The 455265-nt window shown below is 64.9% G+C and carries 412 protein-coding genes, 2 tRNA genes, 3 rRNA genes and 7 pseudogenes (1 of these 424 only partly in view); 253 read left to right on the top strand and 171 right to left on the bottom strand.

The window, feature by feature from the left end; all coding sequences use genetic code 11:
• Positions 1-28: 28 nt before the first annotated feature.
• A complete protein-coding gene (locus LE197_RS28530; RefSeq protein ID WP_003122294.1) occupies positions 29-580 on the bottom strand; it encodes a DNA-3-methyladenine glycosylase I in 552 nt (183 codons plus the stop codon).
• A 104-nt stretch (positions 581-684) separates the two neighbouring features.
• Here LE197_RS28530 and glyQ point away from each other — a divergent pair, with 104 nt between their 5' ends.
• Together glyQ and glyS are read left to right on the top strand one after the other, a co-directional pair.
• Complete coding sequence (gene glyQ, locus LE197_RS28525; RefSeq protein ID WP_226033773.1) at positions 685-1632, top strand: glycine--tRNA ligase subunit alpha; 948 nt, start codon at positions 685-687, stop codon at positions 1630-1632.
• Complete coding sequence (gene glyS, locus LE197_RS28520) at positions 1632-3686, top strand: glycine--tRNA ligase subunit beta (RefSeq protein ID WP_003100271.1); 2055 nt, start codon at positions 1632-1634, stop codon at positions 3684-3686. Before glyQ ends, glyS begins: the two co-directional genes overlap by 1 nt.
• 56 nt (positions 3687-3742) lie before the next feature.
• Here glyS and LE197_RS28515 read toward each other — a convergent pair whose 3' ends face one another.
• Positions 3743-5449, bottom strand: a complete 1707-nt coding sequence (locus tag LE197_RS28515; RefSeq protein ID WP_003111371.1) for a di-heme-cytochrome C peroxidase — start codon at positions 5447-5449, stop codon at positions 3743-3745.
• A gap of 331 nt (positions 5450-5780) precedes the next feature.
• On the opposite strand from LE197_RS28515, the gene gmhB reads away from it, so the two are divergent.
• A complete protein-coding gene (gene gmhB / locus LE197_RS28510) occupies positions 5781-6317 on the top strand; it encodes a D-glycero-beta-D-manno-heptose 1,7-bisphosphate 7-phosphatase (protein WP_003120688.1) in 537 nt (178 codons plus the stop codon).
• A gap of 11 nt (positions 6318-6328) precedes the next feature.
• Positions 6329-7102: a lysophospholipid acyltransferase family protein gene (locus tag LE197_RS28505; protein WP_003100265.1), complete on the top strand. Its 774-nt coding sequence runs from the start codon at positions 6329-6331 to the stop codon at positions 7100-7102.
• A 311-nt stretch (positions 7103-7413) separates the two neighbouring features.
• Here LE197_RS28505 and gyrB read toward each other — a convergent pair whose 3' ends face one another.
• The 4 genes and pseudogenes from gyrB to dnaA all read right to left on the bottom strand — a co-directional run bounded on the left by gyrB (position 7414) and on the right by dnaA (position 13626).
• Positions 7414-9834 (bottom strand): DNA topoisomerase (ATP-hydrolyzing) subunit B, encoded by a 2421-nt coding sequence (gyrB, locus tag LE197_RS28500; RefSeq protein ID WP_003097268.1) that lies wholly within the window; start codon positions 9832-9834, stop codon positions 7414-7416.
• A 3-nt stretch (positions 9835-9837) separates the two neighbouring features.
• Positions 9838-10940: pseudogene (gene recF, locus LE197_RS28495) on the bottom strand (DNA replication/repair protein RecF).
• 9 nt (positions 10941-10949) lie between these two features.
• A complete protein-coding gene (gene dnaN / locus LE197_RS28490) occupies positions 10950-12053 on the bottom strand; it encodes a DNA polymerase III subunit beta (RefSeq protein ID WP_003097262.1) in 1104 nt (367 codons plus the stop codon).
• 28 nt (positions 12054-12081) lie between these two features.
• Positions 12082-13626 carry a chromosomal replication initiator protein DnaA gene (dnaA, locus tag LE197_RS28485; RefSeq protein ID WP_003109151.1) on the bottom strand — a complete coding sequence of 515 codons (1545 nt, stop codon included), beginning with the start codon at positions 13624-13626 and terminating at the stop codon, positions 12082-12084.
• Positions 13627-14151: 525 nt separating this feature from the next.
• Between dnaA and rpmH the strand changes: the two genes are divergently transcribed.
• The 22 genes from rpmH (at position 14152) to glmS (ending at position 35402) form a co-directional block, all read left to right on the top strand.
• Positions 14152-14286: a 50S ribosomal protein L34 gene (gene rpmH / locus LE197_RS28480; RefSeq protein ID WP_003100258.1), complete on the top strand. Its 135-nt coding sequence runs from the start codon at positions 14152-14154 to the stop codon at positions 14284-14286.
• Positions 14287-14300: 14 nt separating this feature from the next.
• Positions 14301-14708 carry a ribonuclease P protein component gene (rnpA, locus tag LE197_RS28475; protein ID WP_003100251.1) on the top strand — a complete coding sequence of 136 codons (408 nt, stop codon included), beginning with the start codon at positions 14301-14303 and terminating at the stop codon, positions 14706-14708.
• 240 nt (positions 14709-14948) lie between these two features.
• On the top strand, positions 14949-16685 hold the full coding sequence (gene yidC / locus LE197_RS28470; protein ID WP_003097255.1) for a membrane protein insertase YidC: 1737 nt from the start codon (positions 14949-14951) through the stop codon (positions 16683-16685).
• A gap of 70 nt (positions 16686-16755) precedes the next feature.
• Positions 16756-18123 (top strand): tRNA uridine-5-carboxymethylaminomethyl(34) synthesis GTPase MnmE, encoded by a 1368-nt coding sequence (mnmE, locus tag LE197_RS28465; protein WP_003100248.1) that lies wholly within the window; start codon positions 16756-16758, stop codon positions 18121-18123.
• Between the two features lie 494 nt (positions 18124-18617).
• Positions 18618-18842, top strand: coding sequence for a hypothetical protein (locus LE197_RS28460; protein WP_016562526.1), 225 nt, complete (start codon positions 18618-18620; stop codon positions 18840-18842).
• A 473-nt stretch (positions 18843-19315) separates the two neighbouring features.
• Entirely contained in the window at positions 19316-21208 is a 1893-nt protein-coding gene (gene mnmG / locus LE197_RS28455; RefSeq protein ID WP_057386911.1) for a tRNA uridine-5-carboxymethylaminomethyl(34) synthesis enzyme MnmG, read from the top strand.
• Positions 21208-21852, top strand: a complete 645-nt coding sequence (gene rsmG / locus LE197_RS28450; RefSeq protein ID WP_003100242.1) for a 16S rRNA (guanine(527)-N(7))-methyltransferase RsmG — start codon at positions 21208-21210, stop codon at positions 21850-21852. Before mnmG ends, rsmG begins: the two co-directional genes overlap by 1 nt.
• Before the next feature lie 18 nt (positions 21853-21870).
• A complete protein-coding gene (gene soj, locus LE197_RS28445; protein ID WP_003097243.1) occupies positions 21871-22659 on the top strand; it encodes a chromosome partitioning protein Soj in 789 nt (262 codons plus the stop codon).
• Positions 22660-22668: 9 nt separating this feature from the next.
• Positions 22669-23541 (top strand): ParB/RepB/Spo0J family partition protein, encoded by an 873-nt coding sequence (locus LE197_RS28440; protein WP_003100240.1) that lies wholly within the window; start codon positions 22669-22671, stop codon positions 23539-23541.
• Positions 23542-23704: 163 nt separating this feature from the next.
• The gene (locus LE197_RS28435; protein ID WP_003118473.1) at positions 23705-24085 is read left to right on the top strand and encodes a F0F1 ATP synthase subunit I; all 381 of its coding nucleotides are present in this window, start codon (positions 23705-23707) and stop codon (positions 24083-24085) included.
• A gap of 16 nt (positions 24086-24101) precedes the next feature.
• A complete protein-coding gene (atpB, locus tag LE197_RS28430) occupies positions 24102-24971 on the top strand; it encodes a F0F1 ATP synthase subunit A (protein ID WP_003100237.1) in 870 nt (289 codons plus the stop codon).
• 49 nt (positions 24972-25020) lie between these two features.
• Positions 25021-25278: a F0F1 ATP synthase subunit C gene (atpE, locus tag LE197_RS28425; RefSeq protein WP_003097235.1), complete on the top strand. Its 258-nt coding sequence runs from the start codon at positions 25021-25023 to the stop codon at positions 25276-25278.
• Positions 25279-25335: 57 nt separating this feature from the next.
• Positions 25336-25806, top strand: coding sequence for a F0F1 ATP synthase subunit B (locus LE197_RS28420; RefSeq protein ID WP_003100235.1), 471 nt, complete (start codon positions 25336-25338; stop codon positions 25804-25806).
• 11 nt (positions 25807-25817) lie between these two features.
• Positions 25818-26354: a F0F1 ATP synthase subunit delta gene (locus tag LE197_RS28415; RefSeq protein WP_003097135.1), complete on the top strand. Its 537-nt coding sequence runs from the start codon at positions 25818-25820 to the stop codon at positions 26352-26354.
• Positions 26355-26372: 18 nt separating this feature from the next.
• The gene (gene atpA / locus LE197_RS28410) at positions 26373-27917 is read left to right on the top strand and encodes a F0F1 ATP synthase subunit alpha (RefSeq protein ID WP_003097134.1); all 1545 of its coding nucleotides are present in this window, start codon (positions 26373-26375) and stop codon (positions 27915-27917) included.
• 50 nt (positions 27918-27967) lie between these two features.
• Positions 27968-28828, top strand: coding sequence for a F0F1 ATP synthase subunit gamma (atpG, locus tag LE197_RS28405; protein ID WP_003097132.1), 861 nt, complete (start codon positions 27968-27970; stop codon positions 28826-28828).
• Between the two features lie 30 nt (positions 28829-28858).
• Positions 28859-30235, top strand: a complete 1377-nt coding sequence (gene atpD, locus LE197_RS28400; RefSeq protein WP_003097130.1) for a F0F1 ATP synthase subunit beta — start codon at positions 28859-28861, stop codon at positions 30233-30235.
• A gap of 41 nt (positions 30236-30276) precedes the next feature.
• Positions 30277-30702 (top strand): F0F1 ATP synthase subunit epsilon, encoded by a 426-nt coding sequence (locus LE197_RS28395; protein WP_003097128.1) that lies wholly within the window; start codon positions 30277-30279, stop codon positions 30700-30702.
• Between the two features lie 120 nt (positions 30703-30822).
• Positions 30823-32187, top strand: coding sequence for a bifunctional UDP-N-acetylglucosamine diphosphorylase/glucosamine-1-phosphate N-acetyltransferase GlmU (gene glmU / locus LE197_RS28390; RefSeq protein WP_003109147.1), 1365 nt, complete (start codon positions 30823-30825; stop codon positions 32185-32187).
• Between the two features lie 13 nt (positions 32188-32200).
• The gene (locus tag LE197_RS28385) at positions 32201-32710 is read left to right on the top strand and encodes a M23 family metallopeptidase (protein WP_003097125.1); all 510 of its coding nucleotides are present in this window, start codon (positions 32201-32203) and stop codon (positions 32708-32710) included.
• A 67-nt stretch (positions 32711-32777) separates the two neighbouring features.
• On the top strand, positions 32778-33551 hold the full coding sequence (locus tag LE197_RS28380) for a DeoR/GlpR family DNA-binding transcription regulator (protein ID WP_003114653.1): 774 nt from the start codon (positions 32778-32780) through the stop codon (positions 33549-33551).
• A gap of 15 nt (positions 33552-33566) precedes the next feature.
• Positions 33567-35402, top strand: a complete 1836-nt coding sequence (gene glmS, locus LE197_RS28375; protein WP_003097120.1) for a glutamine--fructose-6-phosphate transaminase (isomerizing) — start codon at positions 33567-33569, stop codon at positions 35400-35402.
• 62 nt (positions 35403-35464) lie between these two features.
• Here glmS and LE197_RS28370 read toward each other — a convergent pair whose 3' ends face one another.
• Both LE197_RS28370 and LE197_RS28365 read right to left on the bottom strand, forming a co-directional pair.
• The gene (locus tag LE197_RS28370; RefSeq protein WP_033988583.1) at positions 35465-36670 is read right to left on the bottom strand and encodes an MFS transporter; all 1206 of its coding nucleotides are present in this window, start codon (positions 36668-36670) and stop codon (positions 35465-35467) included.
• 357 nt (positions 36671-37027) lie between these two features.
• Entirely contained in the window at positions 37028-37651 is a 624-nt protein-coding gene (locus tag LE197_RS28365) for an HAD-IB family phosphatase (protein WP_003099642.1), read from the bottom strand.
• A gap of 237 nt (positions 37652-37888) precedes the next feature.
• On the opposite strand from LE197_RS28365, the gene cfaB reads away from it, so the two are divergent.
• The 5 genes from cfaB to LE197_RS28340 all read left to right on the top strand — a co-directional run bounded on the left by cfaB (position 37889) and on the right by LE197_RS28340 (position 44021).
• Entirely contained in the window at positions 37889-39073 is a 1185-nt protein-coding gene (gene cfaB, locus LE197_RS28360) for a C17 cyclopropane fatty acid synthase CfaB (protein ID WP_016264005.1), read from the top strand.
• A gap of 163 nt (positions 39074-39236) precedes the next feature.
• Positions 39237-40196, top strand: a complete 960-nt coding sequence (locus LE197_RS28355) for a TAXI family TRAP transporter solute-binding subunit (RefSeq protein WP_003097103.1) — start codon at positions 39237-39239, stop codon at positions 40194-40196.
• 74 nt (positions 40197-40270) lie between these two features.
• Entirely contained in the window at positions 40271-42295 is a 2025-nt protein-coding gene (locus LE197_RS28350; RefSeq protein ID WP_003099653.1) for a TRAP transporter permease, read from the top strand.
• Positions 42292-42690: a DUF1850 domain-containing protein gene (locus LE197_RS28345; protein WP_003099655.1), complete on the top strand. Its 399-nt coding sequence runs from the start codon at positions 42292-42294 to the stop codon at positions 42688-42690. Before LE197_RS28350 ends, LE197_RS28345 begins: the two co-directional genes overlap by 4 nt.
• Positions 42691-42776: 86 nt before the next feature.
• The gene (locus LE197_RS28340) at positions 42777-44021 is read left to right on the top strand and encodes a serine hydrolase domain-containing protein (RefSeq protein ID WP_016264006.1); all 1245 of its coding nucleotides are present in this window, start codon (positions 42777-42779) and stop codon (positions 44019-44021) included.
• Between the two features lie 44 nt (positions 44022-44065).
• Here the strand turns inward: LE197_RS28340 and LE197_RS28335 are convergent, their stop codons facing one another.
• Genes LE197_RS28335 through folE2 form a run of 3 tightly spaced genes read right to left on the bottom strand, consistent with a single transcriptional unit; the run spans position 44066 to position 46859 of the window.
• Positions 44066-45403 (bottom strand): dihydroorotase, encoded by a 1338-nt coding sequence (locus LE197_RS28335; protein WP_003099660.1) that lies wholly within the window; start codon positions 45401-45403, stop codon positions 44066-44068.
• Between the two features lie 2 nt (positions 45404-45405).
• Entirely contained in the window at positions 45406-45966 is a 561-nt protein-coding gene (locus tag LE197_RS28330) for a hypothetical protein (RefSeq protein ID WP_003099663.1), read from the bottom strand.
• Positions 45963-46859, bottom strand: coding sequence for a GTP cyclohydrolase FolE2 (gene folE2 / locus LE197_RS28325; RefSeq protein WP_016264007.1), 897 nt, complete (start codon positions 46857-46859; stop codon positions 45963-45965). The genes LE197_RS28330 and folE2 overlap by 4 nt, the downstream gene beginning before the upstream one ends.
• A gap of 99 nt (positions 46860-46958) precedes the next feature.
• Here folE2 and LE197_RS28320 point away from each other — a divergent pair, with 99 nt between their 5' ends.
• Positions 46959-48152 carry an N-acetylmuramoyl-L-alanine amidase gene (locus LE197_RS28320; protein ID WP_016264008.1) on the top strand — a complete coding sequence of 398 codons (1194 nt, stop codon included), beginning with the start codon at positions 46959-46961 and terminating at the stop codon, positions 48150-48152.
• Here LE197_RS28320 and LE197_RS28315 read toward each other — a convergent pair.
• Positions 48130-48546, bottom strand: coding sequence for a hypothetical protein (locus LE197_RS28315; protein WP_003097088.1), 417 nt, complete (start codon positions 48544-48546; stop codon positions 48130-48132). The two genes, LE197_RS28320 and LE197_RS28315, sit on opposite strands and share 23 nt — an antisense overlap.
• A 112-nt stretch (positions 48547-48658) precedes the next feature.
• Here LE197_RS28315 and dksA point away from each other — a divergent pair, with 112 nt between their 5' ends.
• The 3 genes from dksA to LE197_RS28300 are packed head-to-tail and all read left to right on the top strand — an operon-like array spanning position 48659 to position 50918.
• A complete protein-coding gene (gene dksA, locus LE197_RS28310) occupies positions 48659-49063 on the top strand; it encodes an RNA polymerase-binding protein DksA (RefSeq protein WP_003097086.1) in 405 nt (134 codons plus the stop codon).
• A 14-nt stretch (positions 49064-49077) separates the two neighbouring features.
• Entirely contained in the window at positions 49078-50280 is a 1203-nt protein-coding gene (zigA, locus tag LE197_RS28305) for a zinc metallochaperone GTPase ZigA (RefSeq protein WP_003146840.1), read from the top strand.
• On the top strand, positions 50277-50918 hold the full coding sequence (locus LE197_RS28300; protein WP_003099676.1) for a DUF1826 domain-containing protein: 642 nt from the start codon (positions 50277-50279) through the stop codon (positions 50916-50918). The genes zigA and LE197_RS28300 overlap by 4 nt, the downstream gene beginning before the upstream one ends.
• 152 nt (positions 50919-51070) lie before the next feature.
• Here LE197_RS28300 and LE197_RS28295 read toward each other — a convergent pair whose 3' ends face one another.
• Positions 51071-51439, bottom strand: coding sequence for a hypothetical protein (locus LE197_RS28295; protein WP_003099679.1), 369 nt, complete (start codon positions 51437-51439; stop codon positions 51071-51073).
• Between the two features lie 102 nt (positions 51440-51541).
• On the opposite strand from LE197_RS28295, the gene LE197_RS28290 reads away from it, so the two are divergent.
• Both LE197_RS28290 and tonB1 read left to right on the top strand, forming a co-directional pair.
• Positions 51542-52510, top strand: a complete 969-nt coding sequence (locus LE197_RS28290; RefSeq protein WP_003146839.1) for a CobW family GTP-binding protein — start codon at positions 51542-51544, stop codon at positions 52508-52510.
• Positions 52511-52602: 92 nt separating this feature from the next.
• Complete coding sequence (gene tonB1 / locus LE197_RS28285) at positions 52603-53634, top strand: energy transducer TonB1 (protein ID WP_003121399.1); 1032 nt, start codon at positions 52603-52605, stop codon at positions 53632-53634.
• Between the two features lie 415 nt (positions 53635-54049).
• Here the strand turns inward: tonB1 and LE197_RS28280 are convergent, their stop codons facing one another.
• On the bottom strand, positions 54050-55357 hold the full coding sequence (locus tag LE197_RS28280; protein WP_003097074.1) for an MFS transporter: 1308 nt from the start codon (positions 55355-55357) through the stop codon (positions 54050-54052).
• A 315-nt stretch (positions 55358-55672) separates the two neighbouring features.
• The gene (locus LE197_RS28275) at positions 55673-57430 is read right to left on the bottom strand and encodes a cation:proton antiporter (protein ID WP_003099684.1); all 1758 of its coding nucleotides are present in this window, start codon (positions 57428-57430) and stop codon (positions 55673-55675) included.
• Positions 57431-57791: 361 nt separating this feature from the next.
• Between LE197_RS28275 and LE197_RS28270 the strand changes: the two genes are divergently transcribed.
• From LE197_RS28270 to LE197_RS28260, 3 genes are all read left to right on the top strand, one after another.
• Positions 57792-58646, top strand: a complete 855-nt coding sequence (locus LE197_RS28270) for a Tim44 domain-containing protein (protein ID WP_003099685.1) — start codon at positions 57792-57794, stop codon at positions 58644-58646.
• Positions 58647-58842: 196 nt separating this feature from the next.
• Positions 58843-59244 carry an SMI1/KNR4 family protein gene (locus tag LE197_RS28265; protein WP_003099687.1) on the top strand — a complete coding sequence of 134 codons (402 nt, stop codon included), beginning with the start codon at positions 58843-58845 and terminating at the stop codon, positions 59242-59244.
• Between the two features lie 217 nt (positions 59245-59461).
• Positions 59462-59674: a YgdI/YgdR family lipoprotein gene (locus tag LE197_RS28260; RefSeq protein WP_003097061.1), complete on the top strand. Its 213-nt coding sequence runs from the start codon at positions 59462-59464 to the stop codon at positions 59672-59674.
• Between the two features lie 16 nt (positions 59675-59690).
• Here the strand turns inward: LE197_RS28260 and LE197_RS28255 are convergent, their stop codons facing one another.
• Entirely contained in the window at positions 59691-60371 is a 681-nt protein-coding gene (locus tag LE197_RS28255) for a GntR family transcriptional regulator (RefSeq protein ID WP_003097059.1), read from the bottom strand.
• A 64-nt stretch (positions 60372-60435) separates the two neighbouring features.
• A complete protein-coding gene (locus LE197_RS28250; RefSeq protein ID WP_003099690.1) occupies positions 60436-61218 on the bottom strand; it encodes an SDR family NAD(P)-dependent oxidoreductase in 783 nt (260 codons plus the stop codon).
• A gap of 115 nt (positions 61219-61333) precedes the next feature.
• On the opposite strand from LE197_RS28250, the gene LE197_RS28245 reads away from it, so the two are divergent.
• From LE197_RS28245 to LE197_RS28235, 3 genes are all read left to right on the top strand, one after another.
• Positions 61334-62728, top strand: coding sequence for an aspartate aminotransferase family protein (locus LE197_RS28245; RefSeq protein WP_023089776.1), 1395 nt, complete (start codon positions 61334-61336; stop codon positions 62726-62728).
• Position 62729: 1 nt separating this feature from the next.
• Positions 62730-64097: a glutamine synthetase family protein gene (locus LE197_RS28240; protein ID WP_057386913.1), complete on the top strand. Its 1368-nt coding sequence runs from the start codon at positions 62730-62732 to the stop codon at positions 64095-64097.
• A 94-nt stretch (positions 64098-64191) separates the two neighbouring features.
• Complete coding sequence (locus LE197_RS28235) at positions 64192-64950, top strand: SDR family NAD(P)-dependent oxidoreductase (protein WP_003097046.1); 759 nt, start codon at positions 64192-64194, stop codon at positions 64948-64950.
• Between the two features lie 47 nt (positions 64951-64997).
• On the opposite strand, the gene LE197_RS28230 is transcribed toward LE197_RS28235, so the two are convergent.
• Complete coding sequence (locus LE197_RS28230; protein WP_003118448.1) at positions 64998-65741, bottom strand: hypothetical protein; 744 nt, start codon at positions 65739-65741, stop codon at positions 64998-65000.
• 160 nt (positions 65742-65901) lie between these two features.
• Between LE197_RS28230 and LE197_RS28225 the strand changes: the two genes are divergently transcribed.
• The 3 genes from LE197_RS28225 (at position 65902) to LE197_RS28215 (ending at position 69052) form a co-directional block, all read left to right on the top strand.
• Positions 65902-66384, top strand: a complete 483-nt coding sequence (locus tag LE197_RS28225; protein WP_003097040.1) for an acyl-CoA thioesterase — start codon at positions 65902-65904, stop codon at positions 66382-66384.
• A gap of 378 nt (positions 66385-66762) precedes the next feature.
• Positions 66763-68466 carry a YbaL family putative K(+) efflux transporter gene (gene ybaL, locus LE197_RS28220; protein ID WP_003099695.1) on the top strand — a complete coding sequence of 568 codons (1704 nt, stop codon included), beginning with the start codon at positions 66763-66765 and terminating at the stop codon, positions 68464-68466.
• 1 nt (position 68467) lies between these two features.
• Positions 68468-69052: a YqaA family protein gene (locus tag LE197_RS28215; RefSeq protein WP_003114135.1), complete on the top strand. Its 585-nt coding sequence runs from the start codon at positions 68468-68470 to the stop codon at positions 69050-69052.
• Here LE197_RS28215 and LE197_RS37365 read toward each other — a convergent pair.
• Together LE197_RS37365 and pdxY are read right to left on the bottom strand one after the other, a co-directional pair.
• Positions 69049-70251: pseudogene (locus tag LE197_RS37365) on the bottom strand (acyltransferase family protein). The gene LE197_RS28215 and the pseudogene LE197_RS37365 sit on opposite strands and share 4 nt — an antisense overlap.
• A gap of 47 nt (positions 70252-70298) precedes the next feature.
• Positions 70299-71171, bottom strand: coding sequence for a pyridoxal kinase PdxY (gene pdxY, locus LE197_RS28200; protein ID WP_003122320.1), 873 nt, complete (start codon positions 71169-71171; stop codon positions 70299-70301).
• Positions 71172-71203: 32 nt separating this feature from the next.
• Here pdxY and LE197_RS28195 point away from each other — a divergent pair, with 32 nt between their 5' ends.
• On the top strand, positions 71204-71704 hold the full coding sequence (locus LE197_RS28195; protein WP_003122321.1) for a DUF3301 domain-containing protein: 501 nt from the start codon (positions 71204-71206) through the stop codon (positions 71702-71704).
• 12 nt (positions 71705-71716) lie between these two features.
• On the opposite strand, the gene LE197_RS28190 is transcribed toward LE197_RS28195, so the two are convergent.
• Both LE197_RS28190 and poxA read right to left on the bottom strand, forming a co-directional pair.
• On the bottom strand, positions 71717-72505 hold the full coding sequence (locus LE197_RS28190) for an OXA-50 family oxacillin-hydrolyzing class D beta-lactamase OXA-1014 (RefSeq protein WP_049291121.1): 789 nt from the start codon (positions 72503-72505) through the stop codon (positions 71717-71719).
• Between the two features lie 71 nt (positions 72506-72576).
• Positions 72577-73455 (bottom strand): alpha/beta hydrolase PoxA, encoded by an 879-nt coding sequence (gene poxA, locus LE197_RS28185; RefSeq protein WP_003161097.1) that lies wholly within the window; start codon positions 73453-73455, stop codon positions 72577-72579.
• An 81-nt stretch (positions 73456-73536) separates the two neighbouring features.
• Here poxA and LE197_RS28180 point away from each other — a divergent pair, with 81 nt between their 5' ends.
• Positions 73537-75303 carry a sensor histidine kinase gene (locus LE197_RS28180; protein WP_003097020.1) on the top strand — a complete coding sequence of 589 codons (1767 nt, stop codon included), beginning with the start codon at positions 73537-73539 and terminating at the stop codon, positions 75301-75303.
• Positions 75300-76643, top strand: coding sequence for a sigma-54-dependent transcriptional regulator (locus LE197_RS28175; RefSeq protein WP_003099712.1), 1344 nt, complete (start codon positions 75300-75302; stop codon positions 76641-76643). Before LE197_RS28180 ends, LE197_RS28175 begins: the two co-directional genes overlap by 4 nt.
• An 18-nt stretch (positions 76644-76661) precedes the next feature.
• Here the strand turns inward: LE197_RS28175 and LE197_RS28170 are convergent, their stop codons facing one another.
• From LE197_RS28170 to zur, 12 genes are all read right to left on the bottom strand, one after another.
• Entirely contained in the window at positions 76662-78011 is a 1350-nt protein-coding gene (locus LE197_RS28170; protein WP_003099715.1) for an APC family permease, read from the bottom strand.
• Between the two features lie 101 nt (positions 78012-78112).
• Positions 78113-78781, bottom strand: a complete 669-nt coding sequence (locus tag LE197_RS28165) for an N-formylglutamate amidohydrolase (RefSeq protein ID WP_003122323.1) — start codon at positions 78779-78781, stop codon at positions 78113-78115.
• Between the two features lie 67 nt (positions 78782-78848).
• Positions 78849-80180, bottom strand: a complete 1332-nt coding sequence (locus LE197_RS28160) for a glutamine synthetase family protein (RefSeq protein WP_003099720.1) — start codon at positions 80178-80180, stop codon at positions 78849-78851.
• A complete protein-coding gene (locus LE197_RS28155) occupies positions 80177-80830 on the bottom strand; it encodes an isochorismatase family cysteine hydrolase (protein WP_003099724.1) in 654 nt (217 codons plus the stop codon). Before LE197_RS28155 ends, LE197_RS28160 begins: the two co-directional genes overlap by 4 nt.
• Positions 80831-80834: 4 nt before the next feature.
• Entirely contained in the window at positions 80835-81692 is an 858-nt protein-coding gene (qapR, locus tag LE197_RS28150) for a transcriptional repressor QapR (protein WP_003099726.1), read from the bottom strand.
• Positions 81693-81894: 202 nt separating this feature from the next.
• Positions 81895-82677, bottom strand: a complete 783-nt coding sequence (locus LE197_RS28145) for a MetQ/NlpA family ABC transporter substrate-binding protein (protein ID WP_003097007.1) — start codon at positions 82675-82677, stop codon at positions 81895-81897.
• 76 nt (positions 82678-82753) lie between these two features.
• The gene (locus tag LE197_RS28140) at positions 82754-83431 is read right to left on the bottom strand and encodes a methionine ABC transporter permease (RefSeq protein WP_003097004.1); all 678 of its coding nucleotides are present in this window, start codon (positions 83429-83431) and stop codon (positions 82754-82756) included.
• Positions 83431-84438: a methionine ABC transporter ATP-binding protein gene (locus LE197_RS28135; protein WP_003097002.1), complete on the bottom strand. Its 1008-nt coding sequence runs from the start codon at positions 84436-84438 to the stop codon at positions 83431-83433. The genes LE197_RS28140 and LE197_RS28135 overlap by 1 nt, the downstream gene beginning before the upstream one ends.
• A 206-nt stretch (positions 84439-84644) precedes the next feature.
• The gene (locus LE197_RS28130) at positions 84645-85433 is read right to left on the bottom strand and encodes a PA5502 family lipoprotein (protein WP_003122325.1); all 789 of its coding nucleotides are present in this window, start codon (positions 85431-85433) and stop codon (positions 84645-84647) included.
• Between the two features lie 41 nt (positions 85434-85474).
• On the bottom strand, positions 85475-86263 hold the full coding sequence (znuB, locus tag LE197_RS28125) for a zinc ABC transporter permease subunit ZnuB (protein ID WP_003096998.1): 789 nt from the start codon (positions 86261-86263) through the stop codon (positions 85475-85477).
• Entirely contained in the window at positions 86256-87065 is an 810-nt protein-coding gene (gene znuC / locus LE197_RS28120) for a zinc ABC transporter ATP-binding protein ZnuC (RefSeq protein WP_003099732.1), read from the bottom strand. Before znuC ends, znuB begins: the two co-directional genes overlap by 8 nt.
• Positions 87065-87568 (bottom strand): zinc uptake transcriptional repressor Zur, encoded by a 504-nt coding sequence (gene zur / locus LE197_RS28115; protein WP_003096992.1) that lies wholly within the window; start codon positions 87566-87568, stop codon positions 87065-87067. Before zur ends, znuC begins: the two co-directional genes overlap by 1 nt.
• Positions 87569-87637: 69 nt before the next feature.
• Between zur and LE197_RS28110 the strand changes: the two genes are divergently transcribed.
• The 3 genes from LE197_RS28110 (at position 87638) to LE197_RS28100 (ending at position 91581) form a co-directional block, all read left to right on the top strand.
• The gene (locus LE197_RS28110) at positions 87638-88561 is read left to right on the top strand and encodes a zinc ABC transporter substrate-binding protein (protein ID WP_003096990.1); all 924 of its coding nucleotides are present in this window, start codon (positions 87638-87640) and stop codon (positions 88559-88561) included.
• 109 nt (positions 88562-88670) lie between these two features.
• Positions 88671-90875 carry an adenosylcobalamin-dependent ribonucleoside-diphosphate reductase gene (locus LE197_RS28105; protein ID WP_003122328.1) on the top strand — a complete coding sequence of 735 codons (2205 nt, stop codon included), beginning with the start codon at positions 88671-88673 and terminating at the stop codon, positions 90873-90875.
• 16 nt (positions 90876-90891) lie between these two features.
• The gene (locus LE197_RS28100; RefSeq protein WP_196752369.1) at positions 90892-91581 is read left to right on the top strand and encodes an NrdJb; all 690 of its coding nucleotides are present in this window, start codon (positions 90892-90894) and stop codon (positions 91579-91581) included.
• A 397-nt stretch (positions 91582-91978) separates the two neighbouring features.
• Here the strand turns inward: LE197_RS28100 and LE197_RS28095 are convergent, their stop codons facing one another.
• Both LE197_RS28095 and LE197_RS28090 read right to left on the bottom strand, forming a co-directional pair.
• Positions 91979-92929 carry a homoserine kinase gene (locus LE197_RS28095; protein ID WP_003102827.1) on the bottom strand — a complete coding sequence of 317 codons (951 nt, stop codon included), beginning with the start codon at positions 92927-92929 and terminating at the stop codon, positions 91979-91981.
• Between the two features lie 33 nt (positions 92930-92962).
• Entirely contained in the window at positions 92963-93253 is a 291-nt protein-coding gene (locus LE197_RS28090) for a DUF2782 domain-containing protein (RefSeq protein ID WP_003096984.1), read from the bottom strand.
• A 77-nt stretch (positions 93254-93330) separates the two neighbouring features.
• Between LE197_RS28090 and polA the strand changes: the two genes are divergently transcribed.
• Positions 93331-96072, top strand: a complete 2742-nt coding sequence (gene polA / locus LE197_RS28085; RefSeq protein WP_226033771.1) for a DNA polymerase I — start codon at positions 93331-93333, stop codon at positions 96070-96072.
• A 263-nt stretch (positions 96073-96335) separates the two neighbouring features.
• Here the strand turns inward: polA and yihA are convergent, their stop codons facing one another.
• The gene (gene yihA, locus LE197_RS28080) at positions 96336-96983 is read right to left on the bottom strand and encodes a ribosome biogenesis GTP-binding protein YihA/YsxC (protein ID WP_023089770.1); all 648 of its coding nucleotides are present in this window, start codon (positions 96981-96983) and stop codon (positions 96336-96338) included.
• Between the two features lie 183 nt (positions 96984-97166).
• On the opposite strand from yihA, the gene LE197_RS28075 reads away from it, so the two are divergent.
• The 7 genes from LE197_RS28075 (at position 97167) to ampDh2 (ending at position 103338) form a co-directional block, all read left to right on the top strand.
• Positions 97167-97460: a c-type cytochrome gene (locus tag LE197_RS28075; protein WP_003096979.1), complete on the top strand. Its 294-nt coding sequence runs from the start codon at positions 97167-97169 to the stop codon at positions 97458-97460.
• A 45-nt stretch (positions 97461-97505) separates the two neighbouring features.
• Entirely contained in the window at positions 97506-98111 is a 606-nt protein-coding gene (locus tag LE197_RS28070) for a c-type cytochrome (RefSeq protein WP_003102831.1), read from the top strand.
• Positions 98112-98278: 167 nt separating this feature from the next.
• Positions 98279-98914, top strand: coding sequence for a thiol:disulfide interchange protein DsbA (gene dsbA / locus LE197_RS28065; protein WP_003096976.1), 636 nt, complete (start codon positions 98279-98281; stop codon positions 98912-98914).
• Between the two features lie 15 nt (positions 98915-98929).
• On the top strand, positions 98930-99808 hold the full coding sequence (locus LE197_RS28060) for an endonuclease/exonuclease/phosphatase family protein (protein ID WP_003096975.1): 879 nt from the start codon (positions 98930-98932) through the stop codon (positions 99806-99808).
• A complete protein-coding gene (gene dgcP, locus LE197_RS28055; protein ID WP_017148697.1) occupies positions 99805-101820 on the top strand; it encodes a diguanylate cyclase DgcP in 2016 nt (671 codons plus the stop codon). Before LE197_RS28060 ends, dgcP begins: the two co-directional genes overlap by 4 nt.
• 117 nt (positions 101821-101937) lie before the next feature.
• Positions 101938-102531, top strand: a complete 594-nt coding sequence (locus tag LE197_RS28050) for a MarC family protein (RefSeq protein ID WP_003102836.1) — start codon at positions 101938-101940, stop codon at positions 102529-102531.
• A gap of 27 nt (positions 102532-102558) precedes the next feature.
• Positions 102559-103338 (top strand): N-acetylmuramoyl-L-alanine amidase AmpDh2, encoded by a 780-nt coding sequence (gene ampDh2 / locus LE197_RS28045; protein ID WP_003096970.1) that lies wholly within the window; start codon positions 102559-102561, stop codon positions 103336-103338.
• A 34-nt stretch (positions 103339-103372) separates the two neighbouring features.
• Here the strand turns inward: ampDh2 and LE197_RS28040 are convergent, their stop codons facing one another.
• Together LE197_RS28040 and algB are read right to left on the bottom strand one after the other, a co-directional pair.
• Positions 103373-105160: a KinB sensor domain-containing domain gene (locus LE197_RS28040; RefSeq protein ID WP_003122332.1), complete on the bottom strand. Its 1788-nt coding sequence runs from the start codon at positions 105158-105160 to the stop codon at positions 103373-103375.
• Positions 105157-106506 (bottom strand): sigma-54-dependent response regulator transcription factor AlgB, encoded by a 1350-nt coding sequence (gene algB / locus LE197_RS28035; protein ID WP_003096964.1) that lies wholly within the window; start codon positions 106504-106506, stop codon positions 105157-105159. Before algB ends, LE197_RS28040 begins: the two co-directional genes overlap by 4 nt.
• 476 nt (positions 106507-106982) lie before the next feature.
• On the opposite strand from algB, the gene LE197_RS28030 reads away from it, so the two are divergent.
• From LE197_RS28030 to LE197_RS28015, 4 genes are all read left to right on the top strand, one after another.
• The gene (locus LE197_RS28030) at positions 106983-107144 is read left to right on the top strand and encodes a DUF1328 domain-containing protein (RefSeq protein WP_003096961.1); all 162 of its coding nucleotides are present in this window, start codon (positions 106983-106985) and stop codon (positions 107142-107144) included.
• Between the two features lie 21 nt (positions 107145-107165).
• Positions 107166-107633 (top strand): inhibitor of vertebrate lysozyme family protein, encoded by a 468-nt coding sequence (locus LE197_RS28025; RefSeq protein WP_003096958.1) that lies wholly within the window; start codon positions 107166-107168, stop codon positions 107631-107633.
• A 712-nt stretch (positions 107634-108345) separates the two neighbouring features.
• Positions 108346-109680 (top strand): glutamate/aspartate:proton symporter GltP, encoded by a 1335-nt coding sequence (gene gltP, locus LE197_RS28020; RefSeq protein WP_003096956.1) that lies wholly within the window; start codon positions 108346-108348, stop codon positions 109678-109680.
• Between the two features lie 104 nt (positions 109681-109784).
• Positions 109785-111014: a nucleoside recognition domain-containing protein gene (locus tag LE197_RS28015; RefSeq protein ID WP_003096953.1), complete on the top strand. Its 1230-nt coding sequence runs from the start codon at positions 109785-109787 to the stop codon at positions 111012-111014.
• An 18-nt stretch (positions 111015-111032) separates the two neighbouring features.
• On the opposite strand, the gene LE197_RS28010 is transcribed toward LE197_RS28015, so the two are convergent.
• Positions 111033-112073, bottom strand: a complete 1041-nt coding sequence (locus LE197_RS28010; RefSeq protein WP_003146826.1) for a DUF5924 family protein — start codon at positions 112071-112073, stop codon at positions 111033-111035.
• Between the two features lie 373 nt (positions 112074-112446).
• On the opposite strand from LE197_RS28010, the gene LE197_RS28005 reads away from it, so the two are divergent.
• The gene (locus LE197_RS28005; RefSeq protein ID WP_023089769.1) at positions 112447-113736 is read left to right on the top strand and encodes an MFS transporter; all 1290 of its coding nucleotides are present in this window, start codon (positions 112447-112449) and stop codon (positions 113734-113736) included.
• A 142-nt stretch (positions 113737-113878) separates the two neighbouring features.
• On the top strand, positions 113879-114439 hold the full coding sequence (locus tag LE197_RS28000) for a GNAT family N-acetyltransferase (RefSeq protein WP_003096934.1): 561 nt from the start codon (positions 113879-113881) through the stop codon (positions 114437-114439).
• Between the two features lie 5 nt (positions 114440-114444).
• Here LE197_RS28000 and LE197_RS27995 read toward each other — a convergent pair whose 3' ends face one another.
• Positions 114445-115818, bottom strand: coding sequence for a M16 family metallopeptidase (locus tag LE197_RS27995; RefSeq protein WP_016252811.1), 1374 nt, complete (start codon positions 115816-115818; stop codon positions 114445-114447).
• 68 nt (positions 115819-115886) lie between these two features.
• Positions 115887-117635 (bottom strand): Na/Pi cotransporter family protein, encoded by a 1749-nt coding sequence (locus LE197_RS27990; RefSeq protein WP_003096931.1) that lies wholly within the window; start codon positions 117633-117635, stop codon positions 115887-115889.
• Between the two features lie 353 nt (positions 117636-117988).
• Between LE197_RS27990 and LE197_RS27985 the strand changes: the two genes are divergently transcribed.
• From LE197_RS27985 to prfH, 3 genes are all read left to right on the top strand, one after another.
• The gene (locus LE197_RS27985) at positions 117989-118789 is read left to right on the top strand and encodes a substrate-binding periplasmic protein (RefSeq protein WP_003121370.1); all 801 of its coding nucleotides are present in this window, start codon (positions 117989-117991) and stop codon (positions 118787-118789) included.
• A gap of 367 nt (positions 118790-119156) precedes the next feature.
• Positions 119157-120296 carry an RNA ligase RtcB family protein gene (locus LE197_RS27980; protein ID WP_003121369.1) on the top strand — a complete coding sequence of 380 codons (1140 nt, stop codon included), beginning with the start codon at positions 119157-119159 and terminating at the stop codon, positions 120294-120296.
• The gene (prfH, locus tag LE197_RS27975; protein WP_003158566.1) at positions 120293-120907 is read left to right on the top strand and encodes a peptide chain release factor H; all 615 of its coding nucleotides are present in this window, start codon (positions 120293-120295) and stop codon (positions 120905-120907) included. The genes LE197_RS27980 and prfH overlap by 4 nt, the downstream gene beginning before the upstream one ends.
• 5 nt (positions 120908-120912) lie before the next feature.
• Here the strand turns inward: prfH and LE197_RS27970 are convergent, their stop codons facing one another.
• From LE197_RS27970 to LE197_RS27955, 4 genes are all read right to left on the bottom strand, one after another.
• Positions 120913-121677, bottom strand: a complete 765-nt coding sequence (locus tag LE197_RS27970) for a TerC family protein (RefSeq protein ID WP_003110368.1) — start codon at positions 121675-121677, stop codon at positions 120913-120915.
• Between the two features lie 20 nt (positions 121678-121697).
• Positions 121698-123002, bottom strand: coding sequence for a CitMHS family transporter (locus LE197_RS27965; RefSeq protein ID WP_003096918.1), 1305 nt, complete (start codon positions 123000-123002; stop codon positions 121698-121700).
• A gap of 279 nt (positions 123003-123281) precedes the next feature.
• The gene (locus tag LE197_RS27960; protein ID WP_003102543.1) at positions 123282-123644 is read right to left on the bottom strand and encodes a DUF2388 domain-containing protein; all 363 of its coding nucleotides are present in this window, start codon (positions 123642-123644) and stop codon (positions 123282-123284) included.
• Complete coding sequence (locus LE197_RS27955) at positions 123641-124585, bottom strand: AEC family transporter (protein ID WP_003096914.1); 945 nt, start codon at positions 124583-124585, stop codon at positions 123641-123643. The genes LE197_RS27960 and LE197_RS27955 overlap by 4 nt, the downstream gene beginning before the upstream one ends.
• 67 nt (positions 124586-124652) lie before the next feature.
• Here LE197_RS27955 and LE197_RS27950 point away from each other — a divergent pair, with 67 nt between their 5' ends.
• Entirely contained in the window at positions 124653-125072 is a 420-nt protein-coding gene (locus tag LE197_RS27950; protein ID WP_003102545.1) for a GFA family protein, read from the top strand.
• A gap of 107 nt (positions 125073-125179) precedes the next feature.
• On the opposite strand, the gene LE197_RS27945 is transcribed toward LE197_RS27950, so the two are convergent.
• From LE197_RS27945 to LE197_RS27900, 10 genes are all read right to left on the bottom strand, one after another.
• Complete coding sequence (locus LE197_RS27945; RefSeq protein WP_003458292.1) at positions 125180-127138, bottom strand: DUF4105 domain-containing protein; 1959 nt, start codon at positions 127136-127138, stop codon at positions 125180-125182.
• Positions 127135-127455, bottom strand: coding sequence for a DUF2388 domain-containing protein (locus LE197_RS27940; protein WP_003114112.1), 321 nt, complete (start codon positions 127453-127455; stop codon positions 127135-127137). Before LE197_RS27940 ends, LE197_RS27945 begins: the two co-directional genes overlap by 4 nt.
• Positions 127456-127498: 43 nt before the next feature.
• A complete protein-coding gene (locus LE197_RS27935) occupies positions 127499-127792 on the bottom strand; it encodes a DUF2388 domain-containing protein (RefSeq protein WP_003096909.1) in 294 nt (97 codons plus the stop codon).
• Between the two features lie 124 nt (positions 127793-127916).
• A complete protein-coding gene (locus LE197_RS27930) occupies positions 127917-128234 on the bottom strand; it encodes a DUF2388 domain-containing protein (RefSeq protein ID WP_003096907.1) in 318 nt (105 codons plus the stop codon).
• 95 nt (positions 128235-128329) lie between these two features.
• Entirely contained in the window at positions 128330-128542 is a 213-nt protein-coding gene (locus LE197_RS27925; protein ID WP_003096905.1) for a DUF1127 domain-containing protein, read from the bottom strand.
• A gap of 162 nt (positions 128543-128704) precedes the next feature.
• Entirely contained in the window at positions 128705-129541 is an 837-nt protein-coding gene (locus tag LE197_RS27920; protein ID WP_003096902.1) for a class I SAM-dependent methyltransferase, read from the bottom strand.
• On the bottom strand, positions 129535-130677 hold the full coding sequence (locus LE197_RS27915; protein ID WP_057386914.1) for an acyltransferase family protein: 1143 nt from the start codon (positions 130675-130677) through the stop codon (positions 129535-129537). Before LE197_RS27915 ends, LE197_RS27920 begins: the two co-directional genes overlap by 7 nt.
• Entirely contained in the window at positions 130674-131537 is an 864-nt protein-coding gene (locus LE197_RS27910; RefSeq protein WP_003114110.1) for a class I SAM-dependent methyltransferase, read from the bottom strand. Before LE197_RS27910 ends, LE197_RS27915 begins: the two co-directional genes overlap by 4 nt.
• On the bottom strand, positions 131534-132835 hold the full coding sequence (locus LE197_RS27905; RefSeq protein WP_003161107.1) for a glycosyltransferase: 1302 nt from the start codon (positions 132833-132835) through the stop codon (positions 131534-131536). Before LE197_RS27905 ends, LE197_RS27910 begins: the two co-directional genes overlap by 4 nt.
• The gene (locus LE197_RS27900; protein ID WP_003114108.1) at positions 132829-134457 is read right to left on the bottom strand and encodes a glycosyltransferase; all 1629 of its coding nucleotides are present in this window, start codon (positions 134455-134457) and stop codon (positions 132829-132831) included. Before LE197_RS27900 ends, LE197_RS27905 begins: the two co-directional genes overlap by 7 nt.
• A 407-nt stretch (positions 134458-134864) precedes the next feature.
• Here LE197_RS27900 and rmd point away from each other — a divergent pair, with 407 nt between their 5' ends.
• The 8 genes and pseudogenes from rmd to wbpZ all read left to right on the top strand — a co-directional run bounded on the left by rmd (position 134865) and on the right by wbpZ (position 143883).
• Positions 134865-135779 (top strand): GDP-6-deoxy-D-mannose reductase, encoded by a 915-nt coding sequence (gene rmd / locus LE197_RS27895; RefSeq protein ID WP_003114107.1) that lies wholly within the window; start codon positions 134865-134867, stop codon positions 135777-135779.
• A pseudogene (locus LE197_RS27890) lies at positions 135776-136742 on the top strand (GDP-mannose 4,6-dehydratase). The gene rmd and the pseudogene LE197_RS27890 overlap by 4 nt, the downstream one beginning before the upstream one ends.
• Positions 136743-136745: 3 nt before the next feature.
• Positions 136746-138185, top strand: a complete 1440-nt coding sequence (locus LE197_RS27885; RefSeq protein WP_003114106.1) for a mannose-1-phosphate guanylyltransferase/mannose-6-phosphate isomerase — start codon at positions 136746-136748, stop codon at positions 138183-138185.
• On the top strand, positions 138185-138982 hold the full coding sequence (locus tag LE197_RS27880; protein WP_003096887.1) for an ABC transporter permease: 798 nt from the start codon (positions 138185-138187) through the stop codon (positions 138980-138982). The genes LE197_RS27885 and LE197_RS27880 overlap by 1 nt, the downstream gene beginning before the upstream one ends.
• Entirely contained in the window at positions 138982-140247 is a 1266-nt protein-coding gene (locus LE197_RS27875) for an ABC transporter ATP-binding protein (protein ID WP_003096884.1), read from the top strand. Before LE197_RS27880 ends, LE197_RS27875 begins: the two co-directional genes overlap by 1 nt.
• Positions 140244-141626, top strand: coding sequence for a glycosyltransferase family 4 protein (locus tag LE197_RS27870; RefSeq protein ID WP_019372311.1), 1383 nt, complete (start codon positions 140244-140246; stop codon positions 141624-141626). Before LE197_RS27875 ends, LE197_RS27870 begins: the two co-directional genes overlap by 4 nt.
• Positions 141610-142737 carry a glycosyltransferase family 4 protein gene (locus LE197_RS27865; protein ID WP_003102573.1) on the top strand — a complete coding sequence of 376 codons (1128 nt, stop codon included), beginning with the start codon at positions 141610-141612 and terminating at the stop codon, positions 142735-142737. The genes LE197_RS27870 and LE197_RS27865 overlap by 17 nt, the downstream gene beginning before the upstream one ends.
• Positions 142738-143883 carry a D-rhamnosyltransferase WbpZ gene (gene wbpZ, locus LE197_RS27860; protein ID WP_010792440.1) on the top strand — a complete coding sequence of 382 codons (1146 nt, stop codon included), beginning with the start codon at positions 142738-142740 and terminating at the stop codon, positions 143881-143883.
• A gap of 55 nt (positions 143884-143938) precedes the next feature.
• Here wbpZ and LE197_RS27855 read toward each other — a convergent pair whose 3' ends face one another.
• From LE197_RS27855 to uvrD, 4 genes are all read right to left on the bottom strand, one after another.
• Entirely contained in the window at positions 143939-144142 is a 204-nt protein-coding gene (locus tag LE197_RS27855) for a DUF1127 domain-containing protein (protein WP_003096877.1), read from the bottom strand.
• Positions 144143-144519: 377 nt separating this feature from the next.
• Positions 144520-146013: an acetyl-CoA hydrolase/transferase family protein gene (locus LE197_RS27850; RefSeq protein WP_057386920.1), complete on the bottom strand. Its 1494-nt coding sequence runs from the start codon at positions 146011-146013 to the stop codon at positions 144520-144522.
• A gap of 97 nt (positions 146014-146110) precedes the next feature.
• The gene (locus LE197_RS27845; protein ID WP_003114104.1) at positions 146111-146539 is read right to left on the bottom strand and encodes an EamA family transporter; all 429 of its coding nucleotides are present in this window, start codon (positions 146537-146539) and stop codon (positions 146111-146113) included.
• A gap of 37 nt (positions 146540-146576) precedes the next feature.
• A complete protein-coding gene (gene uvrD, locus LE197_RS27840) occupies positions 146577-148763 on the bottom strand; it encodes a DNA helicase II (protein ID WP_003096872.1) in 2187 nt (728 codons plus the stop codon).
• A 176-nt stretch (positions 148764-148939) separates the two neighbouring features.
• Here uvrD and LE197_RS27835 point away from each other — a divergent pair, with 176 nt between their 5' ends.
• Genes LE197_RS27835 through LE197_RS27825 form a run of 3 tightly spaced genes read left to right on the top strand, consistent with a single transcriptional unit; the run spans position 148940 to position 154780 of the window.
• Positions 148940-151795: a putative bifunctional diguanylate cyclase/phosphodiesterase gene (locus LE197_RS27835; RefSeq protein ID WP_009877285.1), complete on the top strand. Its 2856-nt coding sequence runs from the start codon at positions 148940-148942 to the stop codon at positions 151793-151795.
• Between the two features lie 58 nt (positions 151796-151853).
• Positions 151854-154058 (top strand): hypothetical protein, encoded by a 2205-nt coding sequence (locus LE197_RS27830; RefSeq protein WP_031640905.1) that lies wholly within the window; start codon positions 151854-151856, stop codon positions 154056-154058.
• On the top strand, positions 154055-154780 hold the full coding sequence (locus tag LE197_RS27825; RefSeq protein WP_003096864.1) for a DUF3142 domain-containing protein: 726 nt from the start codon (positions 154055-154057) through the stop codon (positions 154778-154780). The genes LE197_RS27830 and LE197_RS27825 overlap by 4 nt, the downstream gene beginning before the upstream one ends.
• Here LE197_RS27825 and yegQ read toward each other — a convergent pair.
• Together yegQ and zwf are read right to left on the bottom strand one after the other, a co-directional pair.
• On the bottom strand, positions 154774-156168 hold the full coding sequence (yegQ, locus tag LE197_RS27820) for a tRNA 5-hydroxyuridine modification protein YegQ (protein WP_003105560.1): 1395 nt from the start codon (positions 156166-156168) through the stop codon (positions 154774-154776). The two genes, LE197_RS27825 and yegQ, sit on opposite strands and share 7 nt — an antisense overlap.
• 80 nt (positions 156169-156248) lie before the next feature.
• Entirely contained in the window at positions 156249-157715 is a 1467-nt protein-coding gene (zwf, locus tag LE197_RS27815) for a glucose-6-phosphate dehydrogenase (RefSeq protein WP_003096859.1), read from the bottom strand.
• Between the two features lie 85 nt (positions 157716-157800).
• Between zwf and hexR the strand changes: the two genes are divergently transcribed.
• Both hexR and LE197_RS27805 read left to right on the top strand, forming a co-directional pair.
• Positions 157801-158682 (top strand): transcriptional regulator HexR, encoded by an 882-nt coding sequence (hexR, locus tag LE197_RS27810; protein WP_003096857.1) that lies wholly within the window; start codon positions 157801-157803, stop codon positions 158680-158682.
• A 106-nt stretch (positions 158683-158788) separates the two neighbouring features.
• A complete protein-coding gene (locus LE197_RS27805; protein ID WP_003105559.1) occupies positions 158789-159004 on the top strand; it encodes a PA3496 family putative envelope integrity protein in 216 nt (71 codons plus the stop codon).
• Here LE197_RS27805 and pycR read toward each other — a convergent pair.
• Positions 158958-159893: a LysR family transcriptional regulator PycR gene (pycR, locus tag LE197_RS27800; protein ID WP_003121355.1), complete on the bottom strand. Its 936-nt coding sequence runs from the start codon at positions 159891-159893 to the stop codon at positions 158958-158960. The two genes, LE197_RS27805 and pycR, sit on opposite strands and share 47 nt — an antisense overlap.
• Before the next feature lie 213 nt (positions 159894-160106).
• Between pycR and LE197_RS27795 the strand changes: the two genes are divergently transcribed.
• From LE197_RS27795 to mtr, 3 genes are all read left to right on the top strand, one after another.
• Positions 160107-161522 (top strand): acetyl-CoA carboxylase biotin carboxylase subunit, encoded by a 1416-nt coding sequence (locus LE197_RS27795; RefSeq protein ID WP_057386919.1) that lies wholly within the window; start codon positions 160107-160109, stop codon positions 161520-161522.
• A gap of 15 nt (positions 161523-161537) precedes the next feature.
• Entirely contained in the window at positions 161538-163361 is a 1824-nt protein-coding gene (gene oadA, locus LE197_RS27790) for a sodium-extruding oxaloacetate decarboxylase subunit alpha (RefSeq protein WP_003105555.1), read from the top strand.
• 180 nt (positions 163362-163541) lie between these two features.
• Positions 163542-164795 carry a tryptophan permease gene (mtr, locus tag LE197_RS27785; RefSeq protein WP_003096841.1) on the top strand — a complete coding sequence of 418 codons (1254 nt, stop codon included), beginning with the start codon at positions 163542-163544 and terminating at the stop codon, positions 164793-164795.
• A gap of 24 nt (positions 164796-164819) precedes the next feature.
• Here mtr and LE197_RS27780 read toward each other — a convergent pair whose 3' ends face one another.
• Together LE197_RS27780 and LE197_RS27775 are read right to left on the bottom strand one after the other, a co-directional pair.
• The gene (locus LE197_RS27780; protein WP_003096837.1) at positions 164820-165494 is read right to left on the bottom strand and encodes a GNAT family N-acetyltransferase; all 675 of its coding nucleotides are present in this window, start codon (positions 165492-165494) and stop codon (positions 164820-164822) included.
• A gap of 8 nt (positions 165495-165502) precedes the next feature.
• Positions 165503-165952, bottom strand: a complete 450-nt coding sequence (locus LE197_RS27775) for a GNAT family N-acetyltransferase (protein ID WP_003096834.1) — start codon at positions 165950-165952, stop codon at positions 165503-165505.
• Positions 165953-166079: 127 nt separating this feature from the next.
• Between LE197_RS27775 and LE197_RS27770 the strand changes: the two genes are divergently transcribed.
• Both LE197_RS27770 and LE197_RS27765 read left to right on the top strand, forming a co-directional pair.
• Positions 166080-167546 (top strand): PLP-dependent aminotransferase family protein, encoded by a 1467-nt coding sequence (locus LE197_RS27770; RefSeq protein ID WP_023121186.1) that lies wholly within the window; start codon positions 166080-166082, stop codon positions 167544-167546.
• 36 nt (positions 167547-167582) lie between these two features.
• Entirely contained in the window at positions 167583-168797 is a 1215-nt protein-coding gene (locus LE197_RS27765) for a YeeE/YedE family protein (protein ID WP_003121352.1), read from the top strand.
• Between the two features lie 363 nt (positions 168798-169160).
• Here the strand turns inward: LE197_RS27765 and aspA are convergent, their stop codons facing one another.
• Positions 169161-170585 carry an aspartate ammonia-lyase gene (aspA, locus tag LE197_RS27760; protein WP_003096822.1) on the bottom strand — a complete coding sequence of 475 codons (1425 nt, stop codon included), beginning with the start codon at positions 170583-170585 and terminating at the stop codon, positions 169161-169163.
• 175 nt (positions 170586-170760) lie between these two features.
• Between aspA and LE197_RS27755 the strand changes: the two genes are divergently transcribed.
• Positions 170761-171669: a LysR substrate-binding domain-containing protein gene (locus LE197_RS27755; protein ID WP_003096819.1), complete on the top strand. Its 909-nt coding sequence runs from the start codon at positions 170761-170763 to the stop codon at positions 171667-171669.
• Positions 171670-171705: 36 nt separating this feature from the next.
• Here the strand turns inward: LE197_RS27755 and adhP are convergent, their stop codons facing one another.
• On the bottom strand, positions 171706-172734 hold the full coding sequence (gene adhP, locus LE197_RS27750; RefSeq protein WP_003096816.1) for an alcohol dehydrogenase AdhP: 1029 nt from the start codon (positions 172732-172734) through the stop codon (positions 171706-171708).
• 347 nt (positions 172735-173081) lie between these two features.
• Here adhP and purE point away from each other — a divergent pair, with 347 nt between their 5' ends.
• The 4 genes from purE (at position 173082) to LE197_RS27730 (ending at position 175656) form a co-directional block, all read left to right on the top strand.
• The gene (gene purE / locus LE197_RS27745) at positions 173082-173573 is read left to right on the top strand and encodes a 5-(carboxyamino)imidazole ribonucleotide mutase (protein WP_003106314.1); all 492 of its coding nucleotides are present in this window, start codon (positions 173082-173084) and stop codon (positions 173571-173573) included.
• Positions 173574-173603: 30 nt separating this feature from the next.
• A complete protein-coding gene (locus tag LE197_RS27740) occupies positions 173604-174686 on the top strand; it encodes a 5-(carboxyamino)imidazole ribonucleotide synthase (RefSeq protein WP_003117624.1) in 1083 nt (360 codons plus the stop codon).
• Positions 174687-174800: 114 nt separating this feature from the next.
• A complete protein-coding gene (locus tag LE197_RS27735) occupies positions 174801-175046 on the top strand; it encodes a GlsB/YeaQ/YmgE family stress response membrane protein (protein WP_003096795.1) in 246 nt (81 codons plus the stop codon).
• Between the two features lie 61 nt (positions 175047-175107).
• Positions 175108-175656 carry a DUF3299 domain-containing protein gene (locus tag LE197_RS27730; RefSeq protein ID WP_003111451.1) on the top strand — a complete coding sequence of 183 codons (549 nt, stop codon included), beginning with the start codon at positions 175108-175110 and terminating at the stop codon, positions 175654-175656.
• 64 nt (positions 175657-175720) lie between these two features.
• On the opposite strand, the gene LE197_RS27725 is transcribed toward LE197_RS27730, so the two are convergent.
• The 8 genes from LE197_RS27725 to glyA all read right to left on the bottom strand — a co-directional run bounded on the left by LE197_RS27725 (position 175721) and on the right by glyA (position 185820).
• Entirely contained in the window at positions 175721-176677 is a 957-nt protein-coding gene (locus LE197_RS27725; protein ID WP_003142078.1) for a D-hexose-6-phosphate mutarotase, read from the bottom strand.
• 83 nt (positions 176678-176760) lie between these two features.
• Positions 176761-177960 (bottom strand): formaldehyde dehydrogenase, glutathione-independent, encoded by a 1200-nt coding sequence (gene fdhA / locus LE197_RS27720; protein WP_003096788.1) that lies wholly within the window; start codon positions 177958-177960, stop codon positions 176761-176763.
• Positions 177961-178166: 206 nt separating this feature from the next.
• Complete coding sequence (locus LE197_RS27715; RefSeq protein ID WP_003096786.1) at positions 178167-179024, bottom strand: formyltetrahydrofolate deformylase; 858 nt, start codon at positions 179022-179024, stop codon at positions 178167-178169.
• A gap of 49 nt (positions 179025-179073) precedes the next feature.
• Positions 179074-179709: a sarcosine oxidase subunit gamma family protein gene (soxG, locus tag LE197_RS27710; protein WP_003096784.1), complete on the bottom strand. Its 636-nt coding sequence runs from the start codon at positions 179707-179709 to the stop codon at positions 179074-179076.
• Positions 179710-179802: 93 nt separating this feature from the next.
• Positions 179803-182820: a sarcosine oxidase subunit alpha gene (locus LE197_RS27705; RefSeq protein ID WP_003162069.1), complete on the bottom strand. Its 3018-nt coding sequence runs from the start codon at positions 182818-182820 to the stop codon at positions 179803-179805.
• Positions 182817-183137 carry a sarcosine oxidase subunit delta gene (locus tag LE197_RS27700; protein ID WP_003161125.1) on the bottom strand — a complete coding sequence of 107 codons (321 nt, stop codon included), beginning with the start codon at positions 183135-183137 and terminating at the stop codon, positions 182817-182819. Before LE197_RS27700 ends, LE197_RS27705 begins: the two co-directional genes overlap by 4 nt.
• Before the next feature lie 93 nt (positions 183138-183230).
• Entirely contained in the window at positions 183231-184481 is a 1251-nt protein-coding gene (locus LE197_RS27695; RefSeq protein WP_003096779.1) for a sarcosine oxidase subunit beta, read from the bottom strand.
• 85 nt (positions 184482-184566) lie between these two features.
• Positions 184567-185820 (bottom strand): serine hydroxymethyltransferase, encoded by a 1254-nt coding sequence (glyA, locus tag LE197_RS27690; RefSeq protein ID WP_003117183.1) that lies wholly within the window; start codon positions 185818-185820, stop codon positions 184567-184569.
• A gap of 215 nt (positions 185821-186035) precedes the next feature.
• Here glyA and LE197_RS27685 point away from each other — a divergent pair, with 215 nt between their 5' ends.
• The 3 genes from LE197_RS27685 to LE197_RS27675 all read left to right on the top strand — a co-directional run bounded on the left by LE197_RS27685 (position 186036) and on the right by LE197_RS27675 (position 191640).
• Positions 186036-186677, top strand: a complete 642-nt coding sequence (locus LE197_RS27685; protein ID WP_003114452.1) for a hypothetical protein — start codon at positions 186036-186038, stop codon at positions 186675-186677.
• Positions 186678-186757: 80 nt separating this feature from the next.
• Positions 186758-187798 (top strand): low specificity L-threonine aldolase, encoded by a 1041-nt coding sequence (locus LE197_RS27680; protein WP_003105702.1) that lies wholly within the window; start codon positions 186758-186760, stop codon positions 187796-187798.
• A gap of 1412 nt (positions 187799-189210) precedes the next feature.
• Positions 189211-191640 (top strand): hypothetical protein, encoded by a 2430-nt coding sequence (locus tag LE197_RS27675; RefSeq protein ID WP_057386717.1) that lies wholly within the window; start codon positions 189211-189213, stop codon positions 191638-191640.
• Here the strand turns inward: LE197_RS27675 and gbcB are convergent.
• Positions 191634-192734, bottom strand: coding sequence for a glycine-betaine demethylase subunit GbcB (gene gbcB / locus LE197_RS27670; RefSeq protein WP_003096769.1), 1101 nt, complete (start codon positions 192732-192734; stop codon positions 191634-191636). The two genes, LE197_RS27675 and gbcB, sit on opposite strands and share 7 nt — an antisense overlap.
• Before the next feature lie 424 nt (positions 192735-193158).
• Here gbcB and gbcA point away from each other — a divergent pair, with 424 nt between their 5' ends.
• The 3 genes from gbcA to LE197_RS27655 all read left to right on the top strand — a co-directional run bounded on the left by gbcA (position 193159) and on the right by LE197_RS27655 (position 195464).
• Positions 193159-194448, top strand: coding sequence for a glycine-betaine demethylase subunit GbcA (gene gbcA / locus LE197_RS27665; RefSeq protein WP_003096766.1), 1290 nt, complete (start codon positions 193159-193161; stop codon positions 194446-194448).
• Positions 194449-194722: 274 nt separating this feature from the next.
• Positions 194723-195283 (top strand): HdeD family acid-resistance protein, encoded by a 561-nt coding sequence (locus LE197_RS27660; protein WP_003096765.1) that lies wholly within the window; start codon positions 194723-194725, stop codon positions 195281-195283.
• 4 nt (positions 195284-195287) lie between these two features.
• Positions 195288-195464, top strand: coding sequence for a hypothetical protein (locus LE197_RS27655; protein WP_003096763.1), 177 nt, complete (start codon positions 195288-195290; stop codon positions 195462-195464).
• Here the strand turns inward: LE197_RS27655 and LE197_RS27650 are convergent.
• The 13 genes from LE197_RS27650 to LE197_RS27590 form a co-directional block, all read right to left on the bottom strand.
• Positions 195461-195751, bottom strand: a complete 291-nt coding sequence (locus LE197_RS27650; protein ID WP_003105708.1) for a cell division protein ZapA — start codon at positions 195749-195751, stop codon at positions 195461-195463. The two genes, LE197_RS27655 and LE197_RS27650, sit on opposite strands and share 4 nt — an antisense overlap.
• Entirely contained in the window at positions 195748-195981 is a 234-nt protein-coding gene (locus tag LE197_RS27645) for a hypothetical protein (RefSeq protein WP_003105710.1), read from the bottom strand. Before LE197_RS27645 ends, LE197_RS27650 begins: the two co-directional genes overlap by 4 nt.
• 95 nt (positions 195982-196076) lie before the next feature.
• Positions 196077-196310, bottom strand: coding sequence for a hypothetical protein (locus LE197_RS27640; RefSeq protein ID WP_003105712.1), 234 nt, complete (start codon positions 196308-196310; stop codon positions 196077-196079).
• 13 nt (positions 196311-196323) lie between these two features.
• Complete coding sequence (locus LE197_RS27635) at positions 196324-196728, bottom strand: hypothetical protein (protein WP_003105714.1); 405 nt, start codon at positions 196726-196728, stop codon at positions 196324-196326.
• Positions 196729-196759: 31 nt separating this feature from the next.
• Positions 196760-196966 (bottom strand): helix-turn-helix domain-containing protein, encoded by a 207-nt coding sequence (locus LE197_RS27630; RefSeq protein WP_003096753.1) that lies wholly within the window; start codon positions 196964-196966, stop codon positions 196760-196762.
• Between the two features lie 7 nt (positions 196967-196973).
• Positions 196974-197543 (bottom strand): hypothetical protein, encoded by a 570-nt coding sequence (locus LE197_RS27625; RefSeq protein ID WP_003096751.1) that lies wholly within the window; start codon positions 197541-197543, stop codon positions 196974-196976.
• Positions 197544-197667: 124 nt separating this feature from the next.
• Positions 197668-198441, bottom strand: coding sequence for an electron transfer flavoprotein subunit beta/FixA family protein (locus tag LE197_RS27620; RefSeq protein WP_023089756.1), 774 nt, complete (start codon positions 198439-198441; stop codon positions 197668-197670).
• Positions 198442-198476: 35 nt separating this feature from the next.
• Positions 198477-199709 (bottom strand): electron transfer flavoprotein subunit alpha/FixB family protein, encoded by a 1233-nt coding sequence (locus LE197_RS27615; RefSeq protein ID WP_029610566.1) that lies wholly within the window; start codon positions 199707-199709, stop codon positions 198477-198479.
• Between the two features lie 118 nt (positions 199710-199827).
• The gene (gene dgcB, locus LE197_RS27610) at positions 199828-201789 is read right to left on the bottom strand and encodes a dimethylglycine demethylation protein DgcB (RefSeq protein ID WP_003107277.1); all 1962 of its coding nucleotides are present in this window, start codon (positions 201787-201789) and stop codon (positions 199828-199830) included.
• Between the two features lie 103 nt (positions 201790-201892).
• The gene (gene dgcA, locus LE197_RS27605; RefSeq protein ID WP_003107280.1) at positions 201893-203953 is read right to left on the bottom strand and encodes a dimethylglycine demethylation protein DgcA; all 2061 of its coding nucleotides are present in this window, start codon (positions 203951-203953) and stop codon (positions 201893-201895) included.
• A 15-nt stretch (positions 203954-203968) separates the two neighbouring features.
• Positions 203969-204499 (bottom strand): DUF5943 domain-containing protein, encoded by a 531-nt coding sequence (locus LE197_RS27600; protein ID WP_003107282.1) that lies wholly within the window; start codon positions 204497-204499, stop codon positions 203969-203971.
• A 126-nt stretch (positions 204500-204625) separates the two neighbouring features.
• A complete protein-coding gene (locus LE197_RS27595) occupies positions 204626-205603 on the bottom strand; it encodes a dipeptidase (RefSeq protein WP_003106042.1) in 978 nt (325 codons plus the stop codon).
• A 221-nt stretch (positions 205604-205824) separates the two neighbouring features.
• The gene (locus LE197_RS27590; RefSeq protein ID WP_003096740.1) at positions 205825-206295 is read right to left on the bottom strand and encodes a DUF1348 family protein; all 471 of its coding nucleotides are present in this window, start codon (positions 206293-206295) and stop codon (positions 205825-205827) included.
• Between the two features lie 153 nt (positions 206296-206448).
• Here LE197_RS27590 and cls point away from each other — a divergent pair, with 153 nt between their 5' ends.
• The 5 genes from cls to argE all read left to right on the top strand — a co-directional run bounded on the left by cls (position 206449) and on the right by argE (position 211888).
• A complete protein-coding gene (cls, locus tag LE197_RS27585) occupies positions 206449-207921 on the top strand; it encodes a cardiolipin synthase (protein ID WP_003121332.1) in 1473 nt (490 codons plus the stop codon).
• Positions 207922-208214: 293 nt separating this feature from the next.
• Positions 208215-209567, top strand: a complete 1353-nt coding sequence (locus tag LE197_RS27580; protein WP_003122387.1) for a flavin-containing monooxygenase — start codon at positions 208215-208217, stop codon at positions 209565-209567.
• Positions 209567-209989, top strand: coding sequence for a RidA family protein (locus LE197_RS27575; protein ID WP_057386716.1), 423 nt, complete (start codon positions 209567-209569; stop codon positions 209987-209989). The genes LE197_RS27580 and LE197_RS27575 overlap by 1 nt, the downstream gene beginning before the upstream one ends.
• Before the next feature lie 13 nt (positions 209990-210002).
• Positions 210003-210677 carry a DUF1028 domain-containing protein gene (locus LE197_RS27570; protein WP_003106037.1) on the top strand — a complete coding sequence of 225 codons (675 nt, stop codon included), beginning with the start codon at positions 210003-210005 and terminating at the stop codon, positions 210675-210677.
• A gap of 56 nt (positions 210678-210733) precedes the next feature.
• Positions 210734-211888, top strand: coding sequence for an acetylornithine deacetylase (argE, locus tag LE197_RS27565; RefSeq protein ID WP_003106035.1), 1155 nt, complete (start codon positions 210734-210736; stop codon positions 211886-211888).
• On the opposite strand, the gene cdhR is transcribed toward argE, so the two are convergent.
• Positions 211818-212828, bottom strand: a complete 1011-nt coding sequence (gene cdhR, locus LE197_RS27560; protein WP_003114442.1) for an HTH-type transcriptional regulator CdhR — start codon at positions 212826-212828, stop codon at positions 211818-211820. The genes argE and cdhR overlap by 71 nt on opposite strands.
• A gap of 210 nt (positions 212829-213038) precedes the next feature.
• Here cdhR and LE197_RS27555 point away from each other — a divergent pair, with 210 nt between their 5' ends.
• The 5 genes from LE197_RS27555 (at position 213039) to LE197_RS27535 (ending at position 217452) form a co-directional block, all read left to right on the top strand.
• Complete coding sequence (locus LE197_RS27555; RefSeq protein WP_057386714.1) at positions 213039-213977, top strand: choline ABC transporter substrate-binding protein; 939 nt, start codon at positions 213039-213041, stop codon at positions 213975-213977.
• Positions 213978-214049: 72 nt separating this feature from the next.
• Entirely contained in the window at positions 214050-214934 is an 885-nt protein-coding gene (locus tag LE197_RS27550) for a 3-keto-5-aminohexanoate cleavage protein (protein ID WP_057386713.1), read from the top strand.
• A gap of 51 nt (positions 214935-214985) precedes the next feature.
• Entirely contained in the window at positions 214986-215951 is a 966-nt protein-coding gene (locus LE197_RS27545; protein WP_003096713.1) for an L-carnitine dehydrogenase, read from the top strand.
• Between the two features lie 50 nt (positions 215952-216001).
• Complete coding sequence (locus LE197_RS27540) at positions 216002-216481, top strand: thioesterase family protein (RefSeq protein ID WP_003117175.1); 480 nt, start codon at positions 216002-216004, stop codon at positions 216479-216481.
• A gap of 5 nt (positions 216482-216486) precedes the next feature.
• A complete protein-coding gene (locus LE197_RS27535; RefSeq protein WP_016264029.1) occupies positions 216487-217452 on the top strand; it encodes an acylcarnitine hydrolase in 966 nt (321 codons plus the stop codon).
• Here the strand turns inward: LE197_RS27535 and LE197_RS27530 are convergent.
• A complete protein-coding gene (locus LE197_RS27530) occupies positions 217426-218493 on the bottom strand; it encodes a YeiH family protein (RefSeq protein WP_016264030.1) in 1068 nt (355 codons plus the stop codon). The genes LE197_RS27535 and LE197_RS27530 overlap by 27 nt on opposite strands.
• Positions 218494-218600: 107 nt before the next feature.
• Between LE197_RS27530 and LE197_RS27525 the strand changes: the two genes are divergently transcribed.
• Positions 218601-219494 carry a LysR family transcriptional regulator gene (locus tag LE197_RS27525; protein ID WP_003142060.1) on the top strand — a complete coding sequence of 298 codons (894 nt, stop codon included), beginning with the start codon at positions 218601-218603 and terminating at the stop codon, positions 219492-219494.
• A gap of 268 nt (positions 219495-219762) precedes the next feature.
• Positions 219763-220011, top strand: coding sequence for a hypothetical protein (locus LE197_RS27520; protein ID WP_003096701.1), 249 nt, complete (start codon positions 219763-219765; stop codon positions 220009-220011).
• Between the two features lie 46 nt (positions 220012-220057).
• Here LE197_RS27520 and LE197_RS27515 read toward each other — a convergent pair whose 3' ends face one another.
• The gene (locus tag LE197_RS27515) at positions 220058-221161 is read right to left on the bottom strand and encodes a GlxA family transcriptional regulator (RefSeq protein ID WP_003096699.1); all 1104 of its coding nucleotides are present in this window, start codon (positions 221159-221161) and stop codon (positions 220058-220060) included.
• A 227-nt stretch (positions 221162-221388) separates the two neighbouring features.
• On the opposite strand from LE197_RS27515, the gene LE197_RS27510 reads away from it, so the two are divergent.
• The 9 genes from LE197_RS27510 to LE197_RS27470 all read left to right on the top strand — a co-directional run bounded on the left by LE197_RS27510 (position 221389) and on the right by LE197_RS27470 (position 234058).
• Positions 221389-222588: a tyrosine-type recombinase/integrase gene (locus LE197_RS27510; protein WP_126071244.1), complete on the top strand. Its 1200-nt coding sequence runs from the start codon at positions 221389-221391 to the stop codon at positions 222586-222588.
• Entirely contained in the window at positions 222585-223652 is a 1068-nt protein-coding gene (locus LE197_RS27505) for a PDDEXK nuclease domain-containing protein (RefSeq protein WP_126071245.1), read from the top strand. Before LE197_RS27510 ends, LE197_RS27505 begins: the two co-directional genes overlap by 4 nt.
• A gap of 344 nt (positions 223653-223996) precedes the next feature.
• A complete protein-coding gene (gene radC, locus LE197_RS27500) occupies positions 223997-224506 on the top strand; it encodes a RadC family protein (protein ID WP_126071246.1) in 510 nt (169 codons plus the stop codon).
• Between the two features lie 87 nt (positions 224507-224593).
• On the top strand, positions 224594-226441 hold the full coding sequence (locus LE197_RS27495; protein ID WP_126071247.1) for an N-6 DNA methylase: 1848 nt from the start codon (positions 224594-224596) through the stop codon (positions 226439-226441).
• Positions 226438-227736: a restriction endonuclease subunit S gene (locus tag LE197_RS27490; RefSeq protein WP_206437701.1), complete on the top strand. Its 1299-nt coding sequence runs from the start codon at positions 226438-226440 to the stop codon at positions 227734-227736. The genes LE197_RS27495 and LE197_RS27490 overlap by 4 nt, the downstream gene beginning before the upstream one ends.
• Positions 227733-230681 carry a type I restriction endonuclease subunit R gene (locus tag LE197_RS27485; RefSeq protein WP_126071248.1) on the top strand — a complete coding sequence of 983 codons (2949 nt, stop codon included), beginning with the start codon at positions 227733-227735 and terminating at the stop codon, positions 230679-230681. Before LE197_RS27490 ends, LE197_RS27485 begins: the two co-directional genes overlap by 4 nt.
• Positions 230678-231037 carry a M48 family metallopeptidase gene (locus LE197_RS27480; protein WP_126071249.1) on the top strand — a complete coding sequence of 120 codons (360 nt, stop codon included), beginning with the start codon at positions 230678-230680 and terminating at the stop codon, positions 231035-231037. Before LE197_RS27485 ends, LE197_RS27480 begins: the two co-directional genes overlap by 4 nt.
• Before the next feature lie 13 nt (positions 231038-231050).
• Positions 231051-231905, top strand: a complete 855-nt coding sequence (locus tag LE197_RS27475) for a DUF1837 domain-containing protein (protein ID WP_126071250.1) — start codon at positions 231051-231053, stop codon at positions 231903-231905.
• On the top strand, positions 231905-234058 hold the full coding sequence (locus LE197_RS27470) for a DEAD/DEAH box helicase (protein ID WP_126071251.1): 2154 nt from the start codon (positions 231905-231907) through the stop codon (positions 234056-234058). Before LE197_RS27475 ends, LE197_RS27470 begins: the two co-directional genes overlap by 1 nt.
• 11 nt (positions 234059-234069) lie before the next feature.
• Here the strand turns inward: LE197_RS27470 and LE197_RS27465 are convergent, their stop codons facing one another.
• The 8 genes and pseudogenes from LE197_RS27465 to LE197_RS27430 all read right to left on the bottom strand — a co-directional run bounded on the left by LE197_RS27465 (position 234070) and on the right by LE197_RS27430 (position 242308).
• The gene (locus LE197_RS27465; RefSeq protein WP_126071252.1) at positions 234070-234345 is read right to left on the bottom strand and encodes a helix-turn-helix domain-containing protein; all 276 of its coding nucleotides are present in this window, start codon (positions 234343-234345) and stop codon (positions 234070-234072) included.
• A 404-nt stretch (positions 234346-234749) separates the two neighbouring features.
• Positions 234750-235043 (bottom strand): hypothetical protein, encoded by a 294-nt coding sequence (locus tag LE197_RS27460; RefSeq protein WP_060765964.1) that lies wholly within the window; start codon positions 235041-235043, stop codon positions 234750-234752.
• A gap of 153 nt (positions 235044-235196) precedes the next feature.
• Positions 235197-236044 (bottom strand): annotated as a pseudogene (nadC, locus tag LE197_RS27455) (carboxylating nicotinate-nucleotide diphosphorylase).
• A gap of 105 nt (positions 236045-236149) precedes the next feature.
• Positions 236150-237416: pseudogene (locus LE197_RS27450) on the bottom strand (OprD family porin).
• Positions 237417-237751: 335 nt separating this feature from the next.
• On the bottom strand, positions 237752-238744 hold the full coding sequence (locus LE197_RS27445) for an ABC transporter substrate-binding protein (RefSeq protein WP_226033770.1): 993 nt from the start codon (positions 238742-238744) through the stop codon (positions 237752-237754).
• The gene (locus tag LE197_RS27440) at positions 238741-239895 is read right to left on the bottom strand and encodes a Gfo/Idh/MocA family protein (protein WP_264086453.1); all 1155 of its coding nucleotides are present in this window, start codon (positions 239893-239895) and stop codon (positions 238741-238743) included. The genes LE197_RS27445 and LE197_RS27440 overlap by 4 nt, the downstream gene beginning before the upstream one ends.
• Positions 239896-239966: 71 nt before the next feature.
• Complete coding sequence (locus LE197_RS27435) at positions 239967-241286, bottom strand: Rieske 2Fe-2S domain-containing protein (protein ID WP_064490826.1); 1320 nt, start codon at positions 241284-241286, stop codon at positions 239967-239969.
• Between the two features lie 47 nt (positions 241287-241333).
• Positions 241334-242308, bottom strand: coding sequence for a PDR/VanB family oxidoreductase (locus LE197_RS27430; protein WP_226033768.1), 975 nt, complete (start codon positions 242306-242308; stop codon positions 241334-241336).
• A 530-nt stretch (positions 242309-242838) separates the two neighbouring features.
• Between LE197_RS27430 and LE197_RS27425 the strand changes: the two genes are divergently transcribed.
• Positions 242839-243435, top strand: a complete 597-nt coding sequence (locus LE197_RS27425) for a MarR family winged helix-turn-helix transcriptional regulator (RefSeq protein ID WP_060765988.1) — start codon at positions 242839-242841, stop codon at positions 243433-243435.
• Positions 243436-243941: 506 nt separating this feature from the next.
• On the opposite strand, the gene LE197_RS27420 is transcribed toward LE197_RS27425, so the two are convergent.
• From LE197_RS27420 to LE197_RS27410, 3 genes are all read right to left on the bottom strand, one after another.
• Complete coding sequence (locus LE197_RS27420) at positions 243942-245078, bottom strand: replication initiator protein A (RefSeq protein ID WP_012477617.1); 1137 nt, start codon at positions 245076-245078, stop codon at positions 243942-243944.
• Positions 245065-245682: a recombinase family protein gene (locus tag LE197_RS27415; RefSeq protein WP_012477616.1), complete on the bottom strand. Its 618-nt coding sequence runs from the start codon at positions 245680-245682 to the stop codon at positions 245065-245067. The genes LE197_RS27420 and LE197_RS27415 overlap by 14 nt, the downstream gene beginning before the upstream one ends.
• A 141-nt stretch (positions 245683-245823) precedes the next feature.
• Positions 245824-246390: a recombinase family protein gene (locus tag LE197_RS27410; RefSeq protein ID WP_226033767.1), complete on the bottom strand. Its 567-nt coding sequence runs from the start codon at positions 246388-246390 to the stop codon at positions 245824-245826.
• Positions 246391-246571: 181 nt separating this feature from the next.
• On the opposite strand from LE197_RS27410, the gene LE197_RS27405 reads away from it, so the two are divergent.
• From LE197_RS27405 to LE197_RS27380, 6 genes and pseudogenes are all read left to right on the top strand, one after another.
• Positions 246572-246823: an AbrB/MazE/SpoVT family DNA-binding domain-containing protein gene (locus tag LE197_RS27405; protein WP_003108276.1), complete on the top strand. Its 252-nt coding sequence runs from the start codon at positions 246572-246574 to the stop codon at positions 246821-246823.
• Positions 246820-247215 carry a type II toxin-antitoxin system VapC family toxin gene (locus LE197_RS27400; protein ID WP_003159186.1) on the top strand — a complete coding sequence of 132 codons (396 nt, stop codon included), beginning with the start codon at positions 246820-246822 and terminating at the stop codon, positions 247213-247215. Before LE197_RS27405 ends, LE197_RS27400 begins: the two co-directional genes overlap by 4 nt.
• An 11-nt stretch (positions 247216-247226) precedes the next feature.
• Positions 247227-247763, top strand: coding sequence for a hypothetical protein (locus LE197_RS27395; RefSeq protein WP_003159187.1), 537 nt, complete (start codon positions 247227-247229; stop codon positions 247761-247763).
• A gap of 271 nt (positions 247764-248034) precedes the next feature.
• On the top strand, positions 248035-248298 hold the full coding sequence (locus tag LE197_RS27390) for a type II toxin-antitoxin system RelB/DinJ family antitoxin (protein ID WP_180690176.1): 264 nt from the start codon (positions 248035-248037) through the stop codon (positions 248296-248298).
• Positions 248285-248566 carry a type II toxin-antitoxin system YafQ family toxin gene (locus tag LE197_RS27385; RefSeq protein ID WP_180690175.1) on the top strand — a complete coding sequence of 94 codons (282 nt, stop codon included), beginning with the start codon at positions 248285-248287 and terminating at the stop codon, positions 248564-248566. The genes LE197_RS27390 and LE197_RS27385 overlap by 14 nt, the downstream gene beginning before the upstream one ends.
• Before the next feature lie 166 nt (positions 248567-248732).
• A pseudogene (locus tag LE197_RS27380) lies at positions 248733-249035 on the top strand (hypothetical protein); the annotation flags it as partial.
• Between the two features lie 89 nt (positions 249036-249124).
• Here LE197_RS27380 and LE197_RS27375 read toward each other — a convergent pair.
• The 3 genes from LE197_RS27375 to LE197_RS27365 form a co-directional block, all read right to left on the bottom strand.
• Positions 249125-250264, bottom strand: a complete 1140-nt coding sequence (locus tag LE197_RS27375; RefSeq protein ID WP_413247416.1) for a methyl-accepting chemotaxis protein — start codon at positions 250262-250264, stop codon at positions 249125-249127.
• On the bottom strand, positions 250191-252503 hold the full coding sequence (locus LE197_RS27370; RefSeq protein WP_226033766.1) for a TonB-dependent receptor: 2313 nt from the start codon (positions 252501-252503) through the stop codon (positions 250191-250193). The genes LE197_RS27375 and LE197_RS27370 overlap by 74 nt, the downstream gene beginning before the upstream one ends.
• A 417-nt stretch (positions 252504-252920) precedes the next feature.
• The gene (locus LE197_RS27365) at positions 252921-254567 is read right to left on the bottom strand and encodes an IS1634 family transposase (RefSeq protein WP_099234654.1); all 1647 of its coding nucleotides are present in this window, start codon (positions 254565-254567) and stop codon (positions 252921-252923) included.
• A gap of 226 nt (positions 254568-254793) precedes the next feature.
• Here LE197_RS27365 and LE197_RS27360 point away from each other — a divergent pair, with 226 nt between their 5' ends.
• Complete coding sequence (locus LE197_RS27360; RefSeq protein ID WP_226033765.1) at positions 254794-255978, top strand: alpha/beta fold hydrolase; 1185 nt, start codon at positions 254794-254796, stop codon at positions 255976-255978.
• 88 nt (positions 255979-256066) lie between these two features.
• Here LE197_RS27360 and LE197_RS27355 read toward each other — a convergent pair whose 3' ends face one another.
• Both LE197_RS27355 and merR read right to left on the bottom strand, forming a co-directional pair.
• Positions 256067-257155: a serine hydrolase domain-containing protein gene (locus LE197_RS27355; protein WP_226033764.1), complete on the bottom strand. Its 1089-nt coding sequence runs from the start codon at positions 257153-257155 to the stop codon at positions 256067-256069.
• Positions 257156-257195: 40 nt separating this feature from the next.
• Complete coding sequence (merR, locus tag LE197_RS27350) at positions 257196-257594, bottom strand: Hg(II)-responsive transcriptional regulator (RefSeq protein WP_003089120.1); 399 nt, start codon at positions 257592-257594, stop codon at positions 257196-257198.
• Between the two features lie 74 nt (positions 257595-257668).
• Here merR and LE197_RS27345 point away from each other — a divergent pair, with 74 nt between their 5' ends.
• Positions 257669-258019 carry a mercuric transporter MerT family protein gene (locus LE197_RS27345; RefSeq protein WP_003089115.1) on the top strand — a complete coding sequence of 117 codons (351 nt, stop codon included), beginning with the start codon at positions 257669-257671 and terminating at the stop codon, positions 258017-258019.
• 6 nt (positions 258020-258025) lie between these two features.
• Here the strand turns inward: LE197_RS27345 and istA are convergent, their stop codons facing one another.
• Complete coding sequence (gene istA, locus LE197_RS27340; protein WP_226033763.1) at positions 258026-260482, bottom strand: IS21 family transposase; 2457 nt, start codon at positions 260480-260482, stop codon at positions 258026-258028.
• Between the two features lie 285 nt (positions 260483-260767).
• Between istA and LE197_RS27335 the strand changes: the two genes are divergently transcribed.
• Together LE197_RS27335 and LE197_RS27330 are read left to right on the top strand one after the other, a co-directional pair.
• Positions 260768-260953 carry a heavy-metal-associated domain-containing protein gene (locus LE197_RS27335; protein ID WP_154212027.1) on the top strand — a complete coding sequence of 62 codons (186 nt, stop codon included), beginning with the start codon at positions 260768-260770 and terminating at the stop codon, positions 260951-260953.
• A gap of 7 nt (positions 260954-260960) precedes the next feature.
• The gene (locus LE197_RS27330) at positions 260961-261173 is read left to right on the top strand and encodes a GDCCVxC domain-containing (seleno)protein (RefSeq protein ID WP_003089113.1); all 213 of its coding nucleotides are present in this window, start codon (positions 260961-260963) and stop codon (positions 261171-261173) included.
• A 31-nt stretch (positions 261174-261204) separates the two neighbouring features.
• Here LE197_RS27330 and LE197_RS36960 read toward each other — a convergent pair whose 3' ends face one another.
• The 4 genes and pseudogenes from LE197_RS36960 to LE197_RS27315 all read right to left on the bottom strand — a co-directional run bounded on the left by LE197_RS36960 (position 261205) and on the right by LE197_RS27315 (position 264840).
• Positions 261205-261369, bottom strand: coding sequence for a transposase (locus LE197_RS36960; protein WP_264086488.1), 165 nt, complete (start codon positions 261367-261369; stop codon positions 261205-261207).
• Positions 261370-261463: 94 nt separating this feature from the next.
• Positions 261464-264187 (bottom strand): annotated as a pseudogene (locus tag LE197_RS27325) (Tn3 family transposase); the annotation flags it as partial.
• 3 nt (positions 264188-264190) lie between these two features.
• The gene (locus LE197_RS27320) at positions 264191-264601 is read right to left on the bottom strand and encodes a putative toxin-antitoxin system toxin component, PIN family (RefSeq protein ID WP_003150546.1); all 411 of its coding nucleotides are present in this window, start codon (positions 264599-264601) and stop codon (positions 264191-264193) included.
• Positions 264601-264840 (bottom strand): ribbon-helix-helix domain-containing protein, encoded by a 240-nt coding sequence (locus LE197_RS27315; RefSeq protein WP_003089107.1) that lies wholly within the window; start codon positions 264838-264840, stop codon positions 264601-264603. The genes LE197_RS27320 and LE197_RS27315 overlap by 1 nt, the downstream gene beginning before the upstream one ends.
• Positions 264841-265041: 201 nt before the next feature.
• On the opposite strand from LE197_RS27315, the gene LE197_RS27310 reads away from it, so the two are divergent.
• The 5 genes from LE197_RS27310 to LE197_RS27290 all read left to right on the top strand — a co-directional run bounded on the left by LE197_RS27310 (position 265042) and on the right by LE197_RS27290 (position 269874).
• A complete protein-coding gene (locus LE197_RS27310) occupies positions 265042-265971 on the top strand; it encodes a recombinase family protein (protein ID WP_003150544.1) in 930 nt (309 codons plus the stop codon).
• Positions 265925-266650, top strand: a complete 726-nt coding sequence (locus LE197_RS27305) for a TrbG/VirB9 family P-type conjugative transfer protein (RefSeq protein ID WP_226033761.1) — start codon at positions 265925-265927, stop codon at positions 266648-266650. The genes LE197_RS27310 and LE197_RS27305 overlap by 47 nt, the downstream gene beginning before the upstream one ends.
• Complete coding sequence (gene virB10, locus LE197_RS27300; RefSeq protein WP_054882047.1) at positions 266647-267804, top strand: type IV secretion system protein VirB10; 1158 nt, start codon at positions 266647-266649, stop codon at positions 267802-267804. Before LE197_RS27305 ends, virB10 begins: the two co-directional genes overlap by 4 nt.
• 11 nt (positions 267805-267815) lie before the next feature.
• Positions 267816-268847 carry an ATPase, T2SS/T4P/T4SS family gene (locus tag LE197_RS27295; protein WP_054882046.1) on the top strand — a complete coding sequence of 344 codons (1032 nt, stop codon included), beginning with the start codon at positions 267816-267818 and terminating at the stop codon, positions 268845-268847.
• A gap of 361 nt (positions 268848-269208) precedes the next feature.
• The gene (locus tag LE197_RS27290; RefSeq protein WP_226033760.1) at positions 269209-269874 is read left to right on the top strand and encodes a hypothetical protein; all 666 of its coding nucleotides are present in this window, start codon (positions 269209-269211) and stop codon (positions 269872-269874) included.
• A gap of 88 nt (positions 269875-269962) precedes the next feature.
• Here LE197_RS27290 and LE197_RS27285 read toward each other — a convergent pair whose 3' ends face one another.
• Together LE197_RS27285 and LE197_RS27280 are read right to left on the bottom strand one after the other, a co-directional pair.
• Positions 269963-271108, bottom strand: a complete 1146-nt coding sequence (locus LE197_RS27285; RefSeq protein ID WP_226033759.1) for a serine hydrolase domain-containing protein — start codon at positions 271106-271108, stop codon at positions 269963-269965.
• 74 nt (positions 271109-271182) lie between these two features.
• On the bottom strand, positions 271183-272334 hold the full coding sequence (locus tag LE197_RS27280) for an OmpP1/FadL family transporter (RefSeq protein ID WP_226033758.1): 1152 nt from the start codon (positions 272332-272334) through the stop codon (positions 271183-271185).
• 406 nt (positions 272335-272740) lie between these two features.
• On the opposite strand from LE197_RS27280, the gene LE197_RS27275 reads away from it, so the two are divergent.
• Entirely contained in the window at positions 272741-273706 is a 966-nt protein-coding gene (locus LE197_RS27275; protein WP_226033757.1) for an AraC family transcriptional regulator, read from the top strand.
• Between the two features lie 146 nt (positions 273707-273852).
• Here LE197_RS27275 and LE197_RS27270 read toward each other — a convergent pair whose 3' ends face one another.
• Complete coding sequence (locus tag LE197_RS27270) at positions 273853-274704, bottom strand: SDR family oxidoreductase (RefSeq protein WP_226033756.1); 852 nt, start codon at positions 274702-274704, stop codon at positions 273853-273855.
• Between the two features lie 87 nt (positions 274705-274791).
• Here LE197_RS27270 and LE197_RS27265 point away from each other — a divergent pair, with 87 nt between their 5' ends.
• The 12 genes from LE197_RS27265 to LE197_RS27210 all read left to right on the top strand — a co-directional run bounded on the left by LE197_RS27265 (position 274792) and on the right by LE197_RS27210 (position 284598).
• The gene (locus LE197_RS27265) at positions 274792-275208 is read left to right on the top strand and encodes a winged helix-turn-helix transcriptional regulator (protein WP_226033755.1); all 417 of its coding nucleotides are present in this window, start codon (positions 274792-274794) and stop codon (positions 275206-275208) included.
• 332 nt (positions 275209-275540) lie between these two features.
• A complete protein-coding gene (locus LE197_RS27260) occupies positions 275541-276089 on the top strand; it encodes a hypothetical protein (RefSeq protein WP_226033754.1) in 549 nt (182 codons plus the stop codon).
• Positions 276090-276215: 126 nt separating this feature from the next.
• The gene (locus LE197_RS27255; protein ID WP_224397002.1) at positions 276216-276593 is read left to right on the top strand and encodes a hypothetical protein; all 378 of its coding nucleotides are present in this window, start codon (positions 276216-276218) and stop codon (positions 276591-276593) included.
• 477 nt (positions 276594-277070) lie between these two features.
• Positions 277071-277418, top strand: coding sequence for a DUF2958 domain-containing protein (locus LE197_RS27250; RefSeq protein ID WP_126071253.1), 348 nt, complete (start codon positions 277071-277073; stop codon positions 277416-277418).
• Between the two features lie 321 nt (positions 277419-277739).
• A complete protein-coding gene (locus LE197_RS27245) occupies positions 277740-278510 on the top strand; it encodes a DUF2285 domain-containing protein (protein WP_126071255.1) in 771 nt (256 codons plus the stop codon).
• Positions 278511-278621: 111 nt separating this feature from the next.
• Positions 278622-278906 carry a helix-turn-helix transcriptional regulator gene (locus LE197_RS27240; RefSeq protein WP_011241663.1) on the top strand — a complete coding sequence of 95 codons (285 nt, stop codon included), beginning with the start codon at positions 278622-278624 and terminating at the stop codon, positions 278904-278906.
• 26 nt (positions 278907-278932) lie between these two features.
• Entirely contained in the window at positions 278933-279793 is an 861-nt protein-coding gene (locus tag LE197_RS27235) for a replication initiator protein A (protein ID WP_126071256.1), read from the top strand.
• A gap of 289 nt (positions 279794-280082) precedes the next feature.
• On the top strand, positions 280083-280721 hold the full coding sequence (parA, locus tag LE197_RS27230) for a ParA family partition ATPase (protein WP_126071258.1): 639 nt from the start codon (positions 280083-280085) through the stop codon (positions 280719-280721).
• Positions 280718-281005 (top strand): chromosome partitioning protein ParB, encoded by a 288-nt coding sequence (locus LE197_RS27225; RefSeq protein ID WP_126071259.1) that lies wholly within the window; start codon positions 280718-280720, stop codon positions 281003-281005. The genes parA and LE197_RS27225 overlap by 4 nt, the downstream gene beginning before the upstream one ends.
• Positions 281002-281547 (top strand): DUF2840 domain-containing protein, encoded by a 546-nt coding sequence (locus LE197_RS27220; RefSeq protein ID WP_126071260.1) that lies wholly within the window; start codon positions 281002-281004, stop codon positions 281545-281547. The genes LE197_RS27225 and LE197_RS27220 overlap by 4 nt, the downstream gene beginning before the upstream one ends.
• Positions 281544-282143 (top strand): S26 family signal peptidase, encoded by a 600-nt coding sequence (locus LE197_RS27215; RefSeq protein ID WP_126071261.1) that lies wholly within the window; start codon positions 281544-281546, stop codon positions 282141-282143. Before LE197_RS27220 ends, LE197_RS27215 begins: the two co-directional genes overlap by 4 nt.
• A gap of 448 nt (positions 282144-282591) precedes the next feature.
• Positions 282592-284598 (top strand): relaxase/mobilization nuclease and DUF3363 domain-containing protein, encoded by a 2007-nt coding sequence (locus LE197_RS27210; protein ID WP_226033753.1) that lies wholly within the window; start codon positions 282592-282594, stop codon positions 284596-284598.
• Positions 284599-284611: 13 nt separating this feature from the next.
• On the opposite strand, the gene LE197_RS27205 is transcribed toward LE197_RS27210, so the two are convergent.
• Positions 284612-285412 carry a helix-turn-helix transcriptional regulator gene (locus LE197_RS27205; protein WP_019439189.1) on the bottom strand — a complete coding sequence of 267 codons (801 nt, stop codon included), beginning with the start codon at positions 285410-285412 and terminating at the stop codon, positions 284612-284614.
• Positions 285413-285480: 68 nt separating this feature from the next.
• On the opposite strand from LE197_RS27205, the gene LE197_RS27200 reads away from it, so the two are divergent.
• The 18 genes from LE197_RS27200 to herA all read left to right on the top strand — a co-directional run bounded on the left by LE197_RS27200 (position 285481) and on the right by herA (position 303929).
• Entirely contained in the window at positions 285481-286965 is a 1485-nt protein-coding gene (locus LE197_RS27200; protein WP_003462950.1) for an MFS transporter, read from the top strand.
• A 14-nt stretch (positions 286966-286979) separates the two neighbouring features.
• On the top strand, positions 286980-287924 hold the full coding sequence (locus tag LE197_RS27195) for a LysR family transcriptional regulator (protein WP_003462948.1): 945 nt from the start codon (positions 286980-286982) through the stop codon (positions 287922-287924).
• Positions 287925-287926: 2 nt separating this feature from the next.
• Positions 287927-288193: an EexN family lipoprotein gene (locus tag LE197_RS27190; RefSeq protein ID WP_026031985.1), complete on the top strand. Its 267-nt coding sequence runs from the start codon at positions 287927-287929 to the stop codon at positions 288191-288193.
• A gap of 235 nt (positions 288194-288428) precedes the next feature.
• On the top strand, positions 288429-290435 hold the full coding sequence (locus LE197_RS27185; RefSeq protein ID WP_226033752.1) for a conjugal transfer protein TraG: 2007 nt from the start codon (positions 288429-288431) through the stop codon (positions 290433-290435).
• Entirely contained in the window at positions 290432-290920 is a 489-nt protein-coding gene (locus tag LE197_RS27180; RefSeq protein ID WP_003462937.1) for a ribbon-helix-helix protein, CopG family, read from the top strand. Before LE197_RS27185 ends, LE197_RS27180 begins: the two co-directional genes overlap by 4 nt.
• Complete coding sequence (trbB, locus tag LE197_RS27175) at positions 290917-291987, top strand: P-type conjugative transfer ATPase TrbB (protein ID WP_003462920.1); 1071 nt, start codon at positions 290917-290919, stop codon at positions 291985-291987. The genes LE197_RS27180 and trbB overlap by 4 nt, the downstream gene beginning before the upstream one ends.
• Positions 291984-292370, top strand: coding sequence for a TrbC/VirB2 family protein (locus LE197_RS27170; RefSeq protein ID WP_003462919.1), 387 nt, complete (start codon positions 291984-291986; stop codon positions 292368-292370). Before trbB ends, LE197_RS27170 begins: the two co-directional genes overlap by 4 nt.
• Positions 292367-292636 (top strand): VirB3 family type IV secretion system protein, encoded by a 270-nt coding sequence (locus tag LE197_RS27165; protein ID WP_003462917.1) that lies wholly within the window; start codon positions 292367-292369, stop codon positions 292634-292636. Before LE197_RS27170 ends, LE197_RS27165 begins: the two co-directional genes overlap by 4 nt.
• 12 nt (positions 292637-292648) lie before the next feature.
• Complete coding sequence (gene trbE / locus LE197_RS27160) at positions 292649-295099, top strand: conjugal transfer protein TrbE (RefSeq protein WP_226033751.1); 2451 nt, start codon at positions 292649-292651, stop codon at positions 295097-295099.
• The gene (gene trbJ, locus LE197_RS27155) at positions 295096-295839 is read left to right on the top strand and encodes a P-type conjugative transfer protein TrbJ (RefSeq protein WP_060494920.1); all 744 of its coding nucleotides are present in this window, start codon (positions 295096-295098) and stop codon (positions 295837-295839) included. The genes trbE and trbJ overlap by 4 nt, the downstream gene beginning before the upstream one ends.
• A 12-nt stretch (positions 295840-295851) precedes the next feature.
• A complete protein-coding gene (locus LE197_RS27150; protein ID WP_043154922.1) occupies positions 295852-296166 on the top strand; it encodes a hypothetical protein in 315 nt (104 codons plus the stop codon).
• Positions 296163-297557 carry a P-type conjugative transfer protein TrbL gene (trbL, locus tag LE197_RS27145; RefSeq protein ID WP_226033750.1) on the top strand — a complete coding sequence of 465 codons (1395 nt, stop codon included), beginning with the start codon at positions 296163-296165 and terminating at the stop codon, positions 297555-297557. The genes LE197_RS27150 and trbL overlap by 4 nt, the downstream gene beginning before the upstream one ends.
• Before the next feature lie 17 nt (positions 297558-297574).
• The gene (gene trbF, locus LE197_RS27140) at positions 297575-298279 is read left to right on the top strand and encodes a conjugal transfer protein TrbF (RefSeq protein ID WP_034074286.1); all 705 of its coding nucleotides are present in this window, start codon (positions 297575-297577) and stop codon (positions 298277-298279) included.
• The gene (trbG, locus tag LE197_RS27135) at positions 298276-299277 is read left to right on the top strand and encodes a P-type conjugative transfer protein TrbG (RefSeq protein WP_169898573.1); all 1002 of its coding nucleotides are present in this window, start codon (positions 298276-298278) and stop codon (positions 299275-299277) included. The genes trbF and trbG overlap by 4 nt, the downstream gene beginning before the upstream one ends.
• Before the next feature lie 2 nt (positions 299278-299279).
• Positions 299280-300557: a TrbI/VirB10 family protein gene (locus tag LE197_RS27130; protein ID WP_060494918.1), complete on the top strand. Its 1278-nt coding sequence runs from the start codon at positions 299280-299282 to the stop codon at positions 300555-300557.
• Positions 300554-300772, top strand: a complete 219-nt coding sequence (locus LE197_RS27125) for a DUF2274 domain-containing protein (RefSeq protein ID WP_043154934.1) — start codon at positions 300554-300556, stop codon at positions 300770-300772. The genes LE197_RS27130 and LE197_RS27125 overlap by 4 nt, the downstream gene beginning before the upstream one ends.
• A gap of 157 nt (positions 300773-300929) precedes the next feature.
• Positions 300930-302180: a DUF4297 family anti-phage-associated protein gene (locus LE197_RS27120; RefSeq protein ID WP_043154937.1), complete on the top strand. Its 1251-nt coding sequence runs from the start codon at positions 300930-300932 to the stop codon at positions 302178-302180.
• Between the two features lie 9 nt (positions 302181-302189).
• Positions 302190-303929 (top strand): anti-phage-associated helicase HerA, encoded by a 1740-nt coding sequence (gene herA, locus LE197_RS27115; protein WP_060494917.1) that lies wholly within the window; start codon positions 302190-302192, stop codon positions 303927-303929.
• Between the two features lie 846 nt (positions 303930-304775).
• Here the strand turns inward: herA and LE197_RS27110 are convergent.
• The gene (locus tag LE197_RS27110; protein WP_057386712.1) at positions 304776-306152 is read right to left on the bottom strand and encodes an L-serine ammonia-lyase; all 1377 of its coding nucleotides are present in this window, start codon (positions 306150-306152) and stop codon (positions 304776-304778) included.
• A gap of 463 nt (positions 306153-306615) precedes the next feature.
• On the opposite strand from LE197_RS27110, the gene LE197_RS27105 reads away from it, so the two are divergent.
• Genes LE197_RS27105 through choV form a run of 3 tightly spaced genes read left to right on the top strand, consistent with a single transcriptional unit; the run spans position 306616 to position 309617 of the window.
• On the top strand, positions 306616-307554 hold the full coding sequence (locus LE197_RS27105; RefSeq protein WP_003104841.1) for a choline ABC transporter substrate-binding protein: 939 nt from the start codon (positions 306616-306618) through the stop codon (positions 307552-307554).
• Between the two features lie 41 nt (positions 307555-307595).
• Positions 307596-308435 (top strand): choline ABC transporter permease subunit, encoded by an 840-nt coding sequence (choW, locus tag LE197_RS27100; protein WP_003096692.1) that lies wholly within the window; start codon positions 307596-307598, stop codon positions 308433-308435.
• A 3-nt stretch (positions 308436-308438) separates the two neighbouring features.
• Entirely contained in the window at positions 308439-309617 is a 1179-nt protein-coding gene (gene choV, locus LE197_RS27095) for a choline ABC transporter ATP-binding protein (RefSeq protein ID WP_003096690.1), read from the top strand.
• Between the two features lie 216 nt (positions 309618-309833).
• Here choV and LE197_RS27090 read toward each other — a convergent pair whose 3' ends face one another.
• Complete coding sequence (locus tag LE197_RS27090) at positions 309834-311384, bottom strand: BCCT family transporter (protein WP_003104844.1); 1551 nt, start codon at positions 311382-311384, stop codon at positions 309834-309836.
• 332 nt (positions 311385-311716) lie between these two features.
• Between LE197_RS27090 and betI the strand changes: the two genes are divergently transcribed.
• The 3 genes from betI (at position 311717) to betA (ending at position 315664) form a co-directional block, all read left to right on the top strand.
• Positions 311717-312310: a transcriptional regulator BetI gene (gene betI / locus LE197_RS27085; RefSeq protein WP_003096684.1), complete on the top strand. Its 594-nt coding sequence runs from the start codon at positions 311717-311719 to the stop codon at positions 312308-312310.
• Between the two features lie 60 nt (positions 312311-312370).
• Positions 312371-313843 carry a betaine-aldehyde dehydrogenase gene (betB, locus tag LE197_RS27080; protein ID WP_003114436.1) on the top strand — a complete coding sequence of 491 codons (1473 nt, stop codon included), beginning with the start codon at positions 312371-312373 and terminating at the stop codon, positions 313841-313843.
• Positions 313844-313978: 135 nt separating this feature from the next.
• Positions 313979-315664: a choline dehydrogenase gene (betA, locus tag LE197_RS27075; protein WP_003104848.1), complete on the top strand. Its 1686-nt coding sequence runs from the start codon at positions 313979-313981 to the stop codon at positions 315662-315664.
• Between the two features lie 45 nt (positions 315665-315709).
• On the opposite strand, the gene LE197_RS27070 is transcribed toward betA, so the two are convergent.
• The gene (locus LE197_RS27070) at positions 315710-316114 is read right to left on the bottom strand and encodes an acyl-CoA thioesterase (RefSeq protein WP_003096677.1); all 405 of its coding nucleotides are present in this window, start codon (positions 316112-316114) and stop codon (positions 315710-315712) included.
• A 287-nt stretch (positions 316115-316401) separates the two neighbouring features.
• Here LE197_RS27070 and LE197_RS27065 point away from each other — a divergent pair, with 287 nt between their 5' ends.
• From LE197_RS27065 to LE197_RS27005, 13 genes are all read left to right on the top strand, one after another.
• Positions 316402-317718: an MFS transporter gene (locus LE197_RS27065; RefSeq protein WP_003104851.1), complete on the top strand. Its 1317-nt coding sequence runs from the start codon at positions 316402-316404 to the stop codon at positions 317716-317718.
• 565 nt (positions 317719-318283) lie between these two features.
• Positions 318284-319819 (top strand): 16S ribosomal RNA (locus LE197_RS27060).
• A 64-nt stretch (positions 319820-319883) separates the two neighbouring features.
• Positions 319884-319960: transfer RNA gene (locus LE197_RS27055), tRNA-Ile, on the top strand.
• Positions 319961-319988: 28 nt separating this feature from the next.
• A tRNA-Ala gene (locus LE197_RS27050) sits at positions 319989-320064 on the top strand.
• 225 nt (positions 320065-320289) lie between these two features.
• Positions 320290-323173, top strand: a 23S ribosomal RNA gene (locus LE197_RS27045).
• A 143-nt stretch (positions 323174-323316) separates the two neighbouring features.
• Positions 323317-323432 (top strand): 5S ribosomal RNA (rrf, locus tag LE197_RS27040).
• The 16S, 23S and 5S rRNA genes sit together here with 2 tRNA genes alongside, the layout of an rRNA operon.
• 403 nt (positions 323433-323835) lie before the next feature.
• Positions 323836-324807: a phosphate ABC transporter substrate-binding protein PstS gene (gene pstS / locus LE197_RS27035; protein WP_003096673.1), complete on the top strand. Its 972-nt coding sequence runs from the start codon at positions 323836-323838 to the stop codon at positions 324805-324807.
• Positions 324808-325229: 422 nt separating this feature from the next.
• Positions 325230-327263 (top strand): ABC transporter permease subunit, encoded by a 2034-nt coding sequence (locus LE197_RS27030; protein WP_003123734.1) that lies wholly within the window; start codon positions 325230-325232, stop codon positions 327261-327263.
• Positions 327264-327282: 19 nt separating this feature from the next.
• The gene (gene pstA, locus LE197_RS27025; protein WP_003096667.1) at positions 327283-328959 is read left to right on the top strand and encodes a phosphate ABC transporter permease PstA; all 1677 of its coding nucleotides are present in this window, start codon (positions 327283-327285) and stop codon (positions 328957-328959) included.
• 15 nt (positions 328960-328974) lie between these two features.
• Complete coding sequence (gene pstB / locus LE197_RS27020) at positions 328975-329808, top strand: phosphate ABC transporter ATP-binding protein PstB (protein WP_003096663.1); 834 nt, start codon at positions 328975-328977, stop codon at positions 329806-329808.
• Positions 329809-329903: 95 nt separating this feature from the next.
• The gene (phoU, locus tag LE197_RS27015) at positions 329904-330632 is read left to right on the top strand and encodes a phosphate signaling complex protein PhoU (RefSeq protein ID WP_003142030.1); all 729 of its coding nucleotides are present in this window, start codon (positions 329904-329906) and stop codon (positions 330630-330632) included.
• Positions 330633-330750: 118 nt separating this feature from the next.
• A complete protein-coding gene (locus LE197_RS27010) occupies positions 330751-331653 on the top strand; it encodes a response regulator (protein WP_003096657.1) in 903 nt (300 codons plus the stop codon).
• A 116-nt stretch (positions 331654-331769) separates the two neighbouring features.
• Complete coding sequence (locus LE197_RS27005; protein ID WP_003096656.1) at positions 331770-332669, top strand: peptidoglycan DD-metalloendopeptidase family protein; 900 nt, start codon at positions 331770-331772, stop codon at positions 332667-332669.
• Positions 332670-332703: 34 nt separating this feature from the next.
• Here the strand turns inward: LE197_RS27005 and LE197_RS27000 are convergent, their stop codons facing one another.
• The 3 genes from LE197_RS27000 to phoB form a co-directional block, all read right to left on the bottom strand.
• Positions 332704-334044, bottom strand: a complete 1341-nt coding sequence (locus tag LE197_RS27000; RefSeq protein WP_003096655.1) for a hemolysin family protein — start codon at positions 334042-334044, stop codon at positions 332704-332706.
• Positions 334045-334146: 102 nt separating this feature from the next.
• Positions 334147-335478 carry a phosphate regulon sensor histidine kinase PhoR gene (gene phoR, locus LE197_RS26995; RefSeq protein WP_023108890.1) on the bottom strand — a complete coding sequence of 444 codons (1332 nt, stop codon included), beginning with the start codon at positions 335476-335478 and terminating at the stop codon, positions 334147-334149.
• Positions 335479-335550: 72 nt separating this feature from the next.
• On the bottom strand, positions 335551-336240 hold the full coding sequence (phoB, locus tag LE197_RS26990; RefSeq protein ID WP_003096653.1) for a phosphate regulon transcriptional regulator PhoB: 690 nt from the start codon (positions 336238-336240) through the stop codon (positions 335551-335553).
• 176 nt (positions 336241-336416) lie between these two features.
• On the opposite strand from phoB, the gene LE197_RS26985 reads away from it, so the two are divergent.
• A complete protein-coding gene (locus LE197_RS26985; protein WP_003096652.1) occupies positions 336417-336800 on the top strand; it encodes a hypothetical protein in 384 nt (127 codons plus the stop codon).
• 23 nt (positions 336801-336823) lie between these two features.
• Here the strand turns inward: LE197_RS26985 and ubiA are convergent, their stop codons facing one another.
• The 3 genes from ubiA to glcC all read right to left on the bottom strand — a co-directional run bounded on the left by ubiA (position 336824) and on the right by glcC (position 339112).
• Complete coding sequence (gene ubiA / locus LE197_RS26980) at positions 336824-337714, bottom strand: 4-hydroxybenzoate octaprenyltransferase (RefSeq protein ID WP_003104612.1); 891 nt, start codon at positions 337712-337714, stop codon at positions 336824-336826.
• A 26-nt stretch (positions 337715-337740) separates the two neighbouring features.
• Positions 337741-338277: a chorismate lyase gene (locus LE197_RS26975; protein ID WP_003114374.1), complete on the bottom strand. Its 537-nt coding sequence runs from the start codon at positions 338275-338277 to the stop codon at positions 337741-337743.
• 79 nt (positions 338278-338356) lie between these two features.
• On the bottom strand, positions 338357-339112 hold the full coding sequence (glcC, locus tag LE197_RS26970; RefSeq protein WP_003096643.1) for a transcriptional regulator GlcC: 756 nt from the start codon (positions 339110-339112) through the stop codon (positions 338357-338359).
• Positions 339113-339316: 204 nt separating this feature from the next.
• Here glcC and glcD point away from each other — a divergent pair, with 204 nt between their 5' ends.
• The 9 genes from glcD (at position 339317) to LE197_RS26925 (ending at position 346397) form a co-directional block, all read left to right on the top strand.
• Positions 339317-340816: a glycolate oxidase subunit GlcD gene (gene glcD, locus LE197_RS26965; protein ID WP_003114372.1), complete on the top strand. Its 1500-nt coding sequence runs from the start codon at positions 339317-339319 to the stop codon at positions 340814-340816.
• Complete coding sequence (gene glcE / locus LE197_RS26960; RefSeq protein ID WP_003136272.1) at positions 340816-341895, top strand: glycolate oxidase subunit GlcE; 1080 nt, start codon at positions 340816-340818, stop codon at positions 341893-341895. The genes glcD and glcE overlap by 1 nt, the downstream gene beginning before the upstream one ends.
• A gap of 9 nt (positions 341896-341904) precedes the next feature.
• Positions 341905-343131, top strand: a complete 1227-nt coding sequence (glcF, locus tag LE197_RS26955; protein ID WP_023108889.1) for a glycolate oxidase subunit GlcF — start codon at positions 341905-341907, stop codon at positions 343129-343131.
• Positions 343132-343135: 4 nt separating this feature from the next.
• Positions 343136-343537: a heme-binding protein gene (locus LE197_RS26950; protein WP_003098332.1), complete on the top strand. Its 402-nt coding sequence runs from the start codon at positions 343136-343138 to the stop codon at positions 343535-343537.
• A 133-nt stretch (positions 343538-343670) separates the two neighbouring features.
• Complete coding sequence (locus LE197_RS26945; protein ID WP_003098330.1) at positions 343671-343838, top strand: rubredoxin; 168 nt, start codon at positions 343671-343673, stop codon at positions 343836-343838.
• Between the two features lie 183 nt (positions 343839-344021).
• Entirely contained in the window at positions 344022-344189 is a 168-nt protein-coding gene (locus LE197_RS26940) for a rubredoxin (RefSeq protein ID WP_003098329.1), read from the top strand.
• Between the two features lie 51 nt (positions 344190-344240).
• The gene (alkT, locus tag LE197_RS26935) at positions 344241-345395 is read left to right on the top strand and encodes a rubredoxin-NAD(+) reductase AlkT (RefSeq protein WP_003098326.1); all 1155 of its coding nucleotides are present in this window, start codon (positions 344241-344243) and stop codon (positions 345393-345395) included.
• 201 nt (positions 345396-345596) lie between these two features.
• Positions 345597-345869: an HU family DNA-binding protein gene (locus tag LE197_RS26930; RefSeq protein WP_003096630.1), complete on the top strand. Its 273-nt coding sequence runs from the start codon at positions 345597-345599 to the stop codon at positions 345867-345869.
• A 135-nt stretch (positions 345870-346004) separates the two neighbouring features.
• Positions 346005-346397 carry a hypothetical protein gene (locus tag LE197_RS26925; RefSeq protein ID WP_003096629.1) on the top strand — a complete coding sequence of 131 codons (393 nt, stop codon included), beginning with the start codon at positions 346005-346007 and terminating at the stop codon, positions 346395-346397.
• A 71-nt stretch (positions 346398-346468) separates the two neighbouring features.
• On the opposite strand, the gene LE197_RS26920 is transcribed toward LE197_RS26925, so the two are convergent.
• The 3 genes from LE197_RS26920 to oxyR form a co-directional block, all read right to left on the bottom strand.
• Complete coding sequence (locus LE197_RS26920) at positions 346469-347878, bottom strand: HDOD domain-containing protein (RefSeq protein WP_003098324.1); 1410 nt, start codon at positions 347876-347878, stop codon at positions 346469-346471.
• An 89-nt stretch (positions 347879-347967) separates the two neighbouring features.
• Positions 347968-350043 carry an ATP-dependent DNA helicase RecG gene (recG, locus tag LE197_RS26915; RefSeq protein WP_019682165.1) on the bottom strand — a complete coding sequence of 692 codons (2076 nt, stop codon included), beginning with the start codon at positions 350041-350043 and terminating at the stop codon, positions 347968-347970.
• A complete protein-coding gene (gene oxyR / locus LE197_RS26910; protein ID WP_003096622.1) occupies positions 350040-350972 on the bottom strand; it encodes an oxidative stress transcriptional regulator OxyR in 933 nt (310 codons plus the stop codon). The genes recG and oxyR overlap by 4 nt, the downstream gene beginning before the upstream one ends.
• Positions 350973-351109: 137 nt before the next feature.
• Between oxyR and LE197_RS26905 the strand changes: the two genes are divergently transcribed.
• The 3 genes from LE197_RS26905 to LE197_RS26895 all read left to right on the top strand — a co-directional run bounded on the left by LE197_RS26905 (position 351110) and on the right by LE197_RS26895 (position 353448).
• Positions 351110-351961 (top strand): SDR family oxidoreductase, encoded by an 852-nt coding sequence (locus LE197_RS26905; RefSeq protein WP_003096618.1) that lies wholly within the window; start codon positions 351110-351112, stop codon positions 351959-351961.
• Positions 351961-352761 carry an AraC family transcriptional regulator gene (locus LE197_RS26900; protein ID WP_003114367.1) on the top strand — a complete coding sequence of 267 codons (801 nt, stop codon included), beginning with the start codon at positions 351961-351963 and terminating at the stop codon, positions 352759-352761. The genes LE197_RS26905 and LE197_RS26900 overlap by 1 nt, the downstream gene beginning before the upstream one ends.
• 66 nt (positions 352762-352827) lie before the next feature.
• Positions 352828-353448 (top strand): LysE family translocator, encoded by a 621-nt coding sequence (locus LE197_RS26895; RefSeq protein WP_003096613.1) that lies wholly within the window; start codon positions 352828-352830, stop codon positions 353446-353448.
• A 6-nt stretch (positions 353449-353454) separates the two neighbouring features.
• Here LE197_RS26895 and LE197_RS26890 read toward each other — a convergent pair whose 3' ends face one another.
• The 6 genes from LE197_RS26890 to LE197_RS26865 form a co-directional block, all read right to left on the bottom strand.
• The gene (locus tag LE197_RS26890) at positions 353455-354186 is read right to left on the bottom strand and encodes a hypothetical protein (RefSeq protein WP_023108888.1); all 732 of its coding nucleotides are present in this window, start codon (positions 354184-354186) and stop codon (positions 353455-353457) included.
• 54 nt (positions 354187-354240) lie between these two features.
• Complete coding sequence (locus LE197_RS26885) at positions 354241-354621, bottom strand: RidA family protein (protein WP_003096609.1); 381 nt, start codon at positions 354619-354621, stop codon at positions 354241-354243.
• Between the two features lie 61 nt (positions 354622-354682).
• A complete protein-coding gene (spoT, locus tag LE197_RS26880; protein ID WP_003096603.1) occupies positions 354683-356788 on the bottom strand; it encodes a bifunctional GTP diphosphokinase/guanosine-3',5'-bis pyrophosphate 3'-pyrophosphohydrolase in 2106 nt (701 codons plus the stop codon).
• A 65-nt stretch (positions 356789-356853) separates the two neighbouring features.
• On the bottom strand, positions 356854-357120 hold the full coding sequence (rpoZ, locus tag LE197_RS26875) for a DNA-directed RNA polymerase subunit omega (protein ID WP_003096602.1): 267 nt from the start codon (positions 357118-357120) through the stop codon (positions 356854-356856).
• 88 nt (positions 357121-357208) lie between these two features.
• Complete coding sequence (gene gmk, locus LE197_RS26870) at positions 357209-357820, bottom strand: guanylate kinase (RefSeq protein ID WP_003098317.1); 612 nt, start codon at positions 357818-357820, stop codon at positions 357209-357211.
• Positions 357821-357878: 58 nt separating this feature from the next.
• Entirely contained in the window at positions 357879-358742 is an 864-nt protein-coding gene (locus tag LE197_RS26865) for a YicC/YloC family endoribonuclease (protein ID WP_003096599.1), read from the bottom strand.
• Positions 358743-358922: 180 nt separating this feature from the next.
• Here LE197_RS26865 and rph point away from each other — a divergent pair, with 180 nt between their 5' ends.
• Both rph and LE197_RS26855 read left to right on the top strand, forming a co-directional pair.
• Positions 358923-359642, top strand: a complete 720-nt coding sequence (rph, locus tag LE197_RS26860; RefSeq protein WP_003096595.1) for a ribonuclease PH — start codon at positions 358923-358925, stop codon at positions 359640-359642.
• Positions 359643-359688: 46 nt separating this feature from the next.
• Positions 359689-360060 carry a DUF4870 domain-containing protein gene (locus LE197_RS26855; RefSeq protein WP_003096590.1) on the top strand — a complete coding sequence of 124 codons (372 nt, stop codon included), beginning with the start codon at positions 359689-359691 and terminating at the stop codon, positions 360058-360060.
• 58 nt (positions 360061-360118) lie between these two features.
• Here the strand turns inward: LE197_RS26855 and LE197_RS26850 are convergent, their stop codons facing one another.
• On the bottom strand, positions 360119-360898 hold the full coding sequence (locus LE197_RS26850; RefSeq protein WP_003098313.1) for an exodeoxyribonuclease III: 780 nt from the start codon (positions 360896-360898) through the stop codon (positions 360119-360121).
• Positions 360899-360978: 80 nt separating this feature from the next.
• Between LE197_RS26850 and pyrE the strand changes: the two genes are divergently transcribed.
• Positions 360979-361620 carry an orotate phosphoribosyltransferase gene (gene pyrE / locus LE197_RS26845; protein WP_004352299.1) on the top strand — a complete coding sequence of 214 codons (642 nt, stop codon included), beginning with the start codon at positions 360979-360981 and terminating at the stop codon, positions 361618-361620.
• Positions 361621-361640: 20 nt separating this feature from the next.
• Positions 361641-362258 carry a hypothetical protein gene (locus tag LE197_RS26840; protein ID WP_003161150.1) on the top strand — a complete coding sequence of 206 codons (618 nt, stop codon included), beginning with the start codon at positions 361641-361643 and terminating at the stop codon, positions 362256-362258.
• Here the strand turns inward: LE197_RS26840 and LE197_RS26835 are convergent.
• A complete protein-coding gene (locus LE197_RS26835) occupies positions 362238-362702 on the bottom strand; it encodes an acyl-CoA thioesterase (RefSeq protein ID WP_003098308.1) in 465 nt (154 codons plus the stop codon). The two genes, LE197_RS26840 and LE197_RS26835, sit on opposite strands and share 21 nt — an antisense overlap.
• Positions 362703-362875: 173 nt before the next feature.
• Between LE197_RS26835 and LE197_RS26830 the strand changes: the two genes are divergently transcribed.
• The 3 genes from LE197_RS26830 to LE197_RS26820 all read left to right on the top strand — a co-directional run bounded on the left by LE197_RS26830 (position 362876) and on the right by LE197_RS26820 (position 365962).
• Positions 362876-363265, top strand: coding sequence for a c-type cytochrome (locus LE197_RS26830; protein ID WP_003098306.1), 390 nt, complete (start codon positions 362876-362878; stop codon positions 363263-363265).
• A 77-nt stretch (positions 363266-363342) separates the two neighbouring features.
• Entirely contained in the window at positions 363343-364671 is a 1329-nt protein-coding gene (locus tag LE197_RS26825; RefSeq protein WP_073666379.1) for a D-arabinono-1,4-lactone oxidase, read from the top strand.
• Between the two features lie 82 nt (positions 364672-364753).
• On the top strand, positions 364754-365962 hold the full coding sequence (locus LE197_RS26820) for a DSD1 family PLP-dependent enzyme (RefSeq protein ID WP_003136259.1): 1209 nt from the start codon (positions 364754-364756) through the stop codon (positions 365960-365962).
• A 70-nt stretch (positions 365963-366032) separates the two neighbouring features.
• Here LE197_RS26820 and LE197_RS26815 read toward each other — a convergent pair whose 3' ends face one another.
• Entirely contained in the window at positions 366033-366983 is a 951-nt protein-coding gene (locus LE197_RS26815; RefSeq protein WP_003114361.1) for a transporter, read from the bottom strand.
• A gap of 224 nt (positions 366984-367207) precedes the next feature.
• Between LE197_RS26815 and sphR the strand changes: the two genes are divergently transcribed.
• Positions 367208-368278 (top strand): AraC family transcriptional regulator SphR, encoded by a 1071-nt coding sequence (gene sphR, locus LE197_RS26810; protein WP_003114360.1) that lies wholly within the window; start codon positions 367208-367210, stop codon positions 368276-368278.
• A gap of 44 nt (positions 368279-368322) precedes the next feature.
• Here sphR and argB read toward each other — a convergent pair whose 3' ends face one another.
• Genes argB through coaBC form a run of 4 tightly spaced genes read right to left on the bottom strand, consistent with a single transcriptional unit; the run spans position 368323 to position 373559 of the window.
• Positions 368323-369228 (bottom strand): acetylglutamate kinase, encoded by a 906-nt coding sequence (argB, locus tag LE197_RS26805; RefSeq protein WP_003096572.1) that lies wholly within the window; start codon positions 369226-369228, stop codon positions 368323-368325.
• A gap of 16 nt (positions 369229-369244) precedes the next feature.
• Positions 369245-371851: a phosphomannomutase/phosphoglucomutase gene (locus LE197_RS26800; RefSeq protein ID WP_021205352.1), complete on the bottom strand. Its 2607-nt coding sequence runs from the start codon at positions 371849-371851 to the stop codon at positions 369245-369247.
• A 36-nt stretch (positions 371852-371887) separates the two neighbouring features.
• The gene (gene dut / locus LE197_RS26795; protein ID WP_003098293.1) at positions 371888-372343 is read right to left on the bottom strand and encodes a dUTP diphosphatase; all 456 of its coding nucleotides are present in this window, start codon (positions 372341-372343) and stop codon (positions 371888-371890) included.
• Positions 372344-372350: 7 nt separating this feature from the next.
• The gene (gene coaBC / locus LE197_RS26790; protein WP_003114358.1) at positions 372351-373559 is read right to left on the bottom strand and encodes a bifunctional phosphopantothenoylcysteine decarboxylase/phosphopantothenate--cysteine ligase CoaBC; all 1209 of its coding nucleotides are present in this window, start codon (positions 373557-373559) and stop codon (positions 372351-372353) included.
• Between the two features lie 139 nt (positions 373560-373698).
• Between coaBC and radC (LE197_RS26785) the strand changes: the two genes are divergently transcribed.
• Entirely contained in the window at positions 373699-374373 is a 675-nt protein-coding gene (radC, locus tag LE197_RS26785; protein WP_003096559.1) for a RadC family protein, read from the top strand.
• Between the two features lie 16 nt (positions 374374-374389).
• On the opposite strand, the gene LE197_RS26780 is transcribed toward radC (LE197_RS26785), so the two are convergent.
• Positions 374390-374938: a hypothetical protein gene (locus LE197_RS26780; protein WP_003098290.1), complete on the bottom strand. Its 549-nt coding sequence runs from the start codon at positions 374936-374938 to the stop codon at positions 374390-374392.
• 25 nt (positions 374939-374963) lie between these two features.
• A complete protein-coding gene (locus LE197_RS26775; RefSeq protein ID WP_003098288.1) occupies positions 374964-376544 on the bottom strand; it encodes an ABC transporter substrate-binding protein in 1581 nt (526 codons plus the stop codon).
• A gap of 354 nt (positions 376545-376898) precedes the next feature.
• On the opposite strand from LE197_RS26775, the gene rpmB reads away from it, so the two are divergent.
• From rpmB to ltrA, 3 genes are all read left to right on the top strand, one after another.
• Positions 376899-377135: a 50S ribosomal protein L28 gene (gene rpmB, locus LE197_RS26770; RefSeq protein ID WP_003096556.1), complete on the top strand. Its 237-nt coding sequence runs from the start codon at positions 376899-376901 to the stop codon at positions 377133-377135.
• 11 nt (positions 377136-377146) lie between these two features.
• Entirely contained in the window at positions 377147-377302 is a 156-nt protein-coding gene (rpmG, locus tag LE197_RS26765) for a 50S ribosomal protein L33 (protein WP_003096555.1), read from the top strand.
• Positions 377303-378363: 1061 nt separating this feature from the next.
• The gene (gene ltrA / locus LE197_RS26760; RefSeq protein WP_023093360.1) at positions 378364-380061 is read left to right on the top strand and encodes a group II intron reverse transcriptase/maturase; all 1698 of its coding nucleotides are present in this window, start codon (positions 378364-378366) and stop codon (positions 380059-380061) included.
• Between the two features lie 212 nt (positions 380062-380273).
• Here the strand turns inward: ltrA and LE197_RS26755 are convergent, their stop codons facing one another.
• Entirely contained in the window at positions 380274-380636 is a 363-nt protein-coding gene (locus LE197_RS26755) for a cupin domain-containing protein (RefSeq protein ID WP_003096551.1), read from the bottom strand.
• A gap of 65 nt (positions 380637-380701) precedes the next feature.
• A complete protein-coding gene (locus tag LE197_RS26750; protein ID WP_004347287.1) occupies positions 380702-382036 on the bottom strand; it encodes an aspartate aminotransferase family protein in 1335 nt (444 codons plus the stop codon).
• A gap of 229 nt (positions 382037-382265) precedes the next feature.
• Here LE197_RS26750 and LE197_RS26745 point away from each other — a divergent pair, with 229 nt between their 5' ends.
• On the top strand, positions 382266-383759 hold the full coding sequence (locus LE197_RS26745) for an aldehyde dehydrogenase (RefSeq protein WP_003098285.1): 1494 nt from the start codon (positions 382266-382268) through the stop codon (positions 383757-383759).
• A gap of 146 nt (positions 383760-383905) precedes the next feature.
• Positions 383906-385069 (top strand): MFS transporter, encoded by a 1164-nt coding sequence (locus LE197_RS26740; RefSeq protein ID WP_003117155.1) that lies wholly within the window; start codon positions 383906-383908, stop codon positions 385067-385069.
• Between the two features lie 3 nt (positions 385070-385072).
• Here LE197_RS26740 and LE197_RS26735 read toward each other — a convergent pair whose 3' ends face one another.
• The 3 genes from LE197_RS26735 to dadR all read right to left on the bottom strand — a co-directional run bounded on the left by LE197_RS26735 (position 385073) and on the right by dadR (position 388734).
• On the bottom strand, positions 385073-386662 hold the full coding sequence (locus LE197_RS26735) for a phospholipase D family protein (RefSeq protein WP_004347289.1): 1590 nt from the start codon (positions 386660-386662) through the stop codon (positions 385073-385075).
• 85 nt (positions 386663-386747) lie between these two features.
• Complete coding sequence (locus LE197_RS26730) at positions 386748-388067, bottom strand: NAD(P)/FAD-dependent oxidoreductase (RefSeq protein WP_003098280.1); 1320 nt, start codon at positions 388065-388067, stop codon at positions 386748-386750.
• A gap of 178 nt (positions 388068-388245) precedes the next feature.
• Positions 388246-388734, bottom strand: coding sequence for a transcriptional regulator DadR (gene dadR, locus LE197_RS26725; RefSeq protein ID WP_003096535.1), 489 nt, complete (start codon positions 388732-388734; stop codon positions 388246-388248).
• Positions 388735-388887: 153 nt separating this feature from the next.
• On the opposite strand from dadR, the gene LE197_RS26720 reads away from it, so the two are divergent.
• From LE197_RS26720 to LE197_RS26680, 9 genes are all read left to right on the top strand, one after another.
• Complete coding sequence (locus LE197_RS26720; RefSeq protein WP_012614681.1) at positions 388888-391455, top strand: YdbH domain-containing protein; 2568 nt, start codon at positions 388888-388890, stop codon at positions 391453-391455.
• A gap of 20 nt (positions 391456-391475) precedes the next feature.
• Positions 391476-391667 (top strand): YnbE family lipoprotein, encoded by a 192-nt coding sequence (locus tag LE197_RS26715; RefSeq protein WP_003096523.1) that lies wholly within the window; start codon positions 391476-391478, stop codon positions 391665-391667.
• A gap of 12 nt (positions 391668-391679) precedes the next feature.
• Complete coding sequence (locus LE197_RS26710) at positions 391680-392024, top strand: YdbL family protein (protein ID WP_003098276.1); 345 nt, start codon at positions 391680-391682, stop codon at positions 392022-392024.
• Between the two features lie 356 nt (positions 392025-392380).
• The gene (gene dadA / locus LE197_RS26705) at positions 392381-393679 is read left to right on the top strand and encodes a D-amino acid dehydrogenase (RefSeq protein WP_023108885.1); all 1299 of its coding nucleotides are present in this window, start codon (positions 392381-392383) and stop codon (positions 393677-393679) included.
• The gene (locus LE197_RS26700) at positions 393654-394007 is read left to right on the top strand and encodes a RidA family protein (RefSeq protein ID WP_023089741.1); all 354 of its coding nucleotides are present in this window, start codon (positions 393654-393656) and stop codon (positions 394005-394007) included. The genes dadA and LE197_RS26700 overlap by 26 nt, the downstream gene beginning before the upstream one ends.
• A 90-nt stretch (positions 394008-394097) precedes the next feature.
• Complete coding sequence (gene alr, locus LE197_RS26695) at positions 394098-395171, top strand: alanine racemase (RefSeq protein WP_023089740.1); 1074 nt, start codon at positions 394098-394100, stop codon at positions 395169-395171.
• A 150-nt stretch (positions 395172-395321) separates the two neighbouring features.
• The gene (locus LE197_RS26690; protein ID WP_003096513.1) at positions 395322-395870 is read left to right on the top strand and encodes a cupin domain-containing protein; all 549 of its coding nucleotides are present in this window, start codon (positions 395322-395324) and stop codon (positions 395868-395870) included.
• A gap of 203 nt (positions 395871-396073) precedes the next feature.
• A complete protein-coding gene (locus LE197_RS26685) occupies positions 396074-396502 on the top strand; it encodes a c-type cytochrome (protein ID WP_003096511.1) in 429 nt (142 codons plus the stop codon).
• A gap of 209 nt (positions 396503-396711) precedes the next feature.
• Positions 396712-398571: an acetyl-CoA hydrolase/transferase C-terminal domain-containing protein gene (locus LE197_RS26680; protein ID WP_073652017.1), complete on the top strand. Its 1860-nt coding sequence runs from the start codon at positions 396712-396714 to the stop codon at positions 398569-398571.
• Between the two features lie 7 nt (positions 398572-398578).
• On the opposite strand, the gene LE197_RS26675 is transcribed toward LE197_RS26680, so the two are convergent.
• The 3 genes from LE197_RS26675 to rep all read right to left on the bottom strand — a co-directional run bounded on the left by LE197_RS26675 (position 398579) and on the right by rep (position 403176).
• Positions 398579-399151 (bottom strand): xanthine phosphoribosyltransferase, encoded by a 573-nt coding sequence (locus LE197_RS26675; protein WP_003110452.1) that lies wholly within the window; start codon positions 399149-399151, stop codon positions 398579-398581.
• Positions 399152-399314: 163 nt separating this feature from the next.
• Positions 399315-401033 (bottom strand): ubiquinone-dependent pyruvate dehydrogenase, encoded by a 1719-nt coding sequence (locus LE197_RS26670; RefSeq protein WP_003096506.1) that lies wholly within the window; start codon positions 401031-401033, stop codon positions 399315-399317.
• A gap of 133 nt (positions 401034-401166) precedes the next feature.
• Positions 401167-403176, bottom strand: a complete 2010-nt coding sequence (gene rep, locus LE197_RS26665; RefSeq protein WP_003110454.1) for a DNA helicase Rep — start codon at positions 403174-403176, stop codon at positions 401167-401169.
• Positions 403177-403363: 187 nt separating this feature from the next.
• On the opposite strand from rep, the gene LE197_RS26660 reads away from it, so the two are divergent.
• Entirely contained in the window at positions 403364-405040 is a 1677-nt protein-coding gene (locus LE197_RS26660; RefSeq protein WP_023101719.1) for a putative bifunctional diguanylate cyclase/phosphodiesterase, read from the top strand.
• On the opposite strand, the gene LE197_RS26655 is transcribed toward LE197_RS26660, so the two are convergent.
• On the bottom strand, positions 404952-406418 hold the full coding sequence (locus LE197_RS26655) for a NorM family multidrug efflux MATE transporter (protein ID WP_003098258.1): 1467 nt from the start codon (positions 406416-406418) through the stop codon (positions 404952-404954). The genes LE197_RS26660 and LE197_RS26655 overlap by 89 nt on opposite strands.
• A gap of 148 nt (positions 406419-406566) precedes the next feature.
• Here LE197_RS26655 and LE197_RS26650 point away from each other — a divergent pair, with 148 nt between their 5' ends.
• Together LE197_RS26650 and pchP are read left to right on the top strand one after the other, a co-directional pair.
• The gene (locus LE197_RS26650) at positions 406567-407484 is read left to right on the top strand and encodes a LysR substrate-binding domain-containing protein (protein WP_004352313.1); all 918 of its coding nucleotides are present in this window, start codon (positions 406567-406569) and stop codon (positions 407482-407484) included.
• A gap of 150 nt (positions 407485-407634) precedes the next feature.
• The gene (pchP, locus tag LE197_RS26645) at positions 407635-408684 is read left to right on the top strand and encodes a phosphorylcholine phosphatase (protein WP_003146606.1); all 1050 of its coding nucleotides are present in this window, start codon (positions 407635-407637) and stop codon (positions 408682-408684) included.
• Between the two features lie 42 nt (positions 408685-408726).
• Here pchP and betT read toward each other — a convergent pair whose 3' ends face one another.
• From betT to LE197_RS26630, 3 genes are all read right to left on the bottom strand, one after another.
• Positions 408727-410712 (bottom strand): choline BCCT transporter BetT, encoded by a 1986-nt coding sequence (betT, locus tag LE197_RS26640; protein WP_003096496.1) that lies wholly within the window; start codon positions 410710-410712, stop codon positions 408727-408729.
• Positions 410713-410836: 124 nt separating this feature from the next.
• Positions 410837-412330, bottom strand: coding sequence for a YifB family Mg chelatase-like AAA ATPase (locus tag LE197_RS26635; RefSeq protein WP_003098248.1), 1494 nt, complete (start codon positions 412328-412330; stop codon positions 410837-410839).
• A gap of 40 nt (positions 412331-412370) precedes the next feature.
• The gene (locus tag LE197_RS26630) at positions 412371-412631 is read right to left on the bottom strand and encodes an accessory factor UbiK family protein (protein ID WP_003096478.1); all 261 of its coding nucleotides are present in this window, start codon (positions 412629-412631) and stop codon (positions 412371-412373) included.
• Positions 412632-413070: 439 nt separating this feature from the next.
• Between LE197_RS26630 and glnK the strand changes: the two genes are divergently transcribed.
• From glnK to LE197_RS26605, 5 genes are all read left to right on the top strand, one after another.
• The gene (gene glnK / locus LE197_RS26625; RefSeq protein ID WP_003096476.1) at positions 413071-413409 is read left to right on the top strand and encodes a P-II family nitrogen regulator; all 339 of its coding nucleotides are present in this window, start codon (positions 413071-413073) and stop codon (positions 413407-413409) included.
• A gap of 39 nt (positions 413410-413448) precedes the next feature.
• On the top strand, positions 413449-414777 hold the full coding sequence (locus LE197_RS26620; RefSeq protein ID WP_003109815.1) for an ammonium transporter: 1329 nt from the start codon (positions 413449-413451) through the stop codon (positions 414775-414777).
• A gap of 260 nt (positions 414778-415037) precedes the next feature.
• Positions 415038-415463 carry a secondary thiamine-phosphate synthase enzyme YjbQ gene (locus tag LE197_RS26615; RefSeq protein WP_003096441.1) on the top strand — a complete coding sequence of 142 codons (426 nt, stop codon included), beginning with the start codon at positions 415038-415040 and terminating at the stop codon, positions 415461-415463.
• A 77-nt stretch (positions 415464-415540) separates the two neighbouring features.
• Positions 415541-415858, top strand: coding sequence for a transcriptional regulator SutA (sutA, locus tag LE197_RS26610; protein ID WP_003098240.1), 318 nt, complete (start codon positions 415541-415543; stop codon positions 415856-415858).
• Positions 415859-416281: 423 nt separating this feature from the next.
• On the top strand, positions 416282-417196 hold the full coding sequence (locus LE197_RS26605) for a fimbrial protein (RefSeq protein ID WP_003098236.1): 915 nt from the start codon (positions 416282-416284) through the stop codon (positions 417194-417196).
• 24 nt (positions 417197-417220) lie between these two features.
• On the opposite strand, the gene LE197_RS26600 is transcribed toward LE197_RS26605, so the two are convergent.
• The gene (locus LE197_RS26600; protein WP_003098233.1) at positions 417221-418597 is read right to left on the bottom strand and encodes a PLP-dependent aminotransferase family protein; all 1377 of its coding nucleotides are present in this window, start codon (positions 418595-418597) and stop codon (positions 417221-417223) included.
• Positions 418598-418759: 162 nt separating this feature from the next.
• Between LE197_RS26600 and LE197_RS26595 the strand changes: the two genes are divergently transcribed.
• Positions 418760-419929, top strand: coding sequence for an MFS transporter (locus LE197_RS26595; protein WP_023108881.1), 1170 nt, complete (start codon positions 418760-418762; stop codon positions 419927-419929).
• 29 nt (positions 419930-419958) lie between these two features.
• Here LE197_RS26595 and LE197_RS26590 read toward each other — a convergent pair whose 3' ends face one another.
• The 6 genes from LE197_RS26590 to lptM are packed head-to-tail and all read right to left on the bottom strand — an operon-like array spanning position 419959 to position 424556.
• Entirely contained in the window at positions 419959-420657 is a 699-nt protein-coding gene (locus tag LE197_RS26590; protein ID WP_016254039.1) for an HAD family hydrolase, read from the bottom strand.
• Entirely contained in the window at positions 420654-421565 is a 912-nt protein-coding gene (gene xerC, locus LE197_RS26585) for a tyrosine recombinase XerC (protein WP_003114345.1), read from the bottom strand. Before xerC ends, LE197_RS26590 begins: the two co-directional genes overlap by 4 nt.
• 19 nt (positions 421566-421584) lie before the next feature.
• The gene (locus tag LE197_RS26580) at positions 421585-422286 is read right to left on the bottom strand and encodes a DUF484 family protein (RefSeq protein WP_003096433.1); all 702 of its coding nucleotides are present in this window, start codon (positions 422284-422286) and stop codon (positions 421585-421587) included.
• A gap of 30 nt (positions 422287-422316) precedes the next feature.
• Positions 422317-423147 carry a diaminopimelate epimerase gene (gene dapF / locus LE197_RS26575; protein WP_003114344.1) on the bottom strand — a complete coding sequence of 277 codons (831 nt, stop codon included), beginning with the start codon at positions 423145-423147 and terminating at the stop codon, positions 422317-422319.
• A 10-nt stretch (positions 423148-423157) separates the two neighbouring features.
• Positions 423158-424405: a diaminopimelate decarboxylase gene (gene lysA, locus LE197_RS26570; protein WP_003118055.1), complete on the bottom strand. Its 1248-nt coding sequence runs from the start codon at positions 424403-424405 to the stop codon at positions 423158-423160.
• A gap of 10 nt (positions 424406-424415) precedes the next feature.
• Positions 424416-424556 (bottom strand): LPS translocon maturation chaperone LptM, encoded by a 141-nt coding sequence (lptM, locus tag LE197_RS26565; RefSeq protein WP_003096430.1) that lies wholly within the window; start codon positions 424554-424556, stop codon positions 424416-424418.
• Between the two features lie 253 nt (positions 424557-424809).
• Here lptM and cyaY point away from each other — a divergent pair, with 253 nt between their 5' ends.
• The 3 genes from cyaY (at position 424810) to rnk (ending at position 425872) form a co-directional block, all read left to right on the top strand.
• Positions 424810-425145 carry an iron donor protein CyaY gene (gene cyaY / locus LE197_RS26560; RefSeq protein ID WP_003121284.1) on the top strand — a complete coding sequence of 112 codons (336 nt, stop codon included), beginning with the start codon at positions 424810-424812 and terminating at the stop codon, positions 425143-425145.
• Positions 425123-425332, top strand: coding sequence for a DUF1289 domain-containing protein (locus LE197_RS26555; RefSeq protein WP_003161172.1), 210 nt, complete (start codon positions 425123-425125; stop codon positions 425330-425332). Before cyaY ends, LE197_RS26555 begins: the two co-directional genes overlap by 23 nt.
• A 135-nt stretch (positions 425333-425467) precedes the next feature.
• Positions 425468-425872, top strand: coding sequence for a nucleoside diphosphate kinase regulator (gene rnk, locus LE197_RS26550; RefSeq protein WP_003096424.1), 405 nt, complete (start codon positions 425468-425470; stop codon positions 425870-425872).
• A 43-nt stretch (positions 425873-425915) separates the two neighbouring features.
• On the opposite strand, the gene LE197_RS26545 is transcribed toward rnk, so the two are convergent.
• The 5 genes from LE197_RS26545 to LE197_RS26525 all read right to left on the bottom strand — a co-directional run bounded on the left by LE197_RS26545 (position 425916) and on the right by LE197_RS26525 (position 431122).
• A complete protein-coding gene (locus tag LE197_RS26545; protein ID WP_003118053.1) occupies positions 425916-426629 on the bottom strand; it encodes a glycine-rich domain-containing protein in 714 nt (237 codons plus the stop codon).
• A gap of 40 nt (positions 426630-426669) precedes the next feature.
• Positions 426670-429522 (bottom strand): class I adenylate cyclase, encoded by a 2853-nt coding sequence (locus LE197_RS26540; RefSeq protein ID WP_023108880.1) that lies wholly within the window; start codon positions 429520-429522, stop codon positions 426670-426672.
• 148 nt (positions 429523-429670) lie between these two features.
• A complete protein-coding gene (locus LE197_RS26535; protein WP_003096418.1) occupies positions 429671-429904 on the bottom strand; it encodes a TIGR02647 family protein in 234 nt (77 codons plus the stop codon).
• 42 nt (positions 429905-429946) lie between these two features.
• Positions 429947-430714 carry a substrate-binding periplasmic protein gene (locus LE197_RS26530; protein ID WP_010792978.1) on the bottom strand — a complete coding sequence of 256 codons (768 nt, stop codon included), beginning with the start codon at positions 430712-430714 and terminating at the stop codon, positions 429947-429949.
• A 132-nt stretch (positions 430715-430846) separates the two neighbouring features.
• The gene (locus LE197_RS26525) at positions 430847-431122 is read right to left on the bottom strand and encodes a hypothetical protein (RefSeq protein WP_003114340.1); all 276 of its coding nucleotides are present in this window, start codon (positions 431120-431122) and stop codon (positions 430847-430849) included.
• Between the two features lie 101 nt (positions 431123-431223).
• Between LE197_RS26525 and LE197_RS26520 the strand changes: the two genes are divergently transcribed.
• From LE197_RS26520 to LE197_RS26495, 6 genes are all read left to right on the top strand, one after another.
• Positions 431224-432204: a magnesium transporter CorA family protein gene (locus tag LE197_RS26520; RefSeq protein WP_031637898.1), complete on the top strand. Its 981-nt coding sequence runs from the start codon at positions 431224-431226 to the stop codon at positions 432202-432204.
• Between the two features lie 49 nt (positions 432205-432253).
• On the top strand, positions 432254-432445 hold the full coding sequence (locus LE197_RS26515; RefSeq protein ID WP_123788632.1) for a hypothetical protein: 192 nt from the start codon (positions 432254-432256) through the stop codon (positions 432443-432445).
• A gap of 51 nt (positions 432446-432496) precedes the next feature.
• Positions 432497-433015, top strand: a complete 519-nt coding sequence (locus LE197_RS26510) for an Hcp family type VI secretion system effector (RefSeq protein ID WP_003083317.1) — start codon at positions 432497-432499, stop codon at positions 433013-433015.
• A gap of 199 nt (positions 433016-433214) precedes the next feature.
• The gene (locus tag LE197_RS26505) at positions 433215-435290 is read left to right on the top strand and encodes a type VI secretion system tip protein VgrG (protein WP_023108878.1); all 2076 of its coding nucleotides are present in this window, start codon (positions 433215-433217) and stop codon (positions 435288-435290) included.
• Positions 435287-438556 (top strand): hypothetical protein, encoded by a 3270-nt coding sequence (locus LE197_RS26500; RefSeq protein ID WP_010793653.1) that lies wholly within the window; start codon positions 435287-435289, stop codon positions 438554-438556. The genes LE197_RS26505 and LE197_RS26500 overlap by 4 nt, the downstream gene beginning before the upstream one ends.
• A gap of 578 nt (positions 438557-439134) precedes the next feature.
• Positions 439135-439758: a hypothetical protein gene (locus tag LE197_RS26495; protein ID WP_003099240.1), complete on the top strand. Its 624-nt coding sequence runs from the start codon at positions 439135-439137 to the stop codon at positions 439756-439758.
• 143 nt (positions 439759-439901) lie between these two features.
• On the opposite strand, the gene argH is transcribed toward LE197_RS26495, so the two are convergent.
• Positions 439902-441296: an argininosuccinate lyase gene (gene argH / locus LE197_RS26490; RefSeq protein ID WP_003114030.1), complete on the bottom strand. Its 1395-nt coding sequence runs from the start codon at positions 441294-441296 to the stop codon at positions 439902-439904.
• A 224-nt stretch (positions 441297-441520) separates the two neighbouring features.
• Here argH and algZ point away from each other — a divergent pair, with 224 nt between their 5' ends.
• The 8 genes from algZ to rsd all read left to right on the top strand — a co-directional run bounded on the left by algZ (position 441521) and on the right by rsd (position 448975).
• A complete protein-coding gene (gene algZ / locus LE197_RS26485) occupies positions 441521-442597 on the top strand; it encodes an alginate biosynthesis two-component system sensor histidine kinase AlgZ (protein WP_003096404.1) in 1077 nt (358 codons plus the stop codon).
• A 4-nt stretch (positions 442598-442601) separates the two neighbouring features.
• On the top strand, positions 442602-443348 hold the full coding sequence (gene algR, locus LE197_RS26480) for an alginate biosynthesis regulator AlgR (protein WP_003096397.1): 747 nt from the start codon (positions 442602-442604) through the stop codon (positions 443346-443348).
• Positions 443349-443456: 108 nt separating this feature from the next.
• A complete protein-coding gene (gene hemC / locus LE197_RS26475; RefSeq protein ID WP_003114031.1) occupies positions 443457-444398 on the top strand; it encodes a hydroxymethylbilane synthase in 942 nt (313 codons plus the stop codon).
• Positions 444395-445150, top strand: a complete 756-nt coding sequence (locus LE197_RS26470; RefSeq protein WP_003114032.1) for a uroporphyrinogen-III synthase — start codon at positions 444395-444397, stop codon at positions 445148-445150. Before hemC ends, LE197_RS26470 begins: the two co-directional genes overlap by 4 nt.
• 26 nt (positions 445151-445176) lie before the next feature.
• Entirely contained in the window at positions 445177-446307 is a 1131-nt protein-coding gene (locus LE197_RS26465; RefSeq protein WP_003123705.1) for a uroporphyrinogen-III C-methyltransferase, read from the top strand.
• Entirely contained in the window at positions 446304-447542 is a 1239-nt protein-coding gene (locus tag LE197_RS26460; protein WP_003096390.1) for a heme biosynthesis protein HemY, read from the top strand. The genes LE197_RS26465 and LE197_RS26460 overlap by 4 nt, the downstream gene beginning before the upstream one ends.
• Positions 447543-447721: 179 nt before the next feature.
• The gene (locus LE197_RS26455; protein WP_003099230.1) at positions 447722-448213 is read left to right on the top strand and encodes a disulfide bond formation protein B; all 492 of its coding nucleotides are present in this window, start codon (positions 447722-447724) and stop codon (positions 448211-448213) included.
• Positions 448214-448492: 279 nt separating this feature from the next.
• Positions 448493-448975 (top strand): sigma D regulator, encoded by a 483-nt coding sequence (gene rsd, locus LE197_RS26450; protein WP_003120370.1) that lies wholly within the window; start codon positions 448493-448495, stop codon positions 448973-448975.
• 61 nt (positions 448976-449036) lie between these two features.
• On the opposite strand, the gene LE197_RS26445 is transcribed toward rsd, so the two are convergent.
• On the bottom strand, positions 449037-449666 hold the full coding sequence (locus LE197_RS26445; RefSeq protein WP_003146577.1) for an FKBP-type peptidyl-prolyl cis-trans isomerase: 630 nt from the start codon (positions 449664-449666) through the stop codon (positions 449037-449039).
• A 125-nt stretch (positions 449667-449791) separates the two neighbouring features.
• On the opposite strand from LE197_RS26445, the gene algP reads away from it, so the two are divergent.
• On the top strand, positions 449792-450850 hold the full coding sequence (algP, locus tag LE197_RS26440; protein ID WP_003115263.1) for an alginate regulator AlgP: 1059 nt from the start codon (positions 449792-449794) through the stop codon (positions 450848-450850).
• On the opposite strand, the gene LE197_RS26435 is transcribed toward algP, so the two are convergent.
• The gene (locus tag LE197_RS26435; RefSeq protein WP_029610550.1) at positions 450847-451299 is read right to left on the bottom strand and encodes a TIGR02444 family protein; all 453 of its coding nucleotides are present in this window, start codon (positions 451297-451299) and stop codon (positions 450847-450849) included. The two genes, algP and LE197_RS26435, sit on opposite strands and share 4 nt — an antisense overlap.
• Positions 451300-451371: 72 nt before the next feature.
• Here LE197_RS26435 and LE197_RS26430 point away from each other — a divergent pair, with 72 nt between their 5' ends.
• From LE197_RS26430 to LE197_RS26415, 4 genes are all read left to right on the top strand, one after another.
• Positions 451372-453288 (top strand): ATP-binding cassette domain-containing protein, encoded by a 1917-nt coding sequence (locus LE197_RS26430; RefSeq protein ID WP_003114037.1) that lies wholly within the window; start codon positions 451372-451374, stop codon positions 453286-453288.
• On the top strand, positions 453288-453866 hold the full coding sequence (locus LE197_RS26425; RefSeq protein WP_003114038.1) for a mechanosensitive ion channel family protein: 579 nt from the start codon (positions 453288-453290) through the stop codon (positions 453864-453866). Before LE197_RS26430 ends, LE197_RS26425 begins: the two co-directional genes overlap by 1 nt.
• Positions 453867-453872: 6 nt before the next feature.
• Positions 453873-454631: a TerC family protein gene (locus LE197_RS26420; RefSeq protein ID WP_003099222.1), complete on the top strand. Its 759-nt coding sequence runs from the start codon at positions 453873-453875 to the stop codon at positions 454629-454631.
• 229 nt (positions 454632-454860) lie between these two features.
• A protein-coding gene (locus LE197_RS26415; RefSeq protein ID WP_003096365.1) for a LysE family transporter crosses the window boundary here: on the top strand, positions 454861-455265 show its 5' portion. Its footprint extends 225 nt past the window's final position; only the first 405 of its 630 coding nucleotides appear in the window; it begins with the start codon at positions 454861-454863; its stop codon lies beyond the right edge, outside the window.

Raw genomic sequence — 455265 nt, 5'->3', positions numbered from 1 at the left:
CCGAACGCATCCGTCAGGGAGCGCCCGGCTAGCCGACGAGTTGGGCGTAACGGTCGCAGTCCTGGGTATGGTCCATGACCATGCCGCTGGCCTGCATGAAGGCGTAGCAGATGGTCGGCCCGACGAAGTTGAAGCCGGCCTTGCGCAGCGCCTTGCTCATGGCCTCGGCTTCCGGGGTAATCGCCGGCACCTCGGCGCGACCGGCGAAATGGTTGATCTTCGGCTGGCCGCCGACGAAGGACCAGAGGAACCCAGCCGGGTCGTCCAGCTCCAGCCAGGCCTGGGCGTTCTGCCGCGCAGCGTTGAGCTTGGCCCGATTGCGAATGATGCCGGGGTCGAGCATCAGTTCGTCGATCTCCGCGTCGCTCATCTGTGCCACCCGCTGCACGTCGAAGCCGAACAGCACCTCGCGGTAGCGCTCGCGCTTCTTCAGCACGGTGATCCAGGACAACCCGGCCTGGAAGCCCTCCAGCAGCAGAAGTTCGAACAGCGTGTCGGGATCGCGCTGCGGCACACCCCACTCCTCATCGTGGTAGGCCATGTAGAGGGGATCGTCGTTGCACCAGAAGCAGCGTGGCATAAGGCTTTCCGTGGTTTTCCAGGGATCGGGGGGACGGGCGAGGCGGCGCAGGAATCGGGTATACTTCCGCGTTTTGTATCGAAGCCTCAGCACAGGTGAATTTCGTGAGCCAGACTACGCCCGCCGTGCGCACCTTCCAAGACCTGATTCTCGCCCTGCAGAACTACTGGGCAGAGCAGGGCTGCGTGGTGCTGCAGCCCTACGACATGGAAGTGGGCGCCGGCACCTTCCACACCGCCACCTTCCTCCGCGCCATCGGCCCGGAGACCTGGAACGCCGCCTACGTCCAGCCGAGCCGCCGCCCCACCGACGGTCGCTACGGCGAGAACCCCAACCGCCTGCAGCACTACTACCAGTTTCAGGTGGTCCTGAAGCCGAACCCGGAGAACTTCCAGGAGCTGTACCTCGGCTCGCTGAAAGCCATCGGCATCGACCCGCTGGTCCACGACATCCGCTTCGTCGAGGACAACTGGGAGTCGCCGTCCCTCGGCGCCTGGGGCCTGGGTTGGGAAATCTGGCTGAACGGCATGGAAGTCACCCAGTTCACCTACTTCCAGCAGGTCGGCGGCATCGAGTGCTATCCGGTCACCGGCGAGATCACCTACGGCCTGGAGCGCCTGGCCATGTACCTGCAGGGCGTGGACTCGGTCTACGACCTGGTCTGGACCGACGGCCCGTTCGGCAAGGTCACCTATGGCGACGTGTTCCACCAGAACGAGGTGGAGCAATCCACTTTCAACTTCGAGCACGCCAACGTGCCGAAGCTGTTCGAACTGTTCGACTTCTACGAAAGCGAAGCCAACCGCCTGATCGCGCTGGAGCTGCCGTTGCCGACCTACGAGATGGTCCTCAAGGCTTCGCATACCTTCAACCTGCTGGATGCGCGGCGCGCCATCTCGGTCACCGAGCGCCAGCGCTACATCCTTCGCGTGCGTACCCTGGCCCGCGCCGTGGCGCAGAGCTACCTGCAGGCCCGCGCGCGCCTCGGCTTCCCCATGGCCACCCCCGAATTGCGTGACGAAGTACTGGCCAAGCTGAAGGAGGCCGAATGATGAGCGCCAAGGATTTCCTGGTCGAACTGGGCACCGAAGAGCTGCCGCCAAAAGCCCTCAACAGCCTCGGCGAAGCCTTCCTCAGCGGTATCGAGAAGGGCCTCAAGGCTGCCGGTCTGAGCTATGCCGCTGCGCGTTTCTATGCGGCGCCGCGTCGTCTCGCCGTGCTGGTCGAGCAACTCGCCGTGCAGCAGCCCGACCGTACCGTCAACCTAGACGGTCCGCCGCTACAGGCCGCCTTCGACGCCAGCGGTAACCCGACCCAGGCCGCCCTGGGCTTCGCCAAGAAGTGCGGCGTGGATCTGCAGCAGATCGACAAGAGCGGTCCGAAGCTGCGCTTCAGCCAGACCATCGCCGGCCAACCGGCCGCCGGCCTGCTGCCGGGCATCGTCGAGGCCTCGTTGAACGAACTGCCGATTCCCAAGCGGATGCGCTGGGCAGCTCGCCGCGAGGAGTTCGTGCGTCCGACCCAATGGCTGGTGATGCTGTTCGGCGACGATGTGGTCGAGTGCGAGATCCTCGCCCAGAAAGCCGGGCGCGAATCCCGTGGCCACCGCTTCCACAATCCGGACAATGTGCGTATTTCCAGCCCGGCAGCGTATCTGGAAGACCTGCGCGGCGCTCATGTGCTGGCCGATTTCGCCGAGCGCCGCGAGCTGATCGCCAAGCGCGTGGCCGAACTGGCCGCCGAGCAACAGGGCAGCGCCATCGTGCCGCCGAGCCTGCTCGACGAAGTGACTGCACTGGTCGAGTGGCCGGTGCCGCTGGTCTGCTCCTTCGAGGAGCGCTTCCTCGAGGTCCCGCAGGAAGCCCTGATCACCACCATGCAGGACAACCAGAAATACTTCTGCCTGCTGGACGCCAACGGCAAGCTGCTGCCTCGCTTCATCACCGTCGCCAACGTCGAGAGCAAGGCGCCGGAGAACATCGTCAGCGGTAACGAGAAGGTGGTTCGCCCGCGCCTCACCGACGCCGAGTTCTTCTTCAAGCAGGACAAGAAGCAGCCGCTCGAAAGCTTCAATGAGCGCCTGCGCAACGTAGTGTTCCAGGCCCAGCTCGGCACCGTGTTCGAGAAGGCCCAGCGCGTCTCCGGCCTGGCCGCCTACATCGCCGAACGTATAGGCGGCAATGCGCAGAACGCCGCGCGCGCCGGCATCCTGTCCAAGTGTGACCTGGCGACCGAGATGGTCGGCGAGTTCCCCGAAATGCAGGGCATCGCCGGCTACTACTACGCCACCCACGGCGGCGAAGCGGAAGACGTCGCCCTGGCCCTCAACGAGCAGTACATGCCGCGCGGCGCCGGCGCCGAGCTACCCTCGACCCTGACCGGCGCCGCCGTGGCGGTGGCCGACAAGCTCGATACCCTGGTCGGTATCTTCGGCATCGGCATGCTTCCCACCGGCAGCAAGGACCCCTACGCGCTGCGCCGCGCTGCGCTGGGCGTGCTGCGCATCCTCATCGAGAAGCAGCTCGACCTGGACCTGGTAGCCGCGGTCAACGCCGCCGTCGAGCAATACGGCGACAAGGTCAAGGCCGCCGGCCTGGCCGAGCAGGTGCTGGACTTCGTGTTCGACCGCCTGCGCGCGCGCTACGAGGACGAAGGCGTGGACGTGGCCGTGTACCAGTCGGTGCGCGCGCTCAAGCCAAGCTCGCCGCTGGACTTCGACCAGCGCGTACAGGCCGTCCAGGCCTTCCGCCAGTTGCCTGAAGCCGAGGCCCTGGCCGCGGCGAACAAACGGGTGTCGAATATTCTCGCCAAGTCCGAGGACGAGGTTCCGCCGAACGTGGATGCCAGCCTGCTGGTGGAAGCCGCCGAGAAGGCCCTGGGCAGCGCCGTGGCGAACGCCGAAAGCGAAGTCGCGCCGCTGGCAGCGGCACGCGACTATCGCGCCGCGCTGGCCCGCCTGGCGGCCTTGCGCGAGCCGGTGGATACGTTCTTCGCCGATGTGATGGTCAATGTCGACGACGCGGCGGTGCGCGCCAACCGCTATGCGCTGCTGGCCAAGCTGCGCGGGTCGTTCCTCGGGGTGGCGGACATCTCGCTGCTCGGCTGAGCCAGTCCCGCCTCGAAGAAAAGGCCCGGCGTCCTCGCGACACCGGGCCTTTTTCACTACAGGACCTTCAGATACTCCAGCAGCGCGCGCTTCTCCTCGGCCGACAGGCTGGTGCCGTACTCATGGCCGCAGCGGCTGTTGCCGGAATCACGCTGCTCGCAGCCGGTGGTCTTCAGCACATAGCTGCCGAATTGGGTCTGCTGGGCGGCGAGGCCGACCTTGTCCACGTCGTAGGCCGAGCCCACCGGGAAGGATTCCACCCGCTCCGCGGCCGGCTTCAGCAACTCTTCCAGGGTCGGCACCGAGCCGTTGTGCAGGTACGGCGCCGCTGCCCAGATCCCCTGCAGGACCCGCGACTCGTAGGGGTAGGGGTCGGCCTGGGTACGCACCGGCTTCTGGAAGGCGGTCAGCAGTTGCCGGGTTTCGTCGGTCATCACGCTTTCCGGCTTGACCGCCGCCGCCTTGGCATCGTGCTTCTCACCGAGGATCGGCACGAAGTGCTGCAGGATCGAACCGGCCACCGCTACGGCGAGTACATCGAAGGCTCCGTCGGTCGCCTTCAGCGGCTGGCCGAACGGCATCCGCGCGCCCTCCATCACGCCGGTCTGCACCTGGCCATCGAGGATGGCGTGCTGGCGGCTGTCGCTGCCGACGTCCCTCAGCGGAGTGTCCCAAAGCACCAGGTCCTTGATCCGGATGCCGTGGCACTCCACGCAGCCACCTTCGTCGGTCTTGCGGGCGAAGATCAGCGCGCCTTTCCTGGCCAGGTGCTTGTCCACCGCCCAGGGCCACTTCGGCGGGCCGATCTTCTTGATCAGGTCTTCCAGCTTGCCCAGACCGTGGAAGTTGGCCGAGTTGATCTTCAGGTAGTCCATGCCCAGCAGGTGGAACTTGCTCTTCTGCGGGTGGAAGGTGGCGAACACCCCGTAGACCTCGCCGACATTGCGCGCCAGGCCGAGCAGGTCGTTGCCGTTGGCGGCGAAGCCGGGCCACTGGGTCTTGTTCTGCCGCGCCGCGTTCCACAGGAACGGATAGCGCACCGGCGCATCCGCCGCCTTGATGTTGTCGGGAATCAGGTAGGGCGGCGCGGTGCCGATATCCAGCCCGGTAAGGCGGTTGAAGATCATCGATACCGCGTCCAGCCGCGCCGGTCCCCAGGTGTCCTTGGGCAGCGCGCGCTCGATCAGCGTGTGATAGGGCTCGTACCATTCCTTCACCGCCGCGAGCAGGGCATCGCGCGCACCGGGAGGCGGATTGGCCCCGAGGATCTGCTTGGCGAAGGCGTCGAAGGCGGCGTCATCGCTGGTCAGCGGTCCCACGGCCCGATCGAGGTCGGCGAGGAATGCCTGGAAGTCGACGATCGCCGGACCGCCGTCGATCCGATAGGCAGTGCCCTTCACCTCGATCTGCCGGGTATGGCAGGCCGAACAGGTCATGCCGACCATCTGCCGGGCGCCCGTGCCGGCTACGGTGAAGCCCACCGGCAGGCCTTCCGCGGGCGCCTTGGGGTTGGGCAAATAGCCGTAGCGGGCCAGGCTGTCGGCGAGGAAAGGCGTTCCATCCGGCTGTCGCAACGCCTTGAGCCAGGGCAGGGGCATCACCTGCGAGCCCTGGTCGCGGCTGTAGAAGTCCTGGCGGTGGCTTTCGGTCCATTCCTTGCCCTGGTCGAGCATGACCGGAGCGGCCGCCAGGGCGGCGGAAGAAAGAGCCAGGGAAGCGAGGGACAAGCTTGAAAGGTGCAGTGTCTTTTTCAGGCGTTTCACGGTTACCGTCCTTGGGAACGGGCAGACGCCCCGGAACTCCCCGTCGTCATGCCCGCTCCACCTGTGGTGGAAACACGGCCGGTCGGCCGTGCTGGCATGCGATAGGCGCTTACTGCATTACTCCGGTGATCCACCCGCCAAGGGGTTCGCACGTACTCCGAGACACCCACTGCTGCGTGCCAAATGACTCCCTGGCCTGGGATTGCCATTCCATTGCCATTATTGAATCTAGTACAGATTGTCCAGCGTAGGGGGCTCGTCGAACCATCCGCGATGCTCCGGCTGGCTGAGGTAGAATCGATCCTTTCCGTTCATGGCCAACTGCGCATCGATGTCCCGTTCCCTGCTGATTCTCGACCGCGATGGAGTCATCAACCTCGACTCCGACGATTACATCAAGACCCTCGACGAGTGGATCCCCATCCCCAGCTCGATCGAGGCCATCGCCCGCCTGAGCCAGGCCGGCTGGACCGTCGCGGTGGCTACCAACCAGTCCGGCATCGCCCGTGGCTATTACGACCTGGCAGTGCTCGAGGCCATGCATGCGCGCTTGCGCGAACTGGTCGCGGAGCAGGGCGGCGAGGTCGGCCTCATCGTCTATTGTCCGCATGGACCGGACGACGGTTGCGACTGCCGCAAGCCGAAGCCGGGTATGCTGCGGCAGATCGGCGAGCACTACGGGGTCGATCTGTCGGGTATCTGGTTCGTCGGCGACAGCATCGGTGACCTGGAGGCGGCGCGGGCCGTCGATTGTCAGCCGGTATTGGTAAAGACCGGAAAAGGTGTACGTACGCTGGGCAAGCCCTTGCCAGAGGGCACCCTGATATTCGACGATCTGGCGGCAGTCGCCAGCGCATTACTTCAGTAAGGTCAGAATACATGTCGACAGTGCAGGCCATCAGAACCGTCCTCTTTTACCTGCTGCTGTCCGCCAGCGCGTTCGTCTGGGGCACCCTCAGCTTCTTCATCGCGCCGATCCTGCCGTTCCGCGCCCGCTACCGCTTCGTGGTACAGAACTGGTGCCGCTTCGCGATCTGGCTGACCCGCGTGGTCGCCGGCATCCGCTACGAGGTGCGCGGACTGGAGAACATCCCGGAAAAGCCCTGCGTGATCCTCTCCAAGCACCAGAGCACCTGGGAAACCTTCTTCCTCTCCGGCTTCTTCGAGCCACTCAGCCAGGTACTCAAGCGCGAGCTGCTCTACGTGCCGTTCTTCGGCTGGGCCCTGGCCCTGCTCAAGCCCATCGCCATCGACCGCAGCCAGCCCAAGCTGGCCCTCAAGCAACTGGCCAAGCAGGGCGACGAGTGCCTGAAGAAAGGCGCCTGGGTGCTGATCTTCCCGGAAGGCACGCGTATTCCGGTGGGGCAGATGGGCAAGTTCTCCCGCGGCGGCACCGCCCTGGCGGTCAACGCCGGGCTACCGGTACTGCCGATCGCCCACAACGCCGGGCAGTATTGGCCCAAGGCCGGCTGGGCCAAGTACCCGGGCACCATCCAGGTGGTGATCGGCCCGGCCATGCACGCCGAAGGCGAAGGCCCGCGCGCCATCGCCGAGCTAAACCAGCGCGCCGAAGCCTGGGTCAGCGAGACCATGGCCGAGATCAGCCCCATCCAGCAGCGGGTCAGCCATCCGGAGCCGTCGGTGGTCTCGTGAAGGGCCGCAAAGCCCCCTGCAAGGCGCACTGTGCGCCGATTCGATAAAAGAAGCCCCGCCATAGCGGGGCTTCTTGTTTTCACGCGAGGCGCAAAGCAAGGCCGGCTGGCAACGATCGACCGAACCGACCGACGACCGCTGCCCACAGGAGCGGTGCCACGCCGCCAGGAGGCCTGGGTCCAGGGTGCCAATGCTGGCGAGCAACCGGGGCTCGGCCACACCTTGGCAAGGCACATATCCAGGCTACCTGGCGCAAAAAGAAAACCCCGGCGCCAGGCCGGGGTTTCCATGAGGGTCGGTCTGCCGACCCGTCACACGTCCAGGTTCGACACCGCCAGCGCGTTGCTTTCGATGAAGTCGCGGCGCGGCTCCACGGCATCGCCCATCAGGGTGTTGAAGATCTGGTCGGCGGCGATGGCGTCCTCGATGGTCACCTTGAGCATGCGCCGGACGTTCGGATCCATGGTGGTTTCCCACAGCTGCTCAGGGTTCATCTCGCCCAACCCTTTGTATCGCTGGATGCTGTGGCGCTTGGTACCTTCGGCCATCAGCCAGTCCAGGCCGTCCTTGAAGGCGCTGATCGGGCGCTTGCGCTCACCCTTCTGCACGTAGGCGCCGTCTTCCAGCAGGCTGTTCAGCTGGTCGCCGAGCAGCGACACCGAGCGGTAGTCATTGCTGGCGAAGAAGTCACGGTTGAAGGTGACGTAGCTGGACAGGCCGTGGGCCACCAGTTCCACCTCGGGCAGCCACAGGTGGCGCTCGCGGTCTTCGCGCAGGCTGGCCTTGTAGGTCAGGCCTGACTTCTCGGCGGCGGTCAGGCGCGCCTGGAACTTCTCCAACCAGCCCTGCATGGCCGACTCGTTAGCCAGGTCGTCCACCGACACGGTAGGCAGGTAGATGAAGTGCTCGGTCAGCTCCTGGGGGTACAGGCGCGACAGGCGCTTGAGGGTGGCGATCACCCCACGATACTCGTTGACCAGTTTCTCCAGCGCCGCCCCGGACAGGCCCGGAGCGTGCTCGTTGACGTGCAGGCTGGCGTCTTCCAGGGCCGACTGGGTCATGTACTCTTCCATGGCCTGGTCGTCCTTGATGTACTGCTCCTGCTTGCCGCGCTTGACCTTGTACAACGGTGGCTGGGCGATGTAGATGTAGCCACGCTCGATCAGCTCGGGCATCTGGCGGAAGAAGAAGGTCAACAGCAGGGTGCGGATGTGCGAACCGTCGACGTCAGCATCGGTCATGATGATGATGTTGTGGTAGCGCAGCTTGTCGATGTTGTATTCCTCGCGGCCGATGCCACAGCCCAGGGCGGTGATCAGCGTACCGACCTCCTGGGAGGAGAGCATCTTGTCGAAGCGCGCCTTTTCGACGTTGAGGATCTTGCCCTTGAGCGGCAGGATCGCCTGGGTCCGGCGATTGCGGCCCTGCTTGGCGGAACCGCCCGCGGAGTCACCCTCCACGATGTACAGTTCGGAGAGCGCCGGGTCCTTTTCCTGGCAATCGGCCAGCTTGCCGGGCAGGCCGGCGATGTCCAGTGCGCCCTTGCGGCGGGTCATCTCGCGCGCCTTGCGCGCGGCCTCGCGGGCACGGGCGGCGTCGATCATCTTGCCGACCACGGCCTTGGCTTCGTTGGGATTCTCCAGCAGGAAGTCGGCGAAGTACTTGCCCATCTCCTGTTCCACCGCAGTCTTCACCTCGGAGGAGACCAGCTTGTCCTTGGTCTGCGAGCTGAACTTCGGGTCCGGTACCTTCACCGAGATGATCGCGGTGAGGCCTTCGCGGGCATCGTCGCCGGTGGTGGCGATCTTGAATTTCTTCGCCAGGCCTTCGGCCTCGATGTAGTTGTTCAGGTTACGCGTCAGCGCCGAACGGAAACCGGCCAGGTGGGTGCCGCCGTCACGCTGCGGGATGTTGTTGGTGAAGCAGAGCAGGTTCTCGTTGAAGCTGTCGTTCCACTGCAAGGCGACTTCCACACCCACGCCGTCCTCTTCACGCTGGACGTTGAAGTGGAATACCTCGTTCACCGCGGTCTTGTTGGTGTTCAGGTACTCGACGAAGGCCTTCAGACCGCCTTCGTACTTGAACAGCTCCTCCTTGCCGGTACGCTCGTCGCGCAGCAGGATGCCGACGCCGGAGTTGAGGAAGGACAGCTCGCGGATGCGCTTGGCCAGGATGTCCCAACTGAAGTGGATGTTGCTGAAGGTCTCCGGGGACGGCTTGAAGTGAACTTCGGTGCCGGAGCCATCGGTCTCGCCCACTTCGCGCAGTGGGAACTGCGGAACGCCGTGGTGGTAGACCTGTTCCCAGACCTTGTTGTGGCGACGGATGGTCAGGCGTAGTTCATGGGACAGCGCGTTCACCACCGAGACGCCCACACCGTGCAAGCCGCCGGACACCTTGTAGGTGTTGTCGTCGAACTTGCCGCCGGCGTGGAGGACGGTCATGATCACTTCCGCCGCAGAAACCCCTTCTTCCTTGTGGATATCCACCGGAATACCGCGTCCATTGTCGCGGACAGTGATCGACTCATCCGTATGGATGGTGATGCTGATTTCGCTGCAGTAACCGGCCAGCGCTTCGTCGATGGAGTTATCCACCACCTCGAACACCATGTGGTGCAGACCGGTGCCATCGTCGGTGTCGCCGATGTACATGCCGGGGCGCTTGCGTACGGCATCCAGCCCCTTCAGCACCTTGATGCTGGAAGAGTCGTACGTGTTGTTCTCGCTCATGCTTCACTCCCGATGGTCGTGGTCTGAGAGACTTTTCCATGTTCCACGTGGAACATGGATACCGGCGTATCCGTGCGCCAGCCGTCTTTCAATAGTTGCGGGTCCACGCAGGTGATGAATACCTGGCAACCCAAATCTTCAAGCAAGCGGCAAAGAGCCATTCGATGCTGCTCATCCAGTTCCGAGGGCAGGTCGTCCACCAGGTAGACGCACTGTCCGCGCTTGGCGCGATTGATCAGATGGCCTTGGGCGATGCGCAGGGCGCATACCACCAGCTTCTGCTGACCGCGCGAGAGAATCTCCGCGGCGTTATGACCTGCCAACCGTATGCGAAGATCCGCACGCTGCGGTCCCGCCTGGGTGTGGCCCATCTGCTGGTCGCGTAACAGGCTGGAAGCCAGGACCTCCAGGAGGTCCCGATCCTTGTCCCAGCCTCGGTAGTAGCTAAGGGTCAGGTCATCCAGTGAAACCAATTCGGCGAGGGTTTCCTCGAATACCGGTTTCAACGCCTGGATATAGCTTCTGCGGTAGGCATCGATCTCATCGCTGGCCAGGCTCAATTCCCGGTCCCAGGCCGCTTGCGACGCGGGGTCCAGTTTACCATGCCGGAGCCAGGAGTTCCGCTGGCGCAGCGCCTTCTGCAGGCGCTGCCAGACGGGCAGAAACCGAGGTTCCACGTGGAACACTCCCCAATCGAGGAACTGTCGGCGGATCTTCGGCGCTCCCTCGAGCAACCGAAAGCTGTCCGGGTTGATCAGTTGCAGTGGAAGAGTTTCCGCTAATTGAGCCGCACTTCGGGCGTTCTGCCCATCGATGCGAATGGTGAACTCGCCCTGGCGCTCACGGGAAATCCCCAGGTTGCTGGCAATGCCGTTGGCCAACATCACCTGGCCGAATACGGTGCAGGCCGCTTCCTCGTACTGGATCACCGGCTGCAAGCGCGCACTGCGGAATGAACGCGCCAGGCCCAGCAGGTGGATGGCTTCGAGCACGCTGGTCTTGCCGCTGCCATTATCGCCGTAGAGGATGTTGATGCGGGGGGAGGGGGAGAGGGTCACCGGGTGCAGGTTGCGCACCGCGGTGACCGAAACGCGGGTCAGGGACATTCAGTGTGATTAGAGGCGCATCGGCATGACGACATAGGCAGAATCGTCATTGTCGGCCTCGTGGACCAGGGCGCTGCTGTTGGAATCGGAAAGGATGAAGCGGACCTGCTCGGTACCGATCACACCCAGCACGTCGAGCAGGTAACTGACGTTGAAGCCGATCTCCAGGTTGCCGCCGTTGTACTCGACCTGCACTTCTTCCTCGGCCTCTTCCTGCTCCGGGTTGTTCGCCTGGATTTTCAGCAAACCGTTGGAAAGCTGCAGGCGAATGCCGCGGTACTTCTCGTTGGAGAGGATCGCGGTGCGGCTGAAGGCTTCGCGCAGTTGCTGGCGGTCACCGACCACCAGCTTGTCGCCACCGCGCGGCAGTACGCGTTCGTAGTCCGGGAACTTGCCGTCCACCAGCTTCGAAGTGAAGGTGAATTCGCCAGTGGTGGCACGGATATGGTGCTGGCCCAGGACGATACCGACTTCGCCGTCCTGCTCGGTGAGCAGACGAGCCAGTTCGAGGATGCCTTTGCGCGGCACGATCACCTGGTGGCGGTCCTGCGACGGGATCTGCGCATCCAGCGAGCACATGGCCAGTCGGTGGCCGTCGGTGGCGACGGAGCGCAGGGTGCCGCCGTTCACTTCCAGCAGCATGCCGTTGAGGTAGTAACGCACGTCCTGCTGGGCCATGGCGAAGCTGGTGCGGTCGATCAGGCGACGCAGCTTGCTCTGGGCAATGCTGAAGTTCAGCGAGCCGGGACCTTCCTCTACGGTGGGGAAATCGTTGGCCGGCAGGGTGGACAGGGTGAAGCGGCTACGCCCGGCCTTCACCAGAAGTTTCTGCTCTTCGACACGGATGTCGATCAGCACGTCGTTCGGCAGGCTCTTGCAGATGTCCATCAGCTTGCGCGCCGGTACGGTGATCTCGCCGGGTTCGGCGGCATCTTCCAGTACCACGCGACCAACCAGCTCGACTTCGAGGTCGGTGCCGGTCAGCGACAGTTGCTGGCCTTCGACCACCAGCAGGACGTTGGAGAGAACCGGCAATGTCTGGCGGCGTTCCACGACGCCGGCGACCAGTTGCAGCGGTTTCAACAGGGCTTCGCGTTGAATGGTGAAATGCATGGTCTAGTCCCTTGCCTCGTGGGCTGCGTCAGGTTGTCAGGGTACGCAGCAGGTTCTTGTAGTCCTCGCGGATATCCGCGTCGGATTCCCTAAGTTGAGCGATCTTACGACAGGCGTGCAACACCGTGGTGTGATCCCGACCGCCGAAGGCCACGCCGATCTCCGGCAGGCTGTGGTTGGTCAGCTCCTTGGAGAGCGCCATGGCCACCTGGCGCGGGCGCGCCACCGAGCGCGAACGCCGCTTGGACAACAGATCGGATATCTTGATCTTGTAGTACTCGGCGACGGTGCGCTGGATGTTGTCGATGCTGACCAGCTTGTCCTGAAGGGCCAACAGGTCCTTCAGCGACTCGCGAATCAGCTCGATGGTGATCGGCCGGCCCATGAAGTGCGAGTGGGCGATCACCCGCTTCAGCGCACCTTCCAGTTCGCGCACGTTGGAACGGATGCGCTGGGCGATGAAGAAGGCCGCATCGTGCGGCAGCTCGATCTTCGCCTGCTCGGCCTTCTTCATCAGGATCGCCACCCGGGTTTCCAGTTCCGGCGGCTCGACGGCCACCGTCAGGCCCCAGCCGAAGCGGGATTTCAGCCGCTCTTCCAGGCCTTCGATTTCCTTCGGATAGCGGTCGCTGGTGAGGATCACCTGCTGGCCGCCTTCGAGAAGGGCATTGAAGGTGTGGAAGAACTCCTCCTGGGAGCGCTCCTTACGGGCGAAGAACTGGATGTCGTCGATCAACAGTGCGTCCACCGAGCGGTAGAAGCGCTTGAATTCGTTGATGGCGTTGAGCTGCAAGGCCTTCACCATGTCCGCGACGAAACGTTCCGAATGCAGGTAGACCACCTTGGCGTTCGGGTTCTTCTTCAGCAGGTGGTTGCCCACCGCATGCATCAGGTGGGTCTTGCCCAGACCGACGCCACCGTAGAGGAACAGCGGGTTGTAGCCGTGCTTGAGGTTGTCCGCCACCTGCCAGGCGGCGGCGCGGGCCAACTGGTTGGACTTGCCCTCGACGAAGTTCTCGAAGGTGAAGGTACGGTTGAGATAGCTGGTGTGCTTCAGCGCACCTTCGACCTGGACGTTGCGCTCGGTGCGCACCGCAGGCGCTGCTCCGGCCGGCATGGCGGCGGCCAGCGGATCGATGCTGGGTTCTTCCGGCTCATAGGGATCGCTCGACACGCTGGGAGCCGTCGTCACTGGCGGCAGCTCTTCACGTGGCACTACCACGGGCGCGGCCGATACCGGCTGCACTGGCGCCGGCGGCGGAGCAACCGGAGGCGGGGGAGCCACGTGGGTCTGCGATGGGACGATGGCGGCGCGCGGCGTACGGCTACGCTTGCTGCCTATTAATAAGGAAAGCGCGGGCAACTGACCCTCGCCGCGTTCACCGAGCAGTTCCAGAAGCCGACCGAGGTATTTCTCGTTCACCCAATCGAGGACGAAACGGTTGGGTGCATACACACGCAATTCGTCGCCTTCGGCTTCGACCTGCAAGGGACGGATCCAGGTGTTGAATTGTTGGGACGGCAGCTCATCGCGGAGAAGATCCACGCACTGCTGCCAAAGTTCCACGGACACGGATATCCCCCAAAGATTGGAAAGGCGGCACAACGAAATAAGCGCCTATTGTAGCCGGACGGGCCGGACTTATCCACATGCCGATGCGCTGAGGCCCCAAGCAAATCAAGACCTTAATAAAAGCAGGCAGGCCGACGGACGGTCGTCCTGGACTTTGTGGATAACCCTTGCTTTGAAGGGGGTACATCCCTGCGCACAGCCGTGTGGAAAAAACCGCTGTGGATAACCATCTCGTTCATCCCCAGGCTTCGCTCAGGAAGGAAACAGCCTCGACACCGGTTCTCGACAACCTTTTGCCTGCCGGAGAAACACGCAATTGCTGGGCTTCATCGAGTTATGCACAGAAAAGCGCCGTCCCAAGAGCATTAACCGTTTCTATCCTTTAAAAGAAAAATGACTTCCTAGTATCTATCTATTACGTCATCGCTGGTTGGAAATTGACCTGCCCGTTCGATTTCACTAGAATCGCCGGTCTCTTTAAACGGGGTCACTGCGACCTCAAGTCGTCAACCCAGGTACCGAATCATGAAACGTACTTTCCAACCCAGCACCCTCAAGCGCGCTCGCGTCCACGGTTTCCGCGCCCGTATGGCCACCAAGAACGGCCGTCAGGTTCTGTCGCGTCGTCGCGCCAAAGGCCGTAAGCGTCTGACCGTCTGATTTATCCGGTACGGGTGGTGAGTCGGGACTTCGACCGGGACAAGCGTCTACTGACAGCCCGGCAATTCAGCGCAGTCTTCGACTCTCCGACCGGCAAGGTCCCCGGCAAGCACGTCCTGCTGCTGGCGCGCGAGAACGGTCTCGATCACCCCCGCCTGGGCCTGGTGATCGGCAAGAAGAACGTCAAGCTCGCCGTCCAGCGCAATCGCCTCAAACGCCTGATCCGCGAATCGTTCCGCCATAACCAGGAAACCCTGGCTGGCTGGGATATCGTGGTGATCGCGCGCAAAGGCCTGGGCGAACTGGAAAATCCGGAGCTGCACCAGCAGTTCGGCAAGCTCTGGAAACGCCTGTTGCGCAATCGACCTCGCACGGAAAGCCCTGCTGACGCCCCTGGCGTGGCCGACGGTACTCATGCATAGGTCGATGCCCGCGCATCCCGATCCCTGTAGTGTCATCCCCCCTTCGATGACCCGGCACCGTCGTTCCCAGCCAAGTTGTACTTCCCTAGCGTACGAGGCTATCGCGCAGCATGGCCCGCGACGCAATGGTCGCCCGAGTGCGGTTTCCTCCACTCGGCTCCATCACTGGCAATCCCGTAGCCGCGATCTGCTACTGTCAGTTTCCTTCAAGCACCGCCCTTTCTCGATGGCCGAGTAACCATGGACATTCAACGCTCGATTCTCATCGTCGCCCTTGCAGTCGTGTCCTACCTGCTGGTTCTCCAGTGGAACAAGGATTACGGTCAGCCTGAGCTGCCCGCCGCCAGCGCTTCGATGAACACCACGCAAGGCCTGCCGGACACTCCGTCCGCCTCGGGCACCAGCAGTGACGTTCCCACTGCCCAGAGCAGCGCGGCCGGCAGCGAAGCCGCCGACAAGCCGGTTGCGGTCAGCGACAAGCTGATCCAGGTGAAGACCGACGTCCTCGACCTGGCCATCGATCCCCGTGGCGGCGATATCGTCCAGCTCGGCCTGTTGCAGTATCCGCGCCGCCTGGACCGTCCGGACGTGCCGTTCCCGCTGTTCGACAACGGTCGCGAACGTACCTACCTGGCGCAGAGCGGCCTCACCGGTGCCGACGGCCCGGACGCCAGCAGCGCCGGCCGCCCGCTGTTCCACAGTGCGCAGAGCAGCTACCAGTTGGCCGACGGCCAGAACGAACTGGTCGTGGACCTGAGCTTCAGCCACGACGGTGTCAACTACATCAAGCGCTTCACCTTCCACCGTGGCCTGAAAGCCGATTGCTCGGACAAGGAAAAGGCCCAGAAGAAGATCGAGTGCATCAATGAAAACGCCTATCAGGTCGGCGTCAGCTACCTGATCGACAACCAGAGCGGCAAGACCTGGAGCGGCAACCTGTTCGCCCAGCTCAAGCGCGACGGCAGCGCCGACCCGTCCTCGACCACCGCCACCGGGGTGTCCACCTACCTCGGCGCCGCGGTCTGGACCCCGGATTCGCCGTACAAGAAGATCTCCACCAAGGACATGGACAAGGAACAGTTCAAGGAGTCCGTGCAGGGTGGCTGGGTCGCCTGGCTGCAACACTACTTCGTGACCGCCTGGGTTCCGACCAAGGGCGAGCAGCACCAGGTCATGACCCGCAAGGACGGCCAGGGCAACTACATCGTCGGTTTCACCGGCCCGACCCTGAGCGTTCCGGCGGGTAGCAAGGTGGAAACCGACCTGACCCTGTATGCCGGCCCGAAACTCCAGAAGCACCTGAAGGAACTCTCCCCGGGCCTGGAACTGACCGTCGACTACGGTTTCCTTTGGTTCATCGCCCAGCCGATCTTCTGGCTGCTGCAACATATCCACAGCCTGATCGGTAACTGGGGCTGGTCGATCATCGCCCTGACCGTCCTGATCAAGCTGGCCTTCTTCCCGTTGTCCGCCGCCAGCTACCGTTCGATGGCGCGCATGCGCGCGGTGTCGCCGAAGATGCAGGCGATCAAGGAACAGCACGGCGACGATCGGCAGAAGATGTCCCAGGCGATGATGGAGCTGTACAAGAAGGAGAAGATCAATCCGCTGGGCGGCTGCCTGCCGATCCTGGTCCAGATGCCGGTCTTCCTCTCCCTCTACTGGGTACTCCTGGAAAGCGTGGAAATGCGCCAGGCGCCGTGGCTCGGCTGGATCACCGACCTGTCGGTGAAGGATCCGTTCTTCATCCTGCCGATCGTCATGGGCGGCACCATGCTGATCCAGCAGATGCTCAACCCGACCCCGCCGGACCCGATGCAGGCCAAGGTGATGAAACTGATGCCGATCATCTTCACCTTCTTCTTCCTCTGGTTCCCAGCCGGTCTGGTGCTGTACTGGGTAGTCAACAACTGCCTGTCGATCGCACAGCAGTGGTACATTACCCGCAAGATCGAGGCAGCCGCGAAGACCGCCTGACGTCTATCGCGAAAACTGTCCACAACAAGACGCCCCCTCGAGGGGCGTCTTGCTATCCGGAGATATCCACATGCAAGCCGCCACCGAAACCATCGTCGCGATCGCTACCGCCCAGGGCCGCGGCGGCGTGGGAATCGTCCGCGTCTCCGGACCTCTCGCCGGACAGATGGCCGTGGCCGTGAGCGGACGCCAGCTGAAAGCCCGGCATGCGCATTACGGACCGTTCCTCGATGCCGGTGGTCAGGTGATCGACGAAGGCCTGTCACTGTATTTCCCAGGCCCGAACTCGTTCACCGGCGAAGACGTACTCGAACTGCAGGGGCACGGCGGCCCCGTGGTACTCGACCTGCTGGTGCAGCGTTGTCTGGAACTGGGCGCCCGCCAGGCGCGACCGGGCGAGTTCAGCGAGCGCGCGTTCCTCAACGACAAGCTCGACCTGGCCCAGGCCGAAGCCATCGCCGATCTGATCGAGGCCAGCTCGGAGCAGGCCGCGCGCAATGCATTGCGTTCCCTGCAGGGCGAATTCTCACGCCGGGTACATGCATTGACCGAGCAACTGATTTCCCTGCGCATCTATGTCGAAGCCGCCATCGACTTCCCCGAGGAAGAAATCGACTTCCTCGCCGATGGCCATGTACTGGGGCTTCTGGAAAAAGTACGCACAGAATTATCCACAGTGCAGCGCGAAGCTTCCCAAGGCGCCCTGCTGCGCGACGGCATGACCGTGGTCATCGCCGGACGACCGAATGCCGGCAAGTCCAGCCTGCTGAATGCCCTGGCCGGTCGCGAGGCGGCCATCGTCACGGACATAGCCGGCACCACCCGCGATGTACTACGCGAACATATCCACATCGATGGCATGCCCCTGCATGTGGTGGACACCGCAGGCCTGCGGGATACCGAGGACCATGTGGAAAAGATCGGCGTGGAACGTGCGCTGAAAGCCATCGGCGAAGCCGATCGCGTGCTGCTGGTGGTGGACGCCACCGCCCCGGAAGCAGCAGACCCGTTTTCCCTATGGCCGGAGTTTCTCGACCAGCGACCGGAACCGGGCAAGGTCACCCTGATCCGCAACAAGGCGGATTTGTCCACAGAGTCCATTGGCCTCGAGGAAAGCGCGGACGGCCACGTCACCATCACCCTCTCGGCGCGCACCGGCGCCGGCCTGGAGCTGCTGCGCGAACACCTGAAGGCCTGCATGGGCTTCGAACAGACCGCGGAAAGCGGTTTCAGCGCCCGCCGGCGCCACTTGGAAGCGCTACGCCTGGCAGGGCAGGCGCTGGAGCATGGCCACAGCCAACTTATCCACAATGGCGCCGGCGAACTGCTGGCCGAGGATCTGCGCCAGGCCCAGCAGCACCTGGGCGAAATCACCGGCGCATTCACCCCCGACGACCTGCTGGGTCGCATCTTCTCGAGTTTCTGCATCGGCAAGTAATGGGGCTCGGCCCACGCCGAGTTGTGGATAACCAGGGCAAGGTTCGCTCCGGTTCTGCGTACTTTCCCTTCACTGTGCCCTTTGCCGCCGGCACTCAACCACGCAGGCATGGATTGCCGGCGCGCCGCTTCGTCCCCGAGAAAACCATCTGCGCCGATGTCGGTCTGCATGGGATGGATATCCACCTGGGAGAGGTTTATGCACAGGCACCGCGCTCCGATCCGGCGTCCGCGAAGGCGCTGCGCTGTGGTCAATCTCTATCTGCTCGCCCCTCTCGAACGGCGTATCTATCCCGTTGTCTCGCCTGGCGCTATCGCCACGCGCCGGGACGTTCCGTGCACGCAAGTCAACCCGGTAAGCGGTTTATCCACAAGCCTGGAAGAGATTCTGCGAAAAGAGCTGTTGCAGACCCTGGACTCCGTCGATACCGGCCAGGCGGGGCCCTCGCCTTCGGCTCCCAAGGCGTCCCACGGCGAGCACTCGGACACTACAGCATGGAGATCGTAGCCAACCTGGCGGTGTGGCTCGGCGGCGAATGCCAGGTCGGACAGATGATCGACTGGTTCGGCAGTTACGACCGCACTAGCGGGCTCAGTGCTCGGCTACTGCTGCGCAAACCCGCTAACGAGGGCTCCGAGCGGGATTTACAGGTCTCCGCCAAGCGCCGCTTCGAGCGCCTGTCGTCATCCATCGATACGCTGGAAAGCGGCAACGACTGAGCCTTTCCCACGCCTTTCCATCTCCTTCTTCCTACCTGGCTGCGGTCCTGCCGCGGCCCGGATACGCTCGCCTGAAACCTGTGGAAAACCCCAGGGACAGGAGGGTAGATAAACCCGCCGAAGCTCTGTGCATAACTCCACATGTTGATAACGAGCCATTCCATCCACAGCTAAAAAACGCTTATCAACAGGGCCCAGATAGGGTTTGGGACAGCCTTATCATTCGCTACAGGCTATGTCTTTACTGGGCTCGACGTACTTATCAACAGAAAAGCCGCTGCTAAGTAATAAACACAAGTTCTAAAAAGATATAAACATTCCTTTCCTTTTATTTTTTGTAAGCCCGCCGAGCCGTTTTGCTCCCTCGATATGGATTGGCTATTTTTTGTCCAGGAGTCTTCATTCAGGTTCGCTAAATCCTTATACTGTCCGGCTTTCCTGAATTCCTGCTTCTGAACAGGCCGAGGTGCGTGGTGGATTTCCCTACCCGTTTTGACGTAATCGTGATCGGCGGTGGCCATGCAGGCACCGAAGCCGCACTCGCGGCTGCGCGCATGGGTGTGAAAACCCTGCTGTTGACCCACAATGTGGAAACCCTGGGGCAGATGAGCTGCAACCCCGCCATCGGCGGCATCGGCAAGAGCCATCTGGTCAAGGAAATCGACGCCCTTGGCGGCGCCATGGCCGAAGCCACCGACAAGGGCGGTATCCAGTTCCGCATCCTTAACAGTCGCAAGGGGCCGGCAGTGCGCGCCACTCGTGCACAAGCCGATCGCGTGCTCTATAAGGCCGCTATCCGCCATACACTGGAAAACCAGCCGAACCTGTGGATATTCCAGCAGGCCTGCGACGACCTGATCGTCGAGCAGGATCAGGTCCGCGGCGTAGTGACCCAGATGGGACTGCGCTTCCATGCCGACAACATGGTCCTGACTACCGGCACCTTCCTCGGCGGACTTATCCACATCGGCCTGGAGAACTACTCAGGCGGACGCGCCGGCGACCCGCCGTCCATCGCACTGGCGCGTCGTCTGCGTGAATTGCCGCTGCGGGTCGGCCGGCTGAAGACCGGTACGCCGCCGCGGATCGACGGGCGCAGCGTGGACTTCTCGGTGATGACCGAGCAGCCGGGCGACACGCCGATCCCGGTGATGTCCTTCCTCGGTTCGAAGGAACAGCATCCCGAGCAGGTCAGTTGCTGGATCACCCATACCAACGCCCGGACCCACGAGATCATCGCCGCCAATCTCGATCGTTCGCCGATGTATTCCGGTGTGATCGAAGGCATCGGCCCGCGCTACTGCCCTTCGATCGAAGACAAGATCCATCGCTTCGCCGATAAGGAAAGCCATCAGGTCTTCCTCGAGCCGGAAGGCCTGACGACCCACGAGCTGTATCCCAACGGCATTTCCACGTCCCTGCCGTTCGACGTGCAACTGCAGATCGTGCGTTCCATCCGTGGCATGGAAAACGCCCACATCGTGCGGCCGGGCTATGCGATCGAGTACGACTTCTTCGATCCCCGCGATCTCAGGTACAGCCTGGAGACCAAGGTCATCGGCGGCCTGTTCTTCGCCGGCCAGATCAACGGCACCACCGGCTACGAGGAAGCTGGCGCCCAGGGCCTGCTGGCCGGCGCCAATGCTGCGTTGCGTTCGCAAGGCAAGGACAGCTGGTGCCCGCGCCGCGACGAGGCCTACATCGGCGTGCTGGTGGACGACCTGATCACGCTCGGCACCCAGGAGCCGTACCGCATGTTCACCTCGCGGGCGGAATACCGCCTGATCCTCCGCGAGGACAACGCCGACCTGCGTCTCACCGAGAAGGGACGCGAGCTGGGCCTTGTCGACGATCGGCGCTGGGCTGCCTTCGAAGCCAAGCGCGAAGGTATCGAACGCGAGGAACAGCGGCTGAAGAGCACCTGGGTGCGGCCGAATACCCCGCAGGGCGACGCCATCGCCGAGCGCTTCGGTACGCCGCTGACCCATGAATACAATCTGCTCAACCTGCTGAGCCGCCCCGAGATCGATTACGCCGGCCTGGTGGAGATCACCGGCGACGCTGTGGATAACCCCCAGGTGGCCGAGCAGGTGGAGATTCGCACCAAGTACGCCGGCTACATCGACCGCCAGCAGGAGGAAATCTCCCGTCTGCGCGCCAGCGAAGATACCCGCCTGCCTGTGGATATCGATTACCTGGGGATTTCCGGCCTGTCGAAGGAAATCCAGAACAAGCTGAACCAGGCCCGTCCGGAAACCCTCGGACAGGCTTCGCGGATCCCCGGCGTCACGCCGGCTGCGATTTCGCTGTTGTTGATCCACCTGAAGAAGCGTGCCTCTGGCCGCCAACTGGAGCAGAGCGCTTGATGTCTGCGGTAACCCAACACCACGCCGACGAACTCGCGCGCGGTGCTGACGAGCTAGGCGTCGCCCTCGACGCCGACAAGCAACGCCAGCTGCTGGCCTACCTGGCCCTGCTGATCAAATGGAACAAGGCCTACAACCTGACCGCCGTACGCGACCCGGACGAGATGGTTTCGCGCCACCTGCTCGACAGCCTGAGCATCGTGCCTTATGCCGAGGCTGGGGATAACTGGCTGGATGTCGGCAGCGGCGGCGGCATGCCCGGCGTGCCGCTGGCCATCCTGTTCCCGGAAAAGCGCCTGACCCTGCTCGACAGCAACGGCAAGAAGACCCGCTTCCTGACCCAGGTGAAGCTCGAGCTGAAGCTGGCCAACCTCGAAGTCGTGCACAGCCGGGTGGAAGCCTTCCGTCCCGAGAGCCCCTTCGATGGCATCGTTTCCCGCGCTTTCAGCAGCCTGGAGGACTTCGCCAACTGGACCCGCCACCTCGGTGGCCAGGAAACCCGCTGGCTGGCGATGAAGGGCGTGCATCCGAACGAAGAGCTGGCGGCACTCCCGGAGGATTTCCGGGTCGAAGCCGAGCACGCGCTGGCGGTACCCGGTTGCCAAGGTCAGCGGCATCTGCTGATACTGCGGCGCACAGCATGAGGGGGAACAGGGATAACCATGGCTAAGGTATTCGCGATCGCCAACCAGAAAGGCGGTGTCGGCAAGACCACGACCTGTATCAACCTCGCGGCCTCCCTCGTGGCGACCAAGCGCCGCGTCCTCCTGCTGGACCTGGATCCCCAGGGCAACGCCACCACCGGCAGCGGCATCGACAAGCACAACCTGGAGCACTCCATCTACGACGTGCTCACCGGCGAGTGCAACCTCGCCGAGGCCATGCAGTTCTCCGAACACGGCGGCTACCAGTTGCTGCCGGCCAACCGCGACCTGACCGCCGCGGAAGTGGTGCTGCTGGAAATGGACATGAAGGAAAATCGCCTGCGCAACGCGCTGGCGCCGATCCGCGAGAACTACGACTACATCCTCATCGACTGCCCGCCGTCGCTGTCGATGCTCACCGTCAACGCGCTGACCGCCGCCGACGGCGTGATCATCCCCATGCAGTGCGAGTACTACGCGCTGGAGGGGCTGACCGACCTGATGAACAGCATCCAGCGCATCGGCCAGTTGCTCAACCCGACGCTGAAGATCGAGGGTCTGTTGCGGACCATGTACGATCCGCGCATCAGCCTGACCAACGATGTCTCCGCACAGTTGCAGGAGCATTTCGGCGACACCCTCTACAGCACCGTCATCCCGCGTAACGTGCGCCTCGCCGAAGCCCCCAGCTTCGGCATGCCGGCGCTGGTTTACGACAAGCAATCCCGCGGCGCCATCGCCTACCTGGCGCTGGCCGGCGAGCTGGTCCGCCGCCAGCGCGCCAAAGGCCGCGCCGCAACCGCATAAGGAACCCGCATGGCAGCCAAGAAACGTGGACTGGGACGCGGGCTCGATGCCCTGCTGGGCGGCTCGAGTCCCGCCAAACTGCAGGAGGAAGCCGTACAGGCCGACCGCCGCGAGTTGCAGCAGATCCCCCTCGACCTGATGCAGCGCGGCAAGTACCAGCCGCGTCGCGACATGGACCCTCAGGCGCTGGAGGAACTGGCGCAGTCGATCAAGGCCCAGGGCGTGATGCAGCCCATCGTGGTGCGGCCGATCGCCAATGGCCGCTACGAGATCATCGCCGGCGAGCGGCGCTGGCGGGCCAGCCAGCAGGCCGGACTGGAAAAGATCCCGGCGCTGGTGCGCGACGTGCCGGACGAAGCGGCCATCGCCATGGCGCTGATCGAGAACATCCAGCGCGAGGACCTCAACCCGATCGAGGAAGCCGCTGCCCTGCAGCGCTTGCAGCAGGAGTTCCAGCTGACCCAGCAGCAGGTCGCGGAAGCGGTCGGCAAGTCGCGCGCGACCATTACCAACCTGCTGCGCCTGATCGGCCTGCCGGAAGAGATCAAGACCCTGCTTTCCCATGGCGACCTGGAGATGGGCCATGCCCGTGCGCTCCTCGGTCTGCCGGCAGAACGGCAGGTGGAAGGGGCGCGACATGTTGTCGCACATGGGCTGACCGTACGTCAGACCGAAGCCCTGGTTCGGCAGTGGACGCATGCCCCGGGCAAGCCTGCGGGACCGGTCAAGAGCGACCCGGACATCGCCCGCCTGGAACAGCGCCTGGCCGAGCGCCTGGGCGCTTCGGTGCAGATCCGGCATGGTCAGAAGGGCAAGGGACAGTTGGTCATCCGCTACAGCTCCCTGGATGAACTGCAGGGCGTTCTCGCCCACATCCGTTGACACACTTTGGGTTGTAGCGGGTAGTCGGAAATCACTACCAGCCAGTTGAACAGGGGGGACTCCCCCCCTATACTCTGCGCGCTATTTTGTGGGCACTTTTTATGCCAAGTCGTTGATTTGGCAGTGCCGACACCAGAAGACTGAGAGCGCGATGGAGTCCCGCATGCCAAGTCGCCTGCCGGCATTCAGATTGCTGCTCGTCCAACTGGTAGTAGTGCTTGTTGCTGCGATCTCCCTGTGGATTTCTTGGGGACCGGTAGCCGGATATTCCGGACTGCTGGGAGGGATGATCGCCTGGTTGCCGAATTGTTATTTCGCCTACAAGGCGTTCCGTTTCAGCGGAGCGCGGGCTGCCCGGGAAATCGTTCGCTCTTTCTATGCGGGCGAAGCCGGGAAACTGATTCTGACGGCGGTGCTCTTCGCACTGACGTTCGCAGGCGTGAAGCCACTGATGGCGCCGGCTCTGTTCGGTGTCTATCTGCTGACCCTGATGGTCAGCTGGTGCGCACCCCTGCTGATGGGAAAAACATTTACAAGACCTTAGAGCGATTGAGGCAAACATGGCAGCAGAAACCGCTTCGGGTTACATCCAGCACCACTTGCAGAACCTGACCTTCGGGCGTCTGCCTAATGGTGATTGGGGGTTCGCCCACACCGCCGAGCAAGCCAAGGAAATGGGCTTCTGGGCATTCCACGTAGACACCCTGGGCTGGTCGGTACTGCTCGGCGTGGTGTTCCTGTTCATCTTCCGCCTGGCGGCCAAGAAGGCCACCAGCGGCCAGCCGGGTGGACTGCAGAACTTCGTCGAGGTGATGGTCGAGTTCGTCGACACCAGCGTCAAGGACACCTTCCACGGGCGTAACCCGTTGATCGCGCCCCTGGCCCTGACCGTGTTCGTCTGGATCTTCCTGCTCAACCTGATCGACCTGGTACCGGTGGACTACCTGCCGATGCTGGCCGCGAAGATCACCGGCGACGAGCACCTGTTCTTCCGCGCGGTGGCCACCACCGACCCGAACGCCACCCTCGGCCTGTCGATCTCGGTGTTCGCCCTGATCGTCTTTTACAGCATCAAGGTCAAGGGTATCGGCGGCTTCCTCGGTGAACTGACCCTGCACCCCTTCAGCAGCAAGAACATCGTCGTTCAGATCCTGCTGATTCCGGTGAACTTCCTGCTCGAGTTCGTGACCCTGATCGCCAAGCCGGTTTCGCTGGCGCTGCGTCTGTTCGGCAACATGTATGCCGGCGAACTGATCTTCATTCTGATCGCCGTCATGTTCGGTAGCGGAATGTTCCTGCTGAGTGCCCTGGGCGTAGCCCTGAACTGGGCGTGGGCTGTGTTCCACATCCTGATCATCACCCTGCAGGCCTTCATCTTCATGATGCTGACCATCGTCTACCTGTCGATGGCGCACGAAGACAACCATTAATCGATTCGCTTCAACCTTTAACCAACACGACAAAAAGTCGGGAGGAAAAATGGAAACTGTAGTTGGACTGACTGCTATCGCCGTTGCTCTGCTGATTGGCCTGGGTGCCCTGGGTACCGCCATCGGTTTCGGTCTGCTGGGTGGCAAGTTCCTGGAAGGCGCAGCTCGTCAGCCTGAAATGGTTCCGATGCTGCAGGTGAAAATGTTCATCGTCGCCGGCCTGCTGGACGCCGTGACCATGATCGGTGTGGGTATCGCCCTGTTCTTCACCTTCGCGAATCCCTTCGTTGGTCAAATCGCCGGCTAATCACTCGAATCATTCGATTTGAGTGTTTGACGGACAACGAACGAGCGAGGTGTTGGCGTGAACATTAATGCAACCCTGATTGGCCAGTCCGTTGCGTTCTTCATCTTTGTGCTGTTCTGCATGAAGTTCGTGTGGCCTCCGGTCATCGCGGCTCTGCAAGAGCGTCAGAAGAAGATCGCTGACGGCCTGGACGCTGCCAACCGCGCGGCTCGTGATCTGGAGCTGGCTCATGAGAAAGCGGGCCAGCAACTGCGCGAAGCCAAGGCTCAGGCAGCCGAAATCGTCGAACAGGCGAAGAAACGCGCTAACCAGATCGTCGATGAAGCCCGCGACCAGGCCCGTACCGAAGGCGAACGCCTGAAGGCCCAGGCCCAAGCGGAAATCGAACAGGAACTGAACAGCGTCAAGGACGCCCTGCGTGCCCAAGTGGGTGCCCTGGCCGTCACCGGCGCAGAGAAGATCCTGGGTGCTTCGATCGACGCAAACGCGCACGAGCAGCTGGTTTCCAAACTGGCAGCCGAGATCTAAGCGAGGGCGCTATGGCAGAACTGACCACGTTGGCTCGTCCCTACGCAAAGGCGGCTTTCGAGTACGCCCAGGCTCATCAGCAACTGGCCGATTGGTCGGCTGCGCTGGGTGTGCTGGCCGCAGTGTCGCAGGACGACACCGTGCGCCAGCTGCTCAAAGAGCCTCAGCTGACCTCTTCGGCCAAGGCCCAGAGCCTGATCGATGTGTGCGGCGACAAGCTGAATGCACCAGCCCAGAACTTCGTCCGGACTGTGGCTGAGAACAAGCGGCTCGAACTGCTGCCGACCATCGCTGAGATGTACGAGCAGTTGAAGGCCGAGCAGGAAAAGTCGGTCGAGGTAGAAGTCACCAGTGCCTTCACCTTGAGCAAAGAACAGCAGGACAAACTCGCCAAGGCTCTCAGCGCCCGGCTCAGTCGCGAAGTGCGGCTACATGCGTCGGAAGACGCGAGCCTGATCGGCGGCGTGATCATTCGCGCCGGTGACTTGGTAATCGATGGCTCGGTGCGCGGCAAGCTCGCGAAACTGGCCGAAGCGTTGAAATCTTGAGTTTGAAGGGGCAGCGGCATGCAGCAACTCAATCCTTCCGAAATTAGTGAAATCATCAAGGGGCGCATCGAGAAACTCGACGTCGCCTCCCAAGCACGAAACGAAGGCACCATCGTCAGCGTGTCCGACGGTATCGTGCGCATCTACGGTCTGGCCGACGTCATGTACGGCGAGATGATCGAGTTCCCGGGCGGCGTCTACGGTATGGCGCTGAACCTGGAGCAGGATTCCGTGGGTGCCGTGGTCCTGGGTGAATACCAGGGCCTCGCCGAAGGCATGAACGCCAAGTGCACCGGGCGCATCCTGGAGGTTCCGGTCGGTCCGGAACTGCTGGGTCGCGTAGTCGACGCACTGGGCAATCCGATCGACGGCAAGGGTCCGATCGACGCCAAGGCCACCGACGCGGTCGAGAAGGTCGCTCCGGGCGTGATCTGGCGTAAGTCGGTAGACCAGCCGGTACAGACCGGCTACAAGTCGGTCGACGCCATGATCCCGGTAGGCCGTGGCCAGCGCGAGCTGATCATCGGCGACCGCCAGATCGGCAAGACCGCCCTCGCGGTCGACGCCATCATCAACCAGAAAGACAGCGGCATTAAGTGCGTCTACGTGGCCATCGGCCAGAAGCAGTCCACTATCGCCAACGTCGTACGCAAGCTGGAAGAGAACGGTGCCCTGGCCAACACCATCGTGGTCGCCGCCAGCGCTTCCGAGTCCGCCGCCCTGCAATACCTGGCGCCGTACTCCGGTTGCACCATGGGCGAATACTTCCGCGATCGCGGTGAAGACGCCCTGATCGTCTACGACGACCTGTCCAAGCAGGCCGTGGCTTATCGCCAGATATCCCTGCTGCTGCGCCGTCCGCCGGGCCGCGAAGCCTACCCGGGCGACGTGTTCTATCTCCACAGCCGTCTGCTGGAGCGCGCTTCCCGCGTTTCCGAAGAGTATGTCGAGAAGTTCACCAACGGCGCCGTGACCGGCAAGACTGGCTCGCTGACCGCGCTGCCGATCATCGAGACCCAGGCCGGCGACGTTTCCGCGTTCGTTCCGACCAACGTGATCTCGATCACCGACGGCCAGATCTTCCTGGAATCCGCCATGTTCAACTCGGGTATCCGTCCGGCCGTCAACGCCGGTATCTCGGTATCCCGCGTAGGTGGCGCGGCCCAGACCAAGATCATCAAGAAGCTGTCCGGCGGCATCCGTACCGCTCTGGCCCAGTACCGTGAACTGGCGGCCTTCGCCCAGTTCGCCTCGGACCTGGACGAAGCGACCCGCAAGCAGCTGGAGCATGGTCAGCGCGTTACCGAGCTGATGAAGCAGAAGCAGTACGCGCCGATGTCGATCGCCGAGATGTCGCTGTCCCTGTATGCCGCCGAGCGTGGCTTCCTGCAGGACGTCGAAATCGCCAAGGTCGGTAGCTTCGAGCAGGCGTTGATCTCCTACTTCCAGCGCGAGCATGCCGCTCTGCTGGCGAAGATCAACGAGAAAGGTGACTTCAACGACGAAATCGACGCGGGCATCAAGGCCGGCATCGAGAAGTTCAAGGCCACCCAAACCTGGTAAGCCGCAGCGGGAGCCGCGAGGCTCCCGCCTGCTAACCCGATAGGTGTCAAATGGCAGGCGCAAAAGAGATTCGCAGCAAGATTGCGAGCATCAAAAGCACGCAAAAGATCACCAATGCCATGGAAAAAGTGGCGGTGAGCAAGATGCGCAAGGCACAAATGCGCATGGCGGCCGGCCGTCCCTACGCGGAGCGTATTCGCCAGGTGATCGGCCATCTGGCCAACGCCAACCCGGAATACCGTCACCCGTTCATGGTCGAGCGTGAAGTCAAGCGCGTCGGCTACATCGTGGTGAGCAGTGACCGTGGTCTGTGCGGCGGTCTGAACATCAACCTGTTCAAGTCCCTCGTCAAGGACATGAGCGGCTACCGCGAGCAAGGGGCGGAAATCGACCTTTGCGTGATCGGTAGCAAGGGCGCTTCGTTCTTCCGCAGTTTCGGCGGCAACGTCGTGGCAGCTATCAGCCACCTCGGCGAAGAGCCTTCGATCAACGACCTGATCGGCAGTGTCAAGGTGATGCTCGACGCATACCTCGAAGGCCGTATCGATCGCCTGTTCGTGGTCTCCAACAAGTTCGTCAACACCATGACCCAGAAGCCGACCGTGGAACAGCTGATTCCGCTGGTGGCCGATGACGATCAGGAGCTGAAGCACCACTGGGACTATCTCTACGAACCCGACGCCAAGTCGCTCCTCGACGGGCTGCTGGTGCGTTACGTGGAATCCCAGGTGTACCAGGCCGTGGTTGAGAACAACGCCTGTGAGCAGGCGGCCCGGATGATTGCAATGAAGAACGCTACCGACAACGCCGGCGAGCTGATCAGCGATTTGCAGCTGATCTACAACAAGGCGCGTCAGGCGGCGATCACCCAGGAAATCTCGGAAATCGTCGGCGGCGCTGCCGCGGTGTAAGAACAGGTTCAAAATTCAGAGGAACCAGACATGAGTAGCGGACGTATCGTTCAAATCATCGGCGCCGTGATCGACGTGGAATTCCCGCGCGATGCCGTGCCGAGCATCTATGAAGCCCTGAAGGTTCAGGGCGTTGAAACCACCCTGGAAGTCCAGCAGCAGCTGGGCGACGGCGTGGTTCGTTCCATTGCGATGGGTTCCACCGAAGGCCTCAAGCGTGGCCTGAACGTGGACAGCACTGGTGCTGCCATCTCCGTGCCGGTCGGTAAAGCGACCCTGGGCCGGATCATGGACGTACTGGGCAACCCGATCGACGAAGCCGGTCCCATCGGCGAAGAAGAGCGCTGGGGCATCCACCGCGAAGCTCCGTCCTATGCCGACCAGGCTGGCGGCAACGAGCTGCTGGAAACCGGCATCAAGGTGATCGACCTGGTCTGCCCGTTCGCCAAGGGCGGCAAGGTAGGCCTGTTCGGCGGCGCCGGCGTGGGCAAGACCGTCAACATGATGGAACTGATCCGTAACATCGCCATCGAGCACAGCGGTTATTCCGTGTTCGCGGGTGTGGGCGAGCGTACTCGTGAGGGTAACGACTTCTACCACGAGATGAAGGACTCCAACGTACTGGACAAGGTAGCCCTGGTATACGGCCAGATGAACGAGCCGCCGGGCAACCGTCTGCGCGTCGCACTGACCGGCCTGACCATGGCCGAGAAGTTCCGTGACGAAGGCCGTGACGTTCTGTTGTTCATCGACAACATCTACCGTTACACCCTCGCCGGTACCGAAGTATCCGCACTGCTGGGCCGTATGCCGTCCGCGGTGGGCTATCAGCCGACCCTGGCCGAAGAGATGGGCGTTCTGCAGGAGCGCATCACCTCCACCAAGAAAGGCTCGATCACCTCGATCCAGGCCGTATACGTTCCCGCGGACGACCTCACCGACCCGTCCCCGGCGACCACCTTCGCCCACCTGGACGCGACCGTCGTACTGTCCCGTGACATCGCCTCGCTGGGTATCTACCCTGCGGTCGACCCGTTGGACTCCACCTCTCGCCAGCTCGATCCGCTGGTGATCGGCCAGGATCACTACGATACCGCTCGCGGCGTCCAGTATGTTCTGCAGCGCTACAAGGAGCTGAAGGACATCATCGCGATCCTGGGCATGGACGAACTGTCCGAAGCCGACAAGCTGCTGGTGGCGCGCGCTCGTAAGATCCAGCGCTTCCTGTCCCAGCCGTTCTTCGTAGCGGAAGTCTTCACCGGCTCGCCGGGCAAGTACGTTTCCCTGAAGGACACCATCGCTGGCTTCAAGGGCATTCTCAACGGCGACTACGATCACCTGCCGGAGCAGGCGTTCTACATGGTCGGCGGTATCGAAGAAGCGGTCGAGAAAGCCAAAAAACTGTAATCCTGTGCGCCCGGCGACGGGCGCTCATGTGAGGCAAGCGTATGGCCATAACAGTCCATTGCGACATCGTCAGCGCCGAGGCGGAGATCTTCTCCGGCCTGGTCGAGATGGTTATCGCGCACGGCGCTCTGGGTGACCTGGGTATCGCCCCGGGCCACGCGCCGCTGATCACCGACCTGAAACCGGGCCCCATCCGCCTGGTCAAGCAGGGCGGCGAGCAGGAGGTGTACTACATCTCCGGCGGTTTCCTCGAAGTCCAGCCGAACATGGTCAAGGTCCTCGCCGACACCGTGGTTCGTGCCGGCGACCTCGACGAAGCGGCCGCCCAGGAAGCCCTGAAGGCTGCCGAAAAGGCGCTGCAGGGCAAGGGCGCCGAGTTCGACTACAGCGCCGCTGCCGCGCGTCTGGCCGAAGCCGCAGCCCAGCTGCGCACCGTCCAGCAACTGCGCAAGAAGTTCGGCGGCTGATTTCCAGCCGGTACTTCTAGCGGTGTCAGGGAAAAGGGTAGCCTGTGGGCTACCCTTTTTTCGTTTTGCATCTTCACTCACAGGTTTTGCCTGTGACCACCAGGAACGGTAGTCCAGTCCATGTCCCTTGAAATCGTGATTCTCGCCGCCGGCCAGGGCACCCGCATGCGTTCGGCCCTGCCCAAGGTCCTCCATCCCATTGCCGGCAAGCCGATGCTCGGCCACGTCATCGACTGCGCGCGCCAGTTGCAGCCGGAACGGATCCACGTGGTGATCGGCCACGGCGCGGATCTGGTGCGTGAGCGGATGGCCGCCGACGACCTGAATTTCGTGCTCCAGGCCGAACAGCTCGGTACGGGCCATGCGGTGGCCCAGGCCCTGCCGTTCCTCAGTGCAGACCAGGTGCTGATCCTCTACGGCGACGTGCCGCTGATCCAGCTGGACACCTTGCAGCGCCTGCTGGCGCAAGTCACCCCGGACCAGTTGTCGTTGCTCACCGTCGACATGCTCGACCCCACCGGCTACGGCCGCATCGTCCGTGACGATCAGGGCGCGGTGCAGGCCATCGTCGAGCACAAGGACGCGACCCCGGCGCAGCGCCAGATCGGCGAGATCAACACCGGCATCCTCGCGGTGCCGGGCAAGCGCCTTGCCGACTGGCTCGGCCGCCTGTCCAACGACAACGCCCAGGGCGAGTACTACCTGACCGACGTGATCGCCATGGCGGTCGGCGACGGCCTGGTGGTAGCCAGCGCCCAACCGCTGGACGCGATGGAAGTGCAGGGTGTTAATGACCGCATGCAACAGGCCCAGCTGGAGCGTCACTACCAGCGCCTGCGCGCGGAGGAGCTGATGCGCCAGGGCGTGACCCTGCTCGATCCGCAGCGCCTGGATGTCCGTGGCGAAATCTCGGTCGGCCGCGACGTGCTGATCGACGTCAACGTGGTGCTGGAAGGCCGCGTGGTGATCGAGGACGACGTGCACATCGGACCGAACTGCGTGATTCGCGACAGCGTCCTGCGGCGTGGCGCGGTGATCAAGGCCAACAGCCACCTGGAAGGCGCGGAGCTGGGCGAGGGTAGCGATGCCGGTCCGTTCGCCCGCCTGCGTCCGGGCAGCGTGCTCGGCGCTCGGGCCCATGTCGGCAACTTCGTCGAACTGAAGAATGCCCGCCTGGGCGAGGGCAGCAAGGCCGGCCACCTGAGCTACCTGGGCGATGCCGAGCTGGGCGCCAACTGCAATATCGGCGCCGGCACCATCACCTGCAACTACGATGGCGCGAACAAATTCCGCACCGAGCTGGGCGACGATGTGTTCATCGGCTCGAACAACTCGCTGGTGGCGCCGCTGAAGATTGGCGATGGCGCGACGACCGCGGCCGGCTCCACCATCACCCATGAGGTTCCGGCGAAGAACCTGGCTTTCGGCCGCGCCCGGCAGAAGAACCTGGAAAACTGGAAGCGCCCGGAAAAAATCAAGAAGTAACGGAGCGGCACGGATGCCGAAGCCTGCGAAATGGATCGTGCTGGGGCTGCTCATAGCCGGGGCGGTGCTACCCGAATGGCCGCGGATACCCGTCGAAGGCGCCAGTGCCCGCGACTGGAATCCGCGAACCTTCTGGTTCGAGCCCTGGGGGCGCTCCGGAGTGCACAAGGGCATCGACATCTTCGCCCGCAGCGGCACCCCCGTACGCTCCGCCAGCTACGGCCTGGTGCTCTATCGCGGGGAGATCGCCCTCGGCGGCAAGGTCGTCCTGGTGCTGGCGCCCAAGTGGCGCCTGCATTACTACGCCCATCTCGATAGCCTCGACGCCTATCCGGGCCAGCCGGTCCTCGCCGGTTCCCGCCTGGGTGCGGTCGGAACCACCGGCAACGCGCGCGGCAAGCCGGCCCACCTGCACTACGCGATCATCACCTTGCTGCCCTATCCCTGGCTGGCCGACGCCAGCACCCAGGGTTGGAAGAAAATGTTCTACCTCGATCCCAATACGGTGCTGCCGAGCCGATGAAAAGTCATTGACGGGAATCGCCGGATAAGTTTTGATTCGCACACTTTTCTTTCGAAACGAAACTTAAGTGATCTCGAAACGTAATACGCCGCAACGTCGCCATGCCATCCTCGCGCTGCTTTCCGAGCAGGGCGAGGTCAGCGTGGACGCACTCGCCAAGCGCTTTTCCACCTCGGAAGTGACCATCCGCAAGGACCTCGCCGCCATGGAAAGCCACGGCCTGCTGTTGCGTCGCTACGGCGGTGCGGTGCCGATGCCGCAGGAACTGATCGGTGAAGCTGCGCAGCCCGTCTCGCCCTACAAGCAGGCTATCGGTCGCGCCGCCGCGGCGCGCATCCGCGAGCATGCGCGGATCATCATCGACAGTGGCAGCACCACCGCGGCGATGATCCCCGAACTCGGGCACAAGCCGGGCCTGGTGGTGATGACCAACTCGCTGAACGTGGTCAACGCCCTGCGCGAACTGGAGCACGAGCCGGTGCTGCTGATGACCGGGGGGACCTGGGATCCGCATTCCGAGTCGTTCCAGGGGCAGGTTGCCGAGCAGGTGCTGCGTTCCTATGACTTCGACCAACTATTCATCGGTGCCGACGGCATCGATCTCGAACGCGGGACGACCACGTTCAACGAATTGCTGGGCCTGAGCCGGGTGATGGCCGAGGTCGCCCGCGAGGTGATCGTCATGGCCGAGGCCGACAAGGTCGGTCGGCGCATTCCCAACCAGGAATTGCCCTGGAGCAGCATCCATACCCTGATTACCGACGAGCGCCTGGAATCTTCCGCGCGCGAACAGATAACCGCCCGGGGCGTCACGCTGATCTGCACCCCGGTCGAGGCCTGAAAGGAGAAAGACCCCATGTGTGGAATCGTAGGCGCGATCGCCGAGCGCAACATCACCCCCATCCTCATCGAAGGCCTCAAGCGCCTCGAGTATCGCGGCTACGACAGCGCCGGCGTGGCGGTCTTCGATAACGAAGGCAGGCTGCAGCGCTGCCGCCGGGTCGGCAAGGTCGCCAGCCTGGAGGAAGGCCTGGCCGGTACGCCGCTGCTCGGCCGCCTGGGCATCGCCCATACCCGCTGGGCGACCCACGGCGCGCCAACCGAAGGCAACGCCCACCCGCATTTCTCCAGCGACGAACTGGCGGTGGTGCACAACGGCATCATCGAGAACCACGAACCTCTCCGTGAGCGGCTCAAGGGGCTGGGCTACGTGTTCACCTCGCAGACCGACACCGAGGTCATCGTCCACCTGCTGCACCACAAGCTGCAGTCCATCGGCGACCTGACCCTGGCGCTGAAGGACGCGGTCAAGGAATTGCACGGGGCCTATGGCCTGGCAGTGATCAGCGCGGCGCAGCCGGACCGCATCGTCGCCGCTCGCAGCGGCAGCCCGCTGGTGATCGGCCTCGGGCTTGGCGAGAACTTCCTCGCTTCCGACCAACTGGCGCTGCGCCAGGTGACCGACCGCTTCATCTACCTGGAAGAAGGCGATATCGCCGAGATCCGTCGCGACAGCGTGCGCCTGTGGGATGTCCAGGGCAACGACGTGCAGCGCGAGACCGTGCAGTACCACGAAGGCGCCGAAGCCGCCGACAAGGGCGAGTACCGGCACTTCATGCTCAAGGAAATCCACGAGCAGCCCAGCGTCGTGCAGCGCACCCTGGAAGGCCGCCTCGGGCAGAACCAGGTAATGGTTGAAAGCTTCGGTCCGCAGGCGGCGGAGCTGTTCGCCAAGGTCCGCAACGTGCAGATCGTCGCCTGCGGAACCAGCTACCACGCCGGCATGGTCGCCCGTTACTGGCTGGAAAGCCTGACCGGGATTCCCTGCCAGGTGGAGGTCGCCAGCGAGTTCCGCTACCGCAAGGTCGCGGTGCAGCCGGATTGCCTGTTCGTCACCATCTCCCAGTCCGGTGAGACCGCCGACACCCTGGCTGCCCTGCGCAACGCCAAGGAGCTGGGCTTCCTCTCCAGCGTGGCGATCTGCAACGTTGCCACCAGTTCGCTGGTGCGCGAATCCGACCTGACCCTGCTGACCCAGGCCGGCCCGGAAATCGGCGTGGCCTCGACCAAGGCCTTCACCACCCAGTTGGTCGCCCTGCTGCTGCTGACCCTGGGCATCGGCCAGGTGCAGAAGCGCCTGGCCGATGGCGTCGAAGCCGAGCTGGTGGACGAACTGCGTCGCCTGCCGACCCGGCTGGGCGAGGCGCTGGCGATGAACCGGACGGTGGAGAAGGTTTCCGAGCTGTTCGCCGAGAAGCACCACACCCTGTTCCTCGGCCGTGGCGCGCAGTTCCCGGTGGCCCTGGAAGGCGCGCTGAAGCTCAAGGAAATTTCCTATATCCATGCCGAAGCCTACCCGGCCGGCGAACTCAAGCATGGCCCGCTGGCGCTGGTGGACAGCGACATGCCGGTGGTTACCGTGGCGCCGAACAACGAGCTGGTGGAGAAGCTCAAGTCGAACCTGCAGGAAGTCCGCGCCCGCGGCGGCGAACTGGTGGTGTTCGCCGACGAAGGCGCGGGCATCGAGGCCGGCGAGGGCACCCATGTGGTGGGCATGCCGCACATCGGCGACGTGCTCTCGCCGATCCTCTACACCATCCCGTTGCAATTGCTCTCGTACCATGTCGCCGTGCTCAAGGGCACCGACGTCGACCAGCCGCGCAACCTGGCCAAGTCGGTCACCGTCGAGTAACGCCGGCCGCGTACCCGAAAGCCGGGGCAGGCATGCGGCCCCGGCGCTCGCGGCGCTCGCCGTCAATCGCGCAACGGCAGCGCCTCGTCGCTCCTGCGGCTGGCGAACCAGTCCAGCACGGTGAACCAGGCGCCGATCCCCAGGCCGATGCCCAATACCCACAGGGTGGCGGGCGGCCCCTTCAGCTCCAGCAGTCGCACAGCCAGGGGCACGCTGGCGAGAATGGCGATGTTGTTGAACGTCTCGGCGAACGACAGCACCATGCCCTTGTCCGGCCCGGAGCGCGAGGCGAGTACCACCGTGCCCGCCGGCGCGCCCAGGCCCAGCGCGGTGCCCCAGGCGCCCAGGCAGAAGAGCGCCACGGGCAACGGTAGCGGCAGGAGCATGAAGGTCGACATCGATAGCACCAGGAGCGCCAGCACCAGCAGGAGCATGTCTTCGTCGCGCTTCAGGTAGCGCCGCAGGTAACCCGCGGCGAGGTTGCCCACGGCCAGGCCCACGCCGAAGGCGGCGATGCTGACGCCTATCTGCGCGGTGCTGAAGCCGTAGCGCTGGCGCAGCACCTCTCCCGAGAGAAGCAGGCCGGCGACCCCGGTGCCGTTCCAGGCCCCCTTGGCGATCAGTGGCCTGAGGATGCTCCATTGCCTGCACCAGCCCAGCGCGTGGCCCTCGGCGCGCGGTGCCACGGCTTGCACGGGAAGGCGCTGGCGCGCCATCAGGAAGACCAGCACGCAACCGCACGAGACCATCAGGAAGGGCGTCGCCCAGCCGAAGAAGTCCGAGAGGAGGCCGGCCAGTGCCGGGCCGGCGGCAATGCCGAGGGTCATGCCGAGCATCACCTGGCCCATGGCACCGGCCTGTCTTTGCGGGGCGACCACCTCCGCGACCAGGGCGAAGGTGGTCGGGATGATGATTGCCGAGGCGATGCCCCCGATCACCCGCAGGACGACGGCAATTTCCAGGGTCGGGGCGATGACGATGGCCAGAGTATCGACCGCGAAGAGGACCAGGGCGAGCAGCAGCAGCTTCCTGCGTTGCATGCGGTCGGAGAAGTAGCCCAGCAACGGCGCGGCGATCGCATAGGAGAACGCGTAGCTGGAGATCAGCCAAGCGGCGCCGCTGGTAGTGGTGTGGAACGCCTGCGCCAGCGGCCCGAGCATGGAGGACAGCATGAACTCGGTCACGCCGACGAAGAATACGGCCATCGACAGGGCCAGCAGGAACAGGCCGTCGAGCTTCTGTGAAGGCGGGGAAATTTTCTGGTTCATGATGTTCTCTTTGGCTGAATGAGCGGACGAACGCCAAGGGGGCGCCGGCTCGTGGAGCCGGCGCCAGGGTCAGGGATGAACCGCTCGGGCTATGGAGGGCATGGCTGTTTGGTTGATGCAGGAACGGCGGGGAGAAAAGAAGAGAACGGAGGGAGATTCTGGGGGCCAGTGCACGATTTCGAAGAAGGCTTCGGCGTATCGCCTCAAGCGGCTCTCCCCGGAATCCGCTCGGGGCTCGGGAGTGCTGGAGAAACTATCCTACCGGAACGTTAGCCGAATTTTGCACTCCTGCCGGATATGGCGACGTTCGCTCCCACTTTGGATTGATACTCGGATCAGACCATGTCCGGCAACCGGTCAGCGGAACGGTTTCCAGAAGCGCTCCAGCGCCGCCGCCAGCAGTTCCGTATCGCCGCGCGAGTCGCCCCAGGCGCGCAGGGAGTATTGGGTCAGCGGACCGTAGTGCCGCTCCAGGCGGCAGACTTTCTCGTCGCGCCGGCAGTTGCGGCCGACGATCCTGCCGGTCAGTACGCCGTCTACCACTTCCAGCTCGGTGGCGATCAGGTGCACGCCGAGCTTCTCGGCGAACGGCCTGAGTAGCAGCGAAGGGGAGGCGGAACAGATGGTCACGGTGCTGCCGCTGCTGACCTGGTCGGCCACCGCGGTCAATGCGTGGGGACGCATCAGTGTTTCCCAGAAGCGGTTCTGGTAGGCCAGCGCCCGCTCTTCCAGCACATGTACGGGCACATCGGTGAGGAAGGTGGCGATCAGGCGCGCCTTCAGGTCGTCGCGGTCGATACGCCGGCAGAGATAGGCCAGGCTGGGTCCTGCCATGCGCAGCATGCGGCGGACGAACACCCGGTTGCCGAAGGCGAAACGCAGGAAGGGCACGAAGCTGTCTCGGTATGTCAGGGTACCGTCGAAGTCGAACACGGAGAGAAAGCGTACTTCGCGTGTTTCGAGGGATACGGTCTCGTTCATCGGCATTCCTTATGTCGCTTCCGCTTCCTTTGACAGGGTGTATGCGTCATTCCGTTATTGCAGCAAGGGAAAGTTTGTATATCAGAACTGTCAACTATTCATGGGCAGACTGGCTGCTAACCTGAATCGGAGTGCTCAGGGGTTTTGCATCGATAGATAGGAGGCTAAGTAGTCGATAGCAAAACTCTATCAGGTACTGGACTATAGTGTTCCCGTCTTGTGACCAGGAGGTTTGGCATGATTGCACAGCTCCCCTCTGAGTTGCTGTCCCTGCAACTGCCGTTGCGGATCCGCATCGGCGATGCTCAGGCGTTCGATCTGGGGCCGGATCCACAGGTAACCATGGTCATTCGCGACCCCTCGCTGCTAACCGAGATCACCCATCCCAGCCTCGATGCGCTGGGCAAGGCCTACGTCGAGAAGCGCCTCGACATCGAAGGACCGATCAGCCAGGTCATCGGTATCGGCGATGCCCTCAGCGAAGCGCTCGGCGAACCCGATGGCGGCGCGCCGCCGGTTCGCGAAAGCCACGACAAGGACACCGACGCCGAAGCCATCCATTACCACTACGACCTGTCCAACGACTTCTACCAGCTCTGGCTGGATCCGGAAATGGTCTATTCCTGCGCTTATTTCGAGACCGGCAAGGAAGACCTCGCCACCGCGCAACTGGCCAAGCTCCGTCACCTGTGCCGCAAGCTGCGTTTGCAGCCGGGCGAGAAGCTGCTCGATGTCGGTTGCGGTTGGGGAGGGCTGGCGCGCCTGGCCGCTCGCGAGTTCGGCGTCGAGGTCACCGGCATCACATTGAGCAAGGAGCAGCTGGCGCTCGGGCGGAAGCGGGTCAAGGCCGAAGGCCTGGAGGACCGGATCACCCTCAAGCTGCTGGATTACCGCGACCTGCCGCGCGATGGCCGCTTCGACAAGGTGGTCAGCGTCGGCATGTTCGAGCACGTCGGGCACGCCAACCTGGGGCTGTACTTCCAGCAACTGTACGAGGCGGTGCGTCCCGGCGGCCTGGTGATGAACCACGGCATCACCTCGCGCTACACCGACGGCCGCCCGGTTGGCAAGGGGGCCGGCGACTTCATCGATCGCTACGTGTTTCCCCACGGCGAGCTGCCGCACCTGTCGCTGGCGGTGGCGCGGATGAGCGAAGCCGGGCTGGAAGTAGTCGACGTGGAAAGCCTGCGTCTGCACTACGCCCGGACCCTGGACTTCTGGAGCGCCAACCTGGAAGCCAGGCTGAAGGAGGCGGCTCGCCTGGTGCCCGAGGAAACCCTGCGGATCTGGCGGCTGTACCTGGCCGGATGCGCCTACGGCTTCAAGCGCGGCTGGATCAACCTGCACCAGATCCTCGCCATTCGCCCCCACGAGGATGGCTCCCACGAGCTGCCCTGGTCGCGGCGCGACCTGTACGCCTGAACGCCGGCGACCGGCTCCCTTGCGGAGCCGGTCGCGCAATCGGTCCTTGCTGATTGTCCTGCGTGGCGGGGCGGTCTAGTCTGCACGAAGTCCTGCGCGGTCGAAGGAAGCCGGGACGCTTCCGCGACAGCGCGACAACAACGATAAGAACAGGAGACTTCCCATGTCGCTGAGCAGACGCTTCGGCCTTTTCACGCTTGCCGCAACGGTGACCTTCAGTACCGCGGTCTTTGCCGCGCCGACCTTCATCAATATCCTCACCGGCGGCACCAGCGGGGTCTATTACCCCATAGGGGTCGGCCTCTCGCAGATCTACGGACACGATATCCAGGGCGCGAAAACCTCGGTGCAGGCCACCAAGGCTTCGGTCGAGAACCTCAACCTGTTGCAGGCCGGGCGTGGAGAACTGGCGCTGGCGCTGGGCGACTCGGTCGCCGACGCCTGGAACGGGGTCGCCGACGCCGGCTTCAAGGCGCCGTTGAAGAAGCTGCGGGCTATCGGCAATACCTATCCGAACTATATCCAGGTAGTGGCCAGCCAAGCCTCGGGCATCAAGACCCTGGCCGACCTGAAAGGCAAGCGCATTTCGGTGGGCGCGCCCAAGAGCGGTACCGAGCTGAACGCCCGGGCGATCTTCAAGGCCGCCGGCCTGAGCTACGAGGACATGGGCAAGGTGGAGTACCTGCCCTACGCCGAGTCGGTGGAGCTGATCAAGAACCGCCAGCTCGACGCTACGCTGCAATCCTCCGGCCTGGGCATGGCGGCCATCCGCGACCTGGCCTCGACCATGCCGATCACCTTCGTCGCGATCCCGGCGGACGTGGTGGCGAAGATCGACAGCCCGGCCTACCACGCCGCGAGCATTCCCGCCGGCACCTACGACGGCCAGGAGCAGGACGTGCCGACGGTGGCGATCGACAATATCCTGGTCAGCCACTCCGGGGTCAGCGACGAGCTGGCCTACCAGATGACCAAGCTGATGTTCGACAACCTGCCGCGCCTGGTCACCGCCCATGCTGCCGCCAAGGACATCGCCCTGGACAAGGCGGCGAAGAACCTGCCGATTCCGCTGCATCCCGGCGCCGAGCGCTTCTACAAGGAGAAGGGCGTACTGCCCGAGTGAGGCCCGTTTCTCCGTAGCCCCGGTCCGTGCGGCGGACCGGGTTCCCCGCGTTTCCGGCTGTAGGGAGTCGATGCATGAGCGATCATCAGAACGGGCTGCATCTTGAGGCGGAAAACTGGCCGCGCGCGTTGTTCGCCGTGGCCCTGGCCTTTTCCGTGTTCCAGGTCGTCACCGCGGCCTTTCCCCTGATTTCCACCCAGGTCCTGCGGGCAATGCACGTCGGACTGCTGTTGCTGGTGGTGTACATCAGCTATCCCGCCTTCGGCATAGGTCGCCCCTGGCAGCCGCTGGCCTGGTTGCTGGGCATGGCCGGCCTGGGCACGGCGGTCTACCAGTGGGTTTTCGAGGGCGACCTGATCCAGCGCTCCGGAGAGCTGACCCAGGCCGACATGGTCGTCGGCGTGGTGCTGATCGTCCTGGTCTTCGAGGCGGCGCGACGGGTGATGGGCATCGCCTTGCCGATCATCTGCGCGCTGTTTCTTGCCTATGGCCTGTTCGGCGAACACCTGCCGGGCGACCTGGCCCACCGCGGCTACGGCTTCGACCAGATCGTCAACCAGCTGTCGTTCGGTACCGAAGGTCTCTACGGCACGCCGACCTACGTATCGGCCACCTACATCTATCTGTTCATCCTGTTCGGCGCCTTCCTCGAGCAGGCCGGCATGATCCGCCTGTTCACCGATTTCGCCATGGGCCTGTTCGGTCACCGGGTCGGCGGGCCGGCCAAGGTCTCGGTATTCTCCTCGGCGCTGATGGGCACCATCACCGGCTCCGGCGTGGCCAACGTGGTCACTACCGGACAGTTCACCATCCCGCTGATGAAGCGTTTCGGCTACAAGCCGGCGTTCGCCGGCGGCGTCGAGGCGACCGCGAGCATGGGCAGCCAACTGATGCCGCCGGTGATGGGGGCGGTGGCGTTCATCATGGCCGAGACCATCAACGTCCCCTACGTGGAGATCGCCAAGGCGGCGCTGATCCCGGCCCTGCTGTATTTCGGCTCGGTGTACTGGATGGTCCACCTCGAGGCCCGCCGGGCCGATCTAAAGGGCCTGCCGCGCGATCAGTGTCCCAGCGCCTGGGGTGCCGTCCGCGAGCGCTGGTTCCTGCTGATTCCGTTGCTGGTGCTGATCGCGCTGCTGTTCTCCGGGCGCACGCCGCTGTTCTCCGGAACCATCGGCCTGGCGCTGACCGCCATCGTCATCCTCGGTTCGGCGATCATCCTGCGGGTGTCCTCGCTCGGCCTGCGCATCGCCTTCTGGGTGGCGCTGGGGCTGCTCTGCGCGGGGTTCTTCCGCCTCGGCATCGGGGTGATCTTCGTCGTGATCGCGGCCCTGGCCCTGGCCTGCTGGTTCGTCCGTGGCGGCCGGGAAACCCTGCGCATCTGCGTCCGCGCCCTCGCCGAAGGTGCGCGACATGCGATCCCGGTGGGCATCGCCTGCACCCTGGTGGGAGTCATCATCGGGGTGATTTCGCTGACCGGCATCGCCACCACCTTCGCCAGCTACGTGCTCGACCTGGGACGGGAGAACCTGCTGCTGTCGCTGGTCCTGACCATGGTCACCTGCCTGGTCCTGGGAATGGGCATCCCGACCATCCCCAACTACATCATCACCAGCTCTATCGCCGCGCCGGCGTTGCTGGAACTGGGGGTGCCGCTGATCGTCTCGCACATGTTCGTCTTCTACTTCGGCATCCTCGCCGACCTCACCCCTCCGGTGGCGCTGGCCTGTTTCGCGGCCGCGCCGATCGCCAAGGAAAGGGGATTGAAGATCAGCTTCTGGGCGGTGCGCATCGCCCTGGCGGGTTTCGTGGTGCCGTTCATGGCGGTGTATTCCCCGGCGCTGATGCTGCAGGAAGGCGGTTGGGGGGCGACGCTCTATGTCACCTGCAAGGCGGTGCTGGCCATCGGCCTGTGGGGCATGGCTTCCATCGGCTACCTGCAGGGGCCGCTGGCCTGGTGGGAGCGCCTGGTGGCGTTCGCCGCGGGGGCCAGCCTGGTCCTGGCCTTGCCGATCAGCGACGAGCTGGGCTTCGTCCTCGGCGCGCTGGTGATCGGCTGGCACCTCTGGCGCCAGCGTGCGCGCGAGGCGGTGGCGTGATCGCGCTGTGTCTGGGCATGGCCGGCAGCGTCTGGGCGACGCTGCCGCTGCAGTCGTTCACCCTGGCCTGGCAACACACGGTCGAGAAGGTGCTCTGGGAAGAAGACTATCGCCTGAGTGAGCGCGGCCTGCTGCTGGAAGAGGCCCGGGTGCGGGGCAGCGGGGCGGGGATGGAGATTCCCGAGGGCGCCGTGCTGCGTGACGGCGCCTGGCATTACCACCGTGGGGTGCCGCCGCTGCAACCGTTGCGGCTGGGGCGCACACCGGAGGCCGGCGACTACCGGATCTGCCGTCAGGGGCGCTGCGATGCGCTGGCGCGCTGGATCGGTCCGCCGGACCCTGAGCGCCCGGCGGTCGAACTCTGGGCGTGTCCGATACGGGACCCGAGCGACTGAACGTCCTGTGGATAACCGTGAGACGCCAGTCCACATCCATAAAAACGACGAAGCCGGAGCTGCTTCCGGTCATAAGGAAAACGTCCATGCGTAGCTGTATATCAGTCTTCCGGCCGGCCCTGCTGGCGCTGTTCGTCTCGGCAAGCGGCTCGGCCGGCGCCGACGCGGCTGTGGAAAACCCGCGGATCGGCCGTGCCGCCGATCTCTATGAACTGATCCCGGAATACCAGCCGGACACCTACCGGAACATGGACAAGGTCTATCCGACCCGGGTTATCCACAAGGGGACCAAGGTCCGTCCGCTGCCGGCGGGTGTGGCCATCGCGCCGCGCTACCGGATCGGCGGCGAGGAATACGGCGTCGACGATTTCATGCGGCGCAACCGCGTTGGCGGGGTGCTGGTCCTCAAGGATGGCAAGGTCGCCCTGGAGCGCTACGGCCTGGGCAACGACGAACGCACGCGCTGGACCTCGTTCTCGGTGGTCAAGTCGATCTCCTCGACCCTGGTGGGCGCCGCCGTGCAGCAGGGCCTGCTGGCTCTCGACCAGCCTGTGGACAAGTACCTGCCGAGCCTGGCCGGCTCCGCCTACCAGGGGGTGACGGTGGAGCAGGTCCTGCAGATGAGTTCCGGGGTCCGCTGGAACGAGACCTATCGCGATCCGAAGTCCGACCGCCGGCAGATGTTCGACGCCCAGCTCGCCGAACGTCCCGGTGGCATCCTGCGGCTGCTGGCGAGCCTGCCGCGGCAGTACCCGGCCGGTACCCACTTCACCTACAGCACCGGCGAGTCGCACCTGCAGAGCGAGCTGCTGCACGCGGCGACCCGCATTCCGGTGAGCGACTACCTGTCCGAGCGGATCTGGGCGCGGATGGGCATGGAGAGCGACGGCTTCTGGCAACTGGAATCGCCGGCCGGGCAAGAGATTGGCAGCAGCGGCTTGAGCGCGACCCTGCGCGACTATGGCCGCTTCGGCCAGTTCGTCCTCGAGGACGGGGTGATCGATGGCGAACGTATCCTCCCCGAAGGTTGGGTCGATCGTGCCAGTCGCGTCGAGGCTTCTTCCCACCTGGCCCCGGGCAAGCTCTACGATGGCGAATACGCGCTCGGCTACGGCTACCAGTGGTGGACCTTCCCGGTGGGCGCCAAGGCCCTGCCCGAGCATGACGGCGGGGCCTTCGAAGCCCAGGGCATCTTCGGCCAGTACCTCTACATCAACCGCAAGGAGAAGATCGTGGCGGTGGTCTGGAGCGCCTGGCCGAAGCCGGAGATGGACGATCGCGAGGAGGAGACCTATGCCTTCCTTGGCGCGGCGGTGAAAGCCCTGCGCTAGGGCCGTGGGCTAACGGATATCCACAGCAGGCTGTGGACAAGACTTCAGCGGGAAAACCGCAGGGGCAGTCCCTGGCAATCGTCGGACAGGCGTCCCGCGTGCCAGGCGAGTTGCCCGGAGACGATGGTGGTATCGATCCGATGGTGGAATGCCCGGTGGCGGAACGGCGTCCAGTTGCAGCGCGACAGCAGCGGCATGGCGCTGGCCAGCGCCGGGTGCTCCAGTTCGCTGACCAGCACCAGGTCGGCCCAGTAACCTTCGCGGAGGAAACCGCGATCGGCGATGGCGAACAGTTCGGCGACCCGGTGGCTGGTCTTCGCCACCAGGGTGGCCAGCGACAGCCAGCCTTCGCGGACCAGCTCCAGGAGTGCCGGCAACGCATGCTGGACCAGTGGCAGGCCGGCCGGCGCCTGTGGATAAGCCTGCTGCTTCTCGGCCCAGGCGTGCGGCGCGTGGTCGGTGCCGATCACGTCCAGGCGGTTGCCGGCCAGCGCCCTGCGCAGGGCGTCGCGGTCCTCGCGGCTCTTGATCGCCGGGTTGCACTTGAGCAGATGGCCGAGGCGGGCGTAGTCGCTGTCGTCGAACAGCAGATGGTGGACGCAGACTTCCGCGGTGATGCGTTTCTGGCACAGCGGCTTGTCCTCGAACAGGGCCAGTTCACGCGCTGTGGATAAGTGCAGGACATGCAGCAGCGTGCCATGTCGTTGCGCCAGTTCCACCGCCAGGGCGGTGGAACGGTAGCAAGCCTCGGCGTCGCGAATGCGCGGGTGGGCGGCTGCCGGAATACGTTCACCGAAGCGTTGTCGCCAGCGCGCCAGGTTGGCTTCGATCCGCGGCGTGTCTTCGCAATGGCTCAGCAGCAGGGTCGGAACGCTGGCGAACAGGCGCTCCAGGGTCGGCAGGTCGTCCACCAGCATGTCGCCGGTGGAGGCGCCCATGAACACCTTCACCGCGGCGACCTCGCGTGGATCGAGGGCGGCCACGGTGTCGAGGTTGTCGCGGCTGACGCCGAAGTGGAAACCGAAGTTGGCCACGCTATGGGCGGCGGCGAGGCGCTTCTTTTCCGCCAGCGCTTCGAGGCTCAGCGTCGCCGGGCGGGTATTGGGCATGTCCATGAAACTGGTGATGCCGCCCGCCACGGCGGCGCGGGATTCGCTGGCGATCGAGCCCTTCTGTGGATAACCCGGCTCGCGGAAGTGCACCTGGTCGTCGATCATTCCCGGCAGCAGGTAGCGTCCGGCGGCATCGATCTCCCGGCTGGCGCCGCAGTTTTCCAGGCAGCCGGCGATGCGTTCGATGCGACCGTGGCGGACCAGCAGATCGCCTTCGCGTACCTGCCCCTCGTTGACCATCCGGGCATTGCGGATCAGCAGGCTTTGCATGTTCAGAACTCGTTCTGCAGCGACTTGTAGCCGCGTACCAGGTCGACGTTGGTGCGCGCCACGTCTTCCGAAAACTCGCTGGCGGAAACGCTGACCCGCGGCATGCTCGCCAGGTCGGTGCGCGGACCGATGCGCTCGGTGGACGGTACGTAGAAACCCGCTGGCAGGTCGCAGCCGTCGACCACCGCGTTGTGGCGGACCACGCAGCCATCGCCGACCCGGCAGTTGAACAGCACGCTGTTGAAGCCGATGAAGACCCGGTCGCCGACTTCGCAAGGACCGTGGACGATGGAGCGGTGGGCGATGGAGCTGTGCTCGCCGATGGTCACCGCGGCACCCGACTTGGAATGGATCACCACGCCGTCCTGGATGTTCGAGTTGGCGCCGATCACGATCGGTTGCATGCCGCCGTCGGCGTCGACTTCGTCGGCACGGATCACTGCGTAGGGACCGACGAAGACGTTGGCCTGGATGATCACCTTGCCGCAGATGATCGCGGTCTTGTCCACATAGGCCGATTCGTCGATCACCGGCAGGTCGCCGGAGGGATTCTTGCGGATCATGCTGCACCTCGCTGCCAATGGCTTTCGGCGACGGCGTCATGGGCATGCAGGCTTTCCGCATGGACGACCCGTATGGAGAACCGGCTCGCCTGTGGATAACCCAGCAGGGCGCGGTGCAGCCGGCGCACCGCGTCCTCGCAGAACATCAGGTTCTGCCCGTTGGCGAGGGCGAAGGCCTGCTCGTCGGCGCGTTTCACCGCAGTCTGCACCGCGGTGCCGAGGGCGCTTTCGCCGAGATCCGCCAGCTCTTCCAGGGGCAGTCCGATGCAGTCTTCCGCCAGGCCGATGCGCAGGTGCGCTCTGCTGCGCTGGCTGTGCGGGGTGGCGACGATGCCGGCGCTGCTGCCGAGCCAGGCGAGCACGCTGGCATGATCGAGCGGCTGTCCGGCGAAGTCCTGGTCGAAGCGCTCCTGGATCAATTGCCGGGCCAGTGCCGCCGAACAGGGGCAGGTCGAGGAGTAGGTCAGCTCGAGATGGACTTCGGCCTGGAAGTCATCGCCTTCCAGGCGCGTGTCCAGCACCAGTGGATAACGTTTCCAGCCGCTCAGCGGGCTGACCAGCGCCGGACGCCGCAGCAGCGGCGCGAGGCGTAGGCGCAGGTAGGCGCGACGCGACAGGCCGGCGTGGCTGTCGAGGAAGCGTTGCAGGACGGCGCGCAGGCAGGAAAGGTCCAGCTCGCCCTGTTCCAGTTCGGCCAGCGCCAGGTAGAGGCGCGACATATGGATGCCGCGGGCCTGCGGGTCGTCCAGGCTGACACCGGCATCGGCTTCGGCGGCGACCCTCTGCCCGCCGATCTGCACGGGAAGGGCGATGCCCTGCATGCCGACCCAGTCCAGGGGAAGATCGGCGGTGGTGGTCTGGCGGGCGATATCGGGAAGCGTCAAGGCATTCATGGAGAACTCGAAGAAGGGTAGGCAAGGCCTGGAAATGGCTTGAATGTTATAATATAACGTATTAGCTAATGCCGACCCTTGCAATCGGGTATTTCGTCGATGAAGCGCCGTCGTCTCCTGCAAAGCCTGCTCGCCGGCCTGGCCCTCCAGCCGTTCCTGGCCGCCAGCGCCAATGTACGAATCCGCCAGGCCCGGGCCTGGAATTCCTCGGAAAGCTGGCGCCTGGTGCTGGAACTGGACGGCCCGCCGCGTTATCGAACCTTTTCCCTGCAGGCCCCCGAGCGGTTGATCCTCGACCTGCCCGACGCGCAATTGCTCGCAACGCTCTCCGAGCTACCGCTGGACGGCCCCGTGCGCGCCATACGCAGTGGCCAACTGGGTGGCGGCGGGACGCGCATCGTCCTCGACCTGCGCCAGGCGGTCAGGCCGCGCAGCTTCGCCCTGGAACCGCAGGCGGGAAAGGGCCATCGCCTGGTCCTGGACCTTTATCCACAGGCGCTGGCGGCGCCCCCCGAGCCGATGCTGGCGCTGGCCCGCCCGCTACCCTCGACGGGCCGCGACATCCTCGTGGTGGTCGATGCCGGCCATGGCGGCAAGGACCCCGGCGCGGTCGGTAGCAAGGGCGAGCGCGAAAAGGACGTGGCGCTGGCCATCGCCCGCCTGCTGGCGCGGCGGATCGACCGTGAGAAAGGCTTCAAGGCGCGCCTGGTGCGCAACGGCGACGTGTTCGTCCCGCTGCGCAAGCGGCCGGAAGTGGCCCGGCGCTACAACGCCGACATGTTCGTCTCGGTGCACGCCGACGCGGCGCCGCGACTGACCGCCTCCGGCGCGTCGGTATATGCCCTCTCCGAGCATGGCGCCAGCTCGACCATGGCGCGCTGGATGGCCGAGCGCGAGAACGGCGCCGACCTGATCGGCAACAGCGGTAACCTGCCACTACAGGGGCGCGACAAGGTACTCGCCGGGGTGATCCTCGACATGGCCCTGAGTTCGACCATCGCCAGCAGCCTGGACCTCGGCCACAGCGTGCTCGGCCAGTTGTCGGACGTCACCGCGCTGCACCAGAAGCGTGTCGAGCAGGCCGGCTTCGCCGTGCTCAAGTCGCCGGACATCCCTTCGATCCTGGTGGAGACCGGCTTCATCTCGAATCGCGGCGATTGTCGCCGGTTGATGGACGAACACCATCGCCAGCGCCTGGCCGAGGCGATCTTCGCTGGCGTGCAGGGCTACTTCCGGCAACGCCCTCCCGCCGGCAGCTACCTGGCGGCGCTCAGCGCGCAGCCTCCCGGCTAGGGCCTTCGCTGCAGCCGCTGACCCGCCCGCAGGTCAGGCGTTGGCGCTGGCCCGATGAACTGCTCAGGCGGCTGACGCTGGTCCAGCCGATGTTGCGGCTGAGGCCGACCCAGATTTCCCCATCGCTGGCGATGCCGCTGAAGAAGGTCAGGCGCCCGTAGCGCGTATTGGTCTGGGCCCAGCGTCGTCCGCTCGCCGCGTCGTAGCCGCGCAGCCAGGTGTCGTTGCCGCCGGTGGCGACGCTGTAGTGGTTGCCCAGCCGATCCATGCAGGCCAGAACGGTACGCAGGTAGGCGCATTCCGCCGGGCGGGTGCCGGGAAGAAAGCCCTGCGCCTGTGCCGCCGGAGCGAGCAGCAGGAGGGCCAGGCAGTAAAGGCGGAGGACGCGGCGCATCGGTGGATCCCGGGATGACGTGGGCCCAGGGTAGCCGGAAGGCGATTGGCGGGCCATCGATTGTGGTGTTAATTGTTATAGTATAACGTTTTAAATTTCCCAGGTTCAGCCCATGACCGAACAGGAACTGCTTGCCCAGCCCGACGCTGCCTACATGGACGAAGCCCAGCAGGACTTCTTCCGCGACCTGCTGCTGCGTCAGCGCCAGGAACTTCAGGCGCGCATCGAAGGCGAATTCGGCGAGCTGCGCGATCTCGAACGCCCCAGCGACGAGGCCGACCTGGCTTCCCGCGAGGAACAGCGGCAATGGCAACTTCGCCTGCTGGAGCGGGAGAAGAAGCTGCTCGACAAGATCGACGAAGCGCTGGAGCGCCTGGCCCGCGGCGACTACGGCTGGTGCCAGGAAACCGGCGAGCCGATCGGCCTGCGCCGCCTGCTGTTGCGTCCCACCGCCACCCTCTGCATCGAGGCGAAAGAGCGCCAGGAGAAGCGCGAACGCCACGTGCGGCACAACTGAAGAGGTTACCAACCGTGAACCAACGCCTACCTGTCACCGTGCTGTCCGGCTTTCTCGGCGCCGGCAAGAGCACGCTGCTCAACCATCTGCTGAAGAACCGCGAGAACCGCCGGGTTGCGGTGATCGTCAACGATATGAGCGAAATCAATATCGATGGCAGCGAGGTCCAGCGCGATGTCAGCCTGAACCGCGCTGAAGAACGCCTGGTGGAGATGAGCAACGGCTGTATCTGCTGCACCCTGCGCGAAGACCTGCTGGAAGAGGTCGGCCGTCTCGCCCGGGAAGGCCGCTTCGACTACCTGCTGATCGAGTCCACCGGGATTTCCGAACCGATGCCGGTGGCCGAGACCTTCACCTTCCGCGACGAGCTGGACCGCAGCCTGTCCGACGTGGCGCGACTGGATACCATGGTCACGGTGGTCGACGGGATGAATTTTCTCCGCGACTACCAGGAGGCCGCCAGCCTGGCCAGTCGTGGCGAAACCCTCGGTGAGGAGGATCAGCGCTCGATCACCGACCTGCTGATCGACCAGGTCGAATTCGCCGACGTGATCCTGGTCAGCAAGATCGACCTGATCTCCAGCGAGCAGCGCGAGGAACTGCTGGCGATCCTGCGCCAGCTCAATGCCGAGGCGGAGATCCTGCCGATGGTGATGGGTCAGGTGCCGCTGGCGAAGATCCTCGATACCGGTCGCTTCGATTTCGATCGCGCGGCGTCCGCGCCGGGCTGGCTGAAGGAACTGCGCGGCGAGCACCTGCCGGAAACCGAGGAATATGGCATCGCCTCCATGGCCTACCGGGCGCGCCGGCCGTTCCACCCCGCGCGCTTCCACGCCTTCCTGCACAATCCGCTGAAGCAGGGGCGGCTGCTGCGCTCCAAGGGCTTCTTCTGGCTCGCCAGCCGGCCCCGCGAGGCCGGCAGCTGGTCGCAGGCCGGCGGCCTGATGCGCTACGGCCTGGCGGGCCGCTGGTGGCGCTTCGTGCCGACCGGACAGTGGCCACAGGACGAAGAGGGCCTGCGGGCGATCATGCGGCACTGGGAGGAAGGCGTCGGCGACTGTCGCCAGGAGCTGGTTTTCATCGGTCAGAACCTGGACTTCGCGGCCCTGCGCGCAGCCCTGGACGCCTGCCTGCTGGATGACGCCGAGATGAACCTGGGCATCCCCGGCTGGCAGGGCCTGGACGACCCCTTCGAGGACTGGGGGCACGCCGCATGAGCGCACTGCCGCAGGAAAAACCGTTGCCGTGCCAGGCGTTCGATGACGACCCCCAGGTGCTGGCCGAGGTGCTTCGCGAGGGCGTCAACCTGGCGGTCTGGACACGCCGGTTGAGCCCGGCGCTGCGCGACTTCGCCGCCGCCCTGGTGCGCAACCGGCCGGGACTGGCGCTGAGCCAGACGCTGGAGATGGAAGAGGAACGGCTACCCGTCTTGGACGGCCTGCTCGACGCGCAGCAACTGCCGGGACAAACCGATTTCCTCGACGACCTGGGCTGGCTGGTCGAGGCCTTCTCCTGCCTGACCGGGGCGCGGCGTATCGGCCTGCGCCTGCGCGTTCTGGATAAACCGATGTGCCCGCGTTTCCACGTCGACCACGTGCCGCTGCGGCTGGTCACCACCTACCAGGGCGCCGCCAGCGAATGGCTGGACGAGTCCGGCCTGGACCGTCGGCTGCTTGGCGGAGCGCAGGCCGAAGTTGTCGACGAACAGCTTATCCACAGCTTGTCCACGGGCGACGTGGCGCTGCTCAAGGGCGAACGCTGGGAGGGTAACGAAGGTGCCGGGCTGGTGCATCGCTCGCCGCGAGCGGAGCCTGGGCTGGCGCGCCTGCTGTTGACCCTGGACTGGCTTGCCTGAGCCTGTGGACAAGTGTCTTTCGAGGAATAAAAAAAGGCCATCCGCAGATGGCCTATCACCAAAAAGTCGTCCTACCTTGGGGATGGGGACGAAGGGTGCTGAGGTACCCGACTCCCATTTAGCCCTGACGCTGTGACAGGCTGATGACGCGCTCAGGGCTTTTTCGCGGCGCTAGGCTCTTCCCAGCGACCTTGGCTCTGGCTGGCGCAGAACGGCTCCAGGTAGCGTGCGTCGGTCGCGATGCCGTAGTAGAAGATGTCCTGCCGATAGGGCGCGTTGGGTACCCTGGCGTCGCGGCAGACACCGAAGGCGCCCGTCGGACATTCCTCGGCGAACGTCACCTCGACCTTCTGGCCCTGCAGTTGTGGCTGGCAGAAGCCTTCGCGGAACAGCTTGGCCGGGATGCTGCGGTTCTGCTGGCAGACCTTCACGTCGAGATTCTTCGCCTGGCTATGGACGATGCAGGCTTCGGCCAGGGCCAGGCCCGGCAGGCAGGACAGGAAGAACAGGAACGGACGCATGCGAGGACTCCATTGCAGACGGGCGCGACTCTAACACGGGGCCTGGCTCCCCGCAGGCAAGGACCGCATTGATCCACAGGCTTTCACATTCCGGTTGCGCAGATGCTTCGAGAGATACCCACACACCTGATCGGCGGCCCCCTGGGGGCCGGCAAGACCAGCCTGATCCGCTCGCTGCTGGCGCAGAAGCCGGCGGGCGAGCGCTGGGCGGTGCTGGTCAACGAGTTCGGCGAGATCGGCCTGGATGCCGCGCTGCTGGCCACGGACGTCGACGGCGTGGCCATCGGCGAGGTGGCGGGCGGGTGCCTCTGCTGCGTCAATGGCGTGCCGTTCCAGGTGGGGCTCGGTCGCTTGTTGCGTCGGGCACGGCCGGACCGGCTGTTCATCGAACCCTCCGGGTTGGGACATCCGCAGGCGCTGTGGAAACAGCTGCAGGCTCCTCCCTGGTCCGGCGTCCTGGCCCTGCAACCCCTGGTAGTGGTGCTGGATGCCGCCGCGCTGGCCTCCGGCCAACCGCTGCCGGAGGCACAGGAACAGGCGCTGGAAGCGGCCGGCATGTTGCTGCTGAACAAATCCGAAACGCTCGACGCGACGCAGCGCTGCGCCGTGCGTGCGCGCCTGCCGGTCCTGCCGTTGCGCTGGAGCGTGCGCGGTCACCTGGCATTGCGCGATCTGCCGACCAGCGTTGCCGGGGACGGTAGCGCGACGACCTGGGCGGCCCTGCCGGAGGCGCCTGCTCAGTTGGGAACGGTGCTGCCCGCCGAGCGACCGCTGCGCGCCGTGCGCGAGCAGGACGGCCAGTTCGCCATCGGCTGGCGGCTGGCGCCGTCGGTGCGTTTCGATCGGGTCGCAGTGGACGCCTGGCTGAACCGTTTGTCCGGACTGCGGCGGGCCAAGGCGGTGCTGCATTGCGCGGACGGTTGGTATGCAGCGAATGCCGCGCCGTTTGTGGATAACTGGGGCAAGTCCTCGTGGCGGCGGGATAATCGGCTGGAACTGATCCTCGCCGCAGGCGCGGATGAAGAGGCGCTCGAAGAGGCGTTCCTGGCGTGTCGGATGGTCGCGGAATGATCCGCCAAGGTTGCCCTGAGGACGCGACTGAATGATAATAATTATCAGAAGACTCTACTTCCTTACCTTTCACTTCTCCGCAGGTCGCCCTCATGTCGCCACAGCCTTCACGGTCGCCTGACCGTTTTTCGCTGGCCGCGCTCGCCGAAGACCACCCCACCGCTCCCGCCCAGGGAGACGAAAGCGAGTCCCTGCCATGCGTGAATGCCCAGCGCGGAGAACCCAACCTGCGCGTGGTGGACTGCTCCGGCGCGCGCCGCGACGAGGAAGTGGCGGTCGAGGAAGTGCTGATCCCCTACGCCCATGGCAGCGATCCCGAAGACGTCCCCGGCGAGCCGCCCAAGTCGCGCTGGTGGTTGTCCTCCGGCGCGGCGGTGGCGATGCATGTGGCGATCATCGGTGCGCTGGTGTGGGTGATGCCGACCCCGGCCGAACTCAACCTTGGCCACGGCGAACTGCCGAAGACCATGCAGGTGAATTTCGTCCAGCTCGAGAAGAAGGCCGAGCCGACCCCGCAGCCGCCGGCTGCCGCGCCGGAGCCGACGCCGCCGAAGATCGAGGAACCCAAGCCGGAGCCGCCGAAGCCGAAGCCGGTGGAAAAACCCAAGCCCAAGCCGAAACCCAAGCCCAAACCGGTGGAAAACGCCATTCCCAAGGCCAAGCCGAAGCCGGAACCCAAACCCAAGCCGGAACCCGAGCCGAGCACGGAGGCATCCAGCCAGCCCAGCCCGTCCAGCGCCGCCCCGCCGCCGCCCGCACCTACCGTCGGGCAGAGCACGCCCGGCGCGCAGACCGCGCCCAGCGGCTCGCAAGGTCCGGCCGGCCTGCCCAGCGGCAGCCTCAACGACAGTGACATCAAGCCGTTGCGCATGGATCCTCCGGTCTATCCCCGGATGGCCCAGGCCCGGGGTATCGAAGGCCGGGTGAAGGTGCTGTTCACCATCACCAGCGATGGCCGCATTGACGACATCCAGGTGCTGGAGTCGGTGCCGTCGCGCATGTTCGACCGCGAAGTGCGCCAGGCCATGGCCAAGTGGCGTTTCGAGCCGCGTGTCAGTGGTGGCAAGATCGTCGCCCGCCAGGCGACCAAGATGTTCTTCTTCAAGATCGAGAAGCGCCGCTGAGGCGGTTCTCTGACAACGAAAAGAGCCGCGCCTTCGAGCGCGGTTTTTTTATTCCCGGTAGGTCTCGCAGACGGGGCTTCGCTGCCTGGGGACGGCAGGCCCCTTGCGCTGTTCCACCGTGGGAACGCGAGGAGATCGGCGTTTGCGCGCCGAGGTTCCAGCCCCGCCGGAATGACGAGCCGCAGGGCGAATAACCGCTTGCGGTTATCCGCCGTGGAGCGCAGGGACACCGGAAGATTACGCCGCCGGCATTGCGCGCCCTAGGGCGTCGATCGGGATGCCGTGCCGTAGACCAACAGTCGGCGGGTGTGGGGGAATCGGTTGCCGCGCCAAAAAGCAGGACGGCGACCCGAAGGTCGCCGTCCTGTGGATAAAAAGGCCCGGAGTGTGTCGGGGCCGTGAGCACGAGGCTCAATCAATCGGTCGTGATCTTCGAGTGCTTCTGGGTGTCCTTCATGAACACATAGACCAGCAGCGAGCAGGCGATACAGGCGGTGACGTACCAGTAGAAGCCGCTCTCCAGGCCGACGCTCTTGAACCACAAGGCAACGTATTCGGCGGTGCCGCCGAAGATCGACACGGTCAGGGCATACGGCAGGCCGACGCCCAGGGCGCGGATCTCGGTGGGGAACAGTTCGGCCTTCACCACCGCGTTGATCGAGGTGTAGCCGCTGACGATCACCAGCGCCGCCATGATCAGGAAGAACGCTCCCCACCAGCTGTCGACGCTGTGCAGTGTGCTGAGGATCGGGTAGGTGAAGACGGTGCCGAGTACGCCGAAGGCGATCAGGATCGGCCGCCGGCCGATCTTGTCGGAGAGGGCGCCGACGATGGGCTGCAGCAGCATGAAGAGGAACAGGGTGGCAGCCGAGATCATGGTCGAATCGGTCTTGCTCATGCCTACCGTGTTCACCAGGTACTTCTGCATGTAGGTGGTGTAGGTGTAGAAGGCCAGGGTGCCGCCCATGGTCAGGCCGACCACGGTCAGCACTTCCTTCGGGTGGCGCAGCAGGGTGCGCAGCAGGCTTTCCTTCGGCTCTTCCTTCTTCTTCGAGAAGGACTCGGTCTCTTCCATGCCGCGACGCAGGAACATCGCCACCACTGCGCACAGCGCGCCGATGAAGAAGGGTACGCGCCAGCCCCAGCTTTCCAGTTGTTCTACGGTCAGGGTCTGTTGCAGGACGATCAGCACCGCCAGGGCGATGAGCTGGCCGGAAATCAGGGTCACGTACTGGAAGCTGGAGAAGAACCCGCGCTGTTCCTTGTTCGCCATCTCGCTCAGGTAGGTGGCGGAGGTACCGTATTCGCCGCCGACCGACAGGCCCTGGAGCAGGCGCGCGACCACCAGCAGGATCGGCGCGGCGACGCCGATGGTTTCATAGCTGGGGGTCAGGGCGATGATCAGCGAGCCAAAGCACATCAGCAGCACCGAGGCCAGCAACGCCGCCTTGCGGCCCTTGCGGTCGGCATAGATACCCATCAGCCAGCCACCGATCGGGCGCATCAGGAAGCCCACGGCGAAGATAGCTGCGGTGTTCAGCAGTTGGGCGGTCATGTCGCCCTGGGGGAAGAATGCCTTTGCGAAGTACAGCGAGAAGGCGGCGTAGACGTACCAGTCGTACCACTCGACCAGGTTGCCGACGGAACCGCTGAAGATCGACTTGATGCGTTGCGAAGTGGTGCGGGGCTGGGCAGACGCGGAAATGGCGTTGGCGCTTTCCATCGTGTTTCCTCTTTTCGTTGTTGTCTTGGATGTGCTGATCAGGGCGCAGCACACCGGCACATCGCGAGGGCGACGTATTGGATGGCTCGATAGCAGGTGCCGTGCCAACGCGGGAAAGCCGCGTGGGGACTGGGTTGGAAGAGGAGCGGGGTGGTCTTGGCCGAGCGGGAGTCCGCCGACCGGGAGTATGGATAAGCGGAAATCCGCCGATCCTTCAGGGCAAAGGGTCCGATAGCGACACCAGGTGCAGGCGAGGGCGAATAACCGCAGCGTGGTTATCCGCCGATTCGACGGCAGGCCGGGATCGCTTGGCTCTCAGTGGCTGCCCTTTTCCTGGTCGAGGGTTTCCATCAGCGCGATCTGCATCCGCGAATGCACGCGGATCAGCCAGCGCCAGAGCACTGCGATCACCAGGCCGGCGACCAGCACCACTACGACCAGCAACTCGCCCGGCGGCAGGATGCTCGAGCTGAGCGCCGCCAGCAGCACCATCATGCCGGCCAGCGACAGCAGCGGGATTATCTCGGAGATCACCCGACGTACCCGCGCCGTATGGCGTCCGGCTTTCTCCGGCTTGACCCCGAGTTCGGCCAGCAGCATCGACAGGGCCTTGAGCTTGCGGTACGCGGCGATCAGGAAGGCCAGCGAGACCAGCAGCGCGCCGCCCCAGATCAATGCCTTGTGTAGCCCGTCGTAGGCGACCCACTGGCTCATCCAGGCGGAAAGCGTATCGGCGAAATAACCGCCGGCGAGGAAGATCGCGATCACCAGCGCCAGGTTCACCCCGACCTGCAGCAAGATGCGCCGGATCATCGCCGCCAGCACCGCACGGTCGCCCTGCGGCTGGATGCTGCGCAGCCAGTCGCCGTAGTGGCCGAAGATCCTCGCCATGCGCTGCGGCATGGCGTTGGCCAGGTGCTGCGAGAGCGGGTCGGCGGCGCGGATCAGGTACGGGGTGAGCAGGGTGGTGATGGCCGAGACCGCTACCGCCACCGGGTAGAGGAAGTCGCTGGTGACTTTCAGAGTCATGCCCAGGGCGGCGATGATGAAGGAGAACTCGCCGATCTGCGACAGGCCCATGCCGACCCGCAGCGAGGTGCGTCCGTCGTTGCCGGCGATGAACGCACCCATGCCGCAGGAGAACATCTTGCCGAGCACCACCGCGACGGTGATCAGGGCGATCGGCCAGGCGTACTCGACGAGGATCTTCGGGTCGATCAGCAGGCCGATGGCGACGAAGAAGATCGCACTGAACATGTCACGGACCGGCTCGATCAATCGTTCGATCTGCACCAACTGGCGCGACTCGGCCATGATCGCGCCGATCAGGAAGGCGCCGAGCACCATGCTGTATTCCAGCTTCACCACCAGCAGGCAGAAGCCGAAGCACAGGCCGAGCACGGTGACCAGCAGCATCTCGTTGCTCTCGAACTTCGCCACGTAGGCCAGCAGGCGTGGCACCAGGAGGATGCCGACGACCAGCGCGACGATCATGAACAGGCTGAGCTTGCCGACCGTGGAGAACACCTCGCCGGTTTCCACCGAACCGCTCACGGCGATTCCCGACAGCAGGGCGATGATGCCGATGCCGAGGATGTCCTCGACGATCAGCACGCCGAAGATCAGTTGGGCGAAGCGCTCGTTCTTCATCTTCAGGTCGCCGAGCGCCTTGACGATGATGGTGGTGGAGGAGATCGCCAGGATCGCACCGAGGAACAGCGAGTCCATGGTGCTCCATTCGAAGAAGCGACCGATCTCGAAGCCGATCCAGATCATCAGGACGATTTCCAGGAACGCCGCGATGAACGCCGTGGCGCCGACCTGGAAGAGCTTGCGCAGGCTGAACTCCAGGCCGAGGCAGAACATCAGGAAGATCACCCCGAGTTCGGCCAGGGTCTTGATCGTGTCTTCGTCGTGGATCAGTCCGAAGGGCGGGGTGTGCGGGCCGATGATGAAGCCGGCGACGATGTAGCCGAGGACCACCGGTTGGCGCAGGCGGTGGAAGAGGATAGTGACCACACCCGCCACCAGCATGATCACGGCGAGGTCCTGGATGAAATCGACGGCATGCATGGCGGCGGTCCTCGCTCGGGGAATGGGTCGGCAGACGCGGCGACCGGGCGGCCTCGCAGACCCGCAGACTAGCATCCGCAAGTGCTTGATCGGTGGGCTGAAAAAAACTGTAACAGACGTTTCGGCGAGGCTCTGCGTTGTGCTTCCCGGGTCGCCGGGCGGATCTTCGCGCGCCGATCCGCGTGCATGCCTGTCGTCCCCGGCAACGAAGGTGTACCCTGGCGCCGACCCGCGAGCCAGACGCGGCGGGCGAAAAAACGGCGGCCGGGGAGCAATAGCCCGAAACAAAATCCGGCTGGTCCTGTCGCCCGTACCGCCGCAACATGGCGCGCGTCGATTCCCCCAAGAGAGAAAGACTACAATGCAGCGTGTTCTCAGCATCGCCCTCGCCTTCTGCCTGGCGCTGACCGTCAGCCTGGATGCCAATGCCAAGCGCTTCGGCGGCGGCAAGAGCCTCGGCTCGGCACCCAGCCACCAGACCCGCCAGGCGCAGCCGGCCACTGCGCCGAACGCCACTGCTGCCGCCCCCAACGCCGCTCGTCCCGCCGCTGCCGCCAGCGGTGCTTCGCGCTGGCTCGGCCCGCTGGCCGGTATAGCCGCGGGCGGCCTGCTCGCTTCCATGTTCATGGGCGACGGCTTCGAGGGCATCCAGATGCTCGACATCCTGTTGATCGCCCTGGTGGCCTTCATCGCCTTCCGCTTCATCGCCGCTCGCCGGCGCCAGCAGAACCAGGGCCAGCCTGCGATGGCCGGGCACGCGCCGATGCAGCGCGAAATGCCGGCCCAGGCGCCGATCTTCGGTGGCGCCGCCGCTGCTGCCGCTGCGCCGAGCCCGGTGATCAACGCGCCGAGCTGGTTCAACGAGGAGCGCTTCGTCGGTGCCGCTCGCGAACACTTCATGTCCCTGCAGCAGCATTGGGATGCCAACGAGATGGACAAGATCGCCGAGTTCGTCACCCCGCAGATGTTGCAATGGCTGAAGCAGGAGCGCGCCGAGATCGGCGACGCCTACCAGTCCACCTACATCGACAACCTGGTCGTGCAACTGGACGGCGTCGACGACCAGGCCGACAAGACCATCGCCACCCTGACCTTCAGCGGTGTGTCGAAGACCTCGCGCTTCGACCAGGGCGAAGCCTTCAGCGAAAGCTGGCGGATGGAGCGCGCCCAGGGCGAGAACCAGCCATGGCTGGTGGCCGGTATCCGGCAGAACTGATCCCGAGTGGTTGCGGTCCCTTCGGGGGCCGCCGAAACCCCCGCTTCCGCCAGGGAACGGGGGTTTTTTCATCTCCGTTGGCGGGTTGACCGACCATTCGTCCGGCGCCATGGCCGAAGGCCAGCCGCGACACTTGTCTTGCGCTCGGTGCGGCTACTGTATAAAAAGCGCGCCACCCGTTGCGAGAGAGCCTGTCGTGGAAGACGTCATCGAAAAACTGCGTGAACTCAACGAACCGGTTCCGGTGCCCCTGGAACTGCCGGAAGAAGAACTGCTGGTGGAAATCGAGGAAGAGCTGCTGATCGGCATTCCCGCCGAGTTCCGCGAATTCCTCCTGCTGGTCAGCGATGTGGTCTACGGCCGCCTGGAGCCGGTGACCGTGACCGATCCGCACTCGCACACCTACCTGCCCGAAGTGGCGGCCACTGCCTGGGACCTGGGCGTTCCGCGCGAGCTGATCCCGCTTTGCGAGGACGACGGCAGCTACTACTGCGTGGCGGAGGACGGCGAGGTGGTGCTCTGGGCCGATGGCGACCTCACCGATGAAAGCTGGGATTCGGTGTGGGTCTGGGCTCGCGACGTCTGGCTGGAGAGCTGAGCCTGAACCGCCGCAAAGGCTCTGCAACGCGCCTTTGCCGCTGACTTCCCGACGTCGCGCGAGGCTGCCTGGAGGCCCTGCGCGGCGCCGTCGGCGCTTCGTCTCCGACAAAGCGCCGCTGCGCTAAGGAATTTCCCTCGATTGCGACGGTCACAAGGGCAATTCCGCACTTGTCGCTCCGGATGTAGGCAAGTGCGCTGCCCCGTGTGGAGATTCTATGAAGTTCAAAGCTCTGTTCGCTGCATTGCTGCTGACCAGCCTGGCGGGTTGCGCCAACCAGGCGGTGGTCACTTTGCAAGATGGCAGCGAGGTCCTGGTCAAGGATCAGTCGGATTACGACAAATACAATGACTACTACGAGTTCGAACAGCTGAATGGCGACACCATCCTGATCAAGAAGGACAATGTGCGCACCATTCGCCCGCAGTAGCGGCGCTTATCTCCCGTCAGGCGTGCTCGCCGGAACGGTGTCGCTTTCGTGGCCGGGCCTCCAGCTCCAGGAGGTTCAGCAGGTACTGACCGAAGTAGGCCAGGTCCTGTTCGATCGCCGCGCGCGCGGCCGGGCCGTCGCCGCGGCGTAGCGCGTCCAGGGCGTCCTCGTGGAAATCGTTCAGACGTAGGGAGAGGTCGGCCTCGGTGAACAGCCGGTTGAAGAACGGCCCGACCTGTAGCCAGAGCGTCTCGATGAGACGCAGCAGCACCGGGTTGCCGCAGGCGCGGTAGAGCGTCAGGTGGAATTCGCTATTGGCTTCCAGGTAGGCCTGTACCTCGCGTCGGCGCAAGGCGTCCTCCATTCGCCGCAGACAACCTTCGAGTCCTTCCAGTGCCTGCTCGTCCAGCCGGCCGCTGGCGCTTTCGGCCGCCAGCCCTTCGAGGGACAGGCGCACCTGGAGGATCTGCAGGAAACGCTCGCGGGTCATCAGCGGCACCCTGAGCGAGCGTTGTGCCTCGCCCTCCAGCGCCCCTTCCGCCACCAGCCGTTGCAGGGCGGCGCGAACCGGCATCGGGCTGGTGCCCCACTGGTTCGCCAGGTCGCGGATCTTCAGTCGCTCGCCGGGCTGGAAACGTCCGGCCAGCAAGTCTTCCCGCAGTCGTTGGTAGAGTCGTTCCTGGAGATTCTCGGCCATGGTCAGCTCCGGGTCGCCGGTGGCGCCGGAAGCTGGGAAAGCGTCAGGCTGCAGTTGCGCATGTTCAGCTCCGTTTGTTTTCGATCAGGCAGTTGCCGCCATCCACCACCAGCAGTTCGCCGTTGACGAAGCTGGCTTCGGGCGAGGCGAGGAAGGCCACCGCGGCGGCCACCTCTTCGGGCCGGCCGGCACGTCCGCTGGGGCTGGCCAGGGCGGCCTGGCGTTCTTCGGCGGTGCTCGAGGCGGTGGCGATCCAGCCCGGCGCGACGCTGTTCACCGTGATGCCGCTCTTCGCCACCTCCAGCGCCAGGCCCATGCTCCAGCCGACCAGACCGGCCTTGGCCGCGCTATACGCGGCTTCGCCCGGGTTGCTGCCGCGGGTTCCGGTGGTGGAGGCGACGTTGACGATCCGCCCGTAGCCGCGCTCGCGCATGCCCGGCAGCAGGCCGCGGGTGAGCAGGAAAGCGCTGGTCAGGTTGCGCGACAGGGACAGTTGCCAATCCCGCAGCGAGGTCGCTTCCACTGCGCTGAAGGGCTCCGCGCTGTCCAACTGGGCCATGCCGGCATTGTTCACCAGGATGTCGACCCGTCCCCACTGGGCTTCGGCCCAGTCCAGCAGGCCCTGCACCTGGGCTTCGTCGGTCAGGTCGGCGCTCGCGGCGCGCACGTCGTGACCACATGCGCTCAGTTCCTCCGCTCGTTGCCTAATCCGCTCGCTGCTGGCGGTGATCAGCAGGCGCACGCCTTCGCGGGCCAGCCGCCGGGCAATGGCGAAACCGATGCCGAGTTCGCTGCCGGCGCCGCTGATGAGCGCGACCTGACCTGTCCACTTCGAAAAGTCATTCATTTTTGTGATCACAAAATTGACATGGAAAACAGATTATCAGTGCTTTCAAATACTGTATTGACTTTTTTGTGATCACAAATGAAAGTTGTGCGAAATAAAAAACGAGGTGTTCGAAATGACCGCCAGTGGCATCGCCGAAGCCGCCGTGGAAACCTTCATGGCCCGCGAGCAGCAACGTTTCCTTGCGCAGAATCCACAGTCCGTCGCGCTCGCCGAGCGAGCCCGGCGCGCCTTGTTCGACGGCGTACCGATGCACTGGATGAGCGATTGGTCAACACCCTGTCCGCTGTTCGTGGAGCGTGCCCACGGCGCGCGTTTCCATGATGTGGACGGCCACGCCTACGTGGACTTCTGCCTGGGCGATACCGGCAGCATGTTCGGCCATTCTCCGGCGCCGATCGCCCGGGCGCTCGCCGAGCAGGGCGCGAACGGCCTGACCACCATGCTTCCGGGGGAGGATGCCATCGTCGCAGGCGAGCTGCTGGCGCAGCGCTTCGGCCTGCCGTTCTGGCAGGTAGCGACCACCGCTACCGACGCCAACCGCTTCGTCCTGCGCTGGGCGCGTGCGATCACCGGTCGCAAGGTGGTGCTGGTATTCGACGGTTGCTACCACGGCACGGTCGACGACACCCTGGTTCGCTGCCGCGACGGCCGCACCGTGCATCGCTCCGGCCTGCTCGGCCAGGCCCACGACCTCACCCAGTTCAGCCGCGCGGTGCCGTTCAACGACCTCCAGGCCCTGGAGCGGGCGCTGGCCAGCGAAGACGTGGCCGCCGTGCTCTGCGAGCCGGCGATGACCAACATCGGCATGGTCCTGCCGCAACCCGGCTTCCACCAGAAGCTGCGCGAGCTGACCCGTCGTCACGGCACGCTGCTGATCATCGACGAGACCCACACCATCTCCACAGGTCCTGGCGGCTGTACCCGCGCCTGGAAGCTCGAGCCGGACTTCATCACCCTCGGCAAGCCGATCGCCGGCGGCGTACCGTGCTCGGTGTATGGTTGCAGCGCGGCGATGGCCAGCGCCATGCAACTGGCCAGGGCACGTGCCAGCGAGCAGAGCGAAGGCCACGGCCACAGCGGCATGGGTACCACGCTGTCGGCCAACGCCCTGGCGATGCGCTGTATGCGCGCCAACCTGGAAGAGGTGATGACCGATACCGCCTACGCCCACATGCTGCCCCTGGCGGCGCGTCTGGCCGAGGGCTTCCGCAGGATTATCCACAAGTACGGCCTGGCCTGGTCGGTGACCGAGCTCGGCGCGCGCAGCGAGTTCCAGTTCTGCCCGCAACCCCCACGCGACGGCGCGGCCGCCGAGGCGGCGTTCCACGACAGCCTGCAGATGGCCTTGCACCTGTATCTGATCAACCGCGGCATCCTCATCACGCCGTTCCACAACATGACCCTGTGTTGCCCGGACACTCGCCAAGAAGATGTCGACCGCCTGCTCTCCAGCCTCGACGAGGCGCTCGGCGAGCTGCTCGCCATACCCGGCGCGCGGGAGGCCTGAGATGCATTTCGCCGATCCGCGGGAAGCCCGCGAGTTCCTCGCCGCACACCCCGAGGTGCGCAGCATCGAGCTGTTCCTGATCGACGCCAACGGCGTGCCGCGCGGCAAGCTGCTGCATCGCGACGAGCTGCTGGCGGTCTACGAAAGCGGGCGGCCGCTGCCGAGCACCATCCTCGGCCTGACCATCAATGGCGATGACGTCGAGGAGACCGGCCTGGTCTGGGACGTCGGCGATGCCGATTGCTGGACCTTCCCGCTGCCCGGCAGCCTGACCCTGCAACCCTGGCGGCAGTCACCGACCGGCCAGGTGCAGGTAAGCATGCATCCCGAGCTCGGGCTACCGGCCGCGGCGGGCGATCCCCGGCATGTGTTGCAGCGGGTTATCCACAGTCTGCAGGCGGAGGGTTTCCACCCGGTGATGGCGGTGGAACTGGAGTTCTACCTGCTCGACCGCGAACGCGACAGCGACGGCCGGCCGTTGCCGGCGTTACAGATGAATGGCCAGCGGCCGCGGGCGACCCAGGTCTATGGCGTCTACGAGCTGGAGCAGTCGCAGCCATTCCTCGATGACTTGTATGCCGCCTGCGAGGCCCAGGGCCTGCCGGCGCGCACGGCGATTTCGGAGTACGCGCCGGGGCAGGTGGAAATTACCCTGCAGCATCGCTTCGACACGCTCCAGGCGATCGACGAAGGCGTGCGCTACAAGCGCCTGGTCAAGGGCGTGGCGAATCGCCATGGGTTGCAGGCCTGCTTCATGGCCAAGCCGTTCGCCGATCTTTCCGGCAGCGGCCTGCACCTGCACGTCAGCCTGGCCGACGCCGCTGGCAACAATCTGTTCGCCAGCGAGGACCCGGCCGGGACCCCGCTGCTGCGCCAGGCCATCGGTGGAATGAAGGCGTGCCTGCTGGAGTCTTTGGCGCTGTTCTGTCCGAACGCCAACTCGTTCCGCCGCTTCCAGGCGAACAGCTACGCGCCGCTGGCGCCGACCTGGGGAATCAACAACCGCACCGTGTCGCTGCGGGTTCCCGGCGGCCCGGCGTCCAGCCGGCACATCGAGCACCGCATCTGCGGCGCCGACGCCAATCCCTACCTGGCGGCGGCGGCGTTGCTCGCGGCGGTGCGCCTGGGGATTCGCGAGCGACTCGACCCCGGTGCGCCGATCACCGGCAACGGCTACGCTCAAGCCACCCAGGCGTTGCCGAGCGACTGGCTGACCGCGCTGCGCGCGCTGGAGGGCTCGGCCTGGGCGCGCGAGGCGCTCGGCGAGGATTTCCTGAAGATCTACCTGGCGATCAAGCAGGCCGAATACCGTGCCTTCATGGGCGAGGTCGGCGAGCAGGACTGGCGCTGGTATCTCAACCAGGCCTGAATGAACGGCTGCCGGCGTTGCCGGTCAGTCATTGAAGCGGGCGGCCGATTGGCCGTCGGTGTTTTCCACGCGGCACAGGAGTAAGGAAAAGCAGATGAGCACGCCCGTCGTTCTTATCACTGGTGCAGCCGGCGGCTTGGGCCGGGCAATCGCCAAGCGTTTCGCCCAGAGTCATTGGCGCATCGCCGCCACGGATGTGGATAAGGAGGGCCTGCACGCGCTGAACGCGCAGGTGCCGTTGGACGCCAGCGGGGTCGCCGACCTGCGCAGCGCGGATAACTGCCATACCCTGATGTCGAAGATTCTCGCCCGTACCGGACGTCTCGACGCCCTGGTGAATGCCGCGGGCGTCTGGCGCGAGGGGCCTGTGGAAAACTTCACCGAGGAGGATTTCGACCTGGTCCTGGGAGTCAACCTCAAGGCCTCCTTCTACATGTGCCAGGCCGCGATTCCCTACCTGAAGGAAAACCAGGGCAGCATCGTCAACATCTCCAGCGACTCCGGACGCCAGGCCTACCGGGGTTCGGCGGCGTATTGCGCGAGCAAGGCGGCGCTGACCATGCTGAGCAAGACCCTGGCGCTGGAACTGGCCGAGCAGGGCGTGCGGGTCAACGCCGTGTCGCCGGCGGATATCGCCACGCCGATGCTCGACTACCAGGCCGAACGCTATGGGATGGGCAATCCGGATGGCTACAAGCGCGCGCTGCTGAAGGATTATCCACAGGGCAAGGCGGCACGCTTCATCCGCCCGGAAGAAGTCGCCGAGCTGGTCTGGTATCTCTGCGGCCCTCAGGCCGAAGCGATCACGGGTGCCGACCTGGCGGTGGACTTCGGCCTGTCCGCTGGCCGCTGAGTGGATTTTCCACGGGTCGCTCCGCTGGAGCGGCCTGTGGAAAAGTTTCAGTCGTCCCTGGCCTGACTGGATATCTTCACCCAGTTACCGGCGGCGGCGATGCCCATGCCGCCGTAACCCTGGCAGTTCCCGCCAAGGCTCTCCACCACTCGCAGGTCGATGCCTTCCTGCCATACCAGCAGGCTGCAGCCGGCGCCCAGGCCTTCGCTGCGCAGCCGGTAGAGCGCGCCTTGCCCCTCCAGCCGACCGGACAGCTCGCCGACCGCCGCGGGCCCATATTCCATCAGTTTCTCCGGATTGCCGATGCGCATCAGGGCGAAGCTCGCCTGGTAGCCGCCCTTCACCGGTTCGATCTGCAGGCTTTCCCATTCGGCCTGCCCGGCGTAGCGCAGGTAGTGCCCGGCGAGGCCCTGGAGGGACGGATAGTCGACTTTCAGGGCAACCTGTTCCAGGTTGTAGCGCGTGGCTTTGCCGCTGTAGCCGCGATCCAGCGCCAGGTTCATCCAGGCGCGGGCGCGTCCCGGTTGCCCGGCCTTGAGGCTGGTCAGCGCGAGATTGTTCAGCGCCTGTTCCGAGTCGGCTCCGCCCTGCTCCTGGCGCTCGGCCAGGCGCAATTGCCAGGCGAAGGCGTCCAGCGCCTGTGGATAACTCCCCTGTCGATAAGCCTGGGTGCCGCGCGTGTTGCATTCCGCGGCGGTGGCGCAGGGCGTATCCTCGGCCTGGATGGCAGCGGCACCGATGCCGGCAAGCACGGCCAGGGCCAGGAGAAGGATGCGTATGGCGGCAGGCATTGGAGCGATTCCCGGTGGAAAAGGGCCAGTCTAGAAAAGCCCGCGGATGTCTGCACGACCCGGCGCGATTTCGATCATGACGATTGAAAATTTGTGGCCGCTGCCGTCTTCGTTTGCGTCTATGGTGTCCCCCGCCCGTCCTGATGAGAGAAAAAGCGCTATGCAACCCGGAAACAACCAACTGTCGATGACCGTGCTGATGACTCCGGACATGGCCAATTTCTCCGGCAATGTCCATGGCGGCACCCTCCTGAAGTATCTCGACGAAGTCGCCTATGCATGCGCCAGTCGCTATGCCGGTCGCTACGTGGTGACCCTGTCGGTGGATCAGGTGATCTTCCGCGAGCCGGTGCATGTCGGCGAACTGGTGACCTTCCTCGCTTCGGTCAACTACACCGGGCGGACTTCCATGGAAATCGGCGTCAAGGTCATCACCGAGAACATCCGCGAGCAGTCCGTGCGTCATACCAACAGCTGTTTCTTCACCATGGTCGCCCTGGATGACGAGCGCAAGCCGGTGGCCGTCCGCCCGCTGGAGCTGGAAACCGCCGAGCAGAAGCGCCGCTTCGCCCAGGCCCAACAACGCCGCCAGCTGCGCGCGGAGCTGGAGGCCCGCTACCAGGCGATTCGCGAAGACGGATGAGGAAGGCTGCCGGTGTCCGGTCGAGCCCGCTTCGGACCTGCTGCCGTTTCGCGAATTTTCGCAGCTTTTCATAAGAAAACGCAGAGGTTTGCCTCTGCTGGCGTCCATTCCTGACATTTCTTGATAAGAAACCGGCGTGCCTGTTAAAACTCCAGCAACGTCAACGGGTTAACCTGTCGGTATCGCGCCGGGTTTCGCCAGGAACCATAGCCGCCGTCGGGTCGCTCGAATGCCATGGGCCGGTCGCTCTGCCCGGCTCCGTTGGCGGAAAGCCTTTCCGCCTTGCCGTCACGGGCGCGGGTCCGTGATCCATTTCGAACGTCGTCGTCCGCCGGCCAGGCCGCGGAGGACGCGTTCCCCGTGTTGCCGGGAGTCCTGATGCACCATACGCCGTTACTCACTACACTCGCCGCGGGGTTCGTCCTCGCCTTCCTCTTCGGGGCCCTGGCCAATCGCCTGCGCATTTCGCCGCTGGTCGGCTACTTGCTCGCGGGCGTCCTGGCCGGGCCGTTCACTCCCGGCTATGTCGCCGACCAGGCGCTGTCGCAGGAAATCGCCGAACTCGGCGTGATCCTGCTGATGTTCGGCGTCGGCCTGCACTTCTCGCTCAAGGACCTGCTCTCGGTGAAGGCCATTGCCATTCCCGGGGCGCTGGTGCAGATCGGCGTCGCCACGCTGCTTGGCATCGGCCTGGCCAAGCTGCTCGGCTGGAGCTTCGGCGGCGGCCTGGTATTCGGCCTGAGCCTGTCGGTGGCCAGTACCGTGGTGCTGTTGCGCGCCCTGGAGCAGCGCCAGTTGCTGGACACCAAGCGTGGCAGGATCGCCATCGGCTGGCTGATCGTCGAGGACCTGGCGATGGTCCTGACCCTGGTGCTCCTGCCGGCGCTCGCCGGCACCCTCGGCGGCAAGACCGACGGCGGCGACGCCGGTCTGCTCTGGCCGCTGCTGATTACCCTGGGCAAGGTCGCCGCCTTCGTCGCCCTGATGATCTTCGGCGGTCGCCGGGTGGTGCCCTGGGTGCTGGAGAGGATCGCCGCCAGCGGTTCGCGGGAGCTCTTCACCCTGGCCGTGCTGGCCATTGCCCTGGGCATCGCCTATGGCTCGGCGGTGCTGTTCGGGGTGTCCTTCGCGCTAGGTGCCTTCTTCGCCGGGATGATTCTCAACGAGTCCGAGCTCAGCCACGAGGCGGCGGAGAACTCGTTGCCGCTGCGCGACGCTTTCGCGGTGCTGTTCTTCGTCTCGGTGGGGATGCTGTTCAATCCGATGATCCTGTTGCAGGAGCCACTGACGGTCCTGGCCACTTTCCTGGTCATCGTCTTCGGCAAGTCGGTGGCCGCCTACCTGATCGTCCGCGCTTTCGGCCATCCGAACAGCACCGCACTGGTGATCGCCGCCAGCCTGGCGCAGATCGGCGAGTTTTCCTTCATTCTCATCGGCCTGGGCATTGGCCTCGAACTGGTGCCGGAGCAGAGCCGCGACCTGGTGCTGGCCGGGGCGATCCTGTCGATCCTGGTCAATCCGCTGCTGTTCATCGCCATCGATCGCCTGCAGCAACGCAAGGAGCAGCGCCTGGCGGAGGCCGCTGGCGGGGTCCGCGAGATGCCGGCGCAGGACCTGCCGCCGCCGATCCTGGAGCGCGAGCATGCGGTGCTGATCGGTCATGGCCGGGTTGGCGGGTTGGTCAGCGCTCGCCTGCGCGCCGCCGGGACGCCCTTCGTGGTAGTGGTGGACAAGCGCGACAAGGCCGACGAACTGCGCGAACAGGGCTACAGCGTGGTCCTCGGCAATGCCGCCAGTCCCGGCGTGCTGGAGCTGGCCAACATCGCCGAGGCGCGCTGGTTGCTGATCGCCATTCCCAACGGCTTCGAGGCCGGGCAGATCGCCAGCCACGCCCGCGCGGTGAACCCGCCGCTGGACATCGTCGCCCGGGCGCATTTCGACGCCGAGGTGGACTACCTGGAGCAGAACGGCGCCAACCTGGTGATCATGGGCGAGCGCGAGATCGCCTGCGGCATGGTCCATCGCCTGGGACTCGACCGTGACGAGCGCGGCGCCGACGCACCGCTGCCGCAGTCGGCCTGACATGTTGCGCCGTCTCTACGACTGGACCCTGCGCCTGGCCGGCCATCCCCGCGCGGAGCTGGCCCTGGGCGGGGTGACCTTCGCCGAAAGCTCGTTCTTCCCGATTCCGCCGGACGCCTTGCTGGTGCCGATGGTCCTGGCCAACCGGGCCAAGGCCTGGCGCTACGCGGCGATCTGCGCGATCAGCTCGGTGCTGGGCGGCATCGCCGGCTATTTCATCGGCTTGCTGCTGTTCGAGAGCGTGGCCATGCCGATCCTGGCGTTCTATGGCTTGCTGGAGAACTTCGAACAGGTCGCCGAACGCTACAACGAACTGGGCTGGCTGATGGTGCTGCTGGGCGGCGGCTTCACGCCGCTGCCGTACAAGGTGATCACCATTACCAGCGGAGTGACCCAGCTCGACCTCTGGCTGTTCGTCGGCCTCAGCCTTGTCGCCCGCAGCCTGCGCTTCGCCGCTACCTGCGCTTTGCTGTTCTGGGCTGGCCCACGCCTGAAGACCCTGATCGAGCGGCGTCTGGGCATGGCTTTCGTGCTGATGGCGGTGATGGTGGTCGGTGGGTTGATGTTGGGGAAATACGTTCTTTAGCCAGCAGTCGGGTGACGGCCCAGGCGCTTGAGCGCCAGCATCGGTTTGCCCAGCAGAGCGCTGAGTTGTCTGGAGCGTTGCATGGCCGGACTTTCTATGAAACGGAAGGATAGATACGACGCGAGCACTACCAGGGGAGTGATCGCACCTATGACCAGCCAGTGTTCCAGAGCGGAAAACGCCTTGGCGTTGTCCCTGCCGATCAGCAGTTCGAAGCTGATGAATAGGATGCACCCGTGCAGCAGATACATGCTGTAGGTCATTTCGCCGAGGAAGCGGGACAGTGCTTGAGTCAGCAGGCCGAATAGGCTCGAACCCGCCGCAATCAGCAGGAAAGCCAGGCCGAGAATGAGGATCGCCGTTTCCTGATAGGCGCTGGGAAAGAGCACTCCGGGTAGGAGCAGGAGCGCCAGGCATAGGAGATTGCCGGGGATACTCGCGGCGAATCGCTGCAGGTGCGTCGAGCGTACCGCGAGCGCTGACAACCCACCAGCGACGAACATATAGGCGAGCGTCCAGTTCGGCTGCCAGGCTTTCAGTACCAGCCAGATCATGCCTGCCATGATGGCCATGGCTACTGGGGAAGGACGGTTCCCGAGCAGGACGCCGAGGAATGGCAGGCAGAAGTAGAACAACCACTCATAGGGCAGCGTCTAGGTCACCCCTGCCACGATGCGGAATGTCCCGATGAAACCGTTCATGTCAGGCTTGCTCGGTATCGAGAAGAGCAACCAGTCGAGCACCTTGCCAAGCAGGGCCGAGGGCGCCTCGCGCAGGGAAAAGCCGGTGGCCGTGAACACCAAAAGGAATAGCAGTGCCATTGCCAGGAGATAGGCTGGGAGCAGCCGGGCGATCCTCGATGCATAGACATCCAGCCATCTGATCGGCGTACCGCGGCTGTGCAGGAGCTTGTGAGCGAAGAGGAAGCCGGTGACCATGAAGAACAGCGCGACGCTGGTCTGGCCGAAATGGGCGTAGAGCCGGGACGGCGGTAGTTGCCAGAGACCATCCTTCAGGTAGTAGTACCAGATGGACGAGTGATGGAGAAAAACGAAGAACGCCAGGTAACCGCGCAGGCCGTCGATGGTGACGAACCGGGAAGCGGGCAGGCGCGCGCTGCCAAGGCGACGAAGAAACTCACAGGTGGCGAGCGCCACAGCCAGGCAGGCTAGGGCAGGTAGGGCGCTGGTGGGGCTCATTCGTCGGTCTATCTCTGTCGGAAGACCGAGAATGATATGTCAGATTCCTACATTGCGAGTGAGCGAGCTTCGAATTTGAGACGTGGGTGTGCGATCCGATCCTGCGCCCGCACCAGCTCCAGCTCGTAGCTGCCGCAGGCCTGGGTTTCCAGCAGCACTTCATGGACCGCGGCGCCGGTGAATTCGAAGGCGTTACGCAAGTCGTCGCCGAGCAGCAGGCGAGAGAGGAACAGCCCCGAGGCCAGGTCGCCGACTCCGACCGGTTGCCGCGGGAAGGCCAGCAGCGGGCGTTGCAGGTGCCAGGCCTGATCGGCGGCCACCAGCAGCATCTCGAAGGTGTCGCCGGCCTTGCCCGGATAGTTCAGGTGCTTTACCAGGATTGCCCTGGGACCGCGTGCCAGCAGGCTCCGTGCCATTTCCACGCAGTCGGCGAGGGAGTTCGGTTGGCGGTCGCAGAAGCTGTCCAGCTCCAACTGGTTGGGGCACAGGTAGTCGGCGACCGCGGCGGCTTCTTCCAGCAGGAAGTCGCTGACCTCCGGGGCCACGATGCAGCCTTTTTCCGGGTGGCCCATGACCGGGTCGCAGAGGTACAACGCCCGAGGGTTGGCCTGTTTGATCCGTGCCACCACGTCGAGAATGGCGCGGCCCTGGGCGGCGCTGCCGAGATAGCCGGACAGCACCGCGTCGCAGTTGCCCAGTTCGCCGATGCCGGCAATACCGTCCACCAGCGCCGGGATCTGCTCCGGCGGCAGCACCTGCCCGGTCCATCGACCGTACTGGGTGTGGTTGGAGAATTGCACCGTGTTCAACGGCCAGACGTTGATTCCGATGCGCTGCATCGGGAACACCGCCGCGGCATTGCCGGCGTGGCCGAAGACCACATGGGACTGGATGGCGAGCAGGTGGGGCGTGCGTGGCATGAGACGACTTCCTACAGCTGAGTCGGCGCAGTATGGGGGCTAATTCACATGGCGAAAACACCCCCCACTCGCTGCCTGCCGGGAGAACGGGTAAGCTGACCTTCCCCCTACACCGGATTCCGCTCGTGACCCTGGGTAACCTTTTCGTCATGCTCCTGTTGGGCGCCGCCGCAGCCTGGTGGTGGCGCGCCCATGGCGTGCGCGAGCGGGCGTTGCTGCTGGCCAAGCAGCATTGCGCCAAGCAGGGCGTGGAACTGCTCGACGAGAATGTCGCGCGCCGGCGCCTGCGCCTGGCCCGTGACCACCGTGGGCAGTGGCGGCTGAGCCGCGAGTTCGGTTTCGAATTCACCGTCAGCGGCGAGGAACGCTACGCCGGGCGCATCGTCATGTATGGCTATCACCTCGGCGCCATCGAATTGGCCCCGCATCGCTTCGAGGCGGCCGCCGAGGTCGACAACCCGCCGGTGCATAGCGCCGAGGTGATTCGCCTCGACGAGTGGCGGCAGTCCCGGCAGAAAAAGGTCGGCGACTGAGGCGGCAGAGCGTCAGGGCAGTATCCCGAGAGCCTTGAGACTGGCCTTGCCCAGTTCGACGCGCTTGCCGATGTCGGCCTCGCCGCCGGGCATGTCGATGTTCAGGGCGAAGCCGTAGAGCCGCTCGTTGCGCTTCACCCAGCCCACCCACCAGCCGAGTTCCGGCGTGCAGTCGAAGCACCAGCCGGTCTTGCCGTGCAGCTCCCAGCCCGGGCCGCTTTCCAGCAGGGTCATGGCGCGCACGGTGGACTGCACCGGGGCGGGGAATGGCAATTCTCCCTGCGCCAGTCGGAGCAGAAAGCGGGTCTGTTCCATCGCGCTGATCTTCAGCGGTCCCACCAACCAGAAGTTATCCACAACCTGGCCGATTTCCGCGTTGCCGTAACCCAGGCGCGAGACATCGGCGCGCATCCGCTCCAGGCCGATGCGTCGCGCCAGTTCCTGGTAGACCGGTACGTTCGATGCCTTGATCGCCTCGCGCAGGCTCATGTCGTGCTCCCAGGCCTTGAAGCGCTGGGGCTTGCCGCCATAGGGAAGAACCTCGTCGGCGGATTTAACCGCCCCTGTGGATAAGCCGATCAGGCTGTTCGCCACCTTGTAGGTGGAGGCAGGAACGAAGCGAGTTTCCGCGCGCTCCCGGTCATGGCCGACATAGCGCTGCCGCTGCACATCGTAGAGGACGAAGGTGCCTTTCACCCCGGCCGCGCCGAATAGCTTGTCCACGGCCTGGCTGTCGTTCCATTCGCTGGCCTGGGCATGCCCGGAAAGCAGGAGAAGGGCGCTGAAGAGGAGAGGGCGCATGGCTCGGTCCTGTGGGGGTCATCCTCCCTGGGACCGATGGATGAGCGCCGGATTCCCCACGGAAGGAGCGTTCATGGATTGGGCAGGAGAAAGTCGCGTACGCGTTCGGCGGCATCGGCCGGGTCTTCCTGCATGAAGCAGTGGCCGCCGACCACCGCGTGGGCGCTGACCTGGGGGTTGAGCGAGCACCAGCGCGCCACCGACTTGGCGACGAAAGGGTAGGTGCGGTCACCGTAGAGCACGCGGGTCGGCGTGGTGATCTTGTCCAGCGACGGCCACAGCCGCCTGGGGAAGGAGCTGAAGATCTCCGCTTCGCGGCTTGGCCGGCACTTCAGCTCGACTCCGCCGTCGCTCTCCTTCAGCGCATATTCCACGTAGGCCCACAGCGCCTCGTCGGTCCAGCCCTTGAAGATACCGCGGCCGCGCAAGCCGGCGTAGGCGGCTGCGCGATCGGGCCACTGGCTGCGGCGCAGGCGCGCCTTCTTCGCCAGGCTGCCGCGCAATTGCAGGCCGAGGGTCTCGGAAAGTGCCATCACGCCGATCATCGCCGGGGTGAACAGTACCGGGTCGAGCAGCACGGCGCGGGCGAACAGGGTGGGATGGCGGGCCAGGACGAGGCTGCTGAGGACGCCGCCGAAGCTGTGCCCGCAGGCCAGTCGCTGGACATCTCCATAGGGACCGCGCCCGGCCTCGAAGGCCTCCACCGCCATCTCGGCGTTGCGGTTCCAGCCGTGGAAGCGGCCGCCGTGGTCGCTTTCGCCGTGGCCCTGGATGTCGCACAGCCAGAGGTCGAAATCCTCCGCCAACAGACGCAGCATCGGTTCGTAGGTGCGGCCGCAGAAGCCGTTGCCATGGAGGAAATGCAGCAACGGCTTGCCGCTCGGTTCGCTGCGCCAGCCGCGCAGGGTGAAACCGGCCGAGCAGGAATGGGACCAGGGGGATAGCGACATGGGCGGACTCCTCGTACGGCGCGCAGTGTAACCGGGCGCCGTGCTATCGTCGCCGCTTCCCGCCGCCGTTTCGATCCGCCGATGTCCTTGTCCCGTCCGCTGCGCCTGTTCCTGCTGTTGCTGCCGCTGCTCGGCGGCCTGCTGCTGTCCATGGACTGGGCGGGTCGCCAGGCGCGGCAGCAGGCGCTACGCGCCGAGGGCGAACAGGTGCGCAAGCAGCTGGACCTCTACGCCGGCTCGCTGCAGACCCTGATCGAACGCTTCCGCAGCCTGCCGGCGGTACTGGCGCTGGATCCGGACCTGCGCGCGGCGCTGGCCGGGCCGATCGACGGCGAGTTGCAGCAGCGCCTCAACCTCAAGCTGGAAAGCATCAACCTGGCCGCCCGCTCCTCCACCCTGGAGCTGCTCGACCGTACCGGGCTGGCCGTGGCGGCGAGCAACTGGAACCTGCCGACCAGCTACGTGGGCCACAACTACGGTTTCCGTCCCTATTTCCGCCAGACCATCGCCCAAGGCTCCGGACGTTTCTATGCGGTCGGGGTGATCAGCGGGATTCCCGGTTATTTCCTGTCCCACGCGGTGCGCGCCGAGGACGGCAGCTTCCTGGGCGCAATCGTGGTCAAGCTGGAGTTTCCCGATCTGGAACGGCAGTGGAACCAGACCCCCGACCTGGTCCTGGCCAGCGACGCCAAGGGCATCGTGTTCCTCGCCAACCACGCCGGTTGGCGCTACCGCGAACTGGAACCGCTGGATACCGTGGACCGCTTCGAACTGGCGGAGACCCGGCAATACGATCGCCAGCCCCTGACACCCCTGCGCCACCAGACCTTGCGCAGCTACGGCGAAGACAGCCGTCTGGCGCGGGTGGAAAGCGCCGACGGCGAGAAGGACTACCTCTGGCAATCGCTGGACCTGCCCAACGACGGCTGGACCCTGCACTTGCTGCGCGACACCGCGAGCATCCAGGACGACGTCGCCACCGCGCGCCTGGCCGCCGCCGGCACCTGGCTGGCGCTGGTCTTCCTCGGCTTGTTCCTGCACCAGCGCTGGCGTATCGCCCGCCTGCGGCAACGTAGCCGGGAGGAGCTGGAGCGCCTGGTCGAGCAGCGCACCGCCGACCTGCGTACCGCGCAGGACGGCCTGGTGCAGGCGGCCAAGCTGGCCGCCCTGGGGCAGATGTCGGCAGCCCTGGCCCATGAGATCAACCAGCCGCTCACCGCCCAGCGCATGCAACTGGCCAGCCTGCGCCTGCTGCTCGACGCCGGACGCCACGACGAGGCGCGCCAGGCGTTGCCGCGCATCGACCAGATGCTCGAACGCATGGCCGCGCTCACCGGCCACCTGAAGACCTTCGCGCGCAAGAGCGCCGGCGGCCTGCGCGAGCGTATCGAGTTGGGTCACGTGGTCGAACAGGCGCAGCAGTTGTTGCTGCCGCGAATCCGCGCCGAACGGGTGGAGATCGAGCAGGCGCTGCTCTGGCCGGCCTGGGTGATGGGTGACGCGATCCGCCTGGAACAGGTGCTGGTCAACCTGCTGCGCAACGCCCTGGATGCCGTTGCCGGCCAGGAGCGGCCATGGATCCGCCTGGCCCTGCAACGGCTTGGCGGCGACTGGGTGCTGAGCGTCGCCGACAACGGCGGCGGGATTCCCGCCGAGCACCTGGGCAGCGTCTTCGATCCGTTCTTCACCACCAAGCCGGTGGGAGAGGGACTCGGCCTCGGCCTGGCGGTATCCTATGGGATCGTCCACGAACTCGGCGGCCGCCTGCAGGTCGCCAATGCCGAGGCGGGAGCGGTGTTCAGCCTGATCCTGCCGGCGGCCCCCGATGACACGAGCGTAACGACATGAGCGACCAGGTGATCTTCGTCGACGACGAAGCGACGATCCGCGAAGCGGTGCAGCAATGGCTGGAGCTGTCGGGCTTCGAGGTGCGCCTGTGCCTGCGCGCCGAGGAATGCCTGGGAGCGTTGGACAAGTCCTTCGCCGGGGTGGTCATCAGCGATGTGCGCATGCCCGGCATGGACGGCCTGCAACTGCTCGCCAACCTGCAGGCGGTCGATCGCGACCTGCCGGTGATCATGGTCACCGGGCACGGCGACGTGCCGATGGCGGTGGAGGCCATGCGCCAGGGTGCCTACGACTTCATCGAGAAACCCTTCACGCCCGAGCGCCTGCTCGGCAGTTTGCGGCGCGCGCTGGAAAAGCGCCGCCTGGTGCTGGAGAATCGGCGCCTGAAGGAGCAGGCCAGTCTCAAGGACCAGGTCGATGCGCGTCTGCTCGGCGTGTCCAAGCCGATGGAAGCGTTGCGCCGGCAGGTTCTGGCCCTGGCGCCGACCCCGGTGAACGTCCTGATCCGTGGCGAGACCGGCAGCGGCAAGGAACTGGTTGCCCGCTGCCTGCACGACTTCGGGCCGCGCGCCGACAAGCCGTTCGTGGCGCTGAACTGCGCGGCGATTCCCGAGCAACTGTTCGAGAGCGAGCTGTTCGGTCATGAGAGCGGTGCGTTCACCGGCGCGCAGGGCAAGCGCATCGGCAAGCTCGAGCATGCCCATGGCGGCACCCTGTTCCTCGACGAGATCGAAAGCATGCCGTTGGCGCAGCAGGTCAAGCTGCTGCGCGTCCTGCAGGAGCAGCAACTGGAGCGGCTCGGCTCGAACCAGAGTATCCACGTCGACCTGCGGGTGATTGCCGCGACCAAGCCCGACCTGCTGGCCGAAGCACGTGCCGGACGCTTCCGCGAGGACCTGGTGTATCGCCTGAATGTCGCCGAGCTGCGCCTGCCGCCGATCCGCGAGCGTCGCGAGGACATCCCGCTGCTCTTCGAACATTTCGCCAGCGTTGCCAGCCAGCGCCTCGGCCGCGAGCCGCAGCCCGCCGCGCCGGCGGAACTGGCGCGGCTGATGGCCCATGACTGGCCGGGCAATGTACGCGAGCTGGCCAACGCCGCCGAGCGTCATGTCCTCGGCCTGGAGCGTGGGGACGCGGAGGAAGGCGGCGGCCTTACCTCGGGGCTGGCGGAACGCATGGAAGCCTTCGAGGCGGAGTGCCTGCGCCAGGCGCTCGGCCAGTGCCGCGGGGATATCAAGGCAGTGATGGAGTTGCTGCAACTGCCGCGCCGGACACTCAACGAAAAGATGCTGCGGCATGGCCTCAGCCGCAGCGATTTCGTCGGCGAAGAGCCGGCCTGAACCAGCCCTCGCGAGGCGTCAGAGATCCTTCGCCAACTCCGTTGGCGCCTGGCGCCCGCCGCGTTGCAGCAACGCCAGGTAGACCAGCCCCACCGCGATCCAGGCCAGTCCGAGCAACTGTGCGTCGAGGCTCATGCTGTACAGCACGTAGGCGATGATCGCCAGGCCCACCAGCGGGAACAGTAGATGCCGCAACCACTGGCCGGAGCGCTGGCGGCGGTAGTAGTGGTTGATCACGCTCAGGTGCAGCAGGCAGAAGCCGGTGAGGGCACCGAAGTTCACCAGTGAGGTGAGCACGTCCGGTGCGTCGAGGAAGGCCCAGCCGATTCCCAGCGACAGCACCGCCACCAGGTACAGGCTGACGTGCGGCGTCTGGTAGCGCGGATGGACCCTGGCCAGCGCGCGCGGCAGCCTGCCGTCGCGGGCCATCGAGTAGAGCAGGCGCGAGACCGCTGCCTGCGAGGTGATCGACACCGTGACACCCCAGGCCAGCGCGGTGGCTACCGCGGTCAGCATCGACAGCCACTGGCCACCGGCCGCTTCGGCGATCTCGTAGAAGGCGGTGTCCGCCGACTTGAAGTTCATCCCGGCGGCGAGGTCGGTGGCCAGCCAGGTCTGCGCGATGAAGATGCCGCCCATGATGAACAGCGCGATCAGCGCGGCGCGGCCGATCTGCCGGGCGGGATCGCCCTTGACCTCCTCGGCGAGGGTGGAGATGGCGTCGAAGCCGAGGAACGACAGTACGGCGATCGAGGCGGCCTTCATTACCAGGCCGAGATCGAAGGCTTCCGGGCGATACAGCGGTTCGAGGGTCAGCCGGCCGTTGCCCAGGCCGCCTTCCAGCGCCTGGTAGCCGACCACCAGGAAGATCGCCAGCACCACCAGCTCTCCGATCAGGAACAACAGGTTGGCGCGGGCGGCGAAGGTGATGCCGCGCAGGTTGACCAGGGTCGCCGAGACCAGGAACAGCAGCATCCAGGCCAGCTTGGGGATCGCCGGGAACAAGTGGTTCAGCGCCAGCGCGCTGAACACGTAGAGCAGCGGCGGGATCAGCAGGTAGTCGAGCAGCAGCACCCAGCCGGCGATGAAGCCGACATGGGGGTGGATGCCGCGCTGGGCGTAGGAATACACCGAGCCGGCAATCGGAAAGGCCTTGGCCATGGCTCCGTAGCTGAGGGCGGTGAAGAGCATCGCCAGCATGCCCACCAGGTAGGCCATCGGCACCATGCCGTGGGCATCGGCATGGACCCAGCCGTAGACCCCGAACGGGGCGATGGGGATCATGAAGATCATCCCGTAGATGATCAGGTCGCTCAGGGACAGGCTGCGGCGCAGCTGTTGCCGGTATCCGAACTGTTCGATGGCCATGACGGGCTCCTCGGGAAAAGGCAGCGTATTGTCGTTATCGGCGCCGCACGCGAAGCGGGCCTCTTTCTCGTTATTGGCGACCGGCGGTGCCGGTCATCGCATCAGAGCCAGGGATACAGACGCTCGGCCCAGGCGTACACCGCATCCGGCGTGCGCAATCCATCGTTGCGGATCTCCAGCAGCACCGCTTCCAGACCGCGTGCGTCGCCATGCACCGGAACGGTAGTGTCTTCCGCCGGGTCGATCGCATAGGGCTGGTTGCCGGCGACTTCCAGGCCGTGCCGGCGCAAACCGTCGAGGATGCGCCTGGCGTAGGCGCCGGCGTTGCGATAAAGCACCCCGGCAACCAGCGGGCGGGGTCTGCCGTGGTACACCGGGGTAAAACTGTGCACGCCGACCACACGGGTCGGCACGCCGGCGGCCTGGCGCTCGTCGAGCAGTTGCGTCAGGCGCTGGTGGAACGGATGGAACAGGCAATCCTGGCGATAGCGGCGCACCGTCTCGGACAGCTCGCGGTTGCCGGGAACCGGGTAGACCTCGCTGTGCGGCGGAATGCTGTCGGGCGCCTCCAGCGGTCGGTTCAGGTCGATCAGCAGACGCGAGTAGCCGGCCGCCAGCAATGGCGCGTCGAGTCGCCGGGAAAGCTCTTCGGCCAGCGCCAGGGCGCCGATATCCCAGGCGATGTGTTCTTCCGCCGCGGCCTGGTCCAGGCCGAGGCGCTGCAACTCCAGCGGAATGTGCCGGCTGGCATGCTCGCAGACCAGGACCACCGGGCTGCGCCCTTGGGGATTGAGCAGGTGGTAGGGCGGCAGCTGGTAGATGCCGAGTTCGGGGTTGTCAGTAGAGCTCGGCATAGTGGCGGCACAGGTCGTCGTCGGAAAGGCCCGCCGTCAGCGCCAGTTCGTGGCGCTTCATGGCGAGGTAGGTGTCCAGCAGCGGCTTTGGCAGCTCGGCACAGAGCGCCTCGTCGCGTTGCAGGCAGTCGAGCGCATCGCCGAGGGTCGCCGGCAGGGCCTGGATGCCGCGGGCCTGGCGCTCTTCGTCGCTGAGGCCGTGCGGATCGACATCGGCCAGGGCGCGCAGCGGCAGGCGTCGTTCGATGCCCAGGCGGCCGGCGATCAGCACCGCGGCCATCGCCAGGTGCGGACAGGCGGTGGCGTCCATCGGCCGGAATTCCAGGTTGTACTGCTTGCCCAGCGGCTTGCCGCCGACGCTCACCACCGGGCAGATGCGCAGCGCCGCTTCGCGGTTGCGCAGTCCCAGGCAGGCGTAGGCGGCGCTCCAGTGGTGGGGTTTCAGGCGCAGGTAGGAGGCGGCGGTAGGCGCGGTCAGCGCGCACAGCGCTGGCAGGTGCGCGAGCACGCCGGCGGCCCAGTGCTCGCCGAGTTCGGAGAGATCGTTGGGTCGACCGGGCTCGTACAGCAGCGGGCTGCCGTCGGCATGTTGCAGGCTCAGGTGCAGGTGCACCCCGTTGGTCACCGCGCCGGGTGCCGGCAGCGGTGCGAAGCAGGTACGCAGGCCCATCTGCCGCGCCACTTCGCGAGTGACCTCGCGGACGTTCACCGCGCGGTCGGCGGCGGCCACGCCCTGCGCCGGGCGGCAGGTGACCTCGTACTGGCGCTGGCCGTATTCGGGGAGGAACATCTCCGGCTCGGTGCCAGCCTGGGCCAGGGCGCTGACCAGCCAGCCGGGGAACTGCCCGGCGGCACGCTGGGCCTGCAGCGAAAACGCCGCGGCCGGACGCTCGCCGGGCAGGCCGAGCAGGCTGAATTCGTGTTCGAACGCCGCGATGACCTGCAGGCCGCTGTCGCGATAGCGTTCCACCTCGGCCCGCAGCAGGCTGCGCGGGCAGGCCGGCCACGGCGTGCCGTCGGTTTCCACCAGGTTGCCGTGCAGGTAGTCGAGCGCCGGCGCAGCGGCGTCGGGACCCTGCTCGACGCGCACCCGGCTGTTCGGGTCGGGCAGCAGGCGCAGGTCGCCGTGGCTGCCCCAGGGGCTGCTCTCGTCGATCAGGTCCTGCGGGGTCAGCGAGCTGTTCGCCGGTACCCAGCCGCAACCGCTGGCCAATTGCTCCTCCAGGGTCGCCAGGGGCAGCGAACGCCCGCGGGTGATGCCGGCCAGGTCGGTGGTGACGAAGCTGACCAGGCGTACCGGCTGCAGGCGGTTCACAGGTTGCTCCGGCCGAGGGCGGCGATGCGTTGCAGGACGGTCTCGGTGTCGCTGATCCAGCAGTAGCCCTTGATCGCTTCCAGGCAGGCCTGGTGGCGTTCCGGGGTATGGGTGGCGCAGGCATCCTCGACCAGGGTGACCAGGTAACCGCGGTCGGCGGCATCGCGCACGGCCATGTCCACGCACTGGTCGGTGACCACCCCGCAGACGATCAGGTGGCGGGTGCCGAGGTTGCGCAGTACGTAGTCGATGGCGGTGGAGTTGAAAACGCCGGAAGAAGTCTTCGGCAGCACGATCTCGTTGGCGGTCGGCTCCAGGGCGTCGATCACCCTGGCGTCCGGGCTGCCCTTGGGCAGGTGCATCTCCGACAGCTTGTGATCCAGCGAGCGGTCGCGACCATCGGCGGTGAGGCTCTCGATGACGGTGTGCAGGACGTTCTCGTCCACTGCGCGCATGGCCCTGAGCAGGCGCTGCTGGTTGGGGATCACCTGGTTCTGCACGCGCTCGTAGAAGTAACCGGCTGCCTGCGGATCGACGTGCGGGTCGCGCCCCGGCTCGACCCAGGCACGCTGCATGTCGACGAACAGGATGGCGGTCTGCCGGCGGCCGAATGGCAGGTCGCGCGGCGAGTGGTGGGGCAGGCTGAACATCGGGTCATTCCTCCAGAATATGACTGCTGAACGCGTTGCGGAGCTGGTCGATGCCCTCCAGGCGTTCGTCGAGCGGCGCGCCCATGCGCGCCACCAGGGTCGCTACCAGTGCCTCGACCTGGGCCATGGCCGGCACCAGCGAGTCGAAGGGCGAGGCGGATTCCACTGGCGAACTGACGATCAGGTCGGCGTGTTCGCGCAGCGGCGAGGCGTAGATGTCGGTGAACAGCACCAGCCGTGTGCCGCGTGCCTTGGCGGCCTGGGCCACGTGCTGGGCCTGGCTCTGGTAGCGGCGATAGTCGAACAGGACCAGCAGGTCCTGGCGGCCGAGGTCGTAGAGCTGGTCGGGGAGCAGGGCGCCGTCGTCGAGCAATCGGCACTGCGGGCGCAGCAGGCGCAGATGGGTGACCAGGTAGCCGGCGAGGAAACGGCTGAAGCGTCCGCCGTGGCAGTGCACGCGCAGGCGGCTGTCGAGCAGCCAGTCGGCGAGGCGCTGGATGTCATCGGGGCGGGTCAGGCCGAGGGTCTGTTGCAGGCTCTGGCCAGCCTGGTCGAGGTAGCGCGCCCAGGTGTCGTCGCGGCCCATCCGCTCGCGGCGTTCGGCGAGCAGGGTGCGCGGCGAGCGCAGGCGGTCGTCGACGTCGGCCAGCAGCGCTTCCTGGAAGTCGCCGTAGCCGGCGAAGCCGAGCTTTTTCACCAGGCGCATGATCGTCGGGTCGCTGACTCCGGCGTGCCGGGCCAGGCGCGTCATCGGACCGAGGCCGAGGCGCGGGTAGTCATCGAGCAGGGCACGCACCACCTTGCGCTCCGCGGGCGTCAGTTCGGCGGGCGGGGAGGCCAGGCGTTGTTTTAGTTCTTGCATGGGGCATCCTCGAAGGTGGGTCGATTGTGTAGTGAATTTTTCAGATTGTTCAATATGTGACGGAATGTTTTTTTCACTACATTTCCCGCAAACGGCCGAATGACCTCTGTTGTGGTACGGCAGGCAGACGTACGGCGGGGACGGAAACGAAAAAGCCCGGTCGAAGACCGGGCTTTTTCCAGGGGCGGTTACGCGGCTTGGCTCAGAACGCCGGTACCACCGCGCCTTTGTATTTCTCCTGGATGAACTGCTTGACCTCGGCGCTGTGCAGGGCCTTGGCCAGCTTCTGCATGGCGTCGCTGTCCTTGTTGTCCGGCCGCGCGACGAGGATGTTCACGTAGGGCGAGTCGCTGCCTTCGATGGCCAGCGCATCCTTGGTCGGGTTCAGCTTGGCTTCCAGGGCGTAGTTGGTATTGATCAGCGCCATGTCGACCTGGGTCAGCACGCGCGGCAGGGTCGCGGCTTCCAGTTCGCGGATCTTGATGTTCTTCGGATTGTCGACGATGTCCTTCGGCGTGGCGGTGATGCTCTTGTTGTCCTTGAGCTTGATCACCCCGGCCTTGTCCAGCAGGAGCAGGGCGCGGCCGCCGTTGGTGGCGTCGTTGGGAATCACCACGGTAGCGCCGGAAGGCAGTTCGTCGAGCTTCTTGTACTTGCTCGAGTAGGCGCCCAGCGGCTCGATGTGTACGCCGGTCACGGCGACCAGGTCGGTGCCCTTGGCCTTGTTGAACTCATCGAGGTACGGCTGGTGCTGGAAGAAGTTGGCGTCCAGGCGCTTTTCCGAGACCTGCACGTTCGGCTGCACGTAGTCGGTGAACTCCTTGATCTTCAGGTCCACGCCTTCCTTGGCCAGCAGCGGCTTGACCACGTTGAGGATCTCCGCGTGCGGCACCGGGGTGGCCGCGACGGTGAGGGACTCGGCGGCCTGGGCGGCGGTGAGGCCGAGCGCCGCGACAGCGGAGAAAGCAGCAAGCAGTTTTTTCATCTTCAACTCCTTTCGAGGTGTTCCTGGCGGCTGTGGATAACCGCGGCGCTCAGGGTTTTGGGCTTGGCCGGCAAGCTTACTTGCGCGAGAAGTGCACCACCAGCTTGTCGCCCACGGTTTGCAGAATCTGGACGAGGATCAGCAGCATCACCACCGTGACCACCATCACGTCGGTCTGGAAGCGCTGATAGCCGAAGCGGATCGCCAGGTCGCCCAGCCCGCCGGCGCCGACCACTCCGGCCATCGCGGTGTACGAGACCAGGGTGATGGCGGTGACGGTGATGGCGGCGATGATGCCCGGCCGGGCTTCCGGCAGCAGGGCGTTCCAGATGATCTGCCGGGTGCTGGCGCCCATCGCCTGGGTTGCCTCGATGATGCCCTTGTCGACCTCGCGCAGCGCGGTTTCCACCAGGCGCGCGAAGAACGGCGTGGCACCCACCACCAGCGGCGGGATGGCCCCGGCGACGCCCAGCGAGGTACCGGTGATCAGTACGGTCAGCGGGATCATCACGATCAGCAGGATGATGAACGGCAACGAACGGAGGATGTTCACCACTAGCGAGAGCAGGGTGTAGACCGCCTTCTGCTCGAACATCTGCCGTGGCCCGGTAAGGAACAGCAGGACGCCGAGGGGCAGGCCGAGGACCACTGTGAACAGCAGCGAACCGCCGAGCATCCAGAAGGTGTCGACGCTGGCCAGCCAGATTTCGTACCAGTCGATGTTGGCGAAGCTCATGGTTTCGAAGAAGTCCATCAGCGCAGTACCTCCACATGTACGTCAGCGGCGTTCAACTGGCTCATGGCGGCTTCCAGGTCACCGCCGACCAGGGCCAGGGTCAACTGGCCGTAGGGCGTGTCCTTGATGCGGTCGATGCGTCCGGAAAGGATGCTGTAGTCGACCCCGGTCTGCCGCGCCACGGTGCCCAGCAGCGGCGCATAGGTGGCTTCGCCGCGGAAGGTCAGGCGCAGGATGAGACCCGGCACGTGGGCGAAATCGTCGTGGCGCTCGTCCTCGTCGACTCGTTCGGCCTCGAACACGAAGCGGCGGGTGGTCGGGTGCTGCGGATGGAGGAAGACATCGGCGACATCGCCCTGCTCGACGATGGCGCCGCCGTCCATGACCGCGACCTGGTCGCAGACACGGCGGATCACGTCCATCTCGTGGGTGATGAGGACGATGGTCAGCTTCAGCTCGCGATTGATTTCCGCCAGCAGTTGCAGGACCGAGGCGGTGGTCTGCGGATCGAGGGCGCTGGTGGCCTCGTCGCAGAGCAGGATGCTCGGCCGGCAGGCCAGGGCGCGAGCGATGCCGACGCGCTGTTTCTGTCCGCCGGAGAGCTGGGCCGGATACTTGCGCGCGTGGTCGGACAGGCCGACCCGCGCGAGCAGCTCGGAGACCCGCGCATCGACTTCGGCACGGCTGAAGCCGCCGGCCAGGCGCAGGGGCATGGCGATGTTGTCGGCGACGGTCTTCGAGGACAGCAGGTTGAAGTGCTGGAAGATCATCCCGACGCGCTGGCGGAAACGGCGCAGGCCTTCGGCGTCGAGGGCGGTGACGTCTTCGCCCTCGACCAGGATGCGGCCGCCGCTGGGCTCCTCGAGGCGGTTGATCAGGCGCAGCAGGGTGCTCTTGCCGGCACCGGAATGGCCGATCAGGCCGAAAATCTGCCCGGCCTGGATGTTCAGGCGGGTCGGTTGCAAGGCGGGGATTTCCCGACCGGCAACTCGATAGGTCTTGTGGACGTCGTGGAATTCGATCACTGGGCGAACCTTGTGGGTGCGGCGATGCTGTTACGGCTGGAGCACGGGCTTGGCGGGAAGCATGGGCGGTCAGCTAAACCGAGCATTTTACCTTGCTTTCTTATGCATTATTAATATTTATTGGTGATGAAAAATCATTGAAATGGAATAAGCGTCTGGTGCGCTCCCGACAAGCGCTTTCTGCTGCGGCCGGGGCAGGACCGGTCTCAATTCCGGGGGGTAAGTATCAATCGGGTTGGCTTGTCGGCCTGTACGACATGGCTGAGATGCAGGTCGAAATCGGGTGAGAGCTTCTTCACCCGCGCCAGGAGCTGGTCGGAAACCAGCGGATAGTCGCTGTCCCGGCGCACTTCGATATGCACCCTGCAACGGTAGGCGACGACATCCGCGGCCACCGCGTCGAGCACCGCACCGAGGCCGCCCTGGCCGGTGCCGTCGAGCATCGGCAGGGGCACGGCGCTGCTGGCCGCTTGCGGATCGATCAGGTGGGGAGCGCCGGGTAGCGGCTTCAGCTCGCCGCCGGGCGGCGTCTGGATGATCTGCTGCATCTGCTGCTGGGCCGCCTGCTGCATGCGTCGGGCCTGCTCGGCGCGGGCGGGATCGACCTTGGCGCGGTTGATCGCACCGTCCAGCCCGGCGGTCAGCGCCGGCGCTTTGGGCATCAGTCCGCGGGCATGGCCGAGGGCGCTGGTGGCGGTGTTGAGGTCTCCTTGACGCAGCGCGGTTTCCCCGCGCTGCATGTAGGCCTCGGCCAACTGGCGGCGGAACGCTTCGACGCGCTCGTCGCCGGCGGCTGCGCTGCGCAGGGCCAGCCATTGTTGCTCGGCCTGTTCGAGCTTGCCGGCGGCCAGGGTTTGCTGCAGTTCGGCGTAGGGATCGGCGGGCTGCGCCTGGGGCGCGACCACCGGCGTCGGTTGCGACGACGCATTGCCCTGGCAGGCGCTGACCAGCAGCGCCGCCGCCAGGACGGACAGCAGGCGAAAGAAGGACGACATCATTCCTGCGGGTTCTCGTTTGGTCAAAAAATCGCCAGATTCTACACCGTGCGGCGTGGCAGGACAAAACTCAGCAGGAACAGGCCGGCGGCGCTGACCACGATCGAGGGGCCGGCGGGGGTATCCTTGAACCAGGACAGGGCCAGGCCGGCGCACACCGCGACCAGTCCCAGCAGGCTGGCGCCGACCGCCATCTGCTCGGGACTGCGGGCATGGCGCTGGGCGGCGGCGGCGGGAATGATCAGCAGCGAGGTGATCAGCAGTACGCCGACGATCTTCATCGCCACGGCGATGACGATGGCGATCAGCAACATCAGCGCCAGGCGGATCGCTCCGACCGGCAGGCCTTCCACCTTCGCCAGTTCCTCGTGCACGGTGATCGCCAGCAGCGGCCGCCAGAGGAAGCAGATCAGTGCCAGGACCAGCGCGCTGCCGGCGATTATCCACAGCAGGTCGCTGGCGCTTACCGCCAGCAGATCGCCGAACAGGTAAGCCATCAGGTCGACCCGCACTTCCTTCATGAAGCTCAGGGTGACCAGGCCCAGTGACAGGGTGCTGTGGGCGAGGATGCCCAGCAGGGTGTCGGCGGCCAGCGGCTGGCGCTGCTGCAGGGTCACCAGCAGCACTGCGAGCAGCACGCAGCCGACGGTCACAGCCAGGGTCGGGCTGACATCGAGGAGGAAACCCAGGGCTACCCCGAGCAGTGCGGCGTGGGACAGGGTATCGCCGAAATAGGCCATCCGCCGCCAGACCACGAAGGAGCCCAGGGGGCCAGCCACCAGGGCCAGGGCGAGGCCGGCGAGGAGGGCGTTGAGCAGGAAGTCAGCCATGGTTGCAGTCGGGGCCGTGCTTGTGGACAGGAGTGAAGCGGGTGCCTGGAGGCAAGGCGCCGGGACCGGCCTTGACCACCTCGCCGTGGAGGTCGTGGGCGTGGTCGTGATGGTGGTGGTAGATCGCCAGGCTGCGAGCGTCCTGGCCGAACAGCTCGACGAAGGCCGGGTCGCCGCTGACCTGCTCGGGGTGCCCTGAGCAGCAGACATGGCGGTTCAGGCAGACCACCTGGTCGGTGGCGCTCATCACCAGGTGCAGGTCGTGGGAGACCATCAGCACACCGCAGCCGTAGCGGTCGCGCAGTTTGCCGATGAGGCGGTAGAGTTCGGCCTGGCCGGCGACGTCGACGCCCTGCACCGGCTCGTCGAGCACCAGCAGCTCGGGCTTGCGCAGCAGGGCGCGGGCCAGCAGCACGCGTTGCAGTTCGCCACCGGAAATGCTTTGCAGCGGGCGCTCCAGCACGTGCGCCGCGCCGACCTCGCGCAACGCCGCCAGCGCCTGCTCGCGCCTGACCCCGGGTACCAGGCGGAGGAAGCGCAGTACGCTGAGCGGCAGGGTGGCGTCGACGTGGAGTTTCTGCGGCATGTAGCCGATGGTCAGCCGCGGCCGTCGCCAGACCTCGCCGACGTGCGGCTTGAGCAGGCCGAGCACGCTGCGTACCAGGGTGGTCTTGCCGGCGCCGTTGGGGCCGATCAGGGTGACGATCTGGCCGGGCTCGATGGCCAGGTCGACATCGCTCAGCACCGCCTGGCCGTTGAAGGACACGCCGACCTGGGTCAGCCGCACCAGCGCGTTGTCCATCAGGCGTCCTTCTGGTCCCGGCAGGTGCCGCAGAGGCCGACCACCTCGACGGTCTGGCTTTCCACGGCGAAGCCGACGCTGTTCGCTCCGGCGACGATGGCCCGGCTGATATCCGGCTGTTCCAGCTCGATCGCGGTGTGGCAGGTGCGGCAGATGAGGAACTGGCCCTGGTGGCTGTGCTCCGGGTTGTTGCAGCCGACGAATGCGTTGAGCGAGGCGATGCGGTGCACCAGGCCGTTCTCCTGGAGGAAGTCCAGCGCGCGGTAGACGGTCGGCGGCGCGGCGCGGCGGCCGTCGGTTTCGCTGAGCACCGCGAGGATATCGTAGGCCCCCAGCGGCTTGTGGCTCTGCCAGACCAGTTCCAGCACGCGCCGCCGCAGTTCGGTCAGGCGCACGCCCTGGCGCGCGCACAGCGCATCGGCCTCGGCCAGCGCGGTGCTGACGCACTGGCTGTGGTCATGGGGCTGGCAGGCCAGCGGGGTCTTGGGCGCAATCTTGTACATGGGCTGCGACGCTCGAGGGTAGAGACGTTATTATATTACCCGCTAACCACCTTTCATGTGAGTGCCGCCGTGACCCTGCGTCCCTTTGCCCTGCTGTCCGCCTGCTTCGCCCTGTTCCTGCTGGCTTCGCCGGCGCGCGCCGAGGTCAGCGTGCTGACCAGCATCAAACCGCTGCAACTGGTCGCTGCGGCCATCCAGGACGGCGTCGGCCAGCCGGACGTACTGCTGCCGCCGGGCGCCTCGCCACACCAGTACGCCCTGCGTCCTTCCGACGTACGGCGGCTGCGCGAGGTGCAATTGTTCTACTGGATCGGCCCGGACCTGGAGAACTTCCTGCCCAAGGTGCTCGCCGGCCGCCAGGGCACCAGCGTCGCGGTGCAGGACCTGCCGGGCATGCACCTGCGCAAGTTCGTCAATTTCGAGGAAGAGGAGCATGCCGGGCACGACGAGCACGACCATGACCATCGTCCCGGCATGCTCGACGCCCACCTCTGGCTGTTGCCGGCCAACGCCCGCACCATCGCCGCGCGGATGGCCGAGGACCTGGCCCAGGTCGACCCGGCCAACGCCGGGCGCTACCGGGCCAACCTGAAGGCCTTTGAGGAGCGCCTCGGCGGGCTCGACGGGAAACTCCGCGAACGCCTGGGCAAGCTTGCCGGCAAGCCTTTCTTCGTCTTCCACGAAGCCTTCGACTATTTCGAGGAAGCCTATGGGCTGCGCCATACCGGCGTGTTCGCGGTATCCGCGGAGGTCCAGCCGGGAGCACGCCATGTCGCCGCCATGCGCGCCCAGCTGAAGGCCGCCGGTCCGGCCTGCATCTTCAGCGAGCCGCCGCTTCGACCGCGGCTGGCCGACACCCTCAGCGAAGGCCTGCCGGTGCGCCTGGCCGAACTGGACGACCTGGGCGTGAACGTGAGCGTGGACGCCAACGGCTATGAGAATCTTCTGAACAACCTGGCAGGCGAATTTGCCGGCTGTCTGGAAAAGCTCTGAAAACCCGTGACTGATGGCCGCGCCCTCTTGCGCGCGGCGTCCCGATGACTAAGGTTGTCTGTTGCTGCCTGACACAAGATATTGATTCCCGTCAGGTACGGATAACTAGATGTTGCGTACGGTGGCCGGCTTCGGACGCCCCAACAACCATCGGGAGGTTAATCAGCGGATGGCCAAGACAGACGCACGCAGTCCCCGCACCGAACGCGGGACCATCGCCCTGCAGGACGCGTCGCAGGATATCTGGGACAAGAAGTACCGGCTCAAGAGCAAGGACGGTACGCCGGTGGATGCCAGCGTCGACGGTACCTGGCAACGCGTCGCCCGCGCCCTCGCCGATGTCGAGGACAAGGCCTCCCGCGAACACTGGTATGGGCGCTTCCTCTGGGCCCTGCGCAACGGCGCCATCCCGGCCGGCCGGATCATCTCCAACGCCGGCGCCCTGGGGCACAAGCCGGCGACCTCGACCATCAACTGCACGGTGTCCGGGACCATCCAGGACTCCATGGACAACATCCTCGAGAAAGTCCACGAGGCCGGGCTGACGCTCAAGGCCGGCTGCGGCATCGGCTATGAGTTCAGCACCCTGCGCCCGCGCGGCGCCTACGTTTCCGGTGCCGGTGCCTACACCAGCGGGCCGCTGTCGTTCATGGACATCTACGACAAGATGTGCTTCACCGTCAGCTCCGCCGGCGGCCGCCGCGGCGCGCAGATGGGCACCTTCGATGTCAGCCACCCGGACGTCCGCGAATTCATCCGCGCCAAGCGCGAGGACGGGCGCTTGCGCCAGTTCAACCTGAGCCTGCTGATCACCGACCAGTTCATGCAGGCGGTGGAACAGGACGCCGACTGGCCGCTGGTGTTCCCGGTGCACGTGAAGGAACGCGACGAGATCGACCTCGACGACCCCAACGCGGTGGTCTGGCGCGAATGGCCGATCCAGGACGACTACGTCCAGCGCGCCGACGGGCTGGTCGCCTGCAAGGTCTACGGCCAGGTCCGCGCCCGTCACCTGTGGGACATGATCATGGTCTCCACCTACGACTATGCGGAGCCGGGCTTCATCCTCATCGACCGGGTCAACGAACTGAACAACAACTGGTGGTGCGAGGCGATCCGCGCCACCAACCCCTGCGGCGAGCAGCCTCTGCCGCCGTACGGCTCGTGTCTGCTCGGCTCGGTCAACCTCACCTGCTTCGTCGAGCAGCCATTTGGCGACGAGGCGCGCTTCGACTGGGACCGTTTCCGCGAAGTGGTGCGGGTGTTTACCCGGATGCTCGACAACGTGGTGGAAATCAACGGCCTGCCGCTGGAACAGCAACGCCAGGAAATCCTTGGCAAGCGCCGGCATGGCATGGGCTTCCTCGGCCTGGGCTCGACCCTGACCCTGCTCAAGCTGCGCTACGGCAGTCCCGAGGCCTGCGTATTCACCGAGGAAGTGGCGCGGGAAATGGCCCTGGTGGGCTGGGAAGTGGCCCTGGAGCTGGCCAGGGAGAAGGGCCCGGCGCCGATCCTGGCGCAGGACTACGAAGTCACTGCGGAAATGCTTCGCAAGCGTCCGGAAATGGCCGCCGATGGCTATAAGGCCGGCGACCGCATCCGCGGCAGCGTGCTTCACGCCAAGTATTCCCGCTACATGCAGCGGGTCGCCGAACATGCTCCGGAACTGATCGAGGCGTTGGCTGAAACCGGCGCGCGCTTCACCCACCACAGCTCCATCGCGCCGACCGGGACCATCAGCCTGAGCCTGGCCAACAATGCCTCCAACGGTATCGAGCCGAGCTTCGCCCACCATTATTCGCGCAACCTTATCCGCGAAGGCCGCAAGACCAAGGAAAAGGTCGAGGTCTACAGCTACGAGCTGCTGGCATACCGGACCCTGGTCAACGCCCAGGCCCTGCCGGACAGCGACGACCCGGCGCGACGCCTGCCGGACTACTTCATCACCGCCGACAGCGTCACCCCGGCGCAGCACGTGGACATCCAGGCGGCGGCGCAGAAGTGGGTCGATTCGTCGATCTCCAAGACCGCCAACGTGCCCACCGACTACCCGTTCGAGGACTTCAAGGACATCTACCGCTACGCCTGGCACCAGGGACTCAAGGGCTGCACCACCTTCCGCTTCAATCCCGAGGCGTTCCAGGGCGTGCTGGTCAAGGAGTCCGACCTGGAGAAGACCCGCTACCGCTTCGAACTGGAGGACGGCAGCGTGGTGGAGTTCAAGGGCAACGAGCAGGTCGAGTACGACGGTGAGATCCATACCGCCGCCAACCTCTTCGACGCCTTGAAAGAAGGCTATTACGGCAAGTACTGAGGCCGGGGGAATCGATATGTCAGCAGTCAAGATCACGCAGAAGATCAAGGGCTTCAAGGTCGTCAACGAAGCCGAGGAGCAGGCCCTTGCCGCCGCCGCGGAAGCCGCGTCGGTGGTGCAGATGGACGAGACCCTGGAGCGCCCGGATACCCTGATCGGCGCCACCTACAAGATCAAGTCGCCGCTGTTCGAGCACGCGCTCTACGTGACCATCAACGACATGGTCCTCAATGCGGGCACGGCGCACGAGCAGCGGCGTCCCTTCGAGATCTTCATCAACTCGAAGAACATGGATCATTTCCAGTGGATCGTCGCACTTACCCGCATCATGTCCGCGGTTTTCCGCAAGGGCGGCGACTGTACCTTCCTTGTCGAGGAGCTCAAGGCGGTATTCGACCCGCGCGGGGGCTACCTGAAGAAAGGCGGCATCTACATGCCTTCCATCGTCGCCGAGATCGGCGGCGTGCTGGAGCGCCACCTGACGGCCATCGGCTTGTTGCGTGGCCCTGAACTGGACGAGGAACAGCGCCTTTTCCTCGCGGAAAAACGCGCCGCCTACGAGGCCGCCCAGGGCACCAGCAAGGTCGAGCCGGGCGAAGGCTTCCCCGCCGGCGCGCAACTGTGCGGCAAGTGCAACAGCATGGCGGTGGTACATATGGACGGCTGCGCCACCTGCCTCAACTGCGGACACTCGAAATGTGGGTGAGCACTTGAAAAACGCATGCGTTTTTCAATGCGAACGACCGGCCAGGATGGCCGGGCCGGGGGTGGGCTGAACGACGAAGCCTCGACAGGATGTCAGCTCGGCCTTACCCAAGACGCCGAACCGCATGCGTTTTGAAGGGCGAACGACCGGCCAGGATGGCCGGGCCGGGGGTTGGCTGAACGACGAGGCCTCGACAGGATGTCGGCTCGGCCTCACCCAAGACGCCGAACCGCATGCGTTTTGAAGGGCGAACGACCGGCCAGGATGGCCGGGCCGGGGGTGGGCTGAACGACGAAGCCTCGACAGGATGTCGGCTCGGCCTCACTCCAAGACGCCGAACCGCATGGTTTTTGAAGGGCGAACGGCCGCAGGACGGCCGTGCTCCTGTGGTTCCTGCCTACAACGCAAACGGCAAATGAATCTCCACGTTCTGCCGTTGCGCCAGGCGCATCTCGAACTCCGCCGGATCATGGATCAGCACGTCCTGTCCGGCGAACGCCTCGGCGGCGATCAGTCGCGACAGCCAGAAGCGCACGCAGGCGACCCGCAGCATGCTCGGCCAGTGCTCGGCTTCCAGCGCGGTGAACGGCCGGCGGTTGGCGTAGGCGGCGAGCAGGGCGCGGGCGCGGGCCGGGTCCAGGCTGCCGTCGGTATTGGAGCACCAGTCGTTCAGGGTGATCGCCAGGTCGTAGAGCATCCAGCCGGAGCAGGCGTTGTAGAAGTCGATCAGGCCGGCCAGGTGCGGGCCGTCGAACAGCACGTTGTCGCGGAACAGGTCGGCATGCAGGTTGGCGCGCGGCAGCGCTGGACGCTCGGCATCCAGCGCGGCGATCTCCGCCAGGGCCGGGGCGAGCAGGGCGCGGGCCTGTTCCGGTAGTCGCGGGGCGAGGTTGGCACCTTGTTCCAGCATCCAGGGCAGGCCACGGTCGCTCGGGCGTTCGAGGATGCGCCCGCGGGTGGCGGCGTGAAGGTGGCCGAGCAGATCGCCCACTTCCTGGCAGTGGTGGGCGTTCGGCTGCCGCTCGTGGCGGCCGGCCAGGCGCGGTTGCAGCAGCGCCGGCTTGCCTTCGAGACGGCGCAGGGCCTCGCCGTCGCGGGTGCGCAGGGCGTAGGGCACCGGCAGGCCGTCCTCGTGGAGCACGTCGAGCAGTTCGATGAAGAACGGCAGGTCCTGCACCGGGCCGCGCTCGACCAGGGTCAGGACGAACTCGCCGTGTTCCAGGCTGACGAAGAAGTTGCTGTTCTCGGAGCCTTCGGCGATGCCACGGAAATCCCGCAGGCGGCCCAGGTCGTAGGGGGCGAGGAAGGCTTCCAGGGTCGAGCGTTCGAGTGGGGTGAACACCGACATGTCAGCGCGGCCTCGCCAGGTTGGAAATGCACATCACCAGCTGAAGATCTCCCATTGTGGAATCAGCTTGTCCGGCTGGTCGGAGCGAATGAAGTTGCCATCGCTGCCGTCGGCGCGGACCAGGAAATAGGGTTTGCCATGCTTGGGAACCACCTTGATGGCGTAGAGGAAGCCATTCACGCGGTATTCCTGGATGGTCTTGTCGCCCTCCTGGCGGATGGTTACGTCGGGCTCGCCGGAGGGCGCGTCGTCGTCCGCCGCCATCGCGACGAGCGGGGCGAACGCCAGCAGTCCGGCGAGCATCAAGCGGTTCAGCGTACGCATGGTAACCTTGCTCCTTTATCGAATCGTCCAGGGTTCATTCTACACGCCCTGGTCTCCGGAAAAGGTTGATTCCCCTCATGAGCCAAGCGCCCCTCGTCCTGGTGGACGGTTCCTCGTACCTGTACCGCGCCTTCCATGCCCTGCCGCCGCTGACCACCTCGACCGGCAAGCCCACCGGTGCGGTGAAGGGCGTGCTGAACATGCTCCTGAGCCTGCGCAAGCAGTACCCGGACAGCCCGTTCGCGGTGGTCTTCGACGCCAAGGGCCCGACCTTCCGCGACGAGCTGTTCGCCGAGTACAAGGCCAACCGGCCGTCGATGCCCGACGACCTGCGGGTCCAGGTCGAGCCGCTGCATGCCAGCGTCCGCGCCCTCGGCCTGCCGCTGCTGTGCGTGGAGGGGGTCGAGGCCGACGACGTGATCGGCACCCTGGCGCGCAGCAGCGCCGCGGCTGACCGCCCGGTGGTGATTTCCACCGGCGACAAGGACATGGCGCAACTGGTCGACGGGCACATTACGCTGGTCAACACCATGACCGGTAGCCGCCTCGACGTGGATGGCGTGAAAGAGAAATTCGGCGTCGGTCCTGAGCTGATCATCGATTTCCTCGCCCTGATGGGCGACAAGGTCGACAACATCCCCGGCGTTCCGGGTGTCGGCGAGAAAACCGCGCTGGGCCTGCTGACCGGTGTCGGTGGCGGCCTGGAGGTGCTCTACGCCAGCCTGGACAAGGTGCCCGAGCTACCGATCCGCGGCGCCAAGGGCTTGCCGGCGAAGCTCGAGGAAAATCGCGAGCAGGCGTTCCTGTCCTATCAACTGGCGACCATCAAGACCGACGTCGAACTGGACGTGGAGATCGACAAGCTGTATCCCGGCGAGCCGCAGCGCGAAGCGCTGATCGCCCTGTACCGCGAGCTGGAGTTCAAGAACTGGCTGGACGACCTCCTGCGCGAGGCCAAGGAGGCCGGCGAGAACGGCGAGGCGGAAACGCCTATCCAGGCCGAGGTCGACTACGACGTGGTGCTCGACCAGGCCGGATTCGACGCCTGGCTGAAGAAGCTGGAGGAGGCCGAGCTGATCGCCTTCGATACCGAGACCACCAGCATCGACGCCCAGCAGGCGCAGGTGGTGGGGGTGTCCTTCGCCGTGAAGGAGGGCGAGGCCGCCTACGTGCCGCTGGCCCACAGCTACATGGGCGTTCCCGAGCAACTGGACCGTGACGCGGTGCTGCGTGCGTTGAAACCGCTGCTGGAGGATCCGAAGAAGCTCAAGGTCGGCCAGCATGCCAAGTACGACATCAATGTCCTGGCCAATGCCAGCACCCCCATCGCGCTGCGGGGCGTAGCCTACGACACCATGCTCGAGTCCTATGTGCTGGACTCCACCGCCACTCGCCACGACATGGACAGCCTGGCCCTGAAGTACCTCGGCCACAGCACCATCCGTTTCGAGGACATCGCCGGCAAGGGCGCCAAGCAACTGACCTTCGACCAGATCGCCATCGAACAGGCCGGGCCCTATGCAGCGGAGGACGCCGACGTGACCCTGCGCCTGCACCAGGCCCTGTGGCAGAAGCTGGAGGCGATCCCGTCCCTGGCCAGGGTCCTGACCGACATCGAGATGCCGTTGGTACCGGTGCTGGCGCGGATCGAGCGCAACGGCGCGCTGGTCGACGCCAACCTGCTGGGCATCCAGAGCCGCGAACTGGGCGAGAAGATGGTCGCCCTGGAGCGCCAGGCATACGACCTGGCAGGGCAGGAATTCAACCTCGGCTCGCCCAAGCAGCTCGGCGCGATCCTCTACGACAAGCTCGGCCTGCCGGTTCTGAGCAAGACCGCGACCGGCCAGCCGTCCACCGCCGAGGCAGTGCTCGCCGAACTGGCCGAGCAGGACTTCGAGCTGCCCAAGGTGATCATGCAGTACCGCTCCATGAGCAAGCTCAAGAGCACCTACACCGACCGCCTGCCCGAGCAGATCAACCCGCGTACCGGACGCATCCATACCTCATACCACCAGGCGGTGGCGGCTACCGGGCGGCTGTCGTCGAGCGACCCGAACCTGCAGAACATCCCGATCCGTACCGCGGAGAGCCGGCGCATCCGCCAGGCGTTCGTCGCGCCGCAGGGCTACAAGCTATTGGCCGCGGACTACTCGCAGATCGAGCTGCGGATCATGGCCCACCTGGCCAAGGACGATGGCCTGCTGGATGCCTTCCGCCACGACCTGGACGTACACCGCGCCACCGCGGCGGAAGTCTTCGGCGTGCCGCTGGAAGACGTCAGCGGCGACCAGCGACGCAGCGCCAAGGCGATCAACTTCGGATTGATCTACGGCATGAGCGCCTTCGGCCTGGCCAAGCAGATCGGCGTCGAGCGCAAGGAGGCCCAGGCCTACATCGACCGTTACTTCGCCCGCTACCCCGGCGTCCTGGCGTACATGGAACGGACCCGCGCCCAGGCCGCGGAGCAGGGCTTCGTCGAAACCCTGTTCGGCCGTCGCCTGTACCTGCCGGAGATCCATTCGAAGAACGGCGCCATGCGCAAGGCCGCCGAGCGCACCGCGATCAACGCGCCGATGCAGGGCACCGCGGCGGACATCATGAAGCGCGCCATGGTCGCTGTGGATAACTGGCTGCAGGAAAGCGGCCTCGATGCCCGGGTGATCCTCCAGGTGCACGACGAACTGGTGCTGGAAGTGCGCGAGGAGCTGGTCGAGCAGGTGTGCGAGGGAATCCGCCCGCTGATGAGCGGAGCGGCGACCCTGGACGTACCGCTGGTGGTCGAGGCGGGTGTCGGTTCGAACTGGGACGAAGCCCACTGATGAACGGTTGCGAGGCCCGTGTGGCGGGCCTTGCGAGCAGGTCCGGAGTGCCCGGTGAGGGTGCCGTGGAAAAGTTTTTCGCGGTGCGCTGAACTTTCCCGTTTTGCCGACAGTCAGAACACACGAATGGCTTCTTGAGCCCTTCGATGCTCCTTTGCAGTGTTTAGTGTTGGCAGATTCCTGGACCCCGCCCTAGCGGTCCGGACTTGAACCCCGAACTTCCCCCTCCCCATACGAAGCTCGGGGTTTTTTTTGCCTGGAATTCAGGCTTCCTCGAACGCCTCTTGTTCCTCGTCCAGCAGGCCCAGCCATTGCGCCAGGACCATTTGCGCCTCGTCGACGCCCTGGCGCTTGGGCGCGGAGAATAGTTGCAGGGTGGCGACGTCGCCCCAGCCTTGCTGGACTTCCCGGCGTACCTTGAGCAGGGCGTTCTTGGCCGCGCCGAAGGCCAGCTTGTCGGCCTTGGTCATCAGTACATGGATCGGTAGCTGGCTGGCCTGGGCCCAATCCAGCATCAGTCGGTCGAAGTCGGTGAGCGGGTGGCGGATGTCCATCATCAGGAACACCCCGGTCAGGCTTGCGCGGCTGCTCAGGTAGGCTTCCAGGTGGCGCTGCCAGTGCTGCTTCAGGGGGATCGGCACCTTCGCGTAGCCGTAGCCGGGCAGGTCCACCAGGCGCCGCGAGTCGTCCAGGGCGAAGAAATTGAGCAGTTGGGTACGTCCCGGGGTTTTCGAGGTGCGCGCCAGGTTGGCGTGAGTGAGGGTGTTCAGCGCGCTCGACTTGCCGGCATTGGAGCGCCCGGCGAAAGCGACTTCCAGGCCTTCGTCGGGGGGGCACTGGTCGACCTGGGCGGCACTGATGAGAAAGCTGGCCTTCTGGCACAGGCCGACGATGGGGTTCTTCTCTGACATGGGTTATCCACAGGGGTGCGACTCGGTGTCGCGGGGGGCTGTTTCGTTTCCGTTTCGGTATCGGAAGTATATAATGCCGCGGATTTTGTGTGCGCTTTATCCCCCAGGGTCGAGCGCGCGCGGGAACGGACAGAGCATTTTCCGCGCGGTAGAACGCGGGCGTTCCCCCTGATGAGGACGATCATGAAGAAACTGCTGCTCGCAGCGACAGTCGTTGCGGTGGCCGTTACGGCGCAGGCGGCGCAGGACCCGGAAGCAGTGTTCAACCGGACCTGTGGCGCGTGTCACGACGGCCAGCTGCCGATGGCGCCGAAAAAGGGCGACCATGCCGCCTGGGAGCCGCGGCTGGCCAAGGGCATGCCGACCCTGGTCCAGCATGTGACCAACGGATTCAACGCCATGCCGCCCCGCGGCCTGTGCACCGACTGCAGTGCCGAAGACTACCAGGCAACCATCCAGTGGATGGTGAAGAAGTAGCCGAAGCCCACTATCTTTCACCCTTAGCCGTAATTGGATTAGCTGATGAACAAACTTCTCGTGAGTCTGCTGTTGACCCTGGGTCTGACCGGCCTTGCCCATGCCGCTGGCGATGCCGCCGCGGGCCAGGCGAAAGCCGCGGTGTGCGGCGCCTGTCACGGTGCGGATGGCAACAGCCCGGCGCCGAACTTCCCGAAACTGGCCGGCCAGGGCGAGCGTTACCTGCTCAAGCAGATGCATGACATCAAGGACGGCAAGCGTACCGTGCTGGAAATGACCGGGCTGCTGACCAACCTCAGCGACCAGGACCTGGCCGACATCGCCGCCTACTTCGCCAGCCAGAAGATGAGCGTCGGCATGGCCGATCCGAACCTGGTGGCCCAGGGCGAAGCGCTGTTCCGCGGCGGCAAGATCGCTGAAGGCATGCCGGCCTGCACCGGTTGCCATTCCCCGAGCGGCGTCGGCATCGCAACCGCCGGTTTCCCGCACCTGGGCGGCCAGCACGCGACCTACGTGGCCAAGCAGCTGACCGACTTCCGCGAAGGCACCCGCACCAACGACGGCGACACCAAGATCATGCAGTCCATCGCCGCCAAGCTGTCGAACAAGGACATCGCCGCGATTTCCAGCTACATCCAGGGTCTGCACTGATCGCTGCGTAGCACGGCAAAAAAGATGTATGAAAAAGGGTGGCCTCGGCTGCCCTTTTTTGCGTCCGCCATCGCTACAATGCTGGAACCCGTGACCGCTCCCCCCGGTCGAACTGACCGGGCCGAACCCGGCCGGAGAGCGGCACTGACCTCGCCTAGGAGTGAACGATGCGTAACCTGATTCTCACCGCCATGCTGGCCATGGCCAGCCTGTTCGGCATGGCCGCCCAGGCCGACGACTATACCGCCGGCAAGGAATACGTCGAGCTGAGCAGCCCGGTGCCGGTGTCCCAGCCGGGCAAGATCGAAGTGGTGGAACTGTTCTGGTATGGCTGCCCGCATTGCTACGCGTTCGAGCCGACCATCGTGCCGTGGAGCGAGAAGCTGCCGGCAGATGTCCATTTCGTGCGCCTGCCTGCCCTGTTCGGCGGTATCTGGAACGTCCATGGGCAGATGTTCCTGACCCTGGAAAGCATGGGTGTCGAGCATGACGTACACAACGCCGTGTTCGAGGCGATCCACAAGGAGCACAAGAAGCTCGCCACTCCGGAAGAAATGGCCGATTTCCTCGCCGGCAAGGGCGTGGACAAGGAAAAATTCCTGAGCACCTATAATTCCTTTGCCATCAAGGGCCAGATGGAAAAGGCCAAGAAGCTGGCGATGGCCTACCAGGTCACCGGCGTACCGACCATGGTGGTCAATGGCAAATACCGCTTCGACATCGGCTCCGCCGGTGGTCCGGAGGAAACCCTCAAGCTGGCCGACTACCTGATCGAGAAAGAGCGCGCAGCGGCCAAGAAGTAGGCAAGGTGATTCGGCATGTTGCGCCGCTGGCAGCGTGAACCTCGGGTCGCAGGTAGCTGCGACCCGCGAGTGAACCCCTCCTGTGACGATTCGCGGGAGCTGCCCGACGACGGCCGCCTGCGCCTTCTCAGCTTCAACATCCAGGTCGGTATCAGCACCGAGCGCTACCGCCACTACCTGACCCGCGGTTGGCAGCACCTGCTGCCCCACGCGGGGCGGGCGACCAACCTGAAGCGGATCGGCGAACTGCTCGCCGACTACGACCTCGTCGCCCTCCAGGAAGCCGACGGCGGCAGCCTGCGTTCCGGCTACGTCAATCAGGTCGAGCACTTGGCCCAGTTGGGGGCGTTCCCCTACTGGTACCAGCAGCTCAACCGCAACCTCGGGCGTATCGCCCAGCACAGCAACGGCCTGCTCAGCCGCTGGCGGCCGACCCTGCTGGAAGATCATCCGTTGCCCGGTCCGCCGGGACGCGGTGCGATCTTCGTGCGCTTTGGCGAAGGCGCCGACGCGCTGGTGGTAGTGATGATGCATCTCGCTCTCGGCGCTCGCACCCGCACCCGCCAGCTCGCCTATATCCGCGAGCTGATCGGCGACTACCGCCACCAGGTGCTGATGGGCGACATGAACACCCACGCCGTCGATCTTCTGGAAAACTCGCCCCTGCGCGACCTCGGCCTGATGGCGCCGCAGGTCGAGGCGACGTTTCCCAGCTGGCGGCCGCAGCGCAATCTCGATCACATCCTGCTCAGTTCCGATCTCGCTCTCGAGCGGGTCGACGTGCTCGACCAGCCGATCTCCGACCATCTGCCGGTATCGGTGGAGATTCGCCTGCCGGACAACTTGCGCGACAAGGCCTTGGTCGTGCGCGGGGATGCCGGGAGTCCGCCATGAGTCGCGACGACGTCCAGCGCTGGAAAGACAAGTACCTGGAGAACATCGAGCAGCAGGAGCGCCTGCAACGGCGCTGGGATGCCCGGATCGACCTGCTGCGTCGCGGCCTGGTGCGTAGCAGTCTGGCGGCCGAAGGCAGCGACAAGGCGGTCGACCAGTGCATGAAGGAGCTGCGCGAGATCCTCCGTCGCGACGACATGGACGCCGGCCTGTCGGGCCTGATTCCGCGCCTGGAAAAGGCCGTGCTCGACTCCGAACAGCGCCGCCAGCAACGCACCCAGCAGAACATCGATGCTCTCGGCGAACTGGCCCAGCAGTTGCTGGCCCTGGACCTGCCGCGGGAACTGCGCAAGCCGCTGAAGCAGTTCGCCCGCGATATCGAGGAGCGCGCCCGGCAGTCGCGCGAGATTCCGATCCTGCTCAGCGAGCTGAGCAGGCTGCAACGCCAGGCGCTGGCCGAGCGCAAGGGCGGCGATGCCGAAGACGGTCGCCCGAGCCTGTTGCAACGCCTGTTCGGCGGCAAGGAGTCGGAAACCACCGCGGAGCCGAGCGCATCGGTGCCGTCCGTTGTGGCGGCAAGCAATACACCGATCCAACCGGCGGCGGCCGCGCCGTCCCTGCCGGTCGCCGAGCACGACGAGGCGCCAGGCGGTCCGCCGCAGCCGTTGCCCGCCCGCACGGTCGCCGCCATCGAAAGCGCGCCAGCGGGTTGGGTCGGGGTCGCCGAGCGTGGCGAGCCGAACCAGATCCTGCTGGATGAGCCCCGGGAAATCTGGCTCGACAGCCTGCCGCTACCGGCCGGCCTGAGCTTTAGCGAGACGCTGGAAGAAGCGGGTGCGGAGCCGTCGCCCGCAATGCCGGCGGACGTTGAAAGCGCGCCCGAAGCTCCGGCCACTCCTGTGGATAACCTCGACGGGCAGGCGGTAGACGAGGCCTACGAACTGCCGCCGCCGATACCGGAGCCCGGCTACAGCGCGGTGGCGCCGCACATCGAGGCCAGCCTGCTGCGGCTGCTCGACGGTCTGTCCCTGCCGAGCAGCCACCAGCCCCAGGCCGAGGCGCTGCGGGAGCGGATCGATGGCAGCCTGAACTGGTATGAGCTGGTGCCGGTACTCGACGACCTGGCGGTGCTGGTGCTGTCCCTGGCGGACAGTGGCCAGCGCGACTTCGAGGAATACCTGCGGCAACTCAACGAGCGCCTGGAAAGCTTCCTCGGCCACCTGGGCGACGCCCACGCCGGCTATACCGACGTGCTGGACAACGCGCGCGGCTTCGACCAATCGCTGCGTGAGCAGGTCAGTGGCCTGCAGGCCAGCGTGCAGCAGGCGACCGACCTGAACAGCCTCAAGCTGGCGGTGGACAGCCGGCTGAACGGCCTGCTTGCCTCCATGGACGAACACCAGCGCGAACAGGCCGAGCACGAACAGGAGGTGTCCGGCCGCCTGCAGGCGCTGATGGAGCGGGTCAACAGCATGGAGCAGGATGCCAAGGCGTTCCACAGCCACCTGGAGGACCAGCGACAGAAAGCCCTGACCGATCCGCTGACCGGCCTGCCCAACCGCGCGGCGCTCAGCGAGCGCCTGGAACAGGAAGTGACGCGCCGGCACCGGGACGGCGGCGATCTGCTGCTGGCGGTGCTGGACATCGACCACTTCAAGCGGATCAACGACGACTTCGGCCACCTGGCCGGGGACAAGGTGCTGAAGATCATTGCCGGCGAATTGCGCAAACGGTTGCGGCAGGCCGATTTCATCGCCCGTTTCGGCGGCGAGGAGTTCGTCGTCCTGCTCCCGGCCACGTCCCTGGAAGCCGGCCGGCAACTGCTCGAACGGCTGCGCGCGGCGATCGCCGCCTGTCCGTTCCATTTCAAGGGCGAGCCCCTGAGCATCACCTGTTCCGCCGGCATCACCGCGTTCGAAGGCAACGAGGCCGGCGAAGCGGTTTTCGAGCGTGCCGACCAGGCGCTGTATCGAGCCAAGCGCGCCGGCCGGGACCGCCTGGAAGTGGCCTGAAGGGCGACCAGCGCACATTCCGACGACTCGGGACGGGCTCGCCTGCAGGTGTTGCCGCGGCTCGCTAGAATGGTCCCGCCCGGTAGAATGACCGGCTGTCCCGCTCTGGAAACTCCCATGGATATGTTCGGCGTCGCCGTCCTGATCTTTCTGGTCACCGACCCCTTCGGCAACATCGCCGTGTTCCTCGCCGCGCTGAAAGGCGTCGCACCTGGGCGCCGCCTGCGCGTGGCGTTTCGCGAGCTGGCCTTCGCCCTGGGCCTGCTGCTGCTCTTCCTCACCCTCGGCGAGCACATCCTCAGCGGCCTCGGCCTGTCCCGCGAGGCGACCGGGATCGCGGGTGGCATCATCCTGTTCGTGATCGCCATGCGCCTGATCTTCCCGTCGCCCCAAGGGCTGCTCGGCGAAGTGCCCGACGGCGAGCCGCTGCTGGTACCCCTGGCCACCCCGGCGGTGGCCGGGCCCTCGGCGCTGGCGATGCTGATCACCCTGCGCACCACCTTCGACGGTCCGCTGTGGGAGCTTTACCTGGCGGTGGTGCTGGCCTGGGCCGCTACTGCGCTGATCCTGCTGCAGGCGGCGTTCCTCCAGCGTTTCCTCGGCCCGCGCGGGCTGACCGCCATCGAGCGGCTGGCCGGCATGCTGCTGATCATGCTCAGCGTCGATATGCTGTTGGACAACCTGCGCAGCGTGTTGCACATCGCCGCCTGACCACGCTGCCTATCTTTCGGAGTCATCATGCGTTCGTTCGTTCTACTGGCTTTCACCCTGTCGCTGCTGGCCGGCTGCTCCAGCGGCCCGCGCCTGAACACCGACTACACCTCGGCGAACCAGGACAGCCGCGTCCAGTTCATCGTCCTCCACTACACCTCCACCGATCTGCCGCATTCGCTGGGCATCCTCACCCACGGCGGCGTCAGCGCGCACTACCTGATCGGCGACGACGAGCCGGCCACCGTCTACCGCCTGGTGGATGAGAACCGCCGCGCCTGGCACGCCGGGGTCAGTGAATGGCAGGGCCGGACCTGGCTGAACGCCACCTCGATCGGCATCGAGATCGTCAACCAGGGCTATCGCGATACACCCCAGGGGCGGGTCTGGTATCCGTTCAGCGAAGCGCAGATCCAGGCGCTGATCCCCCTGCTGAAGGACATCGCCAAGCGCCACGGCATCACCCCGGACCGGATCATCGGACACAGCGATATCGCGCCGGGCCGCAAGGTCGATCCGGGTCCGCTGTTCCCCTGGAAGCGCCTCGCCGACGCCGGCCTGGTGCCCTGGCCGAAGCCCGGCGAATTGGCGCGCCGGCTCGCCGAACTGAACGGCCAGCTGCCGGATGTGCGCTGGTTCCAGCAGCAGTTGGCGCGGCACGGTTACCTGGTGCCGCAGACCGGCGAGCTGGAGAAGGACACCCGCGACGTCATCGGCGCTTTCCAGATGAAATACCGTCCGGCTCGCTTCGATGGCGAGCCGGACCTGGAAACCGCCGCCCTGCTGCTGGCGGTGCCGACTTCCTGAGGCCTGTGGAAAAGCCTGCCGGGAGCGGCCCCGGTCACACCGGCAGCAGCATGTAGAAGCGCGCGCCCTGGCCCGGTTGCGAGCGCACCGCGATGCGCCCGCCATGCAGCTGGATGATTTCCTTGCACAGCGCCAGGCCGAGGCCGGCGCCGCCCTTCTTGCGTCCGACCTGGACGAAAGGCTCGAAGATCCGTCCTTGCTGGCTGAAGGGAATGCCTTCGCCATTGTCTTCCACCGCGATCAGCACCCGGTCGCCCTGGCGCCGGGCCTGCAGGTGGATCTGCCCGCCTTCGCTGCTATGGCGCAGGGCGTTTTCCAGCAGGTTGTCGATCACCCGCTCGATCTGCAGGCGATCGAGCTGCAGGCGCGGCAGCTCATCGCCCAGCTCCAGTTGCAGCGAGACCCGGCGGGCCTCGCCCTTGGGAATGAAACGCTGCTGCGCCTGGGTGAGCAGGTCGACGAGGTCGCAGGAAGCCAGTTCGAGCTTCTGCATGCCGGTCTGGTAGCGCGAGAAGTTCAACAGGTCGTTGATCAGCAGGACCAGCCGCGACATCTCTTCGTCCACCGTCTGGATCAGGTCCGCTTCCCGTGACTCCGCGGGGAAGTCCAGGCGTTCGCGGAGCAGGCTGAAGGCCATCTGCATGCCGGTCACCGGCGTACGCAGTTCGTGGGAGGCGCGCAGGACGAATTCGCTGCGGACCCGTTCGAAGGCGCGCTGCTCGGTCACGTCGCGGACCACCAGCACCGCGCCGACGCTATGCCCGCCGGGATGGGTGACCGGATACAGCGACCAGGCCAGCAGGCGCGACTCGCCGGCGACGTCCACCACCAGGTCGGGCATCGCCTCGTCCTGGACTTCGCCGAGCAGGGCCTTTTCCACCGCCTCCTGGACATCGACATCGCTGAGTATTTCGTCGATCCGCTTGCCATGGGGGTCGTTGGAGACGAACAGCTGGCGGATCGCGACCGGGTTGGCGTGTTCGATGCGTCCCTGGTTGTCGAAGATCACCAGGCCGTCGTCGATGCTGTCGAGTACCGCCTGCAGGCGCCGCTCGCCGGAAAGCACCTCTTCGACGCTGGTCTTGCGATACTGCCGCAGGGCCTCGGCCATCAGGCCGAAACGCCGGGTCAACTGGCCGACCTCGGCGACGTTGGTCATCGGCAGGGTCACGTCGAAATCGCCTTCGCCGATCCTGTCCGCCGCCCGCGCCAGGGTTTCGATCGGTGCGCCGAAGCGCCGGGCGATGCTGTGGGCGGTGACGAAACCGATCAGCAGGATGGCGACGCCCACCAGGCCAAGCAGGCCGGCGACCAGGTAGGCTCGGTGGCGGGCGCTGGTCTCGGCGTCGCTGATGCCGGCCAGCGCCAGTTGCTGCAGGTCCTGCAGGCGTAGGCGCAGGGTATTGAAGGCTTCGCTGAAGCCGTCGTTGTCGGCCATGGGCGCCTTGAGCAGCGCCGGGGTGTGCGCCTGCAGTTGCAGGTAGGCGTCGCGAACGCCATCCAGGGCGGCCTGCTCGGCGCCGTCGACGGTATTCGCCCGACCCTGTTCCAGGACCCGTCGGAAATCGTTCTGCGAGCGCTCCAGGGCCTGCCCGTCGGGTTTTTCGCGGAGCAGTATGACCAACTGGTCGCCGAGCAGCTGGCGCAACTGCTGGCTCACCTCGATGGTCGCGTGGTGGTGCGACATCCGTTGCTCCTGAGCGCGGCCGAGCTGCATCACGCTGAACAACCCGAGCAACAGGCCGAACAGCGAGACGGTGATCAGCGCGGAAATGCTGAGGAACAACCGGGTCCGGAGCTTCATCGGCAGCGGCATGCTCATAGGCCGTACTGCTTGCGCTTCCGGTACAGGGTCGAGGCATCGATACCGAGGGTCTTGGCGGCCTGGTCGAGGGTCGCGCTGGAGGCCATCACCGCCGTGATATGGGCTTTCTCCAGGTCTTCCAGGCTCAGCGATTCGCCGATCCGCGGCGCGCTGCTGGCAGATTGCGCAGCGCTGAAACCGAGGTGGTCGACATCCACCCGTTCCTGGTTGCAGATGATGCTGGCGCGTTCGATCACGTTGCGTAGCTCGCGTACGTTGCCCGGCCAGGGGTATTGCCGCATGGCCTCGCGGGCGGCTTCGCTGAAGCCGCGGGCGGGGCGGCCGTAGTCCTTGACGAAGCGGGCGAGGAAACGTTCGGCCAGGCCGAGGATATCCTCGGCGCGTTCGCGCAGGGGAGGCAGGTTGAGCACGATCACGTTGAGGCGGTAGAGCAGGTCCTCGCGGAACTGGCCCTGGGCGACCATCGCGCCCAGGTCGCGGTTGGTCGCGGCAAGGATGCGCACGTCGGCGCGGCGGGTCACCGGATCGCCGACGCGTTCGTATTCCTTGTCCTGGATGAAGCGCAGCAGCTTGGGTTGCAAGGTCAGCGGGAAGTCGCCGATCTCGTCGAGGAACAGGGTGCCGCCGTCAGCCTGGCTGACCCTGCCCAGGGTGCTTTCGGTGGCACCGGTGAAGGCGCCGCGACTGTGCCCGAACAGTTCGCTTTCCATCAGTTCGGCGGTCAGCGACGGGCAGTTGATGGTGACCTGGGGCTTCTTCGCGCGTTTGCTCCAGGTGTGGATGGCGCGTGCCAGTTCGCCCTTGCCGGAGCCGGATTCGCCGAGGATGAGGATGTTGGCGTCGGTCGCCGCGACCTGGCGCGCGGTCTCCAGTACCGCGGCCATGGCCGGGCTGTGCGATTCCAGGCCGTCGCCCTGGCGGCGCACTTCGTCCTCCAGGGCCTCCAGGCGCGCGGTCAGTTGGCGCACCTCCAGTTGCTTGGCGGCGGCCAGGCGCAGTTGGTCCGGGCTGCAGGGCTTGACCAGGTAATCCACCGCGCCGGCCTGCATGGCGTCGACCGCGGTATCCACCGCCGAATGCGCGGTGACGATCACCACGCGCATCCATGGCGCCTGGACGCGCATCTGGGCGAGAACGTCGAGCCCGTTGTCTTCGCCCAGGCGCAGGTCGAGGAAGCACAGGTCGAATACCTGGCGCTGCAACAGGGCCTCCGCCTGCGGCGCGCTGCTGGCGGTGGCCACGCTGTAGCCTTCGTCTTCGAGGCAATAACGGAAAGTGCGCAGGATCGCCGACTCGTCATCGACCAGCAGGATGCGCCCCTGTTTTTCGGAAGTGGTTTCCATCGTTGCTTTTTATCCTCTAGGGAATTCACTGCCATTCGGCTTCTGGGTTAGTCCCCGGAAAGCCCATGCAAGTTGCAGAGCGCCCCGCCGCCCATCCGGGCGGCCAGGGCGGCGTGCAACCTGCCGATGTTGCTGTTCTTGGGTTTTCGGGAAGCCGTGGCGGCTCCACGGATGGCTCCGGGTAGCAGGTGCCGGGTCGCTTCCCTGTTGCATGTGACAGCGTACCGCGCCGATCGTGCAAAACGCCCGGAATAATTTGTCGCGTCGTGCAGGATGAACTGCGCAGACTACCTGGGTTGTTTTATAACTTATTGAATTAAAAGTATTTTTATTTTTCAGAAAGGCTGGCATGGGGCGTGCAATGAGGTAGTCACGGTCTCCCTGAAGAAAAAATGGACACAGGCCGGTTCGCTACCCCGATGGGCCCGGCCCCGAGGCGGTACCGACAGTTCCGAAGGCACACAGGAGAAAACATCATGCTTAGTTGGGCTATCACCTTTCTGATCATCGCCATCATCGCTGCCGTCCTCGGGTTTGGTGGCATCGCAGGTGCCGCCACCGGAATCGCGAAGATCCTCTTCGTGCTGTTCCTGGTGCTCTTCGTGGTCTCGTTCTTCTTCGGACGCCGTCGCGGCTAGCCGGATGCCAAGGAGAAAGCGATGCGACTCATGCGTAACCTGATGAACGCACTGCTGCTCGGTGCCGCCGCCAGTTCGCTGGCGGTGGCGGCCGACAGGGACGGTGAATACCGCTTGAACGAATTGCAGAGCACCGATGCCGGATACCGCGAGGCCTGGCAGAACCTGGTGGAAGACGAGAGCCGCTTGCCCGACTGGGTGATGAATCTCTCGGGAACCGCTACACCGATGCATGCCGTCGACGACCAGGGCGACAAGTATCTGGTTGGCGGTCTCTGCGAGAAGTCCGATTGCAAGGGCCAGCGCCTGCTGGTCGCCTTCGATTGGGACAAGAGCCATGCCTACGGGCTCTACGTGCAGGTGCCCGAAGGGCTGCCGCAGGACAAGTCGCCGAGCAAGCACGCCAGCTTCCGCTGGCTGGGCAAGCCGGAGCCGGCGGTACAGAAGATCCTCGACGAACAACTCAAGGCCGATCCGAACTGGTACTGAGGCGGAACGGGCTTGCGTGACACCGCCCCGCCCGCAGCGGGGCATGGCCAGGGGACCGGGATGCGCTGGGTGAGGTCGATCCGGCGGGTTCCAGGGGTACAGGGAGTACCTCCTTCGGGGTCGGGCCAGGCGAAAACGCGCCGGAGGGGAGCCACCGATGTCTCGCTGCCTTCCGGCGCGCTTCTATATATAGAAGGGGTACGATGCTCCGCCGTCCGGCGGAGCGTCGGCTTCCGCAGCGATACTCCGCGAACTTCCCTGATATCGATCAATGCCTGTGGATGGCGGAGTCGTTTTACAATCGACCGCCCGCGCGTTCCGAGGCGCCCTCCCAGAAGGGCTTTACCGCGCGGTTATCCACAGAATGCCGCTTATCCACAGCCGGCGATGGCGTGCCGGACGGCCTTGCGTGTCCTGCGACCATCCATCGCAGCGATGATGAGCGACTTTCAACTTCCCAGGATGGGCACGAGGCTCCCGGGCCTTGCACGGAGTGCCTTCCGCTCCCTGTTCTTGTACGAAAATCAAGGGCAATCTCCTGTGGGACGGACGTTTCATTAGTGATTTCTCATGCCGATTCGGCATGGGGCAGTCACTTACGGCATTAGACGGGGTAGGGGAGCGCATGAATCATTGCGCCCTTTCGCCTGTCGGGAGCGACTCTCCCGTTGGAGCGACTCCCGACTTCCACAAGAATTAAGGGTGACGAAACATGGGTAAAGCCAAGCTAAGCCTCGCCTGGCAGATCGTGATCGGTCTGGCACTCGGTATCGCCGTCGGCGCAGTGCTCAACCATTTCAGCGCCGAAAAGGCCTGGTGGATCGCCAACGTGCTGCAACCGGCCGGCGACATCTTCATCCGTCTGATCAAGATGATCGTGGTGCCGATCGTGATTTCCTCGCTGGTGGTCGGCATCGCCGGCGTCGGCGACGCGAAGAAGCTTGGCCGCATCGGCCTGAAGACCATCATCTACTTCGAGATCGTCACCACCGTCGCCATCGTCGTCGGCCTGCTGCTGGCCAACCTGTTCCAGCCCGGCACCGGCATCGACATGAGCACCCTGGGTACCGTGGACATTTCCCAGTACCAGAAGACCACCCAGGAAGTGCAGCATGACCATGCGTTCATCGCGACCATCCTCAACCTGATTCCCTCCAACGTCTTCGCCGCCATCGCCCGTGGCGAGATGCTGCCGATCATCTTCTTCTCGGTGATGTTCGGCCTCGGCCTGTCGAGCCTGCCCAACGACCTGCGCGAGCCGCTGGTGAAGGTGTTCCAGGGCGTTTCCGAGACCATGTTCAAGGTCACCCACATGATCATGAAGTACGCCCCTATCGGTGTCTTCGCCCTGATCGCGGTGACCGTTGCCAACTTCGGCTTCGCCTCGCTGCTGCCGCTGGCCAAGCTGGTGATCCTGGTCTACGTGGCCATCGTCTTCTTCGCCCTGGTGGTGCTGGGCCTGATCGCGCGGATGTTCGGCTTCTCGATCATGCGCCTGATCCGCATCTTCAAGGACGACCTGGTCCTCGCCTATTCCACCGCCAGCTCGGAAACCGTGCTGCCGCGCATCATCGAGAAAATGGAAGCCTACGGCGCGCCGAAGGCGATCAGCAGCTTCGTGGTGCCCACCGGCTACTCCTTCAACCTCGACGGCTCGACCCTGTACCAGAGCATCGCGGCGATCTTCATCGCGCAGCTCTACGGCATCGACCTGTCCATCGGCCAGCAGATCATGCTGGTGCTGACCCTGATGGTGACCTCCAAGGGTATCGCCGGCGTGCCGGGCGTATCCTTCGTGGTGCTGCTCGCCACCCTGGGCAGCGTCGGCATCCCGCTCGAGGGCCTGGCCTTCATCGCCGGCGTGGACCGCATCATGGACATGGCGCGCACCGCCCTCAACGTGATCGGCAATGCCCTCGCGGTGCTGGTCATCTCCAAGTGGGAAGGCATGTACGACGCGGCCAAGGGCCAGCGCTACTGGGATTCGCTGCCGCACCTGCGGCAGGCGGTCGGCGAAGCCAAGGGCAAGCAGGCCACCCTCGAATAAGGCGGCTTCCCGCCCAGGAGGCCCCGGCATCGTCCGGGGCCTCGGCGTTTCTGGCGCCGGCACCGCCTGCGCCGCTATCATCCGCGCAACGCGGGGGATTCTGAATGCTGAACGGCTTGTGGTTGGGTTTTTTCCTGGTGGCGGCGGCGAGTGCGCTGGCGCGCTGGTTGATCGGCGGCGATGCGACGGTGTTCGCGGCGATGGTGGAGAGCCTGTTCGCCATGGCCAAGCTGGCGGTCGAGGTGATGGTCCTGCTGTTCGGCACCCTGACGCTCTGGCTCGGCTTCCTGCGCATCGCCGAGAAGGCCGGGCTGGTGGAGCGCCTGGCGGTGCTGCTCGGTCCGTTGTTCCGCCGGCTGATGCCGGAAGTGCCGCCGGGGCATCCGGCGATCGGCCTGATCACCCTGAACTTCGCCGCCAATGGCCTGGGTCTGGACAACGCCGCCACGCCGATCGGCCTGAAGGCGATGAAGGCGTTGCAGGAGCTCAATCCCAGCAGCACCACCGCGAGCAATGCGCAGATCCTCTTCCTGGTGCTCAACGCCTCGTCCCTGACCCTGCTGCCGGTGACTATCTTCATGTACCGCGCGCAGCAGGGCGCGGCCGATCCGACCCTGGTATTCCTGCCGATCCTCCTGGCCACCAGCGCCTCGACCCTGGCCGGCCTGTTGTCGGTGGCGCTGATGCAGCGCCTGCGCTTGTGGGACCCGGTGGTGCTGGCCTACCTGATCCCCGGCGCGTTGCTGCTGGCCGGCTTCATGGCGGTGCTCGGCACGCTCTCGGCCACCGCGCTGGCGCAGCTGTCCTCGCTGCTGGGCAACCTGACGCTGTTCAGCCTGATCGTGCTGTTCCTGATCGTCGGCGCGCTGAAGAAGGTGCCGGTCTACGAGAGCTTCGTGGAGGGGGCGAAGGAAGGTTTCGACGTCGCCAGGAACCTGTTGCCGTACCTGGTCGCAATGCTTTGCGCGGTTGGCGTGTTGCGCGCCTCCGGGGCGCTGGAAGTGGTACTCGGCGGGATACGCTGGGCGGTCGAGGGGCTGGGTTGGGACAGCCGCTTCGTCGAAGCGCTGCCCACCGCGCTGGTCAAGCCGTTCTCCGGCAGCGCGGCGCGGGCGATGCTGCTGGAGACCATGCAGACCCACGGCGTCGACAGTTTCCCGGCGCTGGTCGCCGCCACCGTGCAGGGCAGTACCGAGACCACCTTCTACGTGCTCGCCGTCTATTTCGGCTCGGTCGGCCTGCAGCGCGCGCGCCACGCGGTGGGCTGCGCGCTGACCGCGGACCTGGCCGGGGTCATCGCCTCCATCGGCGTGTGCTACTGGTTCTTCGCCTGAGGTCGCCAGGCTTCGACGTCACTGGGTGACGTCGAAGCGCAGGGTGCCGATCATCTGTCCGGCCTCGGTGAGTACCTTCACCTGCCAGTGGCCGACCGGGTCGCCGGGGAAGTTCTGCTTGTGGGTCCAGGCCCGGTAGCCCTCCTTGCGGCCGCCGTGGATATCCAGGGCGATGCGGTCGAACTCCTTCCCGTTGAACATCCACACGTGATAGATGCGCTCGTCGAGGCCGCGCGGCGCGTTGATCGCGGTATAGGCGAACAGGCCCTGGCTGCGCAACTGGGCGGCGCCGACCTGCTCCAGGCTGTCGCCGGGCGTGCGGCTCTGGTCGTCGAACTGGCTGCTCACCGCCACTTCGGTCAGCCACAGGGTGGCCGGCGGTACCCAGGTGCGGCCGAACCATCCGGCCAGGCCCACCGCCAGGGTCAGGCCGAGAAGCAGGAAGCCGCGCCACCAGTGCTGTAGCGGGAAGGTCACGAGCAGGCTGGGGAAGGACAGCACGACGGCGATGCCCAGCGACAACCGGTAGCTTTCCGGGGTGGTCAGGTGCAGCAGGATCGGCAGCGAGGTCAGCAACACCGCGAACAGGGTCAGGGTGTGGTAGGCGAGGAACACCCAACGACGCCTGGACAGCCAGCGATAGTAGAGCGGATCGGTGATGGAGATCAGTGCCGCGGCGGCCAGCGTCCCTGTGAACAGCGCCTGGCCGCTGTTCCAGGTGGTGGTGATGAGGAAGAACGGGAGGACGAAGAACAGGCTTTCCTGGTGGATCAGTTGGGTCGCGTAGCGCAGCAGCGGTGCCGGGATCTCCCAGCCGAAGCGGCGGGCGAAGGTCTCCCGCAGGAGGTTCTCGAGGATCAACCAGACCCAACTGACCAGCATGATGATCGCCAGCACCTGGGCGAAGCCCTTCTGCCGGTCGACCATGATGAAACTGAACACGCCCGAACAGAAGCCGAACAGGGCGATGGTGCGCGGATAGCGGGCCATCAGGCCGCCGACCAGGGCGATCAGTTGCTCCAGGCGGGCCTTGAGGATGGGGCGTTGTTGGTTGGGCATGGGGACCAGCGGGTTCTCGATCGGAGCTGCTCGGCCAGCCGGCCGGGGCGCGCAGCATAACCCCGGCCGGGTTTCCTGGGTATGAACGAAGGACAGCTGCCGCGTGGCGAATGTTTCCTTCGCCCGACAGAGGCTCCGCTCTCCTTTCTGGAGGTCGACCAGGGAAAAAGGCGTCGCTTTCCCGACCGATGGTCGCGAAGCTTTCGACAGCCTTTCAAACCCCTTCAATTCGAACCTTTCGGGCAATTTTAGATTGTTCGACAGGAGTTTTTACACATATGGTTACAACTCGGTCGATGGATGACGTACCCGCCTGCGTGGCCATCGACGCCGCCATGGACCGCTTCCCCGTGTCTGCCTGAGTGTGTGTCCCATGGCCTCTAATAAATCCAAAGGTGTCGCCATTTTCCGTGTGGTCAGTGGCAACTTCCTCGAGATGTACGACTTCATGGTGTATGGCTTCTACGCCACCGCCATCGCCAAGACCTTCTTCCCCGGCGACAACCCGTTCGCCTCCCTGATGCTGTCCCTCGCCACCTTTGGCGCCGGCTTCCTGATGCGGCCGCTGGGTGCGGTGTTCCTGGGCGCCTACATCGATCGCCACGGCCGCCGCCAGGGCCTGATCATCACCCTCGGCCTGATGGCCATGGGCACCCTGCTGATCGCCTTCGTTCCCGGCTATGCCACGCTGGGCGTGGCGGCGCCGTTGCTGGTGCTGTTCGGCCGGCTCCTGCAGGGTTTTTCCGCCGGCGTCGAGCTGGGAGGGGTTTCGGTCTACCTGTCGGAGATCGCCACGCCAGGACGCAAAGGCTTCTTCGTCAGTTGGCAGTCGGCCAGCCAGCAGGTCGCGGTGGTCTTCGCCGGCCTGCTCGGCGTGCTCCTCAACCAGTGGCTGAGCCCGCAGGACATGGGCGAATGGGGCTGGCGCGTGCCGTTCTTCATCGGCTGCCTGATCGTTCCGGCGCTGTTCGTCATCCGTCGCTCGCTGGAGGAAACGCCGGAGTTCGAGGCGCGCACCCACCGACCGTCGCTGTCGCAGGTGCTGCGCTCCATCGGGCAGAACTTCGGCATAGTGCTGGCCGGTACCGCGATGGTGGTGATGACCACCGTATCGTTCTACCTGATCACCGCCTACACGCCGACCTTCGGCAAGAACGAACTGCAACTGTCGGACCTCGACAGCCTGCTGGTGACCATGTGCATCGGCCTGTCCAACTTCATCTGGCTGCCGGTAATGGGCGCGTTCTCCGACCGCATCGGGCGCAAGCCATTGTTGCTGGGTGCCTCCGCGCTGGCACTGCTGACCGCCTACCCGGCGCTGTCCTGGCTGGTCCGCGAGCCGAGTTTCGCCGGCCTGCTCGGCGTCGAGTTGTGGCTGTCGTTCCTCTACAGCAGCTACAACGGCGCGATGGTGGTGGCGTTGACCGAGGTGATGCCGGCGGACGTGCGCACTACGGGTTTCTCCCTCGCCTACAGCCTGGCTACGGCGACCTTCGGTGGTTTCACCCCGGCGGTCTGCACCTGGCTGATCCACACCCTGGACAACCGCGCGGCCCCGGGCATCTGGCTCAGTGGCGCGGCGCTGCTGGGGCTGCTCGCCACCCTGGTGCTGTTCCGCCGGCGCGGCAAGGAGATCGCCGAGGCCGAGCTGGCCAACGCCTGAGGCGTTTCGCCGCATGCCGTGCGTCGGCTCCCGCCGGGGCTGCGGCGGCGGCGTTGATGTCGATCAACCGGAGCTGCGCCAAACCGCGTAGACAGGAAGGAAGTGGTTGTACCGACTTCCTTCCCTTCCTGGAGATCGCATCATGTCCAATGTACAAAATGCCAGCCGGTCTTCCGCGTTCGCGGCGGTAGAGGGCGACCATTGGGTCGAGTCCCTCGACGATGGCCGCCACGTGCTGATCCGTCCCCTGCGCGAGGAGGACCGGGAGCGCGAACGCCAGTTCATCAACCGGCTGTCCCCGGCGACCCGCCACTTCCGCTTCCTCGGCGAGATCAAGGAAGCCAGCCCGGCGCTGCTCGATCAACTGATGGACATCGACTACCAGCAGAGCATGGCCTTCGTTGCCCTGGTGCACGAGGACGGTGAGCTGCGCGAGGTCGGTATCAGCCGCTACGCCGCCTGCTGCGAGGAAGGGCAGTGCGAATGCGCGGTAACCATCGCCGACGACTACCAGGGTCTGGGCCTCGACGCCGTGCTGATGCGCCATCTGATCGACGTGGCGCGGCGCAACGGCTTCCGCCAGATGTATTCGGTGGACTCGGCGGCCAACCGGGCGATGCGCGACCTTTGTTGCGCACTGGGCTTCGTCGGCCAGCGCGACCCGGACGACTCGACCCAGGTCATCCACCGCCTGGCCCTGTAGCCCGGTCAGGCGCGCCGGCGGCGCAGGCCGAACCAGAGCAGGCCGCTGGCCAGGAGACCGGCGGCGAGCAGCAATGGGTAGAGCATGTCGTCGTCGAATAGCGGCTTTTCGATGCGCAGGTAGCCTTCGCCGTCGAACAGCCGCTTCGCCAGCGCGTTCGCCTGTTGCAGGCTGACCTTCGCCAGGCGGCGCTCCTCATTGGGGAAATGGCCGTCCTCGTAGTCGGCCAGCGAGCCCCAGTAATAGTCCGCCAGCGCCGCGTTGCCCTGGGTGCTCCAGGCCAGCCTGGCGCGCTCGGCGAATTGCACCCGCTTGAAACGCCCCGGGTCCAGGCCATGCTGGCGGATGCCGTCGAGCAACTCGCGCAGGGCGGCCTCGGTGGCGGGCAGGTCGCTGCGCTCGACATCCGCGTCGAGGCTGAAGAAGCCCTGGTTGGCGAACACCTGGCGATCGGTCGATGGCCCGTAGGTGAGTCCGCGACGCACACGCAGGTCGGCGTACAGCGCGTCGTTCATATAGGCCTGGAGCAGGACCATGGCGTCCGGGTCGGCGTCGTCCGGCTCCGGATAGACCCAGTGCAGCATCGCACCCTCGCCGAATGGCCGGGTGATCAGGGTGCGCCTGGCCTCGGCATGCCCGTTGGCCGCCGGCAGCTCGCGGCGCTCGGGGAGCTCGTGGTCTTCCAGGGTGCCGAAGGTCCGGGTCAGATAGGCCGGCAGGCGCGGGTCGAGGTCACCGACCAGGATCAGGGTCATGTTGCCCGGTACGTACCAGTCGCTGCGCAGCCGCTCCAGCTGCTCCGCGCCAAGCGGCGCCAGCGGCGCGCGCTGGGAGCAGGCCAAGCCCAGTTCCACCGCCAGTTGGTCCATGGCGCCACGGCCCAGGTTCTCGCGGTCGAGCCAGCGCTGCAGGTGCGAGTAATGGCCGCCGCCTTCGCGCTCGATCACTCGCTTGGCGGCGGCGATGCGCGGCTCGTCCAGTTCGGTGCGGGTGATGGTGTCCAGCAGCAGGTCTAGGACCTGCCGCTGGGTGGCGGCAGGTGCCTCGATGACGAAGGTGGTGTCGCCTTCGCTGGTGTAGGCGTTCCATTGTCCGCCGAGGGCCTGCATGCGGGCTTCCAGGTCGGCCTCGTCGCCGCCGTCCAGGCCGCTGAAGAACAGATGCTCGAGCAGGTGCGGCAGCTGCTTTTCACGGCACGAGAAGTCGGCGAAACCGACCCCCACCACCAGCCGGATCGAGACGTGTCGGTGCTGCTCGGTGGGCTTGAGCAGCACGCCCATGCCGTTTTCCAGCTGGAAGGCTTCGACCTCGCTGCGCTGGTCGGCGTACGACCAGGGGCAGAGCAGGCAGAACAGCAGCAGGGTGGACAACGAACGCATGGGCCGAGCCTGGAACTGAAAATACCGAGAATAGCGGATGCTTCATGACGAACCTACCCGCAGAACGGCTAATGTCGCGAACGGCGCGTTTCCGCTCGCTCCTCGGCGAGCGCTGGCTCGGCCAGCGGCGCCGAGGTCATGTCGTCGACTTCGTCGGCCCAGTCGTCCTCGTCCCGCCGAGTGCCCTCGTCGGCCGCGCTGCTCGGCGCGTCTGGATTGTCCAGCACGGCGTAGGCGATGGCGCAGAACAGCGAGTTGAGACGCTTCATGTCGCTGATCAGGTCCAGGTGCAGCGAGCTGGTCTCGATGCTCTGTACCACCTGCTGGTGCAGGCGGTCGACATGGGCATGGGCGTAGCGCCGTTCCTGCAGACGGAAGCGCTGCTTGGCCCGGCGCAGGCGCTTGGCGCTGTCGAGGTCGCCGTTGAGGAACACCGAGAGACCCAGGCGCAGGTTGGAGACCAACTGCTGGTACAAGGTGCCGATCTCTTCCAGGCCGGTGTCGGAGAACGAGCGGCTGCGCGAGGTCTTCTTGTCCTGCACGGCGGCGAGCATGTGCTCGATGATGTCGCCGGCCTGCTCCAGGTTGATCGCCAGCTCGATGATCTCCGCCCAGCGCCGGCTGTCGCGTTCGGACAGGTCCTCGCGCGGCATCCTTGCCAGATACAGCTTGATCGCGGTGTAGAGGGCGTCGACGTCGTCGTCGAGCTTGCGGATGTCCTTGCCGAGCAGCGGATCGCCGCCGCGGATGATCTGCATCAGATTGTTCAGCATCTGCTCGACGGTGTCGCCCATGCGCAGGGTCTCGCGCACCGCGTTGGCCAGCGCCAGGCTCGGCGTGTCGAGGGCGGCGGGGTCGAGATGGCGCGGCCGGGCGACGTCGTCGGGAAGGGCACGGTCGGGCATCACACGGGTGCAGAAGCTGGCCATGGCGTTGGTCAGCGGCAGGCAGGCGAGGCAGCGCGCGGCGTTGTAGAGCACGTGGAAGGCGATCACCAGTTCGGCTGTGCTGAACTGCCAATGATCCATCCAGTCCGCCAGCGGCCCCACCAGGGGCAGCACCAGCAGGCAGCCGGCGACCTTGAACAACAGGCTGCCGAGGGCCACCCGGCGACCGGCGGCGTTTTGCGCGGTGGCGCTGAGCATGGCCAGGATGCCGCTGCCGAGGTTGGCGCCGACCACCAGGCACAGCGCGACTTTCAGCGAGATCACCTTGGACGCGGCGAGGGTCGCGGTAAGCAGCACGGCGGCCAGGCTGGAATAGGAAATCATGGCGAACAACGCGCCGGTCAGCGCGTCGAGCATGATGTCGCCGGTCAGGCTGGAAAACAGTACCTTGACGCCCTTGGCTTGGGTCATCGGCTCGGCGGCGGCGACGATCAGCTGGAGCGCCAGGATGATCAGGCCGAGGCCGATGAATACCCGGCCGAGCTGGCCGAGGCGGGTCTGTTTGCGGCTGAGGAAGAAAATCACGCCGAAGAAGATCAGCAATGGCGAAAGCCACGACAGGTCGAGGGTCAGCACCCGCGCCATCAGCGCGGTGCCGACATCGGCGCCGAGCATGATCGCCAGGGCCGGCGCCAGTGCCATCAGGCCCTGGGCGACGAAGGAGGTGGCCAGCAGGGCGGTGGCGTTGCTGCTTTGCACCAGGGCGGTGACGCCGATGCCGGCGGCGAACGCCAGCGGGCGTTTTTCCACGCTGCGACTGAGGATGCGCCGCAGGTCGGCGCCGTAGACCCGGAGGATTCCGGTGCGGACGATATGCGTGCCCCACACCAGCAGGGCGACGGCAGAGAGCAGGTCGAGCAGTTTCAGCATGGCGTGGCCCCCCTGGCACTACGACGAATGGCCAACCTCGCGCCAGGTTCCGCGTGCGTTGCGCCGCGGAGCCCGGACAACGGCGCCAACGGCCACGATGGAAAGGCAGCGTTCAGGCGAGTTGTAACACGAACGTCATATTTGGACAGGCGCCCCCCGCGGGAGTTCGTCTCGGCAGCCCGAGCGGCAGGGCGCCTACCCTTCATTCAAGCGTGCGCGCCGGGAAACGGCGAGGATTTTTTCGCCTTCCGTTCGATGCATGCGTTTGCGCCACAGGCCATGGAATTAGCCGACAGGAAGGGTATCCTTTGCACCTTTTAAAAAGCCCCGGTCTAGAGGGATACAGAGGAGTGGTGCGGATGCGATTTTCGGGGATCAGTGGCTGCCTCTCGGCAGCGGTGTTGGCGCTCGGGGTAGGGGGAGCGCCGGTGGTTCAGGCCGATGCGCTGGGCGACAGCCTGGAGCAGGCGCACATCCGCAAGGCGACCTTCGCCGCGCCGGCCTGGGAAGGCTATACCAACGCCGACGGCAGCGGTCTGTACTGGGACCTGCTGAAGCAGGTCTATGCGCCCTACGGGCTCGACGTGAAATTCATCAACATGCCCTGGAACCGCGCCAACAAGCTGATGACCGCGGGCTCCATGGTCGATGGCGTGCCGGGCGAGATCCCCGGTGTTGAGGGCAAGCTGTACGCCCAGTTGCCGATCGACATCGAGTACCACGGCGTGATGCATGCGGCGAAGACGCCCTTTTCCGGCCGCGCCAGCCTCACCGGCAAGCGCGTCGGCTGGCGCCACAGCTACAACCTGATCCCCGCGGAGCAGCGCGACTTCACCCTGGTCGAGTGCGTCCGACCCGAGCGTTGCACCGAGCAGGTCCAGAACGGCGAGCTGGATTTCTTCCTCGACGAGCCGGACGAACTGGAAAAGCAGCGCAGCGAAGCGCATCTGCCGGCCGACGCCTACCCGATCGCGCAACTGCCGCCCGGCAAGGAGTCCTTCATGACCTTCGCCGACAGCGCCAGCGGCCGGCTCCTGCGCGAGGTCTACGACGCGCGGGTACGGCAGATGGCGGCGTCCGGCGAGCTGCGGGCGCTCTACCAGCGCTGGAACAGCGAGGTGCCCGGCGCCGTGCAGGCTCTTTCGGCGCAGTGATGCGCCGCTCATTTCCATCGCGAAGCCTTTCCGGGGCTTGCGCGGTGGGAATGAAACGCCTAGGATTCGCCCTTCATTTCCCCCACTTACGCACCGCAAAGGAGGTTACATCGATGATTCAGTTCTCTACCCTTTGCAGGCTGCGCCTGGCCTAACGGCCACCGAAACCTACCGCTCGACCCCCTGCACCGCTGAACGATTCCCGCCCTTGCGTCCGCGCAAGCTTCCGGCGAGAGGTCATCGGCTGCCGCGGTCACCTCTCCCCAGGTTTTCACTTCTCCGTTAGACGCCCTTCGCCCTTCCGCGAGTGCCCGCTCGGCTTCGGTCTGCCCCCCGGATCTACCGTTTCAATCACATGGATTGGATTATGGGCAACTACATCAAGCCTTTGTCCGCGGGCGTCGCACTGATCGCCTCGGACAGCACCTGGATCGAAGGCAAGGCGATCCAGCAACTGCAAACCACCGCCGAGCTGGACGGCATGTGCCGCGTCGTCGGTCTCCCGGACCTGCATCCCGGCCGCGGCTATCCGGTCGGCGCGGCGTTCTTCTCCGTCGGTCGCTTCTATCCGGCGCTGGTCGGCAACGACATCGGCTGTGGCATGGCCCTGTGGGAAACCGGCCTGGCCCCCGGCAAGCTGTCGGCGGACAAACTGGAAAAGCGCCTGGGCAATCTCGACCTGCCGCTGGACGAGACCTGGAGCGACTGCATCGAAGCCCTGGATCTACCGGCCCGCGAGCACTGGCGCGCGCTCGGCACGATCGGTGGCGGCAACCACTTCGCCGAGCTACAGCAGGTCGAGACCGTGTTCGACCAGGCCGCCCTGCACGCCCTCGGCCTCGATGCCGGCCGCCTGCAACTGCTGGTGCACAGTGGCTCGCGCGGTCTCGGCCAGGCGATCCTGCAAGAGCAGGTCAGCCTGCATGGCCACGCCGGCCTGCTCGACGGCAGCCTGGAAGCTTCCGCCTACCTGGCGCGCCACGCCGATGCGCTGCGCTTCGCCGAGGGTAACCGCCAGCTCATCGCCCGGCGCATTCTCGAACGCTTGCGCTGCGACGGCCTGGAACTGCTCGACATCAACCACAACCTGGTGGCGCCGGCACAGGTCGATGGCGTCGACGGCTGGCTGCACCGCAAGGGCGCCACCCCGGCCGACCAGGGCGTGCTGGTGATCCCCGGCTCGCGCGGCGACTACAGCTACCTGGTGGAGCCTGTGCCGAGCGCGCAGAGCCTGTTCTCCCTGGCCCACGGCGCCGGTCGCAAATGGCAGCGCGGCGAGTGTCGGGAGCGTCTGGCGGCGCGCTTCAGCGTCGACCAGTTGGGCCGTACGCGCCTTGGCAGCAGGGTGATCTGTGGCGACCGCCAACTGATCTACGAGGAAGCGCCGGAAGCCTACAAGGGTATCGACTCGGTGGTCGGCGCGCTGCTCGAAGCCGGCCTGCTGCGCCTGGTCGCCCGCCTGAAGCCGGTGCTGACCTACAAGACCCGTGGGGAGTGCTGCCGATGATCCTGCTGCAACTCTCCGCGGCCCAGGGGCCGGCGGAATGCTGCCTGGCGGTGGCGAAGGCGTTCGAGCGGCTGTGCCTCGAGGCGGCGCAAGCCGGCGTCGAGGTCGAGGTAATCGAGGAGGTGGCCGGCGAGCGTCCGCGCACCTGGCGTTCGCTGCTCCTGGGGCTGCGCGGCACTGCCGCCGAAGCGCTCGCCGAGCGCTGGTGCGGCGGTATCCAGTGGATCTGCCCCAGCCCCTACCGGGCAAGGCATGCGCGCAAGAACTGGTTCATCGGCGCGGAGCGCTTCGCCGCGCCGCCGGCCAGTCTGGAGGGCGAGATCCGTTTCGAGACCCTGCGCTCTTCCGGCCCCGGCGGCCAGCATGTCAACACCACCGACTCGGCGGTGCGCGCCACCCACCTGGCCAGCGGCATCAGCGTCAGGGTGCAGAGCCAGCGTAGCCAGCACGCCAACAAACGCCTGGCGATCCTGCTGATCGCCCGGCGCCTCGCGGACCAGGCGAGCAGCGCGGCCGACGCGCTGCGCGCGGAGCGCCGCCAGGCCCACGGCCGGATCAGTCGCGGCGCGGCTCGCCGGGTATTCCGCGGCGAGCGTTTCGAGCCGGCCTGAGCGGCTCAGTCGCCGAGCACTTCCTTGCGCAGCTTCACTGGCTCTTCGCCCCGCTTGCGCGCAGCGGCGCCGCGCATGCGGATGTTCAGCGCCTCCACGGCCAGGGAGAAGGCCATGGCGAAGTAGACGTAGCCCTTCGGCACATGGACTTCGAAGGCTTCGGCGATCAGCACCGTGCCGACCACGATGAGGAACGACAGGGCGAGCATCTTCAGCGACGGGTGCTTGTCGATGAAGTCGCTGATGGCGCCGGCACAGAGCATCATCACCAGTACCGCGACGATGATCGCCGCGACCATCACCGGCACGTGGGAGACCATGCCGACGGCGGTGATCACCGAGTCCAGGGAAAAGACGATGTCGATGATCGCGATCTGGATGATGGTGCCGATGAAGCCGCCCGCCGAACCCTTCGGTTCCTCGCCGCTTTCTTCCTCGCCTTCCAGGCCCTGGTAGATCTCCGAGCTGCTTTTCCAGAGCAGGAACAGGCCGCCGAAGAACAGGATCAGGTCGCGTCCGGAGATGCCCTGGCCGAACAGGTGGAAGAGGTCGGCGGTCAGGCGCATGACCCAGGTGATCGACAGCAACAGCAGGATCCGCGTCACCATCGCCAGGGCCAGGCCGAAGAAGCGGGTGCGTGGCTGCAGGTGCTTCGGCATGCGCCCGACCAGGATCGAGATCATGATGATGTTGTCGATGCCGAGGACGATCTCCAGGGCGGTCAGGGTGAAGAACGCAATCCAGATTTCCGGGCTGGTCAGCCATTCCATGAAGCGGTCACTCGTCTCGGTCAGTTACTGAACAGGGGGAACAGGCCCAGCAGCAGGGCCATGGCGAGGATTGCCAGGCACACCAGCACGGCCCATTTCAGGGTGAAGCGCTGGTGGTCGCCGAAGTCGATCTTGGCCAGCCCCACCAGCAGGTAGGTGGAGGGCACCAGCGGGCTGAGCAGGTGCACCGGCTGGCCGACGATCGAGGCGCGGGCCATTTCCACCGGGGTGATGCCGTATTCGGCGGCGGCCTGGGTGAGGATCGGCAGGACGCCGTAGTAGAAGGCGTCGTTGGACATGAAGAAGGTGAACGGCATGCTCACCAGCGCGGTGATGGTCGCCAGGTATGGGCCCAGCGCCGGCGGGATCACCGCCAGCAGGCTCTTGGACATGGCGTCGACCATCCCGGTGCCGGAGAGGATGCCGGTGAACACCCCGGCGGCGAAGATCAGCGAGACCACTGCGAGAATGTTCTCGGCGTGTGCGCCGATGCGCTTCTTCTGCTCCTGGATGCACGGGTAGTTGACGATCATGGCGATGCCGAAGGCGATCATGAACAGCACCGGCATCGGCAGCAGGCCGGCGATCAGGGTCGCCATCAGGACCACGGTGAGAATAGCGTTGAACCACAGCAGCTTGGGCCGGCGCGCCTCCGGATACTGCGACACGCTGATCTCCGCCAGGTCCTCATGGTCGGTGGGCAGGTGCAGCTCGCCGAGACGGGCGCGCTCGCGCTTGCCGTAGATCCAGGCGATGGCGAAGATCGCCAGCAGCCCGGCGATCATCGCCGGGATCATCGGCACGAAGATATCCGCCGGGTCGACGTGCAGGGCACTCGCCGCGCGGGCGGTGGGGCCACCCCAGGGGGTCATGTTGAGCACGCCGCTGGAGAGCATGATCAGGCAGGCCATCACCAGCGGGCTCATGCCCAGGCGGCTGTACAACGGCAGTACGGCGGCCACGCAGATCATGTAGGTGGTCGAGCCGTCGCCGTCGAGGGAGACGATCATCGCCAGCGCCGCGGTGCCCAGCGAGACCTTCAGCGGGTCGCCCTTGACCAGCCGGAGGATCTTGCGCACCGCCGGGTCGAACAGCCCGGAGTCGATCATGATGGCGAAGTAGAGGATCGCGAACATCAGCATCACGCCGGTCGGCGCCAGGGTGCGGATGCCGTCGAGCATCATCGGGCCGAGGCCGGCGGCGAAACCGCCGATCAGGGCGAAGGCGATCGGGACCAGGATCAGCGCGATCAGCGCGGACAGGCGCTTGGTCATGATCAGGAACATGAAGGTCGCCACCATGGCGAAGGCGAGCAGGGTCAGCATGGGTTCACTCCGGGGAAGACGGCGGACGGGCGTGCGGCGTGCGGTCAGCAGGCGGCGGGCGGGTGGCGTCGCGCGGACGGAGTGCGGCTGTAGGCGTGTGCGGAACGGGGCATGGCAATCACCATTGTTGTTTTTGTACGGGTAAGCGGGCGTCTCGTGGGCGCGCCGTCGTGTCCGGTCTTCTGCCGGTGGTGGGCGGATGCTACGGCGGGAAGCTTTCAGGCAGCTTTCGCTGGATAACGGCGGGAAACGTGCGGGTAATTTCGGATATATGGTCGATCAGGGCTGCCGCGCGAGGAGCGCCGCGGCCAGTTGCAGGTCGCTGTACCCGGCGTATTCCGGGGCCTGGCGCAGGACCTGCAAGGCTGCCTGGAGGTACGCGCCACGGATCGCACCGTCGCTGGCGACGAAGCTGGCGGCGTCGTCCCGCGCCTGGACGAGCTTGTCGCCCTCGTCAGCGCTGGACTCCTGTGCGCTGACGGTGCTGCCGATGAACGGGCCGACGGTGGTGACGGCCGCCCAGAAGAAGGTGGCGGCGCCGGGTTCGTCGTCGAATTCGGGAAACACCTTGATGAAACCGAAGGCCGGTTGGCAGAGCAGGCAGAGCGCCGTGAGGGCGGCGGCGACGCGTCCTGTCGTCATGGGCTTCCTTGCAGCACGAGGAGTACGCCGACCAGAGTGGCGCCGGAAAGCAGCGTTTGCAAGGTAATGATGCCCGCCATCAGGTGGCCGTCGCCGCCCAGTTGGCGGGTCAGCACATAGGCGGTGGGCGCCGTCGGCAGGGCGAAGAACAGTACCAGCACGGCGCTTTCCATGCTCGGCAGGCCCAGCCCGCGAGCGATGGCGAAGGCCAGCAGGGGCATCGCCAGCAGCCGCGCCGCGCAGTTCCAGCCAAGGGCCGCGACTTCGCCGCCGAGTTCCTGGGGTTTCAGCGCCGCGCCGACGCACAGCAGGCCCAGCGGCAGGCTGGCCACCGCCAGCAGGTTGAGCAGGCGATCGCTGCCGCCGGGCAGGCCGACGCCGGCCAGGTTGACCAGTGCGCCGGCGAGGCAGGCGAGGATCAGCGGGTTCTTCAGGATCGGCAGCAGCAGCGCGCGCAGGCTGATGCCGCGCTCGGCGGTCAGCGCCCAGACCGACATCACGTTCACCGTCGGCACCATCAGCGCCAGCATCAGCGCGGCCAGGGTCAGGCCCGGCTTGCCGTACAGGCTGCCGACCGCGGCCAGGCCGAGATAGGTGTTGAAGCGCAATACGCCCTGGGCGATGGCGCCGAAGCGCCCGGCGTCCCAGCCGCGCCAGCGCTTGCAGAGCAGCAGGGCGAGCCAGGCGACGCCGAGCCCGAGCAGTACGGCCAGGGCCTGGCGGGCCAGGCCGGGGTCGTCCAGCGGCGCGGTCGCCAGGTTGCTGAACAGCAGCGCGGGAAACAGGATGAAGTAGTTCAGGCGTTCTGCGGCAGGCCAGAAGGCTTCGCCGGGAAAGTCCCAGCGGCGCAGGGCGTAACCGCCGACGATGAGGGCGAACAGCGGCCAGAGGGAGTAGAGCAGAGCGGTCACGGGCACCCCCGGATAGTGGAATCCGCTCATCTTGCGAGGTGGCTGCGGCACAGGGCAAGTCCGGCTTATGCTGGCACTCCCGCGAGGAGGATTCGCCATGCCCGAGACCCATACCGGCGGTTGCCATTGCGGCTATCTGCGCTACGCCGTCGCCGCGCCGCTGGACGATGTCGCTCACTGCCACTGCTCGATCTGCCGGCGCACCACAGGCGGCATCGTCACCACCTGGGCCACGGTGCCGCGCGCGGCGTTCCGCTGGCTGGCGGGCGAACCGGCGGAATATGCCTCGTCGGCCAGCTGCACGCGCTACTTCTGCCCGCGTTGCGGGGCCAACCTGGCGTTGTTCACCCGGCTCAGCGCCGATACCCTGGACTTCACCGTGGCCAGCCTCGACCATCCCGAGCGCGCCCCCGCCAACCGGCACATCTGGGTCGGCAGCCGCCTGCCATGGCTACACCTCGACCCGCAGTTGCCCGAAGAGGACGAGGAGTTCATCGCCGGAGCGGACGACCCGTGAGCGAAGACCGGAGGTGGCACCTGTAGGGCGAATAACGCAGAGCGTTATCCGCCGTCTGCGAGGCGCTGGAAGAGCGCTCGGGACCATGCGTCCTGCAGGCGCCTCCCTCAGGGCAGCATCAGCCCGCCGGCCGCCTTGTGCAGCTCGCGCAGGTGCGCGCCGACCTCCTTGATGTTGGCCTCGTTGGCTTCCAGCTCGGCGCGGCGCTCGGGATCGAGCAGGGCGCGGACCTCGCGGTCGAGGTCGTCGCTGAGCCGGCGCAGGCGCGCCTGGCGTTCGCGGGTCTGCTCTTCCAGGTGCTTCCACTCGGCGGCCTGCGGCAGGCCGTAGCCGCCCTCCAGGAGTTCCGCCGGACGACTGAGGAAGCCGCTGTCGTCGAGGATCTGCTGGAAGGTCTTGCCGGCCACTTCCAGGCGCTGGTCGCCGGCCGGCTTGTCCAGATGGCCGAGGTACAGGCGCTTCAACTCGTCCTGGGCGAGCAGCAGCTGGCGCCGCAGCGAGGCCTGCTCGAGCAGCAGCAGCGCCGCGCTGGCGCGCAGGTCGGCCTTGGCGAACCAGGGCTGGCGCTCCCTGGCCGGCAGCGCCAGCCAGTCCTCGACCTTGTCCTGGGGAATGTGCAGGCGCTGCTTGAGCACGTCGAACATCGCCTGGTAGCGGTCGCGGAAGGAGTCGAAGCGGTAGCCCAGGCGCAGGGCTTCCTTGGGGTCGTCGAGCACACTGGGATCGGCCAGCTTGCGGTTCTCCAGCATCTCGAGCACGCCGTAGGGGGTGATGCTGTCCAGGCTTTGCAGCGGTCGCCGGGGGATGCCGCTGCGCAGCAGCTTGAGGGTTTCCACCGCGCAATTGTTGGAGATGAAGTAGTACTGGCCGTCGTAGCTCCAGTGACTCTGCGCGGCGCGCTCGACCAGGCTGGCGACCTCCTCGCGGTCCAGCTTCAGCGGCACCGAGGCGAGGCTGCGCAGCTCGACCTTGGTGTATTCCTCGATCACCTGCGACAGCGGCAGGACGAACAGGCGCGACGGATAGGCGCCGGTCAGGCCGTCCCAGCTGGACAATTGCAGGTCGCCGACGAAGGCGCGGTAGGACAGCACCAGATGCTGGTCGAGGTCCAGCCGGCAGTCCGGCCCACGCGGCCGGCCTGGGGCGCAGATCACCAGGCGGAGCATGGTGTGGCCCCAGCGGCTGACCAGGTTGTCGTTGGCCTCGGCCAGCAGGTAGTCGACCTCGTAGACCCGCTCGGGGTCGAGCTGGCCCAGCGGCTGCTGGCCGAAGTCGCGGCCGGCGTTGAGGTAGGCGAAGCTCTGCGCACAGGCGCTGTGTTCCGGCGCCCAGCCGAAGCGTTGCTGGTAGTAGCGGTAGAGCGCCGGGCGGCGGCAGGCGTAGCTGGGATCGAGGAGGAAGTACTCCATGTTCACCGCGACGAACTCGCGCGGATTGCTCAGCTCGTAGACGTCCGGGCTGCGCAGTACGAAGCCATTGTGCGCCTCGCGCCGCCCGCGCTGGCCGGCGCGCTGCGGCCAGCCGGCGAGATCGAGCAGGCGCGGGTCGTCGGAGAGCGTGAAGCGGCGACCGCTCTGCCCGCGGCAATCGGTGGGCTGGGCGATCCGGCCGAGGGTTTCTTCCTGGCGCGTGCAGCGGCGGATCTCGCGTTTTTCCTCCGCCGACCACAGGCGCGCGCGATCGTAGACGTGGGTCAGCTCGTGCAGCAGGGTCGCCAGCAGCTCGCGCCGCTCGGTGCCGTGCACGCGCCCGGTCTGGCGGCTGGCGGCGCTGCCGTCGGTGAGATCGGCCAGGTACTTGCGGTTCAGCGCGATGCGCTGCGGGCCACGGGCCTGGCCCATGCCGTTGGCGGGCAGGTCGTCGCGCCACTCGACCTCGATCTCGCGGTCCAGGCGTTCGCGGAAGGCCGGCGGCAGCTTGTCCGCGGCATCGTCCAAGAGTTGCTGGCTGGCCTCGCGCTGCGCAGGGTCCAGCCCAGGCGCGTCGAGTTTCAGGCGCAGGGCCGCCGTCGCGTTGCCGGCTCCGCAGAGGGCCAGCGCCAGCAGCCAGGCGCAGGCCTTCCTCACAGGGCGAGAATGGCTTCGGCAAGTACCTGGTCGGAGGCTTCACGGGCTTCCGGCAGACGGCTGCGCAGGGTCCGCATCGCGGCTTCCAGCTGGGCGCCGCGAATGGCGCCGTCGCTGGCGACGAAACTGGCGGCGTCGTCGCGCGCCTCGGTGACCACTTTCATGTCGCGCACGGAAGTGGTGGTGTCGGAAGTGAAGTCGATGCTGCGGTCGAGGGCGCGGACGATGATATTGCTGGTCGCGACCACCGAGCGTGCTTCCGCGGCCGTGGCGCAGAGCGCCAGCAGCAGGGCGGCGAACAGGGGGCTATGACGCATGGAGCTACGGCGCATGGAGGTTCTCCGGAACGGTGGTGATCGCCTATTGGGCAAGAATTGCTTCGGCCAGTTCCTGATCGCTGGCCGCCAGCTCGGGGTGCGCGACACGCAACCAGCGCAGCGCCGCTTCCAGGCGCGCACCACGGATGCTGCCATCGCTGGCGACGAAGCTGGCCGCATCGCCCCGGGCATCGCGTAACAATTTGTTCTCGAACGGCGTGCTGGTCAGCTTGCTGGTGACGTAAAGGGACTTCGCGGTGAACGCCGTCGTGGTATCGAAGGCGTGCGCAGCGGGCGCCAGCAGGCAACAGAAGAGCAACGAGAACCGGTAACGCATGGGGTTGGGCGGAATAGGACTGGAACAGCCGCCAAGGCTAACGGAATGTGCGGCGCGGAGCCAGTGTGGCCGGTCGGCCAGGTCATCGCCGCAGCCGGGCGGCTGCGGCGGCGGGGCGGGCGACTCAGATGGTCAGGATCGCCTGGGCCAGTTGCATGTCGTTGGCGGCCAGGCTCGGCAGCTTGCCACGGATGTGGCGCAGTGCGGCTTCCAGGTGCGAACCGCGGATGTCGCCCTGGCTGGCGACGAAGCTGGCGGCGTCGTCGCGCGCTTCGAGGACGATCTTGTCGTCGCGGAAGGAATTGGTGATGTCCGAAGTGGCATTGGAGGTCATGCCGGTGGCGCGGACCAGGGTATCCGTGGTGACCACGAAGCTGCTGGCGAACGCGCTGGAGGCGCAGGCGAGCAGGGCAGCGGCACCGATCAGGCGCAGACGTTTCATGTGAGTTGCTCCGAACGAAGTCAGCGTAGACGGCCGCATCCGCGCGGCCGTGTCAACGCTGAGACTAACCAACTGTGCGCCACGTCACCAGCGGCTCAGCGCCAGAAAGGTTTCGAAATCTCTACGTAGCGTTCGCTCGGGCTGATCGCCAGGTCGGCGAGGTCGTGTTCGGACATTTGCGCAAGATGCTTGCGCGATCGAGCGTTTTGTCGCCAGGAATTCAATTTTTCCAGCAGGGCGGCGAGATGTGGATGGGCGGCCGGGAGACCGCTGGAACTCCCGGCGTGCGGGTGCGGGGATGTCCTCATCGTGCGTTCCTTCCCATCCCGGGGATGGGGGCGGGGTGTGGAACCTCATGATGCGCCGGGACCGCTGGCTTGCTCAGGGGCAACCACGCGGGAGTTGGACGGAACAGTTCGGTGGCCCCGGCAACTGTTCCGCCCGGCTGTAGCGGAACTGTTCCGGTGGTTCTACGCCTGGGCGGGCTTGCGCGCGATGATCACCTGGCTCTTGGCGACCACGGCGTCCAGGGCCTGCTTGATGGCCGGGCCGCGCGGCGAGTCGAGCAGCGCCTGCCAGGTCCTGGCCCAGTGTTCGAGGAGGGGATGGTCGGGATTGCCGAAATCGACCTTGGCCTCCCAGAACAGCAGCATCCACAGCGACCAGTAGAAGCCGTAGCGGCTGTGGCTGAGGATTTCCAGCCCGGCTTCGCGCACCAGTGCGGCGAACTGCTCCTCGCCGAGCACGCGGATGTGGTTGGGTTTGCGGAAGTATTCGTCGGCGGCGAAGTCCTTCTGCAGGTCTTCCGACGTGGGATGCGGCACGCTGAGCAGATAGAGTGCGCCGGGCTGGCCGACCCGCACCAGCTCGGCGAGGAACTGCCGCGGATCGTCGACGTGCTCGATGACCTCGGTGGAGACCACCCGGGTGGCCGTGGCGTCAGCCAGGGGCAACGGGTCGCAGTCGCTGACCAGGCATTCCAGTTCGCGGGCCGGGGTATCGGCCAGGCGCTCGCGGGTCCTGGCGATCTTTTCCGCGTCGATGTCGGCGATGATGATGCGAGCGCCGCGCATGGCGCAGAAATGAACGTTGCCGCCGTCGCCGCACCCCACGTCGAGCACGGTGTCCTCGGCGGAAATCGGAAAGCCGCTGAACAGCTCGTCGGTCTCCTGGTTGAACCAGCCGCTGAGCACCGCGTCGCGCAACCCGAGCATGTACGGGTCGACCGGCGCGGGTGCGGGTGGCGCGGCGACGGGCTCGGTGGCGGGGCTGGGCGGCGAGACGATCTTCTTGAGGAAGTTCAGCATGAGGTGGCTCCGGAAGTGGTGGCGACGCGGCGGGCGGCGCTCAGGCGCTTGACCAGGCGGGAGCCCAGGTCGCGGCAGGGGCTCTCGACGAAGCGGTAGTTGAGCTCGCTGAGTACGACGATCAGGACCAGGCTGATGGCGAGCAGCGACAGGGGCCGCTCGCCGGCGTCCCAGCCCAGGCGGAAGCAGAGTTCGCGACTGAGATAGAACGCCGGGATGTGGATCAGGTAGATCGCATAGGAGCGCGCGCCGACCCAGACCAGCAAGCGCTTCAGCGGCCCGTTGGAGAGCAGGTAGTCGCGGTCGTAGGAGGCTATCCACACCAGCAGTCCGCACAATAGCGCGATGGCGCCGATCCGCACGGTGACCAGGCTGTACGCTTCGCTGGCCAGCACGCCCAGGGCCGCGGCCACGGCGGCCAGCAGCAACGGCCCGCTCCAGGCGCGGCCCAGCAGGGTGGGGTTCCAGCGGGCATAGCCAGGCTGCAGGGCGGCGAAGGCGAGCAGTACGCCGATGGCCAGGGCGTCGGTGCGCAATACCATCAGCAGCGGCGTGCGCAGGCTGAAGAACTGGACCAGCACCAGCGCCAGGAGGGCCCAGCCCAGGTAGCGACGCAGGCAGAGGATCAGCAGCGGCAGCAGGAGGTAGAACTGTTCCTCCAGGGAAAGGCTCCAGTAGACGAAGCTGGCACCGTATTCGTAGCGGTAGAAACTGTCGGCGAAGCGGAAGTTGGCGACCTGGAGGAAACCGGCGAGGCTCGCCGCGAGGTTGGCCGACAGGCTGCCGAAGGCTCCGGAGCGGTTCAGCAGCAGGCAACAGGCCAGGATCAGCGCCAGCCACAGCCAGGCCGAGGGCAGCAGGCGGAAGGCGCGGCGGATCCAGAAGTACCGCGCCTGTTCCCAGAATGCCTGGCGTGTGGGCGCCTCGCGCAGTTGCGGGATGAGGGTGCGGGCGATGACGAAGCCGGAGATGGCGAAGAACAGGTCCACGCCCCACCAGAACTGGACGCGCTGGTTGATGCCGTCCAGCAGTGCCGGGGAGCCGCTGAACAGGTTGCCGTGCAGATGGTGGAATACCACGCCGAGCACGGCCAGCCCGCGCAACAGTTCGATGTCGAGGATGCGTTTGCCGCTCATGTCCGCGACGATCCGGGGTCGAGCGGCTTGCGCGCGATGATCACCTGGCTCTTGGGCATGAAATGGTCGAGCAGGTGCTTGATCTCCAGGCCGTCGGGACGGGCCAGGAGGTTTTCCCAGAGCCGTGCCCAGTCTTCCATCAGCGCCGGGTAGGGCGGCTGGATACGGTCGCGGACGGCGCCGCCGAGCTCACGGCCGGCGGCCCGTTCGCTGGCCCAGAAGAAGATCATGCCCATCACCCAGAAGAAGCCGCTGGCCTGGCGGTGCTCGATGACCAGCCCGGCGTCCTGCACCAGGCGCGCGAAGTCGTCACGGGAAAAGATGTGGATGTGGTTGGGCGCCCGGAAGTAGTCGGCCGGGGCGATGCCCTGCTGCAGGTGTTCGCCGACCGGGTCCGGCACGCTCAGCAGGTACTGCGCGCCAGGGCGGCCGAGACGCACGAGTTCGGCCATCACCCGCGCTGGGTTGGCCACGTGTTCGAGCACTTCCATGCACACCAGCTTGTCGGCGCAGGCGTCGCGCAGCGGCAGCGGGTCGCTGTCGCTGACCAGGCCGGTGAAGGGCCGCCGGGCCACCGCCTCGACCTGCTGCGCCAGGCTCCGCACCTTGTCCTCCTCGCTGTCGGTGAAGATCACCGAAGCGCCCTGGCGGGCGGCGAAGAGGGTGGCGACGCCTTCGCCGCAGCCGAGATCGAGCAGGGTGTCCTGGGCGCCGATGGCGAAGCCGGCGAGCAGTTCGCCGGTTTCGCTGCGGAACCAGCCATCCAGCACCGCATCGCGCAGACCGCACATGCGTGGCGACACCGGTTCGCTCGCCGCAGCGGGACGGGAACGCCAGCGTTGGAGCAGGGCGCGGATCATGCCGGGATGCTTTGCAAGGCGGAGGGGTCGCCTTGTGCCGCTTCGTCGAGGAAGCGACGCAGGCGCTCCACGGCCAGCTTGCGGCTGCAGAAGCGTTCGAGGCTGGCGCTGGCATGCGCGGACATGCGTGCGTAGCGCTCCGGCTCCTGGCGAGCGACCTCGAAACTGGCCCGGTAGGCCCGGCACAGCGACTCCCAGTCGGTGATGTAGCGCAGCGTGCGGTAGGCCGCGCGCGGGTCGTGGGGCCAGGCGGTGGCTTCTTCCGAGGAGTCGACGATGAAGGCGTTGTCGGCGTCGATGTAGTCGATCATCGCGGTATTGCGCGGAGCCACGGCCGGCTTGCCGCTGGACATGAATTCCATCAGCGGCAGGCATTGGCCTTCGCCGTAGGAGGTGTTCACCACGTAGCTGGTGGCCTCGACCAGCCGCTCGTAGTCCGGGTCGGCGAGGTAGCCGTGGATCAGCACGATGCGGCAGCGGTAGGACTGGTTCTTGTACAGGTGGTGAAGCATGTCGGCCAGCGCTTCGCCGACGTTGTGGTGGGTCAGTTTCAGCACCAGGGTGGCGTCGGGCTCGTCGCGGAAGGTGGCGCAGAACGCGCTGATCATGTCCTGCCAGTTCTTGCGCCCGTCGTAGGGGTTGAACACCGAGGTGTAGATGACCCCGTCGAGGCTCAGCTCGACCTGTTTCGCCGCGCGGTCCGGCAGGGCCAGGACCTCCGCCGACGGCTCGGGGTCGGCATGGACGGCCAGGTCCAGCTGGCGGCTGTCCACCAGCAGGCCGTCCAGGCGCAGGCGCACATCCCGGGCTTCGGGACGGCCCGCCTGCTGCGAGGCGCGGTTGGCGAAGCGATCCCAGACCGGCGCCGGCACGCTCAGTACCGGGTAGTCGCGACCCATGGCGGCGCGCACCACGTCGACCGTGAAGCTGGAGTGGGTGATGGCCCGTCCGCTGTGGCGCAGCACATGTCGCCAGTCGTGGCGCGGTTCGCCGTGCCAGGTTTCGCTGGGGAGGGTGCTGAACTCCCAGGCGAACACCGGGATGGTCGGGCAGGCATGGTGGATCGGCGTGCGATGGGGCGGCGAGAAGGAGAGGAAGACACAGGGTTCGCCGCGCTTGCGGCAGTCGTGGTAGAGGCGGTCCACCAGTTCGTCGGGATCGCTGACTTCGACCACCTGGCCGATCTCTTCCAGCAGCGGACGGAATTCCTTGAGGACGAAGTAATAGCTGTACTCCGGGCGCCCGAGGTTCTGCCGGATGGTGGTCTTGTTGGTCTCGGAGTGGATGATGATCAGCATGGAACGTTGCCTGTGGCGGTGGCCGCCAGTTCGACGCCGGGCGCAGGGGTTGCCTTGCGGGCGGAAAGGAAGGGTTCCAGGCGCTGGCGGACCACGTCGCCGGCGCAGTAGCCGCGCATGCGTTGGTTGGCCGCGGCGGACAGTTGCCGATAGCGCTCCGGCTGTTCCCGGGCTACCCGGTAGCTCTCCAGGTAGGCCTCCTTCAGGGACTCCCAGCTCGGCCGGTAGCGCCGGGTGCTGTACAACCGGCGCGAATCCTGCGGCCAGGCCGCGGGCTCCTGGCTGGAGCGGACCACGAAGCCCACCTGGGCGTCCATGTAGTCGGCCATCGCCGAATGGTCCGGAGCGATCGCCGGGGTGCCGCAGGACATGAATTCCATCAGCGGCAGGCACAGGCCCTCGCAGCGCGAGGCGTTCACGTAGTAGCTGGCGGCTCCGTACAGGCGGGCGTACTCCGCGGCATCGAGATAGCCGTGCAGGGCGATGACCCGGCAGGCGAATGGCGACAGTTGGGAAAGCAGGGTGAGCAGTTCGACGTGGTAGGTCGTCAGGTCGCTCTGGGTCATCTTCAGCACCAGCGTGGCATCGCTGGTGTCGCGGAATGCCCAGCAGAAGGCGGTGATCAGCTGATGCCAGTTCTTGCGCCCGTCCAGCGGATTGAACACCGAGACGTAGACCACCCCGTCCACGACGACCTGCTGGTGCTGGTCGACGGCCGGCAACAGCGCCGGCGGATGCTCGGGCTCGGCGGGCGGCATCGGCTCGATGGCCTGGGGCAATGGCTCCGGCAGCGTTTCCAGCGCCGTTGGCGGGGGCGGCAGCGGCCGGCGCAGGTGACGGAACAGCCAGCGGCGTACCGGTATGGGTACCAGGTCGCTGACGGCTTCCCGGTACCACAGCAGCAGGTAGTGCTTGCTGATGACCAGTCGGCGCCTCCAGTCGAGAGGAACCGGCTCTGGCTCTGGTTCTGGCTCAGGGACCGGTTCGGGCTCGGGCTCGGCGGGCGTCTCGGGGAGGACCTCGAGGATCTCGTCCTCGGTCTCTTCCCTGATCGGTGCGATGAGGCCGTCGGCGGAAAGGCCCAGCAGGCGGCTGTCGATGACGCAGCCCTTGAGTTGCAGGGTCTCGCCGGACTTGACCGGATTCCGTTCGCCTTGCTGGCGGATCGCGGCGAAGTCCTCCCAGATCGGCGTCGGCAGCGCCAGTACCGGAAAATCTTCGCCCAGCACCCGGCGAACCGCGCGGGCAGTCTGCTCGGAGAGGGTGATGGCTGCGCCATGGCCGGCCAGGACCTGGCTCCAGTCCTGCGCCGGATCGCCGTCCCACGCCACGTCGGGAATCGTCTCGAACTCCCAGGCGACCACGCACAGCATCGGGCATTGCAGGCCCCGCGCCGCCTTGTGCGGCGGGGTGAAGGAGAGGAACAGGCAGTCTTCGCCCTGTTCATGCAGTTGCCGGTAGAGCGGGTCGACTTCGTCCGTGCTCTGTACCAGGTGGACCTGTCCCAGCGATTCGAGGATTGGCCGGTAGGCCTTGAGGACGAAGTAGTAGCTGTATTCGGGGCGACCGAGGTTGTGGCCGATCGAGCGCTCGTTGATATCCGAGTAAAGGATGAAATTCATGGCATCTCGTGATGAAACTGCCCGTTCGACAGCTTGGTGGTGATGAGCGAGGCCAGGCGCTGCTTCGTTGTCCGGAAGCCTTCCCGGCGGACTGGTCGACCCATCGTGTTCTTGTTCTGTTATCGCGACCGCGACCTGTTCGATCAATAGAACAGGAGGCAGTCAAGCACGAAATCGAGAGGCATTCTAAACATACCTTTCGCAAAAACGTGAAGGCTGACGGAGAAAACGTCATGCCGTTCGAATGAGAACCTACCGGTCACGAATAAGCGGTTGAAATCGGCGCATTCTTGGCACAGATTGGAGCGCGATAATCAGAACAACACGCTATCCGGCATGACCTCTGGAACGTCGTATTCCTAGGAAGAGCGTCGCCGAGCGTAGCATCAGATAAAAGGCCCGCTTCCTTGACTCAGCGTCTGTTCGTCACCGGGCTCTCCGGTTTCGTAGGCAAGCATCTTCAAGCTTATCTGGCAGCGGCCCACACGCCGTGGGCGCTCCTTCCCGTACCGCATCGTTACGACCTGCTGGAGCCGGATTCGCTGGGCGACCTCTGGCCGGAGCTGCCGGATGCGGTCATCCACCTGGCCGGGCAAACCTACGTGCCGGAGGCCTTCCGCGATCCTGCGCGGACCCTGCAGATCAACCTCCTTGGCACCCTCAACCTGCTCCAGGCACTTAAGGCGCGGGGCTTCTCCGGTACCTTCCTGTACATCAGCTCCGGCGACGTCTACGGCCAGGTGGCCGAGGCGGCGTTGCCGATCCACGAGGAACTGATCCCCCACCCGCGCAATCCCTATGCGGTCAGCAAGCTGGCGGCCGAGTCGCTGTGCCTGCAGTGGGGTATCACCGAAGGCTGGCGGGTGCTGGTGGCGCGACCGTTCAACCATATCGGGCCGGGGCAGAAGGACAGCTTCGTGATTGCCAGCGCCGCGCGGCAGATCGCCCGGATGAAGCAGGGCTTGCAGGCCAATCGGCTGGAAGTGGGGGACATCGACGTCAGCCGTGATTTCCTCGATGTCCAGGACGTGCTGTCAGCCTATCTGCGCCTGCTCTCCCACGGCGAGGCGGGCGCCGTCTATAACGTCTGTTCCGGGCAGGAGCAGAAGATTCGCGAGCTGATCGAACTGCTGGCGGACATCGCCCAGGTCGAGCTGGAAATCGTTCAGGACCCTGCCAGGATGCGCCGGGCGGAACAGCGGCGGGTTCGCGGCAGCCATGCGCGACTGCACGACACCACGGGCTGGAAGCCTGAAATAACCATAAAACAGTCCCTGCGGGCGATCCTGTCCGACTGGGAGTCACGGGTACGAGAAGAATGACAAGAAGTGCACTGGTAACTGGGATCACCGGTCAGGACGGAGCGTACCTGGCCAAGCTGCTGCTGGAGAAGGGCTACCGGGTCCACGGCCTGGTGGCGCGGCGCAGCAGCGACACGCGCTGGCGCCTGCGCGAACTGGGGATCGAAGGCGATATCCAGTACGAGGACGGCGACATGGCCGATGCCTGTTCGGTGCAGCGCGCGGTGATCAAGGCGCAGCCGCAGGAGGTCTACAACCTGACAGAGCTTCGTCGGGGCCTCCTGGAACCAGCCGGTGACCACCGGCGTCGTCGACGGCCTGGGCGTGACCCACCTGCTCGAGGCGATCCGCCAGTTCAGCCCGGAAACGCGCTTCTACCAGGCTTCCACCAGCGAGATGTTCGGCCTGATCCAGGCCGAGCGCCAGGACGAGAACACGCCGTTCTACCCGCGCAGCCCCTACGGCGTGGCCAAGCTCTATGGCCACTGGATCACCGTCAACTATCGCGAGAGCTTCGGCCTGCACGCCTCCAGCGGCATCCTGTTCAACCACGAATCGCCGCTGCGCGGCATCGAGTTCGTCACGCGCAAGGTTACCGACGCGGTGGCCCGCATCAAGCTCGGCAAGCAGCAGGAATTGCGCCTGGGCAACGTCGACGCCAAGCGCGACTGGGGCTTTGCCGGGGACTACGTCGAAGCCATGTGGCTGATGTTGCAGCAGGACAAGGCCGACGACTACGTGGTGGCCACCGGTGTCACTACCACCGTGCGCGACATGTGCCAGATCGCTTTCGAGCATGTGGGCCTGGACTACCGCGACTTCCTCAAGATCGACCCGGCGTTCTTCCGGCCCGCCGAGGTCGACGTGCTGCTGGGTAATCCGGCCAAGGCCCAGCGTGTGCTCGGCTGGAAGCCCAGGACCAGCCTGGACGAGCTGATCCGGATGATGGTCGAGGCGGACCTGCGACGCGTTTCCCGGGAGTAAGCCATGCTGATTCCCGTGGTGCTTTCCGGCGGCGCCGGTACCCGCCTTTGGCCGGTGTCGCGTGAAGGACAGCCGAAGCCGTTCATGCGCCTGCCCGATGGCCAGACCCTGCTGGGCAAGACCTACCGACGTGCCGCCGGGCTCCTGGCCGGGCATGGCGAAATCGTCACGGTGACCAACCGCGAGCATTACTTCCAGAGCAAGGACCAGTTCCACGCGGCCCGCCTGGGGCGGCACCGGGGACATTTCATCCTCGAGCCGACCGGGCGCAACACCGCTCCGGCGATTGCCGTCGCCGCCCTGGCGCTGCAAGCCGAACATGGCGACGCGGCGGTACTGGTGGTGATGCCGGCGGATCACCTGATCCGCAACGAGGAGGCCTTCCGCGAGGCGGTAGGGCATGCCGCGCGTCTCGCCGTCGCCGGGCACCTGGTTACCTTCGGCGTGGTGCCGGACGCAGCGGAAACCGGTTTCGGCTATATCGAGCTGGGCGACCGGCTGGACGAGCAGGGGGCGGCCAAGGTGCGCCGCTTCGTCGAGAAACCCGATGAGGAAACCGCCCGTCGCTACGTGGAAAGTGGCGGTTTCCTGTGGAACTCCGGGATGTTCTGTTTCACGGCCTCGACCCTGGTCGACGAGCTGGCGCAGCATGCCCCGGCCCTGCTGGAGCAGGCCAGGGCCTGCCTGGCCGCCAGTGCGGCGGTGAAGATGGCCGATGGCATCCAGCATGAGCTGGCGGGCGAAGCCTTCGCCGCGCTGCCGGACATTTCCATCGACTATGCGCTGATGGAGCGCTCCGCGCGGGTCGCCGTGGTGCCGGCGGCCTTCGACTGGAGCGATATCGGTTCCTGGGGCGCGATGAGCGCGCTGCTCGACGCGGACGCAGAGGGCAATCGCGGCAGCGGCGACACCCTGTTCGTCGACACCCGTAACACCTTCGTGCAGAGCGACGGGCGCCTGGTCGCCACGGTCGGGGTCGACGACCTGGTCGTGGTGGATACTTCCGATGCGCTGCTGATCGCCCGCGCCGACCGGGTCCAGGAGGTGCGCAGGGTGGTGCAGCGGCTGAAGGACGAGCGGCACGAGGCCTATCGGCTGCATCGGACCGTCAACCGTCCCTGGGGCAGCTATACCGTCCTCGAGGAGGGGCCGCGCTTCAAGATCAAGCGAATCGTGGTCAGGCCGGGAGAGCGCTTGTCGCTGCAGATGCACCATCACCGCAGCGAGCACTGGATCGTGGTGCAAGGCATGGCCAGGGTCACCAATGGCGATGGCGCGCGGCTGGTCAACAGCAACGAGTCGACCTACATTCCCGCGGGCCACCGGCATCGCCTGGAAAACCCGGGGGTCATCGACCTGGTGATGATCGAGGTGCAGAGCGGCGAATACCTGGGAGAGGACGACATCGTCCGCTTCGAGGACCAGTACGGCAGGGTGGTCTGATGCTTCTTGGCTTGTCTCGTTCCTTGTGGGGCTATCGTGGCTTCGTTCTCGGCAGCGTCAAGCGCGAGTTCCAGTCGCGCTACCGCGGGTCGCTGTTCGGCGCGTTGTGGACGGTGCTCAATCCGCTGTCGATGATCGTCGTCTACACGGTGATCTTCTCCCAGGTGATGCGCGCGCGCCTGCCGGGGGTCGACGACGGCCTGGCCTACAGCGTCTATCTCTGCGCCGGCCTGCTGACCTGGGGCCTGTTCGCGGAAATCACCTCGCGCAGCCAGAGCATGTTCATCGAGAACGCCAACCTGCTGAAGAAGATCAGCTTCCCGCGCATCTGCCTGCCGGTCATCGTACTGCTCAACGCCGGGGTCAATTTCGCCATCATCCTCGCCTTGTTCCTCGGCTTTCTCGCCCTCAGCGGGCGCCTGCCGGGCGCGGCATTGCTCGCGCTGGTGCCGCTGCTGGCGATCCAGGTGCTGTTCGCGGCGGGACTGGGGATGATCCTCGGGGTGCTCAACGTGTTCTTCCGCGACGTCGGCCAGTTGTTCGGCATCTGCCTGCAGTTCTGGTTCTGGCTGACGCCGATCGTCTATCCGATCGGCATCCTGCCCGAGGGTATCCGCTCGCTGATCGAACTCAACCCGATGACCGCGCTGATGCGCAGCTACCAGCAGCTGTTCCTCCACGGGCAATGGCCGGACTGGCCTTCATTGCTGCCGATCACCCTGCTGGCGCTGCTGCTGTGCGCGCTCGGCCTGCGTCTGTTCCGCCAGCGGGTCGGCGAAATGGTGGATGAACTCTGATGGGACAGATACGCGTATCCGGCCTCGGCAAGGCCTACAAGCAGTATCCCAATCGCTGGAGCCGGTTGTTCGAATGGCTGGTGCCTTTCAGCCCTCCGCGCCACCACCTGCACTGGATCCTGCGCGAGGTCGAGTTCACCATCGAGCCGGGCGAAGCGGTCGGCATCGTCGGGGTCAACGGCGCCGGCAAGAGCACCCTGCTGAAGATGATCGCCGGCACCACCCAGCCGACCTGCGGCGAGATCCGCGTGGCCGGCCGGGTCGCCGCGCTGCTCGAGCTGGGCATGGGCTTCCACCCGGACTTCACCGGCCGGCAGAACGTCTTCATGGCCGGGCAACTGCTGGGCATGCAGGTCGAGGAAATCCAGGCGCTGATGCCGGATATCGAGGCCTTCGCCGAAATCGGCGAGGCCATCGAGCAACCGGTGCGCACATACTCCAGCGGCATGCAGATGCGCCTGGCGTTCAGCGTGGCGACTGCCCGGCGGCCGGACATCCTGATCGTCGACGAGGCCCTGTCGGTCGGCGATGCCTATTTCCAGCACAAGAGCTTCGAGCGCATCCGCAGTTTCCGCAAGGCCGGCACCACCCTGCTGATCGTTTCCCACGACCGCTCGGCGATCCAGTCCATCTGCGACTCCGCGATCCTCCTGGAGCAGGGACGGATGGCCATGCGCGGGCGGCCGGAAGAAGTGATGGACTACTACAACGCCCTGCTCGCCGAGCGCGAGGGGCAGACCGTGCGCCAGGAAATGCTCGCCGACGGCCAGGTGCGGACGATTTCCGGCACCGGCGAGGCAGCGATCCTCGACGTACGGATGGTCGACCAGCGGCAGCGCGCGCTGGAGGTGGTCGAGGTAGGCCAGGCGGTGACGCTGGAAGTCGAGGTCGAGGTTCGCCAGGACATCGAGCGGCTGATCCTCGGCTTCATGATCAAGGACCGCCTCGGCCAGCCGATGTACGGGATCAATACCCACCGCCTGGACAAGGCCCTCACCGACCTGAAGGCCGGCGAGCGCATCACCTACCGCTTCGCCTTCGACATGCGCCTGGGCAAGGGGCACTACTCGGTGGCACTGAGCCTGTCGCGGCTGGACTCGCACCTGGACCGCAACTTCGAATGGCGCGACTACGGCCTGGTCTTCCATGTCATCAACAACCGCCAGGAAGACTTCGTCGGTTGCTCCTGGCTGGGCGCCGAAACCCATATCAGCCGCTCCGGCGAGGCGGCTCTGGACCCCACTTCCGCGGAGAGCACTCCATGACGCGTCTGTTGGTCGAATGCACCTATGTGTTCGAGCATCCCAAGGTCAATTCCGGTATTCAGCGGGTGGTGCGCAACGTCATCCGCGAGTTGCCGGAAGCCGACGAGACGGTGGAGTGCATCCCGGTGGCAATGCTCGACGGCACCCTGTATCAGGTCCACAGCCTGGCGCCGCTGGACCCGCGGCCGCATTCGCCGCTGGTACGCCTGCGCATCCTGGTGGAGCGAGCCGCCAACTACTTCTGGCTGGGCCAGCGCACCCTGGAAAAGCGCCGCCCGTTCCGTTCCTCGCCGTGGGCCCGGCGCCTTCTCTATGTAGCCTGCCGCTTGTTCGCCTTCGCCTTCCTCAGCATTCCGCTGCGCCTGCTCGACCGCATCCTCGGCAAGCAGCAGCCTGCACCCGTGCGCGCGACCCCGCTCGAACATCGGGCCGGCGACCAACTGGTCTTGCTGGACTCCTCCTGGCACGCCGATTTCTTCCCGCTGGCGGAACGCCTCAAGAGCGAGGGCGTGGGCATCGTCTCGGTGATCTACGACCTGATTCCCCTGACCCATCCGCAATTCTGCGATGCCGGCCTGGTCAAGGTGTTCAACCACTGGTTCGACTGGATCGCGGCCACCGCCGACGGCTACGTCGCGATTTCCGAGACCATCCGCGACGAAGTGCGCGCGGAGATGCTGCGGCGCATCGGCCCGGAGAAGGTCGCGCAACGCTGGTTCGATTATTTCCACCTGGGTTCGGAGCTGGACCTGGTCGAGGACGGCGCCTCCGTCGAGCCCGATCTGCTGCGCATGTTCAAGGCCAAGGCGCCGGTATTCCTGATGGTCAGCACCATCGAGCCGCGGAAGAACCACGGTTACCTGCTGGATGCCTTCGAGCGCGCCTGGGCCCAGGGTTCGCAGGTGCGGTTGTGCATCGCCGGACGCATCGGCTGGAAGTGCGAGGCGCTGGTGGAACGGGTGCGGCAGCATCCGGAACTGAACAAGCGCCTGTTCATGTTCAACGACCTCTCCGACAAGAGCCTGGAGTACGCATACTCCCATGCCGCATCGCTGGTCTTCCCGTCCTATGTGGAAGGTTTCGGCCTGCCGCTGGTGGAGGCCATGCAGCGCGGCCTGCCGGCGATGGGCAGCGACATCCCGGTGTTCCGCGAGATCGGCGGCGAATTCATGGCCTACTTCGACCTCGCCGATCCGCAGACCCTGGCGAGCCTGGTCACCCGCTTCGAAGCCACGGGCGAGTTCCCGGCCGAGCGACCGGTCGGCGAATGGCGCTGGATCGGCTGGCACGAAGCGAGTCGACAACTGATCGCGCGGATCCTGCTCGCCCTCGGCAAGGCCCCGGCGCATGGCGAGGCAGTACATGCGGATTGCGGTTAACGCGCGGATTCTCCAGGCGCCGCGGACCGGCATCGGGCATTACCTGGTCGAGTTGCTGGGCGCGTTGCAGGCGCACGCGGACTTCGAGTTTTCCCTGTTCCATGGCTGGGGCTGGAGCGGCGACCTGCCGGCGGCGGCGCTGCCCGGCTATTCGCGTCTGTCGCCCTGGCTGCGCAACCTGCCCGGAGCCTACCGGGCACGACGCTGGCTGGAGCAGCGGCGTTTCGATAGCGGTCGGCCGCCGGTCGATCTCTACCATGAGCCCAGTCTCTGGCCGCTGGACTTCGACGGGCCGATGCTGATGACCCTGCACGACCTGACCCACCTGCATTATCCGGCGACGCAACCCGCCGCCCGCTTGCGCGAAATAGAACGCCGGCTGGCGCGCGGGATGGAAAAGGCGCGGTTGATCCTGACCGACTCGCAGGCGATCGCCGACGAGGCGCAGGCGTATTTCGGCCTGCCGCGCGAGCGCTTCGTGGTGGCGCCCCTCGGCCATGCCGCGCGGTTCCGTCCGCGGGACCGGGAGTCCCTGCGCGAGCCCTTGCGCGCGCATGGCCTGGTGCCGCGCGGGTATTTCCTCTGCGTAGGAACCCTCGAACCGCGCAAGAACCTGTCGCTGGCCCTGCGCGCCCATGGGCAACTGCCGGCGGCGGTCCGCCAGCGTTTTCCGCTGATGATCGTCGGCATGCCGGGATGGGAAAGTCGCTCGCTCGACGACGAACTGCGCCAGGCGCTGGCTTCGGGAACGGTGCGGCTGCTCGGCTACCTGCCGGACGAGCGGGTCGCCGAGTTGATGTCGGGCGCTCGGGCGCTGGTCTTCCCCTCGATCTACGAAGGCTTCGGCCTGCCTGTGCTGGAAGCCATGGCCAGCGGCACGCCGGTATTGCTCACGCGACTCTCCGCAATGCCGGAGGTGGCCGGCGAGGCGGGCAGCTATATTGACCCGGATGATGCCAATGGGCTATCTGACATGCTGGTCCGCATGACCGAGGATACCGTCTACTGGGAGTGCTGCCGGGAAGCCGGCCTGCGACGGGCGGAGCAGTTTTCCTGGAAGCGTTGCGCGAATCTCACCGCTGCAGCCTATCGTCGTGCCGTGGAGGGCTGAATGCGGGTACTGCACTTCTACAAGACCTACCTGAGCGAAACGGTAGGCGGGATCGAACAGGTGATCTTCCAGCTTTGCGAGAGCAGCGGGTCGTGGGGGATCGACAACCACGTCCTGACCCTGAGCAGCGACCCGCATCCGCCTGTCGTGCCCTTCGGCGGACATGTGGTGCATCGCGCCAGGCTCGACCTGCAGCTCGCTTCCACCGGGTTTTCCCTGAGCGTGTTCAAGCAGTTCCGCGAGCTGGCGGCGGAGGCGGACGTGGTCAACTACCACTTCCCCTGGCCGTTCATGGACCTGGTGCATTTCCTCACCGGTATGAACAAGCCGAGCGTGGTCACCTACCATTCGGACATCATCCGCCAGCGCGTCCTGTTGAAACTGTACCGGCCGCTGATGGGGCGCTTCCTTCATAGCGTCGATCGGATCGCGGTGGCGTCGCCCAACTACTTCAGCACCAGCGACGTGCTCCGCCAGTACCGGGAAAAGACCCGGGTGATCACCTACGGCCTGGACAAGGCCTGCTACCCGAAGCCTGCGGCACAGCGTCTGGAGCACTGGCGAGAGAAACTCGGGCCGCGGTTCTTCCTGTTCGTCGGGGTGATGCGCTACTACAAGGGCCTGCATATCCTGCTGGATGCGTTGCAGGGCACCGATTACCCGGTGGTGATCGTCGGTGCCGGGCCGTTGCAGGCCGAGCTGTATGCCCAGGCCGCGGCGCTGGGGTTGCGCAACGTGCACTTCCTCGGCCGAGTGGACGACGAGGACAAGGTCGCCCTGCTGCAACTCAGCTACGCCATGGTCTTTCCGTCACACTTGCGTTCCGAGGCGTTCGGTATCTCCCTGCTGGAGGGCGCGATGTACGGCAAGCCGATGATCTCCAGCGAGATCGGCACCGGCACCAGCTACATCAATATCCATGGCGAGACCGGCCTGGTCGTGCCGCCCAGCCAGCCGGCCGCGTTTCGCCAAGCGATGCGCTGGCTCTGGGAGCATCCGCAGCAGGCGGAGGAAATGGGCAGGAACGCGGAGGCCCGCTATCGGCAACTGTTCACCGCCGAAGAGATGGGGCGTCGCTGGAGCGAGCTGTACCGTGAACTGCTGGAGGAAAAGGCTTCTTCCAGATACGTGAAGGCCGCTCGGTAAGGAGCGGCCTACGGTACAGTTCAGGCTGGGCCGAACCGGGACGTTACAGTATCGCTTAGCGCCAGAACGGCTTGTTCAGCTCGGCGTAGCGCTGGGCTTCGCTGATGCCGGCGTCGGCGAGCAGGCGGGAGTCCAGGCGGGCCAGCTGGCGACGGCTCTGGATGCGGCGCTGCCACAGTTTCATGGTGCCCAGCAGGCTGCTGCTGCGGCGGTTGGAGCGAGCGATGTCGAAAGTGTTGGAACCGAGGGTACGTTCCATGATGTGTCGATCCTTCCCACTTGTGGTGGGTAGTCAGGTTGCTAGTGATTAACTGAGCAATATGATCTGACTAACAGGTCAACAAGAATAGGAACAGTTGCGGAGAATTGCGTTGGATCACCGGGGTGTGTTTCCGAACTGTATGGGTTGTTTCGGTGCGTAACTGTACCGCTCTGCACCGTCATGGTGCGTTACCGAAAGAAACAACGAAGTGTTACAGCAGGAAAAGCGGAAGGGCCGGGTCGGCGTGTTGCGATGGCGGCAAGAGAAAAGGCCGCCGAAATATGTTTTTACGTGGTTTTTTCTGCCCTGTCCAGACGCCCGGAAGAATTAATCGTCCGGGCGCTGGAAATAGTTGCGGATGAAACGGTTCAGCCTCAGCCGGCCAGCATGTGTCCGCGTTCTTCCAGGTTCAGGTGCCAGGCCAGCGCCTCGCGCAACAGATGCGGCGTGTGGCCGCCTTTCGCGCAAGCCGCCTCGAAGTAGTCCAGCAGCGGTGCCTGGTAGGACGGGTGGACACAGTTCTCGATGATCACCCGGGCCCGTTCGCGAGGCGCCAGGCCGCGCAGGTCGGCGAGGCCCTGCTCGGTGACGAGGATGTCGACGTCGTGCTCGGTGTGGTCGACGTGGCTGACCATCGGCACCACGCTGGAAATGTTGCCGCCCTTGGCGATCGACTTGGTGACGAAGATCGCCAGGTGCGCGTTGCGGGCGAAGTCGCCGGAGCCGCCGATGCCGTTCATCATCTTGGTGCCGCCGACGTGGGTCGAGTTGACGTTGCCGTAGATGTCGAACTCCAGCGCCGTATTGATGCCGATGATGCCCAGGCGACGGACCACCTCGGGGTGGTTGGAGATTTCCTGCGGGCGCAGCACCAGCTTGTCCTTGTAGCGCTCCAGGTTACCGAACACGTCGGCGTTGCGCCGCGGCGACAGGGTGATCGAGCTGCCCGAGGCGAAGCGCAGCTTGCCGGCGTCGATCAGGTCGAAGGTCGAGTCCTGCAGCACTTCGGAGTACATGGTCAGGTTCTCGAACGGCGACTCGATCAGGCCGCACATCACCGCGTTGGCGATGCTGCCGATACCGGCCTGCAGCGGGCCGAGGCTGTTGCTCATGCGCCCGGCGTCGACCTCGCGCTTGAAGAAATCGATCAGGTGGTTGGCGATGGCCTGGGTCTCGCCGTCCGGCGGCAGCACGGTGGATGGCGAGTCCGGCTGGTCGTTGATGACGATGGCGACGATCTTCTCCGGCGGGATCGGGATCGCCGTGCTGCCGATGCGGTCGTCGACGCGGGTCAGCGGGATCGGCGTGCGGGTCGGCCGGTAGGTCGGGATATAGATGTCGTGCAGGCCTTCCAGGTTGGTGCTGTGGGCCAGGTTGATCTCGACGATGACCTGCTTGGCGAAGATCGCGAAGCTCGCCGAGTTGCCCACCGAGGTGGTCGGCACGATGAGGCCCTGCTCGGTGATCGCGGCGGCTTCGATGACGGCGATGTCCGGCAGCTTCAGCTGGTGGTTGCGCAACTGCTCGACGGTTTCCGAGAGGTGCTGGTCGATGAACATCACTTCGCCGGCGTTGATCGCCTTGCGCAGGGTGCTGTCGACCTGGAACGGCATGCGCCGGGCGAGCACGCCGGCCTCGGTGAGCTGCTTGTCGAGGTCGTTGCCGAGGCTGGCGCCGGTCATCAGGCTGATACGCAGCGGACGTTCCTTGGCGCGCATGGCCAGCGCCTGGGGTACGGCCTTGGCCTCGCCGGCGCGGGTGAAACCGCTCATGCCGACGGTCATGCCGTCCTGGATCAGGTCGGCGGCTTCGGCCGCACTCATCACCTTGTCGAGCAGGGAGGGCAGGCGCACGCGATCACGGTACATGGAACGAACCTCAGACGACGAATTATTAGAGGCCGCCAGTCTAGGGTTTCCGCGATTTTTCGCCTTTATACCAAGGTCGAAGCGCCATTCAGCGGGCTTATGGGCGGATTGCCAGGACCACCACGCCCGCTGTCACCAGGGCTACGCCGAGCCATTGGCGCAGGTCCAGGCGTTCGCCGAGGAAGGCCACGCCGAGCAGTGCCACCAGCACCACGCTGAACTTGTCCAGCGGCGCCACCAGCGACGCCGGGCCGAGCTTGAGGGCGCGGAAATAGCAGATCCAGGAGGCACCGGTGGCCAGCCCGGAGAGCACCAGGAACAGCCAGCTGCGCGGCAGGATGCTGCCCGGGGCCTGGAACTTGCCCAGGACCGCGAGGATGCCGCCGAGGGTGACGAGGATCACCAGGGTGCGGATGAAGGTGGCGAAGTCCGAATCGACCCGGTCGAGGCCGATCTTGGCGAAGATCGCGGTCAGCGCGGCGAACAGCGCCGAAAGCAGTGCCCAGAAGGCCCAGGATGCCAGCATGTCGTCCTCCTCCGGGCCTTCTCCACGGGCTGCGCCGCTACAGGGCTTCCAGCTTGGCGTAGCCGAGCATCAGCCACTTGCTGCCTTCGCTCTCGAAATTCACCTGCACCCGGGCCTGGGCGCCGGCGCCTTCGAAGTTGAGGATAGTCCCTTCGCCGAACAGCGCGTGGCGCACCCGCTGGCCGAGGGAGAAGGGCGTCTCCGGCACCCCGGCGCCGCTGAAGAGGTTGCCGCCGGCACTGCGCGAGGTGCCGCCGTAGGGGCGGCTGACGGTATTGGACAGGCGCACTTCCTGGATCAGCGCCGGCGGGATCTCGCGGATGAAGCGCGAAACCTTGTTGTAGGTCTCGCTACCGTAGAGCCGGCGAGTCTCCGCGTAGGTCAGGACCAGTCGCTGCATGGCGCGGGTGACGCCGACGTAGGCCAGGCGGCGTTCCTCTTCCAGGCGGCCGGATTCCTCCAGGCTCATCTTGTGCGGGAACAGCCCTTCCTCCATGCCGACCAGGAACACCAGCGGGAACTCCAGGCCCTTGGCGCTGTGCAGGGTCATCAGCTGGACACTGTCCTCGTGGGCGTCGGCCTGGGTTTCCCCGGCCTCCAGGGAGGCGTGGCTGAGGAAGGCCTGCAGCGGGGTGAGGTCTTCCTCTTCCTCGCTGTTCTCGAAGGCGCGGGCGGCGCTGACCAGTTCCTCGAGGTTCTCCACCCGGGCCTGGCCTTTCTCGCCTTTTTCTTCCTTGTGGTAGCTGATCAGTCCGGACTGCTCGATCACCGTCTGGGTCATCAGGTGCAGCGGCATGTCCATGACCTTCGCCGAAAGATTCTCGATCAGCTCGACGAAGCCGGTCAGGGCGCTGGCGGCGCGGCCGGGCAGGACCTTGTTGGCGATCATCAGGCGGATCGCCTCCCACATCGACACATCGTTGCCGCGGGCGAATTCGCGGATGCTCTCCACGGTCTTCTCGCCGATGCCGCGTGCCGGCACGTTGACCACCCGTTCCAGCGCCGCGTCGTTGCCGCGGCCGTCGAGCAGGCGCAGGTAGGCCATGGCGTTCTTGATTTCGGCACGCTCGAAGAAGCGCTGGCCGCCGTAGATGCGGTAGGGAATCTTCTCCCGCAGCAGGGCTTCCTCCAGCACCCGCGACTGGGCGTTGGAGCGGTAGAGGATGGCGATCTCGCTGCGCGCCAGGCCGCCCTTGAGCGCGCTCTCGATCGATTCGACCACGTAGCGCGCCTCGTCGTGCTCGTTGAACGCGGCGTACAGGCTCAGCGACTCGCCGTCCTCGCCGTCGGTCCACAACTCCTTGCCCAGGCGTCCCTGGTTGTTGGCGATCAGGGCGTTGGCGGCCTTGAGGATCGACGCGGTGGAACGGTAGTTCTGCTCCAGGCGGATCACCTCGGCGTCGGCGAAGTCGTCGCTGAACTGTTGGATGTTCTCGATCCGTGCGCCACGCCAGCCGTAGATCGACTGGTCGTCGTCACCGACCACCATCAGGCTGTCGCCGCCCTTGGCAAGAATCCGCAGCCAGGCGTATTGCACGGCGTTGGTGTCCTGGAACTCGTCCACCAGGATATGGCGGAAGCGCCGCTGGTAGTGCTCGAGCACGCCGGGATGGTCGCGCCAGAGGTCCAGGGCGCGCAGCAGCAGCTCGGAGAAGTCGATCACCCCGGCGCGGGCGCAGGCCGCCTCGTAGGCTTCGTAGATCTTCAGCATGGTGGCGAGGAACAGGTCGCCGCCGGGCTGGATGTGTTGCGGCCGCAGGCCCTCGTCCTTCTGCCCGTTGATGAACCACTGGGCCTGGCGCGCCGGCCAGCGCTGCTCGTCGAGGCCGAGTTCGCGGATCACCCGCTTGACCAGGCGTTGCTGGTCGTCGCTGTCGAGGATCTGGAAGTTCTCGCTCAGCCCGGCCTCGCGCCAGTGCGCGCGCAGCAGGCGATGGGCGAGGCCGTGGAAGGTGCCGACCCACATGCCCGCCGGATTGATCCCGAGCAACTGCTCGATGCGGTGGCGCATCTCCGCCGCCGCCTTGTTGGTGAAGGTCACCGACAGGATGCTGTAGGGCGAGGCGTGCTCGACCTGGATCAGCCAGGCGATCCGGTGCACCAGCACGCGGGTCTTGCCCGAGCCGGCGCCGGCGAGGACCAGTTGGCGGCCCAGCGGCGCGGCCACGGCCTGGCGCTGCGGGTCGTTGAGGGAGTTCAGCAGGAGGGAGAGGTCGTCGTTCATCGCGGCATTCTACCGGGGCGGGGAAAAGCCGGGCAAACCGGGCCGCCATGCGGCGCAGGCCGGCGCAGCGTCGGGCCTGGCTGCGGAAAAATGCTCTATCCCGGCCTTGGGCAGCCTGCCCCTGCTCGGTTATGCTCCGGCCACTTCAAGGCAAACCACTACAAGAACAAGCGCCTATGACCGTCCATGTCGAGCCCTTGGCGCTGCCGGGCGGCAGCACCGATGTACTGCGGCTCTACGCCCGCGAAATCGCCATCGAGCGTACCCGGCTCCTTTATCTCGGCTCGCGCACGCCGACCCTGCTCATGCTGCTCGGCGGCGTGACCAGCGCCTGCCTGGTGTGGGGCAAGGTCAGCAGCTGGCTGCTCGGCGGCTGGCTGGTCTGGCTGGTGTTGCTCGCCGTCCTGCGCCTGCTGCAGGTCGCCGCCTTCCAGCAGGCCGACAGCCGTCGCCAGGCCAGCCGCCACTGGCGGCGGACCTTCCTGTGCGGCGCCGGCGCCTCGGGCCTGACCCTGGCGTTCGCGGTGATCATGCTGGTCCCGGCCGATGCCTTCCTCCAGCAGGTGCTGGTGTTCGGCCTGGTGGCGGCGGCGATCCTCTCCGCCAGCGTCGCCTATGCGGTGAGCCTGCCGGCCTTCCTCACCTTCGCCTTGCCGGGCCTGCTGCCATCCATCGTTTTCCTGCTGTTGCAGCCGCATAGCCTGTTGCAGGGCTGGGGCGTGCTCGGCCTGATCCTGCTGGTGGCGCTGCTGGTGGTCGCCGGGCAGATCCACCGGCTGGTGCAGGGCGCGCTGCTGCGACGCTTCCAGACCCAGGCGCTGAACCTGCACCTGGAACGCGTCAACGCCGAGGCCGAAGCGCTCAATCGCAAGCTCGCCCAGGAGGTCGGCCAGCGGCGCCTGGTCGAACGCGAGCTGCGCGCCGCCCGCGACGCCTTGCAGCGCCGGGTGGAGGCGCGCACCGAGGAGCTTGGCGCGACCAGCCAGGCGCTCAGCCAGAGCGAGGCGCGCCTGGCCATGGCCCTGGAGGCCAGCGAACTGGGGTTGTGGGACTGGGACCTGGAGAGCGGCCGGGTCCAGCATTCCTATCTCGAGGCGGTCTTCAGCGACGCCGGGGACGGTCCCGAGGACTATCGCAGGCTGATCGAAAGCATCCACCCCGGCGACCTGCCGCGCATCCGTCGCGCCCTCGCCGAACATCTCAAGGGGCGCAGCGAGCTATACCGGGTGGAGTACCGCGTGCGCGACCGGGAGGGCGGCTGGCGCTGGCTGGAGGATCGTGGCCGGGCCATGGCTCGCGACCCGCGGGGACGGGTGACGCGGATGCTCGGCACGCGCAGCGACATCAGCGCGCGCAAGCGCCTGGAAGAGCAGCAGCAACTGGCCGCGACAGTGTTCGAGGCGGCCAGCGAGAGCATCGTGATCCTCGATCCGGCCTACAACCTGCTGGCGGTCAACCAGGCCTTCAGTCGCATCACCGGCTATCGCCGCGAGGACGTGGTCGGGCGCAACGCCAGCCTGCTGGTGAATACCCCCGAGGCCCAGCGCCACTACCGGCAGATCCGCGCCGAGCTGCGCCAGCACGGGCAGTGGCAGGGCGAACTGGTGGATACGCGGAAGAATGGCGATCCCTATCCCCAATGGCTGCAGCTCAACCTGCTGCGCGACGGCAATGGCGAGGCGACCCACATCGTCGGTTTCTTCACCGATCTCAGTGCCCGCCGCGACGTCGAGGAGCGCCTGCGTCACCTGCTGCACTACGACGAACTGACCGGCCTGGCCAACCGCCGGTTGTTCCGCGAGCGGCTGCACGAGGCGGCCCAGCGGGCGCGCCAGGAGGAGGGCGGGCTGGCCCTGCTGCTGATCGACCTGGACCGCTTCAAGCTGCTCAACGACAGCCTCGGCCACGAGGTCGCCGACCAGTTGCTCAGGGAGATGGCCCAGCGCCTGCGGCGCACCGCGCCGGAAGCCAACACCCTGGCGCGTCTGGCCGGCGACGAGTTCGCCATTCTCCTCGATGGCGGCACCGGCACCGCGGCCCTGTCGCGCCTGGCCGAACGCCTGCTGGTCCAGTTGCGCCAGCCGGTGAGCGTGCCCGGCCACGAGTTGATCCTCGGCGCCTCGCTGGGGATCAGCCTGTTTTCCGAGCAGGCACGGGAAATCTCCGTGCTGATGAGCCAGGCGAACCTGGCGATGCAACATGCCAAGCAACTCGGCGGCAATACCTTCCAGTTCTTCCGTGACAACCTGCAGGACAGCACCCTCGAACGCCTGCGCCTGGAAACCCGGTTGCGCAAGGCGGTCGAGGAGGGCCAGCTGGACGTGCATTACCAGCCCAAGCTGTGCCTGGCCAGCGCCCGCGCGGACTCGGTCGAGGCGCTGGTGCGCTGGCACCATCCGGAGGAGGGCATGATCCCGCCGTCGACCTTCATCGGCCTCGCCGAGGAGTGCGGGTTGATCGGCGAGATCGGTGAATTCGTCCTGCGCCGGGCCTGCCTGCAGGCCGCCGAGTGGAGCCAGCGGGGCCTGAACCTGCGGGTCTCGGTGAACCTCTCGGTCCACCAGTTGCGCCAGGGCGACCTGCTCGACGTAGTGCGCTCGGCGCTTGCCGACAGCGGCCTGCCGGCGGCGCAACTGGAGCTGGAGTTGACCGAAAGCCAGTGGCTGGACGCCCTCGATAGTGTCCTGGCGACCTTCCGCCAGTTGCGCGAGATGGGGGTGAAGCTATCGGTCGACGACTTCGGCACCGGCTATTCCTCGCTCAGCTACCTGAAGCGCCTGCCGCTGGACTACCTGAAGATCGACCAGTCGTTCGTCCGCGACCTGACCCAGAACAGCGAGGATGCGGCGATCATCCGGGCGATCATCGCCATGGCCCACAGCCTCGACCTGAAGGTGGTCGCCGAAGGCGTGGAAACCATCGAACAGCGGGACTTCCTAGTGGCCCAGCGTTGCGACGAGCTGCAGGGCTACCTGATCGGCCGGCCGTTGCCGGCCCATGCCCTGGAGGAAGGTTTGCGCCAGGCTCGTTGAACGCGATCCGGCGGAGTATGCTGTAGCACTTTCGACTCCCACGAATTAAGGACGATTCATGCGCTCGAAGCCGCTTCTTCCCGCCCTCCTGCTGGTGGGCGCCGGTCTCTCCCCGCTGGCCCAGGCCAGCAGCGACGACTCCTGCTATCCCGATTGGTCGCTGGTCGGCGGCGGTGTCTGCGATACCCTGCCGTTCCTCGCCCCGGGCAACGACACCCGCGCCAACCTGCGCCTGCTGCTGGCCGACGCCGGCCACTGGCGGCTGGTGGAGGCGCCGCCGTCGGAGGAAGAGAAGCTCGAAGGCTACGGCCTGGTACCGTTCGGCCTGTTCCGCCTGCTGCCCGGCGACGGCAGCCAGCCGCCCGCGCCGCCGCCGGCGGCGAGCGAGGCCGAGACACCGCCGCCTGCGCCAGCGCCCTCGCCGCTCGCCGAACTGGCCCGGCAGATGGGCGCCGAAGCGCTACCGGAAAAGATCGCCGGCGCCGAATTCTTCGAGGGCGAGGGCAGCCGCTGCCGCAGCAACGACCAGGACAGCGCGCTGGCGTTTCTTCGCCAGGTGCGTGACGCCGGGCTGGGCGAGGCGGAGACCAAGGCCCTGGCCAACAGCCGCCTGGACCTGCTCGGTGCCTGCGGCTGGGAACAAGAGGAACTGGGCGGTGTGCTCGCGCAAGGCGTCGAGTCGGCCGCAGGCAGGGCCTTCGCCACGTACCTGGAGGCTGCGGCCAACTTCTACAGCGGCCGCTTCGACGAAGCCGAACAGGGCTTCAAGGCGTTGCAGGACGTGTCGCAGCCCTGGCTGAAGGAAACCGCCCTGTACCTGCAGGCGCGCACCCTGCTCAACGCCGCCCAGCAGAACGCCTTCGACGACATGGGCTTCCCCGAGCTGCAGAATGTCGACAAGGCTCGCCTGGAACAGACCCGCAGTGCCCTCGAGGCCTACCTGCAGGCGTATCCGAAGGGGCTCTACGCCGCCTCGGCCAAGGGCTTGCAACGGCGCGTGCATTGGCTGGCCGGCGACCAGAAGCTGCTGGCCCAGGACTATGCCGCGCAATTCGCCGAAGCCGAGCAAGGGCAGCGCAACATGGCCCTGGAAGACCTGGTCCAGGAGGTCGACAACAAGCTCCTGACCGGTATCCAGCTCGGCGACATCCAGACTCCGCTGCTGCTGGCGGTGGCCGACCTGGTGCAGATGCGCGCCCACGATCCGTCGACCCCGCGCAGCTTCACCTGGGAAACGCTGCAGGCCCAACAGGCCAGCTTCGCCGCGCATCCCGAACTGTTCGCCTACCTGCAGGCGGCCTATCGCTTCTATGTCGACCAGGATCCGGCGAAGACCCTCGAAGCGCTGCCGCAAAAGGTCGGCAGCCTCGACTACGTCGGCTTCAGCCAGCAGACCCTGCGCGGGCTGGCGCTGGAGCAGCAGAAGGACTGGAAAGCCGCCGAGGCGCTCTGGCTGGAACTGTTGCCGCAGGCCGCGCAGCCGTACCAGAAGGGCCAGTTGCAGCTGGCCCTGGCGCTCAACTACGAGCGCAGCGGCCAGTTGGAAAAGGTCTTCGCCGAAGGTTCGCCGGTCCAGGAGCCGCTGCTGCGCAGCATCCTCCTGCGCAACGTCGCCGACGCCGCGCTGTTGCGCCGCCAGGCCAAGCAGGGCGCGACGGCGGAAGAGCGCGATACCGCGCTGTTCACTCTCCTTTACAAGGACCTGCGCCGCAGCCGCTTCGCCGACTTCGGCAAGGACTTCGCGCTGCTCGGCGAAACCCCCTCGCAGACCAAGCTGGGCACCAGCCTCGGCTATGTCTACGGCGCCGGTAACAGCCTGGAGCTGTTCCGCTGGAAGGGCGACAAGGCCGAGTCCGGCTACGTTTGCCCGGCCATCGCCGAGTCGGCCGCGGCGCTGGCCGCCGATGACAAGGACCCGAAGGGCCTGAACTGCCTGGGTGAATTCATCCTGCGCAACGGTCTCGACGGCATGCCGCTGGACAGCCAGCCCGAGGCCAACGAGCTGGGCGGCACCCCGAGCGGCTTCAAGGGCGAGGTGTACTCCCGGCTGGATGGCTATCGCCTGGTCATGGACAACCCCAAGGCTCCGCGCGAAGACAAGGCCTACGCGCTGTTCCGCGCGATCAACTGCTTCGCCCCGGCCGGCTACAACACCTGCGGCCAGCAGGACATCCCGCAGGCCGAGCGCAAGCAATGGTTCCGTACGCTCAAGTCGACCTACGCCGACAGCTCCTGGGCCAAGGAACTGAAGTACTACTGGTGAGGCGCTGGCGAGCCTGGCTGGCGGGCCTGTTGCTGGGCCTGCCGCTGTTGCCGTCCGTCGAGGCCGCGGTGCGCGCCGAGGACTACGGCGCCTTCTGGCTGTGGAGCGGCGTCGCGCCGCAGCCGGTGCTGGCGCGGGCCGAGACGCTGTACATCCTGCAGGGACAGATCAGCCAGTCGCGCCGGCGCCCCGGCGAGGGCGTGCGGCTGATCGCCCAGGGCATCTCGGTGCCACGCCTGGCGCGGGGCGAGGTCTGGGTGGTGTACCGCGCCCATACCCTGCGCTGGACGCCGCAGATCTACCAGGCCGTGCTGAACCAGGTGCAGCGCTGGAAGCGTGCCGGCAACCCGGTGGTCGGCATCCAGATCGACTTCGATGCGCGTACCCGCTACCTCGACGAGTACGTCGATTTCCTCCGCGACCTGCGCCGGCGCCTGCCCCGCGAATACCGCTTGAGCATCACCGGGTTGCTCGACTGGGGCAGCAACGCCGAGCCGGCGGCGATCAACCGGCTCAAGGGCGTGGTCGATGAAGTGGTGGTGCAGACCTACCAGGGGCGTCACAGCATTCCCAACCACGCCGCTTACCTCCCGCGGGTCAGCCGCCTGCAGCTGCCGTACCGGATCGGCCTGGTCCAGGGCGGCGACTGGCAAGCCCCCGACTACCTGGAAAAGAGCCCCTGGTTCAGGGGCTACGTGGTGTTCCTGCTCAACCCTCAGTGAGCGCAGCCGCAAGCGCCCTTGCCGGCACACCCGCCGCTGCGTTCGGCTTGCGGCTGGCGGGTATCCTGGCCGGGCTGGAGATCGCGCATCAGTAGCGCGTAGCACAGGTCCAGGCCTTCCGGCAGCGCCAGGTAGACCACGTGGCCATTGCCCGGCGCCACCTCGATGGCCTCGCCGGCGGCGTTGCGCAGGTCCTCCACGCGCAGGCTCAGGTTGCCTCGCGGAGTCATCAGTTCGACGCTGTCGCCGCGCTGGAAGCGGTTCTTCACCTCCACCTCGGCCAGTCCGTCGCGGCGTTCGCCGGTGAGTTCGCCGACGAACTGCTGGCGCTCGGACAGCGAATGGCCGTGCTGGTAGTTCTGGTACTCGTCGTGCACGTGGCGGCGCAGGAAGCCCTCGGTGTAGCCGCGGTGGGCGAGGGACTCCAGGGTGTCCATCAGACCGCGGTCGAACGGCTTGCCGGCCGCCGCGTCGTCGATCGCCTGGCGGTAGACCTGGGCGGTGCGCGCCACGTAGTAGTGGGACTTGGTACGGCCCTCGATCTTCAGCGAGTGCACGCCGATCCGCGCCAGCCGCTCGACGTGCTGCACGGCGCGGAGGTCCTTGGAATTCATGATGTAGGTGCCGTGTTCGTCCTCGAAGGCGGCCATCGGTTCGCCGGGACGGTTGCCTTCCTCGAGGAGGAACACCTGCTCGGTCGGCGCGCCGCGTCCCAGGGTCGGCTCCCGCGCCACCACGTTGCCCAGCTCGTCCTCGCGGCCCTCCACCGCCTTGTATTCCCAGCGGCAGGCATTGGTGCAGGTGCCCTGGTTGGGGTCGCGGCGGTTGATGTAGCCGGACAGCAGGCAGCGCCCGGAATAGGCCATGCACAAGGCGCCGTGGACGAACACTTCCAGCTCCATGTCCGGCACCTGCTGGCGGATTTCCTCGATCTCCTCCAGCGACAGCTCGCGGGAAAGGATCACCCGGGTCAGGCCCTGCTGCCGCCAGAATTGCACCGCGGCCCAGTTCACCGCGTTGGCCTGCACCGACAGGTGGATGGGCATCTGCGGGAAATGCTGGCGAACCAGCATGATCAGGCCGGGATCGGACATGATCAGCGCATCCGGACCCATGGCGACCACCGGCTCCAGGTCGCGCAGGAAGGTTTTCAGCTTGGCGTTGTGCGGGGCGATGTTGACCACCACGTAGAAGCGCTTGCCAAGTGCGTGGGCCTCGGCGATGCCTTCGGCCAGTTGGGCGTGGTCGAAATCGTTGTTGCGCACCCGCAGGCTGTAGCGCGGCTGCCCGGCGTAGACGGCATCGGCGCCGTAGGCGAAGGCATAGCGCATGCTTTTCAGGGTGCCGGCGGGGCACAGCAGTTCGGGGCGGAGGGTGGTGGCGGTCATGGTTCGGGCTCGCAACGACGTGGGCGCGCGACTCTAGCCGAGCGCGCGCCGGGCGATCCTGAGCCGGATCAATGTCCGCGTCATTCCAGCCAGCGTCGACCCTGCAGTTCCAGCAGCAGTTGCGCCTGTTCCGGGCCGTTGCTGCCGGCCGGGTAGGGCCGCGGGCTCTGGTAGTGCTCGCGCCAGCCGGCGAGGATTGGGTCGACCCAGCCCCAGGCGGCCTCTACCTCGTCGCGGCGCATGAACAGCGTCGAGTCGCCCTCGATCACGTCCAGCAGCAGGCGCTCGTAGGCGTCCCAGCGCCGCTTGTTGCGGCTGAGGGCCTCGGCCAGGTTGAGGTCCAGCTCCACCGGTTCCAGTTGCATGCCCTTGCCCGGGGTCTTGGCCATCAGTTGCACGCTGATCCGCTCCTCCGGCTGCAACCTTATCCACAGGCGGTTGGCCGGCCCGCCGCCGCCGTCGATCAGGCTGTGCGGCACCGGCTTGAACTGGATGACGATTTCCGAGCACTTGCGCGCCATGCGCTTGCCGGTGCGCAGGTAGAACGGCACCCCGGCCCAGCGCCAGTTCTCGACCTCGGCCTGGAGCGCGACGAAGGTCTCGGTATCGCTGTCGTTGTCGACGTTCTTCTCGAAGTAGTACGCCGGCACCTCCTGGCCGCCGATCCTGCCGGCGGCGTACTGGCCGCGTACCGTCTTGTCCTGCACGTCGAGCCCGGAGATCGGCTTCAGCGCCTGCAGCACCTTGAGCTTCTCGTTGCGCACAGCCTCGGCGTCGAAACGCACCGGCGCCTCCATCGCCACCAGGCAGAGCAACTGGAGCAGATGGTTCTGCACCATGTCGCGCATCGCCCCGGCGTGGTCGTAGTAGCCGCCGCGGTTCTCCACGCCAAGGGTCTCGTTGACGCTGATCTGCACATGGTCGATGTGCGCCGCGCGCCAGACCGGCTCGAACAACGCATTGGCGAAGCGCAGGGCCATCAGGTTCTGCACGGTTTCCTTGCCCAGGTAGTGGTCGATGCGGAACACCCGCGACTCGTCGAACACCCGGCCGATGGACTGGTTGATCGCCCTCGCCGAGTCCAGCGAATGGCCCAGCGGTTTTTCCAGCACGATGCGCGCTTGCGGCCCGGCGAGGCCGGCGATGGAGAGGTTCTGCGCGATCGGCGCGAACAGGCTCGGCGAGGTTGCCAGGTAGTGCACCAGCACCCGGCCCTCGCTGCTCTTCAGGTGCCGCGCGAGACGACCGAAGTCTGCGCTCTGCGAGGCGTCCATGGCCAGGTAGTCGAGGCGCGCGGCGAAGCCTTTCCATTGTTCGGCGGCGAACTCGCTGCGCGCCACCACCGCGCGGACGTTGCGCTCGGCGAGGGCGAGGAAGGCGGCGTTGTCCAGCGCGCTGCGGGCGAGGGCGAAGATCCGCGTATCGGCCGGCAGGCGGTCCTCCCGGTGCAGGCGATAGAGCGCCGGCAGCAGCTTGTGCAGGGCCAGGTCGCCGGTACCGCCGAAGACCAGGATGTCGCAGGACGTTGGAGTGGCTGGTGTACTCAAGGCAAGCTCCCGACGGCGTTGGCTGGGCGTGGCTGACTGTTTGTAGTATAACTACAAGGTTACTACAGAGAATCGAGCCCAGCCTGTGAACCTGCTGCAGCACATAGCCCAGTCCCGCCAACAGCTCCGCAAGTCGGAACTCAAGGTCGCCGATCACGTTCTCAACGATCCGGCGTCGGTCATGCACAGCTCCATGGCCGAACTGGCCCATGGGGTCGGGGTCAGCGAGCCGACCATCGTGCGTTTCTGCCGCGCCATCGGCTGCAGCGGCTTCCAGGACCTCAAGCTGAAGCTGGCGCAGAGCCTGGCGGCCGGCGCCAGCTTCGGCCAGTTCTCGATCCATGAGAGCGACTCGGTGGCCGACTTCAGCCTGAAGATCTTCGACACCACGCTGCACAGCCTGATGGAAGTCCGCGAGCACCTGGACACCCACGCCCTGGAGCGCGCCATCGCCGCCATCGCCCACGCCCAGCGCGTGGAGTTCTACGGCTTCGGCGCTTCCGGCGCGGTGGCCTCGGATGCCCAGCACAAGTTCTTCCGCCTGCTGCTGTCGGCGGCGGCCTACTCCGACCCGCACATGCAGGCGATGTCGGCGGTGACCCTCAAGCCCAGCGACGTGGCCATCTGCATTTCCCAGTCGGGTCGCTCGAAGGACCTGCTGATTACCGCCAACCTGGTGCGCGAGGCCGGCGCCACGCTGATCACCCTGTGCCCGAGCCAGACCCCGCTGGCCGACCTGGCCACGGTCAACCTGGCGATCGACGTGCACGAGGACACCGACATCTACACCCCGCTGACCTCGCGCATCGCCCACCTGGTGGTGATCGACGTGCTGGCGATGGGCGTGGCCATGGCCCGCGGCCCGGACCTGGTCAACCACCTCAAGAGCGTCAAGCGCAGCCTGCGCAGCCTGCGCCTGTCGCCGAAGGTGATGAAGAACCAGGAAGAGCGCGGCGAGCCGTCCTGAGGCGCCGCCGGGAAGGCATAACGCAGTCTTCACCGGCCTGCCGCCAAACCGTCACATTGCTGCGCGATGCTCGCGACTCCAGCCAGTCGGCCATGGGAGACGCGAGATGCCCCGTCATAGCGATGCCAATGCCCAGCACGTGGATTCGAAAACCCGCCGCAAGCTCGAAGACCAGCGGCGCATGCAATTCCGCCGGGCGATCGAGGACCACTGCGAAGAACTGCGCCTGCGCCAGGAACTGGCCGACTACCCCGAGCTGGTAGCCGCCGCCTACCTCAGCTCGAACCGCCAGGGCCGGCGAAGCGCCCAGCGAGCTGGCTGATCAGCGCCCGCTCCTCGCGGACGAAGGCGACGAACGCCTGGGCCACCGGGCTCAGGCGCTTGCCCTTGGCGTGCACCAGGCACCAGCTGCGATAGAGCGGCAATTCCTCCACCGGTAGTTCGCGCAGCAGGCCGTTGGCCAGTTCCTGGTGCGCCGCATGGCGCGGCAGCAGGGCCAGGCCGAGGCCGGCGATCACCCCTTCGCGCAGGGACTCCAGCGAGGCGATCTCCTGGATCTGCGAGAAGTGCGCGCGGCGTTGCTGGAAGAACTCCTCGCAAGCCTTGCGGGTGCCGGAGCCCGGTTCGCGGACCAGTAGCGGGAAGGGCTCCAGGTCCTTCAGGGCCAGCTTCGCGGCGTTGCACAGCGGATGGTCCGGCGGCGCCACGGCGATGATCGGGTTGTTCAGGAAGGGCAGGAACTCCAGGGCCATGTCCTGCGGTACCAGGGACATGATCACCAGGTCGTCGCGGTTGTCGGCCAGGCGCTTGATCACCTGGGTGCGGTTGACCACCGTCAGGCTCAGGCTGACTTCCGGATGCAGGTTCTGGAACGCCTTGAACAGGTGCGGGGTGATGTACTTGGCGCTGGACTCCACCGCCAGGCGCAACTGGCCCTGCAGCGAGCCCTTCAGGTCCGAGAGCTGCATGTCCAGGCTTTCCAGGCGCTGGAACAGGTCGGTGCTGGTCTTCAGCAGGGCTTCGGCGGCATCGGTCAGGTAGAGCTTCTTGCCGACGTACTCGAACAGCGGCTGGCCGACCAGCTCTTCCAGTTGGCGGATCTGCAGGCTGACCGCCGGCTGGGTCAGGGCCATTTCCTCCGCCGCCCGGCTGTAGGAGCGGCTCTCGCATACGGCACGAAAAACCTGAAGCTGCCGTAATGTCATACGCATCAACGACTTACGCATTCCAGTCACACTCTGACCGAGATCGGTCGGGCGACTATAAAGCTTTTCTAATGGCTATCCCAATAATTATTGATTTTTGTTAATCACCCTCACGGGGGTAGGGTAAAAGTGCGACCGGGAGCTGCCTGCCGGTCATGCAGCGACCGGAATATCCGGATCGACCGTACCAGGTTCCCAACCCCGAAGAGGGAGACCTCCGTGATCAAGAAGATCCTGATCGCCAACCGCGGCGAGATCGCCGTCCGCATCGTGCGCGCCTGCGCCGAGATGGGCATCCGCTCGGTGGCCGTCTACTCCGAGGCCGATCGCCACGCGCTGCACGTCAAGCGCGCCGACGAAGCCCACAGCATCGGCGCGGACCCGCTGGCCGGCTACCTCAACCCGCGCGCCCTGGTGAACCTGGCGGCGGAAAGCGGCTGCGACGCCCTGCACCCCGGCTATGGCTTCCTCTCGGAAAATGCCGAGCTGGCGGAAATCTGCGCCGAGCGCGGTATCAAGTTCATCGGCCCGTCGGCGCAAGTGATCCGCCGCATGGGCGACAAGACCGAAGCCCGCCGCAGCATGATCGCCGCCGGCGTGCCCTGTACCCCCGGCACCGAAGGCAACGTCGCCGATCTCGCCGAGGCCCTGCGCGAAGCCGAGCGGATCGGCTACCCGGTGATGCTCAAGGCCACCTCCGGCGGCGGCGGTCGCGGCATCCGTCGCTGCAACAGCCGCGAGGAGCTGGAACAGGCGTTCCCGCGGGTGATCTCCGAGGCGACCAAGGCCTTCGGCAGCGCCGAGGTATTCCTCGAGAAGTGCATCGTCAATCCCAAGCACATCGAGGCGCAGATCCTCGCCGATTCCTTCGGCAACACCGTGCACCTGTTCGAGCGCGACTGCTCGATCCAGCGCCGCAACCAGAAGCTCATCGAGATCGCCCCGAGCCCGCAGCTCACCCCTGAGCAGCGCGCCTATATCGGCGACCTGGCGGTGCGCGCGGCCAAGGCGGTGGGCTACGAGAACGCCGGCACCGTGGAGTTCCTGCTCGCCGACGGCGAGGTGTACTTCATGGAGATGAACACCCGGGTCCAGGTGGAGCACACCATCACCGAGGAGATCACCGGCATCGACGTGGTCCGCGAGCAGATCCGCATCGCTTCCGGGCTGGAGCTGTCGGTCAAGCAGGACGACATCGTCCATCGCGGCTACGCCCTGCAGTTCCGCATCAACGCCGAGGACCCGAAGAACAACTTCCTGCCCTCGTTCGGCAAGATCACCCGCTACTACGCCCCCGGCGGCCCCGGCGTGCGTACCGACACGGCGATCTACACCGGCTACACCATCCCGCCGTACTACGACTCGATGTGCCTGAAGCTGATCGTCTGGGCGCTGACCTGGGAAGAGGCCCTCGATCGCGGCCTGCGCGCCCTCGATGACATGCGCGTGCAAGGGGTCAAGACCACCGCGCCGTACTACCAGGAAATCCTCCGCAACCCGGAATTCCGCAGCGGCCAGTTCAACACCAGCTTCGTCGAAAGCCACCCGGAACTGACCCAGTACTCGATCAAGCGCAACCCGTCGCACCTGGCCATCGCCATCGCCACCGCCATCGCGGCCCACGCCGGCCTGTAAGGGAAGGAGCAGAACATGAGCAATACCATCCAAGCGAAGAAGACCGGCGTCACCGATACCATCCTGCGCGATGCCCACCAGTCTCTGCTGGCGACCCGCATGCGCACCGAGGACATGCTGCCGATTTGCGACAAGCTCGACCGCGTCGGCTACTGGTCGCTGGAAGTCTGGGGCGGCGCCACCTTCGACGCCTGCGTGCGCTTCCTCAAGGAAGACCCGTGGGAACGCCTGCGCAAGCTCAAGGCGGCGCTGCCCAACACCCGCCTGCAGATGCTCCTGCGCGGGCAGAACCTGCTCGGCTACCGCCACTACAGCGACGATGTGGTGCGCGCCTTCGTGGCCAAGGCGGCGGTCAACGGCATCGACGTGTTCCGCATCTTCGACGCGATGAACGACGTGCGTAACCTGCGCGTCTCCATCGAGGCGGTGAAGGCCGCCGGCAAGCACGCCCAGGGCACCATCTGCTACACCACCAGCCCGGTGCACACCATCGAGGCCTTCGTCGCCCAGGGCAAGGCGATGGCCGACATGGGCGTCGACTCCATCGCCATCAAGGACATGGCCGGCCTGCTCACCCCCTATGCCACCGGCGACCTGGTCAAGGCCCTGAAGGACGCCCTGCCGCTGGACGTGGTGGTGCATTCCCATGACACCGCCGGTGTTGCCAGCATGTGCCAGCTCAAGGCCGTGGAAAACGGCGCCGACCGTATCGACACGGCGATCTCCAGCATGGCCTGGGGCACCAGCCACCCGGGCACCGAGTCGATGGTCGCGGCGCTGCGCGGTACCCCCTACGACACCGGCCTGGACCTGGAGCTGATCCAGGAGATCGGCATGTACTTCCACGCGGTGCGCAAGAAGTACCACCAGTTCGAGAGCGAATTCACCGGCGTGGATACCCGCGTGCAGGTCAACCAGGTGCCGGGCGGGATGATTTCCAACCTGGCCAACCAGCTCAAGGAGCAGGGCGCGCTGAACCGTATGGGCGAGGTGCTCGAGGAAATCCCGCGGGTCCGCGCCGACCTCGGTTTCCCGCCGCTGGTGACGCCGACTTCGCAGATCGTCGGCACCCAGGCGTTCTTCAACGTGCTCGCCGGCGAGCGCTACAAGACCATCACCAACGAAGTGAAGCTGTACCTGCAGGGCCGTTATGGCAAGGCCCCCGGCGAGGTCAACGAGCAACTGCGGCGCCAGGCCATCGGCAGCGAGGAAGTCATCGACGTGCGCCCGGCCGACCTGATCAAGCCGGAGCTGAACAAGCTGCGCAGCGAGATCGGCAACCTGGCCAAGTCCGAGGAAGACGTACTCACCTACGCGATGTTCCCGGACATCGGGCGCAAGTTCCTCGAAGAGCGTGAGGCCGGCACCCTGAAGCCCGAGGAACTGCTGCCGATTCCCACCGGCAAGGGCGTCGCCGCCGCTGGCGCGGAAGGCACCCCGACCGAGTTCGTCATCGACGTGCACGGCGAGACCTACCGCGTCGACATCACCGGGGTCGGCGTGAAGAGCGACAACAAGCGGCACTTCTACCTGTCCATCGACGGCATGCCGGAAGAAGTGGTGTTCGAGCCGCTCAACGAATATGTCGCCGGCTCCGCCAGCGGCCGCAAGCATGCCAGCGAGCCGGGCCACGTCAGCACCACCATGCCGGGCAACATCGTCGACGTGCTGGTGAAGGAAGGCGATAGCGTCAAGGCCGGCCAGGCGGTGTTGATCACCGAGGCGATGAAGATGGAAACCGAGGTCCAGGCCGGCATCGCCGGTACGGTCAAGGCGATCCACGTGGCCAAGGGCGACCGGGTCAACCCGGGCGAGATCCTGATCGAGATTGCGGGCTGACCGCGACAGACGGTTAAAGTCCCTGGGGGAGCATGATGCTCCCCTTTTTTTATCGGCATCGGTTGCCGCGTCGGCCGGCTGTTCGCCCTGCCAGGGTGCGCCCGGCGCGCGCGCCGCCTAGAATGCCGCCTCTGCCCAGCGGCGCGTCGCGCCGCAGGCGCTGACTATCGGGAAGTCCAGGTGTCGTCCTCTCCAGCTCAAACGCCCAGCCGCCGGCCCTCGCTGCTCGGCGGTTCGATGATCATCGCCGGCACCGCCGTCGGCGCCGGAATGTTCTCCCTGCCCATCGCCATGTCCGGCATCTGGTTCGGCTGGTCGGTGGCGGTGTTCCTGCTCACCTGGTTCTGCATGCTGCTGTCGGGGATGATGATCCTCGAGGCCAACCTCAACTACCCGGTGGGCTCGAGCTTCTCGACCATCACCCGTGACCTGCTCGGCCAGGGCTGGAATGTGGTCAACGGGCTGAGCATCGCCTTCGTCCTCTATATCCTCACCTATGCCTATATCTCCGGCGGCGGCTCAATCATCGGCTACACCCTGTCCAGCGGCCTCGGCGTGACCCTGCCGGAAAAGCTCGCCGGGCTGCTGTTCGCCCTGGCGGTGGCGCTGGTGGTGTGGTGGAGCACCCGCGCGGTGGACCGCATCACCACGCTGATGCTCGGCGGCATGATCATTACCTTCGGCCTCTCCATCAGCGGCCTGCTCGGGCGCATCCAGCCGGCGATCCTGTTCAACAGCGGCGAGCCGGACGCGGTCTACTGGCCCTACCTGCTGGCGACCCTGCCGTTCTGCCTGACTTCCTTCGGTTACCACGGCAACGTGCCGAGCCTGATGAAGTACTACGGCAAGGACCCGCAGCGGATCAGCCGTTCGCTGTGGATCGGCACCCTGATCGCCCTGGCCATCTACCTGCTGTGGCAGGCCAGCACCCTGGGCACCATCCCGCGCGAGCAGTTCAAGGGCATCATCGCCGGCGGCAGCAACGTCGGCACCCTGGTGGAATACCTGCACCGGATCACCGCGTCGGATTCGCTGAACGCGTTGCTCACCACCTTCTCCAACCTGGCGGTGGCCAGCTCCTTCCTCGGCGTGACCCTCGGCCTGTTCGACTACCTGGCCGACCTGTGCAGGTTCGACGACAGCCACTTCGGGCGCTTCAAGACCGCGTTGCTGACCTTCGTCCCACCGACCATCGGCGGGCTGCTGTTCCCCAACGGCTTCATCTACGCCATCGGTTTCGCCGGGCTGGCCGCGGCGTTCTGGGCGGTGATCGTTCCGGCGCTGATGGCGCGGGCCTCGCGCAAGCGCTTCGGCAGCCCGCTGTTCCGCGCCTGGGGCGGCACGCCGGCGATCGTGCTGGTGCTGCTGTTCGGCGTGGCCAACGCGGTCGCGCACATCCTGGCCAGCCTGCACTGGCTGCCGGAGTACCGTTGAGCGACCGGCAGTCCCTGCCAGGGGCTAGTCGCGCAGCGCCTCCAGCGTCTGCCGCTGGCGGCCTTCGGCGTCGAAGTTGGAAGGATCGAGCCAGCGCTCGAACGCCGCCTGTCGCGCCGGCCATTCGCTGTCGAGCAGGGAGAACCAGGCGGTGTCGCGGTTGCGCTGCTTGACCACCATGTGCTGGCGGAAGGTGCCTTCGTAGGTGAAGCCCAGGCGCTCGGCGGCGCGCATCGAACGGGCGTTGCCGGCATTGCACTTCCACTCCAGGCGGCGGTAGCCGAGGCGGCCGAGGGCGAGTTCGGCGAGCAGGTAGACCGCCTCGGTAGACCCCGGTGTGCGCTGCATAGGCGCGCCGAAGGCGATATGGCCGATTTCGATGACGCCATCCTTCGGCGTGATCCGCAGGTAGCTGAGCAGGCCGACGGCGCGCTGCGTGCGCCGCTCGCGCACGGCGAAGAACAGCGGGTCGCGGCTGGCCGCCTGGCCGGCCAGCCAGGCGTCGAACGCCGGGCGCTCGGCGAACGGGCCGTAGGCCAGGTATTCCCACAGCAACGGGTCGGCGCCAGGCCCTTGCAGGGCGTCCCACAGGTCGTCGCCGTGGCGTTGCGGATCGAGCGGTTCGAGCTTGACGAAGCGGCCGTCGAGCGGGGCGTGGGGTGGAGTGGCGACGGGGCGCCAGTTCAAGGGTTCGCGCATGGTGGGCCTCAGAGAATCCTGCGGTACTGAAGGAAACCGGACTTGTCGGCGATGCGCTCGTACAGCTTCATCGCGTCGCTGTTGCTCTCGTGGGTCAGCCAGTGCACCCGCGAACAGCCAGCGGCGCCGGCCTCGGCGTAGACATGCTCGATCAGCCGGCGCCCTATGCCTTCGCCGCGCAGGCCCTCGGCGACGAACAGGTCCTGCAGGTAGCAGTAGTCGCCGACGGTCCAGCAGGAGCGGTGGTAGATCCAGTGCACCAGGCCCACGGCGCGCTCGTCGAGCCAGGCGAGGGCGGCGTTCATCGGTTCGTCGGCGTCGAGGAAGCGCTGCCAGGTGGCGTCGCTGGTAGCGGCGGCGATCTCGGTCTTGTAGAAGCGCTGGTAGCCCTCCCACAGCGGCAGCCAGGCGGCGTGGTCGCCGGCGCCGACGGGACGAATCTGCAGGGACGTGCTCATGGCTCGGTTCCATGTCCGGGTAAAGGTGCCTCCAGACTAGGCCGGGAAATGGTCCGCTAGAAGATCCATTGCTGGTCAATTCCACAGGTCCAATCCACACTGGCGCTTTCTTCCCTCCGAGACCGCCATGGCCACCGTACTGCCCTTCGACGCCGCCGGCATCCACCTCGACCCCGCCCAGGGCCTGGCCCGCCAGCTCTACGCCGCGCTGCGCGAACGGATCCTCGACGGCCGCCTCGGCAGCCGCACGCGGATGCCCGCCAGCCGCGAACTGGCCCAGGCCCTGAAGGTCTCGCGCAACACCGTGGTGCGGGCCTATGAACAGTTGCACGCCGAGGGCTATATCGACGGGCGCACAGGCGACGGCACCTACGTTGCCGAGTTGCAGGAAATCCCAGGCAGGGCCCCCGCCGTCGCCCCGAGCGCTCCCGCGCCGCGCGGCCCGGCGGCCCTGGCGCCGCCACCGGAAGGCGCGCCGCGAGCGTTCCGCGTCGGCGTGCCGGCCTTCGACCTGTTCCCCTTCGACACCTGGGCGCGGCTACAGGCGCGCTTCTGGCGCAACCCACCGGCGGACTGCCTGGGCTACGGCGACCCGGCCGGCGAGGCGCGCCTGCGCGAGCTGATCGCCGCCTACCTGCGCAGCGCGCGCGGCCTGCGCTGCGAGGCGGAACAGGTGATCGTCACCCATGGCGCGCAGCAGGCCATCCGCCTGTGCGCCCAGGTGTTGCTCGAGAACGGCGATCCGGTGGCTGTGGAAAACCCTGGCTACCGCGCGGCGCGCCTGGCCTTCGCCGCGACCGGCGCGGTACCGCACGGGATCGACCTCGACGCCGAGGGGCTGCGCAGCGACCGGCTCGCGGGCATTGCCGGCTGCCGCCTGGCCTATGTCACGCCGTCACACCAGTACCCCACCGGCGTCACCCTGTCGCTGGCGCGGCGCCTGGAGCTGCTGGAGTGGGCCGAGCGCGCCGACGGTTGGATCGTCGAGGACGACTACGACGGCGAGTATCGCTACAGCGGTACGCCGCTGGCCGCGCTGGACCGACAGGGCCGGGTGCTCTACGTCGGGACCTTCTGCAAGATCGCCTTCCCGGCGTTGCGCCTGGGCTACCTGGTGGTCCCGCCGGCGCTGGTCGAGCGCTTCCGCCAGCGGCGGGCCATCGAGGTACGCCATTCGGAGGTGGGCACCCAGCGGGTCATGGCCGACTTCATCGCCGAGGGGCATTTCCAGCGCCACGTCCGCCGCATGCGCCGCGCCGCCCGCGCCCGCCGCGACGCCTTGCTGCGGGGCTGGCCAGAGGCGCCGGGTTGCCAGCCGTTGCCGGCGGTGGAGGCGGGGCTGCACCTGTGCGTGCGGGTCGACAGCCTGGCGCGGGAGCGGGCCCTGATCGCCGCGGCGGCAGCCGCCGGGGTGGAAGTCAGCGCCTTGAGCGACTACTGGATGGACGACTCCAGCGTTGCGCCAGACGACCGCGCGGGCCTGGTGCTGGGCTTCGCGGCAGTACCCGAGGCGCGTATCGATGAGGCGCTGCGGGCGTTGCGCAAGGCCTGGCGGCGGGAGGCCCTGGTTGGACCCGTCGTCGCGACTGACTAGAATGCCCCCGGATCACCCTCGCGCCCAGGAGTAGCCATGAGTGTCGCCCTTTCCGCCGCGCCCGAGCGCAAGCTCGCCGCCCCCCTGATCGCCTTCGCCCTGCTGGTGCTCGGCGGGCTGTTCCTGTTCAACGCGGTCAGCGCGCGCCAGGCCATCCTCTTCGTCGTCGGCGGCGCCCTGGGCCTGACCCTCTACCACGCCGCCTTCGGCTTCACCTCCGCCTGGCGGGTATTCATCCGCGAACGGCGCGGCGCCGGGCTGCGCGCGCAGATGGTGATGCTGGCGCTGGCGGTGCTGCTGTTCTTCCCGGCGCTGGCGGCGGGCAGCCTGTTCGGCCAGCCGGTGAGCGGTTTCGTCTCGCCGGTCGGTACTTCGGTGATCGTCGGCGCCTTCATTTTCGGCATCGGCATGCAACTGGGCGGCGGCTGCGCCTCCGGCACCCTGTTCACCGTCGGCGGCGGCAACGCGCGGATGCTGGTGACCCTGCTGTTCTTCATCCTCGGCTCGCTGATCGCCACCCAGCATGTCGGCTGGTGGTTCGCCCTGCCGTCGCTGCCGCCGATCTCGCTGGTCGCCGAACTGGGCCTGGCACCGGCGCTGGTGTTGAGCCTGGCGGTGTTCATCGGCATCGCCGGGGTCACGGTACGCATGGAGAAGGCCCGCCACGGCACCCTGGAAACCCCGCCGAGCGCCGAATGGCGGGGTTGGCGGCGCTTCCTCCGCGGCCCCTGGCCGCTGGTCTGGGGCGCGTTGGCGCTGGCGCTGCTCAACTTCCTCACCCTGTACCTCGCCGGACGCCCCTGGGGCATCACGTCGGCCTTCGCCCTGTGGGGCGCGAAGATCGCCCAGGGCGTGGGCCTGGACGTCGGCGCCTGGGCCTTCTGGCAGACGCCGGCGAACGCCAAGGCGCTGGCCGCGCCGCTGTGGGAAGACATCACCAGCGTGATGGACATCGGCATCGTCCTCGGCGCGCTGCTCGCCGCCGGCCTGGCCGGACGCTTCGCGCCGAACCTGGACATCCCGCGCCGTTCGCTGGCGGCGGCGGTGATCGGCGGGCTGCTGCTCGGCTACGGCGCGCGCCTGGCCTATGGCTGCAACATCGGCGCGTATTTCAGCGGGATCGCGTCCGGCAGCCTGCATGGCTGGTTGTGGTTGGTGGCGGCGTTTGCCGGCAACAGCGTCGGGGTACGGGTATTGAGGCCCTATTTCTTCCCGGAGGAGCGGCGGGAGCAAGGGTTGACGGGGTGTTGAGAGGGGATATGCCTTCGTAGGACGTATGACGCGGACGTTATCCACAGGTGAGCGCAGCCACACAACACCTCGGCAACGGGGAAGATCTGCGGGCCGTCTTGAGCGGTGAAAAAAAAGAAGGGACACCGCAGGTCGCCGTGTCCCTCAGAGTGTAGAGAGGGAAAGTTGGTATCCCTCTCGACCGGTGAGCGTGGCGCCGCGGCTGGGCCGGGGCGCCGGGTATAAAAGAAGGGATGAAGGGTATCCATCCCTAAAGGTCGAGGGGTAGTACTCCCCCTCTACCGGTGAGCCTTCTTCGATCGGCTGCGCTGCGGCCCGGCTGCGTCGATAGCCGGACCTGGGCGCGCTCGATCTCGTATCGGATCAGGCGCGCAGTGGAATCAGGCGCGGCGCGATCATGTTTTCCGGCAGCAGGATGTCGGCCAGGGTGGCTTCGTCCAGCAGCTTTTCCTCGCGTACCAGTTCCAGTACGCCGCGGCCGCTCTCCAGGGCGGTCTTGGCGATCCGCGTGGAGTTCTCGTAGCCGATGTACGGGTTCAGCGCGGTGACCAGGCCGATGCTGTGCTCGACCAGTTCGTGGCAGCGCTCGACGTTGGCGGTGATGCCGGTGATGCAGTGCTCGCGGAGCATGTCCATGGCGCGTTGCAGCAGGCGGATCGAGTCGAAGATCTTGTAGGCGATCAGCGGCTCCATCACGTTCAGTTGCAACTGGCCGCCTTCGGCCGCCAGGGTCAGGGCGAGGTCGTTGCCGATCACTTCGAAGGCGACCTGGTTGACCGCTTCCGGGATCACCGGGTTGACCTTGCCCGGCATGATCGAACTGCCCGGCTGGCGCGGCGGCAGGTTGATCTCGTTGATGCCGGTGCGCGGGCCGCTGGAGAGCAGGCGCAGGTCGTTGCAGATCTTCGACAGCTTGACCGCGGTGCGCTTGAGCATGCCGGAGAACAGCACGAAGGCGCCCATGTCGGAGGTGGCTTCGATCAGGTCGGCGGCCGGCTTCAGCGGCTGCCCGCTGATGGCGGCCAGGCGCTCGACGGCGAGCTTCTGGTAGCCGGGGTCGGCGTTGATGCCGGTGCCGATGGCGGTGCCACCGAGGTTCACTTCGGTGAGCAGCTCCGGCGCCAGGCGACGCAGGCGGTCGAGGTCTTCGCCGAGGGTGGTGGCGAAAGCGTGGAATTCCTGGCCGAGGGTCATCGGCACGGCGTCCTGCAACTGGGTGCGGCCCATCTTCAGTACGCCGGCGAATTCGACGCCCTTGGCGGCGAAGGCCTGGATCAGGCTGTCGAGGCTGGCCAGCAGGGTGTCGTGGCCGAGCAGCAGGCCCAGGCGGATGGCGGTCGGGTAGGCGTCGTTGGTCGACTGCGCCATGTTCACATCGTTGTTCGGGTGCAGGTACTTGTACTCACCCTTGGTGTGGCCCATGGCTTCCAGCGCGATGTTCGCGATCACTTCGTTCGCGTTCATGTTGGTGGAGGTGCCGGCGCCGCCCTGGATCATGTCCACCACGAACTGCTCGTGGAAATCGCCGCGGATCAGGCGGGCGCAGGCCTCGCTGATGGCGGCGTGCTTGTCTTCCGGGAGATGGCCGAGCTGACGGTTGGCGTCGGCGGCGGCCTGCTTGACCATGGCCAGGGCAACGACCAGCTTCGGGTAGTGCGACAGCGGCACCCCGGAGAGGCGGAAGTTGTTCACGGCGCGCAGGGTCTGGATGCCGTAGTAGGCGTCAGCGGGCACTTCGAGGGTGCCGAGCAGGTCTTTCTCGATACGGGAAGATGCAACGGGGGACATGACGGGATTTGTCTCAGAGGGACACGGCCAGTGCCGCGATGCCCACTAGACTAAGGATGTGACGATTTCGTGGCCAATGCTGTTAAACGCTGCCTCATGCACAAACGGCATAATGTTGGATGTGACGCTGGTATGATGGCGGACGTGTCATCGCATTACCGGAGCCTTTCCCGTCGTGAACCTCGAACTGAAGTGGCTGGAGGATTTCATCGCCCTGGCCGGCACCCGCAGCTTTTCCCAGGCGGCGGAGAAACGCTTCGTCACCCAGCCGGCCTTCAGCCGGCGCATTCGCAGCCTGGAGGACGCCCTCGGCCTGACCCTGGTGAATCGCCAGCGCACGCCGGTGGAACTGACCGAGGCCGGGCAGCTGTTCCTGGTCACCGCGCGCAGCGTGGTCGAGCAGCTCGGCCAGGTGGTGCGCCACCTGCACCACCTGGAAGGCGGGCAGGGCGAGGTGCTGCAGTTCGCCGCCGCCCACTCGCTGGCGCTGGGCTTCTTCCCGCAGTGGATCGCGCGGCTGCGCAACGAGGGGCTGAACATCGCCAGCCGGCTGATCGCCACCAACGTCGGCGAGGCGGTGCATTCCCTGCGCGAGGGTAGCTGCGACCTGATGCTGGCGTTCTACGACCCTGACGCCGCGTTGCAGATGGACCCGGAGATCTTCCCCTCGCTGCACCTGGGGCGCACCGAGATGCTGCCGGTTTGCGCGGTGAACGCCGAGGGCCAGCCGCTGTTCGACCTGGAGAACGGCCAGAGCGTGCCGCTGCTCGCCTACAGCGCCAGCGCCTTCCTCGGCCGCGGGGTCAACCTGCTGCTGCGCCAGCGCAACCTGCGCTACACCACGGTCTACGAGACGGCGATGGCCGACAGCCTGAAGAGCATGGCGCTGCAAGGCATGGGCGTGGCCTGGGTGCCACGGCTGAGCGTGGTCAACGAACTGGAGCGCGGTGAGCTGGCGATCTGTGGCGGGCCGCAATGGTTCGTGCCGCAGGAAATCCGCCTGTACCGCTGCGCGCTGGTACGCAAGGCGGCGATCCGCCTGCTCTGGCGCAAGCTGGAAGGCGGGCTGGGCAGCGTCGAGTAGACAGGCAAGGGCGGCGCCGGGACGCCGCCCCGCAGGTCACATCTCAAGGACGATGCGCCCCTCGATCTGCCCGGCGCGCATCTGGTCGAGGATCTGGTTGATGTCGTCCAGCTTGCCCGGATGGATGGTCGCCTTGACCAGGCCTTCGCCGGCAAAGTCGAGGGCTTCCTGAAGGTCCGCGCGGGTGCCGACGATTGAGCCGGCGATGTGCAGGCCCTTGAGCACCACGTCGAAGATCGGCGTCGGGAAGTCACCCGGCGGCAGGCCGACCAGGGCGATGGTGCCGCCGCGGCGCGCCATGCCGATGGCCTGGCCGAAGGCGCTGTTGGATACCGCGGTGACCAGCACCCCGTGGGCGCCGCCGATGTCGCGCTGGAGCACCTCCACCGGGTCTTCCTGCCGGGCGTTGACCGTCAGGCTGGCACCGAGCTTGCGCGCCAGTTCCAGCTTGGCGTCGTCGATGTCGATGGCGGCGACGTGCAGGCCCATGGCCCTGGCGTACTGCACGGCGACGTGGCCGAGGCCACCGATGCCGGAGATCGCCACCCACTGGCCGGGGCGCGCGTTGGTCTGCTTGAGCCCCTTGTAGACGGTGACGCCGGCGCAGAGGATCGGCGCGATTTCAGCGAATTCGACGTTTTTCGGCAGAATTCCGACGTAGTTCGGGTCGGCCAATACGTATTCGGCATAGCCGCCGTTCACCGAGTAGCCGGTGTTCTGCTGGCTCTCGCAGAGGGTCTCCCAGCCGGTCAGGCAGTGCTCGCAGCAGCCGCAGGCGGTGTACAGCCAGGGGATGCCGACCCGGTCGCCTTCCTTCACTCGGGTCACTCCGCTGCCCACCGCGGCGACGTAGCCGACGCCTTCGTGACCGGGAATGAACGGCAACGGCGGCTTCACCGGCCAGTCGCCCTCGGCGGCATGCAGGTCGGTGTGGCAGACGCCGGAGGCTTCGATCTTCACCAGTACCTGCCCGGGGCCGGGCAGCGGAACCTTGACTTCCTCGATCCGCAGCGGCGCGCCGTAGGCGTGCACGACCGCGGCTTTCATGGTCTGTGGCAGGGTCATGGTCATCTCCTTGGACGGGGCTGAGCGCCTGTCGCGGCGCCTTTGACGGGCACCGCGACAGGCTGCGGAACCGGCGCGGCCGCCGCTCCCTCGGAGCGCGCCGCGACAACCAGTCTGGCCGCTCGTGGCAGGCGCGCATTGAGTTGCGGCAAGTTTCCCGCCATGGCGCGAAAAAACGGGACGGACGGTAGCCCCCGGCGCGCGCCCGGCCTGCCTTTGCGGTATACTGCGCCGCCTTCGAACCGGCACTGCCCGCCGGCTCGGCCCAGTACAAGCCACGCCCCTCGACGAAGCGTGGCTTGTTGGTTTCTGACGCGCCGGACGGCGCATTTGAGAGAGGCACGACGATGAGCGCACTGGTTGGCGTGATCATGGGTTCCAAATCGGACTGGAGCACCCTCAGTCACACCGCGGACATGCTGGACAAGCTGGGCATCCCCTACGAAGTGAAGGTGGTTTCCGCCCACCGCACCCCGGACCTGCTCTTCCAGTACGCCGAGGAAGCCGAAGGCCGCGGCCTCGAAGTGATCATCGCCGGCGCTGGCGGCGCCGCCCACCTGCCGGGCATGTGCGCGGCCAAGACCCACCTGCCGGTACTCGGCGTGCCGGTACAGTCGTCGATGCTGTCGGGTGTCGACTCGCTGCTCTCCATCGTGCAGATGCCCGCCGGCGTACCGGTCGCCACCCTGGCCATCGGCAAGGCCGGCGCGGTCAACGCGGCGCTGCTCTCGGCGAGCATCCTCGGCGCCAAGCACCCGCAGTACCACGAGGCGCTGAAGCAGTTCCGCGCCAACCAGACCGAAACCGTGCTGGACAATCCCGACCCGCGCGATGCGTGAGACAGGCTCTGAGAAGGTAAGGCTCGAACCATGAAAATCGGTGTCATCGGTGGCGGCCAGCTGGGCCGCATGCTGGCCCTGGCGGGAACCCCGCTGGGCATGAACTTCGCTTTCCTCGACCCGGCGCCGGATGCCTGCGCGGCCTCCCTGGGCGAGCACATCCGCGCCGACTACGGCGACCAGGAGCACCTGCGGCAACTGGCCGACGAGGTCGACCTGGTGACCTTCGAGTTCGAGAGCGTGCCGGCGGAAACCGTGGCCTTCCTCTCCCAGTTCGTGCCGGTCTACCCGAACGCCGAGTCGCTGCGCATCGCCCGCGACCGCTGGTTCGAGAAGTCGATGTTCAAGGACCTCGGCATTCCCACTCCGGACTTCGCCGACGTCCAGTCCCAGGCCGACCTCGATGCCGCCGCAGCCGCCATCGGCCTGCCGGCGGTGCTCAAGACCCGCACCCTGGGCTACGACGGCAAGGGCCAGAAGGTCCTGCGCCAGCCGGCCGACGTGCAGGGCGCGTTCGCCGAACTGGGCAGCGTGCCGTGCATCCTCGAGGGCTTCGTGCCGTTCACCGGGGAAGTCTCGCTGGTGGCGGTGCGCGCTCGCGATGGGGAGACGCGTTTCTACCCGCTGGTGCACAACACCCACGACAGCGGCATCCTCAAGCTCTCCGTGGCCAGCAGCGCGCATCCGTTGCAGGCGCTGGCCGAGGACTACGTCGGCCGCGTGCTGGCACGGCTCGACTACGTCGGCGTGCTGGCCTTCGAGTTCTTCGAGGTGGACGGCGGCCTGAAGGCCAACGAGATCGCCCCGCGCGTGCACAACTCCGGGCACTGGACCATCGAAGGCGCCGAGTGCAGCCAGTTCGAGAACCACCTGCGCGCCGTCGCCGGCCTGCCGCTGGGCTCGACCGCCAAGGTCGGCGAGAGCGCGATGCTCAATTTCATCGGCGCGGTGCCCCCGGTGGCTCAGGTGGTCGCCGTCGCCGATTGCCACCTGCATCACTACGGCAAGGCCTTCAAGAACGGCCGCAAGGTTGGCCATGCCACCCTGCGCTGTGCCGACCGGGCGACGCTGCAGGCGCGCATCGCCGAGGTCGAGGCGCTGATCGAGGCGTGAGCGATTGCCGTCCGCCCATCCTTGGGTTGGCGGGCGGCACTGAACCCAAGGCTTTTCTACACTGTCCCATGGCAGGCGCAATACATGCGCATACACCCGTAAGGAGGGACTGTCATGGGATTAATCGGAACCATCATCGTCGGACTGATCGTTGGTCTCGTTGCACGCTTTCTGAAGCCAGGTGACGACAGCATGGGCTGGATCATGACCATCCTGCTCGGCATCGGCGGTTCGCTGCTGGCCACCTACGGCGGCCAGGCGATCGGCTTCTACCAGGCCGGCCAGGCGGCCGGTTTCATCGGCGCGGTGGTCGGCGCCGTCGTACTGCTGGTCATTTACGGCCTGATCAAGAAGAATTGATGGCTCTGGCCGGCCCCCGCGGGGGCCGGCGTTTCCTCACTTCGCCGGTATTCCCGCCATCATGCGCCGCTTCCCGTTCGCCCGCCTGTTGCTGCTCGCCCTGTTGTCCTCACCCCTGGCCCACGCCGAACTGCCCGAGACCGACTGGCTGGAACTGATGCCGCCGGCCGACCGCAAGGCGCTGGAAGAAATGCCCGACATCATTCACGACACCCCGGAGGCCGCCGGCACCTTCACCAGCAAGGGTGGCCTGAAGCAGTCGGACCGAAAGATGCCGGCGGTGATGTATTCGGCCAAGACCGTCGCCAGCCTGGATGGCAAGGCGATCCGCCTCGGCGGCTACCCGGTGCCGCTGGAGAACGACGCCAAGGGCCGCGTCACCGAATTCTTCCTGGTGCCCTATCCGGGCGCCTGCATCCACGTGCCGCCGCCGCCGCCGAACCAGATCGTCCTGGTGCGTTATCCACAGGGGCTGAAGCTGGCCGATATCTACACCCCGCTGTGGGTCAGCGGCACGCTGAAGATCGAGCAGGTGAGCAATGACCTGGCCGATGCCGCCTACGCCATCGACAAGGCGCGGGTGAAGGTAGTGGAGGAAGCGGACCTGTAGGGCCGCACCTGCGCAACGGCCCATGGCGGACGACGCGAGCCGCCCCGTCCGCTCGCCGACCCGCTCAGGGTCGTTTCAGCGGCTCGCTCCAGATCTGCACGCCAAAGCTTTCGCTGCGCCCGGGGGCGACCACCATGAGGTCGTCCCAGACCCGCCCGGTCTCGATGCAGAGCATCTGCTGCCAGGCGTCGTCGGCGAACTGCGAGAGACGCCGGGACTTGTCCACCCAGGGGTTCCAGACCACCGCCGAGCGCGAGTCGAGGGCGTGCAGGTGGATGCTGCGTTCCCAGCGCGGGTCCTTGATCAGCAGGTCGCGTTCGAGACCGAGGTAGATGCGGTCCAGTTCGCCCTTGACCCGTACCGCGCCGTGCTGGGTGCGTTCTTCCCAGTTCTCCAGGGTCTCGATGTAGCGCGCGCCTTCCAGGCCCTCGATAGCGATCTCGCGGCTATCGCTGACCGCGAAGTAGGTGTGCAGTGCCTGGCTGAGCACCAGCGGCTTGCTGCCGAGGTTCTCGCTGGTGAGTCGCAAGGTCAGGCGCTCGCCGAAGCGGAACAGCATGCGCAGCGCCGCCGGGTGCGGCCAGCCGGGGAGGCCATCGGGGGCGTCGAGGCGGAAGCTGACGCAGAGGTCGCCGTCCTCCTCGGCGATGTCGTCGATTTCCCAGTCGACTGCCCGGACCAGCCCGTGGGCGGGCGCCTTCAGGCCATCTTCCACCTGGCCGCGGACTTCCTGCGGGTTGCGCTCCAGCGGACCGAACCACGGCCAGCACACCGGCACCCCGCCGCGTACCGACTGCCCGCGCCGGTAGCCGGCCTCGTCGCTGAGCCAGACCAGCGGCGGCTGTTCGTGGGGCTGGTAGCTGAGCAGTTGCGCGCCCTGCTGGGCGATCAGCGCCTCGCCATGGGCGGTGTGGATGCGCCAGCAGGCCAGGTCGTCGACCTGTACCTGTTCGACGCGGTTGATCGGGCTATCGGTGCTCATGGCGGTCTCCGGGAGGCGAATGGATGGCAGCAGTATCACCGATCCATTTTATCGCCGGCAGTTCCCCCGGATAGCGCCAACGAAGACGCGGCCCGTAGGCCGCGTCGGTTGTTGCCGGTGGTTCAGGCCGCGCGGAACAGGTTGTGCGGGTCGATGACGAATTTCTTCGGCACCCCGGCGTCGAACTCGCCGTAGCCTTTCGGCGCATCGTCGAGGGTGATGACTTCCACCCCGACGATGTCGGCGATCTTGATCCGGTCCCACATGATCGCCTGCATCAGCTGGCGGTTGTACTTCATCACCGGGGTCTGGCCGGTATGGAAGCTGTGCGACTTGGCCCAGCCCAGGCCGAAGCGGATGCTCAGGGCGCCGTGCTTGGCGGCCGCGTCCACCGCGCCCGGGTCTTCGGTGACGTACAGGCCGGGGATGCCGATCTTGCCGGCGACCCGGGTGATGCCCATCAGCGAGTTGAGCACGGTGGCCGGGGCTTCCTGCTGCGAGCCCGAATGGCCGTGGCCGCGCGCCTCGAAACCGACCGCGTCGACCGCGCAGTCGACCTCCGGCTCGCCCAGCAGAGCGGCGATCTGTTCGTGCAGCGGGGTGTCCTTAGACAGGTCGGCGATCTCGAAGCCCTGTTTCTTGGCGTGGGCCAGGCGGGTCGGGTTGACGTCGCCGACGATCACCACCGCCGCGCCGAGCAGGCGTGCCGAGGCCGCCGCGGCCAGGCCGACCGGACCGGCGCCGGCGATGTAGACCGTGCTGCCCGGGCCGACGCCGGCGGTGACCGCGCCGTGGTAGCCGGTGGGGAGGATGTCCGAAAGGCAGGTCAGGTCGCGGATCTTCTCCATCGCCGCTTCGCGGTTGGGCAGTTTCAGCAGGTTGAAGTCGGCGTAGGGCACCAGCACGTATTCGGCCTGGCCGCCGACCCAGCCACCCATGTCGACGTAGCCGTAGGCGCCGCCGGCACGCGCCGGATTGACCGTCAGGCAGACGCCGGTGTGCTGTTCCTTGCAGGTACGGCAGTGGCCGCAGGCGACGTTGAACGGTACCGAGACCAGGTCGCCGATCTTCATGGTTTCCACGCCACGCCCGATCTCCACCACCTCGCCGGTGATCTCGTGGCCCAGCACCAGGCCTTCCGGCGCGGTGGTACGGCCGCGCACCATGTGCTGGTCGGAGCCGCAGATGTTGGTGGAGACCACCCGCAGGATCACCCCGTGGTCGATCTGCCGGCCCTGCGGGTCCTGCATCTTCGGATAGGGAATGTTCTGCACCTCGACCTTGCCCGGGCCGAGATAGACCACACCACGATTGCCAGACATACGCGTTTCCTCTTTGTCGTTGTGGGTACAAATGCGCGGCGTCCACGGCCGCGCGGCTTTGCACTGGAAAGTCGTCTGTTGCGCGACAGGGCCGGAGAATGCTGGCAGCCGGCGGGCTGTCGGTGTTGCTCGGGACGCGAGGCCGTGGGAAGCGCCCCTCTCCCTGGCCCTCTTCCTTCAGCGAGGGTTGGGAAGAGAGGGCGCGCTTACAGCACCACGGTCCGATTGGCGTTGAGGAATACCCTCCGCTCGATGTGGTAGCCCACCGCCCGCGCCAGGGTCAGGCACTCGATGTCGCGGCCCTTGGCGATTAGGTCCTCGGGGTAGTGGGCGTGGTCGACCGTCTCGACGCCCTGGGCGATGATCGGCCCTTCGTCGAGGTCGTTGTTGATGTAGTGGGCGGTGGCGCCGACCAGCTTCACGCCCTTCTGGTAGGCCTGGTGGTACGGCTTGGCGCCCTTGAAGCCGGGCAGCAGGGAGTGATGGATGTTGATCGCCCAGCCGTCCAGGCGCCGGCACAGTTCCGGCGACAGCACCTGCATGTAGCGAGCGAGGATCACCAGCTCGGCGCCACTCTCTTCGAGCACCTGCCAGACCCTGGCTTCCTGGGCCGGCTTGTCGTTCGGGTCGAGCGGGAAGTGGTGGTAGGGAATGCCGTGCCAGCGCGCCAGCGGCTCCAGGTCCGGGTGATTGGAAATCACCGCCACCACGTCCATCGGCAACTGGCCGATGCGCTGGCGGTAGAGCAGGTCGTTCAGGCAGTGGTCGGCCTTGGAAACCATGATCGCCACCTGGCTGCGGTAGCCCGGCGCGGTCAGCTCGGTACGCATGCCGAACGGTGCCACCCGTTCGGCCAGTCCGGCGCGGAAGGAGGCTTCGTCGAAGCCGTCGCCGGCGCGGAACTCCACGCGGATGAAGAAGCGTTGCGCCAGGCGGTCGTCGAACGAGTGGTGCTCGGTGACGTAGCAGCGCTGCTCGAAGAGGTAGCGCGTCACCACGTCGACGGTGCCCAGCAGGCTGGGACTGTCGGCGGTGAGGATCCAGGTGTCGGGGGTACGGCTCATCGCGAGGCTCCGGGTCCGGTATCCCCTCTCGGGGAGAGGGAAAGGCTGCTCATGCCGCTACCTGCAGGCCGTATTCGGCGCTGGCGTCCTGCAACCAGAGCCAGAAGTAGTCGGCGAAGCTGCGGCGCACGACCAGCTCCCAGGTGTCCTCGCCGGTATGGCGGATCACGCATTGCGACTTGGCGAAGATGCTGCCGACCGCCTTGCCCACCGGGAAGTTGCTCGGATGCACGTCGTAGCTGGTGGATTTCATCAGCAGTTCGCGGACGTTCGCTCCGCTCAGTTCGAGCAGCGTCTGCCCGCCGCTGACGTTGACCACCGCGTAGTGCAGCTCCTCGCCCAGGGCCTGGCGCAGGCGCTGTTCGACGGCGTATTCCTCGCCGCCGGGGACGATCAGCAACCATTCGTCCGGGGCCAGCCATTGCAGCGAGGTCTCGCCGCTGGCGACCAGGGTCAGGGCCACCGGCAGTTCCAGGCCGAGGGCCTGGTGCACGGCGGCGGCGAAGGCCGGGTCGGCGGCATCGCCGCGCAGCACCAGGTGGCCGAGCAGCTTCTTCTCGCGCAGGACGATACCGGCCTTCGCGGCGGTCTTGCCGGCGAGCTTGTGCAGCTCGGCATGGTGCAGCGGCGATTCGGCGTGGACGCCGGGTTCGGGGCGTTGCTGGTAGACGTTTGCCTTGCTCATTCGTTTTCACCTTGGGGCGCCGCGCGCCCTGGTAGCCTGTCTGCCTTCTCCCTTCGGGAAGAGGGCCGGGGAGAGGAGCGCATCCCTCTCCGGTCAATCCACGTTCTGCCGCTCCCCTTTGGGGTCGTAGAACACCGAGGAGCAGATCTCCGCCTCGATGAAGCGGCCGTCCGCCAGCGGCGCGTAGACCTTCTGGCCCATGCGCTTGAGGCCGCCTTTCACCACCGCCAGGGCGAAGCCGTGGCCGAGGCTGGCGCTCATGTAGCTGGAGGTGACGTGGCCGACCATCTTCATCGGGATCGCCTGCTGGGTGTCGAACACCAGTTGCGCGCCTTCGGGCAGTACCTCCTGCGGGTTGCTCGGCCTGAGTCCGACCAGTTGCTTGCGATCCTCGCGCAGGCAGTCGGCGCGGTTCATGCCGCGCCAGCCGATCCAGGAGAACGGCTTGCTGCGGCCCACCGCCCAGCCCATGTTGAGATCGTCCGGGGTGACCGAGGCATCGGTGTCCTGGCCGACGATGATGAAGCCCTTCTCGGCGCGCAGGACGTGCATGGTCTCGGTGCCGTAGGGCGTCAGGCCGTACTTCGCGCCGTGCTCGGCGAGCGCTTCGAGCACGCCCATGGCGTAGTCGGCCTGGACGTTCACCTCGTAGCTCAGCTCGCCGGTGAAGGAGATGCGGAACACCCGCGCCGGCACCCCGGCGACCTTGCCTTCCTTCCAGGTCATGAAGGGGAAGGCATCCTTGTCCAGGTCGATGTCGGTGACTTCGGCGAGCAGCTTGCGGCTGTTCGGGCCGGACAGGGTGAGGGTCGCGTAGTGGTCGGTGACCGAGGTGAAGTACACCTTCAGCTCCGGCCATTCGGTCTGGTGGTACAGCTCCAGCCACTCCAGTACGCGGGCGGCGCCGCCGGTGGTGGTGGTCATGACGAAGTGGTTGTCGGCCAGGCAGGCGGTCACGCCGTCGTCGAAGACCATCCCGTCTTCCTTGCACATCAGGCCGTAGCGCGCCTTGCCGACGTCGAGCTTGGTCCAGGCGTTGGTGTAGACCCGGTTGAGGAACTCCCGCGCGTCCGGGCCCTGGATGTCGATCTTGCCCAGGGTCGAGGCGTCGAGCAGGCCGACCGCCTCGCGCACTGCGCGGCATTCGCGGGCCACGGCGGCGTGCATGTCCTCGCCCCGGCGCGGGAAGTACCACGGCCGCTTCCACTGGCCGACGTCTTCGAACTCGGCGCCGTTCTTCACGTGCCAGGCGTGCAGGGCGGTGAAGCGCACCGGTTCGAACAGGTGCCCGCAGTGGCGGCCGGCGACGGCGCCGAAGGTCACCGGGGTGTAGTTCGGACGGAACATGGTGGTGCCGGTGTCGGCGATGCTCTTGCCCTGGGCCCGCGCGGCGATCGCCAGGCCGTTGATGTTGCCCAGCTTGCCCTGGTCGGTGCCGAAGCCCAGCGCGGTGTAGCGCTTGACGTGCTCGATGGACTCGAAGCCCTCGCGGCAGGCCAGTTCGATGGCGGCGGCGGTGACGTCGTTCTGCGGATCGACGAACTGCTTCGGCGCGCGCGCCGTGGGCTTCTCGTGGGGCACCTGGAACAGCGCGACTGACGCTTCCTCGCGGCGCGGCTGGACCTTCGGCAGGCTGCCGGCGGCGGTCTTGTAGCCGGCGTCGAGGGCGGCGCGACTCCCGGCCTGGTAGCCGTCGGCGAGCACCTCGGCGAGCCCGAACACGCCGTTCACGGCGCCGGCGCAGATGCGCTTCTGCAGGCCTTCGCCGGGGACGAAGGCGAGGATTTCCTCGCGCCATTCCGGCTTGCCGCCCAGGTGCGAGGCCAGGTGCACGACCGGGCTGTAGCCGCCGGAGCTGGCGATCAGGTCGCAGTCCAGCCATTCGCCGCCGCTGGCGCGCATGGCCTGCAGGTCGATCCGGGCGACCTTGGCGCCGCTGACCCGCTTGCCGCCGCGAGCCTCGATCACCGAACTGCCAGTGATCACCCGCATACCGCGTTGGCGTGCTTCCTCGACCCACTCGCCGCGCGGATTGGCCCGGGCGTCGGCGATGGCCACCACTTGCAGGCCGGCTTCCTGCCAGTCGAGGGCGACGCGGTAGGCGTAGTCGTTGTTGGTGGCCAGCACCAGTTTCTTGCCCGGTGCCACGCCGTAGCGCCGTACATAGGTGGAAACCGCGCCGGCGAGCATGTTGCCGGGCAGGTCGTTGTTGCCGTAGACCAGCGGCCGCTCATGGGCGCCGGCGGCCAGTACCACGCGCTTGGCGCGTACGCGGTGCACGCGCTGGCGGACCTGGCCGAGCGGGGCGACCTCGCCGAGGTGGTCGGTGCGCCGCTCGTGGATGGTGAGGAAGTTGTGGTCGTGGTAGCCGTTGACCGTGGAGCGCGGTAGCAGGATGACTTCCGGCAGGCCTTGCAGCTCGGCCACGGCGTCCGCGACCCACTCGGCGGCGGGCTTGCCGTCGAGGGTCTCGCGGGTGTCCAGCAGGCTGCCGCCGAACTCTTCCTGCTCGTCGGCGAGAATCACCCGCGCGCCGCTGCGAGCGGCGGCGAGGGCGGCGGCCAGGCCGGCCGGGCCGCCGCCGACCACCAGCACGTCGCAGTGGTGGTTCATCCAGTCGTAGCTGTCCGGATCGACCTCGGTCGGCGCGCGGCCCAGGCCGGCGGCCTTGCGGATGTACTTCTCGTAGGTCATCCACATCGACTGCGGGTACATGAAGGTCTTGTAGTAGAAACCAGGCGGCATCAGCTTGCCGCCGACCTTGCCGAAGATTCCCATCAGGTCGTTCTGCACGTTCGGCCAGCCGTTGGTACTGGTGGCCACCAGGCCGCCGTAGAGGGCCTGCTGGGTGGCGCGTACGTTGGGGATCTGGGTGGCTTCGCGGGAGCCGATCTGCAGGATCGCGTTGGGCTCCTCGGCGCCGGCGGCGACGATGCCGCGCGCCCGCGAGTACTTGAAGCTGCGGCCGACGATGTCGACGCCGTTGGCCAGCAGCGCGGCGGCCAGGGTGTCGCCGGCATAGCCCTGGTAGTGCTGGCCGTTGAAGCTGAAGGTCAGCGGGCGGTTGCGGTCGATGCGGCCGCCGCTGGACAGGCGATTGATCTGGCTCATGCCGGTTCCCCTTGTACGGCGGCTTTCTTCTCACCGTCGGCGACGACGCTGGGCTGCTCGCCGATCAGGTAGGTCTCGAGGATCTCGTAGGTCACCGTATGGCGGGTGACGTTGAAGTACTTGCGGCAGCCGGCGGCGTGCACCCACAGCTCGTGATGGAGGCCGCGCGGGTTGTCGCGGAAGAACATGTAGTCGCCCCATTCCTCGTCGCTGCAGGCGTTCGGGTCGAGCGGGCGCGGGATGTGGGCCTGACCCTTGGCGTGGAATTCCTCTTCGGAACGCAGTTCGCCGCAGTGGGGGCAGAAGATATTCAGCATTTTGTAGCCTCCGGAAACTGTTCTTGCCGGTTGACCGGCACCCTCTCCCTGAAGGGCGAGGGGCAGCGGATTTCGCCCTTCGGGCGGCTTTTGTCAGTGCGCCACTGCCGCCGCGCCGTGCTCGTCGATCAGCGCACCGCTGTGGAAGCGTTCGATGGAGAAGGGCGCGGCCAGCGGATGCGGTTCGCCCTTGGCCAGGGTGGCGGCGAAGACGTTTCCGGAGCCGGGAGTGGCCTTGAAGCCGCCGGTGCCCCAGCCGCAGTTGAAGAACAGGTTCTGCACCGGAGTCTTGCCGATGATCGGGCAGGCGTCCGGGGTGGTGTCGACGATGCCGCCCCACTGGCGGTTCATGCGTACCCGCGAGAGCACCGGGAACATCTCGACGATGGCTTGCAGGGTGTGCTCGATCACCGGGTAAGAGCCGCGCTGGCCGTAGCCGTTGTAGCCGTCGATGCCGGCGCCGATGACCAGGTCGCCCTTGTCCGACTGGCTGATGTAGCCATGCACGGCGTTGGACATGATCACGCTGTCGATGATCGGCTTCAGCGGCTCGGAGACCAGCGCCTGCAACGGGTGCGACTCCAGCGGCAGGCGGAAGCCGGCGAGCCTGGCCATGTGCCCGGAGTTGCCGGCGGTGACCACTCCGACACGGCGCGCGCCGATGAAGCCGCGGTTGGTCTCGACGCCGATCACCGCGCCGTCCTGCTTGCGGAAGCCGGTGACTTCGGTCTGCTGGATCAGGTCCACGCCGAGGGCATCGGCGGCGCGGGCGAAGCCCCAGGCCACCGCGTCATGGCGGGCGACGCCGCCGCGACGCTGGATGGTCGCGCCCATGATCGGGTAGCGGGTGTTCTTGCTGCAGTCCAGGTAGGGAATCTCCTCCGCCACCTGCTGCGCGTTCAACAATTCGCCGTCGACGCCGTTGAGGCGGTTGGCGCTGACCCGGCGCTCGCCGTCGCGCATGTCCTGGAGGGTGTGGCAGAGGTTGTAGACCCCGCGCTGGGAGAACATCACGTTGTAGTTGAGGTCCTGGGACAGGCCCTCCCACAGCTTCATCGCGTGTTCGTAGAGCAGCGCGGACTCGTCCCACAGGTAGTTGGAGCGCACGATGGTGGTGTTGCGCGCGGTGTTGCCGCCGCCCAGCCAACCTTTCTCGACTACCGCCACGTTGCTGATGCCGTGTTCCTTGGCCAGGTAGTAGGCGGTGGCCAGGCCGTGCCCGCCGCCGCCGACGATGACCACGTCGTAGACCGGCTTCGGCGTGGGCGTGCGCCACATGCGTTGCCAGTTCTCGTGATGGCTCAGTGAATGCTTTAACAGGCCGAAGCCGGAGTAGCGTTGCATGTGGATGCTCCTGAACTGTTGCTCCCTCTCCCGCGGAGAGGGTTGGGCCGGGGCGCGTCGGGCTCCCCGACCGTCTTCGGGGGGCTCAGCGATAGACCGGGAAGTCCGCGCAGAGACCGGCGACCTGGGTGGCGACCTTGGCCTCCACGTCGGCATCGCCGAGGTGGTCGAGGATGTCGCAGATCCAGCCAGCCAGTTCGCGGCTCTGCGCTTCCTGCAGCCCGCGGGTGGTGATGGCCGGGGTGCCGATGCGGATGCCGGAGGTGACGAACGGGCTCTGCGGATCGTTTGGCACGGCGTTCTTGTTCACCGTGATGCCGACCCGGCCGAGGGCGGCGTCGGCTTCCTTGCCGGTCAGGCCCTGGCGCACCAGGCTGATCAGCATCAGGTGGTTGTCGGTGCCACCGGAAACCACGTCGTAGCCGCGCCCGATGAACACCTCGGCCATCGCCTTGGCGTTGCGGATCACCTGCGCCTGGTAGTCCTTGAAGCCCGGCTCCAGCGCTTCCTTGAAGCACACCGCCTTGGCCGCGATCACGTGCATCAGCGGGCCGCCCTGGGCGCCGGGGAATACCGCGGAGTTGAGCTTCTTCTCGATCTCCTCGTTGGCGCGCGCCAGGATCAGGCCGCCGCGCGGGCCGCGCAGGGTCTTGTGGGTGGTGGTGGTGACCACGTCGGCGAAGGGGATCGGGTTCGGGTAGAGGCCGGCGGCGACCAGCCCGGCGACGTGGGCCATGTCGACGAACAGCAGCGCGCCGACCTTGTCGGCGATGGCGCGGAAGCGCGGGAAGTCGAGGGTCTTGGAGTAGGCGGAGAAGCCGGCGACGATCATCTTCGGCTTATGCTCCACGGCCAGGCGCTCGACTTCGTCGTAGTCGATCAGCCCGGTAGCGGTGTCCAGGCCGTACTGCACGGCGTTGTACAGCTTGCCGGAGGAGGACACCTTGGCGCCGTGGGTGAGATGGCCGCCGTGGGCCAGGCTCATGCCGAGGATGGTGTCGCCGGCGTTGAGCAGCGCCAGGTACACCGCGGCGTTGGCCGAGGAACCGGAATGCGGCTGGACGTTGGCGTAGTCGGCGCCGAACAGCTGCCTGGCGCGGTCGATGGCCAACTGCTCGACCTTGTCGACGTGTTCGCAGCCGCCGTAGTAGCGCTTGCCCGGATAGCCCTCGGCATACTTGTTGGTCAGGCCGCTGCCCTGCGCCTGCATGACCCGCTTGCTGGTGTAGTTCTCCGAGGCGATCAGTTCGAGATGGTCTTCCTGGCGGGCCTCTTCGGCGTCCATCGCGGCGAGCAGTTCGTCGTCGTAGCCGCGGATCTGGTCATGCTTGCTGAACATCGCTGGGTCTCCCTGCGGCGCCGGAACCGCGCCGGAATGGCTGCAACGGGACACGCGGTCCCTTTGCCAGCGATGGTATGACCGGCCCTGCCGGCCCAGATGCCTATGCACGCCACGGGGAGGTGCGTTTGCGACATGGCGGTGGGAATCGGCAACCGATGCGGAACGCCCCGGGCTGGCGCTAAACTGCGTGCTCTTCGTCCTGCGAGAACACCATGAAACGCCCGCTGATCTTCCTTTCCGCCGTGCTGCTCGGCGCATCCCTGCAAGGGTGCGGGGGCGGCGATGAAAAGCAGGCCGCCGCGCCTGCGCTGCCGGCCGATTCCTGCACCGGCCATGAACTCGAAGTGGCCTTGCCGCCGGCCGGCAAGCCACTGTTCGGCTACGACTTCCTCTCCCGCCAGTGCGGCTACAACGACGCCACCGTGGTCTTCGGCGCTGCCGACGGCAGCAAGCGCCTGGAGATCGTCCTCACCGACACCGGCCTGCCGGCGCCGCCGACCGAGGGCGACGCGGTGGCCTATCGGGCGGCGCAGGACAAGCTGCGCGAGATGACCCAGACCAACCTGACCCTGCTCCACAAGACCCGCGAGACCGCCCTTAAGAACGGCACCGCCGAGCGCTTCGGCGGCGAGGACTACCTGCCGCTGATCGATACCACGCGGATGGGCGACCCGCTGGGAGTGATGGTCCCGGCCAAGGGCGAGGAGGGCGTCTCGACCCTCAGCGGAGTGATCAAGAACCGCTACGTACTGACCCTCAGCACCCGCGACACGCCCAATGGCGGCAGCGCCACGGCGATGCGCCAGGTGCTGGTGCCGTTCGTCGAGCAGATGAAGCTGACCAAGCTACCCTGACAGACTGTGCCGGCACGTACCCGTGCCGGCACGACCGCATGGAGCCCCACAAGGGCTCGGCAACCGTTCCAGAGGCCCACATGACCGATCACACCCAACAGTTCGCCAGCGACAACTATTCCGGCATCTGCCCCGAAGCCTGGGCGGCGATGGCCGAAGCCAACCGCGGCCACGAACGCGCCTATGGCGACGACCAGTGGACCGCGCGTGCTTCGGACTACTTCCGCCAGTTGTTCGAGACCGATTGCGAAGTGTTCTTCGCCTTCAACGGCACCGCCGCCAACTCCCTGGCCCTGGCTGCGCTGTGCCAGAGCTACCACAGCGTGATCTGCTCGGAGACCGCCCACGTCGAGACCGACGAGTGCGGCGCGCCGGAGTTCTTCTCCAATGGCTCCAAGCTGCTGCTGGCGCAGACCGAGGTCGGCAAGCTGACCCCGGCGTCGATCCGCGACATCGCTCTCAAGCGCCAGGATATCCACTATCCGAAGCCGCGCGTGGTGACTCTCACCCAGGCCACCGAGGTCGGCACGGTGTACCGCCCGGACGAGCTGAAGGCGATCAGCGCCACCTGCAAGGAGCTCGGCCTGCACCTGCACATGGACGGCGCGCGCTTCTCCAACGCCTGCGCCTTCCTCGGCTGCTCGCCGGCGGAGCTGAGCTGGAAGGCCGGGGTCGACGTGCTCTGCTTCGGCGGCACCAAGAACGGCATGGCGGTGGGCGAGGCGATCCTGTTTTTCAACCGCGACCTGGCCGAGGACTTCGACTACCGCTGCAAGCAGGCCGGCCAACTGGCCTCGAAGATGCGCTTCCTCGCCGCGCCCTGGGTCGGCGTACTGCAGGACGATGCCTGGCTGCGCTACGCCGATCACGCCAACCGCTGCGCGCGCCTGCTGGCCGAGCTGGTGGCCGACGTTCCCGGCGTCAGCCTGATGTTCCCGGTAGAAGCCAACGGCGTGTTCCTACAGCTTTCCGAGCCGGCGATCGAAGCCTTGCGCGCGCGCGGCTGGCGCTTCTACACCTTCATCGGTGAAGGTGGCGCGCGTTTCATGTGTTCCTGGGATACCGATATCGAGCGGGTCCGCGAACTGGCGCGGGACATCCGCCTGGTGATGGGCGCCTGAGTCCGCTCTCGGTCGCCCCCATGGCGCGGGGCGGCCGCTCTTTCCCCAAATCCTGTGGGTAACTCTGTGGGCTAACTGTTCGGGAGCTATGCAAAAGTGCTCCCTGGAACGTCCTTCCTGTCTCCGCCCGAGACGCCGAAAGCCTTTATCCACGCGGCTCCACTCCAGTGGCGGGATAACCTGTCCAATCCACAAACACTGTGGAACCGAATGTGAATAACGTGTTCGCAGTCGCTTCCGGGCAGCGCCCCGCCGGGCTCTCCGGAGGCTGGTCGGTTTTTGAGCGAAAACAGCCGTTTGTGAACAGAGGATGACGGTTCGGGTGAAACGCGCTGACGAAACGGTGACGGGTATTGTCCCCTCCGGGCCCATGCAAGCCTGTGGATAGAAAAGACGGGGAGCGAAGTGGGCGCAAAAGTCGAAAACACCCTGCGCGGACGTAACGGCTTGAGGAAAAAGACAAAATTCTTCCGTTCCGAAGTCGCTGGGACAATGGAAGCAATCGCCGAGGGGAATTTCCCCCAATTCCTGTTGAGGTCGATGTGAAGAGCCTGTTTATAGAGTGCGGAGAGCCCGGTGGGGCGAGCCTTTCAGGGAATTGATCAAGAATTGACCGGATGTTCTGTCAACAGGTGGCGGGCTTGCTTTAGGGAGCTTGTGTATAAATGCAGGGTTGCCCACAAAAGGCCTGGAAAGTCTTGTGGACAACCTGTATGGATAGCGCCAGAAGCCGCACAGGGCTAAGCCTGCGGTGGATTGATCAATAAACGATCGGTGCGCATGGGAAGAGCCGGATTGCCTGAGAAAGCAGAGATTTTTCTTCATGCTGTGAATATTTTTTTGTTTTTCCCCACGGGAAGTGTAAAGCCCTGTGGAAAAGTTGTTCGCTCACGCTTGGGGGGGCCGTACGGCGGGGTCTCTGGCGTATTGATCGTTAAATGAGCAGGAGAGTGCGGCCAGGCCGAGCGTGCGGCGAAGTGCGATTTACCCGGAAGGGAAGCCGGATGGGCTTGCGGAGCCCTCGCGCCACGGAGGAGGTATTGTCGGTATGTTGTGCCTGGACCCGCAGGACATAGGGGAGGCGATGGATTGCACAACTTGTGGATAAGTCTGTGATCAACCTAGCCTGGAAAGGGCTTCCCGGAGGCAGGGACGGGCTGAGTAGCCGGCCCTGAAATGCACTTGAATTTGTAGAATTTATCTTTTATTTCAAATGCTTGAGTGAACACATGGCGGACATCCAGGCGGCGAAGGAACACCTGTATGGAATTCCAGTCCGAATGTGGACAACCTTGGCGCCCTGGTGTTTTCCAGTATGAGAAGGTCAGCTTCGCCGTGGCTCTGGTGGTTGGCCGGAGCCTTGATTACCCTTGGCTTTTGCCAGGAAAGTGGGATGGATCATGGATGATCGGATGTCAGACAAGCCGCTCGGCCGCTTGTTGCTCGAAGGCCTCGGCGAGATCGCCTGGATCGCCGTGCTGGTGGCCCTTGGCGTCCTCCTGCCGTTGCCGCTGGTAGCGCTGGGTTGGGCGCTGCTGCTGGGCGCCGAGTGGGCCATGGATCGTTGGCGCGGCAAGGTGCCGTATCGCCTGCAACAGGCGCTGTTCTTCTGGGTTCTGGGTGGCGGCATCGCCCTGGGCCAGGCACTGCCGGGCTTCTGGCTGGGACTGGGCGGTGGCTTGCTGGCGGTGATCGGCGGCGTGCTGCTGCAGATCCGTTTCGAGCGTGGCCTGCGCCTGGAGCGCCAGGCTCCGCAGGCGCTGGACGTACCGCTGCCGACGGGAGGTAGCGCCTGGGGCGGCGAAGCGCCCGAGCGAACCCCCGAGGGCGAGCCGATCCGCCTGTTCGACGGCGGCGAGATCGCCATGGGCGGCCCGCTGGTATGCCACTACCTGATGCCCGACGGCTGTTTCATCCCCGACTGCAATCCTTCGGCACGCTTTTCCAGCGATGGCCGCCACTTCGTTTCGCCGATACCGAGCCGAGGCGCGTGGGGCCTGGCGATCTTCGACCGGCAGGAGCGGTTGCTCTACCGCTGTGCCGTGGACAACTTCTGGGAGCTGGACAGCGTCACCGAGCGCGAGGTGATCGGGCGGCACAGTCCGCTGACGTCCAACGCACCGCAGCGCCTCGAGCTGCAGGCGCTCAAGGCCGGCAGCGAGGCCGAGGCCTTCGTTGCCATCGGCGACCTCTGGCTGCCCGAAAGCGAATGGCAGCGCTGGAGCGGGGATCTGCGCGCGCAACCGCTACCGTCCCCGCTTGGCGGGCCCGCGCTGGAAATCCGCCCCTGGCTGCCGGACAGCCTGCTGGCCCTGGACGATCCTTTCGCGCCGCTGCGCGCCAACCGCGGCGAGCTGTGGATAAACGACGAGGCCAGCGGCCTCTACCTGTCCCGTGAAGCGCCGCCATTGGCTTGGAACGATGACGGCCGGGCGCTGGCGCTGCAGGCAGCAGGCGAGCCGCTGGGGCAGGATACCTACTGGCTTTGGCGAGAGGACGGCGGCCTGCGTGCGCTGGGCGCGCCGTGGTCGGCGTTGCCCGCCGAGCCCCATGCCGGCGGGCCCGAACTGCTCGGGCTGGAGGATGGCTGGCTGCGTTTCGGCCTGGACCTGGCGCAACCCTGCCTGACCTACGAATGCTACGGCACGCTGGGTTCGTACAGCCATTCCAGCCTCTACCTTCTGCACGCTCGCGATGCGGACGACCGGCCGCGCTGGCGCGAGGCCGACATGCCGCGCCTGGACCTGTTGCTGCCGCTGGATGGCGCGGCCGGCAGGCCGGGATGCCTGTTGCAGAGCGCACCGCTGGCCGATGGCAGCCGGGCCGTCTGGGAGTGGTTGCGCGACGATCAGGAGGCGGAGCGCGGCGCCTATGCCTTGCGCCTGGGCGACTGGCGCCTGGATGGCGAGTGGACGCTCGACCACCGCGTGTCCGATTGCGGTCGCTACCTGGCCGTGGTGGCCTTCGCCGAGGCGCCGACCCTGCCGCAGCGCCTGGCCATACTCGATAGCCGGGAGCGGCGCCTGGAGTGGCTCGCCGAGCCGCTGGCCGATCTACACCTGCAAGGTTTCATCGATGGCCAGGTGCATTTGCTCCACCTGCTCGGCCGCAACGCCTACCAGCCGCCGGGCGGGCCGGGCGAAGGCGACCCCGGCCTGTTGCGCCGCTTCGACGAAGGCTTGCCCGAGCCCGGCGCCTGGCACGCATTCGGCCGCTTCCACGACGACTGGCGGCATTACTACGAGCAGGCGCGGGTGGCGTTCGATGGCACGGCCTGGCGGCTGTGCCCCACGTCGCGCTGGCTGGACGCAGCGCCACGGCCCTGGAGCGACGGCGACTTCGTCTTGCCGTCGGTGGGCGCGGAGGACGCCGCCTGGGGCTTCGGTTTCCACTACGAGGGCATGCACCGCGACGAGGACGTGCGCGCCGGGTTCAGCCGCGACGGCTACCTGCTGACCGCGTCGGGCATCGGCTTGGGCAACCTGGCGGCGCCAATGATCTGGTCGGCGGACGGTCGCTACCTGGCGCTGACCCGGCACGTCCAGCGCTACGAGGAAAGCGACCTGGAACGGGACCAGTGGCGCCTGCTGCTGCTCGACGTGCAAGAGCGGACGTTGCGTCGCTACCGCGACGACCTCGGCGAGTACCCGTGCTTCGACAGCTTCGACGACGACCTGTGCTTCCGCTGCGCGGGGACGGGGCGCTACGTGCTGGCCCTGGACTCGCTGCTGAAGGCTCCCGCCGAGCCGCTGCAGGCCTGCGCCGGACGCTGGCTGCCGGCCGAGGAACTGCCGCGGCGGCGCTACTGGGAGCGCCTGGCGTTTCCCTCGCGCCCTCAGTAGTCGATGACCACGTCGCCCTTGGGCACGCTGCAGCAGGAGAGGATGTAGCCTTCGGCGACATCCTCGTCGGTGATCCCGCCGTTGTGCTCCATCTCCACCTCGCCGGCGGTCTTCATTACCTTGCAGGTGCCGCAGATGCCCATCCCGCAGGCCTTCGGAATGTGCAGGCCGAGCTTGGCGGCGGCGGCGTGCACGGTTTCCCCGGGGCTGACGCGGATGCTCTTGCCGGTGGCGGTGAATTCCACCTGGTGCTGGTCGGCGACCGGTACCTCCGGCGCCTCGGCGGCTTCCGCGGCCAGTTCCCTGACGTCGGCGCGGACCTCCGGCGGAGTCGGCCCGAAGGCTTCCTCGTGGTAGCGGCTCATGTCGTAGCCGTGGCCCTGCAGCAGGTGCTTCACCGCGCTCATATAGGGCGTCGGGCCGCAGCAGAAGATTTCCCGCTCGAGGAAGTCCGGGGCGATCAGTTCCAGCATGCGCAGGTTCAGGTAGCCACGGTAGCCGGCCCAGGCTTCGCCGAGGCCGTGGCGCTCGCAGATGATGTGCAGGCTGAAGTTGTCGATCCGCGAGGCCATGTGCTCCAGCTCGCGGTGGTAGATGATGTCCTTCGGCGAACGGGCGCTGTGGACGAAGACCATGTCGACGTTGGCGTTGGTGTCGAAGAACCAGCGCGCCATGGACATTACCGGAGTGATGCCGACCCCGCCGGAGAGGAACAGCACCTTGTCGGCCGGGAAGTCGATGGCGTTGAACAGGCCGACCGGACCGTGCACCGGTAGCTCCTGGCCTTCCTTGAGGTTGTCGTGCAGCCAGTTGGAAACCCGCCCGCCCGGCACCCGCTTGATGGTGATGGAGAAGCTGTAGGGCACCGAGGGCGAGCTGGAGATGGTGTAGGAGCGCATCACCGGCTCGCCGTCGATCTCCAGCTCCAGGGTGACGAACTGGCCCGGTTTGAAGAAGAACAGGATCGGCTGGTCGGCCATGAAGCAGAAGGTGCGCACGTCCCAGGTTTCCTGGATGACCTTGACGCAGCGCACGAGGTGCCGGCCGTTGGCCCAGGTCTGGGTGGTGACCGGATTGAGGAAGTTGCTCGACATGATGATCTCTCCGTGCGCACGGGGCCGAACGATGGCCTGATGGGGCGGATTGTGCGCATCGCCGTGGCCGCTCATTTACCTGCCAGCGACATTTACATGCTTATCGCGACCTGCCTGCTGGGGCGCGGCCCGGAGCGTCGGAAACGGATGCGGTCATGTCGCCCATGGATAAGGTCGGCGGCGGGCGCGGGCCCACACTCCAGACCAGCCGAGACGAGGGTTTGCATGAACCCCGGGAGGGTAGAGCCCGGACGTGTAGAGCGACTGACCTTCATTCCCGCCACGGCGGGGCCCGTCCATCGGCAGGGCGGGATTCCGGACGCCGCGCCGGGATGAGGAAGGCTGTGAACGCCACCTTGCGTAGCAACCGTATCAGCCACTTTTTCCGCCGCCACCCGCGCGGGGGCGGCATGAGGAGTTACCGATGGACGTCACTTCCACCCTGAGTCTCGGCGATCCCCTGGAACCGGCCCGCAAGGCCACCGCCGACATGCTGCGCAGCCGAGACCACAGCTTCTCGCTGCCGCAGCCCTTCTACTGCGACCAGCGCCTGTTCGAGATCGACATGCAGGAGATCTTCCACAAGGAATGGCTGATCGCCGGCATGACCTGCGAGATTCCCGCCAAGGGCAATTTCCTCACCCTGCAGATCGGCAAGAACCCGGTCCTGGTGATCCGTGGCGCCGAAGGCCAGGTGCATGCCTTCCACAATGTCTGCCGGCACCGCGGCTCGCGCCTGTGCGTGAGCGAGAAAGGCAAGGTGGCCAAGCTGGTCTGCCCCTACCACCAGTGGACCTACGAGCTGGATGGCCGCCTGCTGTTCGCCGGCACCGAGATGGGCGCCGACTTCGACATGAAGGAGTACGGCCTGAAGCCGATCCAGGTGAAGACCGCCGGCGGCTACATCTTCATCAGCCTGGCGGAGAACCCGCCGGCCATCGACGACTTCCTGGCGACGCTCGAGCACTACATGGAGCCGTACGACATGGAGAACGCCAAGGTGGCGGTGCAGACCACCATCCGCGAAGCCGCCAACTGGAAGCTGGTGATCGAGAACAACCGCGAGTGCTACCACTGCAACGGCTCCCACCCGGAACTGCTGAAGACCCTGCTGGAGTGGGACGACGTCACCGACCCGCGCGCCAGCCAGGCGTTCAAGGACCAGGTGGCGGCCTGCACCAGCGCCTGGGACGCCGAGAAGATCCCGTACGCCCATGCCAGCTTCGGCCTGCGCAATCGCATCGTGCGCATGCCGCTGCTGGACGGCACGGTGTCGATGACCATGGACGGCAAGCAGGGCAGCAAGAAGCTCATGGGCCGGATCAAGAACCCCGACCTCGGCTCGATGCGCATCCTGCACCTGCCGCACTCCTGGAACCACTGCATGGGCGACCACCTGATCGTCTTCACCGTGTGGCCGATCAGCGCCCAGGAAACCCTGGTCACCACCAAATGGCTGGTGCACAAGGACGCGGTGGAAGGCGTCGACTACGACGTGGCGCGCCTGCGCGAGGTATGGGACGCGACCAACGACCAGGATCGTCGGCTGGCCGAGGAGAACCAGCGCGGGATCAACTCCGACGCCTACCAGCCTGGTCCATACTCGAAGACCTACGAGTTCGGTGTGATCAATTTCCTCGACTGGTACAGCGAGCGCATGCTGAACAACCTTGGCGAGGAGTCCGCCCACGTGCGCAAGGTGGCCGGCAGCTGAGCCGGACGAGGCGCCCCCTGGCGGGGCGCCGCTGCGGAGGAAAGGTCATGGACAACCTGCTGTTCTACGTCAGTTCCGCTTTCGTCAGCCTGCTGCTGGCCTGGAACCTGTTCGCCTGCTGGCGCCGCCAGCGGCCGCCGGAGAAGTCCCGGCCCTGAGCCCGCGCGCACGCCTTGCCTCCCGCCTCCGCCCCCTGACAGCCTCCCGGCAAAAGGACTAAGGTGGGAGGACTCAACCTGGACGGGCCGCTCAAGGGCGGCCTCTGGAGGCAAGCGTGGAAAACAATCCCCTGTGGGCCGAACTGGGCAAGCACTGGAAACTGGTGGCCCTGCGCGGCGTGGCGGCGCTGGTGTTCGGCGTCCTGACCCTGCTCTCGCCGGCCCTGGCGCTGACCGTGCTGGTGCTGTTCTGGGGCGCCTACGCGCTGGTGGACGGAGCGTTCGCCCTGATCGCCGCGTTCAACATGCGCAGCGATGGGCAGTTCAACTGGCCGCTGGCGCTGGTCGGGGTGATCGGCGTGGCGGCCGGCCTGGTTGCGTTCTTCTGGCCGCAACTGACCGCCATCGGCCTACTCCTGATCATCGCCGGCTGGGCGCTGGCGATGGGCATCTTCCAGATCGTCGCGGCGATCCGCCTGCGCAAGTCGATCCAGAACGAATGGTGGATGATCCTCTCTGGTGCCATCTCGGTGCTGTTCGGCGTGCTGATGATCGCCAACCCCGGCGCCGGGGCGCTGGCGGTGGTCTGGGTGATCGGCGCCTACGCGGTGTTCTTCGGCGTGTTGCTGGTCATGCTCGCGCTGCGCTTGCGCAAGACTTCGACCCTGAAGGCCTGACGCGGTGGCGGCGAAGCCGGCGGAGGAAACGCGCTGGTGCCTGTGGCGCCAGGACGACAACGGCAATGCCTTCGTCATGCGCCGCGACCTGACGCGCGACGAGGCCTGCGCGCTGGTCAAGGACTACCAGGCGCGCGGGCATCGGCAGCTGTATTGGGCGAGTCCGCAGGCGCGCGACTAGCCGGATGCCCCGGCGATCCGCTCGACCAGCGCTTCCAGGCGCTGCTCCACCGCTCGCAGGCGCGGCGACTCGCCGTCGTTCGCGCCGAGCTGGCGGGCGCAGAGATTGAGCGCGGAGAGCACCACCAGCTCGTTGCTGGTGACGTAGGGAAACTTGCGCTTGTTGGCGTCCACTTCCGCTTGCAGCAACGCGGCGGCGTCCGCTAGGGCCCTCTCCTCGCCGGCCGGCACGCGGATCGAATAGTCCCGGCCGAGGATCGACAGGACCTGGACGCCGTCGCGGCTCATGCGCTAACCGGTTGCTGCGCGCTGAGGCGCTCGACCAGGGCTTCCAGGCGGGCCTGGGTGCCGCTCTGCTTTTCTTCCTGCTCGAGCATGGAGAGTTGCAGGGTTTCGTTTTCCTCGGTGGCCTGGCGCAGCTGCTGCTGAAGCTGGTCGTGGCTGTCGCGCAGGGCCTGGTTCTGTTGCAGCAGCTCGGCTACCAGGGTTTCCAGGCGTTCCAGGGTGTTCTCCAGCATGATCTCGTCCCAGTCGTTCAAAGGGCGCGCAGGATAAAGAAAAGCGCCTGCCGAAGCCAGGTCCGTGGTCGGTTGCCAGGCTTCGGCACCCGGCTTCACCAGTGAAAGCTGCCGCCCAGCGAGTAGTGCCCGGGGTCGGCGACGAAGGGATCGCGATCGGTGGCCGGCGGGCAGTTGCGCCGTTTCAGGCAGTCTTCGGCGCGCTCGGCGTAGCTGCGTTCGTCGCCGCTGACGCGGACGTCCGGAAGGATGCCGGAGAAGGAGGGATAGCCCTGGGCGCAGCCGACCAGGAACAGGAACGGCAGGAGAGGGAAGAGGCGTCGGCTCATGGGGATACTCCGATCATTGAAGTTGCTCGACGATGCGGCGGATGGTGCCGCCGCAGATGTCGGTGAAGCAGCGGTCGTAGTCGGAACTGCAGTTGAAGTTGCCGGAGCCGCCGAAGCCGTTGTAGCCGAACGAGGAGGAATAGCCTGGTGCCAGGCATTCCTTGCGCGCCTGCTTCTTGCTCTTGCCCTGGCTGCAATAGTGGTAGCTGCGCCGTTCCGCTTCGCGCAGGCGGTTTTCGTTCTGCCATTCCAGGCGCGCGAGGCTTTCGCACTGGCTCTGTTGCGTGCGGCACTGGGCGACGCAGGTGCGTCCCGCTTCGCTCGGCGGCATCACGTACTGGTAGCGGACGGAGGGGCCGCAGCCCGAGATCAGGGCGAGCGCGAGCGCAACGCCCGAGAGGTTCAGGTGTCTGTTCATGGTTTCTGGTTGGGAAAGGGTGGAGCGGGGATCAGTCGTCCGCGACGTATTCCAGGATGTCGCCCGGCTGGCAGTCCAGGAAGGCGCAGATCTTCTCCAGGGTGTCGAGGCGGATGCCCTTGACCTTGCCGTTCTTCAGCAGGGACAGGTTCTGTTCGGTGATACCGATGGCTTCCGCCAGCTCCTTGGAGCGGACCTTGTTCTTCGCCAGGATGACGTCTAGTCGGATGATGATCATGAGGTCGTCATATGAAGGCTCTTACTTCTTCGTCCAGTTTCCTGGCTTCGCTCATCATCAGGCCGAACGAGCAGAGAAAGATCGCCTTGAGAAACTCGTAGGCCGCTTCGGAAGTGAGTCCTATCGAAACGCTCAGGACACGCTCGCCGTCGGGCAGGTCGAGAGATAGTACAAGACCTTGCAGCGTATTGATAAATGGCTGGAGCAAGAGTGCCAGGAAGGACAGCAGGCCGATGTGCACCAGGGTCCTGGCGTTGCGCTGCGACCAGCGTTCGCCCTTGGCCAGGCGGCGGAAGAACAGGCCGGTGAGCGCCAGGCCGAACGCGGAAAGCAGGGTCGGCAGGTAGTCCAGCAGCATCAGCAGCGCCCGGCTGCTCCAGGACAGGACGAAGCCGTCGCTGGCCAGGCGCGGCATTTCATCGCTCCAGGCCTGCAGGTAGCCCTGCTCGCTGAGGCCGGAGAACCAGAGGTGGGTGTTCGCTCCGAGTTCGATGCAGGCCATGCCCCAGGCCAGGATGGCGCAGAGCATGCCGAGCAGATAGAGCTTGTGGTTGCTGAGATGCGTGGACAGCGCCATGCCGGGTTCCCCTGTGTGTTTCGCGTCTGGATGGCGAAACTAGGGAATAAATTATCGTAATACAATAATTTATCGTCACCACGTCATAACTTGTGATCTGGCGCACAGTGCGTTCTGACCCGCTTCAGCGGATCACGCCTTCCTCGCGCAGGAGCTTGAAGATGGCTTCGGCGCCGGCTTCCGCCGAAAGATCCTTGAGTACCTGCCCGGTACCGCCGGAGGCCTTGGCGGTGGCGGCTTTCATTCGCTCGGCGCCGGTCTTCGCCTTGATTACCTTGAGCCGCTTCGGTCGCGGCCGGGCCGGTTGCAGGCTGTCTTCGGCGAGCAGCAGGTCGTCGACCACCTCCACCTCATGGGCCTCGATCTCGCCACGCCTAGCCGGGCCGAAGGCGCTCTGCCGGGCCACCGGCGCGGCATTGTCGACGCTGGCGACGAACGGCAGGCGTACCCGCAGTCGGCGTCGCTGGCCGCGAGGCAGAGCCTGGAGGACCTGAGCGCTGCCGTCTTCGACCTTCTCGACCTCGGCCAGGCCGACCACCAGTGGCCAGCCCAGGCGCTCGGCGAGGAGGAAGGGCAGCATCCCGGAGCCTTCCCCGGTTTCCGCCTGGCTGCCGGTGAGCACCAGTTGCGCGCGGGAGTCGCGCAGGTGCTCGGCAAGTGCGGGCAGGGCGTCGGCGCCGGCCGGCTGTTCCAGCACGGACAAGCGTTCCAGGCCCATGCCGAGATAGCCGCGCAGCGCCTCGGCGTGCGGGTCGCCGGCGTGCAGCACCTGTAGGCGTGGGCCGCTCAGGCGCAGGCCGAGTTCCACCGCGCGGGCGTCCTGTTCGGCACGGCGCGGGCGTCCGGAGGCGGGATGGGCGCCGATGGAGACCAGCGCGACGATGTTCAGCTCAGTCATGGTTCGATACCGATGAAAGGTACGTGGAAGCGGGTTCAGGCCGCATCGCGGGCGGCGCCGTTGCGGTGTGCCTCGGCCAGGCGGATCAGCGCGCGGAGGATTTCCGTCGAGTCGCCGATCACCGAGAGATCGGCGCGCTTGATCATGTCGCAGCCGGCGTCGCGGTTCACCGCCACCACCTTGTCGCAGGCGCCTATGCCCTGCAGGTGCTGGATCGCCCCGGAGATGCCCACCGCCAGGTAGACCCGCGCGGTGACCCAGGTACCGGTGGCGCCGACCTGGCGGTTGCGCGGCATGTGCCCGTCGTCCACCGCCACCCGCGAGGCGCCCTCGGTGGCGCCGAGGACGGCGGCGGCCTGGTGGAACAGCGTCCAGTCCTGCACGCCGTTGCCGCCGGAGAGAATGAATTCGGCCTCGGCCATGGGAATCCGCGCCGGGTCCACAGCCACCGGGCCGAGGTCCTCGATGCGTGGCAGGTTGCGCGCCACCTGCTCGGCCATGTGCAGTTCGCGAACCTCATGGCGGGTCTCGCTGACCGGCTCGGCGCATTCCGCCGCGGCCAGCAGCAGGCGCGGCAGGGCGCGCTGGATGTCCTCGCGGCCGGCGCCGGCGCGGCCGATGCAGCGGCCGTCCTCGACCTGCCAGACGCGACCGGCCGGCCGCTCGCCGAGCGCGGCGGCCAGGCGCCGGCCCAGTTCGCCGCCGCCGTTGCGACTGTCCGGGAACAGCCAGTGGCGCGGGGCGAGCTGGTTCTCCAGGTTGCGCAGGGCGAGTATTCGCTGCTCGGGCGCGTAGCCGTCGTACTCGCCGCCGGAGAGGTGCAGCAGGCGGTCGACGCCGGCACTGTCGAAGGCGCTTTCCTTGTGTTCGCCGAACACCACGGCGAGCACCGCGCCGTCGTTGCCGGCGAGCTTGCGGGCCAGTCCGAGGAGGTCCTTGTCGTGGCTGGAGAGACGGCCGCCGACCATGTCCGGGACCACCGCGACGAGGAATGCCGGTTGCTCGACCACATGCAGCGGCAACTGCGCTTCCTGCGCTACGCTGGCGCGGCGCACGCCGCTGCCCTGCTGGCCGCCGGAGCGATCGATGCGGCGGATGCCGTTGGGGCCGACGAAGCCGACGGCGTGCGGGTTCTTGCGGATCACGCCGTGGGGGCCCATCCAGCGCACCTCGCCGCCTTGGGCGGACTGCATGGCCGCATGCAGCGGATGCAGGCGGTTGCGGGCGATCCATTCGGCGCGTGGATCGCGACGGACGATATCGTTCATGCGGAATGCTTCCTGTGGCTGCGGCTACCCGATCCTGCGGCCCCCTCCCTGGAGGGAGAGGCCGCTATCCGTGCTGCCCCGGTCAGCAGCGGATTCGATGTGAAGCTCGACACTCTCATCAATGCACCTCCGCCACGGCTTCACGCCGCAACGGCTTTTTTGCCGGCGCTTCCGCCTGTTCTATCAGCGCTTCCGCTACCAGCTCGGCGATGTCCTTGATCTCCGGCCGCGGCGCCACTACGCCTTCGAGCATCGCGGTGCACTGCGGGCAGCCGACGGCCACCAGCTCGGCGCCGGTCTCGCGGATGTCGGCCATGCGCATGTCGGGAATCCGTTGCTTGCCGGGGATGTCGGTGATCGGCGCGCCGCCACCGCCGCCGCAACAGCGCGAGCGGAAGCCGGAGCGTTGCATTTCCTTGACCTCGATGCCGAGTGCGCGCAGCACGTTGCGCGGCGCCTCGTACTCGCCGTTGTAGCGGCCCAGGTAGCAGGGGTCGTGGTAGGTGACGCTGCCGGCCTTGCTGCGGCCCGGTTGCAGCGTGCCGGCGCGCAGCAGTTCGTCGATGAAGGTGCTGTGGTGCAGTACCTGGTAGTCGCCGCCGAGGGCGCCGTATTCGTTCTTCAGCACATGGAAGCTGTGCGGGTCGCAGCTGACGATGCGGGTGAAGCGGTATTTCGCCAGGGTCGCGATATTGCGCCTGGCCAGGTTCTGGAAGGTCGCCTCGTCGCCCAGCCGGCGCGCCACGTCGCCGCTGTCGCGCTCCTCCAGGCCGAGCACGGCGAAGTCCACCGCGGCCGCCTTGAGGATCTTCACGAAGGCGCGCAGGGTGCGCTGGTTGCGCATGTCGAAGGCGCCATCGCCGACCCAGAACAGCACGTCGGCGCTCTTCTTCTCGCTCATCAGCGGCAGGTTCAGGTCGGCCGCCCAGTTCAACCGGCCGCCGGGGGCGAAGCCGCCGGGGTTGTCGGTGGCGATCAGGTTGTCCAGCACCTCGGCGCCCTTGTTCGGCGTGGCGCCTTTCTCCAGGGTCAGGTGGCGGCGCATGTCGACGATGGCGTCGACGTGCTCGATCATCATCGGGCACTCCTCGACGCAGGCCCGGCAGGTGGTGCAGGACCACAGGGTGTCGGCGTCGACCAGGGCCTTGCCATCCAGCGCGACGATCGGCTGGTGCGGGCCGCCGCCGTGCTCGCCCAGCGGTTTGCCTGGATAGGGGCTGCCGGCGAACTTCGCGTCGTTGCCTCCGGCCAGGCCGATGACCATGTCCTGGATCAGCTTCTTCGGGTTCAGCGGCTGGCCGGCGGCGAACGCCGGGCACATCGCCTCGCACTTGCCGCACTGCACGCAGGCGTCGAACCCGAGCAACTGGTTCCAGGTGAAGTCGCTGGGCTTTTCCACGCCCAGCGGCGCCTGCGGATCGGCCAGGTCGAGCGCCTTGAGGCCGGTGGAGCGGCCGCCGCCGAAGCGTTCGGCGCGGCGGTGCCAGGCCAGGTGCAGGGCACCGGCGAAGGCGTGCTTCATCGGCCCGCCCCAGGTCATGCCGAGGAACAGCTCGGACACGCCCCAGGCCACGCCAATGGCGAGGAGGCCGGCGAGGAACCAGCCGCCGAAGCCTTCCGGCAGGATCCCGGCCACCGGCAGGGTGGCGAGGAAGAAGCTCGCGGCGAACGCCAGCAGGCTCTTCGGCAGGCGCATCCAGGGGCCCTTCGACAGCCGCGACGGTGGGTCGAGGCGGCGGCGGGCGACGAACAGCGCGCCGACGAACATCAGCGCCGTGGCCGCCAGCAGGGCGAAGCCGAGGATCCGGCCGTGCAGCCCGAAACCGTGTACCAGGATCGCCAGCAGCGCCGCCAGGACGAAGCCGCCGGCGGTGGCGACGTGGGTCCTGGACATGTACCTGTCGCGCTCTACCACATGGTGCAGGTCCACTAGGTAGCGACGCGGCATCTGCATGAGGCCGCCGATCCAGTCGACCTTGGCGGGTCGGCCGCGGCGCCACATGAGGAAGCGCTTCGCGGCGCCGAGCACGGCAAGTGCCAGGGCGGCGAAGAGCAGGACGGGGAGGAGGGTGTCGAGCATTTCTGGTCTCCCTGCGGGACGTCAGGCGGCGCTGGATCGGCCTCCTCTCCCGCTTGCGGGAGAGGGGGGCCGGCCGTGCCGGTCGGATGCCACGAGGCGTGTCTTAGAAATCCTTGCACAAGCGCAGCGCGTCATAGATCGCCGCATGGGTGTTGCGCTGGGCCACGCAGTCGCCGATGCGGAACAGCAGGTAGCCTTCTCCGGACTGGCTGAGGCAGGGCTGCGGCTGGATCGCGAACAGCGCCTCGACGTCGATCTGGCCCTTGTTCCGCGAGCCCTGCTTGAGCGCGTAGTAGAGGCTCTCGTCGGGGCGCACGCCGTTTTCCACCACCACCTGGTCGACCACCCGCTCTTCCCGCGCGCCGGTGTATTCGTTCTCCAGCACCGCCACCAGCTTGTCGCCCTCGCGGTAGACCTTCTCCAGCATGAGGTCGCCGGTCATGATCACTTCCTTGGGATACATGCTGCGGTAGTAGGTGGGGAAGGTGGTGCCGCCGATGGCCACGCCCGGCTTGATGTCGTCGGTGACGATCTCCACCTGGGCGCCCTTGTCGGCGAGGAAGTCCGCCACCGACATGCCGCTGAACTCGCAGATGGTGTCGTAGACCAGCACGTTCTTGCCTGGCTCGACCGTGCCGTCGAGCACGTCCCAGCTGCTCACCACCAGGCCTTCGGCGGCGCCCCAGTGTTCGTTCTGCTCGAGGAACGGATGTCCGCCGTTGGCCAGCACCACCACGTCCGGGCGCAGGTCGAGGATGGTCTCGGGGTCGGCCGCGGTGCCCAGGCGCAGGTCGATGCCCAGGCGCGCCAGCTCCAGCTGGTACCAACGGGTGATGCCGGCGATCTGGTCGCGTTGCGGCGCCTTGGCGGCGGTGGTGATCTGGCCGCCGAGCTGCTCCTTCTTCTCGAATAGGGTCACGTCGTGGCCACGCTCGGCCGCCACGCGGGCCGCTTCCATCCCGGCCGGCCCGCCGCCGACCACCACCACCTTGCGCTTCGGTCCGGCGGACTTCTCGATGATGTGCGGCACGCCCATGTATTCGCGGGAGGTCGCGGCGTTCTGGATGCACAGCACGTCCAGGCCCTGGTACTGGCGGTCGATGCAGTAGTTGGCGCCGACGCACTGCTTGATCTGGTCGACCTGGCCCATCTTGATCTTGGCGATCAGGTGCGGGTCGGCGATGTGCGCGCGAGTCATGCCGACCATGTCCACGTAGCCGCCTTCGAGGATGCGCGTGGCCTGGTTCGGGTCCTTGATGTTCTGCGCGTGTAGCACCGGCACGTCGACCACTTCCTTGATGCCGGCCGCCAGGTGCAGGAACGGCTCCGGCGGGAAGGTCATGTTGGGGATGACGTTGGCCAGGGTATTGTGGGTGTCGCAGCCGGAGCCGACCACGCCGATGAAGTCGAGCATGCCGGTATCGCTGTAGTACTTGGCGATCTGCTTCATGTCCTCGTGGGACAGGCCGTCCGGGTGGAACTCGTCGCCGCAGATGCGCATGCCGACGCAGAAGTCCTCGCCGACCTCGGCGCGCACCGCCTTGAGCACCTCGAGGCCGAACTTCATGCGCCCCTCGAAGCTACCGCCCCATTCGTCGGTGCGCTTGTTGACCCGTGGGCTCCAGAACTGGTCGATCATGTGCTGGTGCACGGCGGACAGCTCGACGCCGTCCAGGCCGCCTTCCTTGGCGCGGCGGGCGGCCTGCGCGTAGTTGCCGATGACCCGCCAGATCTCCTCCACCTCGATGGTCTTGCAGGTGGCGCGGTGCACCGGCTCGCGGATACCCGACGGCGACATCAGGGTCGGCCAGTGGTAGCCGTCCCAGCGCGAACGGCGCCCCATGTGGGTAATCTGGATCATGATCTTGGCGCCGTGCTTGTGCATGGCGTCCGCCAGGTTCTGGAAGTGCGGGATGATCCGGTCGGTGGACAGGTTCACCGAACTCCACCACTGCTGCGGGCTGTCGATGGCGACCACCGAGGAGCCGCCACAGATGGCGAGGCCGATGCCGCCCTTGGCCTTTTCCTCGTAGTACTTCACGTAGCGCTCGGTGGTCATCCCGCCGTCGGTGGCGTAGACCTCGGCGTGGGCGGTGGAGAGCACGCGGTTGCGGATGGTCAGCTTGCCGATCTGGATCGGCTGGAACATTGCTTCGAAGGCCATGACCCTTTCCTCGGCTTACAGGGGTTTGACGACGAACAGGCCGTCTTCGTGACCGTCCTCGGCGCCGCTGTAGACCTGTTCGGCCACGGTGCGCAGGCTGCTGCCACGGGCGGCGAGGATCTGGTCCATGGCGCCGGCGAACCAGCCGGTGAACATGTAATCGACCTTGCGATTGACCTTGCCGTAGACGTAGACGAAGGCGGAGTGCCGCAGGCGGACCTCGGCGGTGCCTTCCTCGAGGTTGATCCGCTCGATCTCGAACAGGCCCCAGCCGCGCTGGGACAGGCGCTTCATGTAGTGCTCGAACACCGCCACGCCCTCCAGGCCGTGACATTCGGCTTCCTTCTCGCACCAGTGCCAGGCGGACTTGTAGCCGGCCTTGTAGAGGATCTCGGCGTAGGCGTCGGCGCCCAGCACTTCCTCGATGCCCATGTGGTTGTTGACGAAGAAATGTCGCGGTACGTAGAGCATCGGCAGGGCGTCGGTGGTCCAGACGCCGGTCTCGCTGTCGACCTCGATGGGCAGTTGGGGGGCATGTTTGGCCATGGTGTAAGCTCCGATTCTTTTGACTCCCTCTCTCCCTTCAGGGAGAGAGGCGGGGAGAGGGAAGATGGGTGCGATGCAATGCCCCTCCCTGGAGGAAGAGGCGACGAGTCGGGAGTGGGCCGGGAGTTACTCGCCCCAGACGTCGCGCAGGACCCTTACCCAGTTCTCGCCCATCACCTTGCGCACCACGCGCTCGGGCATGCCGCGCTCGAGCAGGGTCTCGGTGAGGTTGGGGAATTCGCCGACGGTGCGGATGCCCAGCGGGTTGACGATCTTGCCGAAGTTGGTCAGGCGCCGGGCGTAGCCCTTGTCGTGGGTCAGCCACTCGAAGAAGTCGTGGCCGTGGCCCTGGGTGAAATCGGTGCCGATGCCGATGGCGTCCTCGCCGACGATGTTCATCACGTACTCGATGGCCTCGGCGTAGTCGTCGATGGTCGAGTCGATGCCTTTCTTGAGGAACGGCGCGAACATGGTCACACCGACGAAGCCGCCATGATCGGCGATGAACTTCAGCTCCTCGTCGGACTTGTTGCGCGGGTGTTCCTTGAGGCCGGACGGCAGGCAGTGGGAGTAGCAGACCGGCTTCTTCGATTCGAGGATGACCTCTTCGGAAGTCTTGCTGCCGACGTGGGAGAGGTCGCACATGATGCCGACCCGGTTCATCTCCGCGACGATCTCCCGACCGAAGCCGGAGAGCCCGCCGTCACGCTCGTAGCAGCCGGTGCCGACCAGGTTCTGGGTGTTGTAGCACATCTGCACGATGCCCACGCCGAGCTGCTTGAACACCTCGACGTAGCCGATCTGGTCCTCGAATGCGTGGGCATTCTGGAAACCGTAGAGGATGCCGGTCTTGCCCTGCTCCTTGGCCTTGCGGATGTCCGCGGTGCTGCGCACCGGGATCACCAGGTCGCTGTTGTCGCGGATCAGCTTGTTGCTGGCGACGATATTGTTCACCGTCGCCTGGAAGCCTTCCCATACCGATACGGTGCAATTGGCGGCGGTCAGGCCGCCCTTGCGCATGTCCTCGAACAGTTCGCGGTTCCACTTGGCGATGATCAGACCGTCGATGACGATGCTGTCGGCGTGCAATTCGGCTGGGCTCATCTGGCATACCCCTTTCAGGCTGGGCGCGCCGGGACTTGTGCCGACGCTTTGGGGGCAGCATATCGTCGGGGCCCGGCGCGACCCGGCCCGAAAACGACCAGGGTCGTGCCGAAAGCGTCAAGCGTGCGACCGCAACGACGGAGGGCAATGTCGCGGATGGAACAGGCGCTGGCCGCCCGGGGCCGGCAACGGGGAGTGCGCGCGCCCCTGCCGGCGCGGGTTCAGAGGCCGAGTTCGCCGAGCGACGGATGGTCGTCCGGCCGGCGCCCCAGCGGCCAGCGGAACAGCCGCTGGTCCTCGCGGATCGGCAGGTCGTTGATGCTGGCGTGACGTTCGTACATCAATCCCTGCTCGTCGAACGCCCAGTTCTCGTTGCCGTAGGAGCGGAACCAGTTGCCCGAGTCGTCGTGCCATTCATAGGCGAAGCGCACGGCGATGCGGTTGCCGGTAAACGCCCAGAGTTCCTTGATCAGCCGGTACTCCTGCTCGCGCTGCCACTTGCCGCTGAGGAATTCGACGATCCGCTCGCGGCCGCGGACGAAGGTCGAGCGATTGCGCCAGACGCTGTCGGGGCTGTAGGCCAGCGAGACGCGCTGCGGGTCACGGCTGTTCCAGCCGTCCTCGGCGGCGCGGACCTTCTGCGCGGCGGTTTCGGCGGTGAAGGGGGGAAGCGGGGGACGGACGTCGCTCATGGCGGGCTCCTCGGTCTGCGGTGGTTTTCGATGGGAACAGCGTAGGGCAGGGCGAGCGCGGCCGAATGACGTCGATCCCACGGATCCTGCCAATCCCGCCTCGCCCCCTGGCTGTTTGCCAGGCTGGCCAGACCTACCCCGGAGAGGGCTATGATGGCCGCCACCGGAGTGGACAAGGATCGACCTCGCGCAATGACCTCCACCACCTACCTCGGCCTGCTGCTGGTCGGTATCCAGGTACTCGGCTTCGTCGCCGCCATCCATGCCGTGCTCACCGTGCGCACCGCCCAGGGCGCGATCGCCTGGGCCACCTCGTTGGTATTCATGCCGTACCTGACCCTGCTGCCGTACCTGGTGTTCGGTCGCAGCCGTTTCGACGCCTACATCGAGGCGCGGCGCCAGGCCAACCGCGAGATGCACCTGGCGGCCGCCGAGCTGGACTGGCGTCCCTGGGTCGAGGAGGCCCTGGCGGCCCGCCAGGTCAGCGGCTACAAGGGGCTCAAGGCGCTGGTGCGGATGACCCGCACGCCGACCCTGGCGAACAACCGGGTGCGCCTGCTGGTCAACGGCGAGGCCAGCTTCGAGGCGATGTTCAAGGCGATTTCCGCCGCCCGCCAGGTGATCCTGGTGCAGTTCTTCATCGTCCGCGACGACGCCCTCGGCCAGCGCCTCCAGCAACTGCTGCTGGAACGTGCGGCCAACGGCGTCGAGGTGTTCTTCCTCTATGACGCCATCGGCAGCCACGCGCTGCCGCACCGCTATGTCGAGCGGCTGCGCCAGGGCGGCGTGCAGATGCATGGCTTCAGCACCGGCAGCGGCATGCTCAACCGCTTCCAGGTGAATTTCCGCAACCACCGCAAGGTCGTGGTGGTGGATGGCGAGTGCGGTTTCGTCGGCGGGCACAACGTCGGCGTCGAGTACCTCGGCGAGAAGCCGCCGCTGGCGCCCTGGCGCGACACCCACATGGAACTGCGCGGGCCGGCGGTGGCGTGCCTGCAGGAAAGCTTCGCCGAGGACTGGTACTGGGCGACCCACAGCCTGCCGCCGCTGATCCTGCCGCCGCAGTACGACAGCGAGGGCGCGCTCTGCCAGGTAGTCGCCAGCGGTCCGGCGGATGCCCAGGAAACCTGCTCGCTGTTCTTCGTCGAGATGATCAACGCCGCCCACGAGCGGGTCTGGATCACCTCGCCGTATTTCGTTCCCGACGAAGCGGTGATGGCCGCCCTGCGCCTGGCGGTGCTGCGCGGCGTCGACGTGCGCCTGCTGATACCCTCGCGCCCGGACCACCGCACGGTGTATGCCGCGTCCAGCCTCTACGCGCTGGAGGCGATCCGTGCCGGGGTCAAGGTGTTCCGCTACCAGCCCGGCTTCCTCCACCAGAAGGTGGTGCTGGTGGACCGCGACACCGCCGCCGTCGGCAGCGCCAACCTGGACAACCGTTCGTTCCGGCTGAATTTCGAGGTGATGGTGGTGACCGTCGACGAGGGCTTCGCCGGCGAGGTGGAGGCGATGCTCGAGGCGGACTTCGCCGAGTCGCTCGAATTCACTCCGGAAGACCGCCGCAGCGTGCGCCGCCTGCAGCAACTGGGGATGCGCGTGGCGCGGCTGGTCTCGCCGATCCTCTGAAAACCTTCGCGAACTCTGTACGTCGGCAAAACCGCGTTGGAAACGGCTTCGGAAAGCTCGGTTGCCGTTCGGGGACTCCGCTTCCCCGTCCGTTTTCGCCCGGTTTCTCCAGCTCGCCAGATCGTCGGCAGGTCCTGAGCGACGCCTCTGCCGCCCGCCGACCGCGCGGGCGTGCAGCTTTTCCCTAGCCAGCGACTACAAAAATCATAATTTCGCTATTCCCCGGCTCTGAACAGAATGCGGCCATCACGCAACCGCAGAACAAGAACGACCAGAGTCCGAGGAACCGAGCCATGACCGACCTGAATCGCACCGCCTTGCCCTCGCGCACGGACGGGACCGTGGAAAAGACCGACACCCTCGTCGTCGGCGCCGGCCAGGCCGGCGTGGCGATGAGCGAGCACCTGAGCCGGCTCGGCGTGCCGCACCTGGTCCTGGAGCGCAACCGCATCGCCGAGGCCTGGCGCAGCGGACGCTGGGATTCGCTGGTGGCCAACGGCCCGGCCTGGCACGACCGCTTCCCGGGAATGGAATTCGACATCGATCCCGACGGTTTCCCCGGCAAGGACCAGGTGGCGGCCTATTTCGAGGCCTACGCGAAGAAATTCGACGCGCCGATCCGTACCGGCGTCGAGGTGAGGAAGGTGGTGCGCAATGTCGGCCGCCCCGGCTTCACCGTGGACACCTCCGCAGGGACCATCGAGGCCAACCGCGTGGTCGCCGCCACTGGCCCGTTCCAGCGTCCGGTGATCCCGCCGATCGCGCCGCGCGACGAGCGTATCCGGCAGATCCACTCGGCCCACTACTACAACCCGCAGCAGCTGCCCGAAGGTGCGGTACTGGTGGTCGGCGCCGGTTCGTCGGGGGTACAGATCGCCGACGAGCTGCAACGTGCCGGGCGCCAGGTCTACCTCTCGGTGGGCGCTCATGACCGTCCGCCGCGTTCCTACCGCAACCGCGACTTCTGCTGGTGGCTGGGCGTGCTCGGCGAATGGGATGCGGAAGTCGCCAAGCCCGGGCGCGAGCATGTGACCATCGCCGTGAGCGGTGCCCGCGGCGGACATACCGTGGACTTCCGCGCCCTGGCGCATCAGGGCGTGACCCTGGTCGGACTGACCGAATCCTTCGTCGACGGCGTCGCGACCTTCCGGCCGGACCTGGCGGAGAACCTGGCGCGCGGCGACGAGAACTACCTGGCGTTGCTCGACGCCGCCGACGCCTATATCGCCCGCAACGGCCTTGACCTGCCGGAAGAGCCCGAGGCGCGCCGCCGGCTGCCGGACCCGCAGTGCGTGACCGATCCGATCCTCGAACTGGACCTGGCCGAGGCCGGGGTGGGCAGCATCATCTGGGCCACCGGCTATGCCGTCGACTTCGGCTGGCTGCAGGTCGATGCCTTCGACCGCGACGGCAAGCCGCGCCACCAGCGTGGCGTGTCCAGCGAACCCGGCGTGTATTTCATCGGCCTGCCCTGGCTGTCGCGGCGCGGCTCCTCGTTCATCTGGGGCGTCTGGCACGACGCGCGCCATGTCGCCGACCACATCGCCATCCAGCGCAAGTACCTCGCATACCGCGACGCTGCCCAGCGCCAGGAACAGGACCGCGCCTCGCAAGCTCCGCAAACCAGCCTCCAGGAAGTCAGCTGATGCCTACCCATACCCGCATTCGCATGTTCAACACCAAGGACACCTACCCCAACCAGTCCCTGGACAACGATCTCTGCCAGGCCGTGCGCGCCGGCAACACGGTGTACGTGCGCGGCCAGGTCGGCACCGACTTCGACGGCAACCTGGTCGGCCTCGGCGACCCGCGCGCCCAGGCCGAGCAGGCGATGAAGAACGTCAAGCAACTGCTGGAGGAAGCCGGCAGCGACCTCTCGCACATCGTCAAGACCACCACCTACCTGATCGATCCGCGCTACCGCGAGCCGGTCTATCGCGAGGTCGGCAAGTGGCTCAAAGGGGTGTTCCCGATCTCCATCGGACTGGTGGTCTCGGCCCTCGGCCAGCCGCAGTGGCTGATGGAGATCGACGTGATCGCGGTGATTCCCGACGACTGGCAGCAATGAGGAGGCGCGCGCCATGACCTTTTCCATCGTCGGCCGCTGCGCCGAAACCGGCCAGCTGGGCATCGCCATCAGCTCGTCGAGCATCGCCGTCGGCGCCCGTTGTCCCTGGCTGCGCGCCGGCACCGGCGCGGTGGCTACGCAGAACATCACCCTGCCGGCGCTCGGCCCGCAGATCCTCGACCGCCTCGACCAGGGCTTGGCCCCTGGCGAAGCGCTGGACCAGGCGCTGAGCAGCAACGGCTATGGCCAGTATCGCCAGGTCACGGTGATCGACCAGCACGGCCGCACCGCGTTGTTCACCGGCCGCGAGGCGCTCGGCGTCCACCATGCGCGGGCCGGCGAACAATGCGTGGCGGCCGGCAACCTGCTGGCCGCGCCGGAAGTGATCGAGGCGATGGTGGATGCCTTCGAGAACGCCGAAGGCCTGCTCGCCGAGCGCCTGCTGGCGGCGATGCGTGCCGCGCTGGCCGCTGGTGGCGAAGCCGGGCCGGTGCATTCGGCGGCGCTGTCGGTGGTCGGCGACCTGCTCTGGCCGGTGGTCGACCTGCGCGTCGACTGGGCCGAGCACGACCCCATCGGCCAGCTCGAGCGACTGTGGCTCGCCTACAAGCCGCAGATGCAGGACTATGTGACCCGCGCCCTCGACCCGACCCGTGCGCCGAGCTACGGCGTGCCCGGCGACGAGTGAGCGGGTCGTTCCCTTCCTCGACGGCGCAGCGCGAGACCTGCGCCCTGGAGCCCGACATGCCCGGCAGCCGCGACATCCTCGCCGACCTGGTGGCCTTCGACACCGTCAGCCGCGAGTCCAACCTGGCGCTGATCGACTACGTCCGCGACTACCTGGCGGGTTTCGGCGTCGACAGCGAACTGTTCTTCGACGCCGACGGCCGCAAGGCCAATCTCTATGCCACCATCGGCCCCAGCGACCGTGGCGGCGTCTGCCTTTCCGGGCATACCGACGTGGTGCCGGCGGACGGCCAGGCCTGGAGCGTGCCGCCGTTCCGGCTCAGCGAGCGCGATGGCCGCCTCTACGGGCGTGGCACGGCGGACATGAAGGGCTACCTGGCCTGCGTGCTGGCGGCCGTCCCGGCGTTCCTCGCCGCGCCGTTGCGCCTGCCGGTGCACCTGGCGTTCTCCTACGACGAGGAAGTCGGCTGCCTGGGCGTCCGTTCGCTGCTCGCGGCGCTGGAGCGGCGTCCGCACAAGCCGTTGCTGTGCATCATCGGCGAGCCCACCGAGCTGAAGCCGGTGCTCGGCCACAAGGGCAAGCTGGCCATGCGCTGCGAGGTGCACGGCGCGGCCTGCCATTCGGCCTACGCGCCGCAGGGGGTGAATGCCATCGAATACGCCGCGCGGCTGATCGGCCGCCTCGGCGAGATCGGCGCGCGCCTGGCGGTGCCGGAGCGCCACGACCGGCGTTTCGACCCGCCCTACTCGACGGTGCAGACCGGACTGATCCAGGGCGGCCGGGCGCTGAACATCGTGCCCGCCGAGTGCCGCTTCGACTTCGAGGTCCGCGCGCTGCCGGCGGACGACCCGCGGCAGGTCGCCGAGGAACTCCGCGACTATGCCGAAAGCGAACTGCTGCCGCGGATGCGCGCGGTGGAGCGAAGTACCGATATCCGCTTCACGCCGCTATCGGCCTATCCCGGCCTGCTCACCGCAGACGACAGCCAGGCGGCGGAGCTGATCGGCCTGCTCAGCGGTTCGACGGATTTCTCCACCGTGGCCTTCGGCACCGAGGGCGGGCTGTTCCACCAGGCCGGTATCCCGGCGGTGATCTGCGGTCCCGGCAGCATGGACCAGGGCCACAAGCCGGACGAGTTCGTCAGCCTCGCTCAGCTCGAGGCGTGCGATGCCCTGCTGGCGCGCCTGGCGGCGTGGCTGCGGGAGCCTTGAGCGGCAGCACCGCGCGATCCTGGCTGGGACTGGCGGCGAAGCGCGCGCGGTAGCTGCGGGAGAAGTACGACGGCGACTCGAAGCCGCAGGCCAGGCTCACCTGTAGCACGCTGAGGTCGGTCTGGCGCAGCAACTGGCGGGCCTTGTCCAGGCGCAGGCCGAGGTAGAAGTTCGAGGGCGTGTCGTCCAGGTGCACGCGGAACAGCCGTTCCAGCTGGCGGCGGGTGACCTGGATGCGCTCGGCCAGCTCCAGGGTGGTCAGTGGCGGCTCGGTATGCCGCTCCATCTCGCCGATCACCTGCACCAGCTTGCGGTTGCTCACGCCATAGCGGGTCGCCACCTGCAGGCGCTGGTGGTCCTGGCGCGGGCGGATGCGGCCGAGCACGAACTGCTCGGAAACCTGCACCGCCAGTTGCGGACCGTGGGCCTGGGCGATCAGGTCGAGCATCAGGTCGATGGAGGCGGTGCCGCCGGCCGAGGTGATGCGCGGACCGTCGATCTCGAACAGCTCCTGGGTCACGCTCAGTTGCGGGTAGGACTCCTGGAAGGCGTCGATGGCTTCCCAGTGCAGGGTCGCGCGGCGCCCGTCGAGCAGACCGGCCTCGGCCAGCACCACGCTGCCGGTATCGATGCCACCGAGGGTCACGCCGTTGCGATCGAGCTTGCGCAGCCACTGCACCAGGGCCGGGGTGACCGCCCGCAGCGGCTCGAAACCGGCCACCACGAACAGCAGGTCGCCTTTCTTCAGCGGCTCCAGCGCGCCGTCGCTGTTCACCGACATGCCATTGCTGGCCAGCACCGGACCGCCGTCGGCGCTGAGCACGTGCCAGCGGTAGAGGTCGGCGTGGAAGCGGTTGGCCACTCGCAGTGGCTCCACGGCGGAAACGAAGCCCATTACCGAGAAGCCGGGCAGCAGGAGAAACCAGAAGTCCTGGGACATGGGGCGCTCCGGGGTTGAGGTTGCGCAGCCTGTGTGTAGCGCAGGCCCGCCGCGCTTGGCAATGGCCAGGTCGCTGCAGTGCAAGAGCTGGTCGCCGCAGTGCGCTTCGCCGCCGTCCCGGCTGCGTACCTTGGTCGCCAGGGTCGGTCTCGCAAGGGGCCGGCGCCCACCTCGCAGAAAAACAATCAATAGCCGCACGAGGGGAGACCGATGAAGACGACGATTCGCCAGCTGGGCTGCGCCCTGCTGATCCTGGCCAGTGGCGCCGCCCTGGCCGCCGAACCCGAGCAGTGCCGCACGGTGCGCCTGGGCACGGTGAACTGGACCGACGTGGTCGCCAGCAGCGCCGTGGCCGAGGCCTTGCTCGACGGCCTGGGCTACCAGGTGAAGCAGACCAGCGCCTCGCAACAGATCGTCCTGGCCGGCCTGGCCGACAAGCAGCTGGACCTGTTCCTCGGCTACTGGCAACCGACCATGCAGCCGGTCGCCAGGCCTTACCTGGACAAAGGCCGGATCGAAGTGATCGAGCCGCCGACCCTGGCCGACGCGCAGTCCACCTATGCGGTGCCGAGCTACGTCGCCGAGGGCGGGCTGAAGACCTTCGCCGACATCGCCCGCTTCAAGGACAAGCTTGGCGGCCGCATCTACGCTATCGAGCCGGGCAGCGGCTCGAACCGCATCACCCGGAAGATGATCGACGACAACCGTTTCGGCCTGAAGGGCTTCCAGCTGGTGGAGTCCAGCGAGGCCGGGATGCTCACGGCGGTGAAGCGGGCGATCAAGCGCAAGCAGTGGGTGGTGTTCTTCGGCTGGAAGCCGCATCCGATGAACCTGCAGATCGACATGACCTACCTCACCGGCAGCGAGGATGTGTTCGGTCCCGACGAAGGCGCGGCCACCGTCTCCACCATGACCGCCGCCGGCTACCAGGCGCAGTGCGGCAATGTCGCCCGGCTGCTGCACAACCTGCGCTTCAGCAGCGCCCAGGTCAGCCAGGTGATGGCGCCGATCCTCGATCGCACCCAGCCCCTCGACGCCGCGCGGCAGTGGCTGAAGGCCAACCCCGAGCCGCTGAAGGCCTGGCTGGATGGCGTGAGAACCTTCGACGGCAAGGACGGCCTGGCCGCGCTCCAGGCCTCGCTGAAGTAACCCGCACCTATCCGTTCCGCCCGGCGCGGCCGGGCGGGGCTTCGTAGACCCCGAATACAGGAAGCTACCACCGTGAACCATGAAGTCATCGTCACCTGCGCGGTGACCGGCGCCGGCGATACCGTCGGCCGGCATCCGGCGATCCCGGTCACTCCGAAACAGATTGCCGAGGCCGCCATCGAGGCGGCCAGGGCCGGCGCCACCGTCGCCCACTGCCATGTCCGCGACCCCGCCACCGGCAAGCACAGCCGCGACGTGGCACTGTACCGTGAAGTGGTCGAGCGTATCCGCGAAAGCGACACCGACGTGATCATCAACCTCACCGCCGGCATGGGCGGCGACCTGGAGATCGGCAAGGGCGAGCAGCCCCTGGAGTTCGGTGCCGGCACCGACCTGGTCGGCCCGCTGGAGCGGCTCAGGCATGTCGAGGAGCTGCTGCCGGAAATCTGCACCCTGGACTGCGGCACCCTCAATTTCGGCGACGGCGACTACATCTACGTCTCCACCCCTGCGCAACTCCGCGCCGGCGCCCGGCGCATCACCGAGCTGGGGGTCAAGGCCGAGCTGGAAATCTTCGATACCGGCCACCTCTGGTTCGCCAAGCAGATGCTCAAGGAAGGGCTGCTGGAGGATCCGCTGTTCCAGATCTGCCTGGGCATTCCCTGGGGCGCGCCGGCCGATACCACGACCATGAAGGCGATGGCCGACAACCTGCCGCCGGGGGCGACCTGGGCCGGCTTCGGCATCGGCCGCACGCAGATGCCGATGGTCGCCCAGGCCATGTTGCTGGGCGGCAACGTGCGGGTCGGCCTGGAGGACAACATCTGGCTGGACAAGGGCGTGCCGGCGAGCAACGGCAGCCTGGTGGAGCGCGCCATCGAGATCATCGAGCGCCTCGGCGGGCGTGCCCTGAGCCCGGCGGAAGGGCGCCGCAGGATGAACCTGAAGCCGCGCTGATTTCTTCCTCCCCGCCCCGTCGGGGGCGGGAACAACCTTCTGGAGATGTCCATGTCCTTCGTCACCGAGATCAAGACCTTCGCCGCCCTCGGTAGCGGCGTCATCGGCAGCGGCTGGATCGCCCGCGCCCTGGCCCACGGCCTCGACGTCGTCGCCTGGGATCCGGCGCCGGGCGCCGAAGCGGCGTTGCGCGCGCGCGTCGCCAATGCCTGGCCGGCCTTGCGGAAACAGGGCCTGGCGCCCGGCGCGGCGCAGGAGCGTCTGCGCTTCGTCGCGAGCATCGAGGAATGCGTGGGCGACGCCGATTTCATCCAGGAGAGCGCCCCCGAGCGGCTCGACCTGAAGCTCGACCTGCACGCCAGGATCAGCGCCGCGGCGCGGCCCGACGTGCTGATCGGTTCCTCCACCTCGGGCCTGCTGCCCAGCGAGTTCTACGCCGAGGCGAGCCACCCCGAGCGCTGCCTGGTCGGCCACCCGTTCAACCCGGTCTACCTGCTGCCGCTGGTGGAGGTGGTCGGCGGCGAACGCACCGCTGCCGAGGCCGTGCGGGCGGCGATGCGGGTCTACGAATCGCTGGGCATGCGTCCGCTGCACGTACGCAAGGAAGTGCCCGGCTTCATCGCCGACCGCTTGCTCGAGGCGCTCTGGCGCGAGGCGCTGCACCTGGTCAACGACGGCGTGGCCACGACCGGCGAGATCGACGATGCGATCCGCTTCGGCGCCGGCCTGCGCTGGTCGTTCATGGGCACCTTCCTGACCTACACCCTGGCCGGTGGCAACGCCGGCATGCGCCACTTCATGGCGCAGTTCGGCCCGGCGCTGCAATTGCCCTGGACCTACCTGCCGGCGCCGGAACTCACCGAAGCCCTGATCGACCGGGTGGTGGAGGGCACCGCCGAGCAGCAGGGCGCGCGCAGCATCGCCGAGCTCGAGCGCTACCGCGACGACTGCCTGCTGGCGGTGCTCGGGGCGATCAGGGAAACCAAGGCCCGGCACGGCTTCGCCTTCGCCGAGTGACATGACGCGCCTTCCGCCCCGCCGGACGTAGCGCAACCACGGAGCCTGCCATGAGCCAAGTCCTGACGACCTACGAGACGCCGGTCCTGCCCGAGTGGGTGGACTACAACGGCCACTTGCGCGATGCGTTCTACCTGCTGGTGTTCAGCTACGCCACCGATGCGCTGATGGCGCATATCGGCCTGGACAGCCAGAACCGCGACGCCAGCGGACACTCGCTGTTCACCCTGGAATGCCACCTGAACTTCCTCCATGAGGTGAAGGAGGGCGCCAGGGTCGAGGTGCGTACGCAACTGCTCGGTCACGATCGCAAGCGCCTGCATATCCACCATGCCCTGTACCTGCCTGGCAGCGGGCAGGCGCTGGCGCTGAGCGAGCAGATGCTGCTCCACGTCAGCCTCGACGGCCCGCGCTCGGTACCGTTCGAAGGCGAGGTGCTGGCGCGGGTCGAGGCGCTCGCCGAGGCACATCGCGCGCTCCCCGTGCCGGAAGGTGTCGGTCGGGTGATCGGCCTGCCGCCGGTGCGCTGAGCGCGATGGCTGCGAAGTATCCGCTGTCTCCGGCGATGTGGCGCTTCGTCGAGCACAGCCGGGCGTTCGCCAGCGACAGTCCGCGCCTGGATGCGCAACGTGCGGCCTACGCGCGGATGTGCCAGGCGTTCGCGCCGCCGCGCCCGGCCGGTTTGCGGGTGCTCGACTCCTGCTTGCCGGCCGCGCCGCCGGTGCGCGTGCGCCGCTATCGCCCCGACCGCCCGGCACCGCCCGGTGGCTGGCCGGCGCTGCTCTACCTGCACGGTGGCGGCTGGATGCTCGGCGGCCTCGATTCACACGATTTCATCTGCGCCGACCTGGCGGCGCGCCTGGGCCTGCTGGTGCTGGCGGTGGATTACCGACTGGCGCCGGAGCATCCGTTCCCGGCGGCATTGCAGGATTGCCTGCGTGCCTGGCAGGCGCTGAGCCTGGGCGAGCTGGACGAAGCGCTGGATGGGCGACGCCTGCTGGTGGCCGGCGACAGCGCCGGCGGCAACCTGGCGGCGGCGCTGTGCCTGGCCCTGCGCGATGGCGGCGCGCCGTCGCCGGCCGCGCAGATATTGCTCTATCCCTTGCTGTCCGCTGCGCCATCGCCCTCGCGGATCGACTGCGCCGACGCGCCGTTGCTCGGCCTCGGCGATGTGCAGGCGTGCCTGGACGCCTACCTGCCGCTGGCGGCGCTGCACCGACAGCCACTGGCGCTACCCCTGGAGGCCGCTGATTTCACTGGCCTGCCGCCGGCCTTCGTGGCGGTTGCCGAATTCGATCCGCTGCGCGACGACGGCGAGCGCTATGGCGCAGCGCTACGCGCGGCGGGTGGCGAGGCAGGGTTCTATCCGGGAAGCGGGCTGGTCCATGGCTGCCTGCGCGGCCACGGCATCGATGAGGTGGAAGCCCTGCACGAGGCCTTGCGGCAGGCCGTGCAGGGCTTCCTGGCGGAGGACTCAGGCGAGCGCCAGGCGGGTGAGTAATCCACCGCCGAGCACCAGCCAGGCGAATAGCAGGGCGGCCAGCAGCAGCGGCTTGAGGCCGGCGCGGCGGATCGCCGAGAGGTGCGTGCCGAGGCCGAGGCCGGCCATTGCCATGGCCAGGAGGAAGGTGTCGAGGTCGTTGACGTGGCTGACCAGCGCCGGCGGCAGGCTGACCAGCGAGTTGAGCCCGGCGACCAGTACGAAGCCGACGGCGAACCAGGGAATGGTGATCTTGGTCGCGCCGCTGTGCTGCCGGCGGTGCGCCTTGTCGCGTGCCAGCCAGGCCGAGAGCAGGATCAGGAAGGGCGCCAACATCATTACCCGGACCATCTTGGCGATCACTGCGGTATCCGCTGCCTCGATGCCGATCGAGCGACCCGCGGCGACCACCTGGGCCACCTCGTGCACCGTGGCACCGATGTACACGCCCCAGGTGCCAGGGTCGCGCGGTAGCAGCCCCCAGTCCTGGTCGAGCTGGAACAGCGCCGGATAGAGGAAGATGCCCAGGGTGCCGAACACCACCACGGTGGAAACCGCCACCGCGACCTGTTCGGCGCGGCCACGCACGACCGGCTCGGTGGCCATCACCGCGGCGGCGCCGCAGATCGAACTGCCGGCGCCGATCAGCAGGGTGGTGGTGCGGTCCAGGCCGAACAGCCGGGTGCCGAGCAGGCACGCCAGGCCGAAGGTGCTGGCGAGCATCAGGACGTCCAGCAGCACGCCGTGCAATCCGACGCCGGCGATGTCCTGGAAGGTCAGGCGCAGGCCGTAGAGGATGATCCCGGCGCGCAGCAGGATCTGCTTGGAGAAGCCGACACCGGCGGCGCTGCCGGCGGCGATCCGAGGGTACAGGGTGTTGCCGACGACGATGCCGAGCACGATGGCCAGGGTCAGCGCGCTGATGCCGTTGTGCTGCAACCATTGCGAACGACCCAGTAGGATCGCCACGCCGGCCAGGGCGGCGCTGAGCAGCAGGCCGGGGATGAGTTTCTGGACCTGGGCCAGGGGTCTGGTACCAGTCTTGACGGGGAGGGTGTGCATCCTTCGCTCCTCAGGTGAGGTCACGGGACGCAGGTTAGGTAGCCGGCATGAATTTGTGAAACGAATAGTTTCTGTATTAAATACCTGAAAAACAGGTAGGTGAGTCCATGGCCCTCAGTTTCCGTCAGCTCCAGATCTTCTGTGCGGTGGCTCGCTGCGGCAGTACCACGGCGGCGGCGGAATCCATCTCGCTGTCGCAGTCGGCCACCAGCGCCGCGCTCAACGAGCTGGAATCGCAGCTTTCCACGCGCCTGTTCGACCGGGTCGGCAAGCGCCTGCAACTGAACGAGGTCGGCCGCCGCTTCCTGCCCCAGGCATTGCGCCTGCTCGACGGGGTGGCGCAACTGGAGCAGCAGTTCGCGGTTTCCGCCGCGCCCCAGGCGAGCCTGACGGTGGCGGCCAGCAGCACCATCGGCAACTACGTGCTGCCGCGCCTGCTGGCCTCCTTCGAGCGGGAGCAGCCGGGCGTGAGGGTCAACGCCAGCATCGGCAACACCGGTTCGGCGGTGCAGGACGTGGTGACCTTCGCGGCGGACATCGGCCTCATCGAAGGCCCCTGCCACGAGCCGGGCCTGCGGGTGGAGCCCTGGCTCGAGGACAGCCTGATCGTGGTGGCGGCGCCCGGCCACCCGCTGGCCTTGCGCACCCAGGTCTCCCGCGAGGCCCTGCGCCGGGCGCGCTGGCTGCTGCGCGAGCCCGGCTCGGGCACGCGCGAGGAGGTCAGCCACGCCCTGCTGGGCCACCTGCATTACCTGGAAGACAGCCTGGACCTGGGCAGCTCCGAGGCGATCAAGCACAGCGTCGCCGCCGGGCTGGGCATCAGTTGCCTGTCGCGCTGGGTGGTCGAGGAACAGTTGGCCTCCGGCGCGCTGGTCGAACTGCGCAGCAGCCTGCCGCCGTTGCGCCGGCGCTTCTACATGCTGCGCCAGCGCGACAAGTTCCTCTCGCCGGGCTTCGAGCGTTTCTGGGAACACTGTCGGGCGGGACTCGGCGCCGGCTAGCTGGCTTCCGGCAAAAAAATCCCCCTGCCGCGCCCGACGCGCGGAGGGGGATGAAAAAGGAGCCAGGAACGGCCCTCAGTGTGAGTCTGGCGTTTTCCGGAAGCCGTCCGCTGCATTCCGCAAGCCGCTGGAGGCGATTGTGGCGGTGTCGCTGGCGGTCGAATTAGCCGAAAACGACCTGCCCATGTCCAGGCGGGACAGCCCCCTTGCCGGGAGCGACGTGGGCTCAGCAGAATCGATGGCAATCCCCATCGAAGGAGCTGCCGCGATGATGCACGCCGATCTGATCGACCAGGACGATTTCCGCGAACGCCTGCAGGCGCTGGGCTTCAGCGTGCCGCCGGACTCGACTCCGGAGCAGGCCTGCGAATACGCCGTGCGCGGCCTCAGCCCGGAGCGCGCCCAGGCGCTGCGGCGGCTGGTGGAGGACATGCTCGGCGGGCACGCCACGCTGCTCCCGGCGGTGCGCGAGGCGATTTCCCGGCAATTGCTGCCGGCGCTGGTGCCGCGGGGCTGACAAGGCCCTGCCCGCTCCCGTGGACGGGGCGGGCAGGGACGCGCCGTCAGATCCGCACGCTGGCGAAGGTCGACTCGCCCTGCGCCTGGCTCAGGGCCGACAGCGCCGAGGAGTTGGGCATCAACGCCAGGTCCTGCGGGATCGGCATCAGCACCACCGGCTGGCCCAGCGGCTGGCCCTGGCGCTCGTCGCGCGGCGGGATGCCGAAGTACTCGCGGTAGCACTTGGAGAAGTGCGGGGTGGAGACGAAGCCGCAGACCGAGGCCACCTCGATGATCGACATGGACGTCTGCTTGAGCAACTGGCGGGCGCGGATCAGGCGCAGCTTCAGGTAGTAGCGCGACGGCGAGCAGTGCAGGTACTTCTGGAACAGCCGCTCGAGCTGGCGACGCGAGACGTTGACGTAGACCGCCAGTTCGTCGAGGTCGATCGGTTCCTCCAGGTTGGCCTCCATCAGCGCGACGATCTCCTGCAACTTCGGCTGGTTGGTGCCGAGCATGTGCTTGAGCGGCACGCGCTGGTGGTCCTGCTCGTTGCGGATGCGCTCGTAGATGAACATCTCGGAGATCGCCGCCGACAGCTCGCGGCCATGCTCGCGGCCGATCAGGTGCAGCATCATGTCCATCGGCGCGGTGCCGCCGGAAGAGGTGAAGCGGTTGCGGTCGATGGAGAACAGGCGGGTGCTCATGGCCACCCGGGGGAAGGCTTCCTGCATCGCCGCCAGGCATTCCCAGTGCACGCTGCAATCGTAGCCGTCGAGCAGGCCGGCGCGGGCCAGCGCCCAACTGCCGGTGCACACCGCGCCGAGGCGCCGACCCTGGCGGGCCTGGGCCTGGAGGAAAGTGACGTGCTCGCGGGTGACGCTGCGCTGGATGCCGACGCCGCCGCAGACGATCACGCAATCCACCGCCGGGGCGTTGTCGGTACCGGCGTCGGGGGTGATCTGCAGGCCGTCGCTGGCCCAGACCTGGCGGCCGTCCAGGCTCAGCGTATGCCAGCGGTAGAGTTCGCGTCCCGAGAGCTGGTTGGCCATGCGCAACGGTTCCACCGCCGAGGCCAGGGAGATCAGGGTGAAGTTGTCCAGCAGCAGGAAGCCGATGGACTGCGGATTTCGGTTCTGTGGTGGGACTCCGGGCGCGTACGTGGTCATGGGTGTATCTCCTCACGCTGAGCAAGCAGGCCTCTCACGAGGCTTTTTTTATTTCACGATGACTCCAGCATCGCATTTCGCTGGTACACGCCTAGACTCGATACAGCAGGTTTATCAATAACTTAGGTGCGTCCATCATATGCCGGTGCTTTCCGAAACTTGACCCGACTTCGGTTCGCCTGGCTCCCACCAGGCTCCTGGAAATCGGGTCTTTCCGAGGAGTCATCATGGCGAAGATCAAGCTCACCAAGTCCGCAGTCGATGCGGCACAAGCCCAGGCGCAGCCAGTCGAACTGCGCGATACCCTGGTTCCCGGCTTCCTGTGCAAGATCACCCCGGCTGGCCGCAAGGTGTTCATGCTCCAATACCGCACGAACGCCGGAGAGCGGCGCAAGCCTGCTCTGGGCCTGTACGGTGAACTGACGGTCGAACAGGCCCGTTCGCTGGCCCAGGAGTGGTTGGCGCAGGTACGCCGGGGCGGCGATCCGGCCGCAGAGAAGACGGCCGCGCGCCAGGCACCCACGGTCAAGGAGTTGTGCGCCAAGTTCATGGGCGACTATTCCAAGGAGCGCAACAAGCCCAGCACGCAGCGCGGCTACCAAGGCGTGATTGACCGCAACATCAACCCGATCCTGGGGAAGATGAAGGCTCAGGACGTGAAGCGCCCGGACGTGGCCGCGCTGATGAAGAAGCTGGCCCACAAACCCGCTGAAGCCAACCGCACCTTTGGCGTGTTGCGCAAGATGTTCAACATGGCCGAGGTATGGGGCTATCGTCCCGACGGCACCAACCCTTGCCGCCATGTACCCATGTATCCGGCCGGCAAGGCCACTCGGCTTATCAGCGACGAGGAAATGGGCAAGATCTTCCGTCAGCTCGACCTGATGGAAGCCGAAGGCTTGGAGCCACATGTCATTCCGCTGGCGATCCGCTTGCAGTTCGAGTTCGCCGCCCGCCGCTCCGAAATCGTCTTGCTCGAATGGGATTGGGTCGATCTGGCGCATCGCCGGGTGGTCTGGCCGGACAGCAAGACCGGCGGGATGTCGAAACCCATGAGCGAGGAGGCCTATCGCTTGCTCTCGACGGCGCCACGGCACCCGGTTTCGCCCTATGTGCTGCCTTCACCGCGCGACCCGATGAAGCACATGACCTATGGCGAGCACTACGGCGGTTGGAAGCGTGCTTTGAAGGCTGCTGGCGTGCCTCATGTCGGCACACATGGCATCCGCCATCGGTCAGCCACTGACATTGCCAACTCGGGTATCCCGGTGAAGGTGGGTATGGTGCTTACGGCCCACAAGACCGTGGCGATGTTCATGCGCTACGTGCATACCGAGGATGGGCCAGTACGCCAGGCCGCCGAACTGGTGGCCAACCGCCGCAAGACGATCACCGGGGTGCACCGTGACGAAGGGGGAACGCTGTGAACCGGCGCAAGGCATCCGCCCCATCGTCAGCAGCGCCAACAGCGCTGCTGGGTGACATCCGGGCATTGATCGAGGCGTCACGTCAGCGTGCTGTCTCGGCGGTCAATGCCGAACTGACCTTGCTGTTCTGGCGTATCGGTCAGCGCATCCATACGGAAGTGCTGGCCGGCCAGCGAGCCGGGTACGGCGAGGAAATCCTGCCGTCCCTGGCCGAGCAACTTGTCCGTGACTACGGACGCAGCTTCGCGGACAAGAACCTGCGCCGAATGGTGCAGTTCGCCGCTACATACCCGGACGAACCAATTGTCGTGACGCTGTCACGACAATTGAGCTGGTCGCATTTCGTGGCGCTGCTGCCGCTGAAAGAGCCGCTCCAGCGGGACTACTACGCGCAGATGGCAAGCGCCGAACGCTGGAGCGTGCGGATGCTGCGCGAGCGCATCGACTCGATGCTGTACGAGCGCACGGCGCTGTCCCAAAAGCCGGAAGAAACCATCGCGCAGGAACTAGCGACCTTGCGCGATGCGCAGCGCATGACGCCAGCGCTGGTCATGCGCGACCCGTACATCCTCGACTTCCTGGGGCTGCGGGATAGCTGGCAAGAAAGCGACCTGGAGGCCGCCATCATCCGCGAAATGGAATCCTTCCTACTGGAACTGGGTGCGGGCTTTTCCTTCGTCTCCCGCCAGAAGCGCATCCCGATTGACGACGAGGATTTCCACCTTGACCTGCTGTTCTACAACCGCAAGCTGCGGCGTCTGGTGGCGGTGGAATTGAAGATCGGCGAGTTCAAGGCAGCCTACAAAGGACAGATGGAGCTTTACCTGCGCTGGCTGGACAAGCACGAGCGGGAGCCGCAAGAAGCCTCGCCGCTGGGGATCATTCTCTGCACCGGCAAGAAGCGCGAACAGATCGAATTGCTGGAACTGGACAAGTCAGGCATCCACGTCGCCGAGTACCTGACCAGTTTGCCGCCACGAGCGGTGTTGGGCGAGAAGTTGCAGCAGGCGACCGAACGGGCACGCTTGCAGATCGAGCAGCGGCAGCCTGGCGAAGAGTCCTGACAGCAGCATCCGTGCGTCCCGGCGTACCGCCGTCGGGTTCGCAGACTGCGCCCCGCGCCTCGTGCCGAATCGCGACCATTCGGCTTTGACCCCTGACGCCTCCGGCCTTGATCGTTGATCCGGGCCTGCGCGTGCTGCGCACTTGCCCAACGGCGGGTGTGTGGCTGAGTGGAGTGTAGGCGGTCTTGCTGTTCCCTTCACCGTATCACGGCGTTCTCGCCGTCAATGACTTCGCGTGCTTGCACGCTTGCGGCCTATCGGCCGTCTTCGATCCCTGACTGCTTGCGCTGCGCCGTGCTGGCCACGGTTCCGGGCAATTCCGCCCGAGCAACCGGAGCACGATCATGTCGCAACTGTCCTTTTCCTCGTTCGATGACGCTTTGCTGGTGCGTGACGCCCAGGGGCGCTATTCGCCGGCATCGGTGGATCAAATTCTTGAAGCGGCACGCCAGGCCATTGAGCTGAAGATGCAGCGTGGTGCTGAGTTCAATTCCCCGGCGCTGGTCAAGGAGTACCTACGCAACAAGCTGGCGGGCTTTGAGCATGAAGTCTTTGCGGTGCTGTTCTTGGATACGCGCCATCGGCTGATCGAGTACCGGGAGATGTTCCACGGCACCATCGACAGTGCATCGGTGTATCCGCGTGAAGTGGTCAAGGAAGCTCTGCGGCTCAATGCGGCGGCGGTCATTCTGTCGCACAACCATCCGAGCGGGAATCCTGAGCCATCGCAGGCCGATAAGGCGCTGACGCAGCGGCTCAAGGATGCGTTGGGGCTGGTGGAGGTGCGCACGCTGGATCATGTCGTTGTGGCAGGAGGAGCCACAGTGTCGTTTGCAGAACACGGACTGATCTGAGTGATAAGGGGGGGGCTTTGGCTCCCTTTTCATCGCGCAACCAAGAATCGCTTGACAAATATTTGCTATATAGCAAATATATCAAACATGACAAATACAGCCCGTGATTTCCCCGCAACGCTTCGTGCTATTCGCACAGAGCTCAACCTCACCCAAGAACAGCTTGCTGAGCGTCTTGGCGTGTCTTTTGCCACCGTTAATCGCTGGGAGGGGGGCAATAGCAAGCCCCAACGTGCGGCGCAGGAGGCGATTGCGGCTCTTGCGCTGGAAGCTGGTGTTTCGGAGGCCTTCGCCGCAGGTCAAGTGCAGGCACCCGTTTCTGCAACGCCTCGCCGAGGGCGGCGGGCTGCGGCTGCGCCCACCACCAAGCCAATGGAGCAAATGCTGTGGGATGCAGCCTGCTCCATTCGGGGCGAAAAGGATGCAGCCAAGTTCAAGGACTACCTGCTGCCGTTGCTGTTCCTAAAGCGCCTCTCGGATGTGTTCGACGACGAGATCGCGCGTCTGTCCGAGGACTACGGCGACCGCGCCACCGCGCTGGAGATCGCCGAAGCCGACCATTCGTTGCTACGCTTTTACTTGCCGCCCGAAGCACGCTGGGCCATCCTCAGCGGGCGCGAAGCCTATGACTGGCCTGTGGACGATAAAGGCCGCAGCACTGCTCCGCGCGACATCGGTGAACACCTCACCCGCGCCGTGCGCGCCGTTGTGAAGCACAACCCTGACCTTTCCGGTGTACTGGACGTGGTGGACTTCGCTGCCGAGCGCAACGGTGAGCGTGACATCAACCCTGCCAAACTGCGCGGCGTGGTTGAGACTTTCTCCGATCCACACTACCGCCTCGGCTTGGCAGACGTGCAACCCGACTTTTTGGGGCGCGCCTACGAATACCTGCTTCGCAAGTTCGCAGAAGGCTCCGGCCAGAGCGCGGGCGAGTTCTTCACGCCAACCGAGGTGGGCTTCCTGATGGCACACATCCTGCGCCCGCGCCCTGGCGAAACCTGCCACGACTACGCCTGCGGCTCGGCAGGGCTGTTGATCAAAATGCAGCTCGTTGCCCGCGAACTCGACCCTACCAGTCGCGTGCCTGTGAAGTTGAGTGGCCAGGAATTGCAGGCCGAAAGCTACGCCGTCGCGCGCATGAACGCCATCATCCACGATATGGAGGTAGAACTGGCACGTGGCGACACCATGATCAATCCCAAGTTCCGCGACGCAGCAGGCAGGATTCGAGGTCACGACATTCTGGTGGCCAACCCGATGTGGAACCAGTCCTTCGCTCCCGACCTATTCAAAAACGACCCGTTCGAGCGGTTCCAGACGGCGGGTGGCATCACCAGTGGCAAGGGTGACTGGGCCTGGTTGCAGCATACCTTGTCCGCGATGGACGATGATGGCCGCGCCTGCGTGGTGCTGGATACCGGAGCGGTGACGCGTGGCAGCGGCAGCAAGAACGAGGACAAAGAGCGCAACATTCGCAAGTGGTTTGTAGACCACGACTTGATCGACGGCGTGATCCTGTTGCCCGAAAACCTGTTCTACAACACCACGGCGGCAGGTGTGATCGTAGTGCTGAACAAGCGCAAATCTACAGCACGCAGAGGCAGGATTCATCTGCTCAACGCCAGCCGGCACTTCCGCAAGGGCAAGCCGAAAAACTACTTGCCGGAAGAGGACATTCGGCCGCTGGCGGCGATGTACCTGAAAGGCGAGTCGGTTGAGGGCGAACTGGCCGTTATCACGATGCAGCAAGCGGAGGAAGCGGACTACAACCTGAGTCCGAGCCGGTGGGTGGGACAGAACGGCGATGCCGAACACCGCAGCATCGAGGACTTGGTTCGCTCGGCGAATGACCTCACCAAAACCGGCGATGACCTCTGGGCAACCCTTCAACCAATGCTTGCGCGCATTACGGCATCGGGAGGCAAAACGTGAAGCAAGTTTCGCTGAGTGACAAATCCCATTTCCAGCTAGTCAGCGGACTGTGGAAAGGCAAACGCGCCCCGCTGAAACCGGCCAAAGTGCTGCGCGCCACGAACTTCGGCGGCGATGGCCTCCTTGATTTCGAGGATGTTGTCGAGTTGGATGTCGAGGAACGGCATTTTGCTGAACGGCAACTTGCGCAAGGCGACATTGTTGTGGAGCGTTCTGGTGGCGGGCCGAAACAGCCGGTTGGTCGTATTGCGTTGTTTGTTCCGCCGGATGAGCGCCCATATTTTTCGAGCAACTTCACGACAACGCTGCGCGTTCGTGACCGCGACATATTCGACCCTGACTATGTTGCGCTCTACCTGCACGCTCTCTATCTTGGCGGCGCGACGGAAACGCTCCAGCGCGCGACGACGGGCATCCGAAATCTGGACTGGCACGAATACCTGCGTTTCGAGGTTCCTGTCCGTTCTCTGGATGAGCAGAAGGAGCTTGTGCAACTCATCGGCGGCGTTCGCAAGGCGTATCGGGTCGAGCGCGAGCTGGTTGAAGTGTTGGCAGAACTCAAGTGCGCCGCCATGACCCACCTGTTCACGCGCGGCCTGCGCGGCGAGGCGCAGAAGGAAACAGAGATCGGGCTGGTGCCGGAGAGTTGGGATGTCACTTCGCTTGGGGCACATCACACGGTCGTCTCCGGCGGCACGCCGTCGCGCAGCAATCCCACGTTCTGGACGGGCGGCACGATTCCGTGGGTCAAGACCACCGAAGTGGACTACTGCGTCATCAACGAAACAGGGGAACACATCACGCCTCTGGCCCTTGAATGCTCGGCAGCCAAGATGTTGCCTGTAGGCACGCTGCTGATGGCCATGTACGGCCAAGGCGTGACGCGCGGCAAAGTCGCCATTCTCGGCATCGAAGCGACCTGCAATCAAGCCTGCGCTGCGATCACGCCGAAAGACGATGCCGTTTTGCCGCGCTATCTGTACCACTTCCTCACTTGGCGCTACGACGAGATTCGCTCGCTCGCCCACGGTGGGCAGCAGCAGAACCTCAACCTTGAAATCGTGCGCGACCTGCCGCTGACCTATCCGAAGAGCGAGGACGAACAGCGTGAAATCGTTGCCATCCTCGACACCCTCGACCGCAAGATCGACTTGCACCGCAAAAAACGCGCCGTGCTAGAAGAACTGTTCCAGTCCCTGCTACACAAGCTCATGACTGGCGAAATCCGCGTCGCCGACCTTGACCTGTCGGCGCTGCCTGTGGCTCCGGCGCAAACCCCGGAGGTCACGGCATGAACAAGTCACTGGAAATCAGCGAAGCGGGTACCGTGCAGTTCCCGATGGTGCGCCACGCGGCAGAAATCGGCTGGACGACCATTACGCCCGACGATGCCCGCGCCAAACGCGGCGGCGATGCAGGCACCTTCTTTCGCGATGTGCTTGAAAGCAAGCTCACTGCCTTCAACCCATGGCTAACGGTGGATGCGGTGCGTGCCATCGTCGAAACACTGGACGCGCTGCCCGTCAGCATCGAAGGCAACCGCGAACTGCTGTCGTGGTTGCGCGGCGAACGCGCTTGGTATGACGAAGCCGAAAAGTGCCACCGCGCGGTGACAATGATCGACTTCGACCGCCCCGCGGATAACGTCCTTCACGTGACCTGGGAATGGAAGATCAAGCCTCCCGCGCGCGCTAAGGGCAACCGCGCCGACGTTATGTTCGTGGTCAACGGCGTGCCGGTGGTCATCGTCGAGCACAAAAACCCGAAGGACGGCGGTGCCATTGAGCGCGCCATCAAGCAACTGCGCCGCTACGAACTAGAAACACCGGAACTGCTGGCGACCACGCAGTTATTCAACGTGACGCACCTGCTCGACTACTGGTACGGCGTGACGTGGAACGCCAACCGCCGCGACATGGCGCGATGGAAGCAGGCGCCGGAGGAAAGCTACCGCTTCGCGGTGCAGGCGTTCTTCGAACCTAGCGAGTTCCTGCGCACTTTGCAGCACTGGATTTTGTTTTACGTGCAGGACGGCGAAACCCGAAAATCCGTGCTGCGCCAGCACCAACGCCGCGCTATTGACGCCATTCTAGAGCGCTGTGCAGACCCGGCCAAGACGCGCGGGCTGGTCTGGCACACGCAAGGTTCGGGCAAGACCTTCACGCTGCTGACGGCAGCTCGGCAAATTCTGGAGGACAAGGCGCGCTTCCAAAATGCCACCGTTCTACTGGTCGTGGATCGCACCGAACTGGAAGGCCAGTTGAAGGGCTGGGTGGAACGGCTGTTGGGCGAGATGCAGGCGCAGGATATCGCGGTGGAGCGCGCCAATACCAAGGCGAAGCTGCAACAACTGCTGGATGCAGATTTTCGCGGCCTCATCATCTCGATGATCCATAAGTTCGATGAAATCAAGAAAGATAGTTGTGCCCGCGACAACGTCTATGTTTTCATCGACGAGGCTCACCGCTCGGTGGCGAAGGACTTGGGCACCTACCTAATGGCTGCTCTGCCGATGTCTACCATCATCGGTTTCACCGGCACGCCGATTGCGCGCAGTGCTCAGGGTGAAGGTACGTTCAAGATTTTCGGCACGCAGGATGAAGCCGGCTATCTGGACAAGTACTCGATTGCCGAATCTATCGCCGACGAAACCACGCTGCCGATCAAGCATGTAATGGCCCCCAGCGAAATGACTGTGCCCGCCGAACGGCTGGACAAGGAGTTCTTCGCATTAGCCGAAATCGAAGGCGTGTCGGATGTGGAGGAGCTCAACAAGGTGCTTGACCGCGCAGTGGGCCTGCGCACCTTTCTGACCGCTGACGACCGCATCGAAAAGGTGGCGGCCTTCGTTGCAGAGCACTTCAAGGAAAACGTGCTGCCGCTAGGCTACAAGGCGTTCGTAGTGGCGGTGAACCGGGAAGCCTGCGCCAAGTATAAACAAGCGCTGGATAAGCTGCTGCCGCCGGAATGGAGTGCGCCGGTCTATACCCAGAACGCAGCAGATGCGATTGACCGCCCTTTGGTGGCGAAATTGCAGCTTTCTGACGAGGCCGAGGAGCAGGCGCGCCTGTTGTTCAAGAAACCCGCCGAAAACCCGAAGATTCTGATAGTCACCGACAAGCTTCTAACCGGCTACGACGCACCGCCGCTGTATTGCCTCTACCTCGACAAGCCGATGCGCGACCATGTGCTGCTGCAATCCATCGCGCGCGTGAACCGGCCTTATGTGGATGCTAACGGCGTGCAGAAGCGCGTGGGGCTGGTGGTGGATTTCGTCGGCGTACTGCGTGAGCTGAAGAAGGCGCTGAAATTCGATTCCAGCGACGTGGGCGGTGTGATTGAGGACCTGGATGTGCTCTTGCAGGATTTTCTGCAGCGCATCGCGCAGGCCAAACAGGATTACCTCGATACCAATGTAGAGGGTGGGCCAGACGAACGGCTGGAAAAGTTGGTATTCGGTCGCTTCCTTGAGCCGGAAGCACGCAAGACATTCTTCGACCAATACAAGGAAATCGAGGCGCTGTGGGAAATCCTCTCGCCCTCGCCAGAGCTACGCGACCACATCGCCAGCTACAAGCAGTTGAGTCAACTGTATGCAGCGGTGCGCAATGCCTATGCAGAGAAGGTCGGCTTCATCGCCGACCTAGCCTACAAAACACGCCGGCTGATCGAAGAAAGCGCCGAACAGCAAGGCTTGGGGCGGCTCACCAAGAGTGTCACCTTCGATGTGGCTACGCTGCAATCCTTGCGCGGCGACAAGGGCAGCGACGAGGGCAAAGTGTTCAACCTCGTGCGCGGCTTGCAGCAGGAAATCGACGTAGACCCTGCCGCCGCGCCCGTGCTTCAACCGCTGAAAGACCGGGCCGAGCGCATTTTGAAGGATTTGGAGGAGCGGAGAACCACTGGTCTGGCAGCAATGGATCAGTTGGCGGCGCTGGCCACGGAAAAGGAAGCGGCCATGAAGGCAGCCCGTGAGAGTGGTTTGTCGGCTCGAGCTTTTGCTGTTGCCTGGGTTCTGCGTGACGACACTTCCGTCAAGGCGGAAGCCCTCAATCCTATGCTTCTGGCCAAGGAGGCTGAGGACTTACTTGGCCGATTCCCGAATGCGCTGGTCAATGCTGACGAGCAGCGGCGGCTACGGGCGGCAATGTATAAGCCGTTTCTGGCTTTGGCTGCGACTGAACGGGCGCGCGTTGTTGATCTCGTCATCCAGATACTGCTTATGGAGGGTGATAAATGAAGCCCTCAGGCTATCCTGCGCAGGATCTGAAGCGTCGTGCGATGACATGGGCGATCAAGTTGAAGGTGAACCCTCGTGTTGTACGTGTCCAAGAGATGCGTAAGAAATGGGGCTCATGCTCATCGTCAGGAACCATTACTTTAGCCATCGACCTGCTTGATCGAGACGAGTGCTTTCAAGACTACGTAATTGTCCATGAGCTGTTGCATCTTCGCTATTCAACGCATGGGAAGGTCTTTAAGGCATTGATGAGTGCCCATGTACCGGATTGGCGTCAATTCGATGTGGCAAGTCCTAACAATACTTGCGGTGGCTTGAGGCGAGTAGCAAAGAATTCCTCTTCTCCCCAATACTAAAAAGGGTCAGTCAATGCCGTTTCCAGATCCGCCAGCGCCATTCTTATCCGTCAAGGTACATGACATATCCCAAACTCCCGCTGTTTGTGCCTTGTGTGCAGGTTACGAGGGGGGGAAGTGGCGCGCCGAGGCATTGGCTGAGCATGCTATGGAGTGGCTCCCTGAGTTTTGCTTGTCAGCAGAAGAACTGGAGGATTTCAGGCCCGGGACAGCCGTGAAGCTTCTCAGGAAAGCAGCAAGATTGGTCTATCAAACCGACAAATACAAGCTGCGGGGGGAGTTTGGCGAGCTATTCCTGCATATCGCGCTGCGCCAAGTTCACAGATCTATCCCGGCCATTAGCAAAATTTACTGGAAGGATTCAGTAAATAACACTGTCAAAGGTTATGACGCCGTACATGTGGTCGAAGTTGACGACAAGTTGCAGCTGTGGCTTGGGGAGGTGAAATTTTACGATGACGCAAGCCGAGCAATACGAGATGTTGTGAAAGAAATTCAGGATCACACGCAAATCGACTACATGAAAAATGAAGTGGCCCTGATCGCAAATAAGTTAGATAAAAGCTCTCCCCATTACTCCAAGCTTGCCAGGCTTCTTGATGCGAATACTTCATTGGACGAGGTCTTTGACGCAGCCTGCATTCCAGTGCTAATTACTTACGACAGTAATGCTTTGAAGGTGCACACCAAGGTGACGCCACAGTACAGCCAGGCGCTTGTAGAAGAAGTTATGGCTGTCAGGGATAGTCTTGAAAAGAAGATTTCTGGGCTATCTCTACCGGTAAAAGTGCATTTATTCCTGATTCCGCTGAATGCAAAGAAGGCACTCATTGAGTGTTTGGATGGAAGTTTGAAGGGGCTTCAATAATGCTAAAACCTGATGAAATCGAAAAGCTCTTGAAGAGCAATCAGATTAGCAACTCCAGGGCGTTTGAAATCCTTCAATCCATCTGTTCGCTTGCTAGTCGATCCCAAGGTCACAGCGATGGGGTTGTCCAGTCATTGATTTTGCGCGTACTGAATAAGCGCGAGCAGTTTGAAGAATTTAGTGAAATCCTAAATGGCTTGATACGCCACTATGGTCTTTATCCATATCTGCATGCCGAATCGCTGTCAATCAAGGATGCACTGGCTAGAGAGTTTCATCGCCCAAGTCTCATCACTGCATCAGTAGATCAGGATATAGAAAAGCCTGGCGAAAATGAAGGGCTAGTGTTTCATAGAGTTCAGGCGGAGGTTTTTAGGCGTATCATCGACGGCGAGAGCATTGTACTGAGCGCGCCAACGAGTTTTGGAAAAAGCGCGCTGGTTGATGCGCTGATAGAAAGTGGTCGATTTAATAATGTCGTGATTGTAGTGCCTACGATTGCGCTTATTGACGAGACAAGGCGTCGCCTTTCTGGACTTAAAGAAAGCCACAAGGTAATTACTCACGCATCACAAGAGGTTACCACCAAAAATGTCTTCGTTTTAACGCAAGAGCGTGCGGTAGATTTTCCAAATCTGCCCGAAATTGATCTTTTTGTGCTTGATGAGTTTTATAAGCTTGATCCTCGTGAGGATTCCAGCCGGGCAATGACACTCAATCATGCATTCTATAAGCTCACAAAAAAATCTCGTCAGTTTTATCTTCTTGGCCCAAATATACAGAACATCCCAGACGGATTCCCCGAAAGATTTAAATGTCAGTTCATTAGAACAGACTTTGCCACTGTGGTGACAGAGTTGATTCCGGTCCGACCTAAGAAGGGGCAGGACATGGAGAAACTACTTAGCCTGTGCAACGAAATGGATGGCCCCACGCTAATTTTTTGTGCGTCTCCAAACAAAGCACGTAAAATTGTGGAAATGCTGTCTGAAAAGTTAGAAAGGCCAAATGTAGGCATGGAAGATGCTGCCCAATGGGCGGGAGAAAACTATCATCCTGAATGGACTTTAGTTAAAGGCCTTCGGAATGGTGTAGGTATGCATCACGGCCGTATGCCGCGAGCACTCGCACAGCTCTGCGTCAAAGGGTTCAACGAGGGCGACCTACCAATTCTTGTGTGCACCTCAACCCTTATCGAAGGTGTAAATACAAAAGCAAAAAATGTAATTATTTTCGACAATAAAATTGCAAAACAAAAATACGACTTCTTTACTTTCAACAACATTCGTGGCCGCTCCGGAAGAATGTTTAAACATTTTATTGGTAACGTCTATGTTTTCCATGAGCCGCCCCAGCAAGAACTTCCTTTAGTGGAAGTTCCTGTTTTTTCCCAAGATTCCCAAAATACCAGCGAAAGTTTGCTTATTCAGCTCGACGAGTCAGACCTGCGCGGAAATTCACGAAAGCGGCTAGAGCCATATTACCGGCAGCAGATTCTTGGCATCGACGTAATTCGTCAAAATACCGGTATTGAGCCACAGGATCAGATCGCATTGGCTCGCTACTTGGTGGAGAATCCAACAGAGCTTCGAAAGCTATCCTGGAGTGGCTACCCTGACTGGGAGCAACTGCTTAATCTCTGCGAAAAAATATGGGAATTCTTCATAAATGAAACTGGGCGCGTTGGGGGAATTAGCTCGGGGAAGCAGCTCGCGTTTAAGATCAATCAAATGCGGAATACGTCATTGAGTTCTGTTATCTCGCAAGAAATTGATAAGGGTACAGATCCAGATGACGCGGTTGAGGCTTCCTTGGAATTCATCAGGCAGTGGCCACAGTACCGATTCCCAAGGTTGGCAATGGGCGTCTGCAGAATTCAAAACTCCCTCGTTGAGCGCCTTGGTAAACCTACATTGAAGTCCGAATACAGTTTCTTTAGCGGGAAGGTAGAAAGTCTTTTTTCCGATGCTGCATTGATTGCCTTGGATGAGTATGGTCTTCCATTTCCAATAGCAAAAAAGCTGGAGACTGTTCTGAACTCCGATGGGATGTTGGACAAGGCATTGAGCAATCTGTCGCGGCTGCAAGTCAACAAATTGCCGTTAACTTCTTTCGAGAAAAGCTTGATTGAAGACGTGCAGCAATCTATCTGACCATGCGGAATCTATAACTGACTTTCCATTTCGGCCATCAGTACCGCTGCGCTGCATTCCAGGGCCCTGGCGATCTTGAAGATGATGGACAGGGTCGGCGCATGCTCGCCGCGCTCGATCTTGCCCATGTGCGAGCGCTCGATGCCGGCCAAGTTGGCCAGCGTTTCCTGGGCGATGCCGCGTTCGGTGCGAAGCGCACGCACCGCCACACCGAAAGCCTGGGCCAGCTCGGCGTCGAAGGTGGTGGAGCCGGCCGGTCGGCCGCGCTGGACGGTTCGCTTCTGCATAGGGGCGAATAGAGAAAACGGAAATTTTCGTACGCTAAGCGCTCTGTCTGTCAGGTTGAGGTCGTAGAGGTGGACGCTGGAACGTCAGGAAATTCAGAAAGCCATCCTACTCTGACGCGGCCTGAATGGTCGGCCTTACGCCCGGTTGGGGTGTACTTCAACTGGACGCAGTCCATGCCCGTTGCGGCTTACAGCCATCACGCGGGGCTTAGCGTACAAAAAACTCCGTATTCTGCGGGCTCCCCTATAACATTAATATCTGTTTTTATTTTTGATTGGAATACCAATTGGAATGCCTTGAAGAAGCGCGGTTCACCGCTGCTCAAGAACCTTGATCAAGGTTGACTGACTTCCTCAGGGCGTGAAGCAGCGATCGAATATCCAAATATTAAGGGGTGATTCAGCTATCTCTGGAATCCGTCCAGTAGCGCTTGCTGCTGCTTTTTACTCTGCCCCAAAGCAGTGATTTCCAAGGCTGAGGTTTGCAAGCTACCAGCGAAGCTCTCTGTTAGATGGCGGATGCTCGCTACGCTGCCGTTAACCTCAGGTGTGACCGTACTTTGCTCCTCGGTAGCGCTTGCGATCTGGGCGTTCATATTCGAGATACAAATCACCCCGTCGCCAACCAGTCTTAGGGCATTCACCAGCTCCTCGAACAGTTCCCCAAGCTGCTCGGAGAGCTTTCGCGACAGCATCATAGTCCGCGCAGCGGTAGCAGTACCGCCGCAGTCCTCCGGCGCTGTTCGACCAGGCCAAGGGCAACTACCTGCAAACCCCCGTGATGCCCCCACAAATAATGCTATTTCTGGCTATTTAACGCAGGCAGGGCTCGGCAGAATACTGCCTGATGTTTAAAGGCTCAAGCGCATAGATAAGTCTATGGCTTTTATATTTTTAGTTATCGCGCCCATTGATATGTAGTCGACCCCAGTATCTGCGATAGCTACCAATGTACTTTCATTGATTCCGCCGCTGGCCTCAAGCCGGGCCTGTCCGTTGTTGAGTCGAACGCCTTCACGCATGTCATCCAGACTCAGTTCGTCGAACATGACTACATCCGCTCCCCCCTTCAGCGCTTCTTGCAGTTCGACTAAGTTTTCTACTTCGACCTCTACTGGTCTACCGGGCGCAATGCGGCGGGCAGCGTTGATAGCCTCGAGAATACCACCGCAAGCTGCAATATGGTTCTCCTTGATGAGAAAAGCGTCATAAAGACCAATGCGATGATTATGGCATCCCCCACAAGTGACGGCATATTTTTGTGCAAGACGAAGACCTGGAATGGTCTTTCGCGTATCAAGTAATTTCACCTGAGTATGCGCCACTTTATCAGCCATCCACTGGCACTCGGTCGCGACGCCAGAAAGCAGTTGCAAGAAATTTAACGCGGTTCGCTCTCCCGTCAATAGCGAGCGTGCTGATCCTCTAAATGCAATAGGATTTCATTTGCCTCCGCACGATCGCCATCCGCAACATTCCAGTTCAGAATGGCATGCGGATCCAACTGTCGGAAGACTGCATCTACCCACGATGTACCACTGATCGTGCAGGCCTCTCTCGTGATGATTTTTGCTCTGGCCAGTTTATCTCGCGGGACAAGTTGTGCGGAGATATCCCCACTTCCGACATCCTCCACAAGTGCTCTACGTACATTTTCATCAATCTCTGAGACCAGGCCGGCCAATTCTATATTTTGCATTTCGACACTTCCCCATTACTCACTTTTTTCAACTCTGCTCTCCGCACCCAAGTGTATGATTCAGACGATGGCGGCCGCTGAACAGCATCTGGACAGGACTTTCAATCAAAAATTGTAAAAATAGCCAATCATGATTCGATTCTCATTCGCATCATCTGCATAGGTAGATCGATTAATTGAATTTCTCCAGCGGAGAGAGATATTTTTAAACATCCCACTCTGAACTACATAGGTGAGGTCTGAGACTCGCTCCCACTCCTTACCCTCGGCCCCACTCGCCCTGAGCGCCTTTGATTTCACTGTATTAATGTTGCTCGGATCGACGTTTTTCCCTTTGCATAACGAAGATTCCATGTCAACCCTGGCACGCCGAAGCCCGTAAAGTCATATGAATATGCTGCATACCAGACATCTTCATTTGCCAGAGCGAAGTTGCTCACCAGCATTTCGCCAAACAGATAGGTGTCCGAGCCAGACACATACGGGTATGCGGTCGCGCCGGAGGCCGCCTGATAACCTATACTGAAGGTATGGCCTATGAGCGAATAACCAGCATTGCTACTGACCGTTCGGTTATCCACTTTGCCTAGCAGCTTCTTGCCACTTTCTTGTCCATCAAAGTACCTGACTTCAGCGAATACACGGCCTTTGGACAAGGGCCTATTGAATTTGAGACCCACATAGTCCCGGCGGAATAAATTTTCCAGATCACTGTACTGATACGCCACATTCAGGAGGGAATTAGCTGATAATCGAATCCGGCATAAGTGTAGTGATCACTTGTGACTGCAGAGGAGTAACCACCCGATTGAGAGCTTGCAGACAGTTCTTCAGAGTCGGTTGAGTCGCGCTGTTTGACGCTGTCGACCTGGCCAAGAATCGCAGTCAACGATTTGATATCCTTTGACGTCAGTTGCACACCATTAAAGACCTGCGGTAACAACCGTGTATTATTTGAGGCCAGCAAGGGAAGAACGGGATTCAAACCGCCAATTCGCAACTCACTCTGAGCGATTCTGGCCTTCGCCGTCAGCTCAAGCTTCGAGTAATTATCATAGGCACGCCCATCGCTGTCGCGAGATAACAGCCCTGTGCCCGAACGGTCGGGACTAGAATCAAGTTTTACCCCCAACAGGCCAAGCGCGTCCAAGCCAAAACCGACAGTTCCTTCGGTAAAGCCTGATTGTAGATTAAGGATGAAGCCCTGCGCCCATTCTTCTCGCTTGGATGCAGCAGCCGTAGAATCGTTAAAATCGCGATTAAAGTAAAAGTTTTTCAGCTCAAGACTGCCTTTACTGTCTTTCAATAGATCCGCCGCCGCAAAGGGAGAGCAGAAGGACGACACGACAAGCAGAGTCTGCGCCCAGCACATATGATTTTTCTTATCCATTGCCTACCTTTCCTTATTTTTATTGTACGACAGGCATTCACCCAGCCTATTGCTCCAAACAGTCAGCTCGCCCCTTCAAATATCGCGCACACGCAAGTAAAACACTCAAAACGGACAAATTGATTACCATCCAACCCATACTGACAGAAGATGTCTGGATCAAACTGACCCGTCACCACCTCGCGGTGCCTAACACAAGGCTTATGGCCGCCAGCTATTTGCACAATAGGGACAGCCACAAATTTGATTACTATCGCCAGTTTGTCAAACACCCTCGGAGTTAATTCTTCGAGGGTGAATATTGGCTAATACCACCGTTAAATCTTGAAGCTCTCCAGCGATGCCGGATGGAACAGCTCCTCAGGCTGAAGCAAGCGTGACGACAGTCCTTCGGCGTGGTGGCGTTCCAGGAAACGCGAGAGGACATGGCGGTTAGCTGCGAAACCATAGGACCAGAAATCTTCACCGAGCAACTGGCGCGCCGCTCTCAACTGATCCTCGATAAACGGCAACGTTACCTTGGTGGCGGAAGTATCGCTTAGTTTCTGCAACGCTACAGCCTTAGACTTCTCGAATGCTTTGGCAACAGCCCCGGGCAACCAGGGATGCTGTTCGGCCAATGTGCGTCGAATCCCCAGCACGTGCATGATCGGGAACAGCTGAGTACGGCGATACCAGTCCGAGGCGGCGCCCTGAGGATCATTATAGAGATAGCTGACCTTAGGATGGCCTTGGGTAAAACACGAAGGCGCGCGCGGGCCAATTACCGCATCCAGTTCACCAGAGGCGAGCATGCCAGAAAGCGTTTCAGTCTCCGGTGCGTTCTCGACGATTACATCCGCCGGCAGCTTCAGAACAATTTTCTCCAGACGCCCGGTCTCTTCATACCCGCCACGGACCCAGGTGACGTCAGACGCTTTCAAACCATGGTCTTCTTCCAGGAACAGTCGAACCCATACGTTCGCTGTCAACTGGTACTCCGGCACACCGATACGTTTGCCCTTGAGGTCTGCCGCGGACTCGATTCCGCGATCATTGCGGATATAGATCGAGGTGTGTCGAAACGCGCGGGACGGGAAGACGGGGACAGCAATATAGGGACTGGTGCCAGCCGCGGTTTTAACGCTGTAGCTGCTCAACGATAACTCGCAGATGTCGTAGTCAGCATGGCGAAATGCGCGAAAGAAGATCTCTTCGGGATCTTGCAGCATAAAGATCGGGTCGACCCCATCGATCTGTACTTCGCCGTCCACCAATGGTCGGATACGATCGTAGTTGCCCACAGCAATAGATAAGTTCAACTTGTTCATGATGGGTTCTCGCAGGATTGAGTATCTTCAACATTCACACCCAGTGTGATGTCGCGTTGTTCTTCGCTGGATCGCAACATGGCGAGACAGATCTCCAACGTGTCACGAGCCCACTCGCCGTCATGCAACGGAGTGACCCCGTAGAACTGCGCTAGATACAGTTCGTCTATGACTTCGGAACGCGGCACCGTTGGCCGCTCAAGCATCAATCGGTCACGGCTATGCGGCCGGTAAATCATGACGGCATCAGCCATGGGCTTGAGGTCACCACCTTCGCAGGACACGATAATCGGACCGAAATGTTGGAAGGCCGTCGCCGTATCGGCGGTAGCGGGGGCGATGTAGCGCTTGCCGCCGTAGGTGCCCTCAGCTTTGAGCCGCGCCTCCTCGTCTGCCGACTGCACCTGCTGCAACAAACGACGGGCGCCGCCGTAAGCATCAGGGCTTTTGGCCTGGCCCATTTCACCAACCCAGTCCATCCACTCGTCGGAGTCGAAGTGTCCGTAGCCGTTGTAAGTGATGGAAGCGAATGCACCATTCTCGAACCATAGAGTGGCCGTGTAGGCACCTTCCGTTGGCCGCGCAGGGTCCCAGTTACCCACCGCCGCACGGACACGAGTAGCGCAACTGCCAGCCAGCAAGCGGACCACGTCTACTTGGTGGGCGGCCTGGCTGAATACCGCTCCACCGCCTTCAGCGGTCGAGAGCTCTTCCGGGCGGCGAGGACGCAGCAGGTAGTCGGTATAGTTCAGCGCGTGAATCATCTTGACGGCGCCGAATTCGCCACTACCGATCAGCTCCCGGGTACGCAGGTACGGGGCATCGAAACTGTGACAATGCCCAACAATCAGTTTCACGCCAGCTTCGGCGCAATCAGCGATCATTTGATCGCACTCGTCGAGCGACAGCGCCATGGGCTTCTCGACCAGTACATGCTTGCGGTAAGCCGCAGCTATACGGGTGTGTTCGGCGTGAAACTGATGTGGGCTGGCAATGTATAAAGCGTCGACATTGCTGTCAGCAGCCAAGGCTTCGATGGTCTCGAATGCAGGCGCATCGAAATCCTGTTCAAACTGACTGCGCGCTTGTTCACGAGGGTCACAGGCGCCCACCAACTGTACGCGGCGATCGGCGAGGAACGTGGGTAGCATCAGGGTGAATGCCCGACCTAGACCGACTATCCCCAAGCGCAGCCTGGGCGCAAATTCCGCCTGCCTGGCCATCACTGATGGACCTCGTAATCGGGTTCGGCGCCCACCATGACATCGTCGTTGGACCATACGTAACGAGCTTTATATTCACGCCAGTCGGTTTCCTTGGGCACGATCGCTTGGAACGAGCAAATGCTGGAAGGGATCGCCTTCTCACCAGTACCGATAGCAGTATCACCGGCTTGAAATGCAGCCAAGGCATCAAGCATTACCCGGCGGAATTCCACCACCGCCAAGTCACTGGCGCCCAAGCGCTCATCGGAGCGGTCGGCGATAGGGCCCATGGTTACCCACATGGCGATATCCTGGTTTGGGAAGCCTTTGATGCCGGTAAAGTTGCCATTTTTCATGGCTTCACGATCTTGGAAGAACAGGTTCTCGTTGTTGCGCAGCGGGCGGAACCTTTCGTCCAGATCGATACCAGGCTGCTGGCGGAGATACTTTCGCCAAGTCTCGGTTTCCGGGGTGTTATCGGGATTGCCCCAGGCCATGAAATAGAAGGCTGTATGGGTATCGTCGATTGGTACGTTGATGTTTGCCACGTTGTACAGGTTATTCGGTGGAATCAGCGCCGTGGCCGGAGCTACGAATACCGTGGAGCGCACATACTCGTTGGTGGCTGCATTCTGGATAGGACGACGCAGTGCAGCATAGCGGAAGCCATAGCTGGTACGTTCGACTTGCAGACGTGGCGCTTTGTCCGTAGAAGGTCGCAGCCAGTTCTTCCCGGTCGCCTCAGCCCCCCCAACCCGAGCTGGAACGAAGTCGGATGAGTGCAGGCTCGAACTGTGCGCCGAGTCGATGGCGCCTTCCAGGATCTGCGCCCAGTTGCAAGGAATGATTGCTTTGGCGATACTCACTCGAACTTGTTCATTGGGAGCCCAAGCCGGTGGCACGAATTCGGGAATTGCGTCCTGTGGCCCCATGTAGGCCCAGACGAAACCGCCCCATTCGCGAGTTTTGTAGGCCTTGTGTTTGACCTTCTGACACATGTTGCTTGCTGCAGGTTCGGAAACCATTTCCACCACATTGCCGTCCACATCCATCTTCCAACCGTGATACAGGCAGCGTAAGCCGGAGTTTTCATTGCGGCCGTAGATCAGCGACGCACGACGATGCGGGCAATACTCATCCATTACCCCCACGCGACCTTCGGTGTCACGGAACACTACCAGATCCTCACCGAACAGACGGGCCCTCACTGGTGTGCCGTCAGGTTCGCTGACCTCCTCGATCAAGCAGACGGGGGTCCAGTGACGGCGCATCATCTGGCCCATCGGTGCATCGCCTTCGACGCGGCAGAGCAACAGGTTTTCTTCAGGGGTTAACATATAAATTCTCCAGCGTTCAATTAATTTTTTCCAGAAAAAGGTCTCGCCTAGAGGTCGAGTACCAGCGCGTCGTTTTTTGCTCGGGAAACGCAAATCATGATCTGGTCATGTTGTTCGTCTTCCCGTAAAACCATGTCGCGATGCTCGACATCACCTTCAATCAGGCGGGTACGGCAAGAGCCACAGGTACCACTTTCACAAGAACTAGGGGCCCGGATGCCGTTGTCGCGTAGAACTTCCAGGATCGAGCGGTCAACGGGGATTTCGAGGTCGATACCGCTCCGGCTGAGAGTCACCGAAAACGGCCGGTTTTCGGTGAAGCGGCTCTGGTCGACCCCGAAGCTTTCAAAATGTACGGAACCGGCAGGCCAGTGCCCCGTCATGTCCAATACGGCATCCATCAATGGCTTGGGACCACAGCAGTACACATGTGTACCGCTTCTTGGTTTGTCGAAAACAGGCCAGAAATCGTAGGCGTCTGCGGGGTTGCCGAAGTCGTGGTGAATAACGACCGAGTTGACAAATTCAGCCCCGATCAGCTCGTCCCTGAAAGCAGTGAGTTCTGGATTACGGGTGCAGTAATAGAGCTTGAAGGGGATGTCGGTAGTGGCCTTCAAGTGACGCATCATCGACAGGATCGGGGTAATACCGATGCCTCCTGCGACGAAGATGAACTGCTGGGCATTCTCGGTGAGCTCAAACTCATTTTGCGGAGTTGCCACCGGTAGCAAGTCGCCTGCCTCGATATCATCGGCCATGCTCACCGAACCGCCTCGTCCGTTGGCGTCACGCTTGACAGCAATGACATAACGCTCACGCTCTTGCGGGTCGTTGCTCAATGAGTAATTGCGGATACTTCCGTTGGGCACCCTTACCCTGAGGTGCGCTCCGGCCGTAAAGGCGGGCAGAAGCATCCCCTGCGGGTGGGCCAATTCGAAGCGGAAAATGCCTTGGGCAATTTCGGTTTTGGCGATCACCTTGAGGCCAGTGAACCCATCATCGAGCTGTTCGGAACTACTCATCGCTGTTTCCTCATTACATCCGGTCGCGGGCTGAACACGCCCGCGCACCGAGAGTTGCATAGATATCTAACATTTTTTGGGCGTGATTCGGCCAATCAGACTGCTCGATCCTATTCGTCGGTAAGTGGCTTTTCGCTCAAGGCGTTAGCTGGCACCGCAATCAGAACCGCCATACCACCCGCCAGGACCAGGGCCCCGATTATCGTCAGTCCGATTGCGAGGCTGCCGGTGACTGTGTTGATCCAGCCCAGTCCGATGGGCGCACAGAACGCTCCGATCTGACCAAGAGAACTGGCATCTGTAGCTGCTGTTGTTGTCATTGTGCACGCCTCGGACTTTGTGTAGCACGACCAAAGCCATGGGGGGGCTTGGTGTGCTTTTTTATTAGGTCTCTAAGAGAATATGGCGAATTTTCTTCTCTCGCAATCAAAAAAAGAACGATCTCTAAGTATTTTTTGATCTAGCGCATGTGTTGAGGCAACGCGTTATGCTTAGTATCGCTTACGCAGGTGATGAGATCGGACCTTGATATGACTGCACGAAAGCCTTTAGGCCACAAACAACCTGAAACCCAGGAAATACTCAGGCATTGGCACGATGTTGTACCTGATGACCGTCTGGCCCACCTGGTCAAGGATGCAACTCGCGCGCTGGTCAGAGCACTGCAGATGCGGTTGACCGAACACGACGTATCCTTTGGTCATTGGGCGTTCTTGCGGATCCTCTGGGAGACAGACGGATTGACCCAAAAACAACTCAGCACTCAGGCTGGACTGATGGAACCTACGACTTTCGCTGCGGTGAAGGCGATGGAAAAACTGGGCTACGTCGTCCGGCAGCAGATGCCGGATAACAAGAAAAATGTTCACGTCTTCCTCACCGATGAAGGACGGCGACTGAAGGATGTGTTGATTCCTCTGGCGCTGGAAGTCAACGAGGTGAGTGTGGCCGGGCTCGAGGAGCAAGACGTCGAAACAGCACGACACGTTCTATTGACGGTGATAGAGAATCTCGCAAACGCAGAAGCGAATTCCATCAATCCTTCCCATCGGGTGCCGTCAACGCGGGAGGTTGGGCGCATGATCAACGAGGGGAGCCCGCAGAATACGGAGTTTTTTGTACGCTAAGCCCCGCGTGATGGCTGTAAGCCGCAACGGGCATGGACTGCGTCCAGTTGAAGTACACCCCAACCGGGCGTAAGGCCGACCATTCAGGCCGCGTCAGAGTAGGATGGCTTTCTGAATTTCCTGACGTTCCAGCGTCCACCTCTACGACCTCAACCTGACAGACAGAGCGCTTAGCGTACGAAAATTTCCGTTTTCTCTATTCGCCCCTACCTGGGCTGGAGGGTGGTTCTGGTCCCCGAAGTGACGAAATTGGCGGTCCCTGGAGTGACGAACCCTAGTCCCCGAAGTGACGAACCGACGGTCCCTAGAGTGACGAATCGTGGTCGCCGAAGTGGTGGAGCGTTTGGGGCGCGATATTCGGTGCGGTCCCTGGAGTGACGAATGCGCAGATAAAGCCCCCGAAGGGGCTGCGGTACAGTTCAAACATATATGAATCAATAGAGAAAAACCCTTACACATCAGTCCATTGCCCCCTTCCGGTCCCTGGAGTGACGAATTGCCATGACTCATGCAGCGGGAGCGGCCTTGGCCTTGCGTGGCTTCTTGATACCGTTGCGCGTGGCTTTGAGCAAGGCCGCTTTGCCGGCGTCGGACTTGTTGAAGAACAACACGGCGTCTTCGTCGGGCAGGTAGGTCATGAAGTAGTCGAGCAAGCTGCCGGCCTCGGCCAGCTCCTTGACCTTAGCGCGAAACTTCTTTTCGGCCTGGGCGCTTCCGACCTTCTTTTGCAGCAGAGCCAGGCCAATCTTCCATTGGCCCTGATCGCCGCAATGTTTCCGGCAAAGCTCATAGATGCGTTTGGCAATGGCGCTGCGCAGCCCAAAATAGTCGCCCGGAATGGTCAACACATCCATGGCCTTCGCGGCGTTAAACGTGGTGTCGGATACCTTTATCCGAATGGCGCACATGCGGTTCTTGGCGCCCCTAGTGATGATCTCCACGTCATCGAGCAGGCCAACCCAGCGACGGCTGCCGTCACGGTCTTTCGTCGACTCAAAGGTGGCCCGCATGCGAGTACCGGTGAGTCTGTCGAAAGCCTTGCTAAGCAGCTCATAGCCGCGCTCGCTGGTACTGCTGCGCGTGAAGCTCAAAAGTTCGTGAGCGGTCGTCTCGATAGTCGGTGATACGGCTATGCCGGCGTTGATCGCAGCCACTAGCTTCGATACGCAAAACAGCACGATATCTTTGTCATGCTGGGTCGCCCGACCGGCAACGCTGGGAGTGATCTCGATTTTGTTCCCGTTGTGCTCGTAGGTGATCTGCCTGGTATCTCCGTCTTCCACGGCGTAGATCGGGTGCTCCATCGTAGGTCGCTCATCTTTGGGGATCGCCGGCAGGCCGGTCGCGATCCAGAAATCGAGCTGCGTTTCGAGCACCACTACTTGTTTGCGTCCCGCTGAGGTCTTCACCGCTTCGCGCCCTGGTGCCTTGTCCTTCGGTTGCTTGGCCTCTTCGCGTTTCAGCCGCTCCGCCGCCTGCTGGTAGGTTTCGCCTGGTCGTGCTTCAGCCTCGATGCGCTTGCGCCACTTGTCGATGTTGATTGCGTCCTGCCCGACCAAGGGGCCTCTGGCCGCTGGCCGACGTTTCGGTGGTGGGGTGGTGGCCACGTCGGGGTCGATATCAAACAACTCATTGGACGACATGCTGGGCCTCCTTGCTCAGATACTTGTAGATGGTTGTTCTGCTGACCTTGAACCTGGCGGCCACGTCGCTCACGGTCGTCAAGGGGTCGGCCAGCAGTATCTTGATATCGCGGATCTCCTTCGCGCCTAGCGTTGGCTTTCGACCCCCTTTGCGTCCCCGTGCGCGGGCGGCCTCCAGGCCGGCCATGGTTCGCTCGCGGTTTAGTTCGCGCTCGTACTCCGCCAGGGTGGCGAAGACGTTCAACTGCATCCGCCCGCCCGCCGTGCTGGTGTCGATGTGTTCGGTGAGCGATTCGAAGCGAACCTGCATGGTTTCCAGTTGGGCCATGAGCTGGAGCAGGTGGGAGAGACTTCGACCGAAGCGGGAAAGCTGCCATACGACAACGGTGTCCCCTGGGCGAAGTGCTTTTAGCATCTGCTCCAGCTCGGGTCGGTTGGCCCTGGCCCCGCTGATCTGTTCCTCATATATCCGCGTGCAACCAGCGGCAATAAGCGCGTCCCGCTGTAGGTCCAGGTTCTGGTCCTGCTTACTGGTCCGCGCATACCCGATGCGCAAGCCACCCGTCAGTATGTCTAGGGTGGACGTGTCTTTGCTGCTACGCATGCAGTTCCTCCTTGTCGGGCTTGCGGGTTCCTGTTTGCGAACACCTAATGATTACACTGAAAAGTTTACGGGAAAGTTTACAGTTTTGTCCCAAAAAAAACGCCCTGGGGTGTCATTTTCAGAAGACGACTGCACGGAATATCAGGAGTCGGCTGCACTGGTGGATTGCAGCGCGGTGTACAGGGCCGTCTTGCTCACCTTGAGCCGTGTAGCGGCCTCTCGGACATTAAGCCCGTTGGCGATGTGCTCCCGCGCTCGCTGCAACTTGTCGGCGGTGACAACCGGCTTTCGCCCGCCCTTCCTCCCACGAGCGGCGGCGGCAGTCAACCCGGCCTTGGTGCGCTCGCGGATCAAGTCGCGCTCGAACTGGCCCAGCGCGCCGAACACGTGGAAGATGAGCCGCCCGCCTGGCGTGGTGGTGTCGATGGCTTCCGTCAGAGAACGGAAGCCGACGCCTCGCGCTTCCAGCGCGCCTATCGTTTCGATTAGGTGCGGCATAGAGCGCCCGAGCCGATCCAGCCGCCAGACGGCCAGCACGTCGCCGTCGCGCAGGTAGGCCAGCGCATCAGCCAAGCCGGGGCGGTCGGCCTTGGCCCCGGAAGCCGTGTCCTCGAAAACGCGCTCGCAGCCTGCCTTGCGTAGCGCATCCGTCTGCAAGGCGGTGTCCTGTTCCGCCGTCGATACCCGCGCATAGCCGATCAGTGTCATTTGCCGCCTCTCTTGTCCGTCATTCCGTCCGCCTATCTTAATGTCCGACAACCCGTTGTGCAATAACTTTGCTGGACAGTGTCCGGCATGGCCGACTAATGATCGTTTGACGGACATTGACGGTAAGGCATTTTTGCATTACTATGTAAAGCATCAACCTTGATTGCGAGGGCAAACCACCATGACCACATTGACCGTTACCGCACGGGGACAAGTGACGTTTCGGAAGGACGTACTGCAACACCTCGGCATCAGGCCAGGCGACAAGATCGAGCTGGACTTGTTGCCAGACGGTCGGGGCGTGCTCAAGGCGGCACGGCCCGCAGGGACGATAGCCAGCTTTGTCGGCCTGCTCGCGGGCAAGACGCAGAAGGTTGCCACCATCGAAGAAATCAACGAGGCGGCGGCGCAAGGCTGGGCAGGTAAGCAATGAAGGTCGCAGTCGATACCAACGTCCTTGTGCGTGCGGTTGTGCGTGACGATCCCGCACAAGCGGACGTTGCCGCCGCAGTCTTGACCGACGCCGAGTTGATCGCGGTCGCGCTGCCGTGCCTATGCGAATTTGTTTGGGTGCTGCTGCGTGTCTACGGCTTCCAGCAAGCCGACGCGGCCAGCGCGATCCGGGCACTACTGGCCGCCGCGAATGTGGAAGTGAACCGGCCTGCCGTGGAGGCTGGCTTGCTGGTGCTCGACGCGGGCGGAGACTTTGCCGATGGCGTCATTGCCTACGAAGGCAACTGGCTTGGCGGGGAAACCTTCGTTTCCTTCGATAAGAAGGCGGTGGCACTTCTCACGGCGCAAGGGCAATCAACGCGCCTTTTGTGACGGACATGAGCATGAACGAATTCCGCCGACTGGCCGCGAAGATCGACCAACACATGCAGCAGCTTGCCGCCCAGGGTGTCAGCGAGGCCCATGCCATCATCAATCGCATGATGGGGTACGGGCCTGACCTGCACAGGATTTGGGTCGGCACATCCGATCAGCAGCTCATGGCGCTGTCCCGCGAGTTCCCAGGGTTCTACCGCTACGCCCGCATCATGGAAGAGGCATCCGAAGCCGAGCGCCGCAAGGCTTCGCGGCCCTATGACGGCATGGCCGAGTTCTCCGAACAGCACAAGCAAATGGGCGCGCAACTGCTGACCACGGCGGCCACGCTTGAGCGTGGCTACCAGGCGTTTCGTGCGAGCGGCAGTCTCCAAGACTTCCGGCCTCAGCTCGACGAGCTGGGCCGCCTGCATCGGCAATGGCTGTCCGACCTGGAAGCCTTCAAAGACTCGCTGCGCACGCAGGGCGCAGAACCCAAGGTGCTGGAATACGTGAACGAGGCTTTCGGCCGCCTGGCCGAGCGCATCAAGCAGCTTGCCGGTTGATCGCCGGAATTTTCGGCGGTTCCGGCTTTGTCGCGCCGTGCACAAGAGTTCTGAGCAATTCCGATCTCTCGCGGCGCTTCGTGCATAGAACTTCTGACCGTTCCCGGTCAGAAGTTCTATGCACACACGGCGGCCAGCCCAGTGAACTGGTGCAGTCGCCTTCTGAAAACGACAGCGCGACCGCACCCCCTCCTACCGTCCAACAAACCCTCGTTTGAAGGACACCTCTGGCTGAGCTACAATGTAGCCCATCAATCTGGAGGATCAAACCATGTCCGCAAATGCTGTAGTCCGTGCCCGTATCGACGAGAACATCAAGGAAGAGGCGACCGTCGTGCTGGCAGCGATGGGACTCACCGTGTCTGACGCCTTCCGCATCATGTTGACCCGAGTCGCCCGCGAGAAAGCCTTGCCGTTCGAGCCGCTGATTCCGAACGCCACCACCATCGAGGCGATGAAGGAAGCGCGCCGTGGCGGCTTGAAGTCGTTCGCTTCCGTCGAGGATCTGATGGCGGATCTGAATGCGGACGATTGAACAGACCAGCCGGTTCAAGCGCGATTACAAACGCGAAGCCAAAGGCCCGCATCGTCAGACGCTGGCGAGCGATTTCATTGCCGTCGTCACAGCCCTGGCGAATAACCAGCCTCTGGCCGAGAAGCACCGTGACCACGCCCTCGCCGGCGACTGGAAAGACCACCGGGACTGTCACATCAAGCCCGACCTGGTGTTGATTTACCGCAAGGCGGATGACGCAGTGCTGCAACTCGTGCGTCTCGGATCGCATAGCGAGCTTGGGCTGTAACGCCGGGGGCCTGCCCAAGACAAGGAAAGAACCTACATGACAATCAGCATCACCGACGATGACTGGAACGAACTGACTCCCGAGAGTTTCGATACCACCGCACTGCTGCGGGCAGTCGATGCCGTGGACGAGCTGCGCGGCGATTGAGTGACAACGCAGACGGCGGGCCTCCGCAACTGCGCACCGACCTGTTGAAGCTGCATCAACTGGCGATGAGGTGATCCAGGTGCGGATTCGAGAGCACGTCATCGCCACCAATGACATGCGTCTGTTCGGTCTTGCACCTACTGGGGCAGGCGTCGCTGCGAATGGAGCAAGCGCTGTGGCCAGAAGAATATGAGCGGATGACCCGCGAGGTCGAAGAAGCTCTCCGTGAGGCCGACGACCCCAACGCCAAGTCGTACACCCACGAGAAGTCATGCAGGCGATGCAGGAACGAATCGACCAAGCACGAGACAAGCCATGTTGATCGGCCCTGCCCCAACTCCCTCGAACTCGGATGAGTCGGACCTCGCAACGTGGTGACACCGATCATCTAGGGCCGGAGCAGAGCCTGTGTCAGCCCGCGAGGCGGTGCGTCACTTCGCTGAGCTGGGCCGACAGCGTATGCAGGTTCTGGCTGGCTGCCTCGGTACGCTCGACATTGTCCTGGTTGGTGGTGGCGATGGCGGTAATTTCGGTCAGATTGCGCGAGATATCTTCCGCCACGGACGTCTGCTCTTCGGCAGCGGTAGCGATCTGACGGTTCATGTCGCGGATCGCTTCGACTTCTTGGGTGATGCGCTGAAGCATGCTGCCCGCTTCCGTAACCTGTTCGACACCTTCGTTGCTGCGGGTTTGTCCATTTTCAATCGCACGCACCGCATCCACCGCGCCGGTCTGCACCGTGTCGATAATCTGATGAATTTCAGCGGTGGAGTCGGCGGTGCGCCTGGCCAGCGTGCGCACCTCGTCGGCAACGACGGCAAACCCGCGTCCGGCATCGCCCGCGCGGGCGGCTTCGATGGCTGCGTTTAGCGCCAGCAGATTGGTCTGGTCGGCGATGCCGCGAATAACTTCCAGCACCTTGCCAATGCGACCGCTATCGGTCTCCAGACGGCGTATTACCTCGGCGGTGTTGCTGATCTCGCCGCGCATGTGGGTAATGGTCTGGATAGTCGAACGCATCATGGTCTCACCCTGCTGCGCCGAATGATCGGCCGCATCCGCTGCACGCGCGGCTTCGGCGGCGTGACGGGCGACTTCCTGCGCCGTAGCGGACATTTCATGCATGGCGGTAGCGACCTGATCGGTGCGCGAGAACTGCTCGCGAGTGCCTTGGCCCATCAGTGCGGCGATGGCGCTCAATTCACCACTGGCGCTGTCCAGGTCCGAGGTGCTGCGTTGCAGGCGGGTGAACGTATCGGCAAGGAAGTCACGCAGGATATTCGCGGCAACTGCCAGGCGTCCCAATTCGTCAGCACGGGACGCATCGACGCGCTGTGCAAAGTCGCCCTGGCTGAGCTTGGCGATGTGGTCGATCAGGTGACGGATGGGGGCGATCAGATTGCGGTTTACCAACCATAGGCTGAGCAAGGCGATGAAAACGCCAGCGGCTAGCATTACCAACGAGCCGACGACTATTTTACGATCTGCGGCTTCGCTGATGGTTTCCTGAAAAAGTTCTTGGCGCAAGAACTGAATTGAACACCGATCCATTTATAGTCTCAAAAGGAACACCGGAATTATAGATAAGTGCATTCGTCAAATTTCGGATGTTGAAAGCAAATGAGACGCGATCAAGCTCGTATCCGAGCCTGAAATCCACTTTGTTGTAGGCAGGTTCATTTTCGATCGCGTAATCAACCGCCGAGGTACTCCGCCGGCCAACCCTCGCGTAGCTTCCGAAAATCGAAGCCTTGCCCGGGCCGAGGTCGAACTCGTAGCGGGCCGAGACGTTCGAGCTGAATTTCGGCGCGTTCGGGAGCACAAAGTCGGCAAACCCCGCACCAACCGGAACATTTTTGGCCTTTGAATCGAGATAACTGGCGGATGCGGAAAAATTAAGTCCGCGCATCGGGCGGATAACCATGTCGAACTCGGCACCCCTTACCCATGCGTCGACGTTAAAGACGTAGAGCGCCGAGTTTTGGGTCGAGAAGGTTTGTAGATTCTTGTAATCGTAATAGAAAATCGAACCGTTGAAATCGAGCACTCCGTTGAGCATTCTCGATTTAACACCGGCCTCATAGTTCACAAGCGTCTCAGGTTTGAACTCGGCTACGGAAACGGGATAAAGCTCGTTTGCACCGGTATTGAACCCACCTGCCTTTGTGCCCCTGTTTACGCCAGCGTAGACATTGACATTTTCATCGAGTTTATATTGAGCAACGATGCGTCCTGACCAGGATGTCGTTGATATTGACTTGTCGAATCCGACGAACTGCACGAGCGGAACCGGCGACGCCCCTGCGATCACTGCGCAAATATTGACCGGGATCGTAGGATTGGTCGTGCAGGAGGACTGATTGACACCACGCTTCTGGTCACTGGTTACGCGGCCGCCGACAATAACACTGAACTTGGGGCTAAAGTGGTAGGTGGCTTCCGCAAATCCAGCGTAAGACGTGGTTCTCAGATGCAGGGCCGCATTGAGATTGATTCCATAGAACGGTATATCGTTTAGATTAACATTTGCGCCGGTATGGTTGTTGATCCACAACCCATAAAGACCGGCGACCCAGTCAACATTACTTACCTTTCCGGAGAGTCTGATCTCTTCGGAATATTGGCGGCCCCCAGGATTGCTTTCATTAAAAATAGCTGTCGGGAATCCGCTCGCAAGCTGGGTGTTGTAGAGTTGATCGGAGTACTGATAGTTTGAGATCGACGTCAGCTTGATTCCGGACCCAATCGTCCAATCGATTGTCGCGGTGGCGTTAAGATATTTTCCGTTGAATTTTAGGTAGTTGGCGGTTGGCGCATTGTAAGGGCTCTTCAGTGATGCCGCGCAGTCACCGAGTGGAGAATAAGTGGTCGGAACTGTCCCAACTGTCGTGCGGCAGAAATTCTGATACGCGGCAAAATTGCCGGGCGTGACGCCGACCGGCTTACCGTTCGCCCCGATAAACGCGCGCGTCGTGCTCGCGACAGGGCCGGGTTGGTCCGGAAAACGGTCTGCATATACGCTGAGCAGGGCCCGGAAATCGCTACTGGGCTTATACTGGAGTTGCGCACGGACAGCTTGAACATCTGTGCCGTCATGGTCTGGCCCGATCGGATTGCGGATGTATGCGCCACCCTTTTCGGCATGATATGCGATACGGCCTGACCAGTCACCGCCAAGGCTGCCGCCGACGGCCCCTTCCGTCATGAACTTGTCGTAGCTCCCATATTCGGTCGTGACATAAGCCTCGAACTCTTGGCTGGGTGCTCGGGTAATATATTGGACAAGGCCACCCGTCGCATTGCGCCCGAACAGTGTTCCTTGCGGCCCCTTGAGAACCTCGACACGGTCGACGTCGAAAACCGGCTGAGTCAGCGCGGTCGAGAGGCCGACATACGCTCCGTCCACATAGGTGGCGACCGGTGCTTCCTGGTGAAGCGCGATATCTTGCTGGCCGACCCCACGGATGATCGTCGTGACATAAGCACCGCCACCCGGGGTAGTTGAGCGCACACCTGGAACAAGATCTGGAAGATCCATCGACGTTGTGAAGCCGCGGGCGGTGAGATCCTGTCCCTTGATCGCGCTGATCGCGATCGGGACGTCGCGAAGATTTTCCGACTTCTTCTGCGCCGTCACGATGATGTCGCCCTCAGCGTTTGGGTCTTGCGCCGCGGGGGCGTCAGAAGGCGGCGTCGGAGCTGGTTGGGCGGTCTGTGATTGAGCGTATGCGCCTTGGGACAAGGTCAGCAGTGTCGCAAGCGTGACCGGCGCGAGAGCAGTTAGTCTCATATTTTCATCCCTCTCCTTCCGGGCGGCCGCCTTCTGTGGACGTGCTCGCAAGCCGGCTTTTCAAAAATGATTAGAGACCTAAGTAATATATGAAAGGAAACGCGACGCAAGCCATATTCAGGGCACCCGGCCAGCAGCGTCGCTCCGGCCCATAGCGACGGTCCCGTCGGAGGTGCTCTATAGGCTGTACCGCCCTAAAAACGTACCTATCGTGACCGAGGACAACGGAAAACCGCTACCTATTTGGGCAAACAGGGGATGGGATGGTTGCTCAGTGCGCGCCCCTTCGCATGGGAAGCCCTTCCCTTGACCCAACTTGAACAGTGCTTTTGGAAAAGGCATTTTTGTTCAATGACATGCACGCACCGGCGCGAGTGTTACCACTACATTTTTGGGTTTGGTTGAGCTTGCAGAGGCTTAGGTTCGCGGCGGCAGTTCGCTGATATTGGCCGGCAGCGCGATGCCGGTTGCCTTGAAGACATTCCCCACCTGGCCCGAAACGTGGGTGCGGGTGGTAATGACCTTGCCGTCCTTTTCGATGGTGGCTTCCTGAAGGCGATCGAGATCGTTGAGGAGCGGCTGCCATTCGGGCTGCAGGCCCTTTTCCTGACACAAGCGGGTCAGTTCCTTGGCCAGCGTCAGAGCGAGGAACGAGACAAACACATGGCCGCGGATAGCGGCATCGGACTGATGGAAGATGGGACGGGTATCGAAGCTCGCCTTGGCGACGCGGAACAGGGCCTCGACCTGAAGCAAATCACGGTAGCGGATGACGGCCTGTAGCGGAGTGATCCTGGCATTGGTGCGCAGCACGCTGATGCCGTCGTAGCGCGCCTCGTCGGCAAGCTTGCCCATGTCGATCTCGAAGGTCTTGCCGCTGGCCTTGAGATAGCGGCGATAGGCCGAGTTGCCGACCAGGGCCTTGTCGCCCTTCTTCAACTGGGTCTGGAGGCCATCGATGATCGCTTGCCGGTCGGCCTTGTCCTTCCTTGCCTCAGCTTCGTTGAGCGTGACGACGTAGCGCTGGGCATCTGCGCCTTTGCCAACGCGCACTTCCTTGACCCACAGCTGGGTGTCTCCTGCCTGTCGCTCGAGGACCAGGGGTACCATCGGAGCAGTGTCGGCAAGCACGACATCGCGGATGACGTTGCTGGTGCGCTCTCGCGCACCCAGGATGTATTCCATCCCCAGCTCTTCAAGGGCGGCGATCGTACCGGCACTGATCATGCCGCGGTCGGCCACGACGCACGAGCGGGTTATCCCAAAGCGGGTACGCAGGCGCGTGACGATGGGCATGAGCACCTTCACGTCGGCCGTGTTGCCCGGGACCATCTCGGTGCAGATCGGACGCCCCTCGGCGTCGATCACCACGGCCAGGATCATCTGGGCAAGCTCGGGCCGGTGGTCCTTGGAATGACCACGCCGACCCAGCGTGTCGCCGCCTGCACCGTAGAACGAGAGCGACGTCGTATCCATGAACACCAGGCTGAGATCAGTGAACAGGTCCCGCCGGCGATCGAACAGCTTCTCCTCGATCACGTCCTTCACACAGCGAGGTGCCAATGCGCCTTCTGCCTTCTCCTCGATCTCCTCGCCGAGCCAGGCCATGGCGCGATAGAAGTGATGGAGGGCAAGATCCTCGCTGCCGTCGATGGCGTAGCTCTCCATCCAGTCCAGGCAGGCTCGGTCCGAGCCTGAGACGAACAGGCGGTGCAGTGTAGCGACAAATACGGCGCGCTCCACGGCAAAGCCGAACTGGCGCCCTTCCAGCACCTCTTCCAATACAGCATCGATGCCAAGCCGCTGCCACAGGCGCCCGAACAGCAACGGGCCTCCGATCCTGCGGGCTACGATCCGGCCTGCATCGATATCGGACAGAATGATGCTGCGCTCTGCGTGACGTGCGATCGAGGCGGCCAGTCTGTCGAGTTCGCCACTTGCGGCCAGCGCATCCTTGCGGCCCAGAGCCTTGATCGTGCGCTGGCGGACAGTTTTGCCCTCGCGCACGCTCTCGACCAGGTAAAGATAGCGGTGGCCGCGCGCGACTCGTTCGACGACATACATGGCCAGGTTGTTACTGCCTGTACTCGTAAAGATAAACCAAACGGCCAGTTACAGGCAAAATGTTGTTAGCACATCCGGTTTTGCCCCCAAACCCACGCCTAGCAAAATCAAATACTTACCAGCTCGCGTTCCCTGCGTGTTCCGCCGGCACTGTTCAACTTGGGCTTGACTGGAGTACGGTAATACGCAATTATAGTTAGATAACTAAATAACTAAGGATATGGCCATGAAGAGAGGATTGCCGACAAAGGCGCTATGGGATCGCCTTCCCGAAATCGTTCGCTTCCGCGATCAACCGGGGATGACGGAGACCTACAGTTTTGCGGGCGCCGAGGGCACGACCGAGCTGGAAGGCCAGCTGTTCCGGCAGAGAGCGCGGCCATCTAAGGCGGTCTATTTGTTCATGCACCCCACAGCCACGCTCCAGCTGCTCCCAATGCCTGAGGCGCTTGCCGATGCGGGGTTGCACGTACTTTGCGCGTCGAGTCGCTACCCGAGAAACGATAGTGCGCTGATTATGGAAAAGGTCGCCTACGACATGGGCCAGTGGGTGCGCCACGCGCGCGAGTCGCTGGGTTATGAAAAGGTGATCCTGGTGGGATGGTCGGGCGGCGGCTCGCTATCGCTGTTTTATGCGGCCCAGTCTGAACATCCGACAATCACCCACACGCCCGCCGGCGACCTTTATGACCTGACAGCAGCGCGGCTGCAGCGGGTTGACGGAATAGTCTTAATCGCCGCCCACCTCAGCCGGGCGGAAGTGCTGACCGAATGGCTTGACCCCTCCGTCATCGACGAATTCGACCCGGACACGCGCGATCTCGAATTCGATATCTATAGTCCGGACTGCCCGAACAAACCACCATTCACCGCTGACTTCATCGCCGCCTTCCGCGAGAGGCAGCGGGCCCGCAATCGCAGAATTACCGCCTGGGCCGAGGAAATGCTTGCCACGCACCGTCGTCGCAACGACGGCGAAACCGAACGCGCCTTCGTCACGCACCGCACGATGTGCGACGTGCGCTGGATTGATCCGACGATCGACCCCAATGGACGCGCGCCGGGGGCATCCTATCTTGGCAATCCACGCACGGTGAACGTGGGACCCGCTGGTTTGGCGCGATTCTCAACCCTGCGCTCGTGGCTGTCGCAATGGTCCTACGACCTATCCAACTCCAAGGCTGCCGTTAACGCGACAAAGATCCATCGGACCCCTGTGCTGCAGATCGAGAATGAAGCGGACGACGCGGTTCCCGCGAGCCATAATCCGATCATTCACAACGCGCTCACCGTTGCGAACAAGGAATTTGTGAGCATCAAGGGCGCGACCCATTTCTACCAGGGCCAGCCCGAACATATCAGCGCTTGTATCGACGGGATCATCGACTGGAGCCACCGCAACGATTTGTGATCTGGCCGCCGCGATCGACGCGGCGCCTCCGCATTTTCGCTGCGGCGCGGCCGGCTTACGCCGGCCGGTCGCGGATTCCTTGCGGGGATCAGTTGTAGACGGCGTCCCGGATGTCGGACACGAACTTCCCCGACATACCCTCAAAGGCCGTGTTGGTCATGGCCACGACCGTCAGCGCGTTTGCACGATCGATGAACCAGCTATTGCCGTATCCGCCGGCCCAGTGAAGCGTTCCGGGAGACTGCGGCGACGGGACGGCGTGCGGATCTGCAAGCACTGCCCAGCCGAAGCCGAAGCCCCAACCCGGCCCGCAGGCCGCAGCCTGAGGTCCGAGCTGATCGGTCGCCATCATCTCGACTGTTTCAGGCTTCAGGATCGGACCACCCCCGAGCCGGATGGTTTCCAGAAAGTGCAGGACGTCGCCCGCAGTCCCCACCATCCCACCCCCGCCTGACGGATAGGAGTTTGGATCCAGGATACGGCTCGGCGCGAACGTTAGCGACCCGTTGAAGGCATCCAGAGGCACTACCATGCCGTCCGTGATGCGGACGGGAACGGATTCGCTGTTGAAGTAATTCGTCGCGAGCCGCTCAACATCCGCAACGGCAAAGCCGGTATCGACGATACCCAGCGGATCCGTGACCAGTTTGCGCACAGCATCGCGTAGCGAACCACCGGTAACGCTCTCAACCACCCCTCCCATCACATCGATGCCAAGGGAATAGCGAAAACCCGACCCCGGTGCGGCGGTAAGCGGGGCGGCAGCCAGGCGCCGAAGATTCTCGGATAGCGACAATCCCGGTTGATCCAACCCGTCGGAGACGTCGAGGCGACGATAATGGCCATCGCTCCCTTCCTGAAACGGATAGCCGAGCCCCGATGTGTGCGTGAGCAGATGGCGGATCGAGATGACCGGAACCGATCCATCGGACAGGCGCGGCTGAAAGTCGGGCAGGAAGCGCGTCACTGGATCGTCCAGCCTCACAACACCATCCTCGATCAGGCGCATCACGGCGGCGGTGACAAAGGGTTTGGTCACCGATGCAAATCGGAAAATGCTATCCGTTTGCATCGGCTTTTGCGATTCACGGTCTGCAAATCCCGCCGCGCGGCGATAGGCGATCTTGGGGTTTGGGGAGCAATGGAACCAAAAACCAACGTAAGCTCTGAATCCCACCGTAAAGGGGCTTTCCGATCTCCAGCTCACCCGCCAGGCATTACTCTCTGATCAGTGCCTCGATGATCGGGCAGATCGTTCCGCCGTCTCCCGCATCACATTGCTGCACCAGTTCGCCTAACAGTTGCTGCATGACGACCAAGTCGGCCATCTTCTGCTCGATCAACGCGAGCTTGCGTGCAGCCCGTGCTCGCGTTTCGGCACAGGCGCACGACTCATCCAGCGTCAGCAGTCCACCGACTTCCGAGAGCGTGAAACCCAGCGCCTGAGCCCGCTTGATGAAACGCAGTCGCTTCACCATGTCCACCGGATAGCGCCGATGGCCACCCAAGGGTTTGGCTGGTTCATCCAGCAGCCCGCGTCGCTGGTAGTAGCGGATCGTCTCGACGTTCACCCCGGCGGCGTCTGCCAGCTTGCCAATGGTCAGCTCTGTGGCCATCACTTTCTCCTTGATTCCGTACTTTGGTACGGAGTTTAGAATAGCACCTAGGCAATCAGGCTCAGGAGATGGGAATGGGGATGCAACTCACCGGGAAAGGCTCGCTGGTCGCGAGTTCGCTGACCGCCATCGGTGCGTCGGTGTGCTGTGTCGGGCCACTGGTGCTGTTGGCACTCGGTGTCGGCGGTACGTGGGTGGGCGCTCTGACCATGATGGAGCCACTACGCCCCCTCTTCATCGGGTTGACTCTACTGTTCCTGGGATTGGCATTCCGCAAGCTCTACCTGGTGCCACAGGTTTGTACGCCAGGTACACCCTGCGCCGATCCGCGCACGCTCGTGCGACAGCGACTCGTGTTCTGGATCGTCAGCGTGCTGCTGCTCGGCCTATTGGCCGTGCCGTGGCTCGCCCCGCTGTTCTACTGAAGGAGATTAACCATGCGCAAACTGCTGATCGCCGTGCTTTTCGCCTTGCTGCGGATTTCGGTGAACGTGACCGAGCGTTTCGCTAATACGTGACCGGTGCTTCCGCCCCGGTTGCGCGGGTTGTGGATTGTAATCGCATCGGTCACGATGCGGTTTGCTCCTCAGCTTTTTCCGGCGCAGTGACTCGCCCTTCAACGTCAGTCGGTAAGCGCTGTGCACCAGGCGGTCAAGGATGGCGTCGGCCAGGGTCGGGTCGTTGATCCAGCCATGCCAGTGTTCGATTGGTAACTGGCTGGCCAGGATGGTGGAGCGGTTGCCGGCACGGTCGTCGATCACTTCCAGCAGGTCGTGCCGGGCACCTTCTTCCAGCGGGGCCAGCGCCCAATCGTCCAGCACCAAGACATCGACCTTGGCCAGCTGTTGCAGGGTACGGCCGAAGCTGCCGTCGCCATGAGCGATGCGCAGTTGCTCCAACAGGCGCGGGGTGCGCAGGTACAGAGTGCTGTAGCCCTGGCGGCAGGCCTGGTTGCCCAGGGCGCAGGCCAGCCAGGTCTTGCCGGCGCCGGTCGCGCCGGTCAGCAGCAGGTTGTGCTGCTGGCGGATCCAGTCGCCGCCTGCCAGGCTGGCGATCAGGCGCTCATCCAGGCCGCGGCCAGGGCGGCGGTCGAGGTCTTCCAGGCAGGCGTTGGCATATTTGAGCTTGGCCTTCTTGCGCAGCCGTACCAGGCGCTGGTTGTCACGCCAGGCCAGTTCGCGGTCGAGCAGCAGGCCGAGGCGCTCATCGAAGCTCAGGCTGTGGCTGGCCGGCAGCGTCCATTGCTCTTCCAGGGCGCGGGCCATGCCGTCCAGGCGTAGCTGGTGCAGTTGATTCAGGGTGTGTTGCAGCATCATCGAACAGCTCCTGTTGCGGGGGTGGTAGTAGTCGGCGCCACGGACGTTCTCGTGGTCGCTGGGTAAGCTCGTTTCGGCGGTGCGCGTGGGCAGCGGCTGCTGATCCAGGCCTTGCTGGAGCAGGTTGCGCACGCTGCGCCCGGTGAAGGCGCGCAGCTGGACGGCCCGTTCGGCGGCGGCTTCCAAGCGTGCATTGCCGTAGCGACGAGCCAGCGAGAGCAGGCCGAGACAGGCGCGGTAGCCCATCTCCGGATGCGGCTTGTGGGTCAGCTGGTGATCGATCAGTTGGCGCGTGTAGGGGCCGATCCGCGCGCCCCAGTCGAGCAGGCGTTGCGGCGTCCATTCGCGATGGGCCTGGTGTGCGGCGGGCATGTGTTCGCGCTGGGTGCTGTAGGCGCCGCGACGGCCCAGCAGCACATGGCTGGCCACGCGCCGGTTGCCATGCAGCACTTCCAGGGTGTGCGCTGTCAGCCGCACCTCGACGCTCTGCCGGGCCAGGGCGGAGGGCACGCTGTAGAAGCTGCCATTGACCTCGATGTGGTAGTCGATGTTGACCTTGCAGCGCTTGAAGCTGGCGACCTCGTAGGGATGTACCGGCAGCGCTCGCAAGGCCGGGCGATCCAGGCGCTCGAACCAGTCGCGCCGGCAGCCATCGAGGCGCTTGAACGGGCGTCGATTCAGCTCCTCCAGCAGCTCGGCGATGGCCTGGTTAAGCGCATGCAGGCTGAAGAACTGCCGGTGGCGCAGTCGCGCCATGATCCAGCGCTCGACCACCTGCACCGCCACCTCGGCCTTGGCCTTGTCCTGGGGTTTGCGTGGCCGGGCCGGCAGGATCACCGTCTGGTAATGCCGCGCACACTCCAGCGTTGCCCGGTTCAGACCCGGCTCGTAGCGATCTGGCTGGGCGACCAGGGCGCGCGGATTGTCCGGCACAACCATCTCCGGCACACCGCCAAAGTAGGTCAGTGCCTGGCCCAGCGAAGTCAGCCAGTCCACCTGGGTTTCGCCCGGCGTCGCGCAGGCATAGGTGTAATTCGAGGCGCCCAGGGCGGCGACGAAGATATGCGCCCGGCGGACTTCGCCGGTGGCCGGGTCGACCACCGGCAGCGTCGGCCCTGCATAGTCGATGAACAGCTTCTCGCCCGCGCGGTGCACCTGGCGCATCGAACGTTTGAGCGTCTGGGCGTAGCGCCGGTAGTGCTCGACGAACTGGGTGTAGCGGTAGGTCGGCTGGCCCGCATGCGCGGCGAGATATTCCTCCCACAGCAGCTGCAAGGTCACGCCCTTGCGCCGCAGCTCGCGGTGGATGCTCAGCACGTCGGGTGGCACCCGCTCACCGCGCGGCTTGTTTGTCGGCGCCGACGCAAACAAGGCGGCCGCCAGTGCGGCCTCGTCCATGGCCGCCAGCGCCGGCCAGTCCAGTCCGGCCACGCGCGCCGCCGTGACGTATTTGCTGACCACGCCTTTGGACAACTGCAAGGCGCGGGCGATCTTCTCGTGGGACAAACCGGCCTCGAACTTGAGGCGCAGACATTCTTTGATGTTTCGCATGGCTACTCGCGGCGCCGCCATCTTCCCCTCCCGAAATCGGGCGAGGGTGACGGCGCATCAGGTCATGCGCAACGAGAGGGAAGGCTTTCGCTAAGCCGTGACCGGCGATTTCGGTAAGCCGTGACCGCCGGTTTCGGAACGGGCGGAAAATCGGTCACGTTGCTACCGAAATGAGCGGTCACGCGTTAGCGAAATGACCGGTCACGATCTACCGAAACGGCCGGTCACGATGCTCCGAAATCCGCAGCCTTGCCCTTCGTGGCGCTGGCGGCTCCCCCGAAAACCGTCACGCTCGACGTGCAGAACATGACGTGCGGACTCTGTCCGATCACGGTCAAGAAGTCGCTGGAGAAGGTGTCCGGCGTGAGTGACGTCCAGGTCAATTTCGACCAGAAGACGGCGACCGTCACCTACGATCCCGATAAGGCCCAGCCCGAGGCACTGACTGAGGCGACCGCGAACGCGGGATACCCCTCCACAGTGCAGAAGTGAGGTCACGATGAGCGCCATTGTCCTTGAGTCCGTGCTGACTTGCCCGCGCTGCGGCTTCGCCAAGCCGGAAACCATGCCCACGGACGCCTGCCAGTTCTATTACGAGTGCAGCAACTGCAAGGCGCTGCTGCGCCCCAACCCAGGGGATTGCTGCGTTTTCTGTTCGTTCGGCTCGGTGAAGTGCCCGCCGATCCAGCAGCAGCTTGGGTGTTGCTCATAGCGTTTAGGGGGATCACAGGTCGTCGTCTGGATTACGCAGTGGCCGCAGCTCGCCGCGCGCAACTTCTTTCCGGTACCGCAAAGGAATACCGCCCGAGCATGTTGATGTGCTCGTAGATCAGCGGCGATAGCCGGGCCAAATCCTCTTCCAGCACTGGATAGCCGTGCTGCTTGAGCCGTTCCACGGCCGCCGTCATGTAGAGGGTGTTCCACAGCACGATGATGTGTCACCACCACCAGGCCCAGAGCACCGAGCTGGTCTTCCTGGCCTTCGCGGTAGCGCTGGCGGAGCTCGCCGCGTTTGCCGTGGAACACGGCGCGGGCCAGGCTGTGCCGGCCTTCGCCTCGGTTCAACTGGGTCAGGGTGGCGCGGCGCTTGGACTCGTCGTCGATATAGGTCAACGTGTGCAGAGTCTTTTCGATCCGCCCGAATTCGGCCAGCGCCTGGGCCAGCCGGGTGGGTCTATCTCCCGTTTGCAGCGTGCGCATGATGCCAGTCGCCGGCACCCGGCCGAGTTTGAGCGAGCCGGCCAGGCGCAGCAGGTCGTCCCAGTGCTCGGCGATCAGGTCGAGTTTGACCGACTGGCGGGCCAGCCCGTTGAGCTTGCCGTAGTCCGCGTCCGGGCGCGTGCGCCAGAAGCGGGTACCGCCGACATCGGCCAGCCGCGGACTGAAGTGGTAGCCAAGTAGGCGGAAGAGCCCGAACACCACATCGCTGTAGGCCCCGGTGTCGGTCGGTCATGATTTGCGTCGGCTGCAACTCGGTCTGCTGTTCCAGCACGACCGCCAGCAACACCAGGCTGTCGCGCAGCGTGCCGGGCACGGTGATGGCGTTGAGGCCGGAGAATGGTCGGAAATCAGGTTGTACCAGGTGACACCCCGGCCGGTGCCGAAATACTTCGGATTGGGGCCGGCATGCACGGTGCGCACCGGTACGACGAAGCGCATGCCATCGGCGGAGGCGACCTCGCCGCCACCCCAGACTTGGGCCAGTTCCAGTTGGCTTTGCGCTCCGACCAGGATGGCGTTAGCCGCTGACAGGGTGTCGTCGCGGATATAATTCTGGCTGACCCAGGACAGCCGGTCACGGCGCAGCGCCGGGTTGTCGGTGCGGATCAAGGGCTCCAGGCCGGTGTTGCAGGCCCCGCCCAACAGCACCGCGCAGAGGCTGGTGACCAGGTTGTCGGCGCGTGCATTGCGTTCGGAGACATGGGTGAAGGCCTCGGAAAAGCCAGTGCGGGCGGCGATTTCCAAGAGGATTTCCGGCAGATCGACACGCGGCATCAGGTCAGACACGGCCGCCCGCAGTTGCAGCAACGAGCAGGGCTCGTCCAGCTTGTCCAGCGCCCCGAGCGACAGTTCGGTCTTGCCCTCGGTGTTCTCGCTCAGTTGAATCGCCGGGTTGTCGGGCAGGCGCGCGGCTACTGCCAGCCAGGTTGCATCCAGCTCGACGGACAAGGCGTCCAGGGTGGTTTTGGCGTCGATGGTCAGGCCCAGTGACCGGCAGATGATCGGTCGCGCCGCCAGCCATTCGGCACCGTCGAGCAGGCCAAGGCGCGGGTCGGCATAGCGCCAACTGGGCGAGACGAAGACATCGCGGCGGCGCAGGGCCGTGCGCAGCGCATCGAGCGTGCAGAACACATAGGCACCCATGTCGAGGGAGCCATCTTCGCGGGTGATGTGCTTCTGCCAAGCCTTGGCCACGATCTCCTGCGGCGCGTCATCCTCTGGCTTCCGGCGCGGCAGGTTCAGTTGCAGCCACTCCAGACTAGCCGCCACGCCCTTGCCGGCCGGGCTGAAGCCGAAGCGGATGTGCTTGAGCAGGTCGGGCAGGAAGCGGCGCACGCTGCGGTAGCGCGCTTCCAATGCAAGAAAATAGACGTCATCTACCGGGCGGATCAGCGCGTTGACCTCTTCCAGGGCCTTTTCCAGGGTGGTCCTCGGCAGGTCGTTGAACAGCCGGGCGCGCACGTTGTCATCGCTGATCGAGCTGTCCAGCACGACCTTGCACGCGGCGGCGAGCGTCGCGGCCGACCGATCCAGGTCTTTCAGGCTGCGCATGCGGGCTTTCTTGTCGGCCTTCTCCGCGTTGCTGAACAGGTCGCGCAGCAAGGCCTCCAGGACTTCCAGTGCGTCGTCGTGCGCAGTCGCCTCCAGGCAGAGTGCGAAGGCCACCAGTGTCGCCATCCGCCGCGACGCCGGCAGCCGATTAATCGCGGTGACCTTGGCCGTGTTGGCGAAGCGGGCCAGGGCGGCGATACGGCTGGGAGGGATGTGCGCCGCCGCCGGCAAGGTGATGCCGATGCCGCGCACGTCATCGAGCCGGCGCAGTGCCCGAATCAACGCGGGGCCACTGACCATGACCGGGCCGGAGCGCAATTGATCCAGCCGGGAGCTGCGGTTGCCTTCGGCCACCGTCAGCAAGTCTTGCAGTTGCAATCGCTGTTCCTCAGTCACGCTGCGGCCCAGCGTAAACCAGAGGCGTTCTTCGACCCGACTGCGCAACTGGGCGATAAAGCGCTCTAGTTGAGACACACCAGGCAGGAGGACTTTCTGTGTGAACAGCCACGAGGTGGCTCGCTCAAACAGCACTCCCGGCCGGTCGGTGCCCGTCCAGCAGAGGGCATACAGCCAGCGGCTCAAGCGAAAGCCGATGCCCGGATCGGTGAAATGACGATAGCCAAAGCGGTTCTGAATATCGGTGGCATGTATCCAGCGGCGATGATCGCTATAGCGCTGGAGGCAGTCGGGGTCTGGAATCGCCAGTTGTCGGCAAAGCACCTGCAGGACTTCCACCGGCACGGCGGCGGGCTTGTCCGGCAGAACGCCAACGAAGCGGACGGTGGTCAGCAGAACGGCATAACCCAGACGGTTATGGTTACCCCGCAGCACCTGGATGGCTTCACGGTCTTCATCGCTCAGGTGGAAGTAACGTTCCAGCTCTTCACGGCTGGGCGAATCAACATAGCGGCCAAAACCGTCGCGTTGCTCTTGAGTCAGAAAACCGACCGGCATTGATCACAGCACCTCGACGCAGAACACGGCGGGCGTGACGATCCGCGTGCGTTCGATGTGCCCGCGTTGCAGCAGGCCGGCGCGGCGATCACCGGTTACCAGGTAGTCCGCATCGCCCGCCAAGGCCATGGCCAGCAAAAACGAGTCATCCGGATCATCGGCTTCGACCTCGATGGTCAGGCGCTCCAGTACCACAGCCCGTTGCAGGTTATTGATCATGGCGCCCACCTTGGCGGGCTGTAGGATGGCCTGAAGCTTGGGATAGCGGCTGGCTCGACGAATTTCATCGAGTTGCATCCGCGAGGTCACCACCTCGAAACGCGCCGCCCGCCAGGCACGGTAGATCGCATCGGGCGCGCCATGTGGCGAGATCAGGGCGCTGAACAGGATGTTGGTATCCAACACGACCCGCATCAGCGCTTACGTGCCCAGTCGAGCGCTTCGTCAACCGCGTTGGTCAATTCTGCCTCACTCAGATGGGCGTTAGCGGCCTTGGCCTGCTCAGCGCTCAGCTCCAGGATGTGTGCCCGTACCGCTTCTTCGATGAAGCGCGACAGGTCGCCCTTACGGCCGCCGCCCTGGCTGGCCAGAAACATCCGAAGCGACTGGTCGGTGTCGGCCGAGACGGCGACATTCCAGCGAATGGTATTCATAGCGTTCTCCGCTAATAGGTGTTTGTGTGTTTATACGCCAATCACAAAGGGCGATGCAATGGTTCGACAAAACGAAGGTTTTGCCGAACTCTATCGAGGAATGGCTCGGTTCGTTAAGCTCCCCGCGCTACGGTTCAAATAACTGGTACGCTTAATCAAAGTTCAACTATTACTAACGTAGTCGAGTAAACAGTACTTTTGATGAAGATCGGTTATGCGCGAGTGAGCACTCGGGATCAGAAAGCCGACCTACAAGTCGATGCCCTGAAACAGGCCGGGTGCGAACGCATCTACCAAGACATCGCCAGCGGCGCGAAAAGCGCCCGGCCGGAGTTGGACAAACTGCTGGCCAACGTGCGGCCGGGTGATGCCGTGGTGATCTGGAAGCTGGATCGCCTTGGGCGTTCCCTCAAGCACCTGGTCGAGTTGGTCGGCGAGCTGGCAGAGCGCAAGGTCGGCTTACAGAGCCTGAATGACCCCATCGACACCACCCACGCCCAAGGCCGCCTGGTGTTCAACCTGTTCGCCTCGCTGGCGGAGTTCGAGCGCGAGCTGATCCGCGAGCGGACTCAGGCGGGTCTGTCGGCCGCACGGGCGCGTGGCCGGATCGGTGGCCGTCCCAAGGGCCTGCCAGCCAAGGCTGAGGCCACCGCCATGGCGGCCGAAACCCTCTACCGCGAAGGTCGCCTGAGCGTCAGCGCGATCGGCGAGAAGCTGCACATCTCCAAGAGCACGCTGTACAGCTACCTGCGCCACCGTGGTGTCGAGATCGGCGCGTACCAGAAGAGCGCCAGGTCACGCGACCAGCAGCCTTCGGCCGCGTCGCCGGCAGAGCCGCCCGCCGCCGAGCGGGTGGCCACCGTCACCCTGCGCCTCGCGGTGGTGAATAACAGCAAGTTCGTGCGCGGCCGGAAGCGGGCCACGGAGAACATTGAGCGCTACTGCCTGGAGCCCTATGGCATGAAGCGGCTGGATGCCGGCCACTATGAGTTGACCATTCCGTATCGGAGCGACGATGAGCTGGACAAGAGCGTGCATGACCTGCTGACCGAGATCAGCCAGGAGGCCGACATGCGCAACTGTTTTGTCGAGATGGGCGCCTGGGAAGAAGACACCGAAAAGCGTTGGTAGGGCTTACGTTGGTTTTTGGTTCCATTGCTCCCCAAACCCCAACAAGGACAACAACGTATTCATCCGGCCAATTGCCGAACTGAGCGACACCAACCTGACCGTGGTGACCAGCAAGCGGACGTACTACTTCCTGCTGCACTACATCGGCAGCAATGCCGTCAAAGGCCCTGATGGACAAGTGAAAGAAGAGTTCATCAAGACGCCCTGGAGCATGCGCAAAGCCACGGTAGGCGTCATCTTCAAATACCCGTTTGAAGACATGAAGGTTGCTAACAAAAAGCTCGAAGAACGACGCGTCCGCGAGGCGCTGGCCAAGGGTAATAACGGGCCAGTGAACATCGCCTATACCCGCTCCGATGATGAGAACAGCCTGGAGATCAGGCCGACCCACACCTGGGATGATTTCCGCTTTACCTACTTCGAGTTTCCGGCCAATGCAGCGTTGCCAAACGTCTACATGATTGGCCCGGATGGCAAGGAAACCATCCCGCAGACGCACATCGAGGGCGAGTATTCCAACATCATCGTGGCCGAGACAACGGCGCGTGAATGGCGGGTTCGCCTGGGTGATCGCGTGGTGGGTGTAGTCAATGGCGGTTACAACCCGGCGTTGGGCGCTAGCAAGACCGGCACCAACTCGCCCGTGGTTAAGCGCGTGTTGAAAGGGGGTGAGGAATGAGCCGCGACGTAAATATCGACGAACTGGACACGTTCGAGGACGACCGGGGCGGGTTCGATGGTGGGCCGAAAAAGAAAGTGCCAGGCCTGCGAGCGTTCATCGGCGTGTTGTTCCTGATTGCCCTGTGTCTCATTAGCTGGATCGTCTACAACAATGTGATTGCGCCGAAACTCCAGCAGCAGGAACAGGCCGAAAAAGCCTCGCCCAACAAGGCCAGGAACTTGCCGGGTGTGAGCTTCGCAACCACACCTGCGAACGCCGAGGACGAACCTGCCGAGCAGCCAGCCGAGCAGGCGCAAGCCGCCAGTACCTACCAGCAGCCGGTGCAACCGGCTCAGCCCGCACAGCAGGGCAAGGTCGAGCTAACGCCTGAGCAAAAGGCCATGCAGCGCCGGCTCAGTGCGTCGAGCGGGACAGAGGAAATGCGCTCCCAGGGTGCAGTCGCTACGCCTAGTCGTGGTGAGAAGGCCGAGCCGGTACAAACCAGCAGTGGCAGTTCGGAGTTGGCCACACGCATGAATAGCGCCCGGTACACTGCATCCAGGGCGACACTCATGAAAAACATGAGCATGTCGATAGCCGCTGGCACGATGATTAACTGCGGCACGATCACCGAGCTGGATACCACTGTTCCCGGCTTCGTTTCCTGCCAAGTGTCGAAGGAGGTTCGTTCGGCTGACGGTTCGGTGGTGCTGATCGACAAGGGCGCGAAGATCACAGGCGAAGTCAGTGGCGGCATCCTGATGGGCCAGGCCAGGGCCTTTGTACTGTGGTCGCGGGTTCGCAACCGCGACGGCGCCGTGGCCTACCTCGATGCGCCTGGTACCAACCGCCTCGGTAGCGCCGGCATTCCTGGGCAGGTCGATACCCACTTTTGGGATCGCTTCGGTGGTGCCATGTTCATTTCCGTGTTCAGTGACCTGAGCCGTGGTCTGATGCAGGCCCTGGTGAACTCCACCGACAAGTCGGACAGCGACACGACCGTGAACCTCGACAACACCTCGAACACCTCCGATTCGCTGGCCCGCGAAGTATTGCGCGCCACTATCAACATCCCGCCAACCCTGACCGTCAATCACGGCGAAGCCGTTTCGATCTTCGTGCCGCGTGACGTTGATTTCAGCGATGTGTATGGCCTGGAAATGGTGGAGTGAGGGAGGCACATATGGATATTGCGACCGAGCGCGACCTGGCTTTAGCAGACATGGACATGGCCCTGGCGGCGGCGAACTTCGCCCCGCTGCGGAAGTACCTCGACGATCCAGAAGTGTTCGAGATTCGGGTGAACAAGTTCGGCCAGGTGGTATGTGACACGCCCAAAGGGCGTGTCTTGCACGCCGACCCACGGATCACCTACGACTACCTGTGGGCCTTGAATGACCATCTACTGAGCCTGAACGGACTCGGCCGCACGCCTATCAGCTACGTGAAGTTGCCGGACGGATCTCGGGGGACGTTCTGCTGGCCCCCTGCGACTGTCGAGGGGACCATGCTCATGTCGATTCGTAAGCATTTGCCCGTATCGAAGAGCCTGGCCCAGCTTGCCCAGGAAGGCCGCTTTGCCAAGGTGCGACACCGTAAGCAGTCTGAACAGTTCTCTCTTGAGCCGTTCGAGGAAGAGTTGCTTGCGCTGTTGGAAAAGGGGGACGTGGAAGGCTTCTTGACGCTGGCCGTCAAGACTAAGCGGAACATTGCCGTAGCCGGTCCTACCGGCTCCGGCAAAACCACTCTCACCCGCTCGCTGATGGGGGCGGTGCCTACGGTTGAACGTGTGCTGCTGATGGAAGATACGCACGAAATCGACGATAACCGGCTCGATGAGGTGGGCTATCTGATGTACGGCGAAGGCGACGGGCGAATGTCGGCCCGTGAATGCCTCAAGCTGTGCATGCGCCTGTCCCCGGACCGAATCTTCCTGACCGAGCTGCGCGACGATGCAGCCTGGGACTACCTGGCCGGCGCGAACACGGGGCACCCTGGGGGCATTTTCTCGACGCACGCTGACAGCGCGGCCAGCACTCCTGCGCGTATCGCCACGTTGGTAAAGGCCTCGGAAATCGGTCGGGCGCTCGACTACGACGTAATCATGAAGACCATCAACACCACGTTGGATGTGGTCGTGTACATGGAAAAACGTGAAGTGCTGGAAATCCTGTACGACCCGATGTTCAAGAAACAAGCAATGGCAGCGGTGTAGGAACTCAAGCCGCTTAGCGCCCTGCAGGGCTAAACCCAAGGAGTAGTACGCATGACCGAAGCAACCAATATCTGGACTGCCACCGCCAACGAGATCACCAAGGCGGTACGTGAAAGCCTTATCGGGCTGATGAACTCATAAGTTCAAACTCTCCCGATACTCTCGCAGACCGGACGCGGCCCGCACCTAAGCGATTGCAGTCATCAACCGCGCGGTGGAGAGCGACGACGATTCGGTCGGAGGCAAGGCCTGACCATCAGCACACCTCTCCACGCAACCTTCACGTCGCAGACCGCCACCGTGCAGTTCCTTAGTTATCTAACCATTAGTTTAGTGATGTAAGTATCGGCGCGCAACATTGATGTGGGGCATCCATGGTGGCGAGGAATGGCTTGACCCCTCCGTCATCGACGAATTCGACCCGGACACGCGCGATCTCGAATTCGATATCTATAGTCCGGACTGCCCGAACAAACCACCATTCACCGCTGACTTCATCGCCGCCTTCCGCGAGAGGCAGCGGGCCCGCAATCGCAGAATTACCGCCTGGGCCGAGGAAATGCTTGCCACGCACCGTCGTCGCAACGACGGCGAAACCGAACGCGCCTTCGTCACGCACCGCACGATGTGCGACGTGCGCTGGATTGATCCGACGATCGACCCCAATGGACGCGCGCCGGGGGCATCCTATCTTGGCAATCCACGCACGGTGAACGTGGGACCCGCTGGTTTGGCGCGATTCTCAACCCTGCGCTCGTGGCTGTCGCAATGGTCCTACGACCTATCCAACTCCAAGGCTGCCGTTAACGCGACAAAGATCCATCGGACCCCTGTGCTGCAGATCGAGAATGAAGCGGACGACGCGGTTCCCGCGAGCCATAATCCGATCATTCACAACGCGCTCACCGTTGCGAACAAGGAATTTGTGAGCATCAAGGGCGCGACCCATTTCTACCAGGGCCAGCCCGAACATCTCAGCGCTTGTATCGACGGGATCATCGACTGGAGCCACCGCAACGATTTGTGATCTGGCCGCCGCGATCGACGCGGCGCCTCCGCATTTTCGCTGCGGCGCGGCCGGCTTACGCCGGCCGGTCGCGGATTCCTTGCGGGGATCAGTTGTAGACGGCGTCCCGGATGTCGGACACGAACTTCCCCGACATACCCTCAAAGGCCGTGTTGGTCATGGCCACGACCGTCAGCGCGTTTGCACGATCGATGAACCAGCTATTGCCGTATCCGCCGCCCCAGTGAAGCGTTCCGGGAGACTGCGGCGACGGGACGGCGTGCGGATCTGCAAGCACTGCCCAGCCGAAGCCGAAGCCCCAACCCGGCCCGCAGGCCGCAGCCTGAGGTCCGAGCTGATCGGTCGCCATCATCTCGACTGTTTCAGGCTTCAGGATCGGACCACCCCCGAGCCGGATGGTTTCCAGAAAGTGCAGGACGTCGCCCGCAGTCCCCACCATCCCAGCCCCGCCTGACGGATAGGAGTTTGGATCCAGGATACGGCTCGGCGCGAACGTTAGCGACCCGTTGAAGGCATCCAGAGGCACTACCATGCCGTCCGTGATGCGGACGGGAACGGATTCGCTGTTGAAGTAATTCGTCGCGAGCCGCTCAACATCCGCAACGGCAAAGCCGGTATCGACGATACCCAGCGGATCCGTGACCAGTTTGCGCACAGCATCGCGTAGCGAACCACCGGTAACGCTCTCAACCACCCCTCCCATCACATCGATGCCAAGGGAATAGCGAAAACCCGACCCCGGTGCGGCGGTAAGCGGGGCGGCAGCCAGGCGCCGAAGATTCTCGGATAGCGACAATCCCGGTTGATCCAACCCGTCGGAGACGTCGAGGCGACGATAATGGCCATCGCTCCCTTCCTGAAACGGATAGCCGAGCCCCGATGTGTGCGTGAGCAGATGGCGGATCGAGATGACCGGAACCGATCCATCGGACAGGCGCGGCTGAAAGTCGGGCAGGAAGCGCGTCACTGGATCGTCCAGCCTCACAACACCATCCTCGATCAGGCGCATCACGGCGGCGGTGACAAAGGGTTTGGTCACCGATGCAAATCGGAAAATGCTATCCGTTTGCATCGGCTTTTGCGATTCACGGTCTGCAAATCCCGCCGCGCGGCGATAGGCGATCTTGCCGCCCCGGGCGACGATCACGACCGTTCCCACCAAACGATTGTCGGCGAGAGCATTGTCTATCGCGCGATCCAGGCGATCGGACACATCCGCGCCTTTAAGGCTCATGGTAATTCCAGAGTACATTCAATATTCCTCAAACTAAAGGCGATCATTATTACTGTAAAATTTCAGAGTTCAGCTCAAAACTTCCAGCCGTAGCCGACAGTTACGACACCCATGTTGGTACTAATCTTAGTGCCTTCGCTCGGACCGGTACCTTTTGAGCTTGCACTTAGATTGTACTCATACCCCAGTGTCAACTCGCCATTTTCTTTGAAGTCTCGAGTCACGCCGAAAGTCGCAGCTTTGGGATTTATACCAACTAACAAAGTGTTTTGTAACGTATAGTCCGTGGGGAATTGTCTACGAGTAGTGCTGTAACCTGCTCGAATTGTCCAATCCGGAGAAAGCTCATACGATGCACCAAGCCTGAAGATATCTTGTGAACGCCAACCAAATGTTTCATGGTATGTGTCGCTGTTCTGCCAAGCGATGTGCTTCCAGTCAAGCGCAACCGTCAAGTTATCAATTGGCTTGACCGCCACCCCCAGAGCATACTGTTCCGGTATATCAATCGAACCACCGGTTGTTGAGAGCAAGTCATCCTCATAAGAGTTGTAGTTGCTCATCTTGATTTTACTTGCGTACATAGCCCCTACAGACAGCCACGGCTTGGCCTTCCAGAGCGCTCCGGCTCTCCAACTCGCCCCGTAAGAATATTCAGCGCCGTGAGCTGGATTACTTGCACTACCATCCGGCAAAGGAATTCCCTGTACTTCAAATCGTTGTGCCGCCAATGCAAGTGAAAAGCCAAGGGAAAGCTGGTCTGTTACCTTATAAGCAATAGTTGGAAGGCCAATCACTTGCATGAATGCGCCTTTGGCCCTGTCAACGTTTGGATTAGGGATAAGTGCGTCATCATAACGGAACGACGCCCCGCTGGCCTCCGTAGAGAATCCTAGTGAAAGCCTATCATTGACCTGATAGTTCACCCCGAACTCCGGGATCGGTGCATAATGCTTCCCGCTATGCTTGTTCTCACTGTTAAGAAACTCAGTTTCAGTGTCGGCGTACGCGATCTGGAAATCCCCATCCACTCGACTACCTACTTCAGCCATGCCGGCAGGGTTGTTAGCTGCAGCAATAGCATCTTGAGGAAACGCGACGCTAGCACCTGCCATTCCCGCTGCTTTGGCCCCATAGCCGGTCAGCTGGGCTCCGTTCGCCGCGAAGCAAATACTAGGAATTTGAGACGAGAGCACTACACCTGCAAGGACGAGGAATTTATTCACGACTTATCCTCATTATTTTTATTGATAGAGGCGCGTAGATCAGGCGTGCCCTTTGATCGACAAAAACCTTTGATTAACTAAGGTCTGCTGCGGATCCGGTTGAGGCACTAAGCACCCCTGAGCTGATGCCAGACTGCCAGATTCCAAGAGGTGACGCGCGCACCGAGGTGACCTCGAAATAGGATCTCAGGGACATGCACAATCCGAAAATGCTGGGTGTTGTCCGCCGTGCAGTCCTGAGATAGAGTGAATTTATGCACATGCCTGCCAAAGCACTCGGCATCACTTTTCGGTCATCCCTAGGTGATGTCACCAGGCCTGACCTATAAGAAAAAAGCGACTCCTGAATGCTAAGAAACCGCTCACTGGAGCGATTTCGACGTATACGCAGCGAGAGAGGCCAATAATGGTTATCACTCCAAGTGAAGCTCGAGATAGACGCTGGTCTACCTCTGATGTCGAAAACTCGGCGCCACTGAATGCTTTCGAGGCGGTGGTCTCTACGGAGATTGCTGAGATGTCAGTGGAAAGCACGGTGCCGGACACATTTCGAGCATCGTGGACACGCTATGGCCTCGGCCCCATAGATCTTAATTTTCTAGAGTTCGATTCCCAAAAGACCTCTCGCTCGATAGAAATGGCGAAGCGGGATCAAAGGCCTTTTTTTGGGCTGCTCTATGCCAGAAAAGGCCGCATCCAGGTCTCTCATTGCGGTGAGACCTCCGAGGTTCCCGCCGGCGCGTTCGTACTGCTATCGGTTCAGAAACCTTACTCTCTAGACTTTCCTGACGGCAGCATTTGCTTGACCGCCCACATGCCAGAGGACTGGTTGAGGAAATGGGTACCGGATCCTAACGCTCTGGTGGGAAAACCGCTCGGCGTGGGTGGTACTTGGTCGCTTCCGCTCCAGGGGTTGCTAACAGCCTTCGCTGATGCCGGTTTGGAAACAGCTCCGCTGCCTCGATTCGTGCTGGCAGACCAATTCGGCGCAATGTGCGCCTTAGTCGCGAACGTCAAAGCGCCTGAAAAACATAATTCTGAATTAGCTAATCGCATCCGTCGGTTCATTCTTGAATACTATCCAAACCCCACCCTATCCCCGACCACCATTGCGGGACATCTGGGAATAAGCACCCGCCATCTGCACAGGGTGCTGGCCACTTTCAATCAAACCTACAGCGGCTTGCTGCTTGAGACACGGCTGAACAAAGCAGCTCAACTGCTAGCGACACCGTCACAAGCCATAGTGTCCATCAGCGATATTGCTTGGGCGGTCGGTTTCGTCGACCAAAGCCATTTTGCTCGTCTGTTCAAATCAGCGTTTAAAACCACTCCTTCTCAATACCGTAGTACATCGCTTCGGCAGATATAAGGGCCGCGATGGCGGCACGGCCTGCTTTTCCGGACATGCAATTCACGCGGCTGGTGAGCACTCCTCGCGAACCAATAGGTGCAGGTCTCAACGATGCCATCATGACGGCGCCCCCATCAGAAAAGTGCATCTGACCGAGACTGTCCCTATTGAACGATCTCCATTAACGAATCAAGCACAGCGGTTGTAGATCGTCCAATCAAAGCACTCAGCATCCCACTGTCATCGTATAGCGCGCCTTGTGCCGCCGCAGCATCCGAGTCAGCAAGCAGCGCTGCCAAGCCAGCTGGCAAGCCAATGCTACTCAATACAGCTTCGAACTCAGACTGTGGCAAGTCCTGATAAATCACAGGCTTCTCAGTGTTTTGGCTAATCATCGAAGCCAGGTCGGATAACGTGTAGCTGCTATCCCCTGCCAGTTCATAAACCTTACCAGCCTGCCCCTCAGTGGTCAGAACCACCGCAGCAGCTTCAGCGTAATCTGCGCGCGGTGCTGAGCTGATTCTACCGTCAGCTGCGCTGCCCAGCAGGACGCCATGTTCCAAAGCTGAAGGTACATTTGCCAGGTAGTTTTCGCTGTACCAGCCATTGCGAAGCAATACGTAGGGTATGCCAGACTCTCTCAAGGCTTCTTCAGTATCCCGGTGATCAGCAGCCAACCCCAAACTAGAGACATCAGCATGCAGAACGCTGGTGTAGGCGATGAGTTTAATCCCAGAGGCCTTGGCGGCATCTATAACGGTGCGGTGCTGGGTCGTACGGACTCCCGTTTCATTTGAGGAAATCAGTAGCAGTGTATCAACGCCTTTCAGCGCTTCCGCAAAAGTACCAGGCTCGTTGTAGTCCGCATGACGTAGAGCCACACCCAAACTGACTAACCCTTGAGCCTTACTTGGATCTCTGATCAAGCCAGTGATTTGATCCGCTGAGATGCGCTCGAGCAGACATTTGATGACAAGACGGCCCAGCTCGCCAGAAGCACCAGTGATCGCGATCATTTAAAAATACCTTGATAGGAAGAGGGAGAGTGGTCACCCTAACCGCCAAGCTAACTTTTCGTAAGTACGCACAAAAAGGTAAGTGTCATGGGCCCCACCCCTCCAGTTTCTGAAGCATTCTCGACCGCCGTTCGACGCGGGGATTTACTTAGCGCTGATTGCCCATCTCGTGACGTACTCAAGCACATGACGAGCCGATGGGGCGTGCTGGTTCTGGTGATGCTGTTGGGCGGGATGCACCGCTTCAATGAGCTGCGACGCAAGATAGGGGGAGTGAGCGAAAAGATGCTGTCTCAAACACTCCAAGCACTCGAGCTTGACGGACTGATCGCTCGAAAGTCGCTACCGGTTATTCCGCCTCATGTGGAATACAGCCTGACTCCGTTGGGTCAAGAGGCTGCTCAGCACCTAGAAGTGATGGTTGACTGGATAGAGAATAACCTTCCGGAAATCATGTCTCGACGTCGTGAGGCTCAAGCCTCTTCTCTGGAAAGTCTTGCCTGATACCCGGTATGGAAGAGTGACATTTCTCATTTCCCACAAGTCCATGGCAGTGCAGAACGTGCTTCGCATAACCATTAATCTTGCCTCGCAGTTGGCCCTTCTAGAGATGTGCCATTTCTGCTCCCTCCCCTAGCGCCCTGCCGATTCGACCACGACCTCCTTTGGTCTCTTGGCTCCTAATCGGATGTCCTCTATAGGCGCGCATCTCTTGTGGCTATGAGTCAACCTGAACTCATAACGACGGACACCCTTCGGTTGAAGTCTCTACAAGAATAAGCAGAGGGCCAAAGCTCCTACTGCGTTAGCCGTTTCAGAGGCCAACATGATCTCTCATGAGATTTATCTCTTCTCGCTTCAACTCAACCAAGCCTACTGGGCATGCGCAGATGGAACTGCGGATCGCCATGGGTTGTGGCGAGCCACAAACAGGCGATGTCTACGACCAGCTGCTGCTGATTGGTCGTAGCGGCGTGGAAGAGCTGGTGCCCTCCGTGAGCAAGTTTGGCGCCCGCGAGTTTGAAAGCGTCATGGCCGTGGTCGTGGACCTGCTGGGCGGTGATGGCATTGCCGTGCACGGTGAGCTGCCTATCTGGCTCCGTGTTTACCCCAGCGTGGAAGGCAAGCTCCCTGCCTTCAGTGTCGATGACTGGCGATGGATTCGCCTGTCCTCGATCCAAGAGGTTCAACCCCGCCGCGCAATCGCCATTGGCGAAGATACGTCTAAATGGCAGCTCATGGTCAACGTTGTTGCCAATGGCCAGGTGTACCACGCTACACAGCGCCTGTTCCTCGGCGCATCGGTAGAAAAGCCGGTAGACCGTCTGTTGACGTTGGTTAGCGCCGCTGTGAGTGAAGAACAGCGGCGCCGGATGCAACTGTGATAGTGCGCAGCAAGTAGCACACCCGCACCAAACCAGCCCCGCATTTGCGGGGCTTTTGTTTACCGCTATATCTTGTGCTCGATCAGCTGGCCAGCGACACAAGATGTTGTGTTTCGAGGGGTAATTTTGAAGCAAACAAACTGGACGGTTATTGGTGTGGCCAGATGGTACGACTGGAAGCTGGGCAAGCTTTCCGACCGGGACCTGGCCAAACTGGTCGGAACCAGCGAGGGCAGCATACGCCGCCGACGTGTTCAGTTCGGGATCGAGGTTTACTCGGTCGCGGTGGCCATCGCCCCTTACCAGCACCTGCTGGGCGTGGAGTCGGACAGGTCTGTCTCGGCCAAATGTGGTGTATCGGTGAAGAGTGTCAAAGCTTACCGCGAGTCCCAGGGCATCAAGCCCAGGTCAAAGGCCACACGGCGCATTCAGCGCCTTCCGCTCGATCATCCCGTCAGGCCGTACAAGGGGCGAATAGAGAAAACGGAAATTTTCGTACGCTAAGCGCTCTGTCTGTCAGGTTGAGGTCGTAGAGGTGGACGCTGGAACGTCAGGAAATTCAGAAAGCCATCCTACTCTGACGCGGCCTGAATGGTCGGCCTTACGCCCGGTTGGGGTGTACTTCAACTGGACGCAGTCCATGCCCGTTGCGGCTTACAGCCATCACGCGGGGCTTAGCGTACAAAAAACTCCGTATTCTGCGGGCTCCCCTGCATAGACAGAAGCGTCGATTCGCAGCACAATTAAAACCACGTTATATTTAACTCATTCATCCAATCTCACCTGTTTTTGTGCCTTTCCTGAAATCCGCATCGGCGGCTTTCTTCAAAAGCGGAGAGCCTGATCCGTGTCTTTCCTGACTTCCGTGCATGTGCCTTCGTGCTTCTACGTCTCTGCGGATACGTGGGGTTGCGCATTGGTGCTTTCGTTGGAGGGCGTGAAAGCGCCTCTGACGCTCCACACGTCCGTGGGAGTACAGCCATGACCCCGCTCATCACCGCCGACGAGCGCACGCGCCTGCTGTCCAACGGCCAGGCCCACGTTGCCGGGCAGGACACCGATCCGCAGCCCGTGGTGCGCCTGTTCACGCCAGATGCACATGCCACTTGGCTGCTGGCTTCGCTCGACCCAGCCGATGGCGATACTGCCCACGGCCTGATCGACTTGGGGATTGGCATGCCTGCACTGGGAACTGTGAAGCTGTCCGACCTGGTCGCCATCGTCGGGCCGCGCCAGCAGCCCGTGATGCGGGATCGCTATTTCCAGCCTGTGCGACGGTTGTCGGAATACCTGCAACTGGCCGAAGACAACGGCTCGATCACCGATTGAGCGCCACCGCCAAGCGGGGCGCACTGTGTCTATTTCGGTCTGGTCTGTGACCCGTTCGGTCTGAGTCGGCAGTGTTGCATCGTAGCGGTGCGTGCCTGATCGAAACGGTCATGATGCCTGGCGCGGGCTGCGGCAAGCTGACCGACGCGGCATGCCATTGGAGTGCGTTGCCGCCGTCGCACTCGGACGATTTCAGCAACGCATCAGAGTTCATCGGTCTTGACACTGCCAGTTTACGCTTCACCCATGACGTTTTGACGATGGCCTTGTAGCACGCCGTTTCGCCGTGGCGACGTATTCCCAGCACAGGGAGGTTGCCTCATGGCTGATCGCAGTGCCAAGCCGTGGTATGCCACGGCGGCCTATCTCTACGTTCTGCACCTGGATGGCCCTGCGCTCGCCTGGGAGTACCTTCGCCGCCATCCCGACTACCGGCGCGACTGGCTGCGCCGTCGTCGCCAACCGGATGCTGCCGAGCGCTGGGGGCTGCGCCTGCTGGAAGATCCCGCCCTGGATGCGCGGGACGCGCACCCGGCCTGGTTCCCCGATCACGATGCCGTGGTGCAGCTCTACCCGGATGCCGATCCTCCACCCGACGCCCTGTGCTTTGAGTTCTGGAAGCTACCGGGCCACAAACATCTGATCCATGACGGCAAGCGCTTGGTGCTGGTGGCGCGCTGGGCCGGCTGCTGCCTGCGCTTCGTGCTCGCGCCCGGCTTGGCTGATGGCATGGCTTACGCCTATGCCGTCCGGGCCTGTGCCGTGCCGTGTGCCGGATACCACGCACTTGCCGCCGAGTTGGACAGGCTGGCCGCTGCGGCGGATGCCGCTCCTGTCGCCACTGCGCGGCCTCGGCCTTCGCTAAGCCAGCTTCAGGAAGTGCATACCTTGCAGGCGCTGGATGCGACCCTGGCGGGCGCGTCCTTGCGTGAGGTGGCCGAAGGGCTTTTTGGCGTGGATGCCGTCGTGGCCGACTGGCACAAGGACAGCGCAATGCGCGCTCGTGTACGCCGACTGGTGCGGCGTGGCGAGGCGCTGATGCGTGGAGGCTATCGCAGCCTGGTGCAGCTCCCGCCAGTTGTATCGCAGTAAGGGGGACGTTTTGCCGCCCCTGCATTTCGTCCCTTAGCAAGAAGCCCATCTTTCTTGAAAGTGCCTCTATCCGGCTGCGTGGTGTGGCCGGGCTTGATGGAGGTACTTCCCATGCGACCTGCTCCCTTGCGGCCTGCCGCCGCTGCTGTCGCTGCGCCCGCGCAGCCCCAACGCTATCTCACCAACGACGAAGCCGCCGACTACCTGCGGCTGTCGCCGCGCACGCTGGAGAAACAGCGCGTGATCGGCGGCGGGCCGAAGTTCCGCAAGTTCGGCCGCCGCGTCATGTATGCCGTGAGCGACCTCGACGCCTGGGCCGATGCGCGCAGCTACGCGGCGACTTCCGACCCGGAATATGCCGAGCGGCACGCGGGCGACTACCGTGACGGCCGCTGATCTCTGGCTCGCCGGTGGCCATCGCCATGTCCAGCCCATCGCTGCCCCTGCGGCAGCGACCAGCGCAGCAGCGCGAACAGCTCGACCTGTTCCGCGCTCTGCCGGGCGAGGACATGGCACCGCGCGATGCCCAGGACTTGATGGCCTATCCGTTTTTCTCGCTGGCGAAGTCGCGGCGCACCGCGCCGATCGACTTTCGCAGCGGCAACATCACCATCCGCGTGGAAGGCACGCAGGAGCATGGTATTGCCACCATCTGGGATGCCGACATCCTGATCTGGGCTGCCAGCCAGATCGTCGAAGCCAAGGACGCGGGCATCCAGCCGTCCCGGCGGATGCAGGCCACGCCCTACGAGATCCTGCGCTTCATCGGGCGCGGCAAGTCGCTGCGCGACTATCAGCGTCTCAAGGCTGCGCTCGACCGGCTGCAATCGACCACGGTGGCCACGTCCATCCGCGAAACGACGGGAAGGCGCTTGCACCGCTTTTCGTGGATCAACGAATGGAAGGAACTGGCCGATGCCAACGGCACGCCGCTGGGCATCGAGCTGATCCTGCCGGACTGGTTCTATGCGGGCGTGCTGGACGCTGCTCTAGTGCTGACCATCGACCCGACGTATTTCCGCCTCACGGGCGGCATCGAGCGCTGGCTGTACCGCCTAGTGCGCAAGCATGGCGGCAGGCAGGAACACGGCTGGCAGTTCGACTTCCGGCATCTGCACCGCAAGTCGGGCAGCAGTACGCGATTTTCGGATTTTGCCTACGACCTGCGGGCGCTAGTCGCCCGGCAATCGCTGCCGGGGTACGAGCTGGGCATCGTGCGGACTCCCGAGGACGACATGGAATTGCTGACCTTCCGGCCCGTGCCGCAGACGGCACGGGGATAACAGCGGGACAAGCTGTGGATGGGGTCGTGCTATCAGGAGTAAGAGGTGTCGTGCTATCAGGAGTACGCCTATCGTGCTATCAGGAGTACGAAAACGCCGGAAAGCCAGTAACGGCGCGGGTTTACGATCCCTCTAACATTACTAACTTAAATTCTCTAACTATTGATAGAGAAACAGCATTGCGGTGGACAACTGCCGCAGGCGGAAAAACCAGCCAGAAAAAACTCCAAAAACCACCCCGTTCGGTACCGCAAAAACAGTCCGGTCTTCCAAGCTGGAGGGCCGCGCCATGATCGTCGCCTTGCTCAACCAGAAAGGCGGCGTCGGCAAGACCACGCTCGCCACGCACATCGCGGGCGAACTGGCGCTGCGCGGCCAGCATGTCGTCCTGCTGGATGCCGACCCGCAGGGTTCCTCACTGGACTGGACGCAGCGCAGAAGCCAGCAGGGCTTGCCCCGGCTTTTCAGCGCAGTGGGCCTGGCACGCGAAACACTGCACCAGGAAGCCCCAGAACTCGCCAGACGGGCCGATCACGTCATCATCGACGGGCCACCCAGGATTGCCGCCTTGGCGCGTTCTGCGCTGCTGGCGGCCGAACGGGTGCTGATCCCGGTACAACCCAGCCCCTACGACCTGTGGGCCAGCGCCGAGATGGTGGCGCTGATCCGTGAGGCCCAGGTGTTCCGGCCTGCGCTAAGCGCGGCCTTCGTCATCAACCGGCGCGTCAGTACCACGGTAATCGGGCGCGAAGCACGGCAAGCCTTAGCCGAACAGCCGTTGCCAGCGCTACGCAGCGAGGTGCGCCAGCGCATCGTCTTTGCCGACAGCGTGGCTGCCGGACGATTGGCGCGGGAGACAGCCCCAGATAGCGCTGCAGCGCGGGAAATCACCACGCTGGTCGATGAGCTGCTGCGGTGGCCGTCATGAGCGACAACAGCAACCCACCCAACGGCAAACGCCCGGCCAAGCGGGTCGGCATCGGCGCGCGTCCGCCCGCCAATCCACACGCCGAGGCTTGGATTCGCCAGGGCGACGTGGATGCGCTCAACAAGGGCGACCTCTACACCGCTCGCCTGACCCTCGACATCACGCCCGCCATGCGTGCACGCATCAAGGTGTCGGCCTTCACGCAAGGCGTGACCGTGGCCGACTTGCTGCGTGGTTTGCTGGAGCGCGAGTTTCCAGAACACCGCAGGGAGAACACGCCATGACCACATCCGCATTGTCTGCTGCCGCACCTTCCGCCATCGCGGTCACGGCTGCGCAAACAGCACCGTCCAGCCAACCCGCCAGCGCGCCGTTGACGCGCGTATCGCTCGCCTACATCGAACCGCGTTTCAAGCTCTACCTGCGCTTCGGTGCACCAGCGCGCGCGCTCCAGCTCGATCGCTGGCGGCGCTGTGCCATGTTCATGCCGGATGCAATGCTCTGCCGCGTTCGTTGGCAGGCCAACGACTACGGCACGATCCGCTGGCAGCTCATGGTGATGCAGGCTGCTACACCGCTTGATGCCGTGCAGCGCATCCCCGGTGTGCAGCCGGGCGCGCGTCTGCTGCTGCACGCCGAAGGCGACGCCAACGTGCGCGCCGTGCTGGAACGCATCGACGCCATCGAAGCGCTGGGCATCGCCGCCATCGACGTGTCGCCCGCGTACTGGCGCACGCTGGGCAACCGTCTGGCGGCTCGCCTGCCGCTCCCCCAATACACCGCCGAGCGGCACGCCGCCTGGTTGGCCGGAAGGGCGCTGCCATGACGGCCCATCCCACCACCGCACACACACCCAAAGCCGCGCCGCTTCCTCGCTCGCGCCTGCGCGCTCGCCTCGTGCTGGCGAGCTTCGCCTCCGTCGGTCTCGCTGCGCTGGCCTGGGCGGCTTTTGTGCAGCCGCTGCCGCGCTTGATCTACAACCCGTCTGACAGCGTTCCGGTCGGCTGGTATCGCGTCGATCCGCAGCGCCACGGCGCCGATTCGCTGCCGCGTCCCTTGTCCGTGGGCAGCGTCGTCCTGACCTCATTGCCGCCAGATGTAGCTGCGCTCGCTGCGCAGCGCGGCTACCTGCCGACTCGCGTTCCGCTGCTCAAGCGTGTGGGCGCGGTCGCGCCGCAACATGTCTGCATCCTCGGCGGACAGGTACGCATCGACGGCGTGCCAGTGGCCGTTGCGCTGCCTGCCGACCGGCTGGGCCGACCGCTGCCAACCTTGCAGCTTTGCCGCCGCCTCGAACCGGGCGAGCTGTTCCTGTTGAGCGTGACCAATCCGGCATCGTTCGACAGCCGGTATTTCGGGCCAGTCAGTGCATCCGCCACGATCGGCGTTGCGCATCCTGTCTGGATGGAGACACGCCCATGATGGTCGCCAATTCACTGCACGTTGCCGTGCCTCTTGTCGTGCTATCAGGCGCGTTGTTTTGCAGGTCTTCGCCGTGTCGTCTCGCGTGCAGTACGGGTGCCAATCTTCCGCATTGGGCACCGCACTTCGCGCAGCCGTCCAACGTGCAGGCGTCTTGCCTCGAACGCGCCCAGCCTGCGGCCATTGGCGCGTTCGCCGGCGGGCTGGCTGCTGGTGCAGCAGCGCCGCCGGGCCGCCGACGCCCGGAGCGACAGCGAAGGGCAAAGGCGGAAGGCAAGACAAAAGGACGCGGCACCGGGGCGCGTCGAAAGCCAGTCTGCACATGGGGGTGGCGCGGCACGGAGCGGCTTCGCCACCGTGCTGCGTGGGGCGCGAGGCCCGCGCCAATGCAGGCATGTCCGCGTGCTTCACACGACAGGACACGCCATAGCTTGCGGGGAGCGCAGCCATGACCGACCACCGCGACGACGATTTCCGGGTGCGTCCGAGCGCCCCGAAGAACCGGGGTAAGGGCCAAGGCCAGAGTTTCGTTTCCAAGGTGCTCAAGCAGGCTGGCAAGGCCAGCGGCGGCAAGTCGGTGGTGAGCCATTCCGCAGCCGGTGGCAGCGGCGCACGCTCAGGCCAGCGGCCCGGCTCACGGCTTGGGCGCGGCCATACGGCGGCGCGTTTCGCCGGGGCGAAGCTGACGCCTCTGTCGCGGCGCGTGACCATCAAGACCCTACTGGTCAATCAACGCAACGCCAGCCCGCAGTCGCTCGCCAAACACCTGCGCTACATCGAGCGCGACGGCGCCGGCCGCGATGGCGAACCGGGCCGGGCCTATGGGCCGCAGACCGACGAAGCCGACCTGGATGTTTTCAAGGAGCGGGCCGCCGACGACCGGCACCATTTCCGCATCATCGTCTCCCCGGAGGACGGGGCCGAGCTGGACGACCTGCGCACCTACACCCGGCATCTGGTGAACCGGATGGAAGCCGACTTGGGGACGCGGCTGGATTGGGTGGCGGTGGATCACTGGAACACCGACAACCCGCACACGCACCTGATAGTGCGCGGACGCGACGACACCGGCAAAGACCTCATCATCGCGGGCGACTACATCGCCCACGGCTTCCGCCACCGGGCCGCCGAGCTGGCGACGGAGTGGCTGGGGCCGCGCACCGAACTGGAAATCCAGCAGACCTTGCAGCGCGAGGTGGAACAGGAGCGGTGGACGAGCCTCGACCGCACGTTGCAGCGCGAGGCCGGCGAGGATGGCCGGGTGCAGATCGAACGCTTCAACGAACCTCGGCTGCAACGCCAGCGCCTGCTGCTGGTCGGCCGCCTGCAACGCTTGCAGCGTCTGGGCTTGGCTGACGAGACGCAGCCGGGCACCTGGGCCGTCCATGCGGACGCGGAGAAGACCTTGCGCGCCCTGGGCGAGCGTGGCGACATCATCCGCACCATGCAGCGGGCCATGAGCGGCCAGCCGCGCGAGCTGGCGGTGTTCGAGCCGGGCCAAGATGACAATGAAAGTGGCCGAACCATCGTCGGCCGCGTGGCCGCCAAGGGGCTGGCCGACGAGCTGCGCGACCGGGGCTATCTGGTCATCGACGGCGTGGACGGCAAGGCCCACTACGTCGCGCTCAATGCCCGCGATGAGCTGGCGAACTATCCCACCGGAGCCGTGGTTGAGGTGCGCGGTTCCGCCGAAGTACGGGCGGCCGACAAGAACATCGCCGCACTGGCAAGCGATGGCCTGTACCGCACCGATCACCACCTGGCGATCGAGCAAGGCCGCGTCAAGCCCGGACGCAACCCGCAGGAGGTTGTCGCCGCCCACGTTCGGCGGCTGGAAGCCCTGCGCCGGGCGGGCATCGTGGAGCGCGTGGCCGAAGGGCTATGGAAGGTGCCGGACGACCTGGCCGAGCGTGGCCGCCAGTACGACGCGCAGCGCCTGGGTGGCGTGGCCGTGGAAATGAAGTCCCATCTTCCCATCGAGCGGCAGGCCCGCGTGATCGGGGCCACTTGGCTCGACCAGCAACTGATCGGCGGCGGCAAAGGGCTGGGCGATCTGGGCTTTGGCGGCGACGTTAAGCAAGCCATGCAGCAGCGCGCCAACTTCCTAGCCGAACAGGGACTGGCGGAGAAGCGCGGCCAGCGCGTGATCCTGGCCCGCAATCTGCTGGCGACGCTGCGCAATCGGGAACTGACGCAAGCCGCGAAGGACATTGCCGCCGAGACCGGCCTGGAGCATCGCCCGGTCACGGACGGTCAGCGTTTGGCCGGTATCTACCGGCGCTCGGTCATGCTCGCCAGCGGGCGTTACGCCATGCTCGACAACGGCAAGGGGTTCAGCCTCGTGCCGTGGAAGCCGGTGATCGAACAGCGGCTGGGGCAGCAGCTCGCTGCGACAGTACGCGGCGGCGGGGTGTCGTGGGAGATTGGACGGCAGCGTGGGCCAACGATTGGATAACGCTATCGACTCATCATTCACCGTCAGCGGTTTTGAGCTGCTGCGCATACACCACCAACCGTAGGTGCCGGTCTTCGTCAACCGTCAATGATGTGTGCTCAAACGGTTCGGCCTGACCGTTGATGACCATTTTGCGCACGCCGTTGCAGGACGCATGCACATCATGCGTCCGCCACCACGCCTTGAACTCCGGCGACACCCGTTCCAGCTCATCCACCAGTTCATGAATGTCCGCTTCCTGCGTGGCGCGGGCGAAGTCACGGCGGAAGCTGGAGAGCATCAGCGGGGCTTGTGCTTCCCATTCGTGGAAACGGGCATGCAGGGCCGGATCGGTGAACAGCAGCCAGAGCAGATTGCGCCGCTCGGGCGTGTGCTTGCCGAAACCGAAAAGTGCATCAGCCGGTGCATTGAAGCCCAATACGTCCCATCGCAGATTGAGCACGAAGGCCGGGTGCGGTAAATCGTGCATCAGGCGGCGCACCATCGGCGGCAGCACGCACCAGGTCTTGCCCGGTTCGGCGGGCGGCCGTTCGTGGGCCAGCAGGAACAGGTGGCGGCGTTCGGCAGCATCCAGTTTTAGCACCCGCGCCAGGTTATCCAAAAAGGTGGCCGACACGCCAATGTCGCGCCCCTGTTCCAGCCATGTGTACCAGGTCAGACCAACACCGGCGAGCGCGGCGACTTCCTCGCGCCGCAGTCCTGGCGTGCGGCGGCGGCCACCGCTGGGCAAGCCCACGTCGGCAGGCGAAAGGCGTTCGCGGTGCGCCCGCAGGAAAGCCGCCAGATCGGAGCGGGTTCGTTCCAGAGTTCGCATCATTTATCTCGTTGTTTTAAGTAATAGCATAAATAGTTAAATTGTAATTGTTTAAAAAGAGTTTGAGAATGATCGCGTCTTTACCCTGGATACGCAAGATGAACTCGAATTCCTGCCTCTCGACGCCGCCTGCGCGCGCCGTCAGCGGCCCGCCGTGGCTCGGTTTATCCGTGCTGCTGCTGGCCGGTTTCGTCACGATCTTTGACCTGTTCGTGGTCAATGTCGCCATTCCCAGCATGCAGGCCGATCTGGGCGCGAACTTCGCGCAGATCGGCTTCATCGTCGCTGGCTATGAACTGGCCTTCGGCGTGCTGCTGATTACCGGCGGGCGGCTGGGCGACCTGTTCGGGAGACGGCGTCTGTTCGTCACCGGCATGGCCGGCTTCACGCTGGCCTCGGCCTTGTGCGGGCTGGCGCCCAGCGCGGAATTCCTGATCGGTGCGCGGGTGTTGCAAGGGCTGGCTGCCGCCTTGCTGTTCCCACAGGTTTATGCGTCCATCCGCGTCAACTTCGACGGTGACGACAGCCGCCGCGCCTTTGGCCTGCTGGGAATGACGCTGGGCCTGGCGGCCATCGCCGGGCAGGTGCTTGGCGGCTGGCTGGTGCATGCCGATCTGTTCGGCCTGGGCTGGCGCAGTATCTTTCTCATCAACGTGCCCATTGGGCTGTTCGCCATCGCGGCGGCACGCACCATCCCCGAGTCCTGCGCACCGCAGCGCCCGGCGTTGGACTGGATGGGCGTGGCGTTGGTCAGCGCCGGGCTGACGTTGCTGCTGGTGCCGCTGATCGAGGGGCCTGGGCAGGGCTGGCCGGCGTGGAGCCTGTTGTCGCTAGGTGTGGCGGTGCTGCTGCTGGCCCTGTTCCATCGGCAGCAAGAGCAACGGCGTATGGCGGGCGGCTTGCCACTGGTGGACATGCGCCTGTTGGCCCAGCGCCGCTTCGCGCTGGGCGCGGTGCTGGTGCTGCTGGTCTATTCCACGTCCAGTTCCTTCTTCCTGTGCTTCGCCTTGCTGGTGCAGACCGGACTGGGACTTGACCCTTTCATGGCGGGCAGCATCTTCGCGCCGTGCAGCGTGGGCTTCGTGCTGGCATCCCTGGCCGCGCCACGTTTGGTGGCGCGCTGGGGGACGCGGGCCATCGTGGCGGGTGCGATGGTCTATGCGGTGTCCATCGGGCTGCTGATCGCACAGGTGTGGATGGCTGGCGCGGAGCTGGTGCCCGCGCGGCTGATCCCCGTGCTGGTCGTGGTTGGCGCTGGCCAAGGGTTCATCATGACGCCGCTGCTGAATCTGGTGCTGGGCTTTGTCGATGAAGCGCAGGCCGGCATGGCGTCGGGCGTGATCTCGACCGTGCAGCAGGTCGGTGCGGCGCTGGGTGTGGCCGTGGTCGGCATCCTGTTCGCAGCGGCGCTGGCTGCCGATGAAAGTGTTGCCGCACAGGCCGGCGTGTACGCCTCGGCCTTCGTGGCCGGCATGCTCTACAACCTCGGTGCAGCCCTGCTGGTCTGCGTGTTGTTGCTGATGCTGGCGAGAACGCAGCGGTTAGCGGGCTGACGGGAGGGCGCGCGATGGAGCTTCGGCATCTGCGCTGTTTCCTGGCTGTGGCAGAGGAACTCCACTTCGCCCGGGCCGCCGAGCGGCTGCACATCGAGCAGTCGCCGCTGTCGCGCACCATCAAGGAACTGGAAGAAGACCTGGGCGAACAGTTGTTCATCCGCACCAGCCGCAGCACACAGCTGACACGGGCGGGCAAGCTGTTTCTGGAACATGTGCCGCGCATCTTCACGGCCTTGCAGCAAGCCCGCGACAGCGTGCAGGCAGCGGCCAACGGCTTTCATGGGCAATTGCGCATTGCCCTGTCCGACGGCATTACGCCTTCGCGCCTGCCGGCGTTGCTGGCGCTGTGCCGGCAGGAGGAACCCGAAGTAGAGATCCGGCTGTTCGAGGTGCCGTTGTCTCAGCAGATCAAAGGGCTGCATGACGACCTGTACGACGTGGGTTTCGCGCAGGCCGATGAAGTGGGCGATGGCGTCGTGGCTCAAGCAGTCTGGAGTGATCCCCTGATGGTGGCAGTGCCTGCTCGGCATCCGCTGCTCAGGCACAAACGCATCCCGCTGGAAGAGGTGCTGCGCCATCCTCTGGTGCTGTGCGATCCACAAGCATGCGAAGGCCATGCGCGCCAGGTCGAGCGTGTGCTACGCCGGGCGGACACGGAACCGCTGATTGCCGAGCGTGTGTCTTCGTGCGATTTGATGATGGCCCTGGTATCAGCGGGCTTTGCGCTGGGGATCACCGGAGCACCGCACATTGCGGCCAGCCGCGAATCCGGCGTTGTCGCCCGGCCACTCGCGGGGCGTGCGCCCATGCTGACGACCTATGTGCTGCATCGGGAAGGCGAATCCTCGGACGTGTTGGAGCGCTTCATCGAGCGCGTGTTGGCCATCGAATCACCAGAAGGCTACAGATCTACATCACCCGTTGAACCCGACTCCCTGGAGGACAACGATCCATGACCATGAAGCTGATTACCCCGTTCTTGTTGGTTGCTGCACTTACGGCCTGCGGACCGTCCGAGCCGCCGAAACAGCAAGCCAATGTGCCTACCGTCGAAGAACTGGCTGCCGCCCCTGAACGCTTGAAGGAGCTGCGCCGCCAATGCAAGACCGAGCGTCCGACGATGGGCGATGTGCTGTGCAACCGCGTGGCCGAAGCAACGAACAAGCGCTTCTTCGGAGACGGCAAGGTGCCTTACACGCCATCGGAGACGCCGCCGAAGTTCTGACCGTTGGCGGTTTGCCGCATATCCTGACTTTCTTTCTCGACACGCCGCAGCGCGCTCAAGCCTGCGGCGTTTTTACTGGTTTCGTCCCTGCATGAAACCATGCTTTTTGTATCACCTTACTGCCGATAACGGTCTTTGACCGGCACTGAACCGACACCGACCCTGACGCCTGCGGCACGCCTTTGTGCCGCGTTTTCCACGGGGAATCAGCGCAGGAGAAATCGGAGGCCAGGGTATGCAAGCTCAGGGTGTGTTGTTCGGGCAGATCGCCGCCGTGTTCGGCATTGTGATCGCCGGTGTGTGGGGTGCCACGCAATGGACAGCCGCCGCATTGGGCTATCAGCTACGCCTGGGCTCGCCCTGGTTCGACTTGTACTGCACGCCGGTCTATTACCCGTGGAAGCTGTTCGAGTGGTGGTTCTTCTTCGACGCCTACGCGCCGCAGGTCTTCGACACTGGCGGCATGATCGCGGCGGGCAGCGGCCTACTGGCCGTGGCGGTCGCCATCGCCATGTCGGTGTGGCGCTCGCGGCAATCGCGCCTGGTCACGACCTATGGCTCGGCACGTTGGGCCAATGCCGCCGACATTCGCAAGGCCGGGCTCACGCAGCCTGCTGGTGTCTTTCTCGGCCTGCATGCCGGGCAGTACCTGCGCCATGAAGGCCCGGAACACGTCCTGACGTTCGCGCCCACGCGCTCGGGCAAGGGCGTAGGCCTGGTGGTGCCGACGCTGCTGTCCTGGCCCGCGTCCGCAGTCATCCACGACATCAAAGGCGAGAACTGGCAGATCACAGCAGGCTGGCGCTCGCGCTTCTCGCATTGCCTGCTGTTCAACCCTACCGATGCGAAGTCGGCAGCCTATAACCCACTGCTGGAAGTCCGGCGCGGCGCGCATGAAGTGCACGACGTGCAGAACATCGCGGACATCCTGGTCGATCCCGAAGGCGCGCTGGAGAAGCGCAATCACTGGGAGAAGACTTCGCACGCGCTGCTGGTCGGGGCCATCCTGCACGTGCTCTATGCCGGCGAGGACAAGACGCTGCGCGGCGTTGCTAATTTCCTCTCCGACCCGGCCAGTCCTTTCGAGCTGACCTTGCATCGGATGATGACGACCAAGCACCTGGGTGATGCACCTCACCCGATCGTCGCATCCGCTGCCCGAGAAGTGCTGAACAAGTCGGACAACGAACGCTCGGGCGTGTTGAGCACCGCCATGTCCTTCCTCGGCCTGTACCGCGATCCGACGGTGGCCGAAGTCACCTCGCGCTGTGACTGGCGCATCGCCGACCTGATCGCATCCGAGTATCCGGTGTCGCTGTATCTGGTGGTGCCACCTTCGGACATCAGCCGCACCAAGCCGCTGATCCGGCTGATCCTCAACCAGATCGGGCGACGGCTCACCGAATCGCTGGATGGCTCCGACGGCATCGAGCGCCGCCACAAGCTACTGCTGATGCTCGACGAGTTCCCAGCGCTGGGTCGGCTGGACTTCTTCGAGACGGCGCTGGCCTTCATGGCGGGCTATGGCATCCGTAGCTTCCTGATCGCCCAGTCGCTCAACCAGATCGACAAAGCCTACGGCCAGAACCATTCGATTCTGGACAACTGCCATGTGCGTGTGACCTTCGCCACCAACGACGAACGCACGGCCAAACGCATTTCCGAAACCTTGGGCACGGCCACTGAGTTGCGCGCCCAGCGCAACTACGCAGGCCACCGGCTCGCACCGTGGCTCGGCCATCTAATGGTGTCGCGCCAAGAAACGGCACGTCCGCTGCTGACGCCAGGCGAAGTGATGCAGCTACCGACCGATGAGGCGGTGGTGATGGTGTCCAGCGTCGCGCCGATCAAGGCGAAGAAGTTGCGCTACTTCGCCGACGCCAATTTCAAGCAACGGGTATTACCGCCGCCTGCGGTGGCAGCAGGCCGCTATGCCGATGTGCCGCCGGTACGACCTGACGACTGGAGCGACCTGGCAATACCTGCGGTTCCTGCGGCACCGGCCACGGCATTCGCCGATGACCTGGAGACCCTGGGTTCGACCGATGACGGCGGCCCCCGCCGTCAGCCCGAACTGTCCGAAGCCATCGCCTATGCCCCCGAGATGGATGCCACGACCAGCGATCTGTCGCTGCTCGATGACGACGACATGCCCCAGCTGCTTCCCGGCCAGCTCGATCCCGCTCTGCAACGCACGGCGCGGCTGGCATCTCTCGACCCCAACGACGGAATCGACCTATGAGCCAATACCGATTGAACCTGTTCATCCAGCATGAGCACGCCAAGCGGCTCGATGAACTGGCCGCCAAGAAAGGCGTGTCCAAGTCGTCCATCGTCGCGGCGGCGCTGGCGTCCTGGCTGTCGCCAGACGCGGGCGACCAGCGCGAGGCCGCCATCGCCAAACGGCTGGACCGCCTGTCGCGGCAGGCCGAGCGTCTGGAGCGTGATCAGAACATCCAGATAGAAACGCTGGCGTTGTTCATCCGCTACTTCCTGACCGTCAGCACGCCGGTGCCCGAAGCCCATCAGGATGCAGCCCGCGCCCAGGGCAAGGCGCGCTTCGAGCAATTCGTCGAACAGTTGGGCCGCCACCTGCTGCGTGGCCGCAGCTTGGTGCGCGACGTGGTGGAAGAGCTGCACTCCCAAGATCGTGAGTTCGGCATGCGCATGGATGACGCGGCGGCGATGGTAGCCGCCCATGAACGCACAGCGGAGCGTACGCCATGAGTGCCGTTCCTCAAATCCCGCCCGAACCGCGTTCATCCGCTGCGGCGTCCCAGGATCGCCGCATCCAGATGCTGCGCACGGCGATGGGGCCGGTGATTGCCGCCGCGCTGGAAGACCCGGACGTAGTGGAAGTGATGCTCAACCCCGACCGGACATTGTGGGTGGATCGGCTGTCCTCTGGCCGCGCACCGCTGGGCGTCGAACTGCCCGAGGCCGATGGCGAACGCATCATCCGCCTGGTCGCCGCCCATGTCGGCGCGGAGGTGCATCGCGGCCAACCGCTCTTGACCGCCGAACTGCCAGAAACCGGCGAACGCTTCGAGGGCATCCTGCCGCCCGCCGCACCCGGCCCGGCCTTTGCGCTGCGCAAGCGTGCCGTGAGCATCATCGGTCTGGATCGCTATGTGGCCGACGGCATCCTGAGCGCAGGGCAGGCCGAGTTCCTGCGTCATGCCGTGCGTGAGCGGCAGAACATCCTGATCGCCGGAGGCACCAGTACCGGCAAGACCACACTGGCGAATGCCTTGCTGGCCGAGATCGCCGCCACCGGCGACCGCGTACTGGTGCTCGAAGACACCATCGAACTGCAATGCGCGGCCCGTGACCATGTGCCGCTGCGCACCCACGCAGGCGTGGTGTCGATGCAGGAACTGGTGCGCGCCACGATGCGGCTGCGCCCGGATCGCGTGATCGTCGGCGAAGTGCGCGGCGGCGAAGCTCTGGATCTGGTGAAGGTCTGGGGCACGGGCCACCCCGGTGGCATCGCCACCATCCATGCCGGCTCTGCCTTGGGCGCACTGCTGCGCCTAGAGCAACTGATCCTTGAAGTCGCGGTGAATCCGCCCCGCGCCCTGATCGCCGAGGCGGTCAATGTGGTGATCCACATCGCAGGCCGTGGCCGCAAACGCCACGTCGAAACCATTTCTCGCGTCGTCGGTTTCGACGGCGCGGGCTACCGCCTGGCGGATGCACTGGAAGCGCCGCTTCCCGAGTTGCCGCCGGTTCCTCTTGCAGCCGCTGCCGCTGCGCCTTCCCTGACCACTGACCAACCTGGAGAACTGCCATGACGCACGTTGATGCTTTCCGTCTTTCCGTAAATCCGTTTTCTCGCCTGTCCAGCATGGCGCGGTTGCGCCGCCTGGCCCGACCCGCAGGGCAAGGGCTGCTACTCGCCGTGTTGATGTTGTTGCTGGCGGGTACTGCGCAGGCCGCCGGTTCCTCGATGCCGTGGGAAGGTCCCCTGCAATCCATTCTCGAATCCATCCAGGGGCCAGTCGCCCGCATCGTCGCGGTGATCATCATCATCGCCACCGGCCTGGCGTTGGCTTTCGGCGATACCAGTGGCGGCTTTCGCAAGCTGATCCAGATCGTCTTCGGCCTGTCCATCGCCTTCGCGGCTTCGAGCTTCTTCCTGTCGTTCTTCAGCTTCTCAGGTGGGGCCGTCGTATGAGCACGGCCACAGATCTTCCGGGCTTTGAAGTGCCGCTGCATCGCTCGCTGACCGAGCCGATCTTGCTGGGCGGTGCGCCGCGCACCGTGGCAATCGCCAACGGCACGCTGGCCGCCGCCGTCGGGCTGGGCCTGCAGCTTTGGATTCCCGGTGTGGTGCTGTGGATCGCAGGCCATTCGCTGGCGGTCTGGGGTGCGCGTGTCGATCCGCAGTTCATGCAGGTCTTCGCCCGGCACATCAAGCACAAGCCGCTGCTGGACGCATAGGGAGAAACCGACATGCTGAACCTTGCCGAATACCGCCAGCGGCCCGCGCTGCTGGCCGATTGGTTGCCCTGGGCCGGGCTGATCGCGCCGGGCGTGGTGCTGAACAAGGATGGCTCGTTCCAGCGCACGGCCCGCTTTCGTGGGCCGGATCTGGACAGCGCCACGCAAGGCGAGCTGATCGCCACGTCGGCGCGGCTGAACAACGCATTGCGCCGCCTGGGTTCAGGCTGGGCCTTGTTCATCGAGGCCGAGCGTCGTGCAGCGGCGGGCTATCCACGTTCCGAGTTTCCCGAACCGCTATCTTGGCTGGTGGAAGAAGAACGTCGCGCGGCCTTCGAGGAATCTGGCCATCACTATGAAAGCGCCTATCACCTGACCCTGGCCTACCTGCCGCCGGAGGAATCGCGCGCCCGTGCGGCCAAGCTGCTCTACGAGCATGCGCCGGGCGATGGCGTGGACTGGCGGGGCCGACTCGATGCCTTCGTGGCGGAAACCGATCGGGTTTTCGACCTGCTCGATGGCGTGATGCCGGAAATCGCCTGGCTGGATGACGCGCAGACGCTGACCTACCTGCACGCCACGGTCTCGACGCGACGCTACCGGTTGGCCGTGCCCGAAGTGCCTTTCCACCTCGACGCGCTGCTGGCCGATTCGGCGCTGGTCGGTGGTCTGGCTCCCATGTTGGGCGACCAGCACCTGCGCGTGGTGTCGGTGCGGGGCTTCCCGACCTCGACCTGGCCGGGGATTCTCGACGACCTCAACCGCCTGGGCTTTGGCTACCGCTGGAGCACGCGCTTTTTGTGCCTGGACAAAGCCGAGGCAGAAAAAGAACTCGGCCGCCTCCGCCGCCAATGGTTCGCCAAACGGAAGAACGTCGTCGCGCTGCTGCGCGAAACCGTATTCCAGCAGGAAAGCCCGCTGGTTGATACCGACGCCAACAACAAGGCCGCCGATGCCGATGCCGCCTTGCAGGAGCTGGGAAGCGATCAGGTGTCTTTCGGCTACCTGACGGCCACCGTCACCGTCATGGACACGGATGCCGCCGTAGCTGATGAAAAGCTGCGCATGGTGGAGCGCGTCATTCAGGGGCGCGGCTTCGTCACCATCCCTGAAACCTTGAATGCGGTGGATGCCTGGCTGTCGTCCATTCCCGGTAACGCCTACGCGAATGTGCGCCAGCCCATCGTCTCGACGCTGAACCTGGCGCACATGATGCCGCTGTCTGCCGTGTGGGCCGGCCCAGAGAAGAACGCGCATCTGGATGGCCCGCCGCTGATTGTCACCCGCACCGATGGCGCGACGCCGTTTCGGCTGGTGACGCACATCGGCGACGTGGGCCACACGCTGGTCGCGGGGCCGACCGGCATGGGCAAGTCGGTGCTGCTCGCCACGCTGGCGATGCAGTTCCGCCGTTATCCCGGTTCACGCATCTTCGCCTTCGATATGGGCCGCTCGATGCGCGCCACCATCCTGGGACTCGGCGGCGAGCATTACGACCTGGGCAATGACGGGGCGATTGCTTTCCAGCCATTGGCCCGCATCGACCACGAGGGCTACCGCACCTGGGCGGCCGAATGGGTGGAAGGCCGCCTGTTGCATGAAGGTGTCGCCATCGGCCCGGACGAGAAGGCCGCGATCTGGTCGGCACTGGGCAGCCTCGCCGGTGCACCGGTGGAGCAGCGCACGCTGACGGGCCTGTCGGTGCTGCTGCAATCGAACGCACTGCGCCAGGCGCTCGCGCCCTATGTGCTGGGCGGTGCCCACGGCAAGCTGCTGGACGCCGATGCCGACCGGCTGGGTTCCGGCAGCGTGCAGGGCTTCGAGATGGAAGAGCTGATGCACAGCAAGGCGGCGGTGCTGGCTGTGCTGGGCTACCTGTTCGCCCGCTTCGATGAACGCTTCGACGGCGCGCCCACGCTGCTGATCCTTGATGAAGCCTGGTTGTTCCTTGATGACCCGGTGTTCGCCGCCCGCATTCGCCAGTGGCTCAAGACGCTGCGCAAGAAGAATGTCAGCGTCATCTTTGCCACCCAGTCGCTGGCCGACATCAAGGATTCGAGCATTGCCCCGGCAGTGATCGAAAGCTGCGCCAGTCGGATCTTTCTCCCAAATCCGCAGGCCACCGAGCCGCAGATCCGCACGATCTACGAAGGCTTCGGGCTGAACTCGCGCCAGATCGAGATCGTGGCGACCGCGCAGCCCAAGCGCGACTACTACTACCAATCACGCCTGGGAAATCGCCTGTTCGACCTCGACCTGGGGCCAGCCACGCTGGCCTTCGCGGGTGCATCCACCCCGCAAGACCAACGTGACATGGATCGCGTGCTGCTGGAGGCAGGCACACCGGGCTTCGCCGGTGCCTGGTTGCGCCATCGCGGCCTCGATTGGGCCGCCGACCTGCTGCCGTCCTCACCGGCAGCAGCGTCCTTCCTCGCTTCTCAACGACCGGAGGTTTCACCATGAAGACCCAACCCCGTTTGCTGTCCGTCTCGCTCGCCGCCGTGCTGTCGGTATCGCTGCTGGCCTCACAGCCTGCATCCGCGCTGACGGTGTTCGACCCGTCCAACTTCGTGCAGAACACGCTGACCGCCGTGCGCACGCTGGAGCAGATCAACAACCAGATCAACCAGCTTCAGAACGAAGCGCAGATGCTGATGAACCAGGCGCGCAATCTGGCGAATCTGGACTTCAACATCGTCAATCGCCTGCGCTCGACGTTGGCGACCACCGAGCGGCTGATCGCCGAGGCTCGCGGCCTGGCCTACGACGTGCAGAGCATGGATGCCACCTTCGCCCGGCTGTACCCGGAGCAGTACGCCGCGACCGTCAGCGGCGACCAGATGCTGCGCGACGCGCAGGAGCGCTGGAAGAACACGCTGAACGGCCTGCACACCGCGATGCGGATGCAGGCGCAGGTGTCGCAGAACTTGGCGCAAGACGAAAGCGCATTGGCCGACCTCGTGAGCCAGAGCCAGTCCGCCACCGGCGCGCTGCAAGCCATGCAGGCGACCAACCAGCTTCTGGCCTTGCAGGCCAAGCAGTCCATCCAGGCGCAGCAGCTCCAGATCACGCAGGAACGCGCCGCAGCGCTGGAACTGGCACGCCAGGCGGCGGCTGTCGAACGTGGCCGTGAAGTGACGCGCCGCTTCTTGGGTGATGGCACGCCCTACACGCCGCTGCGCGTGGATTTCTACGGCAACTGAAGGGAGACGGCCATGCGATGCGCTTTCTTGCTGCTGCCCGTGCTGCTGGTTGCTTGCAGCCAGCAGCCGACCGACGACCTGGCCGCTGCCTTGGCCGCCGATCCCGTGCGACTCAAGGCTTTGCGTGCGCAGTGTGCAGCCGACAGGACGACGGCAGGCGAAGACGCTTGCCTGGTAGCGGCTGAAGCCTTCCGGCGGCGCTTCTTCTCCGGTGAAACCGGGCCTGACGAGTTCCGCACACTGGCCGATCTGCCGCCGATCCCGCCGAGCTTCGACACGCCCGCCAGTGACCAGGACGCCATGCCCTTCGAGAGGGACGTGCCATGAACGACGTGACAGTGATCGACCGATTTCTCGCTACCTTCTCGCGCTACATCGACTCGGGCTTTGGGCTGCTGCAGGGCGAAGTCGCGTTCCTTACCGCCACGCTGATCGTCATCGACATGACCATCGCCGGGCTGTACTGGGCGATGAGCCACGCCACCGGCCAGGGCGATGATGTGATCGCCAAACTGCTGCGCAAGGTGCTTTACGTCGGCGCCTTCGCCTACATCATCAACAACTTCAACTGGCTGGCCAGCATCGTCTTCCGCTCGTTCGCAGGCCTGGGCCTGACGGCCAGCGGCTCGACGATGAGCATGGGCGAATTCCTGCAACCGGGACGCCTGGCCAAGACCGGCATCGACGCAGCCGCGCCGATCCTTGAGCAGATCAGTGACATGGCGGGCTTCCCCGAGGTGTTCGTGAACATGACGCCCATCGTGGTCATGTTCCTGGCCTGGGCGGTGGTGATCCTGTGCTTCTTCGTGCTGGCGATCCAGCTTTTCATCACGCTGATCGAGTTCAAGCTGACCACGCTCGCGGGCTTCGTGTTGGTGCCGTTCGCGCTGTGGAACAAGACCAGCTTTCTTGCCGAAAAGGTGCTGGGCAACGTGGTGTCCTCGGGCATCAAGGTGTTGGTGCTGGCCGTCATCGTCGGCATTGGCTCGGGCCTGTTCGCCGAGTTCCAGGTGCATCCAGCCGAGCCGTCCATCGACCATGCGGTGGTCATCATGCTGGCCTCGCTCACGCTGCTGGCGTTGGGAATCTTCGGGCCGGGCATTGCCACGGGCCTGGTATCCGGCGCACCGCAGCTTGGCGCAGGCGCGATGGCCGGTGCTGCGATTGGTGCCGCAGGCGCGGCGGTTGCCGTAGGTGCCGCCGCCACCGGCGTGGGCGGTGCAGTGATGGCCGGGGCGCGCATGGCACCGGCTGCCGCCAAGCTCGCCGGGGCTGGCGCGCGGGCCGCTACTTCGGCGGCGGGCAGCGCGAAGTCGGCTTTCCAGGCCGGTTCTGCCGCTGCGGGCGGCGGAGCCAAAGGCGCGATGGCAGGGCTGGGCAGTGTCGCCAAGGGCGGCGCACAGGCGGCAGGCCAACGCGCCGGTGCAGGCATCAAAGCGGCGGCAGCCAAGGCTGCCGCGCCATTCAAAGCAGGCTGGCAAGGCTCCGGCACCGATGGTGGTTCCGGCGGTGGCGCTGCCAGTTCCGGGCAGATCACCACAGGGGACGCCGCTGGCGACACGGCCAACGCGCAGAAGCAGGAACAACCCGGTTGGGCCAAGCGCCTGCAACGCCGCCAACAACTCACCCAGGCCACCACCACGGCCGCGCACACGCTGCGCGGTGGCGACGGCGGCGGTTCGGGCCAAGGCCCGAGCCTGCGCGATTCCGATAGCTGACTTTCAAGGAGAACTCCATGCGATTCAAACGACCGCAGGTGCGCTATGCCGATACGCCGCAGCCTGCCACTCCGTATCAAGCTGCTGCGCAGGTCTGGGACGAGCGTATCGGCTCAGCCCGTGTGCAGGCGAAGAACTGGCGACTGATGGCCTTCGGCTGCCTGGTGCTCGCGCTGCTGATGGCCGGTGGCCTGGTGTGGCGCTCGGCCCAGTCCATCGTCACGCCCTATGTCATCGAGGTGGATCAGTCCGGTCAGGTGCGCACCGTGGGCGAAGCGGCCACGCCGTACCGGCCCACCGATGCGCAGACGGCGCACCACATCGCGCGCTTCGTGACGCTGGTGCGCTCGCTGTCCATCGACCCAATCGTTGTGCGCCAGAACTGGCTCGATGCCTACGACTACACCACTGACCGGGGCGCGGCGGTACTCAACGACTATGCGCGCACCAATGACCCGTTCGCCCGCATCGGCAAGGAATCGGTGACGGTGCAGATCACCAGTGTGGTTCGTGCCAGCGATGCGTCGTTCAACGTGCGCTGGACGGAACGCCGTTACGTCAATGGCGCGGCTGCCGGGTTGGAGCGATGGACGGCGGTGGTGTCCATCGTGCAGCAGACCCCGCGCACCGAAGAACGCCTGCGCCGCAACCCACTGGGCATCTACGTCAATGGCCTGTCGTGGAGCCGTGAACTGGATTCTTCTGAAGGAGTAAAGCCATGAGTGTGCCTTTCCGTTTTTACGCTTTGCCGTTGATCCTTCTGGGCCTTGCGGGCTGCGCCACGCAGGGCAAACCGCCGCCGGTGATCTCGCTTGATGAGCCGGTGCAGGCGCAGCCATTGCCCGAGCCGCCCACGCCCATCGAGGTCGTGGCGGTGCCGGAGCCGTTAGCACTGCCCGCACAGTTGAAGCCGCTGCCGGACGTTGATGCGGCCCCGACCACGCCGGAGTCCGCCGACGAGAAGGTGCGCGTCTCCCGCGCTAATGCCGAAGCACGGATCGCGCCGACCCGTGAGGGCTATGTCAATGCGATTCAAGTCTGGCCGTTCACCGATGGTGCGCTTTACCAGGTCTATGCGTCCGTAGGCCGCGTGACTGTGATCGCGCTCCAGCCCGGCGAGGAACTGGTGACGGTGGCTGCGGGCGATACCGTGCGCTGGATCGTGGGTGACACCTCCAGCGGCAGCGGTGCCGAGCTGCGCGTCAATGTGCTGGTCAAACCTATCCGTTCCAGCTTGAAGACCAATCTCGTCATCACCACCAGCCGCAGGACGTACCTGCTGGAACTGACTTCGACCGACAAGGCATGGATGGCGTCGGTGTCCTGGGACTACCCCAAGGATCGGATGCTGGCCTTGCAGCGCCAGGCACAGGCTGCCAACGCTGCCGCGCCAATCGATGCGGGCCTGTCGCTGGAGAACATCCGCTTTCGCTACGCGATCAGCGGCAGCAATCCGCCGTGGAAGCCGCTGCGGGCCTTCGATGATGGCGAGAAGGTCTATATCCAGTTTCCGGCGGGCATCGCCCAGGGTGAGTTGCCGCCGCTGTTCGTGATCGGTGCTCAGGGCGATGGGCAACTGGTCAATTACCGCTTCCGCTCGCCGTACTACATCGTGGATCGGCTGTTCGGTGCGGCCGAACTGCGCCTGGGGGCTGACAAGGGCGACGTGGTGCGCATCGAGCGCACCGATGGCGTCGTATCAAGGAGTGGGAGGAACTGATCATGAGCCAGGAAGATACTCCCGACCTTGCCGCGCCGCAGGTGGACAAGGTGGCACCCGAGGCGGTGGCGCTGCGCGCCCAACCACGCCCGGTCACGCGCCTGAACCGGCGCACGCTGGCGATCCTCGCCGGCGGCTTGTCGGTTGGCGTGATGGGCGCACTGATCTGGTCGCTGCAACCGCAGCAACGCGGCGCGGGCGAATCCACCGAGCTGTACAACGTGGATCGCGTGTCGAAGTCTGAAGGGCTGGATGCGCTGCCGACAGACTATTCCAAGCTGCCAGCGCTGCCGCTTGACGTGCCGGAACTGGGGCCACCGCTGCCGGGCGATCTTGGCCCGGCCATCGTGAACTCGCAGCAGCCTGTCGCCGCCACCTATGCCGCGCCCGGCTACGACCCCAACGATGCGCTGCGCAAGGAAGAAGAAGCGGCGGCAGCTTCATCGGTGTTCTTCCGTACCGGCTCCCCGCAGGCCGCGCCCGTGGCGCAGTCGCAGGTCGCTGCCGCGCCGGGCTTTGCCGCCAATGCCGCTTTCGATCCGCTGGCCGCTGGCCCGGCCTCGACGGCGGCCCAGCCTGCTGATCCGACTGCCGTGCAGAACCGGCAAGACCAGAAAGAGGCGTTCCTGGCAGGCGGCTCTACGGAAACCCGTAACTCCGGCAACCTGCAAATGCCCACCTCGCCGTATCAGGTGATGGCTGGAACCGTCATTGCCGGGGCACTGGTCACGGGCATCAAATCCGACCTGCCTGGCGACGTGATCGCCACGGTGACGGAACCGATCTACGACACGGCCACCGGCAAGTTCCTGCTGATCCCTCAGGGTTCGCGCATCTTGGGCAAATACAACAGCCAGGTCAGTTACGGCCAGAGCCGCGTGCAAGTGGTGTGGAACCGCATCACCCTGCCGGACACGTCTTCGCTCACGCTCGACAACCTGGTCGGCACCGACCCGGCGGGCTATGCCGGCCTGGAAGACGACGTGGACTGGCACTGGGATCGGATCTTTGCAGGGGCCGTGCTGACCACGCTGCTGGGTGTGGGAGCCGAACTGGCCGCGCCGGAGAACCGTCAGGATGGCGATCGCGTCATCATCGCTGGGCGCGACAGCCTGCAGGACACCGTGAACCAGGTCGGCCAGGAGGTGACCCGGCGCAACCTCAACATCCAGCCCACACTGACCAGCCGCCCGGGCTTGCCGGTGCGCATCATCGTCAACCGCGATCTGGTGCTGCGGCCCTATCAGCCGCTCTTTTTCAACAAAGGGACTTCGCGATGAACACGACCAAAAAACTGCGGCTTGGCCCTCTGCCTCGCCATGAAGTCACGAAGCTGACCTTCTCTTGCCCGGCCAGCCTGAAAGCCGACCTCGATCGTTACGCTGCGCTGCACGCGCAGGCGTATGGCGAGGCGGTGGATGCCACTACGCTGATCCCGCACATGCTGGAGGCGTTCATGGCGGGGGATCGTGGGTTTAGAAAGGGAGATGGGTAGAAGTAACAAAAATATGCGCAAAATTCTATAATGTCCGCTATTGGCCAGGTGCAAAAGTTCAAAAAATACAATTGAAGGTCTGTTTTGCAGCGACTGCTGACGATCAGCTTTCTCTTGTTTTCCTATCATGCCAAAAGGGATTAATTTGGAGGCGAGGATGCTGGAGGTAGACAAGAAACGCGAAGCGACAGCTTCGATCAGAGGGTATTTTTACCAACTTGACGCTGCCTTGCTCGAAATCCTAAACGCGGACCTGAGCGATGAAATCGTTATCGAGGGAATTGAAGACTTCGACCGCTACACCGATGAAAGCGTCATTTACGGCCAGGTGAAGTACTACGCGGAGCAGAACCTGACAGACTCGGTACTGCGTGCCCCCCTGCATAAGCTCTTTGTTCATTTCCACGGGCTCGAAGAAGCACAGCGGGCAGGCCGAAAATACCTGCTGTACGGGCACTTTTCAGAAGTAAAGATCGATATTGGTGAGCTTTCCGTCGAGCGCTTCAAGTCGGTGATGGAATACCGAAAGGAAGTGAAGGCCGCTGACGGTACAAAATCCTACGAAAAGAAGTCTTTGCTCGACGGCATGGCCGCGCCAGATAGGCTAATTGAGGCGTTCTGCAAGAGCTTCAGCATACAAATCTCGAAGGAATTTTCTGAACATCGCAGGCTCGTCATTGAGGCAATACGGAAAAACCAAAGCGTCTCAGGGGTTGAGGCCGAAGGTTTTCACTATCCAATGGCCTTCGACTACATCGCAACACTTGCCACCAAAAAAGATCACAACGACCGTAAGGTCACCCGTCGTGATCTGCAGGAACTGCTCAAAGGTGCTCAAGCTATCCATAATCGTTGGCTTCTCCGGGAGAAGGATGCAAGCGAGTACGCGAAGCATATTAAACGCCTGTACTTCTCGCTCACGAACGGCGCAGGAATCGCCCGTGTTTTCATCATCGAATGTGATGGGGCGACTGACGGCTCGGTCATCTGCGACCAACTCAGAGCAATTGGTAATAATTGGAGTTCTGCTAAAAAGCGCCGCATCCAGAATTCCGAGCGCTACGCGCCATTCATCCTGCTACGCGGCGCGGATGAAACACTCATCTTGCAAGTAAAAAATGAGCTTTTCGATACTGGAACCGTTTTCGTAGACGGTTACCCATATCGCGGATCGCCCTTTCGCAACGATCACGTTCAGAGCCCGCAGACCGAAGTACACCAGATCGAAATTCGTTTTGTCGAAGACGTTGACCAACTGCTGGAAGCTCTCAACGGAGTGGGACGGAAGTTGTGCCACATCTATGATTTCTTCCTGGAACGCCCAGCAGCCATGGCTATGCCGGGTCCAAAGAGTCGGATGTATTCGATCCCCGTTAGCAGCATCTCCACAATCAATAAAATTATCTGAGGACGAACTATGACTGAGGAAGTCGCCAATGCCGAGGTTGTCGCCGTTTACCCCAACAAGGTTCGTGTGGCCGTCGATGATCTTTTGAACTTTCAAGCAGCGGGGGAGTCTCTTCGTGTTGGGTCTTTTCTCAAAGTCTCGGACAATGACAACGTTTCTCTTATCTGCATCATCGAAAGCTTTTCAATCGAGATGAAAGAGGTGAAAGGCGACGGTATCAGTGACCACAAACGCGTTTATATGATTGATTCCTATCCCCTCGGGACCCTTAAAGATGGAAAGTTCAATCGCGGTGGTGACGAACTCGCCATTCCGCCAAAGAAGGTCGTCCCGGCAACGAAAGCGGAAATCGCAGCTATCTATGCAGACTGCTATGCCGCTGAAGACCGCTTTTGCTTTTCGTCACTGACTAGGCAACGTGATATCGTCGTACCTGTTCATGGCGACAGGTTCTTCAATAAACATATTGCCGTCGTCGGTGCTTCGGGATCGGGAAAATCGTCGAGTGTGACGTCAGTTCTGCAGAAAGCGGTATCTGCTAAAAGCGGCGAATACCAAGGTCTCAACAACTCTCATATCCTAATATTCGATCTTCATTCCGAATATGCTACGGCTTTTCCAAAGGCGAATATCATCACTGTCGATGACCTCGTCCTGCCATATTGGCTTCTCAACGAAGACGAGATGGAGGACATGTTCCTAGAGTCCGGCGACAATAACAACTACAATCAGGAGTCGCTGCTACGATCTGTGGTGACCATTGCCAAGAAGATCAGCAATCCTGCTGTCGAAAAGGTCAACTTCGACAGTCCGCTTCGATATGACATTCAGCACGTAGCGAACGCTTTCCGCAACCTGACGCGGGAAACAAAAGACGCTGAAAACTCGCTGCATATCAAGTTTAAGGATGGTACGACCGAAACGTTCGATGATGTTGAGGGTCAGCTGGAGCACTATTGCAAGGCTTTGCGCGAGTTCGCTGCTCCGGAACGGAGTAAAATCAACAAGGGCCCCTATGCCGACGGCAGCATCGACAAATTTGAGCGGCGGATTAGATCAAAAATCTCGAACTCTCGGCTTGACTTCATATTCGGTGCGAAGGCCAAAGCTGCGACCCTAGAGCAGGTACTTGAACAGTTTACCGGCTACAAGGCGGGAGGCGAGTCGAATGTCACAATCATCGACCTCAGCGGCATTCCCTTTGAACTGCTCAGCATTACCGTTTCGCTGATCTCCCGCCTTATGTTCGATTTTTGCTACTACGCTCGTCGCGTGGAGAGTAAAACAGAGCAGCCGTTCCTGATGGTGTATGAGGAAGCGCACAAATACGCGCCAAAGAGCGGTCTTGCCCGCTACAAGGCCTCCTTGGCTGCAATCGAACGCATTGCCAAAGAAGGACGAAAGTACGGGATCAGCCTTCTGATTTCGAGTCAGCGACCATCTGAAATATCAGAGACTATCTTTTCGCAATGCTCCAACTTCTTGGCAATGCGTCTTACCAACCCCGATGATCAAAGCTATGTCCGCCGACTACTGCCGGATACGCTTGGCAATTTGACCGAAGGCATGCCCGCGCTGGAACAAGGGGAGGCGCTTCTGATCGGGGACGCCGTCATCATGCCGTGCGTCGTGTATGTGGAAAAATGCCACCCCGAACCCTCTTCTAGTGACGTGAAATATCTCACGCTCTGGAAAGCGGAGTGGAAGGAGATCGACTTCAAAAAGCGTGCAGATAACTGGCGAGGATGATGGAGACATCGTTGCACAAATTAAGTTTGAGGCGAACTACCCAAAACCCTAGTTGTGGCAATACCACGGTGCAAAACGAACTTGCAAAGAAGGTTCAATGCAATGACTGCTTTGAGTGGCAGCAGTCATTGGCCTTGTTGAGTTGAAGGGCAGCAACCATCCTTCACCGGACATTGTGAATCAGCCTGTGAAGTTCCGCTTTGGGGCGAAAGCGGCAGTCTTCTATTGCACTTTCTGTTGTGCCTTGTTTTTTTAGGTGCGTGAAAGAATCAGATGCTATGACGAATAGGCTCGCAATCTCTGAGTTTTTTCACCGCCGCAGCGCGATGTGGCTTGCTTTCTCAAAGCTCTCATGTGGCTCCCAGCCCACAGCCCCGCATCACCCGCAAGCGGCGCGAAACACGGCTAACCTATTGGCCTGTATATGATTTCAAGCCCCGTGCGATTTGCACGAAGGGCTTGACGCCGGCCATTTTTTATGATTGTTGGAATTTCCGGGTGGCTGCTTGGGCCACGCCGTCGGCGTTGCTTGTAACCAGAGCAAGGCAAATGCCATGCCTATATTGATTGGGCGTTCAATCAAAAAAGCCGGAAGGCTTTAGCCCGGTATTTCCACTCGACCTGGCACAACGACAGCATGGGCGACGGCTGGCGGCGCGCCGCGCGCCTGGGCATTTCGGTAGCACCAGGGCGGCCCCCGGCGAGAAGGCGGGGCAGCGGCCGTGGCGACAAAGGTAACGACGGGCGGCGAGCCGTTACTCCGCAGTGTGACGGATGACGACCGCCCGGTCACGCGTCATATGCGCCAAAAAGTGGCGTCTCGATCGTTTCGTGAGCAATTCCGGTTCAGCACTCGATGGCGTTCACCGCCAGGCCCCCGCGCGAGGTTTCCTTGTACTTGTCGTGCATGTCGGCACCGGTGTCGCGCATGGTGCGGATCACCTTGTCCAGCGAGATGAAATGCTGGCCGTCGCCGCGCAAGGCCATTTGCGCCGCGTTGATGGCCTTCACCGCGGCGATCGCGTTGCGCTCGATACAGGGCACCTGGACCAGCCCGCCGACCGGGTCGCAGGTCAGCCCGAGGTTGTGCTCCAGGCCGATCTCGGCGGCGTTCTCGACCTGCGCCGGGGTGGCGCCGAGGACTTCCGCCAATCCGGCGGCGGCCATCGCGCAGGCCGAGCCGACCTCGCCCTGGCAGCCGACCTCGGCGCCGGAGATCGAGGCGTTCTTCTTGCACAGGATGCCCACCGCGGCGGCGGCCAGCAGGTAGTCGACGACGTCGCGGTCCTGGGCGTCGGGATTGAACTTCATATAGTAGTGCAGCACCGCCGGGATGATCCCCGCCGCGCCGTTGGTGGGCGCGGTGACCATGCGCCCGCCGGCGGCGTTCTCCTCGTTCACCGCCAGGGCGAACAGGTTGACCCATTCCATGGCGCTGAGGGTCGAGCCGATCACGTTGGGCTTGCCGATCTCCTGCAGGTTGCGGTGCAGGCGCGCGGCGCGGCGTTGCACGTTGAGCCCGCCGGGAAGGATGCCTTCGTTGCGCAACCCGTTGTCGACGCAATCGCGCATCGCCTGCCAGATGCGCCGCAGGCCTTCGCGGATGTCGGTCTCGCTGCGCCAGATGCGTTCGTTGGCCAGCATCAGCTCGGATACCCGCAGGTTGTGGCGCTTGCACAGCAGCAACAGTTCCTCGGCGCTGGAGAAGTCGTAGGGCAGCACCGTGTGGTCCTGGTCGAGCTGTCCCGAGGCGGCCTGTGCCGCATCGACCACGAAGCCGCCACCCACCGAGTAGTAGGTCTCCTGGTGCAGTTCGCCTTGCTCGCTGTAGGCGACCAGGGTCATGGCGTTGGGGTGGTAGGGCAGGTTCTCGTCGAGCAGGCGCATGTCGCGCACCCAGTCGAACGGTACCGCCACGCGGCCGTCCAGTTGCAGCAGGCCGCTATCGAGCAGCGCGGCCATGCGTGGGGCGATCTGGGTCGGGTCGATACGATCCGGCCATTCGCCCATCAGGCCCATGATCACCGCGCGATCGGTGCCGTGGCCGACGCCGGTGGCGGACAGCGAGCCATACAGGCGCACTTCGAGACGCCGCACCGCCGACAGCGCCTGGCGCTGGCGCAGGGCAGCGGTGAACAGCGCGGCGGCGCGCATGGGGCCGACGGTATGCGAACTGGACGGGCCGATACCGATCTTGAAAAGGTCGAACACACTGATAGCCATGCCGGCCTCCGGGATTGCCGCGGCATCCGTGCCTGCGTAGTGGGGGTGGCGGCTCCTCCGCCCGCGATTCCTGCGCATCATCGGGCTTTCCCCGGGGCGGGCCGCATCCGCCACCGACCCGGCCATGTCCAAAAGCGCCGCGTCCGCGCCCGGATCGGGGAACCTCTGCGGCCGAGGGGCGTCTGCACCTGCACGGCGTCGGAATGAGAACGGGCTCGCGCCGCTCCGAAAACGGCATCCGCTGGTCGCCGGCAAAGACCACTATGATTGAATGCGACACAGCGGGTACTGAATGCGACCCCGCCTGCACTGGTTGCGACCCACCCTGTAGGCGACGGATGCGTCCTGTTTCATGATCGTTCACGAATTGCCCGCTGAGGGCCGCTACCGGTCGGCCCGATACAGACAGACCGCCGCGCCCTTCGGGGTAGCGCCGGCGCCTTACCCTGCAGAGGAGTTCGCTATGAAAGGTTGCAAGTCTTGGCTGCTGGCCGTGTCTCTGTGCGCACCGCTGGCAGCCCAGGCCGCGGAGCCCGAATCCTGTGCGTCGGTGCGTTTCGCCGACGTCGGCTGGACCGACATCACAGTGACCACTGCGGTCACCCGCCAGGTCCTCGAGTCCCTCGGCTACAAGACCAAGGTCAATCTGCTCTCGGTGCCGGTGACCTACCGCTCCCTGGCCAACAACGACCTCGACGTATTCCTGGGCAACTGGATGCCCACCATGACCAACGACATCAAGCAGTACGCCGAGAAAGGTACGGTCGAGACACTGCGCGCCAACCTGGAGGGCGCCAAGTACACCCTGGCGGTTCCCCAGTACGTCTACGACGGCGGCCTGCGCAGCTTCGCCGATATCGCGAAGTTCTCCGACAAGCTGGGCAACAAGATCTACGGCATCGAGCCGGGCAACGACGGCAACCGCGTCGCCCAGAGCATGATCGACAAGAACGCCTTCGAACTGGGCAAGTTCAAGTTGGTGGAATCCAGCGAGGCGGGCATGCTCTCGCAGGTGCAGCGGGCCATCCGGCGCAACCAGTGGGTGGTGTTCCTCGGCTGGGAGCCGCACCCCATGAATACCCGCTTCCAGATGAAGTACCTGGAAGGCGGCGACGACTTCTTCGGCCCCAACTATGGCGGCGCGACCATCTACACCAACGTGCGCAAGGGCTACGCCCAGGAGTGCGCCAACGTCGGCCAACTGCTGAAGAACCTCAGCTTCACCCTCGAGATGGAGAACAAGCTGATGGACGCGGTACTCAACGAAAACAAGAAACCCGAGGAAGCCGCTAAGGCCTGGTTGAAGGATCACCCGGAACAGCTGGATGCCTGGCTGGCCGGTGTCACCACGCGCGACGGGCAGCCTGCCGCAGCCGCGGCCAAGCTGGCGTTCGCCAAGTAGGCGACCGGTCGTTCATTTCCCGCTCTTGATGGACCCTGATTATGTTCCTGACTGATCACAAGCTCCCGCTGGGAGAGCAGATCGCCGGTTTCGTCGACTGGCTGACCCTGCATGGCGCATCGTTCTTCGACAAGATCTCCGACACCCTTGAGTTCCTCATCCATGGCGTCACCAACGGCTTGCTCTGGTTCAACCCGCTGGTGCTGATCGCCTTGCTGGTAGGGCTGGTGCATTTCATCCAGCGCAGCTGGGGGCTGACCGTGTTCGCCCTGGCCTCGTTGCTGCTGATCCTCAACCTGGGCTACTGGCAGGAGACCATGGAAACCCTCGCCCAGGTGATATTCGCCACCCTGGTGTGCATCGCCGTAGGCGTGCCGCTGGGCATCGTCGCCGCGCACAAGCCGTGGTTCTACACCGCGCTGCGGCCGCTGCTGGACCTGATGCAGACGGTGCCGACCTTCGTCTACCTGATCCCGACCCTGACCCTGTTCGGTCTCGGCGTGGTGCCGGGCCTGATTTCCACGGTGATCTTCGCCGTCGCCGCGCCAATCCGCCTGACCTGCCTGGGTATCCAGGACGTTCCGGCGGAGCTGCTCGACGCCGGCAAGGCCTTCGGCTGCTCGCGCTGGCAACTGCTGACGCGCATCGAGCTGCCGCACGCGATGCCGAGCATCGCCGCCGGCATCACCCAATGCATCATGCTCTCCCTGTCGATGGTGGTGATCGCCGCGCTGGTCGGCGCCGATGGCCTCGGCAAGCCGGTGGTGAACGCGCTGAACACCGCCGACATCTCCCTCGGCTTCGAAGCCGGCCTGGCCATCGTCCTGCTCGCCATCCTGCTCGACCGGGTGTGCAAGCAGCGCGCCGTGAAGGGGAAATAAGCCATGACCGCGATCCGATTCGACCATGTGGACGTCATCTTCGGCACCCACACCAAGGAAGCCCTGAAGCTCCTCGACCAGGGCCTCGGCCGCGCCGAGATCCTCAAGCGCACCGGCCAGGTGCTCGGCGTCGAGGACGCCTGCCTGGACGTCAACCGCGGCGAGATCTGCGTGCTGATGGGACTTTCCGGCTCCGGCAAGTCGAGCCTGCTGCGCTGCATCAACGGCCTGAACAAGGTCAGCCGCGGCAAGCTGCTGATCGAGCACGAAGGTTCGCAGGTGGACATCGCCAACTGCTCGCCGGCGACCCTCAAGGCCATGCGTACCAAGCGCATCGCCATGGTGTTCCAGAAGTTCGCCCTGATGCCCTGGCTGACGGTGGCCGAGAACGTCGGCTTCGGCCTGGAGATGCAGGGCCGCCCGGCCGCCGAGCGGAAGAAGCTGATCGACGAGAAGCTCGAGCTGGTCGGTCTCTCGCAGTGGCGCGACAAGCGTCCCGACTCGCTCTCCGGCGGCATGCAGCAGCGCGTCGGCCTGGCTCGCGCGCTGGCGATGGATGGCGACATCCTGCTGATGGACGAACCGTTCTCGGCCCTCGACCCGCTGATCCGCCAGCAATTGCAGGACGAACTGCTGGTGCTGCAACGGCAACTGCACAAGACCATCGTGTTCGTCAGCCACGACCTCGACGAGGCGCTGAAGATCGGCACCCGCATCGCGATCATGAAGGACGGCCGGATCATCCAGCACGGCAAGCCGGAAGAGATCGTGCTGAGCCCCGCGGACGACTACGTGCGTACCTTCGTCGCCCATACCAACCCGCTCAACGTGCTGTGCGGCCAGAGCCTGATGCGTGGCCTCGACCAGTGCATCCGGCAGAACGACGAGATCTGCTTCGACCAGGGCCGCGACTGCTGGATCGGTCTCAGCGAAGGCGACGTGCTCAAGGGCGCGCGCCAGGGCAGCAACGTCATCGACCTGCAACGCTGGCGCCAGGGCGATCCGGTGGAGAAGCTGCGCCGCGAACCGACCCTGGTGGATGTCAGCATCCGTATGCGCGATGCCCTGCAGATTCGCTACCAGACCGGCCACAAGCTGGTCCTTCAGGAGCAGGACAGGGTGGTCGGGGTGCTCGGCGACAGCGAGCTGTATCACGCGTTGCTGGGCAAGAACCTCGGCTGATCACCCTCGGCCCGCTCGGGGCCGCTGCGAATGCCCGGCGCTGCCGGGCATTCGCGTTTACCTCCGCGCTTTTTCCGCCTGCTCTTCCTGTCCCACACTCCTGCGCGTCGGTTCCTGCGGCATGCGCCGGGCGCCGGGTGGCAGAAAAGAAAGGCCCGGCGAAACGCCGGGCCAAGTACGCACCTGATTGGCGAGGGCGCCCTAGCGGCGCCGGGTTCAGGTCTGGGGCTGGGTTGGCGCCGGCACCGGCTGGTAGGTGCGGCGGTCGCCGACCTGGGCCTCGTAGTCGGCGCGCATGGCCTTGTGCAGGCCGAACATGAACAGGATCAGCACCGCCGAGAACGGCAGCCCGGCGAGCACCACGACGGTTTGCATCGCCGTGAAGTTACCGGCGAACAGCAGGCCGATGGTGACTAGCGTGACGACGGCCGACCAGAGGATACGCAGCCAGTTCGGCGCGTCCTCGTCCAGCTCGCCGCCGCTGCGCGAGAGATTGGCCAGCATCACCGAGCCGGAATCCGCCGGGGTGAGGAACAGCACGAAGCCGACGAAGATCGACAGGCCGATGACGATCTTCGACAGCGGATAGTGTTCCAGCAGCAGGTAGATCGACATCGACGGCTGTTCCAGCGCGGCCTTGCCCAGGTCGGTCGCGCCGTGGTTCATCACCAGGTCCAGGGCGCTGTTGCCGAATACCGACAGCCAGGCCAGGGTGAAGCCCAGCGGGATCAGCAGCACCCCGCAGACCAGTTCGCGCACGCTGCGACCGCGGGAGATGCGGGCGATGAACATACCGACGAAGGGCGCCCAGGAAATCCACCAGGCCCAGTAGAACAGGGTCCACAGGCCCAGCCATTCCTCGCTCTTGCCGGCGCCGGCACCGGTGTAGACGTAGAGGTCGAAGGTCTTCAGCACCAGGCCGTCGAGATAGTCGCCGAGGTTCTGTACGAAGCCGTTGAGCAGTTCCAGGGTCGAACCGCAGACCAGCACGAACAGCAGCAGCGAGCTGAACAGCACGATATTCAGGTTGGACAGCCGGCGGATGCCTTTCTCGACACCGGAGACCGCCGCCAGGGTGGCGACCAGGCTCATCGCCAGGATCACCGCCAGCAGGGTGCCTTTGCTGTGCGGCATGCCGGTCAGGTACTCGAGACCGGACGACACCTGCAAGGCGCCGATGCCCAGGTTGGTCACCAGCCCGAGAAGGGTGACGAAGATGCCGAAGCAATCCACCGCATGGCCCGCGGCGCCTTTCACCCAGCGCTCGCCGAGGATCGGATAGAGCGCCGAGCGCAACGCCAGCGGCTGGCGATGGCGGTAGGCGAAATAACCGACGGCGAGGCCGACCAGGGCATAGATCGCCCAACCGTGTAGGCCCCAGTGGAGGAAGGTCAGTTGCAGCGCCTGGCGCGCCGCCTGAGGGCTGCCGGGAACGCCTTCGGGTGGATGGTAGAGGTGGTCGATCGGCTCGGATGCGGCGAAGTAGAGCAGCGAGATGCCGATCCCGGAGGAGAACAGCATGCCGGCCCAGGCGCCGTAGCTGAAGTCCGGCTTTTCATGCTCCTCGCCGAGCTTGAGGGTGCCGAAGCGCGAGAAGGCCACCCAGGCGACGAAGAACAGGTAGGCGCCGATGGCCAGCATGTAGTACCAGCCGAAGCTGTGCGACAGCCACGCCTGGATGCGGCCGAGCAAGGCTCCGGCGCTGTCGGGATAGAGGATGAGGGCGGCGGTCAGAACCAGGATCAGTGCGGTCGAGCCGAAGAACACGATCGGATTCAGACGTACCTGCTCGTTTGTTTTTATTGGCGAAGCAGTACTCATTGGAGGATGACCCCATGGCAGTGAAAGCATGGCGGCTTATGGCCGCGGACTACAGACACAGCATTGCCACCCCACTTGAAGCCCGGATTCTGCGATCCTTGGCGGACTTCGGCGACGAGGTGATGAACGGCGCGGGCCAGGTTGCACGCAGGCTGGGAGCCGCTCATGGACGCCGAGCTTATTCTTAGTTGATTGAACGTTCAATAAAAACAAAATAGACTGGCCACCAATGACGTCGGTCGGTGCCCGCACGCACCCATCGACGAGAGGAGATAGCAATGCCCAAGGTCGGTATGCAGCCCATCCGCCGCTCGCAACTGATTCACGCCACCCTGGAGGCGGTCGATCAGGTCGGCATGGGAGACGCCAGCATCGCCCTGATAGCCCGCCTGGCGGGTGTTTCCAACGGCATCATCAGCCACTACTTCCAGGACAAGAACGGCTTGCTGGAAGCGACCATGCGGCACCTGCTCAGCGCCTTGAGCAAGGCCGTACGCGAACGCCGCGCGGCGCTCTACGACGACAGTCCGAGGGCGCACCTGCGAGCCATCGTCGAAGGCAACTTCGACGACAGCCAGGTCAATGGTCCGGCGATGAAGACCTGGCTGGCGTTCTGGGCGACCAGCATGCACCAGCCGGCACTGCGTCGATTGCAGCGGGTCAACGACCATCGCCTGTATTCGAACCTGTGCTACCAGTTCCGCCGCCAGCTCTCGGCGGACGACGCCCGCGCCGCGGCACGCGGCCTGGCGGCCCTGATCGACGGCCTGTGGTTGCGTGGCGCGCTGACCGGCGACGCCTTCGATACCGACGAGGCCCTGAACATCGCTTACGACTACCTCGACCAGCAGTTGGCAAAACAGTCGGGGTAGGGACGAAAACCCCCGCGGCGCCGCCTTGCGCCTGCGATACCGATAAGAGAGGACTGCAACATGGCCCGATTCGAAGAACAGAAGCTCTACATTGGCGGTCGCTACGTGGAGGCCAGCAGTGGCGCCACCTTCGAGACCATCAACCCGGCCAACGGCGAAGTGCTCGCCAAGGTCCAGCGGGCTTCCAGGGAAGACGTCGAGCGGGCCGTGCAGAGCGCCGTCGAGGGGCAGAAGGTGTGGGCGGCGATGACCGCCATGCAGCGCTCGCGCATTCTCCGTCGCGCCGTCGACATCCTCCGCGAGCGCAACGACGAACTGGCTGCCCTGGAAACCCTGGATACCGGCAAGCCGCTGGCGGAAACCCGCTCGGTGGACATCGTCACCGGCGCCGACGTGCTCGAGTACTACGCCGGCCTGGTCCCGGCCATCGAAGGCGAGCAGATTCCCCTGCGCGAAACCAGTTTCGTCTACACCCGCCGCGAGCCGCTGGGCGTGGTCGCCGGCATTGGCGCCTGGAACTACCCGGTGCAGATCGCCCTGTGGAAATCCGCCCCGGCCCTCGCTGCCGGCAACGCGATGATCTTCAAGCCCAGCGAAGTCACCCCGCTGACGGCCCTCAAGCTGGCCGAGATCTACACCGAGGCCGGCGTGCCGGACGGCGTGTTCAACGTGCTCACCGGCAGCGGACGCGAAGTCGGCCAGTGGCTGACCGAGCACCCGCTGATCGAGAAGATCTCCTTCACCGGTGGCACCTCCACCGGCAAGAAAGTCATGGCCAGCGCTTCCAGCTCGTCGCTGAAGGAAGTGACCATGGAGCTGGGCGGCAAGTCCCCGCTGATCATCTTCCCCGACGCAGACCTCGACCGTGCCGCCGACATCGCCGTCATGGCCAACTTCTTCAGCTCCGGCCAGGTCTGCACCAACGGCACCCGGGTGTTCATCCACCGTTCCCAGCAGGCCCGCTTCGAAGCCAAGGTACTGGAGCGCGTGCAGCGCATCCGTCTCGGCGACCCGCAGGACGAGAACACCAACTTCGGCCCGCTGGTCAGCTTCCCGCACATGGAAAGCGTGCTCGGCTACATCGAGTCCGGCAAGGCGCAGAAGGCTCGCCTGCTGTGCGGCGGCGAGCGTGTGACCGATGGAGCGTTCGGCAAAGGCGCCTACGTCGCGCCGACCGTGTTCACCGATTGCCGCGACGACATGACCATCGTCCGCGAGGAAATCTTCGGCCCGGTGATGAGCATCCTGGTCTATGACGACGAAGACGAGGCGATCCGCCGCGCCAACGATACCGAGTACGGCCTCGCCGCCGGCGTCGTGACCCAGGACCTGGCCCGCGCCCACCGCGCCATCCATCGCCTGGAAGCCGGCATCTGCTGGATCAATACCTGGGGCGAGTCGCCGGCGGAAATGCCGGTCGGCGGTTACAAGCAATCCGGTGTCGGTCGCGAGAACGGTCTCACCACCCTGGCTCATTACACTCGCATCAAGTCCGTGCAAGTGGAGCTGGGCGACTACGCCTCGGTGTTCTGAGCCTCGACGCAGCGCTCGAACCCCTAACCAGGCCGGTCCCAGGCAACGCTCCCTGACACCGGCCATTCCGAACTTCCAGACACCGGCGCGCCAGCGTCGCGGCCGGTGTCATGCCGAGAAAAGAGGAAGGCCTGCATGTCCCAGGAATTCGACTACATCATCATCGGAGCCGGCTCTGCCGGTAACGTACTCGCTACCCGCCTCACCGAAGATGCCGACGTCAGCGTCCTGCTGCTCGAAGCCGGCGGTCCCGACTACCGCTTCGACTTCCGCACCCAGATGCCGGCGGCCCTTGCCTTCCCGCTGCAGGGGCGGCGCTACAACTGGGCCTACGAGACCGACCCCGAGCCCTACATGAACAACCGCCGCATGGAGTGCGGTCGCGGCAAGGGCCTGGGCGGCTCCTCGCTGATCAACGGCATGTGCTACATCCGCGGCAACGCCCTGGACTTTGACGGCTGGGCCAAGGAGCCGGGCCTCGAGGACTGGAGCTACCTCGACTGCCTGCCGTACTTCCGCAAGGCGGAAACCCGGGACATCGGTCCCAACGACTACCATGGCGGCGACGGCCCGGTCAGCGTGACCACGCCGAAGGCCGGCAACAACCCACTGTTCCATGCGATGGTCGAGGCCGGCGTGCAGGCCGGCTACCCGCGAACCGATGACCTCAACGGCTACCAGCAGGAAGGCTTCGGCCCCATGGACCGGACCGTCACCCCGGAGGGCCGTCGCGCCGCCACCGGGCGCGGCTACCTGGACCAGGCCCGCGGCCGGCCCAACCTGACCATCGTCACCCACGCCCTGAGCGACCGCATCCTGTTCAGCGGCAAGCGCGCCATCGGCGTCTCCTACCTGGTGGGCAACGGCGACAACCCGGTCACCGCCCACGCCCGCCGCGAAGTATTGGTGTGCAGCGGCGCGATCGCCTCGCCGCAATTGCTGCAACGCTCCGGCGTCGGCCCGGCGGCCCTGCTGCGCGACCTGGACATCCCGGTGGTGCATGACCTGCCGGGCGTCGGCGCCAACCTGCAGGATCACCTGGAACTCTACCTGCAATACGCCTGCAAGCAACCGGTGTCGATCTACCCGGCGACCAAATGGTGGAACCAGCCTGCCATCGGTGCCCAGTGGCTGTTCCTCGGCAAGGGCCTCGGCGCCAGCAACCAGTTCGAGGCTGGCGGCTTCATCCGAACCCGCGAAGCGTTCGAATGGCCGAACATCCAGTTCCATTTCCTCCCGGTGGCGATCAACTACAACGGCAGCAAGGGCGTGCAGGAGCACGGCTTCCAGGCGCACATGGGCTCGATGCGCTCGCCGAGCCGCGGGCGCATCCACCTGAAGTCCAGGGACCCGCGCCAGCATCCGAGCATCCTGTTCAACTACATGTCCCACGAGCAGGACTGGCAGGAGTTCCGCGACGGCATCCGGCTGACCCGCGAGATCATGAACCAGCCGGCGCTGGACCCCTATCGGGGCCGCGAGTTGAGCCCTGGGGTGAGCGTGCAGTCGGACGCCGAACTCGACGAGTTCATCCGCAACCATGCTGAGACCGCTTTCCACCCATCCTGCTCGTGCAAGATGGGCAGCGACGACATGGCGGTGGTCGATGGCCAGGGACGGGTCCATGGCATGGAAGGACTGCGAGTGGTGGATGCGTCGATCATGCCGCTGATCATCACCGGCAACCTCAATGCCACCACCATCATGATGGCCGAGAAGATCGCCGACAGGATCCGCGGTCGCCAGCCGCTGCCGCGCAGCACGGCGAAGTACTACGTGGCCGGGGATGCGCCGGTACGCGGCAACCCCGTGCGGGCCTGAGGAACGCGCAAACAAGAACGCCGGCGATAGCCGGCGTTCCTGCGTCTAGCCCCGGCGTGGCGGGACCGGGCGGGTGCGCCCGCTGCCATCGATGGCGACGAACACGAACACCGCCTCGGTGACTTTGCGCCATTCGCTGGACAGCGGGTCGTCGCTCCACACCTCGACCAGCATGCGGATCGAGCTGCGGCCGACTTCCAGGGTCTGGGTATAGAAGGAAAGCTGGGCACCTACCGCGACCGGCACCATGAAGGCCATGCGGTCGATGGCGACGGTGGCGATACGGCCGCCGGCGATCTTGCTGGCCATGGCGGTTCCCGCCAGGTCCATCTGGGATACCAGCCAACCGCCGTAGATATCGCCGAAACCGTTGGTTTCGCGCGGCAGCGCGGTAATCTGCAAGGCCAGGTCTCCCTGGGGAATGGGGTCTTCTTGTTCAAGCTCGATCATAGGTAAGGGCCTCGTGCCCCCCGGATTTCTTGTTCAAGCGCGGTTTAGGGGAAAACTCTCCCAAAACGCCTGCCGGTGCAAGGTCTTGGGACAGCTTTCAGAGGCGCCCGGGCATTATATAGAGGAGTAGGGCAGCCGACGACCGCCCGGTTCTCTCTTCGACCGACTGTGTGGACATTCGTCGATTTGCTATGGTTTCGCTCCTGCGTCCCCGGGTCGCAGGTCGACACGCCTGCCGGTCGAACCCCGCTCATGCTTGCTGAACGAATAAAGAGAACAATCCCGACATGCCATCCGCGAATGCTCCCGAGGCGCCGGCCCAGCGTCCATTGACCCGCAGCGACTACAAGACCCTGTCCCTCTCCGCCCTGGGTGGAGCGCTGGAGTTCTACGACTTCATCATCTTCGTGTTCTTCGCCACCGTGGTCGGCAAGCTGTTCTTCCCGGCGGACATGCCGGAATGGCTGCGTCAGCTGCAAACCTTCGGCCTGTTCGCCGCCGGCTACCTGGCGCGGCCGCTGGGCGGCGTGATCATGGCCCACTTCGGCGACCTGCTCGGGCGCAAGCGCATGTTCACCCTGAGCATCTTCATGATGGCGGTGCCGACCCTGATCATGGGCCTGCTTCCGACCTACGCGCAGATCGGCATCTGGGCGCCCCTGGCGCTGCTCCTGCTGAGGGTGATCCAGGGCGCCGCGATTGGCGGGGAGGTGCCGGGGGCTTGGGTCTTCGTCGCCGAGCATGTACCGGCACGGCATGTCGGTTATGCCTGCGGGACGCTGACTTCCGGCCTGACGGCGGGCATCCTGCTGGGCTCGCTGGTGGCTACTGCGATCAATAGCTTCTATAGCGCGACAGAGGTGCAGGACTACGCCTGGCGGATTCCCTTCCTGCTCGGCGGGGTGTTCGGCCTGTTCTCGGTCTACCTGCGCCGCTGGCTGCACGAGACGCCGGTATTCGCCGAGCTGCAGCAGCGCAAGGCGCTGGCAGAGGAAGTGCCGTTGAAAGCGGTGGTCCGCGATCATCGTGGCGCCGTCCTGGTGTCGATGCTGCTGACCTGGGTGCTGTCGGCCGCGATCGTGGTGGTCATCCTGATGACCCCTACCGTGCTGCAGAGCGTATACGGCTTCGATGCCGCCACGGCGCTCAAGGCCAACAGCCTGGCGATCGTCTGCCTGACCCTTGGCTGCATCGTCGCCGGGCGCATGGCGGATCGTTACGGCGCGGGGCTGACTTTCGTTGCCGGTAGCGTGCTGCTGGCGCTGGTGTCCTGGAGCTTCTACGGCAACCTCAAGGCCCACCCGGACTGGCTCTTTCCTTTATATGCACTGACCGGCTTCTTCGTCGGCATCGTCGGCGCCGTTCCCTACGTGATGGTCAATGCGTTCCCACCGGTTGTGCGTTTCTCCGGCCTGTCCTTTTCCTACAACCTGGCCTACGCCATCTTCGGTGGGCTGACGCCGATGGCGGTGGCCCTGCTGCTCAAGCAGAGCCCGATGGGGCCGGCTTACTACGTGGTCACTCTGTGCCTGGTCGGCTTCCTCGTCGGGCTCTACCTGCTGGCGCAGAAAAAGCCGGCTGGCGAGGCGGTTTCGGTGGGCTGAAAGCGCTTCCGGCGGTTATTTGAATTATTTTTGAAATAATCGTTGACGCCAGTTTCTATCTCCCTATAATGCGCACCACTCCCGGCGACGACGAAGAGTAAATGCTTGAAAATCAAGGATTTACGGATTCTCTCCCAGGGGTGGTGAAGCGCTTCGGCAGGTTGTTCGCCGCAGCGGTTCGGTCCCGAAAGGGGCTCGAAACGAAGCTTCACCGAGGTGCTTGACAGCGAATTTGAACGCTGTAGAATGCGCCTCCCGCTGATCGGAAGATGGTTTGAAGGTCGGCGCAAGCGGTTGAGTAGAAAAGAAAATTTTCGAAAATAACGCTTGACGGAACGAGAGGTTGCTGTAGAATGCGCGGCCTCGGTTGAGACGAAAGCCTTGACTAACTGCTCTTTAACAAGTCGAATCAAGCAATTCGTGTGGGTGCTTGTGATGTAAGACTGGTGATCGCAAGATTATCAGCAACGCAAGTAACACTCGTGAATTCGAGAGTTTTATCTCTTTTTAAGAGAATGCGATTGCTGAGCCAAGTTTAGGGTTTTCTCAAAACCCAAGCAGTATTGAACTGAAGAGTTTGATCATGGCTCAGATTGAACGCTGGCGGCAGGCCTAACACATGCAAGTCGAGCGGATGAAGGGAGCTTGCTCCTGGATTCAGCGGCGGACGGGTGAGTAATGCCTAGGAATCTGCCTGGTAGTGGGGGATAACGTCCGGAAACGGGCGCTAATACCGCATACGTCCTGAGGGAGAAAGTGGGGGATCTTCGGACCTCACGCTATCAGATGAGCCTAGGTCGGATTAGCTAGTTGGTGGGGTAAAGGCCTACCAAGGCGACGATCCGTAACTGGTCTGAGAGGATGATCAGTCACACTGGAACTGAGACACGGTCCAGACTCCTACGGGAGGCAGCAGTGGGGAATATTGGACAATGGGCGAAAGCCTGATCCAGCCATGCCGCGTGTGTGAAGAAGGTCTTCGGATTGTAAAGCACTTTAAGTTGGGAGGAAGGGCAGTAAGTTAATACCTTGCTGTTTTGACGTTACCAACAGAATAAGCACCGGCTAACTTCGTGCCAGCAGCCGCGGTAATACGAAGGGTGCAAGCGTTAATCGGAATTACTGGGCGTAAAGCGCGCGTAGGTGGTTCAGCAAGTTGGATGTGAAATCCCCGGGCTCAACCTGGGAACTGCATCCAAAACTACTGAGCTAGAGTACGGTAGAGGGTGGTGGAATTTCCTGTGTAGCGGTGAAATGCGTAGATATAGGAAGGAACACCAGTGGCGAAGGCGACCACCTGGACTGATACTGACACTGAGGTGCGAAAGCGTGGGGAGCAAACAGGATTAGATACCCTGGTAGTCCACGCCGTAAACGATGTCGACTAGCCGTTGGGATCCTTGAGATCTTAGTGGCGCAGCTAACGCGATAAGTCGACCGCCTGGGGAGTACGGCCGCAAGGTTAAAACTCAAATGAATTGACGGGGGCCCGCACAAGCGGTGGAGCATGTGGTTTAATTCGAAGCAACGCGAAGAACCTTACCTGGCCTTGACATGCTGAGAACTTTCCAGAGATGGATTGGTGCCTTCGGGAACTCAGACACAGGTGCTGCATGGCTGTCGTCAGCTCGTGTCGTGAGATGTTGGGTTAAGTCCCGTAACGAGCGCAACCCTTGTCCTTAGTTACCAGCACCTCGGGTGGGCACTCTAAGGAGACTGCCGGTGACAAACCGGAGGAAGGTGGGGATGACGTCAAGTCATCATGGCCCTTACGGCCAGGGCTACACACGTGCTACAATGGTCGGTACAAAGGGTTGCCAAGCCGCGAGGTGGAGCTAATCCCATAAAACCGATCGTAGTCCGGATCGCAGTCTGCAACTCGACTGCGTGAAGTCGGAATCGCTAGTAATCGTGAATCAGAATGTCACGGTGAATACGTTCCCGGGCCTTGTACACACCGCCCGTCACACCATGGGAGTGGGTTGCTCCAGAAGTAGCTAGTCTAACCGCAAGGGGGACGGTTACCACGGAGTGATTCATGACTGGGGTGAAGTCGTAACAAGGTAGCCGTAGGGGAACCTGCGGCTGGATCACCTCCTTAATCGAAGATCTCAGCTTCTTCATAAGCTCCCACACGAATTGCTTGATTCACTGGTTAGACGATTGGGTCTGTAGCTCAGTTGGTTAGAGCGCACCCCTGATAAGGGTGAGGTCGGCAGTTCGAATCTGCCCAGACCCACCAATTGTTGGTGTGCTGCGTGATCCGATACGGGGCCATAGCTCAGCTGGGAGAGCGCCTGCTTTGCACGCAGGAGGTCAGGAGTTCGATCCTCCTTGGCTCCACCATCCAAACAATCGTCGAAAGCTCAGAAATGAATGTTCGTGGATGAACATTGATTTCTGGTCTTTGCACCAGAACTGTTCTTTAAAAATTCGGGTGTGTGATAGAAGTAAGACTGAATGATCTCTTTCACTGGTGATCATTCAAGTCAAGGTAAAATTTGCGAGTTCAAGCGCGAATTTTCGGCGAATGTCGTCTTCACAGTATAACCAGATTGCTTGGGGTTATATGGTCAAGTGAAGAAGCGCATACGGTGGATGCCTTGGCAGTCAGAGGCGATGAAAGACGTGGTAGCCTGCGAAAAGCTTCGGGGAGTCGGCAAACAGACTTTGATCCGGAGATCTCTGAATGGGGGAACCCACCTAGGATAACCTAGGTATCTTGTACTGAATCCATAGGTGCAAGAGGCGAACCAGGGGAACTGAAACATCTAAGTACCCTGAGGAAAAGAAATCAACCGAGATTCCCTTAGTAGTGGCGAGCGAACGGGGATTAGCCCTTAAGCTTCATTGATTTTAGCGGAACGCTCTGGAAAGTGCGGCCATAGTGGGTGATAGCCCCGTACGCGAAAGGATCTTTGAAGTGAAATCGAGTAGGACGGAGCACGAGAAACTTTGTCTGAACATGGGGGGACCATCCTCCAAGGCTAAATACTACTGACTGACCGATAGTGAACCAGTACCGTGAGGGAAAGGCGAAAAGAACCCCGGAGAGGGGAGTGAAATAGAACCTGAAACCGTATGCGTACAAGCAGTGGGAGCCTACTTGTTAGGTGACTGCGTACCTTTTGTATAATGGGTCAGCGACTTATATTCAGTGGCAAGCTTAACCGTATAGGGTAGGCGTAGCGAAAGCGAGTCTTAATAGGGCGTTTAGTCGCTGGGTATAGACCCGAAACCGGGCGATCTATCCATGAGCAGGTTGAAGGTTAGGTAACACTGACTGGAGGACCGAACCCACTCCCGTTGAAAAGGTAGGGGATGACTTGTGGATCGGAGTGAAAGGCTAATCAAGCTCGGAGATAGCTGGTTCTCCTCGAAAGCTATTTAGGTAGCGCCTCATGTATCACTCTGGGGGTAGAGCACTGTTTCGGCTAGGGGTCATCCCGACTTACCAAACCGATGCAAACTCCGAATACCCAGAAGTGCCGAGCATGGGAGACACACGGCGGGTGCTAACGTCCGTCGTGAAAAGGGAAACAACCCAGACCGCCAGCTAAGGTCCCAAAGTTGTGGTTAAGTGGTAAACGATGTGGGAAGGCTTAGACAGCTAGGAGGTTGGCTTAGAAGCAGCCATCCTTTAAAGAAAGCGTAATAGCTCACTAGTCGAGTCGGCCTGCGCGGAAGATGTAACGGGGCTCAAACCACACACCGAAGCTGCGGGTGTCACGTAAGTGACGCGGTAGAGGAGCGTTCTGTAAGCCTGTGAAGGTGAGTTGAGAAGCTTGCTGGAGGTATCAGAAGTGCGAATGCTGACATGAGTAACGACAATGGGTGTGAAAAACACCCACGCCGAAAGACCAAGGGTTCCTGCGCAACGTTAATCGACGCAGGGTTAGTCGGTTCCTAAGGCGAGGCTGAAAAGCGTAGTCGATGGGAAACAGGTTAATATTCCTGTACTTCTGGTTACTGCGATGGAGGGACGGAGAAGGCTAGGCCAGCTTGGCGTTGGTTGTCCAAGTTTAAGGTGGTAGGCTGAAATCTTAGGTAAATCCGGGGTTTCAAGGCCGAGAGCTGATGACGAGTCGTCTTTTAGATGACGAAGTGGTTGATGCCATGCTTCCAAGAAAGCTTCTAAGCTTCAGGTAACCAGGAACCGTACCCCAAACCGACACAGGTGGTCGGGTAGAGAATACCAAGGCGCTTGAGAGAACTCGGGTGAAGGAACTAGGCAAAATGGCACCGTAACTTCGGGAGAAGGTGCGCCGGCTAGGTGAAGGATTTACTCCGTAAGCTCTGGCTGGTCGAAGATACCAGGCCGCTGCGACTGTTTATTAAAAACACAGCACTCTGCAAACACGAAAGTGGACGTATAGGGTGTGACGCCTGCCCGGTGCCGGAAGGTTAATTGATGGGGTTAGCGCAAGCGAAGCTCTTGATCGAAGCCCCGGTAAACGGCGGCCGTAACTATAACGGTCCTAAGGTAGCGAAATTCCTTGTCGGGTAAGTTCCGACCTGCACGAATGGCGTAACGATGGCGGCGCTGTCTCCACCCGAGACTCAGTGAAATTGAAATCGCTGTGAAGATGCAGTGTATCCGCGGCTAGACGGAAAGACCCCGTGAACCTTTACTGTAGCTTTGCACTGGACTTTGAGCCTGCTTGTGTAGGATAGGTGGGAGGCTTTGAAGCGTGGACGCCAGTTCGCGTGGAGCCATCCTTGAAATACCACCCTGGCATGCTTGAGGTTCTAACTCTGGTCCGTAATCCGGATCGAGGACAGTGTATGGTGGGCAGTTTGACTGGGGCGGTCTCCTCCTAAAGAGTAACGGAGGAGTACGAAGGTGCGCTCAGACCGGTCGGAAATCGGTCGCAGAGTATAAAGGCAAAAGCGCTTGACTGCGAGACAGACACGTCGAGCAGGTACGAAAGTAGGTCTTAGTGATCCGGTGGTTCTGTATGGAAGGGCCATCGCTCAACGGATAAAAGGTACTCCGGGGATAACAGGCTGATACCGCCCAAGAGTTCATATCGACGGCGGTGTTTGGCACCTCGATGTCGGCTCATCACATCCTGGGGCTGAAGCCGGTCCCAAGGGTATGGCTGTTCGCCATTTAAAGTGGTACGCGAGCTGGGTTTAGAACGTCGTGAGACAGTTCGGTCCCTATCTGCCGTGGACGTTTGAGATTTGAGAGGGGCTGCTCCTAGTACGAGAGGACCGGAGTGGACGAACCTCTGGTGTTCCGGTTGTCACGCCAGTGGCATTGCCGGGTAGCTATGTTCGGAAAAGATAACCGCTGAAAGCATCTAAGCGGGAAACTTGCCTCAAGATGAGATCTCACTGGGAACTTGATTCCCTGAAGGGCCGTCGAAGACTACGACGTTGATAGGCTGGGTGTGTAAGCGTTGTGAGGCGTTGAGCTAACCAGTACTAATTGCCCGTGAGGCTTGACCATATAACACCCAAACAATCTGACGATTGTGTGTTGTAAGGTGAAGTCGACGAACCGAAAGTTCGCATGAACCGCAAACACCTTGAAATCACATACCTGAATCCGGATAGACGTAAGCCCAAGCGAACGGATATCCAACCGAATTGCTTGACGATCATAGAGCGTTGGAACCACCTGATCCCTTCCCGAACTCAGAAGTGAAACGACGCATCGCCGATGGTAGTGTGGGGTCTCCCCATGTGAGAGTAGGTCATCGTCAAGCTCCTATCCCAAAACCCCTGGTCAGCGATGACCGGGGGTTTTGCTTTTGCGCGCGGAAAAAGGCGTGCTTCCTCGCTTCTTTTCTCGACTGCGAATGCCGGCGGCGACTGTCACAATTGCCCTGGAAACTACCCATCCTGCATGAAACGGATGGACGGCTACCTCCCCCAGGCGGATCGAAAACGCGCTCCAGAGGGCCTCCCGGGCCCCTCCGTGAAAGGCTGGAGCCCTTGTGTTTCCAGGTTTTCAGGGGTGTGGCAGGGCTTCTCCCAAGGCTTGCGGAAAAATGTCGGAAGGCTGATGGCATTTCATCCAACTGTCACATTCCTTTCATAGAGTCTTCATGCGGCCTGACGATACTGGCCCCCGTTCCATCCAACCCCATCCTGTCCAAGGAGCAAGGCATGAAACTCAAGCGTTTGATGGCGGCCCTGACGTTCGTCGCCGCAGGCGTAGGCGCCGCTTCCGCGGTAGCCGCGATCGACCCGGCGCTGCCGGAATATCAGAAAGCCAGCGGTGTGTCGGGCAACCTGTCGAGCGTCGGCTCCGACACTCTGGCCAACCTGATGACCATGTGGGCCGAGGAGTACAAGCGCCTCTATCCGAACGTGAACATCCAGATCCAGGCTGCCGGCTCTTCTACCGCGCCGCCGGCCCTGACCGAAGGCACCGCCAACCTGGGCCCGATGAGCCGCAAGATGAAGGACGTCGAGCTGCAGGCTTTCGAGCAGAAGTACGGCTATAAGCCGACCGCCGTCCCGGTCGCTGTCGACGCCCTGGCGATCTTCGTGCACAAGGACAACCCGATCAAAGGCCTGACCATGCAGCAGGTCGATGCGATCTTCTCCGCTACCCGCCTGTGCGGCAGCAAGCAGGACGTGAAGACCTGGGGCGACCTGGGCCTGACCGGCGACTGGGCGAAGAAGCCGGTGCAACTGTTCGGCCGCAACTCGGTTTCCGGCACCTACGGCTACTTCAAGGAAGAAGCCCTGTGCAAAGGCGACTTCCGTCCGAACGTCAACGAGCAGCCGGGTTCGGCTTCCGTGGTGCAGTCGGTCAGCCAGTCGCTGAACGGCATCGGCTACTCCGGTATCGGCTACAAGACCGCCAGCGTGAAGACCGTGGCCCTGGCCAAGAAGGAAGGCGCTGCCTTCGTCGAGGACAACGAGCAGAACGCCCTGAACGGCACCTACCCGCTGTCGCGCTTCCTCTACGTCTACGTGAACAAGGCGCCGAACAAGCCGCTGGATCCGCTGGAGGCTCAGTTCCTCAAGCTGGTTCTGTCCAAGACCGGCCAGCAGGTCGTGGTCAAGGACGGCTACATCCCGCTGCCGGCCAAGGTGGCCGAGAAGGCGATCAAGGAACTGGGCCTGTAATCCAGTGACTTGAGCGGATGGCCCAGCGATGGGCCGTCCAGGCATGAAGGCTCTGCCGGCGGGCGCTAGGACCCGCCGGCCTTTCCCGCCAGCGAGGCTCTGCTGGCGGGCTTTGTTGCGTCATGTTGCTGTCATCTGTCTGTCATACAGAGCCTTTAGGGTGTCACCCCATGAACGACATGGCCAACTCCCCGATGAACTCCTCCCTTGCTCCCGAGCGGATTGACTTCAATACGCCAGCCCTGCAACGCAAGCGCCGCATCCGTGCCCTCAAGGACCGCCTGACCCGCTGGTACGTGCTGGTCGGCGGCCTGGCCGTGCTGGCGGCGATCACCCTGATCTTCTTCTACCTGGCCTACGTCGTGCTCCCGCTGTTCCGCGGCGCCGACCTGGAGACCCGCGAAGCGCTGACTCCGGCCTGGATGCAGCAGGCGCAGGTGCCCCTGCTGCTCAGCATCGAGGAGCAGAACCAGGTGGCCATGCGCGTCGGCGGCCAGGGCGAGATCCTCTTCTTCAACGCCAAGACCGGCGTCGAACTGAAGCGTGTCGCTCTGCCGCTTCCGGCGGGCAGCGAGATCCGCTCGATCGCCCAAGACCAGCCGGGCAGCCCGACGGTCGCCCTGGGCCTGTCCAACGGACAGGTGCTGGTGTTCCAGCACACCTACAAGGTCACCTACCCGGACAACAAGAAGACCATCACCCCGGAGATCGCCTTCCCCTACGGCGAGACCCCGATCGGTCTCGATCCGCAGGGCCGCCCGCTGGAGCATGTGAGCATCAATGCCGGCGACGACAGCCTGCTGCTGGCTGGCTCCGTCGACAAGCAACTGCTGCTGTTGAGCATGACTCGCGAAGAGAACATGCTGACCGGCGAAAGCACGCTGGACGAGGAGCGCATCGAACTCCCGCAGATCGCCGAACCGGTGAAAGCCATCTACCTCGACCCGCGCAAGCAGTGGCTGTACGTGATCAACGGACGTGCCACCGCCGATGTGTTCGACCTGCACAGCCGCCAGTTGAACGGTCGCTACAAGCTGCTGGAAGACCCCAACGCCGAGGTCACCGCGAGCACCCAACTGCTGGGCGGCATCTCGCTGCTGGTGGGCGACTCCAAGGGTGGCATCGCCCAGTGGTTCATGGCTCGCGATACCGACGGCGAACCGCGCCTGTCGCACGTTCGCGACTTCAACCTGGATGGCGCGCCGATCAGCGCCATCGCTCCGGAACAACGGCGCAAGGGCTTCATCGCCCTGGACGAGAAGGGCAACCTCGGCGTCTTCCACAGCACCGCGCACCGTACCCTGCTGGTCCAGCCGGTCGCCGACTCTTCCGGGGTCATCACCCTGTCGCCGCGGGCCAACCGCCTGCTGCTGGAGCAGGGTGGCAAGATCCACCGCTTCGCCCTGAGCAACCCGCACCCGGAAATCTCCTGGAGCGCGCTCTGGGGCAAGGTCTGGTACGAGAGCTACGACAAGCCGGCCTACGTCTGGCAGTCCACCGCCGCGACCACCGACTTCGAACCGAAGCTGAGCCTCTCGCCGCTGACCTTCGGCACGCTCAAGGCCGCCTTCTACGCGATGATCCTGGCAGCTCCGCTGGCCATCGCGGCCGCCGTCTACACCGCCTATTTCATGGCTCCGGCGATGCGCCGCAAGGTCAAGCCGGTGATCGAGCTGATGGAGGCGCTGCCGACGGTGATCCTCGGCTTCTTCGCCGGCCTGTTCCTGGCGCCCTACGTCGAAGGCCACCTGCCAGGGGTGTTCAGCCTGCTGTTGCTGACGCCGCTGGGCATCCTTCTCGCCGGCCTGCTCTGGAGCCGCCTGCCCGAGCGTATCCGCCTGAGCCTGCCGGCCGGCTGGGAAGCCGCGCTGCTGATCCCGGTGGTGCTCGCCGTCGGCGCCTTCGCCCTGTGGCTGAGCCCGCACCTGGAGACCACCTTCTTCGGCGGCGACATGCGCCTCTGGTTGAGCCACGACCTGGGCATCACCTACGACCAGCGCAATGCCCTGATCGTCGGGCTGGCAATGGGCTTCGCGGTGATCCCGAATATCTTCTCGATCGCCGAAGACGCCATCTTCAGCGTGCCGCGCAGCCTTACCTACGGCTCCCTGGCCCTGGGCGCCACGCCCTGGCAGACGCTGACCCGCGTGGTGATCCTGACCGCCAGCCCAGGCATCTTCTCGGCGCTGATGATCGGCATGGGCCGCGCCGTCGGCGAGACCATGATCGTGCTGATGGCGACCGGCAATACCCCGGTGATGGAACTGAACATCTTCGAAGGCATGCGCACCCTGGCAGCCAACGTCGCGGTGGAGATGCCCGAGTCGGAGGTCGGCGGCAGCCACTACCGCGTGCTGTTCCTCTCGGCGCTGGTACTGCTGACGTTCACCTTCGTGATGAACACCCTGGCAGAGCTGATCCGTCAGCGTCTGCGCAAGAAATACGCGTCGTTGTAAGCGGCGGAGGTATAGCTCTGTGAAACAGAAACAGGAAACCGTCAAAGCCTGGTTCGGCAGCGGCTCGCCCTGGGTGTGGATGAACGCCGGCGCGGTGTCGATCGCGGTGATCATGACCATCGGCCTGCTGGCGGTGATCGCGGTACGCGGCCTCGGCCACTTCTGGCCGGCGAACGTCATCGAGGCGACTTACCAGATCCCTGGCGAAGCCGCCAAGACCGTGATCGGCGAGGTGGTCCAGGCCGAGGAAGTGCCGCGCGCGCGCCTGCGCAGCGCCGGCATGCCGGTCCCGGAGGCCGGCCCCGAATTCATGACCCGCGAGCTGCTCAAGCTGGGCAACCGCGAGCTTTACGGCAGCGATTTCTCCTGGGTCGTCGGCGAGTGGCTGCAGGACATCAAGCGCCCCGAAGCGCTGATGGTTCTCGAACGCCGCGAGTGGGGCAACTTCTACGGCTACCTGCTGAGCGTCAAGGAGAACGGCCAGGTGGTCGCCGAAGGCGACGCCGCGGTAGGCGAACTGCAGAAGCGCATGCAGCGGGTGGATGACCTCTACGCCAAGCTCTACAAGCTGGAGAAGGGCGACATCGGCGGGATCAACCACGGTCTCGAGCGCCTGCGCTTGAAAGAGCGCAAGTTGCAGTTGGACGGCAAGCTGGACGCCGCCGCCCAGGCCGACCTGGCCGCCGAGCGCAGCGAGTTGCAGGCGCGCTACAAGGTCCTGGAAGAGCAGCTCAACGGCCTGCACCAGGAGTTCAACCGCGACAGCGTGGTAATGCGCGACGCCAGCGGCCGCGAGAGCGAAATCACCCTTGGCAAGCTGGTGCATGCCTACCAGCCCAACGCCATGGGCCTGGGCACCAAGATGACGGTGTACTTCAAGAAGCTCTGGGAGTTCCTCAGCGACGATCCGCGCGAGGCCAATACCGAGGGCGGTATCTTCCCGGCGATCTTCGGCACCGTGATGATGACCCTGGTGATGGCGCTGATCGTCACCCCGTTCGGCGTGATCGCTGCGGTCTACCTGCGCGAGTACGCCAAGCAGGGGCCGCTGACCCGGGTGATCCGCATCGCCGTGAACAACCTCGCCGGCGTACCGGCGATCGTCTACGGCGTGTTCGGCCTGGGTTTCTTCGTCTACGTGCTGGGCGGTTCCATCGACCGGCTGTTCTTCCCCGAGGCCCTGCCGGCGCCGACCTTCGGTACCCCCGGGCTGTTCTGGGCCTCGCTGACCCTGGCGATCCTCGCCGTGCCGGTGGTGATCGTCGCCACCGAGGAAGGCCTGGCGCGGATTCCGCGCGCGGTCCGCGAAGGCTCCCTGGCGCTCGGCGCGACCAAGGCGGAAACGCTGTGGAAGATCGTCCTGCCGATGGCCAGCCCGGCGATGATGACCGGCCTGATCCTCGCCGTGGCTCGTGCCGCCGGCGAAGTGGCGCCGCTGATGCTGGTCGGCGTGGTGAAACTGGCACCGTCGCTGCCGGTCGACGGTAACTATCCGTACGTGCATCTCGACCAGAAGATCATGCACCTCGGTTTCCATATCTACGACGTCGGTTTCCAGAGCCCCAACGTCGAGGCCGCACGGCCGCTGGTATACGCTACGGCGTTGCTGCTGGTCGTGGTGATCGCCCTGCTGAACTTCTCCGCCATCGCGATCCGCAATCGCCTGCGCGAGAAGTACAAGGCCCTGGAAAACTGATTGAGGGAGCTTCCCATGCAAAACGAGACCGCCAGCCACGGCATCAACTTCGATGCGCTCGGCCGCGACCGCCAGAGCCTCGACCTGGCTTCCGAAAGTGTCGAACTGGAAGTGCCCGGGCTGAACCTGTTCTACGGCGCCAAGCAGGCCCTGTTCGACGTCCGGATGAACATTCCGAAGCAGCGCGTGACCGCCTTCATCGGCCCGTCCGGCTGCGGCAAGTCGACCCTGCTGCGCTGCTTCAACCGGATGAACGATCTGGTGGATGGCTGCCGCGTCGAAGGCGAGATCCGCCTCGATGGTCACAACATCTTCGCCAAGGGCGTCGACGTCGCCGAGCTGCGCCGTCGCGTCGGCATGGTGTTCCAGAAGCCCAACCCGTTCCCCAAGAGCATCTACGAGAACGTGGTCTACGGCCTGCGTATCCAGGGCATCAACAAGAAGCGCGTACTTGACGAGGCCGTCGAGTGGGCGCTGAAGGGGGCTGCGCTGTGGGAGGAGGTGAAGGATCGCCTGCACGAGTCCGCCCTCGGCCTGTCCGGTGGCCAGCAGCAGCGCCTGGTGATCGCCCGGACCATCGCGGTGGAACCGGAAGTGCTGCTGCTCGACGAGCCGTGCTCGGCGCTGGACCCGATCTCCACGCTGAAGATCGAAGAGCTGATCTACGAGTTGAAGTCGAAGTTCACCATCGTCATCGTTACCCACAACATGCAGCAGGCCGCGCGGGTTTCCGACTATACGGCGTTCATGTACATGGGCAAGCTGATCGAGTTCGGCGACACCGATACGCTGTTCACCAACCCGGCGAAGAAGCAGACCGAAGACTACATCACCGGCCGCTACGGCTAGCGGCGCGTCCGGAGGCGCGGCGATACCGCTGCCTCCGGCGCTCTCCGTAGCTCGTTGATGTCACCGGTCGCAGCGGCTCCAGAAGGATTCCCCACATGATTAACAAAGACAGTCTCACCCATCACATCTCCCAGCAGTTCAACGCCGAGCTGGAGGATGTGCGCAGCCACCTCCTGGCCATGGGCGGGCTGGTGGAAAAGCAGGTCAACGACGCGGTCAACGCGCTGATCGACGCCGACTCCGGCCTCGCCCAGCAGGTCCGCGAGATCGACGACCAGATCAACCAGATGGAGCGCAACATCGACGAGGAGTGCGTGCGTATCCTCGCCCGGCGTCAGCCGGCGGCCTCCGACCTGCGCCTGATCATCAGCATCTCGAAGTCGGTGATCGACCTCGAGCGGATCGGCGACGAGGCCTCCAAGGTCGCCCGCCGCGCCATCCAGCTGTGCGAGGAAGGCGAGTCACCGCGCGGCTACGTCGAGGTTCGGCACATCGGCAGCCAAGTGCAGAGGATGGTGCAGGAGGCACTGGACGCCTTCGCCCGCTTCGATGCCGACCTGGCGCTGTCCGTGGCACAGTACGACAAGACCGTCGATCGCGAATACAAGACCGCCCTCCGCGAGCTGGTCACCTACATGATGGAAGACCCGCGGGCGATATCCCGCGTGCTCAACATCATCTGGGCCCTGCGCTCGCTGGAGCGCATCGGCGACCATGCGCGCAACATCGCCGAGCTGGTGATCTACCTGGTTCGCGGCACCGACGTTCGTCACATCGGCCTGACCCGCATGAAGGAAGAGGTCGAGAACAACCGCGGCGAGTGATCTTCCGCAGGCAAGGCTCCCTTGACCTGGAGCCTTGTTTCTTCGCGCGACTGCAGCAAGGCTTGGCATCCTGCCAGCAGGGGAGGCTATCCTAGGCGAACCTGTCCAGGAGAAGTCGATGAGCAAAGTCAGCGCGCTAGTGGTGGATGACGCCCCCTTCATCCGAGATCTGATGAAGAAAGGGTTGCGCGACAACTTCCCCGGCCTTCATATCGAGGAGGCCGTGAACGGCCGCAAGGCCCAGCAACTGCTCAGTCGGCAGAACGTCGACCTGATCCTCTGCGACTGGGAGATGCCGGAGATGTCCGGCCTCGAACTGCTGACCTGGTGCCGTGCCCAGGAAAACCTCAAGACTACCCCGTTCATCATGGTCACCAGTCGCGGCGACAAGGAGAACGTGGTCCAGGCGATCCAGGCCGGGGTGTCGGACTACATCGGCAAGCCATTCTCCAATGACCAGCTGGTGGCCAAGATCAAGAAGGCCCTGAGCCGCAGCGGCAAGCTGGAAGCCCTGGCGGCCCACGCGCCGCGCCGGGAGATCGCCAGCGGCATGGCCAACGATTCGCTGGCCGCCCTGACCGGCGGTCGCGCCGAGGTGATCAAGCCCGCCGCCAGTCCGGCAAAACCGGCTCCCGCGCCGAAGCCGGCTTCGGCTCCCCAGGCCAGCGCGCGTCCCGCCGGCAGCGGCAACCCGCTGGGCCAGGCGCAATTGCGCCTGCCGCAGAGCAGCATGCCCTGCGTGATCAAGGCGGTCAGCCTGAAGGAAGCGCAACTGGTGGTGAAGCGCGCCGACCCGCTGCCGCAGGTGCTGGAAAGCGCGGTGCTGGACCTCGAGGAAAACAGCGACGTGGCGCGCCTGAACGGCTACCTGCACGCCATCGCCGCGCTGGAGCCGAAGCCGGATAGCGATTGGCTGCTGCTGACCCTGCGTTTCGTCGACCGCGACCCGCAGAAGCTCGACTACCTGTCGCGCCTGATCGCCCGCGGAAGTACCCAGAAGCACTACGTTCCCGGCGCCTGAGCGGGTTTTTTCCCGACGATCCGTTCACAGCCCGCTCGCTGTCGTCTCGCCCTGGCAATAAAGCGCTGCTAGTCTTGCCGATTCGGGATAACCAGAACGACACGATCCGTGCAGTCATGCTAGGGCGCCTTCTCCTTCTCTGTGGCCTGTTCGCCGCGGCAGCTCCGGCTGCGGCCCTGACCATCTACAAGTACACCGACGCCAATGGCGTGGTGACCTACTCCGACCGCGCCGTGGCCGGGGCGCAGGTGTTCGTCTTCCGCGACCGGATGGTCGAGCACCTGGAACGGGAAGTGAAGCTGGAGACGAAGAAGCACGCGGGTGGCGAGACCCTGCAGGTGCGCAACGACCTCTACGCGCCGGTCGAGGTCGAGTTGCGGATCCGCAACCCGCGCAATGCCGTCGGGGTGCCCGACGGGCCGATTCGCTGGGTGGTCCCGGCGCGCAGCCAGGTGCGCCTGGCGACCCTGGCGCCGCGCAAGGCCGGCAAGCCGATGAGCTACACGCCGAAGCTGCGCTATGCGCTCGGCGACCCGCGCCAGCAGCCGCTGCTCTATCGCTATCCGCTGCCCTGGCGCGGCGGGCCGTTCCGCCTGTCCCAGGGCGCCAATGGCAAGTACAGCCACTTCACCCCCAAGGGCCGCTACGCGATGGACATCGCCATGCCCGAGGGCACGCCGATCATCGCCGCCCGCGGCGGCACCGTGGTGAAGATCGAGAACAACCAGAGCGGGCGCGGCAACAATCCCTCGGGCAACTTCGTCCGCATCCTGCACGACGACGGCACCATGGGCGTCTACCTGCACCTGATGCGCCATTCGGTGCTGGTCGCCGAGGGCCAGCGGGTCCAGGTCGGCACGCCGCTGGCGCGCTCCGGCAACACCGGCAACAGCAGCGGGCCGCACCTGCACTTCGTGATCCAGCGCAACGTCGGCCTGGCGCTGGAGTCGATTCCCTACGACTTCGCCCAGCCGGTCGACAGCCTGCCGAACTTCGCCATCGTCCGCGAGCCTTGAAAAGTCGCCGGCGCCGTGGCGGCGCCGGCTCGTCTCAGTCGAGCTTGACCACCTTGGCCAGGACGATCTTCGGACCGCGCATCTTCTTCACGATGATCCGCAGGCCCTCGGTGTCGAGGACTTCCTCTTCCTCCGGCACCCGCTTCAGGGTGTCGTAGACCAGCCCGGCGAGAGTGTCCGCCTCGACATGATCGAGGTCGATGCCGAGCAGGCGCTCGAGCTTGAACAGCGGTGTGTCGCCGCGCACCAGCAGCTTGCCCGGCTGGTAGGCGAGGATGCCGCGCTCGGTCTTGCGGTGTTCGTCCTGGATGTCGCCGACCAGCACTTCCAGCACGTCCTCCATGGTCAGGAAGCCGACCACCTTGTGATCGGCCTCTTCCACCACGGCGAAGTGCGCGCCGCCCTTGCGGAACTGCTCCAGCAGGCGCGACAGCGGGGTGTGCTTGGTGACGATCTCCAGCGGGCGCACCAGTTCGTCGAGGTCGAAGGTCTCCGGCAGGCTGTCCAGGGCGGACAGTGCCAGCAGCAGGTCCTTGATGTGCAGCAGGCCGATGAACTCGCCCTTGTGGCTGTCCCAGACCGGGTAGCGGCTGTACTTGTGGCGGCGGATCACCGCGAGGATGTCCGCCAGCGGCGCATCGTGCTCGAGGTAGACCAGGTCTTCGCGGGAGTTGGCCCAGTCGACCACCTCCAGCTCGCCCAGCTCCACCGCCGAGGCCAGCACGCGCATGCCCTGGTCGCTGGGGTCCTGGGCGCGGCTGGAGTGGAGAATCAGCTTCAGTTCGTCGCGGCTGTAGTGATGCTCGTGGTGCGGGCCGGGCTCGCCCTGGCCGGCGATCTTGAGGATGGCGTTGGCGCTGGCGTTGAGCAGCCAGATCGCCGGGTACATCAGCCAGTAGAAGAGGTACAGCGGCACCGCCGTCCACAGCGACAGCAGTTCCGGCTTGCGGATCGCCCAGGACTTGGGCGCCAGCTCGCCGACCACGATGTGCAGGTAGGAAATGATGAAGAACGCGGTGAAGAAGGAGATCCCGCGGATCAGTTCGTCGGAGTGCACGCCGATCATCGCCAGCAGCGGTTCCAGGAGTTCGGCGAAGGCCGGCTCACCGACCCAGCCCAGGCCCAGGGAGGCCAGGGTGATGCCCAGCTGGCAGGCGGACAGGTAGGCGTCCAGCTGGTTGTGTACCTTGCGCAGGATGGCGCCGCGCCAGCCGTGCTGCTTGGCAATGGTTTCCACGCGGGTGGCGCGGAGCTTGACCATGGCGAACTCGGCGGCGACGAAGAAGCCGTTGAGCAGGACGAGGAAAAGCGCAAAGAGGATCAGGCCGGCATCGGCGAAATAGGTGGCGATGCTGGTACTAGGAGAAGGGTCCATGGGGGTGTGCGGTAGCCAAAAGGCCCTTAAGAATGAGGGGCTGTGTCGTCGCTTGCAAGCTTTGGCCGTGCCGACGCCGGCGGCGCGGCACCGCGACGAGGCTCACTTCGACGCCTTGCGCTCGGCCTCGGCGACCTGCGCCGGGGCGAAATGGCAGGTGAAGGTGCTGCCCTTGCCGGGCACGCTGCTGATTTCCAGGCGCGCGCGGTGGCGGATCAGCACGTGCTTGACGATGGCCAGGCCGAGGCCGGTGCCGCCGGTGTTGGAGGCGCGGCTGGAGTCCACCCGGTAGAAGCGCTCGGTCAGGCGCGGCAGGTGCTTGGGATCGACGCCGATACCGGTGTCCTGCACCGACAGGTGCGCGCCCTGTTCGTCGGCCCACCAGCGGATGCGGATCTCGCCCTCGTCGGGGGTGTACTTCACCGCGTTGAATACCAGGTTGGAGAAGGCGCTGCGCAGTTCCGCCTCGCTGCCCTTGAGCTGCACCGCGGGTGTGGCGTCCAGGCTGATGCGGTGGTTGCGCCCGGCGGACAGGGCCTGGGCGTCGTTGCGGATGCTGGCGAGGAGAGCGTCCACCGCCACCGGCTTGTTGTCGCCGGGGTATTCGGTGGCCTCCAGCTTGGCCAGCAGGAGCAGGTCGTTGAGCAGGTTCTGCATGCGTCCGGCCTGCTGCTGCATCTGTTGCAGGGCGCGCAGCCAGCGCGGGTTCACATCCTCGACGTTGTCGAGGAGGGTCTCCAGGTAGCCGGCGATCACCGTCAGCGGCGTGCGCAGCTCGTGGGAGACGTTGGCCACGAAGTCCTTGCGCATCTGCTCCAGCTGGTGGACGCGGGTGACGTCGCGGACCAGCATCAGGTGCTCGCGGTTGCCGTAGAGGGTGATGTGGAACTGCAGGCGCAGGCGCTCGTTGATCGGCGAGGGGATTTCCAGCGGCTCGCGGTAATCCTCCTGGTCGAAGTATTCCTTGAAGCGCGGATGGCGGATCAGGTTGCTCACCGGCTGGCCGCCGTCCTGCGGGGTCTTCAGGCCGAGCAGGTTTTCCGCGGCGAGGTTCCACCATTCCAGATTGCCGTCGCTGTCGAGCATGATCACCGCGTCACGCAGCGCCGCGGTGGACTCCTGGATCCGGTCGATCACCGCCTGCAGGCGGCCACGGGCGCGCTGGTTGCGGCGTTGCAGGTGGTAGATATTGTCGAAGACTTCGCCCCAGAGGCCGTAGCTGTCCGGCGGTGGCTCGTCTGGCTGGTGGTTGCGCAGCCAGTGGTGCAGGCGCAGTAGCTGCCAGAGGGTCCAGCCGAGGTAGAGAGCCAGGCCGAGGGCCAGGGCCCAGCCGTAATGGCCGCTGACCACGCCGAGCACGAGGCTGGCGGCCAGCACGAGAAGCAGGTGGCGGATCAGCGCTCCACGCCAGTCTTGGTTCACGACGGATTGCATCCTGTCCAGTGGCGGTCCGTCACGGACCGTCCAGGGGAAACGACTCCGGCCGCTGGGCGGCCGGGAGCGGGGTCAGCTCTTGGTGGAGAAACGATAGCCGGTCCCGCGGACAGTCTGAACCAGATTTTCGTAGACCTCGCCGAGCGCCTTGCGCAGGCGGCGGATATGCACGTCGACGGTGCGCTCCTCGACATAGACGTTGCCGCCCCAGACCTGGTCCAGCAGTTGGCCGCGGGTATAGGCGCGTTCCTGGTGAGTCATGAAGAACTGCAGCAGGCGGTACTCGGTGGGGCCCATCTCGGCCGGCTTGCCGTCGATGGTCACGCGGTGGCTGATCGGGTCCAGCAGCAGGCCGCCGACCTCGATCGGCGCCTCGCTGTCGCCAGGCCCGGTGCGGCGCAGCACGGCCTTCAGGCGGGCGACCAGCTCGCGGGGCGAGAACGGCTTGGTGATGTAGTCGTCGGCGCCGACCTCCAGGCCCTGGATCTTGTTGTCCTCCTCGCCCTTGGCGGTGAGCATGATGATCGGGATGTCGACGGTCAGTTCGTCACGCTTCAGGCGTCGCGCCAGTTCGATGCCGGAAGTGCCGGGGAGCATCCAGTCGAGCAGGATCAGGTCCGGCTTGCGGTCGACGATCACCGCGTGCGCCTGCTGGGTATTTTCCGCCTCCAGGCACTCGTAGCCGGCCATCTCCAGGGCCACGGCGATCATCTCGCGAATCGGTGCTTCGTCATCAACGATGAGGATTGTCTTGCCAACCATGGTCTTGCCTCGGGTCGATCTGTCTTGCGCCGCATTAGATAACGAAATTGTGTCAGGTATGTGACACAACGGCGTAGTTTCCGCCGACTGCCCGCGGCGGGGCTATGCTCAACAGGTTCCGGTGCCGTCCCTGCGGGCGGCGAACGCTCCACCTGAAGACACAGGAGAGAGACGCGATGAACAGAATCCACCTGGCGCTGGGTCTGGCGCTGGCCCTGCCGGCGTTCGCCGCGCTGGCCCAGGAAACGGTGGCGCCGGCCACCGAGAAGGACGGCGTGCTGGTCGATGGCAAGGGCATGACGCTCTATACCTACGACAAGGACAGCGAAGGGCAATCCGCCTGTTCCGGGCAGTGCGCGAAGAACTGGCCGCCGCTGGCAGCGGCCCAGGGAGCGCAGGCCAGCGGCGACTGGAGCCTGGTCGCTCGCGAGGACGGCACCCAGCAGTGGGCCTACTACGGCAAGCCCCTTTATACCTTCATCCAGGACAAGAAGCCTGGCGACAAGAACGGTGACGGCAAGATGGGCGCCTGGCACGTCGCCCAGCCGGACATGGACTAGATGGTCGCCGGCCTGCGCGCCGCTCAACGCAGCGCGTAGTCGGCGACCGTGCCGAGGAAGATCGCCAGGCCAGCCCAGTGATTGTGCAGGAAGGCGCGGAAGCAGGCCTGCGGGTCGCGGTCGCGGGTCGACCAGGCTTCCCAGACGAAGCAGGCCGCCGCCACCGCCAGGCCGAGGTAGAAGCACAGGCCCAGTTCGAAGCGGTTGCCGGCCAGCACTAGCAGGAGCAGGGTCAGGCCCTGCAGGCTGCCGATGATCAGGCGGTCGGCATCGCCGAAGAGGATTGCGGTGGACTTGATGCCGATCTTCAGGTCGTCCTCGCGGTCGGTCATCGCGTAGTAGGAGTCATAGGCGACCGTCCACAGCACGTTGGCCAGGAACAGCAGCCAGGCGCTGGCCGGCAATTCGCCGCGCTCGGCGGTGAAGGCCATCAGGATGCCCCAGGAATAGGCGGCGCCCAGCACCACCTGCGGATAGTAGGTGTAGCGCTTCATGAAGGGGTAGAGCGAGGCCACGGCTACCGCGCCGAACGACAGCCAGACGGTCGTTGCATTGGTCAGCAGGACCAGGCCGAAGCTCAGCGCGACCAGGACGGCGAAGGTGATCCAGGCCTCGCGCACGCTGATCTTGCCGGTGGCCAGCGGGCGCGCCTTGGTGCGTGCGACATGGCCGTCGAAATTGCGGTCGGCGAAATCGTTGATCACGCAGCCGGCGGCGCGCATCAGGATGACGCCGAGGACGAAGATCAGCAGGTTCTTCAGTTCCGGCACGCCGTCCGCGGCGATCCACAGCGACCAGAGGGTCGGCCAGAGCAGCAGGTAGATGCCGATCGGCCGGTCCAGCCGCACCAGTTGGACGAAGTCCCAGGCGCGGGGGTGCAGGCGGGCCAGCGGCTTGATCAGGGTGACGAACATGGGGACCTCCGGAGTCGACCGGGGGATTATACGTCGGCGATTCCCGCCTGGTCCCACAGGCGCGGTAGGTACACCTCCGCCACCAGCACCCCGAGCGCGCCGCGGGAAAACCGTGAGCGACGGCCCCAGAGACCCTCGGCGCGGACCTCGGCGGGCAGACCGGCCGCCGGATAGCGGCAGACTTCGATGGGCCCGCGCTCGAAGGCGCTGTCGCTGAACAGCAACTCGCCCAGCGAGCGGGTGCCGAGCAGCGCCAGGTCGAAGCCCGAGCCTTCCAGGGCGCTGCGCGCCGCCACGCTGCGGGCGAACACCCAGGGACGGTCGTGGCCATGCAGGTAGACCTCGCGGACCCAGCCGCTACTGCCGGTAGGGACGTCGAGCCCCTGGCATTCGTCGTCGCGCAGGGTCTGCCAGCCTTCCAGCAGGGGTTCGACGCGGAACGCGCCGTCGGCCAGGGCGGTCAGGCGCCGGGTCAGCGACCCCTCGTCGAACAGCCAGTCGAGGACGGCGGGGGAGACGCTGGACAGTTGGTCGGCGCGAAGCCAGAGCGCATTGCTGGGCATGACGGGACTACGAGACGGCGGCAGAAGGCGGCGAGGGTAGCATGTTCGGCCGGCGGCCGGTCTGCGACGCGGTGGCGCGTCAGCCCCAGCCGTTCAGGCGCAGGGTGGCGCGGACCAGGCGCTGTTCTTCCTGCTCGATCTCCCGCAGGTTGTCGCGGATGCTGTGGATATGTTCGCGCGCCGCCCGTTGCGCCTGGTCCGGCTGGCGCTCGCGGAGGGCCGCGTAGAGGCGCGCGTGCTGGCGGTCGATCTGGCGTTTCTGCGGCGGTCGGTGGTAGAGGTTGTTCACTGAGGCGAACACCGTGCTCAGCAGCAGTTCGTTGAGCGATTGCAGGGTATGCACCAGCACCGGATTGTGCGATGCCTCGCTGATCGCCCGGTGGAACGCGTGGTCGCGGCGGGCGTGCTCGCGGGGATCGATCGGCTGGGTTTCCTCGTGGCTGGCGAGCATCTCTTCGTAGCGCCGGGCGAGCAGGACGAAGTCTGCCTCGGTGCCGCGTAGCGCTGCCAGGCGGGCCGCCTCGCCCTCCAGCAGGGCGCGGACTTCGAGCAGGTCGTAGAGGGTGCGCGGCTGGGAGCCGAACAGGTGCATCAGCGGGCTGGCGTCGGCGTTGCGGTCGAGGTCGGCGACGAACGACCCACGGCCATGCTCGGTGTCGATGATGCCGCGCCCGCGCAGCGCCCGCAGGCCCTCGCGCAGGGCCGAGCGCGAGCAGCCGAGCTTGGCCACCAGGCGCCGCTCGGACGGCAGAGCCTGGCCGACCTTGAGCACGCCGTCGACGATCAGCCGCTCGATACGCTCTGCGACCTGGTCGGCCACCCGCTGTTTCTGCATGGAAGCTCCCGTTGCACTGGTAGGACCAGTTGGCTGTCGTTACTCACTATAGAAGCTCAGGGACTTTCTAGCATGCGCCTCATGCCCATGGCTCCTGGTGATACTGGTAGGACCAGTTAGACGCCTGCTGGACCCCGGCGTCCGCACGGTACAGGCTGTGGACGCTTGCTGATCCCGCCGACAACCACAACAAGGACAGCCGCCATGAACATCCTCTACGACGAGCGTCTGGACGGTCCGCTGCCGCAGGTGGACAAGGATGGCCTGCTGGCCGAGTTGCGCCTCCGCCTGCCCGACCTCGAACTGCTGCACGCCGCGGAAGACCTGCGTCCCTACGAGTGCGACGGACTCTCGGCGTATCGCTGCACGCCGTTGCTGGTGGCATTGCCGGAACGCATCGAACAGGTTCAGGGCCTGCTCGCCCTCTGCCATCGGCTGAAGGTGCCGGTCGTGGCGCGCGGTGCCGGCACCGGCCTGTCCGGCGGCGCGCTGCCGCTGGAGAACGGCGTGCTGCTGGTGATGGCGCGTTTCCGGCGGATCCTCGAGATCGATCCGCTGGGTCGTTTCGCCCGGGTCCAGCCTGGCGTGCGCAACCTGGCGATCTCCCAGGCCGCTGCCCCTCATGGTCTGTACTACGCACCGGACCCGTCCTCGCAGATCGCCTGCTCCATCGGCGGCAACGTCGCGGAGAACGCCGGCGGCGTGCATTGCCTGAAGTACGGCCTGACCGTGCACAACCTGTTGCAGGTGGACATCGTGACCCTGGAAGGCGAGCGCCTGAGCCTGGGGTCCAGCGCCCTGGACAGCGCTGGCTTCGACCTGCTGGCGCTGTTCACCGGCTCCGAAGGGCTGCTCGGCGTGGTGGTGGAGGTCACCGTCAGGCTGTTGCCGCGCCCGCCGGTGGCGAAGGTCCTGCTGGCCAGCTTCGACGATGTGGAAAGCGCCGGGCGGGCGGTGGCCGACCTGATCGGTGCCGGCATCGTCCCGGCCGGGCTGGAAATGATGGACAACCTGTCGATCCGCGCCGCCGAGGATTTCATCCACGCCGGTTACCCGGTCGACGCGGCGGCGATCCTGCTCTGCGAACTGGATGGCGTGGAAGCCGACGTGCACGAGGATTGCGAGCGGGTCCGCGAGCTGTTCGAGGCGGCTGGCGCCACCTCGGTGCGACAGGCCCAAGACGAGGCCGAGCGCCAGCGCTTCTGGGCCGGGCGCAAGAATGCGTTTCCGGCGGTCGGGCGGATTTCCCCCGATTACTACTGCATGGACGGCAGCATCCCGCGCCGCGAGCTGCCGCGGGTGCTGCATGGCATCGCCGAGCTTTCGCGCGAATACGGCCTGCGGGTGGCCAACGTATTCCACGCCGGCGACGGCAACATGCACCCGCTGATCCTCTTCGACGCCAACCTGGCGGGCGAGCTGGAGCGCGCCGAAGCGCTGGGCGGCAGGATCCTCGAGTTGTGCGTGGCGGTAGGCGGCAGCATCACCGGCGAACATGGCGTCGGCCGCGAGAAGATCAACCAGATGTGCGCTCAGTTCAATGCCGACGAGCTGACCCTGTTCCACGCCGTGAAGGCGGCGTTCGACCCGGCCGGGCTGCTCAATCCCGGCAAGAACGTGCCCACCCTGCATCGCTGCGCCGAGTTCGGCGCCATGCACGTCCACCACGGTCGACTGCCGTTCCCCGAACTGGAGCGTTTCTGATGAGCCAGCCGTATTTCGATCCGGACGCTGGCGCCGACCATGCCGGCGCGCTGCTCGAGCGGGTCCGCGACGCCCTGGCGCGGCGCGCGCCGCTGCGCATCGTCGGCGGCGATAGCAAGGCGTTCCTCGGCAGGCCGGTTGCGGGCGAACCGCTGGCGCTCGCCGAACACCGTGGGATCGTCGCCTACGATCCCTGCGAACTGGTGATCACCGCCCGTGCCGGTACGCCGCTGGACGAGCTACAGGCCGTGCTGGCGCGCGGCGGGCAGATGCTTGCCTGCGAGGCGCCGGGTTTCGGCGGCCGGGCGACGGTCGGCGGGGTGCTCGCCAGCGGCCTGTCCGGACCGCGCCGGCCCTGGGCGGGAGCGGTACGCGATTTCGTCCTCGGCACGCGGCTGATCAGTGGCCTGGGCACCCACCTGCGCTTCGGCGGCGAGGTGATGAAGAACGTCGCCGGCTACGACCTGTCGCGGTTGCTGGCGGGCAGCTTCGGTTGCCTCGGGGTGGTCACCGAAGTGTCCTTCAAGGTGCTGCCCATGCCGCGCTGCCAGGCCGGCCTGAGCCTGGACCTGCCGGTGGCGACGGCGTTGCGCAAGCTGGCCGAGTGGGGAGGCCAGCCATTGCCGATCAGTGCGGCCTGCCACGACGGCGAAGCCCTGCGCCTGCGCCTGGAGGGCGGCGAGGGCTCGGTACGCTCGGCGCGCGACCGCCTCGGTGGCGAAGCGCTCGAGGACGGCTTCTGGGCCGACCTGCGCGAGCAGCGCCTGCCGTTCTTCGACGACCCGCGACCGCTCTGGCGCCTGTCGCTGCCGGCGCTGGCGCCGGAGACGCCGTTGCCTGGTCGTCAGTTGCTGGACTGGGGCGGGGCGCTGCGCTGGCTGAAAAGCGACGCGCCGGCCGCGGACATCCGTGCGTGGGCCGCCGCCCATGGCGGTCACGCCACCTGCTACCGCGCCGGCCATCTCGATGCGCCGTTCCAGCCGCTACCGCCTGGACTGCTCGGCCTGCACCGGGCACTCAAACGCCAGCTCGACCCGCAGGGCATCTTCAATCCCGGGCGGATGTACGCCGAACTCTGAGGAGGCGCGATGCAAACCAACCTCTGCGATTCCGCCCGGCAACGCGCCGAGGCCGCCGAAGCCGAGCGCATCCTGCGCAGCTGCGTGCACTGCGGTTTCTGCAACGCCACCTGCCCGACCTACCAGGAGCTGAGCGACGAACTCGACGGCCCGCGCGGACGGATCTACCTGATCAAGCAGTTCCTCGAGCGCGACGAGGCCAGCGAGCGCACCCGCCTGCACCTCGATCGCTGCCTGAGCTGCCGCAACTGCGAAACCACCTGCCCGTCCGGAGTCGAGTACCACAAGCTGCTGGATATCGGCCGCGACCTCCTCGCCGAACGCCTGCCGCGCGGCTTCCGGCAACGCCTGCTGCGCGACGGGCTGCGCCTGCTGGCCCCGCGCCCGGGGTTGTTCGGCGCGCTGGCCGGCGCTGCCGGGCGGCTGAGGCCTCTGCTGCCTGAGGCGATGCAGGGCAAGCTGCCACGTCGGGTCGCGGCGCCGGGCAGGCGGCCGCAGCCCCGGCATGCGCGGCGCGTGCTGCTGCTCGAGGGTTGCGTGCAGCCGGCGCTGTCGCCGAACACCAACGCCGCCGCCGCGCGGGTTCTGGACCGCCTGGGAATCAGCGTGACGCCGGCGGCCGCGGCCGGCTGCTGCGGCGCGCTGGATTTCCACCTGGATGCGCAGGAGCGCGGCCGCCAGCGCGCGCGGCGCAATATCGACGCCTGGTGGCCGTTGCTGCGCGAGGGTGCCGAGGCCATCGTGCAGACCGCCAGCGGCTGCGGCGCCTTCGTCAAGGACTACGCCTACCTGCTGCGCGACGACCCACGGTACGCGGACAAGGCGCACGAGGTCGCCGCCGCTGTCCGCGACCTGGTGGAAGTGCTTCGCGACGAGCCGCTGGAGTCCCTCGGCCTGCGCTGCGACCAGCGCCTGGCGTTCCACTGCCCATGCACACTGCAGCACGCGCAACGACTGGGCGGGGCCGTGGAGGCGGTGCTGCGGCGACTGGGCTTCCATCTCACCGAGGTGGCCGACGGTCATCTCTGCTGCGGGTCCGCCGGCACCTACTCGCTGACCCAGCCGGCGCTGTCCCGGCGTCTGCGCGACAACCGCCTGGACGCCCTGGAAAGCGGCGCGCCGGATGTCATCGCCACGGCCAACGTCGGTTGCCAGGCCCATCTCGACGGGGCCGGACGGACCCCGGTACGCCACTGGATCGAGCTGCTCGACCAGGCCTTGCCCGGAGGAGAGTGAAACCATGCACAGCAAGCCGGTACTAGGCCGCGAGGAGGTCGCCCGCGTCCTTGGCGCGGCCCGTGAGGAGGCACAGCGCCAAGGCTGGGCGGTGAGCATCGCGGTGGTCGACGACGGCGGCCACCCGCTGGCGCTGGAGCGCCTCGACGGCTGCGCGCCGATCGGTGCCTACATCGCGACGGAAAAGGCCCGCAGCGCCGCCCTGGGACGCCGGGAAACGAAGCGCTACGAGGACATGATCAACGGCGGACGCAGCGCCTTCCTCTCGGTGCCGCTGCTGCAGGCCACCCTGGAGGGCGGTGTGCCGATCCTGGTGGACGGACAGGTGGTCGGCGCGGTCGGGGTTTCCGGCGTACGCGCCGAAGAGGACGCCCGGGTGGCGCGGATCGGAGCCGAGGGGTTGTGAGGCGACCGGTGGGCACCACCCATCTTTGGTTGGCCCGTTCGGCACCACCTTGCCTTTCGGGCAGGTTGGCGGACAGGGTGGATTTGTTATAGGTTGCCGGCGCTGAACCGTGGTAACCCGCCCGAGGTAAACAATGAAGAAGTGGCAATGCGTGGTGTGTGGACTGATCTATGACGAGGCCAAAGGCTGGCCGGAAGAAGGCATCGAGGCGGGAACGCGCTGGGAAGACGTGCCTGAAGACTGGCTGTGCCCCGACTGCGGCGTCGGCAAGCTGGACTTCGAGATGATCGAAATCGGCTGAGCCCCGCTCGCCGGCGAAGAAGGCGGCCCTGGCCGCCTTTTTTCATGCCTGGCCAGCGGCCGTCCAGGAGTTATCCTTGGGACTTGGGTCCGGTCATTGACTGTCCTGCCGGGAACGCCCGGCAGCCTTGCCGTTGGCCGGCCACCGACGCTGAGCTAGGTTCGACGAACGAGGAGGGTGGCTATGCGCAAGTGGCAATGCGTGGTCTGCGGCTTCATCTACGACGAAGCCCTGGGCCTGCCCGAAGAAGGCATTCCGGCGGGAACCCGTTGGGAAGACATCCCGGCGGACTGGGTCTGCCCGGATTGCGGTGTCGGCAAGATCGATTTCGAGATGATCGAGATCGCCTGAGCGAAATCCACAGAAGCGGCGCCCGGCGCCGGCAATCACAGAGGAACGGAAATGAGCGAGCGTGCGCCCCTGGTAATCATCGGAACCGGCCTGGCGGGCTACAACCTGGCCCGCGAGTGGCGCAAGCTGGACAGCGAGACGCCGCTGCTGATGATCACCGCCGACGACGGCCGTTCCTATTCCAAGCCGATGCTCTCCACCGGCTTCTCGAAGAACAAGGACGCCGACGGCCTGGCCATGGCCGAACCGGGCGCCATGGCCGAGCAACTGAACGCACGCATCCTGACCCATACCCGGGTCACCGGTATCGATCCCGGCCATCAGCGGATCTGGATCGGTGAGGAAGAGGTGCGTTATCGCGACCTGGTCCTGGCCTGGGGCGCGGAGCCGATCCGGGTGCCGGTCGAGGGCGATGCCCAGGACGCGCTCTACCCGATCAACGACCTGGAAGACTACGCGCGCTTCCGCCAGGCGGCTGCCGGCAAGCGCCGGGTACTGCTGCTCGGTGCGGGGCTGATCGGTTGCGAATTCGCCAACGACCTCTCCAGCGGCGGCTACCAGCTCGACGTGGTGGCGCCTTGCGAGCAGGTCATGCCGGGCCTGCTCCACCCGGCCGCGGCGAAGGCCGTGCAGGCAGGCCTGGAAGGCCTCGGCGTGCGCTTCCACCTGGGGCCGGTGCTGGCCAGCCTGAAGAAGGCCGGCGAGGGGCTGGAAGCACATCTTTCGGATGGCGAGGTGATTCCCTGCGACCTGGTGGTCTCCGCCGTCGGCCTGCGTCCGCGCACCGAACTGGCCTTCGCCGCCGGGCTGGCGGTCAACCGCGGGATCGTCGTCGACCGCTCGCTGCGCACCTCCCACGCCAACATCTACGCGCTGGGCGACTGCGCCGAAGTGGACGGCCTCAACCTGCTCTATGTGATGCCGCTGATGGCCTGCGCACGCGCGCTGGCGCAGACCCTCGCCGGCAACCCCAGCCAGGTGGCCTACGGTCCCATGCCGGTGACGGTGAAGACCCCGGCCTGCCCGCTGGTGGTGTCGCCGCCGCCCCGCGGAATGGATGGCCAATGGCTAGTGGAAGGCTCTGGAACGGACCTCAAGGTCCTGTGCCGGGATACCGCTGGTCGAGTGATCGGTTATGCCCTGACCGGAGCGGCGGTGAACGAAAAATTGGCCCTGAACAAAGAGTTACCCGGCCTCATGGCTTGAATGCCATTGGTTCCGGCCGTTATGCCGTCGAGACTTGCGGCAAAATTGTCGGACGATACTGGCGCAGTCCTCGGGAGCATGCCATCCTCCATCGCGTCTACCGCAGTCTAGAGCCTATGGTTCCGGTGGACTGCGGTGCCTTTGAGCGCTGCTGGGAAGACAGCACGGACACAAAAACAACAAACCGTCAAAGAGGCAACTATGCGTAAACCAGAACTAGCCGCCGCTATCGCCGAAAAGGCCGATCTCACCAAGGAACAGGCCAATCGCGTTCTCAACGCCCTGTTGGATGAAATCACCGGCGCGCTGAACCGCAAGGACAGCGTGACCCTGGTCGGTTTCGGCACCTTCCTGCAACGCCATCGCGGAGCCCGCACGGGGAAGAACCCGCAGACCGGCCAGCCGGTGAAGATCAAGGCCAGCAACACCGTCGCCTTCAAGCCGGGCAAGGCCCTGCGCGACGCGGTCAACTGACCGCCGAGAGCCCGGAGTCAGAGCGGCTCCGGGCTTCGTCGAAGACGCTTCCGCGCTCATCGAAAGGACAGCTGTAGTCCTCCTCGCGAACAGCTACAATGCGCCGCTCATCTCCCCGGATATCGAGGCGCGTGCATGAAATTTCGTCTTCTCCTGTGGATGCTTGGTCGCCTGATGGCCAAGGCCAGCCGCGACAATCCCGCTTTCCAGAAGCAGCTCGAGGGCAAGGACCTGGTGTTCCAGTTGCATACCCTCGACGGCAAGGTGGCGCGCCACTACCTGGTCAGGGACCTGCGCGTCAGCAGCAAGCGCGGTACCCATCCGCAACCGGCTTTTTCCCTGGGGTTCAAGGACGGAGCCTACGGTTTCGCCGCGATGACTTCGAAGAACCCGCAGTTGGCCTTCATGCAGGGCATCCAGAACAAGGACATCCAGATACAGGGCAATCCGGCGCTGGTGATCTGGTTCCAGGGTCTGGTGAAGTACCTCAAGCCGAAGAAGAAGGCTCCGGAGAAGAAAGCCGCCTGAGGGCGGCTTTCGATCTCATCCGGGCTGCGGCCGCAGCCTTTCGGTAGTGCGTTTCGCAGCGGACTACCCGGTCACCCCGGCAAGCGATTGAACTGGGCCGCCAGTTCGCGCAGGGCCGCTTCCGCTTCCAGCACCTTTTTCACGGCGTCCCCGGCCTTCTCCGGGGTGATCCCCAGGCGCTCGTACAATGCCGCCGGAATCGCTTGCTGCGGGCCATCGCCGATGCCGCTGTTGCGCAGCAACCGGTTGGTCAGGCAGATCAGGTTGGCGTAGACCGCGTTCGGCCCGGTGTAGCTGGGGTCCTGCTGGAAGCGCAGGGCGCAATAGAGGTCGTCAGGCATGTCCCAGACGCGCATCAGCCAGGCGCCGATCTGCTCGCGGGTGATCCCCAGCAGGTGCTGTTCGATATAGGCATGGCCGAGGTGCGGGTTGACCTCCAGGTGCCGGCAGATCAGCGAGAAATGCGGCGGGAAGACATGCGCCAGGACCAGGTAGCCGAAATTGTGCAGCAGGCCGCCCAGGTAGCTCAGGCCGGACTCCGGGCGCAGCTCGCGCGGCATGGCGCGGGTCAGGCCCTCGATCACCGCGGCGGTGTAGATCGCTTGCTGCCAGTAGGGCGTGGCCTGCTGTGGCTGGTCCTTGGGTAGGCTCAGGCTCTTGCCCAGGGCGAGGCCGAGGGCCAGGTTGATCACCAGGTCGAAACCGAGGACGCGGACGATCGCGTCTTCCACCGAGCGGATCTTGCCCGGAGCGGCGTAGTAGGGCGAGGCCGCCCAACTGACCACCTGGGCGGCGAGCGCCGGATCGGTTTCCACCAGACCGGTGATGTCGTCGACGCTGGCGTTGGGGTCGACCCGCAGCTTGATGATCTTCTGCGCCGTCTGCGGCAGCGGTGGAATCTCGATGGTCTGCTCCAGGCGCTGCTGGATGCGCCGGGCGGTGAAGGCCTGCACGGCCTGGCTGATTTCCGCGCGGTCGTCGTCCGGGCGGTCAAGGTTCAGGTTGATGTTTTCCAGCGGTTCGCCGAAGCGCGCGGCGCTGGCCTTGCCCAGCAGGCCGCGGAAGTCGTTGCTGGCGATCTCCAGGAGGATGCCGGGCTGGCCGGACTCGATCAGCAGGCGCGGTTCCTGCAACAGGCGCTCGTCGTACAGGCAGGGCGAACTGGTCAGGGGCGGCAACGCCGGCAGGCGGTGCAACTCGTGCTTGCCGAGCATTCGTTCCAGGCGCTCGGGCTTGATCGCCAGCAGCTTGCGGCCGGTCAGTTCGGTGAGCCGGGCGAGGTCCAGCAACTGGCTCTGCGGGAACAGCACCAGCAGGGTGCCGACGGCGTCGTCCAGCAGCACCGCCTGGACCCGGCGGGCGGCAGGCAGCTCCGCGCTGTCGCTGACCTCGCGGCAGGCGATGCCTAGCTTGGCGAGCAGCTGGAGGATGACCTGGGGGGCGTGCGGAGCATCGGCGGAGGCCAGGGCGGCTTCTGTCATGACGAGACCATGCGAGCTGGATTTTCCCTCAGTATAACCAGAGCTGCTTCAAGACTGAGACCTACGCCGGTCAGCGAGAGCGAAATAGATCACACTTGACCGTATTGCTGGCCGTGGCGCAACCACCGTTCGAGCAGCGGGCTGACATGCTGCGGCCAGTGCGCCAGGAGGGATTGGGCGGCATCGCGGACCGCCGGCAGCAGGTCTGCGTCGCGCATCAGGTCGGCGACCTTGAATTGCAGCAGGCCGGTCTGGCGGGTGCCGAGCATTTCGCCGGGGCCGCGCAATTCCAGGTCCTTCTCGGCGATGACGAAGCCGTCGCTGGTTTCGCGCATGATGCCCAGCCGCTCGCGGCCGATCTGCGACAGCGGTGGGTGGTAGAGCAGCACGCAGTGGCTGGCGGCGCTGCCCCGGCCAACCCGGCCGCGTAGCTGGTGCAGTTGGGCCAGGCCAAGGCGCTCGGGGTTCTCGATGATCATCAGGCTGGCGTTGGGCACGTCGACGCCGACCTCGATCACCGTGGTCGCCACCAGCAGTTGCAACATGCCTTCCTTGAAGGCCTCCATCACCACGGCCTTGTCCGCCGGCTTCATGCGCCCGTGGATCAGGCCGACACGCAGTTCGCCCAGCGCCGAGGAAAGCTCTTCGTAGGTGGTCTCGGCGGCCTGGCAGGTAAGCTCCTCGGACTCTTCGATCAGGGTACACACCCAGTAGGCCTGGCGCCCTTCGCGGCAAGCCGCGCGGACTCGCTCGATCACCTCGATACGGCGGCTGTCGGCCACCAGCACGGTATTCACCGGGGTACGCCCGGGCGGCAGCTCGTCGAGGATCGAGGTGTCGAGGTCGGCATAGGCGCTCATCGCCAGGGTCCGCGGGATCGGCGTGGCGGTCATGATCAACTGGTGTGGGCAGAGCCTGCCGTCCACGCCCTTCTGGCGCAGGGCCAGGCGCTGCTGCACGCCGAAGCGGTGCTGTTCGTCGATGATCGCCAGTGCAAGGCGCTTGAATTTCACTTCATCCTGGAACAGCGCGTGGGTGCCGACCACCATCGGCGCGCCGTCGCCGATGCGTTCCAGTGCCGCCGCGCGGGCCTTGCCCTTGAGCTTGCCGGCCAGCCAGGCGACTTCGATGTCCAGCGGCTGGAGCCACTTGCTGAAGTTGAGGAAATGCTGCTCGGCGAGGATCTCGGTCGGCGCCATCAGCGCCACCTGGTAGCCGGCCTCTATGGCTTGCAGGGCGGCGAGGGCGGCGACCACGGTCTTGCCGGCACCGACGTCGCCTTGCACCAGGCGCAGCATCGGCTCGTCCTGGGCCAGGTCGTAGGCGATCTCCGCGCCGACCCGGCGTTGCGCGCCGGTCGGCTGGAAGCCGAGGTTGGTAAGGAAGCGTTTCGGCAAGCGGCTGGCCGCCGGCAAGCGCGGCGCTGCCTGCGAGCGCACGGCTTCGCGCAGGCGCTGCAGGGATAACTGGTGGGTCAGCAGTTCTTCGAAGGCCAGGCGCAACTGCGCCCAGTGCCGGCCTTCGGCCAGTTCCTCGATGTCGGCATCCGGCGGCGGCCGGTGCAGGTAGCGGATCGCCTGGTCGAGCGGGCCAAGTTGGTAGTCGCGGGCCAGTTCCGCCGGCAGCCAGTCGGGCAGGCTGCTGGGGCCGAGCATGGCCAGGGCCTGTTGGCTCAACTGGCGCAGGCGCTGCTGGGTGAGGCCCTCGGTAGTCGGGTAGATCGGCGTCAGGGTCTGCTCCACCGGAATCGGCTCGTCGCCGTTCAGCGCGCGGTATTCCGGATGGTAGATCTCCAGGCCCGAGGCACCCGGCCGGACTTCGCCGTAGCAGCGCAGGTGGGTGCCGCGCTTGAGACCGTCCTTCTGCGCCTGGCTGAAATGGTAGAAGCGCAGGCTCAGGGTGCCGCTGCCGTCCTGCAGGCGCACCAGCAGGCTGCGGCGGCGCCCCATCACCACGTCGGCGCCGGCCACCACGCCCTCGACCACCGCGTCGGCCCCTGGCCGCAGGGCGCCGATGGCGGTGACGCGGGTACGGTCCTGGTAGCGCAGGGGCAGGTGGAACAGGATATCCTGCAGGGTTTCCAGGCCTACCCGAGCGAGCTTCTCCGCCAGCGCGGCGCCTACGCCCTTTAGCGCGGTAACCGGGACCCTGGACAGCTCGGTCATGCGATTTGCGGTTGTTCCTGGGTTTGCGGACGGGCCACCGAGCACAGGCGGATCGAGTCGGCCAGCACTTCGATGGCGCGTGGACGCGGGAAGCTGGCGCGCCAGGCGATGGCAACGGTACGGAACGGCACCGGCGCGCTGAACGGGCGCACTTCGATGACGCCCGGCGCGTAGTGGTGGCTGTCCACCGCGGAGAACGGCAGCACCGAGACGCCCAGTCCGGAGGCGACCATGTGGCGGATGGTCTCCAGCGACGAGGACTCCACCGTGGTGTGCTTGTTCTCGTCGCCCTTGCGCACGGTCGGGCAGGCTTCCAGCACCTGGTCGCGGAAGCAGTGGCCTTCGCCGAGCAGGAGCAGGCTCTTGTCGTTGAGCAGCTCGGAATCGATGCTGGCCTTGGCGGTCCAGGGATGGTCGGCCGGCATCAGCACATAGAAGGGCTCGTCGAACAGCGGCTTGGTCAGGACGTCGGCTTCCTGGAACGGCAGGGCGATGATGATCGCGTCGAGTTCGCCGGTACGCAGCTTGTCGCGGAGGATATGGGTGAAGTTCTCCTCGATGTACAGCGGCATCTGCGGCGCGACCCGGTGCAGCTGGGGAATCAGGTGCGGGAACAGGTAGGGACCGATGGTGTAGATGGCGCCGACCTTCAGCGGCGCGGCCAACTGGTTCTTGCCGGCCTGGGCCAGCTCGCGGATGCCCTGGGCCTGTTCGAGGACCTTCTGCGCCTGGGCGACGATGCCTTCGCCCACTGGCGTCAGGCGCACGGCGCTCTTGCTGCGCTCGAAGATCAGCACCCCCAGCTCGTCCTCGAGCTTCTTCACGCCGACCGAGAGGGTCGGTTGGCTGACGTGGCAACGCTCGGCGGCGCGGCCGAAGTGTTGTTCCTGGGCGAGGGTGACGATGTAGCGCAGTTCGGTGAGGGTCATGGCTGCTCATCCGTTAAGATCGGCCAAGCATAGCGGCTGCACCGCCGCGAACCAACCTCCGGGGGCATGATCGGGCGTGCATTGCAGACGATTCGACGCCTACACTGCCCGCCTTGTTGTAGGAAGGAGACGGCTTCATGTCGCAAACAGTGATGATCGCCGGCTGCGGCGATGTCGGCGGGCGCCTCGGCGAGGCGCTGCTGGCCGATGGCTGGCGGGTCCATGGCCTGCGTCGCTCGGTGGACGCCTTGCCGCAGGGGATCCTGCCGGTGGCTGGCGATCTGCAGGCTCCGGAGTGTCCCGCGCAGTGGCCGAGCGAGCCGCTCGACTACCTGGTGTACAGCGCCGCCGCCAGTCAGCACGACGAGGCTGGCTACCGTGCCGCCTACGTCGACGGCCTGCGCCATGTGCTGGGCTGGTTGCAGGCCCACGGCCAGCGGCCCAGGCGCCTGCTGTTCGTCTCCAGCACCGGGGTCTACGCGCAGACCGATGGCGGCTGGATCGACGAGGAGTCGCCGGCGCTTTCCCAGGCCTATTCCGGACGGATCATGCTCGACGCCGAGCAGGTCGCGCTGGACAGCGGGATACCGGCTACCCGCGTGCGCCTGGCCGGCATCTACGGTCCGGGGCGGGAGTGGCTGCTCAACCAGGTGCGCCAGGGGTACCGGGTGGTCAGCGAGCCGCCCCTGTATGCCAACCGGATCCACGCCGACGATGCGGCCGGGCTGCTGGCCTTCCTGTTGCGCGCCGATGCCGGCGGCCAGGCGCTGGAGGACTGCTACATCGGTGTCGACGACGCGCCCGTGGCGATGCACGAGGTGGTCGACTACCTGCGCCAGCGCCTGGGCGTCAGCCAATGGGCCGACGAACATTCGGTACGCCGCGCCGGCAGCAAGCGTTGCAGCAACCGCCGCGCCCGGGCGCTCGGCTGGGTGCCGCGCTATCCCAGCTACCGCGAGGGCTACGCGGCGGTGCTCGGGGACGCCTGATGGCTGCCAACCGGTTGTTGGCGCGTCCCTGGCTGCCTGGCGTGGAACTGTTCCATGCGGACTTCTCCGGCCAGGCGTTCGGCCGCCACAGCCATTCGGCCTTCGCCATCGGCTCGATCCTCCACGGCGTCGGCGGCTACCAGTGCCGCGGGCGGCGCCATGCGCTGCCGGCCGGCACCCTGTCGCTGATGAACCCGGAAGAGCCACATACCGGGCACGCCGAATCCGAGCGGCTGGTCTACCGGATGCTCTATGTCGAGGAAACGCGCCTGCTCGGCCTGCTCGGCCGCAAACAGTTGCCGCGCGGCTTCGGCGAACTGAACCCGGCCGACGACGGCAGCGTGGCGGCTGGCCTGGCGTGGCTGGCCGAGGATTTCCAGCGCAGCGACGCATTGGGGTTGGAAAGCCGCCTGCTGGCCTTGCTCGAACAGGTCTTCGTGCGTCACGGCGGCTTGCGCCCGGCGGCCGCGGCGCCCCGCGACGGCGGAACCACCGCACGCCTGCGCGATTACCTGGAAGCGCATGCCACCGAGGCGCTCGGTCTGGACCAACTGGCGCAGTTGCTGCAGCGCCACCCGCGCCACCTGATCGAGGCTTTCCGGCGTGCCTACGGCGTACCGCCGCATACCTACCAACTGCAATGCCGGGTGCGCCAGGCCAAGCGCCTGTTGCTGGAAGAACGGCCGCTGGCGGAACTCGCCCAGCACCTCGGCTTCTACGACCAGGCGCACTTCTCCACGACCTTCCGGCGTTTCACCGGGGTCACTCCGGGGCAGTTCCGGCGCAGCGCCAAGACCTGAGTTTTTTCCAATACGGCGCCCGCCGCGCTGCACAGACTGGAGGCCTTCGCGTTTCGAGGGGCCTTCATGTTCGCCGCGTTCGTCCTTGTCGCCAGTACCCATTTCGCTGCCCTGCTGTCGCCGGGGCCGGACTTCTTCCTGTTGGTGCGCGCCGCCCTGCTGCGCGGCCGGCGCCAGGCCGACGGGGTGGCCGCCGGCATCGCCCTGGCCAACCTCCTGAGCATGCTGCTGGTGCTCGGCCTGCTGGCCAGCGTGCCGGACTCGGCGCACAGCGCCTTGCGCTGGCTGCAGGCGCTCGGCGGACTGTACTTCCTCTGGCTGGCGGGCCAGGCGCTGCTTGCGCAGAGGCGACTGGAAATGCCGGCGCAGCGCGACGTCCCGTCCCGCGGCGGCTATCTGCGCGGGCTGCGCGACGGCCTGCTGGCGAGCAGCCTGAATCCCAAGCTGCCGATCTTCTATGCGGGGCTGTTCGGCGTGCTGGCGCGCTTCAGCCTGCCGGGCTGGGCGCTGGCCCTGTGCCTGGCGTGGATGAGCCTGGCGGTGCTGTGCTGGGACATGGCGCTGGTGCGCCTGCTGGACAGGCCGCGCTGGCGCGGCTGGTTGCAACGGCGGGTAGGTGCGCTGGACCGGCTGTGCGGCGTCCTGCTGCTGGCGCTGGGCGGCTGGCTGGTGCTGGCCGCCCTCTGAGAGGCCTCAGCGCTCCAGCAGCCAGACGCGCTTGCCGGGCACGTAGCTGGGCATCTCGTTGGCGCCGGCGGTATTGACCGCTTCGAACAGTTGCAGCTCGTCGTCGTCGAGGCTGAACAGCAATTCGCGGCCGCGGTTGCCTTGTTGCAGCCAGATGCTGTCGTTGTCGCCGCTCATCGCTGCGCAATCGCCGGCCAGGCACAGCGCGTAGCGTTCGGCGCCGGGCAGACCGCTGACCAGGCCATTGGCCTGGAACTCGACCTTGCCGCCCTGGCCCTGGCCTTCGCGGATCTTCCAGCTGCCCTTCAGATAGCTGCCATACAAGGCCCGCTCGAAACCGCTGCCGGCAGGGCTGTTGGCCGCGGGTTGCGGGTCGAGACGGCGGAAACGCTGTTCCGGGCCGTTGGCGCTGGCCTGCTGGATCAGCTCCTTGCCGTCCAGTTCGAGACTCTCCTGGTTGTCGTCGCCATAGAAGGCAACCTTCCAGTGCTCGTCATCGCTCTTGCTCAGGGTCCCTTCGCCCAGTTCGAAGCCGTTGCTGAAGGTGGCTTCGCCTGCCTTGCTGTCGAGCTTCCATTCCAGGTTCGGGCCATAGGCGAGCAGGGCCTCGCGCAGCTTGCCGTCCTTGCTCGCGGCGTCGATCGCGGCCTGGTTGATCCAGATGCCGGACGGATCGGCCGTGCCGGCGCAGCCGGCCAGCAGGGTGGCGGCTGCGGCGAGGAAAATCACGCGGCGCATCGTGCTACTCCATGCAGAGCGACGGGGCCTTGGGCCCCGTCGCGAACATCCGGCTTATTCGAGGACGACGATGGCGTCCATTTCCACCTGTGCGCCCTTCGGCAGGGCGGCTACGCCGATAGCGGCGCGCGCCGGGTAGGGCTGGGTGAAGTAGCGGCCCATGATCTCGTTGACCTTGGCGAAGTGCGACAGGTCGGTGAGGAAGATGTTCAGCTTGGCGACGTCGTGCAGGTAGCCGCCGGAAGCCTCGATCACCGCCTTGAGGTTCTCGAACACCTGGACGGTCTGCTCCTCGAAGCCTTCCACCAGTTCCATGGTCTTCGGGTCCAGCGGGATCTGCCCGGATACGTAGACGGTATTGCCGGCCTTGATGGCCTGGGAGTAGGTGCCGATGGCGGCCGGGGCGTTGTCGGTGTGGATAACGGTCTTGGTCATGGGAACTCCTTGCTGAAATCGAGTGGGCGCGGGGGCGCCGGATGACACAGGAAAAAGCGGGTCAGCTACGCAGGCGGGTGATCCGGATCACTCCCTTGAGGGCGCGCAGCTTCTTGATGACGCGGGCCAGGTGGACGCGATCGTGCACGCTGACGACCAGCTGGACCACGCTGATGCGGCCGTCGCGCTCGTCCATGCTGATCTTCTCGATGTTGCCGTCGGCCGCGTTGACGCTGGTGGCGAGCAGGGCGATCAGGCCACGCTGGTGCTCCAGCTCGACGCGCAGTTCGACATTGAATTCGCCGGTGACATCCTTGGCCCAGCTGAGCTGGATGCATTTTTCCGGGTTGTGGCGTACTTCGCTGATGTTCTTGCAGCTTTCCAGGTGCACCACCATGCCCTTGCCGGCGGACAGGTGGCCAACGATCGGGTCGCCGGGAATCGGCGTGCAGCACTTGGCGTAGCTCAGGACCAGGCCTTCGGTACCGCGGATCGCCAGCGGACCCTCGGCGCTTGGCGCTTCCTCGCCCTCGCTGGACAGCAGGCGGCGGGCGACCACGTAGGCCATGCGGTTGCCCAGGCCGATCTCTTCCAGCAGGTCCTCGAAGACTTCCATGCGGTACTCGGCGAGCACGGCCTGGATGCGTTCCTGGGGAATCTTCTCGAGGTGGCTGTCGAAGCCGGTAAGGGTCTTGTTCAGCAGGCGCTCGCCGAGGTTGATCGACTCGGAGCGGCGTTGCAGCTTGAGCGCATGGCGGATATGGGTGCGCGCCTTGCCGGTGACCACGAAGCTCAGCCAGGCCGGGTTCGGCCGGGCGCCCGGGGCGGTGACGATTTCCACCGTCTGGCCGCTCTGCAACGGCTCGGAGAGCGGCGCCAGGCGACGGTTGATGCGGCAGGCGATGCAACTGTTGCCGACGTCGGTGTGCACCGCGTAGGCGAAGTCGACCGCGGTGGAACCCTTGGGCAGTTCCATGATGCGGCCCTTGGGCGTGAACACGTAGACCTCGTCCGGGAACAGGTCGATCTTCACGTTCTCGATGAATTCCAGCGAGTTGCCGGCGCGCTGCTGCAGTTCCAGCACGCCCTTCACCCATTGCCGGGCGCGGGCATGGGTGCCCTTGGGCGTCTCGTCGTTGGACTTGTACAGCCAGTGCGCGGCGATCCCGTGGTTGGCCATCTCTTCCATCTCGCGGGTACGGATCTGGATCTCGATGGGCACCCCGTGCATGCCGAACAGGGTGGTATGCAGCGACTGGTAGCCGTTGGCCTTGGGAATCGCGATGTAGTCCTTGAAGCGTCCGGGGAACGGCTTGTACAGGCTGTGCACGGCGCCCAGCACGCGATAGCAGGTATCGACCTTGTCGACGATGATGCGGAAGGCGTAGACGTCCATGATCTCGTTGAACGCCTTACGCTTGCCGCGCATCTTCTGGTAGATGCTGTAGAGGTGCTTCTCGCGGCCGATCACCTGGCCTTCCATGCCTTCGCGGGCGAGGCAGTTGACCAGCGACTCCTGGATCTTGCCGACGATCTCGCGGCGGTTGCCGCGGGCCTTCTTCACCGCCTGGCGGATGCGCTCGGCGCGCATCGGGTGCATGGCCTTGAAACCTAGGTCCTCGAACTCCACGCGCATGGTGTGCATGCCCAGGCGGTTAGCGATGGGCGCGTAGATTTCCAGGGTTTCCTTGGCGATGCGCCGGCGCTTTTCGCCGGACAGCACCTCGAGGGTGCGCATGTTGTGCAGGCGGTCGGCCAGCTTGACCAGGATCACGCGGATGTCGCGGGCCATGGCCATGGCCATCTTCTGGAAGTTCTCGGCCTGGGCCTCGGCCTTGGTCTCGAAGTTCATCTGGGTCAGCTTGCTGACCCCGTCGACCAGTTCCGAAACCGTCTCGCCGAACTGCGCGGTGAGCGCTTCCTTGGCGATGCCGGTGTCCTCGATCACGTCGTGCAGCATCGCGGCCATCAGGCTCTGATGGTCCATGTGCATGTCGGCGAGGATGTTGGAGACCGCCAGCGGGTGGGTCACGTACGGTTCGCCGCTGCGGCGGCGTTGCCCGTCGTGGGCCTGCTCGGCGTAGTAGTAGGCGCGGCGGACCAGGTTGACCTGGTCCGGCCCGAGGTAGCTCGACAGTCTGTCGGCGAAGGCGTCTATGCCCGGCAAGGGTTCACCCCCTGCCCGTAGGCGGGTTGCGGCGCTCGCAGGCGACGTCGAGCCGAGGCCATGGCTTACAGGGCCTCGGTGTTGGCCTCGTCGTCGAACGCTGCGAACAGCGGTTCGTCCTCGACGATGTCTTCCTGCTGGACGACGTTCTCATCGACCAGGCCGGAAGCGATCTCGCGCAGGGCGACGACGGTCGGCTTGTCGTTTTCCCAGGCCACTTTCGGCTCCTTGCCGCCGGTAGCCAGCTGACGGGCGCGCTTGGTGGCGAGCATGACCAGCTCGAAACGGTTATCGACGTTGTCCAGGCAGTCTTCAACGGTGACGCGGGCCATGGTGTTCCTCGTAACGAAAAGTGAGCCCGACGTTTGCCGGGCGGACTGAATAGTCTAAAAAATCGCCAATCTTTATGGAAGAGCCGATTTAGGCGAGCAGACGACCGAGCAGTTCGGCGTGGCGTTGCTGCTGGGCGTCCTGGCGCAACTGGCGGGCGCGGAAGATCGCCTTGAGGTCGTCCAGGGCGTGGGCGAAATCGTCGTTGATCACCAGGTGATCGTACTCCACGTAGTGGCTCATTTCGCTGACGGCTTCGCGCATGCGCCGCTCGATCACCTCGTCGCTGTCCTGGCCGCGGTTGGTCAGGCGCTGGCGCAGGGCTTCCTGGCTCGGCGGGAGGATGAAGATCGATTGGGCCTCGGGCATCAGCCGGCGCACCTGCTGGGCGCCCTGCCAGTCGATCTCGAGGATCAGGTCGAGGCCTTCGGCGAGGGTTTTCTCGACCCAGCGCTGCGAGGTGCCGTAGAGGTTGCCGAAGACTTCGGCGTGCTCGAGGAACTCGTTGCGTTCGAGCATGGCGAGGAATTCCTCGCGGCTGGTGAAGTGGTAGTTGACCCCGTCCACCTCGCCCGGACGCATGCCGCGGGTGGTATGGGAGACGGACACGCGGACCTCGGGGGCGGCGTCGAGCAGGGCCTTCACCAGGCTGGTCTTGCCGGCGCCGGAGGGAGCGGAAACGATGTACAGGGTGCCGGACATGAGGTGTTCCTGGTGCTTCGTACGGGTTGGAAAGAGATCGGGCGGTGGCGCCCGCCGGTCATTCGATGTTCTGGACCTGCTCGCGCATCTGCTCGATCAGGACCTTGAGGTTGACCGCCGCCTGGGTCGAGCGCGGGTCGAACGCCTTGGAGCCTAGAGTGTTGGCTTCCCGGTTGAGTTCCTGCATCAGGAAGTCCAGGCGCCGACCGGCGGCGCCGCCGGCCTTGAGGACCCGGCGGACCTCGCCGACGTGGGTGGCGAGGCGGTCCAGCTCCTCGGCGACATCGCTCTTCTGCGCCAGCAGGACCAGTTCCTGCTCCAGGCGCTGCGGATCGAGTTCGGCCTTGAGTTCGGCGAAGCGGTCGAGGATCTTCTGCCGCTGGTTGGCCAGCATGGTCGGCACCAGTTCGCGCAGGTTGCCGACTTCCACCAGCATCGCGTCGAGCCGATCGTTGAGCAGCTTCGCCAGCTCCTGGCCTTCGCGCGAGCGGCCGGCCTTGAGTTGCTCCAGGGCCTGGCCGAAGGCTTCCAGGGCGGCGGCGTTGAGCGCCTGCGGATCGGCCGAGTCGGCCACCAGTACGCCGGGCCAGGCCAGCACGGCGAGCGGATCGAGAGGCGCCGGCTGGCGGATCAGGGCGGCTACGCCTTCGGCGGCGGCGACCAGTTGGCGGGCGCGCTCCTGGTCGACCTGCAGGCTCTTGCCGGCGGTTTCCTCGGCGAAGCGCAGGGTGCATTCCACCTTGCCGCGCGACAGGCCCTGGCGCAGCGCCTCGCGCACCGCGCCTTCGAGGTCGCGGAAGGCGTCGGGCAGGCGCAGGTGGGGCTCCAGGTAACGGTGGTTGACCGAGCGCAGCTCCCAGCTCAGGGTGCCGTGGGTACCGGCCTGCTCGACGCGGGCGAAGGCGGTCATGCTGTGCACCATGGGTCTACCTCGATAGTCGTGTGGGGAGTGCGTTCGGCGCCGGACGCGCGCGGCTGCCGTGATTCGAGCCGGGCATTGTAACCCACGTCCGGCGGGGCCCGCACGCCGACGGTGGTTGAGAGCCCGGGCTGGCCTCTATAATGGCGGCCAATTCCGCTTTCTCAGTACAGGATATCCACGATGAATCGTCCCAGTGGCCGTGCCGCCGACCAGCTGCGCCCGATCCGCATCACCCGCCATTACACCAAGCACGCAGAAGGTTCGGTGCTGGTCGAGTTCGGCGATACCAAGGTGATCTGCACCGTCAGCGCCGAGTCCGGGGTGCCGCGCTTCCTCAAGGGCCAGGGCCAGGGTTGGCTGACCGCCGAGTACGGCATGCTGCCGCGCTCCACCGGCGAGCGTAACCAGCGCGAGGCCAGCCGCGGCAAGCAGGGCGGTCGTACCCTGGAGATCCAGCGCCTGATCGGCCGTTCCCTGCGAGCGGCGCTGGACCTCAGCAAGCTTGGCGAGAACACCCTGTACATCGACTGCGACGTGATCCAGGCCGACGGCGGCACCCGCACCGCCTCGATCACCGGCGCCACCGTGGCGCTGATCGACGCCCTGGCGGTGCTGAAGAAGCGTGGCGCGCTCAAGGGCAATCCGCTGAAGCAGATGGTCGCCGCCGTTTCCGTGGGTATCTACCAGGGCGTGCCGGTCCTCGACCTGGACTACTTGGAGGATTCCGCCGCGGAAACCGACCTGAACGTAGTGATGACCGATGCCGGCGGCTTCATCGAGGTGCAGGGAACCGCCGAAGGCGCGCCGTTCCGTCCCGCCGAGCTGAACGCCATGCTCGAACTGGCCCAGCAGGGCATGCAGGAGCTGTTCGAACTTCAGCGCGCCGCGCTGGCCGAATGAGCAGACGCCCGGCACTGCCTGCCGGGCCCCGGAGAAGGAGCGCTACATGAACGATGTATCCGAAGAGGTCGCCGCGACCCCCGGCCAGGAAGCCCGGCAATGGGCGATGTTCTGCCATTTCGCGGCGTTCATCGGCCTGGTGTTTCCCTTCGGCAGCCTGCTCGGGCCGCTGATCGTCTGGCAACTCAAGCGCGAGAGCGATCCGTTCGTCGACGCCCAGGGCAAGGAAGCGCTGAACTTCCAGATCACCGTGGCGCTGGCGATGTTCGTCAGCTTCCTGCTGATGCTGGTGGTGATCGGCTTCTTCCTGCTCGGCCTGGTCTGCCTGGCGGCGCTGGTGTTGACCATCATCGCCGGCATCAAGGCCAACGAAGGCAAGGCCTATCGCTATCCGTTCTGCCTGCGGCTGATCAAGTAGGCCGCACGGGAAATAGAAAAGCCGGCGCATGCGCCGGCTTTTTCGTGTCTGACAGGGCTCAGATGCTCAACTGCCAGTCGTAGTCGACGATCAGCGGCGCATGCTGGGAGAAGCGCGGCTGGCGCGGCAGCTTGGCGTTGCGCACGAAGCGGCGTAGGCCGGGGGTCAGCACCTGGTAGTCGAAGCGCCAGCCGAGGTTGAGCATCTCGGCCTGTTCGCTGTCCGGCCACCAGCTGAACTGGTCGCCTTCGCGGCTGACTTCGCGCAGGGCGTCGGCATAGCCGAGGTTGCCGAACACTTCGTCCAGCCAGGCCCGTTCGGGCGCGAGGAAGCCCGGCATCTGCTGACATTCGCGCCAGTTCTTCACATCCATCTTCTGATGGGCGACGTACAGCGAGCCGCAGTAGATGTATTCGCGGCGCTTGCGACGCTGCTTGCTCAAGTAATGGGTGAAGTCGTCCATGAACTTGAATTTCTGGTTCAAGCTCTCGTCTCCGCTCTGCCCGGAAGGCAGCAGCAGGGTGGCGATACTCACCTTGTCGAAGTCGGCTTGCAGGTAGCGCCCGTAACGATCGGCCGTTTCGAAACCTAAGCCGCTGATCACAGCTTTGGGCTGCAAACGGCTGTAGAGTGCGACACCGCCCTGTTCGGGTAGCTCGGCATCGCAGGCATAAAGGAAGTAGCCGTCCAGTTGGAAGGACGGGTCATCCAGATCGAAGGCGGAGGCTCGGGTGTCCTGCAAGCAGATCACGTCGGCATTCTGTGCTTGCAGCCAACTGAGCAAACCGCGCTCGGCCGCAGCCTGAATACCATTCACGTTCACACTGATGATCCGCATAAATGGCCCCCAAAATCACGTGCGTGTATGATACCCGAGCTCAAACGGTTTAGCTAAATTCATGCGGCTTGGTGTCATTCATGCAGGCGTATCAGCGCGATTTCATTCGTTTCGCCATCGAGCGCGGGGTTCTGCGCTTCGGTGAGTTCACCCTCAAGTCCGGGCGCACCAGCCCCTATTTCTTCAATGCCGGCCTGTTCGACAGCGGCCTGGCGCTGGCCCGCCTGGGACGCTTCTACGCCGAGGCGGTGATCGACAGCGGAATCGACTTCGACGTCCTGTTCGGCCCGGCCTACAAGGGCATTCCCCTGGCCGCCACCACCGCGGTGGCCCTCGCCGAGCAGCACCAGCGCGACCTGCCCTGGTGCTTCAACCGCAAGGAAGCCAAGGACCACGGCGAAGGCGGCACGCTGGTCGGCGCGCTGCTGAGCGGCCGGGTGCTGATCATCGACGACGTGATCACCGCCGGCACCGCGATCCGCGAAGTGATGCAGATCATCGACGCCCAGGGCGCCAGGGCCGCGGGCGTGCTGATCGCGCTGAACCGCCAGGAGCGTGGCAAGGGCGAGCTGTCGGCGATCCAGGAGGTCGAGCGCGACTTCGGCATGCCGGTGGTGAGCATCGTTTCCCTGGAGCAGGTGCTGGAATATCTTGCCGAAGATGCTGAACTGAAGAAGCATCTGCCGGCGGTAGAGGCCTATCGCGCCCAATACGGTATCTGAACCTTTCACAAGGGACTGGCATGGTCGGACAGGATGTAATGCGTTGCCTGATGGCCCTGGGGCTGGTGCTCCAGGGGCTTTCCTTCGGCGCCCAGGCGGCGCCGGGCGGAGCGGTGGAGCTGTACCGCTACGTCAACGACAAGGGCGTGGTGGTGCTCGACCGCCAGGGTGTGCCGCCGCAGTACATCGGCAAGGGCTACCAGGTCCTCAACGACCAGGGCCGGGTGATCCGCACCGTACCGCCGGCGCCGACCGCCGAGGAACTGCGGCAGCGCAAGGCGGCCCAAGCCCAGGCCAGCTCCGATGCGCAGCTGCTGCGCCTGTATTCCAGCCTCGAGGACGTCGACCGCGCTCGCGAACGGCGCCTGGCGGAACTGGACGGGCTGAGCAGCGTGGCGCGCGGCAACCTGCAGTCGCTCAAGCTGCAACAGGCCAACCTGCAAGGCCAGGCGGCCAACCAGGAGCGTGCCGGACGTCCGGTGGCGCAGGCGCTGGTGGACCAGTTGGACGATCTCAAGCAGGAGGAAAAGCGCCTGCAGGGCGAGATCGGGCGTTTCCAGAAGGCCCGCGAAGACGCGGAAAGAACCTATGCCGCCGACCGCGCGCGGCTCTCCCAGCTACTCGGCGTGAGTCCCTGATTCCACTGGCGACTGTCGCTCGAACGCCCTGATCTTCTCGCGCAGCCAGTCCGGCAGGGGCTGGCTCTGTCGCTCGTTCGCATCCGCATAGACGTAGACCAGCTCGCCGACGGTGAGCAACTGCTCGTCGCGCCAGATGCCCAGCTCGAAAACCAGGCTGCTGCGCCCCAGCCGCGCCACGCGGGTGCCGATGTCCAGCCAGTCGTCGAAATGCGCCGGGGCGCGGTATTCCAGGGTGCTCTTCACCGCGAACAGATCGCCTCCGCCGCGCAGCAGGTCGGCCGGGTAGGACATGCCGAGCTGGCGGTAGTACTCGGTGGTGGCGACGTCGAGATAGGTCAGATAGTTGCCGTTGAAGACGATGCCCTGCGGATCGACCTCCGCCCAGCGAACCCGCAGGGAATGGAAGAAGGTGTAGTTCTGGCGCTGTGCTGCGCTGCTCATGCCGGCTCCTCGACGCTGCTGCAGACATCGACTCTAGACCGCCATCGCGCGGTGCGAAAGGGCTGGCCGCAGAACCCCCCGTCGCTGGCCCGCATTGCCCTCATCCTCGGGGCGTCGCGGCCTTAGTGTTGTTCGACGAGAACGCACGCCGTGCGCAACGAGAGAGGAACACCATGTCGTCCACGCTCCGCCCCGGACCGGGCAACTCGCGCCTTTGCCGCCCGGGGTTGCTGCTTGCCCTGGGCCTGATGCTGGTGGCCTGCGGAGAATCCACGGAGCCGCCGGCGCGGGCCGCCGATTCCCAGCGTGTCCCTGCGGACCCTGCGTTGGCGCAGGTGTATTCCGCCAGTTGCAAGCTCTGTCACGCCAATCCCGCCTCCGGCGCGCCGCTGACCGGCGATGCCGCTGCCTGGGCGCCACGCCTGGCGCAGGGCATCGACACCCTGCTGGACCACAGCATCAACGGCTACAAGGGCATGCCACCCATGGGCATGTGCATGCAGTGCTCGGAAGAACAGTTCCGGGCTTTGATCGATTTCATGTCCGCAGCGCAGGACCGATAGGGGATACCGGCATGCCAAGTCATCTGTCGCGACGCCAGCTCCTGCAACGGGCGGGAGCGCTCGGTGCGTTCGCCGCCATGGTGGGAAACCCCGCGCTGGCGGAGTTGCTCCGCGCACCGCGCCTGATTCCCTGGCGCAACTGGTCCGGCGCGCAAAGCTGCCTGCCCCTGGCGCGGGAGGCACCGAAAGACCTCGACGAACTGGTCCGGATCATCCGCCAGGCGTCCGGCAGGATCCGCCCGGTGGGCTCCGGCCATTCGTTCAGCGCGTTGGTCCCGACCGACGGCACCCTGCTCTCACTCGCCTACTTCAGCGGCTTGCTCAGCCACGACAGCGCGACCCTCCAGGCCGAGTTCGGCGGCGGTACGCCGATGTCGCAGATGGGCGCTCCGCTCAAGGAGATCGGCCAGGCGCTGGTGAACATGGCCGACATCGATTACCAGACCCTGGCTGGCGCCATCGCTACTTCCACCCATGGCACCGGGGTCGGCTTCGGTTCCTATTCCGCCCAGGTTCGCGGTCTGCAACTGGTCACCGCGAGCGGCGAGGTGCTCGAGTGCGACGCCAAGCGCAACGTGGAGGTGTTCGATGCCGCGCGGGTCTCGCTGGGGGCGCTGGGCGTCGTGACCCGGGTGCGCCTGCAGAACCGCGCGGCCTACCGCCTGCGTGAACGGCAGTGGATCGCCCGGACCGAGGAATTGCTGGAGGACGTGGAGAAGAACACGCGCGAGAACCAGCACTGGGAGATGCTGGTGGTGACCCACTCCGACTACGCCCTGTCGATCGCCCTCAACGAGACCGACGAGCCGAAGACCCCGCCCCTTGACCCGGCGAAGGAAGGCGGCAACGAGTTCGTCGGCCTGATCGAAGGTCTCGACAAGTACCTCAGCGACTTCCCGGAGACCCGCCGTACCCTGCTCAACAGCCTGCGCCACTTCGCCCGCTTCGACGAGCGGGTCGACGATTCCTATGCGGTCTACGCCAACGTGCGCAACGTGCGCTTCAACGAGATGGAGTATTCGGTCCCCGCCGAGCATGGTCCCGCCTGCCTGCGGGATATCCTCGCGCTGATCCGCGACAAGGACCTGCGCACCTGGTTTCCCATCGAGTACCGCTACGTGAAGGCCGACGACATTCCCCTGAGCATGTTCGAGGGCCGCGACAGTTGTTCCATTTCCGTGCATCAGCACTACAGCATGGACCACCACAACTTCTTCGCCGCGGTGGAACCGATCTTCTGGAAATACGCCGGGCGTCCGCACTGGGGCAAGCTGCATGGCCTCAACGCGCACCAGTTACAGGGGCTCTATCCGCGCTGGAAGGCGTTCGCCGAGGTGCGCCAGGCGCTGGATCCCCGCGGGCGGTTCCTCAATGCGCACCTCTCTTCCATCCTGGGCGTGACCTGAAAGGAGCGACGCCGTGAATCGACGCAAGTTCATGTTCGCCGGCCTCGGGGCCGGCGCGCTGCTGGCGGGAACTGCTGCCTGGATGCGTCCCGCCGACCGTGGCGGGCCGTACGACGACTATTTCCGCGCGCTGAACCGCGAACTCAAGGCCAATGGCCCGATGTGCCCGGTGCTGCTCATCGACCTCGATCGCCTGGACCACAACATCGATGTGGTGATGCGTTCGGTCCGCCGCGGCGGCAAGCATCTGCGGCTGGTGGAGAAGTCGCTGCCCTCGCCCGGCCTGCTGGCGTACATCGCCAGGCGCGCCGGCACCCGGCGGCTGATGTCCTTCCACCAACCGTTCCTCAACCACGACGCAGTCGCTTTTCCGGATGCCGACATCCTCCTCGGCAAGCCGTTGCCGGTGCGTTCGGCGGAACTGTTCTACCGCGAGCACAAGGGCGCGTTCGACCCGGCGCGGCAGTTGCAATGGCTGATCGATACGCCGCAGCGCTTGCGTCAGTACCTGGCGCTGGCCCAGGGGCTGGGGACCCGGATGCGCGTCAACATCGAACTGGACGTCGGCCTGCATCGCGGCGGGGTGGCCGACCAGGCCGCGCTGGGTGAATTGCTGGCGCTGATCGCGGCGCATCCGCAGCACCTGGAGTTCGCCGGCTTCATGGGCTACGACCCCTTCGTCGGAATGGGTGTGCCGGGCATCCTCGGTTCGCCCGAGGAGCTGTTCGCCAAGGTCATGGCGCTCTACCAGGGACATGTCGACTTCGCCCGCCAGCGCTTCGCCGCGCTGTGGACGCCACAGCTGACCCTGAATACCGCCGGCAGCCCCAGCTATCGCATGCACGAGAAGGAAACGCTGAGCAGCGAGGTCTCGGTGGGCACCGCCATGCTCAAGCCGAGCCACTACGACCTGGCGTCCCTGGCCGAGCATGTGCCGGCCGTCTACATCGCCACGCCGGTACTCAAGAGCACCGGCGCGGTGCAGATCCCGGCGCTGGACGGCAAGTCCCGGCTGTTTTCCTGGTGGGACCCCAACCAGCGCGGCACCTTCTTCATCTACGGCGGCAACTGGATGGCCGACTTCGCCTCGCCCGAGGGACTGCGCAGCAACGGCATCTACGGGCGCAGCTCGAACCAGGAAATGGTCAACGGCTCGCCTTCGGTGGGCCTGGAGGTGGACGACCAGGTCTTCCTGCGGCCGACCCAGAGCGAGTCGGTGCTGCTGCAATTCGGCGACCTGCTGGCGCTGCGCGGCGGGCGGATCGTCGAGCGCTGGCCGGTTTACGCCTAGGACGCCTGGCGCTTTTCCTCGTCGATGGCGGCAGCCCGCGGATACCGGGCTGCCGCTTCGTTCCGATGCCTCAGAGTTCGAACGGAATGGTCAGCTTGGCCCAGAGCATGTCGCCCTCGGGGCGGTTCTCCACGTCGAATTCCTTGGCCCAGCGGATCTCCGCGCTGGCGTACTTAAGGAAGGTCAGGTGCACGGCGGGGCCGATGGCGAAGACCTGGCCGCGTACGCCGTCGTCGACTTCCTCGCCGAAACCGAACACCCGTACGGTCTCGCCGTTCTGTTTGTCGTCGGTGGTCTGCTTGAGGTAGTAGCCGTTCAGGCCGAGGCGCAGGTTGTCGGTCACCCGGTAGCTGGCGGAATAGTCGAAATGGAAGATCTGCCCCGAGCGATAGTCGGTGTCGTGGTTTTCCATGTTGAAGCTGTAGGTGGCCTTCAGCGACAGCTCGGTGCGTTCGGTGGGCAGCCAGGTGAAGGAGAACAGCGGCTTGTAGGTGTAGAAGTTGTTGCTGGTGTTGGCCAGCCGCTCGGCATCGTACTTGCCGGTGGGCACGGTGACCTCCACGGCGGCGGCCAGGGTCAGGTCCTTGCCCATGTCCCAGAGGATGATCGGCGCGAAGGTGGTGTCGCCCATGCTTTCCCGTTCGTCGCTCAGGCCGAACGCGGCCACCCGTTGGCGGAGATAGGGCTGGGCGATGTAGCCGCCCAGGCGCCCGCCGAAGATCCGCAGCGGGCTCAGGTAGTCCAGGCGAGGGATGATCGCATCCGAGCTGATCTTCACGTCGGACACCTTGCCGCCGAAGGAGCTGATGTTCAGCTTCCTGGCTTCGTAGTGGTTGTAGTAGACGTTGAAGGCGAACATGTGGTCGGGGAGGTTGTCGACGTCCAGTGGCAGGGTGAAGAAACCGTCGGTTCCTGGACCAATGTTGTCCACGCCGCCTTCGCTGGCGTGGGTGCAGCAGCTGACGGCGAGGGTGACGCAGGCGGCCAGGCGCAGGGGCCTGTGGGGGCGGATCGGGTTCATGGGCGGGCTCTTATTATTGTTGGCGTGGCTCGGGGCACGGCATAGGAATAAGCCCTAACGGCAGGCCGAGGCAGGGCATTGACGGTCAGCGAGGGGGGGATTTGCGGACACTGCGCAATGCTTTGTTACATCTGTGCGGAACGCTATATGATGGGACGCTCATCCCATGTCGCGATCCACCGCCAGAACAAGAACGAAGCCGAGACCGGCTCAGGATTTCGCCCATGCACAACAATGCCGCCGATGCGCGCTACGAACTCGCCCAGGTATCCACCTTCCTGCTGCAGACGCTGGCCGAGGTGGTCGAAGGCCATGGTGTCGATCCCGCGCGGCTGTGCCGGGGCCTGGGCTTCACCGTCGAAGACCTGCAGGACCCTACCCAGCGCATCTCCTACCGCCAGGCCGTGAGCATGATCCAGCGTGCCCTCCAGGCCCTGCCGGAGCGGGGACTGGGGCTGTGGGTCGGACACCAGAACGTGCTCGGCACCCTTGGCCTGCTGGGCCATGTGCTGTCGCTGTGCCGGACCCTGCGCGACGCGTTCGACATCGGCGTGCGCTACCAGCACAGCTCGGGCGGTATCGTCACCTCCAGCGTCTACCAGCAGGGCGACACCTTCTTCGTCGAGGTCGAATGCCACCTGCCCAGCAGCGAGGTGCAGGTGTTCGCCATCGAGGAGTTCTTCGCCAGCCTGCTGGTGTATGGGCGTGCCCTGGTCAGCCCGGCGTTCGAACCGCTGGGCATCGAACTCATCCATGCCGCTCCGCCCTACGCGGGCGAGTACCTGCGGCTGCTGGGCCCCCAGGTACGCTTCGGCTGCCTGCACAACCGCATGGCGATCGCCAGCCACTGGCTGGACATGCGCCTGCCCAACCACAACCTGCCGGCGTTGCGCCAGGCGCTGGCCCTGCTGGAGCAGGAAAGCACCCAGGTGCACCGGAAACTCGACCTGGTCCAGGCGGTGGAACGGGCCATCGCCCGCGACCTCAGCCTGGGCAGCCAGATCGAAAGGATTTCCGCCGAACTGAACATGAGCAGCCGCACCCTGCGGCGCCGGCTGGCCGAACACGGGCTGACCTTCGAGGCGTTGCTGGAACAGGTGCGACGAGGGCGGGCGATGAGCCTGCTGGGCAACCCCGGGATGTCCATCGAACGCATCACCGAGGAAGTGGGATACCGTGACATCCGCAGTTTCAGGCGCGCGTTCAAGCGCTGGACGGGAGTGAGCCCGGCGACCTTCCGTAGCGAGGGCACGAGCCCGTTGGACCAGGTCTTCACGCTGGCCGCGCGACGCTAATGGAGGAACCGCCATGGCGCGCCGGAGCGCGCCGTGGCGGGCGATCAGTGACGCTTGCGGTTGCTGATCAGGGTGCCGACGCCGCTGTCGGTGAAGATTTCCAGCAGCACGGCATTCGGCACCCGGCCATCGATGATGTGCGCGCTGGTCACGCCGCCCTGCACCGCTTCCAGGGCGCAGCGGATCTTCGGCAGCATGCCGCCGTAGATGGTGCCGTCGGCGATCAGCTCGTTGACCTGTTCGGTGGACAGCCCGGTCAGCACCTGGCCCTGCTTGTCCATCAGGCCGGCGATGTTGGTCAGCAGCATCAGTTTCTCGGCCTTCAGCGCTTCCGCCACCTTGCCGGCCACCAGGTCGGCATTGATGTTGTAGGACTCGCCGTTGCTGCCCACGCCGATCGGCGCGATCACCGGAATGAAGTCGCCCTTGACCAGCATGTTCAGCAGCCCGACGTTGACCCCGGTGACTTCGCCCACGTGGCCGATGTCGATGATCTCCGGCTTGGTCATCTCCGGGGTCTGGCGGGTCACGGTGAGCTTCTTCGCGCGGATCAGCTCGGCGTCCTTGCCGGTCAGGCCGATGGCGCTGCCGCCGTGGCGGTTGATCAGGTTGACGATGTCCTTGTTCACCTGGCCGCCGAGGACCATCTCCACCACGTCCATGGTCGCCGCGTCGGTGACGCGCATGCCGTCGATGAAGTGGCTCTCGATCGACAGGCGCTTGAGCAGGTCTCCGATCTGCGGGCCGCCGCCATGCACCACCACCGGGTTGATGCCGACCGCTTTCATCAGCACCACGTCGCGGGCGAAGCCGGCCTTCAGCTCCTCGCTCTCCATGGCGTTGCCGCCGTACTTGATCACCAGCGTCTTGCCGACGAAGCGGCGAATGTAGGGCAGGGCCTCGGAAAGGACCTTGGCAACCTGGGCGGCGTCATCGCGACTCAGGGTCATGGGGAGCTCCGACATGTCAGAAGGGCACGGGCAGCGAGGAATCCACTGCCTTCAGTTGGTTACGGAAGACGGTCTTGATGCGCTCCAGCTCTTCCTCGGTGTCCGCTTCGAAGCGCAGAACCAGCACGGGAGTGGTGTTGGAGGCGCGTACCAGGCCCCAGCCTTTGGGGTAGTCGACCCGCACGCCGTCGAGGGTGGTGATGTTGCCTTCGCCCCATTGGGCGTCGCGTTGCAGCGCCTCGATGATGGCGAACTTGCTGTCCTCGGTGACGGTGATGTTGATTTCCGGGGTGGAAATGTCGCTCGGGAAGGCCGAGAACACGTGCTCGCTGTCACGCTGATCCTGGCTGAGGATTTCCAGCAGGCGGGCGGCGCTGTAGATGCCATCGTCGAAGCCGAACCAGCGCTCCTTGAAGAACACGTGGCCGCTCATCTCGCCAGCCAGCAGGGCGCCGGTTTCCTTCATCTTCTTCTTGATCAGCGAGTGGCCGGTCTTCCACATCACCGGACGGCCGCCGTAGCCGCTGATCAGGGCGATCAGACGGCGGGTGCACTTGACGTCGAAGATGATGTCGGCCCCCGGGTTGCGCGAGACCACGTCCTTGGCGAACAGCATCAGCAGACGGTCCGGATAGATGATGGTACCGGTATTGGTGACCACGCCGACGCGATCGCCGTCGCCGTCGAAGGCCAGGCCCAGGTCGGCGTTCTCGGCCTTGACCTTGGCGATCAGGTCCTTCAGGTTCTCCGGCTTGCCCGGGTCCGGATGGTGGTTCGGGAAGTTGCCGTCGACCTCGCAGTACAGCGGGATCACGCTGCAGCCCAGGGCCTCGATCAACTGCGGGGCGATCACCCCGGCCACGCCGTTGCCGCAGTCGACCACCACCTTCATCGGCTTGGCCATGGCGATGTCGTCGCGGATCTGCTTGAAGTAGCGCGGCAGGATGTCGACCTGCTCTACGCTGCCGACGCCGGATGCCAGGTCGTTTTTCTCGATGCGCTCGCGCAGGGCCTGGATCTGCTCGTTGGCCAGGGTCTCGCCGGCGACCACGATCTTGAAGCCGTTGTAGTCCGGCGGGTTGTGGCTGCCGGTCAGCATCACCCCGGACTTGCCCTCGAGCACGTTGGCCGCGTAGTACAGCACCGGGGTAGGCACCATGCCCACGTCGCTGACCTGGCAACCGCAGTCCACCAGGCCCTGGATCAGCTGCTTGACCAGCTCGGGACCGGACAGGCGGCCATCGCGGCCGACAGCGACGCACGGTTCGCCGCGGGCGAGGCTTTCCGAGCCGATGGCGCGACCGATCCAGTAGGCGGTCTCGGCGGTGAGGGTATCGCCTACCACGCCACGGATGTCGTAGGCGCGGAAGATGCTGGCGGGCAGCGTCGGTGCTTTTGCAGTGCTCATGATGGGGGTTTGCTCCAATCCCAGGAGGTCCTGGTCTTCATCGAGAATGTCGATATCCAGAATGTCGGTGTTCTGGAACAACGGATCTGCCAATGCCGGCTCCTCGCGAGGAGGCGCTTTCGCCACCGCCACCGGCGCCACCGGCGCTGCCTTGGCAGGGCTGGGCACGCTGGTCGGCTCCGGCTTGCGCCGCGGCTGGCGGGCCAATGCCTGGATCAGCGGGGCGAAGCCCGGCAGGCTAGGCACAGGGGGTTTGGCAGTGCGTTGCCCGCCGAGTTCCTGAAGATACTGACCGAGGGTCAGGACATCCTGATGCAGGCGGCGCAACAGCGACGAACGGGTGAGGTAGGCGCCTAGGATGCCGCCGAGCAGCGCCAGCAGCGCCGCGAGTGCCGGCAGCAGCGGCGAGGCCTGGGTCGAAGCGACGCTGCCGGGCGTGTAGTTCAGTTTCCAGTTCGGATTGCCGCTGTCCAGCGCTTGCGCACCCTTGCCCGGCGCCGGCGTACCGCGTTGCAGCAGCACCTGGGCCGGTGCGCCGGAGAACTGCTGGACCAGTTGTACCTGGCCGGCATCGCCCGGCAAGGGCGGCAGGGCGCGCAGCAGCCGTTGCAGGTCGACCGCCAGCAGCAGCGTGCCTTGCAGGCTCTGGTCGGCGCCGCGCACCGGCGCTGCGCTGTACAGCAGCCAGCGCTGGCCGACCTTGTAGGCTTCGGCGGCGACGTTCTGGCCACTTTCCACCCGGTGCAGGATATCCAGGGCGGCGAAGCTGACCGGGCCGGGGCTGTCGTTGTCCTGGGCGGCCTGGCCGGGCGCGTTCAGGTGGGCATCGACCACGCCGTCCCAGGCCAGCAGGCTGAGCTGGGCGGCCTCGATGCGGGCGGCGTCGCCGCTTTGCAGGGCCTCGAGGGCGAGGGGGCTGGCCGCGGCGGCGCGGGTGTCGGCGGCGAGTTGCTGCAAGGCCTGGCGCAAGGCGCCGGCCTGGCCTTCGGCCCAGGCCGCGTCCAACTGGCGCTGCTGCGCCTCACCGGCGCCGCCGAAGACGCCGAACCAGAGCAGGGCGCCGGCAGCCGCCACGCCCAGCAGGCTGGCGCCTATGCCGGGCAGCAGGTCCTTGCCGTCAGCGCGTTCGGACGCTGCCTTGCGCGGCTTCTTTTCCGGTTCGAGCAGGTCGCCCAACTCGTTCCCATCCTTGGCGGTGCGCTGGAAAAGCTTCATGCCGCGTCTCCTCGGCGTCTCGTCCTGTGTTCGGGGTCAGTGGCTGCCGGAATGGCCGAAGCCGCCGGCGCCGCGCTGGCTTTCGTCGAACGCCTCGACCAGCTCGAAATGCGCCTGCACCACCGGCACCAGTACCAACTGCGCGATGCGCTCGCCGACGGCGATGGTGAACGGCGACTCGCCGCGGTTCCAGCACGACACCATCAGCTCGCCCTGGTAGTCCGAGTCGATCAGGCCGACCAGGTTGCCCAGCACGATGCCGTGCTTGTGGCCCAGGCCGGAGCGCGGCAGGACCAGGGCGGCGAGGCCGGGATCGGCGATGTAGATGGACAGGCCGGTGGGAATCAGCAGGGTCTGGCCCGGGCCGAGGACGCTGTCCTCCTTGAGCATGGCGCGCAGGTCCAGGCCGGCCGAGCCCGGCGTGGCGTACTGCGGGAGCGGGAAGTCGGAGCCCAGGCGGGGGTCGAGGATCTTGGCTTGGAGAGAGTGCATCAGTAACTCATTGCTGGTTGAGGCGGTCGGCGATGAAGGCGACCAGCTGGCGAGCGATCTTGCCCTTGCTGGTCTGGGCGAAGGTGCTCGGATGCAGGTCGCGGTCGATCACCGTGATCGCGTTCTCGTCGCTGTTGAAGCCGATCGAGGGGTTGGCCACGTCGTTGGCGACGATCAGGTCGAGGTTCTTGTCCTTCAGCTTGCGTGCAGCATAGTCCAGCAGGTTTTCGGTTTCTGCGGCGAAGCCCACGCTGAAGGGACGATCCTCGCGCTGTGCGAGGGTGGCGAGAATGTCGGGATTGCGCACCAGCTGCAAGAGCAAGCCCTCGCCGCTGGTAGGGTCTTTCTTCAGTTTGTGCGCGGCGACCACTTCCGGGCGGTAGTCGGCGACCGCCGCGGAGGCGATCAGCAGGTCGCAGGGCATCGCCGCCTCGCAGGCGGCCAGCATGTCGCGGGCGCTGACCACGTCGACGCGCTGCACCCGGTCGGGCGTGGGCAGGTGCACCGGGCCGGTGACCAGGGTCACCCGTGCGCCGGCTTCCACCGCCGCCTCGGCGAGGGCGAAGCCCATCTTTCCGGAACTGTGGTTGGTGATGTAGCGCACCGGGTCGATGTTTTCCTGGGTCGGGCCGGCGGTGATCAGCACATGCACGCCGGTCAGCGCCTGGCGCTGGAAGCAGTCGGCGGCGCGCTGCGCCAGTTCCTCGGCTTCGAGCATGCGTCCGAGGCCGACGTCGCCGCAGGCCTGGCTGCCCGCTGCCGGACCGAACAGGTGGAAGCCGCGCTGGCGCAGCAGCTCGGCGTTGGCCTGGGTCGCGGTGTCGCGCCACATGGCCTGGTTCATCGCCGGTGCCAGGGCGATTTGCGCGTCGGTGGCCAGCACCAGGGTGGTCAGCAGGTCGTTGGCCACGCCCTGGACCAGGCGCGCCATGAGGTCGGCGGTAGCCGGTGCGATCAGCACCAGATCGGCCCAGCGGGCCAGTTCGATGTGGCCCATCGCGGCTTCCGCCGCCGGGTCCAGCAGATCGGTATGCACCGGATGGCCGGACAACGCCTGGAGGGTCAGGGGCGTGATGAACTCGCGGCCGCCCTGGGTCATCACCACTCGGACTTCAGCGCCCTGGTCGCGCAGGCGGCGGACCAGTTCGGCGCTCTTGTAGGCGGCAATGCCGCCGCCCACGCCGAGGACGATGCGTTTCCGATAGAGCCGCTGCATAGGCTTGCCTTAATAAGGAAATGGATGACATGCGCTTCGGCAAACGCGCCTCCCCAGGTCGTCTGCCGCGCAAAAAGGATGGGCTAAGATAGCACAGCGTCCGCACGGGAACAGCGGGCGGGCTCGATGGGGAAAGCGAATGAGCATCCGCGATTGGCCCGAAGCCGAACGGCCTCGGGAGAAGCTTCTGGAGCAGGGCGCGGCGGCCCTTTCCGATGCCGAGCTGTTGGCGATCTTCCTGCGTACGGGAGTGACCGGTTGCAGTGCGGTCGAGCTGTCGCGGCGGCTGTTGAGCGAGTTCGGCGGGCTGCGTGCCCTGCTCGAGGCGGACCTCGCCTCGTTCTGCGGCCATCTCGGGCTCGGCGTGGCCAAGTATGCGCAATTGCAGGCCGTGCTGGAGATGGGCCGGCGCCACCTGGCCGAGCGCCTGCGTCGCGATTCGATACTGGAGAGCCCGCAGGCGGTGCGCGACTATCTCAAGGCGCGCCTGCGCCACGAGCAGCACGAGGTGTTCGCCTGCCTGTTCCTCGACACGAGGCACCGGGTCCTGGCGTTCGAGGTGCTGTTCCAGGGCAGCATCGATGGCGCCAGCGTCTACCCGCGCCAGGTGGTCAAGCGCACCCTGGCGCACAACGCGGCGGCGCTGATCCTGACCCATAACCACCCCTCCGGCGACGCCCGTCCGAGTCTCGCCGACCGCCAGCTCACTGCGCGCCTCAAGGAAGCCTTGGCGCTCATCGACGTGCGGGTGCTCGACCACTTCATCATCGGCGACGGCGAGCCGCTGTCGCTGGCCGAATACGGTTGGCTGTGAGCGTTCGACGAAGGGCTCAGCCCAGGCGCCGCTCGATGCCCGCCAGCAGGCGCCGGCGGATCAGCCCGCTGACCGGGCGGATCGCCAACCAGTAGGGGGTGAAGCGCAGGCGGCTGGCGCGATCGGGGCAGAACACCCGGGTTTCCGTGTGCAGCAGGGTACCGCTGGCGCTGGGCGTGCAACGGAAACACAGCACGAGCTTGGCCACTCCGGGCTGGTCGTAGCAGCGGAAATGCTCGCCGTCCGCGATGCGTTCCAGGGCGAAGTCGGCGCGCCAGAAGCGGCCGACCAGGCCGTAGGCGATGGCCTGGTCGGCGCGGCGCTCCAGGCGGGTGAACTCATGCAGGCCGAAGCGTGGGCGGCCGGCCAGGTCGTTGCGTCGGCCCAGCAGGCCGGCCAGCCTTCCCGGCGCTTCGCGCAGGACGAGGAAGGCGCGCACCAGCGGGTCGTCGAAGCGCAGCAGGTCTTCCACCGCGTCGAGTACCGCTGCGGCCGGCGCGTCGATCAGCCGCTGGTGGTGTTCGCTGAACTGCCAATGCGGCAGGTAGAGACGGTCGAGATCCATCGCTGGGTTCTCCCGGGCGTGGCCTTCAGCGTTTCACGGCGACCCGAGAGAAATCCTGGCGACCGAACGGATTGACCTGGTAGCCCTGCACCTCCTGGCGGGTAAGGGCGAAGGCGGTCGGGTGGGCCAGGGGCAGCCAGAGCGCCTGTTCGTGGATCAGTTTCTGCGCCTGGTGGTACAGGCCGGTGCGTTGTTCCTGGCTGCTGGCGGCCTTGCCGTCGGCAATCAGCTTGTCCAGGCCGGGGTCGCAATAGCGCGCGAAGTTGAGCCCCGACTTGACGCTGGCGCAGCTGAATTGCGGAGTGAGGAAGTTGTCCGGATCGCCGTTGTCGCCTGCCCAACCCATGAACAGCAGGTCGTGTTCGCCGTTCTTGGCGCGACGGATCAACTCGCCCCATTCGATGACGCGGATGTTGGCCTTGATCCCGGCCTCCGCCAGGTCGGCCTGGAGCAGTTGGGCGCCGAGGCTCGGGTTGGGGTTGAGCAGGCTGCCGGACGGGCGGGTCCAGATGTTCAGCTCGGGAAGCTGCTTGCCGGCCAGCAGCTTGCGCGCCTGTTCGGGGGCGTGCGGGTAGGCGGGAATATCCCTGGCATAGCTCCAGGTGTTCGGCGGATAGATGCCGGTGGCGGCACTGGCGCTGCCTTCGAATACCGCCTGCAGGTAGCTGGTGCGGTCGAAGGCCAGGTTGATCGCCTGGCGCACCTTGGGATCGTCCAGCGGCGGATGCTGGGTATTGAGGGCGACGAAGGCGGTCATGAAGGCCGGCGTCTGCTCGACCTTCAGGCTGGCGTCCTTGCGCGCGCTCTCCACGTCCAGCGGCTTCGGCGACAGGGCGATCTGGCATTCGCCGCGGCGCAACTTCTGCAGGCGCACGTTGGCGTCCGGGGTGATGGCGAAGATCAGCGCGTCGACCGCCGGCTTGCCGGCGAAGTACTCGGGGTTGGCGGCGTAGCGCACCACCGCGTCCTTCTGGAAGCGCTTGAACACGAACGGGCCGCTGCCGATCGGCTCGGCGTTGAGCTTTTCCGGGGTTCCGGCCTTCATCAACTGGTCGGCGTATTCCGCCGAATAGATGGAGGCGAAGCCCATGCTCAGCATCGGCAGGAAGGTCGCGTCGGGGTGGTCGAGAACGAACAGCACCTGGTGGTCGCCGCTTTTCTCCACCCGCTTGATCAGCTCCGGCAGTTGCATCGACTGGGCGTGCGGGAAGCCGTTCTGCGCCACCTTGTGCCAGGGATTGGCCGGATCGAGCATGCGCTGGAAGCTGAACACCACGTCGTCGGCGTCGAGCGTACGGCTCGGCTTGAAGTAGGCGGTGCTGTGGAAGTGCACACCCTGGCGCAGGTCGAAGCGATAGCTCAGGCCGTCGTCGGACACCGACCAGCGCTCGGCCAGCGAGGGCACCACCGTCCCCTTGCCGGCGTCGAACTCGACCAGGCGATTCATCAGCACATCGGCCGAGGCGTTGGTGGTGGTCAGCGAGTTGTACTGGACCACGTCGAAGCCCTCGGGGCTGGCTTCGGTGCACACGCTCAAGGCGGCAGCGGCGGCGGGCTGGGCGAGCAGCAGGGGGGCGAGGAACAGGGAGAAAGCGGCGAGGCGCATGACGGGCTCCATTCGAACGGTTAACATGCCCATCCGCAGCGGTTGGGCGCAGTCATGCAAGGCCGTTGGCGACCTTGAATCGCTACCCTAGACCATGCGGCGGGCAGCGACAACGAGGCAAGGCGACGAACGGCCGCGGTGCGAAGCCCGCAGTGAGGCGGGCCGCGGCTGCGCCATGGTCTTCACCCTTGCGGCGCGGGGCGCCTTTCTGATATAAAGCTGCGCTCTTTTCTGGGGCCACGCTCTCCTTCGTCGGGATGCAGCGGGTAAGACCCCGGTGAAACTGAGTATCGAACTTGAGTTAAAGCAGCCAACCCATGCCGGGTTGGGCATGAGGTTATAGAGGGCTGAGGCATGTCTAGAGTCTGTCAAGTAACCGGTAAGGGTCCGGTTACCGGGAATAACATTTCCCACGCACACAACAAAACCCGCCGCCGTTTCCTGCCGAACCTGCAGCACCACCGTTTCTGGGTCGAGTCCGAGAAGCGCTTCGTACGTCTGCGCGTTTCCGCCAAGGGCATGCGTATCATCGACAAGCGTGGCATCGAGGCCGTCCTGGCTGACCTGCGTGCCCGCGGCGAAAAATTCTAAGGAGCTGAATCATGCGTGAATTGATTCGTCTGGTGTCCAGCGCCGGTACCGGCCACTTCTACACCACCGACAAGAACAAGCGTACCAAGCCTGAGAAGATCGAGATCAAGAAGTACGATCCGGTCGTTCGTCAGCACGTGATCTACAAGGAAGCCAAGATCAAGTAATTGGTGCGACACGCGTAGCGTGTCTCCATAACCTCAAGTTGTTGGTCATCTTGAGGGGTTCCGTTGGAACCATCTAGTCTGGGTATCCAGCCCCGGATAAAACCTTCGCCCAGGAGTCCATTGCCTTTGAGGACTCGCCGCAGCGGCGGTGGCAACCTCCCAAGGTCGTTTAGCTCTCGGTAGCACGACCGCAGGACAGGGAAACCTGGTCTGGAGAGCTTTCTACACATCAACCCACGCGGGGGTGAATCCCCGCTGGGGTTCCTCTCGCCTAGAAAACGAGAGGTAATCACCCAGAGCAAGCTGTTCAACAGGACAGTACTTGTTCACATCTAAATGGAGACATGAGCGAAAGCTCTGTCTGTCATTGTCCAGCCATTCCCGGTACGGAATGGTAGCGGACTCGTTGTACGACCAACGATAGCCTAGGGAAACATGCGTCACTGGTAACGGTGGGGTGTGAAGCTTTCCCGACAATGTAGCCCCCGTCAGGGTACGGTTCTGCCGTGAGGCAAGCCGTGGATGCTCGGAGCAGTACCGGGTTGAGGCGCTAGGCTGGCTGGCATGGGCAACGCAAGTGAACTGCTGATAAACGTCGTTATGATCAAATTGCCAAAGCTGCTGTTAGGCAATAACCAAAAGGTGCGTGGTCGGTTATCCCTGTCGATTATGGGGATACGTCGTCTCAGTACCACCGGCGAATAGGCAGGTCCTAAACCAGTCGTGTGACAGATAGGGAACGTGGTAAGCCCGTATCGTTGCCCTCGTGGCAGGTGAGCCGCAAGGCGAGCTGTTGGCGGTGCGGGTATGGGATCGCAGAGAAAGCGAATGCCGGGCTGTAATGGTTCGGATAGGGGTTGGAACATCACCCCACGGGAAACCGGGCAGACTTCTGCGTGGTCTTTCGTCGCATGACGTCTGACTGACCCTGTCTCAATGAACCTAGGGCTCGGCTCCATCGAGTCCAACTTAACCAACCCTGGCGGGATATGCGCATCCCGTCAGGGACCTGCGTGTGTCTTCCGCTCGGGATGGCTCAACCATCTTGAGAGGAAAGCAGCATGAAAGAGCTCAGCCAACAGGCCGGGTCTGCGCTTTCCGGTGTTCCGCAGCAGTGGCACGACATCGACTGGTGTCGTGTGCAGCGGAATGTCCGGGGAATGCAGGTGCGGATTGCGAAGGCTTGTCGGGAAGGCAAATGGCGCAGGGTGAAAGCCTTGCAACGGATGCTAACCCGCTCGAAGTCGGCCAGATACTTGGCCGTACGACGAGTCACTGAAAACCAGGGCAAGCGCACGGCGGGAGTCGACCGCGTGCTCTGGGATACACCCGACGCGAAATGGAAAGCGGCAAATGGATTGAAGCGGCGCGGATACCAGCCACGGCCCTTACGGCGTGTGTTCATTCCGAAGTCGAATGGGAAGGAACGCCCCCTGGGCATTCCGACCATGACCGACAGAGCCATGCAGGCGTTGTATCTGCTGGCGCTGGCGCCCATTGCAGAAGCCACGGGCGATCCGAACAGCTACGGCTTCCGGATCGAGCGCTCGACGGCAGATGCGATGAGTCAGCTATTCACCTGTCTGTCCCAGAAAGCTTCGGCTCAATGGGTACTGGAGGCGGATATCGAAGGTTGCTTCGATCACATCAATCACCACTGGTTGGTCGCGAATATCCCCACGGATAAAGCGGTTCTCCGGAAATGGTTGAAGGCTGGCGTGGTTCATAAAGGCCAGCTACAGGCAACGGATGCCGGTACGCCACAAGGCGGGATCATCTCGCCGACCTTGGCAAATATGGTGCTGGACGGGTTGGAGTCAGGCCTCAAGCAGTATCTGGGGCGGGCGAAGGCAAAGAGGCTGAAGATACATGTGGTGCGTTATGCGGATGATTTCGTGATCACCGGCGACTCTCCGGAGGTGCTGGCAAACGAGGTCAAACCTTGGGTAGAGCAGTTCCTGGCGGTACGCGGGCTGCGGTTGTCACCCGAGAAAACGCAGATCGTCCACATCGATCAAGGCTTCGACTTCCTGGGATGGAATTTCCGCAAGTACGACGGGAAGCTCCTGATCAAGCCGAGCAAGAAAAACGCGCAAGCGTTCTATCGCAAGGTGAAGGAGGTGATCAGCAGCAACAAGACGATGAGGCAGGAAAACCTGATTCGCCTGCTTAATCCGATCTTGAAGGGCTGGGCGTTGTATCACCAGCCCGTGGTTGCCAAACAGGCGTTCAGTCGCATGGACTTCCTGCTCTTTCAGGCTGTATGGCGTTGGGCAAAACGGAGGCACCCAAGGAAAAATCTCGAATGGATACGGAAGAAGTACTTCCGGACGAGCGAGAGCAAGAACTGGGTGTTTGCTGCCACGGTATTTACCGAGGAAGGGGGCAAAAAGGATTTTGTGCTGTATACCCTGTCGGAGACACCAATAGAGCGACATATCAAGATCAACGGGGAATACAACCCCTTCGATCCCTCGATGGAGGCAATGGGCGAGAAGCTGCGGATGGAGCGGATGCTGAAAAAGCTGAAGTACCGGAAGCAAATTACAAGCCTGTACGTGAACCAGAAAGGGAGGTGTGTACTCTGTGGGCAACCGATAACCAAGGAAACGGGATGGCACGACCATCACATCGTCCACCGCACGCAAGGCGGAAGCGATGCACTGGTCAACCGGGTGCTTCTGCACCCTAACTGCCATCAGCAGCTACACAGCCGTGGCCTGACAGTGAGCAAACCGGCTCCCTCGGGGCTTTGTTAAAGGCTTGAGCCGTATGCGCTGAAAGGCGCACGTACGGTTCTTAGGGGGAGGTGGGCCAGTAATGGCTCACCTCTACCCGACATCCGGCACCTTGCGAAAAGCCCGCCACCTGGCGGGCTTTTTCATTTCCGGCGTACGAACCCCGGGCCGCGCACAAAAAAGCCCGCCAGGTGGCGGGCAAGGGTAACAAGCATTCTGGATGCAGCCGGGGCTCAGGCCTTGGCTTCGAAGATCACATACACCTTGCGACAGGCTTCGAGCACTTCCCAGGTGCCCTGGAAGCCGGCAGGGATCACGAAGCGGTCGCCGGCGCGCACGGTCTTGGCGTTGCCGTGCCGGTCGCGCAGCACCGAGACGCCCTGGATGATCTCGCAGTACTCGTGTTCGGTGTAGTTCACCGTCCACTGGCCCACGGCGCCTTCCCAGATACCGGCGTTGAACTGCCCGCAGGGGCTGCCATAGTGGTTGCGCACGCTCTGTTTCGGGTCGCCCTTGAGGATTTTCTCCGGCGCCGGGCTGTAGTGCTCCGGGGCGCTGTTGGCCTGGGCGAAGTCGACGATCTGTTCGATGTTCATGCTGACTCTCGGTTCTTGTGGTTCTGGCCAGTTGGGGGCAGGGCGGCGCCAGCCGCCCGCCTGGATCAGACGCTGGCGCGGATGGCCTGGGCCAGGCGCTCGACGATCTGGTCGATGTGGGGCTTGTCGATGATCAGCGGCGGCGACATGGCGATGATGTCGCCGGTCACCCGGACCATCAGGTCGTGCTCCCAGAAGCAGCGCTCGAAGACGTCGTAGCCGCGCTTGCCGGGGCCGTCCGCGTGCGGCGCCAGTTGCACGCCGCCGACCAGGCCGATGGCGCGGATGTCGACCACGTTGGGCAGGTCGCGCAGGCTGAACAGCGCGTCCTGCCAGTAGCCTTCCAGTTCGACGGCCCGCTGGAACAGGTCGTCGCGACGGTAGATGTCCAGGGTCGCCAGGGCGGCGGCGCAGGCTACCGGATGGCCGGAATAGGTATAGCCGTGGAAGAACTCGATGGCGCCCTGCGGGCCTTGCATGAAGGCAGCGTGGATCTTCTCGTCGACGAATACGGCGCCCATCGGGATGCTGCCGTTGGTCAGCCCCTTGGCGCAGGTCAGCAGGTCCGGGACGACGCCCCAGCGCTGCGCGGCGAAGGCTTCGCCGACGCGGCCGAAACCGGTGATCACTTCGTCGAAGATCAGCAGGATGCCATGCTTGCGGGTTATCTCGCGCAGCCGCTGAAGGTAGCCCTTGGGCGGCAGCACCACGCCGGCCGAGCCGGACATCGGCTCGACGATCACCGCGGCGATATTCTCGGCGCCGTGCAGGGTCACCAGGCGTTCCAGCTCCTCGGCCTTTTCCACGCCATGCTCGGGCAGGCCGACGGTGAAGGCGTTGCGGGCGACGTCCAGGGTGTGCGGCAGGTGGTCGACCCCCGGCAGCAGGTTGGCGGAGAAGGCCTTGCGGTTGTTGACCATACCGCCTACCGACAGGCCGCCGAAGCCGACCCCGTGGTAGCCCAGTTCGCGGCCGATCAGGCGGGTGCGGGTGCCCTGGCCGATGGCGCGCTGGTAGGCAAGGGCGATCTTCAGCGCGGTGTCCGCCGATTCCGAGCCGGAGTTGGTGAAGAACACTTTGTTCAGGCTCGGCGGGGCGATTTCCGCCAGCCGCGCGGCGAGTTCGAACGGCAGCGGGTGACCCATCTGGAACGGCGGGGCGTAGTCGAGGGTGGCGATCTGCCGGGCCACCGCTTCGCTGATCTCGCGCCGGCCGTGGCCGGCATTGCAGCACCAGAGGCCGGCGGTGCCGTCGAGGATGCGGCGCCCGCCCTGGGCGATATAGTGGATGCCTTCGGCGCTTTCCAGCAGGCGCGGCCGCGCCTTGAACTGGCGGTTGGCGGTGAAGGGCATCCAGAAGTTGTCGAGGCTGCTCGACTGCGGCTCGTTATTCATTGTCATAGGGCCACCCAGGTTGCACGCGAGGGATGAAGACGCTAGTCCGGGCGAGTCTATGTTTAAAATAATGAACGTGACAAGGGAGTTAGAGGGGTTCCTGTCAAATATATTGAAAACAGGCGCTGCTCTGGTTTAGGGTGGCGGACACCACGGGCCGCGCGCCCGCCTTGCAGAATCTGACAGCGCGCCTGTCTCCCAGGCGCCCAGAACACCAATAAGAGGACACGTTGTCATGACCACCCTGACCCGCGCCGACTGGGAAGCCCGCGCCAAAGACCTGAAGATCGAAGGCCGTGCCTTCGTCAACGGCGAATACAGCAACGCCGCCTCCGGCGAGACCTTCGACTGCCTGAGCCCGGTGGATGGCCGCTTCCTGGCCAAGGTCGCCAGTTGCGACCTGGCCGATGCCGAGCAGGCGGTCAAGGTCGCCCGCAATGCCTTCGATTCCGGCGCCTGGTCGCGCCTGGCGCCGGCCAAGCGCAAGCAGACGATGATCCGCTTCGCCGATCTGCTGCTGGAGAACGCCGAGGAGCTGGCCCTGCTGGAAACCCTGGACATGGGCAAGCCGATCAGCGACTCGCTGCACATCGACGTCGCCAGCGCCGCCAACAGCCTGCGCTGGAGCGCCGAGGCGATCGACAAGATCTATGACGAAGTCGCCGCCACTCCCCATGCCGAGCTGGGCCTGGTGACCCGCGAGCCGGTCGGCGTGGTCGCCGCCATCGTGCCGTGGAACTTCCCGCTGCTGATGTCCTGCTGGAAACTCGGTCCGGCCCTGGCCACCGGCAACTCGGTGATCCTCAAGCCCTCCGAGAAGTCGCCGCTGACCGCCATCCGCATCGCCCAGCTGGCCGTCGAGGCCGGCATTCCGAAAGGCGTGTTCAACGTGCTGCCGGGCTATGGCCACACGGTAGGCAAGGCGCTGGCATTGCACATGGATGTCGACACCCTGGTGTTCACCGGTTCGACCAAGATCGCCAAGCAACTGATGGTCTATGCCGGCGAGTCGAACATGAAGCGCGTCTGGCTGGAGGCCGGCGGCAAGAGCCCGAACATCGTCTTCGCCGACGCCCCGGACCTGAAGGCCGCCGCCGAAGCCGCTGCCGGCGCCATCGCCTTCAACCAGGGCGAAGTCTGCACCGCCGGTTCGCGCCTGCTGGTGGAGCGCTCCATCAAGGACAAGTTCCTGCCCCTGGTGATCGAGGCCCTCAAGGGCTGGAAACCGGGCAACCCGCTGGATCCGGAAACCAACGTCGGCGCGCTGGTGGACACCCAGCAGATGAACACCGTGCTGTCCTACATCGAGGCCGGTCACAACGACGGCGCCAAGCTGGTCGCCGGCGGCAAGCGGACCCTGGAAGAAACCGGCGGCACCTACGTCGAGCCGACCATCTTCGACGGCGTGACCAATGCGATGAAGATCGCCCGCGAGGAAATCTTCGGCCCGGTGCTCTCGGTGATCGAGTTCGAGGATGCCGAGGAAGCCGTGCGCATCGCCAACGACACGCCCTATGGGCTGGCGGCGGCGGTCTGGACCAGCAACCTGTCCAAGGCGCACCTGACTGCCAAGGCCCTGCGCGCCGGCAGCGTCTGGGTCAACCAGTACGACGGCGGCGACATGACCGCTCCGTTCGGCGGCTTCAAGCAGTCGGGCAACGGTCGCGACAAGTCGCTGCACGCCTTCGACAAGTACACCGAGCTGAAGGCGACCTGGATCAAGCTCTGATCGCCTAGGTCGGCCCTTCCGGGCCGGCTCTCTCGAGCCACACCCGCGGCCGGGTTTCCTTCTGGAAGCCCGGCCGCTGTGCTTCGTGCGCCGGATATATCCGCTCGCCCCGGCAAGGCTTCCGGGGTGCCAACGGGAGAATCGCAATGCGTTGGGGAAGCTATTTCGCCGTCTGTTCCGCAGTCATCAGCATCGGCCTCGCCCTTGGCCTGACCATGCCGCTGGTCTCGTTGCGCCTGGAGAGCTGGGGCTACGGCAGTTTCGCCATCGGCGTGATGGCCAGCACGCCGGCAGTGGGCGTGCTGCTCGGCGCGATGATCGCCGGGCGCCTCGCCGCGCGCGTCGGCACGCCGCGGCTGATGCAGTTGTGCCTGCTCACCGGGGCAGCCTCCGTCGGCCTGCTGGCGCTGCTGCAGAGCTACCCGGTATGGCTGTTGCTGCGCCTGCTGATCGGCGTGCAGCTCACCGTGGTGTTCATCCTCGGGGAAAGCTGGATCAACCAGTTGGCGGTGGAGAAGTGGCGTGGCCGGCTGGTCGCGCTGTACGGCACCGGCTACGCCCTCAGCCAACTGTCCGGGCCGGTACTGCTGACCTTCATCGGTACCGCCGACGACCGTGGCTTCTGGTTCGGCGTCTGCCTGCTGATTGCTGGCTCGTTGCTGCTGCTGGGCCGCAGCGGTGCGCCCAGGGTCGATCCGCACAGTGCCTCCGGGCGCGGTTTGTGGGCCTTCTGCCGGGGTCTGCCGGCGATCGCCTGGGCGGTGGTATTGTTCGCTGCCTTCGAGGCGATGATCCTCACCCTGCTGCCGGTATACGGGTTGCGCCAGGGCTTTCCGCAAGCGGTGGCGCTGGCCATGGTCAGTACCGTGGTGGTGGGCGATGCATTGTTGCAGCTGCCGATCGGCTGGCTCGCCGACCGGGTCTCGCGCAGCGGCCTGTTCGGCGGCTGCGGCCTGGTGCTGCTGCTGAGCAGCCTGGCGATTCCCCTGCTGCTGCAGACGTCGTTGATCTGGCCGCTGCTGGTGCTGTTCGGGGCCAGCGCCGGCGGGTTGTTCACCCTGGCGCTGATCCTGATCGGCGAGCGCTACCGAGACGATGCCCTGGTCCGGGCCAATGCCCATGTCGCGCAGCTATGGGGCATCGGCTGCCTGCTCGGCCCGCTGGCCACCGGCGCCGCCAGCCAGTGGATCAGCGGTCACGCCCTGCCGTTGATGATGGCGCTCGGCGCGGCGGGCTTCGTGGTGCTGGTGCGGCTGCGCGGGGCGATTCCGGCGGACGACGAGGCGACCGGCCTGGAAGCCTCCGAGTGACCCTCAGAGCATCTTTTCCAGTCCGATCATTCCCGCGACCCAGGCGTTCAGGCGTCGCCACAGGCTGCCCGGCTCGTGGCGCAGGACCTGGGGCCGGCCGTCGCGTTCGTCGATCCAGACCAGCTTCGGCCGGCTACCGCTGCGGTCGATGCGCACCTGGTAGCTGACGCTCGGCGCCATGCCCTCCAGCGCCAGTTGGCGGACCTGCTCGGCCAGCAGCGGACTGTCGACGATGACCCCGACTTCGGTGTTCCACAGGATCGAGCGCGGATCGAAGTTGAACGAACCGATGAATACCTTGCGCCGGTCGAAGACCATCGCCTTGCTGTGCAGGCTGGCGCTGCTCGATCCGTGCAGGCGCCAGGGCGCGCCGCTCAGCGGCTGGTCGGGATTGGCGCGCAGCTCGTAGAGCTTAACGCCATGCTCAAGCAGCGCCATCCGATAGGGCGCGTAGCCGGCATGCACGGCGGGCACGTCGGTGGCTTCCAGGGAGTTGGTCAGCAGGCGCACGCGGACGCCGCTGTCGGCCTTGCCGGTGAGGTAGTTGAGACCGTCCTTGGCCGGAACGAAATACGCCGAGACCAGGATCAGTTCCTTCTGCACGCCCTTGAACAGGCCCGCCAGGTGCGGACTGAGCAATAGGTGCGGGTCGGGCTCGCCGCGGCTCAATACCTTCAGCGGCGCATCCCAGATCGCCTCGGCGCGGGCCCAGGTGAGATTCTCCAGCCAGTTGCCCAGGCGTGGCTGGTCGCCGCGGTCGAACAGGTGGCGGATGTAGCCGGACTCCTTCACCGACTCCTTGCGCAGGTAGCGCTGCAACTTGCGTCGGGCCGACTCCAGTTCGCCGGGATAGGGCGCGCGCCAGAGGAAATCCTCGATCGGCCGGCTGATGGCGCTGTTCCAGTACTGGTCGAAGCTGTGCGAGAGCTGGTTGGCGATGGGGCCGACGCCGAGCAGGTCGAGGTCGGTGAAGTTCATCTCCGGCTTGGCGTTGAAATACTCGTCGCCGAGGTTGCGTCCGCCGACGATGGCCGCCGTGCCGTCGGCCAGCCACAGCTTGTTGTGCATGCGCCGGTGTTGCTGGGACAGGTTGAACAGGCGGCCGACGCCTCGCGTGATGCCGGTGGCGCGGCCCAGGTGCAACGGGTTGAACAGGCGCACCTGGATGTTCGGATGGGCGGAGAGCACACCGATCTCGTAGTCCCAGCCATCGCTGGCGGTGTCGTCGATGAGGATGCGTACCCGCACGCCACGGTCGGCTGCCTTGAGCAACTCGTAGGCGAGGGCGCGCGTGGTCAGTCCGTCGTGGACGATGTAGTACTGGATGTCGAGGCTGCGCTGGGCTGCGCGAATCAGCGCCGCGCGGGCGACGAAGGCATCCTCGCTGGCGCCCAGGAGGTGGAAGCCGGACTGGCCGGGGTGGTCGCGTCCCTGGATTTCGGCCTGCCTGGCCAGCCAGGTACCCTCGGCGGGCAGTGCCGACGACGGTTGCGGCGGAGGAGTGCTGGCGCAGCCGGAGAGGGCCAGGAGGGCCAGCAGGAGGAATCGGCGAAGCAAGGATATCTCCCGTGGAAACTCGAACGACCGGCTCATCCCGGTCGTGCGAATTCTAGGAGTTTTCCTCGGAAGAGCGATGCCCCGCCTGATTTTTTCAGAATCCACCGAGCCTCGGATGGGCTCAGCTACCGAGTTTTTCCTTCAGCCGGTACCAGGCCATGCCCAGCGCCAGCAGTGGCGAGCGCAGCAACTTGCCGCCGGGGAAGGTGATGTGCGGCACCTTGGCGAACAGGTCGAAGCCGTCGCTCTGCTGGCCGCCGATGGCTTCGGCGAGCAACTGCCCGGCGAGGTGCGTGGCGTTCACCCCGTGTCCGGAATAGGCCTGGGCGAAGTACACGTTGGGCTGCCCCGGCAGGCGGCCGATCTGTGGCAGGCGATTGGCGCCGATGCCGATCATGCCGCCCCATTGGTAGTCGATGCGGACGTTCGCCAGTTGCGGGAATACCTCCAGCATCTTCGGCCGCATGTAGGCGGCGATGTCGCTGGGGTCGCGGCCGGAATAATGGCAGGCGCCACCGAACAGCAGGCGGTTGTCGGCGGAGAGCCGGTAGTAGTCGAGGGCCACGCGCTGGTCGCACACCGCCATGTTCTGCGGCAGCAGTTGGCGGGCCAGTTTCTCGTCCAGCGGTTCGGTGGCGATCACGTAGCTGCCGGCCGGCAGTACCTTGCCGCCGAGCAGCGGGTTGAGGTCGTTCATGTAGGCGTTGCAGCCCAGCACCAGGGTCTTCGCCCGCACTTTGCCGGTGGCGGTATGCACCTGGACTTCCGTGCCGTAGTCGATCCGCGTCACCGGCGAGCGCTCGAACAGGCGGACGCCCAGCGACTGGGCAGCGGCGGCTTCGCCGAGGACCAGGTTGAGCGGGTGCAGGTGGCCAGAGCCCATGTCCACCAGGCCGCCGACGTAGCGATCGGAGCCGACCACGCTGCGCATCTCCGCGGCCGGCACCAGGCGCATCTCGTGGCGATAGCCGAGGGCCTGGAGTTCCTCCATGTCCTCGCGGAAGCCCTGGTAGTCGCCGGGCTTGTTCGCCAGGTCGCAGTAGCCCCAGCGCAGATCGCAGTCGATGGCGTACTGCTCGACCCGGCGACGGACGATCTCCACCGCCTCCAGGCCCATCAGCTTGAGTGCCTTCACGCCGTCGGCGCCGATCACCGGGAGGAACTGCTCGACGTCATGGCCGACGCCGCGGATCAACTGGCCGCCATTGCGTCCACTGGCGCCCCAGCCGATCCGGTGCGCTTCCAGCAGGACCACGGAGAAGCCGCGCTGGGCCAGTTCCAACGCCGTGTTCACTCCCGAGAAGCCGCCGCCGACGACGCACACGTCGGCCTGTTCTTCGCCGGCCAGGGGAGGGCACTCGATGCGTCGGTTGAGCGTGGCGGCGTAGTAGGAGGGGGCGTGTTGGGCGGTATGCACCGGCTGGTGAACGCGGGCGTTCATGTGTGAAATCCTGATTATTATGTGTGGAAAATTTGACGGAGCATAAACGTCAGTCGAGGCGCTCGCCAAGGGCGAAAAAGGAAAAAAACTGCGAGGTGTTGCGGGGATCGTGTACAGAAAAGACGGTGTTTCCCGTCTATGCCGGGAGTCCTGGCGGACTCCCGGAAAGTGCCTTGGGTCAATCCGGAACCGGTAGGTCGAGCGATTCCTTGACCTCTTCCATGACGATATAGCTCTTCGACTCGCGTACGTGCGGCAGTTTCAGCAGGATGTCGCCGAGCAGCTTGCGGTAGGACGCCATTTCCGAGATGCGAGCCTTCACCAGGTAGTCGAAGTGGCCGGACACCAGGTGGCATTCCAGCACATGGGGCAGCTTGAGCACCGCCCGGCGAAACTCTTCGAAGGTATCGCCGGACTTGTAGTCCAGGCTGATCTCGACGAACACCAGCAGGCTGGCCTTCAGATGCTGCGGATTGAGCCGGGCGTGATAGCCCATGATCAGGCCTTCGCGCTCCAGGCGGCGCACGCGTTCGGTGCAGGGTGTGGTCGAGAGGCCGACGCGTTCGCCCAGCTCGGTGAAGGAAATGCGACCTTCCTCCTGCAGGATGCGGAGGATGTTGCGGTCGATCTTGTCCAGCTCGCGCTTGCTCTGATGCTGGGTACGCATGGATGGAGGCTCCCCGTCTGGCTCGGAAAATCCGGAAATTTTCCGCCAATATAACGTCGAAAGCAGGGAAAAACACTGGCCAGGGAAAACGCCTTGATCTTGCACGAGGGCCCCGCCACCCTTGGCCGGGTCGGCAACGGACAGAGGTAGGACATGCGTTTGCGCAGAAGGACGACGTTGCTGCTGGTATTTGCAGTGCTGTTGCTGCTGGCGTTCGGCTACGGCTGGCATGCCTGGCGCAGCCTGTTGCGCGAGCAGGGTGTCGAGCGCCTGGAGTGGCAAGGCCTGGGCCTGTCCGCCGAAGGCATCGGGCTGCGACGGCTGGCGCTGGAGCGGCGCGGCGCGGATGGCGCCAGCCTGCGACTGGACGTGGAACACGCGCTGCTGCGCTGGCCCGGGCTGTCGGGTTGGCGTCCGCGTCTACCCGGCCTGCGCGTGGAGCAAGTGGCGCTCGCCTGGCAACCGGCTGCCGCGAGTTCCGACGACGACTCCGCTGCGCTGGACTGGACGTCCCTGCGCGAGACCCTCGCCTGGCTGCCGGAACAGATCCACCTCGAACGCTTCCATCTCGACCTGCCTTGTCCCGCCGGCCGCTGCGAGCAGGACGGCGGGCTGGACATCGGCCGCCCGTCGGGAGCGCTGTTTCCGCTGGCTGCGCAACTGCGCCTGCAACAGGAGGCGCAGCAGGCCCAGCTCGACGCCCAGCTCTTCGAGGAGCCTACCGGTTGGCGCCTGCGGACGCGCGCGCAACTCGACCGGCAGGCGCTGCTGACGCTGGACAGCCAGCTCGCGCCGTCCGATGGCGACGGCCTCTGGCAGGGGCGCCTGGAGGCGCCCGGCCTGCCGGACACCCGTGGCCTGGTGGTCTGGCTCAATCGCTGGTTGCCGGAAGCCCAGCGCCTGCCCGACGCACCGCAAGCCCTGCATCTGCAAGCGGACTGGACGATCCGCCTGGCGCCTGGCAGCGACTGGCTGGAGCCGCGCCGGGTGCTCGACGGCGGTGGCTCGGCGGCGCTGCTGGTGCAGGCTCCGCAAGCCTGGCCGCTGCCCGGTCTGGGTAATGTACAGGGCGAACTGCAAGTCCAACTGGATGGAGACGAGGGCGCCTGGTTGCCACGCCAGCTGCGCAGCGACTTGCGCCTGAGCCAGTTGCACGGCGAGTGGTTGCAGGCGCTGCCGGCCGAGTTGCGGCCGAGCGCGCTGGGCTTGCGCAGCGAGCCGCTGGAGCGCGATGCCGATAGCGTCACCGCGTTGCGCCTGGCGTTCACCAGCGAGGGCGCGAGTACGCTGAAGCTGGAGACGCGGCTCGACCTGCTGGGCATCTCGCCGTGGGCCGCCAGGCTGGTGGAGGGTCGCTTGCAGGTGGACGCGCCGCGCCTGCAATACCTGGGCTGGAAAGCCGAGCGACTGGTCGCGGAGATTCCCCTGGAGGGCCGGCTGGACGGGCAGCGCGCCAACCTCTCCTTCGGCAGGGGCGCGCGGTTGCAGGCGGCGTCCCTGGCCGAGCCGTCGACGCTGCACCTTGGCCAGCCCCGCCTCGACCTCGCCGGGGCCGCTCTCGAACTGGCCTACCAGCCGCTGGCGCTGCATTTCGCCGGGCCGCTGCAGGCGCAGGTCGGACAACTCCGCCAGGCCAACCTCAAACTGTTGGCCTGGACCTTCGAGGGGCCGCTCGACACCACCCTCGAGCGCACCAGCCTGAAGGGACGGCTGAGCAACGGCGCGGGGTTGGCGGCGGACATCCAGCTGCAGCGCGACGCGAAGACGCCCCTGGCGCTCTCCGCCAGGCTGGCCGAGGTGTTCTTCCGTACCGGCAATCCGCTGGCCGCGACCCTCGCCGACTGGCCGGGGCTGCTCGAACTGGGCAATGGGCGAGCGACCGCCGCGGCCGGCTGGAAGCTCGATGCGGCGGGCGCCTCGTCCCTCGACCTGGACCTGACCCTGAAAGGCCTCGACGGTATCTACGACCGCAGCGAGCTGAAGGGGCTGGGCGGCAGCCTGGCCTTGCGCCTGCGTGGCGGTCAGTTGAGCCTGGACAGCCCCGGCCTGAGCCTGGCCGAGGCCAATCCCGGCCTGCCGCTGGGGCCGGTGAGTTTCCGCGGGCGCTATGAGGCCCCGCTTTCCGCGCCGGGCAGCGGCCGTTTGAGCTGGCAGACGTTGCAGAGCGGCCTGTTCGGCGGGCAGGCCTCGGTCCCCGCGGGGAGCATCCGCCTGGGTCAGGCTGAGCAGAAGTTCGCCTTGCGTATCCAGGGCATACAACTCGGCGAGATTTTCCGGGTCTATCCGGCGGAGGGCCTGGCCGGCGAAGGCGCCCTGGACGGCGAGCTGCCGCTGATGCTGAACCGCTGGAAGCCCAGCGTCTCCGGCGGCCAGGTCAAGGCCCGCGAGCCCGGCTACCTGCGCTTCCGCTCGGCGAAGATCGAGGCGCTGGGGCGCAGCAACCCGGGGATGAAGCTGGTCGCCGATGCCCTCGACGATTTCCACTACGACGTCCTGCAAAGCAGCGTCGATTATCATGAGAACGGCAAGCTGTTGCTCGGCCTGCGCTTGCAGGGCAGCAACCCGGACCTGGAGAAGGGGCGCCCGGTCAACCTCAACGTCAATCTGGAGGAGGATATCCCGGCACTGCTGACCAGCCTGCAACTGAGCGACCGGGTCAGCGAAACCATTCGCCAACGTGTGCAGGAGCGCATGCAGAAACGCAAGGCTTCGGCGCCATGAGCCATACAGGAGAACCCCCGATGCGCCTCTGCGCTCTATTCGCTGTCCTGCTGCTGGGCAGCCTGACGATGGCCTGCACGCCCACCGTGCAGCTGGCGGCTCCCAGCGAGCCGATCAACATCAATCTCAACGTGAAAATCGAGCACGAGATCTACATCAAGGTCGACAAGGCTCTGGACGGCATCATCAACGAGAACAGCGGCCTGTTCTAAAGGAGCGGATCCATGACAACCCGTAGCAAACTCGGTATCGCCCTGCTGGCCCTCGGCATCAGCCTTTCCGCCATGGCGATGGACCTCGGCCAGGCCATGTCGGCCCTTGGCGGCGCCAAGGCCCAGGGCCTGGTCGGCGAGCAGGCGGACGGCTACCTTGGCGTGGTCAGCAACAGCGGCCAGGCGGCGGACATCGCCGCGCAGATCAATGCCGCGCGGCGTGCCGAATACCAGAAGGTGGCCAACAGCAGCGGCGCTTCGCTGGCCGACGTGGAGGCCATGGCCGGCAAGAAGGCGATGGAGAGAACCCCTGCCGGGCAGTACGTCCAGGTCGGCGGCAAGTGGGTGAAGAAATAGCGCGAAGGCTCCGCGAGCGCTCTGGGACGCTGCTCCGGTCGCAAGGGCCGGGCAGTGTCCGCGGAATTTTTCCTGTCGCGAGCGGTTCCTTCAGGGACTCCTGCCGTTTTCCATGGCTTCTGCGACAGGCTTTCCCGAAAAAGCGACTCCCGGCCTGAGTTCGATCATTTAAATATGCGGTATTTTTCCAGTTTTATGGTGGATGCGCCTCGGTAAAACCCCTGATTGTCCGGTTTTTTACCTGAGTAACCGCCTAAAATTGGTGATTATTTCTGCCTGCCTCTTCCTATACTGCGCGCATCTACACGCTCAAAATAACAAACGTCCGCGGTTCCTCCGCGACGTGGGAGGCGACAATGCGAGTTCTGGTCCTTGGCAGCGGTGTCATCGGTACCGCCAGTGCGTATTACCTGGCCCGTGCCGGGTTCGAGGTGTTGGTGGTCGACCGTCAGGACGGTCCCGCGCTGGAAACCAGCTTCGCCAACGCCGGCCAGGTGTCTCCCGGCTACGCTTCGCCCTGGGCAGCCCCGGGCATTCCCCTGAAGGCCATGAAGTGGCTGCTGGAAAAGCACGCGCCGCTGGCCATCAAGCTCACCTCCGATCCCAGCCAGTACGCCTGGATCCTGCAGATGCTGCGCAACTGCACCGCCGAGCGCTACGCCGTGAACAAGGAGCGCATGGTCCGCCTGTCCGAGTACAGCCGCGATTGCCTCGACGAACTGCGCGCCGAGACCGGCATCGCCTACGAGGGCCGCACCCTCGGCACCACCCAACTGTTCCGCACCCAGGCGCAGCTGGACGCCGCCGGCAAGGACATCGCCGTGCTCGAGCGCTCCGGCGTGCCCTACGAGGTTCTCGACCGCGATGGCATCGCCCGCGTAGAGCCGGCCTTGGCCAAGGTCGCCGACAAGCTGGTCGGCGCCTTGCGCCTGCCCAACGACCAGACCGGCGACTGCCAGCTGTTCACCACCCGCCTGGCGGAAATGGCCAAGGGCCTGGGCGTGGAGTTCCGCTTCGGCCAGAACATCGAGCGCCTGGACTTCGCCGGCGACCGCATCAACGGCGTGCTGGTCAACGGCGAATTGCTCACCGCCGACCACTACGTGCTGGCCCTGGGCAGCTACTCGCCGCAACTGCTCAAGCCGCTGGGTATCAAGGCTCCGGTCTATCCGCTGAAGGGTTATTCGCTGACCGTGCCGATCACCAACCCGGAGATGGCGCCGACCTCGACCATCCTCGACGAGACCTACAAGGTGGCGATCACCCGCTTCGACCAGCGCATCCGCGTCGGCGGCATGGCGGAAATCGCCGGCTTCGACCTGTCGCTGAACCCGCGCCGCCGCGAGACCCTGGAAATGATCACCACCGACCTCTATCCCGAGGGCGGCGATATCAGCCAGGCGACCTTCTGGACCGGCCTGCGCCCGGCGACCCCGGATGGCACCCCGATCGTCGGCGCCACCCGCTACCGCAACCTGTTCCTCAATACCGGCCACGGCACCCTGGGTTGGACCATGGCCTGCGGGTCGGGTCGCTACCTGGCCGACCTGATGGCGAAGAAGCGCCCGCAGATCAGTACCGAAGGCCTGGATATTTCCCGCTACAGCAATTCCCCGGAGAACGCCAAGAATGCCCATCCAGCGCCAGCACACTAACGAGCGTATGAGCCAGATCGTCGTCCACAACGGCACCGTCTACCTGGCGGGCCAGGTGGGCGAGGACATGTCCGCGGGCGTCGAGCAGCAGACCCGCGAGACCCTGGCGGCCATCGAACGTCTGCTGGAAGAGGCCGGCACCGACAAGACTCGGATCCTCTCGGTGACCATCTACCTGAAGGACATCGACGCCGACTTCGAAGGCATGAACCGCGTCTGGGACCAGTGGCTGCCGCGCGGCGTCGCGCCGGCGCGCGCCACCGTCGAAGCCAAGCTCTGCGAGCCGGAGATCCTGTTAGAGATGTCGGTGGTCGCTGCGCTGCCCTGAGTTTTGTCTGGCCCGGCCGGAGAGCCGGGCTTTTTTTCGCCTGATGAAAGGTGCGCGATGCCGCACCTCGCTGAAGAGAGACCCGTCGCCATGCGCCCCGCCCGTGCCCTGATCGACCTGCAAGCCCTTCGTCACAACTATCGGCTGGCCCGCGAGGCCACCGGCGCCCGTGCGCTCGCGGTGATCAAGGCGGACGCATACGGCCACGGCGCAGTGCGCTGTGCCGAAGCGCTGGCGGCCGAGGCCGATGGCTTCGCCGTGGCCTGCATCGAGGAGGGCCTGGAGCTGCGCGAGGCCGGTATCCGCCAGCCGATCCTGCTGCTGGAGGGCTTCTTCGAGGCGTCCGAGCTGGAGCTGATCGTCGCCCACGACTTCTGGTGCGTGGTGCATTGCGCCTGGCAATTGGAGGCGATCGAACGCGCCAGCCTGGCCCGCCCGCTGAACGTCTGGCTGAAGATGGATTCGGGCATGCACCGCGTCGGCTTCTTCCCCGAGGACTTCCGCGCCGCCCACGAGCGCCTGCGGGCCAGCGGCAAGGTGGCGAAGATCGTGATGATGAGTCACTTCTCCCGCGCCGACGAACTGGATTGCCCGCGCACCGAGGAACAGCTCGCTGTCTTCGCGGCCGCTAGCCAGGGCCTGGAAGGCGAGATCAGCCTGCGCAATTCGCCAGCCGTGCTCGGCTGGCCGAAGGTGCCCAGCGATTGGGTACGTCCGGGCATCCTGCTCTACGGAGCCACGCCGTTCGAGCGCGCACATCCGCTGGCCGACCGCTTGCGCCCGGTGATGACCCTGGAATCGAAGGTGATCAGCGTCCGCGACCTGCCGGCCGGCGAACCGGTCGGCTACGGCGCGCGCTACAGCACCGAGCGTAGCCAGCGCATCGGCGTGGTCGCCATGGGCTACGCCGATGGCTATCCGCGCCACGCCGCCGACGGCACCCTGGTGTTCATCGACGGCAAGCCGGGGCGCCTGGTTGGCCGGGTATCGATGGACATGCTCACCGTCGACCTTACCGACCATCCCCAGGCCGGGCTGGGCAGCCGGGTCGAACTATGGGGCCCGAACGTGCCGGTCGGCGCCCTGGCGGCGCAGTTCGGCAGCATTCCCTACCAGCTGCTGTGCAACCTGAAAAGGGTGCCGCGCGTCTATTCCGGGGCTTGAGAAAAACTTTCCGAATTCTTTGCGCAGGCATGTCGACCGATCTGTTGTAAATACTGAACAGTGTTGCCATGATACGGCCGACTTGGGGTCGCCAGCCGTGTGCGGCCTCGTTTTGCCTTGCCTGCCAGAAGAATAAGGAGGACTCCACCCTTGGACGTCGGTGCTCGTCTGCAAACCATCCGAAAGCTCAAAGGTCTTTCCCAGCGCGAACTCGCCAAACGGGCGGGTGTCACCAACAGCACTATCTCGATGATCGAGAAAAACAGCGTGAGCCCTTCCATCAGTTCGCTGAAGAAGGTGCTGGGCGGTATCCCCATGTCCCTGGTGGAGTTCTTCTCCCTGGACCTGGAGCAGGACAGCCATACCCAGGTTGTCTACAAGGCAGACGAACTGATCGACATTTCCAGCGGCGCGGTGTCCATGCGCCTGGTGGGCAAGGCGCACCCGAGCCGGGCGATCGCCTTCCTCGACGAAACCTACCCGCCGGGCTCCGACACCGGCGAGGAAATGCTCAACCACGAAGGCGAGGAGGCCGGCGTGCTGGTCGACGGGCGCCTGGAACTGACCGTCGGCAGCGAGACCTATGTGCTCGAGCGCGGCGACAGCTACTATTTCGAGAGCAACAAGCCGCACCGTTTTCGCAATCCCTACGATGTGCCGGCACGCTTGATCAGCGCCACCACGCCCGCAAATTTCTGACCTGAAGCACAAGACCCCGCCGGGCCCGAAGGGCGCCGGCCGACAAGGGGCATGCGGGGCTGCGACCTAATGCCGCAAGGCTTTGCGAGGGTGTGCAATTGTTTCTGCCGGGCTTTCTTTGCCGTTATACTTGCGCCCGCCCGCGCGGCCCGCAGTGATCGGTATCGTGCCCGGGTGTGATAAGCCACGATGAGGGTGTAAGGGTGAACCTGATTAAAAAAATGCTGGCGGCCCAAGCTGCCGTGTTGGCCCTGTGGGCTGTAAGCGCTCAGGCTACGACCACTGACGATGCGATCGCCAAGCGCCTCGAGCCGGTAGGCAAGGTCTGCGTACAAGGCAAGGAATGCGAAGGCGTCGGCGCCGTCGCGGCAGCCGCCGGTGGCGGCGGTGCGCGTTCCGGCGAAGACATCGTCGGCAAGACCTGCAACACCTGCCACGGCACCGGCCTGCTGGGCGCGCCGAAGGTTGGCGACAAGGCCGAGTGGGGCAAGCGCGCCAAGGAGCAGGGCGGCCTCGATGGCCTGCTGGCCAAGGCGATTTCCGGTATCAACGCCATGCCGCCGAAAGGCACCTGCGCCGATTGCTCGGACGACGAGCTGAAAGCCGCGATCAAGCATATGTCCGGTCTGTAACAACGCCGGAACCGTGTCGCGAAAAGCCGCCTCCTGGCGGCTTTTTCGTATCCGCGGTGCGGGTTTTTCCCGCTGGCGGATCGTCCCGCCGGCAAACAGGGTCCAAACTTCCGGCTACCCATTCGCCGGAGGGCATCGTCTTGAGCCGAACCTGTTCCATCGACGCCGCAGTCGATCACTTGCTGCAGACCATCGAGGGCCCGATTCGCATGGGCCTGCCCCTCGGGCTGGGCAAGCCCAACCGACTGGTCAATGCGTTGTACCAGCGCCTGCGGACCCTGCCGGAGCGCCAACTGACGCTGTATACCGCGCTTTCCCTGGGGCGTCCCGCCGCTGGCGGCGACCTGCAACGGCGTTTCCTCGAGCCTTTCGCCGAACGGGTCTTCGCCGACTACCCGGAGCTGGATTACCTGCACGCCCTGCGCCGCGACGAACTGCCGGCGAACATCCGCGTCGAGGAGTTCTACCTGCAGCCCGGCAGCCTGCTGGACAGCGCGCCGGCGCAGCAGCACTACATCAGTTGCAACTACAGCCACGTCGCCCGCGACATCAATGCCAAGGGCGTCAACGCGGTGGCCCAGCTGGTGGCGCGGCATCCCGAGCGGCCGGGCAAGCTGAGCCTGGCCTGCAACCCGGATATCACCCTGGACCTCCTGCCGATGCTGGAGAAGCGTCGCGCCGCTGGCGAGACCATCGTCGCCATCGGCGTGGTCCACGATGACCTGCCCTACCTGCCGGGCGACGCCGAGGTCGAGGAGTCGGTATTCGACCTGCTGATCGACGCGCCGGCGGAAAGCAGCCGGCTGTTCTCCACGCCGAACATGCCGGTCAACCTGCAGGATCACTGTATCGGTCTCCACGCCAGCGCGCTGGTGCGCGACGGCGGCACCCTGCAGATCGGCATCGGCTCGATGGGCGACGCGCTGACCGCCGCCCTGCTGCTGCGCCAGCGCGACAACGCCACCTACCGGGCGTTGATCGACGAGCTGGGTGTGCGTGCGCGCTGGGCCGAGACGATCGAGCGCGACGGTGGCCTGGAGCCGTTCCGCCGGGGGCTTTACGGTTGCAGCGAGATGTTCGTGCCGGGTCTGCTGGCGCTGGCCGAGGCCGGCGTGCTGAGCCGCCGGGTCTACCCCGACGAAGCGCGGCAGCGTGCCGCCGAGCGCGGCGAGGCGCCGGTGGAGGGCGGGGTGTGGCTGCACGGCGGCTTTTTCCTCGGTCCGTTGGCGTTCTACCGGCGCCTGCGCGAGATGTCGCTGGAAGAGCGCGCCGGGATCGGCATGACCGGCATCGGCTTCGTCAACAACCTGTACCGCCAGGAAGAGCTGAAGCGCCTGCAGCGGCGCGACGCGCGCTTCATCAACAGCGCCTTCACCGTGACCCTGCTCGGCGCCGGGGTCGCCGATCAACTGGAGGACGGCCGGGTGCTCAGTGGCGTCGGCGGGCAGTACAACTTCGTCGCCCAGGCCCACGAGCTGGAGGGCGCACGTTCGATCCTGATGCTGCGTAGCTGGCGCGAATCCGGCGGGGAAGTCAGTTCGAACATCGTCTGGCAGTACGCCCACACCACCATTCCCCGGCACTTGCGTGACATGGTGGTGACCGAGTATGGGATCGCCGACCTGCGCGGCAAGAACGACGCGGAAGTGATCGCCGCGCTGCTGGCCATCGCCGACTCGCGTTTCCAGCAGGCGCTGGCCGAGCAGGCCCGGGCGGCCGGCAAGCTGCCGAAGGATTTCGTCCTGCCCGAACGCTATCGCAACAATACCCCGGAGCGCCTGCAGGCCTTGCACCAGGCCCACGCAGCGGCGCTGCCGGAGTTTCCCCTGGGCAGCGATTTCGACGAGGTCGAGCAGGACCTGCTGCGGGCGTTGGGTTGGCTCAAGCGCAAGCTGAAGCTGAGCGAGATCCTCGAACTGGGCAAGGCGACCCTGGACGCGCCGGAGCCAGAAGCCTACCCGGCGCATCTGCGGCGCATGGACCTGGACGATCCGCAGGGGCTTCGCGAGGAACTCTACCAGCGCTTGCTGCTGGCCGGCCTGCGGGCCAGCCAGGAAGAGCGGGGCTGAGTGGCGCTCAGTCGAGGAACTCGACCTGGCCGCCGGCCAGCGATTTCACCCGGGCCAGGGACTCGACCCGGTAGCCTTCGCTTTCCAGCAGGGCGCGGCCATCCTGGAAGGATTTCTCGATGACGATGCCGAGCCCGGCAATGCTCGCGCCGGCCTGGCCGATCAGGTCGATCAGCGCCTTGGCGGCATGGCCGTTGGCGAGGAAGTCGTCGATCACCAGCACGTGGTCGTGGGCGTTCAGGTGCTTGGCCGAGATGGCGATGGTGCTCTCGGTCTGCTTGGTGAAGGAGAACACCTTGGAGATGTACAGGTTGTCCTTCAGGGTCAGCGACTGGTACTTGCGCGCGAAGATCACCGGGACGCCCAGCTCCAGGCCGGCCATGACCGCCGGGGCGATGCCGGAAGCCTCGATGGTGACGATCTTGGTGATGCCCTGGTCGCGGAAGCGCGTGGCGAACGCGTGACCGACCTGCTGCATCAGCTGCGGGTCGATCTGGTGGTTGAGAAAGGCGTCGACCTTGAGTACATGCTCGGAAAGGACGATGCCTTCCGAGCGGATTTTGTCTTTGAGAATGTCCACGGGTGGCTTCCTGCGAAGCGGCTGTCGCTGATGAAGCGCGGCATTGTACCGCCAGCCGGCGCCGCGCGCGACGTTCTCTCGGACGAGCGAACATGATCGAGCGGTCAGGAATCCGCGCCTGCCCGGCGCGGCCCCGTGGCAGGCGGGCCGCGCCGCTGCCGGCTCATTTCAGCAGGTTGTTCACCAGTAGCGTCTCGACGTCCTTGAAGCGCCCGCTGAGCACGGCCTTGGCGGCGTAGAGCGCGGTGTCGGCGACCTGGCCGAACTCGATCTTCGGCGGCATCACCAGCTCCGCAGGGTTGGTATGCACGTCCAGCAGCGCCGGACCGGGCTGGGCGAGGAACTCCTGCACCGCCGCCTCGAGATCCTCGGAGCGCGTCACCTTGCGTCCGTGGAAGCCGATCACCTCGGCGAGCCGGGCGAAGTCCGGGTTGAGCAGGTCGGTGTAGTTGTCCAGCAGGCCCTCGACCTTCTGTTCCAGCTCGACGAAGTTCAGCGAGGCATTGTTCAGCACCACTACCTTGATCGGCAGTTTTTCCTGGATGGCCGTCAGCAGGTCGCCGAGCAGCATGGCCAGACCGCCGTCGCCGGAGATCGAGATCACCTGGCGCTCGGGGTAGGCCTTCTTCAGTCCCAGCGCCTGGGGCATGGCGTTGGCCATGGTGCCGTGGACCAGGCTGGTGAGGGTGCGGCGCTTGCCGTTGCTGTGGATGTGACGCAACAGCCAGACCATCGCCGAGCCGCCGTCGGCGGTGAACAGGGCGTCCTCGCTGGCGTGCTGGTCGAGCAGGCTGACCAGGTGCTGGGGGTGGATCAGCTCGCCCTTGCCGGCTTGCTCCTCTTTTTCCAGCGTCCGCAGCGAGCGCTCGCGGTGCTCCAGGCATTCGTCGAGGAAGCTGCGTTCCTCGCGGACTTCGAGCAGCGGCAAGAGCGCCTCGAGGGTGGGGATCACGTCGCCGACCACGCCGAGATCGACGGGGTGGCGGCGACCCAGGTGGCTGCCGTCGCGGTCGACCTGGATCAGGGTGGCCTTCTGCGGATAGAACTGCGCCCAGGCGAAGTCGGCGCCGAGCAGCAGGAGGGTGTCGCACTCGGTCATCATGTGGAAGCCGGACTCGATCCCGAGCATACCGGTCATGCCCATGTTGAAGGGGTTGTCGTACTCGACGAAGTCCTTGGCCCGCGACGTGTGCGCGATGGGCGCCTTGAGGCGGTCGGCGAGGGCCACCAGCAGGTCGTGGGCGCCCTGGCAGCCGGAGCCGGCGTAGATGCCGATCTTCTTGCCGTGGGCCAGCAGGCGGGCGATGTCCTGCAGTTCGGCGTCGCTGGGGCGCAGCACCGGTTGCGGGAAATGCACCGAGAACGGCAGGTCGTCCTTCACCGTGGCCTGGCTGATGTCGGCCGGCAGGATCACCACCGCCACGCCGCGCCGGTTGAGCGCCGCCTGGCAGGCCAGGGCCACCACCCGGCGCGCCTGTTCCGGGCTGTGCACCTGCTCGCAGAACACCGAGCAACTGGCGTAGACCGCCTTGAAGTCGACCTCCTGGGGAAACTCCATGCCCAGTTGCGGGGTGACAATCTGGCTGGCGATCAGCACCATCGGCGCGCGGTTGCGCTGGGCCTCGTAGACGCCGTTGATGAAGTGCAGGCTGCCCGGTCCGCAGGAGCCGGCGCAGGCGGTCAGGCGTCCGCTGATGTAGGACTCGGCGCCCGCGGCGAAGGCCGCCGCCTCTTCGTGGCGCACGTGGACCCACTGGATCTGGCTGCGATGGATGGCGTCGGTGACATGGTTGAGGGTGTCGCCGACGATGCCATAGCAATGGCGGACGCCGGCGGCTTCCAGGGTTTCCACGACGATCTCGGCGACTTTCTTGCTCGACATGAAGCTGTCCTCGAATGGAATTCGTTAGCTAGCTAATTTTGGTCGCGCGTGGAGCGGCAAAAGTTCCTCGCCCGAGGCTAGGCATCGGGCAAGACACTTTTGTGAAAATCGAGACAGTCGAGGCGCGGCGGGCTCAGCGCTTGAGCATGGCGCGGATGTCGGCGAGGGCGGCGTTGCCCTTGGCCGCCTTGACCTCTTGCGGGGCGTCTTCCATGCCTTCCCATTCGAGGTCTTCGGGGGGCAGTTCGTCGAGGAAGCGGCTCGGCGAGCAGTCGATGATCTCGCCGTATTGCTTACGCTTGGCGGCGAAGGTCATCGCCAGGTTCTGCCGCGCGCGGGTGATGCCGACGTAGGCCAGGCGGCGCTCCTCTTCCACCGTGTCGGCCTCGATGCTGGAACGGTGGGGCAGGATCTCTTCCTCCATGCCCATGATGAACACGTAGGGGAACTCCAGCCCCTTCGACGCGTGCAGGGTCATCATCTGCACGCCTTCGGCGCCTTCCTCTTCTTCCTGCTGGCGCTCCAGCATGTCGCGCAGGACCAGCTTGGCGATGGCCTGCTCGATGGTCATGTCGCCTTCCTCGTCGCGCTCGAGGGTGTTCTTCAGTGCCTCGATGAGGAACCAGACGTTGCTCATGCGGAATTCGGCGACCTTGTCGCTGGAGGCGTTCTGCCGCAGCCAGTTCTCGTAGTCGATGTCCATCACCATGCTGCGCAGCACGGCGATCGGCTCGTTCTCCGCGCACTGTCGGCGGATACCGTCCATCCAGCGCTTGAAGCGTTGCAGGCGTTCGTGGAAACGGCTGTCGAGGTGCTCGGCCAGGCCCATCTCGTCGCAGGCGGCGTACATCGAGATCTTGCGCTGGGTGGCGTAGTTGCCGAGCTTCTCCAGGGTCGCCGAACCGATTTCCCGGCGCGGCACGTTGATCACCCTGAGGAAGGCGTTGTCGTCGTCGGGGTTCACCAGCAGGCGGAAGTAGGACATCAGGTCCTTCACTTCCTGGCGCCCGAAGAAGCTGGTGCCGCCAGAGAGCCGATAGGGAATCTGGTGGTGCTGGAGCTTCAGCTCCATCAGCTTGGCCTGGTGGTTGCCACGGTAGAGGATGGCGAACTCGCTGTACGGCCGCTCGGTGCGCAGGTGCAGGGTGAGGATTTCCATGGCGATGCGCTCGGCCTCGGCGTCCTCGTTGCGGCAGCGGATCACCCGGATCGGATCGCCGTGGCCCATCTCGCTCCACAACTGCTTCTCGAATACGTGCGGGTTGTTGGCGATGAGGACGTTCGCGCACTTGAGGATGCGGCTGGTGGAGCGGTAGTTCTGCTCCAGCATCACCACCTTCAGCGAAGGGAAGTCTTCCTTCAGCTGCATCAGGTTTTCCGGGCGCGCGCCGCGCCAGGCGTAGATCGACTGGTCGTCGTCGCCGACCACGGTGAACTGGGCGCGGTCCTTCACCAGCAGCTTGACCAGCAGGTACTGGCTGGCGTTGGTGTCCTGGTACTCGTCCACCAGCATGTAGCGCACCTTGTTCTGCCACTTCTGGAGGACGTCCGGATGTTCCTGGAACAGCTTCACCGGTTGCAGGATCAGGTCGTCGAAGTCCACCGCGTTGTAGGCGCGCAGGGTGCGCTGGTAATGCAGGTAGACGATCGCGGCGGTCTGCTCCTTGGGGTTGCGGGCCTTTTCCAGCGCCTCCTCCGGAAGGATCAGGTCGTTCTTCCAGGCGCCGATGTAGTTCTTGATCTCGTCGACGCCGTCGTCCCCGGAATACTCCTTCTGCATGATGTCGGTCAGCAGCGCCTTGATGTCCGACTCGTCGAAGATCGAGAAACCGGGCTTGTAGCCGAGCCGTTCGTGTTCCTTGCGGATGATGTTCAGGCCGAGGTTGTGGAAGGTCGAGACGGTCAGGCCCTTGCCCTCGCCGCCGCGCAGCAGGGTGCCGACGCGCTCCTTCATCTCCCGCGCGGCCTTGTTGGTGAAGGTCACGGCGACGATGTACTGGGCGCGGATACCGCACTGCTGGACGAGATAGGCGATCTTGCGGGTGATCACGCTGGTCTTGCCGGAGCCGGCGCCAGCCAGGACCAGCAGGGGACCGCCGACGTAGTTCACGGCTTCTTGCTGCCGGGGATTGAGTCGGGACATAGGAACAGGCCGGAAGAGAGGGTTGAAGCGGGGGCGTATTCTAACAGGCTGGCTGGCATCCGCGAGAATTAGCGTGCAAGCTGTGACCGATCCCGAGATCGTTCACGCCATTTTGCTGTAGATTCCCTACCGCATTAGGATGATGCCGTTCGTTCTTTACGAAGATTCTTAAAACTTTGGAGGTTGCTTGTCAGCGCCCGCAGAACCCTTGCGCCTGCTCCTTCTGGCGGATACGCCGGACTGGGCGCCACTGCTAGGTGAACGCCTGAGAGCGTTGGGGCCTGCCTTTTCGCTGAGCATCGTCACCACCTGGGAGGGCGCGGCCACCCTGTTCGCCGCCGAGCCCCGCGGGCTGCTCCTGGCCACGCCGGCCTGCCTGCCGCTGGGGACTCCCTGCCCCTGGCCGGTGATCCTGCTGTTGCAGCAGGAGCCGGCGCAGGCGCCGGTCGGGGTGGTCGACTGGCTGGCCGCCGAACAGCTTTCCGAGGACAGCCTGCGCCGCTGCCTGCGCTACGCGCGCGAGCGCCTGGGCTTGCAGGCGACCCTGCAACTGCTCGCCGAGCAGGATCCGCTGACCGGCATCGCCAACCGCCAGGGCTTCCAGACCCTGCTCGCGGCGCGCCTCAGCGAATTCGACGGGCGTGGCCTGGTGCTCGGCCACCTCGACCTGGACAACTTCCGTCACGTCAACGATTCCCTCGGCCACCAGGGCGGCGACCGCCTGATCCTGCAGGTGGTCAACCGCCTGCGCGGCTTCATGGAGAACGGTGACAGCCTGGCGCGCCTGGGCAGCGACGAGTTCGCCCTGCTGCTGGACACCCGTCGCGATCCGCAACGCGCCGAGCGGGTCGCCGAACGCATCGTCGAATGCCTCGGCGAGTCCTACTGGATCGATGGCGAGAGCCTGTTGCTGGGTTGCAGCCTGGGACTCGCCCACGCCCGTGCCGACGAAGGCGCCGACCCGCTGATGTGGCATGCGCACATCGCCATGCAGCAGGCCAAGAGCCGCCAGGGTTGCACCTTCCATGTCTTCGACGAACGCATCAACCGTGGCGTGCGCAGCCTCGCCGACCTCGAAGCCGAACTGCGCCGGGCGCTGCGTCGCGACGAGCTGGAGCTGCACTACCAGCCGCGACTGTGCCTGGACAGCGGGCGCATCGTCGGCCTGGAGGCGCTGGTGCGCTGGCGCCACGGCGAGCGTGGCCTGCTCACGCCCAGCGAGTTCGTCCCGCTGGCCGAGGAGAGCGGGCTGATCGTGCCGCTCGGCTACTGGGTCATCGCCCGCGCCCTGCGCGACATGCAGTGGCTCAACGGGCGCGGCCTGGAGCCGTTGCACATGGCGGTGAACCTGTCGTTCCGCCAGTTCCAGGACAGCCAGTTGCTGCCGACCCTGCAACGGTTGATCGAAGAGCACGGCGTCGACGCGCGCTGGCTCGAGTTCGAACTGACCGAGACCGCCGTGATGCGGCGCAGCGACCAGGTGCTGCAGACCATGCAGGCGCTCGGCCAACTGGGCGTGCGCTTTTCGCTGGACGACTTCGGCACCGGTTTCTCGTCCTTCGTCCACCTCAATAGCCTGCCGATCACCCTGTTGAAGATCGACCGCAGCTTCGTCGGCGGCATGGACCAGCGGGCGGAAAACTTCCAACTGGTGAGGGCGATGATCAACCTGGCGCACAACCTCAACCTGGAAGTGGTTGCCGAAGGCGTGGAGACCCTGCGCCAGCAGGAGCAGTTGCGCGATTTCGGTTGCGACCAGGTGCAGGGCTACTGGATCAGTCCGCCGCTGCCGTTGGCGGAACTGGCGCGTTTCCTGGGCATCGGCGAGCGCTCGGCGCACCGCGGCCAGCCGCTCGGCAATTGAGCGCCGACGCCTCGCTGGCCGTGGCTTTCGGCAGCAACCGCGCGGTCTTCCACTCGAAGGCCAGGGTCAGGCCGATGGCCGCGCAGGCCAGGCCGCCGGCCAGCCCCCACCAGACGCCCGCGGCGCCCCAGCCGGCCGCGAACGCCAGCAGGCAGGCCAGCGGCACGCCGACCAGCCAGTAGCAGGCCAGGCCGACCAGGAAGGTGGTGCGGGCGTCCTTGAGACCGCGGATCGCGCCCATGGCGACGTTCTGGGTGCCGTCGAACAGCTCGAACCAGGCGGCGATCGCCAGCAGCGAGACGGCCATCGCGGCCACCTCCCGGTTGGCCGGGGCGTCGCGGTCGAGGAACAGGCCGATGATGGCCTCCGGCATCCACCAGAAGAGCCCGGCGAAGAGCAGCATGCACAGCGCGCCGAAGCCGATGCCGACACGCCCGGCGCGGCGTGCTTCGAGCAGGCGGCCGGCGCCGAAATGCTGGCCGATGCGGTAGGTGGTGGCGTACGACAACCCCACCGGCACCATGAACGCCACGTATACCGCCTGGATGGCGATCTGGTGCGCGGCCAGGGCGTGATCGCCGATGATGCCCATGCACAGGGTGGCGACCGTGAACATCCCCGACTCCACCGCGTAGGTGCCACCGATGGGCAGCCCCAGGCGCAGTATCTCCTCGACCATCGCCCGCTGCGGCCGTCCCAGTCCGCGCAGCAGCGAGTACTCGGCATAGGCCGGCTGCAGGCGGATATACAGGGCCAGCAGCAGCGGCATGCAGTTCATGACGAGGGCGGTGACCAGGCCGATACCGGCCAGGCCCAGGCGCGGCAGGCCGAACAGGCCTTCTATGAAGGAATAGTTGAGAGCCAGGTTGGCCAGCGCGCCGAGCACGCTGATCGCCATCACCGGGCCGGCGCGGTCGATGGCGCTGGTGAAGCCGCGCAGGACCATGAAGGCCATGTAGCCGGGCAGGGCGAATGTCAGGCTGTGGAGGAACTGCATGGCGCCGTCCACCGTCTGCGGCGCCTGGCCGAAGACCAGGAGCAGCGGCCGCAGGTTCCATAGCAGCAGGCCGGCGGCCAGGGCCAGCGCGGCGCCGACCCAGAGTCCGGAGCGAGCGGCCGCGGCGGCGCCAGCGGCGTCGTCGCAGCCGTGACGGATCGCCACCAGGTTGCCGACCGCTGCCACCACGCCGACACAGAACGTCGAGACGAAGGCGTAGCTGACCGCGCCCAGGCCGCCGGCGGCCAGCGCGTCGGGGCCGAGCTTGCCCATCATCACGGTGTCGGTGAAGACCATGGCGACATAGGCCAGCTGGGCGGCGATCAACGGGCCCGCCAGGCGCAGGATGGCTTTGAGTTCGACGAGGGATGGCGAGGACATGGATGAGTAAGGCTCAGGAGGAGATGGTTGCCGCGATGGCCTGTCGGCGTTGAGAATGCGGCTATTCTCGGTGCGACTGGCATGGCTCCACAAAAGGAAAAACAAGATGCCAGGCATGAGTAAAAGTCATGAAAGAGGTAATTCCCCAATGACCCGTCGCCTGCCCCCGCTGTATGCCCTGCGCGCCTTCGAGGCTGCCGCCCGGCACGCCTCTTTCACCCGCGCCGGCGAGGAACTGGCGATAACCCAGAGCGCGGTGAGCCGGCACATCCGTACCCTGGAAGAGCACTTCGGTTGTCGTCTGTTCGAGCGCCATGGCCGCCAGTTGCAGCTGACCGAGCCGGCACGCCTGCTACTGCCCGGGCTGCGCGACGGCTTCGATGCGCTGGAACGGGCCTGCACCGCCCTGCGTGTGGACGACGCCACCCTGCGCCTGAAGGCGCCTTCCACCCTTACCCTGCGCTGGCTGCTACCGCGCCTGAGCCGCTTCCGCCACCTGAACCCGGATATCGAGGTGCAGCTCACCAGTGCCTGGATGGATGTGGACTCGGTGGATTTCCAGCGCGAGCCTTTCGACTGCGCGGTGTTGCTGGGCAGCGGTCAGTTCAGCCCGGAATGGGAAACGGCAGCGCTGTTCGCCGAATGGCTGGTGCCGGTCTGCGATCCCGACGAGGCCGTGGAGCCCTGGACCCTCCAACGCCTGCGTGACAGCGAGCTGCTGCACCCCACGCCGGATCGTCGCGACTGGCGACGCTGGCTGCAGCGGACCGGGCTGGGGGACGAGGTGTCGCTCAAGGGCGGCCAGGTGTTCGACACGCTGGAACTGGGCATCGTCGCCGCCGCACGAGGCTATGGCGTGTCCATCGGCGACCTGGTGATGGTCGCCGAGGATGTCGCCCAGGGCCGCATCGGCCTGCCCTGGCCGGTGGCGGTGGCCAGCGGCGAAAGCTATCACCTGGTCTGGCCTCGCGCCCGCAGGGGACAGGAACGCTTCCAGCGATTGCGCGACTTCCTCCTCGCGGAGGTGGCGGCGATGCGTCTGCCCGTCGTCGAGCGGCTGGCGTGACGCCGCCGGACAACTCCTGGCGCTGACGCGACGTTACAGGTCGCTGCCGTCGCTGGGCCGGGCGCAGGGTTTGCGCTAGGGTCGTTGGTCGTTGCCTGTCGGGAGCGGCAGGGGACGGAGCTTCCTTCCAACCGCCCAAAGGAACCCGCCATGACCTTCGCCAAAGGAATACTCGCCGCGCTGGCGCTCGCCGCCGCAGTCGGCCAGGCCAGCGCCACCGAACTCGAGCACTGGCCGGCCCCCGCCGCCAGGCAACTGAATGCACTGATCGAGGCCAACGCGAACAAGGGCGCCTATGCCGTGTTCGACATGGACAACACCAGCTATCGCTACGACCTGGAAGAATCGCTGCTGCCCTATCTGGAAATGAAGGGCGTGCTGACCCGCGACAGGCTCGACCCTTCGCTGAAACTGATCCCGTTCAAGGACCAGGCCGGGCACAAGGAGAGCCTGTTCAGCTACTACTACCGGCTTTGCGAGATCGACGACATGGTCTGCTATCCCTGGGTCGCCCAGGTGTTCTCAGGCTTCACCCTCAGGGAACTGAAGGGCTATGTCGACGAACTGATGGCCTACGGCAAGCCGATCCCCGCCACCTATTACGACGGCGACAAGCTCGCCACGCTCGACGTCGAGCCGCCGCGCGTGTTCAGCGGCCAGCGCGAGCTTTACAACAAGCTGATGGAAAACGGCATCGAGGTCTACGTGATCAGCGCGGCCCATGAGGAACTGGTGCGGATGGTCGCGGCGGACCCCAGGTATGGCTACAACGCCAAGCCGGAGAACGTCATCGGCGTCACCACCCTGCTGAAGAACCGCAAGACCGGCGAGCTGACCACTGCGCGCAAGCAGATCGCCGAGGGCAAGTACGATCCCAAGGTCAACCTCGACCTGGAGGTGACCCCCTACCTGTGGACCCCGGCGACCTGGATGGCCGGCAAGCAGGCTGCGATCCTCACCTACATCGACCGTTGGAAGCGGCCGATCCTGGTCGCCGGCGATACCCCGGACAGCGACGGTTACATGCTGTTCAACGGCACCGCGGAAAACGGCGTGCACCTGTGGGTCAACCGCAAGGCCAAGTACATGGAGCAGATCAACGGCATGATCAAGCAGCATTCCGCCGCACAGGCCAAGGCCGGCCTGCCGGTGACGGCGGACAGGAACTGGGTGATCGTCACTCCGGAGCAGATCCAGTAGGCGAAACGGCGAGGGGCCGGCATTGGCCGGCCCCCGCATCCCTCAGCGCACCACGTGCAGGAAGTGCATGTGCCGCTCGTACTGGTCGAGGATGTCGCCGATCACGCCGTCGCGGCTCCAGCCCATGATGTCGTAGTCCTGGCCGCCTTCCTGGAGATGGACCTCGGCGCGGAAATACTTGCGCGACTCGCTGCTGTCCTCGGTGTCGCGCATCACGAAGCTCGGCGTGGTGAAGGCGCGCGGACGCACCTCGTAGATGAAATCGACCTCGCCGCCGTGGCTGACTTCCAGCCGAACCCGGCCGTCCTCGCCGTCCTGCACCTGGACTTCGTAGCCCTGCTTGCGCAGTTCGGCGGCGACGTCCTCGCAGGCCGGTCGCGCCACATCGGTGATGAAGCGGTTGACGTGGCTGCGCCTTGGGAACATGGCGATGTTGCGCAGGCGGCGCTGCCAACCGTCGCCCTCGCTTGCGCCGCTGCGCGTGGTGGGGCGGGAGAAGGTCAGCGCCTGGTAGCGGATGCCGCGCTTGGTGGCATCCAGGTGCAGCGCCTTGAACAGGCCCCAGATCGACGCCAGGAGCACGATGGAGAATGGCAGCGCGCTGGCGATGGTCGCGGTTTGCAGCGCCTTGAGGCCATCGGCGAGGAGCAGGGCGATGGCCACCACGCCCATCAGCACCGACCAGAATATCCGCTGCCAGAGCGGCGAGTGGTCCTTGCCGCTGGAGGCTAGCATGTCCACCACCAGCGCGCCGGAGTCGGCCGAGGTGACGAAGAACACCACCACCATCAGCACCGCCACCAGCGAGATCACGCTGCCCAGCGGGAAGTGCTCGAGGAAGGCGAACAGCGCCACCGAACTGTCCTGGTTGACCACTTCGGCCAACTGGGTGAAGCCCTCCTGCAGGACCATGTGGATGGCGGTATCGCCGAACACCGTCATCCACAGCAGGGTGAAGCCGGCCGGGACGAACAGCACGCCGCAGACGAACTCGCGGATGGTGCGGCCGCGCGAGATACGGGCGATGAACAGGCCGACGAAGGGCGACCAGGACAGCCACCAGCCCCAGTACAGCAGGGTCCAGCCGCCGATCCAATCGGTGGGCTCGTAGGCGTACAGGTTGAAGGTCTTGTTGACGATGTCGGACAGGTAGGCCCCGGTGTTCTGCACGTAGGTCTGCAGGAGAAACACGGTCGGCCCGAGGACCAGCACGAAGAGCAGCAGGATCACCGCCAGGCTCAGGTTCAGTTCGGACAGGATGCGGATGCCGCGGTCCAGTCCGCTGGCCACCGAGAGCGTGGCGAGGCCGCAGGTGGCGGCGATCAGGGCGATCTGCACGGTCTGGTTCACCGGCCAGCCGAACAGGTGGTGCAGGCCGCTGTTGATCTGCAGCACGCCGTAGCCGAGCGAAGTCGCCACGCCGAACACGGTGCCGATGATCGCGAAGATATCCACCGCGTGGCCGATGGGGCCGTAGATACGTTCGCCGATCAGCGGATACAGCGCCGAGCGCAGGGTCAGCGGCAGGCCGTGGCGATAGCTGAAGAAGGCCAGGATCAGCGCGACGATGGCGTAGATCGCCCAGGCATGCAGGCCCCAGTGGAAGAAGGTCAGCTTCATCGCTTCCTTCGCCGCCTGCACGGTGTTCGGCTCGCCCACCGGCGGGGTGGTGAAGTGCATCACCGGTTCGGCAACGCCGAAGAACATCAGGCCGATGCCCATGCCGGCGGAGAACAGCATGGCGAACCAGGTGGTGTTGCGGTAGTCGGGACGACTGTGGTCGGGGCCGAGCTTGATGTCGCCGTAGCGGCTGACGGCGAGGAACACCACGCTGATCAGGATCAGCGCCACGGCCAGTACGTAGAACCAGCTGGCGTTGGTGATGATCCATTGCTGGACGTGGTTGAACAGCGATTGCGCTTCTTCCTGGAGGAGGACGGTAAACAGCACCAGGGCCAGGATCAGGGCGGCGGAGGTATAGAAGACCGGAGGATTCAGGGTGCTCCGGGGGGTAGTGGGTGTCTCCATGTAAGCTAGCTCTCCTTGTGATCGGATTGCCCGCCGAAGGCGGAAGACGAAACAGCCTAACACATCGTGATAGCTAATTTGATTCGAAAAGCCTTAATCGATAGCTTTGCTGAATTATTACGCTTCACGTGGAGGTCATTGCCCGATACTGCAGGGCTTCCGCCAGGTGCCGGCGTTCGATGGCATCGATGCGCTCCAGGTCGGCCAGCGTCCGGGCCACCTTGAGTATGCGATGCAAGGCGCGCAAGGAAAGTTCCAGGCGCTCTCCGGCAGCCTCCAGCCAGCGGCGGTCCGCTTCGGCGAGTGCACAATTGCGGTGCATCGCCTGGAGATCGAGATGGGCATTGGCGCAGCCCTGGCGGGCCAGTTGCCGTTGCCGTGCGGCGCCCACCCGTTCGCTGACCTCGGCGGTAGCGGTTTCGCCGTGTCCTGGCTGCAGGCTGGTGCTTTCGCGGAGCACGCTGACGTGCAGGTCGATGCGATCGAGCAGCGGTCCGGACAGCTTGCCCCGGTAGCGCTGGACCTGTTCCGGGGTGCAGCGGCAGCGGCCACTGGGATCGCCGAGGTAGCCACAGGGACAGGGATTCATCGCCGCCACCAGTTGGAAGCGCGCCGGGAAACGTACCCGGCCGTTGGCCCGGGCAATGACGATCTCGCCGCTTTCCAGCGGCTCGCGCAGGACCTCCAGGACCTTGCGCTCGAACTCCGGCAGTTCGTCGAGGAACAGCACGCCCTGGTGCGCCAGGGTGATCTCGCCCGGCTGCGGGCGGCTGCCGCCGCCGACCAGGGCCGGCGCGGAGGCGGAGTGGTGCGGCTGGCGGAACGGTCGCTGCGGCCAGTGCCTGAGGGGGACGTGGCTGGCCACCGAATGGATCGCCGCGACCTCCAGGGCTTCGTCCTCGTCGAGCGCCGGCAGCAGGCCGGGCAGGCGGCTGGCCAGGAGGGTCTTGCCGGTGCCCGGCGGGCCGCTGAGCAACAGGTTGTGCGCGCCGGCGGCGGCCACCAGCAGGGCGCGCTTGGCGGCGGCCTGGCCCTGGACCTCGGCCAGGTCTGGATAAGGGAAGGGCGCGCGGAGCAGGCCGCGGGCCTGGTAGGGCGGCAGCGGGGCCTGGCCGGAGAGGTGTCCGGCGATCTCCAGCAGGTGGTCCACGGCGAACACCGTCAGCCCGCTGGCCAGGCTGGCCTCTTCGGCATTTTCCTTCGGTACCACCAGAACGCGCCTTGCGTCGCGCGCCGCCAGCGCGGCCGGCAATACGCCTCGCACTGGGCGGATCGCCCCGGACAGGGCCAGTTCGCCGAGGCACTCCAGGCCGTCGAGGGCGGTGCCGGGCAACTGGCCGCTGGCGGCGAGGATGCCGAGTGCGATGGCCAGGTCGAAGCGACCGCCGTCCTTGGGTAGGTCGGCGGGGGCGAGGTTGAGGGTGATGCGCCGCGCGGGGAAGTCGAAACCGGCATTGAGCAGGGCGCTGCGCACGCGGTCCTTGCTCTCGCGCACCGCGGTTTCCGGCAGGCCGACCAGGGTCAGCGAAGGCAGGCCGTTGGCCAGGTGCGCCTCGACGCTGACGCAGGGGGCTTCGACGCCGACCTGGGCTCGGCTGTGGACAATCGCCAGGGACATGGATCGCTCCTTGATCTCACGCCGCTCGCAGGGGGGAGGATCAGTCGGCGGGCGGCGTCAGCTTGCTTTCGAGTTCCGCCACCTTGGCCTCCAGGGCTTCCAGCCGTGCGCGAGTGCGGGCGAGGACCAGCATCTGGCTGTCGAACTCCTCGCGGCTGACCAGGTCGAGCTTGCTGAAGGCGCTCTGCATCAGGGCGCGGAACTGCGACTCCAGCTCGGCCTTGGGCAACGGCGATTCGCCGGCGAACAGGCGGCTGGCTTGTTGGCTGAGGGCTTCGAAGACGGCTTTGGGCGGCAGCATGGCGAGGGTTCCGGTAACGAGTGGGCGGCAGTCTAGCACGATGTCGGCGGCGCTCGCGGGAGGGCCATTGCACACTTTTTGCGCAACTGTCGGAGCGCGTCTGCGCCTATTTGGTGCGCCGCCCGGAGCCCGGCGTTCCGCACTATCCCCGGGTTGGCGGCTAAGAGCTTGAAATCCGGCGGATTTGCCGGAGCTGGCAAGCTTTCTGCTTTGGCCGGGGTGAGGCGTGCACTGAAGCAGTACCGGTGCGGCAGATGAGGCGGTTGCGGGAGGCCGGCAGGTTGCGGCATCGAACGGCCGCAGCAGGGCCAGGTCGGGGCGGAGGGTCCCGATCATGCTTCCCAGAGGGACCGGCGCGTTACAAAGCCAGACACTGCGCTTAGACTGTCCTCGGGTTCGTTTTCCTGGGGCGAGTCCACCAAACACGGGAGAGAGTTTCATGAAGCTAGTCACTGCCATCATCAAGCCGTTCAAGTTGGACGACGTCCGCGAGTCGTTGTCCGAGATCGGTGTGCAGGGCATCACGGTGACCGAGGTCAAGGGTTTCGGCCGGCAAAAGGGCCACACCGAGCTGTATCGCGGCGCCGAGTACGTCGTCGACTTCCTGCCCAAGGTGAAGATCGACGTGGCGATCGCCGACGACCAGCTGGACCGCGTCATCGAGGCGATCACCAAGGCGGCCAATACCGGCAAGATCGGTGACGGCAAGATCTTCGTGGTGAACCTGGAACAGGCCATCCGCATCCGTACCGGCGAAACCGATACCGACGCGATCTAAGCCCAACCGAACCCCCAAAAGCCCCAGGAGAATACCAACATGACTCTGCGTAAGATCGCAGGGCTAGGAGCCCTATTGTCCCTCGCTTTGCCGGGCGTCGCCCTGGCCGCCGAGGAGCCCGTCCTGAACAGCGGCGACACCGCCTGGATGCTGATCTCCACTGCGCTCGTCCTGCTCATGACCATCCCCGGCCTGGCGCTGTTCTACGGCGGCATGGTGCGAGCGAAGAACGTGCTGTCGATCATGATGCAGTGCTTCGCCATCACCGGCCTGATCACCATTCTCTGGGTGGTCTATGGCTACAGCCTGGCGTTCGATACCGCCGGGATGGAGAAGGGCGTCCTCAACTTCAATTCCTTCGTCGGCGGACTGGACAAGGCCTTCCTCAGCGGCCTCACCGCCGACGGCCTGACTTCCGCCACCGCGCTGTTCCCGGAAAGCGTGTTCATCACCTTCCAGATGACCTTCGCGATCATCACTCCGGCGCTGATCGTCGGCGCCTTCGCCGAGCGCATGAAGTTCTCGGCGATGCTGATCTTCATGGCGGTCTGGTTCACCGTGGTCTACGCGCCGATCGCGCACATGGTCTGGAGCGGTGACGGCGCCCTGATGTGGGACTGGGGCGTGCTGGACTTCGCCGGCGGCACCGTGGTGCACATCAACGCCGGTATCGCCGGTCTGGTCGCCTGCCTGGTGCTGGGCAAGCGCAAGGGCTACCCGACCACGCCGATGGCGCCGCACAACCTCGGCTACACCTTGGTCGGGGCGGCCATGCTGTGGATCGGCTGGTTCGGTTTCAACGCCGGTTCCGCCGCCGCCGCCAACGGCACCGCCGGGATGGCCATGCTGGTGACCCAGATCGCCACCGCCGCCGCGGCCCTGGCCTGGATGTTCGCCGAGTGGATCACCCACGGCAAGCCGAGCGCCCTGGGCATCGCGTCCGGCGTGGTCGCCGGTCTGGTGGCCATCACCCCGGCCGCCGGCACCGCCGGTCCGATGGGCGCGCTGGTGATCGGCCTGGCCTCCGGGGTGATCTGTTTCTTCGCCGCCACCAGTCTCAAGCGCGCGCTGAAATACGACGATTCCCTCGACGCCTTCGGCGTACATGCGGTCGGCGGTATCGTCGGCGCGCTGCTCACCGGGATCTTCGCGGCGCCGTCGCTGGGCGGCTTCGGCAGCGTGGAGGACATCGGCGCGCAGTTCTTCGTGCAATTCAAGGGCGTGGCCTTCACCGTGGTCTACACCGCCGTGGTGACCTTCGTGATCCTCAAGGTGCTGGACCTGGTCATGGGCCTGCGGGTCACCGAGGAAGAGGAAGCGGTCGGCCTCGACCTGGCGCTGCACAACGAGCGCGGCTACAACCTGTAATACCTGCCGGCGCCCGGCTTTCCGCCGGGCGTCGGTTTGCCTCCCGCGCTCGCCTTCGCCGAACGCCATGCCCTTGTGCGTCGAAAGTCCAGGGCGCTTCCCGCGACTGCCGCCACCTTTCCGCAACCGGTCTTTCAGTGACTGCCAGCGGACTGCGCCACCATCAGCTTTCACAGGTCTGCCTCTTACGCTCTTTGCTTTTTCAAATGCCGCGCTAGAATGCGCGGCGCGACGGATCGGAGCCGATTTGGAACAGCAGCATGTGGCAGCAGACCCTGATCACCTTGCGCCCGCGTCCGCGGGGCTTTCACCTCGTCACCGAGGAGATACTCGACGCCTTGCCGGAGCTTCGGCGGTGCCGGGTCGGCCTGCTGCACCTGCTTTTGCAACATACGTCGGCTTCACTGACCCTGAATGAAAATGCCGATCCTGCCGTACGCCGGGATTTCGAGCGTTTTTTCGAGCGGCTGGCGCCACGCGGCGAAGTCGGCTATGAACACAACGACGAAGGTCCGGACGACCTTCCGGCGCATTTCAAGGCCAGCCTGCTGGGCTGCCAACTGACCCTGCCGATACAGTCGGGAGGGTTGGCACTGGGCACCTGGCAGGGGATCTATCTCGGTGAACACCGGGACAGGGGCGGGGCACGGCGCGTGCTCGCCACCTGGCAGGGCGAGTCAGTATGAATTTTTTCCGGCGGCGCTCATCAAAACGCGCGGCTGGGCTATAACTAACCTGCTTTTGCAGCACCGAGAGGTTGACCATGAGCGAAGAAGAACTGGAACAGGACGAGCTGGACGGCGCTGACGAGGACGACGGCGAAGAGCTGGCCGCGGCCGACGACGGCGAAGCGGACAGCGGCGACGGCGACGAGGCCCCCGCCCCCGGGAAGAAGGCGAAAGCCGCCGTGGTGGAAGAGGAGCTGCCCTCGGTCGAAGCCAAGCAGAAAGAGCGTGACGCCCTCGCCAAGGCGATGGAGGAGTTCCTTTCCCGCGGTGGAAAGGTGCAGGAGATCGAACCCAACGTGGTGGCCGATCCGCCGAAGAAGCCGGACAGCAAGTACGGCAGCCGCCCCATCTGATTTCGCGCCATCCCAAGGCCCGCCTCCCGCAAGGGATGGCGGGCCTTGTGCTATGGCGCCGGTCACTTTGACGGGCATCTCGCCCCGCCGCATCCCGGTTGGCGAGCCGATCTTTCGCCTGTTCAGGCACGGCTGGCGACGGGCCAAGGCCTTTTCCTTTCCGGTGGCAGCGCTACCGTTCCACATCGTCAACCGAAGCTGCTTGCCATCCAGGCGCTCCAAGCGGCGTCCGGGGCTGCCGGAGAGCGAGCTGTAGAGCTTGCTTAAGAATTTTCCTAGCGATTCTTAGGTGGATTCGCGGAGCCGTGTAGGTCCTGTCTTATGGCTCCTTTCCAGGTGTTCTGAAAAGATTAGCCACCCATCAAGTTCACTCCGGTTCCGGTGGATTTTCCCGGACATGCCGGACACATCGGTTGTCATCCCATGGAGTTCAAGACGTTCCGTCGAACCCTGCTGATCGCGGCAGTCCTGTTCGTTCCCGCCGGCACCAGCATGGCTGCCAATCTGTACGCTTTCGGCGGCCGCGATATCGCCGTCCCCTCGATCCTTCCCGAGGGAAACGTCACGTCGCGCTACACGTTCACTCCCATGCAACTGTGCGGCAAGCCCAGCTGCGATCTCATCGGCGTCGCTCTGTACAACAAGGGAAGTGTCTGGGACCCGGTCGATGGTCCGGACCTGAATACCAACGTGCCGGGCCTTTCGGTGCGCCTGCTGCTGGATGGCATACCGGCGAGCAGCCGTTTCAAGGGCACTTTCTCGCAAATCGCGGAGGTCCAGTTGTTCCGCAACTCGACGCCGCTCTCCGACGGCCAGTTCGCGAGCGGAGCGTTCAACTCGTACTTCCTCATTACCTACAAGGACGGGCTTATCGCGTCTGGCACCTCTTCCATCAGGTTGACCGGGAGCGTCACCACGATCAATGCGACCTGCCAGGTCGCCGACCAGACCGTGAAGCTGCAGTCGATCGCTGCCGCCCGGCTGAACGGCGTCGGCACCTACGCGGCCGTTACCCCGTTCAATCTCGTAGTGGCCGGCTGTCCTCGCGGGTACAACCGCGTCGGCTACAGCCTTCAAGCGGTGGGGGGCGCGGTGGCCGAAGGCTCGGGTGTATTGCCGCGCCTGGCGGGCAGCACCGCGACCGGCGTATCGATCCGGGTCACCGACGAGGCCGGCGTTCCGCTACGGATGGGACTCTCGTTGCCGGTGACCGCGTACGACAAGAACACCGGCGGGGCTTACTGGATCCCGATGAAAGCGTCCTATGTGCAGACCGCCGAGAAAATCACGCCCGGCTCGGTCCTGGCCGCGATGGTGATCCTGCTCGACTACCAGTGAGGCAGGGGAGGGCAAGAGCGCGCCTCACCCGAACGCCTCGAAGAACGCCAGGGCCCGCGGGTCGCTGGCATAGGCGATGTTGATACGCAGCCAGTCGCTCTCCTCGCCTTCCGGGCTGAAGCCGCTGCCCGGCGACAGCAGCACGTCCAGGCGTGTCGCCACGGCCTGCAATTCGGCGAACGGGTAGTCGCCGATACGGGCCCAGACGAACATCCCGCCGACCGGTTCGGCGAACACCTCCCAGCCGTTGTCCCCAAGCACCCGCAGGGTCGCCGCCATCTGCCGGGTCAGGCGCTGGCGCAGGCGTTGCACCAGCTTGCGGTAACTGCCGTTGGCGAGCATGGTCGAGACCACGCATTCGGCGAAGCGCTGGCTGCCGATGCTGGTGTACATCTTCACATCCGCCAGGCGCCGGATCAGCTCGGGGCCGGCGATCAGGTAGCCGACCCGTAGCGAGCAACTGAGGGTCTTCGAAAAGCTCGCCAGGTAGATCACCCGGCGCAGCGAATCGAGGGTTGCCAGGCGGGTGCTGGGGCCGTTCTGGAAGTCGGCGTAGATGTCATCCTCGACGATGTGGAAATCATGCTGCTCGGCCAGTTGCAGCACGCGGTGGGCCACTGAGGGGCTGAGGCTGGTGCCGGTGGGGTTGTGGTACATGCTGTTGGTGAAAAGGAACTTCGGCTTGTGCGCGCGGAGGATCGTCTCCAGCGCGGCGGTGTCCGGGCCGTGGCGGGTGCGCGGCACGCCGAGCATCTTCACCCCGTGGAACTTCAGCAGGTTGAACAGGTTGTAGTAGCCGGGGTTCTCCACCACCACCACGTCGCCCGGCTTGAGCAGCGTGCGTACCAACAGGTCGAGGGCATGGCTGGCGCCGGTGGTGGTGAGGATCTGCTCCGGGTCGACATGGATATCGATCAGCCGCAGGCGTTTCTGGATGTGCTGGCGCAGCGCCGGCAGGCCCAGCGGAGTGCTGTAGTCGAACAGCCCGGCGAGTTCGCTGCGGGCGACCTGGCGGATCGCGTAGCTGAGTTCCTCGACTTCCCGCCAACTGTCCGGAATCCAGCCGCAGCCGAGCTTGAGTTTCGTCGAGCTGCCGCTGAACTGGCCCCATGCGTTTTCCGCGCCTTCGTGCCATTCGCTGTCGAGGTCGGTAGTGGCGGCGGGCGCCTCGGCGACGAAGAACCCCGAGCCGTGCCGCGATTCCAGCATCCCCAGGGCGACCAGGCGGTCGTAGGCCTCGATCACGCTGGACTGGCTGAGCTGGTTTTCCCTGGCCAACTGGCGTATCGACGGAATCCGCGTGCCGGCGCGGACGCGATTGCCGCGGATCCAGCCGCTGACCCCTGCGACGATCTGCTGCACCAGCGGCTCGCTGGCATTGCGGTCGATCCGGAGGTGCATGCCTGACTCACTGTTTGGTCTTTTGGGGCGAACAGTTAAGCACAAATCCGAACAGCTGTTACTTGTTCCGTAGCGCCGCCGCGCCGGATAGTCGACGCCTCTTCTCGCGGGCTAGCCAATGCCCACCGCTCTGCCGCGGCAGGCCCTTGAACGGAGAAACGCATGAGCAATACCCGTCGCCACGCCGCATGCCTGGCCTTCGGCCTGTGCCTGATCACCTTGGCGGTGAACCTCCAGGCGCCGCTGTACACCGCCTACGCGGAGCTTTCCGGCTACGGCGCGGCAGCTACCGCCAGCGCTTTCTCCGGCTATGTGCTCGGCGTACTGCCGGTGCTGCTGGTACTCGGCGGGTTGTCCGATCGGATCGGGCGCAAGCCGCCGATCGTCGTCGCGGTGCTGCTGTCGATGGTGGCCACCCTGGTGATGGCGCTCTGGCCGCGCCTGGAGGCGCTCGGCGTGGCGCGCCTGTTGCTCGGCGTCGGCACGGCCCTGGCATCGGCCACCGGGACGGCCTACATGAGCGAACTGATCGCGGGCGGGGATTCTCGCACCTCGGCCAACTGGGTGACCGCCAGCACCTCGCTCGGCTTCGGCCTCGGCGCGGCACTGACCAGTCTGTTCCTGCTGTTCCGGGAGAGCCTGGTGCCCGGCAGCTTCTGGGTCCAGCTGGGACTGGCCTGCGTGGCCCTGGCGGCGGTGGCGGGCCTGCCGGACGAGGCGCCGCGCGGGCGCGATACGCCGATGCTGCGGCTGCCGTTCTTTCCCGCCGGCAGCCTGCCGTACGGCCTCTCGATCCTGCTGGCATGGGCCACTGTGGGTCTGGTCATCGCGGTCCTGCCTTCGCTGCTGGCGGCCCACGGGCTGGCGCGCTGGTCGGGCTTCTCGACCTTCACCGTGATCAGCTGCGGCCTGCTGTTCCAGCCGCTGGCGCGGCGGATGGCGCCGGCCTCGGCGACCTGCCTGGGGCTGGTGATCCTGCCGCCGAGCTATGCCCTGCTGGCCTGGGGCGCGATCCACGGCTCACTGGCTGCGGTGCTGTTCGGTGCGCTGGGCGCGAGCAGTTCCTGCTACGGCTTCACCTACCTGGGCGGGCTGTCGGCGGTGAATGTCCTGGCCGGTGCGGAAAAGCCGCGGGCCAGCGCGGGCTACTTCCTGTTGGCCTACCTCGGCTTCAGCCTGCCGGTGATCTTCACCGGGTTGATCGCGGATCGCTTCGGTGCGTCGACGGCGTTGCTGCTTTTCGGCGTGTCGCTGACGTTGGCTGCCGTTGCGGTGGCGTTTTCCATCTTGCGCGGGGTCGGGCGCATAAAGGCCAGCGCTTCGCGTGCCTAGGCGCTACCCGCGACCGGGGGCCCGGTCCGTCATTGCAGGCGGGCGAGCAGGGCCGGCAGCTCGGCGAGGTTGCGGATCTCCGCGCTCGGCTCTTCCTCCCCGGCCCAGGGCTTGCCGCTTGGGTTGAACCAGATGGCACGCATGCCGGCGCGGCGCGCTCCGGCGATGTCGTCGCTGGGGTGGTCGCCGATGTGTATCGCTGCCGAGGCCTCGACGCCGGCGCGCTTCAGGGCTTCACGGAATGGCGTCGGGTCGGGCTTGCCGACGCCCAGTTCCTCGGCGCAGAGGGCGAACCGGAAGTAGTCGGCCAGGCCCAGGCGGCGCACGTCGGCGTTGCCGTTGGTGAGCACGCCGAGGGTGAAGCGGTCGGCGAGGATCTCCAGGGTCGGGTGGACCTCGGGAAACAGAGTGACCCGGTGGCGCGCTTCGAGGAATACCTGGAAACCGGCCTCGGCCAGGCTTTCCGCCTCCGCCTGTGGATAACCGGCGTCGAGCAGGGCATGGAACAGGATGCGCCGGCGCAGCTCGCTGAGACGGTGGCGCAGCATCGGCTCACGATCCAGCAGGCGGGTGCGGATCGCCCACAGGTGCTCGATGGGTACCGGACCCAGGCGCGCGGCGTTGCTCGCCAGCCATTCGCGGAGCAGGGCCTCGGCGTTGTTCATCACCGGGGCGACGTCCCACAGGGTGTCGTCGAGGTCGAAGGTGATCAGTCGCAGGCTGCTCATGGGTCGTTGCCTCCATCGGCGTTGCCCTTGCGCTTGGCGCGGGGATGGGCGCGGTCGTAGACCGAGGCCAGGTGCTGGAAGTCCAGGTGGGTATAGATCTGGGTCGTGGCGATGTCGGCGTGGCCGAGCAGTTCCTGCACGGCGCGCAGGTCGCCGGACGACTCCAGCAGATGGCTGGCGAAGGAGTGCCGCAGCATGTGCGGGTGCAGGTGCTGGCCCAGCTCGCGGACGCCGGCCTGGCGCACCCGCAGCTGGATCGCCCGTGGCGTCAGGCGCTTGCCGCTGCGGCCGATGAACACCGCACCGTCTTCCGGAGCGGCCTGGGTGCGCAGCGGCAGCCAGGCTTCGAGCGCCTGGCGCGCGGCCTTGCCGACCGGCAGCTCGCGGACCTTGTTGCCCTTGCCGCGCACTCGCACCAGGCCTTCCTTGAGGTCCAGCCATTCGAGATCGAGGCCGACCAGTTCCGAGAGGCGCAGCCCGGAGGAATAGAACAGCTCCAGCAGGGCCTGGTCGCGGCGGGCGATGAAGTCATCCTCCACGGCACCGTCGAGCAATTGCAGGGCGCGGTCGGCGTCGAGGGTCCTGGGCAGCTTGCGCGGACTCTTCGGCGCGCTCAGGCCGTTGGCAGGGTCGTGCCGGCAGCGCCCTTCGCGTAGCAGGTACTGGTAGAGGCCGCGCGTCGCCGAGAGCAGCCGTGCCAGGCTGCGGCTGGACTGGCCCTGCTGGTGCAGGCGGGCGACGAAGGTGCGCAGGCTGCGGGTGTCGAGGGCGTTCCAGTCGGAGAGCCCGGCCTTTTCGGCGAGGGCGAGGATCTTCAGCAGGTCGCGGCGGTAGCCGTCGAGGGTGTGCGCGGAGACCTGGCGCTCGCTGCGCAGATGTTCGAGGAAGGCATCCAGGTCGGCGCGCATCTCGGACCGCCCGCCGCGCTCAGCGGACCGAGCGCAGCGGCGAGGAGAAACGCGGCAGCACGCGGGCCAGGACCTCGGCGACGTAGCCGAGGAACAGGGTGCCGAGGGAACTCTTGTAATGCTGCGGATCGGGACTGCCGATGGCGAGCACGCCGTGCAGGCCCTGGAAACTCAGGGAGACCACCGCTGCGGAGCCGATCTCGTCGCGGTCGCTCTCGCCGAAGAGAAACGCCAGTTCGTGCGGACGCAGCACGCCGCAGACGGTCTTGCCGCCGGAGAGCAGGCCGCCGATGGCCTGGTGCGCCTCCGCGCTGCTCACCGAGCGGCCCACCGAGACGCTACTGTCGCTGAACAGGATCAGGCTCACGTAGGGCACCTGGAACTCGTGGCGCAGGCTGTCCTCGACGGTACTGACCACGTCTTCCAGGCTGGTGGCGTCGAGCAGGTCGAGGACCAGGCGGCGGGTCTTGTCGAACAGGCGGTCGTTCTCGCGGGCCACGTCCATCAGTTGCGAGAGTCGGTGGCGCATCTCGATGTTGCGCTCGCGCAGCAGGCGTACCTGGCGCTCCACCAGCGACACTGCGTCGCCGGGCTGGTGTGGGATGCGCAACTCGGGGATCAGCTCGTCATGCTCGACGAAGAACTCCGGGTGCTGGCTCAGATAGGCGGCCACCTGCTCGGCGTCCAGCGCTGCTGTCGGTTCCTGGCTTTTCTCGGTCATAAGCGTCTCGGTTCTCGCGGGCGACGGCCCTTACAGGCGGACCTGGCCTTCATACACGCGGACGGCAGGCCCGGTCATCATAACGGGCTGGCCGGGACCTGCCCACTCGATGTGCAGGCGGCCGCCGGGGAGGTCGATCTGCACCGGCGATTGCAGCCAGCCCTGGCGAATCCCGGCAACCGCCGCGGCGCAGGCGCCGGTGCCGCAGGCTTGGGTCTCGCCGACGCCGCGCTCCCAGACGCGCAGGCGCGCATGGTGCGGATCGAGCACCTGGAGGAAGCCGATGTTGGCCTTCTTCGGGAAGCGCGGATGGACTTCCAGTTGCGGACCGAGGCTGTGTACCGGTGCGCTGTCGACGTTCTCGACGCGCAGCACGCCATGGGGATTGCCCATGGATACCGCGGCCAGTTCGACGCGCTGGCCATTCACCTCTATCTCATAGGACAAGGCTTCGCGCTCGGCCTGGAACGGTATCTCGGCCGGGGCCAGGCGCGGCGGACCCATGTCCACCGTGACCTGGCCGTCCGGGCGGATATTCAGCTCGATGATGCCGCCCTTGGTTTCTACGCGGATGCTCTTCTTCACCGTCAGGCGCTTGTCCTGAACGAAGCGGGCGAAGCAGCGAGCGCCGTTGCCGCACTGCTCGACCTCGGAGCCGTCGGCGTTGAAGATCCGGTAGCGGAAGTCGACGTCGGGGCTGCTCGGGGCTTCGACGATCAGCAACTGGTCGAAGCCGATTCCGGTGTTGCGGTCGCCCCAGAGCTTGACGTGCTTGGGCTGCACATGGGCGTGCTGGCTGACCAGGTCGAGGACCATGAAGTCGTTGCCCAGGCCATGCATCTTGGTGAAGCGCAAAAGCATGGTCTGGGCCTCACTGCGGCAGCAGGCTTTCGCCGGCGTAGAGCTCTTGGACGGTCTCGCGGCGACGGACCTCGTGGGTCTGCTCGCCATCCACCAGCACCTCGGCGGCGCGGCCGCGGGTGTTGTAGTTCGAGCTCATGACGAAGCCGTAGGCGCCGGCCGAGCGCACCGCCAGGAGGTCGCCTTCGGCGAGCGCCAGGTCGCGATCCTTGGCGAGGAAGTCACCGGTCTCGCAGATCGGCCCGACCAGGTCGTAGCGGCGCGGCGCGGCGTCGCGCGGGCGTACCGCCTGCACGTCCATCCAGGCCTGGTAGAGAGCCGGGCGGATCAGGTCGTTCATCGCCGCGTCGACGATGGCGAAATCCTTGTGCTCGGTGTGCTTGAGGTACTCGACACGGGTCAGCAGCACGCCGGCGTTGGCGACGATGGACCGGCCCGGCTCGAACACCAGGGTCAGGTCGCGGCCGTGCAGGCGCTCGCGGATGGCGCGGATGTAGTCGCCGGCCAGCGGCGGCTGTTCGTCGCGGTAGCGCACCCCGAGGCCACCACCGAGGTCCAGGTGGCGAATGCCGATGCCTTTGCCGGCCAGGCGGTCGACCAGCCCGAGCAGGCGCTCGAGGGCGTCGAGGAAGGGCTCCAGCTGGGTCAACTGCGAGCCGATGTGGCAGTCGACGCCGATCACCTCCAGGTGGTCAAGCTCGGCGGCGCGGGCGTAGACCGCCTCGGCCTCGTCGATGGCGATGCCGAACTTGTTCTCTTTCAGGCCGGTGGAGATATAGGGGTGGGTCTGGGCGTCCACGTCCGGGTTGACCCGCAGCGATACCGGCGCTTTCACGCCGAGTTCCGCAGCTACCCGTTGCAGGCGCTCCAGCTCTTCGCCGGACTCGACGTTGAAGCAGTGCACGCCGACTTCCAGGGCGCGGCGCATGTCGTCGCGGGTCTTGCCGACGCCGGAGAACACCACCTTGGCCGGATCGCCGCCGGCGGCCAGGACACGCTCCAGCTCACCGCGGGAAACGATGTCGAAACCGGCGCCGAGGCGCGCCAGCACATTCAGCACCCCGAGGTTGGAGTTGGCCTTGACCGCGAAGCAGACCAGATGCGGCATGCCGGCGAGGGCATCGGCATAGGCGCGGTACTGGGCCTCGATGTGTGCGCGGGAATAGACGTAGGTGGGCGTGCCGAAACGCTCGGCGATGCGGGAAAGCGCCACCCCTTCCGCGAACAGCTCACCGTCGCGGTAACTGAATGTGTCCATGGGCGCTCTCTCAGAAACCGTAGCGGTCTTTGCTGTGTTCTTTCTTGGCTTTTTCGTCGTCCGGCAGGTACAGCGGGCCTTTCTGGCCGCAGGCGGCGATGGAGCCGGCGAGGAGGGCGAGCGCGACGAAGGACAGGAACAGCCGCTTCATGACGGAATCCTTGTAGAAAACGTGAATTGTTCCGGAGTATACCGACCCCCCGGCGCCTTGCCTATGCGAGCCGGATCAGGTGTGCCGGGGCTTGCAGGGGAATGGCCTGCGGCAGAGGGGATGCCGGCGTTTTCCGCGAGCGTCGCGGCAAAACAGCGCGGACTACGGCAATACCAGCGTAGAATTGTCGGAATAGGGCAAGACGAAGGTAGTCGTCCGCCTTTTTTCCCGTTAGCGAATGCCGAGGCAATGCATGAGTACGATGAATGAAGCGCGTTTCCACGACCTGGTCGATGCGCTCCAGCAGCAGGTGGAAGACGCCTTCGATGACAGCGACCTGGACCTCGACCTGGAGAACGCCGGCGGCGTGCTCACCGTACGCTTCGAGAACGGCTCGCAGCTGATCCTCAGCCGCCAGGCGCCGTTGCGCCAGCTGTGGGTGGCGGCGAAGTCGGGCGGCTTCCACTTCGATTACGACGAGGCCAGCGGCCTCTGGCGCCACGATGGCAGCCAGGAACCGCTGGGCGCGCTGCTCAACCGGGCGACCCTGGAGCAGGGGGGCGAGGATGTCGAGTTCCCCGGCCTCTGAGGCTTCGCCGCCGGCGGTGGCCTCGCCCTGCCGGCGCCTGTGCTGCCTCGACGATGCGGACGTTTGCGTCGGCTGCGGACGTTCCCTGGCGGAAATCCGCGAGTGGGGCAAGGCCGACGATTCCCGCCGCTTGCAGATCAGGTCACAGGCCGCTCGACGCCAGTCGCTGGCGGGCCGTCTCTCCTGATAGGGGGGATGTTGCTAATTCCTGCGACTGTGTTAGTGTCCGGGAAAACCCCGCCTTCGGGCGGGGTTTTTGCTTTTTTGCGATTCCTGCTTTTCATCGATCAACCGAACCGGACCAAGGAGCACGCCTGCGATCATGAGCACGCCGCCGATCACCATCACTCGTCTGGACCTGCAGCGCCTGGAGCGCCTGCTGGATGGCCTGGACGAATTCGGACCCGCCGCCGAGGCGCTGGAGGCCGAACTGTCGCGCGCCCAGGTGGTGGGGCATGACGAGATTCCGCCGGGCGTCGTGACCATGAACTCCACCGTGCGCTGCCGCGAGGAAAGCAGCGGCAAGGAGTACACCCTGACCCTGGTCTATCCCGAAGACGTCGCCGGCGAAGGCAAGGTCTCGATCCTCGCGCCGGTGGGCACCGCGCTGCTGGGCCTGACCATCGGCCAGACCATCGACTGGCCGGCGCCGAGCGGCAAGACGCTGAAGCTGACCCTGCTGGAAATCGAATACCAGCCGGAAGCCGCCGGCGACTACGCGCGCTGATCGGTTTTCGCCCGTCGCCATTCGGCGACGGGCTTCGCGACCCTCAGTCGCCCCCACCGCCCCCGCATCCTCCACCCCCGCAACCGCTGCCGCCGTCTCCGCCGCTATCGCCGCCGCAGCCGTGGCGCGAATCCTGTCCGTCCGAACCGAAGGTACTGCCGCTATCGCTGGCGCAGCCGCTGCTGCAACCGATATGGCTGGCGCAATACACCGCTGCGCCGCCGTCTTGCCGCTGCGCGCAGTTCAGGGCGTAGCGGAAGCCGTCGGCGATCGCCAGTTCCGTGTCGAGGGCGAACAGCAGCGGTAGGCGCGTGGGATTCAGTGGGTCGATGCCCTCGCGGCGGCAGGCCAGCTTCCAGGCGCGCTGGATGCCCTCCTGGGCCTGTCGGGGGCTGCGCATCGCCTGGGCCGGCGTATGGTGGAGGAAGCGCCCGAGTCCCTTGCGGCAGACGTGCTGGTAGAGCCGGGTATGCAGGATCAGTTCGTGCCAGGCGACATCCACCACCTGGGACGGCATCGCGACCATCCGCTTGCCGGCGGCGCGGCATAGCAGCAGGTATTCGCGTAGGCCGCCGAGCACCCGTTGGACCTGTTCCTCGCTGAGCTGCGGATAGCGCTCGCGGACCGCCTGGGCGACCCGCGGCGGCAGGCGGAATTGCTGGATGAAGCGGTAGCGCCGGCGATCCAGGCCGCGGCGGTAGAGATAGCCGCCCACGAATGCGGCGCCAGCGAGCAGGGTAATACCGAGGAGTGCCATCCGTACGTCCTTGTCGAGCCCCGCGCGGTGCGGCGCTGGGTCATTGTTCCAGCAGCGCCTGGTTCAGCGCCGTTTCCAGGACGCTTTTATAACGCAGATAGTGCAGCGTTTGCGGCTGTTCGTCGGCGAACAGCCGCGACAGGTCGAGGTCGGTCAGGTAGCAGGGGTAGGGTTCGCTTTCCGCGCGATGCGCCAGGATATGCCGGGCGACCGCCTTGAACAGGCCGGCGCCGTACTCCAGTTCGGAAAACTCCTGGTGGTCGCAGTACAGGGTGACCTGCACGCGCTTGCGTTCGCCGCGCTCGAGTAGCGCCTGTAGCTCGTACAGCGCGGGCCCGGCCAGGGCCTCCGGCGCCTCGCGAGGCTCGACATGCACTCTGCCGTCGTTGGAGAGCAACTCGTAGTAGCGGATATCCAGCGCGGCCGGCACCTGTTCCGCCAGCGACAGGGCGTTGCGCCGGTACAGCAGCGATTGCAGGAAGCGCTGCAGCGGTGCGAGCAGGCTGCGTTCGTCACGCAATGCCTGGCGCTGGCGCCAGAGGGCGTTGCGTTCGTCGAGCAGGCTGATCTCGGCGCTGTCGAAGTCGCGCCGGTAGAACACCTGGATGCAGTCCGGCCGCCCCATGGACAGGATAAGCCCGAGGCCCTCGCCCTCCAGGGCGTGACGATCCAGCTTCAGGGCGCTGTAGCCATCTCGCTCGCGGCCCAGGTGCTGGAGCAGGCTCGGCAGGTCGGGCAGGCTCTCGTGGCTGACCGCTTCCGGCGACATTTCCAGCAGGTGGTACTGCTGGCGGATCTGCAGCAGGTAGCGGCTTGGCTGGCCGCCAAGCAGTTGCCCGTAGGTCTCGCGGAACAGCTCTTCGACCCGCACGGCGATGGCGGCGGCCCGGTTGCGACAGAAGCAGCGCACCATCAGTTCAGGCGGCTGCGGCGGGCTTCCGGGCTTTTCGCGGACGGCGTCGAGGAACTCGGCAAGGCACTCGGGCAGCGCCTGGGGGCCTGCGTAATGGCGCACCGTCAGTTCGTTCCAGCTGTTGAGGCTGAGCTGGTCGAGGGTCAGCACCAGGTTGTCGCGCACCCCGGCATAACCGAGCACGTCGGTACGCCCGGTAGCCATGTGCAGGTTCATCTGGCTGTGGTGGCGCAGCGGGTCGACACCGACGTTGACCAGCAGCAGGACGCTCTTGAGCCGACGCGGTTGCAGCAGGTCGGCGTCGTCCACGGTCGCCAGGGGGACCGGCAGGAACTGCCGCAGGCTGCCCAGGAGATTGTCCAGTTCGGCATCGCCGAGGTCGCTCTGGCCGGGATGCAGGGACAGCCGGGTGGCGCTGTCGATGACGCCGTTGCGATGGCACCAGGCGAGCAGCTCGACCAGCCTGAGGCTGCGTTTCAGCGGCGCGTAGTCAGGCCACTGGTGAGCGCCCAGGGCACCGGGGAAGATCGCCCACTGCGCCTGCTCGCGGTCGTCGTCGGCGGGCAGCTGGACCAGGGTCAGGACGTCTTCGCCGAGATCCGGGGCGATCCCTGGGTTGATGTTCTCCACCTTGCCTGCCTTGCGCTCGAAGGCGGCATACAGGCGGCGGCCGAGCAGGCCCAGGTCACGGCTGTCGATGCCGCTGTCAGCGCCTTGCTGGCGGGCGATCTGGAACAGCAGGCGGTAGCTGTAGGTCAGTTCGTTGACCACCGTGCGACGCTCTTCCATCACCTGGCGCATCTTCCACTGGCTGCGGCTGTCGAGCAGGGCCAAGCGGCGAGGCTCCCATTGCCATTCCGCGACGAGCCGCTCCATCGACAGGTGCTGCCAGCCCTTCTGCGCCTGGCGCTGGCGACCGCCGAGCTTGCGCCCGACCTTGAGGTACAGGCAGCGCCGCACGAGTTCCAGGCGTTCCGGCGCCTGCTGTTCCCGCAGGTAGCGTTCGAGATGGCGATAGACCAGGACGTAGGGGTCCAGTTCGTCGAGATCGAGCTGGCCGGCGAATACCTGCTCCTTGAAGCGCAGGGCGACGCAGCGGACCCGCGGGTGCTCGCTGGCGTAGGCTTCGGTGAGCAGCAGCTTGAGCAGCGACTTGTAGGGCGAATCGATGGCCTTGGACAACTGCCAGAGGCCGGCGCCGATGAACTCCCGGGCGGGGATGTGCGCCAGGTGGCCGAGGTCGAGCACCTCTTCGGCGCGGATGAAGCGTTTGCCGAGCAGGGTCCGGCAGTATTCGTCGTAGCGCCGTTCATGGGCCGGCGGCACCAGCCACCATAGAGGGGTGCGTCCGCCGAGCCAGATCGCGCTACGGTAGAACTCGTCGAGCAGCAGGAAGTGCTGGGTATTGCCGTCGCCGCCGGACTCTTTCCAGTCTTTGCGTTCGTCCTGGCCGAAACGTGCGACGTCGATCAGGAAACAGTGCACCTCGCTGCCCTGGCTGCGCGCCCAGTCCTCGATCAACGCGCACTTGCGGCGCAGCTCCTGGCGCGCGCCGGGCTCCAGTTCTGGGGCATGGCAGACCCAGAGGTCGAGATCGCTCTGTTCCTCCTGGGCCAGGCTCCCCAGGCTGCCCATCAGGAACAGGCCGTGGATCGGCTGCTGTGCGGGTTCCTGCCTGCGTGGCTTGTAGACAAACGAGCGGGCCAGGCGCTGGGCTTCGGCGAGTACTTCGTCGTCCGCCTCGAAACCGCTCAGGCCCGCTGGCGTGCTGGCCGACAGGTAGCCCGGCAGCAGCGGATGGTTGATGTGGAACAGCAGCGGTAGCAGGCGCAGGACCCGCTCCTGGCGGCTGGACAACGCCTGCCGGGCGCGTTGCAGGCGACCGGCATTGACCGCCAGGAAGCGTTGGCGCAACTGGCCGAGGACCTTGCGGTCGATGCCATCGTCGAGATCGAGGCTGAGTGCGGGGTGTCGGTTCATGGGCGTCCGGGCACAGGCAAGGCCAGGCGCCGTGCCTGGCTCCGGTCATGCCATTGTATCGCCCGGAAGCGCGGCGGCTTGAGCGCCGCACCGCGAACCGGGGCAACCGTCGCGGCCTGTCGGGAGCAGGTCGCGATGGCCGCTTCCGTCAACCCTTGAGGATGGTCAGCAGGCCCTGTGCCTGCTCCGCGGCGTCCAGCCCCAGACTGGTCAGGTAGCCGCCGTCGGGCTGGTCGATCAGCCCCTTGTCGTGCAGGCGTCGGGCGGCGGCGACGGCCTTGCCGTCGGCGGTGTGATGGACCTTGAGTCCTTCCTGGGTGTTGTTCAGGTTGAAGAGCGCCAGCAGTTCCAGTTCGTCGATCAGCTCGGGAGTGAAGGCCATGTCGGCTCCTTGCGGTGTTGAGCACCGGTGAGTGTAGTTGGACTAGGGCGTAGCGTCGGCGGCCTGGCTCCAGCCGTCGAGGATCTTCTGGTACTCGCCGCTGGCGAGGATGCGCTGCATGCCGAGGTCGAAGCGTTCGAGCAGATGCTCGGCCTGCGGGTGGCGGCGCGAGAACGACAGGTACAGCTCCGGGCGGTGGACCGTGGCCACCGGCTGGAACTGGCCTTCCAGTTCGGGATGTTCGCTGAACAACTGGCGAGCCGTATTGCGGTAGGCCAGGGCGTAGTCGACGCGGCCGCGCTGGAGCATGAGGAAACCGTAGTAGTCCTTGCGTACCGGGATGCGCACCAGGTCGTGGCGGCGATCGAAGCCGTCGCCGTATTCATAGCCGAGGGTCACCGCGACTTTCCGGCCGCTCAGCGCCTGCTCCGCATCCACCGGCCGCGCTTCGTCGCGTCGCGCCCAGAGCTGGATCTCCGCGCGGAACAACGGATGCCGGGGCAGACGGTAGTCGGCGAGGATGTGCGGGTTCGGCGAGGTGTTGAAGCAGCCGGCGATCAAGCCTTTCAGGGCCAGCTTCATGCAGCGGGAGTAGGGGTAGGGATTGAGCTGGACCGGCGTGTCCGCAGCCCTGAAGGCGGCCCGCACGATGTCCGCGCTCATGCCCTGGATGCGGCCGTCCTTGTAGGCAGTATAGGGATACCAGTCGTCTTCGGCGCCGAGCACCAGGGGTTCTGTCGGGACGGCCGCTGCCGGGCCGGAAAGGGCCAGCAGCAGGCAGATGGGCAGGAAGTGGAACCAGGATCGCATCCGGTATCGCTCCGCGAAAGCAGGTGGCACGGAGAGTGGGCGCCACCTTTCTACCAGAGCGGCAGGCGTTTGGCGAAACAAAACCGCATGGATACGAGGGGCATTCGCCGGCACCAGTCGGCCCGGCTCCGCTCATTCGTCGTCCGGCAACGTCGGCAGGGCACGCAGCGCATGCTCGTAGCCGGCGCTGTCGAAAGCGCGGTCGGCGGCGAGCATGGCGTTGATCTCGTGGGCCAGCACGTAGGCCATCATGCCCAGCGCCTCGTCGCGCTCGTAGCCGACCAGGGTCAGCTTGTTGAACACGGCGCGTGCCGCCGGCGGATTCTCGCTTTCGATCTGGTTCTCGATGGCCTGGATCAGTTTTTCCTCGGCGAAGCCGTCTTCCTGGTTGTCGTCCTGTTCGCTCATCGGGCGTTCCTCGTTCTGGCGCAAAGTACCGCTTGTGCGGCGGCGGGAAGTTGTCCACCCTGCTTGGCCAACGGATGGCCGCGAAGGTAGCGATACCCGACATGATCACCTATTACATCCTTTCCGGCGACCGCCTGGAGCGACGCCAGCACGACGATGCCCAGCGGGGGTTGCCGCCGGGCACCCTGTGGATCGACCTGCATCACCCGACCCCCGAAGAGGAGCGCCTGCTCGAATCCCACCTGCAGGTGAACATCCCGACCCGCGAGGAGATGGCCGAGATCGAGGATTCGTCGCGCTTCTACGAGGACGGCAACGTCCTCTACATGACCACTTCGGTGGTCGGCGGGATCACCGAGCACCGGCCGAGCACAGAGGAAGTGACCTTCGTCCTCAGCGAGAAATGGCTGATTACCGTGCGCTACGCCGACCTGCGTTCGTTCCGCGAGTTCGAGAACCGCTGCATCCGCCAGCTCGACGCCAACCGCAGCAGCACCCAGTTGTTCGCCCTGATGATGGACAGCCTGGTGGACCGCATCGCCGACGTGTTGGAGGCCGTACAGGGGCAACTGAGCAGCATGTCGCGGGAGATCTTCGCCGAGTCCATCGCCCAGACCCGCAAGCCGAAGACCGACCTGCAGCAGATCATCAAGCACCTCGGGCGCAGCAGCTCGCTGCTGTCCAAGCTCAACGACAGCCTGCTCAGCATCAATCGGATGAACAGCTATTTCCGCCAGGGTTGCAACGGCTGGCTTTCCGAGCCGGCCAAGGTGCTGGCGAAGACCGTGGAGCGCGATGTGCGCTCGCTGGACGAGTACCTGGCGAAGATGTCCACCGAGATCAACTTCCTCCTCGACGCGACCCTTGGCCTGATCAACATCGAGCAGAACAGCATCATCAAGGTGTTCTCCATCGCCGCCGTACTGTTCCTGCCGCCGACCCTGGTGGGCACCGTCTACGGCATGAACTTCAAGGACATGCCCGAGCTGGACTGGTCCATCGGCTATCCGATGGCGCTGGGGATGATGGTGGTATCGGCGATCCTTCCGTACCTCTGGTTCAAGTTCAAGAACTGGCTCTGAGGCACTCGGCAGGTGTGCAACTTTTTGCTGGATAACTTCGGGAAAAGCTGTGGATACCACGCTGGGGCCAAGGCCTGACGGGGTCTTCGATGAAGTGAGCAAGTTCTTGCATAGCACTGTGCAACAACTTGCTCACTTTTTCGGGGTAAACCCAGGGGAAAGCGTTCGTGCGGGCCGGGAGATTCTTCAAGAGTTTGATTTAAAAGGTAAATATTTTATTGGCACGAAGCTTGTTGGGTAGCTGCCGCACCAGGACATGTCGTCCCGGCTACCACTGACAAGGAATGCATCCATGGCAACCCCCGCCTATATGTCCATCACCGGCACCAAGCAGGGCCTGATCACCGCCGGCGCCTTCACCGAGGATTCGGTCGGCAACACCTACCAGGAAGGCCACGAGGACCAGGTGATGGTCCAGGGCTTCAACCACGAAGTGATCATCCCGCGCGACCCGCAGTCCGGCCAGCCGACCGGCCAGCGCGTGCACAAGCCGGTGGTCATCACCAAGGTCTTCGACAAGGCCTCGCCCCTGCTGCTGGCCGCCCTGACCTCCGGCGAGCGCCTGACCAAGGTCGAGATCCAGTGGTACCGCACCTCCGCCGCCGGCACCCAGGAGCACTACTACACCACCGTCCTGGAAGACGCGATCATCGTCGACATCAAGGACTACATGCACAACTGCCAGGACCCGGGCAACGCCCACTTCACCCACCTGGAAGACGTGCACTTCACCTACCGCAAGATCACCTGGACCCACGAAGTCTCCGGCACCTCCGGCTCCGACGACTGGCGCTCCCCGGTCGCCGGCTGAGCCGCGACCGCCGCACGCGGCCAGCCTCGCTGGCCGTCGTGCCCTCGATGACCCATAGCACCGTGGCCAGGAAAGCCCGCGCCGGGTCGATGCCGCTTTGTTTGTTGTAGGCAGCTTCCGATCGAGCCTGCGCGCCCTTGTCTCGCCCGCGCCAGGCAGGACAATCGAATCGGTCGCCTGCGCCAGTGAGGGACAACGGATGTTCGCAGCAGCCAACCAGACCCATTTCAGCCTCGCCATCGACGGCCTCGCCCTCGACCTGCAGGTGCTCTCCTTCAGCGGCCGCGAAGCCATCAGCCAGCCGTTCGCCTTCGACCTGGAGCTGGTCGGCGAACGCCCCGTGCCGGACCTCGAAAGCCTGCTGCACAAACCCGCCTTCCTTACCCTCGGGCCCGCCGGCAACGGTATCCACGGCCTGGTGCGCAGCGCCGGACAGGGCGACTCGGGCAAGCGCCTGACCCGCTACCGCATCACCCTCGTCCCGCAACTGGCCTACCTCGCCCAGCGCACCAACCAGCGCATCTTCCAGCACCTCACGGTGCCGCAGATCGTCGGTCGGGTGCTGGAGGAACACGGCATCCTCGCCGACGCCTACCGCTTCCAGCTCGGCACCCGCTACCCCGAGCGCGAATACTGCGTGCAGTATGACGAGAGCGACCTGCAGTTCGTCCAGCGCCTGTGCTGCGAGGAGGGCATCCATTTTCATTTCCAGCACAGCGCCACGGCGCACCTGCTGGTGTTCGGCGACGACCAGACGGTGTTCCCGCGGCTCGCGCCGGTGGCCTACCAGCAGGACTCCGGCCTGGTCGCCGACCGGCCGGCGGTCAAGCGCTTCGGCGTACGCCTGGAAACCCGCACCAGCCGCGTCACCCGCCGCGACTACGACTTCGAGAAACCGCGCCTGACACTGGAAAGCGCCGCCCGCGGCGAAGCCCGGCCGGACCTCGAGGACTACGACTATCCCGGTCGCTTCGTCGACCGCGAGCGCGGAAAGCACCTGGCCAGGCGCGCCCTCGAACGGCAGCGCAGCGACTACCGCCTGGCCGAGGGCCGCAGCGACCAACCGTTGCTGCTCAGCGGCCACTTCCTGCCGCTGGCCGCCCATCCCCAGGCGGGCTGGAACGACCTCTGGCTGCTCACCGAGGTGATTCACGAGGGGCGGCAGCCTCAGGTGCTGGAGGAAAGCATCGTCTCCGATGCCTCGGCGAGCCCGGACGACTTCCGGCAGGGTTACCGCAACCGCTTCCAGGCCACGCCCTGGGAGGCGTTCTTCCGTCCCCCACCGACGCCGCCGAAGCCGCGCATCCTCGGCACGCAGAGCGCGGTGGTGACCGGCCCGAAGGGCGAGGAAATCCACTGCGATCGCTACGGTCGGGTGAAGGTGCAATTCCACTGGGATCGCGGGGGCCAGGCCGACGACAGCAGCAGTTGCTGGTTACGCGTTGCCTCCGGCTGGGCGGGAAGGAACTACGGTGCCATCGCCATCCCGCGGGTCGGCATGGAGGTGCTGGTGACCTTCCTCGAAGGCGATCCCGACCAGCCGCTGGTCACCGGCTGCCTGTTTCACAGGGAACATCCGGTGCCCTACGAACTGCCGGGGCACAAGACCCGCAGCGTCTTCAAGAGCCTCAGCAGCCCTGGCGGCGGTGGCTACAACGAGCTGCGCATCGAGGACCGCAAGGGCCAGGAGCAGATCTTCGTCCATGCCCAGCGCGACTGGGACGAAAACATCGAGCACGACCAGAAGATCCGCGTCGGTCACCAACGCCACGACACCGTGCAGGCGAACAGCTACAGCGAGTTCAAGGCCGAGGAACACCGCACCACCCACGCCGAGCGCAAGGTGGAGGTCCGAGCCAGCGACCACCTCACCGTAGCCAACGACCAGCACCTGAAGATCGCCAGCGGCCAGTTCGTCGAGGCCGGCCAGGAGATCCACCTGAGCAGCGGTCTGAAGGTGGTGCTGGAGGCCGGCGCCGAACTGACCCTCAAGGGCGGCGGCAGCTTCCTCAAGCTCGACGCCAGCGGCGTGACCCTCTCCGGGGCCAACGTCCGGGTCAACTCCGGCGGCAGCCCGGGCAACGGCAGCGGCGCGGCGCCGCTGTTGCCGGGGCCGCCGCTCGACGCGGATGCGGCGACAGCGGGCCAGGTACTGGACAACCCGGCGCGTAGCCGTCCCGAGCGGAAGGGGCCGGAACAATTGATCGTCGATGTCTGGGGAGACCCGGCGCAAGGAAGCCAGGTCGTACTGTTGCCACCGGAGAGCGAGGCATGAGCGGATTCCAGGACCAGAGTATCGACGAAGGCGTGCGCAAGCGCACCGCCTACCAGAACGATCGGCGTGCACGACTGGCATTGAACGTCGAGCGACAGGACGGCGGTATCCTGCAGATTCCGGTGGCCAGCGATATGCTCGGCCATGAGGAGCACGAGCGTATCCAGCAGAACACCTTCCTGGCCGTGATGCCGCTGGTCCGCCTGCCAACGCTGGGCAAGGCCGGTTATGGCGACCAGCTGCCCGCCGGCGCGCTACCGCGGGCGGGACGGATCTACCTGTTCCAGGACGGCAAGCTGTGGCGCGAACTGGAGTGTGATGGCAAGGGCAACCTGTTCGAAGTCGACCTCCTGCAGGGGCGCAGCCAGCGTGCGGACAAGCGTCCGGCCGTAGGCAAGACACAAGCGCTGATCCTGGTGCCGGTGCTGGTCAAGGGGCAGTTCGTGATCCCACGCTACACCATGGCCTATAGCGAAACTCCCTGGCCTTGGTCGTACATCGACTGGCTGGAGGAGGACCCGCAGCGGGTCAACCGGCGCTGCCAGCAGATGGCGTCCGCTTGGAACGCCTCGGTGGCCAACCAGCACTGGAAAGCCTCCATCCATCATCCCGCGCTGGTCATTGATCATCACGCCCAGGGTTTGCGACCTCGCGACTTCAACGTCGAGAGCGCGCTGGAAGACCCGGCGGAATTCACACCTGCGTTCGCCGCCTTTCGCGAAGAGTCGCTGGTGTGCCAGTTGCAGCGACGCCAGCAGGAATTGGCGCCCCTGCTGAAGCAGGCTCCGCCCTCTGCGCTACCTACTCTGGAGGCCGGAGAGGACGTACTGGAAACCCTCAAGCTGCGTGGCCATCCCAACCTCATCGGGCTGATGCTCGACGACTCGCTGTTCGCCTTGCGCCACGCTGCGGCGCAGGCGCGCCACTGCGCTGCCTACTTGCGCAGCCTCAATGCACTGCTGCCGCACCGTCCCAACGGACGCTATGCACAGGTGCTGAGCAACATGCTCGACGGCCCGCTCGCCAAGCTCAGGGGCGAGGTCGATCAGGCCGAACTGGACGAGGCGATCTTCGCCGAGGAGCGACAGTCTTGCCGAATCCACCTGACGCAGCAGGTCGAGCATCTGGTTGCCCTGCTGGAAGGCCCCTTGCACCCGGTGTTGCAGGACTGGACCCACCAGTGCGACGAAGCCCTGCTGGAGCCCTACAGCCTGATGAGCGAGGCACTGGCTGCGCTGAACCAGCTTCCCGACCGCTGCGACGCACTGTACAGCGGTACCGCCTACCGGGCGCTGGCGGCACATGTCGAGCGGGTGGTCAGCACGGTTCTGCAGGCAAGCCACCCGCTTGGCGCCATGCTCCTGGCCAAGGACGAAGGACAACTTCCCGAGCCGGTTCGGCGCCTGCAGGCGCTGCGCGATAGCCCGCGGACGCCGGACCCCGACGCAATGGGCCTCAGCACGCTGATGCTGGGAGCCAGTCTGCTGGGCGAGGTCGACCAGCCCAGCGCCGGCAAGAGCCTCGCCTACTTCCTCGGCGACCTGCTGGACGTGTTCGGCGCCAGCGTAGTCGAGCAACTCGGCCGGCTGTCCCAGGGCGCCACCCAGATCCAGCTCGACCGCTTGTTCGCACCGACCTTCAATACTCTGAGCGCCCTCTCGGTGAAGATGAAAGGTATCCGCCTGCTGCCCGACAGTCAGGTGCCGCTCGACATGGTTGTCGTCGGCGTGCGCGGAGCCGGCCTGCGCAACGGTCTGACCGAGGTCGAGCGCCAGGAGCTGAGGCGCAAGAGCTATCGGCGCGCCATCGTTCAGGACGGTGCCGGCAATCCCCTGGCCGGCACCAGTCCCCGCGACACCGGCATGAGTCGCGCCAACCTGCGCAACGTCATGGTGGTGGCGGTACCCAAGGATCACCCGGACCTGCTTGCCTACACGAAATTCCGTACGCAGTTAGGCACGTTGACCCAGGTGATGGAGAACACTCGCATCGTGCCGACGATGATGCTGGGGTTTGCGATTTATAACTTGAATGTGCAGGTGCAGGCATACAGTGGCTTTGTAGACAGTGGAGAAAAGCACAGAGGGACGATCGGGGCTGTCGGTGCAGTAATCGATTTAACAGCCGCTGGAGGAAGCCATGCAAAGCTGCTTTTCGGACCATCTACTGCAAAGTATCTAGAAACCCCACGTATATCGGTAGCCCAAATATCCCCTCGATGGGCCAGGAATCTAGAAGTTCAAACAGGCAGCCCTAAGTTAGGGTTGCTACGTGGGCTTGGTGGCGCAGCCACACTATTCGGTGCAGGCATCAGTGTATGGGATGGCTACCGAGCTTTGAGGCAGGGAGATAGCGATGCGGCTGCGGCCTACGGTGTGGCCGCAGTGGGTGGGGGCCTTTGGGGTGCCTACGTCCTAGGATGGATAGTAAACCCTTATGCTTTGCTGGCTGGTGCGGTTTTGGCGATCGGAGGCACTGTGGTCGCTAATCTACTGACTGACAGCGATGCGGAAACCATCGTCAAGAAAGGCCCCTTCGGCCGGCAATTCGCCGAGGCTGGCCTGCTCGATTCGCTGATGGGCCAGGACCAGCGCTTCGCCCATCTGAAAGACCCGCAAACGGCCTATCGCCAATTGCTGGGAGTCCTCGGCCATCCGCGGGTCTTTGTCCATCGCCTGGAAGACTGGCGCAAATTGGCGCCGGCGGCGCATCGATCTGTCTTGCAGGAAGCGGAACGGGGTCGCCAAGCGGTCAGCCGCACTGCGCTATCCTGCATCGACCCCAAGTTGCAGGCGCTGGAGGCAAACGATTGGGCCGTGGTGCTGAGTTCCCCGCTCCTGGCCATGTTCGAGAATGGCCAGAAGGCGTTCCGCCTGGTGGCCCAGGAGTTTCTCAGCAGCTTGCCGATCGATCCGGGCACCCTGTTCGGCGTCAAGCGCTACCATCGGGTCCCCGCGGGCCCCGCCAAGCTCGAAGCCTTGCCGTTGGATGCTGCCAGCGTGCTCTACGTGCTGCCGGCCAGCCTGCCGATTCCGCAGTTGTCTCCTCGGGCCCGCTATAGCATGCGCATGACCCAGGGTTTGAAGATCAGCGCACAGTTCGAACTCAATGCCGACCAGCCTGAGCAGCGGCTTGTCCTGCCTCAACCCAGCCCGAAGAGTTGGAGTGCATTCACATCCGCCAATCGGTACCTTCCCCCGGACGACTTGGGCCCCCATGCTGCGCCACCTTATTGGTTGATAGAGAACAGTGAGTTCAACGTATGACTGTACACATGGATGCCACGTACTCAGCCAGTGCTTATCGCAGTGAAGTCAACGACTCTTTACCGCCGCCAAGGTGGAAGGAGGAGTCTAACCGTAATGGTATTTTTGACACCCATCTTGCCTTTGGGAACTATGCCAATCTAGATCCGGAAATGGAGATTGTAGGGCAGCTTTCGATCGGGGCTGAGGATAAGTCAGAGGTTGGAGGTGCTGAGGCATATTGCAACTCTATGCGTTGGCAGTTCCAGAACTCTAGCAGAATTCCTTATATAATATTCACGCTTAGGATGCTGTGCTATTTTTTTGTATGGATTGCTTTGGGAATTGGCATAATGGGAGAAGCCACCGGAGAGTGGAGGAGGGACATACAGCAACTCTACACCTTGGTTTGCTCATTCTTTGTGGTGGCTGTTTCAGTAATATCCATGGTGGCCTTTCTTTCGAATAAAAAATATCTTCACGTAATTCAGATGTCGGGTTTTTTATTTTCAATCCCATTGGCTTTGTACCAGTATGGAACAATATTTGGAACCAATGGTTTGCAAATAGCAATTTGGATAGGTGTAGCTACTTATTTTATGGGTGCAGTCGGCTTCAGCGCCATCCTTTGGCTCTACAGCAAAGTCTTCAAGCAAGATGGCAGTGAATTCAATCGCCTGGACGGCATGCTCCGCTTCAAGCGTCGCTTCCGCCGCCTGTTCGTCGCTCCCTTCGACGAGTTCGATCCGGTGCTGCAATTGCTGCCCAGTGGCTACGGCAGCCACGACTATGCGCTCTGGTTGCATCACCGCTATACCGACAACAAGGTCTGTCTGGCCACCCGCGTCCACTCCCTCGGTCTCGACAAGGTCAATGCCCTGGCCTTCTGGGACTGCCTGCAACGCTACATGGACGTGACCCAGCCGTTGCCCGACCTGCCGGTCCTGGAGCCGAGCCGCCCCTTAGATCCGGTCACCGCCGAGCATGATCGGCATACCGGACGCGATCCCCATTACTGGCGCCAGCGCACCTACCAGGGCTGGCCAGCCAAGGAGCGCAAGGAGCTGGACCGACGCCTGCATGAGTATCCCTGGCAACAGCAGCCCTGCATCGTCAGGGCGCGCATCGATCCCGGGCTAAGCATCGAAGCCTATTACCGGCGCCAGGAAGCCAAGGGCATTTTTGCCACGCCCAGGGCCGATGATTTCAATGATGAGCACTGATGCTGAGTTATTCCGCCATTGCGACCGGTTAGCGAAGAAGGACTTTCACTAGAGTGGCTGTCGATCTACAAGGGCGTTCCTGTCCCGCCGTGCGATCAAGTCTCGGGTAGGACAGGGAGATCTGCCGGGCACTGGGCGCGACTTCAGCGCTGTGCCAGCAGTTTTCTGCCGCGGGCGACGGCGGCACGGACCTGGTTCGGCGCGGTGCCGCCGATATGGTCGCGGGCGTTGACCGAGCCTTCCAGGGTCAGCACGTCGAAGACGTCGGCGTCGATCTGCTCGCTGAAGCGGCGCAGTTCGTCGAGGCTCATCTCGGCGAGGTCCTTGCCGCTGTCCACGCCGTACTTCACTGCGTGGCCGACGATCTCGTGGCAGTCGCGGAACGGCAGGCCCTTGCGCACCAGGTAGTCGGCCAGGTCGGTGGCGGTGGAGAAACCGCGGCGTGCCGCCTCGCGCATGATCTCGCGCCGGGGCCGGATCGCCGGGACCATGTCGGCGAAGGCGCGCAGGCTGTCGCGCAGGGTGTCGGCGGCGTCGAACAGCGGTTCCTTGTCTTCCTGGTTGTCCTTGTTGTAGGCCAGCGGTTGGCCCTTCATCAGGGTCAGCAAGCCGGTGAGGGCGCCGAACACCCGGCCGGACTTGCCGCGTACCAGCTCCGGCACGTCGGGGTTCTTCTTCTGCGGCATGATCGAGGAGCCGGTGCAGAAGCGGTCGGGCAGGTCGATGAACTGGAACTGCGCGCTGGTCCACAGCACCAGCTCTTCCGAGAAGCGCGACAGGTGCATCATCGCCAGGCTGGCGGCGGCGCAGAATTCGATGGCGAAGTCGCGGTCGGAGACGCCGTCCAGGGAGTTGCCGCCAACCGCGTCGAAGCCCAGCAACTGGCAGGTGATCTCGCGCTGGATCGGGTAGGTGGTGCCGGCCAGGGCCGCCGAGCCGAGCGGCATGCGGTTGACCCGCTTGCGGCAGTCGACCAGGCGCTCGTAGTCGCGGCCGAGCATCTCGAACCAGGCCAGCAGGTGGTGGCCGAAGGTCACCGGCTGGGCGGTCTGCAGGTGGGTGAAACCGGGCATGATGGTGTCGGCTTCCGCTTCGGCTAGGCCCAGCAGGCCCTCCTGCAGGCGGGTGATCTCGGCGAGGATGGTGTCGATCTCGTCGCGTAGCCAGAGGCGGATGTCGGTGGCCACCTGGTCGTTGCGCGAGCGGCCGGTGTGGAGCTTCTTGCCGGTGACGCCGATGCGGTCGGTCAGGCGCGCCTCGATGTTCATGTGCACGTCTTCCAGGTCGACGCGCCAGTCGAAGCTGCCGGCTTCGATTTCCGCCTGGATCTGTTGCAGGCCGTCGACGATCGCATCGCGCTCGGCGTCGCTCAGCACGCCGACCTTGGCCAGCATCGTGGCGTGGGCGATGGAACCCATGATGTCGTGGCGGTAGAGACGCTTGTCGAAGTCGACGGAGGCGGTGAAACGGGCGACGAAGGCGTCGACGGGCTCGCTGAAGCGGCCGCCCCAGGACTGGTTGGTCTTCTCTACGCTCATGGTATCTCTCGCTGCAACAAGAAACGGACAGGCCGCGCGGCCTGCGTGACGGGCAAAGTGCGACGATGATAGCAGGCCGGGAGGAAAAACCGGCGGCTCGTCGACGAAGCCGGAACGAGCGCTGTTTCGCGGTTTTTTGCGGCAGATGGCATTTCGGTGCTTTATTTCGCCCGTACGCCCGCGGCTGTCTTGCGGGCGCCACGGGCCTTGCGGAAACTCTGTCGATGCCTATCCGATTCAAGCCCGGCCGCTCGACCCGGCCGGCCGTCCAAGACGACTTCTTCATTCCCGAGCTCTGCGAAGCCGAAGCCCTGTTCACCCTGGTGCTGCTGGCGGAGCTGCTGGTGCTCGTGCTGGTGCTGGCGGAGCCGATGACGCCGAGCTTCAACTGGGTGCGCCTGGCCCTGGCGTCGCTGTTCGTGCAGTGGATCGTACTGCTCTCGGCGGCGCTGTTCTGCCGCCTGCGGCCATTGCTCGCACGCCTGCCGGTGGCGCTGGCGGGGAGTGCCTGCTGCCTGTTGGTGGTGGCCCTCACCCTGGGCTGCACGGCGGTCGCCGAGCACTATCAGCTGGGCGGAGAACTGACGCGTGCCGGCGAGGTCAATCTGTATCTGCGGCACGCGCTGATCGCGCTGATCATGTCCGCCCTGGTGCTGCGCTACTTTTACCTGCAGAGCCAGTGGCGCCGGCAGCAGCAGGCCGAGTTGCAGGCGCGCCTGGAATCGCTGCAGGCGCGGATTCGCCCGCACTTCCTGTTCAACAGCCTGAACAGCATCGCCAGCCTGATCGAGCTGGACCCGCTGAAGGCCGAGCATGCGGTGCTGGACCTGTCCGACCTGTTCCGGGCCAGCCTGGCGAAGCCCGGCACTTTAGTTTCCTGGGAGGAGGAACTGGCGCTGGCAAGGCGCTATCTTTCCATTGAGCAGTATCGTCTTGGCGATCGCCTGCAACTGGACTGGCAGGTGCACGGGGTGCCGGCCAACCTGCCGATCCCCCAACTGACCTTGCAGCCGCTGCTGGAAAATGCGCTTATCTATGGCATCCAGCCGCGGGTCGAAGGTGGCCTGGTGCAGGTCGAGGCGGTTTATCGTGAAGGAGTGTTCCAGCTATGTGTGAGCAACCCCTACGACGAGGCGCTCGAGTCGCCCCCGTCGAAAGGCACGCGACAGGCGTTACACAATATCGATGCACGACTTGGGGCACTTTTCGGGCCTAAAGCGAGTCTCAGCGTCGAGCGCCGTGACGGACGGCACTACACCTGTCTACGCTATCCATGTGCGCGACTCATGCAGGAAGCCTGAGCTTATGAATGTCCTGATTGTCGATGACGAACCTCTGGCGCGAGAGCGCCTGGCCCGATTGGTAGGGCAACTGGACGGCTATCGCGTCCTCGAGCCCTCGGCCAGCAATGGCGAAGAAGCGCTGACGCTGATCGACAGCCTCAAGCCCGATATCGTCCTGCTGGATATCCGCATGCCCGGTCTGGACGGCCTCCAGGTCGCGGCCAGACTCTGCGAGCGGGAAGCGCCGCCGGCTGTGATCTTCTGCACGGCCCATGACGAATTCGCCCTGGAAGCCTTCCAGGTCAGCGCCGTGGGCTACCTGGTCAAGCCGGTGCGCAGCGAAGACCTGGCCGAGGCGTTGAAGAAAGCCTCGCGACCGAACCGCGTGCAACTGGCCGCGCTGACCAAGCCCCCGGCCTCCGGCGGCAGCGGTCCGCGCAGCCACATCAGTGCACGGACCCGCAAGGGGATCGAGCTGATCCCGCTGGAAGAGGTGATCTTCTTCATTGCCGACCACAAGTACGTGACCTTGCGCCATGCGCAGGGCGAGGTGCTGCTGGACGAGCCGTTGAAGGCGCTGGAAGACGAGTTCGGCGAGCGCTTCGTGCGCATCCACCGCAACGCGCTGGTCGCCCGCGAACGGATCGAACGCCTGCAGCGTACGCCGCTGGGGCATTTCCAGCTCTACCTGAAAGGCCTCGACGGCGATGCGCTGACCGTCAGCCGGCGGCACGTGGCCGGGGTCAGGCGTCTGATGCATCAGCTCTGACGGCGGTCGGCGGTTCGCCAGCGACCCGGGTGCGGCTATCGGGCCCAGCGTCCGCGCACTCGGGTTCGAACTGTTATCATGGGCGCATCCCTGTGCACGGAATATCCCATGTCGTCCCGCGAAATCCGCATCGCCACTCGCCAGAGCGCCCTCGCCTTGTGGCAGGCCGAATACGTCAAGGCGCGCCTGGAACAGGCGCATCCCGGCTTGACCGTCACCCTGCTGCCGATGACCAGTCGCGGCGACAAGCTGCTCGACGCACCGCTGGCGAAGATCGGCGGCAAGGGCCTGTTCGTCAAGGAACTGGAAACCGCCCTGCTCGAAGGCGCCGCCGACATCGCGGTGCATTCGATGAAGGACGTGCCGATGGACTTTCCCGAGGGGCTCGGCCTCTACACCATCTGCGAGCGCGAAGACCCGCGTGACGCTTTCGTCTCGAACACCTACGCCAGCCTCGAGCAACTGCCAGCCGGCAGCGTGGTCGGCACCTCCAGCCTGCGCCGCCAGGCGCAGCTGCTGGCGCGCCGGCCGGACCTGCAGATCCGTTTCCTGCGGGGCAACGTCAATACCCGCCTGGCCAAGCTGGATGCCGGCGAATACGACGCGATCATCCTCGCCGCCGCCGGCCTGATCCGCCTCGGCTTCGAGTCGCGCATCCGCTCCTCGATCAGTGTCGACGACAGCCTGCCCGCCGGCGGACAAGGCGCCGTCGGCATCGAATGCCGTACGGCCGACAGCGACCTGCATGCCTTGCTGGAACCCTTGCACCATACCGACACGGCTCTGCGGGTCACTGCCGAGCGCGCGCTGAACAAGCGGCTCAACGGCGGTTGCCAGGTGCCGATCGCCTGCTACGCCATCCGCGAGGGCGACCAGCTGTGGCTGCGCGGCCTGGTCGGCCAGCCTGATGGCACCCAGTTGCTGCGCGCCGAGGGGCGGGCGCCACTGGCGGAAGCCGAGGCGCTGGGCGTGCGGGTGGCCGAGGACCTGCTGGAGCAGGGCGCCGAAGCGATTCTCGAAGCCGTCTACGGCGAGGCCGGACATCCGTGAGCGGCTGGCGGCTCCTGCTGACGCGCCCCGACGAGGAGTGCGCGGCCCTGGCCGCCAGCCTCGGCGAGGCGGGCGTCCATAGCAGTAGCCTGCCGCTGTTGGCGATCGATCCGCTGGAAGAAACCCCGGAGCAGCGTACGCTGATGCTCGACCTGGACCGCTACTGCGCGGTGGTGGTGGTCAGCAAGCCGGCGGCGCGCCTGGGGCTGGAGCGGCTCGACCGCTACTGGCCGCAGCCGCCGCAGCAGACCTGGTGCAGCGTCGGCGCGGCGACCGCGGCGATCCTCGAGGCCTACGGCCTCGACGTAACCTACCCTGAACAGGGCGACGACAGCGAAGCGTTGCTGGCGCTGCCGGCGTTCCAGGATTCCCTGCGCGTGCACGATCCGAAAGTGCTGATCATGCGCGGCGAAGGTGGCCGAGAATTCCTCGCCGAGCGCCTGCGCGGCCAAGGCGTGCAGGTGGACTACCTGCCACTCTACCGGCGCCGGGCTCCGGACTATCCGGCCGGAGAGCTGCTGGCAAGGGTGCGGGCGGAACGCCTGAACGGCCTGGTGGTCAGCAGTGGACAGGGTTTGCAAAATCTGTATCAGTTGGCGGCAGCCGATTGGCCCGAGATAGGCCGGTTGCCGCTGTTCGTACCCAGCCCGCGGGTCGCCGAGATGGCGCGCGAACTGGGTGCGCAACGGGTGATTGATTGCCGGGGCGCGAGCGCGCCGGCCTTGCTGGCGGCCCTGACGAGCGCCGCCTAGAACTTTCTTGACCAAAGGATGGACCTGTGAGCGAAGCAGTCACTCCCCAAGACGACGCAAGAACTTCCACTTCCACCCCTTCTCCCGTTGCACCCGATGCATCCAGGCGTTCCGGTACCGCCACCGGCCTGGCGTTGCTCGCCCTGCTGGTTGGCGTGGCGGGACTCGGCGCGGGTGGCTGGAGCTTCTGGCAGGTCCAGCAGTTGCAGGGCACCGAGCGTGACCAGCTGGCGCAGCTGGAAGATGCCCGTGGCAAGACCGAATCCCTGGCCCAGCGCAACCAGCAACTGGCTGCCCGCCTGGACGCTTTGCCTACCGCGGACGAACTGGAGGCCCGGCGACGCCTTGTGGTGGAGCTGCAGGGCGACCAGCAGCATCTCAGCGAGCAACTGAAGAAGGTCCTCGGCCAGAGCCGCCAGCAATGGCGACTGGCCGAGGCCGAACACCTGCTGCGCCTGGCCAGCCTGCGCCTGTCCGCCTTGCAGGACGTGGGCAGCGCCACCGAGCTGGTGCAGGGCGCCGATGACATCCTGCGCGCGCAGAACGATCCCGGCGCCTATGCCGCCCGCGCCAAGCTGGCGGCCAGCCTCGAGGCCCTGCGTGCGTTGCCGGAGCCGGACCGTACCGGGCTGTTCGTGCAACTGGCGGCGTTGCGCGAGCAGGTCAACCAGTTGCAACCGCTCACGCCGACCTTCAAGGAAGGCGAAAGCGGTGCCAGCAATGTCGCCTGGGGCGACGGCAACAGCACCTGGGAGCTGTGGTGGGAGAAGATCTCGCGCTACATCCGCATCGACTTCAATGCCGGCCAGGACATTCGTCCGCTGCTGGCCGGCGAGCAATTGGCGCAGGTGCGCCTGACCATCGGCCTGGCCCTGGAGCAAGCCCAGTGGGCGGCGCTGAATGGCAAGCAGGAAGTCTACGAGCAGGCGCTGAAGCAGGCCCAGGACGTGCTGGACGGCTATTTCAACGTAGAGCTGGCCGACAGCCGCGCGTTGAAGTTGCGTATCGATGAGTTGGCGAAGCAGCCGGTCACCGTGCAGGTCCCTGACCTCGCACCGGCCCTGAGCGCCCTGCAGTCCTACGTGTCGCGCCGCGAGGCCGCCGGCAACCTGGTGCCCGAGGCGCAGGCGGCTCCGGCCACGGAGGGCCGTCCATGAGACGCATCTACCTCCTGGTCCTGGCGGTGGTGCTGGTCGCCACGCTGGTTGGGCTGGCGATCTCCGAGCAGGCCGGCTATGTGCTGATCGCCTACAAGAGCTTCCGTTACGAATCCAGCCTGTGGTCGTTCCTCGCCCTGCTGGCGGTGGTCTGGCTGCTGGTGGTGCTGGTGCGCCTGGTCCTGCGCCTGCTCGGCAGCTCGGGGCGGGTGGTCAACCCCTGGTCGCGCTACAACCGCCGGCGTCGCGTGCAGATGGCCGAGCACAGCGGCCTGCGCGATCTCGGCGAAGGCAACTGGCCGCAAGCACTGCGTCACTTGCGGCGGGCGGCGGAGATGGGCGAGCGGCCGCTGATGCATTACCTCGGCGCGGCGCGGGCCGCCAACGAACTCGAACGCTACGACGAGGCCGACGACCTGCTGAACCGGGCTCGCGAGCGCGAGCCGGACGCCCAATTGCTGGTCGGCCTGACCCGTGCGCAACTGCTGATCAATCGCGGCGACTACCCGCAGGCACGCAATACCCTTGAAGAGCTGCACGGGCTCCAGCCGCAGCACCGCACGGTATTGCGGCTGATGCAGCAGCTGTACGTCACCCAGCACGACTGGCAGGCCCTTTGCGTCCTGCTGCCGGAGCTGCGCAAGGAGCGTGTGCTGAAGGATTCCGAACTGCGCGACCTCGAACGCCGTGCCTGGGTGGCTTCCTTGCAGGAAGCCGGCGAGCGTGGACTGAACGAGGGCGAGACGGCGTTGCAGCCGCTGACCCAGCGCTGGCAGAACGTGCCTTCGGCGCTGCGTGCAGACCCGGCGATTGTCGCGGGCTATGCCGCCCAACTGCTTCGCCTGGGCGCCGAGGAAGAGGCTGAAGAAGTCCTCCGCCATGCGCTCAAGCAAGGCTTCGACGCGACCCTGGTGCAACTCTACGGGCAGGTGCGCGGGCGCGATCCGGGCAAGCAATTGCAGGCCGCGGAAGGTTGGCTCAAGGAACATCCGAACGATCCCGGCCTGCTGCTGACCCTGGGGCGCCTGTGCCTGATCAACAAGCTCTGGGGCAAGGCCCGGGAATACCTGGAGGCCAGCCTGAGCTTCCAGCGCAGTGCCGAGACCTGCGCCGAGCTGGGACGCCTGCTGGCGCAGCTCGGCGAGGTCGAGCGCAGCAACCAGTTGTTCCAGGAGGGCCTGGTCCTGCTCGATCGGCGTACTCCGGGGCTGCCCGTGGTGGTGGCGGGCATTTGAGCATGGGGAACGCCACCCGGCGTTCCCCGTTCGGCTCCATCGGCAGGACTGTGGCGGCTTGTCGCGGGCGCCTGGCATGATTCGGGATGTCTTGCCGCAGAGCGGCCTTGCGGCTTGAAACGGCCGGAGGCTTTCCACTACCGTAGGCGGCCTTTCCCCTGTGTACCTGTGGATCCGCCATGCCCCTGGCCAGCCCCCGTCAGCTTTTCCTTCTCGCGTTCCTGGCCTGCGTCGCCATCATGGGCGGGGCGCTGTACCTGGAACATGTGGTTGGCCTGGAGGCCTGCCCGCTGTGCGTCGTGCAGCGGATCTTCTTCATCCTGATCGGCCTGACCTGCCTCGCTGGCGCGATCCAGGGGCCCGGTCTACGTGGGCGGCGTATCTACTCCGTGCTGGTGTTCCTGCTCGCTCTCGGCGGCGGGGCCACGGCCGCCCGCCAGGTATGGTTGCAGACCGTTCCGCTGGACCAACTGCCGGCCTGCCTGCCCAGCCTCGACTACATGATGCAGGCGCTTCCCTTCCAGGAAGTGATCCGCCTGGTCCTGCATGGCACCGCGGATTGTGCCCAGGTGAGCTGGACGCTGTTCACCCTGAGCATTCCGGAATGGAGCCTGCTGGCGTTCGTTGCCTATCTCGGTTTCTCCATCGTGCAGTTCCTCCGACGTGCCTGACGCGGGCTGTCCCGTGGCCTTTCGTCAGCTCTCGAGCGTCGGCCGTATCGATTTGGCGAAAACCAGAGCGGATGCGGGATACCGATCAAACATCCGTATGAATTTTTCTGTACGGGCGTCTTGATGGGGTCATCCCGGGGGCATAATCTGGCTTTCCGTAGCGCCGGAGTCCGCCCCTTGCACAGGCGTTCTCCCACAGAGCGCAGAGAGTGCGTCAGCAATGCGTCTCGGAGCGGACGATGATTCTCCGGGACGTCCGAAGAGGGAAGCGAGGACAACATGCTCGAAAGCTGCCGTAATGCCCAAGAGCGGTGGGGGGGCGTGCACCAACTGATCGATCGCTGGCTGCATGAGCGCCAGCAACTGGTGCAGGCCTTCGATGCCCTGAGCGGTATTCAGGCACCGGCGCCCAACGCCGAAGAACTCCAGCATTTTTGCCAATTGCTGCTGGACTACGTATCTGCCGGACACTTCGAGGTCTACGAGCAACTGACGGCGGAAGGCAAGGCCTTCGGCGATCAGCGCGGCCTGGAGCTGGCCAAGCAGATCTTCCCCCGGCTGGAAGCCATCACCGAATCCGCGCTGAACTTCAACGATCGCTGCGACAACGGCGATTGCCGTGAAGGAGCCTGCCTCATCGCGGAGCTGAAGGTCCTGCGGCAACAGTTGCACGAACGCTTCGAGCTGGAGGACTGCCTCATCGAAGTCCTGCACAACGCCCACAGCCAGAGCGGCGCAGAGGGTTCGGCAGTACCGGTCTGATTCACCGGCGAGTCGTTACGAAACGGCGCGTCTCCATGCGGGAGAGCGCCATTTTTGCATTTTAGCGGACGCCCAGCAGGTCGATCTCGAAGACCAGCGGAGCGTCGGGCGGGATCAGGTCGCCAGCGCCTTCGTGGCCATAGGCTTGCGCCGAAGGAATCACCACTCGCCAGCACGCGCCGACAGGCATCGCTCGCAACGCTGTGCGCCATCCCTCTATCACACTGTCCAGGGCGAACCACTCGGCGCTTTCGCTCTGGTCGAACACTTGACCGTCGGCGAGCAGGCCGCGGTAACGGACGTGTACCTGGGTTGCCGCGCCGATGCCGTTACCTTGGCCACGACGTAATTCGCTGACGAGGACGCCGCCGGTCAATTCGCGGACGCCGAAGCGGGCTTTTTCGTTGGCCAGGAAGCGGGCCTCGGCGGGTGTGGTCCGCGGTGTTTCCGTCGTGGCGTTCTCGTGTTGCAGCAGAAGTTGTTCGATGCGTTCGGGGGGGATTTCAAGTGCCTCGCCGCGATAGGCCTGGCGCAGTCCGAGAAGTAGCTCGGATAGCTCTAGGCCGGGCATTTCCTGCTGTAGGCGCATGCCCAGGCGGGCGCCTACGGCATAGGCCAGTTCGTCCTTGGGGGGCGCGGCGAAAAGCGGCAGCGGCAGTAGAAAAAGACCGATGAAAAGGCGGCGCGGCATGCGGTTTCTCCAGACGAATCGGCGGGCAATCCTGGCGCACGTCGCTTGTAGCACATCGAACCCGTTGGCGAGAGGGGGTGTGCGGGTCTAGTATGGGCGCAACCACGTCCGCCTGGAGGCACGTCATGTCGGCCAACAAGAAGCCCGTCACCACCCCCTTGCACCTGTTGCAGCAACTTTCCCACAGCCTTGTCGAGCACCTGGAAGGTGCGTGCAAACAAGCGCTGGTCGATTCGGAAAAGCTCCTGGCCAAACTTGAAAAGCAACGTGGCAAAGCCCAGGAAAAACTGCACAAGGCTCGCACCAAGCTGCAGGATGCTGCCAAGGCCGGCAAGACCAAGGCACAGGCCAAGGCGCGCGAGACCATCAGCGACCTGGAAGAAGCGTTGGATACCCTGAAGGCCCGGCAGGCGGACACCCGTACCTACATCGTCGGCCTCAAGCGTGACGTACAGGAAAGCCTCAAGCTGGCGCAGGGTGTCGGCAAGGTGAAGGAAGCCGCTGGCAAGGCTCTGGAGAGCCGCAAGGCGAAACCCGCGACCAAACCTGCTGCGAAGGCGGCAGCCAAGCCTGCGGTGAAAACCGTAGCGGCGAAGCCTGCGGCCAAGCCGGCTGCGAAGCCTGCTGCGAAACCGGCGGCCAAGCCTGCGGCGAAAACCGCGGCAGCGAAGCCCGCAGCCAAGCCGACGGCGAAGCCTGCTGCGAAACCGGCGGCCAAGCCCGCGGCGAAAACCGCAGCCGCGAAGCCCGCAGCCAAGCCGGCGGCGAAGCCTGTGGCGAAACCGGCGGCCAAGCCTGCGGCGAAAACCGCAGCCGCGAAGCCCGCCGCCAAGCCGGCAGCGAAGCCTGTCGCGAAACCGACGGCCAAGCCCGCGGCGAAAACCGCAGCCGCGAAGCCCGCAGCCAAGCCAGCTGCGAAGCCTGCGGCGAAACCGGCGGCCAAGCCTGTGGCGAAATCCGCGGCCGCGAAGCCTGCAGCCAAGCCGGCTGCGAAGCCTGCGGCGAAACCGGCGGCCAAGCCTGCGGCGAAACCCGTAGCCGCGAAACCTGCCGCAACCAAGCCCGCCACCGCTCCTGCTGCGAAGCCTGCGGCGACTCCCAGCGCCCCGGCAGCCGCCTCCAGCGCTGCTTCGGCAACGCCTGCCGCGGGCAGCAACGGCGCCGCCCCGACCAGCGCCTCCTAAGGCGCTGTCTGCAAAGCCGCCGAGCCAAGCACCAGCAAAGCCCGGCGCTCTGCTTCCGTGCAGATGTCCCGGCTGCAGGCTTGCAGCCAGGCATCCGCACTGCGATGCGCTTCCTGGCCCTCCAGCCAGGCTGTGGCCAGGTCGGCCAGGCGTTGCAGGTGTTCCCGTTCCGCTCGTAGTTCCTGGGCCTTCATTTCCTCGCGGAGTTCGGCCAGGCAGGCGTCGTGGGTTGCCGCTTCGCGCCAGGCGCAACGCAATCTGCGCAGGGGTTCGATGACCGTTTCGCGCCAGGGACGCGCGGCGTTCTCCAGGATCTGGGCGCGTTCTTTCGAGCAGCTCACACCGCGCCTGCCAAGCCAGGCGGCGACCAGCAACAGGCAGACGTCCGCACCTTGCTCCTGAAGCGCGAGGCAAGCCGTTTCCACGCCCGGCCGGGCATAGACGTCCACCGCGAATTTCCAGACATTTCCAGTCATACAGCCTCACGCTCCGCAAGGGCGAAACTGATAAACTCCGCCGCCATGATCCGACTCCTCAATCTTACGCTACAGCGCGGGCCGCAGCGCCTCCTGGAAGCTGCTGAACTGACCCTGCACGCCGGCCAGAAAGCCGGTCTCATCGGGGCCAATGGCGCTGGCAAGTCCAGCTTGTTCGCGCTGTTGCGCGGCCAGCTCGGGCAGGATGCCGGCGACTGCCTGTTGCCCGCCGACTGGCGCATCGCGCACATGCGCCAGGAGGTCGATACCCTGGATCGCCTGGCGGTGGATTACGTGCTCGACGGCGACAGTCGCCTGCGCGAGATCCAGGCGGCGCTGGCCGTCGCCGAAGCGGCGCACGACGGTTCTGCCCTGGCGCGCCTGCATACCGAGCTGGACAACGCCGACGGTTATACCGCCGATGCACGGGCGCGCAAGCTGCTGGCCGGGCTCGGCTTCAGCAGCGAGCAGATGGAGCGCCGGGTCGGTGATTTCTCCGGTGGTTGGAGGATGCGCCTGAACCTGGCGCAGGCGCTGATGTGCCCGTCCGACCTGCTGTTGCTCGACGAACCGACCAACCACCTCGACCTGGACGCCATCCTCTGGCTGGAAGAGTGGCTCAAGGGTTATCCCGGCACTCTGGTGCTGATCTCCCACGACCGCGACTTCCTCGATGCGGTGGTGGACCACGTGGTGCATCTGGAAAACCGCAAGCTGACCCTCTACCGCGGCGGCTATTCCGCTTTCGAGCGGACCCGCGCCGAGCGGCTGGCTCAGCAACAGCAGGCCTACGAGAAACAGCAGGCGCAGCGTGCGCACATGGAAAGCTTCATCGCCCGCTTCAAGGCCAAGGCCACCAAGGCGCGCCAGGCGCAGAGCCGGATCAAGGCGCTGGAGCGTCTAGAGGAACTGGCGCCGGCACATGTCGATTCGCCGTTCAATTTCAGTTTCCGCGAGTCGGACAAGATCTCCCGGCCGTTGCTGGATCTCGGCGAAGGCCGTCTCGGCTATGGCGACAAGGCGGTGCTGGAGAAGGTCAAGCTGCAACTGGTGCCCGGTGCGCGGATCGGCCTGCTCGGTCCCAACGGCGCCGGCAAGTCGACGCTGATCAAGACCCTGGCCGGGGACCTGCCCGAGCTGGGCGGCCGCCTGCTGCGCGGCGAGAACCTGGCCATCGGGTACTTCGCCCAGCACCAGCTCGATTCGCTGGATCCACAGGCCAGCCCGTTGCTACATCTGCAGCGTATCGCCCCCGGCGAGCGCGAACAGACCCTCAAGGACTTCCTCGGCGGCTTCGACTTCCGCGGCGTTCGGGTGGACGAGCCGGTATTGAACTTCTCCGGTGGCGAGAAAGCGCGCCTGGCCCTGGCGCTGATCGCCTGGCAGAAGCCCAACCTGCTGCTGCTCGACGAGCCGACCAACCACCTCGACCTGGAAATGCGCCTGGCCTTGACCATGGCTCTACAGGAGTTTTCCGGGGCGGTCCTGGTGGTTTCCCACGACCGGCACCTGCTCAAAAGCACCACCGATGAATTCCTCCTGGTCGCCGATGGGCGCGTGGTGCCGTTCGATGGCGATCTCGACGATTACGCCCGTTGGCTGGTCGACTATCGTGCGCGCAAGGCGCCGCAGGCCGAGACCGCGCCGGGTGCGCCGACCGAACGCACCGACAAGCGCGCCCAGCGCCAGGCAGCGGCCGCGCTGCGCCAGCAGCTGGCGCCGCACAAGCGCGAGGCCGACAAGCTGGAGCGCGAACTCGGCGGCCTGCACGAAAAGCTAGCCGCTATCGAGGCGCGGCTGGGCGACAGCGCCCTGTACGACGTATCGCGAAAGGACGAATTGCGCGAGTTGCTGTCCGAACAATCGAGCCTGAAGGTTCGCGAAGGCGAGCTGGAGGAACGTTGGCTGGAGGCCCTGGAAACCCTCGAAGCCCTGCAGAAAGAACTAGAGGCCAGTGAGTGATGGAAGACTTGCAGGTGTTGACGCAGACCTGGAGCGGGCCGCTGGTGGTGGCGATGCAGATCCTGCTCATCCTGCTGGTCGCCTGGCTGCTACAGCGCCTGGTCCGACGCACGGTGACCCGTATCGGCGAGCGTTATCCGGTGCCGCCGGAGCTGCTCCTGCCGCTGCGTGGGGGCCTGCGCTGGCTGATCATGGTCAGCGCACTGATCATGGTGCTGGAGCGCCTGGGCGTGTCCGCCGAAGTGCTGTGGACCGCGCTGACCGGTTTCGCCGCGGTGGCGGCGGTAGCCTTCTTCGCCATCTGGAGCGTGCTCTCCAACCTGTTCTGTGCGTTGCTGATCTTCACCGTCGGGCCGTTCCGCATCGGCGACCGCGTGGAGCTGATCGATAGCGCCGACAAACCGGGCGTCACCGGACGCGTGGTTGCCATCAATCTCTTGTATACGACACTGGAAGAAACCCTCGAGGATGGCTCGCCGGGCCCGCTGCTGCAGATTCCCAACAGCCTGTTCTTCCAGAAAGCCGTGCGTCGCTGGCGTGGGCCAGGTTTTTCAACTCCAACAAAAAACGGGAAATAACCATCTATGGAATGGCTCGCCAGTCCTGAAATCTGGGTCGCGTTCCTGACCCTGACCGCCCTGGAAATCGTCCTCGGCATCGACAACATCATCTTCATCTCGATCCTGGTCGGGCGCCTGCCGCCGGCCCAGCAACCGAAGGCGCGCTTCTTCGGCCTGGCCCTGGCCATGGGCACGCGGATCCTGCTGTTGCTCTCGATCACCTGGGTCATGCGCCTGACCACCGACCTGTTCCACCTGTTCGGCCAGGGCATCTCCGGGCGTGACCTGATCCTCTTCTTCGGCGGCCTGTTCCTGCTGTTCAAGAGCACCATGGAGATCTACCACAGCCTGGAAGGCGCGGAAGAAGAGCAGAAGAGCGGCGGCAAGGTCCACGGCTTCATGGGCATCATCGTCCAGATCGCGATCATCGACATCATCTTCTCCCTGGACTCGGTGATCACCGCCGTCGGTCTGGTGCAGAACGTGCCGGTGATGGTCGCGGCGATCGTCATCTCGGTCGGCGTGATGATGCTGGCGGCAGGCACCATCAGCGACTTCATCGAGAAACACCCCTCGCTGAAGATGCTCGCCCTGTCGTTCCTCATCGTGGTCGGCACCGTGCTGGTGGCCGAGTCCTTCGAAGTGCACGTGCCGAAAGGCTACGTCTACTTCGCCATGGCCTTCTCCCTGGCGGTGGAGGCGCTGAACATCCGCTTGCGCGGAGCCCTGGCGCGCAAGCGCGGCGAAGAGCCGGTGAAGCTGCGCAAGGGTTCGCCGGACTGAGAGCGTTCGGGGCCAGGGCGAATAGCCGCATCGCGGTGGTCTGCCCAACATGGCTGAGCGCGTATCCTCGGGAAAGCCCGGCATCTGCCGGGTTTTTTCTGTCCGCCAGGTTGCGCCCGCAAAGGTTGGGCGAGGCGCGTGGTCGGAAAACCTGTGCGGCTGCTCCGCCTTGGTGCACACTGGCTTTTTCGTTCCCGCCGCCAGCCGCGTTCGCTTTCCGAGGTGTGCAATGCTCGTCAGTACCTGGTTCGCCTTCTTCCTCGCCTGCTGGGCCATCAGCCTGTCGCCGGGCGCCGGAGCCATCGCCTCGATGTCCTGCGGGTTGCAGTACGGCTTTGCGCGAGGCTACTGGAACGCGCTGGGCCTGCAGATCGGCCTGGCCCTGCAGATCGCCATTGTCGCCGCCGGCGTCGGTGCGTTGCTGGCGACCTCGGCACTGGCTTTCAGCCTGATCAAGTGGTTCGGCGTGGCCTACCTGGTGTACCTGGCGGTGCGCCAGTGGCAGGCGCCGCCACAGGCCTTGAGCACCGATGGCGAACGGCCTCTGGGGCGACCGTTGACCCTGGTGCTGCGTGGTTTCCTGGTCAACGCCAGCAATCCCAAGGCGGTGATCTTCATGCTCGCGGTGCTGCCG

Origin of the sequence: Pseudomonas sp. PS1(2021) (genome assembly GCF_020405165.1) — a bacterium.
GTDB classification, from domain to species: domain Bacteria; phylum Pseudomonadota; class Gammaproteobacteria; order Pseudomonadales; family Pseudomonadaceae; genus Pseudomonas; species Pseudomonas aeruginosa.
The sequence above is the reverse complement of the archived record's forward strand: the minus strand, read 5'-3'. Positions and strand labels throughout refer to the sequence as shown.

Coding starts and splice junctions, on each gene's coding strand:
- LE197_RS26975 (WP_003114374.1), bottom strand. CDS start 338,277: ATGCCCAGCAATGCGCTCTGGCTTCGCGCCGACCAACTGTCCAGCGTC.
- LE197_RS27920 (WP_003096902.1), bottom strand. CDS start 129,541: ATGCTGAACTTCCTCAAGAAGATCGTCTCGCCGCCCAGCCCCGCCACC.
- zur (WP_003096992.1), bottom strand. CDS start 87,568: ATGTACAAGATTGCGCCCAAGACCCCGCTGGCCTGCCAGCCCCATGAC.
- rsd (WP_003120370.1), top strand. CDS start 448,493: ATGCTCGAAAGCTGCCGTAATGCCCAAGAGCGGTGGGGGGGCGTGCAC.
- polA (WP_226033771.1), top strand. CDS start 93,331: ATGAGCCAAGCGCCCCTCGTCCTGGTGGACGGTTCCTCGTACCTGTAC.
- LE197_RS27955 (WP_003096914.1), bottom strand. CDS start 124,585: ATGAGCGGATTCCACTATCCGGGGGTGCCCGTGACCGCTCTGCTCTAC.
- yegQ (WP_003105560.1), bottom strand. CDS start 156,168: ATGACCGCCACCACCCTCCGCCCCGAACTGCTGTGCCCCGCCGGCACC.
- trbG (WP_169898573.1), top strand. CDS start 298,276: ATGAGTGTGCCTTTCCGTTTTTACGCTTTGCCGTTGATCCTTCTGGGC.
- LE197_RS26430 (WP_003114037.1), top strand. CDS start 451,372: ATGATCCGACTCCTCAATCTTACGCTACAGCGCGGGCCGCAGCGCCTC.
- soj (WP_003097243.1), top strand. CDS start 21,871: ATGGCTAAGGTATTCGCGATCGCCAACCAGAAAGGCGGTGTCGGCAAG.
- rsmG (WP_003100242.1), top strand. CDS start 21,208: ATGTCTGCGGTAACCCAACACCACGCCGACGAACTCGCGCGCGGTGCT.
- LE197_RS27845 (WP_003114104.1), bottom strand. CDS start 146,539: ATGCTGGCATCCTGGGCCTTCTGGGCACTGCTTTCGGCGCTGTTCGCC.
- LE197_RS26460 (WP_003096390.1), top strand. CDS start 446,304: ATGAGACGCATCTACCTCCTGGTCCTGGCGGTGGTGCTGGTCGCCACG.
- LE197_RS26530 (WP_010792978.1), bottom strand. CDS start 430,714: ATGCGATCCTGGTTCCACTTCCTGCCCATCTGCCTGCTGCTGGCCCTT.
- LE197_RS26535 (WP_003096418.1), bottom strand. CDS start 429,904: ATGGCCTTCACTCCCGAGCTGATCGACGAACTGGAACTGCTGGCGCTC.
- herA (WP_060494917.1), top strand. CDS start 302,190: ATGACTGAGGAAGTCGCCAATGCCGAGGTTGTCGCCGTTTACCCCAAC.
- LE197_RS27835 (WP_009877285.1), top strand. CDS start 148,940: ATGACCGTCCATGTCGAGCCCTTGGCGCTGCCGGGCGGCAGCACCGAT.
- LE197_RS27685 (WP_003114452.1), top strand. CDS start 186,036: ATGAAACGCCCGCTGATCTTCCTTTCCGCCGTGCTGCTCGGCGCATCC.
- pstS (WP_003096673.1), top strand. CDS start 323,836: ATGAAACTCAAGCGTTTGATGGCGGCCCTGACGTTCGTCGCCGCAGGC.
- LE197_RS28180 (WP_003097020.1), top strand. CDS start 73,537: ATGTCCTTGTCCCGTCCGCTGCGCCTGTTCCTGCTGTTGCTGCCGCTG.
- phoB (WP_003096653.1), bottom strand. CDS start 336,240: ATGGTTGGCAAGACAATCCTCATCGTTGATGACGAAGCACCGATTCGC.
- LE197_RS27320 (WP_003150546.1), bottom strand. CDS start 264,601: ATGCGGGTCGTGTTGGATACCAACATCCTGTTCAGCGCCCTGATCTCG.
- LE197_RS28040 (WP_003122332.1), bottom strand. CDS start 105,160: ATGAGCATGCCGCTGCCGATGAAGCTCCGGACCCGGTTGTTCCTCAGC.
- radC (WP_126071246.1), top strand. CDS start 223,997: ATGTCGCAACTGTCCTTTTCCTCGTTCGATGACGCTTTGCTGGTGCGT.
- dgcA (WP_003107280.1), bottom strand. CDS start 203,953: ATGGCCTTCGAAGCAATGTTCCAGCCGATCCAGATCGGCAAGCTGACC.
- rpmH (WP_003100258.1), top strand. CDS start 14,152: ATGAAACGTACTTTCCAACCCAGCACCCTCAAGCGCGCTCGCGTCCAC.
- LE197_RS26505 (WP_023108878.1), top strand. CDS start 433,215: ATGTTCGCAGCAGCCAACCAGACCCATTTCAGCCTCGCCATCGACGGC.
- LE197_RS28145 (WP_003097007.1), bottom strand. CDS start 82,677: ATGAAAAAACTGCTTGCTGCTTTCTCCGCTGTCGCGGCGCTCGGCCTC.
- atpE (WP_003097235.1), top strand. CDS start 25,021: ATGGAAACTGTAGTTGGACTGACTGCTATCGCCGTTGCTCTGCTGATT.
- LE197_RS26945 (WP_003098330.1), top strand. CDS start 343,671: ATGAAGAAGTGGCAATGCGTGGTGTGTGGACTGATCTATGACGAGGCC.
- LE197_RS27965 (WP_003096918.1), bottom strand. CDS start 123,002: ATGCTGACCCTGCTCGCCTTCGCCATGGTGGCGACCTTCATGTTCCTG.
- LE197_RS27375 (WP_413247416.1), bottom strand. CDS start 250,264: ATGGATCGGTGTTCAATTCAGTTCTTGCGCCAAGAACTTTTTCAGGAA.
- LE197_RS27240 (WP_011241663.1), top strand. CDS start 278,622: ATGCGACCTGCTCCCTTGCGGCCTGCCGCCGCTGCTGTCGCTGCGCCC.
- LE197_RS28175 (WP_003099712.1), top strand. CDS start 75,300: ATGAGCGACCAGGTGATCTTCGTCGACGACGAAGCGACGATCCGCGAA.
- pyrE (WP_004352299.1), top strand. CDS start 360,979: ATGCAGGCGTATCAGCGCGATTTCATTCGTTTCGCCATCGAGCGCGGG.
- LE197_RS27735 (WP_003096795.1), top strand. CDS start 174,801: ATGGGATTAATCGGAACCATCATCGTCGGACTGATCGTTGGTCTCGTT.
- LE197_RS27730 (WP_003111451.1), top strand. CDS start 175,108: ATGCGCCGCTTCCCGTTCGCCCGCCTGTTGCTGCTCGCCCTGTTGTCC.
- LE197_RS27765 (WP_003121352.1), top strand. CDS start 167,583: ATGAGTGTCGCCCTTTCCGCCGCGCCCGAGCGCAAGCTCGCCGCCCCC.
- LE197_RS26510 (WP_003083317.1), top strand. CDS start 432,497: ATGGCAACCCCCGCCTATATGTCCATCACCGGCACCAAGCAGGGCCTG.
- LE197_RS28140 (WP_003097004.1), bottom strand. CDS start 83,431: ATGGACTTCTTCGAAACCATGAGCTTCGCCAACATCGACTGGTACGAA.
- LE197_RS28270 (WP_003099685.1), top strand. CDS start 57,792: ATGCAGCGTGTTCTCAGCATCGCCCTCGCCTTCTGCCTGGCGCTGACC.
- dadA (WP_023108885.1), top strand. CDS start 392,381: ATGCGAGTTCTGGTCCTTGGCAGCGGTGTCATCGGTACCGCCAGTGCG.
- choW (WP_003096692.1), top strand. CDS start 307,596: ATGTTCCTGACTGATCACAAGCTCCCGCTGGGAGAGCAGATCGCCGGT.
- LE197_RS26885 (WP_003096609.1), bottom strand. CDS start 354,621: ATGACCAAGACCGTTATCCACACCGACAACGCCCCGGCCGCCATCGGC.
- LE197_RS27345 (WP_003089115.1), top strand. CDS start 257,669: ATGGGGATGCAACTCACCGGGAAAGGCTCGCTGGTCGCGAGTTCGCTG.
- LE197_RS27960 (WP_003102543.1), bottom strand. CDS start 123,644: ATGACGACAGGACGCGTCGCCGCCGCCCTCACGGCGCTCTGCCTGCTC.
- LE197_RS28060 (WP_003096975.1), top strand. CDS start 98,930: ATGTTGCGCCGCTGGCAGCGTGAACCTCGGGTCGCAGGTAGCTGCGAC.
- pchP (WP_003146606.1), top strand. CDS start 407,635: ATGACCTTCGCCAAAGGAATACTCGCCGCGCTGGCGCTCGCCGCCGCA.
- LE197_RS28275 (WP_003099684.1), bottom strand. CDS start 57,430: ATGCATGCCGTCGATTTCATCCAGGACCTCGCCGTGATCATGCTGGTG.
- LE197_RS27420 (WP_012477617.1), bottom strand. CDS start 245,078: ATGTCGTCCAATGAGTTGTTTGATATCGACCCCGACGTGGCCACCACC.
- LE197_RS27310 (WP_003150544.1), top strand. CDS start 265,042: ATGAAGATCGGTTATGCGCGAGTGAGCACTCGGGATCAGAAAGCCGAC.
- cls (WP_003121332.1), top strand. CDS start 206,449: ATGGCCGCCACCGGAGTGGACAAGGATCGACCTCGCGCAATGACCTCC.
- LE197_RS28355 (WP_003097103.1), top strand. CDS start 39,237: ATGTCGCTGAGCAGACGCTTCGGCCTTTTCACGCTTGCCGCAACGGTG.
- LE197_RS27010 (WP_003096657.1), top strand. CDS start 330,751: ATGAGCAAAGTCAGCGCGCTAGTGGTGGATGACGCCCCCTTCATCCGA.
- folE2 (WP_016264007.1), bottom strand. CDS start 46,859: ATGAATGCCTTGACGCTTCCCGATATCGCCCGCCAGACCACCACCGCC.
- LE197_RS27150 (WP_043154922.1), top strand. CDS start 295,852: ATGCGATGCGCTTTCTTGCTGCTGCCCGTGCTGCTGGTTGCTTGCAGC.
- dnaN (WP_003097262.1), bottom strand. CDS start 12,053: ATGCATTTCACCATTCAACGCGAAGCCCTGTTGAAACCGCTGCAACTG.
- glyS (WP_003100271.1), top strand. CDS start 1,632: ATGAGCGCCAAGGATTTCCTGGTCGAACTGGGCACCGAAGAGCTGCCG.
- LE197_RS27200 (WP_003462950.1), top strand. CDS start 285,481: ATGATCGCGTCTTTACCCTGGATACGCAAGATGAACTCGAATTCCTGC.
- LE197_RS27360 (WP_226033765.1), top strand. CDS start 254,794: ATGAAGAGAGGATTGCCGACAAAGGCGCTATGGGATCGCCTTCCCGAA.
- LE197_RS26950 (WP_003098332.1), top strand. CDS start 343,136: ATGCACAGCAAGCCGGTACTAGGCCGCGAGGAGGTCGCCCGCGTCCTT.
- choV (WP_003096690.1), top strand. CDS start 308,439: ATGACCGCGATCCGATTCGACCATGTGGACGTCATCTTCGGCACCCAC.
- LE197_RS27705 (WP_003162069.1), bottom strand. CDS start 182,820: ATGAGCCAGATCAATCGCCTGTCCAGCGGCGGCCGCATCGACCGCAAC.
- LE197_RS27460 (WP_060765964.1), bottom strand. CDS start 235,043: ATGATGCTGTCGCGAAAGCTCTCCGAGCAGCTTGGGGAACTGTTCGAG.
- LE197_RS28090 (WP_003096984.1), bottom strand. CDS start 93,253: ATGCGTACGCTGAACCGCTTGATGCTCGCCGGACTGCTGGCGTTCGCC.
- gmhB (WP_003120688.1), top strand. CDS start 5,781: ATGTCCCGTTCCCTGCTGATTCTCGACCGCGATGGAGTCATCAACCTC.
- argH (WP_003114030.1), bottom strand. CDS start 441,296: ATGAGCGTAGAGAAGACCAACCAGTCCTGGGGCGGCCGCTTCAGCGAG.
- glyA (WP_003117183.1), bottom strand. CDS start 185,820: ATGTTCAGCAAGCATGACCAGATCCGCGGCTACGACGACGAACTGCTC.
- LE197_RS28190 (WP_049291121.1), bottom strand. CDS start 72,505: ATGCGCCCTCTCCTCTTCAGCGCCCTTCTCCTGCTTTCCGGGCATGCC.
- LE197_RS27805 (WP_003105559.1), top strand. CDS start 158,789: ATGCCCCGTCATAGCGATGCCAATGCCCAGCACGTGGATTCGAAAACC.
- LE197_RS27990 (WP_003096931.1), bottom strand. CDS start 117,635: ATGCTGAAACTGCTCGACCTGCTCTCTGCCGTCGCCCTGCTGGTGTGG.
- atpD (WP_003097130.1), top strand. CDS start 28,859: ATGAGTAGCGGACGTATCGTTCAAATCATCGGCGCCGTGATCGACGTG.
- gyrB (WP_003097268.1), bottom strand. CDS start 9,834: ATGAGCGAGAACAACACGTACGACTCTTCCAGCATCAAGGTGCTGAAG.
- betT (WP_003096496.1), bottom strand. CDS start 410,712: ATGGAGACACCCACTACCCCCCGGAGCACCCTGAATCCTCCGGTCTTC.
- ampDh2 (WP_003096970.1), top strand. CDS start 102,559: ATGCGTTCGTTCGTTCTACTGGCTTTCACCCTGTCGCTGCTGGCCGGC.
- LE197_RS27000 (WP_003096655.1), bottom strand. CDS start 334,044: ATGGACCCTTCTCCTAGTACCAGCATCGCCACCTATTTCGCCGATGCC.
- fdhA (WP_003096788.1), bottom strand. CDS start 177,960: ATGTCTGGCAATCGTGGTGTGGTCTATCTCGGCCCGGGCAAGGTCGAG.
- betI (WP_003096684.1), top strand. CDS start 311,717: ATGCCCAAGGTCGGTATGCAGCCCATCCGCCGCTCGCAACTGATTCAC.
- algP (WP_003115263.1), top strand. CDS start 449,792: ATGTCGGCCAACAAGAAGCCCGTCACCACCCCCTTGCACCTGTTGCAG.
- gbcA (WP_003096766.1), top strand. CDS start 193,159: ATGGACGTCACTTCCACCCTGAGTCTCGGCGATCCCCTGGAACCGGCC.
- LE197_RS27235 (WP_126071256.1), top strand. CDS start 278,933: ATGTCCAGCCCATCGCTGCCCCTGCGGCAGCGACCAGCGCAGCAGCGC.
- LE197_RS27680 (WP_003105702.1), top strand. CDS start 186,758: ATGACCGATCACACCCAACAGTTCGCCAGCGACAACTATTCCGGCATC.
- LE197_RS28415 (WP_003097135.1), top strand. CDS start 25,818: ATGGCAGAACTGACCACGTTGGCTCGTCCCTACGCAAAGGCGGCTTTC.
- atpB (WP_003100237.1), top strand. CDS start 24,102: ATGGCAGCAGAAACCGCTTCGGGTTACATCCAGCACCACTTGCAGAAC.
- dgcB (WP_003107277.1), bottom strand. CDS start 201,789: ATGCTCGACACCCTCCTCCCCGTCCTGCTCTTCGCCGCCCTGGCACTT.
- LE197_RS28335 (WP_003099660.1), bottom strand. CDS start 45,403: ATGCAAAGCCTGCTGATCCGCAATGCCCGGATGGTCAACGAGGGGCAG.
- LE197_RS28300 (WP_003099676.1), top strand. CDS start 50,277: ATGAGCGCACTGCCGCAGGAAAAACCGTTGCCGTGCCAGGCGTTCGAT.
- LE197_RS27270 (WP_226033756.1), bottom strand. CDS start 274,704: ATGATCGCGATCACTGGTGCTTCTGGCGAGCTGGGCCGTCTTGTCATC.
- tonB1 (WP_003121399.1), top strand. CDS start 52,603: ATGTCGCCACAGCCTTCACGGTCGCCTGACCGTTTTTCGCTGGCCGCG.
- LE197_RS27995 (WP_016252811.1), bottom strand. CDS start 115,818: ATGCGTTCGTTGTCCACCCTGCTGCTGTTCTGCCTGCTCTGCCCCTGG.
- LE197_RS28315 (WP_003097088.1), bottom strand. CDS start 48,546: ATGCGCCGCGTCCTCCGCCTTTACTGCCTGGCCCTCCTGCTGCTCGCT.
- merR (WP_003089120.1), bottom strand. CDS start 257,594: ATGGCCACAGAGCTGACCATTGGCAAGCTGGCAGACGCCGCCGGGGTG.
- ltrA (WP_023093360.1), top strand. CDS start 378,364: ATGAAAGAGCTCAGCCAACAGGCCGGGTCTGCGCTTTCCGGTGTTCCG.
- LE197_RS27265 (WP_226033755.1), top strand. CDS start 274,792: ATGGGCCCCACCCCTCCAGTTTCTGAAGCATTCTCGACCGCCGTTCGA.
- algR (WP_003096397.1), top strand. CDS start 442,602: ATGAATGTCCTGATTGTCGATGACGAACCTCTGGCGCGAGAGCGCCTG.
- LE197_RS27425 (WP_060765988.1), top strand. CDS start 242,839: ATGACTGCACGAAAGCCTTTAGGCCACAAACAACCTGAAACCCAGGAA.
- oadA (WP_003105555.1), top strand. CDS start 161,538: ATGAGCAATACCATCCAAGCGAAGAAGACCGGCGTCACCGATACCATC.
- lptM (WP_003096430.1), bottom strand. CDS start 424,556: ATGAAGCGGCTGTTCCTGTCCTTCGTCGCGCTCGCCCTCCTCGCCGGC.
- mnmE (WP_003100248.1), top strand. CDS start 16,756: ATGCAAGCCGCCACCGAAACCATCGTCGCGATCGCTACCGCCCAGGGC.
- LE197_RS27865 (WP_003102573.1), top strand. CDS start 141,610: ATGCGGATTGCGGTTAACGCGCGGATTCTCCAGGCGCCGCGGACCGGC.
- LE197_RS27620 (WP_023089756.1), bottom strand. CDS start 198,441: ATGACTGAGCTGAACATCGTCGCGCTGGTCTCCATCGGCGCCCATCCC.
- LE197_RS26420 (WP_003099222.1), top strand. CDS start 453,873: ATGGAATGGCTCGCCAGTCCTGAAATCTGGGTCGCGTTCCTGACCCTG.
- trbL (WP_226033750.1), top strand. CDS start 296,163: ATGAACGACGTGACAGTGATCGACCGATTTCTCGCTACCTTCTCGCGC.
- LE197_RS26755 (WP_003096551.1), bottom strand. CDS start 380,636: ATGAACATCGAACAGATCGTCGACTTCGCCCAGGCCAACAGCGCCCCG.
- yihA (WP_023089770.1), bottom strand. CDS start 96,983: ATGTCAGAGAAGAACCCCATCGTCGGCCTGTGCCAGAAGGCCAGCTTT.
- LE197_RS27615 (WP_029610566.1), bottom strand. CDS start 199,709: ATGAACGATATCGTCCGTCGCGATCCACGCGCCGAATGGATCGCCCGC.
- LE197_RS26520 (WP_031637898.1), top strand. CDS start 431,224: ATGATCACCTATTACATCCTTTCCGGCGACCGCCTGGAGCGACGCCAG.
- LE197_RS28350 (WP_003099653.1), top strand. CDS start 40,271: ATGAGCGATCATCAGAACGGGCTGCATCTTGAGGCGGAAAACTGGCCG.
- LE197_RS28240 (WP_057386913.1), top strand. CDS start 62,730: ATGCATTTCGCCGATCCGCGGGAAGCCCGCGAGTTCCTCGCCGCACAC.
- trbB (WP_003462920.1), top strand. CDS start 290,917: ATGAGTGCCGTTCCTCAAATCCCGCCCGAACCGCGTTCATCCGCTGCG.
- LE197_RS27555 (WP_057386714.1), top strand. CDS start 213,039: ATGAAGACGACGATTCGCCAGCTGGGCTGCGCCCTGCTGATCCTGGCC.
- argB (WP_003096572.1), bottom strand. CDS start 369,228: ATGACCCTGAGTCGCGATGACGCCGCCCAGGTTGCCAAGGTCCTTTCC.
- LE197_RS26745 (WP_003098285.1), top strand. CDS start 382,266: ATGACCACCCTGACCCGCGCCGACTGGGAAGCCCGCGCCAAAGACCTG.
- LE197_RS26590 (WP_016254039.1), bottom strand. CDS start 420,657: ATGAGCAGCCTGCGACTGATCACCTTCGACCTCGACGACACCCTGTGG.
- LE197_RS26670 (WP_003096506.1), bottom strand. CDS start 401,033: ATGTCGAGCAAGAAAGTCGCCGAGATCGTCGTGGAAACCCTGGAAGCC.
- LE197_RS27190 (WP_026031985.1), top strand. CDS start 287,927: ATGAAGCTGATTACCCCGTTCTTGTTGGTTGCTGCACTTACGGCCTGC.
- LE197_RS28440 (WP_003100240.1), top strand. CDS start 22,669: ATGGCAGCCAAGAAACGTGGACTGGGACGCGGGCTCGATGCCCTGCTG.
- LE197_RS27225 (WP_126071259.1), top strand. CDS start 280,718: ATGAGCGACAACAGCAACCCACCCAACGGCAAACGCCCGGCCAAGCGG.
- rep (WP_003110454.1), bottom strand. CDS start 403,176: ATGTCCCGACTCAATCCCCGGCAGCAAGAAGCCGTGAACTACGTCGGC.
- LE197_RS27260 (WP_226033754.1), top strand. CDS start 275,541: ATGAGATTTATCTCTTCTCGCTTCAACTCAACCAAGCCTACTGGGCAT.
- LE197_RS27215 (WP_126071261.1), top strand. CDS start 281,544: ATGACGGCCCATCCCACCACCGCACACACACCCAAAGCCGCGCCGCTT.
- coaBC (WP_003114358.1), bottom strand. CDS start 373,559: ATGCAGCGGCTCTATCGGAAACGCATCGTCCTCGGCGTGGGCGGCGGC.
- LE197_RS27445 (WP_226033770.1), bottom strand. CDS start 238,744: ATGAACAAGTTGAACTTATCTATTGCTGTGGGCAACTACGATCGTATC.
- LE197_RS27295 (WP_054882046.1), top strand. CDS start 267,816: ATGGATATTGCGACCGAGCGCGACCTGGCTTTAGCAGACATGGACATG.
- LE197_RS26595 (WP_023108881.1), top strand. CDS start 418,760: ATGAGCAATACCCGTCGCCACGCCGCATGCCTGGCCTTCGGCCTGTGC.
- LE197_RS27285 (WP_226033759.1), bottom strand. CDS start 271,108: ATGAGCCTTAAAGGCGCGGATGTGTCCGATCGCCTGGATCGCGCGATA.
- LE197_RS27415 (WP_012477616.1), bottom strand. CDS start 245,682: ATGCGTAGCAGCAAAGACACGTCCACCCTAGACATACTGACGGGTGGC.
- gmk (WP_003098317.1), bottom strand. CDS start 357,820: ATGTCCGGCACCCTGTACATCGTTTCCGCTCCCTCCGGCGCCGGCAAG.
- LE197_RS27185 (WP_226033752.1), top strand. CDS start 288,429: ATGCAAGCTCAGGGTGTGTTGTTCGGGCAGATCGCCGCCGTGTTCGGC.
- LE197_RS28155 (WP_003099724.1), bottom strand. CDS start 80,830: ATGTTCAGCCTGCCCCACCACTCGCCGCGCGACCTGCCATTCGGCCGC.
- LE197_RS27335 (WP_154212027.1), top strand. CDS start 260,768: ATGACGTGCGGACTCTGTCCGATCACGGTCAAGAAGTCGCTGGAGAAG.
- LE197_RS27580 (WP_003122387.1), top strand. CDS start 208,215: ATGACCGACCTGAATCGCACCGCCTTGCCCTCGCGCACGGACGGGACC.
- LE197_RS26655 (WP_003098258.1), bottom strand. CDS start 406,418: ATGTCCTCGCCATCCCTCGTCGAACTCAAAGCCATCCTGCGCCTGGCG.
- LE197_RS28435 (WP_003118473.1), top strand. CDS start 23,705: ATGCCAAGTCGCCTGCCGGCATTCAGATTGCTGCTCGTCCAACTGGTA.
- LE197_RS26540 (WP_023108880.1), bottom strand. CDS start 429,522: ATGAACCGACACCCCGCACTCAGCCTCGATCTCGACGATGGCATCGAC.
- LE197_RS27530 (WP_016264030.1), bottom strand. CDS start 218,493: ATGCACACCCTCCCCGTCAAGACTGGTACCAGACCCCTGGCCCAGGTC.
- lysA (WP_003118055.1), bottom strand. CDS start 424,405: ATGGACACATTCAGTTACCGCGACGGTGAGCTGTTCGCGGAAGGGGTG.
- wbpZ (WP_010792440.1), top strand. CDS start 142,738: ATGCGGGTACTGCACTTCTACAAGACCTACCTGAGCGAAACGGTAGGC.
- LE197_RS27120 (WP_043154937.1), top strand. CDS start 300,930: ATGCTGGAGGTAGACAAGAAACGCGAAGCGACAGCTTCGATCAGAGGG.
- LE197_RS27005 (WP_003096656.1), top strand. CDS start 331,770: ATGCTAGGGCGCCTTCTCCTTCTCTGTGGCCTGTTCGCCGCGGCAGCT.
- glnK (WP_003096476.1), top strand. CDS start 413,071: ATGAAGCTAGTCACTGCCATCATCAAGCCGTTCAAGTTGGACGACGTC.
- LE197_RS27205 (WP_019439189.1), bottom strand. CDS start 285,412: ATGCGAACTCTGGAACGAACCCGCTCCGATCTGGCGGCTTTCCTGCGG.
- LE197_RS27480 (WP_126071249.1), top strand. CDS start 230,678: ATGAAGCCCTCAGGCTATCCTGCGCAGGATCTGAAGCGTCGTGCGATG.
- LE197_RS26650 (WP_004352313.1), top strand. CDS start 406,567: ATGACCCGTCGCCTGCCCCCGCTGTATGCCCTGCGCGCCTTCGAGGCT.
- LE197_RS26985 (WP_003096652.1), top strand. CDS start 336,417: ATGAACAGAATCCACCTGGCGCTGGGTCTGGCGCTGGCCCTGCCGGCG.
- LE197_RS27400 (WP_003159186.1), top strand. CDS start 246,820: ATGAAGGTCGCAGTCGATACCAACGTCCTTGTGCGTGCGGTTGTGCGT.
- dapF (WP_003114344.1), bottom strand. CDS start 423,147: ATGCTTTTGCGCTTCACCAAGATGCATGGCCTGGGCAACGACTTCATG.
- parA (WP_126071258.1), top strand. CDS start 280,083: ATGATCGTCGCCTTGCTCAACCAGAAAGGCGGCGTCGGCAAGACCACG.
- LE197_RS27485 (WP_126071248.1), top strand. CDS start 227,733: ATGAACAAGTCACTGGAAATCAGCGAAGCGGGTACCGTGCAGTTCCCG.
- LE197_RS28370 (WP_033988583.1), bottom strand. CDS start 36,670: ATGAACCAGAAAATTTCCCCGCCTTCACAGAAGCTCGACGGCCTGTTC.
- glcC (WP_003096643.1), bottom strand. CDS start 339,112: ATGCAGAAACAGCGGGTGGCCGACCAGGTCGCAGAGCGTATCGAGCGG.
- LE197_RS27645 (WP_003105710.1), bottom strand. CDS start 195,981: ATGCTGGAGAACACCCTGGAACGCCTGGAAACCCTGGTAGCCGAGCTG.
- LE197_RS36960 (WP_264086488.1), bottom strand. CDS start 261,369: ATGACGGCGGCCGTGGAACGGCTCAAGCAGCACGGCTATCCAGTGCTG.
- LE197_RS27875 (WP_003096884.1), top strand. CDS start 138,982: ATGGGACAGATACGCGTATCCGGCCTCGGCAAGGCCTACAAGCAGTAT.
- LE197_RS27465 (WP_126071252.1), bottom strand. CDS start 234,345: ATGCAGAAGCGAACCGTCCAGCGCGGCCGACCGGCCGGCTCCACCACC.
- LE197_RS26620 (WP_003109815.1), top strand. CDS start 413,449: ATGACTCTGCGTAAGATCGCAGGGCTAGGAGCCCTATTGTCCCTCGCT.
- LE197_RS26850 (WP_003098313.1), bottom strand. CDS start 360,898: ATGCGGATCATCAGTGTGAACGTGAATGGTATTCAGGCTGCGGCCGAG.
- LE197_RS26825 (WP_073666379.1), top strand. CDS start 363,343: ATGGTGGGAAACCCCGCGCTGGCGGAGTTGCTCCGCGCACCGCGCCTG.
- LE197_RS28010 (WP_003146826.1), bottom strand. CDS start 112,073: ATGCCCAACCAACAACGCCCCATCCTCAAGGCCCGCCTGGAGCAACTG.
- LE197_RS27440 (WP_264086453.1), bottom strand. CDS start 239,895: ATGCTACCCACGTTCCTCGCCGATCGCCGCGTACAGTTGGTGGGCGCC.
- LE197_RS27070 (WP_003096677.1), bottom strand. CDS start 316,114: ATGATCGAGCTTGAACAAGAAGACCCCATTCCCCAGGGAGACCTGGCC.
- LE197_RS27180 (WP_003462937.1), top strand. CDS start 290,432: ATGAGCCAATACCGATTGAACCTGTTCATCCAGCATGAGCACGCCAAG.
- LE197_RS26425 (WP_003114038.1), top strand. CDS start 453,288: ATGGAAGACTTGCAGGTGTTGACGCAGACCTGGAGCGGGCCGCTGGTG.
- LE197_RS27275 (WP_226033757.1), top strand. CDS start 272,741: ATGGTTATCACTCCAAGTGAAGCTCGAGATAGACGCTGGTCTACCTCT.
- LE197_RS26890 (WP_023108888.1), bottom strand. CDS start 354,186: ATGCGCCGCGTGATTTTCCTCGCCGCAGCCGCCACCCTGCTGGCCGGC.
- LE197_RS27220 (WP_126071260.1), top strand. CDS start 281,002: ATGACCACATCCGCATTGTCTGCTGCCGCACCTTCCGCCATCGCGGTC.
- rph (WP_003096595.1), top strand. CDS start 358,923: ATGAATCGTCCCAGTGGCCGTGCCGCCGACCAGCTGCGCCCGATCCGC.
- LE197_RS26455 (WP_003099230.1), top strand. CDS start 447,722: ATGCCCCTGGCCAGCCCCCGTCAGCTTTTCCTTCTCGCGTTCCTGGCC.
- oxyR (WP_003096622.1), bottom strand. CDS start 350,972: ATGACCCTCACCGAACTGCGCTACATCGTCACCCTCGCCCAGGAACAA.
- dsbA (WP_003096976.1), top strand. CDS start 98,279: ATGCGTAACCTGATTCTCACCGCCATGCTGGCCATGGCCAGCCTGTTC.
- LE197_RS27695 (WP_003096779.1), bottom strand. CDS start 184,481: ATGCAACGCTACTCCGGCTTCGGCCTGTTAAAGCATTCACTGAGCCAT.
- hemC (WP_003114031.1), top strand. CDS start 443,457: ATGTCGTCCCGCGAAATCCGCATCGCCACTCGCCAGAGCGCCCTCGCC.
- LE197_RS26840 (WP_003161150.1), top strand. CDS start 361,641: ATGGTCGGACAGGATGTAATGCGTTGCCTGATGGCCCTGGGGCTGGTG.
- glcF (WP_023108889.1), top strand. CDS start 341,905: ATGCAAACCAACCTCTGCGATTCCGCCCGGCAACGCGCCGAGGCCGCC.
- LE197_RS26735 (WP_004347289.1), bottom strand. CDS start 386,662: ATGAGCCGGTCGTTCGAGTTTCCACGGGAGATATCCTTGCTTCGCCGA.
- LE197_RS27395 (WP_003159187.1), top strand. CDS start 247,227: ATGAACGAATTCCGCCGACTGGCCGCGAAGATCGACCAACACATGCAG.
- LE197_RS26800 (WP_021205352.1), bottom strand. CDS start 371,851: ATGAAGCTTTTCCAGCGCACCGCCAAGGATGGGAACGAGTTGGGCGAC.
- atpG (WP_003097132.1), top strand. CDS start 27,968: ATGGCAGGCGCAAAAGAGATTCGCAGCAAGATTGCGAGCATCAAAAGC.
- LE197_RS26925 (WP_003096629.1), top strand. CDS start 346,005: ATGAAATTTCGTCTTCTCCTGTGGATGCTTGGTCGCCTGATGGCCAAG.
- LE197_RS26820 (WP_003136259.1), top strand. CDS start 364,754: ATGCGTCCCGCCGACCGTGGCGGGCCGTACGACGACTATTTCCGCGCG.
- phoR (WP_023108890.1), bottom strand. CDS start 335,478: ATGCAATCCGTCGTGAACCAAGACTGGCGTGGAGCGCTGATCCGCCAC.
- LE197_RS28015 (WP_003096953.1), top strand. CDS start 109,785: ATGCTGAACGGCTTGTGGTTGGGTTTTTTCCTGGTGGCGGCGGCGAGT.
- LE197_RS27715 (WP_003096786.1), bottom strand. CDS start 179,024: ATGAGCCGTACCCCCGACACCTGGATCCTCACCGCCGACAGTCCCAGC.
- LE197_RS28290 (WP_003146839.1), top strand. CDS start 51,542: ATGCTTCGAGAGATACCCACACACCTGATCGGCGGCCCCCTGGGGGCC.
- LE197_RS28235 (WP_003097046.1), top strand. CDS start 64,192: ATGAGCACGCCCGTCGTTCTTATCACTGGTGCAGCCGGCGGCTTGGGC.
- LE197_RS27940 (WP_003114112.1), bottom strand. CDS start 127,455: ATGCGTCATAGCCCCCTGTTCGCCGCCCTGCTGCTGGCGCTCTGCGCC.
- LE197_RS27830 (WP_031640905.1), top strand. CDS start 151,854: ATGCGCTCGAAGCCGCTTCTTCCCGCCCTCCTGCTGGTGGGCGCCGGT.
- rpoZ (WP_003096602.1), bottom strand. CDS start 357,120: ATGGCCCGCGTCACCGTTGAAGACTGCCTGGACAACGTCGATAACCGT.
- LE197_RS27775 (WP_003096834.1), bottom strand. CDS start 165,952: ATGAGCACGTCCCTGCAGATTCGTCCCGTCGGCGCCGGCGACCACGCC.
- LE197_RS26710 (WP_003098276.1), top strand. CDS start 391,680: ATGACAACCCGTAGCAAACTCGGTATCGCCCTGCTGGCCCTCGGCATC.
- pycR (WP_003121355.1), bottom strand. CDS start 159,893: ATGCGTATGACATTACGGCAGCTTCAGGTTTTTCGTGCCGTATGCGAG.
- LE197_RS27910 (WP_003114110.1), bottom strand. CDS start 131,537: ATGATCCGCGCCCTGCTCCAACGCTGGCGTTCCCGTCCCGCTGCGGCG.
- gbcB (WP_003096769.1), bottom strand. CDS start 192,734: ATGTCGAGCAACTTCCTCAATCCGGTCACCACCCAGACCTGGGCCAAC.
- LE197_RS28075 (WP_003096979.1), top strand. CDS start 97,167: ATGAAGAAACTGCTGCTCGCAGCGACAGTCGTTGCGGTGGCCGTTACG.
- LE197_RS27515 (WP_003096699.1), bottom strand. CDS start 221,161: ATGACCACGTACGCGCCCGGAGTCCCACCACAGAACCGAAATCCGCAG.
- LE197_RS27370 (WP_226033766.1), bottom strand. CDS start 252,503: ATGAGACTAACTGCTCTCGCGCCGGTCACGCTTGCGACACTGCTGACC.
- prfH (WP_003158566.1), top strand. CDS start 120,293: ATGATCCTGCTGCAACTCTCCGCGGCCCAGGGGCCGGCGGAATGCTGC.
- rnk (WP_003096424.1), top strand. CDS start 425,468: ATGAGCACGCCGCCGATCACCATCACTCGTCTGGACCTGCAGCGCCTG.
- alkT (WP_003098326.1), top strand. CDS start 344,241: ATGAGCGAGCGTGCGCCCCTGGTAATCATCGGAACCGGCCTGGCGGGC.
- LE197_RS28530 (WP_003122294.1), bottom strand. CDS start 580: ATGCCACGCTGCTTCTGGTGCAACGACGATCCCCTCTACATGGCCTAC.
- LE197_RS28105 (WP_003122328.1), top strand. CDS start 88,671: ATGTTGCGTACGGTGGCCGGCTTCGGACGCCCCAACAACCATCGGGAG.
- LE197_RS27170 (WP_003462919.1), top strand. CDS start 291,984: ATGACGCACGTTGATGCTTTCCGTCTTTCCGTAAATCCGTTTTCTCGC.
- LE197_RS26715 (WP_003096523.1), top strand. CDS start 391,476: ATGCGCCTCTGCGCTCTATTCGCTGTCCTGCTGCTGGGCAGCCTGACG.
- gltP (WP_003096956.1), top strand. CDS start 108,346: ATGGGTAAAGCCAAGCTAAGCCTCGCCTGGCAGATCGTGATCGGTCTG.
- rpmB (WP_003096556.1), top strand. CDS start 376,899: ATGTCTAGAGTCTGTCAAGTAACCGGTAAGGGTCCGGTTACCGGGAAT.
- LE197_RS26900 (WP_003114367.1), top strand. CDS start 351,961: ATGGCTGCCAACCGGTTGTTGGCGCGTCCCTGGCTGCCTGGCGTGGAA.
- LE197_RS27640 (WP_003105712.1), bottom strand. CDS start 196,310: ATGAGCCGACGCCTCTTCCCTCTCCTGCCGTTCCTGTTCCTGGTCGGC.
- cdhR (WP_003114442.1), bottom strand. CDS start 212,828: ATGTCCCAGGACTTCTGGTTTCTCCTGCTGCCCGGCTTCTCGGTAATG.
- LE197_RS26720 (WP_012614681.1), top strand. CDS start 388,888: ATGCGTTTGCGCAGAAGGACGACGTTGCTGCTGGTATTTGCAGTGCTG.
- LE197_RS27470 (WP_126071251.1), top strand. CDS start 231,905: ATGCTAAAACCTGATGAAATCGAAAAGCTCTTGAAGAGCAATCAGATT.
- dadR (WP_003096535.1), bottom strand. CDS start 388,734: ATGCGTACCCAGCATCAGAGCAAGCGCGAGCTGGACAAGATCGACCGC.
- LE197_RS27575 (WP_057386716.1), top strand. CDS start 209,567: ATGCCTACCCATACCCGCATTCGCATGTTCAACACCAAGGACACCTAC.
- LE197_RS26525 (WP_003114340.1), bottom strand. CDS start 431,122: ATGAGCGAACAGGACGACAACCAGGAAGACGGCTTCGCCGAGGAAAAA.
- LE197_RS28130 (WP_003122325.1), bottom strand. CDS start 85,433: ATGTCGTCCTTCTTTCGCCTGCTGTCCGTCCTGGCGGCGGCGCTGCTG.
- cfaB (WP_016264005.1), top strand. CDS start 37,889: ATGATTGCACAGCTCCCCTCTGAGTTGCTGTCCCTGCAACTGCCGTTG.
- LE197_RS28250 (WP_003099690.1), bottom strand. CDS start 61,218: ATGAATGACTTTTCGAAGTGGACAGGTCAGGTCGCGCTCATCAGCGGC.
- xerC (WP_003114345.1), bottom strand. CDS start 421,565: ATGCGCGCCGACCTGGATGCCTTCCTCGAACATCTGCGCAGCGAGCGC.
- LE197_RS27330 (WP_003089113.1), top strand. CDS start 260,961: ATGAGCGCCATTGTCCTTGAGTCCGTGCTGACTTGCCCGCGCTGCGGC.
- rpmG (WP_003096555.1), top strand. CDS start 377,147: ATGCGTGAATTGATTCGTCTGGTGTCCAGCGCCGGTACCGGCCACTTC.
- trbE (WP_226033751.1), top strand. CDS start 292,649: ATGCTGAACCTTGCCGAATACCGCCAGCGGCCCGCGCTGCTGGCCGAT.
- cyaY (WP_003121284.1), top strand. CDS start 424,810: ATGAGTACGATGAATGAAGCGCGTTTCCACGACCTGGTCGATGCGCTC.
- LE197_RS27740 (WP_003117624.1), top strand. CDS start 173,604: ATGAAAATCGGTGTCATCGGTGGCGGCCAGCTGGGCCGCATGCTGGCC.
- aspA (WP_003096822.1), bottom strand. CDS start 170,585: ATGTCCCCCGTTGCATCTTCCCGTATCGAGAAAGACCTGCTCGGCACC.
- virB10 (WP_054882047.1), top strand. CDS start 266,647: ATGAGCCGCGACGTAAATATCGACGAACTGGACACGTTCGAGGACGAC.
- LE197_RS27520 (WP_003096701.1), top strand. CDS start 219,763: ATGATGCACGCCGATCTGATCGACCAGGACGATTTCCGCGAACGCCTG.
- LE197_RS27915 (WP_057386914.1), bottom strand. CDS start 130,677: ATGAGCGGCAAACGCATCCTCGACATCGAACTGTTGCGCGGGCTGGCC.
- LE197_RS28505 (WP_003100265.1), top strand. CDS start 6,329: ATGTCGACAGTGCAGGCCATCAGAACCGTCCTCTTTTACCTGCTGCTG.
- poxA (WP_003161097.1), bottom strand. CDS start 73,455: ATGTCGCTATCCCCCTGGTCCCATTCCTGCTCGGCCGGTTTCACCCTG.
- LE197_RS28385 (WP_003097125.1), top strand. CDS start 32,201: ATGCCGAAGCCTGCGAAATGGATCGTGCTGGGGCTGCTCATAGCCGGG.
- glmS (WP_003097120.1), top strand. CDS start 33,567: ATGTGTGGAATCGTAGGCGCGATCGCCGAGCGCAACATCACCCCCATC.
- pstB (WP_003096663.1), top strand. CDS start 328,975: ATGCAAAACGAGACCGCCAGCCACGGCATCAACTTCGATGCGCTCGGC.
- LE197_RS26445 (WP_003146577.1), bottom strand. CDS start 449,666: ATGCCGCGCCGCCTTTTCATCGGTCTTTTTCTACTGCCGCTGCCGCTT.
- LE197_RS27855 (WP_003096877.1), bottom strand. CDS start 144,142: ATGGAACGTACCCTCGGTTCCAACACTTTCGACATCGCTCGCTCCAAC.
- LE197_RS26730 (WP_003098280.1), bottom strand. CDS start 388,067: ATGAACGCCCGCGTTCACCAGCCGGTGCATACCGCCCAACACGCCCCC.
- LE197_RS26615 (WP_003096441.1), top strand. CDS start 415,038: ATGTGGCAGCAGACCCTGATCACCTTGCGCCCGCGTCCGCGGGGCTTT.
- LE197_RS27385 (WP_180690175.1), top strand. CDS start 248,285: ATGCGGACGATTGAACAGACCAGCCGGTTCAAGCGCGATTACAAACGC.
- LE197_RS27210 (WP_226033753.1), top strand. CDS start 282,592: ATGACCGACCACCGCGACGACGATTTCCGGGTGCGTCCGAGCGCCCCG.
- LE197_RS28255 (WP_003097059.1), bottom strand. CDS start 60,371: ATGGCCGAGAATCTCCAGGAACGACTCTACCAACGACTGCGGGAAGAC.
- LE197_RS28245 (WP_023089776.1), top strand. CDS start 61,334: ATGACCGCCAGTGGCATCGCCGAAGCCGCCGTGGAAACCTTCATGGCC.
- ubiA (WP_003104612.1), bottom strand. CDS start 337,714: ATGTTCGTCACCCTGATCAAGCCGCTGGCCCGCCTGCACCCCCGCGCC.
- LE197_RS26635 (WP_003098248.1), bottom strand. CDS start 412,330: ATGTCCCTGGCGATTGTCCACAGCCGAGCCCAGGTCGGCGTCGAAGCC.
- purE (WP_003106314.1), top strand. CDS start 173,082: ATGAGCGCACTGGTTGGCGTGATCATGGGTTCCAAATCGGACTGGAGC.
- dgcP (WP_017148697.1), top strand. CDS start 99,805: ATGAGTCGCGACGACGTCCAGCGCTGGAAAGACAAGTACCTGGAGAAC.
- LE197_RS26905 (WP_003096618.1), top strand. CDS start 351,110: ATGTCGCAAACAGTGATGATCGCCGGCTGCGGCGATGTCGGCGGGCGC.
- sutA (WP_003098240.1), top strand. CDS start 415,541: ATGAGCGAAGAAGAACTGGAACAGGACGAGCTGGACGGCGCTGACGAG.
- LE197_RS27650 (WP_003105708.1), bottom strand. CDS start 195,751: ATGAGCCGCGACGGCGTCCAGGTCCTGTCGATCCTCGGCCGGGACTAT.
- LE197_RS27065 (WP_003104851.1), top strand. CDS start 316,402: ATGCCATCCGCGAATGCTCCCGAGGCGCCGGCCCAGCGTCCATTGACC.
- algZ (WP_003096404.1), top strand. CDS start 441,521: ATGCCTATCCGATTCAAGCCCGGCCGCTCGACCCGGCCGGCCGTCCAA.
- qapR (WP_003099726.1), bottom strand. CDS start 81,692: ATGCAAGAACTAAAACAACGCCTGGCCTCCCCGCCCGCCGAACTGACG.
- atpA (WP_003097134.1), top strand. CDS start 26,373: ATGCAGCAACTCAATCCTTCCGAAATTAGTGAAATCATCAAGGGGCGC.
- LE197_RS27930 (WP_003096907.1), bottom strand. CDS start 128,234: ATGAAACGTCTGCGCCTGATCGGTGCCGCTGCCCTGCTCGCCTGCGCC.
- LE197_RS28230 (WP_003118448.1), bottom strand. CDS start 65,741: ATGCCTGCCGCCATACGCATCCTTCTCCTGGCCCTGGCCGTGCTTGCC.
- LE197_RS26830 (WP_003098306.1), top strand. CDS start 362,876: ATGTCGTCCACGCTCCGCCCCGGACCGGGCAACTCGCGCCTTTGCCGC.
- LE197_RS28460 (WP_016562526.1), top strand. CDS start 18,618: ATGGAGATCGTAGCCAACCTGGCGGTGTGGCTCGGCGGCGAATGCCAG.
- LE197_RS26780 (WP_003098290.1), bottom strand. CDS start 374,938: ATGGATCTCGACCGTCTCTACCTGCCGCATTGGCAGTTCAGCGAACAC.
- LE197_RS26855 (WP_003096590.1), top strand. CDS start 359,689: ATGAACGATGTATCCGAAGAGGTCGCCGCGACCCCCGGCCAGGAAGCC.
- LE197_RS27570 (WP_003106037.1), top strand. CDS start 210,003: ATGACCTTTTCCATCGTCGGCCGCTGCGCCGAAACCGGCCAGCTGGGC.
- LE197_RS28030 (WP_003096961.1), top strand. CDS start 106,983: ATGCTTAGTTGGGCTATCACCTTTCTGATCATCGCCATCATCGCTGCC.
- LE197_RS27625 (WP_003096751.1), bottom strand. CDS start 197,543: ATGGCGCTGTCCACGCATCTCAGCAACCACAAGCTCTATCTGCTCGGC.
- LE197_RS27905 (WP_003161107.1), bottom strand. CDS start 132,835: ATGCTGATCATCATCCACTCCGAGACCAACAAGACCACCATCCGGCAG.
- LE197_RS27545 (WP_003096713.1), top strand. CDS start 214,986: ATGTCCTTCGTCACCGAGATCAAGACCTTCGCCGCCCTCGGTAGCGGC.
- LE197_RS27935 (WP_003096909.1), bottom strand. CDS start 127,792: ATGCGTTACCGGTTCTCGTTGCTCTTCTGTTGCCTGCTGGCGCCCGCT.
- LE197_RS28000 (WP_003096934.1), top strand. CDS start 113,879: ATGTCCAATGTACAAAATGCCAGCCGGTCTTCCGCGTTCGCGGCGGTA.
- LE197_RS27435 (WP_064490826.1), bottom strand. CDS start 241,286: ATGTTAACCCCTGAAGAAAACCTGTTGCTCTGCCGCGTCGAAGGCGAT.
- istA (WP_226033763.1), bottom strand. CDS start 260,482: ATGGCGGCGCCGCGAGTAGCCATGCGAAACATCAAAGAATGTCTGCGC.
- LE197_RS26545 (WP_003118053.1), bottom strand. CDS start 426,629: ATGGCACTCCTCGGTATTACCCTGCTCGCTGGCGCCGCATTCGTGGGC.
- LE197_RS26895 (WP_003096613.1), top strand. CDS start 352,828: ATGTTCGCCGCGTTCGTCCTTGTCGCCAGTACCCATTTCGCTGCCCTG.
- ybaL (WP_003099695.1), top strand. CDS start 66,763: ATGCACCATACGCCGTTACTCACTACACTCGCCGCGGGGTTCGTCCTC.
- dksA (WP_003097086.1), top strand. CDS start 48,659: ATGACCGAACAGGAACTGCTTGCCCAGCCCGACGCTGCCTACATGGAC.
- LE197_RS28330 (WP_003099663.1), bottom strand. CDS start 45,966: ATGATCCGCAAGAATCCCTCCGGCGACCTGCCGGTGATCGACGAATCG.
- betA (WP_003104848.1), top strand. CDS start 313,979: ATGTCCCAGGAATTCGACTACATCATCATCGGAGCCGGCTCTGCCGGT.
- LE197_RS26630 (WP_003096478.1), bottom strand. CDS start 412,631: ATGCTGCCGCCCAAAGCCGTCTTCGAAGCCCTCAGCCAACAAGCCAGC.
- LE197_RS27925 (WP_003096905.1), bottom strand. CDS start 128,542: ATGAGGACATCCCCGCACCCGCACGCCGGGAGTTCCAGCGGTCTCCCG.
- LE197_RS26555 (WP_003161172.1), top strand. CDS start 425,123: ATGTCGAGTTCCCCGGCCTCTGAGGCTTCGCCGCCGGCGGTGGCCTCG.
- LE197_RS27410 (WP_226033767.1), bottom strand. CDS start 246,390: ATGACACTGATCGGCTATGCGCGGGTATCGACGGCGGAACAGGACACC.
- LE197_RS27130 (WP_060494918.1), top strand. CDS start 299,280: ATGAGCCAGGAAGATACTCCCGACCTTGCCGCGCCGCAGGTGGACAAG.
- LE197_RS28295 (WP_003099679.1), bottom strand. CDS start 51,439: ATGCGTCCGTTCCTGTTCTTCCTGTCCTGCCTGCCGGGCCTGGCCCTG.
- LE197_RS27950 (WP_003102545.1), top strand. CDS start 124,653: ATGCCCGAGACCCATACCGGCGGTTGCCATTGCGGCTATCTGCGCTAC.
- LE197_RS26835 (WP_003098308.1), bottom strand. CDS start 362,702: ATGAGCAGCGCAGCACAGCGCCAGAACTACACCTTCTTCCATTCCCTG.
- LE197_RS28095 (WP_003102827.1), bottom strand. CDS start 92,929: ATGTCGGTGTTCACCCCACTCGAACGCTCGACCCTGGAAGCCTTCCTC.
- LE197_RS27850 (WP_057386920.1), bottom strand. CDS start 146,013: ATGTACCGTGATCGCGTGCGCCTGCCCTCCCTGCTCGACAAGGTGATG.
- LE197_RS28280 (WP_003097074.1), bottom strand. CDS start 55,357: ATGGAAAGCGCCAACGCCATTTCCGCGTCTGCCCAGCCCCGCACCACT.
- LE197_RS27195 (WP_003462948.1), top strand. CDS start 286,980: ATGGAGCTTCGGCATCTGCGCTGTTTCCTGGCTGTGGCAGAGGAACTC.
- LE197_RS27630 (WP_003096753.1), bottom strand. CDS start 196,966: ATGATCATCATCCGACTAGACGTCATCCTGGCGAAGAACAAGGTCCGC.
- recG (WP_019682165.1), bottom strand. CDS start 350,043: ATGACCGAGCTGTCCAGGGTCCCGGTTACCGCGCTAAAGGGCGTAGGC.
- znuC (WP_003099732.1), bottom strand. CDS start 87,065: ATGGACAACGCGCTGGTGCGGCTGACCCAGGTCGGCGTGTCCTTCAAC.
- LE197_RS27970 (WP_003110368.1), bottom strand. CDS start 121,677: ATGGAATGGCTGACCAGCCCGGAAATCTGGATTGCGTTCTTCACCCTG.
- LE197_RS26740 (WP_003117155.1), top strand. CDS start 383,906: ATGCGTTGGGGAAGCTATTTCGCCGTCTGTTCCGCAGTCATCAGCATC.
- LE197_RS27030 (WP_003123734.1), top strand. CDS start 325,230: ATGCAGCAGGCGCAGGTGCCCCTGCTGCTCAGCATCGAGGAGCAGAAC.
- LE197_RS26775 (WP_003098288.1), bottom strand. CDS start 376,544: ATGCGCCTCGCCGCTTTCTCCCTGTTCCTCGCCCCCCTGCTGCTCGCC.
- LE197_RS26920 (WP_003098324.1), bottom strand. CDS start 347,878: ATGACAGAAGCCGCCCTGGCCTCCGCCGATGCTCCGCACGCCCCCCAG.
- LE197_RS28070 (WP_003102831.1), top strand. CDS start 97,506: ATGAACAAACTTCTCGTGAGTCTGCTGTTGACCCTGGGTCTGACCGGC.
- LE197_RS27365 (WP_099234654.1), bottom strand. CDS start 254,567: ATGTATGTCGTCGAACGAGTCGCGCGCGGCCACCGCTATCTTTACCTG.
- LE197_RS27315 (WP_003089107.1), bottom strand. CDS start 264,840: ATGAATACCATTCGCTGGAATGTCGCCGTCTCGGCCGACACCGACCAG.
- glcE (WP_003136272.1), top strand. CDS start 340,816: ATGAGCCAGCCGTATTTCGATCCGGACGCTGGCGCCGACCATGCCGGC.
- LE197_RS28025 (WP_003096958.1), top strand. CDS start 107,166: ATGCGACTCATGCGTAACCTGATGAACGCACTGCTGCTCGGTGCCGCC.
- LE197_RS27540 (WP_003117175.1), top strand. CDS start 216,002: ATGAGCCAAGTCCTGACGACCTACGAGACGCCGGTCCTGCCCGAGTGG.
- LE197_RS26940 (WP_003098329.1), top strand. CDS start 344,022: ATGCGCAAGTGGCAATGCGTGGTCTGCGGCTTCATCTACGACGAAGCC.
- LE197_RS26605 (WP_003098236.1), top strand. CDS start 416,282: ATGGAGTTCAAGACGTTCCGTCGAACCCTGCTGATCGCGGCAGTCCTG.
- LE197_RS27290 (WP_226033760.1), top strand. CDS start 269,209: ATGTGGGGCATCCATGGTGGCGAGGAATGGCTTGACCCCTCCGTCATC.
- LE197_RS27390 (WP_180690176.1), top strand. CDS start 248,035: ATGTCCGCAAATGCTGTAGTCCGTGCCCGTATCGACGAGAACATCAAG.
- LE197_RS28215 (WP_003114135.1), top strand. CDS start 68,468: ATGTTGCGCCGTCTCTACGACTGGACCCTGCGCCTGGCCGGCCATCCC.
- LE197_RS27250 (WP_126071253.1), top strand. CDS start 277,071: ATGACCCCGCTCATCACCGCCGACGAGCGCACGCGCCTGCTGTCCAAC.
- LE197_RS26750 (WP_004347287.1), bottom strand. CDS start 382,036: ATGACAATGAATAACGAGCCGCAGTCGAGCAGCCTCGACAACTTCTGG.
- LE197_RS28320 (WP_016264008.1), top strand. CDS start 46,959: ATGAAGCGCCGTCGTCTCCTGCAAAGCCTGCTCGCCGGCCTGGCCCTC.
- LE197_RS28395 (WP_003097128.1), top strand. CDS start 30,277: ATGGCCATAACAGTCCATTGCGACATCGTCAGCGCCGAGGCGGAGATC.
- LE197_RS27110 (WP_057386712.1), bottom strand. CDS start 306,152: ATGGCTATCAGTGTGTTCGACCTTTTCAAGATCGGTATCGGCCCGTCC.
- LE197_RS27980 (WP_003121369.1), top strand. CDS start 119,157: ATGGGCAACTACATCAAGCCTTTGTCCGCGGGCGTCGCACTGATCGCC.
- LE197_RS26600 (WP_003098233.1), bottom strand. CDS start 418,597: ATGCACCTCCGGATCGACCGCAATGCCAGCGAGCCGCTGGTGCAGCAG.
- LE197_RS27700 (WP_003161125.1), bottom strand. CDS start 183,137: ATGCTGAATATCTTCTGCCCCCACTGCGGCGAACTGCGTTCCGAAGAG.
- argE (WP_003106035.1), top strand. CDS start 210,734: ATGCCCGGCAGCCGCGACATCCTCGCCGACCTGGTGGCCTTCGACACC.
- betB (WP_003114436.1), top strand. CDS start 312,371: ATGGCCCGATTCGAAGAACAGAAGCTCTACATTGGCGGTCGCTACGTG.
- LE197_RS26815 (WP_003114361.1), bottom strand. CDS start 366,983: ATGAACCCGATCCGCCCCCACAGGCCCCTGCGCCTGGCCGCCTGCGTC.
- LE197_RS28225 (WP_003097040.1), top strand. CDS start 65,902: ATGCAACCCGGAAACAACCAACTGTCGATGACCGTGCTGATGACTCCG.
- LE197_RS26580 (WP_003096433.1), bottom strand. CDS start 422,286: ATGACCGAGAAAAGCCAGGAACCGACAGCAGCGCTGGACGCCGAGCAG.
- LE197_RS27635 (WP_003105714.1), bottom strand. CDS start 196,728: ATGAACAGACACCTGAACCTCTCGGGCGTTGCGCTCGCGCTCGCCCTG.
- LE197_RS27405 (WP_003108276.1), top strand. CDS start 246,572: ATGACCACATTGACCGTTACCGCACGGGGACAAGTGACGTTTCGGAAG.
- LE197_RS27105 (WP_003104841.1), top strand. CDS start 306,616: ATGAAAGGTTGCAAGTCTTGGCTGCTGGCCGTGTCTCTGTGCGCACCG.
- LE197_RS27885 (WP_003114106.1), top strand. CDS start 136,746: ATGCTGATTCCCGTGGTGCTTTCCGGCGGCGCCGGTACCCGCCTTTGG.
- LE197_RS26865 (WP_003096599.1), bottom strand. CDS start 358,742: ATGGTGCACAGCATGACCGCCTTCGCCCGCGTCGAGCAGGCCGGTACC.
- LE197_RS26500 (WP_010793653.1), top strand. CDS start 435,287: ATGAGCGGATTCCAGGACCAGAGTATCGACGAAGGCGTGCGCAAGCGC.
- LE197_RS27165 (WP_003462917.1), top strand. CDS start 292,367: ATGAGCACGGCCACAGATCTTCCGGGCTTTGAAGTGCCGCTGCATCGC.
- LE197_RS27430 (WP_226033768.1), bottom strand. CDS start 242,308: ATGAGTAGTTCCGAACAGCTCGATGATGGGTTCACTGGCCTCAAGGTG.
- LE197_RS27590 (WP_003096740.1), bottom strand. CDS start 206,295: ATGAGCGACGTCCGTCCCCCGCTTCCCCCCTTCACCGCCGAAACCGCC.
- LE197_RS27525 (WP_003142060.1), top strand. CDS start 218,601: ATGGCCCTCAGTTTCCGTCAGCTCCAGATCTTCTGTGCGGTGGCTCGC.
- LE197_RS27495 (WP_126071247.1), top strand. CDS start 224,594: ATGACAAATACAGCCCGTGATTTCCCCGCAACGCTTCGTGCTATTCGC.
- LE197_RS27595 (WP_003106042.1), bottom strand. CDS start 205,603: ATGAGCCCAGCCGAATTGCACGCCGACAGCATCGTCATCGACGGTCTG.
- LE197_RS26495 (WP_003099240.1), top strand. CDS start 439,135: ATGGGTGCAGTCGGCTTCAGCGCCATCCTTTGGCTCTACAGCAAAGTC.
- znuB (WP_003096998.1), bottom strand. CDS start 86,263: ATGGCTGACTTCCTGCTCAACGCCCTCCTCGCCGGCCTCGCCCTGGCC.
- LE197_RS28005 (WP_023089769.1), top strand. CDS start 112,447: ATGGCCTCTAATAAATCCAAAGGTGTCGCCATTTTCCGTGTGGTCAGT.
- radC (WP_003096559.1), top strand. CDS start 373,699: ATGAGCATCCGCGATTGGCCCGAAGCCGAACGGCCTCGGGAGAAGCTT.
- dut (WP_003098293.1), bottom strand. CDS start 372,343: ATGCACTCTCTCCAAGCCAAGATCCTCGACCCCCGCCTGGGCTCCGAC.
- LE197_RS27880 (WP_003096887.1), top strand. CDS start 138,185: ATGCTTCTTGGCTTGTCTCGTTCCTTGTGGGGCTATCGTGGCTTCGTT.
- LE197_RS27675 (WP_057386717.1), top strand. CDS start 189,211: ATGTCAGACAAGCCGCTCGGCCGCTTGTTGCTCGAAGGCCTCGGCGAG.
- glmU (WP_003109147.1), top strand. CDS start 30,823: ATGTCCCTTGAAATCGTGATTCTCGCCGCCGGCCAGGGCACCCGCATG.
- LE197_RS28340 (WP_016264006.1), top strand. CDS start 42,777: ATGCGTAGCTGTATATCAGTCTTCCGGCCGGCCCTGCTGGCGCTGTTC.
- soxG (WP_003096784.1), bottom strand. CDS start 179,709: ATGAGCAAGGCAAACGTCTACCAGCAACGCCCCGAACCCGGCGTCCAC.
- phoU (WP_003142030.1), top strand. CDS start 329,904: ATGATTAACAAAGACAGTCTCACCCATCACATCTCCCAGCAGTTCAAC.
- LE197_RS27870 (WP_019372311.1), top strand. CDS start 140,244: ATGACGCGTCTGTTGGTCGAATGCACCTATGTGTTCGAGCATCCCAAG.
- LE197_RS27600 (WP_003107282.1), bottom strand. CDS start 204,499: ATGGCCAAACATGCCCCCCAACTGCCCATCGAGGTCGACAGCGAGACC.
- LE197_RS27770 (WP_023121186.1), top strand. CDS start 166,080: ATGGCCACCGTACTGCCCTTCGACGCCGCCGGCATCCACCTCGACCCC.
- alr (WP_023089740.1), top strand. CDS start 394,098: ATGCGCCCCGCCCGTGCCCTGATCGACCTGCAAGCCCTTCGTCACAAC.
- trbJ (WP_060494920.1), top strand. CDS start 295,096: ATGAAGACCCAACCCCGTTTGCTGTCCGTCTCGCTCGCCGCCGTGCTG.
- yidC (WP_003097255.1), top strand. CDS start 14,949: ATGGACATTCAACGCTCGATTCTCATCGTCGCCCTTGCAGTCGTGTCC.
- sphR (WP_003114360.1), top strand. CDS start 367,208: ATGCACAACAATGCCGCCGATGCGCGCTACGAACTCGCCCAGGTATCC.
- LE197_RS27535 (WP_016264029.1), top strand. CDS start 216,487: ATGGCTGCGAAGTATCCGCTGTCTCCGGCGATGTGGCGCTTCGTCGAG.
- uvrD (WP_003096872.1), bottom strand. CDS start 148,763: ATGAACGACGACCTCTCCCTCCTGCTGAACTCCCTCAACGACCCGCAG.
- LE197_RS28195 (WP_003122321.1), top strand. CDS start 71,204: ATGGGGGCTAATTCACATGGCGAAAACACCCCCCACTCGCTGCCTGCC.
- LE197_RS28050 (WP_003102836.1), top strand. CDS start 101,938: ATGGATATGTTCGGCGTCGCCGTCCTGATCTTTCTGGTCACCGACCCC.
- LE197_RS27125 (WP_043154934.1), top strand. CDS start 300,554: ATGAACACGACCAAAAAACTGCGGCTTGGCCCTCTGCCTCGCCATGAA.
- glcD (WP_003114372.1), top strand. CDS start 339,317: ATGAACATCCTCTACGACGAGCGTCTGGACGGTCCGCTGCCGCAGGTG.
- LE197_RS26700 (WP_023089741.1), top strand. CDS start 393,654: ATGCCCATCCAGCGCCAGCACACTAACGAGCGTATGAGCCAGATCGTC.
- adhP (WP_003096816.1), bottom strand. CDS start 172,734: ATGACCCTGCCACAGACCATGAAAGCCGCGGTCGTGCACGCCTACGGC.
- LE197_RS27245 (WP_126071255.1), top strand. CDS start 277,740: ATGGCTGATCGCAGTGCCAAGCCGTGGTATGCCACGGCGGCCTATCTC.
- algB (WP_003096964.1), bottom strand. CDS start 106,506: ATGGAAACCACTTCCGAAAAACAGGGGCGCATCCTGCTGGTCGATGAC.
- LE197_RS27510 (WP_126071244.1), top strand. CDS start 221,389: ATGGCGAAGATCAAGCTCACCAAGTCCGCAGTCGATGCGGCACAAGCC.
- LE197_RS28365 (WP_003099642.1), bottom strand. CDS start 37,651: ATGAACGAGACCGTATCCCTCGAAACACGCGAAGTACGCTTTCTCTCC.
- LE197_RS28170 (WP_003099715.1), bottom strand. CDS start 78,011: ATGGCCATCGAACAGTTCGGATACCGGCAACAGCTGCGCCGCAGCCTG.
- LE197_RS28100 (WP_196752369.1), top strand. CDS start 90,892: ATGTCAGCAGTCAAGATCACGCAGAAGATCAAGGGCTTCAAGGTCGTC.
- LE197_RS28260 (WP_003097061.1), top strand. CDS start 59,462: ATGAAGTTCAAAGCTCTGTTCGCTGCATTGCTGCTGACCAGCCTGGCG.
- LE197_RS27475 (WP_126071250.1), top strand. CDS start 231,051: ATGCCGTTTCCAGATCCGCCAGCGCCATTCTTATCCGTCAAGGTACAT.
- LE197_RS26680 (WP_073652017.1), top strand. CDS start 396,712: ATGGGCCTGCCCCTCGGGCTGGGCAAGCCCAACCGACTGGTCAATGCG.
- pdxY (WP_003122320.1), bottom strand. CDS start 71,171: ATGCCACGCACGCCCCACCTGCTCGCCATCCAGTCCCATGTGGTCTTC.
- LE197_RS27780 (WP_003096837.1), bottom strand. CDS start 165,494: ATGCGCGAACCCTTGAACTGGCGCCCCGTCGCCACTCCACCCCACGCC.
- trbF (WP_034074286.1), top strand. CDS start 297,575: ATGCGATTCAAACGACCGCAGGTGCGCTATGCCGATACGCCGCAGCCT.
- LE197_RS26930 (WP_003096630.1), top strand. CDS start 345,597: ATGCGTAAACCAGAACTAGCCGCCGCTATCGCCGAAAAGGCCGATCTC.
- LE197_RS27900 (WP_003114108.1), bottom strand. CDS start 134,457: ATGAATTTCATCCTTTACTCGGATATCAACGAGCGCTCGATCGGCCAC.